The organism is Undibacter mobilis, from assembly GCF_003367195.1.
GTDB lineage: Bacteria > Pseudomonadota > Alphaproteobacteria > Rhizobiales > Xanthobacteraceae > Pseudolabrys > Pseudolabrys mobilis.
In genome coordinates, this window is sequence record NZ_QRGO01000001.1 from 2,224,629 (window position 1) to 2,679,171 (window position 454,543).

At 63.6% G+C, this 454,543-nt stretch carries 426 protein-coding genes, 2 tRNA genes, 2 other RNA genes, 1 pseudogene and 1 riboswitch (2 of these 432 only partly in view); of the genes and pseudogenes, 276 read left to right on the top strand and 155 right to left on the bottom strand.

Going from position 1 to position 454,543, the window contains the following annotated elements:
- Positions 1-637: the 3' end of a putative bifunctional diguanylate cyclase/phosphodiesterase gene (locus DXH78_RS10555; RefSeq protein ID WP_168192768.1), read on the top strand. 1,331 nt of this gene lie to the left of the window's left edge; only the last 637 of its 1,968 coding nucleotides appear in the window; the start codon falls outside the window, past its left edge; it ends in the stop codon at positions 635-637.
- A 65-nt stretch (positions 638-702) separates the two neighbouring features.
- Here the strand turns inward: DXH78_RS10555 and rnpB are convergent.
- Both rnpB and DXH78_RS19865 read right to left on the bottom strand, forming a co-directional pair.
- Positions 703-1,131: RNase P RNA component class A (rnpB, locus tag DXH78_RS10560), an RNA gene on the bottom strand.
- A 212-nt stretch (positions 1,132-1,343) separates the two neighbouring features.
- Positions 1,344-1,508 (bottom strand): hypothetical protein, encoded by a 165-nt coding sequence (locus tag DXH78_RS19865; RefSeq protein ID WP_168192769.1) that lies wholly within the window; start codon positions 1,506-1,508, stop codon positions 1,344-1,346.
- A 114-nt stretch (positions 1,509-1,622) separates the two neighbouring features.
- Between DXH78_RS19865 and DXH78_RS10565 the strand changes: the two genes are divergently transcribed.
- On the top strand, positions 1,623-2,546 hold the full coding sequence (locus tag DXH78_RS10565; protein ID WP_115516989.1) for a LysR family transcriptional regulator: 924 nt from the start codon (positions 1,623-1,625) through the stop codon (positions 2,544-2,546).
- A gap of 26 nt (positions 2,547-2,572) precedes the next feature.
- Here the strand turns inward: DXH78_RS10565 and DXH78_RS10570 are convergent, their stop codons facing one another.
- Positions 2,573-3,346, bottom strand: coding sequence for an N-acetylmuramoyl-L-alanine amidase (locus DXH78_RS10570; RefSeq protein ID WP_115516990.1), 774 nt, complete (start codon positions 3,344-3,346; stop codon positions 2,573-2,575).
- 360 nt (positions 3,347-3,706) lie between these two features.
- Between DXH78_RS10570 and rsmH the strand changes: the two genes are divergently transcribed.
- From rsmH to recN, 18 genes are all read left to right on the top strand, one after another.
- Entirely contained in the window at positions 3,707-4,732 is a 1,026-nt protein-coding gene (gene rsmH, locus DXH78_RS10575) for a 16S rRNA (cytosine(1402)-N(4))-methyltransferase RsmH (RefSeq protein ID WP_115516991.1), read from the top strand.
- A 4-nt stretch (positions 4,733-4,736) separates the two neighbouring features.
- On the top strand, positions 4,737-5,111 hold the full coding sequence (gene ftsL, locus DXH78_RS10580; RefSeq protein WP_115516992.1) for a cell division protein FtsL: 375 nt from the start codon (positions 4,737-4,739) through the stop codon (positions 5,109-5,111).
- Entirely contained in the window at positions 5,108-6,862 is a 1,755-nt protein-coding gene (locus DXH78_RS10585) for a peptidoglycan D,D-transpeptidase FtsI family protein (protein ID WP_115516993.1), read from the top strand. Before ftsL ends, DXH78_RS10585 begins: the two co-directional genes overlap by 4 nt.
- Positions 6,859-8,319 (top strand): UDP-N-acetylmuramoyl-L-alanyl-D-glutamate--2,6-diaminopimelate ligase, encoded by a 1,461-nt coding sequence (locus DXH78_RS10590; RefSeq protein WP_115516994.1) that lies wholly within the window; start codon positions 6,859-6,861, stop codon positions 8,317-8,319. Before DXH78_RS10585 ends, DXH78_RS10590 begins: the two co-directional genes overlap by 4 nt.
- Positions 8,316-9,749 carry a UDP-N-acetylmuramoylalanyl-D-glutamyl-2,6-diaminopimelate--D-alanyl-D-alanine ligase gene (locus DXH78_RS10595; RefSeq protein WP_210209537.1) on the top strand — a complete coding sequence of 478 codons (1,434 nt, stop codon included), beginning with the start codon at positions 8,316-8,318 and terminating at the stop codon, positions 9,747-9,749. The genes DXH78_RS10590 and DXH78_RS10595 overlap by 4 nt, the downstream gene beginning before the upstream one ends.
- A gap of 42 nt (positions 9,750-9,791) precedes the next feature.
- A complete protein-coding gene (mraY, locus tag DXH78_RS10600; RefSeq protein ID WP_115516996.1) occupies positions 9,792-10,877 on the top strand; it encodes a phospho-N-acetylmuramoyl-pentapeptide-transferase in 1,086 nt (361 codons plus the stop codon).
- Between the two features lie 117 nt (positions 10,878-10,994).
- Positions 10,995-12,416 (top strand): UDP-N-acetylmuramoyl-L-alanine--D-glutamate ligase, encoded by a 1,422-nt coding sequence (gene murD / locus DXH78_RS10605; protein ID WP_115516997.1) that lies wholly within the window; start codon positions 10,995-10,997, stop codon positions 12,414-12,416.
- A 112-nt stretch (positions 12,417-12,528) separates the two neighbouring features.
- Positions 12,529-13,026 (top strand): YciE/YciF ferroxidase family protein, encoded by a 498-nt coding sequence (locus DXH78_RS10610; RefSeq protein WP_115516998.1) that lies wholly within the window; start codon positions 12,529-12,531, stop codon positions 13,024-13,026.
- Between the two features lie 130 nt (positions 13,027-13,156).
- Positions 13,157-14,311: an FtsW/RodA/SpoVE family cell cycle protein gene (locus DXH78_RS10615; RefSeq protein WP_115516999.1), complete on the top strand. Its 1,155-nt coding sequence runs from the start codon at positions 13,157-13,159 to the stop codon at positions 14,309-14,311.
- Positions 14,311-15,414: an undecaprenyldiphospho-muramoylpentapeptide beta-N-acetylglucosaminyltransferase gene (murG, locus tag DXH78_RS10620; RefSeq protein ID WP_115517000.1), complete on the top strand. Its 1,104-nt coding sequence runs from the start codon at positions 14,311-14,313 to the stop codon at positions 15,412-15,414. The genes DXH78_RS10615 and murG overlap by 1 nt, the downstream gene beginning before the upstream one ends.
- A gap of 138 nt (positions 15,415-15,552) precedes the next feature.
- The gene (gene murC / locus DXH78_RS10625) at positions 15,553-16,962 is read left to right on the top strand and encodes a UDP-N-acetylmuramate--L-alanine ligase (protein WP_115517851.1); all 1,410 of its coding nucleotides are present in this window, start codon (positions 15,553-15,555) and stop codon (positions 16,960-16,962) included.
- Positions 16,963-16,966: 4 nt separating this feature from the next.
- Positions 16,967-17,890, top strand: coding sequence for a UDP-N-acetylmuramate dehydrogenase (gene murB / locus DXH78_RS10630; RefSeq protein ID WP_115517001.1), 924 nt, complete (start codon positions 16,967-16,969; stop codon positions 17,888-17,890).
- Positions 17,891-18,160: 270 nt separating this feature from the next.
- The gene (locus DXH78_RS10635) at positions 18,161-19,084 is read left to right on the top strand and encodes a cell division protein FtsQ/DivIB (RefSeq protein WP_115517002.1); all 924 of its coding nucleotides are present in this window, start codon (positions 18,161-18,163) and stop codon (positions 19,082-19,084) included.
- Positions 19,081-20,403 carry a cell division protein FtsA gene (gene ftsA / locus DXH78_RS10640; RefSeq protein ID WP_115517003.1) on the top strand — a complete coding sequence of 441 codons (1,323 nt, stop codon included), beginning with the start codon at positions 19,081-19,083 and terminating at the stop codon, positions 20,401-20,403. The genes DXH78_RS10635 and ftsA overlap by 4 nt, the downstream gene beginning before the upstream one ends.
- Positions 20,404-20,475: 72 nt before the next feature.
- Positions 20,476-22,185: a cell division protein FtsZ gene (ftsZ, locus tag DXH78_RS10645; protein WP_115517004.1), complete on the top strand. Its 1,710-nt coding sequence runs from the start codon at positions 20,476-20,478 to the stop codon at positions 22,183-22,185.
- Positions 22,186-22,617: 432 nt separating this feature from the next.
- Entirely contained in the window at positions 22,618-23,574 is a 957-nt protein-coding gene (lpxC, locus tag DXH78_RS10650) for a UDP-3-O-acyl-N-acetylglucosamine deacetylase (RefSeq protein WP_115517852.1), read from the top strand.
- A gap of 225 nt (positions 23,575-23,799) precedes the next feature.
- Positions 23,800-24,672: an outer membrane protein assembly factor BamD gene (locus DXH78_RS10655; protein WP_115517005.1), complete on the top strand. Its 873-nt coding sequence runs from the start codon at positions 23,800-23,802 to the stop codon at positions 24,670-24,672.
- 118 nt (positions 24,673-24,790) lie between these two features.
- Positions 24,791-26,461, top strand: a complete 1,671-nt coding sequence (gene recN / locus DXH78_RS10660; protein WP_115517853.1) for a DNA repair protein RecN — start codon at positions 24,791-24,793, stop codon at positions 26,459-26,461.
- 78 nt (positions 26,462-26,539) lie between these two features.
- Here recN and DXH78_RS10665 read toward each other — a convergent pair whose 3' ends face one another.
- Positions 26,540-26,824, bottom strand: coding sequence for a GIY-YIG nuclease family protein (locus DXH78_RS10665; protein ID WP_115517006.1), 285 nt, complete (start codon positions 26,822-26,824; stop codon positions 26,540-26,542).
- Positions 26,825-26,892: 68 nt separating this feature from the next.
- Here DXH78_RS10665 and ligA point away from each other — a divergent pair, with 68 nt between their 5' ends.
- Positions 26,893-29,040, top strand: coding sequence for an NAD-dependent DNA ligase LigA (gene ligA, locus DXH78_RS10670; protein ID WP_115517854.1), 2,148 nt, complete (start codon positions 26,893-26,895; stop codon positions 29,038-29,040).
- Between the two features lie 827 nt (positions 29,041-29,867).
- Here the strand turns inward: ligA and DXH78_RS10675 are convergent.
- On the bottom strand, positions 29,868-31,688 hold the full coding sequence (locus DXH78_RS10675; protein ID WP_115517007.1) for an aminopeptidase P family protein: 1,821 nt from the start codon (positions 31,686-31,688) through the stop codon (positions 29,868-29,870).
- A 135-nt stretch (positions 31,689-31,823) separates the two neighbouring features.
- On the opposite strand from DXH78_RS10675, the gene DXH78_RS19870 reads away from it, so the two are divergent.
- Complete coding sequence (locus tag DXH78_RS19870) at positions 31,824-32,153, top strand: hypothetical protein (RefSeq protein WP_168192771.1); 330 nt, start codon at positions 31,824-31,826, stop codon at positions 32,151-32,153.
- A 101-nt stretch (positions 32,154-32,254) separates the two neighbouring features.
- Here DXH78_RS19870 and DXH78_RS10685 read toward each other — a convergent pair whose 3' ends face one another.
- Positions 32,255-33,139 (bottom strand): 50S ribosomal protein L11 methyltransferase, encoded by an 885-nt coding sequence (locus tag DXH78_RS10685; protein ID WP_115517009.1) that lies wholly within the window; start codon positions 33,137-33,139, stop codon positions 32,255-32,257.
- A gap of 150 nt (positions 33,140-33,289) precedes the next feature.
- On the bottom strand, positions 33,290-34,057 hold the full coding sequence (locus DXH78_RS10690; RefSeq protein ID WP_115517010.1) for a L,D-transpeptidase: 768 nt from the start codon (positions 34,055-34,057) through the stop codon (positions 33,290-33,292).
- Between the two features lie 243 nt (positions 34,058-34,300).
- Here DXH78_RS10690 and DXH78_RS10695 point away from each other — a divergent pair, with 243 nt between their 5' ends.
- On the top strand, positions 34,301-34,492 hold the full coding sequence (locus DXH78_RS10695) for a hypothetical protein (protein WP_115517011.1): 192 nt from the start codon (positions 34,301-34,303) through the stop codon (positions 34,490-34,492).
- Positions 34,493-34,750: 258 nt separating this feature from the next.
- Here DXH78_RS10695 and DXH78_RS10700 read toward each other — a convergent pair whose 3' ends face one another.
- Positions 34,751-35,140: a CAP domain-containing protein gene (locus DXH78_RS10700; protein ID WP_168192772.1), complete on the bottom strand. Its 390-nt coding sequence runs from the start codon at positions 35,138-35,140 to the stop codon at positions 34,751-34,753.
- 197 nt (positions 35,141-35,337) lie between these two features.
- On the opposite strand from DXH78_RS10700, the gene DXH78_RS10705 reads away from it, so the two are divergent.
- From DXH78_RS10705 to DXH78_RS10720, 3 genes are all read left to right on the top strand, one after another.
- Complete coding sequence (locus DXH78_RS10705) at positions 35,338-36,615, top strand: KAP family P-loop NTPase fold protein (RefSeq protein ID WP_115517013.1); 1,278 nt, start codon at positions 35,338-35,340, stop codon at positions 36,613-36,615.
- A 1-nt stretch (position 36,616) separates the two neighbouring features.
- Positions 36,617-37,684, top strand: coding sequence for a hypothetical protein (locus DXH78_RS19635; protein ID WP_147292613.1), 1,068 nt, complete (start codon positions 36,617-36,619; stop codon positions 37,682-37,684).
- A gap of 210 nt (positions 37,685-37,894) precedes the next feature.
- Positions 37,895-38,401 carry a lipocalin-like domain-containing protein gene (locus DXH78_RS10720; RefSeq protein ID WP_115517016.1) on the top strand — a complete coding sequence of 169 codons (507 nt, stop codon included), beginning with the start codon at positions 37,895-37,897 and terminating at the stop codon, positions 38,399-38,401.
- Between the two features lie 168 nt (positions 38,402-38,569).
- Here the strand turns inward: DXH78_RS10720 and DXH78_RS10725 are convergent, their stop codons facing one another.
- On the bottom strand, positions 38,570-41,344 hold the full coding sequence (locus DXH78_RS10725; protein WP_115517017.1) for an ATP-dependent helicase: 2,775 nt from the start codon (positions 41,342-41,344) through the stop codon (positions 38,570-38,572).
- A gap of 129 nt (positions 41,345-41,473) precedes the next feature.
- Positions 41,474-41,965 carry a thioesterase family protein gene (locus DXH78_RS10730; protein ID WP_115517018.1) on the bottom strand — a complete coding sequence of 164 codons (492 nt, stop codon included), beginning with the start codon at positions 41,963-41,965 and terminating at the stop codon, positions 41,474-41,476.
- Positions 41,966-42,032: 67 nt separating this feature from the next.
- Between DXH78_RS10730 and DXH78_RS10735 the strand changes: the two genes are divergently transcribed.
- Entirely contained in the window at positions 42,033-43,490 is a 1,458-nt protein-coding gene (locus DXH78_RS10735; protein ID WP_115517019.1) for a YcjX family GTP-binding protein, read from the top strand.
- Positions 43,487-44,512, top strand: coding sequence for a TIGR01620 family protein (locus tag DXH78_RS10740; protein WP_115517020.1), 1,026 nt, complete (start codon positions 43,487-43,489; stop codon positions 44,510-44,512). The genes DXH78_RS10735 and DXH78_RS10740 overlap by 4 nt, the downstream gene beginning before the upstream one ends.
- A 9-nt stretch (positions 44,513-44,521) precedes the next feature.
- Here the strand turns inward: DXH78_RS10740 and DXH78_RS10745 are convergent, their stop codons facing one another.
- Positions 44,522-45,250 carry a Crp/Fnr family transcriptional regulator gene (locus DXH78_RS10745; RefSeq protein WP_115517021.1) on the bottom strand — a complete coding sequence of 243 codons (729 nt, stop codon included), beginning with the start codon at positions 45,248-45,250 and terminating at the stop codon, positions 44,522-44,524.
- Between the two features lie 308 nt (positions 45,251-45,558).
- Here DXH78_RS10745 and DXH78_RS10750 point away from each other — a divergent pair, with 308 nt between their 5' ends.
- On the top strand, positions 45,559-45,801 hold the full coding sequence (locus DXH78_RS10750) for a hypothetical protein (protein WP_115517022.1): 243 nt from the start codon (positions 45,559-45,561) through the stop codon (positions 45,799-45,801).
- Positions 45,802-46,330: 529 nt separating this feature from the next.
- Entirely contained in the window at positions 46,331-47,023 is a 693-nt protein-coding gene (locus DXH78_RS10755; RefSeq protein WP_168192773.1) for a DUF2778 domain-containing protein, read from the top strand.
- A gap of 343 nt (positions 47,024-47,366) precedes the next feature.
- On the opposite strand, the gene DXH78_RS10760 is transcribed toward DXH78_RS10755, so the two are convergent.
- Positions 47,367-48,323 (bottom strand): alpha/beta fold hydrolase, encoded by a 957-nt coding sequence (locus DXH78_RS10760; RefSeq protein WP_115517024.1) that lies wholly within the window; start codon positions 48,321-48,323, stop codon positions 47,367-47,369.
- Positions 48,324-48,400: 77 nt separating this feature from the next.
- Here DXH78_RS10760 and DXH78_RS10765 point away from each other — a divergent pair, with 77 nt between their 5' ends.
- From DXH78_RS10765 to DXH78_RS10825, 13 genes are all read left to right on the top strand, one after another.
- Positions 48,401-49,408 carry a Bug family tripartite tricarboxylate transporter substrate binding protein gene (locus DXH78_RS10765; protein ID WP_115517025.1) on the top strand — a complete coding sequence of 336 codons (1,008 nt, stop codon included), beginning with the start codon at positions 48,401-48,403 and terminating at the stop codon, positions 49,406-49,408.
- A gap of 73 nt (positions 49,409-49,481) precedes the next feature.
- Positions 49,482-49,937 (top strand): tripartite tricarboxylate transporter TctB family protein, encoded by a 456-nt coding sequence (locus DXH78_RS10770; RefSeq protein WP_115517026.1) that lies wholly within the window; start codon positions 49,482-49,484, stop codon positions 49,935-49,937.
- A 3-nt stretch (positions 49,938-49,940) separates the two neighbouring features.
- Positions 49,941-51,443, top strand: coding sequence for a tripartite tricarboxylate transporter permease (locus DXH78_RS10775; protein WP_115517027.1), 1,503 nt, complete (start codon positions 49,941-49,943; stop codon positions 51,441-51,443).
- Between the two features lie 100 nt (positions 51,444-51,543).
- Positions 51,544-52,845, top strand: a complete 1,302-nt coding sequence (locus DXH78_RS10780) for an ABC transporter substrate-binding protein (RefSeq protein ID WP_115517028.1) — start codon at positions 51,544-51,546, stop codon at positions 52,843-52,845.
- 21 nt (positions 52,846-52,866) lie between these two features.
- Positions 52,867-53,742, top strand: a complete 876-nt coding sequence (locus DXH78_RS10785) for a branched-chain amino acid ABC transporter permease (RefSeq protein ID WP_115517029.1) — start codon at positions 52,867-52,869, stop codon at positions 53,740-53,742.
- 10 nt (positions 53,743-53,752) lie between these two features.
- Positions 53,753-54,613 (top strand): branched-chain amino acid ABC transporter permease, encoded by an 861-nt coding sequence (locus DXH78_RS10790; protein WP_115517030.1) that lies wholly within the window; start codon positions 53,753-53,755, stop codon positions 54,611-54,613.
- Positions 54,610-55,380, top strand: coding sequence for an ABC transporter ATP-binding protein (locus DXH78_RS19875; RefSeq protein WP_168192774.1), 771 nt, complete (start codon positions 54,610-54,612; stop codon positions 55,378-55,380). Before DXH78_RS10790 ends, DXH78_RS19875 begins: the two co-directional genes overlap by 4 nt.
- Positions 55,377-56,075, top strand: coding sequence for an ATP-binding cassette domain-containing protein (locus DXH78_RS10800; RefSeq protein ID WP_115517031.1), 699 nt, complete (start codon positions 55,377-55,379; stop codon positions 56,073-56,075). Before DXH78_RS19875 ends, DXH78_RS10800 begins: the two co-directional genes overlap by 4 nt.
- A 15-nt stretch (positions 56,076-56,090) precedes the next feature.
- Positions 56,091-57,764, top strand: coding sequence for a dihydroxyacetone kinase family protein (locus tag DXH78_RS10805; RefSeq protein ID WP_115517032.1), 1,674 nt, complete (start codon positions 56,091-56,093; stop codon positions 57,762-57,764).
- Position 57,765: 1 nt separating this feature from the next.
- Positions 57,766-58,383, top strand: coding sequence for a glutathione S-transferase (locus tag DXH78_RS10810; RefSeq protein ID WP_115517033.1), 618 nt, complete (start codon positions 57,766-57,768; stop codon positions 58,381-58,383).
- A 114-nt stretch (positions 58,384-58,497) separates the two neighbouring features.
- A complete protein-coding gene (locus DXH78_RS10815; RefSeq protein ID WP_210209538.1) occupies positions 58,498-59,298 on the top strand; it encodes an alpha/beta fold hydrolase in 801 nt (266 codons plus the stop codon).
- Positions 59,295-60,167, top strand: coding sequence for an MBL fold metallo-hydrolase (locus tag DXH78_RS10820; RefSeq protein WP_115517035.1), 873 nt, complete (start codon positions 59,295-59,297; stop codon positions 60,165-60,167). Before DXH78_RS10815 ends, DXH78_RS10820 begins: the two co-directional genes overlap by 4 nt.
- Positions 60,168-60,201: 34 nt before the next feature.
- Positions 60,202-61,107, top strand: coding sequence for a beta-keto acid cleavage family enzyme (locus DXH78_RS10825; RefSeq protein ID WP_115517036.1), 906 nt, complete (start codon positions 60,202-60,204; stop codon positions 61,105-61,107).
- A 66-nt stretch (positions 61,108-61,173) separates the two neighbouring features.
- Here DXH78_RS10825 and DXH78_RS10830 read toward each other — a convergent pair whose 3' ends face one another.
- Positions 61,174-62,187, bottom strand: a complete 1,014-nt coding sequence (locus DXH78_RS10830) for a LacI family DNA-binding transcriptional regulator (protein WP_115517037.1) — start codon at positions 62,185-62,187, stop codon at positions 61,174-61,176.
- Between the two features lie 349 nt (positions 62,188-62,536).
- Entirely contained in the window at positions 62,537-62,659 is a 123-nt protein-coding gene (locus DXH78_RS20240) for a hypothetical protein (protein WP_283805618.1), read from the bottom strand.
- 374 nt (positions 62,660-63,033) lie between these two features.
- Here DXH78_RS20240 and DXH78_RS10835 point away from each other — a divergent pair, with 374 nt between their 5' ends.
- From DXH78_RS10835 to DXH78_RS10845, 3 genes are all read left to right on the top strand, one after another.
- Positions 63,034-63,237: a hypothetical protein gene (locus DXH78_RS10835; RefSeq protein ID WP_115517038.1), complete on the top strand. Its 204-nt coding sequence runs from the start codon at positions 63,034-63,036 to the stop codon at positions 63,235-63,237.
- 98 nt (positions 63,238-63,335) lie between these two features.
- The gene (locus tag DXH78_RS10840) at positions 63,336-64,748 is read left to right on the top strand and encodes an FAD-binding oxidoreductase (RefSeq protein ID WP_115517039.1); all 1,413 of its coding nucleotides are present in this window, start codon (positions 63,336-63,338) and stop codon (positions 64,746-64,748) included.
- A gap of 108 nt (positions 64,749-64,856) precedes the next feature.
- A complete protein-coding gene (locus tag DXH78_RS10845; protein WP_115517040.1) occupies positions 64,857-68,429 on the top strand; it encodes an AsmA family protein in 3,573 nt (1,190 codons plus the stop codon).
- Here DXH78_RS10845 and DXH78_RS10850 read toward each other — a convergent pair.
- The 7 genes from DXH78_RS10850 to DXH78_RS10880 all read right to left on the bottom strand — a co-directional run bounded on the left by DXH78_RS10850 (position 68,413) and on the right by DXH78_RS10880 (position 74,281).
- On the bottom strand, positions 68,413-68,697 hold the full coding sequence (locus DXH78_RS10850) for a ribbon-helix-helix domain-containing protein (protein WP_115517041.1): 285 nt from the start codon (positions 68,695-68,697) through the stop codon (positions 68,413-68,415). The two genes, DXH78_RS10845 and DXH78_RS10850, sit on opposite strands and share 17 nt — an antisense overlap.
- Complete coding sequence (locus DXH78_RS10855) at positions 68,694-68,882, bottom strand: DUF4169 family protein (protein ID WP_147292615.1); 189 nt, start codon at positions 68,880-68,882, stop codon at positions 68,694-68,696. Before DXH78_RS10855 ends, DXH78_RS10850 begins: the two co-directional genes overlap by 4 nt.
- Before the next feature lie 455 nt (positions 68,883-69,337).
- Positions 69,338-70,756 (bottom strand): class II fumarate hydratase, encoded by a 1,419-nt coding sequence (gene fumC, locus DXH78_RS10860; protein WP_115517043.1) that lies wholly within the window; start codon positions 70,754-70,756, stop codon positions 69,338-69,340.
- A 65-nt stretch (positions 70,757-70,821) separates the two neighbouring features.
- Positions 70,822-71,409, bottom strand: coding sequence for an SspB family protein (locus DXH78_RS10865; protein ID WP_115517044.1), 588 nt, complete (start codon positions 71,407-71,409; stop codon positions 70,822-70,824).
- A gap of 129 nt (positions 71,410-71,538) precedes the next feature.
- Positions 71,539-71,955: a transfer-messenger RNA gene (gene ssrA, locus DXH78_RS10870) on the bottom strand.
- A 330-nt stretch (positions 71,956-72,285) separates the two neighbouring features.
- Entirely contained in the window at positions 72,286-73,056 is a 771-nt protein-coding gene (locus DXH78_RS10875) for a gamma-glutamyl-gamma-aminobutyrate hydrolase family protein (protein ID WP_115517045.1), read from the bottom strand.
- A gap of 43 nt (positions 73,057-73,099) precedes the next feature.
- On the bottom strand, positions 73,100-74,281 hold the full coding sequence (locus DXH78_RS10880; RefSeq protein WP_168192775.1) for a MalY/PatB family protein: 1,182 nt from the start codon (positions 74,279-74,281) through the stop codon (positions 73,100-73,102).
- 204 nt (positions 74,282-74,485) lie between these two features.
- Between DXH78_RS10880 and DXH78_RS10885 the strand changes: the two genes are divergently transcribed.
- From DXH78_RS10885 to DXH78_RS10895, 3 genes are read left to right on the top strand one after another with little or no spacing between them, the layout of a single operon-like run.
- A complete protein-coding gene (locus DXH78_RS10885; protein ID WP_115517047.1) occupies positions 74,486-75,022 on the top strand; it encodes a tripartite tricarboxylate transporter TctB family protein in 537 nt (178 codons plus the stop codon).
- A gap of 12 nt (positions 75,023-75,034) precedes the next feature.
- Positions 75,035-76,549, top strand: a complete 1,515-nt coding sequence (locus tag DXH78_RS10890) for a tripartite tricarboxylate transporter permease (RefSeq protein ID WP_115517048.1) — start codon at positions 75,035-75,037, stop codon at positions 76,547-76,549.
- An 11-nt stretch (positions 76,550-76,560) separates the two neighbouring features.
- The gene (locus DXH78_RS10895) at positions 76,561-77,076 is read left to right on the top strand and encodes an NUDIX hydrolase (protein WP_115517049.1); all 516 of its coding nucleotides are present in this window, start codon (positions 76,561-76,563) and stop codon (positions 77,074-77,076) included.
- Here DXH78_RS10895 and DXH78_RS10900 read toward each other — a convergent pair.
- From DXH78_RS10900 to DXH78_RS10915, 4 genes are all read right to left on the bottom strand, one after another.
- On the bottom strand, positions 77,046-78,545 hold the full coding sequence (locus DXH78_RS10900) for an inorganic phosphate transporter (protein ID WP_115517050.1): 1,500 nt from the start codon (positions 78,543-78,545) through the stop codon (positions 77,046-77,048). The two genes, DXH78_RS10895 and DXH78_RS10900, sit on opposite strands and share 31 nt — an antisense overlap.
- 135 nt (positions 78,546-78,680) lie before the next feature.
- Complete coding sequence (locus DXH78_RS10905) at positions 78,681-79,583, bottom strand: MlaD family protein (protein ID WP_115517051.1); 903 nt, start codon at positions 79,581-79,583, stop codon at positions 78,681-78,683.
- Between the two features lie 14 nt (positions 79,584-79,597).
- Positions 79,598-80,404, bottom strand: a complete 807-nt coding sequence (locus DXH78_RS10910) for an ABC transporter ATP-binding protein (RefSeq protein ID WP_115517052.1) — start codon at positions 80,402-80,404, stop codon at positions 79,598-79,600.
- Positions 80,405-80,408: 4 nt separating this feature from the next.
- Positions 80,409-81,560 carry an ABC transporter permease gene (locus DXH78_RS10915; protein WP_115517053.1) on the bottom strand — a complete coding sequence of 384 codons (1,152 nt, stop codon included), beginning with the start codon at positions 81,558-81,560 and terminating at the stop codon, positions 80,409-80,411.
- 269 nt (positions 81,561-81,829) lie between these two features.
- On the opposite strand from DXH78_RS10915, the gene DXH78_RS10920 reads away from it, so the two are divergent.
- The 3 genes from DXH78_RS10920 to DXH78_RS10930 are packed head-to-tail and all read left to right on the top strand — an operon-like array spanning position 81,830 to position 83,639.
- Positions 81,830-82,624: a thymidylate synthase gene (locus tag DXH78_RS10920; protein ID WP_115517054.1), complete on the top strand. Its 795-nt coding sequence runs from the start codon at positions 81,830-81,832 to the stop codon at positions 82,622-82,624.
- Positions 82,621-83,109: a GNAT family N-acetyltransferase gene (locus tag DXH78_RS10925; protein WP_168192776.1), complete on the top strand. Its 489-nt coding sequence runs from the start codon at positions 82,621-82,623 to the stop codon at positions 83,107-83,109. The genes DXH78_RS10920 and DXH78_RS10925 overlap by 4 nt, the downstream gene beginning before the upstream one ends.
- Entirely contained in the window at positions 83,106-83,639 is a 534-nt protein-coding gene (locus DXH78_RS10930; RefSeq protein WP_115517055.1) for a dihydrofolate reductase, read from the top strand. Before DXH78_RS10925 ends, DXH78_RS10930 begins: the two co-directional genes overlap by 4 nt.
- A gap of 10 nt (positions 83,640-83,649) precedes the next feature.
- Here the strand turns inward: DXH78_RS10930 and DXH78_RS10935 are convergent, their stop codons facing one another.
- Positions 83,650-84,414, bottom strand: coding sequence for an SDR family NAD(P)-dependent oxidoreductase (locus DXH78_RS10935; protein ID WP_115517056.1), 765 nt, complete (start codon positions 84,412-84,414; stop codon positions 83,650-83,652).
- A 239-nt stretch (positions 84,415-84,653) separates the two neighbouring features.
- Between DXH78_RS10935 and hflK the strand changes: the two genes are divergently transcribed.
- The 4 genes from hflK (at position 84,654) to DXH78_RS10955 (ending at position 88,556) form a co-directional block, all read left to right on the top strand.
- Entirely contained in the window at positions 84,654-85,796 is a 1,143-nt protein-coding gene (gene hflK / locus DXH78_RS10940; protein WP_115517057.1) for an FtsH protease activity modulator HflK, read from the top strand.
- Positions 85,793-86,707 carry a protease modulator HflC gene (hflC, locus tag DXH78_RS10945; RefSeq protein ID WP_115517058.1) on the top strand — a complete coding sequence of 305 codons (915 nt, stop codon included), beginning with the start codon at positions 85,793-85,795 and terminating at the stop codon, positions 86,705-86,707. Before hflK ends, hflC begins: the two co-directional genes overlap by 4 nt.
- Before the next feature lie 14 nt (positions 86,708-86,721).
- Complete coding sequence (locus DXH78_RS10950) at positions 86,722-86,907, top strand: DUF2065 domain-containing protein (protein WP_115517059.1); 186 nt, start codon at positions 86,722-86,724, stop codon at positions 86,905-86,907.
- A gap of 149 nt (positions 86,908-87,056) precedes the next feature.
- Positions 87,057-88,556 carry a Do family serine endopeptidase gene (locus tag DXH78_RS10955; protein ID WP_115517060.1) on the top strand — a complete coding sequence of 500 codons (1,500 nt, stop codon included), beginning with the start codon at positions 87,057-87,059 and terminating at the stop codon, positions 88,554-88,556.
- A gap of 133 nt (positions 88,557-88,689) precedes the next feature.
- On the opposite strand, the gene serB is transcribed toward DXH78_RS10955, so the two are convergent.
- Positions 88,690-89,589, bottom strand: coding sequence for a phosphoserine phosphatase SerB (serB, locus tag DXH78_RS10960; RefSeq protein WP_245416794.1), 900 nt, complete (start codon positions 89,587-89,589; stop codon positions 88,690-88,692).
- A gap of 4 nt (positions 89,590-89,593) precedes the next feature.
- Here serB and miaA point away from each other — a divergent pair, with 4 nt between their 5' ends.
- The 20 genes from miaA (at position 89,594) to DXH78_RS11060 (ending at position 112,156) form a co-directional block, all read left to right on the top strand.
- Positions 89,594-90,514: a tRNA (adenosine(37)-N6)-dimethylallyltransferase MiaA gene (gene miaA / locus DXH78_RS10965; RefSeq protein WP_147292616.1), complete on the top strand. Its 921-nt coding sequence runs from the start codon at positions 89,594-89,596 to the stop codon at positions 90,512-90,514.
- Positions 90,515-90,690: 176 nt separating this feature from the next.
- Positions 90,691-92,745: a methyl-accepting chemotaxis protein gene (locus DXH78_RS10970; RefSeq protein WP_115517062.1), complete on the top strand. Its 2,055-nt coding sequence runs from the start codon at positions 90,691-90,693 to the stop codon at positions 92,743-92,745.
- A 185-nt stretch (positions 92,746-92,930) separates the two neighbouring features.
- The gene (locus DXH78_RS10975) at positions 92,931-94,970 is read left to right on the top strand and encodes a methyl-accepting chemotaxis protein (RefSeq protein ID WP_210209539.1); all 2,040 of its coding nucleotides are present in this window, start codon (positions 92,931-92,933) and stop codon (positions 94,968-94,970) included.
- 342 nt (positions 94,971-95,312) lie between these two features.
- Positions 95,313-97,106: an acetolactate synthase 3 large subunit gene (locus DXH78_RS10980; RefSeq protein ID WP_115517064.1), complete on the top strand. Its 1,794-nt coding sequence runs from the start codon at positions 95,313-95,315 to the stop codon at positions 97,104-97,106.
- Positions 97,107-97,233: 127 nt separating this feature from the next.
- The gene (ilvN, locus tag DXH78_RS10985; RefSeq protein WP_245416795.1) at positions 97,234-97,788 is read left to right on the top strand and encodes an acetolactate synthase small subunit; all 555 of its coding nucleotides are present in this window, start codon (positions 97,234-97,236) and stop codon (positions 97,786-97,788) included.
- Entirely contained in the window at positions 97,789-98,382 is a 594-nt protein-coding gene (locus DXH78_RS10990) for a LysE family translocator (RefSeq protein ID WP_115517066.1), read from the top strand.
- Between the two features lie 94 nt (positions 98,383-98,476).
- The gene (gene ilvC, locus DXH78_RS10995; RefSeq protein WP_115517067.1) at positions 98,477-99,496 is read left to right on the top strand and encodes a ketol-acid reductoisomerase; all 1,020 of its coding nucleotides are present in this window, start codon (positions 98,477-98,479) and stop codon (positions 99,494-99,496) included.
- A 152-nt stretch (positions 99,497-99,648) separates the two neighbouring features.
- The gene (locus DXH78_RS11000; RefSeq protein WP_115517068.1) at positions 99,649-100,476 is read left to right on the top strand and encodes an ABC transporter ATP-binding protein; all 828 of its coding nucleotides are present in this window, start codon (positions 99,649-99,651) and stop codon (positions 100,474-100,476) included.
- Positions 100,476-101,264: an ABC transporter permease gene (locus DXH78_RS11005; protein WP_115517069.1), complete on the top strand. Its 789-nt coding sequence runs from the start codon at positions 100,476-100,478 to the stop codon at positions 101,262-101,264. The genes DXH78_RS11000 and DXH78_RS11005 overlap by 1 nt, the downstream gene beginning before the upstream one ends.
- An 84-nt stretch (positions 101,265-101,348) precedes the next feature.
- The gene (locus tag DXH78_RS11010) at positions 101,349-102,371 is read left to right on the top strand and encodes an ABC transporter substrate-binding protein (protein ID WP_115517070.1); all 1,023 of its coding nucleotides are present in this window, start codon (positions 101,349-101,351) and stop codon (positions 102,369-102,371) included.
- A gap of 69 nt (positions 102,372-102,440) precedes the next feature.
- A complete protein-coding gene (gene pdxY, locus DXH78_RS11015; RefSeq protein ID WP_115517071.1) occupies positions 102,441-103,322 on the top strand; it encodes a pyridoxal kinase PdxY in 882 nt (293 codons plus the stop codon).
- A gap of 3 nt (positions 103,323-103,325) precedes the next feature.
- Positions 103,326-104,222, top strand: coding sequence for a PhzF family phenazine biosynthesis protein (locus tag DXH78_RS11020; protein WP_115517072.1), 897 nt, complete (start codon positions 103,326-103,328; stop codon positions 104,220-104,222).
- Complete coding sequence (locus DXH78_RS11025; RefSeq protein WP_115517073.1) at positions 104,219-104,929, top strand: NUDIX hydrolase; 711 nt, start codon at positions 104,219-104,221, stop codon at positions 104,927-104,929. The genes DXH78_RS11020 and DXH78_RS11025 overlap by 4 nt, the downstream gene beginning before the upstream one ends.
- Before the next feature lie 12 nt (positions 104,930-104,941).
- Positions 104,942-105,823, top strand: coding sequence for a polyphosphate kinase 2 family protein (locus tag DXH78_RS11030; RefSeq protein ID WP_115517074.1), 882 nt, complete (start codon positions 104,942-104,944; stop codon positions 105,821-105,823).
- Positions 105,824-106,180: 357 nt separating this feature from the next.
- Positions 106,181-107,758 (top strand): 2-isopropylmalate synthase, encoded by a 1,578-nt coding sequence (locus DXH78_RS11035; RefSeq protein WP_115517075.1) that lies wholly within the window; start codon positions 106,181-106,183, stop codon positions 107,756-107,758.
- 231 nt (positions 107,759-107,989) lie between these two features.
- Complete coding sequence (locus DXH78_RS11040; RefSeq protein ID WP_115517076.1) at positions 107,990-109,006, top strand: TRAP transporter substrate-binding protein; 1,017 nt, start codon at positions 107,990-107,992, stop codon at positions 109,004-109,006.
- 154 nt (positions 109,007-109,160) lie between these two features.
- The gene (locus tag DXH78_RS11045; protein ID WP_115517077.1) at positions 109,161-109,760 is read left to right on the top strand and encodes a TRAP transporter small permease; all 600 of its coding nucleotides are present in this window, start codon (positions 109,161-109,163) and stop codon (positions 109,758-109,760) included.
- Positions 109,761-109,762: 2 nt separating this feature from the next.
- Positions 109,763-111,088 carry a TRAP transporter large permease gene (locus DXH78_RS11050; RefSeq protein ID WP_115517078.1) on the top strand — a complete coding sequence of 442 codons (1,326 nt, stop codon included), beginning with the start codon at positions 109,763-109,765 and terminating at the stop codon, positions 111,086-111,088.
- Positions 111,089-111,283: 195 nt separating this feature from the next.
- A complete protein-coding gene (locus DXH78_RS11055; protein ID WP_147292617.1) occupies positions 111,284-111,844 on the top strand; it encodes a Spy/CpxP family protein refolding chaperone in 561 nt (186 codons plus the stop codon).
- A 236-nt stretch (positions 111,845-112,080) separates the two neighbouring features.
- Positions 112,081-112,156 (top strand) — tRNA-Lys (locus DXH78_RS11060).
- Between the two features lie 85 nt (positions 112,157-112,241).
- Here DXH78_RS11060 and DXH78_RS11065 read toward each other — a convergent pair.
- Positions 112,242-113,654 carry a mannose-1-phosphate guanylyltransferase/mannose-6-phosphate isomerase gene (locus tag DXH78_RS11065; protein WP_115517080.1) on the bottom strand — a complete coding sequence of 471 codons (1,413 nt, stop codon included), beginning with the start codon at positions 113,652-113,654 and terminating at the stop codon, positions 112,242-112,244.
- Between the two features lie 244 nt (positions 113,655-113,898).
- Here DXH78_RS11065 and DXH78_RS11070 point away from each other — a divergent pair, with 244 nt between their 5' ends.
- Positions 113,899-114,255, top strand: coding sequence for a hypothetical protein (locus DXH78_RS11070; protein ID WP_147292618.1), 357 nt, complete (start codon positions 113,899-113,901; stop codon positions 114,253-114,255).
- A gap of 19 nt (positions 114,256-114,274) precedes the next feature.
- On the opposite strand, the gene DXH78_RS11075 is transcribed toward DXH78_RS11070, so the two are convergent.
- A complete protein-coding gene (locus DXH78_RS11075) occupies positions 114,275-115,999 on the bottom strand; it encodes a winged helix-turn-helix domain-containing protein (protein WP_115517082.1) in 1,725 nt (574 codons plus the stop codon).
- A 369-nt stretch (positions 116,000-116,368) separates the two neighbouring features.
- Between DXH78_RS11075 and DXH78_RS11080 the strand changes: the two genes are divergently transcribed.
- The 3 genes from DXH78_RS11080 to DXH78_RS11090 all read left to right on the top strand — a co-directional run bounded on the left by DXH78_RS11080 (position 116,369) and on the right by DXH78_RS11090 (position 136,645).
- Entirely contained in the window at positions 116,369-134,188 is a 17,820-nt protein-coding gene (locus tag DXH78_RS11080; protein ID WP_168192777.1) for a leukotoxin LktA family filamentous adhesin, read from the top strand.
- A gap of 61 nt (positions 134,189-134,249) precedes the next feature.
- Positions 134,250-135,890, top strand: coding sequence for a ShlB/FhaC/HecB family hemolysin secretion/activation protein (locus DXH78_RS11085; protein WP_115517084.1), 1,641 nt, complete (start codon positions 134,250-134,252; stop codon positions 135,888-135,890).
- A 50-nt stretch (positions 135,891-135,940) separates the two neighbouring features.
- Positions 135,941-136,645 carry a hypothetical protein gene (locus DXH78_RS11090; protein ID WP_115517085.1) on the top strand — a complete coding sequence of 235 codons (705 nt, stop codon included), beginning with the start codon at positions 135,941-135,943 and terminating at the stop codon, positions 136,643-136,645.
- Positions 136,646-136,725: 80 nt separating this feature from the next.
- On the opposite strand, the gene DXH78_RS11095 is transcribed toward DXH78_RS11090, so the two are convergent.
- The 3 genes from DXH78_RS11095 to DXH78_RS11105 are packed head-to-tail and all read right to left on the bottom strand — an operon-like array spanning position 136,726 to position 139,038.
- The gene (locus tag DXH78_RS11095) at positions 136,726-137,049 is read right to left on the bottom strand and encodes a 2Fe-2S iron-sulfur cluster-binding protein (protein WP_115517086.1); all 324 of its coding nucleotides are present in this window, start codon (positions 137,047-137,049) and stop codon (positions 136,726-136,728) included.
- A 23-nt stretch (positions 137,050-137,072) separates the two neighbouring features.
- A complete protein-coding gene (locus DXH78_RS11100; protein WP_115517087.1) occupies positions 137,073-138,101 on the bottom strand; it encodes an NAD(P)/FAD-dependent oxidoreductase in 1,029 nt (342 codons plus the stop codon).
- A gap of 7 nt (positions 138,102-138,108) precedes the next feature.
- Positions 138,109-139,038 carry a helix-turn-helix transcriptional regulator gene (locus DXH78_RS11105; protein ID WP_115517088.1) on the bottom strand — a complete coding sequence of 310 codons (930 nt, stop codon included), beginning with the start codon at positions 139,036-139,038 and terminating at the stop codon, positions 138,109-138,111.
- Positions 139,039-139,183: 145 nt separating this feature from the next.
- Between DXH78_RS11105 and boxC the strand changes: the two genes are divergently transcribed.
- Both boxC and boxB read left to right on the top strand, forming a co-directional pair.
- Positions 139,184-140,857 carry a 2,3-epoxybenzoyl-CoA dihydrolase gene (gene boxC / locus DXH78_RS11110; RefSeq protein WP_115517089.1) on the top strand — a complete coding sequence of 558 codons (1,674 nt, stop codon included), beginning with the start codon at positions 139,184-139,186 and terminating at the stop codon, positions 140,855-140,857.
- A gap of 37 nt (positions 140,858-140,894) precedes the next feature.
- Positions 140,895-142,340 carry a benzoyl-CoA 2,3-epoxidase subunit BoxB gene (boxB, locus tag DXH78_RS11115; protein WP_115517090.1) on the top strand — a complete coding sequence of 482 codons (1,446 nt, stop codon included), beginning with the start codon at positions 140,895-140,897 and terminating at the stop codon, positions 142,338-142,340.
- Positions 142,341-142,471: 131 nt separating this feature from the next.
- Here boxB and DXH78_RS11120 read toward each other — a convergent pair whose 3' ends face one another.
- The 7 genes from DXH78_RS11120 to exbB all read right to left on the bottom strand — a co-directional run bounded on the left by DXH78_RS11120 (position 142,472) and on the right by exbB (position 153,371).
- Complete coding sequence (locus DXH78_RS11120) at positions 142,472-142,894, bottom strand: acyl-CoA thioesterase (protein WP_115517091.1); 423 nt, start codon at positions 142,892-142,894, stop codon at positions 142,472-142,474.
- A gap of 38 nt (positions 142,895-142,932) precedes the next feature.
- Positions 142,933-143,619, bottom strand: coding sequence for a hypothetical protein (locus DXH78_RS11125; RefSeq protein WP_115517092.1), 687 nt, complete (start codon positions 143,617-143,619; stop codon positions 142,933-142,935).
- A gap of 39 nt (positions 143,620-143,658) precedes the next feature.
- A complete protein-coding gene (locus DXH78_RS11130; protein ID WP_168192778.1) occupies positions 143,659-150,081 on the bottom strand; it encodes a tetratricopeptide repeat protein in 6,423 nt (2,140 codons plus the stop codon).
- A gap of 225 nt (positions 150,082-150,306) precedes the next feature.
- A complete protein-coding gene (locus DXH78_RS11135; RefSeq protein WP_168192779.1) occupies positions 150,307-150,906 on the bottom strand; it encodes a TIGR02594 family protein in 600 nt (199 codons plus the stop codon).
- Between the two features lie 239 nt (positions 150,907-151,145).
- Positions 151,146-151,982: an energy transducer TonB family protein gene (locus DXH78_RS11140; protein WP_168192780.1), complete on the bottom strand. Its 837-nt coding sequence runs from the start codon at positions 151,980-151,982 to the stop codon at positions 151,146-151,148.
- Positions 151,982-152,410, bottom strand: a complete 429-nt coding sequence (gene exbD, locus DXH78_RS11145) for a TonB system transport protein ExbD (protein WP_115517096.1) — start codon at positions 152,408-152,410, stop codon at positions 151,982-151,984. Before exbD ends, DXH78_RS11140 begins: the two co-directional genes overlap by 1 nt.
- Before the next feature lie 7 nt (positions 152,411-152,417).
- Positions 152,418-153,371, bottom strand: a complete 954-nt coding sequence (gene exbB / locus DXH78_RS11150) for a tonB-system energizer ExbB (protein WP_430727483.1) — start codon at positions 153,369-153,371, stop codon at positions 152,418-152,420.
- Positions 153,372-153,690: 319 nt separating this feature from the next.
- On the opposite strand from exbB, the gene DXH78_RS11155 reads away from it, so the two are divergent.
- Positions 153,691-154,215 (top strand): DUF1993 domain-containing protein, encoded by a 525-nt coding sequence (locus DXH78_RS11155; RefSeq protein WP_115517097.1) that lies wholly within the window; start codon positions 153,691-153,693, stop codon positions 154,213-154,215.
- A 70-nt stretch (positions 154,216-154,285) separates the two neighbouring features.
- On the opposite strand, the gene DXH78_RS11160 is transcribed toward DXH78_RS11155, so the two are convergent.
- The 6 genes from DXH78_RS11160 to DXH78_RS11185 all read right to left on the bottom strand — a co-directional run bounded on the left by DXH78_RS11160 (position 154,286) and on the right by DXH78_RS11185 (position 159,131).
- Positions 154,286-154,798, bottom strand: coding sequence for a hypothetical protein (locus DXH78_RS11160; RefSeq protein WP_115517098.1), 513 nt, complete (start codon positions 154,796-154,798; stop codon positions 154,286-154,288).
- A gap of 418 nt (positions 154,799-155,216) precedes the next feature.
- Positions 155,217-155,513 (bottom strand): hypothetical protein, encoded by a 297-nt coding sequence (locus DXH78_RS11165; protein WP_115517099.1) that lies wholly within the window; start codon positions 155,511-155,513, stop codon positions 155,217-155,219.
- A gap of 145 nt (positions 155,514-155,658) precedes the next feature.
- Positions 155,659-156,552 (bottom strand): NAD(P)-dependent oxidoreductase, encoded by an 894-nt coding sequence (locus DXH78_RS11170; RefSeq protein ID WP_115517100.1) that lies wholly within the window; start codon positions 156,550-156,552, stop codon positions 155,659-155,661.
- A 24-nt stretch (positions 156,553-156,576) separates the two neighbouring features.
- A complete protein-coding gene (locus tag DXH78_RS11175) occupies positions 156,577-157,419 on the bottom strand; it encodes an aldo/keto reductase (RefSeq protein WP_115517101.1) in 843 nt (280 codons plus the stop codon).
- A 48-nt stretch (positions 157,420-157,467) separates the two neighbouring features.
- Entirely contained in the window at positions 157,468-158,409 is a 942-nt protein-coding gene (locus DXH78_RS11180) for a catechol 2,3-dioxygenase (protein ID WP_115517859.1), read from the bottom strand.
- A 62-nt stretch (positions 158,410-158,471) separates the two neighbouring features.
- A complete protein-coding gene (locus DXH78_RS11185; protein WP_115517102.1) occupies positions 158,472-159,131 on the bottom strand; it encodes a DUF938 domain-containing protein in 660 nt (219 codons plus the stop codon).
- A gap of 101 nt (positions 159,132-159,232) precedes the next feature.
- On the opposite strand from DXH78_RS11185, the gene DXH78_RS11190 reads away from it, so the two are divergent.
- The 3 genes from DXH78_RS11190 to DXH78_RS11200 all read left to right on the top strand — a co-directional run bounded on the left by DXH78_RS11190 (position 159,233) and on the right by DXH78_RS11200 (position 161,241).
- Positions 159,233-159,847: a sulfite oxidase-like oxidoreductase gene (locus DXH78_RS11190; protein WP_115517103.1), complete on the top strand. Its 615-nt coding sequence runs from the start codon at positions 159,233-159,235 to the stop codon at positions 159,845-159,847.
- On the top strand, positions 159,834-160,598 hold the full coding sequence (locus tag DXH78_RS11195; protein ID WP_115517104.1) for a ferredoxin reductase: 765 nt from the start codon (positions 159,834-159,836) through the stop codon (positions 160,596-160,598). Before DXH78_RS11190 ends, DXH78_RS11195 begins: the two co-directional genes overlap by 14 nt.
- A 100-nt stretch (positions 160,599-160,698) precedes the next feature.
- A complete protein-coding gene (locus DXH78_RS11200; RefSeq protein WP_115517105.1) occupies positions 160,699-161,241 on the top strand; it encodes a hypothetical protein in 543 nt (180 codons plus the stop codon).
- A 76-nt stretch (positions 161,242-161,317) separates the two neighbouring features.
- Here DXH78_RS11200 and DXH78_RS11205 read toward each other — a convergent pair whose 3' ends face one another.
- On the bottom strand, positions 161,318-161,479 hold the full coding sequence (locus DXH78_RS11205) for a Flp family type IVb pilin (protein WP_115517106.1): 162 nt from the start codon (positions 161,477-161,479) through the stop codon (positions 161,318-161,320).
- A gap of 420 nt (positions 161,480-161,899) precedes the next feature.
- On the opposite strand from DXH78_RS11205, the gene urtA reads away from it, so the two are divergent.
- The 13 genes from urtA to ureG all read left to right on the top strand — a co-directional run bounded on the left by urtA (position 161,900) and on the right by ureG (position 173,632).
- Positions 161,900-163,225: an urea ABC transporter substrate-binding protein gene (gene urtA, locus DXH78_RS11210; protein ID WP_115517107.1), complete on the top strand. Its 1,326-nt coding sequence runs from the start codon at positions 161,900-161,902 to the stop codon at positions 163,223-163,225.
- 71 nt (positions 163,226-163,296) lie between these two features.
- Positions 163,297-164,943, top strand: coding sequence for an urea ABC transporter permease subunit UrtB (gene urtB / locus DXH78_RS11215; RefSeq protein ID WP_115517108.1), 1,647 nt, complete (start codon positions 163,297-163,299; stop codon positions 164,941-164,943).
- Entirely contained in the window at positions 164,943-166,130 is a 1,188-nt protein-coding gene (gene urtC, locus DXH78_RS11220) for an urea ABC transporter permease subunit UrtC (RefSeq protein ID WP_115517860.1), read from the top strand. Before urtB ends, urtC begins: the two co-directional genes overlap by 1 nt.
- A gap of 6 nt (positions 166,131-166,136) precedes the next feature.
- Positions 166,137-166,907, top strand: coding sequence for an urea ABC transporter ATP-binding protein UrtD (gene urtD / locus DXH78_RS11225; RefSeq protein ID WP_115517109.1), 771 nt, complete (start codon positions 166,137-166,139; stop codon positions 166,905-166,907).
- 16 nt (positions 166,908-166,923) lie between these two features.
- Positions 166,924-167,619 carry an urea ABC transporter ATP-binding subunit UrtE gene (gene urtE, locus DXH78_RS11230; protein WP_115517110.1) on the top strand — a complete coding sequence of 232 codons (696 nt, stop codon included), beginning with the start codon at positions 166,924-166,926 and terminating at the stop codon, positions 167,617-167,619.
- Positions 167,620-167,653: 34 nt separating this feature from the next.
- Positions 167,654-168,484: an urease accessory protein UreD gene (locus DXH78_RS11235; RefSeq protein ID WP_115517861.1), complete on the top strand. Its 831-nt coding sequence runs from the start codon at positions 167,654-167,656 to the stop codon at positions 168,482-168,484.
- A gap of 22 nt (positions 168,485-168,506) precedes the next feature.
- Positions 168,507-168,809, top strand: a complete 303-nt coding sequence (locus DXH78_RS11240) for an urease subunit gamma (protein WP_115517111.1) — start codon at positions 168,507-168,509, stop codon at positions 168,807-168,809.
- A 13-nt stretch (positions 168,810-168,822) separates the two neighbouring features.
- The gene (locus DXH78_RS11245; protein ID WP_115517112.1) at positions 168,823-169,404 is read left to right on the top strand and encodes a HupE/UreJ family protein; all 582 of its coding nucleotides are present in this window, start codon (positions 168,823-168,825) and stop codon (positions 169,402-169,404) included.
- Positions 169,404-169,709, top strand: coding sequence for an urease subunit beta (locus DXH78_RS11250; RefSeq protein ID WP_115517113.1), 306 nt, complete (start codon positions 169,404-169,406; stop codon positions 169,707-169,709). The genes DXH78_RS11245 and DXH78_RS11250 overlap by 1 nt, the downstream gene beginning before the upstream one ends.
- 296 nt (positions 169,710-170,005) lie before the next feature.
- The gene (gene ureC / locus DXH78_RS11255; RefSeq protein ID WP_115517114.1) at positions 170,006-171,715 is read left to right on the top strand and encodes an urease subunit alpha; all 1,710 of its coding nucleotides are present in this window, start codon (positions 170,006-170,008) and stop codon (positions 171,713-171,715) included.
- A 71-nt stretch (positions 171,716-171,786) separates the two neighbouring features.
- Positions 171,787-172,251 carry an urease accessory protein UreE gene (locus tag DXH78_RS11260; protein ID WP_115517115.1) on the top strand — a complete coding sequence of 155 codons (465 nt, stop codon included), beginning with the start codon at positions 171,787-171,789 and terminating at the stop codon, positions 172,249-172,251.
- A gap of 85 nt (positions 172,252-172,336) precedes the next feature.
- Complete coding sequence (locus tag DXH78_RS11265) at positions 172,337-172,987, top strand: urease accessory protein UreF (protein WP_430727495.1); 651 nt, start codon at positions 172,337-172,339, stop codon at positions 172,985-172,987.
- 18 nt (positions 172,988-173,005) lie between these two features.
- Entirely contained in the window at positions 173,006-173,632 is a 627-nt protein-coding gene (ureG, locus tag DXH78_RS11270; protein WP_115517863.1) for an urease accessory protein UreG, read from the top strand.
- 69 nt (positions 173,633-173,701) lie between these two features.
- Here the strand turns inward: ureG and DXH78_RS11275 are convergent, their stop codons facing one another.
- A complete protein-coding gene (locus DXH78_RS11275; RefSeq protein WP_115517116.1) occupies positions 173,702-173,989 on the bottom strand; it encodes a glycine zipper domain-containing protein in 288 nt (95 codons plus the stop codon).
- Positions 173,990-174,055: 66 nt separating this feature from the next.
- Between DXH78_RS11275 and DXH78_RS11280 the strand changes: the two genes are divergently transcribed.
- The gene (locus DXH78_RS11280) at positions 174,056-175,354 is read left to right on the top strand and encodes an amidase (RefSeq protein ID WP_115517117.1); all 1,299 of its coding nucleotides are present in this window, start codon (positions 174,056-174,058) and stop codon (positions 175,352-175,354) included.
- On the opposite strand, the gene DXH78_RS11285 is transcribed toward DXH78_RS11280, so the two are convergent.
- Positions 175,351-175,803, bottom strand: coding sequence for a MarR family winged helix-turn-helix transcriptional regulator (locus tag DXH78_RS11285; RefSeq protein WP_115517118.1), 453 nt, complete (start codon positions 175,801-175,803; stop codon positions 175,351-175,353). The genes DXH78_RS11280 and DXH78_RS11285 overlap by 4 nt on opposite strands.
- Before the next feature lie 355 nt (positions 175,804-176,158).
- Here DXH78_RS11285 and DXH78_RS11290 point away from each other — a divergent pair, with 355 nt between their 5' ends.
- The 5 genes from DXH78_RS11290 (at position 176,159) to DXH78_RS11310 (ending at position 180,867) form a co-directional block, all read left to right on the top strand.
- Positions 176,159-177,406: an ABC transporter substrate-binding protein gene (locus DXH78_RS11290; protein WP_115517119.1), complete on the top strand. Its 1,248-nt coding sequence runs from the start codon at positions 176,159-176,161 to the stop codon at positions 177,404-177,406.
- A 159-nt stretch (positions 177,407-177,565) separates the two neighbouring features.
- Positions 177,566-178,438 carry a branched-chain amino acid ABC transporter permease gene (locus tag DXH78_RS11295; protein ID WP_115517864.1) on the top strand — a complete coding sequence of 291 codons (873 nt, stop codon included), beginning with the start codon at positions 177,566-177,568 and terminating at the stop codon, positions 178,436-178,438.
- Positions 178,435-179,439, top strand: coding sequence for a branched-chain amino acid ABC transporter permease (locus tag DXH78_RS11300; RefSeq protein ID WP_115517120.1), 1,005 nt, complete (start codon positions 178,435-178,437; stop codon positions 179,437-179,439). The genes DXH78_RS11295 and DXH78_RS11300 overlap by 4 nt, the downstream gene beginning before the upstream one ends.
- Complete coding sequence (locus DXH78_RS11305; protein WP_115517121.1) at positions 179,436-180,161, top strand: ABC transporter ATP-binding protein; 726 nt, start codon at positions 179,436-179,438, stop codon at positions 180,159-180,161. The genes DXH78_RS11300 and DXH78_RS11305 overlap by 4 nt, the downstream gene beginning before the upstream one ends.
- Before the next feature lies 1 nt (position 180,162).
- Positions 180,163-180,867: an ABC transporter ATP-binding protein gene (locus DXH78_RS11310; protein WP_115517122.1), complete on the top strand. Its 705-nt coding sequence runs from the start codon at positions 180,163-180,165 to the stop codon at positions 180,865-180,867.
- A 71-nt stretch (positions 180,868-180,938) separates the two neighbouring features.
- On the opposite strand, the gene DXH78_RS11315 is transcribed toward DXH78_RS11310, so the two are convergent.
- The 4 genes from DXH78_RS11315 to galE form a co-directional block, all read right to left on the bottom strand.
- Positions 180,939-181,151, bottom strand: a complete 213-nt coding sequence (locus DXH78_RS11315) for a hypothetical protein (RefSeq protein ID WP_115517123.1) — start codon at positions 181,149-181,151, stop codon at positions 180,939-180,941.
- Between the two features lie 158 nt (positions 181,152-181,309).
- Positions 181,310-182,011 carry a fumarylacetoacetate hydrolase family protein gene (locus DXH78_RS11320; protein WP_115517124.1) on the bottom strand — a complete coding sequence of 234 codons (702 nt, stop codon included), beginning with the start codon at positions 182,009-182,011 and terminating at the stop codon, positions 181,310-181,312.
- A gap of 106 nt (positions 182,012-182,117) precedes the next feature.
- Entirely contained in the window at positions 182,118-183,947 is a 1,830-nt protein-coding gene (locus DXH78_RS11325; RefSeq protein WP_430727484.1) for an ABC transporter ATP-binding protein, read from the bottom strand.
- 98 nt (positions 183,948-184,045) lie between these two features.
- Entirely contained in the window at positions 184,046-185,056 is a 1,011-nt protein-coding gene (gene galE / locus DXH78_RS11330) for a UDP-glucose 4-epimerase GalE (protein ID WP_115517125.1), read from the bottom strand.
- 155 nt (positions 185,057-185,211) lie between these two features.
- On the opposite strand from galE, the gene waaC reads away from it, so the two are divergent.
- Positions 185,212-186,159 carry a lipopolysaccharide heptosyltransferase I gene (gene waaC, locus DXH78_RS11335; protein WP_115517126.1) on the top strand — a complete coding sequence of 316 codons (948 nt, stop codon included), beginning with the start codon at positions 185,212-185,214 and terminating at the stop codon, positions 186,157-186,159.
- A 73-nt stretch (positions 186,160-186,232) separates the two neighbouring features.
- Here the strand turns inward: waaC and DXH78_RS11340 are convergent, their stop codons facing one another.
- Positions 186,233-186,922: a glutathione S-transferase family protein gene (locus DXH78_RS11340; protein WP_115517127.1), complete on the bottom strand. Its 690-nt coding sequence runs from the start codon at positions 186,920-186,922 to the stop codon at positions 186,233-186,235.
- Positions 186,923-187,047: 125 nt separating this feature from the next.
- On the opposite strand from DXH78_RS11340, the gene DXH78_RS11345 reads away from it, so the two are divergent.
- Positions 187,048-188,043, top strand: coding sequence for a LysR family transcriptional regulator (locus DXH78_RS11345; RefSeq protein WP_115517128.1), 996 nt, complete (start codon positions 187,048-187,050; stop codon positions 188,041-188,043).
- On the opposite strand, the gene DXH78_RS11350 is transcribed toward DXH78_RS11345, so the two are convergent.
- Positions 188,003-188,983, bottom strand: coding sequence for a KpsF/GutQ family sugar-phosphate isomerase (locus DXH78_RS11350; RefSeq protein WP_210209540.1), 981 nt, complete (start codon positions 188,981-188,983; stop codon positions 188,003-188,005). The two genes, DXH78_RS11345 and DXH78_RS11350, sit on opposite strands and share 41 nt — an antisense overlap.
- A 118-nt stretch (positions 188,984-189,101) precedes the next feature.
- Positions 189,102-190,157 carry a lipopolysaccharide heptosyltransferase II gene (waaF, locus tag DXH78_RS11355; RefSeq protein ID WP_115517130.1) on the bottom strand — a complete coding sequence of 352 codons (1,056 nt, stop codon included), beginning with the start codon at positions 190,155-190,157 and terminating at the stop codon, positions 189,102-189,104.
- Between the two features lie 147 nt (positions 190,158-190,304).
- Here waaF and rfaD point away from each other — a divergent pair, with 147 nt between their 5' ends.
- Genes rfaD through DXH78_RS11385 form a run of 6 tightly spaced genes read left to right on the top strand, consistent with a single transcriptional unit; the run spans position 190,305 to position 196,193 of the window.
- Entirely contained in the window at positions 190,305-191,285 is a 981-nt protein-coding gene (gene rfaD / locus DXH78_RS11360; RefSeq protein ID WP_115517131.1) for an ADP-glyceromanno-heptose 6-epimerase, read from the top strand.
- A 3-nt stretch (positions 191,286-191,288) separates the two neighbouring features.
- The gene (rfaE1, locus tag DXH78_RS11365) at positions 191,289-192,761 is read left to right on the top strand and encodes a D-glycero-beta-D-manno-heptose-7-phosphate kinase (RefSeq protein WP_115517132.1); all 1,473 of its coding nucleotides are present in this window, start codon (positions 191,289-191,291) and stop codon (positions 192,759-192,761) included.
- 17 nt (positions 192,762-192,778) lie between these two features.
- The gene (locus DXH78_RS11370; protein ID WP_168192781.1) at positions 192,779-193,501 is read left to right on the top strand and encodes an FkbM family methyltransferase; all 723 of its coding nucleotides are present in this window, start codon (positions 192,779-192,781) and stop codon (positions 193,499-193,501) included.
- Between the two features lie 39 nt (positions 193,502-193,540).
- Complete coding sequence (locus tag DXH78_RS11375) at positions 193,541-194,290, top strand: glycosyltransferase family 2 protein (protein ID WP_115517134.1); 750 nt, start codon at positions 193,541-193,543, stop codon at positions 194,288-194,290.
- A complete protein-coding gene (locus DXH78_RS11380; RefSeq protein WP_115517135.1) occupies positions 194,287-195,132 on the top strand; it encodes a glycosyltransferase family 2 protein in 846 nt (281 codons plus the stop codon). Before DXH78_RS11375 ends, DXH78_RS11380 begins: the two co-directional genes overlap by 4 nt.
- Positions 195,129-196,193 (top strand): glycosyltransferase family 9 protein, encoded by a 1,065-nt coding sequence (locus tag DXH78_RS11385; RefSeq protein WP_115517136.1) that lies wholly within the window; start codon positions 195,129-195,131, stop codon positions 196,191-196,193. Before DXH78_RS11380 ends, DXH78_RS11385 begins: the two co-directional genes overlap by 4 nt.
- Here DXH78_RS11385 and DXH78_RS11390 read toward each other — a convergent pair.
- Together DXH78_RS11390 and DXH78_RS11395 are read right to left on the bottom strand one after the other, a co-directional pair.
- Positions 196,182-197,210, bottom strand: a complete 1,029-nt coding sequence (locus tag DXH78_RS11390) for an MraY family glycosyltransferase (protein ID WP_115517137.1) — start codon at positions 197,208-197,210, stop codon at positions 196,182-196,184. The genes DXH78_RS11385 and DXH78_RS11390 overlap by 12 nt on opposite strands.
- Complete coding sequence (locus DXH78_RS11395; protein ID WP_115517138.1) at positions 197,207-198,337, bottom strand: glycosyltransferase family 4 protein; 1,131 nt, start codon at positions 198,335-198,337, stop codon at positions 197,207-197,209. The genes DXH78_RS11390 and DXH78_RS11395 overlap by 4 nt, the downstream gene beginning before the upstream one ends.
- A gap of 422 nt (positions 198,338-198,759) precedes the next feature.
- On the opposite strand from DXH78_RS11395, the gene DXH78_RS11400 reads away from it, so the two are divergent.
- The 12 genes from DXH78_RS11400 (at position 198,760) to DXH78_RS11455 (ending at position 215,463) form a co-directional block, all read left to right on the top strand.
- Entirely contained in the window at positions 198,760-199,788 is a 1,029-nt protein-coding gene (locus DXH78_RS11400) for an NAD-dependent epimerase (protein ID WP_115517139.1), read from the top strand.
- 127 nt (positions 199,789-199,915) lie between these two features.
- Positions 199,916-200,668: a transaldolase family protein gene (locus DXH78_RS11405; protein ID WP_115517140.1), complete on the top strand. Its 753-nt coding sequence runs from the start codon at positions 199,916-199,918 to the stop codon at positions 200,666-200,668.
- A gap of 35 nt (positions 200,669-200,703) precedes the next feature.
- Entirely contained in the window at positions 200,704-201,891 is a 1,188-nt protein-coding gene (locus tag DXH78_RS11410) for a hypothetical protein (protein ID WP_147292619.1), read from the top strand.
- 105 nt (positions 201,892-201,996) lie between these two features.
- On the top strand, positions 201,997-202,986 hold the full coding sequence (locus DXH78_RS11415) for a Gfo/Idh/MocA family protein (RefSeq protein WP_115517142.1): 990 nt from the start codon (positions 201,997-201,999) through the stop codon (positions 202,984-202,986).
- 24 nt (positions 202,987-203,010) lie between these two features.
- Positions 203,011-204,162 (top strand): DegT/DnrJ/EryC1/StrS family aminotransferase, encoded by a 1,152-nt coding sequence (locus DXH78_RS11420; protein ID WP_115517143.1) that lies wholly within the window; start codon positions 203,011-203,013, stop codon positions 204,160-204,162.
- A gap of 236 nt (positions 204,163-204,398) precedes the next feature.
- The gene (gene murJ, locus DXH78_RS11425) at positions 204,399-205,931 is read left to right on the top strand and encodes a murein biosynthesis integral membrane protein MurJ (RefSeq protein ID WP_115517144.1); all 1,533 of its coding nucleotides are present in this window, start codon (positions 204,399-204,401) and stop codon (positions 205,929-205,931) included.
- A gap of 129 nt (positions 205,932-206,060) precedes the next feature.
- Positions 206,061-207,269, top strand: coding sequence for an efflux RND transporter periplasmic adaptor subunit (locus DXH78_RS11430; protein WP_245416797.1), 1,209 nt, complete (start codon positions 206,061-206,063; stop codon positions 207,267-207,269).
- Between the two features lie 6 nt (positions 207,270-207,275).
- Positions 207,276-210,440, top strand: coding sequence for an efflux RND transporter permease subunit (locus DXH78_RS11435; RefSeq protein WP_115517146.1), 3,165 nt, complete (start codon positions 207,276-207,278; stop codon positions 210,438-210,440).
- Between the two features lie 49 nt (positions 210,441-210,489).
- Positions 210,490-212,790 carry a xanthine dehydrogenase family protein molybdopterin-binding subunit gene (locus tag DXH78_RS11440; RefSeq protein WP_115517147.1) on the top strand — a complete coding sequence of 767 codons (2,301 nt, stop codon included), beginning with the start codon at positions 210,490-210,492 and terminating at the stop codon, positions 212,788-212,790.
- Positions 212,791-212,954: 164 nt separating this feature from the next.
- Positions 212,955-213,404, top strand: a complete 450-nt coding sequence (locus DXH78_RS11445) for a c-type cytochrome (protein WP_115517148.1) — start codon at positions 212,955-212,957, stop codon at positions 213,402-213,404.
- A 125-nt stretch (positions 213,405-213,529) separates the two neighbouring features.
- Entirely contained in the window at positions 213,530-214,447 is a 918-nt protein-coding gene (locus DXH78_RS11450) for a c-type cytochrome (RefSeq protein WP_115517149.1), read from the top strand.
- A gap of 68 nt (positions 214,448-214,515) precedes the next feature.
- Positions 214,516-215,463 (top strand): DMT family transporter, encoded by a 948-nt coding sequence (locus DXH78_RS11455; RefSeq protein WP_115517150.1) that lies wholly within the window; start codon positions 214,516-214,518, stop codon positions 215,461-215,463.
- A 10-nt stretch (positions 215,464-215,473) separates the two neighbouring features.
- Here the strand turns inward: DXH78_RS11455 and DXH78_RS11460 are convergent, their stop codons facing one another.
- Positions 215,474-215,716 (bottom strand): Lrp/AsnC ligand binding domain-containing protein, encoded by a 243-nt coding sequence (locus tag DXH78_RS11460; protein WP_115517151.1) that lies wholly within the window; start codon positions 215,714-215,716, stop codon positions 215,474-215,476.
- A gap of 157 nt (positions 215,717-215,873) precedes the next feature.
- A riboswitch (TPP riboswitch) is annotated at positions 215,874-215,986 on the top strand.
- Here DXH78_RS11460 and thiM point away from each other — a divergent pair.
- The 10 genes and pseudogenes from thiM (at position 215,974) to DXH78_RS11510 (ending at position 224,437) form a co-directional block, all read left to right on the top strand.
- Positions 215,974-216,780, top strand: a complete 807-nt coding sequence (gene thiM, locus DXH78_RS11465; protein WP_115517152.1) for a hydroxyethylthiazole kinase — start codon at positions 215,974-215,976, stop codon at positions 216,778-216,780. Its footprint overlaps the riboswitch before it by 13 nt.
- 22 nt (positions 216,781-216,802) lie before the next feature.
- Entirely contained in the window at positions 216,803-217,462 is a 660-nt protein-coding gene (gene thiE / locus DXH78_RS11470; protein ID WP_115517153.1) for a thiamine phosphate synthase, read from the top strand.
- On the top strand, positions 217,459-218,268 hold the full coding sequence (gene thiD, locus DXH78_RS11475; protein ID WP_115517154.1) for a bifunctional hydroxymethylpyrimidine kinase/phosphomethylpyrimidine kinase: 810 nt from the start codon (positions 217,459-217,461) through the stop codon (positions 218,266-218,268). The genes thiE and thiD overlap by 4 nt, the downstream gene beginning before the upstream one ends.
- Positions 218,265-219,344 carry a TRAP transporter substrate-binding protein gene (locus DXH78_RS11480; protein ID WP_115517155.1) on the top strand — a complete coding sequence of 360 codons (1,080 nt, stop codon included), beginning with the start codon at positions 218,265-218,267 and terminating at the stop codon, positions 219,342-219,344. The genes thiD and DXH78_RS11480 overlap by 4 nt, the downstream gene beginning before the upstream one ends.
- 440 nt (positions 219,345-219,784) lie before the next feature.
- A complete protein-coding gene (locus DXH78_RS11485) occupies positions 219,785-220,456 on the top strand; it encodes an outer membrane protein (RefSeq protein ID WP_115517156.1) in 672 nt (223 codons plus the stop codon).
- 127 nt (positions 220,457-220,583) lie between these two features.
- Positions 220,584-221,022: pseudogene (locus DXH78_RS20115) on the top strand (IS1595 family transposase); the annotation flags it as partial.
- 114 nt (positions 221,023-221,136) lie between these two features.
- Positions 221,137-221,412: a hypothetical protein gene (locus DXH78_RS11495; RefSeq protein ID WP_115517158.1), complete on the top strand. Its 276-nt coding sequence runs from the start codon at positions 221,137-221,139 to the stop codon at positions 221,410-221,412.
- Positions 221,413-221,594: 182 nt separating this feature from the next.
- Positions 221,595-222,131, top strand: a complete 537-nt coding sequence (locus DXH78_RS11500; RefSeq protein WP_115517159.1) for a hypothetical protein — start codon at positions 221,595-221,597, stop codon at positions 222,129-222,131.
- Between the two features lie 271 nt (positions 222,132-222,402).
- Positions 222,403-223,143, top strand: a complete 741-nt coding sequence (locus tag DXH78_RS11505; RefSeq protein WP_115517160.1) for a hypothetical protein — start codon at positions 222,403-222,405, stop codon at positions 223,141-223,143.
- Positions 223,103-224,437, top strand: a complete 1,335-nt coding sequence (locus tag DXH78_RS11510; RefSeq protein WP_115517161.1) for a DNA-packaging protein — start codon at positions 223,103-223,105, stop codon at positions 224,435-224,437. Before DXH78_RS11505 ends, DXH78_RS11510 begins: the two co-directional genes overlap by 41 nt.
- Before the next feature lie 34 nt (positions 224,438-224,471).
- On the opposite strand, the gene DXH78_RS11515 is transcribed toward DXH78_RS11510, so the two are convergent.
- Complete coding sequence (locus DXH78_RS11515; protein ID WP_115517162.1) at positions 224,472-225,497, bottom strand: RES domain-containing protein; 1,026 nt, start codon at positions 225,495-225,497, stop codon at positions 224,472-224,474.
- Positions 225,498-226,052: 555 nt separating this feature from the next.
- Here DXH78_RS11515 and DXH78_RS11520 point away from each other — a divergent pair.
- A complete protein-coding gene (locus DXH78_RS11520) occupies positions 226,053-226,415 on the top strand; it encodes an HIT family protein (protein WP_115517163.1) in 363 nt (120 codons plus the stop codon).
- Between the two features lie 264 nt (positions 226,416-226,679).
- Here DXH78_RS11520 and DXH78_RS11525 read toward each other — a convergent pair whose 3' ends face one another.
- Both DXH78_RS11525 and DXH78_RS11530 read right to left on the bottom strand, forming a co-directional pair.
- The gene (locus DXH78_RS11525; protein ID WP_115517164.1) at positions 226,680-227,534 is read right to left on the bottom strand and encodes a fumarylacetoacetate hydrolase family protein; all 855 of its coding nucleotides are present in this window, start codon (positions 227,532-227,534) and stop codon (positions 226,680-226,682) included.
- Positions 227,535-227,647: 113 nt separating this feature from the next.
- The gene (locus DXH78_RS11530; protein WP_115517165.1) at positions 227,648-228,556 is read right to left on the bottom strand and encodes a methylenetetrahydrofolate reductase; all 909 of its coding nucleotides are present in this window, start codon (positions 228,554-228,556) and stop codon (positions 227,648-227,650) included.
- 98 nt (positions 228,557-228,654) lie between these two features.
- On the opposite strand from DXH78_RS11530, the gene DXH78_RS11535 reads away from it, so the two are divergent.
- The 4 genes from DXH78_RS11535 to DXH78_RS11550 all read left to right on the top strand — a co-directional run bounded on the left by DXH78_RS11535 (position 228,655) and on the right by DXH78_RS11550 (position 232,999).
- Complete coding sequence (locus DXH78_RS11535) at positions 228,655-229,479, top strand: CoA transferase subunit A (protein WP_115517166.1); 825 nt, start codon at positions 228,655-228,657, stop codon at positions 229,477-229,479.
- A gap of 134 nt (positions 229,480-229,613) precedes the next feature.
- Positions 229,614-230,366, top strand: coding sequence for a CoA-transferase (locus DXH78_RS11540; RefSeq protein WP_115517167.1), 753 nt, complete (start codon positions 229,614-229,616; stop codon positions 230,364-230,366).
- Positions 230,367-230,482: 116 nt separating this feature from the next.
- The gene (locus DXH78_RS11545) at positions 230,483-231,379 is read left to right on the top strand and encodes a sterol desaturase family protein (protein ID WP_115517168.1); all 897 of its coding nucleotides are present in this window, start codon (positions 230,483-230,485) and stop codon (positions 231,377-231,379) included.
- Between the two features lie 270 nt (positions 231,380-231,649).
- Entirely contained in the window at positions 231,650-232,999 is a 1,350-nt protein-coding gene (locus DXH78_RS11550; protein ID WP_115517169.1) for an OmpP1/FadL family transporter, read from the top strand.
- Positions 233,000-233,079: 80 nt separating this feature from the next.
- Here DXH78_RS11550 and DXH78_RS11555 read toward each other — a convergent pair whose 3' ends face one another.
- Entirely contained in the window at positions 233,080-233,859 is a 780-nt protein-coding gene (locus tag DXH78_RS11555; RefSeq protein ID WP_115517170.1) for an SDR family oxidoreductase, read from the bottom strand.
- Between the two features lie 212 nt (positions 233,860-234,071).
- On the opposite strand from DXH78_RS11555, the gene DXH78_RS11560 reads away from it, so the two are divergent.
- The 4 genes from DXH78_RS11560 to DXH78_RS11575 all read left to right on the top strand — a co-directional run bounded on the left by DXH78_RS11560 (position 234,072) and on the right by DXH78_RS11575 (position 237,912).
- Entirely contained in the window at positions 234,072-234,731 is a 660-nt protein-coding gene (locus DXH78_RS11560) for a class I SAM-dependent methyltransferase (protein ID WP_115517171.1), read from the top strand.
- A 70-nt stretch (positions 234,732-234,801) separates the two neighbouring features.
- The gene (locus DXH78_RS11565; protein ID WP_115517172.1) at positions 234,802-235,614 is read left to right on the top strand and encodes a UDP-2,3-diacylglucosamine diphosphatase; all 813 of its coding nucleotides are present in this window, start codon (positions 234,802-234,804) and stop codon (positions 235,612-235,614) included.
- 156 nt (positions 235,615-235,770) lie between these two features.
- Positions 235,771-236,817 (top strand): glycosyltransferase family 4 protein, encoded by a 1,047-nt coding sequence (locus DXH78_RS11570; protein WP_115517173.1) that lies wholly within the window; start codon positions 235,771-235,773, stop codon positions 236,815-236,817.
- An 87-nt stretch (positions 236,818-236,904) separates the two neighbouring features.
- Positions 236,905-237,912 carry a threonine ammonia-lyase gene (locus tag DXH78_RS11575; RefSeq protein ID WP_115517174.1) on the top strand — a complete coding sequence of 336 codons (1,008 nt, stop codon included), beginning with the start codon at positions 236,905-236,907 and terminating at the stop codon, positions 237,910-237,912.
- Between the two features lie 148 nt (positions 237,913-238,060).
- On the opposite strand, the gene DXH78_RS19880 is transcribed toward DXH78_RS11575, so the two are convergent.
- Positions 238,061-239,194, bottom strand: a complete 1,134-nt coding sequence (locus tag DXH78_RS19880) for a hypothetical protein (RefSeq protein WP_168192782.1) — start codon at positions 239,192-239,194, stop codon at positions 238,061-238,063.
- 178 nt (positions 239,195-239,372) lie between these two features.
- Here DXH78_RS19880 and DXH78_RS11590 point away from each other — a divergent pair, with 178 nt between their 5' ends.
- On the top strand, positions 239,373-240,551 hold the full coding sequence (locus DXH78_RS11590; protein ID WP_115517176.1) for an MFS transporter: 1,179 nt from the start codon (positions 239,373-239,375) through the stop codon (positions 240,549-240,551).
- Here DXH78_RS11590 and DXH78_RS11595 read toward each other — a convergent pair.
- Both DXH78_RS11595 and DXH78_RS11600 read right to left on the bottom strand, forming a co-directional pair.
- Positions 240,474-241,070: a hypothetical protein gene (locus DXH78_RS11595; protein WP_245416798.1), complete on the bottom strand. Its 597-nt coding sequence runs from the start codon at positions 241,068-241,070 to the stop codon at positions 240,474-240,476. The two genes, DXH78_RS11590 and DXH78_RS11595, sit on opposite strands and share 78 nt — an antisense overlap.
- A gap of 164 nt (positions 241,071-241,234) precedes the next feature.
- Entirely contained in the window at positions 241,235-241,414 is a 180-nt protein-coding gene (locus tag DXH78_RS11600) for a hypothetical protein (protein WP_115517177.1), read from the bottom strand.
- Between the two features lie 408 nt (positions 241,415-241,822).
- Between DXH78_RS11600 and DXH78_RS11605 the strand changes: the two genes are divergently transcribed.
- Genes DXH78_RS11605 through DXH78_RS11615 form a run of 3 tightly spaced genes read left to right on the top strand, consistent with a single transcriptional unit; the run spans position 241,823 to position 244,750 of the window.
- Complete coding sequence (locus DXH78_RS11605) at positions 241,823-242,959, top strand: ABC transporter permease (RefSeq protein WP_115517178.1); 1,137 nt, start codon at positions 241,823-241,825, stop codon at positions 242,957-242,959.
- Positions 242,960-242,962: 3 nt separating this feature from the next.
- Positions 242,963-243,766 (top strand): ABC transporter ATP-binding protein, encoded by an 804-nt coding sequence (locus tag DXH78_RS11610; RefSeq protein ID WP_115517179.1) that lies wholly within the window; start codon positions 242,963-242,965, stop codon positions 243,764-243,766.
- Positions 243,767-243,781: 15 nt separating this feature from the next.
- Complete coding sequence (locus DXH78_RS11615) at positions 243,782-244,750, top strand: MlaD family protein (protein ID WP_115517180.1); 969 nt, start codon at positions 243,782-243,784, stop codon at positions 244,748-244,750.
- 64 nt (positions 244,751-244,814) lie between these two features.
- On the opposite strand, the gene DXH78_RS11620 is transcribed toward DXH78_RS11615, so the two are convergent.
- Positions 244,815-249,083, bottom strand: coding sequence for an apolipoprotein A-IV repeat region-like domain-containing protein (locus DXH78_RS11620; RefSeq protein ID WP_115517181.1), 4,269 nt, complete (start codon positions 249,081-249,083; stop codon positions 244,815-244,817).
- A gap of 501 nt (positions 249,084-249,584) precedes the next feature.
- On the opposite strand from DXH78_RS11620, the gene DXH78_RS19885 reads away from it, so the two are divergent.
- Together DXH78_RS19885 and DXH78_RS11630 are read left to right on the top strand one after the other, a co-directional pair.
- On the top strand, positions 249,585-249,938 hold the full coding sequence (locus DXH78_RS19885; RefSeq protein ID WP_168192783.1) for an Hpt domain-containing protein: 354 nt from the start codon (positions 249,585-249,587) through the stop codon (positions 249,936-249,938).
- Between the two features lie 98 nt (positions 249,939-250,036).
- Positions 250,037-250,357, top strand: coding sequence for a 2Fe-2S iron-sulfur cluster-binding protein (locus tag DXH78_RS11630; RefSeq protein WP_115517183.1), 321 nt, complete (start codon positions 250,037-250,039; stop codon positions 250,355-250,357).
- 3 nt (positions 250,358-250,360) lie between these two features.
- Here DXH78_RS11630 and DXH78_RS11635 read toward each other — a convergent pair whose 3' ends face one another.
- The 4 genes from DXH78_RS11635 to DXH78_RS11650 form a co-directional block, all read right to left on the bottom strand.
- Positions 250,361-251,452 (bottom strand): alpha/beta hydrolase family protein, encoded by a 1,092-nt coding sequence (locus DXH78_RS11635; protein ID WP_115517184.1) that lies wholly within the window; start codon positions 251,450-251,452, stop codon positions 250,361-250,363.
- Positions 251,453-251,496: 44 nt separating this feature from the next.
- Entirely contained in the window at positions 251,497-252,888 is a 1,392-nt protein-coding gene (locus DXH78_RS11640) for a hypothetical protein (protein WP_115517185.1), read from the bottom strand.
- Positions 252,889-253,027: 139 nt separating this feature from the next.
- Positions 253,028-254,398, bottom strand: coding sequence for a hypothetical protein (locus DXH78_RS11645; RefSeq protein WP_115517186.1), 1,371 nt, complete (start codon positions 254,396-254,398; stop codon positions 253,028-253,030).
- Between the two features lie 154 nt (positions 254,399-254,552).
- Positions 254,553-255,740, bottom strand: a complete 1,188-nt coding sequence (locus DXH78_RS11650; protein ID WP_115517187.1) for a GNAT family N-acetyltransferase — start codon at positions 255,738-255,740, stop codon at positions 254,553-254,555.
- A gap of 117 nt (positions 255,741-255,857) precedes the next feature.
- Between DXH78_RS11650 and DXH78_RS11655 the strand changes: the two genes are divergently transcribed.
- Positions 255,858-257,033 carry a vWA domain-containing protein gene (locus DXH78_RS11655; RefSeq protein ID WP_115517188.1) on the top strand — a complete coding sequence of 392 codons (1,176 nt, stop codon included), beginning with the start codon at positions 255,858-255,860 and terminating at the stop codon, positions 257,031-257,033.
- Positions 257,030-257,635 carry a hypothetical protein gene (locus DXH78_RS19640; protein ID WP_147292620.1) on the top strand — a complete coding sequence of 202 codons (606 nt, stop codon included), beginning with the start codon at positions 257,030-257,032 and terminating at the stop codon, positions 257,633-257,635. Before DXH78_RS11655 ends, DXH78_RS19640 begins: the two co-directional genes overlap by 4 nt.
- 416 nt (positions 257,636-258,051) lie before the next feature.
- Here DXH78_RS19640 and hemN read toward each other — a convergent pair whose 3' ends face one another.
- The 3 genes from hemN to DXH78_RS11670 form a co-directional block, all read right to left on the bottom strand.
- Positions 258,052-259,404 carry an oxygen-independent coproporphyrinogen III oxidase gene (gene hemN, locus DXH78_RS11660; protein WP_115517189.1) on the bottom strand — a complete coding sequence of 451 codons (1,353 nt, stop codon included), beginning with the start codon at positions 259,402-259,404 and terminating at the stop codon, positions 258,052-258,054.
- Positions 259,374-259,595, bottom strand: a complete 222-nt coding sequence (locus DXH78_RS11665; protein WP_115517866.1) for a ChaB family protein — start codon at positions 259,593-259,595, stop codon at positions 259,374-259,376. Before DXH78_RS11665 ends, hemN begins: the two co-directional genes overlap by 31 nt.
- A 175-nt stretch (positions 259,596-259,770) precedes the next feature.
- Positions 259,771-261,213: a hypothetical protein gene (locus DXH78_RS11670; RefSeq protein WP_115517190.1), complete on the bottom strand. Its 1,443-nt coding sequence runs from the start codon at positions 261,211-261,213 to the stop codon at positions 259,771-259,773.
- A gap of 330 nt (positions 261,214-261,543) precedes the next feature.
- Here DXH78_RS11670 and DXH78_RS11675 point away from each other — a divergent pair, with 330 nt between their 5' ends.
- Positions 261,544-261,966, top strand: coding sequence for a hypothetical protein (locus DXH78_RS11675; protein WP_115517191.1), 423 nt, complete (start codon positions 261,544-261,546; stop codon positions 261,964-261,966).
- Between the two features lie 84 nt (positions 261,967-262,050).
- Here DXH78_RS11675 and DXH78_RS11680 read toward each other — a convergent pair whose 3' ends face one another.
- The 5 genes from DXH78_RS11680 to DXH78_RS11700 form a co-directional block, all read right to left on the bottom strand.
- Positions 262,051-262,806 carry a class I SAM-dependent methyltransferase gene (locus tag DXH78_RS11680; RefSeq protein WP_168192784.1) on the bottom strand — a complete coding sequence of 252 codons (756 nt, stop codon included), beginning with the start codon at positions 262,804-262,806 and terminating at the stop codon, positions 262,051-262,053.
- Positions 262,807-262,918: 112 nt separating this feature from the next.
- Positions 262,919-263,215, bottom strand: a complete 297-nt coding sequence (locus DXH78_RS11685) for a hypothetical protein (RefSeq protein WP_168192651.1) — start codon at positions 263,213-263,215, stop codon at positions 262,919-262,921.
- Positions 263,216-263,273: 58 nt separating this feature from the next.
- Positions 263,274-263,798, bottom strand: coding sequence for a PRC-barrel domain-containing protein (locus DXH78_RS11690; RefSeq protein ID WP_115517194.1), 525 nt, complete (start codon positions 263,796-263,798; stop codon positions 263,274-263,276).
- Positions 263,799-263,970: 172 nt separating this feature from the next.
- Positions 263,971-265,491, bottom strand: a complete 1,521-nt coding sequence (locus DXH78_RS11695; protein WP_115517195.1) for a hypothetical protein — start codon at positions 265,489-265,491, stop codon at positions 263,971-263,973.
- Positions 265,492-265,720: 229 nt separating this feature from the next.
- Positions 265,721-266,842, bottom strand: coding sequence for a D-alanine--D-alanine ligase family protein (locus DXH78_RS11700; protein WP_115517196.1), 1,122 nt, complete (start codon positions 266,840-266,842; stop codon positions 265,721-265,723).
- A gap of 191 nt (positions 266,843-267,033) precedes the next feature.
- Between DXH78_RS11700 and DXH78_RS11705 the strand changes: the two genes are divergently transcribed.
- On the top strand, positions 267,034-267,633 hold the full coding sequence (locus tag DXH78_RS11705) for a hypothetical protein (RefSeq protein WP_115517197.1): 600 nt from the start codon (positions 267,034-267,036) through the stop codon (positions 267,631-267,633).
- A gap of 5 nt (positions 267,634-267,638) precedes the next feature.
- Here the strand turns inward: DXH78_RS11705 and DXH78_RS11710 are convergent, their stop codons facing one another.
- A complete protein-coding gene (locus tag DXH78_RS11710; RefSeq protein ID WP_115517198.1) occupies positions 267,639-268,166 on the bottom strand; it encodes a SixA phosphatase family protein in 528 nt (175 codons plus the stop codon).
- Positions 268,167-268,341: 175 nt separating this feature from the next.
- On the opposite strand from DXH78_RS11710, the gene DXH78_RS11715 reads away from it, so the two are divergent.
- The 6 genes from DXH78_RS11715 (at position 268,342) to DXH78_RS11740 (ending at position 274,150) form a co-directional block, all read left to right on the top strand.
- Positions 268,342-269,916 (top strand): NAD(P)/FAD-dependent oxidoreductase, encoded by a 1,575-nt coding sequence (locus DXH78_RS11715; RefSeq protein ID WP_115517199.1) that lies wholly within the window; start codon positions 268,342-268,344, stop codon positions 269,914-269,916.
- 90 nt (positions 269,917-270,006) lie between these two features.
- Positions 270,007-270,804, top strand: coding sequence for a MipA/OmpV family protein (locus tag DXH78_RS11720; RefSeq protein ID WP_168192785.1), 798 nt, complete (start codon positions 270,007-270,009; stop codon positions 270,802-270,804).
- Positions 270,805-270,837: 33 nt separating this feature from the next.
- On the top strand, positions 270,838-271,749 hold the full coding sequence (locus DXH78_RS11725) for a hypothetical protein (protein ID WP_115517201.1): 912 nt from the start codon (positions 270,838-270,840) through the stop codon (positions 271,747-271,749).
- Between the two features lie 192 nt (positions 271,750-271,941).
- A complete protein-coding gene (locus tag DXH78_RS11730) occupies positions 271,942-272,283 on the top strand; it encodes a protocatechuate 4,5-dioxygenase subunit alpha (protein ID WP_115517202.1) in 342 nt (113 codons plus the stop codon).
- A 5-nt stretch (positions 272,284-272,288) separates the two neighbouring features.
- On the top strand, positions 272,289-273,155 hold the full coding sequence (locus DXH78_RS11735) for a class III extradiol dioxygenase family protein (RefSeq protein WP_115517203.1): 867 nt from the start codon (positions 272,289-272,291) through the stop codon (positions 273,153-273,155).
- Between the two features lie 26 nt (positions 273,156-273,181).
- The gene (locus tag DXH78_RS11740; protein WP_210209541.1) at positions 273,182-274,150 is read left to right on the top strand and encodes a Gfo/Idh/MocA family oxidoreductase; all 969 of its coding nucleotides are present in this window, start codon (positions 273,182-273,184) and stop codon (positions 274,148-274,150) included.
- A 40-nt stretch (positions 274,151-274,190) separates the two neighbouring features.
- Here the strand turns inward: DXH78_RS11740 and DXH78_RS11745 are convergent, their stop codons facing one another.
- Complete coding sequence (locus tag DXH78_RS11745) at positions 274,191-275,036, bottom strand: AAA family ATPase (protein ID WP_115517204.1); 846 nt, start codon at positions 275,034-275,036, stop codon at positions 274,191-274,193.
- A gap of 187 nt (positions 275,037-275,223) precedes the next feature.
- Between DXH78_RS11745 and msrB the strand changes: the two genes are divergently transcribed.
- From msrB to DXH78_RS11765, 4 genes are all read left to right on the top strand, one after another.
- Positions 275,224-275,652: a peptide-methionine (R)-S-oxide reductase MsrB gene (gene msrB, locus DXH78_RS11750; protein ID WP_115517205.1), complete on the top strand. Its 429-nt coding sequence runs from the start codon at positions 275,224-275,226 to the stop codon at positions 275,650-275,652.
- A 245-nt stretch (positions 275,653-275,897) separates the two neighbouring features.
- Positions 275,898-277,889, top strand: a complete 1,992-nt coding sequence (locus DXH78_RS11755) for a flagellar hook-basal body complex protein (RefSeq protein ID WP_115517206.1) — start codon at positions 275,898-275,900, stop codon at positions 277,887-277,889.
- Between the two features lie 40 nt (positions 277,890-277,929).
- Positions 277,930-279,795 carry a flagellar hook-associated protein FlgK gene (flgK, locus tag DXH78_RS11760; protein WP_115517207.1) on the top strand — a complete coding sequence of 622 codons (1,866 nt, stop codon included), beginning with the start codon at positions 277,930-277,932 and terminating at the stop codon, positions 279,793-279,795.
- 7 nt (positions 279,796-279,802) lie between these two features.
- Positions 279,803-281,308: a flagellin N-terminal helical domain-containing protein gene (locus DXH78_RS11765; RefSeq protein ID WP_115517208.1), complete on the top strand. Its 1,506-nt coding sequence runs from the start codon at positions 279,803-279,805 to the stop codon at positions 281,306-281,308.
- A gap of 100 nt (positions 281,309-281,408) precedes the next feature.
- On the opposite strand, the gene flaF is transcribed toward DXH78_RS11765, so the two are convergent.
- From flaF to DXH78_RS11795, 6 genes are all read right to left on the bottom strand, one after another.
- A complete protein-coding gene (gene flaF, locus DXH78_RS11770; RefSeq protein WP_347337766.1) occupies positions 281,409-281,732 on the bottom strand; it encodes a flagellar biosynthesis regulator FlaF in 324 nt (107 codons plus the stop codon).
- Positions 281,701-282,147 carry a flagellar biosynthesis repressor FlbT gene (gene flbT / locus DXH78_RS11775; protein WP_115517210.1) on the bottom strand — a complete coding sequence of 149 codons (447 nt, stop codon included), beginning with the start codon at positions 282,145-282,147 and terminating at the stop codon, positions 281,701-281,703. Before flbT ends, flaF begins: the two co-directional genes overlap by 32 nt.
- Before the next feature lie 129 nt (positions 282,148-282,276).
- The gene (locus tag DXH78_RS20245; protein ID WP_115517211.1) at positions 282,277-284,442 is read right to left on the bottom strand and encodes a flagellin N-terminal helical domain-containing protein; all 2,166 of its coding nucleotides are present in this window, start codon (positions 284,440-284,442) and stop codon (positions 282,277-282,279) included.
- Between the two features lie 258 nt (positions 284,443-284,700).
- Entirely contained in the window at positions 284,701-285,192 is a 492-nt protein-coding gene (locus DXH78_RS11785) for a hypothetical protein (RefSeq protein ID WP_115517212.1), read from the bottom strand.
- A complete protein-coding gene (gene flgJ, locus DXH78_RS11790; protein ID WP_115517213.1) occupies positions 285,189-285,548 on the bottom strand; it encodes a flagellar assembly peptidoglycan hydrolase FlgJ in 360 nt (119 codons plus the stop codon). The genes DXH78_RS11785 and flgJ overlap by 4 nt, the downstream gene beginning before the upstream one ends.
- The gene (locus DXH78_RS11795; RefSeq protein ID WP_115517214.1) at positions 285,548-286,663 is read right to left on the bottom strand and encodes a flagellar basal body P-ring protein FlgI; all 1,116 of its coding nucleotides are present in this window, start codon (positions 286,661-286,663) and stop codon (positions 285,548-285,550) included. The genes flgJ and DXH78_RS11795 overlap by 1 nt, the downstream gene beginning before the upstream one ends.
- A 282-nt stretch (positions 286,664-286,945) precedes the next feature.
- Here DXH78_RS11795 and DXH78_RS11800 point away from each other — a divergent pair, with 282 nt between their 5' ends.
- Positions 286,946-287,362, top strand: a complete 417-nt coding sequence (locus tag DXH78_RS11800) for a flagellar assembly protein FliX (protein WP_115517215.1) — start codon at positions 286,946-286,948, stop codon at positions 287,360-287,362.
- A gap of 217 nt (positions 287,363-287,579) precedes the next feature.
- The gene (gene dksA, locus DXH78_RS11805; RefSeq protein WP_115517216.1) at positions 287,580-287,993 is read left to right on the top strand and encodes an RNA polymerase-binding protein DksA; all 414 of its coding nucleotides are present in this window, start codon (positions 287,580-287,582) and stop codon (positions 287,991-287,993) included.
- Between the two features lie 66 nt (positions 287,994-288,059).
- On the opposite strand, the gene DXH78_RS11810 is transcribed toward dksA, so the two are convergent.
- The 6 genes from DXH78_RS11810 to flgF form a co-directional block, all read right to left on the bottom strand.
- Positions 288,060-288,395, bottom strand: a complete 336-nt coding sequence (locus DXH78_RS11810; RefSeq protein ID WP_245416799.1) for a BA14K family protein — start codon at positions 288,393-288,395, stop codon at positions 288,060-288,062.
- Positions 288,379-288,522 carry a hypothetical protein gene (locus DXH78_RS20130; protein WP_245416800.1) on the bottom strand — a complete coding sequence of 48 codons (144 nt, stop codon included), beginning with the start codon at positions 288,520-288,522 and terminating at the stop codon, positions 288,379-288,381. Before DXH78_RS20130 ends, DXH78_RS11810 begins: the two co-directional genes overlap by 17 nt.
- A 283-nt stretch (positions 288,523-288,805) precedes the next feature.
- Entirely contained in the window at positions 288,806-289,552 is a 747-nt protein-coding gene (gene flgH, locus DXH78_RS11815) for a flagellar basal body L-ring protein FlgH (protein ID WP_115517218.1), read from the bottom strand.
- A 79-nt stretch (positions 289,553-289,631) separates the two neighbouring features.
- Positions 289,632-290,642 (bottom strand): flagellar basal body P-ring formation chaperone FlgA, encoded by a 1,011-nt coding sequence (gene flgA, locus DXH78_RS11820; RefSeq protein WP_115517219.1) that lies wholly within the window; start codon positions 290,640-290,642, stop codon positions 289,632-289,634.
- Between the two features lie 9 nt (positions 290,643-290,651).
- Positions 290,652-291,440: a flagellar basal-body rod protein FlgG gene (gene flgG / locus DXH78_RS11825; protein ID WP_115517220.1), complete on the bottom strand. Its 789-nt coding sequence runs from the start codon at positions 291,438-291,440 to the stop codon at positions 290,652-290,654.
- 12 nt (positions 291,441-291,452) lie between these two features.
- Positions 291,453-292,220, bottom strand: coding sequence for a flagellar basal-body rod protein FlgF (flgF, locus tag DXH78_RS11830; RefSeq protein WP_115517221.1), 768 nt, complete (start codon positions 292,218-292,220; stop codon positions 291,453-291,455).
- A gap of 383 nt (positions 292,221-292,603) precedes the next feature.
- Between flgF and fliL the strand changes: the two genes are divergently transcribed.
- The 5 genes from fliL (at position 292,604) to DXH78_RS11855 (ending at position 299,680) form a co-directional block, all read left to right on the top strand.
- Positions 292,604-293,107, top strand: a complete 504-nt coding sequence (gene fliL / locus DXH78_RS11835) for a flagellar basal body-associated protein FliL (RefSeq protein ID WP_115517222.1) — start codon at positions 292,604-292,606, stop codon at positions 293,105-293,107.
- Positions 293,108-293,160: 53 nt separating this feature from the next.
- Positions 293,161-294,363, top strand: coding sequence for a flagellar motor switch protein FliM (fliM, locus tag DXH78_RS11840; protein ID WP_115517223.1), 1,203 nt, complete (start codon positions 293,161-293,163; stop codon positions 294,361-294,363).
- Entirely contained in the window at positions 294,363-294,815 is a 453-nt protein-coding gene (locus DXH78_RS11845) for a DUF6468 domain-containing protein (RefSeq protein WP_115517224.1), read from the top strand. The genes fliM and DXH78_RS11845 overlap by 1 nt, the downstream gene beginning before the upstream one ends.
- Entirely contained in the window at positions 294,812-295,786 is a 975-nt protein-coding gene (locus tag DXH78_RS11850; RefSeq protein WP_115517225.1) for a MotE family protein, read from the top strand. The genes DXH78_RS11845 and DXH78_RS11850 overlap by 4 nt, the downstream gene beginning before the upstream one ends.
- A 150-nt stretch (positions 295,787-295,936) precedes the next feature.
- Positions 295,937-299,680, top strand: a complete 3,744-nt coding sequence (locus tag DXH78_RS11855) for a tetratricopeptide repeat protein (protein WP_115517226.1) — start codon at positions 295,937-295,939, stop codon at positions 299,678-299,680.
- Between the two features lie 18 nt (positions 299,681-299,698).
- Here DXH78_RS11855 and fliP read toward each other — a convergent pair whose 3' ends face one another.
- Together fliP and DXH78_RS11865 are read right to left on the bottom strand one after the other, a co-directional pair.
- Positions 299,699-300,466, bottom strand: coding sequence for a flagellar type III secretion system pore protein FliP (fliP, locus tag DXH78_RS11860; RefSeq protein WP_115517227.1), 768 nt, complete (start codon positions 300,464-300,466; stop codon positions 299,699-299,701).
- The gene (locus tag DXH78_RS11865; protein ID WP_245416802.1) at positions 300,463-301,500 is read right to left on the bottom strand and encodes a flagellar biosynthetic protein FliO; all 1,038 of its coding nucleotides are present in this window, start codon (positions 301,498-301,500) and stop codon (positions 300,463-300,465) included. The genes fliP and DXH78_RS11865 overlap by 4 nt, the downstream gene beginning before the upstream one ends.
- A gap of 302 nt (positions 301,501-301,802) precedes the next feature.
- Here DXH78_RS11865 and flgB point away from each other — a divergent pair, with 302 nt between their 5' ends.
- The 7 genes from flgB to cckA all read left to right on the top strand — a co-directional run bounded on the left by flgB (position 301,803) and on the right by cckA (position 308,123).
- Complete coding sequence (gene flgB / locus DXH78_RS11870; protein WP_115517228.1) at positions 301,803-302,216, top strand: flagellar basal body rod protein FlgB; 414 nt, start codon at positions 301,803-301,805, stop codon at positions 302,214-302,216.
- 38 nt (positions 302,217-302,254) lie between these two features.
- Positions 302,255-302,665, top strand: a complete 411-nt coding sequence (gene flgC, locus DXH78_RS11875; RefSeq protein WP_115517229.1) for a flagellar basal body rod protein FlgC — start codon at positions 302,255-302,257, stop codon at positions 302,663-302,665.
- Between the two features lie 56 nt (positions 302,666-302,721).
- Positions 302,722-303,045: a flagellar hook-basal body complex protein FliE gene (fliE, locus tag DXH78_RS11880; protein WP_115517230.1), complete on the top strand. Its 324-nt coding sequence runs from the start codon at positions 302,722-302,724 to the stop codon at positions 303,043-303,045.
- 48 nt (positions 303,046-303,093) lie between these two features.
- Complete coding sequence (gene fliQ / locus DXH78_RS11885; protein WP_115517231.1) at positions 303,094-303,357, top strand: flagellar biosynthesis protein FliQ; 264 nt, start codon at positions 303,094-303,096, stop codon at positions 303,355-303,357.
- Positions 303,358-303,529: 172 nt separating this feature from the next.
- Positions 303,530-304,300 (top strand): flagellar biosynthetic protein FliR, encoded by a 771-nt coding sequence (gene fliR, locus DXH78_RS11890; protein WP_115517232.1) that lies wholly within the window; start codon positions 303,530-303,532, stop codon positions 304,298-304,300.
- Positions 304,301-304,311: 11 nt separating this feature from the next.
- Positions 304,312-305,382, top strand: coding sequence for a flagellar biosynthesis protein FlhB (gene flhB, locus DXH78_RS11895; RefSeq protein ID WP_115517233.1), 1,071 nt, complete (start codon positions 304,312-304,314; stop codon positions 305,380-305,382).
- A 107-nt stretch (positions 305,383-305,489) separates the two neighbouring features.
- Positions 305,490-308,123 (top strand): cell cycle histidine kinase CckA, encoded by a 2,634-nt coding sequence (gene cckA / locus DXH78_RS11900; RefSeq protein WP_115517234.1) that lies wholly within the window; start codon positions 305,490-305,492, stop codon positions 308,121-308,123.
- A 6-nt stretch (positions 308,124-308,129) separates the two neighbouring features.
- On the opposite strand, the gene DXH78_RS11905 is transcribed toward cckA, so the two are convergent.
- On the bottom strand, positions 308,130-308,396 hold the full coding sequence (locus DXH78_RS11905; protein ID WP_115517235.1) for a hypothetical protein: 267 nt from the start codon (positions 308,394-308,396) through the stop codon (positions 308,130-308,132).
- Between the two features lie 259 nt (positions 308,397-308,655).
- On the opposite strand from DXH78_RS11905, the gene DXH78_RS11910 reads away from it, so the two are divergent.
- From DXH78_RS11910 to DXH78_RS11930, 5 genes are all read left to right on the top strand, one after another.
- A complete protein-coding gene (locus DXH78_RS11910) occupies positions 308,656-309,651 on the top strand; it encodes a TIM44-like domain-containing protein (protein ID WP_115517236.1) in 996 nt (331 codons plus the stop codon).
- Positions 309,652-310,084: 433 nt separating this feature from the next.
- On the top strand, positions 310,085-310,288 hold the full coding sequence (locus DXH78_RS11915) for a cold-shock protein (RefSeq protein ID WP_056910468.1): 204 nt from the start codon (positions 310,085-310,087) through the stop codon (positions 310,286-310,288).
- Positions 310,289-310,471: 183 nt separating this feature from the next.
- Positions 310,472-311,137, top strand: a complete 666-nt coding sequence (locus DXH78_RS11920; RefSeq protein WP_115517237.1) for a lectin — start codon at positions 310,472-310,474, stop codon at positions 311,135-311,137.
- A gap of 167 nt (positions 311,138-311,304) precedes the next feature.
- Positions 311,305-312,564 carry a GGDEF domain-containing protein gene (locus DXH78_RS11925; protein WP_245416803.1) on the top strand — a complete coding sequence of 420 codons (1,260 nt, stop codon included), beginning with the start codon at positions 311,305-311,307 and terminating at the stop codon, positions 312,562-312,564.
- A gap of 58 nt (positions 312,565-312,622) precedes the next feature.
- On the top strand, positions 312,623-313,339 hold the full coding sequence (locus DXH78_RS11930) for a glutathione S-transferase (protein ID WP_115517238.1): 717 nt from the start codon (positions 312,623-312,625) through the stop codon (positions 313,337-313,339).
- Positions 313,340-313,342: 3 nt separating this feature from the next.
- Here the strand turns inward: DXH78_RS11930 and DXH78_RS11935 are convergent, their stop codons facing one another.
- From DXH78_RS11935 to DXH78_RS11945, 3 genes are read right to left on the bottom strand one after another with little or no spacing between them, the layout of a single operon-like run.
- Complete coding sequence (locus DXH78_RS11935) at positions 313,343-313,822, bottom strand: cupin domain-containing protein (RefSeq protein WP_115517239.1); 480 nt, start codon at positions 313,820-313,822, stop codon at positions 313,343-313,345.
- The gene (locus tag DXH78_RS11940; protein WP_115517240.1) at positions 313,819-314,304 is read right to left on the bottom strand and encodes an SET domain-containing protein; all 486 of its coding nucleotides are present in this window, start codon (positions 314,302-314,304) and stop codon (positions 313,819-313,821) included. Before DXH78_RS11940 ends, DXH78_RS11935 begins: the two co-directional genes overlap by 4 nt.
- A gap of 5 nt (positions 314,305-314,309) precedes the next feature.
- The gene (locus tag DXH78_RS11945) at positions 314,310-314,855 is read right to left on the bottom strand and encodes an SET domain-containing protein (RefSeq protein WP_115517241.1); all 546 of its coding nucleotides are present in this window, start codon (positions 314,853-314,855) and stop codon (positions 314,310-314,312) included.
- A gap of 249 nt (positions 314,856-315,104) precedes the next feature.
- Here DXH78_RS11945 and DXH78_RS11950 point away from each other — a divergent pair, with 249 nt between their 5' ends.
- From DXH78_RS11950 to DXH78_RS11980, 7 genes are all read left to right on the top strand, one after another.
- Positions 315,105-315,470: a DUF305 domain-containing protein gene (locus DXH78_RS11950; RefSeq protein WP_115517242.1), complete on the top strand. Its 366-nt coding sequence runs from the start codon at positions 315,105-315,107 to the stop codon at positions 315,468-315,470.
- A gap of 202 nt (positions 315,471-315,672) precedes the next feature.
- On the top strand, positions 315,673-315,837 hold the full coding sequence (locus DXH78_RS11955) for a Flp family type IVb pilin (RefSeq protein WP_115517243.1): 165 nt from the start codon (positions 315,673-315,675) through the stop codon (positions 315,835-315,837).
- Positions 315,838-315,925: 88 nt separating this feature from the next.
- Positions 315,926-316,123, top strand: coding sequence for a hypothetical protein (locus DXH78_RS11960; RefSeq protein ID WP_115517244.1), 198 nt, complete (start codon positions 315,926-315,928; stop codon positions 316,121-316,123).
- 594 nt (positions 316,124-316,717) lie between these two features.
- On the top strand, positions 316,718-318,262 hold the full coding sequence (locus DXH78_RS11965; protein ID WP_115517245.1) for an AAA family ATPase: 1,545 nt from the start codon (positions 316,718-316,720) through the stop codon (positions 318,260-318,262).
- Entirely contained in the window at positions 318,262-319,104 is an 843-nt protein-coding gene (locus DXH78_RS11970) for an HNH endonuclease (RefSeq protein WP_115517246.1), read from the top strand. The genes DXH78_RS11965 and DXH78_RS11970 overlap by 1 nt, the downstream gene beginning before the upstream one ends.
- Before the next feature lie 137 nt (positions 319,105-319,241).
- Complete coding sequence (locus DXH78_RS11975) at positions 319,242-320,888, top strand: fumarate hydratase (RefSeq protein WP_115517247.1); 1,647 nt, start codon at positions 319,242-319,244, stop codon at positions 320,886-320,888.
- Between the two features lie 298 nt (positions 320,889-321,186).
- Complete coding sequence (locus DXH78_RS11980; protein ID WP_115517248.1) at positions 321,187-321,564, top strand: hypothetical protein; 378 nt, start codon at positions 321,187-321,189, stop codon at positions 321,562-321,564.
- On the opposite strand, the gene DXH78_RS11985 is transcribed toward DXH78_RS11980, so the two are convergent.
- The 3 genes from DXH78_RS11985 to DXH78_RS11990 form a co-directional block, all read right to left on the bottom strand.
- Complete coding sequence (locus DXH78_RS11985; protein WP_115517249.1) at positions 321,565-321,894, bottom strand: ribbon-helix-helix domain-containing protein; 330 nt, start codon at positions 321,892-321,894, stop codon at positions 321,565-321,567.
- A 443-nt stretch (positions 321,895-322,337) separates the two neighbouring features.
- Positions 322,338-322,481 (bottom strand): hypothetical protein, encoded by a 144-nt coding sequence (locus DXH78_RS19890; protein WP_168192786.1) that lies wholly within the window; start codon positions 322,479-322,481, stop codon positions 322,338-322,340.
- A 198-nt stretch (positions 322,482-322,679) separates the two neighbouring features.
- The gene (locus DXH78_RS11990; protein ID WP_115517250.1) at positions 322,680-323,108 is read right to left on the bottom strand and encodes a PaaI family thioesterase; all 429 of its coding nucleotides are present in this window, start codon (positions 323,106-323,108) and stop codon (positions 322,680-322,682) included.
- Between the two features lie 173 nt (positions 323,109-323,281).
- On the opposite strand from DXH78_RS11990, the gene DXH78_RS11995 reads away from it, so the two are divergent.
- The gene (locus tag DXH78_RS11995) at positions 323,282-323,503 is read left to right on the top strand and encodes a hypothetical protein (RefSeq protein ID WP_115517251.1); all 222 of its coding nucleotides are present in this window, start codon (positions 323,282-323,284) and stop codon (positions 323,501-323,503) included.
- A 49-nt stretch (positions 323,504-323,552) separates the two neighbouring features.
- Here the strand turns inward: DXH78_RS11995 and DXH78_RS19895 are convergent, their stop codons facing one another.
- Complete coding sequence (locus tag DXH78_RS19895; protein WP_168192787.1) at positions 323,553-323,699, bottom strand: hypothetical protein; 147 nt, start codon at positions 323,697-323,699, stop codon at positions 323,553-323,555.
- A 488-nt stretch (positions 323,700-324,187) separates the two neighbouring features.
- Between DXH78_RS19895 and DXH78_RS12000 the strand changes: the two genes are divergently transcribed.
- The 8 genes from DXH78_RS12000 to DXH78_RS12035 all read left to right on the top strand — a co-directional run bounded on the left by DXH78_RS12000 (position 324,188) and on the right by DXH78_RS12035 (position 332,630).
- Positions 324,188-324,817: an NYN domain-containing protein gene (locus DXH78_RS12000; protein ID WP_115517252.1), complete on the top strand. Its 630-nt coding sequence runs from the start codon at positions 324,188-324,190 to the stop codon at positions 324,815-324,817.
- 220 nt (positions 324,818-325,037) lie between these two features.
- Entirely contained in the window at positions 325,038-325,547 is a 510-nt protein-coding gene (locus DXH78_RS12005; protein ID WP_115517253.1) for a P63C domain-containing protein, read from the top strand.
- A complete protein-coding gene (locus tag DXH78_RS12010) occupies positions 325,489-326,079 on the top strand; it encodes a hypothetical protein (RefSeq protein ID WP_147292622.1) in 591 nt (196 codons plus the stop codon). Before DXH78_RS12005 ends, DXH78_RS12010 begins: the two co-directional genes overlap by 59 nt.
- Positions 326,080-326,275: 196 nt before the next feature.
- Positions 326,276-327,358 (top strand): recombinase RecA, encoded by a 1,083-nt coding sequence (gene recA, locus DXH78_RS12015; protein ID WP_115517255.1) that lies wholly within the window; start codon positions 326,276-326,278, stop codon positions 327,356-327,358.
- A 156-nt stretch (positions 327,359-327,514) separates the two neighbouring features.
- Positions 327,515-327,874 carry a hypothetical protein gene (locus DXH78_RS12020; protein ID WP_115517256.1) on the top strand — a complete coding sequence of 120 codons (360 nt, stop codon included), beginning with the start codon at positions 327,515-327,517 and terminating at the stop codon, positions 327,872-327,874.
- Positions 327,875-328,217: 343 nt separating this feature from the next.
- A complete protein-coding gene (htpX, locus tag DXH78_RS12025) occupies positions 328,218-329,183 on the top strand; it encodes a zinc metalloprotease HtpX (protein ID WP_115517257.1) in 966 nt (321 codons plus the stop codon).
- 157 nt (positions 329,184-329,340) lie between these two features.
- A complete protein-coding gene (gene alaS, locus DXH78_RS12030; protein WP_115517258.1) occupies positions 329,341-332,004 on the top strand; it encodes an alanine--tRNA ligase in 2,664 nt (887 codons plus the stop codon).
- A gap of 2 nt (positions 332,005-332,006) precedes the next feature.
- Positions 332,007-332,630 carry a LysE family translocator gene (locus tag DXH78_RS12035; protein WP_115517259.1) on the top strand — a complete coding sequence of 208 codons (624 nt, stop codon included), beginning with the start codon at positions 332,007-332,009 and terminating at the stop codon, positions 332,628-332,630.
- Here the strand turns inward: DXH78_RS12035 and DXH78_RS12040 are convergent.
- Entirely contained in the window at positions 332,627-333,181 is a 555-nt protein-coding gene (locus DXH78_RS12040) for an AAA family ATPase (protein WP_115517260.1), read from the bottom strand. The two genes, DXH78_RS12035 and DXH78_RS12040, sit on opposite strands and share 4 nt — an antisense overlap.
- 203 nt (positions 333,182-333,384) lie before the next feature.
- On the opposite strand from DXH78_RS12040, the gene DXH78_RS12045 reads away from it, so the two are divergent.
- A complete protein-coding gene (locus DXH78_RS12045) occupies positions 333,385-335,106 on the top strand; it encodes a monovalent cation:proton antiporter-2 (CPA2) family protein (RefSeq protein WP_168192788.1) in 1,722 nt (573 codons plus the stop codon).
- 37 nt (positions 335,107-335,143) lie between these two features.
- Here the strand turns inward: DXH78_RS12045 and DXH78_RS12050 are convergent, their stop codons facing one another.
- Positions 335,144-336,358, bottom strand: coding sequence for an NADP-dependent isocitrate dehydrogenase (locus tag DXH78_RS12050; protein ID WP_115517262.1), 1,215 nt, complete (start codon positions 336,356-336,358; stop codon positions 335,144-335,146).
- A 35-nt stretch (positions 336,359-336,393) separates the two neighbouring features.
- Between DXH78_RS12050 and DXH78_RS20005 the strand changes: the two genes are divergently transcribed.
- From DXH78_RS20005 to DXH78_RS12060, 3 genes are read left to right on the top strand one after another with little or no spacing between them, the layout of a single operon-like run.
- Positions 336,394-336,606 (top strand): hypothetical protein, encoded by a 213-nt coding sequence (locus DXH78_RS20005; RefSeq protein ID WP_210209542.1) that lies wholly within the window; start codon positions 336,394-336,396, stop codon positions 336,604-336,606.
- 27 nt (positions 336,607-336,633) lie between these two features.
- On the top strand, positions 336,634-337,122 hold the full coding sequence (locus tag DXH78_RS12055) for a peptidase associated/transthyretin-like domain-containing protein (RefSeq protein WP_115517263.1): 489 nt from the start codon (positions 336,634-336,636) through the stop codon (positions 337,120-337,122).
- 16 nt (positions 337,123-337,138) lie between these two features.
- Positions 337,139-337,738: a ferric reductase-like transmembrane domain-containing protein gene (locus DXH78_RS12060; RefSeq protein ID WP_115517264.1), complete on the top strand. Its 600-nt coding sequence runs from the start codon at positions 337,139-337,141 to the stop codon at positions 337,736-337,738.
- A 37-nt stretch (positions 337,739-337,775) separates the two neighbouring features.
- Here DXH78_RS12060 and DXH78_RS12065 read toward each other — a convergent pair whose 3' ends face one another.
- Positions 337,776-339,998: an NADP-dependent isocitrate dehydrogenase gene (locus DXH78_RS12065; protein ID WP_115517265.1), complete on the bottom strand. Its 2,223-nt coding sequence runs from the start codon at positions 339,996-339,998 to the stop codon at positions 337,776-337,778.
- 151 nt (positions 339,999-340,149) lie between these two features.
- Here DXH78_RS12065 and DXH78_RS12070 point away from each other — a divergent pair, with 151 nt between their 5' ends.
- From DXH78_RS12070 to DXH78_RS12080, 3 genes are all read left to right on the top strand, one after another.
- On the top strand, positions 340,150-341,370 hold the full coding sequence (locus DXH78_RS12070; protein ID WP_115517266.1) for a TrmJ/YjtD family RNA methyltransferase: 1,221 nt from the start codon (positions 340,150-340,152) through the stop codon (positions 341,368-341,370).
- Between the two features lie 57 nt (positions 341,371-341,427).
- Entirely contained in the window at positions 341,428-342,051 is a 624-nt protein-coding gene (locus DXH78_RS12075) for a TetR/AcrR family transcriptional regulator (RefSeq protein ID WP_488225868.1), read from the top strand.
- A 65-nt stretch (positions 342,052-342,116) separates the two neighbouring features.
- Positions 342,117-342,977, top strand: a complete 861-nt coding sequence (locus DXH78_RS12080) for a DMT family transporter (RefSeq protein WP_115517871.1) — start codon at positions 342,117-342,119, stop codon at positions 342,975-342,977.
- Here DXH78_RS12080 and DXH78_RS12085 read toward each other — a convergent pair.
- Both DXH78_RS12085 and DXH78_RS12090 read right to left on the bottom strand, forming a co-directional pair.
- Positions 342,974-343,771 carry an HpcH/HpaI aldolase family protein gene (locus DXH78_RS12085; RefSeq protein WP_115517267.1) on the bottom strand — a complete coding sequence of 266 codons (798 nt, stop codon included), beginning with the start codon at positions 343,769-343,771 and terminating at the stop codon, positions 342,974-342,976. The two genes, DXH78_RS12080 and DXH78_RS12085, sit on opposite strands and share 4 nt — an antisense overlap.
- Before the next feature lie 16 nt (positions 343,772-343,787).
- A complete protein-coding gene (locus DXH78_RS12090) occupies positions 343,788-344,102 on the bottom strand; it encodes a DUF1476 domain-containing protein (protein WP_115517268.1) in 315 nt (104 codons plus the stop codon).
- A gap of 258 nt (positions 344,103-344,360) precedes the next feature.
- Between DXH78_RS12090 and purC the strand changes: the two genes are divergently transcribed.
- The 8 genes from purC (at position 344,361) to DXH78_RS12130 (ending at position 352,577) form a co-directional block, all read left to right on the top strand.
- The gene (gene purC, locus DXH78_RS12095) at positions 344,361-345,158 is read left to right on the top strand and encodes a phosphoribosylaminoimidazolesuccinocarboxamide synthase (RefSeq protein ID WP_115517269.1); all 798 of its coding nucleotides are present in this window, start codon (positions 344,361-344,363) and stop codon (positions 345,156-345,158) included.
- 155 nt (positions 345,159-345,313) lie between these two features.
- Positions 345,314-345,556, top strand: a complete 243-nt coding sequence (purS, locus tag DXH78_RS12100; RefSeq protein WP_115517270.1) for a phosphoribosylformylglycinamidine synthase subunit PurS — start codon at positions 345,314-345,316, stop codon at positions 345,554-345,556.
- A gap of 16 nt (positions 345,557-345,572) precedes the next feature.
- Positions 345,573-346,274, top strand: coding sequence for a phosphoribosylformylglycinamidine synthase subunit PurQ (purQ, locus tag DXH78_RS12105; protein WP_115517271.1), 702 nt, complete (start codon positions 345,573-345,575; stop codon positions 346,272-346,274).
- A gap of 188 nt (positions 346,275-346,462) precedes the next feature.
- Positions 346,463-348,673: a phosphoribosylformylglycinamidine synthase subunit PurL gene (purL, locus tag DXH78_RS12110; protein WP_115517272.1), complete on the top strand. Its 2,211-nt coding sequence runs from the start codon at positions 346,463-346,465 to the stop codon at positions 348,671-348,673.
- Positions 348,674-348,744: 71 nt separating this feature from the next.
- On the top strand, positions 348,745-349,209 hold the full coding sequence (locus tag DXH78_RS12115) for an Rrf2 family transcriptional regulator (protein WP_115517273.1): 465 nt from the start codon (positions 348,745-348,747) through the stop codon (positions 349,207-349,209).
- Positions 349,199-350,092: an NAD(P)/FAD-dependent oxidoreductase gene (locus tag DXH78_RS12120; RefSeq protein ID WP_115517274.1), complete on the top strand. Its 894-nt coding sequence runs from the start codon at positions 349,199-349,201 to the stop codon at positions 350,090-350,092. The genes DXH78_RS12115 and DXH78_RS12120 overlap by 11 nt, the downstream gene beginning before the upstream one ends.
- The gene (locus tag DXH78_RS12125; RefSeq protein ID WP_115517275.1) at positions 350,089-350,781 is read left to right on the top strand and encodes a class I SAM-dependent methyltransferase; all 693 of its coding nucleotides are present in this window, start codon (positions 350,089-350,091) and stop codon (positions 350,779-350,781) included. The genes DXH78_RS12120 and DXH78_RS12125 overlap by 4 nt, the downstream gene beginning before the upstream one ends.
- A 341-nt stretch (positions 350,782-351,122) precedes the next feature.
- Positions 351,123-352,577, top strand: a complete 1,455-nt coding sequence (locus DXH78_RS12130; protein WP_168192789.1) for a methyl-accepting chemotaxis protein — start codon at positions 351,123-351,125, stop codon at positions 352,575-352,577.
- Positions 352,578-352,591: 14 nt separating this feature from the next.
- Here DXH78_RS12130 and DXH78_RS19900 read toward each other — a convergent pair whose 3' ends face one another.
- Positions 352,592-353,497, bottom strand: coding sequence for a cysteine rich repeat-containing protein (locus tag DXH78_RS19900; protein ID WP_115517277.1), 906 nt, complete (start codon positions 353,495-353,497; stop codon positions 352,592-352,594).
- Positions 353,498-353,695: 198 nt separating this feature from the next.
- Here DXH78_RS19900 and DXH78_RS12140 point away from each other — a divergent pair, with 198 nt between their 5' ends.
- From DXH78_RS12140 to DXH78_RS12165, 5 genes are all read left to right on the top strand, one after another.
- Positions 353,696-353,926 carry a BolA family protein gene (locus tag DXH78_RS12140; protein ID WP_115517278.1) on the top strand — a complete coding sequence of 77 codons (231 nt, stop codon included), beginning with the start codon at positions 353,696-353,698 and terminating at the stop codon, positions 353,924-353,926.
- 189 nt (positions 353,927-354,115) lie between these two features.
- Positions 354,116-354,448, top strand: coding sequence for a Grx4 family monothiol glutaredoxin (gene grxD, locus DXH78_RS12145; protein ID WP_115517279.1), 333 nt, complete (start codon positions 354,116-354,118; stop codon positions 354,446-354,448).
- Between the two features lie 681 nt (positions 354,449-355,129).
- Complete coding sequence (locus DXH78_RS12155; protein WP_115517281.1) at positions 355,130-355,450, top strand: DMT family transporter; 321 nt, start codon at positions 355,130-355,132, stop codon at positions 355,448-355,450.
- Positions 355,451-355,525: 75 nt separating this feature from the next.
- Positions 355,526-357,019 (top strand): amidase, encoded by a 1,494-nt coding sequence (locus DXH78_RS12160; protein ID WP_115517282.1) that lies wholly within the window; start codon positions 355,526-355,528, stop codon positions 357,017-357,019.
- A gap of 526 nt (positions 357,020-357,545) precedes the next feature.
- Positions 357,546-357,812: a hypothetical protein gene (locus DXH78_RS12165; RefSeq protein WP_115517283.1), complete on the top strand. Its 267-nt coding sequence runs from the start codon at positions 357,546-357,548 to the stop codon at positions 357,810-357,812.
- Between the two features lie 166 nt (positions 357,813-357,978).
- Here DXH78_RS12165 and DXH78_RS12170 read toward each other — a convergent pair whose 3' ends face one another.
- Positions 357,979-358,896 carry an MBL fold metallo-hydrolase gene (locus DXH78_RS12170; RefSeq protein ID WP_115517284.1) on the bottom strand — a complete coding sequence of 306 codons (918 nt, stop codon included), beginning with the start codon at positions 358,894-358,896 and terminating at the stop codon, positions 357,979-357,981.
- Between the two features lie 94 nt (positions 358,897-358,990).
- Positions 358,991-359,608: a 30S ribosomal protein S4 gene (rpsD, locus tag DXH78_RS12175; RefSeq protein ID WP_115517285.1), complete on the bottom strand. Its 618-nt coding sequence runs from the start codon at positions 359,606-359,608 to the stop codon at positions 358,991-358,993.
- Positions 359,609-359,961: 353 nt separating this feature from the next.
- Here rpsD and DXH78_RS12180 point away from each other — a divergent pair, with 353 nt between their 5' ends.
- Together DXH78_RS12180 and DXH78_RS12185 are read left to right on the top strand one after the other, a co-directional pair.
- Complete coding sequence (locus DXH78_RS12180) at positions 359,962-360,315, top strand: hypothetical protein (protein WP_147292627.1); 354 nt, start codon at positions 359,962-359,964, stop codon at positions 360,313-360,315.
- 52 nt (positions 360,316-360,367) lie between these two features.
- Positions 360,368-360,967 (top strand): TerC family protein, encoded by a 600-nt coding sequence (locus DXH78_RS12185; RefSeq protein ID WP_115517872.1) that lies wholly within the window; start codon positions 360,368-360,370, stop codon positions 360,965-360,967.
- Here DXH78_RS12185 and murI read toward each other — a convergent pair.
- Positions 360,960-361,766, bottom strand: coding sequence for a glutamate racemase (gene murI / locus DXH78_RS12190; protein WP_115517873.1), 807 nt, complete (start codon positions 361,764-361,766; stop codon positions 360,960-360,962). The two genes, DXH78_RS12185 and murI, sit on opposite strands and share 8 nt — an antisense overlap.
- Before the next feature lie 140 nt (positions 361,767-361,906).
- Between murI and DXH78_RS12195 the strand changes: the two genes are divergently transcribed.
- Positions 361,907-362,308, top strand: a complete 402-nt coding sequence (locus DXH78_RS12195; protein ID WP_115517287.1) for an SH3 domain-containing protein — start codon at positions 361,907-361,909, stop codon at positions 362,306-362,308.
- Between the two features lie 74 nt (positions 362,309-362,382).
- On the opposite strand, the gene purB is transcribed toward DXH78_RS12195, so the two are convergent.
- Both purB and rpe read right to left on the bottom strand, forming a co-directional pair.
- Positions 362,383-363,693: an adenylosuccinate lyase gene (gene purB / locus DXH78_RS12200; RefSeq protein ID WP_115517288.1), complete on the bottom strand. Its 1,311-nt coding sequence runs from the start codon at positions 363,691-363,693 to the stop codon at positions 362,383-362,385.
- 25 nt (positions 363,694-363,718) lie between these two features.
- The gene (gene rpe / locus DXH78_RS12205) at positions 363,719-364,396 is read right to left on the bottom strand and encodes a ribulose-phosphate 3-epimerase (protein ID WP_115517289.1); all 678 of its coding nucleotides are present in this window, start codon (positions 364,394-364,396) and stop codon (positions 363,719-363,721) included.
- A 236-nt stretch (positions 364,397-364,632) separates the two neighbouring features.
- Between rpe and DXH78_RS12210 the strand changes: the two genes are divergently transcribed.
- Positions 364,633-365,388, top strand: a complete 756-nt coding sequence (locus DXH78_RS12210) for an EF-hand domain-containing protein (protein WP_147292628.1) — start codon at positions 364,633-364,635, stop codon at positions 365,386-365,388.
- A gap of 6 nt (positions 365,389-365,394) precedes the next feature.
- Here DXH78_RS12210 and DXH78_RS12215 read toward each other — a convergent pair whose 3' ends face one another.
- Positions 365,395-366,351 (bottom strand): Na+-dependent transporter, encoded by a 957-nt coding sequence (locus tag DXH78_RS12215; RefSeq protein WP_115517291.1) that lies wholly within the window; start codon positions 366,349-366,351, stop codon positions 365,395-365,397.
- A 145-nt stretch (positions 366,352-366,496) separates the two neighbouring features.
- Between DXH78_RS12215 and DXH78_RS12220 the strand changes: the two genes are divergently transcribed.
- On the top strand, positions 366,497-367,741 hold the full coding sequence (locus DXH78_RS12220) for an NAD(P)/FAD-dependent oxidoreductase (RefSeq protein WP_115517292.1): 1,245 nt from the start codon (positions 366,497-366,499) through the stop codon (positions 367,739-367,741).
- On the opposite strand, the gene DXH78_RS12225 is transcribed toward DXH78_RS12220, so the two are convergent.
- Positions 367,738-367,965 (bottom strand): KTSC domain-containing protein, encoded by a 228-nt coding sequence (locus tag DXH78_RS12225; protein WP_115517293.1) that lies wholly within the window; start codon positions 367,963-367,965, stop codon positions 367,738-367,740. The genes DXH78_RS12220 and DXH78_RS12225 overlap by 4 nt on opposite strands.
- Before the next feature lie 37 nt (positions 367,966-368,002).
- The gene (locus DXH78_RS12230) at positions 368,003-368,989 is read right to left on the bottom strand and encodes a P1 family peptidase (protein WP_115517294.1); all 987 of its coding nucleotides are present in this window, start codon (positions 368,987-368,989) and stop codon (positions 368,003-368,005) included.
- Between the two features lie 102 nt (positions 368,990-369,091).
- On the opposite strand from DXH78_RS12230, the gene DXH78_RS12235 reads away from it, so the two are divergent.
- Positions 369,092-369,826: a cytochrome c biogenesis CcdA family protein gene (locus tag DXH78_RS12235; protein ID WP_115517295.1), complete on the top strand. Its 735-nt coding sequence runs from the start codon at positions 369,092-369,094 to the stop codon at positions 369,824-369,826.
- Positions 369,827-369,945: 119 nt separating this feature from the next.
- Here the strand turns inward: DXH78_RS12235 and DXH78_RS12240 are convergent, their stop codons facing one another.
- From DXH78_RS12240 to DXH78_RS12265, 6 genes are all read right to left on the bottom strand, one after another.
- Positions 369,946-371,088 (bottom strand): branched-chain amino acid ABC transporter substrate-binding protein, encoded by a 1,143-nt coding sequence (locus DXH78_RS12240; RefSeq protein ID WP_115517296.1) that lies wholly within the window; start codon positions 371,086-371,088, stop codon positions 369,946-369,948.
- Positions 371,089-371,169: 81 nt separating this feature from the next.
- Positions 371,170-371,541, bottom strand: a complete 372-nt coding sequence (locus DXH78_RS12245) for a DUF6867 family protein (RefSeq protein ID WP_115517297.1) — start codon at positions 371,539-371,541, stop codon at positions 371,170-371,172.
- Positions 371,541-372,260, bottom strand: a complete 720-nt coding sequence (locus DXH78_RS12250; RefSeq protein WP_115517298.1) for an ABC transporter ATP-binding protein — start codon at positions 372,258-372,260, stop codon at positions 371,541-371,543. The genes DXH78_RS12245 and DXH78_RS12250 overlap by 1 nt, the downstream gene beginning before the upstream one ends.
- Positions 372,257-373,204 carry an ABC transporter ATP-binding protein gene (locus tag DXH78_RS12255; protein ID WP_115517299.1) on the bottom strand — a complete coding sequence of 316 codons (948 nt, stop codon included), beginning with the start codon at positions 373,202-373,204 and terminating at the stop codon, positions 372,257-372,259. The genes DXH78_RS12250 and DXH78_RS12255 overlap by 4 nt, the downstream gene beginning before the upstream one ends.
- A gap of 22 nt (positions 373,205-373,226) precedes the next feature.
- Positions 373,227-374,591 (bottom strand): high-affinity branched-chain amino acid ABC transporter permease LivM, encoded by a 1,365-nt coding sequence (gene livM / locus DXH78_RS12260; protein ID WP_115517300.1) that lies wholly within the window; start codon positions 374,589-374,591, stop codon positions 373,227-373,229.
- Positions 374,592-374,594: 3 nt separating this feature from the next.
- On the bottom strand, positions 374,595-375,512 hold the full coding sequence (locus DXH78_RS12265) for an ABC transporter permease subunit (RefSeq protein WP_115517301.1): 918 nt from the start codon (positions 375,510-375,512) through the stop codon (positions 374,595-374,597).
- A 567-nt stretch (positions 375,513-376,079) separates the two neighbouring features.
- On the opposite strand from DXH78_RS12265, the gene DXH78_RS19905 reads away from it, so the two are divergent.
- Together DXH78_RS19905 and DXH78_RS12270 are read left to right on the top strand one after the other, a co-directional pair.
- Positions 376,080-376,226, top strand: coding sequence for a hypothetical protein (locus tag DXH78_RS19905; protein ID WP_168192790.1), 147 nt, complete (start codon positions 376,080-376,082; stop codon positions 376,224-376,226).
- Between the two features lie 227 nt (positions 376,227-376,453).
- Positions 376,454-376,975 (top strand): hypothetical protein, encoded by a 522-nt coding sequence (locus tag DXH78_RS12270; RefSeq protein ID WP_147292629.1) that lies wholly within the window; start codon positions 376,454-376,456, stop codon positions 376,973-376,975.
- A gap of 83 nt (positions 376,976-377,058) precedes the next feature.
- Here DXH78_RS12270 and pcaC read toward each other — a convergent pair whose 3' ends face one another.
- Positions 377,059-377,445: a 4-carboxymuconolactone decarboxylase gene (gene pcaC / locus DXH78_RS12275; protein ID WP_115517303.1), complete on the bottom strand. Its 387-nt coding sequence runs from the start codon at positions 377,443-377,445 to the stop codon at positions 377,059-377,061.
- An 11-nt stretch (positions 377,446-377,456) separates the two neighbouring features.
- Complete coding sequence (pcaD, locus tag DXH78_RS12280) at positions 377,457-378,239, bottom strand: 3-oxoadipate enol-lactonase (RefSeq protein WP_115517304.1); 783 nt, start codon at positions 378,237-378,239, stop codon at positions 377,457-377,459.
- A gap of 171 nt (positions 378,240-378,410) precedes the next feature.
- On the opposite strand from pcaD, the gene DXH78_RS12285 reads away from it, so the two are divergent.
- A complete protein-coding gene (locus DXH78_RS12285; RefSeq protein WP_115517305.1) occupies positions 378,411-378,866 on the top strand; it encodes an SRPBCC family protein in 456 nt (151 codons plus the stop codon).
- 64 nt (positions 378,867-378,930) lie between these two features.
- On the opposite strand, the gene DXH78_RS12290 is transcribed toward DXH78_RS12285, so the two are convergent.
- Positions 378,931-379,269 carry a BA14K family protein gene (locus DXH78_RS12290; RefSeq protein WP_115517306.1) on the bottom strand — a complete coding sequence of 113 codons (339 nt, stop codon included), beginning with the start codon at positions 379,267-379,269 and terminating at the stop codon, positions 378,931-378,933.
- Between the two features lie 315 nt (positions 379,270-379,584).
- Here DXH78_RS12290 and DXH78_RS12295 point away from each other — a divergent pair, with 315 nt between their 5' ends.
- The 3 genes from DXH78_RS12295 (at position 379,585) to DXH78_RS12305 (ending at position 383,328) form a co-directional block, all read left to right on the top strand.
- On the top strand, positions 379,585-380,055 hold the full coding sequence (locus DXH78_RS12295) for a (2Fe-2S)-binding protein (RefSeq protein ID WP_115517307.1): 471 nt from the start codon (positions 379,585-379,587) through the stop codon (positions 380,053-380,055).
- Between the two features lie 64 nt (positions 380,056-380,119).
- A complete protein-coding gene (locus tag DXH78_RS12300; protein ID WP_115517308.1) occupies positions 380,120-382,480 on the top strand; it encodes a xanthine dehydrogenase family protein molybdopterin-binding subunit in 2,361 nt (786 codons plus the stop codon).
- A gap of 47 nt (positions 382,481-382,527) precedes the next feature.
- The gene (locus tag DXH78_RS12305; protein WP_115517309.1) at positions 382,528-383,328 is read left to right on the top strand and encodes an FAD binding domain-containing protein; all 801 of its coding nucleotides are present in this window, start codon (positions 382,528-382,530) and stop codon (positions 383,326-383,328) included.
- A gap of 56 nt (positions 383,329-383,384) precedes the next feature.
- Here DXH78_RS12305 and DXH78_RS12310 read toward each other — a convergent pair whose 3' ends face one another.
- A complete protein-coding gene (locus DXH78_RS12310) occupies positions 383,385-383,906 on the bottom strand; it encodes a VOC family protein (RefSeq protein WP_115517310.1) in 522 nt (173 codons plus the stop codon).
- A gap of 148 nt (positions 383,907-384,054) precedes the next feature.
- On the opposite strand from DXH78_RS12310, the gene DXH78_RS12315 reads away from it, so the two are divergent.
- The 10 genes from DXH78_RS12315 (at position 384,055) to DXH78_RS12360 (ending at position 393,320) form a co-directional block, all read left to right on the top strand.
- Positions 384,055-384,975 carry an AAA family ATPase gene (locus tag DXH78_RS12315; RefSeq protein ID WP_115517311.1) on the top strand — a complete coding sequence of 307 codons (921 nt, stop codon included), beginning with the start codon at positions 384,055-384,057 and terminating at the stop codon, positions 384,973-384,975.
- A gap of 64 nt (positions 384,976-385,039) precedes the next feature.
- Positions 385,040-386,305, top strand: coding sequence for a vWA domain-containing protein (locus tag DXH78_RS12320; protein ID WP_115517312.1), 1,266 nt, complete (start codon positions 385,040-385,042; stop codon positions 386,303-386,305).
- 14 nt (positions 386,306-386,319) lie between these two features.
- Complete coding sequence (locus tag DXH78_RS12325; protein WP_115517313.1) at positions 386,320-386,643, top strand: XdhC family protein; 324 nt, start codon at positions 386,320-386,322, stop codon at positions 386,641-386,643.
- A 1-nt stretch (position 386,644) separates the two neighbouring features.
- Positions 386,645-387,343, top strand: coding sequence for an XdhC family protein (locus tag DXH78_RS12330; RefSeq protein ID WP_115517314.1), 699 nt, complete (start codon positions 386,645-386,647; stop codon positions 387,341-387,343).
- 124 nt (positions 387,344-387,467) lie between these two features.
- On the top strand, positions 387,468-389,090 hold the full coding sequence (locus tag DXH78_RS12335) for an NTP transferase domain-containing protein (RefSeq protein ID WP_115517315.1): 1,623 nt from the start codon (positions 387,468-387,470) through the stop codon (positions 389,088-389,090).
- An 81-nt stretch (positions 389,091-389,171) separates the two neighbouring features.
- Positions 389,172-389,573, top strand: a complete 402-nt coding sequence (locus DXH78_RS12340; RefSeq protein ID WP_115517316.1) for a DUF4189 domain-containing protein — start codon at positions 389,172-389,174, stop codon at positions 389,571-389,573.
- A gap of 135 nt (positions 389,574-389,708) precedes the next feature.
- Positions 389,709-390,425: a TetR/AcrR family transcriptional regulator gene (locus DXH78_RS12345; RefSeq protein ID WP_115517317.1), complete on the top strand. Its 717-nt coding sequence runs from the start codon at positions 389,709-389,711 to the stop codon at positions 390,423-390,425.
- On the top strand, positions 390,422-391,174 hold the full coding sequence (locus tag DXH78_RS12350) for an HlyD family secretion protein (protein ID WP_115517318.1): 753 nt from the start codon (positions 390,422-390,424) through the stop codon (positions 391,172-391,174). Before DXH78_RS12345 ends, DXH78_RS12350 begins: the two co-directional genes overlap by 4 nt.
- 2 nt (positions 391,175-391,176) lie before the next feature.
- Positions 391,177-392,133, top strand: a complete 957-nt coding sequence (locus DXH78_RS12355; RefSeq protein ID WP_115517319.1) for an ABC transporter ATP-binding protein — start codon at positions 391,177-391,179, stop codon at positions 392,131-392,133.
- A 98-nt stretch (positions 392,134-392,231) separates the two neighbouring features.
- Positions 392,232-393,320, top strand: a complete 1,089-nt coding sequence (locus tag DXH78_RS12360) for an ABC transporter permease (protein ID WP_245416871.1) — start codon at positions 392,232-392,234, stop codon at positions 393,318-393,320.
- On the opposite strand, the gene bcsS is transcribed toward DXH78_RS12360, so the two are convergent.
- Positions 393,317-394,033, bottom strand: coding sequence for a cellulose biosynthesis protein BcsS (bcsS, locus tag DXH78_RS12365; RefSeq protein WP_210209543.1), 717 nt, complete (start codon positions 394,031-394,033; stop codon positions 393,317-393,319). The genes DXH78_RS12360 and bcsS overlap by 4 nt on opposite strands.
- Before the next feature lie 145 nt (positions 394,034-394,178).
- On the bottom strand, positions 394,179-394,967 hold the full coding sequence (locus DXH78_RS12370) for an AraC family transcriptional regulator (protein WP_115517322.1): 789 nt from the start codon (positions 394,965-394,967) through the stop codon (positions 394,179-394,181).
- 109 nt (positions 394,968-395,076) lie between these two features.
- Here DXH78_RS12370 and DXH78_RS12375 point away from each other — a divergent pair, with 109 nt between their 5' ends.
- The 5 genes from DXH78_RS12375 to DXH78_RS12395 all read left to right on the top strand — a co-directional run bounded on the left by DXH78_RS12375 (position 395,077) and on the right by DXH78_RS12395 (position 400,387).
- Entirely contained in the window at positions 395,077-396,294 is a 1,218-nt protein-coding gene (locus tag DXH78_RS12375) for an MFS transporter (RefSeq protein WP_115517323.1), read from the top strand.
- A 320-nt stretch (positions 396,295-396,614) separates the two neighbouring features.
- On the top strand, positions 396,615-397,586 hold the full coding sequence (locus tag DXH78_RS12380; protein ID WP_210209579.1) for a sulfate ABC transporter substrate-binding protein: 972 nt from the start codon (positions 396,615-396,617) through the stop codon (positions 397,584-397,586).
- Positions 397,587-397,629: 43 nt separating this feature from the next.
- Entirely contained in the window at positions 397,630-398,481 is an 852-nt protein-coding gene (cysT, locus tag DXH78_RS12385) for a sulfate ABC transporter permease subunit CysT (RefSeq protein WP_115517325.1), read from the top strand.
- Complete coding sequence (gene cysW / locus DXH78_RS12390; protein WP_115517326.1) at positions 398,471-399,337, top strand: sulfate ABC transporter permease subunit CysW; 867 nt, start codon at positions 398,471-398,473, stop codon at positions 399,335-399,337. The genes cysT and cysW overlap by 11 nt, the downstream gene beginning before the upstream one ends.
- Positions 399,338-399,346: 9 nt before the next feature.
- Positions 399,347-400,387 carry a sulfate/molybdate ABC transporter ATP-binding protein gene (locus DXH78_RS12395; RefSeq protein WP_115517327.1) on the top strand — a complete coding sequence of 347 codons (1,041 nt, stop codon included), beginning with the start codon at positions 399,347-399,349 and terminating at the stop codon, positions 400,385-400,387.
- A 3-nt stretch (positions 400,388-400,390) separates the two neighbouring features.
- Here the strand turns inward: DXH78_RS12395 and DXH78_RS12400 are convergent, their stop codons facing one another.
- Together DXH78_RS12400 and DXH78_RS12405 are read right to left on the bottom strand one after the other, a co-directional pair.
- The gene (locus tag DXH78_RS12400) at positions 400,391-401,194 is read right to left on the bottom strand and encodes a DUF72 domain-containing protein (protein WP_115517328.1); all 804 of its coding nucleotides are present in this window, start codon (positions 401,192-401,194) and stop codon (positions 400,391-400,393) included.
- A gap of 227 nt (positions 401,195-401,421) precedes the next feature.
- A complete protein-coding gene (locus tag DXH78_RS12405; RefSeq protein WP_245416804.1) occupies positions 401,422-402,102 on the bottom strand; it encodes a Crp/Fnr family transcriptional regulator in 681 nt (226 codons plus the stop codon).
- Positions 402,103-402,429: 327 nt separating this feature from the next.
- Here DXH78_RS12405 and DXH78_RS12410 point away from each other — a divergent pair, with 327 nt between their 5' ends.
- The 3 genes from DXH78_RS12410 to DXH78_RS12415 are packed head-to-tail and all read left to right on the top strand — an operon-like array spanning position 402,430 to position 405,115.
- The gene (locus DXH78_RS12410) at positions 402,430-403,359 is read left to right on the top strand and encodes a zinc metalloprotease (protein WP_147292630.1); all 930 of its coding nucleotides are present in this window, start codon (positions 402,430-402,432) and stop codon (positions 403,357-403,359) included.
- Between the two features lie 23 nt (positions 403,360-403,382).
- Complete coding sequence (locus tag DXH78_RS19910) at positions 403,383-403,745, top strand: hypothetical protein (protein ID WP_168192791.1); 363 nt, start codon at positions 403,383-403,385, stop codon at positions 403,743-403,745.
- Positions 403,742-405,115 carry a trypsin-like peptidase domain-containing protein gene (locus tag DXH78_RS12415; RefSeq protein ID WP_115517330.1) on the top strand — a complete coding sequence of 458 codons (1,374 nt, stop codon included), beginning with the start codon at positions 403,742-403,744 and terminating at the stop codon, positions 405,113-405,115. The genes DXH78_RS19910 and DXH78_RS12415 overlap by 4 nt, the downstream gene beginning before the upstream one ends.
- A 78-nt stretch (positions 405,116-405,193) precedes the next feature.
- Here the strand turns inward: DXH78_RS12415 and groL are convergent, their stop codons facing one another.
- Together groL and DXH78_RS12425 are read right to left on the bottom strand one after the other, a co-directional pair.
- Positions 405,194-406,843, bottom strand: a complete 1,650-nt coding sequence (gene groL, locus DXH78_RS12420) for a chaperonin GroEL (RefSeq protein WP_115517331.1) — start codon at positions 406,841-406,843, stop codon at positions 405,194-405,196.
- A 145-nt stretch (positions 406,844-406,988) separates the two neighbouring features.
- Positions 406,989-407,306, bottom strand: a complete 318-nt coding sequence (locus tag DXH78_RS12425; RefSeq protein WP_115517332.1) for a co-chaperone GroES — start codon at positions 407,304-407,306, stop codon at positions 406,989-406,991.
- A gap of 341 nt (positions 407,307-407,647) precedes the next feature.
- On the opposite strand from DXH78_RS12425, the gene DXH78_RS12430 reads away from it, so the two are divergent.
- The 5 genes from DXH78_RS12430 to DXH78_RS12450 all read left to right on the top strand — a co-directional run bounded on the left by DXH78_RS12430 (position 407,648) and on the right by DXH78_RS12450 (position 414,408).
- Positions 407,648-407,926 carry an usg protein gene (locus tag DXH78_RS12430; RefSeq protein ID WP_430727486.1) on the top strand — a complete coding sequence of 93 codons (279 nt, stop codon included), beginning with the start codon at positions 407,648-407,650 and terminating at the stop codon, positions 407,924-407,926.
- Between the two features lie 997 nt (positions 407,927-408,923).
- Positions 408,924-410,099 (top strand): MFS transporter, encoded by a 1,176-nt coding sequence (locus DXH78_RS12435; protein WP_115517334.1) that lies wholly within the window; start codon positions 408,924-408,926, stop codon positions 410,097-410,099.
- A gap of 158 nt (positions 410,100-410,257) precedes the next feature.
- Positions 410,258-411,358 (top strand): DUF2336 domain-containing protein, encoded by a 1,101-nt coding sequence (locus DXH78_RS12440; protein WP_168192792.1) that lies wholly within the window; start codon positions 410,258-410,260, stop codon positions 411,356-411,358.
- Positions 411,348-413,972 carry an ATP-binding protein gene (locus DXH78_RS12445; protein ID WP_115517336.1) on the top strand — a complete coding sequence of 875 codons (2,625 nt, stop codon included), beginning with the start codon at positions 411,348-411,350 and terminating at the stop codon, positions 413,970-413,972. The genes DXH78_RS12440 and DXH78_RS12445 overlap by 11 nt, the downstream gene beginning before the upstream one ends.
- Positions 413,953-414,408, top strand: coding sequence for a response regulator (locus DXH78_RS12450; RefSeq protein WP_115517337.1), 456 nt, complete (start codon positions 413,953-413,955; stop codon positions 414,406-414,408). Before DXH78_RS12445 ends, DXH78_RS12450 begins: the two co-directional genes overlap by 20 nt.
- A gap of 133 nt (positions 414,409-414,541) precedes the next feature.
- On the opposite strand, the gene DXH78_RS12455 is transcribed toward DXH78_RS12450, so the two are convergent.
- From DXH78_RS12455 to DXH78_RS12480, 6 genes are all read right to left on the bottom strand, one after another.
- Positions 414,542-415,300: an SDR family oxidoreductase gene (locus DXH78_RS12455; RefSeq protein WP_115517338.1), complete on the bottom strand. Its 759-nt coding sequence runs from the start codon at positions 415,298-415,300 to the stop codon at positions 414,542-414,544.
- 126 nt (positions 415,301-415,426) lie between these two features.
- Positions 415,427-417,700, bottom strand: a complete 2,274-nt coding sequence (locus DXH78_RS12460) for a putative bifunctional diguanylate cyclase/phosphodiesterase (protein WP_147292631.1) — start codon at positions 417,698-417,700, stop codon at positions 415,427-415,429.
- A gap of 206 nt (positions 417,701-417,906) precedes the next feature.
- Positions 417,907-418,653: a proteasome-type protease gene (locus DXH78_RS12465; protein WP_115517340.1), complete on the bottom strand. Its 747-nt coding sequence runs from the start codon at positions 418,651-418,653 to the stop codon at positions 417,907-417,909.
- A 105-nt stretch (positions 418,654-418,758) separates the two neighbouring features.
- On the bottom strand, positions 418,759-419,610 hold the full coding sequence (locus DXH78_RS12470) for a transglutaminase family protein (protein WP_115517341.1): 852 nt from the start codon (positions 419,608-419,610) through the stop codon (positions 418,759-418,761).
- A 71-nt stretch (positions 419,611-419,681) separates the two neighbouring features.
- Positions 419,682-420,623 carry an alpha-E domain-containing protein gene (locus DXH78_RS12475; RefSeq protein WP_115517342.1) on the bottom strand — a complete coding sequence of 314 codons (942 nt, stop codon included), beginning with the start codon at positions 420,621-420,623 and terminating at the stop codon, positions 419,682-419,684.
- Positions 420,624-420,771: 148 nt separating this feature from the next.
- Positions 420,772-422,193, bottom strand: a complete 1,422-nt coding sequence (locus tag DXH78_RS12480; RefSeq protein ID WP_115517343.1) for a circularly permuted type 2 ATP-grasp protein — start codon at positions 422,191-422,193, stop codon at positions 420,772-420,774.
- 297 nt (positions 422,194-422,490) lie between these two features.
- Between DXH78_RS12480 and DXH78_RS12485 the strand changes: the two genes are divergently transcribed.
- The 7 genes from DXH78_RS12485 (at position 422,491) to DXH78_RS12515 (ending at position 426,305) form a co-directional block, all read left to right on the top strand.
- A complete protein-coding gene (locus DXH78_RS12485; protein WP_168192793.1) occupies positions 422,491-422,928 on the top strand; it encodes an avidin/streptavidin family protein in 438 nt (145 codons plus the stop codon).
- A gap of 128 nt (positions 422,929-423,056) precedes the next feature.
- On the top strand, positions 423,057-423,812 hold the full coding sequence (locus DXH78_RS12490; RefSeq protein WP_115517345.1) for a competence/damage-inducible protein A: 756 nt from the start codon (positions 423,057-423,059) through the stop codon (positions 423,810-423,812).
- A gap of 94 nt (positions 423,813-423,906) precedes the next feature.
- Positions 423,907-424,413, top strand: a complete 507-nt coding sequence (gene gpt / locus DXH78_RS12495) for a xanthine phosphoribosyltransferase (RefSeq protein ID WP_115517346.1) — start codon at positions 423,907-423,909, stop codon at positions 424,411-424,413.
- A 228-nt stretch (positions 424,414-424,641) separates the two neighbouring features.
- Positions 424,642-424,728, top strand: a tRNA-Leu gene (locus tag DXH78_RS12500).
- Between the two features lie 202 nt (positions 424,729-424,930).
- Positions 424,931-425,563: a PAS domain-containing protein gene (locus DXH78_RS12505; RefSeq protein ID WP_115517347.1), complete on the top strand. Its 633-nt coding sequence runs from the start codon at positions 424,931-424,933 to the stop codon at positions 425,561-425,563.
- Between the two features lie 84 nt (positions 425,564-425,647).
- The gene (locus tag DXH78_RS12510) at positions 425,648-426,046 is read left to right on the top strand and encodes a hypothetical protein (RefSeq protein WP_115517348.1); all 399 of its coding nucleotides are present in this window, start codon (positions 425,648-425,650) and stop codon (positions 426,044-426,046) included.
- A 91-nt stretch (positions 426,047-426,137) separates the two neighbouring features.
- Positions 426,138-426,305: a Thivi_2564 family membrane protein gene (locus DXH78_RS12515; protein WP_168192652.1), complete on the top strand. Its 168-nt coding sequence runs from the start codon at positions 426,138-426,140 to the stop codon at positions 426,303-426,305.
- Here DXH78_RS12515 and DXH78_RS12520 read toward each other — a convergent pair.
- Both DXH78_RS12520 and DXH78_RS12525 read right to left on the bottom strand, forming a co-directional pair.
- Entirely contained in the window at positions 426,302-427,297 is a 996-nt protein-coding gene (locus DXH78_RS12520) for an FG-GAP repeat domain-containing protein (RefSeq protein ID WP_115517349.1), read from the bottom strand. The genes DXH78_RS12515 and DXH78_RS12520 overlap by 4 nt on opposite strands.
- Before the next feature lie 12 nt (positions 427,298-427,309).
- The gene (locus DXH78_RS12525; protein ID WP_115517350.1) at positions 427,310-429,652 is read right to left on the bottom strand and encodes a heavy metal translocating P-type ATPase; all 2,343 of its coding nucleotides are present in this window, start codon (positions 429,650-429,652) and stop codon (positions 427,310-427,312) included.
- A 46-nt stretch (positions 429,653-429,698) separates the two neighbouring features.
- Between DXH78_RS12525 and DXH78_RS12530 the strand changes: the two genes are divergently transcribed.
- Entirely contained in the window at positions 429,699-430,010 is a 312-nt protein-coding gene (locus tag DXH78_RS12530; RefSeq protein WP_115517351.1) for a metal-sensitive transcriptional regulator, read from the top strand.
- Positions 430,011-430,069: 59 nt separating this feature from the next.
- Here the strand turns inward: DXH78_RS12530 and DXH78_RS12535 are convergent, their stop codons facing one another.
- From DXH78_RS12535 to DXH78_RS12560, 6 genes are all read right to left on the bottom strand, one after another.
- Positions 430,070-430,264 carry a YgaP family membrane protein gene (locus DXH78_RS12535; protein WP_115517352.1) on the bottom strand — a complete coding sequence of 65 codons (195 nt, stop codon included), beginning with the start codon at positions 430,262-430,264 and terminating at the stop codon, positions 430,070-430,072.
- A 29-nt stretch (positions 430,265-430,293) separates the two neighbouring features.
- Positions 430,294-430,914 (bottom strand): YeeE/YedE thiosulfate transporter family protein, encoded by a 621-nt coding sequence (locus DXH78_RS12540; protein WP_245416805.1) that lies wholly within the window; start codon positions 430,912-430,914, stop codon positions 430,294-430,296.
- 18 nt (positions 430,915-430,932) lie between these two features.
- Complete coding sequence (locus DXH78_RS12545; protein WP_115517354.1) at positions 430,933-431,448, bottom strand: YeeE/YedE thiosulfate transporter family protein; 516 nt, start codon at positions 431,446-431,448, stop codon at positions 430,933-430,935.
- Between the two features lie 128 nt (positions 431,449-431,576).
- Positions 431,577-432,599 (bottom strand): methionine synthase, encoded by a 1,023-nt coding sequence (locus DXH78_RS12550; protein ID WP_115517355.1) that lies wholly within the window; start codon positions 432,597-432,599, stop codon positions 431,577-431,579.
- 23 nt (positions 432,600-432,622) lie between these two features.
- Complete coding sequence (locus DXH78_RS12555; protein ID WP_115517356.1) at positions 432,623-433,828, bottom strand: FAD-dependent monooxygenase; 1,206 nt, start codon at positions 433,826-433,828, stop codon at positions 432,623-432,625.
- Positions 433,829-433,843: 15 nt separating this feature from the next.
- Complete coding sequence (locus DXH78_RS12560) at positions 433,844-434,089, bottom strand: zinc-finger domain-containing protein (protein WP_115517357.1); 246 nt, start codon at positions 434,087-434,089, stop codon at positions 433,844-433,846.
- 253 nt (positions 434,090-434,342) lie between these two features.
- On the opposite strand from DXH78_RS12560, the gene DXH78_RS12565 reads away from it, so the two are divergent.
- From DXH78_RS12565 to DXH78_RS20135, 4 genes are all read left to right on the top strand, one after another.
- Complete coding sequence (locus DXH78_RS12565) at positions 434,343-435,479, top strand: hypothetical protein (RefSeq protein ID WP_210209544.1); 1,137 nt, start codon at positions 434,343-434,345, stop codon at positions 435,477-435,479.
- Between the two features lie 66 nt (positions 435,480-435,545).
- Entirely contained in the window at positions 435,546-436,298 is a 753-nt protein-coding gene (locus DXH78_RS12570; protein ID WP_115517359.1) for an alpha/beta fold hydrolase, read from the top strand.
- Between the two features lie 117 nt (positions 436,299-436,415).
- A complete protein-coding gene (cysE, locus tag DXH78_RS12575) occupies positions 436,416-437,243 on the top strand; it encodes a serine O-acetyltransferase (RefSeq protein WP_115517360.1) in 828 nt (275 codons plus the stop codon).
- An 84-nt stretch (positions 437,244-437,327) separates the two neighbouring features.
- Positions 437,328-437,747: a DUF3126 family protein gene (locus DXH78_RS20135; RefSeq protein ID WP_245416806.1), complete on the top strand. Its 420-nt coding sequence runs from the start codon at positions 437,328-437,330 to the stop codon at positions 437,745-437,747.
- Between the two features lie 121 nt (positions 437,748-437,868).
- Here the strand turns inward: DXH78_RS20135 and DXH78_RS12590 are convergent, their stop codons facing one another.
- Entirely contained in the window at positions 437,869-438,609 is a 741-nt protein-coding gene (locus DXH78_RS12590; protein WP_168192794.1) for a hypothetical protein, read from the bottom strand.
- Positions 438,610-438,715: 106 nt separating this feature from the next.
- On the opposite strand from DXH78_RS12590, the gene DXH78_RS12595 reads away from it, so the two are divergent.
- Together DXH78_RS12595 and DXH78_RS12600 are read left to right on the top strand one after the other, a co-directional pair.
- The gene (locus DXH78_RS12595) at positions 438,716-439,042 is read left to right on the top strand and encodes a DUF6949 family protein (RefSeq protein WP_115517362.1); all 327 of its coding nucleotides are present in this window, start codon (positions 438,716-438,718) and stop codon (positions 439,040-439,042) included.
- Between the two features lie 90 nt (positions 439,043-439,132).
- Positions 439,133-439,663, top strand: coding sequence for a gamma carbonic anhydrase family protein (locus tag DXH78_RS12600; RefSeq protein ID WP_115517363.1), 531 nt, complete (start codon positions 439,133-439,135; stop codon positions 439,661-439,663).
- Positions 439,664-439,815: 152 nt separating this feature from the next.
- Here the strand turns inward: DXH78_RS12600 and DXH78_RS12605 are convergent, their stop codons facing one another.
- From DXH78_RS12605 to DXH78_RS12615, 4 genes are all read right to left on the bottom strand, one after another.
- Positions 439,816-440,484: a transglutaminase-like cysteine peptidase gene (locus tag DXH78_RS12605; RefSeq protein ID WP_115517364.1), complete on the bottom strand. Its 669-nt coding sequence runs from the start codon at positions 440,482-440,484 to the stop codon at positions 439,816-439,818.
- Between the two features lie 322 nt (positions 440,485-440,806).
- Positions 440,807-440,929, bottom strand: a complete 123-nt coding sequence (locus DXH78_RS20250) for a hypothetical protein (protein WP_283805621.1) — start codon at positions 440,927-440,929, stop codon at positions 440,807-440,809.
- 35 nt (positions 440,930-440,964) lie between these two features.
- Complete coding sequence (locus DXH78_RS12610; RefSeq protein WP_115517365.1) at positions 440,965-441,588, bottom strand: PilZ domain-containing protein; 624 nt, start codon at positions 441,586-441,588, stop codon at positions 440,965-440,967.
- 101 nt (positions 441,589-441,689) lie between these two features.
- The gene (locus tag DXH78_RS12615) at positions 441,690-442,364 is read right to left on the bottom strand and encodes a PAS domain-containing protein (protein ID WP_168192795.1); all 675 of its coding nucleotides are present in this window, start codon (positions 442,362-442,364) and stop codon (positions 441,690-441,692) included.
- Between the two features lie 222 nt (positions 442,365-442,586).
- On the opposite strand from DXH78_RS12615, the gene DXH78_RS12620 reads away from it, so the two are divergent.
- Both DXH78_RS12620 and DXH78_RS12625 read left to right on the top strand, forming a co-directional pair.
- The gene (locus tag DXH78_RS12620; RefSeq protein ID WP_115517366.1) at positions 442,587-443,336 is read left to right on the top strand and encodes a rhomboid family intramembrane serine protease; all 750 of its coding nucleotides are present in this window, start codon (positions 442,587-442,589) and stop codon (positions 443,334-443,336) included.
- 217 nt (positions 443,337-443,553) lie between these two features.
- Positions 443,554-443,985: a CBS domain-containing protein gene (locus tag DXH78_RS12625; protein WP_115517367.1), complete on the top strand. Its 432-nt coding sequence runs from the start codon at positions 443,554-443,556 to the stop codon at positions 443,983-443,985.
- A 21-nt stretch (positions 443,986-444,006) separates the two neighbouring features.
- On the opposite strand, the gene DXH78_RS12630 is transcribed toward DXH78_RS12625, so the two are convergent.
- From DXH78_RS12630 to DXH78_RS12640, 3 genes are all read right to left on the bottom strand, one after another.
- A complete protein-coding gene (locus tag DXH78_RS12630) occupies positions 444,007-444,954 on the bottom strand; it encodes a patatin-like phospholipase family protein (RefSeq protein ID WP_115517878.1) in 948 nt (315 codons plus the stop codon).
- A 332-nt stretch (positions 444,955-445,286) separates the two neighbouring features.
- The gene (locus DXH78_RS12635; RefSeq protein WP_115517368.1) at positions 445,287-445,892 is read right to left on the bottom strand and encodes a flavin reductase family protein; all 606 of its coding nucleotides are present in this window, start codon (positions 445,890-445,892) and stop codon (positions 445,287-445,289) included.
- Entirely contained in the window at positions 445,892-446,470 is a 579-nt protein-coding gene (locus DXH78_RS12640; protein ID WP_115517369.1) for a nitroreductase family protein, read from the bottom strand. Before DXH78_RS12640 ends, DXH78_RS12635 begins: the two co-directional genes overlap by 1 nt.
- A gap of 604 nt (positions 446,471-447,074) precedes the next feature.
- Here DXH78_RS12640 and DXH78_RS12645 point away from each other — a divergent pair.
- From DXH78_RS12645 to DXH78_RS12670, 6 genes are all read left to right on the top strand, one after another.
- Entirely contained in the window at positions 447,075-447,632 is a 558-nt protein-coding gene (locus DXH78_RS12645) for a chemotaxis protein CheW (protein WP_115517370.1), read from the top strand.
- Between the two features lie 89 nt (positions 447,633-447,721).
- On the top strand, positions 447,722-449,473 hold the full coding sequence (locus DXH78_RS12650; RefSeq protein ID WP_115517371.1) for a methyl-accepting chemotaxis protein: 1,752 nt from the start codon (positions 447,722-447,724) through the stop codon (positions 449,471-449,473).
- A 260-nt stretch (positions 449,474-449,733) separates the two neighbouring features.
- Positions 449,734-450,672: a hypothetical protein gene (locus DXH78_RS12655; RefSeq protein WP_430727496.1), complete on the top strand. Its 939-nt coding sequence runs from the start codon at positions 449,734-449,736 to the stop codon at positions 450,670-450,672.
- Between the two features lie 34 nt (positions 450,673-450,706).
- On the top strand, positions 450,707-451,495 hold the full coding sequence (gene otsB, locus DXH78_RS12660; protein WP_168192796.1) for a trehalose-phosphatase: 789 nt from the start codon (positions 450,707-450,709) through the stop codon (positions 451,493-451,495).
- Positions 451,496-451,613: 118 nt separating this feature from the next.
- On the top strand, positions 451,614-453,038 hold the full coding sequence (gene otsA / locus DXH78_RS12665) for an alpha,alpha-trehalose-phosphate synthase (UDP-forming) (protein ID WP_115517373.1): 1,425 nt from the start codon (positions 451,614-451,616) through the stop codon (positions 453,036-453,038).
- A 99-nt stretch (positions 453,039-453,137) separates the two neighbouring features.
- Positions 453,138-453,452 carry a c-type cytochrome gene (locus DXH78_RS12670; RefSeq protein WP_115517374.1) on the top strand — a complete coding sequence of 105 codons (315 nt, stop codon included), beginning with the start codon at positions 453,138-453,140 and terminating at the stop codon, positions 453,450-453,452.
- Positions 453,453-453,459: 7 nt separating this feature from the next.
- Here the strand turns inward: DXH78_RS12670 and thrS are convergent, their stop codons facing one another.
- Positions 453,460-454,543, bottom strand: the 3' portion of a protein-coding gene (gene thrS / locus DXH78_RS12675; RefSeq protein ID WP_115517375.1) for a threonine--tRNA ligase. The gene runs 884 nt beyond the window's last position; only the last 1,084 of its 1,968 coding nucleotides appear in the window; its start codon lies beyond the right edge, outside the window — the gene reads right to left on this strand; it ends in the stop codon at positions 453,460-453,462.

A 454,543-nucleotide genomic window follows, 5' to 3' on the forward strand; every position in this document is an offset into this window, starting at 1 on the left:
GATCAGGCTGATCGACAAGATCGGCGCGTGGGTGCTGCGCGAGGCGTGCCGCACGGCGAAGTCATGGCCATCTGATCTAACGGTCGCGGTCAATCTGTCTTCATCACAATTCGAATCCGGTTCGGTGGAGCCGGCGGTGGCTGAGGCGTTGAACGAAAGCGGTCTCGATCCGCATCGGCTTGAGCTCGAGATCACCGAAGGGCTGCTGCTCAATCATACCCATGCGACTCTTGAGACGCTGCGTCGCCTCAAGGACAAGGGTGTGTCGATCGTCATGGACGACTTCGGCACCGGCTATTCGAGCTTGAGCTATCTGTGGAAGTTTCCCTTCGACAAGATCAAGATCGACCGCAGCTTCATGGAGAGCTTCGCGCAGTCGGGACACAATGTCGAAACCGTGGTCAAGACGATCATTGCGCTCGGTCGCGAGATGAACATGCGCGTGACGGTGGAGGGCGTCGAGACCGCCGAACAGGTCGACTTCCTCTATGACGCGAATGCCGATCAGGTGCAGGGCTATTTCTTCGGCAAGCCGGTCTCGGCCGCCAGGGTCGAGGCCGCCATGCTTGACGATCGGCGTTCGACGTCGCCCGAGACGCCGTTGCCTGAACCGGTCACCAAGCCTTCGAGCAACTGATATTTGAAGAGAGATGGGTTCAAAACTGGTGAGGGCCCGGTGATTTCCCACCGGGCCCTCGTCATCATATCAGCCAGCCTGTAAGCCGGGTTCTGTATGGCCTGCGGATCGCTCCGCAAACGTGACGGCCATTCATCTGGTACGCCGGTTGCCCGGTGCATCATGCAACCTACCCGGATGACTGACCTGGACAGGTCTTCGGCCCGAAAGCCTCAGCGTCATCCCTATTCGGTTTTGCTCCCGGTGGGGTTTGCCGTGCCGCCGTCATTGCTGACGAGCGCGGTGGGCTCTTACCCCACCGTTTCACCCTTACCCTTAGGCCAATACGCAACGCGGCCCCGGGCGGTCTGTTTTCTGTGGCACTGTCCCTGAGACCTCTGCCTTGCGGCGCGGGTCCCGCCGGACGTTATCCGGCACCGTTTGTCCATGGAGCCCGGACTTTCCTCCCCGGCCGCCTTTCGGCATTGGCGCGGAGCGGCCGTCCGGCCGACTGACATTATGAGGAATGGAGATCGCGGAGGGTGGCGTCAAGGCGCAGACCCTCAAGCGGGTAAACAAAAAAAGCCCGGACTGGTCGAGGGGATGACCAGCCCGGGCGGGTGCCTTGGGAGGCAAGTCAAGCGCGCCGGTAGGAGGGGAAGGCGCGCTAGCTCAGCAGTCTCGATGGAGGTTCAGTCCGTCGAGAAATCGGTTCAGACGGCGGCGCTCAGTGCGCCGCCTGCGGGCGAAGCGCTGCGAAGAAGCGCTTGATGCCCACGGCCAGATCATGAGCCGCGGCCTGGATGGCTTCGGCGCGGGCGGCTTGCGCCTGGCGGACGACGCGGTCGATCTCCATACGGTTCTCGACGGCGTAGTTGGTCGGAATGGTCATCGTCATCTCCAACGCGGGGCAGGTTCTCCCCATGCGCTGAATGCATAATATTATCTTCCAACGGATTTATAATCCTCTATAATGGACATACATATGTGAACAAATGGAACAGATATGGACGCCACATCCGACCTGCGGGTATTCGTCCGCGTCATGGATCGCGGCAATTTCTCTCAAGCTGCCAAAGACTTGGGGCTGACCCCCTCGGCTGTTTCGAAGCTGGTGTCGCGGCTTGAGGACCGGCTCGGTGTTAGGCTCCTGGAGCGGAGCACACGGCGGCTGGCGCTGACGCCGGAAGGCGAGACTTTTCTCGTGCGGGCCCGCCGAATCGTCACCGATATCGAGGAAGCCGAGGCCGAAGTCGCCCGCGTTCGCGGTGCGCCGCGCGGCAAGCTGCGCATCAATTCCGGTACCGCATTCGGTCTGCACCAGCTCACTTTGGCGCTGCCGGATTTTCTGGTGCGCTATCCGGAAATCGATATCGAGCTGTCCATCACCGACCGGCTGGTCGACCTGATCGAGGAGCAGACCGACATCGCCGTGCGCTCCGGCCATATTCCGGAAGGGCCGTTCGTTCAGCGCAAGCTCGCCGATCTGCAGCGCGTCATCTGCGCCGCGCCGTCTTATCTCCAGCAGCGCGGCACGCCGCAAAGCGCCGCCGATCTCAAGGCGCATGATTGCATCGTCGTTGCCGGTCCGGGCCTGAACCGCTGGCCGTTCAAAACGCGCACCGGCATCGATGTCGTCGAGGTCCGGCCGCGCGTCACCACCGACAATGCGGAAGCCGCACTGCGCATGGCGATCGAAGGTGGCGGCATCGTGCGGCTGTCCGACGTCATCGTCGGCGATCCGTTGCAGAAGGGCGAACTGGTGCCGCTGCTCACTGCGACGCATCACGTCGAGCCGTTTCCGCTCGCGGCGATCTATCCGACCGGGCGCAATCGCTTGCCACGCGTTGCGGTGTTCATCGAATTCCTGCGCGAGCGCTTCGGCCATACGCCGTGGCGCATCCCCGAAATTCCGCCGCCGCCGGTTTAAGGCGTTATTGGGCCGGACTGTGCCGGTCAGCCCAGCGGCGTCGGCCGTGTCTGGATCAGCCGGCCGAGCGTCAGCACGGTCGATGGATCGGCAACACCGTCGACTCGCGCCGGACGGAAGTGGCGCTGAAAGGCGGCGACGACATCGACCGTCTTGTCGTCATAGTGTCCGATGGGCTCGAGGCCGTAGCCGTAAATCTGAAACGCGCGCTGCAGGCGCGTGACGTGTTCGCCGCGATCGCCGGGGTGCAAGGTGGTGCCCTGGACGTCGAGGTCCGCCGGCCGCACCCAGTGACCGACACCGGAGTCGCTCAGCAGTTCCCAAGGAAACTTCTCGCCAGGGTCCATCTTCCTCGACGGCGCGACGTCGGAATGGCCGAGCACCCGGTCCGGGCTGATGGGGCCACGCCGCGTCAGGATCGACTTGCACAGCGCGATCACCGCCGCGGTCTGCCGCAGCGGGAAATCCGTGTAGCCGAATTCATGACCGGGGTTCACGATTTCGATGCCGATCGAACACGAGTTGATGTCCGTCTCCCCCGCCCAGGACGACACGCCGGCGTGCCAGGCGCGCGCGCTTTCCGGCACGCATTGTACGACCCGGCCATCCTCGAACACGACGTAGTGCGATGAAACCTTGGACTCGGCCGCGGTGAGGCGGGCGAGCGCCGCTTCGCCACTCTGCATGCCGGTGTAGTGCAGCAGGATGAGGTCGGGCTGACGGTCTTCAGCGCGGACGTCGACATTCGGCGACGGCACGATGTCGGCCACAATGAAGGAATCAGGCTGGAAAGGGGTCATGGCCCGGTCACTGCTATGAATTGTAAAATCGGTCTTCTGCAACAATTAGCGGGTTCCCGTCGGGAAATTGACACGCGCCCTGTTTTGGCCGCGGAATCGAAAGAAATCCTTAAGTTTAAGAGCGGCTTAATGGGGCGCTCGTGCGCTGCGCCGTGGCCCTTAACGGGGCGGCGGGGCAGCGTCAATCCGTTGCCGCTCAAGTCGCCAATGCCCACCGCAGCATCCTCAAGGAGATCGGCCGCCACCCGCCGCGATGCGGGGCCGACCGGACGCGAGGCTAGGCGGAGCGCCGGCGGTTTTCGGAGCGCGCGGCCGAGGCGCGAGGGACGGCGGATCGATGTCCGGAGATCGGGTTCAGGCATGAAGAGGGCGCTCGGCGGTTCCGATGCAGACGCGCCGCACATTCCGGTGCTCGGCCGCGAGGCGGTCGGGTTTCTCGATGTGCGCGATGGCGGCGTCTATATCGACGGAACTTTCGGGGCCGGCGGCTACACCCGGCTGATCCTCGATGCGGCGCGCGGCGCCAATGTCATTGGCATCGACCGTGACCAGAGCGCGGTGGCGCGCGGCGCCGATCTCGTCCAGCACGCGGCCGGCCGGCTGACTCTGGTCGAGGATCGTTTTTCCCATCTTGACGACGTCGCCCGCGAATGTGGCGCGATGGAGGTGGACGGCATCGTTCTCGACATCGGTGTGTCGTCGATGCAACTCGACCAGGCCGAGCGCGGCTTTTCGTTTCGCTTCGACGGTCCGCTCGACATGCGCATGAGCAATGAGGGGCCGAGCGCCGCCGACGTTGTCGCCACGGCGTCCGAACGCGATCTTGCCGGCATCATCTATCAGCTTGGCGAAGAGCGGCACTCGCGCAGCGTTGCCCGCGCCATCGTCAAGACCCGCGCCGAGACGCCGATCCGCACCACGGCGCAACTCGCCTCGCTGGTTGCTTCCGTCGTGCGCGCCAAGCCGAACGACATCCATCCGGCGACGCGCACGTTTCAGGCGCTGCGCATCTTCGTCAATGACGAGCTTGGCGAACTGGCGTCGGCGCTGCTCGCGGCCGAACGCATCCTCAAGCCGGGCGGCCGTCTCGCGGTGGTTTCGTTTCATTCGCTGGAAGACCGTATCGTCAAATCCTATTTCGCCTCGCGCGGCGAGACCCGCGCCGGCTCGCGCCACCTGCCGGAAGTTGCGCGCAGCGAAGCGCGCTTCGTCTCGCTGACGAAAAAGCCGGTCGTGGCGGGCGATCAGGAAGTCGCGCAGAACCCGCGTGCCCGGTCGGCCAAGTTGCGCGCTGCCGAACGCACCGCCGCGCCCCCGCTCGCCGGCGATCTCGATGATCTGCTGCCGCGGCTGCCGTCGCTCGACGATGTGATGAGGGGCGGCTGACGTCATGCGCATCCTCAACATCCTTGTCATTGCCGCGCTCGTCATTGCCGCGTCTTATGTCTACAAGATCAAATTCGACTCGACATTGCAGGCTGAGCGCGTTGCCAAGCTGCGGCATGAGCTGCGCCGCGAGCGCGATGCCGTTGCCGGCCTGCGCGCCGAATGGGCCAAGCTGCAGGCGCCGATGCGCATCCAGGGGCTGGCCGAAAGGCATCTCAAGCTCAAGTCGGCCGTCTCGACGCAGCTTGCCAATTTCGACAATCTGCCGATGCGTCCGGCGCCGGCGCCGCCGCAGGACGATCCGATCGCGTCGATGATCGTGCCGGGCGCGCCGCAGGAAACCACGGGCAGCATCTCCAGGCCGGGAGCGCCGCGATGACCGCGATCGGCTTCACCGCGCCGGCGAAGAAAACGACCGAATCGCGTTGGCAGCGCGTGGTGCGGACGCTCCTGTACGGCGCCAATGTTGACCGCAACGTCAAGGCCAAGGCGCGCCTCGGTCTGGCGATCATCGTCTTCGTCGCCGTCTACGGCATCATCGCCGGCAAGCTCATCATGTTCGCGCTCATCAGCGAAGGCCATGGCGGCCGGCGCAGCGTGGCGCAGGACGCGGTGGCCACCGCACGGCCCGACATTGTCGACCGCCACGGCTCGATCATCGCCACCGATGTGAAGATGCCGTCGCTGTTCGCCGAGCCGCGCCGTCTCATCGACGTCGACGAGGCCACCGAATTGCTCACGGCCGTACTGCCCGATCTCGACGCCAGGGAATTGCGCGAACGTCTCGCGTCGGGCCGCGGTTTCGTCTGGCTCAAGCGTGAAATCACGGCCACCCAGCAGCGCGAGATTCATCGTCTCGGCCTGCCGGGCATCGGCTTCCTGACCGAAAACAAGCGCGTCTATCCGAACGGCCCGGTGGTGTCGCACCAGATCGGCCATGTGAACGTCGACAACCAGGGCATTGCCGGCATCGAAAAGTGGCTCGACGGGCAGGGGCTCGCCGCGTTGCACATGGCCGGGCTCGCCACCGACCGCCTGCAGAAGCCGGTCGAACTGGCGCTCGATCTCCGCGTCCAGTTCGCGCTGCGCGACGAACTCGCCAAGGCGCGTGAGAAGTTCTCCGCCAAGGCGGCGGCCGGCCTGATGCTCAACGTCAACACCGGCGAGATCGTCGCCATGGCGTCGGAGCCGGACTACGACCCGAACAACCCGCGCGAAGCCAACGACCCGACCCGCATCAACCGCCTGACCACCGGCGTCTATGAAATGGGCTCGACCTTCAAGGCGCTGACCATCGCCATGGGGCTCGACTCCGGCCGCATGGGACTCAACACGACTTTCGACGCGCGGCTGCCGCTGCGCTACGGCAAGTTCACCATCAACGACTACCACGCGCAGCGGCGGGTGCTCTCGATCCCCGAGATTTTCACTTACTCGTCGAACATCGGTACCGCACGGCTCGCGCTGTCGCTCGGCGTCGATTACCACAAGGCGTTCCTGCGCAAGATGGGCCAGCTCGACCGCCTGCGCACCGAGTTGCCCGAGAGCTCCGAGCCGATCGTGCCGAAGCGTTGGGGTGAACTGAACACCGTGACCATCGCCTTCGGTCACGGCCTCTCGGTCGCGCCGCTGCAGGCGGTGATGGGTGTCGCGGCGACGCTCAACGGCGGCCTGCTCATCCCGCCGACCTTCCTCAAGCGCAGCGAGGATGAAGCGCGCGCGATGGCCAAGCAGGTGATCAAGCCGGAGACGTCGATCAAGATGCGCTACCTGATGCGGCTCAATGCCGAGATCGGCAGCGCCAAGACCGCCAATGTCGATGGCTATTACATCGGCGGCAAGACCGGCACGGCGGAAAAGGTCGTCAACGGACGCTATTCCAAGACCAAATTGTTGACCGATTTCATGGCTGTGCTGCCGGCTGACAAACCGCAGTATTTGTTGCTGATCATGCTCGACGAGCCGCAAGCCTCTAAGGAAACCCACGGCTACGCCACCGCCGGCTGGAACGCGGCGCCGACGGCCGCCAAGGTGATCGCGCGTGTCGCGCCGCTGCTCGACATTGCGCCGCGCTTCGATCTGCCGAACGCCGAGCAGTCGATCCTCGTCAGCAACCGGGTGGCGCGGTGACTTTGGGCGAGCTGTTGCCCGAGACGGCGCTTGCGCCGGGCTTTGCGCAGATCGCGGTGGCGGGCCTGACGTCCGACAGCCGCAAGGTGAAACAAGGTTTTCTCTTCATCGCCATCGCCGGCAACAAGGCCGATGGCGGCGCCTATGCGCTCAAGGCGGTGCAGGCGGGTGCGGTCGCGGTCGCGGCCGAGCACAAGCCGGACGGCCTGCCGCCGGGCGCGGTCTTCATTCAGGTTGCCAATGCCCGCCGTACGCTGGCGCTCGCGGCATCGAAATTCTTTCCGCGCCAGCCGGGCGTCATTGCCGCCGTCACCGGCACCAGCGGCAAGACGTCGGTTGCGGCCTTCACGCGCGAAATCTGGAGCGCGCTCGGTGAGCCCGCCGCCAGCATCGGCACGGTCGGCGTCGTATCGCCGAAAGGCGAAGTCTACGGCTCGCTGACCACGCCCGATCCGGTCGACCTGCATCGTTCGCTCGATGAACTGGCCGGCGATGGCGTCACCCATCTGGCGCTGGAGGCCTCGTCGCACGGCCTCGACCAGTATCGTCTTGACGGCATCCGCATCGCCGCCGGCGCCTACACCAATTTGTCGCGCGATCATCTCGACTATCATCCGACGCTGGAAGCCTATCTCGCCGCCAAGCTGCGTCTATTCACGGACCTCATTGCCGCGAACGGCACGGCGGTGATCAATGTCGATGACGAGCACGCGCCGCAGGTTGTCGAAGCGGCGCGCCAGCGCGGGCTGAAGCTGATGACCATCGGCAGGCGCGGCGAGGGCATTCGCATTGCCGACGTCGCCATCGACGGTTTCGCCCAGCGCGTCGAGTTCGCGCATGCCGGCCATATATATAATGTGAAGCTGCCGCTGGTCGGCGCCTTCCAGGTCTACAACGCCGCCGTGGCCGCCGGCCTCGCCATTGCCACCGGTTCGGCGCCGGCGCCTGTTTTCGCCGCGCTGGAAAAACTCGCTGGCGCCAAGGGCCGCCTCGAACTGGCCGGCAGTTACAACGGCGCGCCGATCTTCATCGATTACTCGCACAAGCCCGACGCGCTGGCCAAAGCGCTGGAGGCGTTGCGGCCTTATGCGAGCGGTCATCTGGTCGTCGTGTTCGGGGCCGGCGGCGACCGCGATCCCGGCAAGCGGCCGCTGATGGGCGAGGTCGCGCAGCAAAAGGCCGATCGCGTCATCGTCACCGACGACAATCCGCGCAGCGAAGAGCCGGCCGAGATCCGCGCCGCTATTCTGGCTGCCGCGCCCGGCGCCACCGAAATCGGCGACCGCGGTCAGGCGATCCGTGCCGGCATTGCCGGTCTGCGCCCAGGCGATGTGCTGCTGGTTGCCGGCAAGGGCCATGAAACCGGCCAGATTGTTGGCGCACAGGTGCTGCCATTCTCCGACCATGAGGCGGTCGCGACAGTGTTGAAGGATTTGGGGGCAAGAGTCCGATCATGACCGCGCTCTGGACACTTGCCGACATGGCGAAGGCCATGCGCGCCGATATCGTCGGCGCGCCGGACGCCGACATCGCCGGCATTTCCATCGACACCCGCACCATCGAGAAGGGTGAGGCCTTCTTCGCCTTAACCGATGTGCGCGACGGCCATGACTTCGTCGAGGCGGCGCTGAATGCCGGCGCTAGCGTCGCCGTGGTGGCGCGGAATAAGCGCGATCGCTTCGCCGCCGACGCGCGCCTGCTCCTGGTCGATGACGTGCTCGACGGTTTGCGCGATCTGGCCCGGGCCTCGCGCGCGCGCCTCAACGCCAAGGTCATCGCCGTCACCGGTTCGGTCGGCAAGACCGGCACCAAGGAGGCGCTGCGGCTCGCACTGTCAGCCGATGGCGAAACCCATGCCTCGGTTGCCTCCTATAACAATCACTGGGGCGTGCCGCTGTCGCTGGCGCGCTGCCCGGCCGATGTGAAATACGCCGTCTTCGAAATCGGCATGAACCATGCCGGCGAGATCACGCCGCTGACGAAGCTGGTGCGCCCGCATGTGGCCATCGTCACCACCGTCGAGCCGGTGCATCTGGAATATTTCGGTTCGGTCGAGAAGATCGCCGACGCCAAGGCCGAGATCTTTCTCGGCCTTGAGCCGGATGGCGCCGCGGTCATCAACCGCGACAATTCACAATATGAGCGCCTCGCCGCTGCGGCGACGGCGGCCGGCGTTAAGAACATCGTGCGTTTCGGCGAACATGAATCCTGCGAGGCCCGGCTCATCCGCTTCGTGCTGCGCGCCGACACCTCCTGCGTTCATGCCGATATTCTCGGCCACGAGGCGCATTACAAGCTCGGCGCGCCGGGCAAGCATCTCGTCAGGAACTCGCTGGCCGTGCTCGCCGCGGTGTCGCTCGCCGGCGCCGATCTGGCGCTCGCCGCGCTCGCGCTCGGCAAATTGCGCGCGCCGGTCGGTCGCGGCGCCCGCATCGTCCTGCATCCGTCCGGTGGCAGCGCGCTATTGATCGACGAAAGCTACAACGCCAATCCGGCCTCGATGGCGGCGGCGATCGCGCTGCTCGGCCAGGCCGAGACCGGCGCGCGCGGCCGGCGCATCGCGGTCCTGGGCGACATGCTCGAACTGGGCGGCGACGCCGAAAATCTGCACCGCGCGCTGGCCGCCGAACTCGCGGCTGCCAAGGTCGATCTGGTGTTTTGTTCTGGACCGCTGATGCATTCGCTGTTTCAGGCTCTTCCCTCCGGACGCCGGGGCGGCTATGCCGGAGTCGCGGCGGAACTGGAGCCGGCCGTCATCGACGCGATTCGCCCCGGCGACGCGGTGATGGTGAAAGGCTCCTTCGGTTCCAAAATGGCCCCCATCGTCAAAGCGTTAGAAAAAGTCTACGCGGGCACTCCGGCGGCCGAGGCGGATGCCGGAGGCTGATAGGCCCACCCAGCGGCAAGACTCTGCGATAAGGCGACTGCGATGTTTTACTGGCTGACCGAACTTTCCGACAAAGTCTCGTTCTTCAACGTCTTCCGCTACATCACCTTCCGCACCGGCGGCGCGATCGTGACGGCGCTGGTCTTCGTCTTCCTGTTCGGCAGCCCGATCATCGACATGCTGCGGCTCAAGCAGGGCCGCGGCCAGCCGATCCGCGCCGACGGGCCGCAGTCACATCTGGTCACCAAGAAGGGCACGCCCACCATGGGCGGCCTGATGATCCTGTCGGGTCTGCTGGTGTCGACGCTGCTGTGGGCCAACCCGAAGAATCCCTATGTCTGGATCGTACTCGGCGTCACGCTCGCCTTCGGCCTGATCGGATTCTACGACGACTATCTGAAAGTGACGAAGCAGACCCACGCCGGCTTCTCCGGTCGCACCCGGCTCATCGCCGAGGCGGCGGTGGCGCTGGTCGCCTGCATCGCGCTCACCCATATCGGCAAGGGGCCGATGACGACGTCGCTGGCCTTTCCTTTCGTGAAAGAGCTGGTGTTCAATCTCGGCTGGATGTTCGTCATCTTCGGCGCCTTCGTTATCGTCGGCGCCGGCAACGCCGTGAACCTCACCGATGGCCTCGATGGACTCGCCATCGTGCCGGTGATGATCGCGGCGGCGAGCTTCGGCCTCATCTCTTATGTGGTCGGCAACGCGCTGTTCTCCGAATATCTGCAACTGCACTATGTTGCCGGCACCGGCGAACTCGCGGTGCTGTGCGGCGCGGTGATCGGCGCCTCGCTCGGCTTTCTGTGGTTCAACGCGCCGCCGGCCTCGATCTTCATGGGCGACACCGGCTCGCTGGCGCTTGGCGGTCTGCTCGGCACCGTCGCGGTGGCGATCAAGCACGAGATCGTGCTGGCCATTGTCGGCGGCCTGTTCGTGCTCGAAGCCGTGTCCGTGATCGTGCAGGTGGTGTCGTTCAAGCTCACCGGCAAACGCGTCTTCAAGATGGCGCCGATCCATCATCACTATGAGCAGATGGGCTGGACCGAACCGCAGATCGTGATCCGCTTCTGGATCGTCGCCGTGGTGCTGGCGCTCGCCGGGCTGTCGACGCTCAAGTTGAGATAGCTGTCATTCGGGGGCGCGCTGAAAGCGCGAACCCGGAATCCAGAAGCAAACTCGGCGGATGTCGCCGGATTCCGGGCCCGCTGGCTGCACTCGCGTCCCGGAATGACGGAGAATGGAATGATCCCGGTCACCAACTTCGCCGACAAAAAAGTCGCCGTGTTCGGCCTTGGTGGCTCAGGACTTCTGACGGCGCGGGCGCTGAAAGCGGGTGGCGCTCATGTCATCGCCTATGACGATGCGCCGCTGAAGAACGAGCAGGCGAGGGCTGCGGGCATCGAGACCGCCAACCTCGCCGATATCGACTGGACCGGCATTGCCGCGCTGGTGCTGTCGCCCGGCGTGCCGCTGACGCATCCGACGCCGCACTGGACGGTGCAGCGCGCGCAACTTGAAGGCGTCGAGGTCATCGGCGACATCGAATTGTTCTGCCGCGAGCGCGCCGCGCAAACCTCGAAACTTGGTGTCGATTGCCCGCTGGTCGCCATCACCGGTACCAACGGCAAGTCCACCACCACGGCGCTCACCGCGCATCTCATCGCACACGCCGGGCGCGATGCTCAAATGGGCGGCAATATCGGCGTGCCGGCTTTGGCACTGGAGCCGTTCGCACCGGGACGTCATTACGTGCTCGAAGTGTCGTCCTATCAGGTCGATCTCGCGCCGTCGCTCCGGCCAACCGTGGGCGTCCTCATCAATGTGTCGGCGGATCACATCGACCGTCATGGCACCATCGAAAACTATGCGGCGATCAAGACGCTGGTGGTGGCGCAGGTGGAGCCGGGCGGCACCGCTGTGGTCGGGGTCGACGATCGCTGGAGCCGAGAGGCCGCCGACCGCGTCGAACGCGCCGGCCGCAATGTCGTGCGCGTCTCGGTCGAAGGCCCGGTGCGCGACGGCTATTTCGCCGAGGGCGCGCGCATCATGCGCGCCAACGCCGGCAAACCCTTTCCGGCCGCGCAACTCACCGGCATCGGCTCGCTGCGCGGCCAGCACAATGCGCAGAACGCGGCCTGCGCCATCGCCGCCTGCGTCGCCCTCGGCATCGACCTGCCGGCGATTCAGAAGGGCCTTGTCTCGTTCCCCGGGCTCGCGCACCGCATGCAGGCGGTCGGCCGCAAGAAGACGGCCGCCGGCCACATTCTCTATGTCAACGATTCCAAGGCGACCAACGCCGACAGCACCTCGAAGGCGCTGGCGAGTTTCACCGACATCTTCTGGATCGCCGGCGGCAAGCCGAAATCCGGCGGCATCGAAAGCCTGTCGGAATTCTGGCCGCGCATCCGCAAGGCCTATCTGATCGGCGAGGCGGCCGACGCCTTCGCCAAAACGCTCGATGGCAAGGTCGATCACCAGATCGAAGGCATGCTCTCCAAGGCCATCGACGCGGCGACCCGCGACGCCGAGGCATCGGGTCTCAAGGAAGCCGTTGTCCTGTTGTCGCCGGCCTGCGCTTCGTTCGACCAGTTCCCGAATTTCGAAGTGCGCGGACAAGCTTTTGCCGACCTTGTCCGCGCTGTTCCCGGCGTCGAACCAGTCTGACATGTGTCTTTTTTAGTGGTGATTGCCCCTTTCGTCGAAGGTCGGCTGCAACCGGAACAAACAGAATGGCCATGGGTTAGCGCGTCACTTTACCCCCGACGCGGAGGCGATCATGGCCAAGACCAAAACTCTGGACGACCTGTTTCACGACACGCTGAAAGATGTCTATTTTGCCGAGAAGAAGATCCTCTCGACGCTGCCCAAGATGGAAAAGGCGGCGCAGTCGCCCGAACTGAAGAAAGCCTTCAAGAAGCACCACGGCGAGACCGAGGGGCAGATCGAGCGCCTGGAGAAGGTGTTTGCGCTGATCGACAAGAAGCCGCAGGGCAAGACCTGCGACGCCATTATGGGCATCGTCGACGAAGGCGCCGAGATCATGGACGAGTACAAGGGCTCGCCTGCGCTCGATGCCGGCCTGCTCGCGGCGGCGCAGGCCGTTGAGCACTATGAAATGTCGCGCTACGGAACCCTGAAGTCCTGGGCGGAGGAACTCGGCCTCAAGGACGCTGTGCGTTTGCTCGGTCAGACGCTCGACGAAGAGAAGAAGACGGACGCGGCGCTCACCGAACTGGCGGAAAGCGTCGTTAATCAGCAGGCTGAAGCGGCCTGACCGTTGCCGGTCCCGTGGGTCCTTCGCATTTCGCATGCGGAGGGCCCATTATCGGGCCCGGACGACTTCGTTAAGCCTTCCTAAACCACGACGCGTCAGCTTGGAGCCCTAACGGACTCTAGGCCCTCCCATGATTTCGCGCGCGCAACGCACCCCAATCGGCGAGTGGTGGTGGACGGTCGATCGCCTGACGCTGGCCGCTATCGGCGCTCTGATGCTGGCGGGCGTTGTGCTGTCTTTGGCGGCGTCACCGCCGGTGGCCGGCCGCCTCGGCCTTGAGCCGTTCTATTTCGTCAACCGCCACATCATGTTCCTGTTTCCGACGCTGGCGATCCTGATCGGCGTGTCGTTCCTGACGCCGCGCCAGATCCGCCGGCTGTCGCTGGTCGTTTTCGCCATCAGCCTTGTGATGGTTGCGGCGACCCCGTTCTTCGGTCAGGAGATCAAGGGCGCCAGGCGGTGGCTGGTCCTTGCCGGTGTGAATATCCAGCCGTCCGAGTTCCTCAAACCCGCATTCGTCATCCTGATCGCCTGGTTGTTCGGCGAATCCGCCAAGCGCCCGGAAATGCCGGCCAACACCATCGCGCTCGGTCTGTTGCTGATGGTCGTCGCGCTGCTCGTCATCCAGCCGGACTTCGGCCAGACCATGCTGATCGTGCTGGTGTGGAGCGCGCTGTTTTTCATGGCCGGCATGCGCATCGTCTGGATGTTCGGCATTGCCGGCGCCGCTGGCTTCGGCCTGCTGATCGCCTATTACACGGTGCCGCACGTCACCTCGCGTATTCAGCGCTTCATGAATCCGGCGGCCGGCGACACCTTCAACATCGACGTCGCCACCGAAAGCTTCATGCGCGGCGGCTGGTTCGGTCGCGGCCCGGGCGAGGGCACCGTGAAGCGCATGCTGCCGGAGAGCCACACCGACTTCGTGTTCTCGGTGGCGGCGGAAGAATTCGGCGTGGCGCTGTGCCTGGCGCTGGTGATGCTGTTCAGCTTCATCGTTATCCGCGCGTTGATCCGCGCCATGCGCAATGAAGATCCGTTCTGCCGCTTCGCCGCCGCCGGTCTCACCATGTTGTTCGCCACGCAGTCGGCGATCAACATGGCGGTGAACCTGCATCTCATCCCCGCCAAAGGCATGACGCTGCCCTTCATTTCCTATGGCGGTTCGTCGATGCTGTCGCTGGCCTATGGCATGGGCATGCTGTTGGCGCTCACGCGCGAACAGCCGAGCGGCGCGATGCTGTCTTCGCCCGACGCCCTGTTGCCGGCCGGGAGCCGCATCTGATGCCGGGCGCATCGCCGCTCGTGCTGCTGGCGGCCGGCGGCACCGGCGGCCATCTGTTCCCGGCGGAATCGCTGGCGGTGGTGCTGAACAAGCGCGGCGCCACCGTCGATCTGGCGACCGATGTGCGCGCGGCGCATTTCGAGTTTCCCGCCCGCGAGGTTCATCTCATTCCGAGCGCGACCGTGCGCGGACGCGACCCCATCTCGCTGGCGCGCACCGCGCTGATGCTGGGGCGGGGCACGCTGAAAGCCTGGAGCGTCATCGGCCGCATCAGGCCGGCGGTCGTTGTCGGCTTCGGCGGCTATCCGACTGTGCCGCCGCTCATCGCCGCGTCGTGGCGTAACGTGCCGACGGTGCTGCACGAGCAGAACGGTGTCATGGGCCGCGCCAACCGGCTGCTCGCCGCGCGCGTCACCGCGATCGCCACCGGCTTTCGGGTGCTCGACAAGGTCGACGACAGTGTTCGCGCCAAGCTGACCTTCACCGGCAATCCGGTGCGGCCGCTGGTGATCGAGGCGTCGAAGGTGCCTTACCATCCTCTCAACGCCGACGGCACATTGCGGTTGCTGGTGTTCGGCGGCAGTCAGGGCGCCCGCGTGATGTCGGAGATCGTGCCGGCTGCTGTCGAGAAGCTCGACGCCGCCTTGCGGGCGCGGCTGCACATTGTGCAGCAGGCACGGCCGGAGGATATCGACTCCGTCTCGGCGCACTATGACAAGCTCGGCGTGGCGCACACCTGCGCGCCGTTTTTCTCCGACTTGCCGGTGCGGATGGCGGCGGCTCATCTGGTGATATCGCGGTCGGGCGCATCGACCGTCGCGGAGCTCTCCGCCATCGGTCGGCCCGGCATCCTGGTGCCGCTGCCGCATGCGCTCGATCAGGACCAACTCGCCAATGCCGGCGTGCTGCAGGACGCGGGCGGGGCGATCCGCATCGTGCAGGCTGAGTTCACGCCGGAGCGTCTGGCGCGGGAGATTGCAGGTCTCGCGGCCGATTCATCCCGGCTGAGCGTCATGGCGCAGGCCGCCAAGGCCGCGGGAACCGTGGATGCGGCCGAGCGCCTGGCCGATCTGGTTCTCAAGATCGCCGGTGGCTCTGTTTAAAGCGTTGGGTCGCGCTTAACCGTCAACCGGGCGGACCGCAGCGCCGATCTTTCCTTTTGCACCGGCTTGCCATAAACGGGCGCATTCTGACTTGAGACTGTCCGCCCGCGCGGACGCCGCATGCAGGGATGGTTTTCCATGAAATTGCCGACCGAACTCGGACCGGTACACTTCGTCGGCATCGGCGGAATTGGCATGAGCGGCATCGCCGAGGTGCTGGTCAATCTCGGCTACACCGTGCGCGGCTCGGACGCCTCCGACAGCGCCAACGTCAAGCGGCTGCGCGAGAAGGGCGTCACCGTCGAGATCGGCCACAGAGCCGAGAACCTCGGCAATGCCGACGTCGTCGTTGTTTCTTCCGCCATCAAGCCGGACAATCCGGAACTGATTGCGGCGCGCGCCAAGCGTTTGCCGGTGGTGCGCCGCGCCGAGATGCTTGCCGAACTGATGCGGCTGAAATCCTGCGTCGCCATTGCCGGCACGCACGGCAAGACGACGACGACCTCGATGGTCGCGACCTTGCTCGATTCGGGCGGGTTCGATCCGACGGTGATCAACGGCGGCATCATCAATGCCTACGGCACCAATGCGCGCCTCGGCGAGGGCGACTGGATGGTGGTCGAGGCCGACGAATCCGACGGCACCTTCCTCAAGCTGCCGGCCGACATCGCCATCGTCACCAATGTCGATGCCGAGCACCTCGATCACTTCAAGACCTTCGCCGCCGTGCAGGAGGCCTTCATCCACTTCGTGGAGAACGTGCCGTTTTACGGTTTCGCCGTGATGTGCACCGATCATCCGATCGTGCAGCGTCTTGTCGGCCGCATCGCCGACCGGCGCATCGTCACCTATGGCGAGAACGCGCAGGCCGATGTGCGCCTCGTCGATCTCGTCAATAAGGACGGCAAGCAGTATTTCACCGTCGTGTTCCGCGATCGCAACGGCGCCGAGAGGCATCGCATCGCCGATATCGTGCTGCCGATGCCGGGCCGCCACAACGCGCTGAACGCCACATCGGCGATCGCGGTGGCGCACGAGCTCGGTATTGCCGATGACAAGATCCGCGCCGCGCTGGCCAAGTTCGGCGGCGTCAAGCGCCGCTTCACCAAGGTCGGCGAATGGAACGGCGCCACCATCATCGATGACTACGGCCATCATCCGGTCGAGATCGCGGCGGTGCTGAAGGCAGCGCGCGAGTCGACGAAGAACCAGGTCATCGCCGTGGTGCAGCCGCATCGCTATACGCGCCTGAAGACCTTGTTCGAGCCGTTCTCGACCTGCTTCAACGATGCCGATGCCGTCATCGTCGCCAATGTCTATGCCGCCGGCGAGACGCCGATCGAAGGCGCCGACCGCGATCATCTGGTGCAGGCCATGCGCGCGCGCGGCCATCGCCAGGTCATGCCGCTCGACGGCCCCGAACAGCTCGCCGGTATCGTCCGGCAGTTGGCCAAGCCGGGCGATTATGTCGTCTGCCTCGGCGCCGGCTCGATCTCGCAATGGGCCTATGCGCTGCCGGGCGAGTTGAAAGCGCTGGACGCCCAGTAAAACGATGGCTGGATTTCCCGACATCGTTCCCGATCTCAAGGCCCGCATGCCGGAGCTGCGCGGCCGCGTGACGGCGAACCAGTCGATCGGCGAGTTCACCTGGTTCCGCGTCGGCGGTCCGGCGCAGGTCTATTTCGCGCCGGAGAGCGAGGCGGATCTCGCTTACTTCCTGCGCGCCTTGCCGGGCGAAATTCCCGTCACCGTCATCGGCGTCGGCTCCAATCTCATCGTGCGCGATGGCGGCGTTGCCGGCGTCGTGATCCGACTCGGCCGCGGCTTCAACGCCATCGAGTGCCAGGACGACACGGTGCGTGCCGGCACGGCGGCGCTCGACAAGCGCGTCGCCGAAGCCGCCGCCGCCGCCGGCATTGGCGGGCTCGAGTTCTATTTCGGCATTCCCGGCACCATCGGCGGCGCGCTGCGCATGAATGCCGGCGCCAATGGCGGCGAGACCAAGGACGTGTTGGTGTCGGCGACCGGCGTCACGCGCGCGGGCGACGTCGTCACGCTCGACAATGCCGGCATGAAATTCCGCTATCGCGGCAACGGCGCCGATCCCTCGATCGTCTTTACGTCGGCGCTGTATCGCGGCCGCATCACGCCCGAAGACGCGATCCGCGCCCGCATGGCCGAGGTGCAGCAGCATCGCGAGACGGCGCAGCCGATCCGCGAGAAGACCGGCGGCTCGACCTTCAAGAATCCGGAAGGCCATAGCGCCTGGAAGCTGATCGACGCCGCCGGCCTGCGCGGCTTTGCCGTTGGCGATGCGCAGGTCTCGGAGATGCACTGCAACTTTCTCATCAATCGCGGCAAGGCCACCGCGGCCGACATCGAAACGCTGGGCGAAACCGTGCGGGCGCGCGTCAAGGCGCATTCCGGCATCGAGCTGCAGTGGGAGATCAAGCGGATCGGCGTGCCGGCGTCCTGACGCGCTGGCGTTCGCGAGGGCGGCCGGGGATGGGCGGTAATACCTGGCCATCGCAAATGCGAAATTCGGAACTTTCCGTGACTCAAAAGCCACGGCGTTCATAAGTTACCGAAGTCTCAGCCCGATCCGTCAAACTTTACTAATCGTTTACCAAATGGCCGGAAGACTACGTTGGAGCGGTGCCGTGTGCGCCGTGCCGGGTCCGGTCGCGCCTTCCATGCGTCCGGCCCGCCGCCCCTTGAGGGCCCAACGTTTGAAGAACCGGTTGCGATGGATCGTCGGGGACACCTCGCTCAATCGCTGGACAGCAGCATCGGCCGTTCACCCGGCCGCTGGCGGCGCTCGTTGCGCCGCTGGTTCAATGCGCTTGTCGACATCGACGTACCGCGCGGCGCCGGCTCGGCCGCGGTCGCGGCGCTGCTGCTCGGCAGCGTCTGCTATGGCGTGGTCAAGGGCGACCACGGCCCGACCATTGCCGAGAACGTGCAGGATCTGTGCGACGCTGCCGCCACTGCGGCCGGCTTCGGCATTGCCGAAGTGGCGCTCACCGGCGAGCGCGAACTGGCCCGCGATGAAATCCTGAAAACCGCCGGCATCACCGGCCGCACCTCGCTGCTGTTCCTCGACGCCGCGCAGGCCCGCGTGCGGCTGCTGACCAATCCGTGGATCGCCGAAGCCACCGTGCTCAAGCTCTATCCGGGTCGGCTGCGCATCGAGATCAAGGAACGCGCGCCCTTCGCGCTGTGGCAGAAGGATGCGCGCACCTCGCTCATCGCCACCGATGGCACCGTGCTCGAGCCGTCGGTGCCGGAACGTTTCGCCAAGCTGCCGCTGGTTGTCGGCAGCGGCGCCGCGCAGGCGGCGCCCGGCTTCCTCGAGATGGTCTCGCATTATCCGGGCGTCTCGAAACAAGTCGTGGCTTCGGTGCTGGTCGCGGAGCGGCGCTGGAATCTGCATCTGACCAACGGCGTGGACATCCTGCTGCCGGAAGCCGATGCCGAGCGCGCGCTGCGCACGCTGACCGATCTCGATCGCGACAAGAACCTGCTTGCCCGCGACATCGTCCTGGTCGATCTGCGGCTGGCGGATCGGGTCACCGTCCGTCTGTCGGATACCGCCGCGGCGGCGCGCGACGAAGCGGTCAAGGCCGCCGAAAAGGCGCGTAAGGCCAAGCGCAAGGGGACCGAGGCATGACCGTCCTGCGCTTCGGCCTCACGCCCAAGATGAAACCGGTGTCGCCGCGCCGCAGCGCGGTGGTGGCCGGCCTCGATCTCGGCACCAGCAAAGTGGTCTGCATGATCGCCCGCCTGGAGCCGCAGGCGCCGCAGGACGTGCTGCGCCGCCGCAGCCATGGCGTTCGTATTCTGGGTTTCTCCCACACCGCCGCCGGCGGCATGAAGGCCGGGCAGGTGGTCGATCTGATCGAAGCCGAGGAGGCCGTGCGCCAGGCCATCGACACCGCCGAAAGCATGGCCGGCGTGCAGCTTGAATCCGTCGTGGTGTCGCTCTCCGGCGGCCGCCTCGGCTCGGAACGCTTCATCGCCGACGTCGAACTCAATGGCAGCGCCGTCGCCGATGGCGACATCGCCCGCGTTCTCGCCGCCGCCAGCCGCCATTCGGTGCGCGACGGCCGCGCTATCCTGCATTCGCTGCCGATCGGTTACGCGCTGGACGCCGCCAAGGGCATCCGCGAGCCGCGCGGCATGCTCGGCCACCGTTTCGGCGTCGACATGCACATGGTGACGTCCGACGTCGCCCCGGTGCGCAATCTGATGCTGACGGTCGAGCGCAGCCATCTCGAGGTCGAGGCCATGGTCGCCTCGCCTTATGTGGCCGGCCTGGCCTGCCTGGCGGACGATGAAGCCGATCTGGGGGCTGCCTGTATCGACCTCGGTTCGGGCACGACCTCGATCGCCTTTTTCTCCGGCGGCCGCTTCGTTCATGCCGATGGCTTCGCGCTCGGCGCCCATCACGTCACGATGGACATTGCCCGCGGATTGAACACGCGAATCGCAAGCGCCGAGCGAATCAAGGCGATCTATGGCAGTGTTTTAAGCGGTGGTTCGGACGAGCGCGACATGATCACGGTGCCGACGGTGGGCGACGACGAACGGGAGCCCCCGCAGTTCGTGTCGCGGGCGTCTCTCGTGCGCATCATCAAGCCGCGGATCGAGGAGATCCTCGAACTGGCGCGCGATCGGCTGGCGACATCGCCTTTTGCCGCCGAGACGCGGGCCCGTGTCGTTCTCACCGGTGGCGGCGCGCAATTGCCGGGGCTGGCCGATCTCGCCTCGCGCATTCTGCGCCGGCCGGTTCGGATCGGCCGTCCGCTGGGTCTTGCAGGGCTTCCCGAAGCGGCCAAGGGGCCGGCCTTCGCGGTGGCCGCCGGTCTGCTGGTCTATCCGCAGGCCGCGCACCTTGAACACTTCGAACCGCGGCGAACGCGGCAGTTGATGACGGGTACAGGCGGCTACATCTCACGGGTCGGGCAATGGTTGCGCGAGAGTTTCTGACCCAACGGTAACGACAAGACGAAATTCGGTGGCACGAAATGTGGCCGCCCGTGCAATCGAGAGGCAGATGACATGACCATCAATCTGAAGATTCCGGACATCCACGAGATGAAGCCGCGCATCACCGTTTTCGGCGTCGGCGGCGCCGGCGGCAACGCGGTCAACAACATGATCGCAGCCGGTCTCCAGGGCGTCGATTTCGTCGTCGCCAACACCGACGCGCAGGCGCTGACCTTGTCGAAGGCCGAGCGCATCATCCAGATGGGCAACCAGGTGACCGAAGGGCTCGGCGCCGGCTCCCAGCCGGATGTCGGCCGCGCGGCCGCGGAAGAGACGATGGATGAGATCCGCGATCATCTCTCCGGCGCGCATATGGTGTTCGTCACCGCCGGCATGGGCGGCGGCACCGGCACCGGTGCGGCCCCGGTCGTCGCGCGGGTTGCCAAGGAGATGGGCATCCTCACCGTCGGTGTGGTCACCAAGCCGTTCCATTTCGAAGGCCAGCGCCGCATGCGCTTCGCCGAAGCCGGCATCGCCGAGCTGCACAAGGTAGTCGACACCCTTCTCATCATCCCGAACCAGAACCTGTTCCGGGTGGCGAACGAGAAGACGACCTTTGCCGACGCCTTCGCCATGGCTGACCAGGTGCTCTATTCGGGCGTCGCCTGCATCACCGACCTCATGGTCAAGGAAGGCCTGATCAACCTCGACTTCGCCGACGTCCGCGCTGTCATGCGCGAGATGGGCAAGGCGATGATGGGTACCGGCGAGGCGCAGGGCGAGAAGCGCGCGCTGACCGCCGCCGAGGCCGCCATCAACAACCCGCTGATCGACGATGCCTCGATGAAGGGCGCCAGGGGCCTCCTCATCTCCATCACCGGCGGCAAGGACCTCACGCTGTACGAAGTCGACGAAGCCGCGACCCGCATTCGCGAGGAAGTCGATGTCGACGCCAACATCATCGTCGGCGCCACTTTCGATGAATCGCTGGAAGGCACCATCCGCGTGTCGGTGGTCGCCACCGGCATCGACAAGACCGGCATCATGAACCAGCCGCTGCCGGCCGAGAACGCGCTGAAAGAACTGGCCGGCAAGATGCGCCAGGACACCAAGCGCATGGCCGACCGCGTCACCCCGGCTCCGGGCACCGCGCCGGTGCAGCGGGCCATGCCGATGGCGCCGGCCGCCGCGCTCGACGCCGCCCACGCGGCGGTGGCTGCCGCCATCCTGCCGCAGCAGCACGCCGCTTCGATCGAAGACGTGTCGATCCGCCCGATGCCGATCAAGCCGTCGCTGTTCGAGCCGGCTCCGATGGACGCCCCGGCCGCCGAAGCGCCGATGCCGGCGGCTTTCGTTCCGCCGATGCCGGAGACCGTGAAGCGGCCGCCGCGCATGCCGCGCGTCGACGAACTGCCGATGCCGGCGCAGAACCAGATGGCGGGTCGCACCGAACTGGACGACGAGCACCCGCAGAAGCAGCGCATGTCGCTGATGCAGCGTCTGGCCTCGGTCGGCCTCGGCAAGCGGGAAGATGCGGAACCAATGCCCGCGCCGCGCGCCGCACGCCCGATGCCGCAGTTCGAGCAGCAACCGGTTCGCCCGACGGCCCGTAATCCGGAAGGTCGCTACCCCGAATCGCGGCCGGCCGATCCGGTCTCCGAATATGCTCGCCGGCCCGCGCCGCAGGGTCTCGACCCGCACGGCCGCACCGCGCCTGTGCAAAATTCGGCGCCGGACGACCAGCTCGATATTCCGGCCTTCCTGCGCCGTCAGGCAAATTAACAATTCGGCTGCCCCGCCAATGAGTTGTGGCGGGGCAGCCGAACATCTTTATTGCGCTGCAGTATTTACTTAAGTATTTGAAAATATTGGAAATTATGTCCCGAAGCGGCATTTCGGCCGCATCCGCCTCCGGGGCCGGTAGGGTAAACTCCGCATAACGGCCGCCGCCCATTCGTAAATTGCGGCGAAAAAGAGTAACAGTCCGTAAGAAACCGTGTGTTGGACGGCCATCGGCATGCGCCTAAGTTTCGGGCGCGGAAGGGGCTTTTCCGGTCCTAGGGGGGATCGGCCACATCTGCACGGAAGTGACGAGCGTAGGCAGAATTGTGGCCTCGCGTAGGACTGAAGCGGAATTGCCAGAGGGTTGCAGCGCGAAAGTGTCGCGGTGCGAGGGTGTCGAAGGACACGGGCGGTTTCGCGGAACAGGGGTCGATGAAGGGCGCTAAGCAAACCACTCTTCGTGACGAAGTGACCGTCACCGGCGTCGGTGTGCATTCCGGGCGTAACGTCACGCTGGCGCTGCTGCCGGCCGATGACGACGCCGGCATTGTTTTCCGCCGCGTCGATGCCGAGGGCCGTATCGAGCGTCAGGTTCGCGCCGACGTCCGCGCCGTGACCGCCACCGAATTTGCCACCGTTCTGGGCGATGCTTCGGGCCCGCTGTGCTCGACCGCCGAACATATTCTGGCCGCGCTGCGCGGTCTCCATGTCGACAACGTCATCGTTGAAATCGACGGTCCGGAAGTCCCGATCATGGACGGCAGCGCCATGCCGTTCGTCGAGGCGCTCGATCAGGCCGGTCTCACCGACCGCGCGCTGCCGCGCCGCTTCATCGAAGTCATCAAGCCGGTTCAGGTCGTCAAGGACCACGCTTTCGGCGAACTGCGCCCTTATGAGCATGGTTTCCGTGTCGAGGCCGAGATCGAGTTCGATCATCCGCTGATCGGCAAGCAGACGCTCGACGTCGACGTGACGCCGGACACCTTCCGCAACGAGATCGCCCGCGCTCGCACCTTCGGCTTCATGAAGGACGTCTCGAAGCTCTGGAGCGCCGGCTATGCACTCGGCGCCTCGCTGGACAACACGCTGGTCGTCTCGGACGACCGCGTGCTCAACCCGGAAGGCCTGCGCTTCGCCGACGAATTCGTGCGCCACAAGGCGCTGGACGCGATCGGCGATCTGGCGCTGGCCGGCCTGCCGCTGATCGGCGCCTACAAGACCATCCGCGGCGGCCACAAGCTCAACAACGCGGTGCTGACCGCGCTGATGAACAACACCGCCGCCTGGCGGGTGGTTGAGGCCCCGGTCGAGCGCACTGTCCGCCCGCGCGGCCGTGCCGACCTTGCCGCCGGCGTGCCGGCTGCGGCCTTCGGCCCCGAGGTTTCCTGAGATTATCCGTCGGCTTCGGTCTTGGGAGGCCGCGGTGGCATCAAGCCGCCTTAATCCCGGCCGATTGTCCCCCTAATCGCTGATCCTGCGGGGTTTTTGCACGGGCAATCGCGCCGTTGGCGCGGGCCGGGCTCTCCGTTAAGGATATGGGGACGCGGGCCTCCTACAATGGCCGCCCGAGAGACTAGAATTTCCACACTGGTAGTGTCGACGGATAGAGCCGGAATGACCTTGCGTGCGACAGATACATTCCGGCCGGGCCTGGCCCGGCGCGCCGCGCGCGTGGCGGCGCTGGTCCTGCTCGCCGCGAGCCTCGGCGCCTGTTCCAGCCTCAACATCTTCGGCAGCAAGGACGACACGCCGCCGGACGAGCCCGCCGACCGCCTCTATAACGAGGGCCTGTTCCTTCTGAACAACAAGAAGGATCTCAAGAAGGCCGTCACCAAATTCGAGGAAGTCGATCGCCAGCACCCGTATTCGGAGTGGGCCCGCAAGTCGCTGATCATGACGGCCTATGCCCAGTACCAGGCCGGCAATTACGATGAGTGCGTCACGTCGGCCAAGCGTTACATCTCGCTGCATCCGGGCAGCCCGGACGCCGCGTATGCGCAATACCTGATCGCCGCGTCCTATTTCGATGAAATCCCGGACATCACCCGCGACCAGGACCGCACCGAAAAGGCGCTCGCCGCGCTTGACGAGGTGATCCGCAAATATCCGACCAGCGAATATGCCGTCAGCGCCAAGCAGAAGGTCGAGGTTGCCCGCGACCAGCTCGCCGGCAAGGAAATGCAGATCGGCCGCTATTACCTGGAGAAGAAGGACTTCACCGGCGCCATCAACCGCTTCAAGGTGGTGGTGACGCAGTATCAGACCACGCGGCAGGTCGAAGAGGCGCTGATGCGTTTGACCGAGGCCTATATGGCGCTCGGCATCTCCGGCGAGGCCCAGACCGCGGCGGCCGTGCTCGGCCACAACTTCCCGGACAGCCCCTGGTACAAGCACGCCTATGAACGCGTGAAGGGCGCCGGCCTCGAGCCCAGCGAGAACAAGGGGTCCTGGATCAGCCGGGCCTTCAAGAAGGTCGGCCTGGGCTGAACTTTCGTTCCCCTCTTGTACCCATCCGCGGCGTCCTTAAAGATACGTTCGAATCGATAAGGCGTGGATGTCCGGCATGAAGCCGGGCATGACGCCGTACCGGAACGGCTCCTCCGCCATGCTCTCCCGTCTCTCGATCCGCGACATTGTCCTGATCGACCGGCTCGACATCGATTTCGCCGGTCACCTTGCCGTGCTCACCGGCGAGACCGGCGCCGGCAAGTCGATCCTGCTCGACTCCTTCGCGCTGGCGCTCGGCGGCCGCGGCGACCAGTCGCTGGTGCGGCAGGGCGCCGAACAGGGCCAGGTCACGGCGTCGTTCGAAGTGGGCGCCAAGCACCCGGCGCGCGCCGTTCTTGCCGCCAACGATATCGCTGACGAGGACACGTTGATCCTGCGCCGCGTCCAGCTTGCCGATGGCCGTACCCGGGCTTTCGTCAATGATCAGCCGGTCAGCGTGCAGGTCCTCAAGCAGCTCGGTTCGGTGCTGGTCGAGATCCACGGCCAGCATGACGACCGCGCGCTGGTGGATGCCGCCACGCACCGCAGCCTGCTGGATGCTTTCGGCGGCCTCGACGCCGACGCCGCCAGGGTCGCGGCGCTGTGGGACGCCCGGCGCGAGGCGAGCGATGCGCTCGCCGCGCACAAGGCCGATATCGAGCGCGCCCGCCGCGAGAGCGACTGGCTGCGCCATGCCGTTTCCGAACTCGACAAGCTCAGCCCGCAGCCGGGCGAGGAAACGACGCTCGCCGAACGCCGCACGGTGATGATGCAATCGGAGAAGGTGGCGGAGGATCTGCGCGACGCTTTCGACGCCATTGCCGGCTCCAACTCGGCGGTGCCGGCATTGGCCGCCGCGGTGCGCCGGCTCGAGCGCCGCGCGCAGCAGGCGCCAATGCTGGTCGAGCCGTCGGTGAAGTCGTTCGACGTCGCGCTCAATGCGCTGGAAGAAGCCCGCGCGCATCTCGAAGCCGCCTTGCGCGCCGCCGATTTCGATCCGGCCGAACTGGAGCGCAACGAGGAACGGCTGTTTGCGCTGCGCGCCGCCGCGCGCAAATACAATGTGCCGGTGGACGATCTTGCCGCGCTCGCCGCCCGGTACCGCGACGATATCGGCCTGATCGATGCCGGCGAGGCCAGGCTCAAGGCGCTGGAGAAAGCCGCCACCGCCGCCGATGCCGCGTTTCGGGCAGCCGCCGATATTCTGTCGAAGGCGCGCGTGAAGGCCGCCACCAAGCTCGACAAGGCCGTCAACGCCGAACTGCCGCCGCTCAAATTGGAGCGCGCGAAGTTTTCCACGCAGATCGACACCGACGCGAATGCCGCGGGGCCGAACGGCATCGACCGCGTCGAGTTCTGGGTGCAGACCAATCCCGGCACCAAGCCGGGCCCGATGATGAAGATCGCCTCCGGCGGCGAACTGGCGCGCTTTCTGCTAGCGCTCAAGGTGGTGCTGGCCGATCGCGGTTCGGCGCCGACCTTGGTGTTCGATGAAATCGACACCGGCGTTGGCGGCGCGGTGGCGGACGCCATCGGCATGCGGCTGGCGCGGCTGGGCAAGAACGTGCAGGTGCTGGCCGTAACGCATGCGCCGCAGGTGGCGGCGCGCGCCGACCGGCACTACGTCATCTCCAAGGATGCGCTCGACAAGGGCAAGCGCGTGGCGACGCGCGTCACTGAAGTTGCCGCCGATCATCGCCGCGAGGAAATCGCCCGCATGCTGGCGGGCGCGGAGATTACCAACGAGGCGCGCGCCGCGGCGGAACGGTTGATCAAGGCGGCGAGTTAGTCATTCTGGGCACTTGGTCCAAACCCGGTCATTCCGGGACGGCCCGCAGGGCCGGGCCCGGAATCCATACGCCGCAGCTTACTTTGTGATCGACGGATAAAGGTCAAACCAATCCGGGTTTTCTTCTTCAATCAACCGGACCTTCCAATCCCGCCGCCATTTCTTCAGTACCTTTTCGCGAGTGATGGCGTTGACTGGATCGTCGTAGACTTCAAACCAGACAAGGCGCACGACGTTGTGCCGAGATGTGAAACCTTGTCCGACCTTAGACTTGTGTTTGTAAATGCGCCGAACTAGATCGTTCGTCACGCCGAGGTAGAGGGTCCCGTGCTTTTTGCTTGCCGTCAGGTAAACGTAAAACATCGGTCACCGGGGCTATGGATTCCGGGCCCGGCGCTCCGCGCCGTCCCGGAATGACGAGCCAGTATACCATGGCCAAATCCACCAAAGTTCGCACCGACAAGACGCCCGTCGAACTGCTCACCCGCAAGCAGGCCGATGCCGAGCATGCGCGGCTCGGGCAGGAGATCGCCGGCCACGACAAGCGCTATTACCAGCTTGACGCGCCGACGATCAGCGACGCCGAATATGACGAACTGCGCAAGCGCTACAACGCCATCGAGGCGCGCTTTCCCGAGTTGCGCACGCTCGAGTCGCTCTCGCTGAAGGTCGGTGCCGCGCCGGCGCGCGGCTTCGCCAAGGTGCGCCACGCCGTGCCGATGCTGTCGCTCGACAACGCCTTCGCCGAAGAGGACGTCGTCGATTTCGTCGGCCGCATCCGCCGCTTTCTGAAACTGTCCGAAGACGAGCCGATTGCGTTTTCCGCCGAGCCGAAGATCGATGGCCTGTCGATGTCGCTGCGCTACGAGAATGGCGAACTCGTCACCGCCGCGACGCGCGGCGATGGCCAGGAAGGCGAGGACGTCACCGCCAATATCCGCACCATCAAGGATGTGCCGCAAAAGCTCAAAGGCAAAAACCTGCCGGCGGTCGTCGAGGTGCGCGGCGAGGTCTATATGACCAAGGCCGACTTCCTCAAACTCAACGAGCGGCAGAAGGAGCTAAGCGCACCGATTTTTGCCAACCCGCGCAACTCCGCGGCCGGTTCGCTGCGCCAGAAGGATCCGGCGATCACGGCGTCGCGGCCGCTCGGCTTCTTCGCCTATGCCTGGGGCGAGATCAGCGAGATGCCGGAGGAGACGCAATCCGGCATGATCAAGTGGTTCGAGCACTGCGGCTTCACCACCAATCCGCTGACCAGGATGTGCCGTTCGGTGGATGAGCTGATCGCCTTTCATCGCAAGATCGGCGAGCAGCGCGCCAGCCTCGACTACGATATCGATGGCGTCGTCTATAAAGTCGACCGCATCGATTGGCAGGAACGGCTCGGCTTCGTGTCGCGCACGCCGCGCTGGGCCATCGCGCACAAGTTTCCCGCCGAGCAAGCGACGACGACACTCATCGGCATCGACATCCAGGTCGGTCGCACGGGCGCGCTGACGCCGGTTGGCAAGCTGGAGCCGGTCGGCGTCGGCGGCGTGATCGTGCAGAATGTGACGCTGCACAACGAGGACTACATCAAGGGTATCGACAATAACGGTGAGCCGTTGCGCGAGGGCCGTGATATCCGCATCGGCGACACCGTGATCATCCAGCGCGCCGGCGACGTCATTCCGCAGATCGTCGATGTCGTACTCGACAAGCGGCCGAAGAATGCAAAGCCCTATAAGTTTCCCACCGAATGTCCCGTGTGCGGCAGCGAAGCCGTGCGTGAGCACGACGCGGCGACCGGACGGCTCGATTCCGTGCGGCGCTGCACCGGCGGTTTCATCTGCAAGGCGCAGGCCGTCGAGCATCTCAAGCTGTTCGCCTCGCGCCGCGCATTCGACATCGACGGCCTGGGCGAGAAGCAGATCGAGCTGTTCCACGAGAAGGGCTGGCTGAAGGAGCCGGCGGACATCTTCACGCTGGAGCGCCAGCACCGGAAGGAACTGCTGGAGGAAGAGGGCTACGGCGAGACCTCGGTGCGCAATCTGTTCGCGGCCATTGATGCGCGACGCGAGATCGCGCTCGATCGCGTCATCTATGCGCTCGGCATTCGCCATGTCGGTGAGACCACGGCGCTGTCGCTGGCGCGCGGTTATGGTTCGTGGCAGGCGTTCCACGATGCGGCGCTGAAAGTGGCCAAGGGCGATGAAGAGGCTATCGCCGAGATGGATGCGCTGGACCAGATCGGCGACACCGTGATCGAGGCGGTGACCGACTACTTCAAGGAAAAGCGCAACCTTGCCGCGGTCGAGCGGCTGGTGAAGCAGGTCAAGGTGCTCGACGCCGAGAAGCCGAAGACGGACTCGAAGGTCGCCGGCAAGACCGTGGTGTTCACCGGCTCGCTGGAGAAGTTTACCCGCGATGAGGCGAAAGCCACGGCCGAGCGTTTAGGCGCTAAGGTGTCGGGCTCGGTGTCGAAGAAGACGGATTATGTCGTCGCCGGCCCCGGCGCGGGCTCCAAGCTCGCCGAGGCGCAGAAGCACGGCGTCACGGTGCTCAGCGAAGACGAGTGGCTGGCGCTGATTTCGTAATCCTTCCGGCCGGCTGTATCGCCAAGGTCGTCATTCGGGACGCTTCTCTCCGTCATTCCGGGGCGCGGGTGAAACGCGCGAACCCGGAATCCAGATGCCGCAGCACTTATTCGGCCTCATCCTGAGGAGCGCACGAAGTGCGCGTCTCGAAGGATTGAGGCCGCCCCATGGTTCGAGACGGGCCTTCGGCCCTCCTCACCATGAGGGCGGAATTTATTCAAACTAGCGCTTGACTGTATTTAAGCCTAGGTCTATATTCCCTGCATCCCGCCCCTTCTGCGAGGGGTGTCTGATCAGCGTCTCCAGATGCTGGGGCGGGGAGCGGTGGCCGGGTTCGGGGCGTCGGAGATGCGGCGCAAACTCCCCTCCCGGCGGTCCAAGCCGCAAGGTCCCGATGCGCCCGCCGCGCATCACTGGGGCGGGAATGTGCGTCGTAGGGCTCAGAAACTCCGGCCCGCCGGACAAGAACTCGATACCAGGGTTCTTGAAAGGCGGCCCGGAATGGAGAGTCCGAAGAAGCCTGAACCGCGCCGCGAGCGGTGGATAGGCCGTCCTTCGAAGAAGGGCCGCCTGAAAGGTTGGTCCACCGGGGGCTTTGCGGAGCAAACCTATAAACACCGCGTGCGGAACGCCGGAGGTCCGGCAATTCCGTGGCGACGACGTCTGTGCGCACTACCAAACCAACACGCGCACAGAGTCATGGGGTTGTTGGGCCCCGGCGTTCCGCGCGCCCTCGTTATCGAAGGGCGATGGAATGAAGATCTTGGACTGCGGCCTGCCCGGGGCCGACCAAACAATGCGGGCGATGACGCGCGTCCCGGAATGACTCAAAGAGGTCTCGTCGCCTGCTCCAGCCAGCTTTGCGTCGCCGGATCGACCAGCGGCGTCACCGCCTCGCGCACGCGGGCGTGATAATTGTTCAGCCAGTGCAGTTCCTGCGCGGTCAGCAGGCGCGGATCGATCAGCCGCCGGTCGATCGGCGCGAAGCTCAAGGTCTCAAACGCATTGAGCGGCTTCTCGGCCCCGTCGGGCGAGGGCGCGGCAATCACCAACACCAGGTTCTCGATGCGGATGCCATAGGCGCCTGTTTTGTAATAGCCCGGTTCGTTCGACAGGATCATGCCGCGCTTGAGCGGCACATGGCCGAGCTTGGAAATGCGTGCCGGCCCTTCATGCACCGACAGATAGCTGCCGACGCCGTGGCCGGTGCCGTGATCGAAATCGATGCCGGCCTGCCACAAGGCAACGCGCGCCAGGGGATCGAGCTGCGCGCCGGTCGTGCCCATCGGAAACACCGCTTCGGCAATGGCAATATGGCCCTTGAGCACGCGGGTGAAGCGGTCGCGCATGTCATCGGTCGGCACCCCGTTGATGACGGTGCGGGTAATATCGGTGGTGCCGTCTTCGTATTGCGCGCCGGAATCGATCAGAAACATCTCGTCCTTGCCGATGACGCGGTTCGTCGCCGACGTGACGCGGTAATGCACAATGGCGCCGTTCGGCCCGGCGCCCGAAATGGATGGGAACGACACGTCCTTCAGCAAGCCGGTGTCGCGGCGGAAGGATTCCAGCGCCTTGACCGCGTCGATTTCGGTGAGCTTGCCCGAGGGCATTTCATGATCCAGCCAGCACAGGAAGCGCGTCATCGCCGCGCCGTCGCGCAAATGCGCGGCGCGCGTGCCGGCGATCTCGGCGTTGTTCTTCACTGCCTTCATCAAGGTGATCGGATCCGCGGTGCGCGTCGGCTGGCCGCCATGGTCCGAAACGATGCGCGTCAGCGCATCGGCCGCGCTGCCCTGATCGAGCAGGACGGATTGCCCCTTATAGCCCGCGAGGTCGCGCGCCAGATCGTCGGTGGCATGGACATCGGCATGTTCCTCCAGCGCATGGCGGACTTCGTTGGAGAGCTTGCCGGGATCGACATAGAGCCGCGGGCGGCCGTCGCGCGGGATCGCGGCAAAGCCGAGCGCCAGCGGCGTATGCGCCACATCGGAGCCGCGAATGTTGAATGTCCAGTCGACGTTCTGCGGATCCGACACGATCAGCGCGTCGACGCGCAGCTTGGTCAGTTCATCCTTGATGCGTGCGAGTTTGTCGGAGGTGCTCTCGCCGGCGAGCGTCAGAGGCCGCAGAGTCACGGCGGCGCTGGGCGGGGCCGGTCGGTCGGCCCACAAGGCGTCGATCGGATTGTCGTCGAGCGGCACCAGAGCGGCGCCGGCCTTGGCGCAGGCGCGCGCGAAGCGTTCGGCATTGTCGGCGGTGTGCAGCCACGGGTCGTAGCCGATGCGGTCGCCGGCCTTGATGTTCTGCTCCAGCCAAACGGGGGGCGGGTTGTCGACCAAATGTTCGATGGTGAACACCGCAGTGTCGGTCTGCGACTGGACCTGCAGCGTATAGCGGCCATCGACGAACAGCGCGGCCTTGTCGGCCAGCACGATGGCCGCGCCGGCCGAGCCGGTAAAGCCGGTCAGCCAGGCCAGGCGCTCCTCGCTCGCCGGCAGGTATTCGTTCTGCTGGCGGTCGGCGCGCGGCATCAGCAGGCCGGTGAGGCCGCGGCGCTTGAGATCGGCACGGAGAGCGGCGACTCGCCCGGCGCAGAGCGCGCCCTCGCTGGCGTCGTCGAAAGTCTGAAAGCGGGCTTCGAACATGGCGGCACTTTAGTCGGACAGAGCGCGCGATGGCGATGAAACTTTCGCGCAGAGTGACCACCCTTTCAGCAAGCTTCGTGCGCCGTTGACCATCTCACGCACACAATTGTGCGATGCACATATTTTGGTGAGCAATTGCTCGAAAATACGCCGATTAACAAAGGCTTAATTGCTGATTTCACAGGTCTTCCATGCAATGTCGGGGGTTTTCGCATCTGCGAAATGGTCTATGTTGCATCGCAATACCGGGATCGAATCGGTTTGATGGAGAGACAGATGGTTGCCCTCACTTACGGAAATGCCCCGACCGCCGCGAAGACCGTGGCCACGACCGACACCCAGGCCCCGGCCAAGAGCTTCTTCCGCCGCTTTCTTGAGGCGATGATGGAAGCCCGCATGAAGCAGGCAGAGCGCGAGATCCGCCTTTACACGCGGCTGGAATACCCGGCCACGAAGGCCCAGTAAGCCCGCCGTCGTTTGGCGTTGCGTGCGTTCAATTGGAAGCCGCTCCGGTCCCCGCCCGGAGCGGTTTTCTTATGTGCAGTACTGGTGAATGGTCCTGGTGATCAGCGGCCGCGCTTGAGGGTGAGGGTGGTCCAGCCTTCCAGATGCTCGGCGCGCTCGAGGCGCAGGCCCTGCGCGCCGTAGATCGAGCGCGCGGCAGGAGCGTGGCTCGTCAGCAGCCCCGACAGCACGACGCGGCCACCCGGCGCGACCAGCCGCGCGATCGGCACCGCCAGCCGCGTCAGCGGGCCGAGCAGGATATTGGCGAAGATCAGGTCGTAGGGCGCACTCTTTTGAATGTCCGGCGCCCGGGTCCCGGGGGCATGGACCGGCGTGATCAGCGGCCCGACCCGGTTGAGCCGGGCATTGGCGCGCGTGGCCGCCACCGCGACGCGGTCGATGTCGGTCGCCACCGCCCGCGTATGAAAGATCTTGGCCGCCGCGATCGCCAGCACGCCGGTGCCGGTGCCGATATCCAGCACATGAAAGCGCCGCTTGCGCTTGGCCAAAGCCGCCAGCGCCAGTAGACAGCCGCGCGTCGTGCCGTGATGGCCGGTGCCGAAGGCCAGCGCCGCCTCGATCTCGATATTGAAATCGTTGTCCTTGAGACGTCCGCGGTCATGCGCGCCGTGGACGACGAAACGCCCGGCGCGCACCGGCGTCAGGCCGGCGAGGCTCTCCGCCACCCAGTCGCGCGCCGCCACGGTGTCGATGGTCAGTGCGGCCGCCGCCGCATCGCCGGCGACGCCCGCCACCAAGGCGCGCAGCGCAGCCGGGTCCGGCGGTTCGGCGAAATGCAGCGCCACATGCCAGGAGCCGTCATCGGCCTCGAACGAGCCGCAGGCGACGTCCTCCGCCTCCAGCATCTCGTCGAGCACATCGGCGATGCGCCGCGCCGTGGTCTTGTCGGCGCAGGTCAGGCGGGCAACGGTGGTGGAATCGCTCATGTCGCCGACAATTGCGCGGCGGCCTGAACTTGGCAACGGCCTCTCCCGGCCCCATCCTGAGGAGCGGCCGCAGGCCGCGTCGCGAAGGACGAGGCCGCCCCATCCTTCGAGACGCACGCCTTGGCGTGCGCCTCAGGATGAGGCGGGTTTCTACCGCTCGCCGTAATAATAGCGCGGCGGCGGCGCATATTCGTAGCGCGGCCGGTCGTAATAATAGATCTGCCCGGTGCGCGTATCGCGATAGCCGATCACGGCGCGGCGCTCCTGACCGTATTCCCGCCGCGGCGCATAATCCCGCGGGGCATAAGAAGGCGGCGCATAATAGCCGCGCGGAATGTCGGCCGGCGGCGTCAGCCGCGGTTCGATCGAGGCGGTGACATCGTCGCTGGAGAAACTCTGCTCGAAGTCGGCGGCGCGTGAGGGCGCGTTGCGCCGCGCGACAGCCGGTGCGGTGACGCCGGGCGCTTCGCCGGTGAGCACGACGCGCGTCTTGCCCATGGTCTCCTGCTTGACGAGATCGAACAGCAGCGCCGCGTTCTTCGGCTCGAGCCGCACGCAGCCATGCGAGGCCGGGCGGCCGATGCTCTTGTGCGTCGAGCCGTGAATGGCGTGGCCTTTCATGGTGAAGAAGATGGAGTGCGGCATCGGCGCGTCGTCCCACTCGCGGGAGAAATGGTCCTTCTCCATGCGGAACGGCTTGAAGGTGCCGGACGGCGTATCGTAGCCGGCGGCGCCCGTGGACACCGGCCAGACGAACAGCTCCTCGCCGTCCTTCTCGACCGTCATGCGCTGGCTGGTCTTGTCCACCGTGATCAGAAGATCGGCGCGGGCCGGGGCGGCGGTGAAGGCGGACAAGATGACGGACATGGCGCAGCCCGCGATGAGCGCGGCAAGCCATGATGCAGGACGGATACGCATTGACTGTAAAACTCCAGGCCCCGTGAACGAGGCGGCACGACGAGAAACCAGGATGGAAGCGCAGCGCGGCGGCATTGTGGCGCGATTGCGCGCGCTGTTGGCTCACTAACGCGTGAGCGGACATTTCGCCGCGCCGCTGCGGCACATTTGTCGTATCGGCGCGCGGGCAATGTGCCATGCCGCCGGCGGAACCGCAGCGCGGCTCATGGATTGGTCCGCTTGAACGCGAGCCGAACCCGCCCGATGTCCCTGCCGTCCGTTCCAACCCGCACCGATGCCGCCGTCGCCTGCGGCTGCGGCGGCATTGCCCGCATCACCGCCGTGGCGCCGATCCCGTCGCGGCCGGATCGCATGCGGCATGTCTACCGCTGTGCCGAATGTGGACAGGACCTCGTCTTCGAGGTGATGAAGAAGGGCGTGGAGGGAAACGGGTGAGGGGCTGCGTCTTGCGACGCGCGCTCTGTAACAGGCCGTCATTCCGGGGCGCGAGCGAAGCTCGCGAACCCGGAATCCAGAGCCCGGTACTGGCGATCGTCGGCGCGCGAACCTTGCTCCACCCTCATCCTGAGGAGCATCTTTTGTTAGCGCGCTCACGCGCTGACGAAAGATGCGTCTCGAAGGAGAGGGCGGCCCCGTCGCCATCCTTCGAGGCTCGCCGCTGGCGCGGCTCGCACCTCAGGATGAGGCCGGAGTTTAGTTGCCCAGCACCATCACCCAGTAGCGCCGTCCGTCATCGGCGCGCGCAGACGCGATGCCGTAAGCCGTGATGCCTTTGAGCAGCATGTTGCTGCGATGGCCCGCCGAGCGTGACCATTGCTGGATGGCGCAGGGCTGGTCGTCGCAGCCGTAAGACACATTCTCCGCCGCCGTGCCGTTGACCAGCGCGCCGATGCGCTGACGGAAACCGTCGTGATCGAGCCGGCCGCGCCGCGCCAGATCGCGCGCGTGCTCATAGGCCGCGCCGGCGAGCGTTGTGGAATAGGACAACGGCGGCAGTTTGTGCTGTGCGCGGAAGGCGTTGAGGTCGAGGGCTAGCGCGGGGGAGGTGAGTAACAAGAGGATCGTGATTGAGCGCAATGGCATCGCAACACGCTCCTCAACTGAGTGGTGGTGACGACACCTTAGCACCTCAATCGGGACGGACGGAAAGTGCTGACATAGGCAGTGCGAGAGATGCATCTTGTGGTGGAGATTTACATAATCACCCTTCGTTATGACCGTAAAAGGCGCTATGGTCTGAAAAAAATGACGTGTTTTATTAACTTTCGAGAATTTTCATCATGAAGTATAGCGACAAACCGATTTACAAACCGTCACAGGATATTTTGGGTCGGTCGAATTTTTCTTTAGAGCTCGCGCGCGCAATAGATCAACTCTCCATCGCAAAGGACGGGTTTGTTATCGCAATTCTCGCTAGCTGGGGTGAGGGGAAATCAAGCGTTATCGAATTAATAATTCGCTCTCTTCAAAACATCGAAATGGAACGGGCCCAGTCAGATAGCGAACGAGATCGGCTTTCTGTTCACGAGATTGAGCAGATGTCCGAAATATACGAGCGCGTCGCCCCGCAAGTGCAGGCGATGGAGGCGTCGAATCTGAATCTAAATTATTGGCAGCGAGATGCAAGAATCGCCGATTTTCGCCGATGGCTTAAATCAGATGCGGACGCATTAGCGGCTCAACAGTACTGGCAGCTTAAGTTCTCAGTCGAACAAAATCAACGAACTGTAGTCCTTCGCTTCTCGCCGTGGCTTATTTCAGTGAAAGCTGAAATGGCAGTGGCATTGCTTAGCGAGATGGCGCGGGTGCTTGGCGAGAGGCTCGGTGATGACGTCCGTAGGGCATTTGCGGCGGTGCTTCAGAGATTATCCGAACTAGCGCCAGTGGCGGGCGGCGCTCTAGAGTTGGCGACTGCTGGTGTCGGACTGGGAAAGGTCTTTTCAGCGGGGGGCAATTGGTCTGGAGCCGTGGCAAGAGAGTTGTCTACAGGGCCGTCTCTGTATGAGCTGCGAGAGAAGCTTCGGACTATTCTCGCAGCTCTTGATGGCCGACGTGTATTGGTCGTCGTTGATGACCTTGATCGGCTAACGCCTCAAGAGGCGTTGGAGATGGTTTCATTGATTAAGAGCCTTGGTGATCTTCCGAATGTTATTTATTTGCTTGCGTATGACGAGATTAAATTGGCTGCTCTCATTCACGAGGCTATCCACATTGACGGCGCCGATTTTCTCGGCAAAATCGTGCAATATCCTGTGCATTTACCGTCGCTCTCACAACAGGATCTTGCGCGCCTGTTAGATGCTGATCTCACAGCTATTTTGGGCAACTTGTCGTCTGATGACCAGTCTCGCCTAGCTGGGACTTGGCAACAATTGTTTAGGCACTACCTGCGAACGCCGCGAGACATTCGCAGATATGTCAATGTTATTGCAGTCTCGCTGTCATCTCTCGCTGAGCACCTGAATATAGTCGATCTGCTTATGATTGAGTTGCTTAGGATTTATGAGCCGGAGGTTTATCGTTGGGTTCGGCAAAACATTGATGATTTGGTAGAATAAAATGGAAGAGAGAAAGCGCGAGCGGCTTGAACGACTGCAGGTCATTATCGGGCGAGCTTCTAACCCTGTAGGTGCAAGAAACGTTATTGCGTTTCTATTTCCCAAAGCTGAGGAGGTTCTGAAAACCTATGTTTCATTTCATACGACGAGTGATCGTTCGCGTCGAAAGGAGCGGCGAATATCAGACAAGGCGTACACGCAAAGTTACTTTGGGTTAGATCCGCAGCGGGTTATGTGGTCCAAGAAAGAAGTTGATAGAATAGTTGAGGCCGATAATCCCGAGGAAATATTGTTAGATGTGACGAAGAAAATTGAGGCGATGCCGGTATATGATCGGCCTCGTCTACGTGAAGTTCTTCTTGATGCAATCTCGGTGTCATTTGATGTGGCGCGGCCACTAAAAGCGACTTGGTTGTTGGGTTTTGCCAACGTAAGTCCGTATTTTATAAAGAATAGGGATGAGAGTTCGGATTTTTTTGGGGTAGACAATTTCCAAAGGTTGAGATGGATATTGAAGGGCGGCGGGGACACCTTGGATGAGAGGGGCCGCTCTGACTGTTTTAAGTTTGCGGTGTCAAGAGCAGATGATCTTTCTCTTCTTTGCGATTTTGTTAGAACATATACGACGGATCGTCATCCGGGCGCGAGGGGGGATGAATCGCAGCAGACTAGAGAATATTTTGGAGAAGGCGGGGATGAGCTTCGAGAAGAGTTGTTGCATTGTGTTCAAGTGCTAGCCGGAACTGGGCAATTATGGCGGCAGGCGGACCCCTCGCGCCTGATTTGGTTTTGGTGGAGTTGTGGTCGTGAGAGTGAAGTGAAAGAGTTTACGGCTAGGGGAATGCAAGATATCGACAGCCTTAGGGTACTCTTAGAAATCCCATTGTCTTTGGTTAGGTCAAGTGCTGGAAACTATCGGCACGTCGGCAAGTTTTGGTCCTCGGTTGTCGATCTTGACGCTCTCAAAATTAAAGCCCTGCGCCTATCTGAAAATGGGGACGCGTCTGAAGCCGATAGGAGGCGTGTCGCCGAGTTCATCGAAGCATTAAAGCGAGGAAAAGAGGAGTAAACGTGCCGATTTTTCTCCTTCGGGTCGCGCGATACGAATCTTCCGCCGCCTTCGATCCTGATCGCGTTAATTGTCCGCCCAGTTTAGCTAGCACATGTGCCGTTCCCCGCCGCGGAACACAATTCTGAACAATAAAACCGCTTCACTTCGCGCAGGGCTTGCGTCAGTCTTCCCGCGTGCGCTCATCAAGAAGCGCCGAGGGAGTGACACATGAAAAGCCAGACATCGAAGGCCGGCACGGCAGTGGCTGCGCTCGCCGCCGTGATGCTGAGCGCAGGAGTGGCCATGGCGGATGCAGCCCCGAAGGAACTGATCGGTTCGTGGAAGCTGACCAAGTGGGTGCTGCAGGTGGTCGGCTCCACCGAGACCAAGCCGCCTTATGGCGACAACCCGAAGGGCCGGCTCATCGTCACGCCGCAGGGCGATTTCATGGTCATCATCTCCGGCGCGAACCGCAAGCCGGCGACGACCAATGAGGAGAAGGCGGCGCTGCTCGACAGCGTGCTCGCTTACGCCGGCAAGTCCACCTTCGAGGGCAACACCATCACCACCGCCGTGGACATGTCGGCCAACGAGGTGTTCTCCGGCGAGCGGGCCAAACAGGTGCGCTTCTACGAAGTGAAGGGCGACAATCTCGTCATCAGGACGCCGGAGATTTCATCCGCCGTGCTGCCGGGCAAGAAGACCGTCGGCATTCTGGAGTGGGTGAGGGAGTAGCTCGGCGCGCCCCCTCTCCCCAACGGGGAGAGGGTTGGGGAGAGGGGGCTTTCTCTGCGATACGGAAAAGCCCATGCCCCTCTCCCCACCGGGCTGCACCCGGTCGACCTCTCCCCGCAGGGGAGAGGTGAAGCGGAGTTTGTTGCGCCGCTTTGCCCCAAGCGAGCGCTAAACCCTCTCCACGAAACTATCCACCACGCGCTTTTCGCCGGCCTTGTCGAAGCGGATGGTCAGCTTGTTGCCGTCCACGGCGGTGACATTGCCGTTGCCGAATTTGAGATGAAACACGCGGTCGCCGGTCTTGAAGGCGGAGGCCGGGCCGGACGATTTGGCGATCAGTTCGCCTTCGATGGTCAGCGGCACGCGGGGCTTCACCCCCTCCCGGCGGCCTGCGGCCGCCGACCTTCCCCCTCCAGGGGGAGGTGAAGAAGAGCGCGGCGGCGCGACGTCATCGCCGTAATCCTCATCCTGATTGAACACGCCGTCCGGCACATAGCGCGGCTGGCCGTTCTCCGAGAAGCCGCCCGCGCCGCGCCGGCCTTGCGCGCGCTGCCAGCCGGGCGTCGTGTATTTCGAGCCGAAGGCGCCGGCCTCGTCGAAGCGCGACGGGCCATAGCCGCTCATGCCGAAGCCGCCGGTGCCGCCGGCCGCTTCCTTCACCTCGACATGCTGCGCCGGCAGCTCGTCGAGAAAGCGCGACGGGATGTTGCTCTGCCACATCCCGTGGACGCGGCGGTTGGTGGCGAAATAGATCCTGGCGCGCTTGCGCGCGCGCGTGAGGCCGACATGGGCGAGGCGGCGTTCTTCCTCCAGCCCGGCCTTGCCCTGTTCGTCCAGCGAGCGCTGATGCGGAAACAGGCCTTCCTCCCAGCCGGGCAGGAACACGGTGTCGAACTCGAGGCCCTTGGCCGAGTGCAAGGTCATGATGCTGACCTTCTGCTCGCTGTCGCCTTCGGCCGTGTCCATCACCAGCGAGATGTGCTCGAGGAAGCCGGCGAGGTTCTCGAACTCCTCCATCGAGCGCACCAGTTCCTTGAGGTTCTCAAGGCGGCCGGCGGCGTCGGCCGAGCGGTCCTTCTGCCACATCTCGGTGTAGCCACTCTCGTCGAGCACGATCTCGGCCAGCTCGGTGTGCGGCAGCGTGTCCTTCTGCTTGCGCCAGCGCGCGAAGCTTTCCATCAGGCCGCGCAGCGCATTGCGCGGTTTCGGCTTCATCTCGTCGGTGGACGACATGATGGCGGCGGCTTCGGTCAGCGGAATACGCTGCTTGCGGGCGTAGTCGTGCAGCATCTGCAGCGCGGCGTCGCCGAGGCCGCGCTTGGGCGTGTTGACGATGCGCTCGAAGGCGAGATCGTCGGCCGGCTGGGCGATGACGCGCAGATAAGCCAGCGCATCGCGGATTTCGGCGCGCTCGTAAAACCGCGGACCGCCGATGACGCGATAGGGCAGGCCGAGCTGGATGAAGCGTTCTTCGAACTCGCGCATCTGGAACGAGGCGCGCACCAGAATGGCGATCTCGTCGAGCGGATGGTCGGCGCCCTCGTCGCGGGCGGCGCGCTGCATCTGCTCGATCTCTTCGCCAATGGCGCGGGCTTCTTCCTCGCTGTCCCACGCGCCGGTGACCTCGACCTTCTCGCCGTCGACATCCTCGGTATGCAAGGTCTTGCCGAGACGGCCTTCGTTATGCGCGATGAGGGTAGAGGCGGCGGCGAGGATGTGGCCGGTCGAGCGGTAGTTGCGCTCGAGGCGGATCACCTTGGCGCCGGGGAAATCGTGATCGAAGCGCAGGATGTTGTCGACCTCGGCGCCGCGCCAGCCATAGATCGACTGGTCGTCGTCGCCGACGCAGCAGATGTTTTTTCTGTCCGTCATTCCCGGGGCCGCCACCGAAGGCGACGAACCGGAATCCAGCGCTTCAGGCTCGCCCCATGTGTCTTCGAGGCTGACGCCCTGGGCCTCTTCCTTCGAGACGGCGCTGCGCGCCTCCTCAGGATGAGGATCAAAAGCGTCATTCGCCGCACCCTTACCCTCATCCTGAGGAGCATCGCCATAGGGTCCGCGCTCCGCGCGGCCCGTCGAAGAATTTGGCGATGCGTCTCGAAGGACGAGGCCACCGGATGGCGCGGCGGTCGTCGGCATCTGCGCCAAGAGCCGGAGCCACAAATACTGCGCGACGTTCGTGTCCTGGTATTCATCCACCAGAATGAAGCGGAAGCGGCTCTGATACTGCTTGAGCACATCCGGGTGTTCCTTGAACAGGCGGATGCATTCGAGCAGCAGATCGCCGAAGTCGGCGGCGTTGAGCGTCTTCAAGCGCTCCTGATAGGCGGCGTAGAGCTTCTTGCCCTTGCCGTTGGCGAAGCTGGCCGCTTCGCCGCCGGGCACCTGCTCGGGCGTGAGGCCGCGGTTCTTCCAGCCGTCGACGATCTGCGCGAAGACGCGCGCCGGCCAGCGCTTCTCGTCCAGCTTCTCGGCTTCGATGAGCTGCTTGATGAGGCGGATCTGGTCGTCGACGCCGAGAATGGTGAAATCGCTTTTCAGCCCGATCATCTCGGCGTGGCGGCGCAGGATCTTGACGCCGATGGCGTGGAAGGTGCCGAGCCACGGCATGCCCTCGACGATCTCGCCGACCATGTGGCCGACGCGTTCCTTCATCTCGCGCGCCGCCTTGTTGGTGAAGGTGACGGCGAGAATCTGGCTCGGATGGGCGCGGCCAAGGTTCAGGATGTGCGCAATGCGCGTGGTGAGCACCCGGGTCTTCCCCGTCCCGGCGCCGGCCAGCACCAGCACGGGACCGTCCAGCGTTTCGACGGCTTCCCTTTGCTCGGGGTTCAAGGCGGCAAGATAGGGCGCCTCGCGTTTGGCCTGTGCGCGCGCGGCAATGCCGCCGGCGGCGGGGCGCGCCGGGGCGGGCGCGGGTTCGAAGCGTTTGGGGTCGGCCATCAGAAATTCGATTCCTTCAAGGCCAAGATGGCACTCGCAGGGCGCAATTTCGAGGCCCGGCGGCCGAATTTGTCGGCCGTTTCAGGCTGCAAATCAGCGGTTTAGTCGATCTTGTGGATTACTCGCCGGTTATTTCGCCGCCGGCATCGCGATCCGGCGGCCGACCGCGGCCGGAACCGGCAGAACGGCGTGCGCATCCTTGACGCGCTGGAGCGCCGCCATGACCGCCGGCGGGAACGAAGCGACCTTCTTGGCCGTCATGTCGACATGCACCGTCATGGTTTCGCAGGTTGCCGACACCCAGCCTTCTTCGGCATGCAGCATTTCCTGGTAGACGTGGAAGCGTTTGGTGTCGAAGCCGATGAGCTGAGCGGTGATGCGCAGCGGTGTCTCGAGATGCACCTCGCGCAGGTAGCGGACGTGGCTCTCGACCACCATGGTCGAGTGCTTTGTCTCCCTGAGGTAGTCCGGCCCGAGCCCGATCGGCAAATACAGCTCGTCGATCGCCCGGTCGAACAGCACCTGGTAGTAGGCGACGTTCAGGTGGCCATTATAGTCGATCCAGGCGGGCTCGATGGCCATCACCGAGGACAAAAAGGGTGCCGCTATTGAGTTGGGCATCGGGGCTCCTGCAACGCGAAACGATCCCTATCTATAATAGGGCACGCAATTCATCTACCGGGGCATCATGGCCAAGATACCGATCATCGGCGACATTCCGGGTTTGAGAGACTTGCCGGACTGGCTCAGCGGTACGCCGAATCTCACCGAACTGGCCAAGGGCTCGACCGTCTGGCTCGCCGTGACGGGCCTGTCCCGCGCCGGCAAGACGGTGTTCATCACCTCGCTGGTCCACAATCTGCTCAGCGCGCTGCATAACCCGAACCGCATGCCGCTGCTCAGAGCAGTAGGCGAGGGGCGGCTGATTGCCGCGCAGCTCGAAGCCGCGCGCGCTCACACGCTGCCGCGCTTTCCCTATGCCGCCAATATCGAGGCGATGGCCGGCACGCCCTCGGTATGGCCGGAGCCGACTGCGGATATTTCGGAGATCGGAGTCGATATCCGATTTGCGCCGACCGGCCTCGTCGGCCAGCTCCTCAGTCCCCTTGGCGGCAAGGCCGCGACCTTGAAGCTGCGCATCGTCGATTATCCGGGCGAGTGGCTGCTCGATCTGCCGCTGCTGTCGCAGAGCTATGCCGACTGGTCGCGCCAGACGCTGGCACTGTGGAAGCGCGGCCTGCGTGCGGAGCTGGCACGCGATTTCTTTGCGTTTGTTGGCGAGCACCCGGCGTCCGAGCCGTCCAGCGAAAGCGTGGCCAAGGAAGCGCACGATCTTTACCGCGTGCTGCTCGTCACCGCGCGCGACAAGCATGGCCTCAGCTATCTGCAGCCCGGCCGCTTCATCCGCCCGGGCGCGCTTGCGGATGCGCCTTATCTGTGGTTCGCGCCGCTTGAAGTGGCCGATGGCGTCGATCGCTTCACCGCCGGCTCGCTGGGCGGCCTGATGCAGGAGCGCTTCGAAGTCTACAAGCGCGAGGTCGTCGAGAAGTTTTACGACAATTATTTCCGTAATTATGCCCGGCAGATTGTGCTGGTGGATGTGCTGGGCGCGCTGCTCGCCGGCCGTGAGGCCTTTGAGGACACGCGACTGGCCACCGAAGCCATTCTGCAGAGCTTCCGCTACGGCCAGCACAATATCCTGACCCGCATTCTCGGTTCGTCGCGCGTCGAGAAGGTGTTGTTCGCCGCCACCAAGGCCGATCATATTCCCGACCGCCAGCGCGAGCACATGAGCGCGTTGCTGCGCAACATGGCGGCGCTGCCGGTGCTCTCCGCGCGCGGCCGCGATGCCGATATCGATGTGATGTCGCTCGCCTCCGTAGCCTCGACTGTCGAAGCCACCCAGCACATCGACGGCCGCGACATCGAGGTCGTCGTCGGCCGCAAGATCGGCTCGGCCAAACAGGCGAAATTCTTAAGCGGCGAGGTGCCGATGCGGCCGCCGCGGCCGGACGAATGGGGCGCGCCGTTTCTCGACATTCCGGTTTTCGAACCGCCGCTGATCGATCCGGCGCCGGTCGACGGCATACCGCACATCAATCTCGATCTCGCGCTCGATTATCTGATCGGAGACCGGCTGCAATGAGCGATCCGCGCCAACAGCAAGGCAGGCCCTTCGTCATCGAGGAAGACGTGCTCGACGCGCGCATGGCGGCGCGGCCGGATTCGCCGATGGTGTTTGCCACCGAAGAAACCGAACGCGTCGTGCCGCGCGAGCGCGCCGTCGTCGCGCCGGCCGCTCCGCAACCGCGCCGCGGCAGCGGCTGGCGCCGCATCGGCCTGTGGGGCATCGGCATCGCCATTGCCGGCTGGCTCGGCATCGACGCCTATCAGTGGATTGCCAATGCCTTCGCTTCCAGCGCCACGCTGGGCTGGCTGGCGAGCGGGGCTGTGGCTGCCGGCGTCGGCGGCGCGCTGATCATCATCGGCCGCGAGGTGCGAAGTTTCGTCAAGCTGACCAGCGTCGAGGCCATCCACGACAAGCTCGCCGCCAGGACATTGCGGCCGGCTGAGATGCGCCATGCAGTTCGCGAGGTGCTCGGCGTCGTGCCGAAGGACCGCGAGACGCAAAGTGCGATCGAAACCTATCAGCGCCAGTTGCAGCAGCATCACACGCCGGCGCAACAGATCGACATGCTGTCGCGCACGGTGATGGCGCCGCTCGACCGCCGCGCCGAAGCCATTGTCCGCCGCACGACGGCGCAGGCGCTCGGCATCACCGCGGTGTCGCCGACGGCCTTCACCGATGTGGTGTTCTTCGTCGCCATGGCGGTGCGCATGGTGCGCGCCGTTGCCGCGGTCTATGGCCACCGGCCGACCGCGGCCGCGACCGTTCATCTTCTGCGTCGTCTCGTGGTGGAGGCCGGTCGGCTCGGTATCGTGGACCTTGCCGGAATGGGGCTGGCCCAGCATCTCGGCGGCGCGATTGCCGAGCGGCTCGCGACCAGCACGGCCGAGTCGCTCTATGCCGGCCAGCGCATGGCGCGCATCGGTCTCATCACCATGAGCATGTGCCGGCCGGTGCCGTTCGAGCCGAGCGAAATGCCGGGCATGTTCTCGTCGCTGATCGGTAATCTGTTCAACCGCAAGGCGGCGGAGAATCCCTGACCTTGTCCCTTAAGCGCTGGCGGTAATGACCGAGCGAGGATGATCGGCGAGAAGCACGCCCACCAGGGAGTTGTGGACTTCAAGATGTCCATTGTAATCAATGAAGCCCAATTTGCGGAACTTGTTCATGAAGTAGCTCACGCGTGAGCGGGTGGTCCCGATCATTTCCGCGAGAGTCTCCTGACTGATCTTCGCGACAATGGGTTCGGCCTTGCCGTCCTTGCCGAAATTGGCCAGCAGCAACAACAGCCGCGCTAATCGCTTTTCAGTCGAATTGAACAGTTGATCGACCAAATTCTCTTCGATCCGGGCGTTGCGGGTCAGGATATGCGAGACAAACATCTGCGAGAAAGTGGGCTCATCGCGCAGGACCCGTTGCAGCTCTTTCTTCGACACCCGCATCAACTCGCATTCCGTCATTGCCGAGGCTGTCGCCAGACGCTTTTCCTGTCCGATCAAACATCCTTCTCCGACGAACTCGTCTCGCCCCAGAAGGGCGACGATGGCTTCCTTGCCTTGCTTGGATATGACGGAGACTTTGATTTTGCCCTTCTTGATGTAGAAGACGGCATCGGCATCGGCGCCTTGGGCGAAAACAATTTCTTTCTTCGAATATTTGCAGATGTCGCGGCCAAGGCCTGCGGTGTTCAGAAACGACAAGGGATTGAACGGCGCATTTTTGCCGGATTTGCGGGCGCTGCGCTTGGCAGGCAGTCGGGATTTGGGCTCGCGCGGCATGGTCGCTCCGTTCAAACGAAGGTCATTCGCGACCGGCAGCGGCGTGGCACTGTGCCCTAAGTGTCGTGATTGTATTATTACTGATATAGGACTGAGTTCATTGGAATGCCATAGAGCAGCGCGAATTGATCGCTCTGGCGCGGCCTTCGTCCCTTTGCGCGCGATTGCCCCGAAAAACCGGAAAAGTGGTCTGTTTGGATCAGCTATTGGTTGATCCAGGGCCTAACCTGTCAGCATCACCGGACAGTTCAGTTGACGGTGACTGAGAGACAACACCGCGCTCCCGCCGGTCATTCAGGGAGGTGAACATGGACTATGCTCATACCGACGACGGATGCTTCGACGACAGCGCGCTCCTTGTGATGGGGGTGGCGTTCGATGACGCCTGCCGCTCGCTGCGCCATCTGTCGCGAAACTATCAGACGCGCGAGCTGCTTGCGCTGCGCATCGTTGGAGCGGCCATTCGGGGCGAGCGCGATCCCATTCGCCTCTGTTCGCAAGCGACGTCCGGGCTTCATGTCGCCAACGGCGCGGAACTGATGTCAGCGTAGGCCTCTTTGCCCCCAGCCCCGCCTGCGCTGCGGTTGCGCCCTTTGCGTGACCAGCAGGGCCCGGCCAGTACCCCTGGCCGGGCCCTGAACAATGCCGGGCATTTTCTCCCGAGCGCCAAGAAGACGGCCGAATAATGACCAGGTGAGCCGAGTTCCACGGCTCATGACCCGGGTATTCACCCGGTCGGCGGCGCGCTAATATGACCGACGCATGTTCGACGCCCGGATTTTGTTCGCCAGAGGGAAGGCTGTCCTGGAGATTGCGGGACCGACAATCGGTTCGGTCCCGGTTCTGCTCACGCGTGGTTTGGCGCGGGCGGCTGTTCCCTTGTCCTGGGCGTGTCTCGGCTTCGCCACCGTGGGAGCGATTGCTGCGACGGCGTCTTATCTCCCCCTGCACGCCGGCCGGTCGGCGGTTACCCAGCCTTCGATGCGTTCCGCAGTTCCGGCTGCGCAGGCGCATGCCTCGGATTTTGACCGACGGTGGCACGAGGAGTGGACACAGCTCGTCGGTCGTCTGGGAGCGCCGGTGCAAGAAAGGCGGGATGACAGCTGGCTCTGGTCCGCGACGCCATCACCTTTCGCGACACGCTTCACACGCAACGATGCCAGCGGCCTGACTGTCGCAACGCCTTTGCCGCTGCCGCGGCCCGATAGCACGGCGCGGCCCGCTGTTGTCGCCGCCGCTCCGCCGGTGAACGAACCGCGCGTCGCGTCGCTGCCGCCGCAACCGGAGCCGTCCGAGCCCGGTATTCTGGACAAACTGTTCGGCGATCCGGACCGTGCCGCAAAGGCCGTGCTGGCGGCTCATCCCAACAAAGCCCTGTACGATATCGCCAAGCGCGCCGTCTATCTGCCGGATGGCACCAAGCTGGAAGCGCATTCGGGCTTCGGCGCTTGGATGGACGATCCTGAATCGGTGCATCTCAAGAATGTCGGCGTGACACCACCCAACGTCTATGCCGTCACCTTCCGGGAGAAACCGTTTCATGGCGTTCGTGCGTTGCGCATGAAGCCCGTCGGCGAAGGCAAGATGTACGGCCGGGACGGCATTCTGGCGCATTCGTACTTGCTGGGCGAGGCGGGCGCCTCGAATGGCTGCATCTCCATTCGGGAGTACGACAAGTTCCTGAAGGCCTATGAGGACGGACAGTTCAACCAGATCATCGTCCTGCGTAGCATCGACGAGCCGGTGCCGCGCCTGCTCGCCAGCGCGCAATAGCCCGACAAGGAGCAGGAGCGTTCAGGTGGCCCCCGCTGGGATGGTGGCCTAAAGTTAGTTCATCTGCTGTGCTGAATTGAGAAAAAAATACCAATCAATAATTTAGCTCAGGATAGCAGTTACGACCTGACTAACCATCCTGGCGTTTCAGGATTGTTCGCAGCCGTAAACTAATTCACCCCCCAAAAAAACCTAAACCTTTGTCCGCTTTTTGATTTTCGTTTCGTCGACATTAACTCGACCCTCGTTCGAGACGCCTGACGATGTCCGAGCGTGCAAGTTGTAGAGGCGCGAACGGCCGCACCGTTGACGATGTTCATCAGCGTGGGCGGTCGTAGACCACTTATCGCAGTCGGGATGTGCGGACAGAATCCAGGAAGCCAAGCACGGCGTCATTGAACGCCTGTGGCTGCTCCCAGTAGGCGGAGTGACCGGCACCTCTCACCAGCGCGACCCGAGCGCCAGGAATAACATCGGCAAGTCGCTTCATTACCGGAGGGGGGGCATACATGTCGGCGTCGGAGGCGAGGACCAGCACCGGCAAATCGAGCATTGCGAGCGACGCAAGATCGAGCGCGCTCGCGAAAGCCTGCTTGACCGGCGTTGCCACGGCCTCACCCGTCATGGCAAGCCAAAGCGCCAGACCTTCGGGATTTTCGGCACGATAGGCAGGGCCGATCTCACGGAATTCCCGTGGAAGGTTCTCGAAGGCATGGGGCCTGAGGGGCGCGGTCGCGGCCATGTATGATGCGTCCTGAACCGCTACCAGACTGGTCGCCAATGTCAGCGAGCTCAACCTTTCAGGGAACGTGATCGCGAAATCGGCGGCGGCGAAACCGCCTGCCGCACTGCCGATCAGGTGCACCCGCTCAAGCCCTAGATAATCGAGCAACGCCCGCAGGTCGCCGGCCGCGGTACCCGGATCGTTTTGCGGTCCGGCCTCGGACCGGTAATGGCCTCGGCGCGAGTAGCCGATGACGCGATAGCCCGCGGCGGCGAGAGCAGGCTGCTGGTAGAGCCACATCGCACCGCTGCCGACAACGGGGTGCATAAGGACCACCGCTTCGCCGCCTCCGCCCGTATCCCAATGCCAAAGACGAACCGGGCCGAGGTCGGCCATGCCTTCACGCGCCGGCGCCTGGCGCGGCACCGCAACGACAGGGACGGAGAACATGGTCGCAGAGCAATTTGAGCCTGCGTCGATCCGGTCCGGCACGTTCATTTCTCCTGCTCTTCGTCCGCCGCGCTCATGACTCGCGAGATTCTTTACCAACGCGTTTGACATTTTGAACCGGTTCATTACACATATCAAGCGCTGTGCCAAGCAGGCCCGACCCAGTCGAAGGGATACGGAGCCGCGCACAAAGGGAGGAACGGATGACTTTCGAAGCAGGAATTTCACGTCGCAGTTTGCTGCGCAGTCTTGCTGGCGGCGCCGCCGCGACAGCGCTTGCAACAGCTCCCGCGCTCGCCGAGGATTATCCGGCCAAGCCCGTCACGCTGGTCGTTCCCTATGGGCCCGGCGGCGCAACGGATACGGTCGGCCGCGCGGTCGCCGATGGTCTGGCCAAATACTGGAAGAAGTCGGTCATCGTCGAGAACAAGGCCGGTGCCGGTTCGAATATCGGCGCGGAATACGTCGTGCACCAGAAGCCCAACGGCTACACCATGCTGGTCGCTACCGATCCGGCGCTGTTCCTGAATGAGTTCGTTTACAAGGAACTGCCTTTCAGCCCGGAAAAGGATTTCGAGCCGGTCACGCACCTGATGAACGTTCATTCCATCCTGGTCGTGTCGCCGTCCCTCAAGGTGAACAACCTGAAGGATTTCATCGCCAAGATGAAGGCAGAAGGATCCAAGTATAACTACGGCTCGCCAGGCGTCGGCGACGGCAGCCACCTTGGTATGGAATGGCTGAAGAACGAAGCCGGCGGATTCGAAATGACGCATATCCCGTACACGGGCATGGGCCCGGCCGTGCAGGGAATGCTGTCGCGCGACCTCCACGCGCTGATCGTGTCGGTGGTCACCGCCAAGCAGCACATCGATTCCGGAAAGATGATTCCTATCGCCGTTTCCGGCAAGAAGCGGGCCCCCGGACTGCCGGACGTCCCAACCTTCGCGGAGCAGGGCTTCCCGCAGATCCGGCTTGGCTTCGCGGTCGGCCTGCTTGCGCCCAAAGGCACGCCGCTGGAGCTGCGCGAGCAAGTCGCCAAAGGAGCGAATGCAGCTTTCAGCGATCCGGAATTCCAGAAGAAGTATGTCGACACGCTCGGTTACGAGGTGATTGCCAGCACGCCGCAGGAGTTTGCCGCGTTCATCAAGACCGAACGCGAGAACGCCAGACGCGTGGTGAAGCTGGCTGGCGCCGAAAAGCTTCAATGACCGTTGCTAAGCGAGCGTTGGAACGACGCCGCCCGTGAGCCCGGCTCACGGGCCGACCAAAGGGGGACAACCAATGCCGCGCCTTTTCGCGATGTCGGACTTCTGGTCCGGCATTCTGTTCATCGTCACCGGTTCGGTGGCTTTGTGGATCGGCCGCAACTATCCGCGCGGCACGCTTTCGCAGATGGGGCCGGGCTTTTTCCCGCATGTCATCAGCGTTGTTCTCATCGGCATCGGATTGCTGATCGTCCTGCAGGCGATGCGCGCGGACGGGCCCGGCGAATCGACAGGGCCCTGGCCGTTGCGGGCGCTGGTTCTGGTGTCCGCCGGACTGATCCTCTTCGGACTGCTCGCGCCGGTCGCCGGAATCGTTCTGGCGGCATTTGCAGTCGTCGTGCTGCCCGGTTTTGCGACGGCCGATGTCAGGCCGATCGAGCTGTTGGTCGTCGCGGCCGCGCTCGTGGTCGTCGCCGTCGTCGTCTTCGTCTACGGCCTTGGTCTCAATCTTCCCGTTTTTCCCTGGAGCTGATCCGTGGATCTTCTGTCCAACATCGTCCTCGGACTCGGCGTCGCTATGACGCCGGAAAATCTGCTCTATGGTCTGTTCGGGTGTTTTCTCGGCACGGCGATCGGCGTGTTGCCAGGCATCGGCCCGATCGCCACCATATCGCTGCTCCTGCCGCTTACATTCGTTCTGCCGCCGCTCGGCGGCCTGATCATGCTCGCCGGCATCTACTACGGTTCGCAATACGGCGGTTCGACCACGGCGATCCTGGTCAACATGCCCGGCGAAACATCCGCGGTCGTCACCTGCATCGATGGCTACGAGATGGCGCGTCAGGGCAGAGCGGGTCCTGCGCTGGTGATCGCGGCGCTCGGATCGTTCTTCGCCGGCACTGTGGCAACGGTCATCATCGCGGTTGCCGCTGTGCCTTTGGCTGACGTTGCGCTCGAATTCGGGCCGCCCGAATATGCGGCGCTGATGTTTCTCGGGCTCATTGCGTCCGTGGTGCTGGCGAATGGCGTCTTCCTGAAGGCGCTGGGCATGATCTTCCTCGGCTTGTTGCTCGGCACGATTGGGACCGACGTCAATTCGGGCGCCGCGCGCTACACATTCGGCTTCTTCGAATTGTCAGAAGGGCTCAATTTCGTGCCGCTCGCGGTTGGCGTGTTCGGCATTACCGAAATCCTGTCCAATCTCGAACGGCGGCATGAGGACGGTGTTTCGACGCAGAAGCTCAGCCGGCTATGGCTGTCGCGCGAGGATATCAGGCGCGCGGCGCCCGCGGTGGCGCGGGGTACGCTCATGGGCTCGCTGCTCGGATTGATTCCCGGCGGCGGTATCATTCTCTCGACCTTCGCCTCCTACACGCTGGAAAAGAAAATCTCCAAGCAACCCGAGAGTTTCGGCCGCGGCGCGATCGAAGGCGTTGCCGCGCCCGAATCCGCCAACAATGCGGCCAGCCAGATTTCCTTTATTCCGATGTTGACCCTCGGCATTCCGCCGACGGCCTCGCTTGCGATGATGATGTGGGCCATGACGGTTCACGGCATTCGGCCCGGCCCGCAGGTCATGAATTCCAATCCCGAGCTCTTCTGGGGGCTGATCGCCTCCATGTGGATCGGCAACATCATGCTGGTCATTCTCAACCTGCCGATGATCGGCTTGTGGGTGAAATTGCTCCACGTGCCCTACAGGCTGCTCTTCCCGGCGATTCTCCTGTTCTGCGCCATCGGCGTTTACAGCGTGAACACGGCGTCCTTCGACATCTATCTCGCGGTGCTGCTCGGACTGTTCGGCTATATGCTGCGCAAGTCCGGCTGCGAGCCGGCGCCCTTTCTGCTCGGCTTCATCATCGGTCCGTTACTGGAAGAAAATCTCCGCCGGGCCATGCTGATTTCGCGCGGCGACCCCATCATCTTCATGACCCGGCCGGTGAGCGCCGCGCTGATCTGCATCTCAGCCGCGCTGCTTTTCATGCTTGTCCTGCCGGCCTTTCGGCGCAAGCGTCAGGAAGCGTTCCGGGAAGCCTAGGGGCTCGTCCGCGATTTCATCCGAATCGGACGTCGAGGACGATATTCTGAAACAGTTCACCGTCGAACGCCCGTAATCTTGCGATGCGATAGGCTATTTAATGACATTCGCGGATGCCTGGAGACCAAACGGCATCAAAATATTGAAACGGTTCATTGACAAGCCGTTGTTCCTTCATCAATCTCCTGCCGAAGCCCCACGAAGGGCTGCCGCAGCCGGTTCCGGTGCGGCAAACCTGGCGCGTCAGACCTCACCGGTCAGGCGGACCGACCAGTCAAAAAATCGGGAGGAGACCATGCGAAAGTCCGTCGTCACCGCTCTTAGTGTGCTGCTGGCATTCAGTTCGTCTGCCCTTGCGCAGCCCAAGCAAGTGCTCTTCGGGGCGCTTCTGCCCCTGACAGGCCCGGCCGCGCCGATCGGCATCGAAGAACAGCAAGGCGTCCAATTTGCTGTCGACCAGATCAACGCCAGGGGCGGAATCAGGGGCGTGCCCGTCAAAATTCTGTTCGACGACAGCCAGGGCAAGCCGGATCAGGCCGTCCTTGCCTTCAACCGCATGATTGATCTCGAAAAGGTCCCGGCGCTGCTGACAGCGTTCTCCTCGATCTCGCTGGCCATCGCGCCGCTTGCCACGCGGCGACAAGTGCTGGTCGTCAATCCGGCGGCGCAGACCGACAAGCTGGAGAATGCGTCCCCTTTCCTGATCAACACGCTGCCCATGGTGCGGCAGGAGGCAGGCGTCCTCGCCAAATACGCAATCAAGAACATCGGCAAGACGGCCGCCATCATTTATGAGAACGCGGCAGCCGGCATCGACGGCAGCACCGACTTCCGTAAGTACTTTGAAGAAGCCGGCGGCAAGATCATCGCCGAGGAGCCGGTGGAGTTCGGCCAGACCAATTACCGCTCAACGCTTCTGAAGATCGCCGCCGCCAAGCCGGACTTCGTCTACATCGCCATCACGCAAAGCCACGACGCGATGGCCAACCAGGTCGGCCAGATTCCGGGCTTTCCCACGGGCATCGGCAATACCTTCTCGCGGCCGTTCTTCGGCCATGCGTCCACCGAGGGGTGGTACCAGACCGCCATTCAGTCGGGCTATCCGGACAATGCGACCGTCGCCGCCTTCAAGAAGCAGTTCAACGCGGAAGACATGGGTTTCTTCGCGCGCGAATATTTCAACGCCACCAATATCGTCCTGAAGGCAGCGGAGAAGGTGCTTGCCGACGGCGGTGAGATCACCGGGCCGGCGCTGCGGGATGCCGTACTGAAGATCCGCACGTTTGATTCACCGGTGGCGAAGATCAACTTCGAGAGCAACACCGCGTCGCGGCCCGTCGAAATCCTGCGCTACAAGGGCAAGGAACGCGTCATGGTCGAAACCGCACAGTCCGCGAACTGAGCGCGGACGGAACCGCCGGCGATGCTTTACCTGCAACTGTTCATCGATGGCGTTGTCAGCGGATGCGCCATCGGGCTCGTCTCTGTGAGCTTCTCCTACTTCTACGCGACCACGGGGACGTTCCATGTCGCCCATGCGGGGATTTACACGCTGAGCGCCTATGTCAGCTGGTGGCTGGTAGCGAACGGCGTGCCCTTCATGGCCGCGTTCGCGCTGGCGATCGTCGCCGCGGCAGCCGTCGGGTACCTCACCCAACGGCTGCTCTACGAGCGGCTTGCGCGGAGCTCGGCATCGCCGCTGGTGATGATGATCGCCTCGATCGGCTTGCTCACGGTGCTGCAGAACGTCGTCGCGATTATGTTCACACCCAACATCGTTCAGTTCGATTTGCCCTGGCGGCTGTCGCATCTGAGCTTCGGAAGTATCTCGCTCAGCTATCCGCAGGCGTTGATCGCCGTGTTGAGTCTGGTGATAGTCGTCGCGTTGGTACTGTTTTCCCGGCACTCCACGCTCGGCAAACGCATCCGCGCGGTCACGTCCAATCCCGATCTCGCCGAGATCACCCGTCTGGCGCCGAAGCAGGTTTTCGCGCTTGTGCTCGCGATAAGCTCGGCCATCGTCGCCGTGCCGGCCGTGCTCACCGGCGTCGACCAGGCGCTTCAGCCCTATACCTCGCTTCTCGTTTTGCTGACTGCGGTGATTGCCATGATCGCCGGCGGGATTGGCAGTCTGCCGGGCGCGTTCGGCATGTCGATCGTCCTTGCCGTCGTGCAATCGATGTCGGTTGCCTTCATGTCGGGCCGCTGGAGCGTAGCCGCGGTGTTCGGCATCTTCATCGTGTTCATCCTGTTCAGGCCGCAAGGGCTGTTCCGCAGCCGCTTCGGCCGGGCTGTTTGAGGCCCGGGCGATGAACTACTTCCTCTCCTTCGTCATTCTGGCCGAGATTTTCTCCATCGCGGCGCTGTCGACCAATCTGCTGATCGGCGTGATCGGCATCTTTTCGGTCGCCCAGGCGGCCATTATGGGCGTTGGAGCCTACGCGACGGCCCTTCTCATGATGGCCGGCGTGCCTTTTCCGCTTGCAGCGCTGGCCGCGATCGTGATGTGCGCCGCGATCAACGTGCTGTCGTCGCTGCCATCGCTGCGGCTGGCGGGAGACTATTTCATCATCACGTCTTTCGGCACGCAGCTTGTCGCGACGGCCGTGTTCATCAACTGGCAGAACCTCACCGGAGGGGCCACGGGGCTGGTCGGCATTCCGATCGCCGAGATCGGCGGCTATGCCTTCGCGTCCTCGCAGCAGTTCGCGGCCTTGGCCACCGGTTGTCTGATCGTTATCGCCGCCAGCTTCTGGCTGCTGATGCGGTCGCCCTATGGAAAGCTTTTGCACGCGATCCGGCTGAACGAAGTGGCGGCCGTTGCCGCTGGCCGGAAAGTGTTGCGCGCCAAGGTCGGCGTCGCCGCGGTCTCCGGCGCCTATGCGGGCGTCGCCGGCGCGCTTTATGCCACCTATATCAGTTTCATCGATCCCGTTTCCTTCGACATTCACGTCTCGGTTCTGGTGCTGACCATGTTGGTTGTCGGCGGCGCTCGGACACTAGCCGGATCGATTATCGGCCCGTTCTTGTTGCAGGCCATTCCGCAGCTTCTGGCCATGATCGACATTCCCTCGACGATCGTTGGGCCGGTGCGCCAGCTCGTCTACGGCGTCATCCTGATCGCCTTCATGCTCTGGCGACCGCAAGGCATTGCGGGGAGGAAGCTGTGACGACTTACTTCTCCGTGACGAATGTCACCAAGCGCTTTGGCGGTCTCGTCGCCCTCGACGATTGCAGTTTCGACATCGAGCCGCTGCGGACGAGCTGTGTGGTGGGCCCCAACGGCGCCGGGAAGACCTCGATCTTCAACGTCATCACCGGCTTCATCCGGCCGGACACCGGGTCGGTCACATTCAAGGGCGAAGACATCACCCAGGCTTCGCGACATCATCGGGTCGACAGGGGCATCGCGCGTACGTTTCAGAACCTTCAGCTCTTCGAGGAACTGACCGCGCTCGAAAACGTCATGGTCTGCCTCAAGGACGAGAGCGCCAACGATCCGTTGACCGCGATCTTCAGGCCGTTCCACACCAATGCGGTGCTGCGCCGGAAGACGGCGGAAGCGGCCACGTTGCTCGAACAGGTGGGGCTTGGTCACAAGCTGAACGCCGCCGCCTCCAGCCTGAGCTACGGTCAGAAGAAACTTCTGTGCATTGCGCGGGTATTGGCGACCGGAGCCGAACTTGTGCTGCTCGACGAGCCGACCTCCGGCCTCGCGGCCGGAGCGCTCGACGCGATGGTCGAGTTGATCCACAAGCTGAAGGCCCAGAACCGGACCCTGCTTGTGGTCGAACACAACACCCAGATCGTTCAACGCATCGCGGACGAGGTTCTGTTCTTTCATCGCGGCCATCTGATGGCCCGCGGAACGCCGGCTGAAATCGTCGCGAATGAAGAACTTGGCCGAATCTATTTCGGAAAAGGCGCCAGCCGATGACGCTCGAAGCGCGCGATCTCGTCGCCGGTTATGGCGACAAGGCCATCCTAGACAAGGTGTCGTTCACGCTGAAGGACGGGGAGATCCTCGCTTTCTTCGGTCATAACGGCGCCGGCAAATCCACAACGCTGAAAGCCGTCATCGGGCTCATTCCGGTGCAGGAGGGCGAACTGCTGCTCGACGGCGAGCGCATCGACAAGCTGCCGATCGGCGCCCGGCTCGACCGCGGCATCAAGTTGTTGCCGGAAGGGCGCGGCATCTTTCCGGATCTCAGCGTGAAAGACAGCATCGATATCGTTGCGCAGCGCAATTGCACGCCCGGCGGCAGCAAGATCGGCCGTGATGACGTCTATGCGCTTCTGCCCAACCTCGCGAAACTCAGGAATTCTGTCGCAGGCGAGCTGAGCGGCGGACAGCAACAGATCCTCGCTTTTGCGCTGGCTCTGCTCGGGTCGCCGCGCTGCATCCTGCTGGAAGAGCCGTCGGTCGGGCTGCAGCCCGACCTCGTGGAGGAGTTGTTCGGCAAGATACGCGAGATATGCGGCCGTCTCGGCGTCTCGGCTATTCTGATAGAGCACAAGATCGCCTCGGCGATGAACATCGCCGATCACGTGATGATCATCAACAGCGGCCGGCTTGTCTTCAACGGCAGCAAGGCCGACGCAGAGACGATCAATCTCTGGGGTTATTTCTAAGCGGGCGCGGGTGATATGAAGAAGCTGATCAACGATCCTCGCGACGTGGTGCGCGAGATGCTGGAGGGGTTGGTCCAGGTTTCGCCGGGTCTCGCGCTTCTGGAAGGCGAGACCGTGGTGATGCGCGCGGAGCTGCCGCCCGATCCGGCATCGCGTCCCGTTGCCGTCCTGTCCGGCGGTGGCAGCGGCCATGAACCCGCCCACGCTGGTTATGTCGGGCCGGGAATGCTGAGCGCCGCCATTGCTGGGGATGTCTTCACCTCGCCCAGCGTCGACGCGGTGCACGCGGCGATCCGTGCGACCGCGGGACCGGCGGGCGCCGTGCTGATCGTCAAGAATTACACAGGAGATCGTTTGAACTTCGGTCTGGCGGCAGAGCTAGCCCGACAGGATGGCATTCCGGTCGAGATCGTGGTCGTGGCCGACGATGTCGCGCTTCGCGATACGGTGACGCGGGAAAGACGCCGGGGCATCGCCGGGACGATTCTGGTTCACAAGGTCGCCGGAGCCGCCGCGGGGAGAGGTCATACTTTGGCGACGGTCGCGGCGCTGGCGCGCAGGGCAGCAGATCGCGTCGGCACGATGGGTGTCGGCCTCGGGTCCTGCATCGTGCCGTCCGCCGGGGTGCCGAGTTTCCAGCTTGGCGCCGATGAGATCGAATTTGGTCTCGGTATTCACGGCGAAAAGGGTGTGCGCCGGACGTCCATGTCCAGCGCCGACGCGATCGTCAAAGCGATGCTGGAGCCGCTTCTCGACGAGATGAAGCCGGCCAAAGGCGAGCCGGTTGCGTTGCTGGTCAATGGGCTTGGCGCCACGACGCCGATGGAGCTTGCCATTGTCACGCGCGCGGCGTTCGGTGAACTTGAGTCGCGCGGCCTTGTCGTTGGCCGGGCCTGGACCGGCGCACTCATGACCGCGCTGGAAATGCCGGGATGCTCCATCTCGCTTCTGCTGCTGGATGGTGAATTGACCGGCCTGCTGGACGATCCGACACAGGCGATGGCCTGGCCGGGGTCCGGCAAGGTTGCCGCAACGCCGCGTGTGGTCGCCGCACCACCGGTGAACAAGCAGCCGGAGGGCGTGGCTGTCGATGGACCGCTCTCGCAGACCATGCGGCGTGTGGTCGACCACGTCGCAAATGCGCTGGAGAACGCCGAGCGCCATCTGACCGATCTCGACAGCCGCGCCGGCGACGGCGATCTCGGCGCCAGCATGGCGCGCGGCGCGGCGGCGCTGCGGACGTTGCCGGCGTTCAGTTTCGCGTCGCCTGCACCGCTGTTGTTTGCGATCGGCGAAACGCTTCGCCGCGTCATTGCCGGAAGCTCCGGACCTTTCTATGCGACCGCGCTGCTGCGCGCATCGAAGAGCCTTTCTGGCGCCGACACACCGGATGAGCAGCAATGGCGTGCGGCCTTTGCGCGTGGCGTTGCGGCGATCGCTGAGCTTGGCGGCGGCAGGGAAGGGGATCGCACCATGCTCGATGCGCTCATCCCGGCAAGCCAGGCATGGCTGGACGGTTCGTGGCCCGATGCCGTCCGGGCCGCTGAAGGCGGCGCGCTCCGCACGGCGGATATGTATCCTCGGCTCGGCCGCGCGAGCTATTTGGGCGACCGCGCCGTCGGTGTACCGGATGGCGGCGCGGTAGCGGTTACCATCTGGATGGCGGCGATCAGCGAGGCGCTCGGCTGACATGAAGCTGTTCTGGTCAAGCCGGTCGCCCTTTGTGCGCAAAGTGATGATCGTTGCCCACGAGCTCGGGATCGCCGAGCGTATTGAACATGTCCGCACGGTGGTACACCCGGCCAAGCCGAATGCCGAAGTGATGGCCTTTCATCCCATCAGCAAGATACCGGCCCTGATCTCCGACGACGGGCAGGCGATCTACGATTCACGCGTTATCTGCGAGTACCTCGACGATCGTTTCGGCAAGGGCGCGCTTCTGCCAGCTTCCGGCCCCGGCCGCTGGCAGGTGCTGACGCGTCATTCGATGATCGACGCGCTCACTGAAACTTGCGTGATGTGGAACGGCGAACGCCGCAAGCCGCAGGAGCTCAGGGATGAACAAATCGTCGCCGCGAGCGCGGTTCGCGTGACGTCGGGTCTTAATGCTCTCGAGGCGGACATTGCATTCTTCGAAGAAGAAGGGCTGACGCTGGCGCATGCGGCCGCCGCGAGTGCCTTGGCCTATCTGGACTTTCGCCTCGACACGTTTGCCTGGCGCGAAAGCCAGCCGCGGCTCTCCCGGTGGTTCGCGGAATTCTCGAAGCGTCCCTCCTTCGTCGAGACTGCTTTCGCTGACGTTTACTGAAGAGTGCGTAAGCGCCGCCGGAGTCGGTTGAGACAGTAGACCGGGGAGTGTTTCTGGACTATGAACCGGTTCATATAGGAACAAAGGTGTGAAATGACAGGAGGTTGGTGCGAGGTGGGTGGGGTGGCGCTCCGGTACAGATGCGACGGATCGGATGGCCCCTTCCTGATCCTCATCCACGAAATGGGCGGGATGATCGAATCCTGGGACCGTGTGGTGCCGCTGCTTCAGGACCGCTTCCGGATATTCCGCTTTGACATGCGTGGCGCGGGAATGTCGGAGAAAGTGAGAGAGGGCATCCGCGTCGATCAACTTGCCGACGATCTGGCGGCCCTGCTTGACACAGTGGGCGTCACGGAAAGGGCGGTCGTGGCCGGCTGCGCCGTTGGCGCCGCGGTGGCGTTGAGCTTTGTTACTCGCCATCCGGAACGCAGTGCCGGCCTTGTGCTGATGAACCCCGCGCTCAGCGTGACGCCGGAGAATCTGCCGGCGTTGCGAGCGCGTGCCGAGCATCTGCGTCAAGCCGGCACCCACGGCATCGTCGAGGAATCGCTGGCGAGCGGCTATCCAGAGTCTTTTCGCGCCGTCGACGCGGCGTATTTCGAGATGTTCCGCGCGCGTTGGCTGGCAAACGATCCGGAAAGTCTTCGCGCGCATTTCCTGATGCTGGCGGGCATGGACCTTCGCGGAGACGTGCCGAAGGTCGCTTGTCCGATACTTGGCATCAGCGGGCGGCTCGATCCGTTGCGGCCGACCAGTTACGTCCGCGAGCTTCTCGACCTCGCGACAAACGCGCGGCTGGTGGTCATCGAAGCCGGTCATCACATGCCGGATCAGGCGCCGGACGCGGTCGCCCAAGAGCTTGCAGCTTTCGTAACGCACGTCATGGGGTCTCGGGCGGGAGAAGCGGCATGATCGGAAACTGGCGCATCGGTGACATCAAGGTTGCGAACATCGTCGAGTATTTCGGTCCGACTCATCAGCCCGAAGTTGTGTTTCCGGAGTTCGACCGTGCGGTCTTCGGTCGACGCGAAGCCGAACTTCCGCCGATGCACTGGTATCCGGAAATGAACCGGTTCGTCATTGGCATCCAGATATGGGTCGTGTTTGCCCCGCCCAATATCGTTGTCGTCGACACCGGCGTCGGCAATGGCAAACCACGGCCGGCCGCACGCATGGACCAGCTCAACACGCTGCTGCCGGCGTGGCTCGAAGCGACTGGTGTGAAGCCCGATCAGGTCACGCATGTCGTGATGACGCACCTCCACAGCGATCACGTCGGCTGGAACACCGTCCTCGACAATGGCCGTTGGGTGCCGACCTTTCCCAATGCGCGCTATCTCATGCCCAAGCGCGACTTCGACTACTTCAAAGATTTGAGTGAGAGCGGTAAGGCAGGAGAGCCGTCTTTCTCCGACAGTGTGCAGCCCATTCTCGACGCCGGCCTCGCCGATTTCATCAATGGCCAGGCGGAGGTTGCAGACTGCCTGCAGGTGACCGACGCGATCGGCCATACGCCGGGCCAACTCAATTACTGGCTTCGCTCGCGCGGCGAGACCGGTGTTTTCTCGGCCGACATCCTCCATCACCCGGTGCAGGTCCTCAATCCCGGCTGGAACACGGCGTTCTGCGTGCTGCCCGATGAGGCCAAGGCGACCCGTCTGAAATTCCTCCACGAAGCGAGCAGGACCGAAGCGCTGGTCATGCCGTGTCATTTCCCGCCGCCGCACTGCGGCTTCATCCGGCGCCAGGGCGACGCGTTCGCCTACGAGCCGGCGGTCTGAGAACCCTTCATCCCAAGAGCAAAGAAGTAGTCACATGGCAAACAGCAAGACGATCGTTACCTGCGCCATCACCGGCGCGTCCCTGACACCTTCCATGTCGAAGGCGCTGCCGGTGAGCGGCGAAGAAATGAGAACGCAATCCGTCGACGCGGTGAAGGCCGGCGCCGCGATTGTCCATCTTCATGCGCGCGAGCCGGACGGGCGGCCGACCAACGCCATTTCCGTATGGCGCGAGTTCATCCCGCACATCCGCGAGAAGACCGACGCCATCATCAATATGTCGGCTTCCCTCGGTTCGACAGCGGAGTCGCGGCTCGAGGCGGTTCTGAACCTGCGGCCTGACATCGCAACCGTCATCGTCGGTTCGATGAACTACGGCCTGTTCCGCAAGGCGGAAAACCAGGGCGTTTCCATTTTCAACACCGAGTGGGAGCGCGAGGCGTTTGGACCGAAGAGCTACGAGATCGTCACGTCGAACAGCTTCGGCAAGATTGCCCGGATGATTGACATCCTGATCGACAATGACATCGCCATGGAGTTCGAGTGCTACGATGTCGGCCATCTCTACATTCTTGAGCGCCATCTCAGCACCAAGAACGTCAAGAAGCCGATCATCGTGCAGTTCCTGACGGGAATCCTTGGCGGCATTCCGTCCGATATCGATCATCTGCTGCACATGAAACGGACAGCCGAGCGGCTCTTTGGCGACGATCTGATCCTGTTTACGCACGGCACTGGGACCGGCAACATCCGAGCGGCGACTAATGGCGCGCTGATGGGCACCCATGTCCGAGTCGGCCAAGAAGACAATCTGTTCGAGTTCCCCGGAGTCCCATTCGCGTCCAACGCCGCTCAGGTTGAGAAGATGGGCCGGATCTTCCGCGAATTTGGGATCGAGATGGCGACCTCGGCGGAAGCCAGGAAAATCCTGCACCTGTAAGCAGGGTTGTGGATGCCGCAGCCGCGGCGGTGATGTCTCGACGTTACCTCCCGGCCATGCGTTGTGCTATTTCGATTTCACCGAGCCGCGGAAGTTGACGCGGGCATCGCAGCGAATAGTGATCGGCGCCTCGCCTTCACCGCTCATGCGCCGCGCCAGCAGATCCCATGCGATCTGCGCCAACTCCCGCGTCGGCTGCTGGATGCAGGACAAAGTCGGCCAGAGCGCTTGCGCCCAGTCCGGCTCTTCCGCACACAGCAAGCCGACATCGTCCGGGTAGCGCAGGCCAAGCGTGCGCATGGCCTCAATGGCCCATGCCGCAAGGAGGCTGCTGCTGGCCACGACGACGCAGCGCGGGTTCGCGGCAGGGAGCACGCTTGCCAGCATATCGCGGAATTCTCCCTGACTCTTGCCGCACTTCAAAATTTCCAGCTCAACCGGACGCCCGCTTTCCTCAATGGCGTCGCGCATTCCAATGATGTTCTGTCGGACGACGGAGAAATTGGGGAACTGGGTTGCGACGATCAGTCGTTCGTAGCCCCATTCGATCAGATTCAATGTCGCCCGCCGGAATGCCGCCCTGTGATCGACCAGAACCTGGTCGGCTCCAAGCTCGTCTTCGACGAAGCGGTTGATCATCACCGTCGGCATGGCAGAAGCGGCGAGCTTTGCCAAAGCCGGGTCGCCCCGCCGCGTGGGCAATATCAAAACACCACTCGCGCGCGATGCGATGAGGCGTTCGACGCGCGCTTGCTCGCGGGCGGGATCGTGCCGGGTGATGACATGGACGAGCTCGAAGTCGGCGGCGGTGGCGTGCCCCTCCAGCGCGTCGGACATGTGGACGAAGTTCGAGGACGTCATGTTTGGCACGCACAGCCCGACCACGGGATAGCGCTGGCTGCGCATGCCTTTGGCAAGCAGGCTGCCGCTGAACGACAGGGCCTTGATCGCTTGCTCGACCTTCTCCTTGCGCTTGGCGCTGACCGTCGTGCGGCCGTTGATGACATTGGAAACCGTTCCGACCGATACGCCGGCAAGCGCCGCGACATCGCCGATCGTGGCCTTACGGTCGGTTTGCATGATCGGGCGGGGGGGGCGGTCTTTTATGCGGGGCAAGGATGAAGGCCTCTGTCGATGACTTTTCTATACGCCAGCTCCGCAAGCATGAAAGGATTTTTGAAAGGGTACAATTGCTCCGCAGGGACAACACTTTACTTCAAACGCGCCAAGCGCTCAAACCGCGTGAAAAAAAATCGTTAACAATCAATATGTTGCCGGATGATGGACTCGGCCGTCGAACGTGCCGGCCAGCCAGGAACGAAACGGCGCGAACGAAGTGCCGGGCGAATCAGGCGCTTACTGAATGCTCGGTCCGCGGCTTTCGGCGGTCCGAAGGGTGCGGCGGGATCGCGATAGGACACTCTTGCTCTTACGTCGCGAGTTCATCCGCCATCCTAATCAGATAATCGGAAAATGTTTTGCGATCGCGCGCGCTGAAGTCGTCCAGCGTCGCCCAATGCAGTTCGAACAGCCGCGGTGTCAGCGTGTTCACCATGCTGACCCGAAGCGGGTGATTATTAAAATCACCCGCCGTAAATGGTAAGCGCTAACGCTACAACAGTGGTTTGGCTTATTGAAAAGTTGGCGCTTTAGACGGGTCTTGCTCGACTGGCTAAATGAATGGCTTGCGTCTCAGCGGCCGTTAACGAGCGCTGCGTATCAACGGCGGCATTGAAGGCCTGTCGACACGTGGCAGCCTCATCTCTTGTGCGGAATTAGCTGAGAATTAGTTTTAGCCAAGCCTTTCTAGTAGAAAACTTAATGAAATCAGATATTTAGTTTTATTCACAGCGTTAACCAATTCTTAACGAAACCGTTTTCTGGCCCGGTCGCCCGGCTATCCTCGTACCGTTGAGGAGCAGCCCAATGATGACCTGGATGGCGGCGGTCAAAATCGCGTTCAGCAAACTCGCCTCTCGCGACTTCAAGGTCACGGGAAGGGCGTTGCGTGTCGCCGTCAAGGGGGCCTTCCTTGTTTTGATGGCGCTGATGATCGTCACTTATGCGGTATCGGTGAGCCAGAGCGCGGCCCCGCCGCCCGAGCCGCTGCCCGACCACATCTACTCCTGAACACAGCCCGGCCTTGCGGCCCTGCTGCGCCGCAGCTTGACGCGCGCCGCGCGCCCCGACAGGTTGCCCGCACTTTGCTCGATCAGCCGGGGCCCGCCGTGACCGCCGATACCGTCGCCGACAAGACCGATCCCACACGCTTTGCCGCCGCGATCGGCGAGTTGAACGCCGCATTTGGCAACCGCGTTGTCACCTCGCGCGCGGTGCGCGAGCAGCACGGCAACACCGTGACCTGGATCGCCAACCAGGCGCCGGACGCCGTGGTCTATCCGCAGTCGACCGAAGACGTGCAGCAGATCGTGCGCATCTGCGCGAAGCACAATATGCCCATTATTCCGTTCGGCACGGGTTCGTCGCTCGAAGGGCATGTCAACGCGCCGCAGGGCGGCGTGTCGATCGACTTCCGCGACATGAACAAGCTCGTCACGGTCCATGCCGAAGACCTCGATTGTGTCGTGCAGCCCGGCATCACGCGCAAGGAATTGAACGAACAGCTTCGCGACAGCGGTCTGTTCTTCCCGATCGATCCCGGCGCCAATGCCTCGCTTGGCGGTATGGCGGCCACGCGCGCCTCGGGCACCAACGCGGTGCGCTACGGCACCATGAAGGACAATGTGCTGACCATGAAGGTCGTGCTGGCGAATGGCGAGGTGATCGAGACCGCGCGCCGCGCCAGGAAGACCTCGGCCGGTTATGACCTCACGCGCCTGATGATCGGTTCGGAAGGCACGCTCGGCATCATCACCGAACTGACCTTGAAGCTCGCCGGCATTCCCGAAGCCATCGCCGGCGGGCGCTGCCCGTTCCCGTCGGTCGAGGCGGCCTGCAATGCCACGATCATGACCATCCAGTCCGGCATTCCGGTGGCGCGCATTGAGCTGCTCGACGCCATGCAGGTGCGCGCGCTCAATTTGGGCTCCAAGATGGGGCTGCCGGAAACCACATTGCTGCTGATGGAATTCCACGGCACCGACGCCTCGGTGAAGGAGCAGTCGGAGCGCTTCGGCGAGATTGCCGCCGAGTTCGGCGGCGGGCCGTTCGTCTGGACGGCGCAGGCCGAGGAACGCACCCGGTTGTGGGAGGCGCGGCACAATGCCGCTTTCTCCAATTTCCAGCTTCGTCCCGGTGCGGCAATGGTCGCGACCGATGTGTGCGTGCCGATCTCGCGGCTGGCCGATTGTGTCACCCAGACGCAGGCCGATATCGCCGAGAGTCGCATCCTGGCGCCGATCGTCGGCCATGTCGGTGACGGCAATTTTCACCTCACCATGCTGATCGATATGAACGATCCCGACGAGGTCAAGCGCGCCGAAGCCCTGTCCGAGCGTCTGGTCAAGCGCGCCCTGTCGATGGACGGAACCTCGACCGGCGAGCACGGTGTCGGTCAGGGCAAGACCAAATATATGGCCATCGAACACGGCGCCGCCGGCGTCGCGGCGATGCGGGCGATCAAGCAGGCGCTCGATCCGCAGAACATCCTCAACCCGGGCAAGATGTTGCCGGCGGGGTGACCTGTCCCCCCGACATAGATTTGCCAACGGAAACTGCAAATAATGCCCTATATTGCTTTGCGGTGAGGCGCGCCGGCCGGGGGGTCGCGGTGCGCCGCGGGAGTTGGCGTGCAGACAACCTTGCTCAGCGTGGCGGTCGCTATCATCCTGGCGCTGGTGGCGGCGCTGGTCGGTCCGCTGCTGATCGACTGGAATGGCTATCGCCCGATTTTCGAGTCGCAGGCGAGCCGCGTGCTCGGCACCTCGGTGCGGGTCGCGGGTCCGATTGACCTCAGACTCCTGCCGTCGCCGCGCCTGACGCTCAACGATATCCAGGTTGGTGCGAGCGCCCCGGCTGCCCAGGCCGGGTCTCAACCGCAAGCCGCTTCGGTGAAAGCGCGCTCGCTCGGCGTCGAGTTTGCGTTGGGGCCGCTGCTGCGCGGCGAGTGGCACGCCACCGAGCTCACCGTGGGCGGTCCCGAGGTCCGCCTGGTCACGGATGCAAACGGACAGGTGGGCACGCCCGGCATTGCTTTCGCATTTAATCCCGGCGATCTCGCCATCGAGAAGTTGAGCATCGAGGACGGCAAGTTCAGCATCGCCAATCCCGATGGCGCCGCCGTCACGTTCGACCGCGTCTGGTTCAATGGCGATGCGCGCTCGCTGATCGGTCCGCTGAAAGGCGAGGGCGCCGTCACCATCGGCGACGAGCTTTATCCATTTCGCCTTTCGACCGGCCGCTATGGTGACGACGATACGCTGAAGCTCAAGATCAATGTCGATCCGGTCAACCGCCCGCTTAGCATCGAGACGGACGGCGTCCTGACGCTGAAGGATGCGCCGCAGTTCGACGGCACGCTCAAGCTCGCCAAGCCCGTCGGCGTCGCGCAGAAAAGCGGCGGCCGCCTGACCCAGCCGTGGCGCATCACCGCCAAGCTGAAAGCCAGCGCCCAATCGGCGCTGATGGAGCAGGTCGAATATCTCTACGGCTCCGAAGAGCAGGGCGTGAAGCTTACCGGCGTCGCCGATTTCAAGTTCGGCAAAGAGCCGCGCTTTGACGGCGTGCTGTCGGGACGACAGATCGACCTCGACCGCGTGCTGGCTTCCGAGGGCGGCGGGCGTCCGCCGCCGGCCGCAGCGATTCGCGAACTCATCGAACTCGGCGGCGGCGCCTTCGCGCCGACCTTCCCGATCGCCATCGGCATCGGCATCGATCAGGTGACACTCGGCGGCAGCGCGGTGCAGAATCTGCGCGGCGACATTGTCAGCGACGCACGCGGCTGGAATCTCGACCGCTTTGAATTCCGCGCCCCGGGCTATTCGCGCGTGCGGCTCTCCGGTCATTTGGCGGTCGACAAAGGCGGCGTCGCGTTCACCGGTCCGGCCGAGATCGATGCCAACGATCCGAAGATGCTGGCCGCCTGGCTCGAAGGTCAGGCCGACAAGGTCAAGCCGCTGGCGCCGATCGACGTCAGCCCGATCAGCATTCGCGGCGACGTCACGCTCGGCAGCGAAAAGATCGCCATCGACAATTTGAAAGCCGAATTCGACCGTAAGGTCGTGTCCGGACGCTTCGCTTATGTGTTTGCCTCAGGCCGTGGGCAGGCCAGACTCGATGCCGCGCTTAACGCCCCCGATCTCGACCTCGACGCTACCCTTGGTTTCGGCATGGCGCTGATGTCAGGCTCGTCGCTGGAGCGCCCGCGCGACATGACGATTGCCATCGATATCGGCCGCGCCAGCGTCGGCGGCTTCACCGGTCGCGATGCCAGCGCACGGCTCAAGGTTGATGGCAACGGCCTGCAAATCGACAAGCTCGCGGTTGCCGATCTCGGCGGCGCGGCGTTCTCGGCAAGCGGCCGTATCGACACGAGCGGCGCGACGCCGCTCGGCAGCATCAATGTCGATCTCAACGCACCGGAGATGGAGCCGGTGCTGGCGGTGTTGCAGCGCTTTGCGCCGGGGACGGTCGCCATGCTGAGCGACAATGTGCCGATGATCTCGCCGGCCAATCTTCAGGCGCGGCTGACGATCGACGGGACCGCGCCGAAAGCAATTGCGCGCGTCGCCGTCGGCGGACGTCTTGGCCGCTTGCGCGTGGCACTCAATGCGCAAGGCAATGCCGATGCAGACGTGCTCAAGCGCGGCGATCTCAAGATCGACGGCAAGCTCGATTCCGAAGACGGCCGTACGTTGATGACGGTGCTGGGGCTCAGTCGCTCCCTCGCCATCGAAGCCGGACCGGCGTCGCTGACGCTGGCGCTGAACGGGCCGGCGAACGGCGATCTGCGCACCGATGCACGGCTTGTCGCCAAGGGGCTGGACGCGCGGGCGACAGGGACGGCGCAGCCCTTCGCGGTGACGCCGTCGGCGTCGCTCAAGGCAACGGTTGCCCGCGCCAATATCGCGCCGCTGCGCGGACCGGCGCGTGACGACAACGCTGTACTGCCGGCAACCTTCGAAGGACGGCTCACGGTGAAGGGCGGCGATGTATCGATTACCGAGATCGACGCCAATGTCGGTGGCAGCCGTGTCCGCGGCAAACTGGCGCTGGGCTTGGGCGCGCCGCGACAGATCGCGGGCGAGATCGAAGCCGACACTGTGGATGCCGGCGGCCTCATGGCGGCGGCGATCGGAATGCCGGCAGCAGCAGCCGGACCGGGCAAGTTATGGGTGTGGTCGACCGAGCCCTTCGGTGATGGCGTGTTCGGCAATCGGACAGGCGCCGTGACTTTCAAGGCGCGTCGGCTCGACGTGACGCCGCAAATTGCGGTCAGGGAATTCCGCGCGATGCTGCGCTTTGCTGACCGCGAATTCACGGTCGACGACATGAGCGGCGATATCGGTGGCGGCGCGCTCGGTGGCTCAATGACGTGGCGCGACATCGATCTTGGCGTAAGCACCAAGGCCGTTATCTCGGTGAAAGGTGCCCAGGCGACGACCTTGTTGCCGGGGGGCGCACGTCCGCCGGTCACCGGTAAACTCGATGTTGCGGCCGAGGTGAGCGGCTCCGGCATGAGCCCGATCGCGCTGATCGGCTCGCTGCAGGGCGGCGGCACGGCAACGCTGACCGGCGCTCAATTGGCGGGGCTCGATCCGCGCGCTTTCGACACCGTCACGCGCGCCGTGGACCAGGGCGTCGTTATCGACAACAAGCGCGTCGCCGGCATTGTGGAGGGCGCGCTCGACAGCGGCCAGTTGGCCGTGTCGCGTGCCGAGTTGGCCTATACGGTGAATGCCGGCCAGCTCAGGCTCACCAAATCGATGGTCGAGAGCCGCGATGCCGATCTTGGCGTGACCGGCCAGGTCGATTTCAGCGACGGTACGGTCGACACGCGTCTTGTGCTGTCCGGTACCGATAAGGCGGCCGGGCGACGGCCGGACGTCTTTGTGGCGGTCCGTGGACCTATTGCCGAGATGAGCCGAAGCATCGACGTATCGGCTTTGACGGGCTGGTTGACGTTGCGCTCCGTCGAGCATCAGGCGCAACGGTTGAAGGCGCTCGAAGCGGCGCAGCCGAAACCGCAACTGCCAGAGAAACCGCCTGCACCGGGCTCATCGTCCGCCGTTCCGGCGCCGCCTCAAGCCGCTGCGGATGAGCAAATGGCGCCGGCTCTACCGATGCCGCTCGATATCAGATCAGCACCGCGGCCTGCCGGCATTGCCGGCCCAACAGCGCCCACCGTCAGCCCACAAAACTGACGCCCTGGGGTGTTGCGCCCTCAAGCAACGAGTCTGACGCCTTCTGCGGGCCGCCTTGCGCGCGATAGTAATCGAGCACGAAAAGCCGGATCGCCGATGACAGATTGCCGTGACGGCGGTCGGTGTCGATCGAGGCGACCAGATCCGACAAGGTCATTTGCCGGAGCACGGCAATTTCCTTGAGGCCCTGCCAGAACGCATCCTCGAGGCTGACACTGGTCTTGTGTCCGGCGATAACGATTGAACGTTTAACGACTGGAGAGCTCATTGATGTTCTCCCGGGGTGATCTTGTGCCCATCGAGGGTGCGGCTTTCCTGCTCGCGGCGAATAATTTCGAGCGAACGCACATGTTTGGGACTGCCGTGGGCGAGCCGCTGGGCTTCGGCCTGTTGTTCGTCCAGGCGGCGTTTGGCTCGCTTACGCACGGTTCGAAGATTCACAATCTCGGTCATGAGCTCCCCCCGCTGCTTGCTGCCGGCGGTTTCTACGGTGTCCCCGTTGCGCACCGGAGAATCTCCGCCACAGCATTGAACACCCTGAGCAAGGCTTCTTTTGGGTACATTGGGAAAGACTATGGCAAAATTTCAATACACGGTTAGTTGAAAATAATAGATCACAGGCAAAAAAGGCCCGAATAACTTTATTCCCCGCCGTAGAGAAAAAATTCTACGCACGAGAAGTCAAATATACCACCGGAACTGTCCGGCTAATATTTGAATATTGAAATATAGAGCTAGAGTTTTCTGCGGGTCTTCAGATATTCAATAATATAAAGAACATCAGATATCAGTAAATTAGTATCTGGATACGCAAAGATAACATGTTAGACAAATTCAACGACGCGAATATAGCCTTAAGCAATAGATGCAGGCGTGGGGGAGCGGCGGAACACTTTAGAATCGCTCCACTATTCGAGGCCCGGTCGCGTCATATTGTTCGGTTGTACAATTCTGTCGAAATCTTCGCCCGACACGAAACCGAGGCGGACGGCTTCTTCGCGCAGCGTCGTCCCGTTGGCGTGAGCTGTCTTGGCGACCTGCGTCGCCTTGTCGTAGCCGATGTGCGGTGCCAGTGCCGTCACCAGCATTAGCGAGCGGTTCATCAGCTCATCGATCCGCGCGGCGTTGGGCCGAATGCCGATGACGCAGTTGGCGGTGAATGAATTCGCCGCGTCGCCGAGCAGCCTGATCGACTCCAGCATGGCAGTGGCCATCACCGGATTATAGACATTGAGTTCAAAGTGCCCCTGGCTTCCGGCCACGGTTATCGTTGTCTGATTGCCGAAGACCTGACAGCAAACCATGGTCAGCGCCTCAGACTGGGTCGGGTTGACCTTGCCCGGCATGATCGAGGACCCCGCCTCGTTGCTCGGCAGATTGAGTTCGCCGATGCCCGACCGCGGCCCCGAGCCCAACAGCCGGATATCGTTGGCGATCTTGAACAGGGCGGTGGCGGCGGCATTGATGGCGCCGTGAGCGAAGACATAGGCGTCGTGTGCCGCCATATGCTCGAATTTGTTGTCGGCGCTGACAAAGGGCAGGCCGGTCATAGCCTTGATGCGCCCGGCGAAGCGCTCGGCGAATTCCGGATGCGTGTTGAGGCCGGTGCCGACCGCCGTGCCGCCCTGGGCGAGCGGCATGAGTTCGCGCTGCGCCATTTTCAGCCGCGCCACCGACGATTTCACCTGGGCGGCATAGCCGGAAAATTCCTGTCCCAGCGTGATGGGCGTCGCATCCATCATATGGGTCCGGCCGATTTTGACGATATCGGCAAACTCGCGGACCTTGTCTTCCAGCGCGTGCTGCAGGCCGGTGAGCGCCGGCAGCAGGTGATGCTCAATGCGCAGTGCCGCGGCAATGTGCATCGCGGTCGGAAAGCTGTCGTTGGACGACTGCCCCATGTTCACATGGTCATTGGGGTGAACCGGCGCCTTTGCGCCGAGGCTGCCGCCGAGCGCCACATTGGCGATGTTGGCGATCACCTCGTTGACATTCATATTGGTCTGCGTGCCGGAGCCGGTCTGCCAGACCACCAGCGGGAAATGCTCGTCGAGCTTGCCGTCGGCGATATCCTGAGCGGCCTTGACGATGGCATCGGCATAGCTCGGATCGAGCAGGTGGAGATCGCGATTGACCTCGGCGGCCGCGCGCTTCACCAGCCCCAGTGCATGAATGATTTCGATCGGCATTCGCTCGGTGCCGATGCGGAAATTGCGCACGGAACGCTCGGTCTGCGCGCCCCACAATTTGTCGGCTGGAATGTCGAGGGCGCCGAAGGAATCGCTCTCGCTGCGGGTGTTCTTTGCGGGGTCGGATGCGTTGGCCATGCGGAACACCTATGGCGGATCAACCCGGGGACAAGCCCGGCACAGCGCGAAAGTTCGGCGCGCGACTACTTCTTGCGGAAACGATCGAGGCGAACCACTTCGCCGCCGCCAGATGGCTTGTCGGGATTCGGATCGCCCGGCGCAGCAGCGGTTGGCGTCGCAGGTTGCACGGTGAGCGCCGCCGGCTTCGGCACCGGCGCACTGTCTTTGGACGCAGCGGCCTTCTCGGCGGCCGATTTGGTTGCGGCAGGTTTGGCGCCGGCGTCCTTCGCAGCCACGGCGTCCGCCGCCTGTTCCTCGGTCATTTCTTCGAACTGCAAACCGAACTGCACCGACGGATCGAAGAACCCGGTGACCGCGGCAAAGGGGATGTACAGCTTTTCCGGAATGCCGCCGAACGACATGCCGACCTCGAAGCCGGTGTCGGTTACGGACAGATCCCAGAACTGGTGCTGGAGGATGATGGTCATGTCCTCGGGATACTGGGCGCGCAGGCGGTCCGACAGGCGGACACCCTCGGCCTGCGTCTCGAACGAAATATAGAAGTGATGATCGCCTGGCAGGCCCTTTTTGGCGGTATCGGCAAGGACGGCGCGGACGACGCCGCGCAAGGCCTGCTGGGTGAGGAGGTCGTAACGAATGTGGTCGGCCATAAAAGTCCCGAAAGCTACGGCGAGGAAAGAGTCGCAGTCATGGTAGCGCAAATGGCGCGGGGGCGGGAGCGGCCACGGCGCCGCTGCCCGCGGCTTTCGCCGCGGTGTGAACGAGCCGGCGGAAAAGAAAGTGGAGGCTTCTGTTGCCAGGTGCCTCCGAACCCCGCCTAACGGAGCTTATCCCGTTAGGACTTGTAGGCTTGGTTTTTCAGGACCGCTTAGGCGGCCTGAGCAACCGGAGCATAGTTGTCGTTGGCAACTATGAGATTGGCCCGATATCGGCGGAACCATGCCGAGCGAAAGATAGCCTTTTACGCCCTCGTCGATCCTAGTTCGCCCCCGCCGGTGTCGCCCACAAGGTCCGTCCTTTCGGAGAGACCGGTCCCGCTTCAACGAACGGGCACCTGGTATGGCGAGCGACACGGGTGGAGGCGCCGGGTACTGCCCCCGGGTCCGAAAGGTTTATTACGACGTCCGTTTATCGCCATAGACCGGGTTGCCCCGGCACCAAACAATATAGGCCGGTTCGGCCGCCGCGTTAAGGGCGCAATCCAGCCTAAGGGCGCAAAAATGCTCAAAAATACCCGGCGGGGCGGAGTTCCGCCCGCGCCAGGGCTGTCCGGCAACCGGCTCCCACGCGGCTGCCCCTGCAGCGTGGAGCCGAACACTCCGCTGCCAAGGGACATTAGCGTAGGTGGAGAGGTGTCCCACCCAAGGTTTGTACCTCCGGTGCGGCGACTGATTTGTGGCCTTATCTCTTCACGGGAATGAAGGCAGGGGAAGTCGACCTGATGGCCATGCCGTCATAGACAGCGAAGTTGCACAGAGCACGGAAGCGCTGTCCGGTTACTTTTTCGAAGTCAGGCCGTGGCGGCGTCAGTCGCGCGCGGCGTGGGCCGTCACCGCGGCGCCGAAGGCCTGGAATAGCGCGCGATTGACCGGGTTGGTCTGCGGGTCGTACTCGGCATGCCACTGCACGCCAAGCGCAAAGCCTTCCGCGCCATCGATATGGATCGCCTCGATGGTGCCGTCGTCGGCCAGCCCCTCGACCACGATGCGCGCGCCGGGCTCGAGGATGCCTTGGCCGTGCAGCGAGTTCACACGGATGGTGTCGGCGCCGAAAATTCCGGCGAAGACGCCGCCCGCGGTCAGATGAACGGCGTGGCGGTCGCCGTAGATCACCGTATGATCGGGGTGGATTTCACCGTTGGGCAGGCGCGGCATGCGGTGATTGATGCGGCCTGGCAGTTCGCGGATTTCCGGGTGCAAGGTCGAGCCGAAAGCGACTGCCATCTCCTGAAAGCCGCGGCAGATGCCGAGCAACGGCACGCCACGCGCCACGCAGGTCGTCACCAGATCGAGCGCCAGCGCATCGCGCGGCTCGTCGTAGGGCTCGTAGCTCAAATGCGGCTCGACGCCGAAACGGGTTGGATGAACATTGGCGCGGGCGCCGGTGAGCACGACGCCATCGACGACATCGAGCAGGTCATCGACATCGGTGATGTCCGGCGCTCCGGCGAACATCAGCGGCAAGGCGCCAACCACGTCACGCACGGCACGCAGATTGCGTTCGCCGACGCGTTGCGCCGGAAAACGGTTTTCCGCGAGGAACATGTTGCCGATGACGCCGACGACGGGCCGCTTCATGGGAGCTTCGTTGGGGATTCTCAAGCCGGAGTGTTTATAGCACCTATTTGCGCAGGTCGGCGAAAGCTTCGTCGAGGCGGTCGAGAGCCTGCAGCAGGATGGGGCGCGGCGTCGCGAAATTGAAGCGCAGCCAGTTTTCGCCGCCGGGGCCGAACTGCGGACCGGGCGATGCGAAAATGCGCGCGCGTTTGGCCACGCGGTCGGCGACGTCGTCGGCGGCAAGCCCGGTGCCGGAAAAGTCGATCCAGGACAGGTAGGTCGCATCGAGCTTCATGGCGCGTGCGCCGGGTGCGGCCTTCTCGATACGGGCGTGAAGCAGGTCGCGGTTAGCCTCAAGATAAGGCAATAGCGCGTCGAGCCAGGCCTCTCCGGTGCGCCAGGCCGCCTCGGTTGCGATCATGCCGAAGCTGGCGAGCGAGGTGAGATTGGCGGCGGCGACACGCGCCTCGATCTTGCGGCGCAGAACCGGGTTCGACGTCACCAGGGCGCCCATATGGGCGCCGGCGAGGTTGAAGGTCTTGGTCGCGGCAAAGCACGACACGATCCGATCGGCGATCTCCGGCGCGGCGTTGAGCGTCGGCGTGTGTGTGGCGTGGCTGAAGATGAGGTCGCAATGAATCTCGTCGGAAGCGAGGATCAGATCGTGCTCGGCGCAGAAGAGGGCAAGAGCCTTGAGCTCCTCAGGTGACCACACGGTGCCGCCGGGATTATGCGGGCTGCACAGGAACACGATTCTGCTACGCGGCGTGATCAGCCGGCGCAAAGCCTCAAGATCCATGACATAGCGGCCTTGCTGATTGATCAGCCGGGCATCGATAATACGACGGTCATTGGCGAGAATGATCTTGCGGAAGGCGTGATAGGCCGGCGGAAACAGCACGATCTCGTCGCCCGGCTCGCTGACCGCCTGAATCAGCATGCCGAGGCCGGCAACGATGCCGGGCACCGGGGTGACCCAGGCCGGATCGACGGTGAGCTTGTGGCGACGCTTGAGCCAGACCACGAGCGCCTCGGCCCAGCTGCCCGTGTCGGCATAATAGCCATGCACGCCGCGGTTGATCTCCGCCGTCAGCGCCTCGGCGACGCCGGGCGGCGCCGCAAAGTCCATGTCGGCCACCCACATCGCGATGGCGTCCGCCTCGGTGATGCCGGACAGCTTGGCCATGTTGTCCCACTTTGAGGAATGCGTGCCGCGGCGTTCGATGATGCGGTCGAAGTCAAACATGAGAACGGGGGCTCCCTGGGATACGACGAGGCGGTTTCCTTGATGATCTTCGCTGCGGGCCGGGTCAAGACGCCGGGCTTTCATGCTCGCGGGCCGAGGGGCAGTCCGGCGCGATGTCTTGTGCGCATATCAATGCATTGCTTTTGGCGCGCGGCTCGTTTGTGCTAGACGCAGACGGTACAGGACTGGTGGGAGACGACAAGAATGGCGGAGGACGCAAAATCCTCACCCGCGAGCGGGGGCAATTTTTCGCTGAGAATTCGCGGCCCCCGTGATTTCTACGGCGGCCTTGTGCTGGTTGCGCTTGCCGTTTTTGCCCTATGGGCGGGCAGCGATCTGGCCGGCATGCGCGGCTTTTCCTTCGGTCCTGGCACCACGCCGCGGCTGTTTGCCATGCTCCTGATCGCGGTCGGCGCCGCAATTTCGATTTCCGGGCTGTTCGTCGACGGTCCGCCGATCGAGAGCTATGCGCTGCGCGGTCCGGCATTCGTGGTGTGCGCTATTCTCGTGTTTGCCATCACCATCCGCGGCTTCCGGTTTTCGTTCTTCGGCTTTCCGGTGAAGTTGCCGGAACTCGGGCTGATCGCCTCGACCTTCATGGCCTACATGATCTCGGTCATGGGCGGGCGAGAGATACGCTGGACTGAAAGCCTGATCGCCGGCGCGATCATGACGGCGTTCTGCGTCGTGTTGTTCCGCTATTTGCTGCAATTGCCATTTCCGCTCTGGCCGACTTTCTAAGACGAGATTGCAATGTCCGATCTTCTCTCCAATCTATGGCTCGGCTTTTCGATTGCGGGCCACCCGATCAATCTCGGCTTCTGTCTGCTCGGGGCGCTGGTCGGCACCCTGGTCGGCGTGCTGCCGGGTATCGGCACCGTGGCGACGATTGCCATGCTGTTGCCGATCACCTTCGGGCTCGACCCGGTCGGCGCGCTCATCATGCTCGCTGGCATCTATTATGGCGCGCAGTATGGCGGCTCGACCACGTCGATCCTTGTCAACATCCCCGGCGAGGCGACATCGGTCGTCACCTGCCTCGACGGCCATGAGATGGCCAAGCAAGGCCGCGCCGGCGCCGCGCTGTCGATTGCGGCGATCGGCTCGTTCATCGCCGGTTCCGTCGCCACCGTGCTGGTCGCAGCCCTCGGTCAGCCGCTGACCCGGGTTGCGCTCGAATTCGGTCCGGCCGAGTATTTCGCGCTGATGCTGCTTGGCCTCATCTTCGCGGTGGTGCTGGCGAAGGGTTCGGTCGTCAAGTCGATCGCCATGGTGCTGACGGGTCTGTTGCTGTCGACCATCGGTTCCGATCTCGACACCGGCGCCGGCCGCATGACGCTCGGCCTGCCGGAACTGCTGGACGGCATCGGCTTCACCAATGTGGCCATGGGCCTGTTCGGCTTTGCCGAAATCATCCGCAATCTCGAGGCGTCGGGCTCCAACCGCGATATCATCGCAGGCAAGATCAAGGGTCTGATGCCGACGCGCCAGGACCTCAAGGATTCGGCCTGGCCGATTGCGCGCGGCACCGTGCTCGGTTCGCTGCTCGGCATTCTGCCCGGCGGCGGCGCGGTGGTGTCGTCGTTTGCCGCCTATACGCTGGAAAAGCGCCTGGCCAAGGACCCCAAGCGTTTCGGCCGTGGCGCTATCGAAGGCGTCGCCGGGCCCGAGTCCGCCAACAATGCCGCGGCGCAGACCTCGTTCATTCCGCTTTTGACGCTCGGCATTCCGCCGAATGCAGTGATGGCGCTGATGGTCGGCGCCATGACCATACACGGCATCGTCCCCGGCCCGCAGGTGATGACCAAGCAGCCCGAACTGTTCTGGGGCATGATCGCCTCGATGTGGTTCGGCAACCTGATGCTGGTCGTCATCAACCTGCCGATGGTCGGCATCTGGGTTCGTCTGCTGCGCGTGCCGTACCGGATCCTGTTTCCATCGATCATTGTGTTCTGCTGCATCGGCATCTACTCGATTGACAACTCATCGAGCGACGTCATCATCGCCGGGCTGTTCGGCCTGTTCGGCTATTGGCTGGTGAAGCACGACTTTGAGCCGGCGCCTCTGGTGCTTGCTTTCGTGCTCGGCCCGCTGATGGAAGACAATTTGCGCCGCGCCATGCTGATCGCGCGCGGTGACACCTCGGTCTTCTTTACGCGGCCGATCTCGGGCACCCTCATCCTCATTTCAGTGGTGCTGCTGGTGCTGGCGCTGCTGCCGATGATCCGCAAGCGCCGCGATGAGGTCTTCGTCGAGTCCGAGAACTAGCGGAGGTCGCCTTGGCGCTCGCGGTCGTCAGAAAGGCTACGGACAGCCTGCTGCTTCGCACGAGCGGCCGCATTGTGAGCCGCCAGTTCGGCGCCATTCCCTATACGGTCGTCAAAGGGCAGGTGGTGTTTCTGCTGGTGACCTCGCGCGGCACCGGGCGCTGGATCTTCCCCAAGGGCGACCCAATGGACGGCCTGCCGCCGTCGCAGGTCGCGGCGCAGGAAGCGCTGGAGGAAGCCGGCATCGAGGGCGACGTCGATCCGGCGCCGATCGGCGCGTATCGGGCATTCAAGACGGTCGCGTTCCGCCGCAAGGTCGTCGAAGTCGAAATGTATCCGTTGCGGGTGACGCAGCAGATGGATGAGTGGCCGGAGAAGGGCCGCCGGCACCGTCATTGGGCCATCTTGCCGGAGGCCAGGCGTCTGTTATCGGACGCGCGGGTCGCCGATCTCGCGGTCAGGCTGAATCAGCGTCTGCGTGCGGGCGGGCTGCCGGCCTATCCACCGATCGCCCACATCACGCGATAGAGCAGGGCGGACAGGATTGCCGCCGCCGGCACGGTGATGACCCAGGCCGCGCCGATGCCGAGCACATGCTGGCGGCGCACCAGCCGGCGCCTCTCACGCTTCTGGTAATTCAGCAGCGCCATCTCCGGTGTCTCGTTGAGACGCGATGGCTCGAGGAACAAGGTGCGCGGCCGCACGGCGGGATTGGGCACACCGCTGTTGGTGATGAACTCGCGCAGATAGCCGACACCGAACACCGCGCCGACCGCAATATGGGTCGATGACACCGGCAGGCCGAGCGCCGACGCCACCAGCACCGTCACGGCCGCTGACAGGGCCACGCAATAAGCGCGGATCGTGTCCATGCGAGTAATCTTCTCGCCGACGGTGCGGATCAGGCCCGGCCCGAACAGCCCCAGGCCGAGCGCGATGCCAGTGGCGCCAATCGCCAGCACCCAGAACGGCAAATCGACTTTCTCGGCATCGGCGAAGCCGGTCTGCGCCGAAGCGACGATGGCGGCGAGCGGCCCGACCGCGTTGGCGACATCGTTGGCGCCATGCGCGAAGGACAACAGGCCAGCGGCGAAGATCAACGGCACCGTGAACAAGCCGGCAACGTGCTTGCGGCGGTTTTCCATGCCGCGTGAACGGCGCAGAACCCAGGGTCGGGCGGCGAAGTACGCGCCGAAGAAGCTCAGGATGCCAATCGCGATGACAAAAGCCAGCGGCGCATTCCAGACGCGTTTGAGGCCCTTGCTTACGAGATAAACGGCGAAGATTCCGGTCATGAAGGCGACGAGGACGGGCACCCAGCGCCGCGCCGCGGCCACGCGATCGTCGCGATAGATCACCTGCCATTTGATGAAGCCGAGCAGCAGGGCGGCGATGAGGCCGCCGAAGACCGGCGAAATGACCCAGCTCAGCACAATGCCGCCGATCACGCTCCATTCAACGGCGGCAACGCCGGCGGCGGCGACACCGGCACCAACAACACCGCCGACGATGGCGTGCGTGGTCGAAACCGGCGCACCCAGATAGGTCGCGAGGTGAATCCACAGCGCCGCGGCGAGCAGAGCCGCCGTCATCACGAAGATGAAGGAGACGACCGACAGCGCCTTTTCCGGATGCAGGAGGTTTTTCGACACCGTATCGACGACATCGCCGCCGGCCAGGACCGCGCCGGCGACCTCGGCCACGGCGGCGATCATCAGGGCATGCGTCATGGTCAGGGCGCGGCTGCCGACCGCCGGGCCCATATTGTTGGCGACGTCGTTGGCGCCGATGTTGAGCGCCATGTAGGCAGCGATGACTGCCGCGAAGAAAACGAAGTATTTGAGCGGGCCGCCGACCGACAGGCTGGCGATTACAACCGCGCCGATCATGAAAACGATGAGCAGGCCCGGAGTCGCCAGCGAGCGCGACCGCGCATAAGTCGCGGTTTCGATCTGAACAACTTTCTTGAGGTCCTTGTCGAGGGCGCTTTTGGCCAAGGCGGGCTCCGGCAGGAAGGCGGAGCAGACTGCCGCCCCTGGAAAGCCCGTTAGCACCCCTATCGCAAAACTGTCACAAAAAAAGTGACGCGCCCCCGGGCTGTTGAAAAGCCGGCGTGCAGGGCGATCGCGGGGTTAGCGCCGGGGGCCGCTGGTGTTGTTGTCGCCGCCGCCGCCGAACAGGATGCGCTGAGGATTCTTGGCGAGGTCGCTGACGGCCCGGTCGATATTGCCGATCGAGCGGCGCAGGTCGGTGCCGACAAGGTTGATCTGCTTGTTGGTGCTGTCGGTCACCTTGAGCACGCCTTCCGTGATCTCGGCGGTGCGCTTGTCGAGGTTCTCGGCGAGCATCGTGGTGTGCTTGTCGAGGTTGGTCGTCAGCTTGTCGAGATTGCCGGCGAGCTTGCTGGTGTCGGCTTTCAGGCTGACGGCGAGTTCGTTGATCGACCCCATCGCCGATGCGCCGTTATTGACCAGTTCATCGATCTTGTTGCTGTTGCGGGCCAGCGCCTCGGTGAAAGTTTCGATATTCTTGATGGCGTTGCGCAACGATTCCTGGTTCTCGACGATGATGTTGTCGGCCTTGGCCAGCGTTTCGCGCACCGCGGTGCCCATGTCGCCGGCGGTGGAGGCCGCGCGCAATGTCGGCAGGCCACCGTTCTTCGGTGGTGCCAGCGCCGGTGAGGACGCGGTCGCGCCCTTCAGCGACACCGACGCGATGCCGGTCAGGCCGGCATATTCCAGCGTGACGATGGTGTCAGAGCGCAACGGCGTCGACGGCGTGATCGAAATGACGGCGGCGACTTCGGAGGGCTTGTCGGTGAGCTGCATTTCCGTGACCTCGCCGACACGGATGCCGTTGAACATCACCGGGCCGCCGACGCGCAGGCCCGACACGGAGCCTTCGAACACGATCAGATAGGATTTGGTTTCCTTCGAGGCGCCGGCGTTGTGAACCCAGTAGATGAAGCCGAACGCGGCGGCGATCACCGCGAAGGTGAACAGCCCGATCAGCGCGAATTTTGCCCGGTCTTCCATTGCTCAACTCCACATCAGGCGCGACGTTCTGTAACGCGCCGGCCTTTAATCGCCACTTGAAAATCGGTATGCGCGCGCTCGCCGTGGAAATATTCTTTCAGCCACGGGTGCTGCGACGCCAGCATCACATCCATCGAGCCGGCTTCCACGATCTTGCCATCGCCGAGCACTGCGATGCGGTCGCAGGTGCGGTGCAGGCTGTCGAGGTCGTGTGTCACCATGAATACGGAAATGCCGAGCGTTTCCTGCAGCGTCAGCAGCAGGTGATCGAACTCGGCGGCGCTGATCGGATCGAGGCCGGAGGTCGGCTCGTCGAGAAACAGGATTTCCGGATCGAGCGCCAGCGCGCGGGCGAGCGCCACGCGCTTGATCATGCCGCCCGACAACTCGGAGGGATACTTGCGATAGACGTCCGGCTTGAGGCCGACCATTTCCAGCTTGGCGATGGCGATCTCGGTGGTCAGCTTCGGCGACAGCCGCAAATACTCGCGGATCGGGAACTCGACATTCTTGCCGGAGTTCAGCGATGAAAACAGGGCGCCCTGCTGGAACAGCACGCCCCAGCGCCGGTCCACCGCCTGCCGCTCCTTCAGCGATGCCTTGCCGAGATCGGTGCCGAGCACCTCGATCGAGCCTTCGCGGAACGGCAGCAGGCCGATGATGGTGCGTGTGAGCACCGACTTGCCGGCGCCGGATGCGCCGACGAAGCCGAGGATTTCGCCGCGCTTCAAATCGAGATTGACGCCGTTGAGAACGCGGCGGGCGGCAAAGTCGACCACCAGATCGCGCACTTTGATGACGGGTTCGCCACGCGCGGTCATGTTTCTAAATCCCGACCGAGGCGAAGAAGACGGCGAACAGACCGTCGATCACGATGACAAGGAAGATCGATTTGACTACCGAGTCCGTCGTCTTGGCGCCGAGCGACTCCGCCGAGCCCTTGACCTGCAGACCTTCCATGCAGGCGACGAGGCCGATGATCAGCGCCATGAATGGCGCCTTGATCATGCCGACGGCGAAGGTCTTGACGGAGATCGACTCGTGCAGGCGCGACATGAAGATCTTGGGGTCGATGCCGCCATAGAGCCATGACACCACGCCGCCGCCATAGAGCGCGGCCATCGCGCCGATGAAGGCCAGGATTGGCACGGCGATGATGAGCGCCAGAATGCGCGGCAGCACCAGCACCTCGATGGGGTCGAAGCCCATCGTGCGCAGAGCGTCGATTTCCTCGCGCATTTTCATCGAGCCCAGTTCGGCCGTGTAGGCCGAGCCGGAACGGCCGGCGATCATGATGCAGACGATGAGGACGCCGAGTTCGCGCAGCACCAGAACGCCGACCATGTCCACGACATAGATATCGGCGCCGAAGGTGCGGAAGTGGAAGATGCCTTGCTGGGCAATGATCGCGCCGATCAGGAAGGTGATCAGAATGATGATCGGCACGGCATTCCAGCACACGCGCTCGAGATGGTTGATCAGCGACGTGAAGCGGAACCGCCAGGGATTGGCGCAGACGCTGAAGAACGCCATCAGCAGCTGGCCGGCGATCTGGAAGATGGTGAAGAGATCGGAGGCGACCGCGGTCATGGTGCGACCGACGCTTTCCAGCGTGGCGACGAGTCCGGTCTGCTTGTGCTTCAGCGGGGTCAGCTTTTGCTGGCCGGCGCGGACCTTTTCGAACAGGTTGTTGTAAATCGGCGGCAGGCCGACAACGCGGGTGTCGGCGCCGCGGCTCGACCAGATGCGCAGGGTGCGTTCGATCAGCCAGGCGCCATAGGTGTCGAGTTGGGTGATCCGCGTGGCGTCCAGGACGACGCGCGTGAACGGGGCCTGATCGATCTGGCCGGGGGTATGCGTCGCGGCGTCCACGAGCGGTTCGAGCGCGCGGGCATGCTCCGCCGTCCAATGACCGGCGGCGGTCAGATCGAGGCCGTCGCCGCGCGAGGGGGCGTGCTCTAAGGTGCCCGACGTCAAGAAGTCACTCCCGATAACCGGCCATTTCGCGTCCGAAACGGCCCAAATGCGTTGCAGGCGGCCAGTCGCCCGGCCGCCTCCCGGGAAATTAACCGATTATTAAGGTTAGAAAACGCCGATTAACTTTTAGGGTTAATGGCTTGGCCGGATGCGGACGCGCCGGGTTCCGCGTCCGTCGGCGCGGTTGAAAAAGGCGGTTGCGGCGTTGCCGGCCGGGGTAATCTTGCCCATGTTGGCCTTCAGAGTCGTCCAAACGCCCCGAGCCCCCGATGCGCCAGTATCTTGATCTGATGGACCATATTCTCCGCCACGGCGCGGAGAAGCAAGATCGCACCGGCACCGGGACGCGCTCGGTGTTCGGCTATCAGATGCGCTTCGACCTCAGCCGCGGCTTCCCGCTGCTGACGACCAAGAAGCTGCACCTGAAGTCAATTGTCCACGAGCTGCTATGGTTCCTCGCCGGCGACACCAACATCAAATATCTCAACGACAACGGCGTGCGCATCTGGGACGAATGGGCCGACGAGCGCGGCGACCTCGGCCCGGTCTATGGCCACCAGTGGCGGTCTTGGCCGGCCAAGGACGGCGGCACCATCGACCAGATCGCGAACGTGATCGCGGCGATCAAGCGCACGCCGGATTCGCGCCGCCTCATCGTCACCGCGTGGAATCCGGCCGATGTCGACAAGATGGCGCTGCCGCCGTGCCATCTGCTGTTCCAGTTCTACGTCGCCAATGGCCGGCTGTCGTGTCAGCTGTACCAGCGCTCGGCCGACGTATTCCTCGGAGTGCCGTTCAACATCGGGTCCTATGCCCTGCTGACCATGATGGTGGCGCAGGTGACCGGCTACAAGCCGGGCGACTTCGTATGGACCGGCGGTGACACGCATCTCTATCTCAACCACGTCGAGCAGGCCGAGCTGCAATTGTCCCGTGCGCCACGCGCGCTGCCGACGATGCGCATCAATCCGGATGTGAAGGACATCTTCTCGTTCCGGTTTGAAGATTTCGCCATCGAGAACTACGACCCGCATCCGCATATCAAGGCAGAGGTTGCGGTGTGAGCATCGCGATCCGTGCAGCGACGCCGGCCGATACGCCGCTGATCTTCAACCTCATTTGCGAACTCGCCGATTACGAGAAGCTCAGCGATGCCGTCGATGCGACGCCGACGATGATCGCTGACGCCTTGTTCGGCGACAAGCCGCGGCTGTTCTGCGCCATCGCCGAATGGAACGGCGAGGCGGCCGGGCTCGCGGTCTGGTTTCTCAACTTCTCCACCTTCCGCGGCCGCAACGGCATCTATCTTGAGGATCTGTTCGTGCGGCCGGCCCATCGCGGCAAGGGATTGGGCAAGGCGCTGATGGCGTATCTGGCGCGGCGCTGCGTCGACGACGGCTATGCGCGTTTCGAGTGGTCGGTGCTCGACTGGAACGCACCGTCGATCGCGTTCTATGAGTCGATCGGCGCGCAGGTGCTGCCTGACTGGAAGATCTGCCGCATGAGCGGCGACGCGCTGGCGTCGTTCGGCAAGGGAGGGCGCCAATGATCACACGGCCGCGCAACACCGCGCCCTACAAGATCGTGCTTGTCGCCGCGATCGGCGACAACGGCGTCATCGGCAGCGATGGCCGGTTGCCATGGCGACTGAAATCCGATCTGCAGCATTTCAAGAGAGTCACGCTCGGCAAGCCGATCGTGATGGGCCGCAAGACCTACGAGTCGATCGGCAAGCCGCTGCCCGGCCGCACCAACATCGTCATGACGCGGGACCTCAGCCTCGCCGTGCCCGGCGGCATTCTCGCCACCAGCCTCGATGCGGCGCTCGGCATCGCCGTCGAGGACGCGGCCAAACGCGGGGTGGGCGACCTGATGATCATCGGCGGCGGCGATGTCTTCGAGCGCACCATGCCCATGGCGGATCGGCTCGAGATCACGCATGTCCATGCCAGCCCGCCGGGCGACGTCCATTTCCCGGCAGTCGATGCGCGCGACTGGCAGGAAACCGAGCGGCATCACTACGATGCCGGGCCGGACGACGACGCCAGCTTCGACACCGTCACTTACGTGCGGCGTTAGCGGCCGGTTGTCAGGCCATCACCGAATAACCGCCGTCGACCGGAATCGCCGTGCCGGTGAGGAAGTCCGACGCCGGCGACGCCAGGAACACCGCGATGCCGGCGAAATCGCCCGGCGCCCCCCAGCGCGCCGCCGGCGTGCGCGCCAGCACGCGCTCGTGTAGGCCGGGGACCTGCTCGCGCGCCTTCTTGGTCAGTTCGGTGTCGATCCAGCCGGGCAGGATGGAATTGACCTGGATGTTGTCCTTGGCCCAGGCGACCGCGAAGGAACGGGCCATCTGCACGATGGCGCCTTTGCTGGACGCGTAAGGCGCCGCATAGGACGAAGCAAAGATGGTCATCATCGAGCCGATATTGATGATCTTGCCGCCGCCGACTTTTTTCATGTGCGGATAAACCGCCTGCGAGCACAGGAAGGCGCTGGTGACATTGGTGTCCATCACCAGGTGCCATTCCGCCGCGGTCAGTTCTTCCGGCGGCTTGCGCACGGCGGTGCCTGCATTGTTGACGAGGATGTCGAGCCGGCCGAACTTGTCGGCGACCGCCTTCACGGCGCCGCGGCACGACTCTTCCTTCAGCACGTCGATCTCGATGAAATCCGCCCTCGGGTCGATCGCCCGCAATTCGGCCAGCGCCGCGTCCGCCTTGGCCTTGTTGCGTCCGGCAATGACGACCGTGGCACCGGCGCTGGCCAGGCCCTTCGCCATGCCGAGGCCGATGCCGCCATTGCCGCCCGTGACCAGCGCAACGCGGCCACTCAAATCGAATGCGCTCATTGAAGCCGTCCCCCGTTCGATGCTTTTTGGAGTCTATTGTGCCGAGCGGCGTATTTACCACACGCGGCGGCAGGCAGGCGCATGGCGCTGGCAAATCCGCCGAGCATCCGTGCATGTGCCCGTCATTTCGATGAAAATGCGGCATGACAGCGCGTTGTATCGAGCCCTTGCGTCCCCTATAACCCCTCCCAACTAAAGGCAGGGCCCGCTTGTTGGTCGGGCGCCAGGAGATTCGATTTATGCCGTGGAGCAATCAAGGCGGTGGTGGTGGCGGGTCTGGCGGACCGTGGGGGTCCGGCGGCGGCAAAAGCCCGTGGGGATCGAGCCCGCCTCCGTCGGGCGGCCGGCCGCCCGATCTTGAGGAAATTCTGCGCCGCGGCCAGGACCGGCTGCGCGGCGTGCTGCCTGGCAATATGGGCGGCAAGGGCATCGCGCTGGCGGCGCTCGCCGCCGTGGTGCTGTGGGGCTTCTCCGGTTTCTTCCGCGTCGAGCCCGATGAGCTCGGCGTCGTGCTGCGCTTCGGCAAGGAAGTGCGCGAGGTCCAGCCGGGCCTGAACTATCATTTGCCTTATCCGATCGAGACCGCCCTGACGCCGAAGGCGCTGCGCGTCAACAAGATCGATATCGGCATGCGTACGACCGACGATGTGCGCCGCGGCTCGACCGTGCGCGACGTGCCGGAAGAGAGTCTGATGCTCACCGGCGACGAGAATATCGTCGACGTCGATTTCTCGGTGCTGTGGAAGGTGAAGCCGACCGGCGTTGGCGACTACCTGTTCAATATTCAGAATCCCGAAGGTACGGTGAAGGCGGTCGCCGAAAGCGCCATGCGAGAAGTGGTTGGCCGTTCCGACATTCAGCCGATCCTGACCGGCGCGCGTCAGACCATCGAGAACGCCGTTCACGAACTGATGCAGAAGACGCTGGACGGTTACGGCGCCGGCATTCTCATCCAGCAGGTTCAGTTGCAGAAGGTCGATCCGCCGCAGCAGGTCATTGACGCCTTCCGCGACGTGCAAGCCGCGCGCGCCGACCTCGAGCGCGCCGTCAACGAATCGCAGAGCTACGCCAACCGCGTCGTGCCGGAAGCGCGCGGCCGGGTGGCGCAGATCACGCAGGCCGCCGAAGCCTACAAGTCGCAGACTGTGGCGGAAGCGACCGGCCAGTCGTCGCGCTTCAATCAGATTTACGAGCAATACAAAAAGGCGCCGGACGTCACGCGCGAGCGCATGTATCTCGAAACCATGGAACGCGTGCTCGGCGGCGCCGACAAGGTGATCCTGGATTCAGGCGCCGGCAACTCGGGCGTCGTGCCCTATCTGCCGCTGAACGAACTGTCGCGCCCGCAGCCGCGCACGCCGACGACCGGAGCACGCCCATGAGATTGAACTTCATCGGCGGCGTTGCCGTCGTCATCCTCGCGGCCGTGCTGATCCTCGGCTACTCGTCGCTCTTCAGCGTCTACCAGACACAGCAGGCCCTCGTGGTCCGCCTCGGTCAGCCGGTGCGCGTTGTCAGCGAGCCGGGCCTCAACTTCAAGGCGCCGTTCATCGACAACGTCATCACCATCGACAAGCGGATTCTCGATCTTGAGGCGCCGGCGCAGGAAGTCATCGCCTCCGACCAGAAGCGTTTGGTGGTCGATGCCTTCGCGCGCTATCGCATCAAGAACGCGCTGCAATTCTACCAGACGCTCGGTTCGATTCAGGGTGCCAACTCGCAGCTGACGATTCTTCTCAACTCGGCGCTGCGCCGCGTGCTGGGCGAGGCGACCTTCACGCATGTCGTGCGGGACCAGCGCTCGGATCTGATGGAGCGCATCCTTCAGCTCGTCGACAAGGAAGCCGGCGGTTACGGCATTCAGGTCGTGGACGTCCGAATCCGCCGCGCCGACCTGCCCGAGCAGAACAGCCAGGCTGTCTATCAGCGGATGCAGACCGAGCGTGCCCGTGAAGCGGCTGAATTCCGCGCCCAGGGCGCCCAGCGCGCCCAGGAAATCCGCTCGCGCGCTGATCGCGACGTCACGGTTCTGGTGGCGGAAGCCCAGTCGAAGTCGGAGCAGATCCGCGGTGAAGGCGATGCCACCCGTAACCAGATCTTCGCCGACGCCTTCAACAAGGACCCTGAGTTCTTCTCCTTTTACCGCTCGATGCAGGCTTATGAGACCAGCATGAAACCCGGCGACACGCGGTTGTTGCTCAAGCCGGACAACAGCTTTTTCCGCTTCTTCAACCAGCCGACCGGTGTCCAGCCGGGCCAAGCGGTTGTGGCGCCGACAGCGCCGGCCCGGTAGTGGCGCCCCGCGGAATGTCGGACTTTCTGGCTGCGCTGGGTCTGGTCTTCGTCATTGAAGGGCTGATCTTCGCGGCCTTTCCGGCGCACGGCAAAAAGGCCCTTGAAAGTGTGCTCAACACGCCGCCGGCGACTTTGCGGCTGATCGGGCTCGGCTCGGCCATTGTCGGACTGGTGATCGTCTGGGCGGTACGAGGTTAAGCCCCTCCTGGGCTGCGACAAAAGCGGCGGGACACGCCAGTACCGCGGCTTTCTCGCGCGCTCTTGATGGCGTTATCGTGCGGCCGCCCTTGAATCGCCGCTAATTCAGGGTCACTTTGTCATGACCCTTTCCAGGAGAATCGACGCCAATGGGCGCCCCTTCAATTCGTTACACAACGGCTTTTGCACTCGTGCTTGCCGCCGCGCTGGCCGGCCCCCTGACGACCGCGCCCGCTTTGGCGCGGGGGCCGGAAGGCATCGCCGACGTCGCCGAGCAGGTGATCGACGCTGTGGTCAACATTTCGACCAAGCAAAAGGTCGATCTGAATTCCGGCGCCATGCCGCAATTGCCGCCGGGCTCGCCCTTTGAAGAGTTCTTCGAAGAGTTCTTCAAGAACCGCCGCGGTCCGGGTGGTCCGGGCGGACAGGGCCCGAACGGCAATAACGCGCCGCAGTCGCGCCGGGTCAATTCGCTCGGCTCCGGCTTCATCATCGACGCCGAAGGCTATGTCGTGACCAACAATCACGTCATCGCCGATGCCGACGAGGTGAGCGTCATTCTCAATGACGGCTCGACGCTGAAGGCCGAACTGATCGGCACCGACAAGAAAACCGATCTTGCGCTTCTGAAGGTGACGCCGACGAAGCCGCTCAAGGCCGTGAAGTTCGGCGACAGCGACAAGCTGCGTCTCGGCGAATGGGTGATCGCGATCGGCAACCCGTTCTCGCTCGGCGGCACTGTGACCGCCGGCATCGTCTCGGCACGTAACCGCGATATCCAGTCGGGCCCCTACGACAACTATATCCAGACCGACGCTGCCATCAACCGCGGCAACTCGGGTGGCCCGCTGTTCAATCTCGACGGCGACGTCATCGGCGTCAACACGGCCATCATCTCGCCGTCCGGCGGCTCGATCGGCATCGGCTTTGCCGTGCCGTCGAAGACCGCGGTCGCGGTTCTCGATCAGCTGCGCAATTACAAGGAAGTGCGCCGCGGCTGGCTCGGCGTCCGCATCCAGCAGGTGACCGACGAAATCGCCGAAAGCCTGAACATCAAGCCGGCGCGCGGCGCGCTGATCGCCGGCGTTGACGACAAGGGGCCGGCCAAGCCCGCGGGCATCGAACCCGGCGATGTCGTCGTCAAGTTCGACGGCAAGGACGTCAAGGAAATGCGCGACCTGCCGCGCATCGTCGCCGACACTGCGGTCGGCAAGGATGTCGAGGTCATCATCATCCGCAAGGGCAAGGAAGAGACCAAGACGGTCAAGCTCGGCCGCCTCGAAGACGAGAAACCGACACCGGCGTCGCTGACGCCGAAGAAGGACCAGCCGGACGAGGACAAGTCCTCCGTGCGGAAGGCGCTCGGCCTCGATCTCGCGAACCTCAACGACGCCAACCGCAAGAAGTACAAAATCGAGGACAAGGTGAAGGGCGTCGTCATCACCGGCGTCGATCCGAATTCGGCGGCTGCCGAGAAACGGCTGCAACCGGGCATGGTGATCTCCGAGGTGCAGCAACAACCGGTGACCAGCGCTGCCGATTTGCAGAAGCGGATCGATCAGCTCAAGAAGGACGGCAAGAAGACGGTCGTTCTGCTGGTGGTGTCGCCGTCGGGCGATCCGAGCTTTGTGGCGATCGGCCTGCAATAGTTGTTCTGTCCCGAACGCGGTGCGGCGTGAAAACGCTGCGCCGCAGAGCCGGGACCGCTACAAGTTTCTGAGTTTGAAAAGATCCCGGATCTGCCATGCATCACTTCGTGCTGCATGGCGCCCGGGCGTTTTTTTAGCTTTCGGCGAACTCGTCGCGCCGGTAACCCTGAATATAAAGCAACGCCGTGAGATCGCCGTGCTCGATGCGCGCAGGCGCGACGGCTGCGACCTTCGGCTTGGCGTAATAGGCGACGCCGAGGCCGGATTCGGCGATCATGGCGAGATCGTTGGCGCCGTCGCCGATCGCCATCGTTTCATGGGCAGCGAGCCTGAAGCGGTCGCGCAGTTCGATCAGCGCCGAGCGCTTGCTGTCGCGGCCGAAGATCGGCTCGCGCACCAGACCGGATAGCTTGCCGCCGTCGACCTCAAGTGTGTTGGCACGCGCTTCGTCGAAGCCGATCATGGTGGCGATGCGGTCGGTGAACAGCGTGAAGCCACCGGACACGAGACAGGTATAGATGCCGTGCGCCCGCATGGTCGCGACCGCGGTGCGTGCGCCCGGCGTCAGCGTGATGTGTTTGGCGATCACCTCGTCGACGACGGCGGCCGGCAGGCCCTTGAGCAGCGCGACCCGCTCACGCAAGGCGGGCTCGAATTCGATCTCGCCGCGCATCGCGCGCTCGGTAATGGCGGCGACGTGCTCCTTCAGGCCGACGAAGGCGGCGAGCTCGTCGATGCACTCCTGGCCGATCATGGTGGAGTCCATGTCGGCGAGAAACAGCTTCTTGCGCCGGGTGGCCGATGGCTGAACCACCGCGTCGGCTCCTGGCAGGGCGGCACGCAAGGTCTCGCTCAGCGCGCGTTGGTCGGCGTCGGCGCTTGCGCTAAAGGGAATGTCGGCGGCGCGCCCCGGGTCGAGCCAGAGTGGCGCTTCCGCGGTGGGCAGGGCGGCGCGGGCGTGCGCGAGCGCGCCGTCGTCGAGCGGTTCGCGGCCGGCGATGATGGTGGCGGTGAAGGATGTGGACGAGGTCATTCGGATGCCAGAGCTGAAACAGGCGGTGCTTATCGCCGGTCCGACCGCCAGCGGCAAGTCGGCTCTGGCGCTGGCTTTGGCCGAGCGCCTCGGCGGCACCATCGTCAATGCCGATTCCATGCAAGTCTATGCCGGCCTGCGCGTCATCACGGCCCGCCCGACAGAGGAGGAGGAAGCGCGCGCGCCACACCTTCTGTATGGGCATATCGACCCCGCCGAGACCTATTCGACCGGTCAGTGGCTGCGCGAAGTGGCCCAGGCACTCGACGATATCGCAGCGGCCGGGCGGGTACCAATCATAGTCGGCGGCACCGGGCTCTATTTCAAGGTTCTGACCGAAGGGATTGCCGCAGTGCCGGCGATCTCGGCCGAGATTCGCGGCAACGTCCGCGAACGTCTGAAGCGCGATGGCGTTTCTACTCTTTATGCCGAACTGATCGCGCGCGATCCGGTGACGGCGGCGCGGCTGATGCCGCTCGACCGCTCGCGCATTGCCCGCGCGCTCGAAGTGGTGCTGGCGACCGGCCGCTCGATCAGCGATTGGCACGGCGAGAACACCGCGCCGTTGTTGCCAGCCGAGCGCGCGGCGAGGATTTTCGTAACTGTCGAACGCGCCGAACTGGTGTCCCGCATCGAAGCCCGTTTCGCCGCGATGATGGATGCCGGCGCTCTTGATGAAGTAAAGGCGCTCGGCGCGCGCGATCTCGATCCATTGCTGCCGGCGATGAAGGCCCACGGTGTGCCGTGGCTGATCCGTCTTCTAAAGGGCGATATCTCGCGCGAGGAAGCGGTGGCCGGGTCGATCATGGACACGCGTCGCTACGCCAAGCGTCAGCACACCTGGTTTCGCGGTCAGATGAAAGACTGGCCGATGATTCCGGCCGGCGAGGCCTTTGACGCGATCATGCGCGGCTTGGCGGCCTGACGGGCCTCGCAGTGCGGTAATTCAGTAAAGAACATAATCCAGTTTATTGAATATTCCCGTCCTGGGTCTGTGCAATTCGGCCTCGGTTTAGGGCTCTTTAAGGCACAACCGACAAACTGAAATAAATTCCGCGTATCGCGGATGTTAATTTTATCTGTCGTCTGGAGCCTTGAGTCATGGCGCTTTTCTCGTTCAAGAGCATTTCGACCCGCATTGCCGTTACCTTCGCTCTGGTCGTGCCGATCGCAATCTGGGCCCTGTCGTCGGAGACCTGGCGGTCCTACGAGCTCTATAGTAAGGCGCAGAAGGCGGATCGTCAGAACGCGGCTGCCAATGCGCTCATCCTCGGCGTTTACGACATCCTGATCGAACGCGCTTATGTGAGCAGCGCGTTGCAGGCCGCCGATCCGGCGGGTACCGAACTGCTCAAGGACATTGCGGGCCAGCGCAGCGGCTCCAAGGCCAAGATCGATGCGGCCTTGAAAGCGCTGATGACGGAAGACTTCCCGCGCAAGCAGGAACTGGTCAAGGAATTCAACGAAGCCCGCGCCAAGGCCGACCAATATCGGCAAAAGGCCGACGAGGCGATCAAGCAGCCCAAGACCCAGCGCGACGGCGACGTCGTCAAAAACGCCGTTCCCGCTCTTTCCGGTTTTGCCAGCACCGCGCAAAAACTCTGGAATCGCGTGTTGAGCAGCACCAGCGCCATGGATCCCGAACTGGCGCGGCTGGCAGCGATCCGTATCTATGCCTGGAACATGCGCGATATCGGCGGCAGCGAGCGTTCGACGCTGGCGCAGTCGATTTCGGCGGGCGCCGCCATTCCGGCCGCCAATCTCGAGAGAATCCAGGTGATCCGCAATCAGGTCGCATTGCTGTGGCGTTTGCTGCAGGCGTCTCTCATTGACGGCGAGCACGCCACGATCGCGGCTGGCGTGAAGGCCGCGACCGACGGTTATTTCGGCAAATTCCAGCCGATGGCCGACGAAATCCGAAAAATTTCGGCCGCGGGCGGAAAGTACCCGGTCAACAACGACCAGTGGGTCGACACTACGACGCCGCTGCTCGCCACCATCCTCGATGTCATGAATGGCGCTGGCAAAGCCAGCGAGATCTATACGGCGGATCTGCAGACCAGCAGTTTGTGGATGCTGTCTCTGAATGCGACTCTGCTGGTGGCCTGCATCGCCATCTTCTTCGGCGCGATCGCCTTCAGTGTCATCACCGTGGCTCGGCCGCTGCGCATGCTGACCAAGCCGCTCGGCCAGATCGCCGATGGCGACTTTGCCGTGGACGTGCCGTATCGCGAGCGGCCGGACGAGATCGGCCAGATCGCGGTGGCGGTCAATGGCATGGCCGACAAGGTCCGCGGCGCGCTGCTGCAGATTAAATCGGCGGCAACCGAGGTAACCAACGCCTCGATCGAAATATCGACCGCCACCACGGATCTGTCACAGCGCACCGAAGAGCAGGCCGCCAGCCTGGAAGAGACCACCGCGGCGATGGAGGAGATTTCCTCGATCATCAAGCAGAATGCGGAGAATGCCCGCGAGGCGAGCCGTTCGGCCGACGATACCCGCGCCATCTCCGATCAGAGCGGTGAGGTCGTTGCCAAGGCCGTCGAAGCCATGGCGCGCATCGAGGAATCATCGAAGAGCATCTCCGAGATCATCGTCGTCATCGACGAGATCGCGCGGCAGACCAATCTGCTGGCGCTCAATGCCGCGGTCGAAGCTGCGCGTGCGGGTGAAGCCGGCCGCGGCTTTGCCGTGGTCGCTTCCGAAGTGCGCAGCCTGGCGCAGCGCTCGTCGCAGGCCGCCAAGGACATCACCGCGTTGATCACCAAGTCCGGCGGACAGGTTCGGGAGGGGGTCGATCTGGTCAACCAGGCGGGCGCCGCGCTCGGCCGTATCACCGACTCGATCCAGAAGGTCACCAGCCTCATCAACGATATCGCCAGCGCCAGCGCCGAGCAGTCGACGGGCGTCGACGAGGTCAACAAGGCGATGAACATGATGGACGACACGACCCAGCAGAACTCGGCGCTGGTCGAAGAGAATGCGGCGACCGCCAAGATGCTGGAGCAGCAGGCCCGCATGATGGACGGACAGATCGCCTTCTTCCGGTTCGGTGACGAGATGAGTCCTGCCGCTGAAACGCGCCATCCGGCGGCGCGCGGTGCGGCGCCGGTCCGTCACAAGCGGGCCGCCGATATTGACGAGGCGGCGTAGGCCGCTTCAAGGGCCCGCAACAGCCAGCAGCGTGCCGGGCCGTTCGCCCGGCACGCAATCTTAATCTATTTGAACAAAACGCCGCAGGTAAAAACCGTCCGACAGCGGCGGAGGTAATCATAAACTTTTCAGTTCTTCCCGCGAAAGTGGAACCACGTCCAGGCGTCTTTCATTCGGGAATGAACATGCTCAATCGTTTGTCGGTCAACGCGCTGTTGAAATCGGTCGTCGGTCTCTTGGCCGGCGTCATCATGATCACCGTCGCCGTGGGCGCCTGGCAGTCCTGGCGCGAGTATCAATCGGCCAACCTTCTGTCGAAAGTTGCGGCGGTTTCGACCCACCTGTTCAAAGCGCTGCCAGAAATCCGGGTGGAGCGGGCGCAAGCCTTCCGCTATCTGGGGCTCGATAAGGCGCCGACCGACCGCTCAATGCTGACCGAGGCTCGAGCGGCCGAAATGCCTGCATTGAAAGCCGGGCTTGCCGCGCTGCGCGAGGTCGATGCGCCCGGCATCGCCCGGCAGGCAGACGCTCTGGCCACGATGATCCAGAAATGGGAAGCCCTGCATGCCGAGACTTCGGCGGCGTTCGACAGGCCGAAGGCCGAGCGGCCGCCCGGTCTGGCCGACACTTATTACAAGACCGGCGGCGAGCTGCTCGACCTGCTGGATGATATCTCCCGCGGGCTGACCACGCTGATCAAGCTGCGCGACCCCTATATCGATCAGTTGTTCAACATCAAGCAACTTGCCTGGGCAGCGCGCAATCAGGCCGGCGACAGCAACACGATCGTGTCGAATGCGGTGGGCGGTCTGAAGCCGGCGCCCGACGCCTTGATGAAGTACGAGGCCTACCTGGCCGCCGGCTATGCATCGTGGTCGGGAATTAAAGGGATTGTCGAAGGCATGACGTTGCCGGCCGATTTCAATCAGGCGATGGATGCGGCGACGAAGGGCTTCTTCGCACCGGATTATGCCAAACTTCGCCGGGATCAGTTCGATGCGGCGCTGGCCGGTCAGCCTTTGAAAGTCCCGGCCAACGACTGGGTCAAGTTCTCGGTTACGAGGCTCAACCTGATCCTTGGCACCGCAAATGCGGCGCTGGGGGCCGTCGCCGAGCGGGCCGACAAGCTCAAGCAAGATGCCATCTGGAAGCTTGCAATCCAGTTCGCCATTCTTGCCATGGCCGGTGCTCTGACGGCGGGCGTTGTGGTCCTGCTGTCGCGGCGCGTGACGCAACCGCTGCGTCTGATCCAGGACGGCATGATGAAGGCCGCTGAAGGCGACTTCAACGTTATGCTGCCGCGCATGGAAGCCAGGGACGAGGTCGCGCAGATCGTCAATGCCGCCGGCACGATGATCGAGCAGGTCCGCAGCACCATCTTCCAGATCAAGAACTCGTCGCACGAAGTGACCAGCGCCTCGGCGGAGATTTCACAAAGCACTGCGGACCTGTCGCAGCGCACCGAAGAGCAGGCCGCAAGCCTGGAGGAAACCTCCGCGTCTATGGAGGAGATCGCCAACACGGTTCGGCGCAACGCGGAGAGTGCCCAGGAAGCGACCAAATCCGCCCGGGCGACCCGTCAGGTGGCCGACCGCGGCGGCGAAGTGGCCGGCCGCGCCGTCAAGGCGATGGCGCGTATCGAGGAGTCCTCGCGCAAGATCGCCGATATCATCAGCGTGATCGACGAAATCGCCCGGCAGACCAACCTTCTGGCGCTCAACGCGGCGGTCGAGGCGGCGCGCGCCGGTGAAGCCGGTCGCGGCTTCGCCGTGGTGGCGTCCGAAGTCCGCAGCCTGGCCCAGCGCTCATCGCAGGCGGCCAAGGATATCGCCGAACTGATTACGAACAGCACGGGGCAGGTGAAAGAGGGCGTTGGGCTCGTCAACGAAGCGGGGAGCGCGCTCAACGAAATCGTCGAGTCGATCCGCCAGGTGGCCGACGCGGTGGCCGAGATCGCCAATGCAAGTAGCGAGCAGGCAACCGGCATCGAAGAGATCAAGCGCACGCTCGATCAGATGGATGAACTGACCCAGCGTAACTCCGCCCTCGTCGAGGAGAACGCGGCGACGGCGCAGACTCTGGAAAACCAGGCCCGCACCATGAACGAGCAAGTCTCATTCTTCCAGGTTGGGGGCATGGACGCGCCGGCTCCGGCCGCTGCTGCCCGTCTGGCGCCGGCCAGCAAGGTCGTGGCCCGAACTTCTGCCAAGGCCCGGGCCGCCTGACCCATCGAGCCAATTAATGAAGCGGGGCCGGCCTTGTGCCGGCCCTTCGTTTTCCAGGGGGCTTAGCCCTGCGGCAACGCTCTTGCCGGCCTGCAGGACCGGTATTACCCTGCGTTTTGGCGCTTGACCGGGCAAAATGACGCCCCTATAAGGCGCGCAACGAAAGTTCGGACGACATAGACAATGCGCAATATTATTATTCTCGTAGTCGAGGTTCGGACACTGGCCGGGTAGCCCACTGCTACCCTCGGTGAGTGTCCGGACGTGGCCCCTTCGCGGGCCTTTTTTATTGGCTGCAGCAGACGACGAGAACGACAGGACGAGCGGAAAAGGAAGCCGACCATGACCAAGCACACGGCGACGAAGGACACCACGGAGCCCCGGCAGATGACTGGCGCGGAGATGGTGATTCAGGCGATGGCTGATCAGGGCGTGAAGCACCTGTTCGGTTATCCGGGTGGCGCGGTGCTTCCGATTTACGATGCGCTGTTTGCGCAGAAGGACGTTCGCCACATCCTCGTCCGCCACGAGCAAGGCGCGGTTCACGCCGCCGAGGGCTATGCGCGCTCGACGGGCAAAGTCGGTTGCGTGCTGGTCACGTCCGGCCCCGGTGCCACCAATGCCGTCACCGGCCTTACCGATGCGCTGTGCGACTCGATCCCGCTGGTCTGCATCACCGGGCAGGTGCCGACGCATCTGATCGGCAACGACGCTTTCCAGGAGTGCGACACGGTCGGCATCACGCGGCCCTGCACCAAGCACAATTACCTCGTGAAGCGCATCGAGGATCTGCCGCGCGTTCTGCACGAGGCCTTCCATATCGCCGCCAGCGGCCGTCCGGGCCCCGTTGTGGTCGATATCCCGAAGGACATTCAGTTCGCCACCGGCATGTATTCGCAGCCGAAGGAGTTTCCGCACACCGGCTATCATCCAAAGGTGAAGGCCGATCCGGCTCCGATCCGGGCAGCGATCGAACTGATGGCCAAAGCCAAGAAGCCGATCTTCTACACCGGCGGCGGTGTTATTAATTCCGGCAAGCATGCCAGCAAGCTGCTGCGCGAACTGGTGCAGGCGACCGGCTTCCCGATCACCTCGACCCTGATGGGGCTCGGCGCCTATCCGGCGGCCGATCCGCAATGGCTTGGCATGCTCGGCATGCACGGCACGCTGGAAGCCAACATGGCGATGCATGATTGCGACGTCATGATCTGCGTCGGCGCCCGTTTCGACGACCGCATCACCGGTCGCATCGATGCCTTCTCGCCCGGTTCCAAGAAGATTCACATCGATATCGATCCGTCGTCGATCAACAAGAATGTCCACGTCGACATCCCGATCGTCGGCGATTGCGCCCACGCGCTCGAGGACATGCTGCATCTGTGGAAGTCCGAGAAGAAGCAGGCCGACAAGAAGGCCGTGGGCGACTGGTGGAAACAGATCGACAAGTGGCGTGCCCGCAAGTCGCTGTCGTACCGGCCGTCGAACGAGGTGATCAAGCCGCAATACGCCATTCAGCGGCTGTTCGAGCTGACCAAGGACCGCGACACCTACATCACGACCGAAGTTGGACAGCATCAGATGTGGGCGGCGCAGTTCTATCACTTCAACGAGCCGAACCGCTGGATGACGTCGGGCGGCCTCGGCACCATGGGTTACGGCCTGCCGGCTTCGGTCGGCGTGCAATTGGCGCATCCCAAATCGCTGGTCATCGACATCGCCGGCGAGGCGAGCGTGCAGATGACGATGCAGGAATTGTCGACGGCGGTGCAGTATCGCCTGCCGATCAAGATCTTCATCCTCAACAACAGCTACATGGGCATGGTGCGGCAGTGGCAGGAACTGCTGCACGGCAGCCGCTATTCGGAGAGCTACTCCGAGGCGCTGCCTGATTTCGTCAAACTCGCCGAGGCGATGCATGCCGTCGGCATCCGCTGCGAGAAACCAGGTGATCTCGATCACGCCATCAAGGAGATGATCGATATCGACCGTCCGGTCTTGTTCGACTGCGTGGTCGACAAGGCGGAGAACTGCTTCCCGATGATCCCGTCGGGCAAGGCGCACAACGAAATGATCCTTGGTGACTCAGGCGTGTCTCTCGACGACGCTATCACCGAGGAAGGCAAGATGCTGGTGTAGTGGTCATTCCGGGGCGCTGAGAAGCAGCGAACCCGGATTCCAGAAACGCATACGGAGATTGCCTCTGGATTCCGGGTTCTGGCCTTCGGCCGGCCCCGGAATGACGAGGGAAAAAAGGATCAAACCTGTGAACGCTAACGTCCCGTCGAGCACGTCGCATTATCCGACCGCTACCAATGTGCAGAAGCCGGAAACTCACACTTTGTCGGTGCTGGTCGATAACGAGCCGGGCGTGCTCGCCCGTGTGATCGGCCTGTTCTCCGGCCGCGGCTACAATATCGAGTCGCTCACGGTGTCGGAGACCGAGCACCAGAAGCACCAGTCGCTTATTACCGTCGTCACCACCGGCACGCCGATGGTGATCGAGCAGATCAAGAACCAGCTCGACCGTCTGGTCCCGGTTCACCGTGTCGTCGACATGACGCTGACGGGCAAAGCGATCGAGCGCGAACTCGCCATGGTCAAGGTGTGCGGCAAGGGCGAGAACCGGGTTGAGGCGTTGCGCCTCGCCGATGCCTTCCGCGCCCGCGTCATCGACGCCACCACCGAAAGCTTCGTTTTCGAAATCACCGGCAAGAGCGACAAGATCGAGCAGTTCGTGGCGCTGATGCGGCCGCTGGGTCTGGTCGAAGTGTCGCGCACGGGAATCGCGGCGATCGCGCGCGGACCGGACCCGATGTAAATGCCATACGACATCTTTGCGGCGCTGGTGGTGTTCGTGTTCGCAACCGCGTTCACGCCGGGGCCGAACAACATTATGGTGACGGTCTCCGGCGTCAATTTCGGCTTCGTGCGCACCATTCCGCACATGGTTGGGATCACCGCCGGATTCGTCGTCCTGCTGCTGGCGGCATCGGCGGGCCTCGGCCTGATTTTCAGCACGATGCCCCAGCTGCAGACGGCGCTGAAGATCGCCGGTGCGCTCTACATGCTGTGGCTGGCCTGGAAGGTCGCCAATGCGCGTCCCCAAAGCGGCGATGTCGATCTCGCTCGCCCGATGACCTTCTGGCAGGCGGTCGCCTTCCAGTGGGTCAATCCGAAGGCGCTGGTGATGAGCCTGACCATGGTTGCGCTGTTCGTGCGGCCGGAAAACCGGGTTCTCGACGCCGCCATTCTCATTGCGGTCAATGTCGTGTTCACGGCGGCCACGGTGATCACCTGGACGGGCTTTGGCGTGGCACTGCGGGGCCTCCTCAGCAATCCGCGCCACGCCAGAATCTTCAATATCGTCATGGCGCTACTGCTCGTGGCGAGCATCGTACCGATGGTTCTTTAGGGCTCTATGGGGCTTGTAGGGCGGTGCCGGGCGTCCTAGAAGCAGGGCCGAATTTCCCCCGGGCAAGGCAACTAATCCAAGTAGAGGAACACCAATGCGGGTTTATTATGATCGCGACGCCGACCTCAACCTGATCAAGGGCAAGAAGGTCGCCGTCATCGGCTATGGCAGCCAAGGCCACGCCCACGCGCTCAATCTGCGCGACAGCGGCGTCAAGGATGTCGTGATCGCGCTGCGCAAGGGCTCGCAGGGCATCAAGAAGGCCGAAGGTTCGGGCTTCAAGACCATGGAAGTCGCCGAGGCCGCCAAGTGGGCCGATGTGATGATGATGCTGACCCCGGACGAACTGCAGGGCGACATCTATCGCGATCACCTGCACGCCAACATGAAGGAAGGCGCGGCGCTGCTGTTCGCGCACGGCCTCAACGTCCACTTCAACCTGATCGACCCGCGTCCCGATCTCGACGTGCTGATGATCGCGCCCAAGGGCCCGGGCCACACTGTGCGCTCCGAATATGCCCGCGGCGCCGGCGTGCCGTGCCTCATCGCGATCCACAAGGACGCGTCGGGCAACGCCCACGACCTCGGCCTGTCCTATGCCTCCGCCATCGGCGGCGGCCGCGCCGGCATCATCGAAACGACCTTCAAGGAAGAGTGCGAGACCGACCTGTTCGGCGAACAGGCCGTGCTGTGCGGCGGCCTGGTCGAGCTGATCAAGGCGGGCTACGAGACTTTGTGCGAAGCCGGCTACGCGCCGGAGATGGCCTATTTTGAGTGCCTGCACGAAGTGAAGCTGATCGTCGACCTCATCTACGAGGGCGGCATCGCCAACATGAACTACTCGATCTCGAACACCGCCGAATACGGCGAATACGTCACGGGCCCGCGCATCATCACGCCGGAGACCAAGGCCGAGATGAAGCGCGTTCTGGGCGATATCCAGTCCGGCCGCTTCACCCGCGACTGGATGCTTGAGAACAAGGTCAACCAGACTTCGTTCAAGGCGACCCGCGCCAAGCTTGCCGAGCACTCCATCGAGCAGGTCGGCGCCAAGCTGCGCGAGATGATGCCTTGGATCAAGGAACGCGCCATGGTGGACAAGAGCAAGAACTGATACTCAACTTGCTGCGACTGCGAAGGGCCCGCTCCGTGCGGGCCCTTTTGCTTTTGAGAGCAGGGCATTTCGTCGCCGGACTTGCTGTTTGCATTAGCCGCGCGAGCCGCTAGTTTGCGCGCCGAGCAATGCATATGAGAGGCGGGGCCGGAATGGCGACGACGAGCGGAACGGCAGCAGGCGAGGCGGCGGTCGCGCTGACAGACGTCGATGTCGCGTTCCGTCTCGCCGACGGCGGCACCTTCCGCGCGGTCCACAATGCCACACTCAAGCTCGCCGACGGTGAATTCGTCTCGATCGTCGGTCCAACCGGCTGCGGCAAGTCCACGCTCCTCAACATTGCTGCCGGCCTTCTGACCCCGGCCGCGGGCTCAGCCGACATTTTCGGCCGATCGCTCAACGGCCTTAACCGGCAGGCCGGGTACCTGTTTCAGGCCGACGCGCTATTCCCGTGGAAGACGGCTCTGGAAAACGTCGCCATCGGCCTGGAGGTCGCCGGCGTGTCGCAGGCCGAGGCGCGCGCCCGCGCCAAGGAATGGCTCGGCAAGGTCGGTCTCGGCGCCTTCGGCGACCGCTATCCGCATATGCTGTCCGGTGGGCAGAGGAAGCGCGTGGGCCTGGCCCAGGTGCTCATCCGCGATCCGAAAATCCTGCTGATGGACGAGCCGTTCGGCCCGCTGGACGCGCAGACCCGGCAGATCATGGGCAACCTGCTGCTTGATCTGTGGAGCGCCGACCGCAAGGCCGTGCTGTTCGTCACCCACGATCTGGAAGAGGCGATCGCGCTGTCCGACCGCGTCGTCATCATGTCGGCGGGGCCGTCGTCACGCGTCATCGGCGACTGGCGCGTGAACCTGCCGCGGCCGCGCGATATCGCCGAGGTCAAGCTCGAACCGGCGTTTCACGACCTGCACCGCGACATCTGGCAGATGCTCAAGGACGAAGTCATCAAGGGCTATACCCAGGCGGAGGGCAAGTGATGTCGCGCGTAACGCTGCTTGCCCTGCAAGTTCTCGTCGCCGTCGTGTTCGTCGCCCTCTGGTACGCGCTGACGACCTGGCCGGTGTTCGGCATCGTCCTGCTGCCGCCGTTCTTCTTTTCCAATCCCGTCGATGTTGTGCAGCAGATCGTCAAGTGGTTCGCCACCGGCGTGATCTGGAAACATCTGTGGGTGACGCTGCTCGAATCGTCGCTCGCTTTCGTCATCGGCTCGATCGGCGGCGTGCTGGTCGGCTTCTGGTTCGCGCGACAGCCGCGCACCGCGGCGGTGTTCGATCCTTACGTCAAGATGGCGAATGCGCTGCCGCGCGTCGTGCTGGCGCCGATCTTCACCTTGTGGCTTGGCCTCGGCATCTGGTCGAAGGTCGCGCTCGGCGTGACGCTGGTGTTCTTCATTGTGTTTTTCAACGTCTATCAGGGCATCAAGGAAGTCTCGCCCACCGTGCTCGCCAATGCGCGCATGCTCGGCATGAACGAACGGCAACTGATGCGCCATGTTTACTGGCCGTCGGCGCTGTCGTGGATGTTCTCGTCGCTGCACACCTCGGTCGGCTTTGCCGTGGTCGGCGCCGTCGTAGGCGAATATCTCGGCGCCGCGGCCGGTCTCGGCTACCTGATCCAGCAGGCCGAGGGCGTGTTCGATGTCGCCGGGGTGTTTGCCGGCATGTTCGTGCTCGCCGCCTTCGTTATCGTGATCGACACCCTCGTGACCGTGGTCGAAAAACGCCTCCTGGTCTGGCGGCCCAACGTGGGCGATGCGAAACCGTAAAGGCGGCGCGGCCTTTTCGGCCTAGGCAATCGAGGATTGCTGGCCTAAATTCTGCGCCAACCAATCACAAAACGGAGGAAATGAATGTCCAAGCTGTTCCGTCGCGCCGCCACCGCGGCCGCCGTGCTTGTCGTCTCGGCTGGTCTGATGGTCGGTTCCGCGCTCGCCCAGACCAAAATCACCCTCGCCGTCGGCGGCGCCTCCTGCCTGTGCTATCTGCCGACCATGCTGGCCAAGCAGCTCGGTGAATTCGAGAAGGCCGGCCTCAATGTCGAGGTGGTCGATTTCAAGGGCGGCTCGCAGTCGCTGCAGGCGGTCATGGGCGGCTCGGCCGACGTGGTTTCCGGTTATTTCGACCACACCGTCAATCTCGCCGCCAAGGGCCAGAACCTGCAATCCTTCGTCGTCTATGACCGCTATCCGGGCTTCGCGCTGGTGGTGTCGCCCAAGCACACGGCAACCATCAAGTCGATCAAGGATCTCGCCGGCAAGAAGGTCGGCGTCTCGGCGCCCGGCTCGTCCACCGACTTCTTCCTCAAATACATGCTGAGCAAGAACGGCGTCGATCCGAACTCGATCGGCGTCATCGGCGTCGGCCTCGGCGCGACCGCGATTGCGTCGATGGAACAGGGTGAGATCGAGGCTGCGATCATGCTCGACCCGGCGATCACGGTGCTGGCTGGCCGGCACAAGGATCTCAAGATCCTGAGCGATACGCGCACCGCGCACGATACGCTGCAAGTGTTTGGCGGCGAGTATCCGGGCGGCGCGCTCTATACCAAGGCTGATTGGATCAAGTCGCACGAAAAGGAAGTGCAGGCGATGACTAATGCCATCATCGCCACCTTGAAGTGGATCCATTCTCACTCGCCGGAAGAAATTGCCGAGAAGATGCCGGCCGAGTTGGTCGGAAAGGACAAGCCGGGTTACATCGCTGCACTGAAGAACACGCTGCCGATGTATTCGGAGACCGGCATGATGGACCCCAAGGGCGCCGCCGCGGTGCTCGCGGTGTTCTCGCAGTCCTCGCCCGATGTCGCCAAGGCGAATGTCGACCTGTCGAAGACCTACACCAACAAGTACGTCGAAGCGGCCCACAAGAAGTAGGGCGCGTTACGACCCACTGATATGCGAAACGGCGGGGAACTTCCCCGCCGTTTCTGTTATTGTGGGGACATGAATCTCGTCTCGATCCAGTCCCATGTCGTCTATGGCCATGTCGGTAATTCGGCGGCGGTGTTTCCGCTGCAGCGCATGGGCGTCGAAGTCTGGCCGATCCACACGGTGCAGTTCTCCAACCACACCGGTTACGGGGAATGGAAAGGCGAGGTGTTCGGACCGAAGCTGATCCGTGACCTCATGGCGGGTCTGGAAGCGCGCGGCGTGCTCGCCGAATGCGACGGCCTGTTGTCAGGTTATATGGGTAGCGCCGAAATCGCCGCGGCAATTGTCGAGGCAGCCGGCACCGTCAAGCGCGCCAATCCGTCGGCGCGCTATTGCTGCGATCCGGTGATCGGCGACGTCGGCAAGGGCGTGTTCGTGCGCGAAGGCATTCCGGACTTCATCAAGAAGACCGCGCTGCCGGCCGCCGATATCGTTACGCCGAACCAGTTCGAGCTCGATTTTCTCACCGGCCGGCCGTCGGCAACGCGCGCGCAGGCGGTCGATGCGGTCAAGGCGCTGCATGACATGGGGCCGCGGGCCGTGCTGGTGACCTCGCTGCATACCGACGAGACGCCACAGGACGCGATCGACATGCTCGCCTCCGACGACACCGGCTGCTATCTGCTGCGAACGCCGAAGCTGCAACTTGTTGCCAACGGCGCCGGCGATTTGATCGCCGCCCTGTTTTTCGCGCACTATCTGCGCCAGGGCGGCGCGAAAGAAGCTTTGGCGCGCGCCGGCAGTTCGGTGTTCGGTATCATGCAGAAAAGTCTGGAAGCCGGCGCCCGCGAGATCCAGGTGGTGAAGGCGCAGCAAGAGGTTGTCGAGCCCAGCCGTAGTTTCGAGGTCGAGCAATTGGTCGCGCCGCCGCTCGACGCAGAAAAGCAGATCTGACCCATGCGACGCCGTTTTATCACCCTCGATGTCTTCACCCGCCGGCGCTTTGCCGGCAATCCGCTCGGCATGGTGTTCGACGCCGATGGCCTCGACACGCAGGCCATGCAGACGATCGCCAGGGAATTCAATTATTCCGAAACGGTGTTCGTGGCGCCGCCGCAGGACGCCGCGCACAAGGCGTCGATGCGCATTTTCACGCCGGGTTCGGAGTTGCCTTTCGCCGGCCACCCGACCGTCGGCGCGGCGGTCGGGCTGGCGCGTGCTGCCGGCGGTGGAGCGCAGAGTTTTGTGATCGAGGAGAAGATCGGGGCAGTCGCATGCGATGTACGCATGCACGATGCCGAGAGTGGTTTTGCGGAGTTTAAACTGCCGCAGTTGCCGGAGAGAGTGGGTGAGCTGCCGGATGCTGCTTTGTTGGCCGATGGGTTAGGCCTGGACGCCGCCGACATCGATGTGCGCGCCTTTCCGCCCTCGCGCTGGTCGGCCGGCGTGCCGTTTGCCATCGTGGCCATCCGCTCGCTGGCGGCAGTCGGGCGAGCGAAGCCGAATGGCGAGGCTTTCACCAAGGCCTTCGGGCAGGGCGGCCCGGCCAAAGCCTATATCGTCTGCGAGGAGGCCGCCGAGGCGGGCCATCATCTGCATGTCCGCATGTTCGCGCCCGGTATCGGTGTTGCTGAGGATCCGGCGACCGGCAGCGCGCTGGCGTCGTTCGCCGGGCTTTACGTTGCCCACAAGCGTCCGGCCGATGGCGTCATCAGACTGGCGATCGAGCAGGGTTACGAAATGGGCCGGCCGAGTGTTCTGCATCTGACGCTCGGCGTCGCTAGCGGAGCCTTGCGCGAAGCTTCGATCGGCGGCGATGCCGTCGTCATCACCGAAGGCGTTATCGAGGCATGACATCGCCGGGCAGCGAGCAGGTGCTTCACGTCGACCGGCTCGAACTGACCTTCGAACCGCGGCCCTGGGCTTTTGCCGACGCGCACCGCCGCGATATCGACGCGCTGTTTGCGGACATGCAGAAGAAAAAGCCGGCACTGTTCAATGGCCGCGTACTGTTGATGCACCGCTGCGCGATTGAGGACGGTGTTTTTGGCGGCGGCTTCATGGAGGCTGACTATGCCAGCTTCACATTCTGGATCGCATCGGGCCGACCGGCGGCCGGCATCCACGACTGCTTCGGCGCCGCGGCGGTGATGTCGGCCGATGGCGCCTTCCTGCTCGGCGAGATGGGCGCGCACACTTTCAACGCCGGCCAGATCTATTTTCCGTGCGGTACGCCGGACCTGAGCGATCTCGTCGGCAGCCGGGTCGATTTTGACTTGAGCGTGAGGCGTGAACTCAAGGAGGAGACTGGTCTCGAAGCCGCCGAACTGACGGAGGAACCCGGCTGGACGCTGGCCATCGATGGCAGCCTGATTTGTGCCATCAAGGTGATGCGCTCGCCGCTCGATGCCGAAGCTCTGCGCGTGCGGATGCTCAAGCATCTGGCCCATGAGCGGCAGCCTGAGCTTGCCGATATCCGTATCGTCCGCGGCTCGGACGATTTCAGCCTGCAGATGCGCTCCTTTGCGCGTATCTTTCTGAGCCACCGTTTTGCCGCCTGAAGGAGGCGTCTCATGAAGCTCGACCAGATAGCCAAGCGTTTTCGCATCGATCAGCCCGACAAGTTCAAGCTCGACGATTTCGATCCGGGCGATTGTTGCGGCCTGACCATCGATAAGGACGATGCCAAGACTTTGCTCGAAGAGGGTGTCGAGCGCCTCGCCGAACTGCAGGAGCGGCTCTACGCCGATAACCGCTGGTCGGTGCTGGTGGTGTTGCAAGCGATGGATGCCGCCGGCAAAGACAGCCTGATCAAGCACGTCATGAGCGGCGTCAATCCGCAAGGTGTGCAAGTCGTGTCCTTCAAGCAGCCGAGCGCGGAAGAACTCGACCACAATTTTCTCTGGCGTGTCGCAAGGGCGCTGCCGGAGCGCGGCCGCATCGGCATTTTTAACCGCTCGCACTACGAAGAGGTGCTGGTGGTGCGCATCCACCCTGAATATCTGAAGGCACAGCGCTTGCCGGACACGAAGAACGGTAAGGACATTTGGCACCAGCGTTTCGACGACATCCGCGCGTTCGAAAAGCATCTGGCCCGCAATGGCACGCTGGTCCTGAAATTTTTTCTCAACGTTTCGCGCGACGAGCAGCGCAAGCGTTTTCTCGACCGTATCGACGAGCCGGGCAAGCGCTGGAAATTCTCCATGGGCGATGTCGCCGAGCGCAAACTGTGGCCGCAATACATGGCGGCCTATGAAGAGGCGATCCGCGAAACCTCGACGCCGGAGGCGCCGTGGTATGTCATCCCGGCCGACAAGAAGTGGTTCACGCGGCTGGCGGTCGCCGGCGCGCTGGTCGATGCGCTGGAGCGGCTCAAGCTCGAATATCCCAAGGTGGAAGGCGCCGCGCTCGACGAATTGGAAAAGGCCAAGGCGGCGCTGAAGGCGGAGAAGTAAGGGCCGGGGAACGGTCAGTCATGCTGACCTATTGAAGACTTGCCCGCCGCCGCCGCTATCGGCTAGAAGGGCCCGATCCGGCCCCGTTTAACATGGGCTTTACCGGAATCGGCGACCGTACCGGTCGCAACGAGGGTTTTGATGCCAATGCCGACGCGGCAGCAGTTCTGCGCGATCGACGATCTGGCGACCTTGCAGGGTCAGCCGGCGGCCTCCCTCATTCTGGGCACGCTCCTTCTCCTTACCCGCCCCTGAGGGCCGGCTGGGCTTGGTTGCCTGGGCACTCGGGGGATCGCGGCGGATGAAGCACCCTGAAAGCGCCCCGAGCGGCGCACGTTTCTGAGAAGGACAATTCCCATGGCTACCCAGACCCCGTCCGATAAGGACCGCGTCGTCATCTTCGATACCACCTTGCGCGACGGCGAGCAGTGCCCCGGCGCCACCATGACCCACGAGGAAAAGCTCGAAGTCGCCGAGTTGCTCGATACGATGGGCGTCGACATCATCGAGGCCGGCTTCCCGATCGCCTCGGAAGGCGACTTCGCCGCGGTCAACGAAATCGCCCGCCGCGCCAAGAATTCGGTGATCTGCGGCCTGTCGCGCGCCGCCCCGAAGGACATCGACCGCTGCGCCGAGGCCATCCGGCCTGCCAAGCGCAACCGCATCCACACCTTCCTGTCCACCTCGCCGGTGCACATGAAGTACAAGCTCCAGAAGGAGCCGCACGAGGTCTTCGAAATGGTGGTCGCGCAGGTGACGCGCGCCCGCAGCCATACCGACGACGTCGAGTGGTCGAGCGAGGACGGCACCCGTACCGAGTTCGATTTCCTCTGCCGCTGCGTCGAGGCCGCGATCAAGGCCGGCGCGACCACGATCAACATCCCGGACACCGTCGGCTACACCACGCCGGAGGAATATCGCGAGCTGTTCCGCCGCGTGATCGAGAACGTGCCGAATTCCGACAAGGCGGTGTTCTCGGTGCATTGCCATAACGACCTGGGCATGGCGGTCGCCAATTCGCTCGCCGGCGTCATGGGCGGCGCGCGTCAGATCGAGTGCACCGTCAACGGCATCGGCGAGCGCGCCGGCAACGCCGCGCTGGAAGAAATCGTGATGGCGATCAAGACGCGCAACGACGTGTTTCCGTTCGCGACCGGCATCGACGCCACCATGCTGACGCGCGCTTCCAAGCTCGTCGCCGCGGCAACGTCGTTCCCGGTGCAGTACAACAAGGCCATCGTCGGCCGTAACGCCTTCGCGCATGAGAGCGGTATCCACCAGGACGGCATGCTCAAGAACGCGCAGACCTACGAGATCATGACGCCGGAATCGGTCGGCGTGAAACAGACCTCGCTGGTCATGGGCAAGCATTCCGGCCGTCACGCCTTCCAGCACAAGCTGGAGGAATTGGGCTATCAGCTCTCCGACAACCAGTTGCAGGACGCCTTCGTGCGCTTCAAGGCCTTGGCCGATCGCAAGAAGCAGATCTACGACGAGGACATCGAAGCACTGGTCGATGAGGAAATCGCCACCGCGCATGATCGCGTCAAGATCGTGTCGCTCACCGTCATCGCCGGCACTATGGGCCCGCAGACGGCGACGCTCACGGTCGATATCGATGGCCAGCACACCACGCATCAGGCGACCGGCAACGGCCCGGTGGATGCGATCTTCAACGCCATCCACGCCATCGTGCCGCACGAGGCCAAGCTCGAGCTCTATCAGGTTCACGCGGTAACCGAGGGCACCGATGCGCAGGCGGAGGTGTCGGTACGTCTGGCGGCGGAAGGGCGTTCCTTTACCGCCAAGGGCGCCGATCCGGATACGCTGGTCGCGTCGGCCAAGGCCTATCTCGGCGCGCTCAACAAGATGATGAGCAAGCGCGGCAAGGTGCCGGGCGTGGAGAAACGCATTCACGCCAACGAGGTTGGCTAACCTCGTATTTCATCCGACTTTCGGATGAGACAGGTCGGCTGCCGCCCGTGTTTTAGGCAAGTTCATCTTTGATACCGCGCCCACGACGGGCGCGGTATTTTTTTTGTGCTGCGTTGCGGCGGTTTCGCGTGGTTGGGCAGGGGCTTGGCTCTTGCCGGAGCCGGCGTTTGGTGTCACTTTGCCGCACAAGCAAGAGATAAGGCCGAACAGGCCGCCCATGGAGGAGATGCGATGCTCGAAATTTCGAAACGTCAATGGCTTGTCGGCGCCGCCGCTGCCGCCGCGCTGATCGCCGCTCCGGCCGCTGCGCTGGCGCAGCAGCCGATCGTCATCAAGTTCAGCCACGTCGTCGCGCCGGATACGCCGAAGGGCAAGGGCGCCGAGAAATTCAAGGAACTTGCCGAGAAGTACACGGCCGGCAAGGTCAAGGTCGAAGTCTATCCGAACTCGACTCTTTACAAGGACAAGGAAGAACTCGAAGCGCTGCAGCTCGGCGCGGTGCAGATGCTGGCGCCGTCGAACTCCAAGTTCGGCCCGATCGGCATCAAGGAATTCGAGGTGTTCGATCTGCCGTTCCTGCTGCCGAACCTCGACGCGCTGCGCAAGGTGACCGAAGGTCCGATCGGCAAGCGCATGCTCAAGCTGATGGACTCCAAGGGCATGGTGGGCTTGGCCTACTGGGATAACGGCTTCAAGCAGATGAGCGCCAACAAGCCGCTCAAGTCGCCGGCCGACTACAAGGGCCTGAAGTTCCGCATCCAGTCGTCGAAGGTGCTGGAGGCGCAATTCCGTACGCTGGGCGCCGTTCCGCAGGTCATGGCGTTCTCGGAAGTCTATCAGGCGCTGCAGACCGGTGTCGTTGATGGCCAGGAGAACACCTGGTCGAACATGTACACCCAGAAGATGCACGAAGTGCAGAAGTTCATCACCGAAACCAACCACGGCTATATCGGCTACGTGGTGGTCGTGAACAAGAAGTTCTGGGATGGCCTGCCGGCCGACATCCGCACGCAACTCGACAAGGCGATGGCGGAATCGACCCAGTACGCCAACAACCAGTCGGCCAAGGAAAACGAGGACGCCAAAGCGGACATCGTGAAGTCGGGCAAGACGACCATCCTCACGCCGACCGCTGCGGAAGTCGCCGAGATGCGCAAGACGATGGCGCCGCTCTATGACGACATGGGCAAGCGTGTCGGCAAGGAATTGATCGACGAAGTCGTGAAGGCTGTCGGCGGCCAGAGCTAAGGCAATTTGAGGAGCCGCGGATGAAACCGCGGCTCCTTTTTCTGCCGGGAGGGCAGGCGGGCGGCGTGGGGCGCTACTCGCTTTTCAACAACACGATGACATTTCACAATCGTCGCTAAGACGAGATGAGCCCCCGTGATTAAACGAGGCGCCGATGTTTCTTCGCATCCTGGACCGGCTTGAGGAGATCCTGATCGCGACCTTGATCGGGGTGGCGACCATCATCATTTTTGTCGCCGTCTTGCATCGCTATGCGGTAGGCGTTCCGTGGCTCTATCCGCTGGTCTTCGACATCAATCTCACTTGGGCGCAGGAACTCTGCATCTATCTGTTCGTGTGGATGGCGAAGTTCGGCGCCGCTTACGGCGTGCGCACCGGCATTCATGTCGGCGTCGATGTCATCGTCAACATGCTGGCGCCGCCGTCGCGCAAGAAGATCATCATGTTCGGGCTGCTCGCCGGCGCGTTTTTCACGGCGATCGTCGGCACCATGGGCGCCAAGTTCGTCATCGAGCTTTATCCGACCGGGCAGGTTTCGCCCGACATGGAATTCCCGCGCTGGATCATCTTCCTCGCGGTACCGCTCGGCTCCTATCTGATGTGTTTCCGTTTCCTCCAGGTCGCATGGCATTACTGGTGGACCGGTGATTTGCCGCACCATGACCCGGGCCACGTCGAAGGCGTGGTGGAAAGCCCGCACGCGGCCCAAGACCTGCGCGCCGAAGAGCTCGCCAGCACCCCGCCGAGGACCTGACGATGAACGCCGCCATTATCTTCGGACTGCTGATCGCGCTGATGCTGACCGGCATGCCGATCTCGATCGCGCTCGGCCTGACCGTGCTGTCGTTCCTGTTCTTCCTGACCACGGTGCCGATCGAGTCGGTCGCTCTCAAGCTGTTCACCGGCATCGAGAGCTTCGAGATCATGGCGATCCCGTTCTTCATTCTCGCGGGCAATTTCCTCACCCATGGCGGCGTGGCACGGCGCATGATCAACTTCGCCGCGTCGATGGTCGGCCACTGGTATGGCGGCCTCGGCCTCGCGGCGGTCATGGCCTGCGCGCTGTTCGCGGCGATTTCCGGTTCGTCGCCGGCCACGGTCGTGGCCATCGGCTCGATCCTCATTCCGGCGATGGTGCAGGCCGGTTATCCCAAGCGGTTCGGCGCCGGCGTCATCGCCACCTCCGGCGCGCTCGGCATCCTTATTCCGCCGTCGATCGTGATGGTGCTCTATGCGGTGTCGACCGGCGGCAGCGTTGCGATGGATCCCGAAGGCAAGCGCGTGCTGTCGGCCTCCGTCGGCCAGTTGTTCATGGCCGGTGTCATCCCCGGGCTGATGCTGGCCTTCCTGCTCGGCCTGACCACCTTCTATCGCGCCTGGAAGAACGACTATCCGCGCATGCCGCGCGCTGACTGGGTGGCGCGCTTCAAGGCGTTCCGCGAGTCTGTCTGGGGCCTGCTGCTGATCGTGCTCGTGCTCGGCGGCATCTATGCCGGCTTCTTCACGCCGACGGAAGCGGCGGCGGTGAGTGCGGTCTACGCCTTCGTCATCGCGGTGTTCGTCTATCGCGACATGAAGCTGTCCGACGTGCCCAAGGTGCTGCTGTCATCCGCCAATATGAGCGCGATGATCCTCTACATCATCACCAATGCGGTGCTGTTCTCGTTCCTCATGACCAGCGAGCAGATCCCGCAGACCATGACGGCCTGGCTCAAGAGCAGCGGCATTGGCTGGGTCGAGTTCCTGATGATCGTCAACATCATCCTGCTGGTCGCCGGCAATGTGATGGAGCCGTCGTCGATCGTGCTGATCACCGCGCCGATCCTGTTTCCGATTGCGGCGAGCCTCGGCATTCATCCGGTGCATCTCGGTATCCTGATGACGGTGAACATGGAGGTCGGCCTGTGCCATCCGCCGGTCGGTCTCAATTTGTACGTGGCTTCCGGTATCGCACGCATGGGCATTACCGAGTTAACCATTGCGACCTGGCCTTGGCTGATGACGATGCTCGGCTTCCTCATCCTCGTGACTTATGTCCCCGAGTTGTCGCTGTGGCTGCCGCGCATGCTCGGGATGCTATAGGCAAGACAGATTCCCGCATCCGGTGGTGCCGATGTAGGGACGTCGATGAATATGGGTTCATCGACATTGCGGTCTTGTAATCATTGCGATCATTTAATGTCTGTCCGAACCTTAACTTGATAAGGCGGCGCAGGGTTTATCTACTGGCCTCCGTTGAATGGCTATCACTCGAAGCTGTTCACCAAGGAGGTGGCTATGTTGAAATATATTCTCGCCGGCACGACGGCTCTCGCGATCGCCGGTGGTTCGCTGGCTTACGCGCAGAAGGGACCCGATGGTCCCAAAGGCGCCGAGCGCTGGCGCCCGACCGCGCAGGACATGGTTGCGTTCGGCGATGCCCGCATCGCCGCACTGAAGGCCGGTCTCAAACTCACGCCGGACCAGGAAAAGAACTGGCCGGCCGTGGAAACCGCGTTGCGCGATCTGGCCAAGCAGCGCTCCGAGCGCTTTGCGGCGCGCGCCTCGGCTGACAAGCCGAGCGACAAGTCCGTCGACCGGTTCGATCGCCTGAGCCAGCGCGCTGACGCCATGACCCAGCAGGGCGCGGCGCTCAAGAAACTCGTGGATGCGGCTGGTCCTCTCTACAAGAGCCTCGATGAGCCTCAGAAGCAGCGTTTCTGGGTGCTGGCGAAGCTCGGCGGCGAGCGCGGCGGCTGGCATCGCGGCGGCCATCGCGGCCACGACCGGATGCACCACGGCCCGCGCGGCCAGATGGGTGGTCCCGGCGCAGGCCCGGACGCTCCGCGGCCGCAGTAATGACGGGCAGGGTGCCTTCCGGCACCCGGTCCTGACGCGAAGTGGATGGGCTGCGGCCGCCTCTCCCGGGAGACCGCTCCATCCCAGAAACCGCCGGGTTCTCCCGGCGGTTTTTGCGTTGTGGATCGAGGGTTTAGCGGGCTGTCAGGAGCGGGTATCAGCGCTTGCCACGGCGGGATCGCTTTGCTAGAGGACGGCCTCGCTGAACGGGGCCTTCGCGGCCCTCTTGGCACTCCGGGCGCTTAGCTCAGTTGGTAGAGCAGCTGACTCTTAATCAGCGGGTCGTAGGTTCGATCCCTACAGCGCCCACCATTATCTCCGGACAAGCCACGCCACTTTGGTCTCGCCGCCCCGAACGGGCCGCGCGCCTGCGATGCGTGCGGGCGCGCCGGACGCCTCAGACGCGGCTGTAGACGTCCTCCAGCCGTTCGATGTCGTCCTCGCCGAGATAGCTGCCGGTTTGCACTTCGATAAGTTCGAGCGGGATCTTGCCCTTGTTGGCCAGACGGTGGATCGCGCCGAGCGGGACGTAGATCGATTCATTCTCGTGAACGGGCTTGATGTCCTTCTCGATCGTGACTTCCGCGGTGCCGCGCACGACGATCCAGTGCTCCGAGCGATGCCGGTGGCGCTGCAGCGACAGCATGCCGCCGGGCAATACGACGATGCGCTTCACCTGGAAGCGCTCGCCCATGTCGATCGACTCGTAATAACCCCACGGCCTGTGGACACGGCGATGCACGATCGCTTCCGGCCGCTTGTCGGCTTTGAGCTTGGCGACGAGATCCTTGACCTCCTGCGAGCGCGCGCGCGGCACGACCAGCGTGGCGTCGGCGACGCTGACGACGACCAGATCCTCGACGCCGATCAGGGTGGTCAGGCGGTTCTCCGAATGCACGACGCAGTTCTTCGCGTCCATCAGCGTGACCGGGCCCTGCAGGACATTGCCGTTGCTGTCGGTCGGCGCGATGTCGAACAACGCATCCCAACTGCCGATATCCGACCAGCGGAAACGGCCGGTTACCACTGCGGTGCGGTCGGTGCGTTCCATGACGGCGTAATCGATCGACTTCTGCGGCGACCTGGCGAAGGCTTCGGCGTCGAGGCGCACGAAGCCCAGATCGGTATTGGAGCGGGCAACGCTTTCTTCGACCGCGCTCGCCATATCGGGCTCGAGCCGCTGCAGTTCGCCGAGCAGCACGTCGGCACGGAACAGGAAGTTGCCGGAATTCCACAGATAGCCGTCCTGCACATAGCGCGCGGCCGTGGCGAGATCGGGCTTCTCGACGAAGCGTTCGACCTCGGCGGTTTCGGTGCCGTCGATCGCCTTGCCGGGCAGGATATAGCCGAAGCTGGTCTTCGGTTCGGTTGGCTTGATGCCGAAGGTGACGATGCGGCCCAGGTCGGCCGCGGCACGTCCGGCGACGCAGGTTTTCCGGAATTCCTCCGGGTCGAGCACGATGTGATCGGCCGCCAGCGCGAGAACGACGGCTTGCGGATCGCGCTTGAGGGTGATGGCGGCGCCCGCGGCAATGGCCGCGCCGGAGTCACGGCGCATCGGCTCGATGACCACGGTGACGTCGATGCCGAGCTCCTCGGCCTGGCGGCGGGCGAAGAAATGGAAGTCGGGTCCGGTGACGACGATCGGCGTGCCGAACTCCGGGCCGCGGACGCGGAGCAGGGTCTCCTGATAGGTCGAGTGCTTGCCCATCAGCGGCAGGAACTGCTTCGGCAAGGCGTCGCGCGACACCGGCCAGAGCCGCGTGCCAGTGCCGCCGGCGAGGAGAACGGGAACGATGGGAGAAGCCATTCCGAGTACCTTGTCTTGAATTAGGGCGTGGGCCTGCCCGCAGACCGGCTGGCCCAGCCGTCGCAGTTTAGCAAAGTCCGTGCAAGACGCGCGTTCGGCATCCTTTGCGTGTTTTCAATAAGAAAACCATTATACCGGGAGGACGGCAACCGGGTTATCCGGCGCTATCTGGTGAAACTCCCGCCGCTCGCCTTGACCGCTTTACGACGCCGGTGCTCAATCGTGACAGGGGCGGGACACCTTCATGACGATCGCCGCATATTTACGGCTGGCGACTTTGGTTGGCGCTGTGGCCGGACTTGCCGGTTGCAGTTCGAACCCGGCGATGATCGTCAGCGACGATGCCACCTTGTGCCGCTATGCCGCTGACGTTGGCGGCGCCGAGTCCATGGCCGCCTGCCGCAATCGTCTCGACAAGCAACAGCGCATCCAGACCACCGCGAATGCCAGCCGCATCGAGGGCTACGCATTACTCAACACGCCGGCGGCGCCGACGGCGATTGCCGATCAGTGCCGGCAGCCCAATCCGCCTCACGAATGCGGAACGGGCGACGTCACCGGCACGATCAAACGTGATCCTGCCAATTCACCTGCCAAGTAAGCTGTGCAGCCCTTGGCATTTATTGAGCGGCGCTGGTCCGCGCTTCGCCCCTCGGCATGCCGGCCGCGATCAATAATTCATTGATCTCTTTGCCCCGCGCCAGAAATGTCGCGCTGGCATTCTTCTTCGGCAGCGACACGTTCGCCGCCGTGGTGCCGGGGCGGATCTTCATGCCCGCGGCGATGGCCGCTCTGGCCTCGTCGAAACGGCCGAGCCGCTGATAGGCGGCGGCCAGGAGGAAGTGGGTGCGGCCGGTTCCCGGCGTGATCGCGATCGAACGCTCAAGCCAGGGCAGGGCTTCTTCGCTGCGATCCATGAAGACATAGGTCAAACCAACGCCGAGCAGCCAGGTCCAGCGCGATACTTGCGGCGTGTCATAGCGGTCGGCGAGCATGAAGGCCGATAGCGCATCGTCGTAGCGGCCGAGCTGAATATGAGTGAGGCCGAGCTGAAACAACACCAGCCCGTCCCACGGGTCCTGGTTAAGCGCGCGAGAACAGGCCACCAGGCTGTCGACGAAGTGGTTGGTCGCGGTGAGAAAGCGGCAATAACCCTGCAGCAGCGGCAGGTAATCGGGCTCGGATTTCAACGCCCCTTCGAGCAGTTCGCGCGCGCGCGTCTCGGCCTGTTCGGCTTCGGCGCCGCTGAACCACGCGGTCTGGATGCCGCGCAGTAATTGCGCCGCCAGCTCCGCCTTGAGATCGACATTGGCCGGAGTGGCGGCCAGTGCCTTGTCCAGCATCGCCAGCGCCGTCTTGAATTTTTCCGGCGAGGTCCGGTTGATGAAAGCCTGCGCCTGATCGATCACCACGGCAGCATCGTTGGTGCTGCCGCTGGTGTGCTGGAGCGCGTTCAGCTTTGCCGCCGCCGCATAGCCGACGCCGGCGGCGATGCGCGATTGCTGAAGGGCGACGTTCGGAGTGTCACTCTCGACGGGAAAGGCCGTCGCCCAGCGGACCTCGTCTGTCGCGGCATCGACAATGCGGGCCTGGACGTTCCAGGCGCCATTCGATTTCTGGATTTCGCCGCGCAGCACGTAATCGGGGCGCATTACCGACAGCGCGACCGCAGTCGCGCCCGGCTCGGGCTTGGGCGCCAGGACGCGGAGGCTCGGGATCTTCGACAGCCCGTCGACCAGCTGATCGGTGATATTGGCCGCCATCAGCGCCACCTGCGGATCGCTGCTGGCATCGGCGAACGGCATCACGGCAACCACTGGCGGCGTAGAGGCGAAGCGCTGGCCGATGAACGGCGCCGCAACCGCCAGCCCGATCGCAAACACCGCCAGCGCGGCGGCGACTACGAGGGTCCGGTGCGCCTGGCGCGGCCGCCCGGCGTCCAGCGGCAGGTCGTCGGGGACCGCCGGGGGCGATTCCACGGTCACGGCGGCGGCTGGGCTTGCCCGATCGTCGTCCGGCACCACCGGCCGGGATGGCGACTCCACCGCGGCATCGAGCAGATAGCCACGGCCGGAGACGACTTTCAGGATCTGCCGGCGCTCATCGCCGATCGCGGCCCGGATTTCGCGGATGCACTGGAAGAGATTGTCCTCGCTGACGAAGACATTCGGCCAGACCGCCTCCATGAGTTCTTGCTTGCCGACCACACGGCCGGCATTCGCCAGCAAAAACTGCAGCATTGTAAATGGCTTGGGCCGGATTTTGACGGTCTGGCCATCGGGCCGGCGCAATTCGGCCCGCTGCGGGTCGACTTCAAATCCGGCAAAGCGAAGCACGGTGCTCATCGCATTCCCTGGCCGACGGATCCGAATTTTGGCTGCCCTATCAGGAAAATTTCAGAATGTCATCTGTGCGCGCCCCAAGACTCTCAGCCTAAGGGCATGAAAATATTAGGGAACTATTAACCAAAGGCGCGCGCAGCCGCGTCGACGGGGAAGAGGGTCAGGTTTCGGACAGGGCGTTACGCCGTCGACAGCAGGTAGCATCCTGCGGCGACGGCGGTATTGCCGTCAAATCCAATGTTGAATTCTGCATTCAACAGGGGAGCCGTCCGGCACCATCCAGCCATCCCGCGACCCGCGCTGCCGCCGCCTTCGCCAGGGCCAACCGCCCGGACGGAGCAAGTGGACGCTATGGGGCAACCGACGGCGCCAATGCCGATCAGGACGCAGGACGCGGCAGCGCGCCCCGACTGGCGGGCGCGCGTCGACCGTCTGGCGACGCAGGTCATCTGCACCGGCCTCGCCCTGATGATGGCGATCTGGCCGGTCCGCGCCCAGCAGGCCAACGTCATCGTTACCGACGGCCGCACCCAGACCCAGGTTCAAACCAGCGGCAACGTCACCAACATCACGACCTCGACCGTCTCCGGCGCTAACGGGTTCAACTCGTTCTCGCAGTTCGGCGTCGGCCTCGGCAACACCGTCAACCTGCATCTGCCGACCGGTACGCAGAACCTGATCAACATCGTGCGCGACGCGCCGGCCTATGTGAACGGCACGCTGAACGCCTACAAGAACGGTCAGATCGGCGGCAACGTCTACTTCGCCGATCCCTATGGCTTTGTCGTGGGCCGCACCGGCGTGGTCAATGTCGGCAGCCTGAACGTTTCGACGCCGACGCGTGAATTCGTTGATGGCATGATCAGCCCGAGCGGGCAGATCAACGAAGGCGCGGTGTCCAACCTGCTCGCCGGTACGATCCCGATCTCGCCCGACGGCAACATCCGCATCAAGGGCCGCGTCAACGCCGTCGATGCCGTGCGCCTCACCGGTCAGAACGTGTTCGTCGGCTCGGGCCGCGACGCGGTCAACCGCGAGCAGGCGACGCGCTTTGCCTCGACCGTCAATTCGCGCGGCCTGCGCAGCGCCAACAACATCGTGGTCCGCAACGGCTCGATCCAGATTGTCGCCGCCAATGACGCGCGGGTGAATGGCGGTGTTAAAGCGCGCAATGGCGGCGCGATCGGTATCGATGCTGGCCGCAATGCTGAGTTCGGCTCGCGCGCCCGTGTTAGTGCCGACAGCAAGAACGGCAACGGTGGCACGATCGCCGTCAAGGCGGGGCATGACATCGTCGTCTCCGGTTATGGCGTTCTCTCGGCCAAGAGTACGGCCGGCAATGCCGGTTCGGTTCGCCTGCTTGCGCAGAACAAGCTCGTGGTCGAAGCGGGTGCCCGGTTCGATGCCAGCGCCGCGCAAGGTAATGCCGGCCTCGTTGAACTGAGTTCGTTCGGCACCTTCGACCTGCAGAACGGCTTCAAGGTCGACGTGTCGGCGCCAAACGGACAGGCCGGCGCACTGCTGATGGACCCGCCGAACGTTGTCGTCGGTGCCTCCGGCGATGCCGGCGTCACGATGGACAATGAGGACATTGCCGCCGCGATTTCTTCGCTAAGCGTTGGCGCGACCTACATCATTCCGGCGCAGAACTTCACCGTCACCGCGAACGGCGTCATCAAGACAAACGGCCACAATTTCCAGGTCCTCGCAGCCGATGGCGGCGCGATCGTCATCGACGGCCTGATCGACACCCGCAGCTATTCCGGCGCCAGCGCCACCAATTTCCTCGCCGATCTCGGCCGGTTCTCGACCGGCAATTCCGGGTCTGTGCTGCTCTCGGGCACCAACATCACCCTCGGCGCGACCGGCAAGATTTTTGCCGACGTCAACAACACGACAGGTCAGGGCGCGACCAACTACACCGGCGGCGCGGTTACCTTGGCGGCCAGCGTGCGCGACCACCAGGGAACGGCGGAATCGAACGCGAACTCGCAAATCCTGATCGCCGGCAAGATCGGCGGCAGCTCGATCACTGCGACGGCGAACGCCGATGCCAGCACCTCCTATACGAATTCCGTCCTCGCCATGGCGCAGTTCGGCGCCGGCGTCACGTTCGGCCTGCTGACAGGGTTCAACGGCGCCTACGTGAAATCCCAGGCAACCGCCAAAGTCATTGTTGAAGGCACCGCGACTCTCAAGGCGACAGGGGCGGTCACCCTGGCGTCGTTGGGGTCGGTGGTCGCGGAAAACCCGGCCATTACCTTCTCGCTGACGGCCTTGCAGAACGCCGTCGCCGCCGGCGTCGTCGTCGGGGTCGTCAATGCCGATGTCGAAACGCACGTAAAGTCAGGCGCCACCATATCCAGCGGCGACCTGCGGGTGCTCGCCGGCACCAGCGCCGAGCTGAGCGTCGCGGCGCTGGTGTTCACCGAAACGTCGGCGGCCGATGTTGTCGTGGCCTATTCGACTGGTACGATGAACACCAAGGCGCTGATCGACTCCGGCGCCAATATTCAGAAGGTCGGCAACGTTTCGGTTGTTGCCCAGAGCCAGAACAGCTTCTCGACAACGGCCACAGCGCTGTCCGGCGGCACCGGTTCGGCAGCGGTGGCGGTGGCGATCAGCGATGTCACCAGCAACACGGTCGCCAATATGGGGGCCGGCATCGCGCAGAATGCCGGTGCGGGCTCCGTAACCGTTTACGCCGGCAGCGACACGACGAAGAACTCGGTGTCGGCGGCGAGTACGGTGGGCACGCCTTATCTGCTGCGCAACATCATCACCAAGGTTGCCGGCGCGCAGGGCTTCACACAGTTGTTCGGGGCGGGCGGCTTGCTGGAGGGCACGCGACTCTTCAGCGTCACGCAATCGCAAGGCACCACAGCCGCGTTCCGCGCCGGTCTGACGCTGGCGCTGAACATGCCGACGCTCACCTCGTCGGCATCGATCGCCAATGTCGCCCCCGACAATGACGGCGACATGGTCGCATCGGGCGCGGCGCCGAACATATACGCCTCGGGCAATGTCGGCGTTGTCAGCATGCTGAGCAACGCTGCGCTTCGTACAAATGCCGCGACGTCGATCGAATCCAATCCGGCCGGCACGCCCGCGCATCCGTCGACGCAGAAGGGCGTGTCGATGGCGGTCGCCCTGACGCAGGCTGACCAGTCGTCGAACGCCTATATCGGCTCAAGCGCGACGATCACCGGTGCGCATATCGGTGTCAGCGCCGAAACCGACACGCCGATCACCAATACCTGGCTGAACTTTGCCTCGTACAACTCGGTGACCCAGACGCTGTCCGACCTGATCTCGCACGCCAATGGCAATCTCGGCATCGTCAATAATATCCTGACGTCCTATGCCAACGCGACCGCCGAAGCCACGTCCTTCGGTTTCTCGGGTTCTCTGAACTATTTCGATCTGACGACCAGCACCACGGCCTGGATCGGCAGCGGCGCGACCATCACCCGCACCGGCAGCGGATGCGGCGCGGCGACGATCTGCTGGTCGTCCCTCCCGACGGTGTCGACGCCGACGCCACCCGGGGCGCTGACCCTGCCGGCAGCTTTCAATCTGGCCGACCTTGGCGCGCGCACGCAGATCAACTGGGGCAACGACGTCGTCGTGAAAGCGACGACGTCGACCGAGTCGATCCACATGGGCGGCAATTTCAGCTGGTTTACGTTCTTCGGCACCAATGGTGGACCCGATACGCCGGATGTGGCGACGGCGATCGGCGGCTCCGCCAACGTCGCCCAGTTCCATACCAGCACGGTGGCCGGCATCGGCGCCGGGGCGGTGGTCAACACCAACAGTGGCTCGCTTTCGGTTACCGCCGATACCAGCGATCTCGTTTATGCGGTCGCCCCGACCTCGGGCAAAGGCGGCGGCCTCGGATTGAACGGCATCGCGACGGTGCTGCTGATCGACAACAACACCTCGGCCTCGATCAGCAATTCGGCGCGTGTAACGTCGTCGTCCGTCAACGTCGCCGCACAGCAGGAAATCTCGACATTCAATGTCGGCGGTGCCGTCGGCATCACCTCAGGCTCGGGCATCGGCCTGGTGGTGGCGCTGGCATCGATCTCGACCAACACCTCCGCTTATATCGGCGACAACTCGCAGGCTCTCACGGGTACCGCCGGCGGTGACAATGACGCTCATGTCGCCCCCTCGGTTGCTGGTTACATTGACGCCTTCGAGACCAATGTCACCGCCTTGTCGGTCGGCCGCCTCACAACGGTGGCCGTGGCCGCGACGGCGAACAACAACACGCCCACGCCTGGCGCGCCTCCGGCGGAAGAGGCGGTCAATCCGGGCGCGACCGGATTCCTGTCGTCGGCGGTCAATTACTTCGGCGGCATCGCGGGCGCGGTGGCGGCCAAGATCGCCGGCATTTACGACAAGCTCGACCAGCAGGTTTCGGGCCCCGTCAACGGCGGTACCTCTGCGGCCGGCGCCGGCAGCGCGGCGATCGATCTGACCTCGGTTGCGACGGCCGCCAGCATCGCCGACGCGACCGTCAAGTACACGCCCGGCGGCAACAACCGCGTTTCGGTGCAGGCGCTCAACAACACCATCATCGACACCGCCAGCGGCGGCGCCGCCATGGCGAAGGGCGCGCCCGGCACGGAGTCGACGGTCGGCATCGCCGGCGCCGTTGCCGTTACACTGAGCAACGACCTGACGACCGCCACCATCTCGCGTTCCACCGTGACGGCTTATTCCACGACCGTGCAGGCGCTGGCCGGCGGCGAGAACACGACCATCGGCCTTGGCATCGCGGTCACCGGCGGCTCAGGCGGCCAGACGCAGGTCGCGGTGTCTGTGTCGGCCGCGGATCTCAACAACGGCGTCCAGGCCAGCGTCGACAGTTCGACGATCGGGCAGGCCAACGGCGGCTTCAAAGGCGACCTGACGATCATCGCCTCGCAGAACACCAATATCGGCATCGGCGGCGGCTCGCTCTATGGCGGCCTCGGCACGGATGAAAGCAACGGTCTCGGCGTGTCGCTGACCTATGCCGGCATTGGCGATCCGACGAGCGGCGCGGCAGTGTCGGCGATCCTCTCTAACTCAAAGGTCTCGAACACCGACGACCTGATCATTCTGGCGATGAGCAACAGCCGTATCATCGCCGGCGCTGCGACGGCCGGTGGCGGTCCCAATGCGAACGGCTTTGCCGGCTCAGTCGTCGTCACCGAGATCAGCCCGACGATCCTGGCTGAGATCACGTCGGTGCCGGCCGTCGCCGGAACGGCGGCGGTGACAGGCGGCATCACGGTCGCGGGCGATGTCCGGGTCAATGCCTTCAGCGGTTCTGACGCTACGCTCAATACTCTGATCCGCAACGCCGCGATCACGGCTAATGGCGGGCTCTCCTATTCCGGCGACTCGGACATCAACTTCGACGCCAGCGATCTCAGCCCGAGCAGCGCGACCGGCGCCGCCATCATCGCCGTTGCCGGCAATGTGCAGGGCGGCAAGTCGAATGTCGGCATCTCGATCGTGGTCAATCGCATCGCCTCCAGCTACGAGGCCTATATCGATCGCACGACGGTGACCTCGACCGGCGGTGTCGTCGATGTCTCGGCGCGCGACAACTCGGAAATCATCGGCATTGCCATCGGCGTCGGCGTGGCGACGGGGTCGGTCGCCGGTAACGGTTCGGTCGCCTACAACGCCATCAACAATTTCGTCGTCGCGCAGATCGGTCACGGCGTGGTGACGAGCGGCGATCCGCTCAACACCGCGACCGCGACCGTGTCGGCAGCGGCGGTTTCCGTGACAGCCACGGCCGGCGGAAAGGTCCGTAGCGCGGCCGGCGCCATATCGGTCAATCTCAGCGGCGGGAATGCCGTCGGCCTGTCGGCCGGCGTCAGCCAGATTGGTACTTATGTCTCGGCGGCCATCGCTGGCGCTAGTGTGACGGCGACCGGTGCGCTGTCGAACAGCAGTCCACTGATCGGCGGTAACCTGCGCGCCGGCAATGTGCTGGTGTCGGGCGCATCCACCGCCGACATCATTACCGTGTCCATCGGCGCGGCGATCACCACCGGCAACGACAGTGGCGGCCCGCCAACGCCGCCGCCGTCGTCAGGCCTGTCCACGCTGCTGACGCGCCTTGCGCCGATGTCGACACGGACGCTGCCGGGAATGGCGGGTCCGCCGCCCGCGCCGCCGCCGGCGCAGAGCCCGCCGTCCGACGGCATGAGCGGCGCGGGTTCGCTCGCCATCAGCACCCAGTCCGGCAAGGTTTACGCCAGCATCGTTCTCGGCGGCGCGAATGTCGGATCGAATGTCACCGCGTTGGGCAACGTTCTGGTGCTGGCGGACAATGACAACGCGATTGCGGCCTATGCCGGCGCGGTGAGCGCCGCGTTGAGTGCGGGCAAGGGCCTCGGCGCTTCGGTCGTGGTCAATACCATCAATGGCGAGACCGGCGCGCTGATCAACGGCTCCGCCGTCGATGGCCGCGGTCTCTTCAGCACCGCCATGATCGACAATGGCGTTCTCGCCAATACGATCGATCCGTCGGACGTCGTGACTCCGGCGAGCACGCTGAACCTCAATAACGGCACCCAGACCCTCAAGGGCATCGCCGTCGTCGCCACCTCGGCGCAGAAAGCGCAAACGGTGAGCGCGCTGCTGTCGGCGTCGTCGAACGGTCTGGCCATCGCCGCCAATGCCGTCACCAATGTCATGGGCGGGCGGACGTCGGCGGAAGTGCTGGCGTCGGACCTGAACACCCATCTGCAGAGCGGCGATGTGTCCGCTGTGCAGGTCACCGCGTCGAGCGCTTCGTTCGCCAACAACCTCGTTCTCGGCATATCGGATTCGGGCGGCAGCGCGGCCGGCACCGCGGCGCTCAATATCAACACGATGAACCGCACCACCGTGGCGCGGGTGTTCGGCACCGATATCGGGTCGAGCACGGTTGCGGCAGGGGCGGTCGGCATCAAGGCCAATGCCTTCCAGTCGGCGTCGAGCAACGTGCTCGGCGCGGCCGGGTCCGGCGGCAGCGCGGCGATCAGCGGCTCGTCGCTGGCCAACATATTCCAGTCGACGACGCAGGCGATCTTCGAGCAGGGCACCGTCCGTGCCGGCGCGATGTCGGTGACCGCCGCCGGTTTGAATGGTTTCTTCGGTGCCGTGGGTGCCGGAAGTGTCGGCTCCTCCGTCGGCCTCGGCGCGACCGTGCTGGTCGCGATGAGCGACAACACCGTGCAGGCGGTGGTCGGCGACGACGATCCGACGACCACGGCGACCTCGCTGCATCTCTCCGGTGCGCTGACCGTTGCTGCTTCCAACACCACGCGGAACTCGGGTTACGTCATGGTTGCCGCGCTTGGCGGCTCGGGCGGCATCGCGGCGCAGTTCTCGGGCATGTTCATCGACAACAACGTCTTTGCCGCGCTGCGTAACGCGTCGGTGACGATGAGCGGTACGGGCGGCGACGGCGCCGTCTCGGTGCTGGCGACCGAAACCGACAGCATTGCCCCGATCGTCGGCGGACTTGCCGGCGGCGGGAGCGTCGGCTTCGGCGCTGCCGTCAATCTCGTCTCCTTCAAGAGCAACACGCGCGCGCTGATGGCCGGCGCCACGGTGACGACGGCGGGGGCGGTCAGCGTCAATGCGCTGAGCGTGCGCGAAATCAATCCGATCACCGTCGCGGGCAGCCTGGCCGGCACCGGCGCCTTCGCCGGCACCGTCGGCATCGTGTTGGTCGATTCCGGCGCTTCGACCGACCAGATGAGTGTGCTCAACGCCGGCTCATCCAGCGGCAACAGCTCCAGCGGCACGCTCGGCAATGCGCGCGCCGCCACCGGCGTCGATGTCATCGCGGGCATCGGTGGCAATGCCGAAGGCGTCGCCGCGCAGGTCCTCAACAGCAGCGTTACGGCCGGCGCCATCGGCATCAATGCCACGTCCGAAATGGCGACCCGCAACATCACAGGGTCGCTGGCGCTCGGCGGCACCGGCGGCATTGGCGCGGGTGTCGCCTACACGACCGTGACGCAGAAGATCACCGCGGAAGCAATCGGCGGCCAGCTGACATCAAATGCCATTTCGATCGGTGCCGTTGCCGGCGATCACGGCGGCGACAAGGCGGTGCAGACGTTCGCCGCGGCCGGCGCGGGCGGGCTCTATGTTGGCCTTGGCGCGGCGGTTGGCGAGTCGCACATCGATAACACCGTACGCGCGACGCTCGGTGCGACGACCACGGGCGCAACCGGCGGTCTGACCTCTGGTACTGTCGCCGTCACCGCGTCCGATAGTTCGAGCATTACGTCCTATGGCTATGGCGGCGCGGGCGGCCTCGCTGCAGTCGGCCTGTCGCTGGCCAATGCCGAGAAGTCGAGCGACGTCACGGCGGAAATTGCCGCCTCGACGCAGGTGACCAACGTCGCCAATGTCGCCGTGATGACGACCGGCGGCGGCAGCGTCAGCGCGGAGACGATTGCCGGCGCGGCCGGTGTGCTGGCCGGGGCGGGCGCATCAGCCACCGCGACGGATTCCCAGAAGATCATTGCCCAGATCGGCAACAATGCGCGCGTCCAGGCGGCCGGTACCGGCATTCTGGTCTATGCCAGCGGCACGCCCGATGTGTCGGCAGTCTCGAAAGGCGTTGCCGTCGGCGGTGTCGGCATCGGCGTGTCGTCGACGATCGCGACGGCGGGTCTCGAGGTTACAGCCTCGATCGGCAACAGCACGAATTTCTCCGGCAGCAACGCGCTCACTGTCAGTGCCGTGGGCGCAATTGGCGACAGCGGCCACTCGGCCTATTCGCAGGCCGTCGCCGCCGGCGGCGGCACGCTCTACGGGCTGCAGGGCACCAACGCGCAAGCCAACAACACCACGAAAGTGCACGCCTATGGCGGCACCGGTGTGCGGCTGCCGTCGGCCAATGTGTCGATCGCGGCGCAAAACGACACCGATCAATATGCCGAGGCGAGCGGCGTCGCATTCGGCTATGTCGCGGCAGGTGCGACGTTCAGCGAGGCGACCTCGACCAGCGAAACCAAGGCATGGCTCGACACGGGCGTGATCGCCACCGACGTCAACAACAACGGCTCGCTCTCGATCGTCGCGACCGGCACAGACACCACCGTCGCCAAGTCGACCGCCGGCTCGGGCGGTCTATCGGCCGGCGCGGCCGCGGTTTCGAAGACGACGACGACTTCGACGGTTAGCGCCGAACTCCTGGGCGGCGCGACGCTGACCACGCTTTACGTCACCGGCCTCGGCGTGCGCGCCACGCACCGGACGAACTATGCCGCGACTGGCGATGCCGTGCAGGCCTCCGCCATCGGCGCCAGCGGCGGCTCGGCCGACAACACGGTCACCTCGACGGTCACCGCCAAGGTCGGCGGCAATCTCATTGTCAATTCCTACGGCCGCGACCGCATTACTGGTCTCGCCCGCGACATCAACGTCATCGCGCTCGATGAAGTCCGGCAGACTTCGGGCGGCGCCCGCGCCGGGTCCGGCGGCGGCCTCGCCGTCGGCGCATCCTTGAGTAAGACGACCGTCACCCAGACCATCAACACGCTGGTCGGCGCCGGCACCATTCTCAGCCTCAACGACAATCCGCTGACCACGCTGGGTAAGATCAATATTGAAGGCTTCGCCGATCTGCAGACGACCGACACGGTGACACTGACGGCGGCCGGCCTGTTCGCCGGCGGCGGTGCCGAGACCAGGATGACGGCGACCGCGACCATCACCGTCGACATCGACGCGGCGCGGCTGTTCAGCGCCGGCAATATCGCCATCGGCTCGGCGGCGAAGATGATCGCCAACAACAACGCCAATGCCAGCCTTTATGGCCTGGTCGGCGGCGTTGGCGCCAGCAGTCACGCCGACCTCACTGCCACACAGAACGTCTCCATCGGTGGCACGCGCGTCGAGGCGTGGGGCCTCATCAACATGTATGCCGGCAAGGCAGGCGACGGCAGCCGCTTCAGCCAGATCCAGGCGAATGCGACGACGGTCGTCTACAACAACACGCTGATCGCGATCACGGCCGAGCATGGCGGCTACGGCCGCGCCTATGGTTACGCGACCCTGACCATCGATCCGGGCTCGCTGGTGCTCGGCGCCAATAACGTCTTCATCGGGGCCACGCAGGGCGGCGTCGAGGCCAACGGCCGTGGCACGCTCTACAGCCCGTTCCTCGAGCTGTTCTCGACCGAAGACCACGACAACAACAGCGACTCGAACGGCTCGCACAGCGATAATCCGGCGCAGAACGTTGGCCGCGGCGACGTGATCGTCAACGGCAAGGTGATGGCCGGCGTCCACAATCAGGCGAACATCACGATTGGCCTGAACGGCGCCGTCAATCTCGACACCAGCAGCACGCCGTGTGCATTACTTTCGGCGGGTCAGTCCTGCGCCGTGACGCTGCAGCAGGTTTCGGATCCGACCCAGTTCTCGTCGATCGTCAGCTACAACAACCAGAAGATCTACTGGTCGCTGACCGGTGGGTTCAGCCCTTATCAGGACGTACTGCAGAAAATCGCCACGCTCAGTGGGCTGACGACGGCACAGGTCGATGCCGCCCTCACGGCCAAGCAGACGATTGCGGCGATCAACGACGATACGGAGCAGAACAAGCAGCGGCAGATCGACACGCTGACCCAGCAGGCGCCGTTCGCCTCGCGCGGCTCGAATCAAGTCTATTCGTTCAGTGACATTCTCGTCTCGGCCGGCAGCGTGTCGGTTCTGGCCGAGAAGCTCACCGGTACGGGCCAGATTGCGTCGCAAGGCACCGCCGCTATCGATATCGACAACCAGGGTCTCAAATTCCTCAGCCTGAACAAGCTGACGATTTCCGGCGTGACCGGCGGCCGTAACGTCTTCACGGGGCGCGCCAACGACCAGAACTCGACGACCCTGACCTACAGGAACGATGCCAGCGGCACCGCGCCGCTCATCAAGGTCGACGCCAGCTATTACCGCAAGGACGCGAACACCGGCCAGTCCATTGACGATCAGGGCCATCTGCTGGTGACGACGCCTGATATCTATTTCGGCGGTGTCGTCACGAATACCAACGGCCTGCTCAGCATCGAGAACAAGCTCGGCAGCGTCGTGGCCACGCAGAGCTTCGTCGCGCTGGCCATCGAAATGAAGGTTCCGGAAGGCGCCTTCACTTTCGACGGCAGCGCCGGCACTGTCTACAACATGAACGGCGATGTGGCGTCGCAGTGGAACGGCAAGCAGTACCGGCCGACCGACACGTTGAGCGCGGTTGAACTCGCGGCGACCTGGCTAGGCACCTATGGCAGCATTTATGTCGGCGGCGTCGACTGGGCGCATCCGTACAATTACTACTCCAGCAATACGAACGGTGTTCAGGGAGCGCCCGTCACCAACTACGGCACCAGCGCCAGCACCGTTTTCACCGCCCGTATGCTGAGCTTGGGTTACGCCGGGGGCGAGTTGTGGTCGGCGATCTTCCTGCCGATGAACGGTATCCCGAGCGCGGCCGCTCTGGCGACCGGCGAGGGCACGACCGTCGACAAGATCGTCCTCGCCCCGTGGGAGCGTCACAACTACGAGGATCAGGCTTATGGCGACGGTGGGCGCGGCGGTCCGTTCCACTGTTCGGGTTGCGGCAATTACTTCCAGGTCGTCAAGATCGCCGGCGCCGCCGTTCAGCCGGTCACGGCGGAGTCCGCCAATGTCGCGCGGGGCGAACTAACTATCGGCAAGGCGATCATCATCACTGCCGGCGTCATCAACATCAACGGCAAGGTCACGGTCGGGCAGACCAGCAACTACTCGGCCAATATCGGTCAGAGCGCGCAGGACGCCATCAACGCGCTGAAGAGCGATGCGGATGCGCTGGCCACCGCCAAAAGGGCCGCCGCCGCCGGCAATTATTACGATATCTCGGGCTACGTAACGTCGACGGGCTCCGATGTGCGCATCGGCGCGAGGTACGACGCGCTCAACGACCAGATCCTGCTCAACGGCGTGGTGCAGGGAACTGGTGGCTACGTCTATCTCAACGGCAAGATCATCAGCACCTCGACGTCCGGCCTGGCTCAGGGCGAAATCGTCGTCAACGGCGGCGCGGGCACGGTGAACGTCGTGAACTCGACCGGCGTTACGCTCGTCACCAACACGATCAACACCGGCGTGACGGCGGCGAGCGTTGTGCAGCTTGTCGATCGGCTCAAGAACGAGACAACCTGGTACGTCTACAACGCCGGCGCGGCGGCGGGGCAGCAGGTCACGACCTACTGGGCAGCAGGAACGAGCACGAGCAGCTATCAAAGCCAGGGCGTGCAGAACCAGGGGCAGAGCGGTCCGACGGGGCTCGTCTACCGGACCAAAGAAAACATGTACTACCAGTGGGTCGATACCGCGACCCTGACGCGCCCGCAGACGTCGCAGTCGAATGACTACGGTTGGACCTTCGTCGGCGCCAATGCCAATTCGGAAGTCTATCCCTGGGTGCGTGGCGCGCCGACTCTGGTCGAGAACGCGCAGCAGATCGTGAACGGGCAGGCGGCCGGCAACCAGTGGACCAACTTCCAGCAGGTGGTCAGCGCCACCGGCGACGCGTACAACAATTCGTTCTCGACCGGCGACAAGTGTTGCGGCACCGATTTCAGCGGCACCTGGCATCAGCTCATCTATTACCGCCTGACGCTGAACCTCACGAACACGGTCAAGGCGTCGTTCCCGATCTCGGTCTCTTTCAACGGCGGCGGCGTCAGCAGTGTCAACGTTGCTTCGAACAGCAGCATCGTTCTCAACGGCCCGATCAACAACCTGCAGGGCACGACGACCATTACGGCAACCGGCGCCAACTCATCCATCACCGTGGCGCCGGGCGCGCTCAATCCGTTGGTGTCCGGCACGCAGGTCACGCTGAACGGGCAGGGCGGCATCGGCTCGGCCGACCGCCCGGTTCCCGTGCAGGTCTATGGCGGCGCTCTCACCGCGGTCTCGACCGACCGCGATATCGCCGTCGCGTCGCAGGGCTCGTTGAAAATTGCCCAGGTGCGTGTCGACAGCGCCCGCACCAATGCGACGACCGGCAAGCCGGAGCCGCAGGGTGATGTCTACATTACCGCATCCGGCGACATCAATTCGGCCTCGCCCTACAACGTCAACAGCCCGGTCATCATCGGCAAGTCGATCACCATCGACAGCACCAGTGGCGCCATCGGCGCGATCACGACGGTCGATGCTCAGGGCCACGGTACCCTCGGCAGCATCAACCCGCTCGTGATTCAGACTTGGGCGACGACACTGCCCGGCGGCACCACCGATGGCGGTGTGCTCAACAGCGCCTCGAACAGCGGTGCCTACCTGATCCAGTCGAGCGGGGATCTTCGTATCGGCGCGGTCAGCGCGACGGACGGCCCGGTGTTCGTTGCGGCGATGAACGGCAGCATTCTCAGCGGCCATAACAATGTCGGTTTGACCGCCCAGCAGCAGCAGTATCTGGAGAGCGTGTGGGCGAGCCTCGATCTGGTCAACGGATCGGGCGCGGCGCAGGTCGCCAGCTTCGAGTCGCTGGTCAATGCGGCCTATCGCGACTACTGGCAGCTCCGGAATCTCGCTTTCAACGTTCCGGGTCATCCGGATCAGTACAACATCACCGATCTCGGCGTGAAGTCGATTGGTGCGCAGATGCTCGCGTCGGGTGCGCTCGCGGCCGGCACCGATCTGAACTCCGCAGAGGCGCGCACCGCCATCCAGACCGAAGTCAGCAAGCGCTATATGCGAGCGCAGTATCTGCTCGGCATGGTCAACGCCAATCAGCTCGGCACCGGCGTGACGCTCGAAACCTTGTTCAATATCGACGCCGCTTCTGCCGCCCGACTGCGCCAGGCGCCTGGCGTCTCGAGCACCGCGCTTGATGCCTATGACGCGACCTACCGTTACGCGCTGTCGACCACGTCGGACGTCTACGCGGCGATCACAGATCGCTCGCAATGGTCGCTCGACCAGTTGCGCTACACCGTCAGTTCGGGTGCGACGTCGGCCAATCCGCCGTCCATCGCCAGCCTGCCGCTCAACGTCAAAGGCCGGCAGGTGATGCTGTTCGCGCCGAACGGTTCGATCGGCAGCCTCGCGGCGCCGGAGCAGTTCTCCTTCACCAGCGTCGATGCCTCCAACCTGACTGCTGCGCAGAAGGGCCTGCTGGCTTCGGCCGGTCCGGGCCAACTTACCGTCACGCCGGTCGTTGACGCGCACACCGGCATCACGACTTATTTTGTGAGCGTGCAGCAGCAGAAGCTGATCATCGTCGATCCGCTCGGCCCGGTCGCCGCCAAGGCGAAGAACGACATCTATCTCGGCAGCGCCTCCGACATGGTGCTCGGCGGCGTGCCGCTCGCATCGTTCGGACCGCTGGTGGCGGCACAAACGCAAGGCGTCCAGACCACCGCCGCGGGCGGCGGCGGCGTGCGGCTGGTGGCGGTCGGCAGCATCACCGGCGTGTCCGGTGCAGTGGCAGTGTCAGGCAATATCGCCAGCCTGACGCTGATCGCGGAGACGGGCTCGATCGGCCGCGCCACGGTGGCGGGCCAGGATCCCGCCGACAATCCGGACGCACTGCTGCTGGCGCTGACCGGGACAAATGGCGGTCGGATCGACCAGGCGTCGGCCAAGCAGGGCATCTTCATCCGGCAGAAGACGGGTGATCTCGTGCTCGGGCAGATTAACGCCGATCAGGGCTCGGCGCCGATCGAGCTCGCCGCCAGCGGCAGCATCTATGGCCTGCCGTCCTTCACGGATTTCACGATCGCCCGCATCTTCGGCTCAACGCTGGATGTCAGGGCAGGCAGTCATATTGGCTACAACGGCACGACGTTGCAGCCGCTGCTGGTGCGCATCGGCGGCGCCATCACCGGGTCGTCTGTCGGCGACATGGCCATCTACAGCCCGGCGAGCAATATGACGCTCGGAGCCTCGGGTAGCTACGGAACATTGACCGCCGGCGGGCGGGCGACCTTCAACACCATTGCCGGCTCGATCACCGTCAACGCCGACGTGACCGCGGGCAACGCCTTGCAATTCCTCGCCAATGCCGGCGTGACCTTCGCGGCCGGCACTGCCCAGGATCACATCGTGGCCAAGAGCACGGCCGGCGCGATCCTGATCACGGCGGCCTCGCTGAACATGGGTGCCTTTGCGGTACTCGACGCCGCCGGTGTGCTGACGGTCGTCACCACCGGCGACGCCACGCTCGGCCAGCTCATCTCGCGCGCCTCCTACGCCGCCGCCGGCAACGCCGCCTCGATCGTTGTCCAGGCCGGCGGTATCACCACCGCCGCGATCCTGAGCAATGGCGACGGGCTGACCGACCTCCTGACCACCGGTACCGGCGCGCGGGTCTCGCTCAACGCCAGCAACATCGGCACGGCTTCGCAGCGCGTGACGGTGAGCTCGCAGGGCCTTGCCGCGACCGCGACCACCGGCAGCATCTACCTGAATGCCGCGCCTGACATGCGCGCGACGTTGTTGTCCGCGGTCAAGGGCAGCGTCGATGTGACCGGCGCCGGCAGCTACGCGCTCGACAGCGTTCTGGCCAGCACCGATGCCGGTGCGACGGGCCACTTCATCGCGCAAACCACCGGCCCCGGCACGCTCACGGTCGGCACCGCGACCGGCCGCGGCACGTTGCGCCTGCTGGCTGCGGACAATGTCAGCTTCGGCAGCCTCACCAGCCTTGCTCTCGCGGGCGATCCTGGCGACGTGATTGTTACGACCGGCGAGGGCGCGATCCAGGGCGGTTCGATCACGGCCGCTGGCGGCGTCACCCTGACGGCCGGTGCGAACCTGCCGGTCAATTCGCCGCTCGCAGCCAATGCGAAGATTACCAGCACCGGGACCATCGCGTCGTCGACGCTGATTTCCCTCCACGCGCGTGGAGACATCGATTGGGAGACCTTGAACGCTGCGACCACCATCGACCTGACGTCCACGGACGGCGGCGCGCGGGTCGGCACGGCGACCACGGTCGGCTCCATCACGATGCAGGGCAAGCAGGACGTCGCCTTCGAGCAGCTGACCAACACCGCCGCGCCCGGCCAGGGCGACGTGACCCTGACGTCCACCAGCGGCTCGATCGTCGGTGGATCGATCACCTCCAACGGATCCGTCTCCCTGATCGCCGAAGGCTCGATCACCGCGACCGGCGCGGCCGGAGACGGCGGTGAACTAAACTGGTCCGTGCTCCGCGCCGGCGGCAGCATGTTCGTGCGCTCGCTCGGCGCTGCCGTCACCGTCGACGTCGTCGAAAGCGGCGGCAGCATGACGCTGTGGGCCAAGCACGACGTCACCTTCAGGCAGGTGAAGACGACCGGCGCCAACAGCGATATCACCCTGCGGTCCGATGAGGGGGCGATCATCGCGCTCGGGACCGGCCTGGTGAATGTGGATGCCAGCGGCTCGGTGACGATGAGTGCCGCAACGACCATCACCGGCGCCGACGTCAGGGCGGGTGGCTCGGTCGCGATGACCGCCGCCAACGGCCAGATCCGCTGGAATGCCGTCACGGCTGGGACGACTGTGGACGTACGCTCGTCCGCAAATGTCATCGATATCGCGACGATCACGAGCGGCGGGGCGCAGACCCTGTGGGCCAAGAATGACGTCACCTTCACGCAACTGATCGCCACGGCGGGTGGCGCCGACATCACATCGGACACGGGTAAGATCGCGGGCGGGGCGGTCACGCTCGGCGGTGCAACGCGGATGGCCGCCAAGACGACGATCTCGGGCACCACCGCCACATCGAGCGCCGGCGCGATGGAAATGATTGCCGAGGAGATGATCACCTGGAATTCCGTGGAAGCGACGGGCGGCAGGCTGACGATCACTTCGACCCGCGAGACGATTGATATCCCGAGCCTGACCAGCGGCGGCAAGATGACGATCGACGTCGCCCAGGACATGGCGATTACCCAGATCGCGACCACCGGCATTCAGGGTGATGCCGGCGACGTCGAGGTGACGTCCCGTACCGGGCGGATCACGGGCGGTACCATCGCGGCCAATGGCGGCGTGACGCTGAATGCGCCGGTATCAATCACCGGCGTGTCAATCACGGGCGCAACTGGCGCCGTGGCGATGAACACCGCTGGTCTGATCGACTGGACCACCGTCACGGCCGGTACCACGGTCGGTGTTCGCTCGACGGCCGACAACATCAATTTCGGCAGCGTCACCTCGGGCGGCACGCAAACGATCCGCGCCTATCAGAACGTGGTGTTTAACGCTCTGACCACAACGGGGATTCCTGGCGACCTTGGCGACATCATTGTCACCGCCGAACACGGCTCGATCAGCGCCGGCACCGTGACGGCAAATGGCGATGCGTCATTCGCCGGGGGACAGTCGATCAATGTGTCGACCATGCAGGCGGGATCGGCCACGCTGAGCGGACCGCAAAATCTCACCGTTGGTATGCTCAGGGTCTACCGCGCGATGTCGCTCGGTGCGGACGTCATTGACGTTACTGCGGTGCAGTTGCCATCGCTGCCGCCCGTACCGCTGCACGTCAAGGCAACGGGTTATCAAGGCGGTGTCGCCACGCGCGCCAATCTCAACATCGATCCGCCGCAGGTCGTCATCGATCAGTACCGCATCGTGGATTCCATCTTGATCGTCGACTCTCCGGCGCTCACGATCGCCAGCGGCTATGTTCCCGGCCAGATGTTGCTCATGACGCCAGCGGGCCAGATTCTGCTCAACAACCGCGGTCCGGGTCCGGTCGGCGGCAACAATTTGCAGCTCTACCAGCCGGGTGGCGCGTTCACCATGCAGCAGAACGGTAACGCCAACTTCAGCAACACCCAGGTCGTCTATTACGACTCGACGATCTCATCGACGATCATCAACTATGGCGGCGGCAACTTCACCGGCTCGAGCTTCGTCCGCAACGCCATCCAGGATATGCGCAACGGCGACGATGGCGCCGCCGAGGACCTGCAACGCACGCTGCTGATCGCGTTCTATCTGCAGAGCTTCGGCGAAGGCTGGCGCGGGCTGGGCCCGATTCAGGTGCTGGGCGACGGACCGGCCGTGAACGTCGAGGGCCTGCTGGGCCCGGGGGAAAACCGCAAGTCGCGTAAGGGTTACCGCACAAATCTCCGCAGTTCGGCCGTGGAAAACCGCGCTGCCGTTAGCTTTGCGGCCGCGGATTATGGTAGGTAACCCCTTGCATTACCGCCCATTTTTGACGTGCCGGGCGGTTGGCGGTCGGAACGGGAAATTCATGCGTATCGCGGCGACGGGCCTGGCTTTGGCACTGGTGGCGCTTGCTGCCGTGCCGGCGCGCGCCCAGGTGTCGCCGCAGGTCAACCCCGGCCTGATCGAACAGAATATCGAGCGTCAGCGTCAACGTATCGAGCAGCAGGAACAGGCACCGCGGCAGCAGGGGCCTGCCGTCGTCGGCCCCGGGCGGGCGCCCGCTGTGCAGATTCCCGGTGGCGGTCAGACCTTCCTACTGCGCAAGGTGATCTTCGATTCGTCTAAATTCATCACGGCTGAAGAACTCGATGCCGTCGCGGCGAAGTATATCGGCCGCCGCGTCGATATCGCCACGCTTCAGGCCCTGGTCGCCGACGTCAACGCCATCTACGTCGCCCGCGGCATCGTCACCGCCATTGCCATCCTGCCGCCGCAGACGGCCGACAAAGGCATCATCAAGATCAAGCTGACCGAGGGCCGGCTGCAGAAGTCGTCGGTCATCGGTAATCAGCAGACTCGCGAAAGCTATATCCGTAGCAGCGTCGATCCGCCGTCCGGCGACGTGCTCGACGTGCCGAAGCTCAATCAGGATGTCGTGCGCTTCAACCGCACCAACGAAGTCCAACTGCGCGCGCTGCTGCAGCCCGGCACCGACTTCGGCCTGACCGACCTGCAACTCGCTGTCACCGAACCGCCGGTCAATACGCTGCAGGTCTTTGCCGATAACCAGGGCGTCAAGACCACCGGACGCAATGAAGCCGGTATTTATTACAAGCGTCATGGTTTGCTCGGCTTTGACGATCGCTTCACGTTCTACGGTGTGAAGTCGAAGGGCAACATCAACGGCAATGTCGCCTTCAACGTGCCATTCAATCCGTGGGGCGGCCGGATCGGCCTGAGCTACACGCAGGGCCGCATCAAGATCGTACAGGGTCAGTTCGAGAGCCTTGATGTCACCGGCACCTCGAACCAGACTTCGCTGAACATTTCGCAGCCTTTCTGGAACAACGACGTCTGGATGCTGCAGGCGACCGGCGCCTACGGCTACGGCAATTCGGAGAGCGATTTCGCGGCTGTGCCGGTGTCGAAGAGCCGCTATTCGAAGGCGACGGGCGGTTTGTCGCTGTCGGCGCAGGCCGCCAGTTACAGCCTTACGATTTCGCCGGCGGTCAATGGTATCAACTGGCACGATAAAATTCTCGGTGGCGAGCGTAGCTTCACCACGTTGACCGGTTCGTTCTACGGCAGCCTGCAACTGCCGGCGCAGATGAGCGCCGTACTCGTTGGTAGTGGGCAATATACCGGGGACAAGCTGTTGCCGGGCGATCAGCTGTTCTCCGTCGGCGGGCCGACCACGGTGCGCGGCTATCCGACCAATGCCTCCTCGGGCGACAGTGGTTACTACTTCAATGCCGAGCTGCACCGGAACATGTCGGACCTGGTCAAGGGCCTCGACATCTTTGCGTTCATCGACAGCGGCGCGGTGTTCTCGACGTTCCCGGCGATCACCCAACTCGATTCCGCCGGCGCCGGTCTGTCATGGACGCCGCATGCGGCGATCACCTTCGAAGCCAGCGTCGGCGTGCCGTGGCGCACGGTCGTCGTCGGCCAGCCTCGCAGCGATTTTTACGGCCGCGTCACGCTGCGGCCCTTGCAACTTTTGTAAACCGGCCCTGCGTACCGCGCGACGCGGGTAGGGGCCTCATGGAGAGCACAATGAAAGCAACCGCATCTATCAACCGTATCAAGCTCGCGGGCGTTGTCGTCGCCGCCGCGCTGCTGGCGAGCCAGGGCTCGGCTCTGAGCCAGGGCACCAAGAAGGATCAGCCGCCGGCGCCACCGGCGGGCGCCTCAGGCGTGATGTCGACCTCATCCGCCAATGTGGAAGGTTTCCGCTCGGCGAAGTTCGGCACGAGCGAGGCCGACGTGAAGGCCGCGATCACCAAAGACTTTGGCGTCAAGGCCGATGCCATTCGCGAACAGCCCAATGCCGGCGAGCGTACCAAGGCGCTGGTCGTCAAGGTGCCGGACCTGTTGCCGGGCGGCGGCGCCGCCGAAGTGTCTTACGTGTTCGGCTACCAGAGCAAGAAGCTGATTCAGGTGTCGGTGTCGTGGTCGAAGGCGACTGACGACAAGATGACGCCGGAGCAGCTGTTCTCGAATTCGAGCGTGCTGCGCTCGCACTTCATGAGCGAAGGCTTCCGGCCCGATACTGTCGCGACCAACATGCCGATCAATAACGGCCTCCTGATGTTCCGTGGCAGCGATGCCAAGGACCGCACCGCAATCCTGCTGTTGCAGGGCACGTTCAGCCAGGGCGAGAACAACCAGCGGATTCTGACGCCGGGCAGCTTGATGCTGTTCTACATTGCCGACGCCAAGACGCCGGACATCTACCGCCTGCCGCCGGGCTCGTTCTGATCTCGCCGACGACGGAATGAAAAACGGCCCGGTAGCATGTACCGGGCCGTTTTTATTGGATCGCCGTTTGCGTGAAGGGGCTAGCGTCCCTGATAGGACGGCGTGCGCACGATCAGGCCGTCGAGGGCCTCGGTCACTGTGATCTGGCACGATAACCGCGAATTGGCGCGGACGTCGAAGGCGGCGTCCAGCTCGGCATCCTCGGACGGCGAGGGCGGACCGACGCGCTCAACCCAGGCTTCATCGACATAGACGTGGCAGGTGGCGCAGGTGCAGCCGCCGCCGCATTCGGCGACGATGCTGCTGATGTCGTTACGCAGCGCCGTCTCCATGACCGAAGCGCCGAGTTCGGCCTCGACCTCGTGAATACTGCCGTCGTGTTCGATAAAGGTGATCTTGGGCATGATGTCTGTTCGTTGATGCGCGCTCAGGCGACGCCGAGTTTCTTCTGCAGGCTGGTGGACGATGTCGTGTACTGGAACACGAGACGCTTTTCCGGGTGGACGTAGTGGTGCGCCCGGTGCGCCATCAGTGCGCCCTCGTGGAAGCCGGATAGAATCAGCTTCAGCTTGCCGGGATAGGTATTGATGTCACCGATGGCGAAGATGCCGTGTCGGTTGGTCTCGAAGGTCGAGACGTCGACCTTGACGAGCTCGTCGTCCATGTCGAGCTTCCAATCCGAGATCGGGCCGAGCTTCATGGTCAGGCCGAAGAAGGGCAGCATGGCGTCGCAGGCGACGCGGTCGAGCTTGCCGTCCTTGTCCTTGACCGAAATGGCTTCGAGCTGGCCGTCGCCGCCTTCGAGCGAAGCAATCTGGCCGATCCGGAGGTCCATGCTGCCGGACGCAACCAGGCTGCGCATCTTGTTGACGCTGTCGGGCGCGCCGCGGAAGTCGTCGCGGCGGTGGACGAGCGTCACGCGCTTGGCGATGGGGTGCAGATTGAGCGTCCAGTCGAGGGCGCTATCGCCGCCGCCGACGATGACGATGTTCTTGTCGCGGAAGGCATCCATCTTGCGCACCGCATAGAACACCGACTTTTCCTCGTAAGGCTCGATGCCCTCGATCGGCGGCCGCTTCGGCTGGAAGGAGCCGCCGCCGGCGGCGATGACGACCACCTTGGTCTCGAAGGTTTTGCCGGCGGTGGTGGTGACGCGGTACAGCGGGTCGCCGATATTCTCGATGCCCGTCACCATCTCGCCGAGATGGAAGGTGGGATTGAACGGCTTGATCTGCGCCATCAGCGACTGGGTCAGGCCCTGGCCGGTGATCTCGGGGATACCGGGAATGTCGTAGATCGGCTTCTCCGGATAGAGCTCGGCACACTGGCCGCCGACCTTGTCGAGAATGTCCACAAGGTGCGCCTTGATGTCCAGAAGGCCCAGTTCGAACACGGCGAACAGGCCGCAGGGGCCGGCGCCGACGATGAGGACGTCGGTCTTGATGGTTTCGCTCATCAGATTCTCATCCGGCGATGGCCGGCTCCTTGCTTCGCACGGGCGGCGCGATGACGCGCAACAGCTCGCCGAGATTTTGCTCGGGCGTCTTGCCCGTGGTGGTGACGGTCGCTTCCGCTCTGGCATAGAGCGGTTCGCGGCTCTTGAGAATAGAAATCAGGTCGTCCATGGCGCGCGCCGAATTGGCCATCGGCCGCATGTCGCCCTGCGCCATTACGCGTTTCATGTGCTCGGCCGGCTCAGCACGGACCCAGACCGTGAAACACGATGACAGCAGCATTTCCAGCGTGCCCGGCTCCGTGACGATTGAACCCGACGTGGCAACGACAAATGCCTCGTGTCGGTTGAGGATATCGTCGAGCGCCTCGCGCTCGGCGCGCCGGAATGCTTCCTGGCCGAACATGTCGAAGATCTCGCCGAGCGAAGCGCCGGCGCGGCGTTCGATCTCGCGGTTGAGTTCGACGAAGGGCACGCCAAGTTGCTCGGCGAGCAGCATGCCGAGGGTCGATTTGCCGCCGCCGCGCAGGCCGATGAGCGCAATGCGCCGCCGGCGCGCCGGATCGTCGGCGCCGGCCGCACGGAAGCGGTCGCTGAGCAGCCGCCGGGCCTCGCCGAGTTCGGCGGGCGACAGCCGCTCGAGGAATTGCGAGAGCAGGACGAAATCGAGCGGCGGATCGCTGCCGTCATGGACGAGTTGCGTCACCGGCAGGCCGATGGCGCGGGCGATCCGACGCAAGAGGACGATGGAACAGTTGCCAAGGCCGGACTCGAGCTGTGCGATATAGCGTTCCGATACCTTGGCCTGACGCGCCAGAACCTTGCGCGACATGCCGCGCTGATTGCGCAGCATGCGCACTCGTTCGCCGAGCCGACGCAGGTAAGCATCGGATTCGCGTGGGAGTTTCCTCGTCTCGGCTTGTGGGGAGGCCGGTTTCATGGCCTCTGCTTACCATGCAATATAATGCCGATGCAATGGAGTTTGCGAATTATTGTGAACTAAAGTATTGCCGCTAGGGGGCCGCACTGCTAACAATATGCATAATAATGCATATGGCACCGCCGCCCAGGGAAGACACGCCGGGATGACCGACACCACCGATCGTTGCATTGTCGATTACCGCACCGACCCGTCGCGCTATCGCCACTGGCGTATCGAGATCGATGGCAATATCGCCAATCTGGTCATGGACGTCGATCCGGCCGGCGGCCTGCGGCCCGACTATGAACTCAAGCTCAATTCCTACGACCTCGGCGTCGATATCGAATTGAACGATGCCGTGCAGCGGCTGCGCTTCGAGCATCCCGAAGTGCAGGCAGTCGTCATCAAGTCCGGCAAAGAGAATGTATTCTGCGCCGGCGCCAATATCCGGATGCTCGGCAAGTCGTCGCATCAGTGGAAGGTGAACTTCTGCAAGTTCACCAACGAGACGCGGCTCGCCATCGAAGACGCCAGCGCCAACTCCGGCCAGACATACATGGCCGCTGTCAGTGGCGCCTGCGCTGGCGGTGGCTATGAATTGGCGCTCGCCGCCGAGCACATTATGCTGATCGACGATCGACGTTCCGCGGTGTCGCTGCCGGAGACGCCGCTGCTCGCGGTGCTACCCGGCACCGGCGGGCTCACCCGCGTCACCGACAAGCGCAAGGTTCGCCGTGACCGCGCCGACTTCTTCTGCGCCACAGAAGAGGGCCTGCGCGGCGCCAAGGCCGTCGAATGGAAGCTGGTCGACGAAGCGGTGCCGCCGTCGAAGTGGCAGGATGCAGTCAAGGCGCGCGCCGCCGCGATCGCCGCGCAGTCCGATCGTCCCGCCAATGGCAAAGGCATCGCACTGACGCCGCTCTCGCGTACCATTGCCGACAGCCGCGTCAGCTATTCGCATGTCGAAGTGGAGATCGAGCGCGACAAATCCATCGCCACCATCATCGTCAAGGCGCCGGCCGAAGCCGCGCCAGCGTCGGTCGAGGCCGTGCATCAGAAAGGCGCGGCGTTCTGGCCGCTGGCCATGGCGCGCGAACTCGAAGACGCCATCCTGCACCTGCGCACCAACGAGCCGACCATCAATCTCGTCGTGCTCAAGACCGAGGGCGACGCCAGGGCAGTGCTGAACCATGACGAGGTGCTGCTCAACGGCCATAACGATTGGTTGCTGCGCGAGATCCGTCACTACGTGAAGCGCGTGTTCAAGCGGCTCGACGTGACACCGAAAACGCTGATGGCCTTGGTCGAGCCGGGCTCGTGCTTTGCCGGCACGCTCGCCGAACTGGTCTTCGTTGCTGACCGCTCGGCCATGCTGATCGGCACACGCGAAGGCGACAACCGCGCACCGGCGGCGATCACGCTCGGCAAAGCCAATTTCGGGCCCTATCCGATGGGCAACGACCTGACGCGGCTGCAGACGCGTTTTCTTGACGATGACGTGTCGATCAAGGCTGCGGAAGCGAAGATCGGAGAGCCGCTCGAGGCCGAGGAAGCGCTCGATCTCGGGCTTGTCACGTTCGGTTATGAGGATTTCGACTGGGACGACGAACTACGCGTGATGATGGAAGAGCGCGCCTCGTTCTCGCCAGATGCGCTGACCGGGCTCGAAGCCAACCTGCGCTTTGCCGGCCCTGAGACCATGGAAACGAAAATCTTCGGCCGGCTGACGGCCTGGCAGAACTGGATCTTCCAGCGGCCCAACGCCATCGGCGAGCAGGGCGCGCTGAAGCTCTACGGCAGTGGTGTCAAGCCGACTTTCAATAAAGAGCGCGTGTGAGGATGCGCGCCCGGGAAAAGTGGATAGGAAACAGCCCATGAACATCGTCAATGTCGACTACGACGGCCTGATCCCGAACAATGTCGGCCTCAACTCTGATGCGCGCGTCAAGCGTGCGCTGGAAAAGTGGCACCCCGGCTATATCAACTGGTGGAACGACATGGGGCCCGACGGCTTCCAGGAAGCGCTGGTTTACCTGCGTACCGCGGTGTCGGTCGATCCGAAGGGCTGGGCCAAGTTCGATTATGTGCGCATGCCCGAGTATCGGTGGGGCATTCTGTTGGCGCCGCAGGTCGAAGACCGCAAGATTCCGTTCGGCGCGCATAAGGGCGAAAAGGCCTGGCAGGAAGTGCCGGGCGAATATCGCGCGCTGCTGCGCCGCCTGATCGTTATCCAAGGTGACACGGAGCCAGCCTCGGTCGAGCAACAGCGCCATCTCGGCAAGACTGCGCCGTCGCTCTACGACCTGCGCAACCTGTTTCAGGTCAACGTCGAAGAGGGCCGTCACCTGTGGGCGATGGTCTATTTGCTGCACAAGTATTTCGGCAGCGAAGGCCGCGACGAGGCTGACGCGCTGCTGGAGCGTCGCTCGGGCGATGCCGATACGCCGCGCATGCTGGGCGCCTTCAATGAGAAGACGCCGGACTGGCTGTCGTTCTTCATGTTCACCTACTTCACCGACCGCGATGGCAAGATGCAGCTCGAGGCGCAGGCTCAATCCGGCTTCGATCCCTTGTCGCGCACCTGTCGCTTCATGCTGACCGAAGAGGCGCACCACATGTTCGTCGGCGAGACCGGCGTCACCCGCGTGATCGAGCGCACCTGCGAAGCGATGAAGAATGCCGGCATCGACGATCCGAACGACGTCGCGGCCGTGCGCAAGCTCGGCGTCATTGACCTGCCGACCGTCCAGAAGAAGCTGAACCTGCACTGTTCCTTGTCGCTCGACCTGTTCGGTAACGAGATTTCGACTAACGCCGCCAATGCGTTCCATTCGGGCATCAAGGGCCGCTTCCGCGAGGAGCGCCTGACCGGCGACGACCACAAACTGGAGAACGACTTCTATCCGGTGCTCCGGCTCAAGGACGGGCTGCTGATGAACGAGAACGCGCCGGCGCTGTCGGCGCTCAACATGCGGCTGCGCGACGATTACTTGAAGGACTGTGAACTCGGCGTGTCGCGCTGGAACAAGGTCATCGAGCAGTATGGCATCCGATATCAGATGAAACTGCCGCACCAGGCGTTCCACCGCCAAATCGGCGAGTTCTCCAAGATCAAGGCCGATCCGGCGGGCAACATTCTCGACGAGGTGGCCTGGACCAAGGCCAAGGACAATTATCTGCCGAACGACAATGACCGCGTCTATATCGAGAGCCTGATGCAGCCCGTGATGGAGCCCGGTAAGTTCGCTTCTTGGATCGCGCCGCCCAAGGTCGGCATCGACAACAAGGCGGGCGATTTCGAATATGTGAAGCTGGCGTAGGAGTCTGACGCGCAGAAATCAACGATGTCATGGCCGGGCTTGACCCGGCCATCCCGCTTATAAAGGCACGGTGCCTGTCCAAGCGGGATCACCGGGACAGGCCCGGTGATGACAGTCTTGAGGTTCGTCCCTTACCCAAACGCCTTGATCACCTCATCCGGTATCGCCGACGTTTTGATGCGCTCGGGATCGTCCGGGTGCTTGATCGCCCAGACGCGGGTTTCGGTGCCCTCATTGCGCAGGTCGCCGCCGAGCAGGATCTTGTGCTCGACCACGAAGCTGGAGCGGCGGAATTCGGCGACCCGCGACACGATCTCGATGTCGTCGCCATATTTGACCGGCTTCATGAAATTGGCGCCGGCATCGACCAGTGCGATGCCGATAATGCCGAAACGCTCATTGATGTCGTGAACCTTCACCCCGGTGGCCGCTTCGAACAGCAGCCAGGTATTGGCGTCGAAATAGGTGAAGAATTTCGGGTTGAAGACAATGCCGGCCGGGTCGCAGTCGCCCCACGGTACGACGAAGGAGCGGCGGTAGGTGAAGGACGTCACACGAAATCTCCGGCTTGAGGAGCGGCGATTGTAGAGGCTTAGCCGCGCCGTTTCGAGGCCTTGGCGCCGCCTTTCTTGGGGCGTGGGTCAGGCCATTCGATCCGGTTGTGGGCGTCACGCTCGAACGCGGTCGAGCGGCGCTGCCGCTTCAGTGCGGCTTTCGGCGCAATCGGCAAATGCGGGGCCTCGTCCAGCGCCAGCATCAACCAGTCGAGGTCCTCGAGCGGTGTCAGCCAGCGCTCCGGCGCGTAGCGCGTCAAGGCGTAAGGCCGCGAATACTCAAGCAGCGATTTCTTGCCGCCCGGCAGGCAGTACTCATGGACATAGGACATGACCAGCTCGCGCGGGCTGCGATAGACCGGGTCGCGCCAGCGCAGCACCGGGTGGTTGGTCTTGCTGATCGCGCCCCACAGGCCGCGTTCCTTGAAGACGGTGATGATGTGATCGTAGTCGCTCGGCAGCGCCCGCAGGTCGATGAGCCATGACGGCCTGCCATGGAAGGCCAGCGCGGCCACGGCGAAGACCGCGCCTTCCGAGCAATGCGCCACTTTCGCTTGCAGCATCCGCCGTGGCGACATCGCAGTGTCGCCGTCGAGGCCGAAATTGGCCGGCATCTTGTCAAGGAATGTCTGGATCTTGTGTGGCGTATCGAGCCGCGCAAACAGCCGCCGCTCGGCGGGCGTCAGCAGGCTCTTGATCCGATTGCGGGTGGCGGGCGTGACCATCGCCGGCCAATCTAGGCGATTCGGCGCGGCGCCGTTGCGTCAGCGCCGGGCCTCGCGCCGCTCACGCAGCGGCGGGGGCCGCACGACACGGCGCGGCGCGCTGCTCGGCCTGACCTGCGGCATCGGCACATCCTGCTCCTGCGCCTGGGCATGGGCGGCAATGGCCGGTGCTTCGGCCCGCGGCGACGGGCTCGGTACCGGCACATCGACCTTGGCTTCGGGCTTTACGGGCGCAGCCGGCGCCAGCAGCGCCGGGCTCGGCGGCGGGAAGGTGTCCGGCGAATAGGCGTAGCTGTTGTAGCGGTTGTTGCGGATCGGCTGGCTGGCATCGCGGATGATGCGGTCGCCCTCACGGCGGTTCTCGTAAGCGACGCCGCGGCCGGAGAACGAGACCGCATAAGACGGCCGCTCCTCGATGGTCGCGTCTGCAGCCGAGACGGTGCGGTCGAAATCGCGCCGGTCGGGACTGAGGCCGCGATCGAGGAAAGCCGAGGCGAAGTTCGGGTTGAATTTGATCGCCTGGTTCATGTCGCGGCTGGAGCGGTCGAAGTCGCGCGTGTCGTAATAGGCGAAACCGCGGTTGTAGAGCGCCAGCGCGTAATTGGGGTCGATCGCAAGCGCCGCGTTGTAGTCGGCGATGGCGCGGTCCATGTCGCGTTTGTTGCGGTAAGAAAAGCCGCGGTTGTTCAGCGCGCGCGCGTTCTTCGGCTCGAGCTTGATGGCCTGGGCGAAGTTGGCGATCGCCTCGTCGAAATTGCCCTTGCTGTCATACGCGAGGCCGCGGCCATTGTAGGTGTCGGCCAAGCCGGCATTGAGCTTGATGGCCGCATCATAGTCGGCAATGGCCCGGTCGTAGTCACGCTTGTCAGTATAGGCACCGGCGCGGTTGTAGAATGCCAGCGCATAATTGGCGTCGCGCTTGATCGCCTCGCCGAAGTCGGCAATGGCGCGGTCGTTATCGCCTTTGTGGCGCAGCGCGAATCCTCGGTTGTTGTAGGCGAGCGTGTTACCGGCATCGAGCTTCAGGGCGACGTCAAAATCGGCAATGGCGGCGTCGAACTCGCCGCGCAGGCCGCGCGTGGTGCCGCGGTCGGTGAAGGCGGCCGAAGATTTTCCGTCGAGCTTCACCGCCTGGTCGAAGTCGGCGAAGGCGCGCTCGATGTCGCCTTTCATGCGGAAGGCGCGGCCGCGGCTCTGATAGGCCAGCGCATTCTTCGGCTCGATGCGGATTGCTTGGCTGAAATCATTGACGGCGCGGTCGAGGTCGCCCTTGTCGCGGAGGGTGACGGCACGGCGGTAATAGACGTCGGCGACGTTGGCGTCATAGCGCAGCGACTCGGTAAAGTCGGCGATGGCGCGATCGAGATCGCGGCGCGCATAATGGACGGTACCACGCTGGGCATAAGCGAGCGCGAATTTGCCATCGAGCTTGATGGCTTCGCCGAAGTCGGCAGTGGCTCGCTCAAGATCGTTCTTGAGCCGGTAGGCGATGCCGCGGTTATAGAACGCGAGCGCGTTGGTGCGGTCGTGTTTGATGGCTTCGCTGAGGTCGACAATGGCGCGATCGGCATCGCCCATGGCGCCGTAGGACAGGCCACGATCGTAATAAGCGAGTGCATAGTCGGACTTGAGCTTGAGAGCCGCGTCGAAATCGGCGATGGCACGCTGGAAGTCGCGCTTGAATTCGTACGCATTGCCACGGTTGTAGTAGGCGACCGCGTAGGCCGGGTTCAGCCTGATCGCCTGCTCGAAGCTGGCGATGGCCTGGTCGATCTGGTTCCGGTCGCGCTGCGCCAGGCCGCGATTGTAGAAGGCGAAGCTGTTGGTCGGATCCAGCTTCACGGCCTGCTCGAAGTCGGCGAGCGCGCGGTCGTTGTCGCCACGCGCGCCGTAAGCGACGCCGCGATCGTTGTAACCTTGGGCGTAGCCCGGGGTGACCTTGATGGCCTGGGTCAGGTCGGCGATGGCGCGGTCGAAGTCGCGGCTGTTGGCGAAGGCGTTGCCGCGGTTGTTCAGCGCCGCGGTGTCGGCCGGCGACAGCTTCAGCGCGCTGGAATAATCGGCGGCGGCGCCGGCATAGTCGCTCTTGTCGTATTTGGCGTTGCCGCGGTTGTAGAAGGCGGCGGCGTAATTGCCGTTCAGCTTCACCGACTGATCGTAGTCGGCGACCGCCTTGTCGAGTTCACCCTTGGCGGCGCGGACGATGGCGCGGTTATTGTACAGTGGCGCATATTGCGGATCGAGCGCGATGGCCTGATCGAAATCGGCAATGGCGCGATCGGTCTCGCCCTTGATGCCGTAGACAATGCCGCGGTCGTTGAAGGCGGTTGCCTGGCCGGGGCTCAGCCGGATCGCCTGTGTCAGGTCGACGAGGGCCTTGTCGTAGTCGCCCTTGCTGGCCAGTGCATAGCCGCGCGCCGAATAGGCGGCGGCGAGCCTGCCGTCGATCGCGAGCGCCTGATTGTAGTTCTGGATGGCGCGGTCGAAGTCGTTCTTCTCCTGGAACGCCGTGCCGAGATTGTAGAAGGCCTGCGCGTTCTTCGGGTCGAGCTTCACGGTCTGCTCGAAATCGGCGATGGCCCGATCGAAGGACTCACGGTCGTAATGGGCGACGCCGCGGTCGAAATAGGCGAGCGCGTCCTTCGGATTGAGCTTGAGGGCGGCGTCGTAACTGGCGATGGCCTTGTCGATGTCGCGTTTTTGGTACCAGGCATTGCCGCGATTGTAGTAGGCCGCGGAGAAATTCGGGTTGATCTTGAGCGCGCGGTCGAAGTCGGCAATCGCGCGGTCCTGTTCCTTGCGGGCGGCGAACGCGATACCGCGGTCGTTATAGGCCAGTGCGAAGATCGGGCTGGCCTTCAGCCGGGTCTCGGTGTCCTCGACATCGCGGTCATAGCCGCGCTGGCCGCGGATGTCGTTGCCGCGCGGGCTGGAGGCGATGGAATAACCTGGGCTTAGCCGCGTCGCCGCCTCGAAATCGGCAATCGCGTGTTCGTAGTCGCGCTTTTCGTAATAGACCACGCCGCGGTCGTGCAGGGCATAGGCGTCCTTGGCATCGATCTTGAGGGCGCGGTCGAAGTCGGCGAAGGCGCGGTCGGCATCACCCTTGTCGGCATAGGCATTGGCGCGATTGTAGAAAGCCGTAGCATAGCTGTCATTGAGCTTGATGGCCTCGCCGAAGTCGGCGATGGCGCGATCGGTGTCGCCTTTGCCGCGCCAGGCGACGCCGCGATTGTTGAAGGCGACGGCGTTCTTCGGGTCGAGCTTGAGCGCCGCGTCGAAGTCGGCAATGGCGCGATCGGTGTCGCCTTTGGCGCCGTAGGCGATGCCGCGGTCGTAATAGGCACGCACCGAGTTCGGATTGAGCTTGATTGCCTGTGTCAGGTCGCCGATAGCGCGGTCATAGTCGCGCTTGTCGTAATAGGCGATGGCGCGGTTGGAGAAGGCCATGGCGAAGTTCGGGTCGATCTTCGCGGCCTGGCTGAAGTCGGCGATGGCGCGGTCGCGCTCGCCGCGCGCGCGCCAGGCGATGCCACGGCCGTTATAGGCCGCCGCCAGCGAACCATCGAGTTTGATGGCCTGACTGAGATCGGCGATGGCGCGGTCGTAGTCCGGCTTGCCGGTGAAAGCGAGGCCGCGCGCCAGATAGGCCTGTGCATTGCCGGGATTGAGGCGGATCACCTGGTCGAGATCGCGGATGGCGCGCTCGTGATAGCCCGCCGCCTGCAGTGTTTCGCCACGGTTGAGCAGCGCGGCCGCGAAGCCGGAATTGATGGTGACGGCCTGGTCGAAATCCTTGAGCGCCTTTTCGGTCTGGCCCTTGGCCTTGTAGGCGAGGCCGCGGCTGTTATAGGCGAAATCGGAATGCGGGTCGGCGGCGATGGCGCGGTCGAAATCGGCAATGGCGCGGTCGATGTCGCCGCGGCTCTGATAGATGGCGCCGCGATTGGCGAGCGCCAGCGCGAAGGCCGGATCGAGCTTGATCGCCTGGTCGAGGTCGGCGAGCGCCTTGTTGAGATCGCCCTTGCGCTGCCAGAGCTGGGCGCGGCTGGTGAACACCCCTGCATAGTTCGGATTGAACTTGATCGCCTGCTCGTAGTCTTGCAGCGCGCGATCGACATTGCCGCGCAAGGCATAGGTATTGCCGCGCTCAGTGAAGGCGGCGCCGTATTTCGGATCGAGCTTGATTGCCAGATCGTAGTTGCCGATGGCGCGCTCGTAGTCACCTTTGCCCTGATAGGCATTGCCGCGATCGACATAAGCGGCGGTGAATTTCGGGTCCAGCCGCAGCGCCTGATCGAAATCGGCGATGGCGCGGTCGAAGTCCCGCCGCTCACGATAGGCGAGGCCCCGGGCGTGAGCGATGAGCGGGTCGCGCGGTTCGAGCTTGACGGCCTGAGACAGATCCGCAACGGCGCGTTCGTAGTCGCGCCGCTCGTAATGGGCCTTGCCGCGGTTGTAGTAGGCGGTGCCGAAGTTGGGATTGAGCTTGATCGCCTGCTCGTAGTCCTGGAAGGCGCGCTCATCCTCGTTCATCTGCTGATAGGCGAAAGCACGGCCGTTATAGGCCGCGGCGTTCTTCGGATCGAGCTTGATGGCTTGCGAGAAGTCGGCGGCGGCGGCCTTGAAGTCGCGCTTGTCCTGCAGCGCCAAACCGCGGTTGAAATAGGTGCCGGGATAGTTCGGGTTGACCTTGATCGCCTCGTTGAAGTCGGCAATGGCGCGATCATACTGGCGCTTCTTCTGGAAAGCGTCGCCGCGGTTGGCCAGGGCTGGCGCGTAAGTCGGATCGATGCGCAGCGCCGTGTCGAAGTCGGCGATGGCCCTGTCGCCGTCGCCCTTGGCACCATAGGCTAGGCCGCGCTGGTTCAGCGCGGCCGTATAGTCGGGCTTGATGTTGGTCGCCTGATTGAAGTCGGCAATGGCTCGGTCGTAATCACGCTTGTCGAACAGCGCGAAGCCGCGCTCATACCACGCCTGAGAATTCTTGGGATCGAGCTTCAGGGATTGATCGAAATCGGCCAGGCTGCGTTCGGTATCGCCGCGCGAACGGTAGGCGAGCCCGCGGTTGAAGTAGGCGAGGGCATTCTTGCCGTCGAGCTGGAGTGACTGGGTGAAATCGGCGATGGCGCGTTCGTCGCTGCCTTTGGCCTTCAGCGCCAGGCCGCGATTGTAAAACGCGCGCGCGTTCTTCGGGTCGATGCGGATCGAGCGGTCGAAATCGGCAACGGCGGCATCGTACTCGCCGCGCGCGATATAGACGACGCCGCGGTTGTAGTACGACAGGGAATCCTTCGGATCGAGCTTGATCGCCTGCGACAGGTCGCTCAGCGCACGGTCGTAATCGGCCTTGGCGAAATAGGAGACGCCGCGGTCGTAATAGGCCAGTGCATATTCGGCGTCGAGGCGGATCGCCTGATCGTAGTTGCGGATGGCGCGGTCGTAATCGGACTTGTCGTAATAGGCGTTGCCGCGATTGTAGAATGCCAGAACGTAATTCGGGTTCAGCAGCACCGCCTGATCGTAGTCCTTGATGGCGCGGTCGGTTTCACCGCGATTGCGGTAGGCAAGGCCACGGTTGTTGTAGGCAAAAGCGTCGCGCGGATCGAGCAGGATGGCCTGGTCGAAGTCCTGAATGGCGCGCTCAACCTGGCCTTTGGCGGCATAGGCGATGCCGCGGTCGTTCAGCGCTAGAATGAAGTCGGATTTCAGTTTGATCGCCTGATCGAAATCCTGAATGGCACGCTCGTAGTCGCGGATGTCGCGATAGGCGAGGCCGCGGCTGTGGAGCGCGACGGCGTCAGTGTTGTTGAGCTTGATTGCACGGTCGTAGTCGACGATGGCGCGATCAGGCTCGCCTTTGGCGCGATAAGCCATGCCGCGGTTGTAATAGGCGATATTGTCGTTGGCGTTCAGTTTAATCGCGGAATCGAGCGCGACAATCGAGGCGTCGTATTTGCGGCGGTCGTAATAGAGGTGGCTCAGTGTCTTGAGCGCGTCGCTATTGCGGGCGTCGTATTTGAGGGTCTGCTCAAGGTCCTGAATGGCGCGCTCGCTGTCGCCGCGGTCGCGCAAGGCCAATGCGCGTTGGTAGAGGGCTTCGGGATTCCTGGAATCGAGCCGGATCGCTTCGTCGAGGTCGCGAATGGCGCCTTCGGCGTCGCCCCGGGTGCGCTTGTCCTTGGCGCCGGCGAGAAGTTCTTCGGCCTTGCGCCGCTGGACGGCGCTGCGGTTCTTGACGAGCTTGGATTTGCTGGCTTGCGCGGCGGCGCGCTGCTTGGCGTTGCTCGATCCGTCAATGACGGCGTCGCAGGCCGCGATGCGCTGCTCGTTGGTGCCATCACCTTTGCCTTCGCACAGCTTGATCTGGTCGCGCGTAACCGCGTGCGCCGGCATCGCGACGAACGACGCGAAGGCAGCGACTGCAACCTTGATAAAGACGATGCGTGCTCCCCGAAGCATGTCGTCCTGTCCCATTCCTCCATCGAGAGCGTCGCCGGATGATTTTCCGGTTCGTCGCCGATTGGGGCGATCATGCAGGGAGATGGGGGCAGATGCGCGCACAAGCCTCGATTAACATTAATCCGTGCGCAGTGCGGGCGGTTAATACTAACGCGGCGAGCGGCGATGGAGAAACGAAAGCGCCGCGCTGGAAGCGCGGCGCAAGAAAGAGCTCAATGATTGGTTCTATTGTGCTTGCTGCTGTTTGATCGCCTGGGCGCGCGCCGCGCTGGCAATCTCCCGCAGCACGTAATCCGGCGGCATGACATAGCCGAGAACTTTTTCTTTCGGGTAGGACGACTGCCGCACCATGTTGCCGCTGTTGCCGGAAATCAGGATCGGATTGCCCTGGCCGTCGGTGCCTCGCACAATGCCGACATGGCCATTCTGCGGGCCGCCGCGCTTGAGGATGGCGATGGCACCGACGCGCGGGCCGTCGAGCTTCTTGCCGAATTCCAGGAACGAACGCGCAGCGCGCGATTGCGTACCCTTGTTGCCACCGGCTTTCTTGATGACGAAGTTCATGAAGTCGGCGCACCACAATTGCGCCGGCAGACCGAGTTGCTTGGCGTTGGCGCCGCGATAGCGCAACGCTTCCAGCAACAGGCTGGCGCCACCGGGTACCTGGGCCGCCTGGTCTGCGGCTTCGGCGCGGCTGCGCGAGATAGTCTCAAGCGGCTCGGTGTTGGCAAAGCGGTCGTTGCGTTTCGCTGTCGCGGCGAAAGATGTCGATGCAATGCAGACGGTCAGACTGCAAACGAGACTTGCTGCGATCGATCGTTTCATGGCGGCTCTCATCCGGACTATCGGCTACCGGGTTTCCTTCTTGTCGATTAACGAATTGCACCGTCGATGCGCCATTCATCATCGCGTATAAACAATTCCAATACCCTACGCTCACTGCAAGATTTCCCGGCGTCTTGTTTCGTACGCTTTGTGGATGTGGTTAATTTGCGCGGCGCGTTGCGTCGTTTTGCGACACATCGGGCGCATTCGATAAAATTTTAAATGAAGTTCCGCTGAGGTCAGCGGATGTAATAGGCGATGGGCACGACCACCGGGATGTAGCTGCCATGCACTTCGTCCGGCGGCGGTGGCAAAGGCGAAGCGCGTTCGATCATTGCCAGCGTCTCACGGTCGAGCACATTGGAGCCGGACGAGGCGACAACGCGGGCATTGTGGACGCCGCCGCTGCGGTCGACGCTGAAGGCGAGCCGCACCACGCCGCGATCGCCGCGCGATTGGGCGTCGGAGGGATAGCGCTTGTAGCGCTCAAGGCGAGAGATAACGCGCGAGGTCCAGTTCGGCAGGGCGTTGGAGTCCCGGGCAGCGCCAGCGCTGGGGGCCGCGGCGCGCGGTGCCACTTGGTCGGCGGCGCTGGGTGCCGAAGCCAGGCTTGCCTGCCGCGGGCGCGGTTTCTTGCGCACCTCTTTCTTTTTCTCGTCCTTTTTGTCCTCGGTCTTCTGGACCGGGCGGGGCGGCGGCAGCAGGGATATCTCGGCCTTCGGCTCCGGCGTAACATCGGACGGCTTATCCGGCTCATCCTCAGCCTTGGCAACCTCAACCGGCTTCTCCGGCTCCGGCTGAGGCGGCTTCTCGACGACCTCTTCTTCCGGCTTGTCCGGTGTCTTCTGCTCGCCGCTCTGGAATTGGCGCGCGACGGTGTCGGGCGGCAGGTCGGTTTCCGTGGTCTGGGGCGCCACGGCAATCGGCGCCAGGTCGATCATGACCACAGGTGCGTTCGCGGCCTGATCGGACACCGGCTGCCAGTGAGAGAGGAGAACGGCAGCACCCGCGAAGTGAATGCCGAGCGCCGCGACAAAGCAGACGCTCCAGCGCAAGGTTGCGGGCACGCGGCGCATCATGGCGCCACCGGTGCAGCTTCGAGCCCAACCAGCGCGACATGCAGGTAGCCGGCGCTGCGCAGCTCGTTCATCAAAGTCATCAGTTCGCCATAGGGGACGGTCTTATCGGCGCGCAGAAAGACGCGCTGCTGCTTGTCGCCGGAGGTCGCCCGATCAAGCGCGGTGGCCAGCGCCGCCCGCGGCATGTCGTCATTGCCGAGGGCGAGCGACAGGTCCTGCTTGAGCGTCAGGAACAACGGTTTGTCGGGGCGCTGCGTCTTCTCCGCATTGGCGGCGGGCAGATCGACCGAGACATCGACGGTGGCCAGCGGCGCCGCGATCATGAAGATGATCAGCAGCACGAGGATGACATCGATGAACGGCGTGACGTTGATCTCGCTGATCTCGCTCAGCCCTTCGTCGCCGTGGTCGAGACGCACAGCCATGTCTGCCTCACTCGGCGGCCGCGACGCCGCGGCGGCGGCGATCGAAGGCGCCGCGTTCGATTTCGCGGCTGACGAGGCGCATGATCGAAGCCGCGGCATCGGCGTTGAGTGCGCGATACCCGGCGATCCAGCGCGAGAAGAAGTTGTACATCACCACCGCAGGGATGGCGGCGACGAGGCCGAGCGCGGTCGCAAGCAGCGCTTCTGCAATGCCCGGCGCCACGACGGCGAGATTGGTGGTCTGCGCCTTCGAGATACCGATAAACGAATTCATGATTCCCCACACCGTGCCGAACAGGCCGACGAAGGGCGCGGTGGCGCCGATCGTGGCCAGGATGCTGGTGCCGCGCATCATCGCGCGCCCGGCAGCGGCTTCGACGCGTTCGAAGCGCGAGGCAATACGTTCCTTGACGCCGTCGGGCGACAGCGGATGCGGCGCGACTGCGTCTGACGACAGTTTCAGTTCGGCGTCGGCCTCGCGCACAAGCCGCGCGACGCCGCTGTCGTTGGCCGGAAAGGCGGCGGTGGCGTCGTCCCAGCTACGCGCGCCGCCGAGTGCCTTGATGCCGCGTCGCAGCTTGCCGCTCGCTAGCATCAGTTCCAGCAATTTGGCGAGCCACACCGTCCAGGTCAGGACCGAGGCGAAGGCCAGCCCGATCATCACCGCCTTCACGACAATATCGGCGGCCATGAACATGCCCCATGGCGACAAGTCGCGTGGCAGGGTCACGATCGGAGCGGCGGCCAATGACGGCGCCGGTGTCGCCGCGACGTTGGGAACGGGGCTGGCTGGCGTCGTAGCCGGTTCTGCCGGGCTCGCGGCCGGCGGCGCGGTGGGCGTCTGGGCCGGGGAGATGGTGGGAAGGATCACGGTCGCGGCCAGCAGAAATGCCGCTACGCCACAATGCCGCATGAATGCCGGCTTCGCTCGCTTCGGGTATTCGATCACGATCATTTCCATACAGTCGGGCGGCTGGCCTGTCTGGCCGGCGTCCTGTCCACAGTCACCATATCCCGCCGGTCGCCGCGACCCTATAGGAGCATTTGGGCGGTGCAACCGGAAAACGCCCGCGCAGCACAGATTTTAGTTATTCAAATCAATCGTTTAGAAGCTTTCAAAGCTGCAGAAGCTGCACTGCCGGCAATGCGCTGGTGCCCGTAAGGCGAGCATCGTTTGTCGGCTGTTCTGTTATCGTGGCAAGGGTTACGAGGAGACTCGTGCCAAGGGGCGCCCCAAGCCGCGCTCATGAACAAGTCAGAAACGCCCAGGAAACCACCCTATGTCTTATTCGATGTCGCAAAACCTGATTCCGATCTGCGTAACCGGGCTCAACGCCCTGTCCGGAGTGCTGGACAAGGCTGTCGCCCAAGCCGCGGCGAAAAAAGTGGATCCATCGGTGCTGCTCGGCTGGCGGCTGGCGCCCGACATGTTCGCGCTCACCCGGCAGGTCCAGGCGGTCTGCGACCAAGCCAAGAACGGTGCGTCGCGTCTTGCCAGCATCGACCCGCCGAAGTTCGAAGACACTGAAACCACAGTCGAGCAACTCAAGGAGCGTATCGCCCGCACGGTGGCGCACATCAAGTCGCTGGACGCCGCGGCGATCGACGCCTCATCGGCGCGCGAGATCATGTTTCCGCTGGGACCGAAGAAGGGGAAGATGAAGGGTGTCGACTATCTCAATCACTTCGTACTGCCGAACTTCTTCTTTCATCTCACCGCGTGCTACGCGATCGCTCGCAATTTCGGCACGGACCTCGCCAAACGCGATTTCCTCGGCGCCATCCCGCTGACCATGGTTGAATAAGACGCTGGAATCAAAACCGCCCCGGAGGATGTCCGGGGCGGTCCTGTCCGTTTGTCCGAGCGACGGCAGTTTATTCGCGGTAGGAGACCCGCGAACCGCCTTCGTAGCCGCCCGAGTAGCGAGCGCCGCCTTCGGGACCGCAGTTGCAGTTCACGCCGCGGACCTGACGCACCTCGTTCACGACACGGGTGCCGCCTTGAACGTAACGGTTGACCGTTTCGTTGCGGTGCTCCGTGCGATACTTGTTGGTGGTGTTCACCTTGTGCAGCGTGATGTTGCGGACCACCGTGTTTTGACGATGGACAACGACTTCACGATTGACCACCGGCCGGACGTGAACGACCAGTCGGTTTTCCTGACGCAGGTGAGTCCGCTTCACTTCGCGGGTGTGATCGACGTAGCGAACGCGGGTGTTGACCTGCGGCGCTCCACGAACAACGCGCTTGGTGTTGTACTCGGAATCCGGTTTGCGACAGTTGCAAACCGGATCGTAGTAGGTACCGGCGGAAGCGGGTGTCGGGACGATCGTCGCCAATCCGATCACCAGCAGAGCGCCGCCGATGAGTGAGTTGAGGTGTTTCATTCTGGTACGCCCCGTTAACCATATAAGTGATGCCGCCGCTTAATGTTTTCGGCCTGTTAACCATGTTTGTAAAGTGGAATTTTAACGGGCGTGACGAGAACGAATTCGTTTTTCAATAAATGGTGGGGAACCTGCGGCAAAGTCGACGTCAGTGCTATTGCTTGTGGATGATGTCGACGCCCGTTTGCTGGCGCTTGAGTGGAGCTGCGCGCGGTGCCGCAATGAAGTCTAATGCGCCGGCGATTGTTCGGGCTGACGTTGCAGCAAGCGTTGTCTCATTCTGGCACTAAGACGCGTTTGAATGCGTCGCGGTCGGCAGCCCGCCTTGGTCGAATAACAGATCGAACCTTTGTAGTGCGGCGCCACAAATGAAAAGGGCCGCCACGATAGTGGCGGCCCCAGCGCGCACAAACCGGCGTTATTTCTTCTTCTTGGCCTTCTTCATTTTCTTGGCCTTGGCGGGTTTGCACTCGCCCGGCTTCGACACCTTGGCACCATCCTTCACGGCGTAGCAGGCGTTGGCATAAGTGAACTTCATGCCGCCCTTGACGGCACAGACCGGCTTGTACGGACCGAAGCAGAAGATGGGCGTGGGCGCAGGAGCGGCTGCGGCCTTCTTCTTGCCCTTGGCTTCGCTGGGCATCGCCGACCCGACGACGAGAACGATGGCCGCGGCGGCGACAGCGGCGGCATATCCAAACTTGCTGATCTTCATTTTTTGATTCCTCCCCCACGAAAATGTGGCGGTAAATCGTATTACATCGCCGGTCGAACGGTTCGGTATCGCCGCGCGTCATAGGGACGCGCTGCCCCCGTTGCCACATTCATCGGCCGTTCAGGAAAGGAATGCCTTCGCTGGATCAACCTTGGGCGCGGCTGATTGCGGCCAGGATGGCGGCGCGGTCCTTGTCGAGCGTCGCGCGCACCGCGTCGGTCTTGCCAAGCCGTCCCATTGCGCGTTGGTGCGCCACCGTGCCTTCGGCCATCAGCGGCTCAAGGCCCAGCTCGCGCAATGTTGCGGCGGATTCTTCCATCTCCGCGGCGCGGCGTTCGCCGTGGCTGGCCATGCGCTCGAGATTGTAGGTTGCGGTCTCTTGCCAGTCGATGCCTGGGTAATTGTTCTTCAGCGATACCGTCACTTCTTCCAGCAGGTCGGCGCGTTCGGCAGCCAGGAAGCATTCATAGGTGAGGGCTTCGATGCCCTTGATCATGACGCTGCGGATCATCTTGATCGCGGCCGCCTTGCCGGTCACGTCGCTGACGATCTTGAGCTGCATCGTCAATTCGGAGAGCAAAGGCGCGATTGCTTCGGCATGCGGGCCGGCGATCAATAGGGGAGTCCGGTGGCGCTTGGGATGGATCGGCGCGATCACCGCGACATCGACATAGCGCGCCTTGCCAACCAGCAACTCCGCGGTCGCGATTTTGCGGCCAGGTGAGACCGAGTTGATGTCGAGGTAATAGGGATTGCCCGACAGATGCGGAACGATCGATTGTGCGGCTTCAAGGCTCGAGGCCGCCGTTACCGTTGCGATGATCACGTCGCTGTCGGCGACGGCATCGGCCGCCGAAGTGGCAAGGCGTATGCCGGCTTTGGTGCCTGCGGCTTTAAGCTTGTCGCCTTCGGGCTTGAGAAACAGGATGTCCCAGGCCGCGATATCCGTAACGCCTTCGTCGCGCAGACCGGAAGCGATGGCCTGTCCGGCCTCGCCGAAACCGATGAAGGCAATGCGTGGGGTGTTGCGACGTGTCATGAGGCCTGCTCCTTCACGTCGATCCTACAACATATCGAGCGGCGTGGCGCGTTTCGGCGGCGGGAAGCGGGCGTCGAGCGCTGTCAGGTCCTCGGCTGTGAGTTTGAGATCGAGCGCGGCGATGTTGTCGTCGAGGTGTTTGAGGTTGGTCGCCTTGGGGATGACGATAATGTCCGGCTGGCGCAGCAACCAGGCCAGAGCGACCTGCGCCGGACTGGCATCATGGCGCTGCGCGACCTGCTTGAGCGTTGTATCGCCTAGCATGCGCGCCTGCTCCAACGGCGAATAGGCCATGACCGGAATGCCGCTCTCGCGGCAGAACGGCACGAGATCGAATTCGATGCCGCGGCGTGTCAGATTGTAGAGCACCTGATTGGCGGCGCACTCACCGTTGCGGTCGAGCGTCGCGAGCTCGCGCATGTCGTCAATGTCGAAATTGCTGGCGCCCCAGTCGAGGATCTTGCCGGCGGCTTTCAAATCCCGGAACGCAGCGATAGTTTCGCTGAGCGGCTCGCCGCCGCGCCAGTGCAGCAGATAAAGGTCGATGCGATCGGTCTTGAGCCGCTTCAGGCTGCGCTCGCAGGCGGCGATAGTGCCGCGCTTTGAGGCATTGTTCGGCAACACCTTGCTGACGATGAACAATTCATCGCGGCGGGCGCCAACCGCTTCGGCGACGATGGTCTCGGCTTCGCCATCACCATACATCTCCGCGGTGTCGATCAGCGTCACCCCGCGCTCGACCGCTGCACGCACGGCTTTGACTTCATCGGCGCGGACGCGGGCGCTTTCACCCATGCGCCAGGTGCCGACACCGAAGACCGGCATGGCACGGCCGGAGGGCAAGGGCAGGGTGGGGATGGTTTTCATGCCGGCGTTATACGCAATTTGCGGCTTGCAGATAACGCCCTGCCGGCATCACTTGTGCGCGACCTCCGGCGTTCCATGGGTATGGAACGACTCGATGGTCTTGAGGCCCCAGGCTTGGCCCTTCTTGCGCTCGTCCTCGGTCCAGGTGATTGGCTTCCAGTCCGGCGCCAGAATAAGCCTTGCGCCCGCATTCGCCACTTCGACGCGGTTGCCGCCCGGCTCATAGACATACAGGAAGAAGGTCTGCTGCACTGCGTGCTTGTGTGGGCCGGTCTCGATGAACACGCCGTTCTCGAGGAACACGTCTGCGGCCAGCAGGATCTCCTCGCGCGAGTTCATCGCATAAGTGATGTGATGGAAGCGGCCCGGCACGCCGGTTGCGTCGCGCGTGTAAGCGAAGTCGTAGGACTTGTTGGTAGCGGTCAGCCAGATGCCGGCTTCGCGGCCGTCATTGAGCACGATGCGTTCGGTAAGGCGGAAGCCGAGATACTTCTCGAAGAACTCGCGGCATTCCGAGAGATTGACCGCAAGGCCGTTCCAGTGATCGAGACGGCGCGGGTTGATGCCGCGACCGGGGAAGCGCTGCGGCTGGTTTTTCAGGGACGGCTTGAGCTCGGGCGGCGCCTCATACCATTCGGTTTCGTAATAGAGTTCGATGACATGGCCGTCGGGGTCCTTGCAGACGAAGGTCTTGCCATGGCCGAGATCGCCGTCGGTCCAGCCGATCTCGAACGGCGTGCCTTTCAGCGCCGCCGCGCGGCGCTCCAGCGCCTGCGGCGAGCGGGTACGATAAGCGACGTGCTTCATGCCGTTGGTCTTGGCGGCGGTGAGCTTGAGCGAATAGCGTTCGTAATCGTCATAGGCGCGAAGATAGACGCTGTCGCCTTTTTCGCCGGCAATGGTCAGGCCGAAAATCTCGGTGAAGAAACGCACGCTCTTGTCGAAGACCGGCGTCATCAGTTCGAGATGACCGAGATGGGCGATGTCCATGATCGGTTCAGGCGGATACTGGTTGTCGGCCACGGAGCGTCTCCCTTTATTGTCGCGGTCTTTTAGCGGCGTTCGAACGCCAGCACCAGATTATTGGCCGGCATCTCGATCGTTTTGACCAGGGTCAAATCATTCGTCGCCGCAAGCGCTGTGACAGCTTCGAGATCGCGTACGCCCCAGGCGGGATTGCGCCCGCGCAGAGAGGCATCGAAGGCTTCATTGCTCGGCGCGGTGTGGGCGCCGTCCCGCCTGTAGGGGCCGTACATGATGAGATGTCCGCCCGCTTCGAGGTGGTGGCCGGCGCCGCGCACGAGGTTCTGGGCGACGGTCCAGGGCGCAATATGAATGACGTTGAAGCAGAGGATGGTGGCGAGGGCACCGTCGTCCCATGGCCAATCCCGTTGCATCAGGTCGATGCTGCGCGGCGGCCGCAGATTCGGCAGGTTCACGGCGCGGTGCCAGGCTTCAATGGACGCGCGGTGCGAGTCCAGAATGTCGCTCGGCCAGAAGGTCAGATGGGGCAGGCGCGCTGCATAGGTGACGATGTGTTGACCGGTGCCGCTGCCGATTTCCAGCACCGCGCCGGACTTGGCCGCAAGCATGTCGCCAATGGCATCCCAGATCGGCTCGGCATTGCGATGGAAGGCCGGCGCATCGAGGCGACCGTCCTCGCCCGCGGGCGGCAACCCGCCTTTGCCGAATTCAAAGATCGGTTCGCTCATGGCGCCTCGCTGTCACGTGATGTACGCATACCTTCGTTCATCTTGTCCTGGGTGTCATCGCGGGCGAAAGTTGGACGTGGTTCAGTAATGGAGACAAGGCCATGACCGGGGCTCCCATATCGCGCGGCTTCCGTGGGCGCGGCGGCGGTACGAATAGCCGAGTTCCGCCGGGTCAGCATTTGGTTGAAGACTTTCCGGTGCTGTCCGCCGGCCCGACGCCGCCGGTTGATCTCGCGAACTGGCGGTTGTCGCTCGACGATGGCGATTCGCCGCTTGCCGAGTGGACCTGGCAGCAATTCCTCGCTTTGCCCCAAACCGATCTCACCGTCGACATTCATTGTGTCACCACCTGGTCCAAGCTCGACACCCATTGGAAAGGTGTGTCGATCGATACGCTGCTGGAAGCCGCCGGCCTGACCGAGCCGCCGCAGCCTTATGTGCTGGCGCATTGCGATGGCGGTTATACGACCAACATCCCGGCCGAGGATCTGCTCGATGGCAAGGCCATGATTGCTTTCGAATTCGAAGGTGAAGAGCTCGATCCCGAGCATGGCGGCCCGGCGCGGCTGTTGGTGCCACACCTTTACTTCTGGAAGAGCGCCAAGTGGGTACAGAAACTACAATTCGTTGATCCAGAGATTCCGGGCTTCTGGGAAGAGAACGGCTATCACATTTACGGCGATCCCTGGCGTGAGCAGCGTTATGACGGCGACTGAAACGGCCTCCGCGACCGCGCCGAAGAAGCAATGGCTCACCGCCACCGTGCGCGAGGTCATCGACGAGACGCCACGCGTTCGCAGCCTGGTGCTCGACGTGCCTGGCTGGCCCGGCCACCGCGCCGGCCAGCATGTTGACGTGCGGCTGACCGCTCCCGACGGTTATCAGGCCCAGCGCAGCTATTCGATCGCTTCGGCACCGGTCGAGAACGCCATCACGCTCACGATCGAGATGCTGCCCGATGGCGAAGTGTCTTCCTATCTCGCCGGCGAAGCTCGTGTTGGTGACATGTTTGAATTGCGCGGGCCTATCGGCGGCTACTTCGTCTGGACGCCCGATCTCGATGGGCCTTTGTTTCTCGTGGCTGGTGGTTCGGGCGTGGTGCCGTTGATGGCGATCCTGCGCGAGCGTGCGATCAGGAAGGCACCGCAACCGGCGACGCTGCTGTTTTCCTCGCGCAGCTACGAGGACATTATCTATCGCGCCGAACTGGACACGCTCGCGGGTGAGGGCAGCGGTCTCCGTATCTTCCATACTTTGACGCGCGGGGCGCCGGCCGGATGGACCGGGCAAACCCGTCGCATCGATGCAGGGATGCTCAGCGAAATCGGTTTTGCGCCGGGTCGGATGCCGCGCATTTTTGTCTGCGGACCGACGCCGTTGGTCGAAAGCGTGGCACGCACGCTCCGCGACCTTGGCCATAGCCCGAAACTGATCAAGACCGAGCGCTTCGGCCCGACCGGCCGCTAATTCGTCAAGAGCCCAAGTCCTGCCGGCCAACGTCATTTCGTCGATATGGCGAGGCACCCGGTATCAGTGTAGTATTGAAAAGTTCGAAATGGGGGGCTCCATGGTACTCGGACTGTCGATACCGACCTTCACGGTCATCCACGTCATCATTTCCTTGGTTGCCATCGCCAGCGGTCTGGTCGTGGTTTTCGGCATGATCGGTTCGCACCGATTGCCGAAATTGACTGCACTGTTCTGGGTGATGACCGTTCTCACGACCGTCACTGGTTTCATGTTCTTCCTGTCGCCGACCCAGGCCAAGGTTCTGACGCCGGCCGCGGCCACCGGCCTTGTCGCCACCGTTTTCTTTGTGCTCGGGCTGATCGCGCTTTACGGCAAGCATCTCTACGGCCGCTGGCGCTGGATCTACGCCATCTGCGTGACGATTTCGCTCTACCTCAACGTCTTCGTGCTGTTCACGCAGAGCTTCCAGAAGCTCAAGATCATCAATCCCGCGGGCCACCTCACTTCGACCGTGGGACCTCCGTTCGGCGGGTCGGTTGATTTCCATTTCGCCGTCGCGCAGGGCGCCGCGCTGCTGATCTTCGTGATGCTCGGCGTCATCGCGGCGTGGAAATTCCGCCGCGGGCCGGGCCTGGTCTGAGCCTACAACGCGGTCAACGCAAAGAAGCCGCCCGGCAGGGGGCGGCTTCTTCGTCTTTTGGAGAGGTAACGGCGGTTTACTTCAACTGTGTCGAAACACTGTTGAAGCTGGTGTTGAGCTGCGTGCCGATCGTGTTGACCATCACGATGATCGCGACCGAAATGCCGGCGGCGATCAGACCGTATTCGATGGCAGTGGCGCCGGATTGATCGGCAAGGAAAGACTTGAGGAGTTTCATTCGTACGCTCCGTTACTGACTGGGCGTAATTCTTCTACCGATTGCGTTAGTTCCCGAACAGGCACGCGTAATGGTTACAACAGGTTAGCCATAAGTGTTCGCTGGTGCGCGCTTCGATGTTTGATGCGTATTCGCGGCAAAATAATTGGCGAGTTGCGGTGACATTGTCCGCACTTTTCCGCCATTTGCATACAAATAGGATTTCACTGCCCAGTCTTGGCGTTTTTAGCGACATTGCTGCCTATTGTTTAATCAAGCGTCATTGACCGAAAACTAGGCAGCTCCGGCGCCTGGTCATTTATCGCCTGTCGGCCAATGCCTTACGCCGTTTGTGACGGCTTGGCATAGAGCTTGCGATCTTAATGCAGCGCGAAGAGTCGTCGCGATGACGCGCGCGTCAAACGCAGGGGATCTCAAAGAATGAATAACTCAGTGCATCCGGCCGCCACGCGGCCGACTGCCCGCAAGTGGCTCGCCGCCGCTGCGGGCCTTGCCATCGCGGCATCGGGAGCAATCTCGTCCGCTAGCGCTCAGGACACGATCAAGGTCGGCGTTCTTCACTCGCTCTCGGGCACCATGGCCATTTCCGAGACGACTCTGAAAGACACCGTCCTGTTCATGATCGATGAGCAGAACAAGAAGGGCGGCATCAACGGCAAGAAGCTTGAAGCCGTCGTCGTCGATCCGGCCTCGAACTGGCCGCTGTTTGCCGAAAAGGCGCGCGAGCTGATCGCGAAGGACAAGGTGGCGGTCGTATTCGGCTGCTGGACCTCGGTGTCGCGCAAGTCGGTGCTGCCGGTGTTCAAGGAGCTAAACTCGATCCTCTTCTACCCGGTGCAGTACGAAGGTGAAGAGTCCGAGCGCAACGTGTTCTACACCGGCGCCGCTCCGAACCAGCAGGCCATCCCGGCCGTCGACTATCTGATGTCGAAGGACGGCGGCGACGTGAAGCGCTGGGTGCTCGCGGGCACCGACTACGTTTATCCGCGTACCACCAACAAGATCCTCGAGGCCTATCTCAAGTCGAAGGGCGTCGCCGAAAGCGACATCATGGTCAACTACACGCCGTTCGGTCACGCCGACTGGCAGACCATCGTGTCGGACATCAAGAAGTTTGGTTCGGCGGGCAAGAAGACGGCGGTGGTCTCGACCATCAACGGCGACGCCAACGTGCCGTTCTACAAGGAACTGGGCAACCAGGGCATCAAGGCGACCGATATCCCGGTCGTAGCGTTCTCGGTCGGCGAAGAAGAGCTCGCCGGTCTCGACACCAAGCCGCTGGTCGGCCATCTCGCCGCCTGGAACTACTTCCAGTCGGTGAAGGACCCGGCCAATGCCAAGTTCATCAAGGATTGGCAGACCTACACCAAGAATCCGAAGCGCGTGACCAACGACCCGATGGAAGCCACCGTGATCGGCTTCAACATGTGGGTGAAGGCAGTCCAAAAGGTCGGCACGACCGACGCGGACAAGGTCATTGACGCCCTCCCGGGCATCGAAGCGCCGAACCTGACCGGTGGCATGTCGAAGATGCTGCCGAACCACCACATCACCAAGCCGGTGCTCGTCGGCGAAATCCGCGGCGACGGTCAGCTCGACGTGGTGTGGCAGACCAAGGGTCTTGTCCCGGGCGACGCCTGGACCGACTACCTGCCGGGCTCGAAGGATCTCGAGGCCGACTGGGTCACCCTCAAGTGCGGCAACTACAACACCGTCACCAAGAAGTGCGGCGGCTCGGGCTCGTGAGCCCGAACATCTGACGACGTGAAATCAACAGGGGAGGCGGCCTCACCGCCGCCTCCCGCTTCTTGCCTGACATGCCGGGGGTCGTGATCAACATGCGCGGGTTGTTTGATCGCATTGCAGTTCTGATTCTGTTTGCCGTTCTGATTGTCGTGGGCGCAAGCGGCGCTGCCACCAGTGCCTTGGCCGGGCCTTATGAAGAGGCTCTGCCGGGTTTTGTCGCCGACAGTTTCAGCGATACCGCAACCGCCATCGATCAGGCCGCCGCGTCCGGCAGCGCGCTCGCTGCGCCGCTGTTGCAGGCACTCAAGGACCAGCGCCTCCAGTTCAGCGCCGCCGAGAAGAAGGTCCTGATCAAGGCGCCGGACGGCAAGTTCATCGACGCTGCGACCGGCCAGCCTTTCGCCGGCACGGTCCCCGCCGATTTGAGCAATGTCCGTCTCAACAATCGTCTGCGCAATGTTCTCGATGCGGCGCTCGGCAGCCTGACCTTGATGGCGGCGGATCCGAACAAGCGTTACGACGCCGCGCAATCGGTGTTCAAGTCGCGCGATGCCGCCACGTTGCCGGCGTTGGAGAAGGCACTGGCCGCCGAGCAGAATGCGCGCGTGAAAGCGGCAATGATGCAGGCCAAGGCTGCCATCGCCATTATATCCGCCGACGCGCCGGCCGCCGACAAGATCGCGGCCATTGCCGTCGTTCGCGATCGCGGCGATCAGGACGCGATGGCGTTGTTGCAGACGATTCCCGCCAACGCGCCGCCCGACGTGCTCGCCGCCGTCACCGAAGCCAAGGCGAACATCGAGCGTAACCTTGCGCTCTGGGCCACCGTTCAAAATCTCTGGTACGGCCTGTCGCTCGGTTCGGTGCTGCTGCTCGCTGCCATTGGCCTCGCCATCACCTTTGGCGTCATGGGCGTTATCAACATGGCGCATGGCGAAATGGTCATGCTTGGGGCCTACACCACCTTCGTGGTGCAGGAAGTGATCCGCACGCGCTATCCCGGCCTGTTCGATTATTCACTGACCATCGCGCTGCCGCTCGCCTTCATCGTTTCCGGCACCGTCGGTATCGCCATCGAGCGCTCGGTGATCCGCTTTCTCTACGGCCGGCCGCTGGAGACGCTGCTCGCCACATGGGGTATCTCGCTGGTCCTGCAGCAGGCGGTACGCGCGGCCTTCGGCCCGACCAACAAGGAAGTCGGCAATCCGTCGTGGATGTCCGGTGCCTTCGATTTCGGCGGCATCCTCATTACCTATAACCGTCTCTGGATCATCGTCTTCACTGGAATCGTCTTTGTCGCGTTGCTCGGCATGCTGCGGTTCACGCGCCTTGGCCTCGAAATGCGCGCGGTGACGCAGAACCGCTCGATGGCCGCCGCCGTTGGCATTCGTACCGCAAGGATTGACGCGCTGACCTTTGGTCTTGGCTCGGGCATTGCCGGCATTGCCGGTGTTGCGCTGTCGCAGATCGACAACGTCTCGCCGAACCTGGGGCAGGGCTACATCATCGACAGCTTCATGGTCGTGGTGTTCGGCGGCGTCGGCAATTTGTGGGGTACGTTGGTCGGCGCGCTGACGCTCGGCATCGCCAACAAGTTCCTCGAGCCCTTCGCCGGCGCGGTGCTGGCCAAGATCGCGATCCTGGTCTTCATCATCCTGTTCATCCAGAAGCGCCCGCGCGGCATGTTTGCGCTCAAGGGCAGAGCTATTGAAGCATGATGCAAGCCCACCCGCTCATCCGCATGCTCGACCGCGGCTCGACGATTTTCCTCGTCCTGCTCGGCGCCTTCGCCATTGCGATTCCGGTGCTCAACCTGCTGGTGCCGGCAACGTCGAGCTTGCACGTCTCGACCTACCTTGTGGCGCTGCTCGGCAAGTACATCTGCTACGGTCTGCTGGCGCTCTCTATTGATCTCATCTGGGGCTATGTCGGCATTCTGTCGCTTGGCCACGGTGCCTTCTTTGCGCTCGGCGGTTACGCCATGGGCATGTATCTGATGCGCCAGATTGGCACGCGCGGCGTTTACGCCGATCCGATCCTGCCGGACTTCATGGTGTTCCTGAACTGGAAGGAGCTGCCGTTTTTCTGGTACGGCTTTCAGAACTTCGGCTACGCCATGTTCATGGTGCTGTTCGTGCCGGGGCTTCTCGCCTTTGTGTTCGGCTGGTTCGCCTTCCGCTCTCGCGTTACCGGCGTTTATCTGTCGATCATCACGCAGGCGCTGACCTATGCGCTGTTGCTCGGCTTCTTCCGCAACAATTTCGGCTTCGGTGGCAATAACGGCCTGACCGATTTCAAGGACATCCTCGGCTTCAACGTGCAGGCCGACGGCACGCGCAACGCGCTGCTGGTGATTTCGTGCCTGATGCTGGCGATCTGCTTCCTGATCTGCCGCGCCATCGTCACCTCGAAATTCGGCAAGGTGCTTGTGGCGATCCGCGATGCCGAGGCGCGCACGCGCTTCATGGGATATCGCGTCGAATCCTACAAGCTGTTCGTCTTCACCGTGTCGGCCTGCATGGCGGGTGTGGCTGGCGCGCTTTACGTCCCGCAGGTCGGCATCATCAATCCGAGCGAATTTGCGCCGGGCAATTCGATCGAAGCCGTGATCTGGGTTGCGGTTGGCGGTCGCGGCACGCTGATCGGCGCCGTGCTGGGCGCCTTCGTCGTCAATTACACAAAGACCTTCTTCACCACCGGTCTCTTGGCACCGTATTGGCTATTCGTGCTCGGCGGCCTGTTCATCGGCACGACGCTCTTCCTGCCGCGTGGCATTGTGGGTACCTGGACCCACTGGCGCGCTGGCGTGAAGGAGAAGAGCGAGGCGCGCCGTTCGGCCGAGGCCGAAGACGGCGCTATTCCCACGACGGGTTCGCCATCGACGCAGCCGGGCGCGGCGGAGTAGGGCACCATGACCGACGCCACATACAATTCAGAAACCACCTCGGCGCTGCTCTATCTGAACGGCATCAGCGTATCGTTCGACGGTTTCCGCGCGCTCAATGAGCTGTCCTTCGTCATCGAGCCTGGCGAGATGCGTGCGATTATCGGCCCGAACGGCGCCGGCAAAACCACGATGATGGACGTTATCACTGGCAAGACCCGGCCTGACACCGGCGATGTGTTCTTCGAGCAAGGAAAGTATGACCTTTCCACGCTCGACGAGACCGAAATCGCCACGCTCGGCATCGGCCGCAAGTTCCAGAAACCGACCGTGTTCGAGATGCACACGGTAGAGGACAATCTGCAGCTCGCGCTCAAGAACGATCGCGGCGTCAAGGCGACTTTGTTCTGGAAGTCATCGCCCGAGCAGGAGGCGCGCATCGACGAGGTGCTGGAGACGGTGCGCCTTAAAGCTCTGCGCCACCGCGTCGCCGGCTCGTTATCGCACGGTCAGAAGCAGTGGCTGGAGATAGCGATGTTGCTGGCGCAGGATCCCAAACTCCTGCTCGTTGACGAGCCGGTCGCTGGCATGACCGACGTCGAAACCATGCAGACCGCCGAATTGCTCCGCGAGATCAACCGGACCAAGTCGGTCGTCGTGGTCGAGCACGATATGGCGTTCGTGCGCGAACTCGGGGTCAAGGTGACGTGCCTGCACGAAGGTTCGGTGCTGGCCGAAGGCTCGATCGACCAGGTCTCGGCGAATGACCGGGTCGTGGAAGTGTATCTGGGCCGTTAGCGGAGAGGCGATTGCGATGCTCGAAGTCTCCAAGATCGATCTCTATTACGGCGCTGCGCAGGCGCTGCGCGGCGTCTCGCTGACAGCCGAGCCCGGCAAGGTGACCTGCGTGCTCGGACGCAACGGCGTCGGCAAATCGAGCCTGCTGCGCGCGCTGGTCGGGCAGCGGCCGGTGAAAAATGGTGCGATCCTGTTCGAGGGCAAGGACATCACGAAGCTCTCAACGGTGGAACGCGCGCGCGGGGGCATCGCCTATGTGCCACAGGGCCGCGAAATCTTCCCGCTGCTCACCGTGCAGGAAAACCTCGAGACGGGTTTTGCGCCGCTCGCCCGTGCGGACCGCAAGGTGCCGGACGATGTGTTCACCCTGTTCCCGGTGCTCAAGAGCATGCTTGGGCGCCGCGGTGGCGACCTGTCCGGCGGCCAGCAGCAGCAACTGGCCATCGGTCGGGCGCTGACCATGCGGCCGCGCCTGTTGCTGCTCGACGAGCCGACCGAGGGCATCCAGCCCTCGATCATCAAGGATATCGGCCGCGCCATCTCCTATCTGCGTTCGCTCGGCAATATGGCGATCATCCTGGTCGAGCAATATCTCGATTTCGCCCAGGAGCTCGGCGACCATCTTGTCGTCATGGACCGCGGTGCGATCGTGTACCAGAGCGACAAGGTGAACCTCGACGAGGGCGCGCTGCATCGCGCGATGGCGATTTGATGTATTGTCGTCCCCGCGACGCCGGAGAGTGGACTTGCCTACGGGGGTATCTCAGTCAGAGCGAACCTTCCTCGCCAACCGCGCCACCGGCCATATTGGCCTGTCGGTCGCGGCGGCGGGCGGTGTGACCCGGCGCGCGCGCGTCGACGAGCATGGCTCGCTGCGCGTGCGCTTTCCCAATTCGAGCGGCGATGCCCTTGAAGGCGTTATCGTCAACACCGGCGGTGGCATGACGGGCGGCGACCGCTTCACCGTCGACATGGCGGTGGGAGAGGGCGCCCATCTCGTCGCCGGCACTGCGGCGGCGGAGAAGATTTACCGCTCCTCCGGACCGGCGGCGGAAATGAACGTCACGCTGAAGGTGGCGGCCAGTGGGCGGCTGGCCTGGCTGCCGCAGGAAACCATCCTGTTCGACCGGGTGAAGCTTGCGCGCCGCATTGAGGTCGATGTTGCGGATGGCGGCTCGCTGATCATGGCGGAGGCCGTTGTGTTCGGCCGCGCCGCCATGGGCGAAGCGCTGAACGAAGGTTCGTTCAGCGACCGCTGGCGCGTGCGCCTCGGCGGCAAACTCGTTTATGCCGACACGGCGCGGCTTGATGGCGGCATCGCCGCGCAGCTTGGCCGGCGCGCGGTGGCGAATGGCGGCATTGCCATGGCGACGGTGTTGATTGTGCCCGGTGCCGAGGCCGCGCTTGAACAAGTGCGTGCGGTCGGCGACACTTTCGCCGCCGAGGTCGGCATCTCGGCATGGAATGGCATCGCCGTGGCGCGGCTCGTCGCGCCAGACGGCGCGGCGCTGCGGCGCGATCTGATCGCCGTGCTGGCCGCGCTCGGCACCTCCGTGCCGCGGCTTTGGTTACAATAGGTCCTTCCACTTTGAGGCAACGATGAATCTGACGCCCCGGGAAAAAGACAAGATGTTCATCGCGCTTGCCGCGATGGTGGCGCGCAAGCGGCTGGAGCGCGGCGTCAAGCTCAACCATCCGGAAGCGATCGCGCTGATTTCCGATTTCATCATGGAAGGCGCGCGCGACGGCCGCACCGTGGCCGAGCTGATGCGCGACGGCGCCCATGTCGTCACCCGGGCGCAATGCATGGACGGCATTGCCGAGATGATTCACGACATCCAGGTCGAAGCGACCTTCCCGGACGGCACCAAGCTGGTCACCGTCCATGATCCCATTCGTTGAAAGGACCCACACGATGAAGCGTCTTCTTTCCACCGCCGCTGTTCTTGTCGCCGGTATCGTGCCGGCGCTGGCCCATGTCGGCCACGGCGTAACCTCATCCTTCGCCGCTGGCGTCGCGCATCCGTTGTCCGGTCTCGACCATATCACCGTCATGGTGGCGGTCGGCCTGTGGGCCGCGCTGAAGGGCGGCAAGGCCTTGTGGGCCTGGCCGGTGGCGTTCGTTGGCGTGATGCTGGTCGGCGGCGCGCTCGGCATGGCTCATGTCGCGCTGCCCTTTGTCGAGCCGGCGATCCTGGCTTCCGTTGTCGCGCTGGGGCTTCTGGTGGCGCTGGCGGTCGATCTGCCGGTGGCGGTCGGCGCGGTGATCATCGGTGCCTTTGCGCTGTTCCACGGTCATGCGCATGGCGCCGAAGTCGGCGAGAACATGGGTGGCCTCGAATACATGGCGGGCTTCGCCATTGCCACTGCGGCGCTGCATGCGGCGGGCATTGCTTTCGCGCTGATCGCCGCGCGCAACAGCCTGCGGCCGCTGGTGCGCGTCGCCGGCGCGGTGTGCGTGGCGATCGGGGCGGGCCTTTACGCGGGAGTCCTCTGATGATCCCCGGCGAGATGTTCATCAAGGACGGCGAGATCGAGCTCAATGCCAAGCGCAAGACGGTGACGCTCACCGTTGCCAATTCCGGCGACCGGCCGATCCAGGTCGGCTCGCACTACCACTTCTTCGAAACCAACCCAGCCTTGAAGTTCGATCGCAAGAAGGCGCGTGGGATGCGGCTCGATATCGCTGCCGGCACGGCGGTGCGCTTCGAGCCGGGCCAGACGCGCGAAGTCACGCTCGTCGCGCTTGCCGGCAAGAAGACAATTTACGGTTTCCGGGGCGATGTGATGGGGAAGTTGTGAGCTTTCCAAAAGCCATAACGGGCGGACCGTCGTCCGCCCGTCTCAAGCTCTCGGATCCGCTTCCGGGCTACACGCGTGAGCGCGCCAACCGGTACCCAGTTACTGAGAGCCAGTGCCGGCAAGCTCGGACCACAAACACCGCCGTTAGGCTGCGCTCACGTTCCACGCCCGCTCCGGCCATGGCGACCATCCTTGTTCGGCGAAGCCAAAGAGGGATGACCTAGGCAAAGCGTATGCGCTGGCGGGCGCATGGCAAGGGCCTCAATTCGGCGGTTGATAACTCTGGGGATTAAACAATGGCTGTAAAAATCAATCGTCGCGCTTATGCCGACATGTTCGGCCCCACCGTCGGCGACAAGGTGCGGCTTGCCGACACCGATCTCATCATCGAGGTCGAGAAGGACTACACCGTCTATGGCGACGAGGTGAAGTTCGGCGGCGGCAAGGTGATCCGCGACGGCATGGGCCAGTCGCAGCTGACCAACAAGCAGGGCGCGGTCGACACCGTCATTACCAACGCGCTGATCCTCGATCACTGGGGCATCGTCAAGGCCGACATTGCCATCAAGGATGGCCGCATTCATTCGATCGGCAAGGCCGGCAATCCCGACATCCAGCCTGGCGTTACGATCCCGATCGGCCCCGGCACCGATGTGATCGCCGGTGAGGGGAAGATCATCACCGCGGGCGGCTTCGACTCGCACATCCATTTCATCTGCCCGCAGCAGATCGACGACGCGCTCTATTCCGGCGTGACGACCTTGCTTGGCGGCGGCACCGGTCCATCGCACGGCACCTATGCCACCACCTGCACGCCCGGCCCCTGGCACATCGGGCGGATGCTGCAGTCCTTCGATGCCTTCCCGGTCAATCTCGGCATTGCCGCCAAAGGCAACGCCTCGCGTCCTGCGGCGCTGGAAGAGATGATCAAGGCCGGCGCCTGCGCCATGAAGCTGCACGAAGACTGGGGCACGACGCCTGCCGCGATCGACAACTGCCTGAGCGTCGCCGAGAAATACGACGTGCAGGTGATGCTGCACTCCGACACACTCAATGAATCCGGCTTCGTCGAGGACACCATCAAGGCCTTCAAGGGCCGCACCATTCACGCCTTCCACACCGAGGGCGCCGGCGGCGGCCATGCGCCGGACATCATCAAGGTCGCGGGCCTCAAGAACGTGTTGCCGTCCTCGACCAATCCGACGCGGCCGTTCACCCGCAACACCATCGACGAGCATCTCGATATGCTGATGGTGTGCCACCATCTCGACCCGTCGATCGCGGAAGATCTTGCCTTCGCCGAAAGCCGCATTCGCAAGGAAACCATCGCGGCGGAGGATATCCTCCACGACATCGGCGCGCTGTCGATGATGTCGTCGGACAGCCAGGCCATGGGCCGCATCGGCGAGGTGATCATCCGCACCTGGCAGACGGCGGACAAGATGAAGAAGCAGCGCGGTTCGTTGCCCGGTGAGAAGGGCGACAATGACAATCTGCGCGCCCGCCGATACATCGCCAAATACACGATCAACCCGGCGATTGCGCAGGGCATGTCGAAGCACATCGGCTCGGTGGAGAAGGGCAAGCTCGCCGATCTTGTGGTCTGGTCGCCAGCCTTCTTCGGCGTCAAGCCGGACATCGTTATCAAGGGCGGCACCATCGTCGCCGCCGCGATGGGCGATCCAAACGCCTCGATCCCGACGCCGCAGCCGGTACACTACCGGCCGATGTTCGGCGCTTATGGCAAGTCGCTGACCGCATCGTCCGTGGTGTTCGTGTCGAAGGCCGCGGCGCGCTCGAACCTGCGCAAGCAACTCGGCTGCGAAAAGCAGTTCGTCGGCATCGACAACACGCGCAAGATCAACAAGAAGAGCATGGTGCTCAACGACGCCACGCCGAACATCGAGGTCGATCCGGAAACCTACGAGGTGAGGGCGGATGGCGAACTGCTGACCTGCCCGCCGGCCGAGAGCCTGCCGATGGCGCAGAGGTATTTTCTGTTTTGAGTCGCTCCGCTCCGCAGTCAACATTGTCATGGCCGGGGCAAGCCCGGTGATGACAGGCTAGTGTTCGTCTCATGCACCGTGTCCTGTCCATCGTCACCGAGTACGACCGCGCTTCCGCGCGCGACCGTGTCGTGCTCGATGCGGACGATCGCCATCGCCGTCGCATCGTGCTCACCGGCGAGAAAGGCACGCAGGTGCTGCTCGACTTTCCCGCGCCCGTCAGCTTGCGCGATGGCGATGGCCTCGTTCTCGAGGACGGTTCCATCATCGAGATTGCTGGTGCGCCCGAGCCGCTCATCGAAATTGCTGCGCCCAATGCCTTCGAGGCCGTGCGGCTCGCCTGGCATCTCGGGAACCGTCACACCGACGTGCAGATCGTCGGGGGCAAGGTGCGCATCCGCCGCGATCATGTGCTGGAGGACATGTTGCGCGGTCTCGGCGCGCAATTGACGCCGCTTGAGGCGGCATTCGACCCGGAACCGGCAAGCCCGCATGGGCATGGCCACGGGCATCATCATGGGCATGACCATGGATGATGTGGTGCGGAAGCGCTCTCTGTCGAAAAGCGCGAGACAAAATATCCGTTCAGAGCCCACGTCATCGGGCCATCTCCTCCGCGTCATGGCCTGGCTGTCGCCCGCATTTCCGGTCGGCGCTTTCTCCTATTCCAGCGGCATCGAGTGGGCCGTCGAAACCGGCGACATCAAGGACGCCGCTACGCTCAAGGATTGGCTCTCGGTGATGCTCGCCGACGGCGGCGGCTTTTGCGACGCCATTTTGTTCGCACAAGCTCATCGCGCGGTCCTGGGCAACGACGACCAGGCTCTGCACGATGTCGCCGAGCTTGCCGCCGCTTTCGCGCCGTCGAAGGAACGTCACCTTGAAACCACGGCACAGGGTAATGCCTTCATCGAGGCCGCGCGGGCCTGGCCCTGCGAGGCGCACGATAAACTCAAGTCCGTCTGGAGCGGCCCGGTTGCCTATCCGGTCGCGGTTGCCGTCACCGCCGCAGGTCACGGCATTGCTGTCGAGCAGGGGCTGCCGGCTTACCTCCATGCGCTGACGGCCAACTGGGTGTCGGCCGGCGTACGCCTCATTCCGCTCGGCCAGACGCAAGGATTGCATGTGCTGGCGGCGCTGGAGGGCGCGATCATCGCCACCGCGGAACGTTCCGTTCAAGCCTCGCTCGACGATCTCGGCTCGTCGGCCTTCCGCGCTGATTTGTCGTCGGCGCTGCACGAGACGCAGTACACCCGGCTATTCCGTTCGTAAGCCACAAGAGAAATGACCATGACAAATACCAAGAGCCCCCACGGTCCTTTGCGCGTCGGCGTCGGCGGTCCGGTCGGCTCCGGTAAAACGGCGCTGATGGACGCGTTGTGCAAGTCGCTGCGCGACAAGTACCAGATCGCCGCGATCACCAACGACATCTATACGAAATGGGACGCCGAATATCTGGTGCGCTCCGGCGCGCTTGCGGCGGACCGCATCGCCGGCGTCGAGACCGGTGGCTGCCCGCACACCGCGATCCGCGAAGACGCCTCGATCAATCTCGCCGCTGTCGCCGACATGCGGGCGAAATTTCCCGATCTCGACCTGATTCTGATTGAATCCGGCGGCGACAATCTCGCCGCGACTTTCTCGCCAGAGCTGGCCGACATCACCATTTATGTCATCGACGTCGCCGCAGGCGACAAGATTCCGTCCAAGGGCGGGCCCGGCATCACCCGATCCGATCTTCTTGTGATCAACAAGATCGATCTGGCGCCTTATGTCGGCGCTTCGCTCGACGTCATGGAGCGCGACGCCAGGAAGATGCGCGGCCAGCGGCCCTTCGTCATGACCAATATGCGCGAGGGCAAGGACGTCGCTGCGGTGGTTAAATTCATCGAGGAAAAAGGCGGGCTCGCCGCATAAAGAGGGCTTGAGAAAAAAAAGCGAGGCGCCAGTCGCGCCTCGCTTCGTGATGCATCGTCCTGACGTCTGCTAGCGATAGCGGCAGTGGCGGCGGCCCCAGTCATCGTGCCAGCACACGCGGCGGTCACGGTGGCGATAGCGACGTTCGTCGGCATTGGCGCCGACCGCGGCACCGGTCGTGCCGCCAATGATCGCGCCGACTGCGGCACCTTCGGCCCTGCCGGTTACCGCGCCGCCGATCACGGCACCCGCGCCGGCGCCAACAATCGCGCCGCCGACGGCGTTCTGGGCGCCCGCGCCAACCGGCATGGTTGCAAGGGCAGCCAAAGTCGCGGCGCAGAGAATTGCCTTGCGCATCGTTAGCCTCCACACTTGGTTGTCCTGAAGTCCGTTTAAATAACGTTGCCTCTGAAAGTTGGTTCCATGACACGACCCTCGGCGCACGAGCGCCTCTCCGCTGCTCTCGAACGCATCGACAATCCGCAAGGGGAGGGCGCGAAGGCCGTCCTCACGGTCTATCGCGAAGCCTCTCAGGCCGCGGCGGAGGCGAGCGATGCGCGCGCCCGTACCGGCACGCTGCTGGGACCACTCGATGGCGCCATCGTCACCGTGAAGGATCTGTTCGATGTCGCCGGCGACGTGACCCGTGCCGGTTCGAAAGTGCTGGCCGACGAGGGACATGTTGCCGAGCGTGATGCGGTCGTCGTGCAGCGGCTGCGCGCCGCAGGCGCCGTCATCGTCGGCAAGACCAACATGTCGGAATTCGCCTTCACCGGCGTCGGCGCCAATCCGCATTACGGCACGCCGGGTAATCCGGCCGACCGCGCCCGCGTGCCGGGCGGCTCGTCCGCCGGCGCCGGCGTCGCGGTGGGCGACGGCATGTGCGAGATCGGGGTCGGCAGCGACACCGGCGGTTCGGTGCGCATCCCCGCGTCGCTGTGCGGCATCGTCGGCTTCAAGCCGTCGCGGCAGCGCGTGTCGACTGTCGGCGCCTTTCCCTTGTCCTACTCGCTCGACTCGATCGGCCCGCTGGCGAAGTCGGTGGCGCAATGCGCCGAGGCCGATGCCGTGCTTGCCGGGGACGATCCGTGGACGCTCGATGCCGCGCCGCTTGCCGGTTTGCGCTTCGGCGTCGCGCAAGGATTGCCGCTGGAAAATCTCGACGACACCGTCGGGCGCCGATTTCCCGAGGCGCTGGACCGGTTGGAGAAGGCCGGCGTACATCTTACTTACGAGAAGTTGCCGCAGTTCGACGACATGATCGCGCTGCAGTCGCGCACCAGCATTCTGGTCGCCGAGGCCTTTTCGGTCCACAGCGAGCGCATGAAGGCGCGCAGCGCCGATGTCGATCCGATTGTCGCCGGCCGCCTGTCCAAGGGCGCCGATATTGCCGCGCATGACTACGTCAACGCCGTGCGCACGCGCCATGGGCTGATCGCGGCGATGGATGAGCGTCTGCGCGATATCGATGTGCTGGTTCTGCCCGCGACGGCGATCGTCGCGCCGCGTTTCGATGACATTGCCGAGCCGAAGGCCTTCATGCAGCGCAATGCCATGCTGCTGCGCAACACCACGATCGGCAATTTCTTCGATTTGTGCGGCGTGTCGCTGCCGCTGCCGCGCGACGGTCACTTGCCGGTCGGCCTGATGCTGCTTGCCCGCAACGGTCATGACCGCCAGTTGCTGCGCATCGCGGCCGCGGTCGAGAGGCTGTTCTCTTAAGGCCGCAACGCGTCCATCAGCGCGCGGTAGCGCGCTTCGCCGAGTTTGGCGAGCAGGCCGGATTCATGACGGTCGGCCAGGTTTCGGGCCTGCTTGAATGTCGCTTGCCCCCCCGCCGTCAACCGTAAGGCATGGCGGCGACCGTCGCCATTGGAGGGCAGGCGCTCGAGCAGGCCGCGACGTTCGAGGCGGTTGAGCAGTCGCACCAGGCGCGCGCGCTCGATGCCGAGGGTGTTGCCGAGTTCGATCTGCGACAGACCTTCATTGGCGTGGATCACGGCGAGCACCGAGAATTGCGCCGGACTGATTTCGATCGCCGCCAGGGTGCGGATGAAGTCCTGGAACACCCAGATTTGCAGGCGCCGCACGAAATAGCCGAGGTGGCCCTTGAGCGGTCCGATATCGCTCACCATCGGCGGGCTGCGGCGAGGGGTCGCGGACTTGGTCATGGGTTTGGCTCTCGCCCGGCTTCCTGCTTTTGCCGTGGCTGATTGAGCCATGGCCGCTTTGGCCTTGGCCACTTTCGCGGTGGCGGGCAGGGGCGATGCGGCGACTTTCTTTACCCGGGCAGGCTTTGCCGGCATGCCTTGCTCCCTCATGGCCCGCGTCGTTCTGATGGTGCGCTGGGCCGACAATGTTGTTGACGGGAATTGTTGTCCCAGTCAACAATATGTCGCAATTCGGCAAGCGGCCTTGTGCCGGCCCCAGGGCCGGCCCGGGACGCTTTCATGTACTTGTGGAAGCGGGGCAAAACCCGCCATCATCGAACGATCGAGCCGCTGTCGCGGCCAGGGGAGGAATACCATGACCAAGAACTCGAAATCGGGTGCGGCCAACGTGTCGCGCCGCACCGTGGCGGCCGGTCTTGGCGCGCTCGGCATTACGGCGGGCGTTGCGCCGTTCAACATCGTGCGTGCTCAGGGCGCAGCCCTGAAGGTGGGTGTGCTGCTGCCGCGCTCGGGTTATCAGGCCGGCATCGGCCAGGATTGTCAGCGCGGCGTTGACGTCACGGCGGGCCTGCTCAAGGAGCTCGGCCTGCCGCAGCTCCAGTTCATGAATGCCGACACAGAGACCAACGTTGATGTCGCCCGTTCGCGCGCTGAAAAGCTGATCAGCGAAGGCGCGCAGGTTTTGATGGGCGCCTTCGATAGCGGTCAGAGCACCGCGATCGCCCAGGTCGCCGAACAGAAGGGCATTCCCTACATCATCAACATTGCGGCCGCCCCGCCGATCACCGAGCAGGGCTACAAGTTCGTGTTCCGCAACTTCCCGACCGCGCCGATGATCCTGCGCGATGCCTTCATCAATCAGAAGGAAATCTTCGCGGCGACCGGCGCGGCGCCGAAGACGGCCGTGTTCCTGCACGTCAACGATACCTTCGGTACCGCGATGTCGAAGGCGATTCCCGGTCTGATGCCGAAATTCGATATGCCGTACCAGATCCTCGAGACGATCTCGTACGACCCGGCGGCACGCGACCTGTCGGTCGAAATCTCCAAGGCCAAGGCAACCAAGGCCGAAGCCATCATTGTGGTCAGCCGCCTCAACGACGCCATCCTGCTGACCCGCGAAATGGTCAAGCAGCGCTGGTCGCCGATGGCCGTGCTCAGCATGGGCCCCGGCTGGTACGAGGATCAGTACCTCAAGACGCTGGGCAAGCTCTCGGACGGCCCGCTCAGCTTCGTGCCGTGGTACGATCCGAACAAGCCGCTCAGCAAGAAGCTGGAGGCTGCGCTCGCCAAGGCGCATCCTGGCGTCAACCTCAACACCAACCACGTCTATTCCTTCGAGGCGCTGCTGGTGGCGGCCGACGCCTACAAGCGGGCCGGCTCCGCCGATCCGAACGCGCTCGCCGAAGCGATCCGCAAGACCAACATCACCAACAACGTCAGCCCGGGCCCCGGCATCCAGTTCGACGCCAAGGGCCAGAACGACAAGCTGCTCAACAGCGCGATTCAGAATCGCGGCGGCAAGCTCGTCACTGTGGCGCCGAAGGTCGCGGCCAATGCCAAGCCCGAAGTGCCGATGAAGCCTTACGACAAGCGCGGTTAAGGCAGGCGGGCCGACCGTTACAAAGACCGTGATGGCCGGGCTGGTCCCGGCCATCCACGTCTTGCTCGTCGACCATTGACAACAAAGCCGTGGATGCCCGGCATAAAGCCGGCATGACGGAGTAGGCAACGCGCGTCTCGGATTTCAGGAAACGGATTGGTGCCCCTAGACATCTATCTCAACGTTGCCGTCGCCGGCATTCTGACCGGACTCGTATACGGGCTCATGGCGCTCGGCCTGTCGGTCATCTTCGGCGTTGTGCGGGTCGTCAATTTCGCCCACGGCGAAATGATGACCGTTGCCATGTACATGGCGGTGACCTTGTTTTCGGCTTTAGGTCTCGACCCGCTGGTCATGCTGGTGCCGATCGCGACGGTACTGTTCGCTTTCGGTTACTTGCTGCAGAAGAGCCTGATCAATCCCTTCATCACGCGGCCCGAGCATAGCCAGTTCCTGCTGCTGGTGGCTGTCGCGATCATCATGGTGAACGTCCTGCTCATCCTGTTCGGCCCGGATGCGCAGAACGTGCAGGTGTCCTACGCCTATGACAGCTATCAGATCGGTCCGCTGATCGTGGATGCGACCAAAACCTATGCTGCGTTCGCCGCGTTGGTGGTGGCGACAGCGCTGTTCTGCTTTTTTCGCTACACCACGCTCGGCACTGCGATCCGCGCCTGCGCCGACAATTACACCGGCGCACTGGTGGTCGGTCTCGACGTCAAGCACCTTTATGCACTTACCTTCGGTCTCGGCGCAGCCTGCGTCGGCGCGGCCGGCGTAATGTTGGTGCTGATCGTCGACGTTACGCCGGCGCTCGGACCGGCTTATACGCTGCTCGCTTTCGTCATCGTCATCACCGGCGGCCTCGGCTCGATGCCGGGCGCGCTGCTTGGTGGTGTGATGATCGGCCTGACCGAAGCCATGGCCGGCCTGTTGTTCGCGCCATCGGCGAAAAGCATGTTTGCTTTCGGCATTCTGGTTCTTGTGCTGCTCTTTCGTCCGCAAGGTATCTTGGGCAGGAGGGCCACATGATCGCACGCCTCTTCGACGGCGTGCCGGCGCGCGCGCTCATCCTGCTTGGATTGTTGCTGGTTTTCGCGATCTTCGCGCCGCTGTTCGCCAGCGATTATCTGCTGACCATTCTCATCCTGATTTTCTACTTCGCCTATACCGGCCAGGCCTGGAACATCATGATGGGCTTTGCCGGCCAGCTGTCGCTCGGCCATACCCTGTATGTCGGCCTTGGCGCCTATGCGGCGGCGTCGCTGTTCGTGCATTACGGCATTGCCCCCTGGATCGGGCTTGTCGTTGGAGTTCCGATTGCCGGCGCGGTTGGCGCCTTCATTGGCTTCCTCGCCTTCCGCTTCAAGGTCGGCGGCGTTTATTTCGCCATCCTGACCATCGCTTTTGCTGAATTCGCTCGTGTGGGTTTCGACCATCTGCCTTTCACGGCAGGTTCGTCCGGCCTGTTCCTGCCGGTGAAGCAGTATTCCGGCAACAATCTGTGGACGCTCCGTGGTGAGCCGGTGATGTTCTATTACATCCTGCTGGTGGCCACGATTGCGGCCTTCATCGGTTGCCGCATGCTGCTGCAAAGCCGCATCGGTTATTTCTGGCTGGCGATCCGCGAAGACGAGGAAGCCGCGCGCGCCGCCGGCATCGACACCTTCCGCTACAAGATGATCGCGGTCGTGATCTCGGCCGGCATGACGTCTTTTGCCGGCGTGGTCTACGCCTTCTACTATAACAACCTGTTTCCCGAGCAGGTCTTCCACATCTCGCGTTCGATTGAGATTATCCTTGGCCCCATCGTCGGCGGCGTCGGCACCTTGTTCGGCCCGATCTTGGGCGCCTTCCTTCTCACCGGCCTTGCCGAGGCTTTGACCGAGGGCCTGCATGCGATCGGCGTCGATGTGCCCGGTGCAAAGCAGGTGTTCTACGGTATTTGTCTTCTGTTCGTGATCATGGCGTTGCCTGACGGCGTCTGGCCCTGGGTCAAGCGCCGGCTCGGTCTGACGGAGCGCCAGTCATGAGCCCGCTCCTGAAAGTGGAAGGCGTCAGCAAACGATTCCGTGGTCTGCTTGCCGTCGACAAGGTCAGCTTCGAGGTGCCGCAGGGTGGCATCTACGCCGTGATCGGCCCTAACGGGGCCGGCAAGACGACCTTGTTCAACATGATCGCCGGCGTGTTCGCGCCGGACGGAGGCGACATTACCTTTGCCGGCGAACGGATCGATGGCCTGCTGCCCAATCAGGTGGCCCAGCGCGGCATTGGCCGCACCTTTCAGATCGTGCGGCCGTTCCCTGCGCTCACGGTCGAGGAGAATGTCGTCGTCGGTGCGCTGATGAAGCGGAAGGACGTATCGGCAGCGCGCGCTCACGCGCATGATGTGATGCGCCGGCTCGACCTCTACGACAAGCGTGCGCAGCGTGCCTCGTCAATGACCTTGCCGGACCGCAAGCGGCTTGAAGTGGCCCGTGCGCTTGCGACCGATCCGAAGCTGCTGCTGCTGGACGAGGTGATGGCGGGTCTGCGCCCCACCGAAACCGACCGCATTGTTGCCATTCTCAAAGAACTCAATCGCGACAGCGGCCTGACCATCCTCTTGATTGAGCACGTCATGCGCGCGGTGATGGCGCTGGCGCAGCACATTGTCGTGCTGCATCACGGCGCCAACATTGCCGAAGGCGCGCCGGTCGATGTGGTGCGCGATAAGGCCGTGATCGACTCCTATCTCGGCGCGGAGGCGGTCTGACATGCTCCTCGTCGAAAATCTCGATGTCCACTACGGTGATGCCCAGGCACTCGACGGCGTCACGCTGGAAATTCCCGAGCGCGCGATCGTTGCTATCGTCGGCGCCAACGGTGCCGGCAAAACGTCGCTGATCCGTGCTATCGCCGGCATCAACCGGCCGACGCGCGGACGCATTCTCTATCGCGGCGACAACATCGCCGGGCTGCCGAGCTACAAGGTCTGCAATCTCGGTATCGGGCAGGTTGCCGAAGGCCGCCAGGTATTCCCGTCGCTCACCATTGCCGAGAATTTGGCGATGGGGGCGATGATCCCGCGCGCCAGGGCAAACCGCGATCGTAACCTCGACCGGGTCTATGCGATGTTTCCGCGCCTCGCCGAACGTCGCGCCCAGGCTGCCGGCACCTTGTCAGGCGGTGAGCAGCAGATGGTCGCCATTGGCCGCTGCCTGATGGGCGAGCCGGAACTGATCATGTTCGATGAACCGTCGCTTGGTCTCGCGCCGGCGATCGTGCAGCAGGTGCTGGCGACGGTACGGGATCTCAACCGCGAGGGCATCACCTGTGTGCTGGTTGAGCAGAACGTGGCGGTATCGTTGAAGCTGGCGAGCCACGCTTACGTGCTTGAGAATGGCCGCGTTACATTGTCGGGCTCGGGCGAGGAGATGCTCGGCGACGACCGCGTCCGGCAGGCCTATCTGGGCATTTAGCGCTTCGACTTGATTGAAGCGGCGTTCTTGTTCTGTCACGCCCCATCACCCGCGTTCGCGGGTGAAGGTTGTTAGCGCGGCAGTCCGACCGGCCGGCGGCTCTGCCGCATCAGCAGATTGAGCGCGGCGACCCGCAGGCTGAGTGGGCAATCCGGAAAGCTGGCGCGGAGAAGCTTGAGCGCTTCGGAATCGGTGGCCGGAGAAAATTGCATCACCGTTTCGGCCATCCAGACCGCGTCGGCGGCGGGATTGGCGGAGCGGGACGTGAGCAGAGCTTGACCCATCGTGTAGTCCTGTGCGCTGTCAAACCACAGTCTGGAACCGGCATTCCCAGTGTGCGGCTCGGACGTTAGGGATTGGTTAACAACGCAAACAGCCGGCGGTTCCGCCGGCTGTTCAGTCCTAGCTGATTCGGGCTCTCTGCGAATCCCCGATATTCGGCCTATTTCAAGGGCTGGCCGATCGTCACGGTACAGGTACCCACACCTTCGACGCTGCATTCGAGCTTGTCGCCGGCCACGGTGGCGGCGACGCCGGCCGGCGTGCCGGTCATGATGATGTCGCCGGGCGCCAGTTCGACCATCTTCGACAGATCGGCGATGATTTCCGGGACATTCCAGATCATCTGATTGAGGTTGCCGTCCTGACGGATCTGGCCGTTGCAGGACAGGGCAATGCGCGCGTCCTTCGGGTGCCCGATTTCGGCGGCCGGCTTGATGGCGCCGCAAGGGGCCGAGTGGTCGAAGGCCTTGCCGATCTCCCACGGCCGCTTCAAATCGCGTGAGGCGATCTGCAGGTCGCGACGGGTGAGGTCGATGCCGACGGCATAGCCGTAGACGCAGTCATTGGCTTGTCCGACCGGAATGTTGCGGCCGCCCGACTTGAGCGCGACGACGAGTTCGACCTCGTGATGCATGTCCTTGGTCAGCGACGGGTAGGGCACGGTACTGCCGTCGGCCACAATGGCGTCGGCGGGCTTGGCAAAATAGAACGGCGGCAGGCGCTCGTCCTGGCCCATCTCACGAATGTGCTCGATGTAGTTGCGGCCGACGCACCAGATGCGGCGCACCGGATACACCTTGGACGAGCCGGCAACCGCGATGACGGGCTGCGGCGGCGCTGGAATAACGTAGTCCGCGCTCATGAGAACCTGCCTGTAACGTTGTTTGTAGCGAAAACCGGGCGGAGCGCCCAGCTTTCCGGTTAACGCATTCGAGGCAGACGAACAAGACGCAGAGCCAGCAAACCTGTCAGCCGGTTGCGGCAGCGGCCGGCGCCGGCTGTTCCTGATCCTTCAGCTGCAGCCGGTAGAACGTGGCATAGCGGCCGCCTTGGGCCAGCAAGTCGTCGTGTCGGCCGGATTCGCTCGCATGGCCTCCTTCGATCACGAAGATGCGGTCGGCATGGGAGATGGTGTGCAGGCGGTGGGCAATGGCGAGCGTGGTGCGTCCCGCGGACAGGCGATCCATCGCTTCGCGCACGGCGAGCTCGCTTTCGGAATCGAGCGCGGCGGTTGCTTCATCGAGCAGGATGATCGGCGCGTTCTTGATGAAGGCGCGGGCGATCGCGATGCGCTGGCGCTGGCCGCCTGATAGTTGCAAGCCGTGTTCGCCGACGGGCGTTTCGTAACCCGCCGGAAACGCCATGATGAAGTCGTGCGCATAGGCGCCCTTGGCGGCGGCGATGATCTCGTCTTCGGTCGCACCCGGTTTGCCGAAGGCGATGTTTTCGCGCACCGTACCGCGGAACAGGAAGGTCTCCTGCCCGACATAGGCAATCTGCTCGCGGAGCGAACGGCGCGACACCTGTGTGACTTCCTGGCCGTCGACTTCGACGCGGCCGTCATGAGCGTCGTAGAAGCGCATCAGCAAGTTGAACACGGTGGACTTGCCGCCGCCGGAAGGCCCGACCAGCGCCGTGAGCTTGCCCGGCTCGGCGACGAACGACATGCCGCGCAGCACCGGCTGCTCGCCGCGATAGGCGAAATCGACATTCTTGAACTCGATGCGGCGTTCGGTGACCTTGAGCGCCGGCTTGTCGTCGTCGGCCGCCTCGCTCGGCGGGCTATCGAGCACCTCGAACAGAACGCGCACGCCGACCAGCGCGCTGTTCAGTTCGATGTTGAGACGCGCGAGGCGCTTGGCCGGCTCGTAGGCGAGCAGGAACGCGGTGATGAAGGAGAAGAACTGGCCCGGCGTGGCGCCGGTCTCCAGCACGCGATAGCCGCCGTAGCAGATGGCGATGGCGATGGCGCAGCCGCCCAGCGTTTCCATCAGCGGCGAGGCGCGGGCGCCGACGCGCGCCATCTTGTTGGCCTCGTGCTCGACCTGCGCGACATTGTCGTCGAAGCGCTTGCGCATGACCGGCTCGAGCGTGAAGGCCTTGACGATGCGGATGCCCTGCAGCGTCTCCTGCAAGGTCTCGATGATGCGCGCGCCGCCCTGGAACTGCGAGCGGCCGATCTTGTAGACGCGGCGCACCATCTTGCGCAGTACGAGGAAGGCCGGCGGAGCCACGAAGAACGAGAAGAAGGACAGCACCGGGTCCTGCACCACCATCACGGTGACAAGGCCGATCAGCGACAACAGATCGCGGCCGAGCGACATCACCAGGAGGTTGATGACCTGGGTCGCGGCATTGGCGCCGGCGGTGAGGCGGGCGATGAATTCGGTCGAGTGCCGGTCGGAGAAGAAGCCGAGGCCCTCGCGCAGCAGCTTGGCAAACACCGCGCGCTGATTGTCGGCGATGATGCGGTTGCCGATTTGCGACAGCAGCACGGTGTGGCCGTAGGTGGCGATGCCCTTCAGGGCAAACAGCGCAACCGTGATGGCGCCCAGTACCATGATGCCGGGCAGGTTGCGGTTGACATAAGTCTCGTTGATGACGTTGCCGATCAGATAGGCGCTGAACGCGGTGCAGCCGGCGGCAACGGCCATGAAGACGAAGGCAAAGGCGTATTTGCGCCAGTGCCCGACGCCCTGCTCGACGAACAGGCGCCGGATCAGGACCATGGGTCTGTAGCGCGCGTCGTCGGCGGCGGAGGACATATCGGACTTTTGGCCGGAATTCTGGTCGGTCATGGCCTCTCTGTCGGGCATCGCCCGACAGGCGTCAAGATGCCCAAGCTGTGCAAAAAGTTGGGCGCTTCTCGTCATTTAACGGTCAAAACGGACCGAATTTATCCGCGGCCGGCCGGAGGCCGCGCTGCATTGGCCTGCAGGCGCTTTTCCCACGCCAGCGCATGGGAGACGATGGTGTCGAGGTCGCGGAACTGCGGATTCCACGCCGGCAGCGCCTGGCGTATGCGATCGACATTGGCGACCAGCGCCGGCGGATCGCCCGCGCGGCGGCCTTCGATGTCCACGGGAAAATCATGACCGGCGATGCGGCGCACGGCGTCGATGACTTCGAAGACCGAGGCGCCGCGACCGTAGCCGCAATTGAAGGTGGCGCTCGCGCCACCACGACGCAGATGGCCGAGCGCGGCCGAATGCGCGCGCGCCAGATCCGTCACATGAATATAATCGCGAATGCAGGTGCCGTCCGGCGTGTCATAATCGGTGCCGTAGACCGCCATCCGCGGCCGCTTGCCGACCGCAGTCTCGCAGGCAACCTTGATGAGATGCGTCGCCGCCGGTGTCGCCTGGCCAGTCCGGCCGCGCGGATCGGCGCCGGCGACATTGAAGTAGCGCAGCACGACAAAGCGCAGGTCGTGCGCGCGGCCGGCATCGTGCAGCATGATTTCCGACATCAGCTTCGAGGTGCCGTAAGGCGAGATCGGCTGCGTCGGCGCCCGCTCGTCGATCGGGTTCTGCTCGGCATTGCCGTAGACCGCGGCGGTCGATGAGAAGATCATCTGCTTGACACCGCCTTCGATGGCGGCGTCGATCAGCGTGCAGGTGTTCATCGTGTTGTTGCGGTAGTAGCCGAGCGGGTCGCGGACCGAATCCGGCACCACGATCGAGGCGGCGAAATGGATGATGGCGGTGACGCCATGCTGTTCGATGGTCTTGAGCACCAGCGCGCGGTCGCCGGTCGAGCCGTTGACGAACGGCACCGTCGCCGGAAACAGGTAGCGGAATCCGGTCGACAGATTGTCGAGTACGACCACCGGCTCGCCGGCGTCGACCAGTTCGTGAACCATGTGGCTGCCGATATAGCCGGCGCCGCCGGTGACCAGGATCGTCATAAGATGCCCCCGAAATCGAGTTAACGCTTCTACAGGGCAATCGTGAAAAGAGCGGGAAAGTTGTGCTGTTTCAGCCGGGTTCCACCCGATATTGTTAATGGGCGGTAACCAGTATAACAGGCGCATTAACACAACGGACCGGCGCCGCATCGCGCATGAAGGACATCCTGTTCATCAAGACCTCGTCGCTGGGCGATGTGATCCATCACATGCCGGCGGTGACCGATGCGCGCCGGGCGCGGCCGGATCTGCATCTGTCGTGGGTGATCGAGGAAGCTTTCGCGCCGCTGGCGCGGCTGCACCCCGGTATCGACGAGGTCATTCCGGTGGCGTCGCGGCGCTGGCGCAAGACCCTGCTGTCGGCCTCGACGTGGTCCGAGATGCGGCAACGCTGTGCCGTGCTCCGCACGAGGGAATATGACCGCGTCATCGATACGCAAGGTTTGTTGCGCACCGGTCTGATCGCGCGGCTCGCGCTCGGAGAGCGCCACGGCTACGACCGTGCCAGCATTCGCGAGCCGCTGGCCAGCCTGTTTTATGATGTGCGCCACACCGTGAGCCGCGAGCTGCACGCGGTCGAGCGCAACCGCCGTCTCACCGCACTGGCGCTCGGATACGAGATGCAGGGCGCACCTGACTTTGGCCTGTCGCGCGCAAACGTCGCGGCGCCGGCCGAACCTTATGTCGTCTTTCTTCACGCCACCGCGCAGGCGCGCAAGGAATGGCCAGTGGCGAACTGGATCGCGCTCGGTCGGTCGTTGAATGAGCGCGGGCTTGAGATCGTGTTGCCATGGGGCACCGAGACCGAACGGCTTCGCAGCGAAGATATCGCGCAAGCCTTGCCGAATGCCCGCGTTCCGGATCGCGCGCCGCTCGATCAGGTCGCGCGGCTGATAGCCAATGCGCGTGGCGTCGTTGGCGTCGATACCGGGTTATTGCATTTGGCTGCGGCGTTCGCCGCGCCGCTGGTCGCGATCTTCGCCGGCAGCCAGCCGAAGCTCACCGGCCCGGTGGGGGCGGGACCGATGACGGTGCTCGGCACTGACGGCGCGCCGCCGGGTGTGGATGAGGTGAGAGCGGCTGTCTCAACGCTGCTGATATAAACTCCGCTCGTCCCGCGAAGGCGATCCGGCGGTGAGAAGCGCCATCCAGGCAAGGCTCTGGCTCATGCCGGTCTCACGCCGCCAGCTTGATAAGATGCGCATTGTGTTGGACGAGGAAAGCCTGCAATCGCTTGCCGTAGTCGTCCGTGACGGCGCCGCGCACGCTCGGCCGCTCTGCAAGCGCGGCGCGCCAGGCGCGCACCTTTGGCTTTGCCGCGAACACGCCGATGTCAGCGATCCGGTCGAAGACGTCGAAGTAACGGAACGCAGGTGCAAACACCGCGTCGACCATGCTGAAGCCATTGCCGCTGAAGTAGGGTCCTTCACCCAAATCTCGCTCGATCCAAGCGAGCTTTGACGCGACCGCGTCAGCCGCGGACTTGTGCGCGGTGGCGTCCGTTGCCGTCTCCAGCCGCCAGATGTCTGAGAGAACGGCCGATCCGAATTCCATCCAGGCGCGATGCTTTGCCCGCTCCAGCGCGTCTTCGGGGTGCAGCTTGGGGCCGGCGGCGCTGTCTTCGATGAACTCGCAGATGACCGCGCTTTCGAACAGCACGGCTTCCGGGCCATCCGTGCGCGGCACGATCAGGACCGGCACCTTGCCAAGCGGTGAGATGGCGCGAAACCAGGCGGGCTTGTCGGCGAGATCGATGTAGCGCCGCTCGAAAGCGACGCCTTTTTCGGCCAGCGCGATCGCCGCGCGCTGGACATAGGGGCAGAGATGGTGACTGACGAGCGTAAGCTTCGGTGCGTCGGACGGCATGGCGACCTCTCGGGTGTTGCGACTGTCGATACCCCGAAGATGCGGCCTGCAACGGCGCAAATAAATTTGTTATTTTGCCAGTCTATCTTGCATATTCGCAAGCGAAGCCACATTATGCCGGCACGATGGAGGACTGGAACGATCTACGGTTTGTGCTGGCGGTCGCGCGTGCGGGTGCGCTGACCGCCGCGGCGAAAGCGCTGAGCATCGACCATTCGACCGCCTTCCGTCGCCTGAATGCGCTGGAGGAGCGGCTCGGCTTGCGCCTGTTCGAGCGCCTTCCGGGCGGCATTTACGAGCCGACCACTGGCGGGGAGCGTATGGCCGCCGCTGCCGAGCGCATGGAGGAGGAGGCGTTGGCGATCGGCCGCGACCTCGCCGGTCGCGATCATCGCCTGTCAGGACGCCTGCGCGTGACATGTTCGGAGACGCTCGCCTACCGGCTGTTGACGGGACACATCGCGGCGTTTCGCCAAGCCCAACCGGGCATCACCGTCGAGCTGATGATCGACAACCGGGTTCTCAGCCTGTCGCGCCGCGAAGCTGACATCGCATTGCGGCCGGTCCGGCCGAGAGAACCGGAACTCTGGGGCCGCAAGCTCGCCGACGTCGCTTGGGCGATCTATGGGAAGCGAAATAGCGCGCGTGGTCCGAACGATCTGGCGCGCGAGCCCAAGGATCTTTCCAGCTATCCGCTTATCGGGTGGAACGAGACGGCGGGTGAAATTGCCGCAGCGTCGTGGCTTTCACGCGCCGCGCCGGATGCTGCGTTCGTGTTCCGCACGAACAGCCTCGTCAATCAGCTCATAGCCGCAAAGGCCGGCATGGGTCTTGCGTTGTTGCCTTGCTATCTCGCCGATCCCGAGTCCCAACTTATCCGCTTTCTGTCAGAACCGATAAGGGAAATGGCCGGCGAACTCTGGATCGTCACGCACGCGGATATCAAGGGTACGGCGCGCGTGCGTGCCTTCTTCGATCTCGTTGGCAATGGTCTAGCCGCGGAACGGGACTTGTTTGAAGGCAAGAGAGCTCTGCAATCCGCCGCGAGGCTACGCGTCGAAGCGCGAGGAGAGAAGAAAGTTACGCCGCGCCCGCGCGCAGCAGATCGTGTACGTGAATAATACCGATCGGCTTGCCGGCGTCGACCACGAACAACGCCGTGACTTTCGTCGTGTTCAGAATGTCCAGCGTCTCGCTGATCAGTTGATCGGGACGCACCGCCTTCGGCGACTTCGTCATGACCGCTTCGACCGTAGCTTCGAGCAAGTCGTTGCGCATGTGGCGGCGCAGGTCGCCGTCGGTGATGATGCCGGCGAGCTTGCCCTGCGCGTCGACGATGCCGACGCACCCGAAGCCCTTCGCCGTCATGTGCACCAGCGCGTCCGACATCTTGGTGCCGAGCGGCTTGAGCGGCACGGCGTCGCCCGCATGCATGAACTCGCGCACGGTCTTGAGCAGTGCGCCGAGTTTGCCGCCGGGATGCAGCATGCCGAAATCGAGCGCGGTGAAGCCGCGGCTTTCCAGAAGCGCGATCGCCAGCGCATCGCCAAGCGCGAGCTGCATCAGCGACGACGTGGTCGGCGCGAGATTGTGCGGGCAGGCTTCGCGCGCCTGCGGCAGGATCAGCGCGACGTCGGCGGCTTTGGCCAAAGTCGATTCGGCGCTCGACGTCATGGCGATGAGACCGATGCCGTAGCGGCGCGAATAATCGATGAGGTTTTTCAGTTCGGCGGTTTCGCCGGACCACGACAGCGCGACGATGACATCGCCCTTGGCGATCATGCCCATGTCGCCATGGCTGGCTTCGGCCGGATGCACGAAGGAAGCGGGGGTGCCGGTGGAGGCGAAGGTCGAGGCGATCTTGGCGCCGATATGCCCGGACTTGCCCATGCCGGTGACGATGACGCGGCCTTGCGCGCCGCGGATCAGTTCGACGGCGGCGGCGAAGGGCGTGCCGAGGCCATCGCGCAGGCTGGCGGCCAGCGCATCGATGCCGGAGCCTTCGGCTTCCAGCGTGCGCAATGCGTTGTCGATGGCGGCCTGGGCCTGTTCGCTTCGCATCGGGGTGGCTTCTGCGTTTGCGGATTGGCGTTTGGCCATGGCCGGCGGCGTCCTTCCGAACTCGGATACTTCTACTAGCACCAAACCCGTCCCGCGTCAGGGCAGGTGAGCTAATGCCTTAACGCGGCTTGGTTTTTTCCGCCAGAGCAGCACGGACGGCGGCCAGCACGCTATCCACAGCTACGCCTGCCGTGGAGCGGTGAGAGACCGCCTCATTGCCGATTTCGCGGGCGCGCAGGCGGGCGTCCTCGTCGCCGGGTGGCTCCAGAATGGCGGAAACCGGGTTGAGCGGCTTCCAGTGCCAGGGACTGGTCGGGCCGAAAATCGCGACTGTCGGGGTGCCGAGGGCGGCCGAGACATGCATCAGCCCGGAATCATTGGTGACCGAGACGTCGGCGGCGGCCAGCGCCAAGATGGCGTTGCGCAGGTCGGTGCCGGTCAGGTCCCGGGCGCCCGGGCCGGCGAGCTCGGCGATCAGCCGGGCAGTTTCGCTTTCGGCCGGGCCCCCGAGAACCCAGACCGAAGCGCCGTCGGCCGTCAGCGCCTTGGCCAGTTGAGCATAGGCAGCCGGAGGCCAGGCCTTGCCGGCACCAACCGCACCCGGCGAAAGGGTCACAACAGGGCGGCGCTCGTCGGTCAGGCCTCGCAACTCCTGCCAGCGTGCGAGCTCGTCGGCGGCGACTTTCAACTCGGGCAGGGGCCATTCGGCCGGCAGTTTGGCGCCTTTGGGCAGGGCCAACGCGCCCATCTGGTCGATCATGCGCGGAAGCTTGCGCTCACCCCAGCGGATGTCGTTAAGGAGGCCGAAGCGGGCTTCGCCGGCAAAGCCGGTGCGGATCGGAATACCGGCCAGTGCCGGGGCCAGCGCCGCCTTCCATTTGCGGGACATAATAAGGGCCTGGCCGTAGCCGGTTTCGCGCAGGCGGGTGGCGAGGTCCTGCTGGACCGCCCAGCCCAGCCGTTTGCGCGGCTGGTCGGAGATGATCGGCCGGCGGACCCCCGGCATATAGTCGGCCAGCGGGCTACACAGCGTCGAGGAGACCATGTCCACCGGCCGCTCCGGGGCTTCGGCCTTGAGCAGGCGGACCACGGAATGGACCCGCACGAAGTCGCCGATCCACACGAAGGGGACGATCAGGACCGGGCGGTCGGGCTGGGTGGGGTCGATGGTCATGCGCTGTGGCGTTAGCCTTGGGTCCAAGTGCCTGTCCAGCGGCAATTTTTACCGTTTCCAGAGGCATTTGCGCGAGAGATTTGCGCCCCGTCCCGGACTGGGGCAAAGGTTTTCGGAAGGCGCCGGGCGCGCCGGGTAAGGGCTGCTATGATTCTGGTTACCGGGGGAGCCGGGTTCATTGGATCGAACATCGTCGCCAGCCTCAACGAGGCGGGGCGGACCGATGTTGTCGTCAACGATGTGCTCGGTACCGACGGCAAGTGGCGGAACCTCGCCAAGCGGCAGATTGCCGATTTCGTGCCGCCCGAGGACCTTCCCAAGTGGCTCGACGGCCGCAAGCTTGAAGCCGTCATCCATATGGGCGCGATTTCTTCCACCACCGCCGGCGACGGCGACGCTGTGATCAACAACAACTTCCGCCTGTCGCTCCGCCTGCTCGACTGGTGCACGGAAACCGGCACACCGTTTGTCTATGCCTCGTCCGCGGCTACTTATGGCGATCGCGATACCCATTTCGTTGATGACTGGTCGCTCGAAGGCTTGCGCACGCTGCGGCCGATGAATCTCTATGGCTGGTCGAAGCACCTGTTCGACCTTGCTTTGGTCGATCGTTACGTGAAGAAACAGAAGCTGCCGCCGACCTGGGTCGGCCTGAAGTTCTTCAACGTCTATGGCCCGAACGAGTATCACAAAGGCGCGATGGCCAGCGTGCTGTCGAAAGTATTCGACGGCGCCAAGGCAGGGCAGCCGGTGAAGCTGTTCAAGTCGCATCGCGAAGGTATCGGCGATGGCGATCAGCGTCGCGACTTCGTCTATGTCGATGACGTCGTCTCGGTGGTGCGCTGGGCGCTCAGCGGTTCGGCCAACAATGGCATCTACAATGTCGGCACCGGTCAGGCCGAGAGCTTCAAGGACATGATTGTTGCCATGTTCAAGGCCATGGGCGTCAAGCCGAACATCGACTATGTCGACATGCCGTTGTCGATCCGCGACCAGTATCAGTATTTCACGCAGGCCGACGCCAGCAATCTGCGCCGTGCCGGCTACAATGCCGGTTTCACGCCGATGGAAAAAGCGGTGACGCATTATGTCACCGGCTATCTCGATCAGGCAGACAGATACAAGTAATCCATGTTCGACTTCGACAAACATCTGTCCGGCCTTTCGCAGCAGACCGTGCTCTGCATCGGCGACCTGATGCTCGACGAGTTCGTCTATGGCGACGTTTCGCGCATCTCGCCGGAAGCGCCGACGCCGGTAATCGCAGTCAAGCGCACTGAAGTAATGGTCGGCGGCGCCGGCAACGTGGCGCGCAACCTGGTCGCGCTCGGCACGCGCTGCATTTTTATCGGCGTGGTCGGCGACGACGAGGCCGGCAAGGCGCTGACTGGCGCGCTGTCGTTGCATCCCCTGATCGAATTCTCTCTGGCGACCGACGCGCAACGTATGACGACGCGCAAGGTCCGTTTTGTATCCGAGCATCATTCGGCGCATCTGTTGCGCGCGGACTGGGAAGTGGCGGCGGCGATCGATCCGGCAGCCGAGGACGCGCTGATTGGCTATGCCATCGACGCGATGCCGCGCGCCGGCGCTGTTGTGCTGTCCGATTATGCCAAGGGCGCGCTGACGCCGCGCGTTGTGCGTGCCGTGATCGACGCCGCGAAAAAGGCTGGCAAGCCGGTGATCGTCGATCCCAAGGGGCGCGACTATTCGATCTATCGTGGTGCGACGCTGATCACGCCGAATCGGCAGGAGCTGGCCGCCGCGACCAACACCGCCGCGCGCAGCGACGACGAAGTTGTAATCGCAGCGCTTGGCCTCAAGAATTCGCTGGGCGCGCAGGCCGTCTTGGTGACGCGCAGCGAAGATGGCATGACCTTGGTGGGCGAGGGCGCGCCAGTGCATGTGCCGTCCTATGCAGTGAAGGTGCGCGATGTCTCCGGCGCCGGCGACACCGTCGTTGCCGTGCTCTCCGCCATGCTGGCGATGAATGCCGATTTCGAAAGCGCGATGCGCGCCGCCAATGCTGCGGCCGCTGTCGTCGTCGGCAAGCGTGGCACTGCAACGCTCACGGTCGATGAGCTGCGCCATCGTATCCTGCCGGAAGCGTCGCTCGCTTCGGAAGAGAAGATTGTGTTCGACTGGTCGCAGCTCGACGAGCACCTCGACGCGTGGCGTAAAATGGGGTTACGCATCGGCTTCACCAACGGCGTCTTCGATCTGCTGCATCCAGGGCACGTCAAGCTGCTCGCGCAGGCGCGCGCTCAATGCGACCGCCTCGTCGTTGGCCTCAACAGCGACGCGTCAGTGACGCGGCTGAAGGGTCCGAGCCGCCCGGTGCAGAACGCGCAATCGCGCGCTGAAGTATTGGCCGCGCTCGAAGCCGTCGATCTCGTCGTTGTGTTCGAGCAGGATACGCCGCGCGAACTGATTGCTGTCGTGAAGCCGACCGTTTTGGTCAAAGGCAGCGACTACACCCGCGAACAGGTCGTCGGCCACGATATCGTCGAGGCGCTTGGTGGCGTCGTCGTTCTGGTCGATCTGGTTCCGGGACAATCGACGACCTCGATGGTCGAGCGTTCGCGCGCGCCGAAGGACCGCTAAAGCAACAAGGTTGTCCCGTGGTCGCCACTTCTCATGAACGCGAAACTCAGCTTGTTGCCGCCTTCTTTGGCGGCGTAGAGGGCTATTTTGTCGAGGTCGGGGCCAACGAGCCGCGTCTGCGCTCGCAGACCTGGCATCTCGAGCAGGCCGGCTGGCGCGGCATTCTCGTCGAACCGCAGCCCAACCTGGTCGAGGAGCTTCGCGCCATGCGAACGGCGAAGGTCTTTGCGGTGGCATGCTCGGGCCCGGAAAACCTCGGCCGTACCTTGCCATTTCACGTCGCGGGTCCGTTGTCATCGCTTGACCGCGCTGGCATGGCGCCGGGCGCGCGGCCTGAGAAAGTAATCGAGGTGCCGGTACGCACGCTCGACAGCATCCTTGAGGAAGCGCAGGCGCCGGTAGCGTTCGATTTCTTGTCGATCGACGTAGAGGGCCACGAAATCGAGGTGCTGCGCGGTTTTGACCTCCGGCGCTGGCAGCCACGCCTGGTAATGATCGAAGACCACGTTGCCGACTTGTCGAAGCACGATTTCATGCGTGCGGCTGGCTACCGCATCATTCGTCGCTATGAGAACAACGGCTGGTACGTGCCGCAGGAATCCGAAGCCCGAATGGCTCTGGGTGACGCCTGGGAGATCGTCCGCAAGTATTATCTGGCTCTGCCGATCCGCAAGCTGCGAAATTTTTCCCGATACCGACGTGGCACTATCGGCGTCGCTGCTGCAGGCGAAACGGGCTAGAATGGTTGTGTTTGTGGTCAACTGCGAATTGGACACCTGATGCCGCGCCTGTCGGTGATCGTGATCGCGAAGAACGAGGCCGCCAATATCGGCGCCTGCCTCGACAGCGTTGCGCTTGCCGACGAGCGCATCGTCGTGGTTGATGGTGGTGGTACCGACGGGACGGCCGCCATTGCCGCCGCCAAAGGCGTGCGCGTTGTCGAGCATGCCTTCGCGGGCTTCGGCGCGCAGAAGAATTTCGCTCTGTCGCTGGCGAATGGCGACTGGGTATTCTCCATCGACGCTGACGAGCGCGTCACGCCCGCGCTGGCTGCTGAGATTGCGAAGGCAATGAACGAGCCAAAGGCCGACGGCTATGAAATGCCGCGGCTGTCGAGTTTCTGCGGCCGGCAGATGCGGCACTCGGGCTGGTATCCGGACTATGTGCTGCGGCTGTTCCGGCGCGGCAGAGCTCGCTTTTCCGATGATCGCGTCCATGAGCGCGTCATCTGCGATGGCCCGGTGGCGCGGCTCGCCAACGACCTTCTGCATACGCCGGTCCTAAGGCTTGAAGATGCGCTGTCGCGCATGGATCGCTATTCGACGGCGGGCGCGGCGATGACGGTGGCGCGCGGCAAGCGGGTGAGCTTTTCGAGCGGCATCACCCACGGCCTGTGGAGCTTCTTCCGCACCTACATTCTGCGCGGTGGTTTCCTCGACGGTCGCGAGGGTTTTCTGCTTGCGGTCGCCAATGCCGAGGGCACCTATTATCGCTACATGAAAGCGTGGCTGGCGGGGCGCAACCGGTGAACGGTCTGATCTCGGTCATCGTCACGACCTATAAACGCGAGGATGCGCTCGCCGCAGTGCTGCGCTCGCTGGCGCGGCAGACCGACAAAAACTTCGAGGTTATCGTCGCCGATGACGGGTCGGGTCCAGCGACCGCCGAGCTTGTTGTAGTGTGGAAGGCGAAGGTTGGTCATCGTGTCGATCATGTCTGGCACGAGGACAAGGGTTTCCGTGCCGGCGAAATCCGTAACCGCGCGGTGCTCGCCTCGCGCGGCGACTATGTCATCTTCCTCGATGGCGATTGCATCGTGCGGCCGGATTTTGTTGCGCAGCATCGCGAACTCGCGGAAGTGGGCGCCTTCGTCACCGGCAATCGCATTCTGCTGTCGCCGTCGCTGACGGAGCGTGTGCTGCGCGACGGAATCGAGTTGGAGACCTGGAGTTTCACGCAATTTTTTGCCGAGCGGTTCCGTGGCGGCGTCAACCGACTGTCGGCGCTTCTTCATCTGCCGCTCGGGCCGCTGCGCCGGCTGCGTGCGAGGGAGTGGAAAGGCGCGCGCTCCTGCAATCTGGCTATCTGGCGGCGCGATTTCGACACCGTTGACGGCTTCGACGCCGATTATGCCGGCTGGGGCAAAGAAGATTCCGATCTTATTGTACGCCTGTTGCATGCCGGCGTCGCGCGCAAGGACGGTAATTTCGCGACCGGCGTTATCCATTTGTGGCACAAGGAAGCCGATCGCTCGGCGCTCGGTGAGAACGAGCGCAAGTTGGCGGAATTGCTGAGCGGCCGCGATGTGCGCGCCAAACGTGGCGTGTCGGCGTTGCGCGCGAAGGCGGCGTCCGAGACGGCTGTGCGATGACACGCATCGAATTACCGGAGCGGCCGCGCATTCTGGTGGTCGCGTTGCGCCGCCTCGGCGATGTGTTGCTCACGACGCCGTTGATCGCGAGCCTGCGCAAGGCGTGGCCTGACGCGACCATTGAAGCATTGGTGTTCGCCGACACCGCCGGTATTCTTGCCGGCAATCCCGATCTCGATGGCGTCGTCACAATGCCGGCCAGGCGTACCTTCGCGCAGAGTCTTTCGCTCGCGATGAAGCTGGGGCGTCGCTACGACCTCGCAGTGTCAACGCAGTCGGGTGATCGCCCGACGTTCTTTGCAATCCTTGCTGCCCGTCATGTCGTGGCGCCGGTCGAGGCAAGGGCGAGCGGTGCGTTCAAGTCGCGCTTCCTCGCGCGCGCGGTGCCGGTTGCCGCCGGCGTGCATCGGGTTGAGGACATGCTAAGGCTAGCCGACACACTCGGCATCGAGCGTGTGCCGCGACTCGTGCCGCCCGCTGCGTTGCCATTCGAGCCTAGGCCCTCCAGCGCCTATGCCGTCATCCATGCCGCGCCAATGTTTCGCTACAAGCAGTGGACGGCCCAAGGCTGGCGCGCCGTTGCGGCTTCGCTCAAGGCGCGCGGCCTCACTGTCATCGCCACGGGCGGACCGGCAGCGGATGAACGGGCTTATCTCGATGACATTTGGCAAGGCACCGACGTGTTGCGCTTCGACGGCAAACTCAGTTGGGGCCAGCTCAGCGGTCTTCTCGCCGACGCCAAGGTCTTTATCGGTCCGGACACGTCGGTAACGCATCTGGCCGCCGCTTGCGGCTGTCCGACGGTAGCGCTGTTCGGCCCGACCGACCCGCGGCTGTGGGGGCCGTGGCCGGTCGGCGGTCTCAGCGACATGTGGGCCGATATTGGCGCTGTGCAGCAGCGCGGCAATGTGTGGCTGGTGCAACGTGCCTTTCCGTGCACGCCGTGCCAGTTGGAGGGTTGCGAGCGAAAACTGGAAAGCTATAGCGCCTGTCTCGATGCGCTTGCCCCGCAGCAGGTCATGACCGCGATCGACGAGGCGCTCGGCCCTTTAGGACGCTGACGCTCGGCCTCTGTTGAAAATAAAAAGCAGCCACGTCACCAGGGCAACGCCGCAAGCGAGTGCGACGATCTGCGCGTCAAGACCGGCCCAGATCATGGTGGCAAGCGCCAGCAGGCCCAGCACGACATTGACGGCAAAGATGCGCGTTACGGTTTCCATCACGCTGAACCCGTTTTGCGTGGCCCGCTGATAGAAGTGCGTGCGATGCGCGATCCAGATCGTCTCGCCGCGCGACAGGCGTCGCAACAGTGTAAGGGTGGCATCGGCGAGATAATAGAGCGGCAACAGGATTGCCGCGGCGAGGTGGCCGCGGCCTGCCAGTTCGACCAGCATCCAGGCCATTAACAGTCCGATGGCGAGGCTGCCGACGTCGCCGAGAAACATCTTCGCCACTGGACGGTTGAGCGGCGCGAAGCCGATCATGGCGCCGCACAGCGCCAGCGCGACGACAGCTTCGGTCGGCGAGGTGGCTCCGAACACGCCGAACAGGGCGATGAACGCCGTTACCGGCACCGTCTCGGCGGCCGTGATCCAGTCGATACCGTCCATGAAATTGGTCAGGTTGACGAACCAGACCGCGCCAAGGCCGAGCAGCAGGCGTTCCGGCCAGAACGGCAGCATCGGCACGACCCGCGCGTCGGCGGGGATGGCGATCAGGATCGCGGCCACCGCTGCGGCCTGCAACAAGAGCCGCGGCAACACCGGGACAGGACGGATGTCGTCGACCGCACCGACAATAGCGATCCCGATCGTCGCAGTGAGCACGATCCAGAGCGTGCCGTTGGCAATGCCATCGAGCGCCAGAGCGGCGAGGGCGCTGATAGCAACCGTTGCGGCGATGACGCCAATGCCCGCGCCCTGGGGCGTTGGAATTTTATGCGACGACCGCGCATTCGGTAGCGCCAGCGCATAGCGCAGCAGCAGCGGGCGCAGCAGCAACAGCAGTCCGTAGCTCATCGCTGCTGAGGCGATCAGAATCAGCACGGCGGTGGAGAGGCTCAGCGCGGCGACACTCATCGGACGGTCTCTGCGAGCAGTTTTCTATAGAGCGCGACAATCTCTCGGCCGATGCGCGCGCTGGAGAATTCTTCCACGGTGATGCGGCGGCTCTCGGCGGCGAAGCGATGGCGCAAGTCGTCGTCTTTCATCAGTGTTTCGACGGCGTCGGCGAGTGCTGCGGCAGCGTCCACCGGCACCAGCAGCGCGTTGATGTTTTGCCGTGCTATCTCGCGGCAACCGGGCACGTCGGTTGCGATCAGTGCGCGGCCGCAGGCGGCGGCCTCCAACAGGCTCTTCGGTAGGCCTTCGCGACGCGACGGCAGTGCGCCGACATGCGCCTGCTCCCACACCGATACGATGTCGCTGACATGTCCCATGACGACGAGGTTAGGTCGGTGGCGCCAGCCTTCAATGACACTATCGGGGATCGAGGCCGGATTGGACGGGTCGGGTGTGCCGGCAAGCAGCAGGCGCACTGCGACGCCGCGTTCGGCCAGTATCTCGTGTGCGCGAACCAGCGGCCGCACGCCCTTGTCGTCGAGCAGGCGACCGACGAAGGCGACAGTAAACAGGCCGGCGGGTTCGGGCAGCGGTTTCAGTTCGTCGACATCGATGCCCGAGCCGGGAATGAGTGCGATCCTGTCCGCCGTCACACCAAGATCGAGCGCAGCCTGCCGATCGTCGGGGTTCTGCACCAGCACGGCGGTGGCCGGGCGGTTAAGCAGCCAGCGCATCAGCGGAGCGGCGACGGTGCGGATGGCGCGCGCCTTGGCGGTCATCGAAGTGAAGGCAAAGCCCAACCCGGCGAAGGCGTTCAGTTTCGCCATCGGCAGGCCGAGGGCGGCAATGGATCCAAGCACCGAGGGTACCAGCGCAACATGGTGCACGAGGTCTGGCTTGATCCGGCGGTACAGCGCTCGAACCTCGCGAACGGTCGCGAGCAGGGTGAAAGGATTGAGGCTGCCGCGTCGCCATCCCACCGGGTGCAGTTCGAAGCCCTCGGCGCGGATGCGGTCGCCATCACGGCCGACGCGGGTGGCGACATGGACGGCCAAGCCGGCGGCCTTCGCCGCCCGCGCCATCGGCAGGCGATGCGAGACGAAGTACCAGTCTTCGGAAACGAGGTAGAGGATCGTTTGCGCCATCAAGGGGCCGGTTTTTCCGCTGCTGCCAGGTCGCGCGCAACCCATAGAGCACCCGGGGCCGGATTGAAATCGGCCCGGGGTCGCAGCGGCCGCCCTGTCCACTTATAAGACGTTGGCATCACAAAATTATTTCGGGCCGCCGGCTCTTGCAGGTGTCCGGGCGCGGTGCTGTACGGTGGATGGACGAGCCCGGCGGCACCCGCCACTTTGCGACCATGTTGCGAAAAGGCCGAAACTGAGCTTGGAGTGCTGCCACGCGCCGCTGGCGCATGGCCTCGCAGCCACGGTCGAGTGGTATCTTGCCAGCGAATCGTGGTGGCTGCTGCTGCGGAACGGCGCCTAGGGGTGACGAAACGCGGCGGCGATACGGCTAATGGGACGACGGGCTGTTCTTGTCCGCATGGCGTTGAAGGGATCGATCTGTGGCTGCACCTGAGAAGCAACCTATCCTGGTCACCGGCGCAGCCGGCTTTATCGGCTTTCATGTCGCGACCGCGCTGCTGAAGGAAGGTCGCGTTGTCATCGGAGTCGACAATCTGACGCCCTACTACGACGTGAAGCTGAAGGAGGCGCGGCTTGCGGAGCTCCAGAAGCACAACGGGTTTTCGTTTGTCAGGCTCGATCTCGCCGATCGCCAGGCGACCGCGGACCTGTTTGCGCAGTACAAATTCCCGCACGTCGTGCATCTCGCCGCTCAGGCTGGCGTGCGTTACTCGCTGATCGATCCTCAGGCTTATGTCGATTCGAACCTGATCGGTTTCGTCAATGTTCTGGAGGGCTGCCGGCACAATGGCTGCCAGCATCTACTCTACGCTTCATCATCGTCGGTCTACGGCAGCAACACGCACATGCCGTTCTCGGTCCACGACAATGTCGACCATCCGCTCAGCCTCTATGGCGCCTCGAAGAAGGCCAACGAGCTGATGGCGCATTCTTATTCTCATCTGTTCAAGCTGCCGACGACAGGCCTGCGCTTCTTTACAGTTTATGGCCCGTGGGGCCGGCCGGACATGGCGATGTGGATTTTCGCTTCCGCTATTCTCTCGGGCAAGCCGATCAAACTATTCAACCACGGCAAGATGCGGCGCGACTTCACCTATGTCGACGACGTCGTCGAGTCGATCGTGCGGCTGGCGGCGCGGCCGGCGGTAGGCGATCCGGACTGGTCAGGCGACAAACCAGATCCCGGTTCGAGCAGCGCGCCCTGGCGGGTTTACAATATCGGGAACAACAATCCGGTGGACCTGCTCGATGTCGTCGAACTGCTCGAGAAGTCGATTGGCAAGAAGGCAGTTCGCGAACTGGAACCGATGCAGCCGGGCGACGTGCCGGCGACCTATGCCGATGTCGACGCGTTGATGCAAGAAGTCGGCTTCAAGCCGTCGACGCCGATCGGAGACGGTATTGCGCGCTTCATTGCCTGGTACCGGGCCTATAACGGCCTAAAGTAGCCCCGGCGCCAAACGGAATGTGGCGGGAACGCCGGTCGGGGCGGCCGGATTTTCCTACAGCTGCCGGTTTGGACAGGGCGGCATTTTCACTTAGTATGGCGTTGTGCCAAGGACAGAAGAAATTGCCATGACCGTCAAGAGCCTCGCCGATCTCAAAATCAAGCTGTTCACCGACGGTGCCGACAAGGCGCAGATCGTCGAAATGGCGAAGCAGCCCTGGATCGCGGGCTTCACTACCAATCCGTCGCTGCTTAAGAAAGCCGGCGTGAGCGATTACGAGGCCTATGGCCGCGACGTCGTTGCCGCGGTGCCGGACCGTCACATCTCCTTCGAGGTGTTTTCCGACGACATTCCGGAAATGGTGGCCCAAGGACGCGCGATCGCGACTTGGGGCAAGAACGTCTACGTCAAGCTGCCGGTGACGACGACGCGGGGCGAGACGCTGTACGATGCCGTCCGCACGTTGTCTCGCGATGGCGTCAACATCAACTTTACGGCGATTTTCACGCAGGAGCAGGTGGCGCGCGCGGTCGAGGCGCTCGATGGCGGCGCGCCGTCATGCGTGTCGGTCTTTGCCGGCCGCCTCGCCGATTTTGGCTACGACTACCGGCCGCTGATGCAGGACGCGATCACCCGCGCGCGTGCCACAAAAACCATCGAGATCATCTGGGCCTCAACGCGCGAGGCGTACAATGTCGTCGAAGCCGATGACATGGGCTGCCACATCATCACGGCGCCGGCCGATGTGCTTAAGAAACTGCCGGCGCTGGGCAGCAAGACGCCGGCTGAATTGTCACTCGGCGCCGTGCAGGCGTTTCGCGAGGATGCGCTGTCGGCGGGTCTGAAGATGACGGTGCCGGCCAGCCACGCTGCTGAATAGAGGACGCCCGAGCTTCAAGGTTCGGGCTCGGCGCCATGGCCGCCTTTCCAAGCAAAAGGTCTGATCGCCTTATATTCGTGGCGATTGCCGGCCTTGCGGTTCTCGTACGTATCGTCGCATCGAGACTGATTCCTGATCAAAGCCATCTGCTGATCGATGTCATCGACTACCGAGAGTCCGCGACCGCGCTGTTCAAGTTCGGCTACATGGTCAATTGGTACCAGATGCCGCTTTATCCGCTGCTCATCGGTCTTGCGGGTCCTGGAGCCGGGCAACTCGCGGCGGATATCCTTCTTTCGGTAGTACTGACGTGGTCGGTAGGTTCGCTGACCTTCGAGATATTTGCTGATCGCAGCGCCGCGTTTCTGGCAGCGATAGCTGCGGCGTGCTATCCGCCACTAATCTTCATATCGGTCGTCGGTCTTTCCGAGCCGCTGTTCATTGCGCTAGTCTTCCTCGCCTTCCTTAACTGGTACCGCGGTTCGTTCACCTTCGCGGCTGTTTTTTCCGTGCTTGCGATACTAACGCGACCGGTCTTCGATCTGTTCGCGCCGTGCCTCGTGCTGCTCTTCGCGATCGTCGTTCACCGGCAATCGCTGCGGCAAGCGTCGTTCAGGCTTCTCACCTACGTCTTGATCTATTGCGCAATTATGACACCGTGGTGGATATCGAACTATCACGCGTATGGCCAGTTCGTGCGCCTCACAGCGGGCGGGGGCACCGCGCTCTATGCAGGCAACAATCCGCTCAATCGAACGGGTGGTGGCAATCTGTATGAAGACTACGACCTGAAGGGATTCGTGCACTTGCAAGATCGGGTCGAGCGCGACAGGGCGTTGACACGCGCAGCAGTCGAATTCATCGTCGATAATCCGGGGCGCTTTCTCGAATTGGCCTGGCTCAAATTCGTACGCATCTGGCGGCCGTGGCCGGTGAATGCGGGATACAGCAGTTTCGGTGTGCTTGTTGCTACGGCGGGGTCATTTCTGCCGGTGCTCATTTTGGGCGTCGTCGGCATTTTCCTGAAGCGGCGCATGGTCAGGCGACTAAGTCCGATCTATCTTTTCGCGCTTGGCTATACCGCTGTGCATATGGTGGTCGTCGGCACCATTCGGTACAGGCTGCCGCTTGAACCTTTCCTGATCATCTTCGCTGCCGTGGCCGTCAGCGAAATCTGGGGAATCCTTGTGCGCCCCCAGCGCAGAGAACCTGTAACGCACTGAATCAAAACGTGTTCGCCGCATTTCACAGGTGCGGTCGCCAGCCATGGACCACCGTGCTAGGGGGACGCGGGGTTTAAAGGCAAGGCTGAGGATCGGCGTTCGGCGATGACACAGGCATCAACAATCAACTTGCGGCCGCTGCGCGTCGGTGTCGTCGGCGTGGGCGTCATGGGCAGCAATCACGCGCGCGTTCTCGCCGGCCTGCCGGGTGCGGAGCTTGCCGGCGTTGCCGATCCGGACGCCAAGCAGGCCGAATTCGTTGCGCGCGCCCTGAACTGCGCCGCGGTGCCCGACATCGAGGGCCTGCTCGGGCTCGGTGTCGATGCCATCACTATCGCGGCGCCGACGCATCTGCACCGTGAGGTGGCGCTGGCGGCGATTGCGCGCGGCGTACATGTGCTGGTCGAAAAGCCCATCGCCTCGACCGTGGAGGAGGGCCGCGAGATCATCGATGCGGCGCGCCATGCCGGCGTGACGCTGATGGTCGGCCATGTCGAGCGTTTCAATCCGGCCGTCGAAGCTATCAAGGATGCGATCCGCGGCGAGGACATTCTCTCTATCGCCATCACGCGCGTCGGGCCGTTCCCGCCGCGCATGTCGAATGTCGGCGTCGTTATCGATCTTGCAGTTCACGATATCGATCTGATCCGCTGGTTCACCGATTCCGACATCATCGAAGTGCAGCCGCAGCTTTCCAGCGCGGTGGCCGAGCGCGAGGACATCGCGCTCCTGCAGTTCCGCACCGCTTCCGGCGTGCTGGCGCACATCAACACCAATTGGCTCACCCCTTTCAAAGCGCGCAACGTCACGGTGGCGACCCGCCGCAAATATGTGATGGGCGATCTGCTCACCCGTCAGGTCACCGAATGTTTCGGATTCCAGCCTGACGGCAGCTATTCGATGCGTCATTTGTCGGTCGGCCATGCCGAGCCGCTGCGTTCGGAACTGCTCGCCTTCCTGCAGGCGATCAATACCGGGACGCCGCCGGCTGTTACCGGCGAGCAGGGCGTGGCCAGCCTAGAGATTGCTATCCAGTGCCTGACCACGAGCAGCCACCAGCCGGCTGTAGCGCGCCGCGCCAGTGTCGTGGTTTAGTTCGACAAACAAACGGTCTTCTTCATGAATCTTCGCGCCGAACCGCCGACCATTCCCTTCATTGACCTTGCCGCGCAGCGGCGGCGGCTGGGCAGTGCGATCGACGAGGCGGTGCTGAAGGTGGTGAACAGCTGCCAGTTCATCCTCGGACCGGAGGTGCGCGAATTCGAAGCGCAACTCGCGACCTTTGCTGGCACGAAGCACGCAGTGTCCTGCGCCAGCGGCACCGATGCGCTGGTCTTGCCGCTGCGGGCCATGGGCATCGGCCCGGGCGATGCGGTCATCTGTCCGTCTTTTACATTCTGCGCGACCGCCGAGGTCGTGGCATTGGTCGGCGCGACGCCGGTGTATGTCGATGTCGACCCGGTCACCTTCAACATGAATCCGGATCATATTGCCGGAGCGGTTGAAACCGCGCGCGAGCTTGGCCTCAAGCCGAAAGCCGTCATCCCGGTCGATCTGTTTGGCCAGGCGGCGGAGCACGGGCCGATCGCCGCGGCGGCCAAGGCGTATGATCTGTTTGTCATTGACGACGCCGCCCAGGGGTTTGGCGCCACCTATAACAATCGCCGGATCGGCGCCTTCGGTCACGTCACTGCGACCAGCTTCTTTCCGGCCAAGCCGCTCGGTTGTTATGGCGATGGCGGCGCGGCGCTGACCGACGACGATAACCTCGCCGATCTGATGCGGAGCGTGCGCGTCCACGGCGCGGGCAGCGACCGCTACGACAATGTCCGCATCGGACTGACCTCGCGTCTCGATACGATCCAGGCTGCGGTGCTGATCGAGAAGCTCAAGATCTTCCCCGACGAGATCGACGCTCGCGAACGGATCGCGCGCCGATACAATGAGGCCCTGCGCGACGTCGTTACTGTGCCGGTGGTGCCGGCCGGTATGTCGTCGGTGTGGGCGCAGTATACAATTCGTCTCAAGCCCGGCAGGCGCGACGCCTTCGCGGCCGCGCTCAAGGCCGAGGGCATCCCGACCGCGATCTATTATCCGATCCCGCTGCACCGCCAGCAGGCCTACAAGCAATATCCGGTTGGCAAGGGCGGGGTCGCGGTGAGTGAGGTGCTGGCGCAGGAAGTGATCAGTCTGCCGATGCACGCCTATCTCGACGAGCCGACGCAGGACCGCATCATCGATGCGGTGCGTCGTGCCGTGAAGGCCGGCTGACGGCCGCACCCGGGCGGGTGAAGTACCGATCCCCCTGAGGAGGGGCGTCGGGGTTCCCGACCAAGACCTCTTGGCGAGCGGGATTGGGGGGCTGACCGCCGGGTCTTGATTCGGCCGCACCCCCGGCCGAGCCTGGCTTTGGCATTGCCCGCCGGGGGCTTATGGTGGGGGCCGGATTCGGCCTCTTTCCCGGTCGGCCAGTATTACACGCGCTCCGTACGGATCCCTATCAGCCGATGATCAAATCGTTTCTCACGGTCGGCGGCTACACGCTCCTGTCGCGCGTCACCGGCTTCATCCGCGATATCATCATGGCCGCGGTGCTCGGCGCCGGGCCCGTGGCCGACGCCTTCTTCGTTGCCTTTCGGCTGCCCAATCATTTTCGCGCTATCTTCGCCGAAGGCGCATTCAATGCCGCTTTCGTGCCGGCCTATGCCAAAGTGCGCGAGCAGGGTGGGGCGGAGCGCGCGGCGCGCTTTGCCGACCAGATATTCACCATCCTCTTGGCCTCGCAGATCGTACTGCTGGCGCTGGCGCTGCTCTTCACGCCGCAGGCCATCGAACTTCTGGCCCCGGGCTTCCGCGACGAGCCGATGCGTTACGCGCTGGCGGTCGATCTCACGCGCATCACTTTTCCCTATCTTCTTCTGATCACGCTGGTGACGCTCTATGGCGGCATCCTCAACGCATTGCAGCGCTTTGCCGCCGCCGCCGCTGCGCCGATTCTGCTTAATTTCTCGCTGATCGTCGCGCTGCTGCTGGCGATTTACTTTCCGACGCCGGGCCACGCCGCGGCCTGGGGTGTGGCCATTTCCGGCGTGCTGCAGGCGCTGCTGGTCGGCGGCGACGCCTTCCGCCAAGGACTGTTGGCACGGCTGACACGGCCGCGTTGGGGCGTCGACGTCAAACAGTTCTTCCGCGCGCTGGCCCCCGCCACGGTCGGCTCGGCCGGTGTGCAGCTTGCGCTGTTTGCCGACACCATCATCGCCAGCTTCCTTCCGGCGGGCGCCATTTCTGCTCTCTATTACGCCGACCGCCTTAATCAACTGCCGATCGGCGTTATCGGCATTGCCATCGGCACCGTGGTACTGCCGGAAATGTCGCGGCGTCTCGCCGCCGGCGACGATGCGGGCGCCGCGCATGCGCAGAACCGGGCCTTTGAATTTACGCTGCTGCTGGCGATGCCGTGCCTTGCCGCCTTCATCGCCATTCCGGATCTGATCATGCGCGCGCTGTTCGTGCGCGGTGCCTTTACAACGGCGGACGCGGCTGCGGCCGGCGCGACGCTGGCGGCCTATTCGGTCGGTCTGCTGCCGTTCCTCCTGATCCGCAGCGCGGTCGCGACTTTCTTCGCGCGTGGCGACACCGCGACGCCGGTGAAGGCCTCGCTCACCGCCGCGGCGGTTAATATCGGCTTCAAGGTTTTGCTGATGGGCCCGCTGGCGCAGGTCGGCCTCGCCCTGGCCACCGCGATCGGGGCCTGGATCAACCTGCTGCTTGTGGTGTGGTTGGCGCACCGTGCCGATCACGCCCGCGTCGACGGGCGGCTCAGACAGTCGGCGCTGAAGTTCGCCGTCGTCGGTGCAGTGATGACGGCGATGCTGTGGCTTTGTGCCGCGCCGCTTGAGCAGTTTTTCCATGGCTGGCGGGGAAGCGCGCTGCTGACGCTGGCCGTGCTCGGCCTGCTCTGCGCCATGCTTTATGCCGCGACAATTCTGGCGCTGTTCGGGCGGGCCTGGTTCGCGGGCTTCCGCGGCGCCCGCAAGTAGTCATTGCCGGCGATATAGCAAGGCACTAGCCGAGGATTTCGCCGTTGCCGTGTCGGATCGGCCACGGTGGACATCGCATTGCGGTGCCGCTATTCAAAAAGACCTTCCGATTGCCGGCTATGGTCCGATATGCACACATTCGACCGCGCTATTTCTTGTTCCACGATGGGTTCTGGCGGCCGCGCCGTCGTCGCCGTGGTCCTCGCCGCGCTGGTGGCGGGTTGTGGCGACAGCTCAAAGCAGCAGGCTGGTGGCCCGCCGCCACCGCAAGTCACCGTTGGCACGCCGGTCAAGCGCCAGGTCGTCGATTACGACGAATATGTCGGCCGCTTCATCGCGGTGAACAGTGTCGAAGTCCGCGCCCGCGTGTCCGGTTATCTCGAGGCGGTGCATTTCAAGGACGGTCAGCTCGTCAAGGAAGGCGACCTTCTCTTCACCATCGATCGTCGCCCATTCGACAACGCTGCCGCACAAGCGCGCGCCACGCTCACCGCCGCGCAATCGAACGTCGCCTTTACTGAAGCTGACTACACACGCGGCCAGCAGTTGGTGAAGGAAAAGACCATCACCGACCAGACCTTCGAGCAGCGGGCCCAGGCTTTCCGCAATGCGCGCGCGGCAGTTGCCGGCGCCGAGGCCGCCGTGCGCACCTCCGAGCTTGATCTTAGCTTCACCGAACTGCGCGCGCCCATCGCCGGCCGCATCGGCGATCGTCGCGTGACGCCGGGCAATCTCGTGACCGGGGGCACAGGCGGTAACACGACGTTGCTCGCTACCATCGTCTCCACCGATCCGATCTATTTCGAATTCACCTTCGATGAAGCCTCATATCTCCGTTATGAGCGCAATGCCGGCAAGGGCGCGGCCGATGTCGCCAGCCGCGGCGCCAGCGTCAGCGTTGGTTTGAAACTCATCGACGAGAAGGACTTTATCCATAACGGTCGCGTCGACTTCGTCGACAACGTTATCGATCGTACCAGCGGTACCATCCGCGGCCGCGCCGTGTTCGACAACAAGGATAGCGTATTTACCCCCGGCATGTTCGGTCGGGTGCGCGTGCCGGCCTCGGCGCCTTACGAGGGCCTGCTGGTGCCCGACGCCGCCATCGGCACCGAACAGGTTCGCAAATACGTTCTGGTCGTCGGCCCCGACAACAAGGCGGTTCAGAGATATGTGACGCTCGGCCAGCTCGTCGACCGCACCTTGCGCGTGGTCAAGGAGGGCGTCGAGCCAGACGACAAAATTATCGTCAATGGCATCGCTCGCGTGCGTCCGGGTCAGCCTGTCACGCCGCAAGCTCAGGGCGCCCCGGCCGCACAGCCGGCGCCGCAGAAGTAGCGCGCCATGCGATTTTCACATTTCTTCATCGATCGGCCGATCTTCGCCTCGGTGATTGCGATTGTGATCATCATTCTTGGCGCGGTGGCCTATCAGCGGCTGCCGGTTGCGCAATATCCCGAGATCGCCCCGCCATCGATCAACATCAACGGGCAGTTTCCCGGCGCCAGCGCGGAAATCGTCGCCGAAACCGTGGTCGCGCCGATCGAGCAGCAGATCAACGGCGTTGAGGGGATGCTCTACATCTCCTCAAACTCGGCCGCCGACGGCCGCTTCTCGATCTCGGTCACCTTCGATATCGGCACTAATCTCGATATCGCCCAAGTGCAGGTGCAGAATCGTGTCTCGATCGCGGCGCCGCGTTTGCCGGCGCAGGTTCAGCAGATCGGCGTTACGGTGCAGAAGAGTTCGCCCGACATTCTGATGGTGGTGAACCTTTTCTCCAAGGACAAGTCGCGCGACGCGCTTTACATCTCGAACTACGCCAACCTCCAGATCAAGGACGCCTTGACGCGCGTGGACGGCGTCGGTTCGATCAGCGTGTTCGGCAGTCGCGACTATGCGATGCAGGTCTGGCTCGACCCCGATCGCATGCAGTCGCTCAATCTGACGGCGGGCGACATCACGGCGGCGCTGCGGGAGCAGAACATCCAGGTCGCGTCGGGTGTGCTCAATCAGCCGCCGGTGCCGCAGCAACTCGCCTTCCAGATCGCGGTCCGCACCCTCGGTCGCCTGTCGACGCCGGAGGAATTCGGCAACATCGTCGTGAAGCAGACGGGCAATGCCGTGGTGCGCGTCAAGGACGTAGCGCGTGTCGAACTGATCGCGCAGGACTACTCATCCAATTCCTATCTCGGGCGCGACGAGTCGGTTGCACTGGCCGTTTTCCAGCGGCCAGGTTCGAACGCGCTCACCACGGGCGATGGCATCGTCAAGGCGATGCAGGAGATGTCCAGGAGTTTCCCGGCCGGGGTCAATTACGGCATTTTCTACAATCCGACGCAGTTCATCCAGGAGTCGGTCAGCGCCGTTATTACGACGATCTTCGAAGCGGTGGTGCTCGTCGTGCTCGTCGTCGTGCTGTTCCTGCAGACCTGGCGAGCGGCCGTCATTCCACTGTTGGCGATTCCGATCTCGCTGATCGGAACGTTCTTCATGATGAGCCTGTTCGGCTTCTCATTGAACAATCTGTCGTTGTTCGGTTTGGTGCTCGCTATCGGTATTGTCGTCGATGATGCCATCGTCGTGGTCGAGAATGTCGAGCGCAACATAGCGAACGGCCAATCGCCGCGCGACGCCGCCTACAAGACTATGGATGAGGTGGGTACGGCGCTGATTTCGATCGCGCTGGTGTTGTGCGCGGTATTCGTACCGACAGTGTTCATCACCGGCATTTCGGGGCAGTTCTATCGCCAGTTCGCGCTGACGATCACCAGCGCGACCATTATTTCGTTGATCTGTTCGCTGACGCTGTCGCCGGCTATGTGTGCGCTGCTGTTGCGGCCCCACAAGGAGGCGCACCAGGAGCGCTGGTTTGAGAAGCCGCTGCACGGGTTCTTCAGGCTGTTCAACCGCGGCTTCGACGCATTGGCGAGCGGCTACAGCGCTGTGGCCAAGCGCATCGTTCGGTTCGCGGTGCTGATGCTGGTCGCTTATGCTGTTATCCTGGGCTTCGGTCTCAATGAGTTCCGCAAGACCCCGCAGGGCTTCATCCCGCAAATTGATCGCGGCATTCTGATCGTGGCAGCGCAGTTGCCGCCGGGTGCGTCGCTGCAGCGGACCGACGCGGTGATGCGACGCGCCACCGATATCATTCTCGGTACGCCGGGCGTCGCCAATGCGGTTGTTATCGTTGGCTTCTCCGGCGCGACCTTCACCAACGCGCCAAACGCCGGCGCTATGTTCGTTGTTCTCGATTCCTTTGATGAACGGGCCAAGGATCCGGCCAAGTCGACCGCGGCAATTCAGGGCGCGCTGTTCCAGAAGCTCGGCGCGATCCAGGAAGCGCAGATGATTGTCGTTCAGCCGCCGCCGGTGTCCGGCATCGGCAACGCGGCCGGCTTCCGCATGATGGTCGAGGATCGCAATGGCGCCGGACCGGCTGCGCTGCAGGGTGCGGTCTATGCGATGATGGGCCGTGCGGCGCAGACGCCGGGCCTGCTGCAGGTCTATTCGCTGTTCGAGACCCAGACGCCGCAGCTTTATCTCGATATCGACCGCGTCAAGGCGCAGCTTCTCGGCATCAATATATCGGACGTGTTCCAGGCGCTGCAGGTCTATATCGGCTCGTCTTACGTCAACGACTTCAATCTCTTCGGCCGAACTTTCCGCGTGCAGGCCCAGGCCAGTGCGGATAGTCGCCTCGAAGCCAAGGACGTGCTGGCGCTCCGCGTGCGCAACAATCAGGGGCAGACCGTGCCGCTGGGGTCGTTCACGACGGTCAGCGACATCTCCGGCCCGTACCGTCTGCCGCGCTACAATCTTTATCCGGCGGCCGAGCTCGATGGCGCGCCGGCGCCCGGCTACAGCCAGGGCCAGGCGATCGAGATCATGCAGAAGCTGGCCGCGGAAACCTTGCCCGCGGGCTTCAGCTACGAATGGACGACGCTGGCGTACCAGCAGATCCGCGCCGGCAACACGGCGATGTTCGCCTTCCTGCTCGGTGTGACCTTCGTCTTCCTCGTGCTCGCGGCACAGTATGAGAGCCTGACACTGCCTCTTGCCGTCATTCTAATCGTGCCGATGTGTCTAGTGGCCGCGATCGTCGGCGTCGTGTTGCGCGGACAGGACAACAATATTCTCACCCAGGTCGGCTTCGTCGTGTTGATTGCGCTGGCGGCCAAGAACGCCATTCTGATTGTGGAATTCGCCAAGCAGCTCGAGGATCAGGGCCGCAACCGGTTCGACGCAGCGGTCGAGGCGGCCCGCCTGCGTCTGCGTCCGATTGTGATGACATCGCTTGCTTTCGTCTTCGGCGTCGCGCCGCTGGTCTGGGCCATCGGTGCTGGCGCGGAACTGCGCCAGGCTCTTGGCACGGCGGTATTTTCGGGCATGATTGGCGTCACGGTGTTCGGTCTGATCTTCACGCCGGCCTTCTATGTGATCTCGCGCTGGATCGCGGAGAAGACCACGCGCCGCAAGGATACCGCGGGAGCGCAGCCGGCTGGCTAGGTGGTTGGTGTTTGGGCAGCGCCCGCACATGACGAAAGGGAATAGCGAGATGGCGATGATGAAGTTCGGTTTTGGCCAGCCGCTTACCCGCAAGGAAGACGACGCATTGCTGCGCGGTGCCGGTCACTACGTCGCCGACGTCGCGCCCGCCGGAGCCTTGCACGCGGTTGTGGTGCGCTCGCCCCACGCGCATGCCAATTTCAAGATTGGTGACCTTGCTGCCGTGAAGGCGATGAAAGGCGTTCGCCTCATCCTGACCGGCGACGACGTTACTCATCTTGGTCCGCTGCCGACGCCGGGTGTGCTGGACGGCGTCAATATCGACGTGCCGTTCTATCCGATCCTGACGCGAGACGTGGTGCGCCATGTCGGCGATGCGGTGGCCTTCGTGGTTGCTGATACGCTCGATCAGGCCAAGGACGCGGCCGAGACGATTGCGATTGACTGGAAACCGCTGCCTCACATCATCGGTTCGCTCGAGGCCCTCAAGAAAGGTGCGCCGCAGGTCTGGCCTGACCGGCCGAACCTGTGCTTCGAGACGTCGGCAGGCGATGAGAGCGGGACCCGGGCCGCCTTCGCCAAGGCGGCGCGCACGGTCAAGACGACCATCGTGAACCAGCGTCTTGTCACCAACTACATGGATACGCGCGGTGTCGTCGCCGAATTCGACGGCGATCGCTACACGCTGACGCTTGGCAGCCAGGGCAGCCACATCATTCGTGATATCATCTGCGGCGACGTGCTCAAGAAGCCGCTCGACAAGATGCGTGTCATCACGCCGGATGTCGGTGGCGGCTTCGGTACCAAGATGTTTCCGTATCGCGAATACGCGCTTGCCGCGGTGGCGGCGGAAAAGCTGCGCAAGCCGGTCAAATGGATCTGCGACCGCTCCGAGCATTTTTTCGGCGACAGTCATGGCCGCGACAACATCTCGACGGCCACGATTGCACTCGACGAGAATAACAAGTTCCTGGCGCTTGAGATCGACATCGTCGCCGACATGGGCGCCTACCTGTCGTGCTACGCACCTTATATTCCCTGGCTCGGCGTCGGCATGGCGACCGGCGTCTACGACATTCCAACGGCCTTCATTCGCTTGCGCGCGGCCTATACGAACACCGTACCGGTCGATGCCTATCGGGGAGCGGGACGTCCCGAAGCGTCTTATCTGATCGAGCGCGCCGTGGACAACACCGCGCGAGAAATTGGCGTTGCACCCGACACGCTGCGACGGAAGAACATGATCCGTCAGTCCCAGTTGCCGTACACGACGCCGACCGGCAAGGTGTACGACTCCGGCGACTTCGCCGGAGCGCTCAAGCATGCGCAGGATCTGGTCGACTGGAAGGGTTTCGGCAAGCGCGCGACCCAGGCCAAGCGCGCCGGAAAATTGCGCGGTATCGGTGTCGCCACTTATATCGAGGCCTGCGGCTCCAATGGTCCGGAGACTGCGAAGGTCACGCTCGATGGCGACGGTGGCGTCACGGTGCTGATCGGCTCGCAATCGACCGGGCAGGGCCACCAGACCTCCTACGCTCAGCTTGTAGCGGAGCGGCTAGATCTGCCGCCGGAGCGCGTGCGGGTTGTCCAGGGCGACACCGACCGGATTGCGACCGGCGCCGGCACCGGCGGCTCAAGCTCGATCCCTGTGGGTGGGGTCTCGGTTGATCGCGCATCGCGCACTTTGGCCGATCAGCTCAAGGATCTGGCCGCCGATGCGCTGGAAGCTTCGGCCAGCGACATGGAAATTGCCGACGGGACGGTGCGCGTGGCGGGCACCGATCGCGCCATCAGTTTTGCCGATCTGGCCCGTCATCCGAAAGCCACGCCGGATAAACTGACCGCGACCAAGGATTTCAGCACCGACAAAGCGACCTATCCGAACGGCGCCCATATCGCGGAAGTGGAGATCGATCCCGATACAGGCAGGACGGAAATCGTCACCTACGTTGTGGTCGACGACTTCGGCGCCACGCTCAATCCGTTGTTGCTGGAAGGCCAGGTTCATGGCGGGCTGGTGCAGGGCATCGGCCAAGCGCTGATGGAAGACACGGTGTACGATCCCGATACCGGACAGCTCATCAGTGCGAGCTTCATGGATTACGCCATGCCGCGCGCCTCCGATGCGCCGTCCTTCGTGTTCGAAACCCGCAATATGCCGTGCAAGACGAATCCGCTCGGCGTGAAGGGTGCGGGCGAGGCCGGGGCCATCGGTTCATGTCCGGCGGTCATGAATGCGGTCATCGACGCGCTGGACCGCGCCTACGCCATCCGTCACGTCGACATGCCGGCGACGCCTTTGAAGGTGTGGACGCTGATCGACCAGGCCAGGAAGGCCCGTGCGGCGTAGCGCCGCCGGGTCCTCACGCCTTCGTGATGGCTGGATATGTCGAATGCGCTCAGTTCCGCCGGAATATGTTTCGCAAATCCGGGTTAGCTAAAGCGCGTGCCGGCAAACCTTCGGCGCGATCGTTACATGCGCAACTATGCGCGCCCATCCACGAGGGGGACTAAATGAAGTTATCATTGTTCTGTGCGGCTGCGGCCGTGGCCTTGGTATCGGTCGCTACCACAGCGGTCGTTGCCCAGCAGGATCCGATTGCCGCGCGCAAGGCTTTGATGAAGGAATCCGGACAGGCCACCGCTGTGGTCGTCAAGATGACCAAAGGCGAAACGCCATTCGACCTGGCGGCCGCGCAAAAGTCGCTGAAGACCTATCAGGACATCGCCGCCAAGATGCCGGCACTGTTCCCCGAGAGCTCGAAGTCCGGTGGTGAGACCACCGCAGCCCCGGCGATCTGGGAGAAGATGGACGACTTCAAGGCGCGTTTCGTCAAGTTCGGCGAGGATGCCAAGGCGGCGGAAGCCTCTGTCAAGGATCTCGATTCGCTCAAGGCGGCTGTGGCCAACGTCACCCGCAACTGTGGCGGCTGCCACGAAGCTTACCGCGTCAAGAAGAGCTGATGGTCTTTTGCTGATCGGCCACGTGGCCTTTGATTGAAAGGGCGGTGTGCCTTGCGCGCACCGCCCTTTCTCTTGAACCGCGGTCGCGGTTAGACTGGTCGCAACGACCGATGGGACATTCTGACATGGCGCGTAAACTGATTGGACTCTTCCTTGTACTCGGCATCGCCGCAATGGCGGCTTTCTGGTTTGTAATCGCGCCGAAGACAGAGCCGGCGGACGCTTTTGCGACGCCGTACAAGGCCGATCTCGCCAATGGCAAGACGATGTTCGACGTCGGCGGCTGCGTGTCCTGCCACACCGACAGCAAGGAGGATCGGACTCGCCTCGGCGGCGGCGTGGCGCTGGGCTCGCCCTTCGGCACATTCTACACGCCGAACATTTCACCCGATCCGGATGACGGCATCGGGCGATGGAGTGAAGCTCAATTCGTCAGTGCCATGCGTTACGGCACGTCGCCGCAAGGCACGCATCTTTATCCGTCGTTTCCATACGCCTCCTATCAGCGCATGAATGTGGACGACGTGCGCGACCTATTCGCCTACATCAAGACGCTGCCTGCGGTGAAGGGCAGGGCACGCGGTCACGACCTGCCATTCCCGTTTAACATCCGTTTGCTGCTTGGCGGTTGGAAGCTTCTTTACCTCGATGACAAGCCGTTCACTCCGGACCCTTCCAGGGACGCGCAATGGAACCGCGGTGCCTACCTTGTCAACGGACCTGGCCACTGTGCCGAATGCCATTCCCCGCGCGACATGATGGGTGGCATCGTTGCAGCAAAGCGTTTCGCCGGCGGTCCCAATCCTGAAGGCGAGGGTTTTGTGCCCAACATTACGCAGCAAGGTCTTGGCTCGTGGTCGGACAAGGACATCGCAGAGTTCCTGAAATCGGGTATGACTCCCGAGTTCGATTCCGCAGGCGGCAGCATGGCTGCGGTCATCCGCAATACGGCGCAGCTCAGCGACGCCGACCGGCTGGCGATGGCGGTCTATATCAAGTCGCTGCCGGCGGTCGCCGGCCCGCCACGGCCGGCGAAAAAGTAAAAGCGGGGCAGCCCGCGCGCTAAAGAGGGGCGACAAGACCGGCGCGGAGAGTTATGGAGGGGTTCTCCATGCATCACCCGTCGCCCGATCTCCTCAAAGCCATCGGCTTCAAGATTTTCTCCGCACTGCTGTTTGCTGCGATGTCCGCGCTCATCCGGCAACTCGGCGAAACCGTGCCGGTGGGGCAGATGGTGTTCTTCCGCTCGGCCTGCGCAATACCTCCGGTGCTGCTGATTTACGCTTTCCGCGGCGAGATCATGACCGCTGTGCGCACCAACCGCATCTTCGGTCATCTTGGTCGCGGGACCGTCAGTGTTTGTGGCATGTTCTCGAATTTTGCCGCGCTGGCGCGGCTGCCGCTGGCGGATGCCACCGCTATTCAGTTCGGCTCGCCCCTGATCACGGTGGCGCTCGCCGCTCTTATCCTCAAGGAGCGTGTACGCGTCTTCCGCTGGACCGCAGTCGTTGTCGGCTTTGTCGGCGTGATTGTGATGCTCATTCCGAATTTTGATCCGGGCCGTTATACTGCGGTCGGTGTAGGTGCCGCTGCGGCGGTCGGCTCGATATTCGCGGTCATTGCCGCCTTCTGTAACGCCGGTGCCGTGATCCAGACGCGGCGGCTGACGCAAAGCGAATCGACGTCGTCGATCGTTTTTTACTTCTCGCTGTCCTGCGCCTTGGTCGGCGCGGCGACGCTTCCCTTTGCCTGGTACACGCCGACCCGCGAGGAGCTGATGGCGCTCGTCGCCACCGGCATTCTCGGCGGCATCGCGCACATTTTTCTGACCGAGAGCTACCGTCACGCCACCGCGTCGGTGATCGCGCCGTTCGACTACACGTCGCTGATCTGGGCGCTGCTGCTGGGCTACTGGTTCTTCGGCGAACTGCCGAGCACGCTGGTCTATGTCGGCGCGTCCATCGTGGCTGGCGCCGGGCTGGCGGTGCTGTGGCGCGAGCGGCGCCTCGGTATTGACCGGGCCCCCGAAGCCGAAGGCCCGCGGCGGCCGGAAATTTGACGTTACAAAGCTACGCGGTAAATGCCTTAAAGGTGATGATTGTGTAGGTGTCCTTGATCCCCGGGATGCAATGCACCTTTTCGTTCACGAAGTGGCCGATATCGATCTTGTCGTCCACGTAGAACTTCACCAGCAGATCGTAATCGCCGGCGGTCGAATAGATCTCCGAGGCAATCTCGGCCTCCGCCAGTTCGTTGGCGACCTGATAGGCCTTGCCGAGCTCGCATTTGATTTGGACGAAGAACGGGGTCATTGCGGTGGGGTCTCCGGGGTGCCGGGGCGTTTCCTGCAACACAGCAAAATCGCGCCAGCCTGGCAAGGTACCGGTTTGGACACCGGTTTTCCCGGTCTTCCGGCCGCCTGATCGAAGCGCTCTTGCCTTGCTGCGCCAGTGCGTCTAGGTATCGTTCAGCGATCTCGTGGGGTGTCCGGCAACGTGCCGGACTGAGAGGCCGGAAGTCTGGCCAACCCAACGAACCTGATCCGGGTCATGCCGGCGGAGGGAGAGAGATGCAGGAACCGATAGCCCCACTGCGCCAGTTCACATCGCCTGCGGAGTTTGTCTCCGCGGTCGCGGCCGTGCTCGAGCGCGTGCGCACCAAGGCGCCGCGCGTCCACTGCATCACCAATTCTGTGGCGGAAAACTTCACCGCCAACGTCCTCCTCGCGTTGGGCGCCGTTCCCTCCATGACCTTGTCGCCGGTGGAGATTGGCGCTTTTGTCGCCCGCGCCGATGCCTTGCTGGTCAATCTCGGCACGTTTGGCCGCGAGCGCCGCGAGGCGACCTCGATCGCGGTCGATACCGCGAACCAGGGCGGGTTACCGTGGATTCTCGATCCCGTTTTTGTCGATCGCGCGCCGCCGCGGGCAACTTACGCACAGGATCTGCTGTTCCTCCGCCCCACGGCAATGCGGCTGAACGCGGCCGAATTTGCGACGCTTGCCGGCGCCGGCGACCAACTCGCCGATCTGCGCGCCTATGCACGCGAGCGCGATATCGCGATCGGCCTGTCGGGCGCGCGAGACCTGATTGCCGACGGCCGGCGTGCGGTCACGCTCGCCAATGGCGATGCGATGATGGCGCGGATCACAGCGATGGGGTGCGCCGCTTCGGCAATGGTCGGGGCCTGTCTGGCCGTCGAGAAAGATGCATTTGTCGCGACTGCGGCGGCGCTGACGATTGTCGGTGTGGCCGGTGAAATGGCGGCGGAAACCGCGCGGGGCCCGGGCAGCTTCGCGGTGGCGATCCTCGACGCACTTTATTCCATCGATAGTGACACGCTCGCGGCACGGGCCCGCGTCACTGTGACCGAGTAACGATCTGCAAAGGTAGCGACCGATGACGCTCGATCTTAGCCTCTATGCCCTTGTCGATCCGGCGGTTGCCGGCGGGCGTTCGCTGCCCGGCCTCGCGGCCCTGATTGCCGATAGCGCGACTTTGGTGCAGCTCCGCGACAAGCATGGTTCGACCCGTGTCATGATCGAGGAGGCGCGCGATGTCATGGCGGTGTTGCGGCCGCGCGGCGTGCCGCTCCTGATCAATGACCGTATTGATGTTGCGCTCGCTTCCGGGGCGCATGGCGTGCACATCGGCTGGGACGACATGGATGCCGTTGATGCGCGCCGTCTTCTCGGCAAGGATGCGATTATTGGCTTGAGTATTAAAACGGCTGAGCAGGCGGCGGCCGCGCCGCTCGATCTGCTGAATTACGTCGCCATCGGCGGCGTTTACGCGACAACGTCGAAGGACAATGCCTCGACCCCGATCGGCACCGATGGCTTGCGCGATCTCGGCGCCGTCATACGCGCCCGCAAGCCGGGCTATCCAATTTGTGCCATTGCCGGGATCACCGCCGATAATGCCGGCGAGGTGATTGCCGCCGGTGCCGATGGCGTCGCGGTGATCTCGGCGCTGTCGCTCGCGCTTGATCCGGCCGATGCGGCGCGGCGCTTGCGTGCCGCGGTTGACGGTGCGCTTGCCGGGCGGAGTGGGGCATGACACCGGTCGCGCTGACCATCGCCGGTTCGGATTCCGGTGGTGGCGCCGGCATCCAGGCCGACCTCAAAGCCTTCGCGGCCAATGAGGTGTTCGGCACGTCGGTCATCACCGCACTGACGGCGCAGAACACGCAAGGCGTCTCGGCGATTCACGACGTGCCGTTGGTGTTCATAGCGGCGCAGATGGAGGCGGTGTTCGCCGACTTCGATGTGGCGGCGGTCAAGATCGGCATGCTGTCGCGCGCCGAGACCATCCGCATCGTCGCCGCCGAGCTGCGGCGCCGCAACGCGCGGCACATCGTGCTCGATCCGGTGATGGTCGCGACCTCCGGGGACCGGCTGCTGAGCGAGGACGCCGTCGCCGCGCTGCGCGGCGACCTGATGCCGCTCGCCGAGATCGTCACGCCCAATCTGCACGAGGCCGCGGCGCTGACCGGCCGGCCGCTCGCGCGCAACGAGGCGGAGATGGAAGCGCAGGCGCGCGACATCTTCGCCTTCGGCCCGCGCTGGGTGCTGGTCAAGGGCGGTCACGGGGACAGCGCCGAAGCCGTCGATCTGCTGCTCGGCGGCGACGGCGCGGTGACGCGGCTGGGGGCGAGGCGCATCGACACCCGGAATACCCACGGCACCGGGTGCACCTTGTCCTCCGCCATCGCCGCGAACCTCGCCAAGGGCATGGACCTGATCGCCGCCGTGCGCGCCGCCAAGGATTACGTCACCGGCGCCATCGCCGCCGCCGACGCGCTCAAGGTCGGCCACGGCCACGGCCCGCTCAATCACTTCTACAAGTTCTGGAGACAGCCATGACGACCCGCCGCCAGTTCACGCTCGCCGCCGCCACCGGCCTTGCCGCCACCGCCACGCTCGCCGCGCCGACCATCGCCCGCGCGCAGACGGTGAAGTGGCGCATGGTGACGTCATGGCCGAAGCGCTTGCCGGGCCCGGGCATGTCGGCCGAGCGCGTCGCCGAGCGCATCCGCACGCTGTCGAACGGGCGCCTCGACATCAGCGTCTCCGCCGCCGGCGAAATCGTCCCCGCCTTCGGCGTGCTCGAGGCGGTCGGCAACGGCGTCGCCGAGATCGGCCACACCGCTTCGTTCTACTGGCAGGGCAAGATGGCGGCCGCGCCCTTCTTCACCACGGTGCCGTTCGGCCTGACGCCGGCCGAGCACGTCGCCTGGATCGACGCCGGCGGCGGCCAGGCCTTGTGGGACGAGTTGTACAAGCCCTTCGGCGTCAAGCCGTTCATGGGCGGCAACACCGGCGTCTGCATGGGCGGCTGGTTCCGCCGCGAGATCAAGAGCCTTGCCGAACTGCGCGGGCTCAAGCTGCGCTCGCTCGGCTTAGGGGGCGAGGTCTATCGCCGGCTCGGGGCGACGCCGCAGACGACGTCGCCCGCCGAAATTCTCACCAGCATCCAGTCCGGCGTCATCGACGGCGCCGAATTCGTCGGCCCCGGCACCGACATCGCGCTCGGGCTCTATCGCGCCGCGCCGTTCTATTACTATCCCGGCTTCAACAAGCCGAACGGCACCGGCGAGGCCATCGTGTCGCTGAAGGCGTGGGAGACGCTGGCGCCCGATCTCAAGGCCGTGGTCGCGCATGCCTGCGCCACCGAAGCCAGTTACGCGCTGGCGGAAATGGAGCGGCTCAATGCGCAGGCGCTCGGCGTGCTGATCAAGGAGCACAACGTCAAGCTGGCGCCGTTCCCGGCGGATGTCATCGCCGCGGCACGCCGCCAGGCCGACGATGTCGTCGCCGAACTCGGCGCGCGCGATGCGATCGCCGGCAAGATCCACGACTCCTACAAGGCGTTCCGCGACAGCGTCGCCGACTGGTCGCGCGTGTCGATCGAAGCGGTGCTGCGCGCGCGCGTGGGGTAGATGAGTCTTTGTCAGTCCGGGGCACGCCGGCAGGCGTGAACCCGGAATCCAGCCGCATCGTTTTTCGTTGCTTGTCGGGTTCCGGATCGCCGCTGTGCGGCGTCCGGAATGACGAGGGCGCCGGCGAATTCATCATTCATTAACGATGGAACTTTTGCGGCGTTGTTTATTCCGAATCGCCGCCGCATCGCCATGAACGGCCTTTTGCCGCGCGCTGCGCCGAACCGGCTTTAGAAAAAGCGCGATAAATACGGGCTTTTTGCGTTTAACCCGGCCTTAACCACAGATGGTCCATCTCTATTAACCATACGCACTGCTTCAAATGCGTATGCGTGTTTCGCCGGCCCGGTGGCTGGCTCCCGTGGTGGCTCCTGCCAGCGCGGTCGTAAGGGGTTCGAGCGCCAGACCGATTTGCGGCTCTGGTCAAAAAGGAGATCAACATGAAGCGTCTATCGATGGCCATGACTGTCGGCCTGTTTGTTGCGGCGGCGGCAGCGCCGTCGTTTGCCGCTGACCTGCCGCGCCCGTCCTACAAGGCGCCGGTCTACGCCCCGGCCTACTACAACTGGACCGGCTTCTACGCCGGTATCAACGCCGGCTACGGCTTCGGTAAGTCCGACTGGTCGGGCGCCGGTGGCACCGGTTCGACCAAGCCGAAGGGCGCGCTGGCCGGCATCACGCTCGGCTACAACCTGCAGACCGGTTCGTGGGTCTGGGGTCTGGAAGCCGACTTCGACTACAGCTGGATGAAGGGTTCGGATTCGGCCGGCACCGGCGTTTGCACCGGCGCGGGCTGCGAAACCAAGATGACCTGGTTCGGCACCGGCCGCGGCCGTCTCGGCTACGCCGGCTGGGATCGCTGGCTGCCTTACGTGACCGGCGGTCTGGCCTACGGCAACATCAAGGCGACGCCGAACGTCGGCGGCGACTGGTCGAAGACCAAGCTGGGCTGGACTGTCGGCGGCGGCGTCGAATACGCGCTGCTCGCCAACTGGACCACCAAGGTCGAATATCTCTACGCCGACCTCGGCACCGTCTCGGGCGGCACGCCGGGCAACGACGTGACCCTCAAGACGCACCTCGTTCGCGCCGGCCTGAACTACCGCTTCTAAGTTTTCTGCAGCTTCGAGCGCAGAAAGCGCTCAAGCGAAAAGCCCGGGGGAAACCCCGGGCTTTTTTTTGTTTGGGGGGAGGTCGGTGCGAGCCGTTCTCTGTATAAGAAAATAGGGTGGCCGCTCTGGCCCGTCCGGTAAGCGCGCCATCGTCTCGCTTGTCGAGCGCGGCGGCGAGGTCCGTTCCTTCCATGTTGTCGTAGCCGATCAGACCACGGTGCAGGCGATCATCTCGCAGAACATCGCCAAGGAAACGATGCACCGATGAAAGCCGCCGCTATCACGGCTCCATGCTCCACGGCCTGTCAGGCCACGAAACGGTCAAGCACTCCGCCAAGGAATATGTGCGCGGCATCGTTCACACGAACACCATTGAAGGCGTCTTTTCGATCTTCAAGCGCGGTATGCGCGGCAACTATCAGCACTGTGCTGAAAAGAACCTGCACCGTTATCTCGCCGAATTTGATTTCCGGTATTTCACCCGCGCCATGACGGATGGGGAACGTGCGGCGCTCGCCGTTAAGTGCGGTGAAGGTAAGCGCCTCACGTATCGTCAACCTCACTAAGCCTGTTTTAAAACACGTAGCACAGCGGTTTATTCGCTGGCGAAATAAACAAAAGACTCCGACGCTTCTCAAGGTTAGGATTGACCAGAAATGGACAACTAGCTGAGGGAAACAATGGCCATTAAAGACGTCAAGATCGAAACGAGGCTTACGACACTCGAATACATGCTGCAGCGCCTGTATCTGATAACATACGCTGCAAATGGAATGACAAGCGACCAGATAAAAGTTGGCCATGAAAATATGCGGCAAAAGCGCAGAACAGAACAGTGGCCGTCATCAGACCCGGCATTATCAGCATTTGTAGCCGGCGAGATTGAGGAAGCGTTTGACAACTTCTTGCTCGGTCTAGAGTCGATGCTGGAAAATCAGGGGCTATTGAAAAAATAGAATTATCATTCATGTGCTGCTCTTGGTCGCCGCCTTCTTGGCGCGCATCTTTTTTCGTTTTCCTAAAGAACGAGACTCGCCCTCCCGAGTCAGGATATCCTAGGGGGCGGGGAGCCGGCGAGCGCCCCACCTAATATTTTCTCCAGCCGCCGATCTGCATCTTTCGACGATGGCTTTTTCAAATGAAAAACTCCCAAGGACTCGCATTAAGAAACGAATACACAAGATTAGTCGGCCTATTTCAGGGTGCATGGGCATCCCTTGAACTAACAACAGACTACGCCATCGGCCAGTTTCTAAACGTAACTCACGAGCAATGCCACCTCATCACGGCAGGCATGATGTTCGGCAGGAAAAGTCGACTTCTGGCCGATCTCATCAAGCGAAGCGATCACCCTCAAAAGTCGAAGATTTTAGAGCCGTTTAACAAAATTAGAGGGATGAGCAAGAGAGACGTATTTGCTCACGGCTACATAAGAGGCGACGCCGAAAGCGTAACATTTTTAGAGCGGGCAGCGGGTGGGGAGTTTAAGGCCACAGAACACACATTCACTTTCATGGAATTCCAAATCCATGTTGCCACCATCGCAAAGCTGGCCACTGAATTCTATGAGGCCTTAGGCTGCACTAGGGAACAAGTTAGCGACTTCGCAAACGCAGCGTTGAGCCTCAACCGCAAATCGAAAAAATCGCCAGAAACGCCCAAATCCAGGGCGTGATGATTGATTGCCTACCAATCGTTATAGGCATCCTCTAAAGCTGCAGAGACTTCATCGGGCGCGCCAATCCGATCCGCCGAAGCGGTTACGGATGCGACTTTTTCTGTATGTCGGCTCATGTGGTGCCAACTACGTAACTAAGAAAATAGTCCTTGACAGCGTGACGCTCCCCGGCTAGATATCCGGCACGCTGGCGGTCTGTGCCCGGTGAGCTTTGCTCCCGCGCCGGCCGCCTTTGTTTTTCAAACACAGCAGCCAACCGGAGTTCGCCATGGCCAAACGCCGCCGTGCGGGCCGCCCTGTGTCTGCCGCCCGCGCAAAGACGCGTGCCTCAGCGCCCAGAAGTCCGCTCAAGCCCGCCGCCAAGCATATCATCACCGTGAAGCGCTTCGGGCGCCGCGCGCCGTCGCCGATGAATTTCACCGACAATCTGCTTGCCGATGCGCGGCGCCGTTACGAAACGACGCTCGAGCCGCTCACCTGGATCGCGCAGGATCTCGATGTCTGCCGCACGACGCTCAGATCGTTCGCGGCAAGAAACGGCTGGGTTCGCTTCAACGCGCCGCCGCTCGATATCAGTCCGGCGGCGCGGCTGGCGCAGCAGACCGACGCTTTCGTGAGGGCAACGCGGTCGCTCGCGCCGCCGCCGGCCGATCCTGCGCCGGATGGGCCGGAGGCGGCCGAATGGTTGCGCCGCGAGCTTCAGGCGCAAATCCGCGTCATCAAAGAACTGCGCGAGAAAGAGCGCGCCGAGTCGCTGACCGTGGAGGACGGGCTCAAGCTGGGGCGCATGCTGGTGCAGCTCACCGACACGTTCCTCAAACTCAATCATCACACCAGCGGCGTTTCGCGTCATGCCGGCGACATTGCCGACGACCTCGCCGACGACCTCCCGGAGGACATCGATGAATTCCGTATCGATCTTGCGCGCCGCATTGACGCCTTTGTCGCAAGCCGGCGCAACGCTGGCGATGGTGCGGGCGCTGCCGCCGCGCCTGCTGGCGGCGCTTGACCGCGACTTCATCACGCTCGCGCACGCGCATCAGGAGCCGCCGCTTCACGCCAACAATGGCGGACCGTGGACCACCTGGCTGATGCTGGGCGGGCGCGGCGCCGGCAAGACGCGGCTCGGGGCCGAATGGGTGAGGGCGCAGGTGGCCGGCACGCCGCCTTATGCGCGACACCGCGCCGCCGCGATCGCGCTGGTCGGCGAGACCGAGCACGACGTGCGCGAGGTGATGATCGAGGGGCCGTCCGGGCTGTTGCGGGCCTGCCCGCGCGGCGAGCGGCCGTCATGGACCGCGACGCGCCGCCGGCTGGAATGGCCGAGCGGCGCGGTGGCCTATGCCTTCTCCGCGGAAGACCCGGAGCAACTGCGCGGGCCGCAATTCGACGCCGCCTGGTGCGACGAACTCGCCAAGTGGAAGCACGCCGACGCGACCTTCGACAATCTGCAGTTCGGCCTGCGGCTGGGGCCGCAGCCGCGCCAACTCGTCACCACGACGCCGAAGCCGATCGCGCTGCTCAAGCGCCTCGTCACCGACGCGCGCACCGCGGTGACGCGCGCTTCGACGCACGCCAACGCCGCGCATTTGTCGCCGGCCTTCATCGAGGCGGTGATCGGCCGCTATGCCGGCACGCGGCTGGGGCGGCAGGAGATCGACGGCGAGATCATCGAGGACCGCGCCGACGCGCTGTGGTCGCGCGCGGCGATCGAGGCGGCGCGGGTGGAGACGGCGCCGCCGCTGGTTCGCATTGTCGTCGGCGTCGATCCGCCGAGCTCGGCGCGGGCCGGCGCGGACGCCTGCGGCATCGTCGCGGCGGGCATCACCGAAGGCGGCATCGTCTATGTGCTGGAGGATGCGACCGTGCAGGGCCTGCCGCCGGACGGCTGGGCGTTGCGCGCGGTGGCCTTGTATCGGCGGCTCCAGGCCGACGCCATCGTCGCCGAGGTCAACATGGGCGGCGACATGGTGCGCGCGGTGCTGCAGCAGATCGACCGCGCCGTGCCGGTGAAGCAGGTGCATGCGACGCGCGGCAAGTATCTGCGCGCCGAACCCGTCGCGGCGATGTATGCGCAAGGCAAGGTGAAGCATGTCGGCGCGGCCTTCGCCGCGCTGGAAGACCAGATGTGCGACTTCGCAACCGGCGGCCTGCCGGGCGGCGCCTCGCCCGACCGCCTCGACGCGCTGGTGTGGGCGGTGACGGAGCTGACCAAGCACGGCGAGTGGGTGGGGCCGCGGATCAGGAGTCTGGGGAGCGACCGGCCACCCTTCGTGCCGTACTGGGCGCAGTGGGTGAGGTAGGGGGTGGGGGGGCGAAGAGGCTAGAGGTGGGTGATTATCCAGGCTCGATTGTTTTGCCGGTGTCTATGTCAGTCAAAACCCAGTGTGCATGTTTTCCATCCTTTGAAATCTGGTAATCCCCATCCGCGTCAAGTCCAGGCTCGTAAACGGCCTGAGCCTTTTGTTTCGGTTTTAAGGTCCAATTCTTAATGCGCCCCATCCATTTCAAATTCCCTGCCTCGTTAAAATCATGAGCGGCGTCCAGATAGCCGATGTCGAAGGCAGCTTCTCGTCTTTCCTTGATGCGAATGCGCACAGCTTTTCGAAATTCAAGATGATTATCTACGAACCAAGGCTGAATGCCAATGTTGTCGCCATTAGCAAACATGCGGACCGAAGGATACAGAACGCCTGCAAACTTCGCATTCTGATCCGGAATCTCTCCCAAATGTAACTCGCCTATTGCGGCCGTCAGCTTATATCGATTGCGTTCATCGGCATCGACTTGTCGCGTGAAGTATTTGCTGAATGCTTCCTTTAGTTCTCGGGCATCATCTTTCGACATCAGCCGTTCTGCGACCTCCTTCGGGAGTGTCGCCATGGCAAGCGTTTGTTCGCTGCTGCCCATCTCCTGCTTTTGGTTCCAATCGGGCACCGGTCGTTTCGCGCCAAGTTGTTCAAAGGCGAACTCGGTGTAACCGATATTATTGACAAACATGCGCTCCTTCGTCTTCCAGAAGGAAAGCACCAGTTCGTCGCCGGCCTTAAGTCCGGGGATTTCGAAGAATACGGCCTCTTTATGCATTGCGCCATAGAAGACTGGTTCCCCCGTGCGGTTAAGACGCCCGAGCATTGTCTTCGAAGCTGGCGGATAAATCAGATCGGAACGAGTGATGCCTGCGTCCATTCGGAATTCTAGACCGAGTTTACGTGCCCGATAGACAAATGCTCCAGGGTCAAAGATAGGAGATTGAATTTGAAATCCTAACATAAGCGGCTCTAGTCGCCGCTTGATCTCATCAATTTCGAGACGTTCGATGTTCTGTTCGATCTCGTCGAATATGGTTATGTCAACTGACATGACAGGTTCTCAGCGCGTAGGGCGGATTAGCGAAGCGTAATCCGCCGCTGGTGTAAGATCCAATCTGGCGGGTTACGCCTTCGGCTAACCCGCCCTACGAGCAGGATGTCCTAGTAATTTGGTCTATGTTCTCTCGGTGACGACTTGGGCCGTAATTCCGCAAGACACAAAATATGTGTTTCGCGAATATTGCGCCTCTCCGCTTCGGTAACAGCTTTGGGTATCCTGGCCTTAGGTGGCAGCAATATCGGTGGGGAAGTATGCGCCTTCCGTAGCTCATACTTGGTTGGCTTAAATTCGATTACGCGAGGGCGCGCCAGAAACGCGGCATCAGCATGCCTTTCTTGGATACTCTCGTAGTAGGAGGCCCATCCCATTTTCATCACCATAAAAATCGGCAATGAAACTCCAACCTCCAAGCAAGGCGAAAACGAGGCGAGGAGGGCGCCACAAATAAAAACCCCGGGCTCATCACCCGGGGTTTTGTTATTGTCGCGTAGGTGGGCCAGGGCGCGCTGTCGCCGAGCCCACCCGACGAGCCAGAGGATCGATGCCATGCCGGTTACGGATTGTGAGTTGTGTCGCCCCGAAAGCGTTTTGATCGAGGGCTCTCTCGCCTATGTTCGTTACGACAGCAACAGCCTGAGCCGTGGACATGTCCTGGTCGTGCCACGCCGGCACGTCGCCAGCTATTTTGACATGACCGTCGAAGAGAAGGCCGAAATACAATCGCTTCTTGATCGCGCGCAAAGCAAGGTTGCGTCGGATCATTCACCCGACGGCTACAACATCGGCGTCAATATCGGGCGAGCGGCCGGACAAAACCGGATGCACGTGCACGTGCACTTGATCCCGCGTTATAGTGGTGACGTCGTCGATCCGAGCGGCGGAATACGATGCGTTCTCTCAAAGAAATGAGGCGCGCAACGTGACGGCGTCAGAAGACGGCGCGGCGGCACCAACAAAAAACCCCGGGCTCATCACCCGGGGTTTTGTGTTCCTTTCTTCACCCTCCCCTGGAGGGGGAGGGTCGCTGGGCCGAAGCGCGCAGCGCTGAGGCCAGCGGGGTGGGGTGAGCTTCGCGCAGGAAATAAGTTCACCCCACCCCGGCTCGCTGATCGCTCGCCGACCCTCCCCCTCCAGGGGAGGGTGAAGAGAGTGCAGCGCTCCTCAGGACGAGGCTTACTTCTTGAACGCGACGATCTTCTGCTTCTGCTCGCCGAGGCCGTCGATGCCGAGGGTGACGACGTCGCCGGCCTTGAGGAACTGCGGGGTCGGCTTCATGCCAAGGCCGACGCCCGGCGGCGTGCCGGTGATGATGATGTCGCCCGGCTCAAGGACGAACATCTGCGAGCAGTACCAGACGATGAACTCGCAATCGAACACCATGGTCTTGGTGTTGCCGCGCTGGCGCGGCTCGCCGTTGACGTCGAGCCACATGTTGAGGTTCTGCGGGTTCTTCATCTCGTCCTTGGTGACGAACCACGGGCCGATCGGCCCGAAGGTCTCGCAGCTCTTGCCCTTGCCCCACTGGCCGCCCGAGCGCTCGATCTGGAAATTGCGCTCGGAGACGTCGTTGGCGAGGAAGTAGCCGGCGATGGCGTCCTTCGCCTTGGCCTTGTCGAGATAGCGCGCGCGCTTGCCGATGACGATGCCGAGTTCGATTTCCCAATCGAGCTTCAGCGATTCCTTCGGCACGATGGTGTCGTCGTTCGGGCCGCAGATCGACGAGGTGTGCTTCCAGAAGATCACCGGCTCCTTCGGCACGGCGAGGCCCGCTTCGGCGGCGTGGTCGGAGTAGTTGAGGCCAATGGCGACGAAGTTGCGCACATTGCCCATGCAGGGGCCGAGGCGCGGCTTGCCGGAGACCGGCTTCATGCGCTTGAGATTGAGCTTCTTGATTTTGGCGAGACCGCCCGAGGCCAGCATGGCGCCGTCGATATCCTTCACGACGCGCGACAGGTCGCGGATCTTGCCGTCCTCCGCGATGATGCCGGGCTTTTCGCGGCCGGGCGCGCCGTAGCGGACGAGCTTCATGATCGGTCTCCCTTAAAGGTCAGTTTGTTGTTGGTGCCGTCTGGCGAGAGGGCGCGACTATGCGATGACCCAAGGCGACGGGCAAGGGCGAGGGTGCGCGGGGATGGGGCGGCTCAGGCCGACAGGCGCTTGATGCTCGCCCGCGCCGCGCGGATCACCGGCGGCACGGCCTCGTCATTGTTGGGCGCCATGATGTGGACGCCGGCAACGCCGGGGTTGGCGGCGAGCGCGGCGATCAGGTCGACCGCGATGGCGCGGCCTTCCGCGGCCGGATCGGCGGCGGCCTCGAGGCGGGCCACAGTCGCGTCCGGGATGATGGTGCCGAACAGCTTCTCCCGCATCCAGCGCGCCGATTTCGCAGAGCGCAGCGGCGCGATACCGACGATGAGCTTGAGGTGGCCGAGGCCGTGGCCGGCGAGCCGCGCCGTGTAGCGGGCGACCACATCGGGGTCCATGCAGAACTGAGTCTGCGCGAACTGCGCGCCGGCGGCGGCCTTGGCGGCCAGCCCCTTCGGCTCCCAGCCCGGCGGCGGGTCGATCGGCGCATCGGCGGCGCCGAGGAAAAAGGCGGCGGTGCCGGCGACCTTGCGGCCGCCCGGCAGTTCGTGGTCGTCGCGCAGCTTGCGCGCCGTCTCGATGAGGCCGCGGGCGTCGAGATCGAACACGCCCTTGGCGTCGGGCTGGTCGCCGGCGCTGGGATCGTCGCCGCGCAGGATCAGCAGGTTCTGGATGCCGAGCGCGGCGGCGCCCATCAGGTCGCTCTGCAACGCGATGCGGTTGCGGTCGCGGCAGGTGAGCTGGAGGATCGGCTCGATGCCGTCCTGGATCAGGATCGCGGCGGCGGCCAGCGCGCCCATATGCGGACGGGCGCCGGCGCCGTCGGTGACATTGACCGCGTCGGCGAGGCCCTTGAGCGGCGCCGCCTTGGCGGAAAGATCGGCGCGGTCGAACGACACCGGCGGCGTGATTTCCGCGGTGATGACAAAGCGCCCGGCGGCCAGCTTTTGCTGCAATGTGTCCATGCCGCTGGCGTCGCAAAAAACGGTGGACCTGGCAAGCGTGGGGATGGATTGTCAGCGAGCGGCGCCGGTGGGCGCGTGCCCGCATACCGGATGAACACATGACGCTGCAAACGCTGGACGAAGCCATCGCCACCATCACCGATGGCTGCATGCTGATCGTACCGCGCGAAGTCTGCGGCGTGCCGATGGCGGCGACCCGCGCGCTGATCCGGCGCGGCGTGAAGAGCCTGCATCTCGTGGCGCTGCCGACCTCGTCGCTGCAGGCCGACCTGCTGATCGGCGCCGGCTGCGTCGCGACCTTGGAGACGAGCGCGGTGAGCCTTGGCGAACTCGGTCCCGCGCCGCGTTTCACCGCCGCCGTGCTGTCCGGCGCGATCCGGATGAAGGATGCCACGTGCCCGGCGCTGCATGCCGCGCTGCAGGCGGCGGAGAAGGGTGTGCCCTTCATGCCGCTGCGCGGGCTCATCGGCTCGGACGTTCTTAAATATCGCGACGACTGGAAGGTGATCGATTCACCCTTCGGCGAGTCCGATCCGATCGTGCTGCTGCCGGCGATCAACCCGGACGTCGCGCTGTTTCATGCGCCGCTCGCCGACGAACACGGCAATGTGTGGATCGGCCGCCAGCGCGAACTCGTCACCATGGCGCATGCCGCCAAGCGCACCATCGTGACCGTCGAGACAATCGAGAAGCGCAATCTGCTCGACGATCCGATTTACGCCGCCGGCACCTTGCCCGGCTTCTATGTCGACGCCATTGCAGTGGCCGAGAACGGCGCCTGGCCGTTGCCATTGCCGGATCGCTACCGCGCCGATGTCGAGCATCTGGCCATGTACGCCAAGATGGCGACGAGCGAGGCGGGGTTCGGGGAGTATCTGGCGCGCCATGTGTACGCTGAACAACCTTTATCGGCCTCATCCTGAGGAGCGTTGCGTAGCAACGCGTCTCGAAGGACGAGGCCACCCCATCCTTCGAGACGCGCTCCTAACGGAGCGCTCCTCAGGATGAGGGCGGGTTGGATGCAGATACGAATGATAGAGTTGATGCCGGAGTTGTAATGACCTTCCTCCCCGAAGAACTGCTCGCCGACCAGATCGCCACCATCATCGGCGATGTGCGCCATGTCGCTGTCGGCAACGCTTCGCCGATTCCCGCGGCCGCGGCGCTGCTGGCGCGCGAGCGCGGCAAGTTGCAGGGAACGGGCCGGCCCTATGTTTCGCTGCTCGGCAGTTCGCAGCACACCTTCTGGACCGATGGCGGCCGCGAGTTGTTCGACTGCGCCGGGCAGGGGCGCATCGACGTGTTCTTCCTGTCGGGCGGCCAGATCGACGGCGAAGGCAATATCAACCTCGTCGAGATCGGCGACCACGCCCATCCCAAGGTGCGCTTCCCCGGCTCCTACGGTTCGGCGCATCTCTATTATGTCGTGCCGAAGGTGATCCTGTTTCGCACCGAGCATTCGCGCCGCACGCTGGTGCCCAGGGTCGATTTCATCAGCGCCGCGGGCCGAAGCGCGCCGAATGTCCATCGCACCGGCGGCCCGGTGGCGCTCATCACCAACCGTTGCCTGTTCTCGTTCGCCGATGGCCGCTTCACGCTCAAGAGCGTGCATCCCGGCCATACCGTTGAGGAGGTGATCGAGCATACCGGCTTCGACTTCGACCGGCCCGCACAGGTGCCCGAGACGCCGGCGCCGACCGGCGAGACGCTGGCGCTGCTGCGCGACAAGGTGGCGCCGCAGCTCGAGGCGGTCTATCCGCAGTTCGTCGCCAAGGTCTTCGGCCGCCGCGAGAGCGCGCTGTCGGCCTGAACGCCGGCCATGCGACACGCCGTTGTCATTGCCGCGACGTCTGCAGCGGCCTATTAGCCTTTGGACCGATGCCGCCGTCTCTGGCGCACAACGCTTCCCGGAATTAGTGTTCGCCCATGTCCGACTCGACTCTGCCCGCCGCCGCCTCCAGCCGCTTGCGCAATACGATTTCATGGCTCGCCTGGCCGGGGCTGCTGGCGATCTCCATCGCCATCATGGCCTATGGTTTCACCGTGGCGATGCCGGCGCTGTTCTTCAACATCGCCTATCTGCTGCTGGCGCTGTGCCTTTACGGTCTCGAACAGGTCATGCCGCACGAGCGCGTGTGGAACGAGAACGACGGCCAGACCTTCGCCAACATCGCGCACACGCTCACCAGCAAGGGTGTGGTGCAGGCGGCGGTCGTGTTCTCCACCGTCATCGGCATATCGAGCTATGTGACGCCGGCGGCGGAGCCCGGCTATGGCATCTGGCCGCGGTCATGGCCGATGTGGAGCCAGGTGCTGCTCGCCATCGCCGTTGCCGAGTTCGGCCTGTACTGGGGGCATCGGCTGGCTCATGAGTGGCCGTGGCTGTGGCGCTTCCATGCGGTGCATCACAGCGTGACCCGGCTCTGGATCGTGAACACCGGGCGCTTTCATTTCGTCGACAGCTTCAAGAGCATCGCGCTCGGCATGGTGATCCTGCTCGCGCTCGGCGCCCCGATGGAAGTGCTGATCTGGCTGTCGGCCATCACCGCCTTCATCGGCATCCTGACCCATTGCAATATCGACATGAAGTTCGGCCCGCTGTCGTGGTGGTTCAACACGCCGGAACTGCACCGCTGGCACCACAGCAAGGACTTGCGCGAGGGCAACAAGAACTATTCCGAGAACATCATGCTGTGGGACCATGTCTTCGGCACGTTCTATAACGCGCGCGACTATCGCCCGCCGGTCGATATCGGCATTCAGGAAGAGATGCCGCCGGGCTTCCTGCAGCAACTGGCCTGGCCCTTCCGGCGCCGCTCATAACCGCCGCATCATTTTTTTGCGTCGCACAAGAGGCGGCGTTTTCTCCCGGTCCATAAGCCCGCCTTGTTGGGCATTTCCGGTTTTGCAGGCGGGTTCCCGGATGCCTTCGTATTCTGTGACGCGAATGCAACAGCGGGGGAATTTGTCGCAAAAGACGGCCGCGGGCGTGGGTTCCCGTCCATCCGCTCGTTGCCAGTCTGCCGGACTCCCGTCACGATGATGCCTACGAAAGCGCCATCGGAATAAAGGCGCGGCACCGGGGGACGGCAAATGATCAATAAGGGTGGGATGAAATCGCTGCTGCTGGGCTGCGCCAGCATCGGCGTGCTTCTGGCGGCGACCGCGTCGGCGAATGCCGGCGCCTTCGCCTTGCGCGAGCAGAGCGCTTACGGCCAGGGCGCTTCATTCGCCGGCATCGCGGCCGGCGGCGCGCTGTCGTCGATGTTCTGGAACGCTGCGACCATGACGCAGTGGAGCGGCAAGACGATGGAGCTTGGCGTTTCAGGCATCATGCCGAATGCTTCGCACAGTTATACCGCATCGTCGCTGGCGCCGTTCCCCACGCCGGGTGACTCCGGTCTCGACGCTCTGGTGCCGAATTCCTACGGGTCGATGCAGCTGAACAAGAACGTCTGGATCGGCATGGCGGTCAATGCGCCGGTCGGGCTTGGCGTGCATTTTCCGCAGGTCAATGCCGCGTCGAGCGGCAGCGGCAACAGCGCCCAAGTCAAGACCTACAACGTCAATCCGTCGATCGCCTACAAGTTCAACGACATGATCAGCGTCGCGGTCGGCTTTCAGGCGCAGTATATCCAGGCCTCGTATGACGCCTTCCTGGGCACGCAGCCGCGCATCGGCACGCTCAATGGCGCCGACTGGGGCTTCGGCTGGACCGCGGGCATCACGATCACGCCGATGCCGCGGACGACAATTGGTATCGGCTATCGCTCGGCGATCGATCACACTCTCAGCGGTACCTGGGACGTGCCGGCCGCCGTTGCGCCGGGCACGCAGCCGGGCTCCGTCAATCTCGGTCTCAAGCTGCCCGGTACACTGACGGTCGGTTTGCGCCATGGTCTCACCGATCGCTTGACCTTGCTCGCCGGTTTCGAATGGGCCAACTGGAGCCGCATCGGCACCTCGCGCCTGTTGCAGCCGAACGGTAGTGCGGTGACTTTGGTTGTTGGTGGTACGCCGACTCCCGTGACCTTCCCGTTCGAATACAAGGATGGTTACTTCTATTCGCTCGGCGGCGAGTACATGATCAATCCGGCTTGGACCGTGCGCGCCGGTATCGGTTTCGAGAAGAGCCCGATCACGGACGCCGTGCGCACGACGCGTATCCCGGACAATGACCGCATGTGGTACTCGGTCGGCGCCAGCTACAAGCCGGCGAGCATCAAGGGGCTCACCTTCGATATCGGTTACTCGTTCATCGACGTGAAGGATGCCTCGGTGTGTATGGGACCGGCCGCGGCCGGTGGCTGCCCGAGCAATCCGTGGTCTGGCACCACGGCCTATAACGGTACGGTCAAATCCTACATCAACATCGTCTCGGTCGCGCTGCGCTATCAGTGGGATGCCGAGCCGGCGCGGGTGAAGCAAGCCTACCTGAAATAATTCGCAGGCTTCGAGCCTGCCCAAATGAAAAGGCCGGCGGTGACGCCGGCCTTTTATGCTTAAGCGCGCGCCCGAAGACCTTAAAACGCGGTCGGAATGGTGCCGCCGTCGATCAGCAGGTTCTGCCCGGTGATGTAGCCGGCCTGCGCCGAGCACAGGAAGGCGCAAGCCGCGCCGAATTCCTCAGGCGTGCCGAAGCGCTTCGCCGGGATGGTGGCCTTGCGCGCGGCGGCGGCTTCATCGACCGACTTGCCGGTGCGCGTCGCCGTGCCCGCCAGGATGCCCTTGAGGCGGTCGGTGTCGAAGGCGCCGGGCTGGATCGAATTGATGGTCACGTTCTTGTCGGCGACGGTGCGGGCGACGCCGGCAAAGAACGCGGTCAGGCCGGCGCGCGCGCCCGACGACAGATCGAGGCCGGCCAGCGGCGCCTTCACCGAACTCGACGTGATGTTGACGATGCGGCCGAAGCGGCGCTCCGCCATCTTGTCGATGACCTTCTGCGTCAGTTCGATGGCGACCACCATGTTGGCGACGACGCCGTCGAGGATCATCTCGCGCGTGAGTTCGCGGAAGTCGCGCGGCGGCGGGCCGCCATTGTTGTTGACCAGAATGTCGGGGTCGGGGCAGGCGGCGAACAGCGCCTTCTGACCTTCGGCCGTTGCCACGTCGGCGACCACCGCGTGCGTTTTCACGCCGGTCGCCTTGGCGATTTCGGCGGCGGTGGCTTCCACGGTCTTGGCGTCGCGGCCATTGATGACGACTTCGACGCCGGCCTCGGCCAGCGCCATGGCGCAGGCCTTGCCGAGCCCCCGGCTCGACGCGCAGACGATGGCCTTGCGGCCGGCAATACCAAGATCCATGGGGTTTTCCTCGACGGTCAAAGCAGGGGGCTACACTGATAGGATAACGTCAGAAGGGGTCAAGGCCGAGCCCACGCGGGGATTTTTCCCTTCCCCTTGTGGGGATAGGAGAAGCGTTAGCGCGTTTTGCCGCACCCTGTCGCCTCACTGTCGCACAGCCTTGCTACGCCGCCGAAATCGACCGGGGCTACACGATTCGAGGGGGCTTTGAGATGCTGCGCGATCCCGCCAAGGACGTCATGGAAAAGGCCTATGCCAAATGGGCGCCGGTCTACGACGTGTTATGCGGCCCGGTTTTCCTCAACGGCCGGCGCGCCGCGGCCAAGGCCGCGCATGAAGTCGGCGGCCGCATTCTCGAAATCGGCGTCGGCACCGGACTGTCCTTCGACGATTACGACGACACGACCGAAATCACCGGCATCGACATTTCCGAACCCATGATCGCCCGCGCGCGCGAGCGCGTGGCCAAGGGCCGCTATCCCTTCGTCAAGGAACTGCGCGTCATGGATGCGAGCGCGCTCGATTATCCCGACGCCTCCTTCGACTGCGTGGTCGGGCAGTTCGTCATCACGCTGGTCGATAATCCGGAGCAGGTGCTGTCGGAGTGCGCGCGCGTGCTGCGCCCCGGCGGGCAGATCATCCTCGTCAATCATCTCTATTCCGAGAAGGGCCTTGCCGCCGCGGTCGAGCGGCTGCTGGCGCAGAAGGCGCGCAAGCTCGGGCTGCGTCCCGAATTCCCGTTCCAGCGGCTGGCCGACTGGGCGCGCAGCCACGGCGGCGCCGAGCTGATCGAGCGGCGCAAGGTGAAGCCCTTCGGCGTCTACACGCTGGTGCGCTTCCGCCGGGCTGAAGCGCAGAGCGTTGCGGCGTGACGGAATAAACAGCGTTGTCATCTCATTGTCACATGACTTTGCTAGTGGGCCGAGACATGAAGCAGAACCTATGGAAGGACGCGCCGTGACGGAACCCGCCACGCGGCGCTTTCGCGCGCTTTTTATCTCCGACATCCACCTCGGCACCCGCGGGTGCCAGGCCGACAAACTCCTCGACTTCCTCCGCCACCACGAAGCCGACACCGTCTATCTGGTCGGCGATATCGTCGATGGCTGGGCGCTGCGCTCGTCCTGGTACTGGCCGCAAGCGCACAATGACGTGGTGCAGAAGCTGCTGCGCCAGGCGCGCAAGGGCGCCCGCGTCATCTACATCCCCGGTAATCACGACGAATTCCTGCGCAACTATTACGGCACGCATTTCGGCGGCATCGAGGTGGTCGAGAACACCATCCATGAGGCCGCCGACGGCAAGCGCTATCTGGTCGTCCATGGCGATATGTTCGACCTCGTCGTTACGCAGGCGCGCTGGCTCGCGCTGCTCGGCGACAGAGCCTACGACTTCGCCATCAAGGCGAACCGCATCTTCAACGCCATGCGGCGCGTCTTCGGCGCGCCGTACTGGTCATTGTCGAAGTGGGCCAAGATGAAGGTGAAGAACGCCGTCAACTACATCGGCGCCTTCGAGAAGGCGCTGGCGACCGAGGCCCAGCAGCACAAGGTCGACGGCGTGATCTGCGGCCACATCCACACCGCGGCGCTGCACGATGATTTCGGTCTGCGCTACATCAATTGCGGCGACTGGGTCGAAAGCTGCACCGCGGTGGCGGAGGGTCACGACGGCCACTTCGAGATCATCACCTGGATCAATGACGGCCGGCAGAACGCCCTTGTGCCGGTGCCGGCTCAGGCGCAGGCCGCTTGAGAACAGACCTCATCCTGAGGAGCCGCGCGACAGCGCGGCGTCTCGAAGGATGAGGGGCCCTCATGGTTCGAGACGCGCTGCATCGCAGCCAAGTGTACGCAGGCTGCGCCTGCTATGGCAGCGCTCCTCACCACGAGGACGGGAGGAAGGCACTTCATGAAAATTCTGGTCGTCACCGACGCCTGGCATCCGCAGGTCAACGGCGTCGTGCGCACGCTCGGCCAGGTCGCGCGCGAAGCGGCCGGCTTCGGCGTCACCGTCGAATTTCTCAGCCCCTCCGAATTCCGCACCGTGCCGATGCCGAGCTATCCGGAAATCCGGCTGGCGCTGGCCAGCGCCGGCGCAATGGAGCGGCGGCTCGATGCGATCGCGCCCAACGCCATTCATATCGCGACCGAAGGCCCGCTCGGCCATGCCATGCGCCGCGTCTGCATTCGCCGCGGCCTGCCGTTCACCACGAGCTTCCACACCCGTTTCCCGGATTACGTCGCCGAACGCGTGACGCTGGCGCCCAAATGGTCGGGCGATCTGACCTGGGCATGGCTGCGCCGCTTTCATTCGCAGAGCGCCGCGCTGCTGGCAGCGACGCCGACGCTGGTTCACGAACTGGAAGGCCGCGGCTTTCCGAATGTGAAGCTGTGGCAGCGCGGCGTCGACGGACGGCTGTTTCATCCCGACCGTCAGCGCGTGCTTGATCTGCCGCGGCCGATCTTTCTCACGGTCGGCCGCGTCGCGGTTGAGAAGAACCTCGAAGAATTCCTCAAGCTCGATCTGCCAGGCACCAAGCTGGTCGTCGGCGACGGGCCGGATCGCGCGCGTCTGGCCAAGACCTATCCTGACGCTGTGTTCCTCGGCGCCAAGCACGGCGAGGAACTGGCGGATATCTATGCCTCGTCCGACGTCTTCGTGTTTCCGAGCCTGACCGACACCTTCGGCCTGGTGCTGCTCGAAGCACTGGCGAGCGGCGTGCCGGTTGCGGCCTTTCCGGCGGCGGCACCGCGCGACGTAATCGGGCAGGCGCCGGTCGGCTGCCTCAATGACGATCTCAAGCGCGCCTGTCTCGGCGTGCTGGATCTCGACAAGGCGGCCTGCCGCAGCTTCGCCGAGGGCCTGACCTGGGAAGCGACCGCCCGCAGCTTCGTCAAATACGTTACGGAAGCGACGCAGCGTCCGCGTCGCCGCCGCGATCGCATGGCGGCCTGACTCGACAAATTCCCGGCGAGTTCCCCGGGATCTTCACAGTCCAAAGCGCGGCTTGCCCGGCCCCCGGCGCGGGCGTAGCCTTTCGCCATGGGCCTCATCGATCAGAAACTGCTTCCGACCGCCGCCGATGTCGATGGCGCGGCGGCGCGCCTCAAGGGCGTCGCGGTGCGCACGCCGCTGATCAACGCACCGGTGCTCGACGAACGTCTCGGCGCGCGCGTCTTCCTCAAGGCGGAAATCCTGCAGCGCACCGGTTCGTTCAAATTCCGCGGCGCCTATAACCGCGTGTCGCAGATTCCGGCCGACAAGCGCAGTGCCGGCGTTGTCGCGTACTCTTCTGGCAATCATGCGCAGGGTGTCGCCGCGGCGGCGAAACTGCTCGGTATGCGCGCCACCATCGTGATGCCGAACGATGCGCCGAAGGCGAAGATCGCGCGCACGCGCGGCTACGGCGCCGAGGTGGTGCTCTACGATCGCGCCGGCGGCGAAGACCGCGTGTCGATTGCCGACCGCCTGGTCAAGGAGCACGGCGCGACAATGGTGCCGCCGTTTGACGACCCGATGATCATTGCCGGGCAGGGCACCATCGGCATCGAAATCGCCGAGGATCTCGACCGGCTCGGGCTCAAGCCGGACATCGTCGTGGTCGGCGTGTCCGGCGGCGGGCTGGCCGCCGGCATCTCGCTCGGCATCAAGTCGCGGGCGCCTGCGGCGCGGCTGTTCACGGCGGAGCCGGAAGACTTCGACGACACCTTGCGCTCGTTCCTGCGCGGCGAGCGGGTCGCCAATGACAAGGCGACCGGCACGATCTGCGATGCGCTGATGAGCAACACGCCGGGCGAATGGACCTTCCCGATCAACAAGGAGCTGATCGGGCAGGGCATCTCCGCCAGCGATGAGGAGGTCGGCGCCGCCGTGCGCTATGCCTTCATGGAATTGAAGCTGGTGGTCGAGCCGGGCGGCGCCATCGGCCTTGCGGCGCTGCTTGCAGGCAAGCTCGACAATGTCGTCGATATTCGCGGCAAGACGGTCGTCGCCATCCTCTCCGGCGGCAATGTCGACGTCGAGATGTTCGCCAAGCTGATCGCGGGGTAGAATCGGACATAGACCGCCCTCATCCTGAGGAGCGCTCCGTAGGAGCGCGTCTCGAAGGACGAGGGCGGCCCCATCCTTCGAGACGCATTGCATTCGCAATGCTCCTCAGGATGAGGCCGATAGACGACACGGATTGTGGTCTAGCGTTTCAGGTAAACAGCGCGATGCGCTCTTCTTCGCTCAGCGCCATGAGCGGCGCCAGCGGATCGGGCGTTTCGGCATGGCCCTTGACGGCGGCGGCCGGCGCGGCGGCCTGTTCCATTTGCAGCATCAAGGTTTCGATGGTGCTGATGGCCGCTTCGGGCGACGGCTCCACGGCAATGTCTGTCACGCCAATGTCGGCCACCGTCCCGTCGGTCATTCCGATGTCGGCGACTTCAATCTCGATCACGGCGACATCCGCCGTCATGGCCTGCGGGGCCGCGAAGTCCGGTGCCGCTTCGATGGCGGTGGTCGCGACGGCTTCGCTGGCCGGCGTCACCAGCATGGCCCGTTCGGCCGGTGTCACCGGCGGCGGGTCGAGCCACAGCTCATAGGTTTCGACTTCGGGCTTGGCGTCGATTGGGACCTGACCCGCTTGCGCCGGCGCTTCCGGCGCCTCCACCTCGGGCATCGCCGGCATCATGGCCGGCTGGGCGACGAAGGGTGGCGCCAGCGTGGTCCAGCTTTCCTCCGGCGTGTAGCGCACCGGCAGCGGCCGTCCGGCCTGATGCGCCCGGTAGTCGAACTCGACGATCGGAATAATGGTCGCGGTCTTGCGCTTGGCCTGTGGCGACGTGACGGGCTGAGTGAAGCTCGTCTCCGCCGGCGGTTCGGCGCGCGCGGTGGCCTGCTGAACCAGGGCCATCACCGGCGCGCCGGCGGCGGCCGGATGCGGCATCGGCAATTCGGGCTGCTCGAGCGCGGGCACTTCGGCCAGCGTCTCGCCCTCGCGCGCCGGCATCGTCACCAGCGCCTCGATGCGGGCTTGCGCGAAATCGATCAGCGCGGCCAGCGTCGCCGCCTTGATCGCGGTCGGGCTGTTTTCGGTTTGCGGCCGCGCGCTGCGCAAGGTGTCGAGCAGCGCCCGCAGATCCTGGCGGATACGGTCGGCGTCGGGCGAGGCGGCCGACGGGCCGCGTGCCGTGGCTTCAAGCCGGCCGAGCGCCGCCAGCACGACCTCGGTGTCGGCGTGCCGGTTGCGGCGGGCGAATTCGTCGAGGAAGGCCCGGCCGCGCGCGGTCGAGCCAAGGGCTTCGCAGAACGACTGGTAGTCGTCCTCGGCAACCTGGTCGGCCGGCATGTCGTGCCGCCTGCTGACGCTTTCCCCAATCATCGACGACGCCCGTTTTGTCTCGCGGCCATAGGCAATTTCAGTTCCCGCGTTTATCAATCAAGGAACCTGATTCGGCCAGCCTTCGGTATTGCCGGACCACCGTTGATTCGACTGAAATCAGGCCTGCCGGAACCGAGCCCGCCCGATGCGGCCGCCTTTTTTGTCGAGCGATACGAGGTTTGCCGCACGAATCGCCGCGTTTTACGCTGCCTTGTTCGTGCTGAGCGGCATCGTGCTGCCGTTCTTCCCGGTCTGGCTCCAAGCCAAGGGGGTCGATGCGGCGCTGATCGGGATCACGCTGGCGGCGCCGCAGATCATGCGCGTCCTCGCCATCCCGCTCGTCACGCGCCACGCCGACCGCAAGGACGCGCTGCGCGGTACGCTGGTGATGCTGAGCCTCATGGGCCTTGCCGGCTATGTCGCCGTGTCGATGGCCGAAGGCGGGCTCATCATCTTCATCGCCTATGCGCTGACGGCTCTGGCGACCACGCCGATCATGCCGGTGCTGGAAACCTACGCCTTGCGCAGCCTTGGCACGCGCGGCCGCGCTTATGGCGCGGTGCGGCTGTGGGGATCGGTGGCGTTCATCGTCGGTGTTTTCGCCACCGGTTTTGTTGCCGACATTGTCGCGCCGCGCGATCTGATCTGGCTGATCGTTGCCGCCAGCGCCGTCGCGCTCGTCACGGCCGTCAATCTGAGGCCGCTGCCGCCGCATGAGCCGGGTGTCATCGCGGCGGCGCAGCCCAAGCGCCTGCTGCGCGACCGCGCCTTCCTCATCGTCGCCGCGTCGGCGGCGCTGACGCAGTCGAGCCACGCCGTGTACTACGGCTTCTCGTCGCTCGAATGGCGCCACGCCGGACTCGACGGCACCGCGATTGCGGCGCTGTGGTCGGTGGGTGTGATTGCGGAAATTATTCTGTTCGTCGTCGCCGCGCGGCTGCCGGCCTTTCTGACGCCGAGCATGATGCTGGTTCTGGGCGGCGCCGGCGGCGCCCTGCGCTGGGCCGCGATGGCGTTCGATCCGCCGGTCTATGTGCTGCCGGCGCTGCAAATGCTGCACGCCTTCAGCTTCGGCATGACCTATCTGGGTGCGCTGTTCTTCACCAGCCGCCATGCGCCGCCGGGGCAGGCGGCGACCGCGCAAGGTTATCTCGCTATCATCATTGGGCTTGCGATGGCCGCGGCCATGGGTGTTTCCGGCTGGCTTTACGGCCTGTTCGGCGCGAAAGCCTACGCGGCGATGGCGTTAGCGGCGGTCGTTGGCTGTGCTTATGGCGCTGTAGCGGATCGCGCGGCGCGTCGTGTTGCTGGCAACACGCTTTGAGACCTGACGCTCGAAACGCTTGTCGGCGCGGCGCTCGGATTTCCGCTTGGTCTCGACTTCCGCGCGCCGGGTTTCGTCGCGCTTCGAGCCGCAATTCGGGACCAGCGAGTGTACGGCGTTGCCCTGCAGATAGATCATCTTGCGGGACAGGCCGCCATTGCGGTTGATCCAGCGCCGCACGTCGCTGGGATAAATATTCCACAAGGCCTGGGTGCCGAGCTGGCTTGTCACCGGCGCGCCGTCGGCGTCCGGCATCCACGCCGCATGAAAGCCGAAGCGGGCGCGATCGGTGGCGCAAATGCGCGATCGCGGAATGAGGCCGAGCACCAGCGTGCAGGCCGACAGGCAGTTGCCATCGATCATGACCTTCTCGCCGGACGAGCGCAGCATGGCGAAGGCTTGGAGGTAATGGCCGATCTGACCGCCGCGGTCTTCGGCGATGCGCATCGTGGCCGATGCGGGCGTCGTCGTGATCGACGCTACCGCGGCCGCGCAGAGCAACGTGCCCCTGAACCACATCCCCCGAACCCCATGCTGAGGCGCAACACGTCCCCGCGCGCCATAATGCCTGACTGTAGACCTAATTGGGGGGCGACGGAAAGGTTTGGTTAACCACTTTTTGGATGAAAATCGCGAAATAATTCAGGCTGTTGTGCCAAAATGGAAGTTCCCGCTTTGAAACATCAGCGCTGCGGCGCGGACCTCTGTTCGTCGGCCTCCCCGCGGCCGGTGGCGGCTTCGGCGCATTCACTGGCCATCCGCAAGAACTTGGCGGCGAGATTTTCATCGAGACTGGCGGCCGCCAGCCGGCGGCACAGCCCGGCATGGACAAGCAGACGCTCGGCGATACGCGACTGAGGCATGAGGTCCTCCCAAACCGCAAAGTTGTGCTTGGATACCCTTGTACCTGAACGGGAATGGCCGGCATTGATCCGGATCAACGGGGGGTTGATGGGGGAAGTCCCCAGGGCCGCCCCATTAGTTGCGGGCGGCGCTGTCACATGGCCGATGCTGCGGTGTCATGCGCCCAGGGAACACATTCGCCCCGACCGGCTTGGTGGCCGTCGTGTCGACTTTCGCTACGACCTCGGTCCTGGCGAGGCTGTGGGGAGGACGGAGGTGGGGATATCCGGAGAGCAGGGCCGGTGTCATACCCTCGCTGCAACCTAAATCCTTGAGAATCGGGGCTGGCCAAGGCCCATTGCGACTCTATCGCAGCCTTTCTATCTCAGCCTTTAGATCTCAGCCTTGGCGGGCGTAGGAGCGACAGTTTGAAGGGCGACCCATTCCTGCAGGAATCCCTGCAAGGCGACCGGCTGGCGCTCACTGGCAGCGGCATCTGGACGGCTGCCCATGCCCGGGCGCTGGACGCGCAGATTTCAGACCTCGCCCGCCGCCACCGCGCGGTCAAAGCGGTCTCCATCGACATGGCGCAGGTCGAGCATCTCGACACGTTCGGCGCCTGGCTGCTCGAGAAGCTGGTCCGCGGCGCCGAGGCCAACGGCGCCAAGACCGAGGTCGCCGGCCTCAAGGACGACTACCGCGCGATGATCGACGAGATGCATCAGGTCGATCTCGATCCGTTGCGCAAGCGGGGCGCCGCCAATTCGTTCGTCTATGCCCTGTCATCGGTGGGCGAAAACATCACCTCCGTCGGCCGGTCGCTGATCGCCATCCTCAACATGTTCGGCGCGCTGATCACCGCCATCCTGCGCGTGCTGCCGCGGCCGCGCAGCTTCCGCATGACGTCTCTGGTCCACCAGCTCGATATGGTGGCCTGGCGCGCGGTGCCGATCATCCTGCTCATCACCTTCCTGATCGGCTGCATCATCGCCCAGCAGGGCTTGTTTCATTTTCGCAAGTTCGGCGCCGACGTCTATGTCGTCGACATGGTCGGCATTCTGGTGCTGCGCGAACTCGGCGTGCTGATCGTCTGCATCATGGTGGCCGGCCGCTCCGGCTCGGCCTACACCGCCGAGCTCGGCTCGATGAAGATGCGCGAGGAGATCGACGCGCTCAAGACCATGGGCTTCGATCCGACCGAGGTCTTGATCCTGCCGCGCATCCTCGCGCTTGTCATCGGCGTGCCGATCCTGACCTTCATCGGCTCGATGGCGGCGCTCTATGGCGGCGGGCTGGTGTGCTGGCTCTATGGCGGCATCGCGCCCGACATCTTCCTGTCGCGGCTCAAGGAAGCGATCGCGCTCAACACGTTTCAGGTCGGCATGATCAAGGCGCCGTTCATGGCGCTGGTGATCGGCGTCGTCTCGTGCGTCGAGGGGCTGGCCGTGAAGGGCTCCGCGGAATCGCTCGGCCGCCAGACCACCGCCTCGGTGGTCGAAGCGATCTTCCTCGTCATCGTGATGGACGGCCTGTTCGCCATCTTCTTTGCCTCGATCGGGATGTGAGCGATGGCCACCAACGGCAAACGCGAAACGGTGATCGAGGCGCGCGGCGTCGAAGTGGGCTTCGGCGACCGCCTGGTGCTCAAGGGCGCCGACCTCGACGTCTATCGCGGCGAAATTCTCGGCTTCGTCGGCGGCTCGGGCGCCGGCAAGTCCGTGCTGATGCGCACCATCATCGGTCTCATCAGAAAAAGCGCCGGCACCATCAAGGTGCTCGGCAGCGATCTCGACCAGCTCAGCGATGACGAGCGCCGCGCCATCGAGAGGCGCTGGGGCGTGCTGTTTCAGCAGGGCGCGCTGTTCTCCTCGCTGACGGTGATGGAGAATCTGCAATTCACGGTGCGCGAGAACCTGCATTTGCCGCAGCGCCTGATGGACGAACTGGCGGTCGCCAAGCTCGAAATGGTGGGGCTGGATGCCAGCGTCTGCAGCAAATACCCTTCGGAGCTTTCGGGCGGCATGACCAAGCGCGTGGCTTTGGCGCGGGCGCTCGCGCTCGATCCGGAGATCGTGTTTCTCGATGAACCGACCTCGGGCCTCGATCCCATCGGCGCCGGCGATTTCGACACCTTGATCGCGACGCTGCAGCGGGTTTTGGGGCTCACCGTTTACATGGTAACCCACGATCTCGACAGCCTGAGCACCGTCTGCGACCGCATCGCCGTGCTGTATGACGGCAAGGTGATCGCGGCGGGCACCATGGACACGATGCTCAAGTCCGAGCATCCGTGGATGAAAGAATACTTCCGCGGCAAGCGTGCCCGCGCGGCGATCGGCGCGCGCGAGGCTGCGCTGTCGGGCAACGGCTGAACTGGAGCTGGTCGAATGGAAACGCGAGCCAATTACGTGCTGATCGGGGTGTTTACCCTGGCCGTGGTCGCCGGCGTGTTCGGCTTCATCTACTGGTTCCAGAACATCGGCGGCACCGGCGAGCGGCTTCGCTATCGCATCGTGTTCGACGGCTCCGTGTCCGGTCTGCGCACCGGCGCCAGTGTGCTGTTCAACGGCATCCGCGTCGGCGAGGTGACCGGGCTGCAGCTCGATCCTTCGAAGCCGAAGCAGGTGGTCGCGACGTTGTCGGTCGACAAATCTGTCACCGTGCGCGCGGACACGCAGATCGGTCTCGAATTCCAGGGTTTGACCGGGATCGCATCGGTCTCCCTGATCGGCGGCAATCCGTCGGCCAAGGTCGTGGCCGGCGTCGGCGCCGGCGAGACGCCGCCCTTGATGGTGGCGCCGCCGGGCGCGACCCAGGATGTGACCCAGGCCGCGCGCGACATCATGCGCAAGGTCGATGATTTTATCACCCAGAACCAGGAATCCTTCAAAGCGGCGCTGACGAATATCGAGAAATTTACGGCGGCCTTGTCCAACAACTCGGACAAGATCGACAAGACGCTGAGCAACATCGAGCGGTTCACCGCCGCGCTCGGCAGCAATTCGGACAGCATCGACAAGACGCTGAGCAATATCGAACGCTTCACCGGTGCGCTGGGCCGCAATTCCGACCGCATCGATCGTATCGCGCAGGGGCTCGAGGGCCTGACCGGCGGGCCTGACGGCAAAGGCGGTGACATCAACGCGGCGGCCCGCTCGATCAAGACTCTGGCGGATAATCTCGACAAGCGCACCGAGGCCTTGACGCTCGACATTGCGCGGCTCGCCAAAACCGGCACGCGCACGCTGTCGACGATCGACAAGGCGGCCAAGAATTTCGACGAGAACCCCAGCCGCCTGATCTGGGGCGGCTCGTCGTCGGATCAGAAGCAGCCGCGCACGCCGGCGGTGCGCTGAACAGCCAAACAAAAACGGGCGCCGCGAGGGCGCCCGTTTTTTATTGGCGTAGCCTCAAGGCCGCTCAGTCGAAGCGGCCGGCCGCGTGCGCCAGCATGGTGTAGACCTTGCCGGTTTCCGAGGTGAGGTAGGTGCGCGCCACCACCTGGCCGCGGTCGTCGCGCGAGACTTCCTCGAGCAGCCGTTCGAATTCGCCGATATAGCGATCGACCGTCTGCTTGAATTCGCGGTCGGCGCGATATTTGCGGCGGATCTCGTCGAAGGCCTGCTGGCCCTGCAGCGTGTAGAGACGGCGCGTGAACACGTTGCGCTCACCGCGCTTGTAGCGGTCCCACAGGTCGGCCGCGGCTTCGTGGTCGATCATGCGCGCGATATCGACCGAGAGACTGTCGAGCGACTCGATCGAGTGCCGCGCGGGGCGGTCGTCGCTGCGCACGGTGTCGCGGGCGGGTTCGCGGACCGCGTCGCGGCCATAGTCGCGGGCCGGCTCACGGATTTGCGGCTCGCTGTCCTCGCGTGAGGCGCGCGACAACAGATCGCTGAGCCAGCCACTCTTGCCGCCGCCCGATGGCGCCGGTGCCGGGGCAGCCGCTGCCGGCGGCTCGGGGCGGCGCGGCGGTTGGGCGAAGCTGGCGATGTCGCGCGGCGGGGCCGGGCGGGGCGCCGGTTCGCCGCGCGAAACCTGTTCGCGGCCGCCGATGACGGCCAGCGCCGGCTCTTCACGGAAGCGGCGCTGCGCCGGCTCGACGGCGTCGATATTGCGGCCGTGGCGGGCAACGATGCGGTTCAGCTCGGCCAGCGCCTCGATCTGATCGACGATGGCGCGGCGCATTTGCGCAGCGTTCTCGGCGGTCTCCTGCGGCAGTTCGAACACGCCGCGGCGCAGCTCGGTGCGCGTGGCTTCCAGCTCGCGCTGCATTTCCGCCGCCATCTGCTTCATGTCCTGAACCGTCTCGGCATAGCGCTGAGCGGCGTCGCGGAAGTAGGCCTCGGTGTCTTCCGACGACTGCTCGTAAAGGCGGCGCACGCCCTTGGCGGCGTCGGCAAAGCGTTCCTGCAGGCCGCGGAACATCGATTCCGACTCTGACGAGGTCTGGGTGTAGACCTTGTTCATGGTCTCGAGCGTGCGGCGCCGTTCGTCTTCCGCGGTCTCGCGCACGATTTCGTATTGCTCGGTGATGGCGCGGGTGCCGTCGGCGCTCGATTCCGACACCAGACGGGCGACTTCGCGGGCGCGGGCGGAGGCCGCCTCGAGCGATTCATCGAGCAGGCCGGAGAAGCGCTTGAGGCGCTGCTCGATATCCTCGGTGCGGATGTCGAGGGTGGCGACCAGCGAGTCGAGCTGCGCGCGCCGTTCGTTGACGTGATCTTCGGTCTTGCGGTTGCTGTCGTCGATGATCGCGGCGGCCTTGGCAAGGTCGCGGCCGTGAGCGTCGAACTGGGTGGCCAGCTGGCCGAGATCGCGCAGCGCGTCGGCGGTGAGGCCGCGGAAGCCGGTGATCGTCGTCTCGATACGGTCGGTTGCTTCGGTGGTCGAGCCGTTGACGCGCTCCATGGCGTCGACGAATTCCGACACGCGGCGCATCAGGGTGTTTTCCAGCGCGCTCATGTTCTCGTGCGAACCGGACAGCACTTCCTGCAACATGATGTTGGCTTCGCGCAGGCGCTCGAACAAAGCGGTGGTGTCGGAACGCAGCATGCCGTGCGTTTCCATCATCTCCGTAACCGTTGAGGTCGCGGTTTCGCGCGAGCGTTCGATCGCCTTGGCGGCGGTCTCCTGCAGGTCGGTGAGCGTGCGGGTCACGGTATTGGCCGCGCTTTCGCCGGCGGCGTTGATCATGCGGGTGATCTCGGCGCCGTTCTCGGTGACGGCGCGGCTGAAGGCCAGGCCCTTGTCGCTGATCTCGTTGAGCGCCAGGTCGGCCGCCTTGGTGATGTCGGCGGCGAACTGCTGGCTCTTCTCGGTGAGGGCGCTGAGCACGCCGGAGCTGCTGTCGGAGAGCACATCGGCCATTTCGCTGGTGCGCTTGCCAACCGTATCGGCGATCTCGTCGGTGCGCGCCACGATGGTGCGGGCGACCTCGTCGGACAGGCTGGTGAGCGTCTTTTCCGCGCTCGCGGCACTGTCGCGGATGGCGTCGGCGGTCGAGGTTGACAGCGCGCTGAGCGCGGCTTCGGCTTCCGACGTGTTGGTCTTGATGGTGTTCGACAGCGCCTCGACGCGGGAGTGCAGCGTCTCGGCGGCGGCGGTGGCGCGGCTCTCCAACTCGTCGGTGACGGTCGCGGTGCGGCCGACGAGGAGTTCCTCGAAGCGGTTGATGCGGCTGTCGAGCGTTTCGGCGACTTCCAGCGCCCGCGAGCCGAGCGTCTTGTCCATCTCGCCGATCTTGGCGCCGATGGTGTCGGCGACCTCGGTGCCGCGGGTGTTGATGGTGCCGGTGATGTCGGTGATGCGCTTGTCGAGCGCGGCGACGATCTCGTTGCCGCCTTCGTTGAGCGTGTTGGCCAGATCGGTGACGCGAACGCCGAGCAGGTCCTCGAACTGGACGAGGCGCTTGTCGAGCGTGCCGGCGAGGGCGTCGGCGCGGCCGGTGACGCGGTCGTCGAACGAGTCGAGATAGGCGCGCATGGCCGCGGCGACGTCGTCGGTGCGCTGACCGAGGCGTTCGATCAGTTCGCTGCCGTACGTCTTGATGGTGTGGTCGAAGTCGGCGACGTTGCGGGTGATCAGGCTGCCGAGCGCGCTGGAATCGCGCGCGATCGTTTCCGACAGCGCGGTGCCGTTCTTGTCGAACACCGCTTCGAAGGCCTTGAGGCGCTCGATGAGCATCGCCTCGGTCTGCTCGTTGCGGTTATCGAGGCTGGCCGACAGCATATCGGCGTTGCGGCGGAAGGTGTCGGCGATCGACTGGCTGCGGGCGGCCAGCGTTTCGTTGGTGACCGAGCCGGTCTGTTCGATGCGGTTGACGACCTCGTTGCCGCGGATGCTGATGGCCTGCACCAGTTCCTCGGAGCGGGCGGCGAGCTGGTCGGCGATCTCGGCCGAATTGCGGCCCAGCGCATCGGCATACTGCTCGGAACGGGCGGCCAGCGCCTCGGTGATCTGCTGCGAGCGGGTCGCCATGGTGTCGACGGTGCCCTGCGTCTTCTGCGCGAAACCCTGCGCCACCTGGTCGAGGCGCGCGGTCATCATCTGCTGCAGGCGCGCCGCCATGTCGGCATATTCGTCGTGGATGTGTTCGGACTTGAAGCTGAGGCTCTGTGACAGGCGATCGCTCGCCGAGGCGATCGACGAGGTGGCGCGGTCGCTGGTCGCTTCCAGACGCTCGAGCAGCGTGGAGCCGCGCTCGCCGAGCGCGTCGATCATCGAGTCGCCGGCATGGCCGAGCGCCAGCGTGATGTGTTCGCCCTTTTCGGTGAGCGTGCGCGTCACGCGCTGCGCGACGTCGTTGACCTTCTCGGCGACCAGATCGCCGACCGACGTGATGTCGTGCGACAGATCGAGATGCACGGCGCCGATCGCCTTGCGCACCTGATCGGCCTGGCTGACGAGGGTGTCGCGCTGGTTGGTCAGTTCGGACAGAAGATCGCGGATGCGCACTTCGTTGTCGTTATAGGCGCGCTCCAGCGCCGACACTTCGTTGTGCACCAGCGCCTCGAGCTCGGCGGCGCGCGCCAGCGCGCGCTCGACGCCGTCGCCCATGGCGGTGACTTCGCGGCGGATGGCCTGGCCGACCGAGACGATCTGGTCGCGCGCGGCGGTTTCCGGCTGGGCCAGCCGCATCGCCACTTCGGCCATGGACTCGGCGACAATGCGCAGATCCTGCGAGCGGCTGAACAGATGGGCGAGCACGTAGAAGAAGATCACCGGCACGATCACCGCGCTGGCGATGCCGGCGACGGTGGCCACGCCGAGGTTCGGCGCGTCGAGCATCGGCAGGAGTTCGGCGCGCGACAGGTAGACGAGCGCGGCGGCGCCGGCAGTCCAGGCGAAGGCGGCGATGGTGGCCATGGTGTAGGGCGCGCGGGCGCGGCGGCCGCGCAGCGTCTGCAGAATGGAGCCCATCGAGGCGGCGTCGTCATTGGCCGGCAGGCGGGGGACCGAGTCATTGCCGGCCCATTGCGGCGCGGCTTCCGGTTCGCGGAACAGGTCCGGCGTCACCGGCGGGGCATCGAATTCGAAGGTGTCGTTCTTGTCGGGCGCGGCCGGCGCGACCGCCGTATCGGCGGCCGGCTCCTTGCGCGGTGCGGTGATATGAACGTTGAGCGCGTCCTCGAGCGCGGCCATTGCCTGGTCCGTTGCCGTCTTGGACTGCTGCGGGTTGTTCGCCATATCGGATCGCCTCGTGTTACGCCGCACTTCAGAAAACAGTTTGCGGCTCATTCAGACGAATTTGCCGCAATGTATCGGGACCCGCGCCGCGCTTGCGCCGGGGTCCATGAGATGCCGGGACGGGAGCTTGTCCGCTTCCACCTGATCGCCAGAAATTCATCCTATCGTGTTGGCAAAGCGAAAGAAACCGGACCGCTAAGGATGTTTTAATCATCGTTAATGGGCCTTAACCATGGCCCTCGCGCTGTCCCGTAACGTGCCAAGATGCGGGACGGACAGGAGTTTTCGCGATGCAGCCGGCCGCCCCCGGCGGAGGAGGTGACGGCGCTATTGCGGCGACCCCATGGCAAAGCCGGGCCGGGGTCTTTCCACGGTTACGCCGGCCTTAACCACGGTCCTGAAGTTCCGCCGCGCCTGTGCCCGGACCGATGCCGGAATTTACCGGACCTTGGCAGGCCCCCCGGCACACTGGGCGCCGAGACGGATGGCGGAGGGACAGCCATGGAAAGCGCGGCGCAAGTTGACGACACGGTGGTGCTGGATCGCCAGCATCTGGCGCGGATGACGCTGGGCAATCGCAGCCTCGAGCACGAAGTGCTCGAACTGTTCGACCGCCAGGCGGAACTTCTGCTCGGCCGGATGCGCAAGAGCGACAGCGACGGCGTTTATGCGATGGCCCATGCGCTCAAGGGCTCGGCCGCCGGTATCGGCGCTGCTGAAGTCGCCCGCGCCGCGGAGCTGACCGAGCGCGCCACCAAGGGTTCGGCTGAAGAGTGTTCGGCGGCGATCGACAGGCTGGCCGGCGCGGTGGACAAGGCCCGCGCCGTCATTACCGAGCTGCTCCGGCAGCGCTGAGGCGTTTCCGGCTACGGCTGGCCTTCACACCGGAATGACGATATAGGGGGCGCGCCCGTTCTCAGGGCGCTTTCCCCACCACGTTCCGACCTCGTCCCATGGCCAAGATTACGTTTATTGATTTTTCCGGCACCGCGCGCACCGTCGATGCCGAAAGCGGCTCGACCGTGATGGAAGCGGCGATCCGCAACAACATTCCCGGTATCGAGGCCGAGTGCGGCGGCGCCTGCGCCTGCGCCACCTGCCACGTCTATGTCGAGGAAGACTGGCGGGCGAAGACCGGCGAGCCGTCGCCGATGGAAGAGGACATGCTCGACTTCGGTTACGACGTGCGGCCGAACTCGCGGCTGTCGTGCCAGATCAAGGTGAGCGACGATCTCGACGGGCTCGTCGTGCGCACGCCGGAGAAGCAGGCTTAGTCTTTACGGCGCCGGCGCATTGTCGACGAAGACGATGTCGCATTTTCTCTTTTCGTCCTCGCAGAGTTTCAGCGCGCCGCGCCGCGCATCGTCCATGCTGCGGCGGCCGGACTGCCAGCCGAAATAGCCGTCGCTCGATACCGCGAAGGCTTTGGACCCCAGCGCCAACCGATAGCGATCAAAGGACTCGCGGCCGCGTGCGTTGAGTTGCGACGGCGGCGCCAAGGCCGGCAGCGGCGGCAGCGGCGCGGGTGCAGCGCGCTGGGTCAGATTGTTGTCGGCGAGGAAATTGTCGACGTAAGCGGTCCATCGCGGAATGCCTGATATCGAAAACAGGCTGTGGCCGTCCTTGCCGAAGGCCGGTGCGCGGATGAACTGAACGCGGCCGCCGTCCGCTTTGAACGCGTCATGGAATTTCTCGGCCAGTTTCGGCTCGAAGAAATGATCGTTCGCGGTGTAGACCCACAGCATGGGCAGACGCGACGTCTTGCCGAAAACGCCAAACGCATCGACCAGACGATTTTCGGTGCAGACATCGAAATCGGCGCGCGAGCCGCGGCCGCCGGCGAAGTTGATTGCCGCAATGAGACCTGGCGGCGGATCGGCGGCGAGCGCCACCGTGCCAAGGCCGCCGGCCGACTGACCGACCGCGATAACGCGCGCCGCATCGACATCGGATCGTTTGCCGAGCGCGACAATCGCGGCCTTGATATCCTGTGCGGCAGTGCGACCGGACCTGACGTAATCGGGATTGTCGCAAGGTCCCGAGCCTTCGGCGAGGCTGCCGCCCGACGCACCGTAACCGCGGCGCATGACGACGGCGACCGCAAAACCGCGCCGCGTGAACTCAAGGGCAAGAAGATAGACGCTTCCCGGAGTCATGTTCGGCCGATCCTCCGCCTTGCGCGGCGCGCCGTGGCTGATGATCACCAGCGGATAACGTCCCGGCTCGGCGGGCCGGACGAACAGCGTTTCGAGGCCCTTCGGTCCGGCCTCGGCCATCGGCAGGCGCAGATCTTCACGGATGTAATCCTGCGCGGCGGCTGGCGCCGCCAGTAAAGCCAGCCATACCGAAACCAAGGCGAGCGCGCGCATCGAAATCCCCCGAGATAACCCGGGGGACTATTAACACAGCGGCGTCAGCTTTTCTGTGAAACGTGTGTGAAGCGCCGCGCCAGCATGACGGCCACCACGAACGGCGCCAGCAGAACCAGCCGGCTCTGATAGCGGTCGACCGGATGCGAGAACACGCCGCAAATGACAGCATTGGCGGCGAGCGCGGCGAACAGAACGAGGCACAGCGCATAGGCCCGATCGGAGACGCCGAGCCGGCGGCGGAAGATCATCGCCAGCGCCATCGCGGCGAGCGCAATATAAGCGACCGGCAGATGCAGCTGGTTCAGCGGCTCGACATCGAAAGGCTCGGCCTGCTGGCGTGCGGCCAGCAGCGTCGGATAGAGTTTCGGGAGAAATTCTTCGAAAGCCCAGCGGGTCGGTCCATTGTCGTCGATGCCGACTTCGGTCTGAAACGAGAAGAACTGCGCCGCCGCCGCTTCAATGGCGGTGGCGAGATGCATCGCCGGGTATTCGGCGAGCGTTTCGCGGATGATGCGCTTGGCTTCCGGTTCGTAGGCGTCCCAGCCGCCCATCTTGTAGAGGGGCGATCCACCCCACCACAGCCATGAATCGGCGTCCTCCACGATCTCGTCCTTATAGGTGCAGAGCCGGATGGACGGATCGGGGCAGTGGTCATTGAGATAGCGGTTCACGATGCCGTCTTCGACAAAGCGGCCGAACAGAAAGCTGGTGCCGCCGGGCGTGAATGCGAAATTGCCGGTGATCAGCAGGTTCGACACCGGGCACAACAGAATGCCGGCGCCAACCGCCGCAGCGGCAAAGGTGAGACGCGCGCGCGGCAGAGCCAGCAGGCGAAGGTGAGTCAGCGCCATCGCGGCAATCGCGGCAATCACGGCGATGAACAGGCCGGCGGCCGCCATGTGACTGGCCATGGCAAAGGCAACCACCGCGCCGAGCAGCCAGCGTTCCCAGCGGGCCAGGGCCGTATCGGCATAGGCGAGCAGATAGAGCGCGAGCGCCGCCGCGGCGAACAGGATGTCCGGCATCAGTTGTCCGGCAAACCACGGCAGGCTTGTGCCGATGCACAGGAGCACGACGATGCCGAGCGCCAGATAAGGCCGGCCGCCAAGTCCGTTGACGCGCAAGGTGACGACCACGAGCCAGGCCATCAGCGCGGCCTGGGCCACCACGCAGGGCCAGAAGGCCAAAGGTATGCCGGCATTGAGAAACAGGCCGTAGAGCGCGGAGCGGCCATTGGCCAATTGCTGCACCATCGGCGCGGTGAAGTAGCCGCCGGTGTCCGGGAAGATGATGGGAAAGCCGTTCCAGAGCGCCGGCGCCAGCATGGCGGCGATCATGCCGGCCGCGGCCACGATCCAGGCGATGGCCGATGTTGCGGCGAAAGGATGTCGCGCAATCAGCGGCTCATGCCGTGCGATCTGAATATCCGCCATGGACGACCCTACGCCGGCGACCTGTCCAACAATACAAAAATGATAAGCCGGCCCGCCTTGCGGCCCTTGATGCAAAGCAAGTTACGGGCCGCGAGATGAACGCGAGCCGAACGATTTGGTTCGGAGGGCTTTGATTAGATCAGGTGGCCAAGATGTCGCGGGCGACGGTCGGGGCCGCCGATCCCTCGCGCTGCTGGTAAAGCCGGAGCAGGGCCAATCCCGCGACGAATACCGCCAGCCAGACGATGCGGGCGCCATAGCGGTCGTGCGGATTGGCCAGCCCGCCGCAGACGAAGGCGTTGGCCAGGAGCGCCAGAATACAAACAAAGGCCAGATCGCCAAAGGCGCGCGGCAGGCGGCCGGTCCAGCCCATGATGAGGATGACCGGCAGGAAGGCCATCGACACCAGCGCGACCGGATAGTGCAGGGCGTTGATCGCCGTGAATGAAATCTCGCCCTTTTGCTGGCGCGCCGCCCACATTGCCGGTTGCAATTGCGGCGCCCAGTCCTTGACGATGAAATAAGTGTGCCAGATCCAGTTCACCACGCCTTCGCCGGTGCGCACGGCGACCAGTTGTTCGGCGGTGGCGATGATGGTGGTGCGCAATACATCGAGCGGGAAATCGGCAACCGAGCCGACGGCGACTCTCTCCATCTCCGCGCTCATGCCGGCGAAGCGGCCGAGCTTGTCGAAGTCCTTGTTGGCCCAGAACCAGTCGTCGGCATTGTCCGGCAGCCGGTCCTTGATGGCGCACAGCTTGATCGTGGCGTCGGGGCAATGCTTGTCGAGATATTTGGGAACGATGCCGGCCTGCAGCATGCGGCCGAAATACATGGAGAAGCCGCCGGGCGTCCAGGCGAAGCGCTTCACCAGCATGAAATTGGTGCCGATCACGATGACGATGCCGAGCACGACGGCGAGCACGCCTTGCGCGACGCGCATGCGGGGCAGCCGCGTGCGATCGAACACCGTCAGCACGATCGAGGCCGCCGACAGCAGCAGCATCACCGCCAGCGTGGCGCTATGAGTGGCGCAGGCGCAGGCGATCAGCACGACGAAGGTCCAGCACTCGAAGCGCGTCAGTTGATCCGAGCGCGCCAGCAGCATGTAGAAGGCGAGGATGGCCAGACCGGCATAAATGTCGGTGAGAAGGATCGCGGTGATCCACGGCAGCGTCGAGACGACGGACAGAACCGCAATGATGCCGAACACCAGCATCGGCCGGCCGCCGTAGCCATGCGTGCGCAGGACGACCGCGACGATCCAGATCGTCAGCAGGGACTGGAAGACGATCACCGGCCAGAAGGCGAAGGGCACGTTGGCGGTCAGCAAGAGGCCGTAGAGCAGCGGCCGGTTGATCAGCAGCGTGCCCTCGTACCAGCGCGCCAGGTAGCCGCCGGTGTCGTATTCGAGCAGCGGAAAGCCGTTCCAGAGCGCGGGCGCGATCAGAAGCAGGGTCGACAACAAGGTCGCCACCGCCCAGAGGGCGTGGCTGCGGGTCATGGGCATCGCGAAACGGTTCCGGCCGTCAGGAACACCGGCCGAATCCCGGCTGTCCCCTCGTGAGGAGGGCACTCATCCAAGACAGTTATGGCGCGGTCAAGGCCCGATCGCGGCGCAATCCCGGCGTGTATGCCGGCGCAGCGCTGAGACACAAATCCAGTCAGCGGCCGGCAACCGACAGCGCGAGCCTGCGCAGCGGGGCCGGCAGGCGAACCAACACGGCCTTGGCAACCGGGGTCAGCCGGAGCGCCGCCGTCAGCGCATGGCCGGCCGGGCGCACGGCGTGGCTGTAGTCGGAAACGGGCGCGGCGTCGCGGCAATAGCTGCGCTTGACGTCGTCGGCCGGCGCGAGAAGGTCGTAACGGGCAAAGCCATTGTCACGGCACCAGGCGATGGTGTCGGCGACCTGGACCCGGCCCGGACTGTGGCGGGCGAACTCGTCAGCAACGGCGCCGATGAAGGCATACCAGCGGTCGCCGGCCGTGAAAGCCACCTCGTAAGCTGCCGGGCGGTCTGAAACATGCAGCACGGCGAGGTTGAGCTGCATATCGCCGTCATGATCGGCGAGGCGGTCGATCGCGCTTTCCCAGTGCTCGCAGCCGACCACACTGCTCGGCAGACGGCGCGCCTCAAGCCAGCGCCGCTTCAGCGTCAGCGCCTCGCGCAGATGATCGCGCGCGGCGGCGCCTTGCGTCACCGTCAGCCGCAGTGGCCCGAGCGCGGAGAGCTTGCGGCGGGCGCGTCGCACCTGACGAGGTTCTTCATGGGCCTGAGGGCCGGCGATATCGAGAAACGGCGCTTCGTCACCGTTGAAAGCGATCGCGTGCTGGCGCAGCACGGGTGCGATGCGGGCATCGCCGCGCACCTTGCGCAGATGCAGCGCGTCGATGGCGCTCGGGTCGGCGGCGGCGTGGAACGCGGCCTCGATGTGACGCTTTGCGGTGCCGGGCTCGCACAACGCGTCGCCGTACTGGATCAGCGGGTCACCGAGAAAGCGCGCGACCTTCACGCCGAAGCGGGTGCCGATGACGGTCGGCAAAATGACGACCGGGCGGCCGCCATGGCGCACGACGGCGACACGGGGGATTTCACCGGCCTTGAGATGTATCTCGGCCGCGGCGCGGGCCATCGCCAGCGACTGGAACGGCGTTGCCGAACCGCCGGCATTTTCCAGCGCCTGCCAGTCGTCGGCCACCTGGTCGATCGCCTCGGCGCCCTGAAATACGGTGGCGCCGGCCGCATTGGCCGTGGCCGTCCAGCTGCGCAGGCGGCCGGCCAGCGCCGGACCGATGCTGGAGGCGGCGTCGGCAACGAGGGCCACATCTTCGAGGAACAGAACGCTCAGCATGGGCTCTTTGTGGTTCTTGACCGATCGGGCTTGGGGCCTGACAGTCCCACAAAGTGGTTTAGCGTCGGTACCGCCGGCCGCGACTTATCGCCGCGAGGCGGCTTCAAGAGTTAACGGATGTTCGTCAATTTCTTTCACGATCTCAAGGCGGCCGGCATTCCCGTTACGCTGCGCGAGTATCTGACGCTGATGGAGGCGATGGACGCCGACCTCGCCTCGCGCCGCGTCGAGGATTTCTATTATCTCGCCCGCGCCGCGCTGGTGAAGGACGAGCGCAACCTCGACAAATTCGACCGCGTGTTCGGCCAGACTTTCAAGGGCCTCGAATTCATGGGCGAGGCGGGGATCGAGGCGAACATTCCCGAGGAATGGCTGAAGAAGCTCGCCGACAAATTCCTCACCGAGGAAGAGAAGGCGCAGATCAAAGCGCTCGGCGGCCTCGACAAGCTGATGGAGACGCTGAAGCAGCGCCTCGCCGAGCAGAAGGGCCGGCACCAGGGCGGCTCGAAATGGATCGGCACCGGCGGCACGTCGCCGTTCGGCAATGGCGGTTACAATCCCGAAGGCATCCGCATCGGCGGCGAGTCAACGCATCGCCGCGCCGTGAAGGTCTGGGACAAGCGCGAGTTCAAGGACCTCGACGACAATGTCGAACTCGGCACCCGCAACATCAAGGTGGCGCTGCGCAGGCTGCGCAAGTTCGCGCGTACCGGCGTGGCCGAGGAGCTCGATCTCGACGGCACCATCCAGGGCACCGCGCACAAGGGCTATCTCGACATCCACATGCGGCCCGAGCGGCACAATGCGGTGAAGGTGCTGCTGTTCTTCGACATCGGCGGCTCGATGGACTGGCACATCAAGGCGACCGAAGAACTGTTCTCGGCGGCGCGCACCGAGTTCAAGCACATGGAGCATTTCTACTTCCACAATTGTCTCTATGAGAAAGTGTGGAAGGAGAATCGCCGCCGCTTCCAGGACACGACGCCGACCTTCGACGTGCTGCACACCTATCCGCACGACTACAAGGCCATCTTCGTCGGTGACGCATCGATGTCGCCTTACGAGATCGCGGCGGTGGGCGGCTCGGTCGAACACAACAACGACGAGGCGGGCGCGGTGTGGATCGACCGCGTGCTGCGCAATTATCCCTCCGCGGTGTGGCTCAACCCGGTACCCGAGCGCGAATGGGACTTCACGCATTCGATCGGCATGATCCGTCAGCTCATGGGCGGGCGGATGTATCCGCTGACTTTGGACGGGCTCGACCGCGCGATGCGGGAGCTGGTGAGGTGATTTCCAATCAATCATTGTGTCGTCTTGTTGAACAGTACAAGCGACAATACCGTCCTTATCTCAGACGGGAGTTGGAGTATTTTGCCGGCAGCAAGAGTCTTTCAGAAGCGATCAAAAGAGCCGCATTGTCGACTTGCGCATGTGGAAGGGTTCTTTCGCATCAGCGTCGGAATGGCCGGAAGGTCTTGGGACTTGCCGAGAGTCGATTGCAAAGCGTTAAGGATCGAATCCGAAACGCCTCTGATTTCAAGGCGCTTCACTCGATCATTAAATTGGAAACGCGCACCGTAGAAAAGTTTGGTCCGCTGGCGGTCTATGACGTTGCTCTCCGGATCGGAGTCTATCGTGGCTTCTATCCGGAAAAAGTATTTTTACATACCGGCGCCCGGCGCGGAGCAAAATGCGAAGAAGTTACAGGTCACGAAGTTTCTCGGATCTCTTTCCGCACGCCTTTGCGATCTTTAGCGCCGCATGAGATCGAGAATTTTCTTTGTATCTTTGAGGACGTATTGTGTGGCGGTGTGAAGACAGCAGGGCGGCCGCGCAACAAGGATTGCAAAATTTGTGGGGCCAGAGAAATGGGAGAGTTGTGGCCTAGATGAGCGCCGTGAAATCTGGGGGCGGCGGTCCGCATTGCGCTGCGCTCCATGTGGGCTACAGGCGTGGTGCCAGGCAGCGGGCGGTACCTGAATCCATTGTGCTGGATCAATGCATTAACCCGAAGGTGCTGTAATTTGCATCTTTATGGGATGCCAATTCACCAACGCGATTCGACACGATCAGGCCGATGCGGGGCCACCGCCATTGGCCAGCCAGCCGGCGGCGACCAATCGTGCGGCCTGGCCGACGGGGCCGTTACCGGCGTGGGGTGTTGTCAGCCACGGCAGTCGGTATTCCGTCGCGCCTCCGCCGCATCCTGAAGCGGGGCCTGAGGCGACGGCGAACGCGGCGTAGCCGGGGCGCCGCGCGAAAGAACGCGTCACGGGCGGCCGCTGGGCCGCCTTTGTTTATTGGGCAATCACACCGCGATGGAATGGCGCTTCTGGGCGGCGGCCAGATAGGTGTCGAACACCGCGGCAACGATGCGGATGAACGGCCGTCCGGCCTCGGTCACCGCGATGCGCGCGCCGTTCATCGTGACAAGGCCCTGCGACGCCAGATCGGCGAGCGCGGTCATCTCGTTTTCAAAGCCGGCCGCGCCGCCGAAACGGTCGAGGTCGAGGGCCAGATCGCACATCAGCCTTTCGATAATGCTGGCGCGCAAGATGTCGTCGTCGCTCAGCGCCAGGCCCTTCACGGTGGCGAACGTGCCGCGCTTGATGCTGCGGGCATAGCCGGCGGTGTCGGGCGCGTTCTGCACAAAGCCCTGCGGCAGCTTGCCGATCGACGAGGCGCCCACGCCGATCAACGCATCGGCATCGTCGGTGGTGTAGCCTTGGAAATTGCGGCGCAACCGGCCTTCGCTCGCGGCGATGAACAGTTCGTCCTCGGGCAAGGCGAAGTGGTCGAGGCCGACCGCCTCGTAACCGAAGCTGGCGAACACCTCGGCGGCAACGCGCGCCTGTTCGAGACGCTCGGCCGCGCCCGGCAAGGTCGCAGCATCGATCAGCCGTTGGTGCGTCTTGAACCACGGCACATGGGCGTAACCGAACAGCGCGAGGCGCTGCGGCTCCAGCGAGCAGGCGAGCTCGGCGCTGCGCGCCACGTCGGCGGCGCTTTGCTTCGGCAGGCCGTACATCAAATCGAGATTGAGGTTTGCAATGCCGGCCTCGCGCAGAAGCTCGGCCGCATGCGCCACCTGCTCGAAGGGCTGCACACGGCCGATGGCGTGCTGCACATGCTCCGAGGCGTCTTGCATGCCGAGGCTGGCGCGGTTGACGCCGATCGTCTTCAAGGTGGCGACGACGGCATGATCGATGCGGCGCGGGTCGAGTTCGATGGCGTGCTCATGCAGTGCCGAGAGGTCGAATTGCGACGCGATCTGCGCGGCGATGGTTTCGAGCCACTGCGGGCCGAGGATCGACGGCGTGCCGCCGCCCCAATGCAGATGCGTCAGCCGCGCGCCGTTCAGCGCGCCGAGCAGTTTGAGTTCGGCGATCAGGTCTTCGGCGTAGGCGTCAACCGGCTCGGGGCGGCGCACCGCGCGGGTGTTGCAGCCGCAGTAGAAACACAGCTCGGTGCAGAACGGCACATGGATATAAAGCGACAGGCGCGCGCCGCGCGGCAGCGCGTCCAGCCAGGTGCGGTAGTCGGCGGGGCCGACAGCGGCGGAAAAGTGCGGTGCCGAAGGGTAGGAGGTGTAACGGGGCACGTTGCGCTCGGCGAGCGCCAGCGCGCCGTTCAGGAGACGAATTTCTGCCGCGGAACCCATAGCTCTCCGTCCTTCGCATAGCTTCGCTTGACGGCGGCCCAGGCAATCATGTGCGCGCGACGTTCACGATCGGCTTCACCAGCATGCGCACCGTAAGCGTGGTTGAACGCTTCCCGGTAGATGTCCTGCCCATGAGCCGGCAAGTGCGTCCGGACAGAAGGCGGCAATTCATGGTTGGTGCGGTAAGGCATGTCGAAAACGTCGTCGGCGGTTTCTGGGTACCCGCTGCGTTGCATTACGCTAGGCAGAGGCGCTGTTCATCTCATTGCGATAAATCAAGCGACGCAGGTAAGTTTCAGTTCCGACAATAAAAAAAGCGCCGGGCTCGAGCCCGGCGCTTGCCGCAATCCGAAAATCGCGGGCTCGTTACGCTGCGTTGGCGGCCTTGAGGTCTGCTTGATCCTCGGCGGCCTGCTGCTGGCGCTGCAGACTCATCACCTCGCGCATGACGCGGGCGAAGTCCTTGCGAGCGGTTTCCAGCGCGCCTTCGACCACGGCGCGGTCGAGCTTCTCGCGCTGGAGCGCGGCCTTGAGCTCTTCGATCGCCTGTTCGGCCGTGAGACGGTCGTTGCTGCGTTCCTTGCCGGCCGAGGCGAGCTGCGTCTGGAGCGCGGCGATGGTTTCCTCGGCGCGGGCGAGCGCGGCCTCCTTGGAATTGAAAGCGCGGGTCAGGGCGCCGCTGCGCTCCATCAAGGTGGCGCGCATCTGCTCGGTTTCCTTGAATTCGGATTCGCGGCGCAGCCGCTCGGCCTCGAGTTCGGCCACGCGCGACTGCAACGTGTCGCGCTCGCTCGCCGTGTCGCTGAAGCGGCGGTCGAGTTCGCGCATTTCCTCAGCGCGCCGCTGCAGGTGGTCGCGCGCCTCGATCAGGAGGCTGTCGGTCGACGCGGCGCGGGCCTGCAGCGCTTCGTAGCGCATGCGCTGGCTGGTGCTTTCGTGGCCGTGCCGCTCATGGGCCTCGTCGAGCGCCGCTGACAGGCGGCCGCGCTCATTGCTCAGTTCGGCGAAGTTGCCTTCGACCTGGCGCAGCCGCGCTTGCGCGGCGTTCAGGGACTGCTCGGTTTCCGAAATCTTGCGGGTCAGCCGGGCAGCCTCGACGCTCATCTTGTCGAGCGTGGCGTTCTGGGCGCGCTTTTCATCGTCGGCCATCATCAGGCGCTGGCGCGCCGCATTGAGGTCCGCCTCGAGCGAAATGATGCGCTTGCCCAGCGTGGTGGCGCGTTCGTCGAGCCGGCGGTTCTCGTCGCGCAGCACGGCATTCTCGCCGGCTTCGTGCGCCAACCGGCCTTCGAGATCGGCGATCTGGGCCCTGCGGGCGGCAATGTCGATGGCGATTTCGGCCTTGGTGGCCTCGACCGAGCGCAGCACGTTCTGCGTTGACGCCAGTTCCTGGCGCAGGTTGCCGATTTCCTGCTCGGCGGCCTGCAAGCGCTTCTCCAGTTCGGCGGATTCATTGCGCAGCTTGCCGTAGGCGGTGCGGGTGTTGTTGAGCACCGTCTGCAGGCTGTGCTTTTCGGATTTCTCCGCTTCCAGCGCGCGCAGCGTCTTGCTGACCGGATCGGCCAGTTTACCCACCGCCGCCTTGATGGCGTCGAGTTCGCCGATCTTGGCGTTGGCGTCGAGCAGCAGGTTGCGCAGCGCCTCGTTGTCGCCGCCGACCTGGGCGCCAAGCGCCGAGAACAGTTCTTCGTCGAGTTCGATCGGATTGCCGGCGATCGTCGCAGGTATCTCGGTTCCCGTCGGTGACGGTTGCGCCAAGGCATCGATGGTGCCCGACTTGCGGCCGAACAGCCCCCCGAACTTGCTCATTGTATTCCCCTGATGCGCCGATCCGCCCGGCCAAAGCGACGCACGAATCAATTCGTTTACTATTCCTAACAGAGTGTGAATTGCGAAGGGTAAACGAGGGGTTAACGCACGCCTTCAGATCATGAATATATTAATAAAATCAATACCTTGATTCTGTCTCTAAATTTCGGTGGCGCGGCGCGGCGGGGGGCGTTAAGGCGCTTGGGCTCTGCCTTCTGGCCTGTGAATAAACCCGCCGGCCCGGCCGCCTGTCGCTCGACTTATCGGGCGAAGCGGCTGAAAAGGGCAGACCTTTCGCGATTTTAAAATTCTTCCGGGGAGACAATCGACATGAAACGTTTCGTTGCGTTGGCCGCTGCCTTGATCGCGGCCACGACCTTGACCCTGCAGTCCGCCGAAGCCGGCAAGCGCCGCACGCACATCGACAACCGCCTCAAGGTCGTTGCGCTCGGCACCGGCGCCGCCGCCACCGTGGGCTACTTTGCCATCAACGAGTGGAAGTGGAAGTGGCAGGACGGCATCTTCCCGGGCCAGTGGGGCGCCATTGCCGGCACCACGATGGGCTGCGCCGCGGTTTCGCCGATGATCGGCACCGTCGTCGTCGGCCGTCCGTTGACGCAGCGCGAAGGCCACGTCCTGATCGGCTCGTGCATCGTTCCGATCATCGGCGGCTATCTGGTCAACGCTGCCTATGACGCCAACCCGCAGTGGGAGCCGCAGCCGGCGGTTGCCAAGAAGAAGCGCAAGAAGTAAGCGCGCTCTTTCTCGCTCAATCAAAACGCCGGCGTCGCGGCCATCGCGACGCCGGCGTTATCTTTTCTGGAAGCGTTTTTCCGTTCAGCTCTTTTTCGCGATGAAAAGACCCTCGCACAGGCGGAACGTGAAGGCGTCGCCGTCGCCGGTGGGCTCAAGCGTTGCTTTCACCGCCGGCGTCGTCTCGGTCAGCATGGCGCGCAGCAAACGCTGCATCGTCGCATCGTAACGCTGCGACCACGATTTGAATTCCATGGTCTTGTAGATCTGCTCCTCATGGAGGAGGTCGAAACCGGCCTGCTTGATGGCGACACGCCATTCGGCCATGGCCCAGGCGCGCAGATGGCTCGGGTCGCGGAAGCGTTCGAAGGCATTGATGTAATCGCCGACCGCCCCTTCCGGCACGACATTGTCCACGATCGCAAGCGTGCCGCCGGCTTTCAGCACGCGGTGCGCTTCGGCGAGGAAGTCGGGAATGGAGTCGAAGTGATGCGGCGCGATGCGGCAAGTGACGAGGTCGAAGCTGGCATCGTCGAAGGGCAGGGCTTCGGCCTTGGCGTAGGTCGTGCGCAGATTGCCGAGGCCGCGTTTGGCGGCCTCGAGCTTGACCATGTCCAGCATTTCCTGGGTGATGTCGGTAGCCCAGACGCGCGCGACATGCGGCGCGAAGGTGTAGGCGACGTGACCGCCGCCGGTGGCGATATCGAGGACGCGCCAATCCTTTTGCGGCGAGGTGAGGGTGACAAGGCGCTCCAGGCTCTTGCCGAGCGCGTGCGGCTTGGACGTCAGGTAATGGGCTGCGGTCTTGCCGAACTGTTCCTGAACCAGGGTCTTGCTCATGGCGGCCGTCCGTAGGCTGTGAGGAAACTCGTTCCTGCATAGCCCTTTCCGCGGAGCGGCGAAATGTCGCTTTTGATGCGACAGCTTTTCCTGAAGCGCAATAAACGCGCCGTCAGTCCTTCTCACCGCCGCGCATGTCGTCATAGCCATGCTTGTCGGAATAGAAGGCCAAAGCCATCAGGCCGCCGCCGATCAACAGCGAAAAGAACACGCCGCCGATAATGGCGAAGTATCCGTAAAGCGGGATTTCGCTGGCGAATTCCCACCACGACCGCGCGGCGAACCACAGCGAGGCGGCGCCGACAGCCAGAAGGGGAGCGATGACATACCATTTGCCCATGCGGGCGATATAAGCCCTTGAGGCAGCTTTGTCACATCGCCAGTCCTCGTAAAAAAGACGCCCAGCCATGAAACAGGGCTGGGCGTCTATCAGGTCATCGATAAACGCGATGGCTCGCGTTTACTGCTTACTGCTTCGGCGTGGCCGGCTTGGTGGCGGGCATCGCGCCCGAACCAGAGCCCGTGGCGCCCGAACCGGTGGTCGCGCGGGAGGCCGGTTCGTAATAAGCAAAGGTCGGCGCGTTCTTGAGCTGATCCTTGGTGTAGCTCACGGTGATCTTGTCGATCGACGCCGAGTCCGGCTTGCGCGTCACGGAAACGCTTTCGAACGGGAGGGCGACGTCCTTCTGGCCAACGCCGAGGAAGCCACCGACGCCGACGACTACGGCGTTGATCTTGCCGTCGCTGCCGATAATGACGTCGTTGATTTCGCCGATCGAGGCGTTATCCGGACCGTAGACCGAAGCGCCGATCAATTTCGAACCGCGCCAGTCGGTGGACGGCTGCGATGCGACGAAGCCGCCGGAGGTGGCGTTCATCGTCGACGATGCAGTCGGAGCGGGCGACGTGGTGGCAGTCGGAGCGGACTGAGCGAAAGCGGGGGCTGCGAGGACAGTGGCCAGCGCAGCGGCGGTCAGGGTGCGTTTCATCATTCGTTTTCTCCTTTTGAGCACGAATTGGTCAGGCAAACGGGGAAGTGCGGCGCGCGCATTGCCTCACGTGCGCCACATACGAAAAGAACGCAGGACTCGCGTCCTGCGTTCCGAACTTTTTCAAAGATAAGGCTGCGTCAGTTCGCGCAGCCGTCAATGCGCTGAATTATATTCAAGCCTTCTCGGAACTTTCCGCCGACTCGGCTTTCTTGACGCTCCTGACCGGGGCTTCGGCTTCCGGCGCTTCGACGGCGTCGGCGACCGGCACGTCCTCGACCAGCGGCATGCCGCGGCGCAGGGTGGAGCGCAACGCGGCGACTTCGCTCTGCAGGCGCGAATTGTCCTTGCGCGCCGCTTCGAGCGCGCCTTCGACCACCGCGCGTTCCATGCGCTCGCGCTGCAGCGCCGAGTTCAGATCCTCGACGCGCTTTTCGATATTGGTGCGCGACACCTGCACGTCGGCTTCGAGATGGCCGTTGCGCTCGGTGAGCGCGGCGATCTTCTCGTCGGCGCGGGCCAGCGCCGTCTCGCGGGCCTTCAACGCCTTGGTCAGCGCATTGTTGCGCTCGGTCAGCGCGACGCGGGCCTGTTCCAGGTCCTTGGTCTGGCGCTCGCGCTGCTCATGCGAGGCTTCGATCTGGGCGAGGCGCTTTTCCGCGTTGTTGCGCGAGATGGTGGCTTCGACCGATTTGCGGTCGAACGCGCGCACTTCCTCGGTGCGGGCGATCAGGTTGTGGCGCGCTTCGGCGAGCAGGCGCTCGGCGGTCGCGGCCCGCGAGGTCAGCGCATCGAGGCGCATGTTGAGGCTGTTGCGCTCGGCCTGATGCTGCTCCTTGGCCTCGTCGAGCGCGGCGGAGAGGCGGCCGCGTTCGGCGTAGGCTTCGGCGAAGCTGGCTTCGACCTTGCCGAGCTGGGCGCGGGTCGCGGTCAGCGTGTTTTCGCTTTCGGTCAGGCGGCGGGTGAGGCGGGCGGTCTCGTTGAGCGCCGCGTCGATATTGGCCTGCAGCGCGCGCTTCTCGTCTTCGAGCAGAGCGAGGCGCTCGCGTGCGGCCGCCAGTTCGCCTTCCAGTTCGACGATGCGCTTGTCGGCGGCGTCGAGCTGCTCCTGCGCGGTGCGGCGGGCATCGCCCAGCGTCCGGCGCTGCGTGGTTTCCTGCGCCAGCTGGCGCTCGAGTTCGGCGATCTGCGCCGCCCGCGCCGACAGGCCATCGGTCAGCTCGATGCGGACGCTTTCGAGGCCGCGGTTCGATTCACGCGCCAGTTCGAGATCCTCGCGCAGCTTCTCGGCTTCGGCTTCGAGCGCGGTGGCCTTGCGTTCGATCTGGTAGAATTCGCCGCGCAGCGTCTCGTAAGAGGTGCGCGATTCCGCCAGCATGTTGGACAGGCCGAGCGTGTGCGACTTTTCCTGCTCGAGGGCGCGCAGCGTCGAATTGAACGGGTGGACGATCTTGTCGAAGGCGGCCTTGAGCTCGTCGAGCTCGCCGATCTTGCGGCCGGTATCGTTGAGCAGGTGGCGCAGCGCCTCGTTCTCTTCGCCAATGCGCGAGCCGACGTCGGAGTAGTTCTCCGGCGTGATCTGACGGGCGACCGGATGGGCCGGCACGCTGCCGGCGGGGCGGGCGGTGTCGCCGACCTTGCGGTCGGGCTCTTGCTCGCGGGGCTTGCCGCCAAACAGATCCGATAACTTCGCCATAAGATACGCCTCCACACACGCCCGGCTTTTGCCGGTGCGCTCACGCCTGTGGTTCTTAAGATATTATAAACGAATGGGGATTGGAACATTGGCAAGCCCCAATCGTCCGCTTCGGCGCGGCAGACCGCGATCATGGTTAACGGCTTAAATGGGCCGTTTGGTCAGGCGATCGACGTGAATCCGTCATAAAAGCCGGCGCGAAGCGTACGGGCCGGGATAACCCGGAACCTCAAGGCGCATAGTCCCGCAACAAAGAATGGCGTTGCCGGTGCCGGTCGAGCGCCAGATTGATCAGCCGGGTCAGCAGCTCGGGATAGGGAACTCCCGAGGCTTCCATCATCTTCGGGTACATGCTGATCGAGGTGAAGCCGGGCAGGGTGTTGATCTCGTTGAAGTAGAATTCACCGCTCTTGCGGTCGAGGAAAAAGTCGACCCGGGCGAGCCCGCTGCATTCGAGCACCGCGAAGGCCTGCGCCGCCAGCACGCGAACCCGCGCCATGGCGACATCGTCGATCCGCGCCGGCAGATCGACCGCAGCGCCATCCTTGTCGAGATATTTTGCTTCATACGAATAGAATTCGTGGCGCGGGTCCGGATTGATCTCGCTGGCCACGCTGACGAACAGCGGCTCGTCCTCGAGCACGGCAACCTCGACTTCACGCGCATCGATGCCTTGTTCGATCAGAATCTTCAGATCGTAGCGAAAGGCATCATCAAGCGCGGCCTTGAGCTGGTCCCAGCTCTTGACCTTATGAACGCCGACGCTCGAACCCATGTTGCAGGGCTTCACGAAGACAGGCAGCGACAGTTTCGCGCGCGCCGCTTCGATGCAATCCGCCGGATCGCTTTCGTAGTCGCGGCGCTTCAGTGTCACATAGGGCGCGATCGGCAGGCCCGCCTGAAGCGCCAGCCGCTTGGCGACGTCCTTGTCCATGCTGACCGCGGAGGCCAGCACGCCGGAACCGACATAGGCGACGTCAGTGAGATCGAACAGGCCCTGGATGGCGCCGTCCTCGCAGAGCGGGCCATGCATGACGGGAAAGAACACGTCGATGTCGCGAACGCCCGGTATGGCGCCATCGACGGGCAAGAGGGCGCCGCGGCCGTCGGGCTGGGCTGCGAGACGCACCTCCGGTGCATTGCGCCTGATCGGCAGCGCGCTGCCTGCCGTCTGCTCGATCGTGTTCAGATCGTTCAGTTGCCACAGTCCGGTCTTGTCGATACTGACCGGCACGACGTCGAAACGCCCGCGGTCGAGATGCCGGATCACGGATGCGGCCGATTGCAGCGACACTTCGTGTTCGCCGGATTTGCCGCCGTACAGGACTGCTACGCGAATCTTCTGAGCCATGGCCTTTGACTATCACCACGCGGCGTCTGCGCGCCAGCGCCGGGTTTGGCGACTTCGGTATTCGTTTGACAGGCCGTAAGTTATTCTAGACCAACGAGGATTGAAACATTGGCGGGCCGGCTGGCCGCGGCCCTGCATGGCATAATGCGGCCGAGGTTAACGGCGGGGGCGGAACAGTCGGGGAGCCGGACATGAACTCGTCACAGAACGCGGATGCGACGACCGGGCCGCAAGCCGAAACCTACAGCTACCGCGCATCGCTGCTCGGCGCGCCGTTCACCTTTCGGCTGACCGACGCCGGCCTGGCCTTCGAGGCGGGACGCCGCGCGGGTCTCATTCCCTATCAGGCGATCGCGCGGGTTCGGCTGTCGTTCAAACCGTCGAGCATGCAGTCGCGGCGCTATCAAGCCGAAATCTGGGCGGCCGATGCGCCGAAGCTGACGATCTATTCCAGCTCGTGGAAGAGCATGATGATCCAGGAACGGCAGGATCAGGCCTATTCGGCTTTCCTCGCTGCGCTGCATCGCCGGCTCGCCGTCGCCGGCTCGGCGGCGCAGTTCGAACGCGGCAGCGTGCCGTTCCTTTATTGGCTGGGATTCGCCGCCTTCACGGCGGTCACACTCGGCCTGGCCTTGCTGATCGTGCGCGCCTTGCAGGTCAATGCGAAAGGCGGCGCCATCTTCATCGCCGCCTTCCTTGCCTTGTTTCTGTGGCAGGGCGGCAATTTCCTTCGCCGCAACAAGCCGGGCACCTATCGTCCCGATGCGCCGCCGGCCGATCTGCTGCCTTAGAGCGTTCAGTTGGTTGCGGCTTCGATCGACTTCGGCGTGATGAACCGTTCGAGCCGGCCGGACTGCGGATGCAGCTTGCGCCAGTTGTCGAAAGCGAAGTCGATGACGATGAGGCCGGCGGTCGGCAAGTTCTCGCGCAACCGCTCGCGCGCCTCGATGTCGCCTGAGGCGATCAGCGTCAGCGCCGCCTCATGCAGCGACGGGTTATGTCCGACCACCATCATCGTCCGGACGGACTCCGGTGTTTCGCCGACGATCCCAAAGATGTCATGGATCGTGGCTTCATAGACGCGCTCGTCGGTGGTCGCGCCGGGCGCCGGCCGCAGCGTCTCGGTCAGGTGCTTCCAGGTTTCCTGAACGCGGCGGGCCGGCGACAGCACGACGCGGTCCGGGCCGAGCGCGTGGCTCGTCATGTAGGCCCCGATCTGGCCGGCGTCGCGCCGCCCGCGATCGACAAGGGCGCGGTTGCGGTCGTCCTTGCCGATTTCGCCCGGTTCGGTCTTGGCGTGGCGGAGGATGAGGAGACGCCGCATGGTCACTTCCGGCTGGGGGAACGTTCTGGCTAAAGGGCAGGGCGATAGGCTAAGGGGTGTCGAATCTGTGCCAGATTAGCACCGCTGGCTAGCACCCCAGGCTGGCAACCTTGCCAGTTCGGACCGGCAATGAGCCGAAACGGTGACAGAGCGCTGCGACACGAGACCTCAGCGGATGACCGACACCGATCCCAGCACTGAGCCGTTGCCGGCGACCTGGTACGAAGCCACGCGCGTGGCGCGGCCCCAGCACCCGCGGCTGGGCTTCGATCTCGATGTCGATGTCTGCGTGATCGGCGCCGGGCTTGCCGGCCTGACGGTGGCCCGCGAGATCGCCATGCGCGGCTGGTCGGTCGCGGTGCTGGAAGGCGGCCGCATCGCCGAGGCGGCCTCGGGCCGCAACACCGGCTTCGTGCTGCCGGGCTTTGCCGAAAGCGTTGACGGTTTGGTCGAGCGCATCGGCCTCGATCACACCAAGCGGCTCTGGGCGCTGTCGGAACAGGGCGTCGATTACGTCCGCCGTACCATCGACGACAATAATCTGCCCGGCGTCGATCCGGTGCCGGGCTGGCTGCGGGTGCATCAGACCGACGAACCGGACCGCGTGCGCGCCGATGTCGAGCGGTTGCGCTGGATTGGCGCCGATGTCGAAATGTGGCCCACGGAGAAGGTGCGCGCCGAATTGTCGAGCGCGCGTTATTTCAGCGCCGTCCATTGGCGCAACGCCTTCCATATCCATCCGCTCAATTATGCGCTGGGCCTCGCCCGGCTCGCGGCCGATGCCGGCTGCCGGATCTTCGAGGAAACGCCGGCGCTGTCGATCGATCCGGCGGGTGTTCGCAAGCGCATCGTGACGCCGAACGGGCGGCTGCGCGCGGCTCATGTCGTTTTCGCCGGCAATGTGCAGCTCGGCAATCTGATGCCGTCGCTGGCGCAGACTTTGCTGCCGGTGAACACCTTCGTGATGGTCACCGAGCCGCTCGGCAACAGGCTCAAGGAATTCGTACGCTATCGCGGCGCGATCAGCGACACGGCCCGCGCGGATAATCACTACCGCATCGTCGATGGCGATCGCCTGATGGTGTCGGGCCGGGTGCGGGTGTGGCAGGCCGATGCCGGCCGCTTTGCCAGCGCGCTGGCCGCCGACGTCACCCGCAAGTTTCCCGGTCTCGGTCGTGTCGAGGCGGCGCAGGTCTGGTCGGGCACGTTGGGACGCACCATTCACCGTATGCCGCAGATTGGCGCGATGGCGGAAGGCGTCTGGGTCGCCAGCGGCTTTGCCGGGCATGGGCTCAATACCACGGCAATGGCCGGCGAATTGATTGCGCGCGGCATCGTCGACGGCGACGACACCTGGCGTTTGTTCGCGCCTTACGAACTGGTCTGGGCCGGAGGCCGCACCGGCGCCGCGGTGGCGCAGGGTCTGTACTGGTGGCGTAGCGGCGCGGCCGCACTTGCCGGCAGCTTGTCGCGCTATCGCGAGCGCCGCCGCCTCGCCAAGGCCGAGCGCGACGCCGCGGTGGCCGCGGCCGGGCCCGTCATTCCGCCCGAGCGTTTGCCTGCCGACCAAATCGCGGCGGCGCCGGTTGCTGCGGCAGCGCCTGCCGCCGACATGCCATCGGGCGCGCCGTCCGGAGGCCAGCCGGAACGGCGAAAGAATCGCGGCAAGCGCCGTGGTGTAAAGAAGGACGGGTCTGAAGGTTCCGCGCCGCCTGATGCCGCACCGTCACCTGAAAGCACCACCCATTAAGAATTGTGCCGTCATGCTGGAAACCCACCGGCGGATTCGCCGGTTGATCGGTGTCACGGACCATTCGGCAATATGCGCGCTGCGATCAAGATGACGGCACGATCCATCGCGGCCTGCGGCGCGCTGCTGGCCGCCGTGCCCGCCCTTGCCGACCAGCGGACGCGCTCGACCGACTGGACCTTGACGCTCGGTGTCGAAGGCCGCGTGCTCCCACAGTTCGAAGGCAGCCGAAACGATGTGCTCCGGCCGGTGCCGGTTTTCAGTTTCCGCCGCGCCGGCACGCCGCAACGATTCCGCAGCCCGCGCGATGGCGGCGGCGCCGCGTTGATCGATAACGGGCCGTTCAAGTTCGGGCCGGCCATCAAGGTGAAGTTGCCGCGCAAGGAAAGCGAAGACGTCGCGCTGCGCGGCCTCGGCAATGTCGATTGGACGCTGGAAGCGGGCGGCTTTGCCGAATTCTGGCCGTCGGACTGGCTGCGCACGCGGCTGGAATTGCGCCAGGGCTTCGGCGGCCATAAGGGCCTGGCCGGCGATCTCTCGGCCGATCTCGTCGTGCCGCTGACGGAGCGTCTGACGCTGTCCGGCGGCCCGCGCCTGAGCGCCACCAACGCCGCGGCGGTTTCGCCCTACTATTCAATTACCTCAGGACAATCGGCGGCCTCCGGCCTGCCGGTTTATTCGGCAGGCGGCGGGCTCAAGTCGTGGGGCGCCGGTGCGCAAGTCAGTTATCAGATCGATCCCGGCTGGCGTAGCTACTGGTTTATCGAGTATGAGCAGCTCGCTGGCGACGCGGCCAAATCTCCTCTGGTCACGCAGCGCGGCTCGATCAACCAGATACAGGTGGGGATTGGGATCACGCGATCCTTCGACATCCCGGGCCTGTGGTAGACTGCGAACCCACGAACGCCGAGTTTTCCGTCCATGAGAATCCTGACCGCCTGTGCGGCGGCCCTGCTTGTTGCGGGCTGCGTCGACACCAATTCCAATCTGGCCTCCAACACCCTTGGCGGCTCGGGCTCATCCTCACCGCGGCCGAAGACGATTGTCGTCTCGGACTTCGTGGTGTCGCAGGATGTGCTGCTGATCGACCGCGGCTACACCGCGCGGCTCGAACGCAAGATCGGCGCCTTTCCGACGCATGAGCGCAAGCCGCGCACCATGGACCGGGTCAATGACGAGATCGTCGCCTCCATCGTCGCCACCTTGCGCGAAGCCGGTCTCGATGCGCAGCCCGGCGCGGAAGAGGGGCTGAGAGCGTCGTCCGATGCGGTCATCATCAACGGCCGCCTGCGGCCATCCAGTGCCGATGCCAAAAAGAATGAAGCCGGCATCGGTGGCGGCAAGAGCAATGTCACCGCCGACATGACGATGTCGACCTTCTCCAGCCTCGGCAAACGCGAACTGCTCAGCTTCTCGGCGCAAGCCGATGCCAAGTTGCCGTCGGGCAAGGCGGCGTCCACCAGCAATTCCGAAATTTCCACCGTGCTGGCGAGTCTCGAGGGCGCGCAGGAGAAATTGTCGTCCGATGTCGAAGCGGCTGCGCGCAAGATCGGCCGCGCCGCGGGCGAGAAGATCGTGGCCTATGCCAAGGTGCAGGGTTGGTTGAACAAGGCTGATGGCGAGAACGCCGTCGCCCATGCCGATACGGCCAAGCCTGCCAGCGCCAAGCCGAAGCCGGCGGCGAAACCGGAGGCCAAGCCCGCCGAAGCGACACCATCGGATTCGAAATCCGAGATCCAGTCGCCTGACGACGTGGCGAGCGAGCCCGCCGATGGCGAGACCGATATGGTCAAGCTGCCGGCGCCCAAGCCGAAGAAGAAGCCGGCGGCGTGAGCCGCCGCCGCGACCGTTGCTTCATCCGCGCGGTCGATGAGTTTTACGGATCAGCTGACGGTATCTCATGCGCACCATTGCGAGTGTGCGCTGCCGCATGACCGGCCGCTGCGTTTATTGATTTTAATCAAGGTTGGAGACGGACTGCGTCGCCACGCTGTTGCTCGCATATCGAGACAATGGCGGGCAACCATGCAGCATCACGATATCCCGGGCACGACGGTTTTCGACGGCGAACAGGCGCAGAAGGGCTATGCGCTGAATGCCATGTGTTACTCGTTCAACGCTGCCGCCAATCGCGACGAGTTCAAGCGCGACGAAGACGCCTATTGCACTAAGTACGGCCTGAACGAGGAACAGCGCACGGCGATCCGTGAGCGCAACGTACTCAAGCTGCTCGCTGCCGGCGGTAATGTTTATTACCTCGCGAAATTTGCTGGCATTCTCAATCTCAACGTCCAGGACATCGGCGCGCAGCAGACCGGCATGAGCGTCGATGCGTTCAAGGAAAAGCTGGCGGCAGCGGGAAGGTAACGGCCATGGCTCAAATCGTCGGCGCGATCGCGACTTCGCATATTCCCGCTATCGGCAAGGCGATTGCCGAAAAGCGGCAGAACGACCCTTACTGGAAACCGTTCTTCGACGGTTACGCCGCAGCCCATGCCTGGCTGAAGCAGGCCCGGCCCGACGTCGTCGTCATGATCTATAACGATCACGGCCTCAATTTCTTCCTCGACAAGATGCCGACCTTCGCCGTCGGCGCCGCCGCGCAGTATCGCAGCGAAGACGAGGGCTGGGGCCTGCCGGTGCTTAATTCGTTTCCCGGCGATGCGGCGCTGTCCTGGCATGTGATTGAACATCTGGTGGCCGATGAGTTCGACGTCGTCTCCTGTCAGGATATGGCGGTCGATCACGGCTTTACGGTACCGATGAATCTCATGTTTCCGGATGCCGGCGGCCAGTGGCCGGTGAAGACGCTTCCGGTCTCGATCAACACGGTGCAGCATCCGCTGCCGTCTCCGGCGCGCTGCTGGAAACTCGGCCGCGCGATCGGCCGCGCCATCGAAAGCTACCCGAAGGATCTGCGCGTGGTGGTGTTCGGCACCGGTGGTCTGTCGCATCAGCTCGACGGCACGCGCGCGGGCTTCATCAATAAAAAGTTCGATCTCTATTGTCTCGACACCATCGTGCGCGATCCCGAGGCGCTGACCAAATTGTCGGTGATCGATCTGGTGCGCGAGGCGGGGGCGCAGGGCGTCGAATTCCTCAACTGGATCGCGATGCGCGGCGCGTTGCTTGGCAATGTCAGCCAAGTTCACCGCAACTATCATATTCCGATCTCCAACACCGCCGGCGCCACCTTGGTGCTCGAGAACCGGACCGCCGCGCAAAGCCAGGCGGCCTGACGCCGCGACCTGCAAGAGGACGTTTAATGATGAAGATCTGCGTCGCCGGCGAAGGCGCCTTCGGCAACAAGCATCTCGAGGCTCTCGCCAAGATCGACGGCGTTGAAGTCGCGTCGCTGGTCGGCGGCGTGGCGGATGCGACCGAGGCCGTGGCGAAGAAGTTCAACATCCCGCACTGGACGCTGGACCTCGCCGAGGGCGTGGCGCAGCCCGGTGTCGAGGCCGTCATTCTGACCACGCCGACGCCCTTGCATGCGCGTCAGGCCGAGCAGGCGATGCGCGCCGGCAAGCATGTGCTGGTCGAAATCCCGATGGCTGACAATGTCGCCGATGCGGAGCGACTGGTGCAGGTCCAGAAGGAGAAGGGCGTCGTGGCGATGGCTGGCCATGTCCGCCGCTTCAATCCGAGCCATCAATGGGTTCACCGGAAAATGGTGGCGGGCGAACTGAAGTTGCAGCAGTTCGCCGCAACGACTTATTTCTTCCGCCGCACCAACCTCAATGCGCTTGGCCAGCCGCGCAGCTGGACCGATCATCTGCTGTGGCATCACGCCTGCCACGCCGTCGATCTGTTCCTGTGGCAGACCGGCGAGGTGCCGGTCGAAGCGCAGGCGATCCAGGGTCCGATCCATCCCGAACTCGGCATCGCCATGGATATGGGCATACAGCTCAAGGCGCCGTCGGGGGCGATCTTCACGCTGTCACTGTCATTCAATAACAACGGGCCGCTCGGTTCGTTCTATCGCTACATTTGCGATAACGGCACCTATATCGGCCGCTACGATGAACTGGTCGATGGCTACGACAAGCCGGTCGATCTTTCCGGCATCGGCGTCTCGCTCAACGGCGTAGAGCTGGAAGATCGCGAGTTCATCGCCGCGATCCGGGAGCGCCGGGAGCCGGAATCCTCGCTGGCCAAATGCCTGCCGACGATGCGCGTGCTCGATCGGCTGGAGCGGCAGCTGCTCGGCAACCACGCCGCCGCAGCGGAGTGATTTTCTTATCCCTCCTCCTACAGGGGCGGAATAAGAAAGCTTAGCGCCCGTCTCTCCGCGTCATGAATGCCAGGCGCTCGAACAAATGCACGTCCTGCTCGTTCTTGAGCAGTGCGCCGTGCAACGGCGGGATCAGCTTCTTCGGATCACGCTCGCGCAAGGTCTCCGGGCCGATATCCTCGACCATCAAGAGCTTGAGCCAGTCGAGCAGCTCCGACGTCGACGGCTTCTTCTTGATGCCGGGCACGTCGCGGATCTCGTAGAACAGGCGCAGCGCTTCGCTGACCAGGCGCTGCTTGATGCCCGGATAGTGAACCTCGACGATCGCCGCCATCGTCTCCGGATCGGGGAAACGGATGTAGTGGAAGAAACAGCGGCGCAGGAAGGCGTCCGGCAATTCCTTTTCGTTGTTCGAGGTGATGATCACGATCGGGCGGCGGTGCGCTTTCACCGTCTCGCCGGTCTCGTAAACGTAGAACTCCATGCGGTCGAGTTCGAGCAGCAGGTCGTTCGGAAATTCGATATCGGCCTTGTCGATTTCGTCGATCAGCAGGACCGGCCGCTCGCCGGCGACGAAGGCGTCCCACAGTTTGCCGCGCTTGATGTAGTTGCGGATATCCTTGACGCGCTCGTCGCCGAGCTGGCTGTCGCGCAGGCGGGAGACGGCATCGTATTCATAGAGGCCCTGCTGCGCCTTGGTGGTCGATTTGACGTGCCACTCCAGCATCGGCGCGCTGAGAGCCTTGGCGACCTCGAGGGCCAGGACCGATTTGCCGGTGCCGGGCTCGCCCTTCACCAGCAGCGGGCGCTCCAGCGCGATTGCGGCATTCACCGCTACTTTCAGATCGTCGGTCGCCACATAGGCGGAAGTGCCTTCAAAACGCATGGATTTCCTCGTCATTGCCGTCGCGACACTAGGGTTGCCGCCCGCGGCGGGCAAGCCGCTTGGCTGGGGCAGGGCCTTGCCGTCTGACGCAGCCGTGATGGCGGCTTGATGGCAGACGCGGTAAAAATGACTATCTAGGCGATGGAAAGTTCACCTGAAGGCACGTTCGACGAGGACAGGTTCGACAATGACAACAACAAGCGAGACCACCATCGACTTCAAATCTCTCACCGACGCCGACTGGAAGAAGCGGCTTTCGCCCGAGCAGTACCGCGTGCTGCGCCATCACGGCACTGAGCGGCCGGGGTCCTGTGCCCTGAATTACGAGAAGCGTGCCGGCACCTTTTCCTGCGCCGGCTGCGGGCAGCCGCTGTTCGAGTCCCACGAGAAGTTCGAGAGCGGCACCGGCTGGCCGAGCTTCACCGATCCGCTGCCCGGCTCCGTCGAGACCAGCGAGGACACCGCCTACGGTATGCGCCGGGTCGAGGTGCATTGCAGCCGCTGCGAAGGCCATCTCGGTCATGTCTTCCCGGACGGGCCGCCGCCGACCGGCCTGCGCTACTGCATGAATGGCGTCGCCATGGACTTCAAACCGGCGACAGAAAAGGCCGGCTGAGCCGCCGCCGGTTCTCCCACACGCCGCAATCGCCGCCCCGGTCCACTGGCCGGGGCGGACCTGTTTTGACCGGCAATTATTGCCCGTTGCGGCAAAACAGGCCCGTCCTGCCGCGGACGCCCTCTAATTAATGCATTGATATATATAGAGTAATTGGCTGGCATGGCGATTGCCAAGTCCTTCCCGAGATCGTGTGCGCTTGAGGCCCGGAGCGGGCGGCGCCACGACCGTGGAGAAGGACAGTCATGGGTATCTTCGGCGCACTCACCACCGCTGTGACGGGCATGCAGGCTCAGGCCTACGCCCTCCAGAACATCTCGGGCAACATCGCCAACTCGCAGACCACGGCGTTCAAGCGAACCGACACCAGTTTCACCGACCTGCTTCAGGACAACATCCCGTCGAAGCAGATTGCCGGCAACACGGCCGCCCAGTCGCGCCAGACCAACACGGTGCAGGGCGACGTGCAGAACGCCTCGGTGCCGACCTTCATGGCCATCAACGGCGGCGGCTTCTTCGTGGTCGCAAAGCCGGACAGCTTCGCCGACGGACGTCCCAACTTCTCCGGCGTCGATCTCTACACCCGTCGCGGCGACTTCACACTCGACCAGAACGGTTACCTTGTGAACGGCGCCGGCTACTATCTGATGGGTATTCCGGTCGACGCGACGACCGGCAACCTCGCCGGCAGCGTGCCGCAGATGCTCCAGTTCCAGAACGGCTTCCTGCCCGCGACGCCAACGTCCGAAATCAACTATCGCGCCAACCTGCCGTCCTATCCGAAGACCGTGAACGCCGATAAGTCCGTTCCGGGCTCGGAGCTTCTCAATCCGGCGAACTATTCCGCCAACCCGGTCAACGGCGCGCCGACGGTGGCGAAACTGACCGGCTATGGCGCGACGATTCTGCCGGATGCCGCAGCCGCGCTGACTGGCTCTGCGGACCTGTCGGCGTTGTCATCGGCCGGCGGCACGATCGAAATCAACGGCACGCCGATTGCGATCGCAGCCGCTGACAACGCCGCTGCCATTGTGACCAAGATCAACGCGGCGACCGGCACCACCAATGTCGGCGCCACGCTGGTCGGCAACAAGCTGGTTCTGACCGGTACCAATGCCAGCACGAACATTACCATCGGCGGCGGTTCGACCTTGTCCTTGCTGACCGAGATCGGCATGTCGGTCGGTACCACCAACGCGACGAACCTGCTGACGCAAGGTATTGCGGCGGCTGGCCAGACACTGACCTTCAAGGTCGGCGCCAACCCGACGCTCACGGTCACCTTCGGCGCCGGCAATGTCGTGACACTTGCCGATCTGAACGTGCAGTTGGCCACGCTCGTCGGCGGTACGGCCTCGGCCGACCCGGCGAACGGCAATATCACCGTCTCGGCCGCGAGCAACACCGATACGATCACGGTTGGCGGCACGGCGACGCCGCGCAACTTCGGTATCCGCACGATGTCGGCGTTGCCCTCCAACAGCACCGTGGTCGGTCAGGACCAGTCGACGTTCCTGAATGAAAGCATCGCCGGCGGCGCCGTCACCGCCTATGACGTAGCCGGTTCGGCGGTGAACGTGCAGGTTCGCTGGGCCAAGGTGGATTCGAGCGCGCTCGGCGCCGGCCACACCGACAAATGGAACATGTTCTATCAGACCAATTCCAAAGCCACCGGCACGGCCGCGGCCTGGCAGAACACCGGCGTCGATTACGTGTTTTCCGCGAACGGCACGCTGACGCCGTCCATCAATGCCATCACGCTCAGCAATGTCACCATTGACGGCGTCAGCCTCGGCACGCTGCGTGTCGTTCACGCGACCGGCGGCGTCACCCAGTATTCCGACGCCAACGGCTCCGTGAAGGTCAACCAGATGGAGCAGAACGGCTTCGGCGCCGGCGAACTGAAAACCATCGCCGTGTCGGACAAGGGCCGCGTCACCGGCACCTATTCGAACGGCCGCACCATCGACCTTGCGGAAGTGACGCTGGCGAATTTCTCCGGCGCGAACGGCCTGAAGAAGCTCGATGGCGGCGCCTTCGCTGCCACAGCCGAATCCGGCACGCCGACTTACGGCGCGGCAGGCAAGATCGTGGGTTCGTCGCTAGAGGGCTCCAACACCGACATCGCCGACGAGTTCACCAAGCTGATCGTCACGCAGCAAGCCTACTCGGCGAACACCAAGGTGATCACGACGACGAACACAATGGTTCAGGACCTTCTGAACGTCATTCGCTAGCAGGTCCAAGACGACGGCGGAATAGGAACGGCAGCCGGCCATGAGTCTGTCACAGGCGCTGATCTCCTCGATTGCGGGATTGAACACCACGCAGTCCAATCTCGCGCTGGTGTCGGCGAACGTCGCCAATGCCGGCACGCCGGGCTATGTCCGCAAGACGGCGAACCAGGTCGCCACCGCCGCAAATGGCACGGCGGTCGGCGTTCGCACGGTGTCGGTGCAGCGCGAACTCGACTCCTATGTCCAGCGGCAACTGCGGACGGAGAATTCGGGTGCGAGCTACGCTTCGATCCGCGCCCAGTTCTACAACCAATTGCAAAGCGTCTACGGCCAGCCCGGCTCTGCAACCGCGCTGGATACGGTCTACAACAACTTCACGTCGTCGCTGCAGACTTTGGCATCGAGCCCCGACGACGCCTCGGCTCAGGCCGGCGTGGTCGGGACGGCGCGGCTCCTGGCCGAGCAGCTCAATTCGATGACCAGCCAGATCCAGTCGCTGCGCAATGCTGCCGAACTGGGTCTGTCGGACTCGGTCAGCCAGGCCAACGACGCGATGCAACACATCGCGAGTATCAACTCCCAGCTTTCTGGCGTTGGCACGATCGATTCGTCCGCCGCGCTGCTGCTCGACCAGCGAGATGCCTATATCGACAAGCTGTCGAAGCTGATGGACATCAATGTCGTCCCGGGCGACCGCAACCAGGTGACCGTCTTCACCAATTCCGGCGTGCAGCTTGTCAGCCGCACCGCATCGACCCTCGGTTTTGATGCCACGGGTTCGGTATCGGCCAACACGACGTGGAACGCCGATCCGGACAAGCGCGGCGTCGGTACGCTGACGCTAACGTCAGCCAATGGCAGTACGGTCGATCTGATCCAGACCAACGCTATCCGCTCCGGCGAAATTGCCGGCTATTTGCAGATGCGCGATCAGGATCTGGTGCAAGCGCAGACTCAGCTCGACGCCTTCGCCGCCGTTATGTCCAGCGCGCTGTCTAATACGACCACGCAGGGCACGGCGGTCACGTCCGGCGCGCAGAGCGGCTTCGACGTCGATATCAGCGGGCTGTCCGCCGGCAACACCATAACGATCAACTATACCGACGGCCTGACGCATACGCCGCGCACGCTGACGTTGATGCGGGTCGACGATCCGAAGGCGCTGCCGTTGCCGAACGACGCTACGGCCAATCCGAACGATCGGGTGGTTGGCATCGATTTCTCCGGCGGCATGAGCACGGTCTTCGGACAGATCGCTTCCGCGATCAGTTCGACCGGCATGGTCGCCTCGAACCCGTCCGGTTCGACGCTTCGCATTCTCAACGACGGCCCCGGCAATATCGTCACCGTCAATGGCGTGTCCACGACCAAGACGGCGACAAGCCTCACCGGCGGCGGCAGCCAGATGCCGTTCTTCACCGATGGCTCGTCGGTCTATTCCGGCGCGATCGACGGCCGCGGTTCGCAACTGACCGGCCTGGCCGGGCGCATTTCGGTCAATGTGGGTTTGATCGCCAGCCCTTCCGCCTTGGTGAAATACACCTCCGGCGTGGCCTCCGGCGATTCGACGCGGCCGGATTTCCTGTACAAGCAGCTCAGCAGCAGCACCCAGCTTTTCCCGTCGGGCACCGGGATCGGCACGACGGCGGCGCCGTTCTCGGGCTCGATGTCGACCTATTTGCGTCAGGTGATCAGCGTTCAGGGTCAGAATGCCGATGCCGCTGCCAATCTCAAGCAAGGCCAGGACGTCGTGCAGAATGCGCTGCGGCAGCGCTTCGACGATGCCTCGAGCGTCAATATCGATCAGGAAATGGCCAATCTCCTGACATTGCAGAACGCGTACTCCGCCAACGCCCGCGTGTTGTCCGCAGTCAAGGACATGCTCGATACGTTGATGAAGTTGTGAGGCTGAAATGACAGTATCATCGATCAACGCGCGCTCGACGCAAATGCTGCAGTCGCTGGTGAGCCTGCGCTCCCAACTCGACGACCTCAACCGGCAAATCAGCACCGGCAAGAAATCCGACACTTATGCCGGCCTGGGCGTGCAGCGTGGGGTTTCGATTACCTTGCGCTCCCAGCTTGCCGCGATCGAAAGTTATGATGCCAGCGGCCAGACCGCGTCGACGCGCATCAATCTTGCCCAGACGGCCCTGACCAGCATGGCCAAGGTCGTCAGTGATACCAAAGCGGCGATGTTCCAGGCTACGAATGTCAGCGGTGTCGGCGGCGCCAGCCAGGTGCAGAGTTCGGCCAAGTTTTCGCTCGACGAATTGACGGGACTTCTGAACACCCAGGTTGGCGGCCGTTACATCTTTGCCGGCAAGCAGACGGACAAGCCTGCGGTTGAGAGTTCCAGCAACATTCTCAACGGCGACGGCGCGCGCGCCGGACTGGTGCAGATCATCAATGAACGCAAACAGGCCGATCTTGGTTCGGATGGCCTGGGGCGTCTCGATGTCACCAACCCGACCTTGTCGTCGCTCAACATCGCCGAAGAAGCCGTTTCGCCGTTCGGCTTCAAACTGGCGTCGGTCACGTCCAACCTCACAAACGTCGTGGTCAACGGTCCGACTGGCTCGCCGGCGACGCTCGACGTCAATCTCGGCAGCGGCAATCCCAACGATGGCGAAAGTCTGACGGTAAGGCTGACCCTGCCGGACGGCACCAGCACCAGCGTGACGCTGAAGGCGACAACGGCTTCGCCTGCCGGCCCAGGTCAGTTCACCATCGGGACGTTGCCGAGCGACACCACGGCCAACCTGACAACGGCGTTGACCGCGGCACTCAAGAAAGCTGGTGGCACGGAATTGACGGCCGCTTCGGCTGTGCAGGCTTCCAACGAGTTCTTCAATGCCGATGCCAATCACCCGCCGGTGCGCGTCGATGGTCCGCCATTCGACAGCGCGACGGCCACAAAGCTCGGCTCGTCAGCCGATACCGTGATCTGGTACACCGGCGATGCCGGCAGCGACCCGGCGCGCCAAACCGCTACCGCGCTTGTCGATCCGACGCTGTCGGTTGGCTACGGTGTGCGGGCCAATGAGCAGGGTTTGCGCTCGGTGGTGCAGAATGTCGCAACGCTGGCTGCGGTGTCGATCTCGTCGACCGATCCCAATGGCGTCGATCTCAGCCAGGCGCTCAATACGCGGTTGACCGCCGGGCTCAACGGCAAGCCTGGCGACCAGAAGCTGTCGGATGTCACCACCGATCTGGCGAACGCGCAAATCTCGATCAACTCTGCCAAATCGCGGCACACGCAGCAGAACACGACGCTTCAGGAATTCCTCACCCAGATTGAAGGCGTGTCGGACACCGAAGTGGGCGCCCAGATCCTTGCGCTGCAAACGCGCCTTCAGGCCAGTATGCAGGTGACCGCGATGACCTATCAAACCAGTCTGGTGAACTATTTGAAGTAAGCGGCTGAAGCCCGCTTCATGACCGTGAAGCGCCGGCTGGCGACATGAAAAAAGCCGCGGCCCTGGCCGCGGCTTTTTGTTGTCTGGCGCTGGGAGCGGCTCAGGCGCGGCCGAGCAGACCGGCGGCGAGTTCGCGGTTGATGGTGATGAGCGAGCCAAGCTTCTCCGGCTTCGGATCGTCCATGACCTCAACGGTCTGCTTCATGACGAAGATGCCGATGTTGGCAACGTTCTGGCGCAGCTGAGCCGGGAGCGGATTTTCCGGGCGGGTGACCGATGCCATTAGCACGGTCCAGAGCTTGCGGTTGTTCAGCAGGGCCGGAGCGAGATCGAACTTCTTGGATTCCCATTCGTCGCGCACGGATGCGAGCTGCTGTGCGGCAAACAGAAGCTTATCGGCCTCTGTCTCGCGGGGCGTCGCCACCTGTTTGGCGACTTTTCCGTACACTTGCGCCGCGTGCGTCATTCATCAGCTCCTGCTCGTACTGAATCAGCTGTTTTGCCTGCTTCAATGCTTTGTAGAGGTCGCCCGTTAAGATATGATTATTGATGATCTCTATGTGCTTCCAAGTACTTGGCGCCGCCTGGGTAATGTCGCGCACGAGCGTGAAATACGTGGCGTGGTGGTCGCTCGGCGTGCGCGAGGTGTACATGAACAGGACGGCCAGATAGATCTGTTTGGCGACGGTATCCGCCTGCTCCAACGTCATAATGTCCTTCTCCCGCAGGATCGGCGCCTTGCCGTCGATCAGGAAGGTCGTGCGCCGGTCCGAATTGGTGATGACGCATTCGCCAATCAGAATGCGCTCGCCGGGCTTTAATTCGACTTTGAGGGGCATGACGGCTCCGAATCTGCATGTGAGATCGCGCTATTATAGCGTCTGACTGGTATCGCTTTATACTAAGGCCAAAAGAAAACGGCGGGGCCGAGGCCCCGCCGTTCCGCCAAGACGTGGATCTTGTCGCTCTTACTGGAAGAGCTGGAGCACCGCCTGGTCGGCCTGCGAGGCCATCGACAGCGCCGTGGTGGACAGCGAGCGACGGGTCTGCAGGGCCAGCAGGTTGGCGCCTTCCTCGTTGGTGTCGGCGAGAACGAGCTTGTCCGCGCCGGTCTGCAGGGTGTTGATCATCGACTTGGTGAAGGTCTGACGATTCTGCACCGCCGACAGGTTCGAACCGAACGACGAACCCTGCGAACGCAGCGTCGACAGCGCGCCAGTCAGCGTGCTGAGCACCGAGTTGATCGAGGTGTTCGAGTCGAAGTCCGAGTTGGTGGCCGAGTTGATCCCGAGCGCGACGCTGGAGATCGACAAGGTGTTGCCGTTCGCGTCCTTGGCCTGGATGTTGATGGCCGAGGAGCCGGTTTCGTTCAGCGTCAGCTTCAGGTTGTCGCCCGACAGCAGGTTGATGCCGTTGTAGGACGCGTCGCCCGCGTACTTGTCGAGCTGGTCGCGCAGCGTGTTGAACTGCTGAACGAGGCCCTTACGGACGCTGTTGCCGCCGATGGTCTGGGTGTTGGCACCACCGGTACCACCGTTAACCTGGCTCGACGTGGCGCCGACGACCGTGAGGTCGGACAGCGACAGGTTGGTGATGCGCAGGTTACCGTTGTCGTTGGTGGCCTTCACCTTGCCGGTCAGCGAGCTGTTGCCGTTGATCGAAGCGACGAGCTGGTCGACGGTCTTGACCGCCGCAACGCCGGCGGCGGTGCCGGTGTTGGTCAGAGTGCCGCCGAACAGCGAGGCAGCGTCCGTGCCGCCGAGGGTCAGCTGCGTGCCCTGCGCCGTGATTTCACGGATGCCGAGCTTGCCGCTGTCGTCGAAAGCCTGGAACTTGCTGTTCACGCCCGAGAGCTGCGCGTTGACGCTGGTGACCGCGGCAGCGAGGCCCGTACCGGCGGCGATCGTGACGGCTGCACCGTTGACGGTGAACTCGTACGGATCGGCCGGGGTGCCGTAGCTGGTCGTGGTCGTCGAGCCAAGGCCGAGGCCGGTGACGTTGTTCGCCACGGCGCCGTTGCTGGTCTGCGTCGTGGTGCCCAAGCCCATACCAGCGGCAGTCGCGCCGCCGGCGTTGACCGGAGCGGCCTGGTTGCTGATGATCACGCTGTTCGAACCATCGGCCTTACCAGTGATGGTGATGCCGGTGGTGCCGCTGACCGTGAACGCGCCCGCGCCGTAGTGCGTGTCGAGTTGGCTCTGGATCGCAGCGCGAGCGTTCGCGGCGCTGCTGCCCTGGGCCTGGGTCAACGTGATGGCATGCGTCGTCGTGCCATCGTTGAAGTCGAACGAGTAGGTATCCGCACCGGTCAGACCGGTGAACGCACCACCCGCGAAGGTCGCCTGCGTCGCAGCAGCGCCGGTACCGGCCTGGTTGCTGATGACGACGTCGTTGGTGCCGTCGGCCTTGCCGGTGATGCTGAAGCCGGTACCAGCGGTGTTGTTGCCGACGGTAAAGGCGCCAGAGCCGAAGCGGGCGTCGAGCTGAGCCTGGATGGAGGTCTTGGCGTGGGCCAGCGTGTCACCCGACTGGGTGCCGGTGGTGGCCGAAGTCAGGGTGATGTCCTGGCCGTTGACCTTGAACGTATAGGTCGAGGCGCCGGACAGGCCGTAGAACGCACCGCTTTCGACCGACGACGGATCGGCGACGCTCGGGGCGAGGTAGTTGGCCGAGGTCGACAGGGTCGACTGCGTGCCGGCAGTAGCAATGCTGTTGACCGCGACGTTGACGGCGGTGGTGCCGACAGCGCCGCCGGAGATGGTCAGGTTTTTGACCGAACCGGTGCCGATCGTGGTCGAGTCGATCGAGTACGAGGCGGACTGCCAGTTCGAGTCCTGGAGGGCCTGGTTCAGGGTCGACTGCATCGACTGCACGGTCGACGTGATCGAGGTCAGACCGTTGTTCGCCGCCTGGATGGTCTGAATGCCGTTCGACATCGAGTCGAGCAGCGAGTTCAGATCGCCGGCGCGGCTCTGCAGCGACTGCGACGTGAAGAAGCTGATCGGGTTGTCGAGAGCGGAGTTGACCTTGTTACCGGTCGCAAGGCGGTTCTGGGTGGTCTGCATCATGTCTGCCGTGCTCTGCAGAGACAGCAGGTTAGCCCGCACGCCGGCGGACAGGGTGACGTTATTCATGTGTATTCAACCTTTCTGGTTTGCCATTCTGGCGGTCGAGCACAAGCCGGCCTTCGGCGGCATGCGCGTCGATACCGAACCTCGCACGAAGTGCGTAACGGATCGTAAAAGCGGGTGGTTAACCGGCTAATACTGCCGGAAAATCAAAGCTAAAATTGATGCCGTGTTTCTTCACGACCCACTAACTTATCTTAAAAATACGTACCTTCCGGCCCGGGAAAACCGTGCCAATTCCGGCGTGCGGTCCGGTGTTTTAAATTACAGCGAGCGACTGACCGACAGAGGCTGCGCCGCGCTCGGTGGCGGCTGGTTGGCTCGGCCATTGGCCCCGTAAGTCGAGGGCGCTTGCTTGCGGGCAAGTTCGCCCGATACGCCGCGAATGATGCCTTCCGATACCGCGTGAGCGGTCGCGAGCACCGTCAAATTCGTCTGCAGGAGGCTGCGGAACGACTCATGGCGCGCCTCCAGGCGCTCGAGCGCACCCGGTAACGAAGCGGCAACCATTGTGGCAGAGGCGCGCAGTCGTTCGCTCTCGGCGGCGAAAGCGCGCGCGAGTTCGACTTTCTCCTCGTCGAGTTCGACCGCCGCCCGCAATTGGCCGGATCGGACGCGTGCGGTTTCTTCCGTGACCAGCGCTGCGAGGCGGTCCATCAACGTGTTGAGCCGGGCGACCGCGCGTTCGGCTTCCTCGGCGTTCTTGATCGGCGCCGGTTGCGGTGCAGGAGTTGCAGCTCGAAACGGAAGCGTCACTGGCGGATCTCCTGTTGAGCGAGCAGGGTGCTGTAAACCTGCTTGGCGATGCCGATGCCGCCGGCCTTGGCGAAATTCTTGGCGTATTCGTCGGTGAGGAATGTGCGCCAAACGCCGGTCGCGCCCGCGCCGCCGAACGGGCCTTCGCCCTGAACGCCGGTGAACATCTGCTGGAACATGTTGTTGAGGAACACAGCCTCGAAGTCTTCCGACGTCTTCTTGGCGCGCGCCTTCATCTGCTCGGGCGTGAAGTGATAGCCCGACTTGCCCTTGACCGCGCCGGTCTGGCTCTTGAGTAGGTCAGTGGCCGATTGGCCGGGGACGGGGAGCGAGATGCCGCCGATGCCTGCGCTCATCACATCACCTCGATGTCGGCCTGGATGGCGCCGGACGACTTGATCGCCTGCAAGATGGCAATCATGTCGCGCGGGCCGATGCCCAGCGAGTTGAGGCCGTCGACCAGTTGCTGCAACGAAATGCCATCCCGCACCACGGCGAGTTGCTTGCCGGTTTCCTGAACGCCGATCCGCGTGCGCGGCACGACCACCGTCTGCGCGCCGCGGGGTGCGAACGGACCCGGCTGGCTGACCTGCGGCGTCTCGGTGATGGTGACGGTGAGGTTGCCCTGCGCCACCGCCACCATGGAGACGCGGACATCGCGGCCCATGACGATGATGCCGGAGCGCTCGTCGATGACGATCTTGGCAGCGGTATCGGGATCGATCTGCAACTGCTCGATCTCGGTGAGCAGCGAGATGACGTTGCCCTTGTACTGGTTCGGCACGGTGATGCCGACGGTGCCGGGATCGAGCGATTCCGCGGTCGGCACGCCGATGTAGTCGTTGATCGCCGCGGCGATGCGCTTGGCGGTCGTGAAATCTGGATTGCGCAGCGCCATGCGGAGCTGGTTCTGACGGTTGAGATTGAAGTCGATCTCGCGCTCGATCAGCGCGCCGTTGGCGATGCGGCCGACCGTCGGCACGCCGCGCACGATCTTGGCGGCTTCGCCTTCGGCCTGGAAACCGCCGATCGCGAGCGAACCCTGCGCCACGGCATAGACATTGCCGTCGGCGCCGAGCAGCGGCGTGACCAGCAGCATGCCGCCCTGCAGACTTTTGGCATCGCCGAGCGAAGATACGGTGACGTCAATGCGCGTGCCCTGCGTGGCGAAGGCGGGCAGGTTGGCAGTGACCATGACCGCAGCAACATTGCCGGTGCGCAGAGTCTGGCCGCGGATATTGACGCCAAGGCGTTCCAGCATCGCCTGCAGCGATTGCCGGGTGAAAGGGATATTGTTGAGGGTGTCGCCCGAGCCGTTAAGGCCGACCACCAGGCCGTAGCCGATCAACTGGTTCTGACGCACGCCTTCGATATTGGCGAGGTCCTTGATGCGCGACGTCGCCCCGGCGTTTGCCAGGGTGAACAGGCTCAAGAGTGCCGCCACGAGGACGGTTCGGAACGTCGGCGTCATCACTGCTCCCCAATGTGACGTTTGACTTGTCAGGAACGTTGCGAATGCCGTGCCAACCGAGGGGCATCTCTTAAGGCTCTGATACGACGTTGTTTTTAATTTCGGCGGGGGGTGCCGAGGGCCGCGCTTAACCCGGCAGTAACCGTACCGGTCGGCAAAAACTGCCGGGGCGTTTACGACCCATTAACCATGCGCGGCGCAGGTTCCATGAAGTAATGGGGCGTTGTGCGTCGTAGCGCGGGCGGGGAGCGCTCGCGTCACCATGGGGATCACCAGAGCGCCATGCGCATCACCGGAACGAACGCGGCCTCGCTATCGGCCTCACCCAGCGCGGCGCGCCGCGCTGGAGCGGGCGGCACCTTCAGCCTTTCCCAGTTTGAACAGCCTTCGACGCCGGCACCGACCACGGCGCTGCGGTCGGTCGCTGGCCTGGATAGTCTTCTCGCCTTGCAGGGTGTTGAGGACCCCACGGAGAAGAAGAAGCGGGCGGTCGCCCGGGGCCGGAAGGCGCTCGACGTTCTCGACGAACTGAAGCTCGGCATGATCGGCGGTGGCTCGCTCGATACCGCCACCATCGCCCGGCTCAAAGTGGCGGCCGAGGGTCTCACCGATGGCTCCGGCGACTCAGGTCTCGACGGCGTTCTCGCGGAGATCGACCTCCGCGTCGCGGTGGAACTCGCCAAAGTTGCCCGCCGCTAGCCGCGATCGCTAACCGGCGCCAGCCGCTCTTTCCCCCAAGTCATTGGACTTTCACAATTTTCTGGCAGTCCACCGGGGCTGCGAGGATATTGTCGCGTTCCGTTGGTCAGTATATAAGCCAGCGCACTCGGGAGGGGACTTCTCGCGGCACAAGAAAAGCGGCGCAAGAAACGGCCGGATACTAGCGGTCAAGAAGAACACGATGGGAGTCGGTGGGATGTTGGCGAAAGTTAAGCCTTATCGGCCGTCCGATAAGGAGCCGTTCATGAATGAGCGCCAGCGCGAATACTTTCGCGCCAAGCTGCTGCAGTGGCGCGAGGATATCCTGAAGGAGGCCAAGGAGACACTTCAGCACCTCCAGGAAGAGAACCAGAATCACCCGGATCTGGCCGATCGGGCCTCGTCCGAAACGGACCGTTCCATCGAGCTGCGGGCTCGCGATCGGCAGCGCAAGCTGATCTCCAAGATCGATGAAGCGCTGGGCCGCATTGAGGACGGCACCTACGGTTACTGCGAAGAAACCGGTGAGCCGATCTCGCTACGCCGCCTCGAGGCGCGGCCAATTGCGACACTCTCGGTCGAAGCCCAGGAACGCCACGAACGCCGCGAAAAGGTCTATCGCGACGATTGAGCGATGTGCGGCTTTGGCCAAATCTGAAATTGCCCGGCTATCGCGCCGGGCAATTTGCTTTTGAGCCTAGCGGCACGGATGCCGGCGGCCGTCATATCCCATGTAAGTGCCGGATACGGGGTCAAACGAGCGGTAGCGCGAGAAGCAATAAGAGAGCCAATCGCCGCGCGGCCCGTAGGCGGGCCGCATCACCGGACCGTAGTAGCCCGGTGGATAGAATACCTGCGGGCCGTAGAACAAAGGCGGCGGGCCGCCGTAGTAATATTGATAATCGTAGCCACGCGGGCCGTAGTAACGCGGTTGCGAGGCGATGATGCCACCGAGGATCAGGCCGGTGGCAATGCCGGCGGCGATTCCAGCGCCGCCGCGGCCACGGTGACGAACATCAATGACATCGCTCACGGCCGCAGCCTTGAGCGCCGCGACGCTTGACGGGATTGTCGCAGTGGCCGGTGCCGATGAGCAGGGCGGCAAGACTGAGCATGGCCGTACAGCGGACGAAAAAAGCAGTCGCCATCGTAATCGCCATGGACGTTCCTCCTTATGGCTCATACCTGCGTCTTCTAGCTGCACGGTAATAGTCAGCTATGCGCAACGTTGCGCATTGACGCTGATCAAAGAGCGTGGGGACCGCACCGGCCCCGAATGACGGAGAACACCCTTCAGAAAAATAACACGGCCCTCGGCAGGGGAGCTACCGAGGGCCGTGTCTTGATCGTTGTCACTTACGCTCGCGAGACGCAAAGACAACGCGGGAGCACTTGAAACCGTTTACGTCACAGACTGACGCGACTGCCGCAGGGGAAATGCGGCTAGAACGGCAAGATCACATCCATCACTTGCTGGCCGTAGCGCGGCTGCTGCACGTCGCTGATTTGGCCGCGGCCGCCATAGGCGATGCGGGCCTGGGCGATCTTGGTGGAGTCGATGGTGTTGTCGCTTTCGATATCCTCGGGACGAACCACGCCGCCGACGATGAGTTCGCGGATCTCGAAATTGACCCGGATCTCCTGCTTGCCTTCGATGACCAGGTTGCCGTTCGGCAGGACCTGGATGACGACGCCGGCGACATTGGTGGACAACGCTTCGGAGCGATCGACCGAGCCTTTGCCTTCGCTCGATGTCGTGGAGTCAGCCGTAAAGATACGGGTCGGCAGCATCGAATTGGTGATCGGCAGTTTGCTCTTGCCGAAGAAGTTATCGACGCCGGAGTCTTCCTTGTTGGCGCGGCTGCGCTTGGTATCGTTGGCGATGTTGGCCTTGTCGGTGATGTTGACCTTCACCGTAAGAATGTCGCCGACCTGATGGGCGCGCTGATCCTTGAAGAAGGCGCGCGAGCCGTTCCGCCATAGTGAGTTCGGATTGTAGGTCGCGGGCTGCGCCGCCGGCATCGGCATTTGCACCGGCTTGTAGCCGGCGCGCGTCGTCGGATTGTCGACCTCGGACAGCTTGGGCTGCTCGCCGATATTCTTCAACCTGTCGAATGCGGCACAGCCGCTCAACAGCGAGGTTGCAAGCGCCGCGAGAAGGGCGTGGCGGGTCAAGGTCAATATCCTCATCTCAACAGACTTTCACTCGTGTTCATCGATCCGACTGCACAAGCGATGGCGGCGCCGCCGCTCATCGCGATCTATTCGTTCAGGGGCCGGTTCCCGCGGCTGCCGGGAGGTTGGCGGCAAACCGCGGGACCGTCGTCGACACCACCACATGGCCAGGGCCGACCACAACGCCCTGCACAGAACGCTTGGACTGTTCGTTGAGCACGGTGACGGTGTCACCTTCGGCGCCGGCCTCGGTGGCCTTGCCGCGCAAGGTCAGCGTCAGGCCGGGCGCTTCAAAGACGAGGGTCACCATCTGGCCACGCTGCACGATTTCGGGCCGGGTCAGATCGGCACTGCGCAGCGGCTGGCCGGGACGGATGACGCTGCGTGCAGCCATGCCGATGGCGCGCTCGATGCCGACGATGGCGTCGCGGCCAACTTCGGCACGCGGTCGGCGTTCAACCTGGAGATCCGCGGCTCTCAGCACGGCGCCGCGATCGACCGAGTGTGACACCATGACCACCTCCGCGGTGGCATAGGCGCGGCCGGACAGACGCAGGAGACCGCGCTGCGTTGCGCCGGTCGGGATTTCAAGCGTTGCATCGAAACGGCTGCTGCGCGCGTCATAGGAGAGGCGGGCGATGGCGATGTCGCCGCGCGATGACGGATCGACCTGGATGGCGCGCGGATCGCGGTCGAAGGTGACGGTGATGTCGGCGGCCGGACCGGCATTGAATCGGCTCGACACGGCTTCGGCAAGGCTGCGCTCGATTTCCGAAATCGGAATCTCGCGGGCGGCGCGCGTTACGGTGATCTCGGTGGCGCCGCCGGTGTCGAAGCCGACCAAAGCGTGCGGCCGCACCGCTTCGACCACCGCGGCGACCGGCACGGTGCCGGTGGTGCCGAGATCGGGCGCGCGGAAGATGGCAACATCGGCAACGATGCCGGCGTTGTCGATCAAATCGCCGATGCGCACGATGTTGGCGTTGACCGTGACATGCGTTTTGAGCTGCGGCCGCGCCGGCTCGGCCGACTGCGCCGAGGCTGCTGCGATACCGATGCCGAGCGTTGCGGTGACTGCGACGATGCGGAGGGCGGTGGCGATCATGGCTTGACCTCAGCGCATCAGGTTGGAGGTGGCCGACAGCATCTGGTCGGCGGCGGAGATAACCTTGGCGTTCATTTCGTAGGCGCGCTGTGCGGCGATCAGGTCGGAGATTTCGCTCACCGCTTCGACGTTGGCCTGTTCGAGATTGCCCTGCTGCAGATCGCCGAAACCGTTGAGCTGCGGCGTGCCATTCTGCGGCGCGCCGGAGGCCGGCGTTTCCAGATACAGGTTGTCGCCGATGCCCTTGAGGCCGGCCTTGTTGATGAACATCGACAGTTCGATTTGGCCGACCTGGTTCTGGGTGGTCTGACCCGGCTGGGTCACCAGGACCTGGCCTTGGGCGTTGATCGTCACACCGGTGGCGTTCTGCGGGATGGTAATGCCGGGCTGGATCAGGTTGCCGTTGGCGGTCACGATGCGGCCCTGCGCATCAAGTTCGAACGAGCCGTCGCGGGTGTAGGCGGTCGAACCGTCGGGCATCGTCACCTTGAAGAAGCCTTCGCCGCGGATGGCGACGTCGTAGTCCTTGCCGGTCTGCGCCAGCGATCCCTGTGTCATGATGCGCGGCGTGCCGACAGTCTTGACGCCCGAGCCGAGCTCGATGCCGGCGGGCAGGACGTTGCCCTGCGAGGAGGTCTGGGCGCCGACGCGGCTCACATGCTCGTAAAGCAGATCCTGGAATTCAGCGCGCTGCCGCTTGTAGGCGGTGGTGCGCATGTTGGCGATGTTGTTGGAGATGACCTGGACGTTGAGTTCCTGGGCCATCATGCCGGTGGCGGCGGTGTGGAGGGCGCGCATGGTCTAATCTCCTCAGGCCGGCACTTCGGCGAGCTTGTCGATCGCGGTGCGTCGCATGTCGCTTTGTTGCTGCATCATGTTCGCGACCTGGGTGTAGGTGCGCGTGATTTCGATCATGCGGGTCATCTCGACCACGGAACGCACGTTCGATTTTTCGACCGAGCCCTGCACGAACTTCGATTGCGTATCAGGAATTGGCGTGGCGCCGTCCTTCAGCGCGAAGGTGCCGACGCCGGCCTTTTGCAGCATCGCGGGGTTGTCGAAGCCAACCATGCGCAATTTGCCGCGTTGCGATTCCTGGCCAGGATTGCCGGCGACCGCGACGCTGACGGTGCCGTCGCCGCTGATCTTGATGTTGACGTCATTCGGCTGGAACTGGATCGGACCGTTCTCGCCGAGGACGGGATAGCCTTCCGAAGTCACGAGCTGGCCGGTGTTGTCGACCAGGAAGCCGCCATTGCGGGTGTAGCGTTCGCCGCCCGGCGTCTGTACGGCGAAGAAGCCCTTGCCGTTGATAGCCACGTCGGTGGCGTTGCCGGTGCGCTCCATCGAGCCCGAGCTGAAGTCGGTCCAGGTGGCGCGGTCGCGCACGAACGAGACCTGCCGATCGCGGTTTGACATATTGTCGGACCGGGCGGTCTTGCCGATGAATTCCTCGAACACCGCGCCGTCGGCTTTGAAGCCTGAGGTGTTCACGTTGGCGATGTTGTTCGCCACCACATCGAGTTCGCGCCGGAGCACGACCTGACGCGATAGTCCGACCAGCAGCGTATTCTGCATCGGTCATCTCCCCTTGATCCCGACGAAGCCTGCCCTCCCGAGGCCGGTCCCGCCGTGTGGTGAAAGGACGGCTCTCCCAAGCTGCCCTTTCGCGGAAGAAGGATTGCAGCCTCCGTGCCAAGTCGGAATGTCATTATATTTCAATTACTTAATTATTTTTAAGCCATAATTCGTAAGGCAAAAAACACCATAGTGGCCGATTTGGCCCGGCAATTCTTGCCGCTTTGGGAACCCAAGAAAGGTTCTGTTAACCATACCGCCACTAACGTGGCGCACCGACACCGATGGTGGCGGCGATGGGGCGGCTTGCCGGCGACGACACGGCGCGCAGGCCGGCGCCAAGCGCATTGCCCGACAATTTGTGAGGGGACAGGGGTCTTTAGATGGCCAAGGCGAAAAAAGACGCGGAACCCGAGGCCGAAGGTGAAGAGGCCCCCAAGAAGAGCAAGCTACCCTCGAAGAAGGTGATGATCATCGCAGCCGCGGCGCTGCTGGTCGTCGGCGGTGGCGGCTTCGGCGCCATGAAGATGATGGGCGGCAAGGACAAGCACGAGGAGCCCAAGAAGGAAGTGGTCAAGCCCGCAACCTTCGTCGATCTGCCGGACGTGCTGGTCAACCTCGCCAATTCCGGCGGCGAGCGCACTCAGTATCTCAAGGTGAAGGTTGTCCTGGAACTGCCAGACGCCGAGCTGGTGCCGAAGATCCAGCCGCTGATGCCGCGCGTGATGGACGCCTTCCAGACCTATCTGCGCGAATTGCGTCCCACCGATCTCGACGGCTCGGCCGGCCTCTACCGGCTCAAGGAAGAACTGACGCGCCGCGTCAATGTCGCGGTCGCGCCCAACAAGGTGACCGCAGTTCTGTTCAAGGAAATCGTGGTCCAGTAGCGCGGCGCGCCACCGGACCACCGTAAGACAAGAAGCAGACGGCAAAGACGAGCATGGCGGGCAACGACAAGATCGACCAGGACGCGCTGGCGGCGGAGTGGGGCGTCGCGCTCGAGGCCGAGCAGGGCGGCGGCGCGGCCGCGCCGGCGGTGCCTGCCAGCAGTGCCGATCAGGCCGCCGCGCAATGGGCGGCCATGGTCGACGACACCGCCACCTTCCAGTCGAGCAATAAAGGCGGTGCCGAGCGCATCCTCAATCAGGAGGAAATCGACAATCTGCTTGGCTTCAGCCTGGCGGATGTGACGCTCAACGACAATTCCGGCATCCGCTCCATCATCGACTCGGCGATGGTGTCCTACGAGCGTTTGCCGATGCTCGAAATCGTCTTCGACCGCCTGGTGCGGTTGATGACGACCAGCCTGCGCAATTTCACCTCGGACAACGTCGAAGTTTCGCTCGACCGCATCACCTCGGTCCGTTTCGGCGATTATCTGAACTCGATCCCGCTGCCGGCCATTCTCGCCGTGTTCAAGGCGGAGGAATGGGACAATTTTGGTCTCGCCACCGTCAATTCCAGCCTCATCTATTCGATCATCGACGTGCTGCTCGGCGGCCGTCGCGGTCAGAGCTCGGTGCGCGTCGAGGGCCGGCCCTATACGACGATCGAAACGAGCCTGGTCAAGCGCATGATCGAGGTCGTGCTCGCCGACGCCGAACTCGCCTTCAAGCCGTTGTCGCCGGTGAAGTTCAATATCGACCGTCTCGAGACCAATCCGCGCTTCGCCGCGATCTCGCGTCCGGCCAACGCCGCCATTCTCGTGCGCCTGCGCATCGACATGGAAGACCGCGGCGGCAATATCGAACTGCTGCTGCCTTACGCCACCATCGAACCGATCCGCGCCACGCTTCTCCAGATGTTCATGGGCGAGAAGTTCGGCCGCGACCAGATCTGGGAAGGCCATCTGGCCACCGAAATCGGTCAGGCTGAAATCGGCGTCGATGCCGTGCTCTACGAGGAGCACCTGCCGCTGCGCAAGATGATGCAGCTCAATGTCGGCGATACGCTGATGCTTGAGCTCAAGCCCGATGCACTGGTCAAGCTGCGCTGCGGCGACGTCACGCTGACCGAAGGCCGCATGGGCCGCGTCGGCGACCGCATCGCCGTGCGCGTTACCAAGAACCTGCGCAAGCCGCGCACCACCTTCGCGATGTTCGAGAAGGCGGACGAATCCAAGATCCGGATGGAGACACAGTGATGTTTCAATACGGCTTCCTGATCGAGAGCCTGGTGTCCGTCCTGCTGCTGATGACCATCCTCTATTGCGTCCGGCTCAATAATCAGATCCGCCTGCTCAAGGCCGACGAACAGTCGCTGCGCGCCACCATCGCCGAACTCATCACCGCGACCGAAATTGCCGAACGTGCCATCGGTGGCCTCAAGGCGACCATGCGCGAGAGCGAGCAGACGCTCGGCGAGCGCGTCAAGCGCGCCGACACGCTCTCGGCCGACCTCGGCCGTCAACTCGAATCCGGCGAACTGCTGCTGTCGCGGCTGGTTCGTATCACCGAAGCCGGCCGTCCCGACGCGATGCCGCAGCAGCCGGCTCCGCCGCGCGCCCAGGCGCTGGCCGCCGCGGCCCAGGCGCTGGCCGAGCGCCAGCAGGCGCGGCTCAAGTCGGCCGGCGAAGCCAGCGGATTGGCGGCATGATCAAGCTGGCGCGCGAATTCCGTCTGATCCCGATCGTTCTTTTGGCGACGATCTGCCTGCTCGGGCTCAAGGTGACGGGTCTCGTGTTCGACGGCGGCTATACTTTGGGTGAGAGGCTTGCTGAACGCGGCAAGCCCGCCGGCATGACCGTCACGTCCAGCAAGGACCTGCCGGATTATCCGCGCATCGTCGTGGCGGGCGAACCGTCGCCGCCGGAGACGCCGGCCGCGAACGCTGCAAGCCCCTGGGCCAAGGAGATGTTCAATTTCGGTGGCGGGAGCGCCCGCGCGCCCGAGGTCGTGGGCTCGGTCGCCAACCGGACCGCAGTGCTGCCCAAGATCGGCGCAGCTGCGGGCGATAATGAAATCGTCACTGGCTCCGCCGGCGGCGGCACGCCGCAACATTCGGCAGCGCAGCCGCCAGCCGAACCGCTGAAAGCCACAGACAAGCCGCCGGCCCCGACCAAGCTCGAAGTCGGCGGTGACGCGCAGCCGCTGTCGCCCGGCAAGATCAATTCGCCGGCCGAACGCGCCATTCTCGGCCGCCTGCAGGACCGGCGCGAGACGCTCGACAACCGCAACAAGGAACTCGACATGCGCGAGAGCCTGATCAAGGCGGCGGAGAAGCGGCTCGAGGCCAAGGTCGGCGAGATGAAAGACATCGAGACGCGCATCAAGACCGCGACCGATGCCCGCGAAAAGGAAGAGAAGGAACGCCTCAAAGGTCTCGTCGCGATGTACGAGAATATGAAGCCGAAGGATGCGGCCCGTATCTTCGACCGGCTCGACCTCAGGGTGCTGGTCGATCTCTCGACCGCGATGAAGCCCATCACTATGTCGGCGGTGCTGGCACAGATGTCGCCGGAGGCGGCCGAGCGCCTGACGGTCGAACTGGCCTCGCGCGCCAATGCGCCGAAAGCGCAAAGCGCTGGCGACCTGCCCAAAATCGAAGGCCAGCCGGGCAAGATGTGACACCGATGCCGGTGTCCCGATGCTCGTTAGGCGTCTGTTTTACCGCAACAGTTAATCCGCCGTTAAACGCGGTTCCTTAGGCTGGCGGCCGGGCATACCCACCGCATGGAAGACGCGATGCACGTTCGTCCTGCCAGCAGGCCAACCGCGATGGCGCGAGCGCTCAATGCAGCGCGCGCGGCACTGGCCTTGCTCGTGGTAACGGGCGCGGGTGTGTCGATTGCGCGTGCCGCCGAGCCGGTGAAAGGCGAGGTCAAGGCGTCGAGCGAAGCCGGCTATGGCCGTCTGGTGTTCAAGTTCGACGATCCGGTCGATACCAGGGTCCGGGTCGCCGGCGCCATCCTTGTTATCGAGTTCAAAGAGCCGGTGGCGGTTACGGTCGATCGCATCAGCGGCCGGGTGCCTGAGTTTGTCAGCGCCGCGCGGGTCGATCCCGACGGCAAGGCGGTGCGCATCGCGCTCGCCGGCAAATTCCGCATCAACCCCATTCCGGCGGCGGAGCGGCTTTACATCGACCTGTTGCCCGAACCCTGGGTCGGCATGCTGCCGGGCCTGCCGCAGGATGTGGTCGACGAACTGGCCGCGCGCGCCCGTTCGGCCGAGCTCGCCTCGCGCAAGAAACGGGCGGCCGATCAGGCTGCAGCGCTGCCGGCGGTGCGGGTGAAAGCCGTCAGGCTTCCGACCTTCATGCGCTATGTGTTCGACCTGCCGGCCGGGATCGATGCCACACCCGAACTGTCCGATGGCAAGTTCAAGCTGCATTTCAGCAAGCCGGCGAAATGGGATCTCGCCGACGTCGCGGCGACGCTGCCCGCCACCGTGAAATCGGTGAAGCCGGAAGCCGAGTTCGACTCCATCGGCGTCATCTTTACGCTCAACGGCGCGCCGGATACGCGCTCGTTTCGCGAAGACAAGAGCTTCGTTGTCGATATCGGGCTCGGTGCCGACGCGGCGCCGCAGGCCGCGGCCACGCCGTTGATGCCGGCGATCGCGGCGGCAGGCGTGCAGATCGCCCCGCCGGAAACCGTGCCGGCCAAGGAAGCCAGCCGTGACGAGGCGCCTCCGTTCAAGGACATTCCGGCGCTGAAGGACGCGCCGCCGTTGAAAGATGCACCACCTTTGAAGGACGCGACGGCGCGCCCGGAAGCGCCGGCGCAGCCAGCGGTGCCATCGCTGGCGCCGGTCATGGCGCCGAAGGCGGAAGCCAAATCCGAGCCAGCCGCCGCGACCAAGGTCGAGCCGGCAAAGCCTGAGACGAAGACGGCCGACGTCAAGGCGTCCGAGGCGAAGCCGCCTGTGCAGGCCGCCGAAGCGCCGCGCGCGGCGGAGCCGGCAAAAGCTCAAGCCAAGGCAGCGGCGAAGCCGCCCGTCCAACCATCGACTCCGCAGCCGAAGGCCGAAACCGCGTCCGCGGAAACCGCCATGCCGGCGATCGCCACGGCGTCCAGCGATCAGATGCGCGTCAGTCTGCCTTTTGCCGCGCCGACGCCGGCGGCCATGTTCCGGCGCGGCGATTCACTCTGGCTGGTGTTCGACAGCGGCAAACCGATCGATGTCTCACACTTGGCGCGCGACTTCGGCCATATCGTGAGACAAGCCGATTTCGAAAGCGGCGGCAGCGGCGAGGGCATTGTACGCCTGCGCCTGACGCGGCCGATGCTGGCGAGCCTGGAAGCCGACGATAATGGCTGGGTTCTCAAGGTCGGCGACAGCGTTGCAACGCCGCCGCAGGCCTTGTCGACGGCGCGGCTCATCAATGGCACCAAGCGCGGCATTGTCGTGGCGCTCGATCACGCCGGCACACTGCATCATCTCACCGATCCCGATCTCGGGACGCGGCTGATGACGATCACAGCGCTGGCGCCGGCGCGGGGCCTGATGCGGCCGCAGACTTTCGTCGAACTGCGCGTGTTGCAGTCCATGCACGGCATCGCACTCGAGCCGCTTGCCGACGACATCACCGCTGACGTCACGGCCGATCAGGTTACGCTTTCGCGGCCAGGTGGTCTCACCTTGTCGGCTGAAAGCCTGGTGCAGCAGCAACAGATGTCACCAGGGCTGCGCGAAGGTTCGATCGATCCCGAGACGTGGGAGGCCGACCGCAAGGCGCCGTTCGAGGCGCGACAGTCGATGCTGATCGCCGACGCGGCGGCGGCCGGCGAGGGCACCAAGCGGGCCGCACGTTATAACCTCGCGCGTTTTTACCTCGCTAACGGGATGGGTGCGGAAGCCAAGGCCGTCCTGAGCGTCGCGCTGGGTGACAAGGCCAATGGTGGCGATGAGGTGACCGGATCGATTCTGCGCGCGCTCGCCAACGTCATGCTGCACCGGCCGGAAGACGCCTTGAAGGATCTCGCCGATCCGGAGATCGGCAATCAAAAAGAAGCGCCGATCTGGCGTGCCATGGCGCAGGCGCGACTCGCTCGCTGGCCGGAGGCGCACGCCGCGTTCAAACCGCTCGACAAGCAGATCGCGGGCCTGCCGCTCAACCTGCAGCGCAGTGTGCTGCTCGACCGCATCCGCACCGGCATCGAGGTCAAGGATTTCGACGCCGCCGCGCGCATGGTCAACGACCTCGATACCATCGGCGTGCCGGGCGATACCACGGCTTCGGTCGCGGTGCTGAAGGGGCGCCTCGCCGAGAATCTCGGCCGCAAGGAAGATGCGCTCAAGGAATACCGAGAGGCGGTGATGTCGCCCAACCGCCGGGCCGGCGCGCAGGCGCGGTTGCGCGAAATCGAATTGATGTCGAAGAGCGGCGCGATGCCGCGCAACGAAATGGTACACGAGCTCGAGACGTTGACCACGGTGTGGCGTGGCGACGAGACCGAGACGCAGGGGCTGCAACTGCTCGCGCATCTCTACACCGAAGACGGCCGCTATCGCGATGCCTTCCACGTCATGCGCGCTGCGCTGCTCGCCCATCCCAATGCCGAAGAGACACGCAAGATCCAGGACGAAGCGGCCAAGACCTTCGACGCCTTGTTCCTCGGCGGCAAGGGTGACGCGCTGCCGCCGATCGAGGCATTGGCGTTGTTCTACGATTATCGCGAATTGACACCGATCGGCCGGCGCGGCGACGAGATGATCAGGCGTTTGGCCGAGCGCCTGGTCGCGGTCGACCTGCTCGATCAGTCGGCAGAGTTGTTGCAGCATCAGGTCGATCACCGTCTGCAGGGCGCGGCCCGCGCGCAAGTGGCGACACGGCTGGCGATGATCTATCTCATGAACCACAAGGCCGACCACGCGCTCGCTACGTTGCAGCGGACGCGCTCATCGGAACTGTCCAATGAATTGCGTGACCAGCGCCTGTTGCTGGAAGCGCGGGCGCTGTCCGATATCGGGCGCAACGATGTCGCGCTCGAGGTTGTCGCCAATCTCAAGGGGCGCGAGGCGATCCGCCTGCGCGCCGATATCGAATGGGCCGCCAAGCATTGGCGCACCGCGGCGGAACAGATCGAATTGATGCTCGGCGAACGCTGGAAGGATTTCCGGCCGCTGAGCGACTCCGAGCGCATGGACGTGCTCCGCGCCGCGATCGGCTATACGTTGAGCGACGAGGGCATCGGGTTGGCGCGGCTGCGCGAGAAATACGCGGCCAAGATGGCCGGCACACCGGACGCCCATGCGTTTGAGGTGGTGAGCGCGCCGATCGGCGCCGACTCGACGGAATTCCAGTCGGTGGCCCGGCGTATTGCCAATACCGATACGCTCGACGCCTTCCTGCGCGATCTCAACGAGCGTTACGGCGCCGAGTTCTCGAAGTTGCCGCAGGCCCGCAACGGCGCAGCTCCGAATGCCGCGGCGAAGGCTGACGACAAGCGCGCCGATCCGGCGCCCACCGGTTCGATCCGCCCGCGCGCGGCGACGTTCAAGGATCAGCCGAAGCGCTGAAGGCGCGCCGACGCGCGCCTATGTCCCGTAGCTCTGGATCAGCGATCCGGCGACCAGCGACCAGCCGTCGACCAGCACGAAGAAGATCAGCTTGAACGGCAGCGACACCACGACCGGTGGCAGCATCATCATGCCCATCGACATCAGCACCGAGGCGACGACGAGGTCGATGATCAGGAACGGAATGAACAGCAGAAAGCCGATCTCGAAGGCGCGCTTGAGTTCCGAGATCATGAAGGCCGGGATCAGGACGCGCAGCGACAACTGCTCGGGCGAGGCCGGCGGCGGCTCGCGCGTCATGTCGATGAACAGCTTCAGGTCCTTGTCGCGGACGTTCTTCTGCATGAAGGCGCGCAGCGGCACGGCGCCGCGCTCGAATGCCTGCTCGGCGGTGATCTCGTTGGCGACCAGCGGGCGGATGGCGGTGTCGTAAGCCGTCTGCAGCGTCGGCGCCATCACGAAGGCGGTGAGGAACAGTGCGAGCCCGACCAGCACCGAATTGGGCGGCGCGGTCGCGGTGCCAAGCGCGGTACGCAGCAGCGACAGCACGACGACGATGCGCGTGAACGACGTCATCATGACGAGAATCGACGGTGCCAGCGACAGCACCGTCAGCAGCGCGATCATCTGGATGACGCGCTCGGTCAGCCCCGCGTTGCCGGGCCCGCCGAAATTGATGCTGACATCCTGCGCCGCGGCCGGAGCCGCAAGGATGAGGAGCGCTCCTGATACTCCAGCCGCCACCGTCAGAAATTGACGAACTCGGCGGCCGGAACGATCCCTCAAGTCTTACCCGGAGGACGGCCGAGCAGACTGGCCATCTCCTGTTCAAGACTGTCGTAGACAGTCTTGCCCGCGGGCGTCGTCGAGCGGGGCGGTTGCGAGGTCGGGCGATCGAGACGCGGCTCCTGCCGCGACGGGCGCGGCATTTCAAAGGGGGGCTCCGGCCAACCGTCGTCGGCAGACTTGGCGGGCGCGGGCGCTTCGATGCGCGGGTCGACGCGCAGCTTGTAATCGCGGCGCGGCACTTCGACCGGCAAGGGCGAGACAGACTTGGAAGCGACCGGTACGGCGAGCGGATCGGTGACCGGCGCGCGGCTTTCGGCCGGCGCGCGGCGCAGCGCCGCCTCGAGTTGCTGCGCCATCTCGGCGAGATTGTGGTCGGTCTGCGGTGCTTCGCCCGGTTCGTGCTCCATTGCCACCGGCGGAGCGACGGGCGGCGCAACTGGCTGCGGCGTCATTTGCGGTGCGGCCGCGCGCGTCGGCATGACATCCGGCGGCGCAATGCGGCTCGACAATTCGGCGGCGAGGCCGCTCAGGCTGTTCTCAGACGAGGCCGGACGCGGCCGGGCGCCCGGTTCGGGCGCATGCCACGGCTCCTCGGTCACCGGTTGGCGATAGGGACGCGGCGGCGGCAGCGGTGCCGATTCGGTGATTGGTTGCAGCGGGACATTGTCGGGCGCGGGCGCATGGCGCAACGCCGGTTCGGCGGCGCGGGTGACCGTTTCCGGCGCACGCGGCGCGGCCGGCGCGGCGCGCACGATGTTTTGCTCGACGACGACGTCGGTCGGGCCGCCAATCATCATCAGATGCTCGACATTATCGCGGCGGATGAGAACCAGACGGCGGCGGGCATCGACGGTGGCGGCATCGATCACGGCCAGGCGTGGCTGACGGCCGCGCGCATTGGCACCGCCCAGGCGGTCGGCTGCGAAGCGGCGCACCAGCCAGGCGGTCAGGCCTATGAGCGCCAAGACCGCCGCGAAGGCGACGAAGAACTTTGCCGCGGTGGGCATCTCCGCGCCGAAAAGGTCGAACATCGAAGCGCTCCGTGACAGTGAAACCCAACGCGATCAGAATCAGCCAAATAGTTAACGGCAGTAGGCACGATTTGCCGGACCGGCCGCCATTAAAATCTTAACAAAACGGCGGCGGTTTGGCACCGGGCGCGGAAAAGCTAACTGCTGCACATGGTTAACGGCGGCCCGCCCGGAGGCCCTGAAACCGTCCCCGTTTACCACCTGTTAACCATAGGCCCGGCAAAGTCTGCCTAGTTGGCTTCGTGTCGCGAAGCAAGCCGGTGATGTCTTAACCGGCCGTTTCCAGCGCGAAAGAGGGCCCAATGGCGATCACCGATGTTCCCATTCTGTCGATGTTGCGCACCAAGATGTCCTGGGCGCAGGAGCGCCAGAAGGTGCTCGCCCAGAACGTCGCCAATTCCGATACCCCGAATTACCGCGGCCGGGACCTCGCGGCGCCGAAATTCGACGACGCCGTGGCGGGGACCTCACGCCCGGTCGATCAGGTGACGCTCGCGGCGACGACGCCGGGCCACATCGGTGGCGGCATGTCGCTCAACGGCGCGTCGAAATACGCGACCACAAAGGGCGGCTACGAAGTTCGCCCCGGCGGCAACTCGGTCAATCTCGAAGACGAGATGATGAAGGTGGCGTCGAACCAGATGGAATACCAGGCGGCGACCGCGCTCTACACGCGCAGCCTCACCCTCCTGAAAGTGGCGCTCGGCAAGCGCTGACGAATCCTGAGGGGCACGGCGGAACGGAGACCTGAACAATGGACTTCATGAAGACGATGACGATCGCCGCGTCCGGGCTCAAAGCCCAGGCCGGACGCATGCGCATCATTTCTGAAAACATCGCCAACGCCGATTCGGTGCCGGATGCGCCGGGTGCCGATCCTTACCGGCGCAAGATTCCGACCTTCAACACCGAGCTCGACCGCTCGCTCGATGCCCGCGTCGTCACCCTCGGCCGCGTCGCCACCGACAAGAGCGACTTCCGTCTCAAATACGAGCCCGGCCATCCGTCGGCCAACGCCGACGGCAACGTCAAATACCCGAATGTGAACTCGCTCGTCGAAATGACCGACATGCGGGAAGCGCAGCGTTCCTACGAAGCCAACATCAATGTGATCAGTGCGACGCGCCGGATGATCCAGCGCACCATCGACATCCTCAAAGCGTGAGCCCGCACCGCCCGCGCAGGCGGGCGCGACACCGCATCTCAAAAGGATAGATAATCATGGCCAGCCCGCTTTCAGCCGCCGGTGCCTACGCCAACGTGGCGCGCATCGCCGCCGACCCGACCGCGGCATTTGCCGGGGCCGGCGTTGCCCAGCCCAAGAGCGAGACGAGCTTTGCCTCGGTACTCAAGGATGCCATCGGCGCGGTCCACGAAACCGGCCACAAGTCCGATGTGCAGACTCAGCAGCTCGTGAAAGGCCAGTCCAACATGGTCGATGTCGTCACCGCGGTGGCCGAGACCGAGGTGGCGATCGATGCCGTGGTCGCCGTCCGCGACAAGGTGATCGCAGCCTACGAAGAAATCATGCGGATGCCGATTTGATCTTTTTTCCCGCTTCGCCCGGGAGGGCGCGGCAACAGAGAGTTTGAAATGACCGGTCCGGAAGTCCTCGATGTGGCGCGCGACGCCATTTATACGCTGATCGTTGTCTCGGCGCCGGTGATGCTGGTCGGTCTGATCGTCGGCGTTGCCATCTCGCTGTTGCAGGCGCTGACGCAGATTCAGGAAATGACCTTGGCCTTCGTGCCGAAAATCCTGGCGATCTTCGTCTCGTTATTGATCGCGCTGCCATTCATGGCCGAAAAGCTGCATGCGGAAATGCTGCGTATCGCCTCGCGAATCGTGACGGGGTAGTCTCCGTCATGTCCGGCCATTGCGGTTAAAAATACCGCGTTCTTTCGGAACGCCGAGGTGCCGGGCATCCGCGCATTTGGCCGCGAATCGTGCGAGAAGACGTCGGTGGCCGGGACTGGCCCGGTCATGACGAGTTTCGGAAGTCTCGCCGAGCGGTCGGAAACTCCTGCCGATGCAGATCAACATCTCCTTTCTTCCGGTGCTGGCGGCAGCGTTCATGCTGACCTTCGCGCGCGTCGGCACGATGGTTATGCTGATGCCGGGCATCGGCGAGAGCAACATGCCCTCCAGGGTGCGGCTGACGATCGCGCTGGCGCTGACGGCGATCATCATGCCGTTGCACCAGAACGCCTATAATGTGACTCTGACCAGCTTCGGCCCGGTGCTGCAGCTCTTGTTTCAGGAGATCATCATTGGCGTCGTACTCGGCCTGACGGTGCGGCTCGCCATCTCGGCGCTGCAGACGGCTGGCGTGGTGGTGGCCCAGCAACTTGGTCTCGGCTTTGCGACCTCTGTCGATCCGACGCAGAATCAGCAGGGCGTAATGATCGGCAATTTCCTGGCCGTGCTTGGCGTGGCCCTGATTTTCGCCACCGACCTGCATCATCTGGTTATCGCCGCGCTTAACGATTCCTATGCGATCTTCGCACCGGGTGAGATGCCGCTCACCGGCGACGTCGCGCAGCACTTTACCCGCGTGGTTGCGACATCCTTCCGCATCGCCATCCAGATATCGGCGCCGTTTCTGGTGTTCGGCCTGGTGTTCAATCTGGGTCTGGGCATTCTCGCCCGCCTGATGCCGCAGATGCAGGTGTTTTTCATCGGCTTGCCGCTGTCGATCCTGCTCGGGTTCCTGCTTCTGCTGCTGGTGCTCGCCGCCATGATGGGGACGTTCACCGGTTACGTCGAGAACGTGCTTCTCGAACTTGCGCCACGCCGGTGAAGGGGTAGCGCATGGCCGACGAAGCCGATCTCGAGGATAAAACAGAAGATCCTTCCCAAAAACGCTTAGATGATGCGTTTGAGAAGGGTAACGTCGTCAAGAGCCAGGAGGTCAATACCTGGTTCATCATCGCCGGCGCCACTTTGGTGCTGATGACGTTTTCCGGAAACATGGTGCAGGGCCTTACCACCATGATGCGCGGCCTGATCGCGAATGCAGCGATCATTTCCATGGACGGGCCGGCGCTGCCGAGGCTGTTTGGAAAGATCGGCGGCGAACTCCTGGCTGTGCTGGCAATTCCGTTTCTGGTCCTGATGCTGGCGGCGCTGGCCGGCAACATCGTGCAGCATCGCTTCGTCTGGTCGACCGAATCGCTGACGCCGAAATTTTCCAAGATTTCGCCGCTCGCCGGCATGAAGCGGTTGTTTTCCAAACAGTCGCTGGCCAATTTTCTCAAAGGCCTGATCAAGATCGTCATTCTCGGCGCGGTCATGGTGGCGCTGTTGTGGCCCGATCGCGACCGCATGGAAGGCCTCGTCACCATGGACCCGGCGGCCCTGCTGCCGTTCACGTCGGCGATCTCGCTCAAGATCATGGGCGCTGTGGTGGCGCTGCTCGCCGTGGTGGCCGCGGCCGACTACCTGTTCCAGTACCGCAGCTGGTACGGCAAACTGAAGATGTCGCTGCAGGAGTTGAAGGACGAATACAAGCAGACCCAGGGCGACCCGTTCATCAAGGGCAAGCTCAAGCAGATCCGGCAAATGCGCTCGAAGCAGCGCATGTCGACCGCGGTGCCGAAGGCTTCGGTGATCATCACCAACCCGACTCACTATGCCGTCGCGCTGCAATACGAGCGCGGCATGGAGGCGCCGCTGTGTGTTGCCAAGGGTGTCGACGCCATGGCGCTGCAGATCCGCAAAATCGCCACCGAGCACAACGTGCCGATTGTCGAGAACGTGCCGCTCGCCCGCGCCCTGCACGCCACCGTCGAGGTCGATCAGGCCATCCCGCCGGAGCACTACAAGGCGGTGGCTGAGGTCATCGGCTATGTCATGAAACTGCGGCGGGCCATCCGTTCGTGACGGGCTCACGAATTGGCCGAAAACGCCGCTTAAGACCCATTAAAGGCAGGGATTTCCGGCTCGCGGCCCTTGCGCGGAGCGGCCCCCTTAAGGCACTTGAATAAGTCATGAACTCCGAGCGACCGAATGAGCCTCGCTCCGCCCCGCGTGACGGGCAGGGCAAGCGGCAAGCCTTCGACAAGAGCCAGAGCGCGCCGCGCTCGGGCTCCGTCGGCATGGTTCTGCTGGTCGCTCTGCTTCTGGTCGGCGCGGCCGGCGGCCTCATCTATATCGGTCCGGCCCACGCCGAGACCTATATCCTCGCGCTGCTATCGGTTCTCGGCACCATTGGCGTGTTCGCACTGTTTGCGCTGGCCTCCGGCATCATGCGGCTGTCCAGTCGCGAGCAGAGCAATCCGCTTCTGAAATCCGTGGTGGATCAAGGCTTCGACGGCATCGTCGTGACGGATCAGGCGGGAAGAGTTTTCTACGCCAATGCCACCTATCTCGATCTGATCGGCGCCGCGGATGAAAATGACGTCCGGCCGGTCGAGCGGGGTTTCATTGGCGACCCGGAAGTGTCCGAGGCGATCTATCGCCTGCTCAAGGCCGCTCGCGAGGGACGGCGCCTTCAGGAAGAGGTCCGTATCGCCGGTGGTTCCGGTGAAGCGGCGCGCTGGCTGCGGATGCGCGTTCGCCCGCTCGGCGAGTCGCGGCGCGACGCCAAACTTGCGGTCTGGTCGATCGCCGACGTTACGCGCGAGCGCGAGCGTCAGGAAAATGTCTTCCAGGAGCTGCAGCACGCCATCGATTATCTCGACCACGCGCCGGCCGGCTTCTTCTCGGTCGATGCCAAGGGCGACATCATCTATCTCAATGCTACGCTGGCGGCCTGGCTCGATCAGGACCTGGCGCAAATCGGCGTTGGTGCCGGTGCCGGCTCGCTCAAACTTTCCGATATCGTCGCCGGCGAGGGCGCGGCGCTGCTCACAACGCTTAACGCCGCGCCGGGCGACGTGAACACCGAGGTGCTCGACCTCGACCTGCGCACGCGTACCGGCAAGCCGCTGCCGGTGCGGCTGTTCCACAAGGTCGCCTACGGCGCCGACGGTGCGCCGGGTGCTTCGCGCACGCTGGTGCTCAACCGGGGCAAAGGCAGCGGCGAGGACGCGCAGCGCGACGCCGAAGTGCGCTTCATGCGGTTCTTCCAGAACACGCCAATGGCGATCGCCACGGTGGACCGCACGGGCCGCATCGCGCGCAACAATGCGCGCTTCGCCGCCGCTTTCGATGGCATGATTGGCGACAATCGCTCGATCATGTCGGTGGTCAACGAGCGCGACCGCAGCGCTCTCGAGGCTGCGATCAAGCGCGCCGCCAGCGGCCAGGGCGACATCCCGCCGGTCGATGCGCAACTGGCCGGCGGCAACGAGCGCTGGGCGAACTTTTTCGTGCTCGCGGTCGAGGACAAGGATTCCGAGGGCGAGGCGGCCATCGTCTACGCGCTGGAGACCACGGCGCAGCGCACGCTGGAGAACAAGGTCTACCAGCAACAGAAGATGGAATCGGTCGGGCAACTGGCCGGCGGCATCGCCCACGACTTCAACAACGTGCTGTCCGCCATCATGATGGCGACCGACTTCCTGCTCAACGCCCACAAGCCGACCGATCCGTCGTTCCAGGACATCATCCAGATCAAGCAGAACGCCAACCGTGCTGCCGCGCTGGTGCGTCAGCTATTGGCGTTCTCGCGCAAGCAGACCTTGCGGCCGCAGGTGCTCGATCTCGGCGAGGTGCTCGGCGATCTTGGTATGCTCCTGAAGCGGCTGATCGGCGAGAAGGTGACGTTCGGCGGCGTCAAGCACGGCCGCGATTTGTGGCCGGTGAAGGCCGATCTGTCGCAGTTCGAGCAGGTGATCGTGAACCTGGCCGTCAATGCCCGCGATGCCATGCCGGAGGGCGGCACGCTCAGCATGCGCACGGCCAATGTCGCGGCGGCCGAATGTGCGCAATTTGGTCACAAGGGCATGCCGGCGGCGGACTATGTGCTGGTCGAGGTCAGCGACACCGGCACCGGCATTCCGCAGGATATCATCGACAAGATTTTCGAGCCGTTCTTCTCGACCAAGGAAGTCGGCAAGGGGACGGGCCTTGGATTGTCGACGGTCTACGGCATCGTCAAGCAGACCGGCGGCTTTGTGTATGTGGATTCCGTGCCGGGACGCACCACGTTCCGCATCTTCCTGCCGCGCCATATCCCGGCCGTCGAGGACAAGCCTGCGGTGGGGGCGCCGCCGATTGCGCCGGCACTCGATGCGGCCAAATCGCTCGAAGCCACCAAATCGGCCGCCGAGACGATGGCCAAGCAGGCGCAGGCCAACGCCGATCTGACTGGGCAGGGCATCATTCTGCTGGTGGAAGACGAGGAAGGCCTGCGCGCGCTCAATGCCCGCGGCCTGTCCTCGCGCGGCTACACCGTGCTTGAGGCCGGTAACGGCGTCGAGGCGATGGAGGTCATGGAGCGGGAAGGCCATGTCGATCTGGTCGTGTCCGACGTGGTGATGCCGGAAATGGATGGCCCGACTTTGTTGCGCGAACTGCGTGCGCGCGATCCGAAGGTGAAGTTCATCTTCGTGTCCGGCTACGCCGAAGAGGCTTTCGCCAAGAACCTGCCGCAGGACCAGCAATATCACTTCCTGGCCAAGCCGTTCACGCTCAAGCAACTCGTGGCCGAGGTGAAGCAGACGCTCGCTGGCGAGTAACCAGATTTAGTAGCAGGCCTGCGCCAGTGTCACCTTGGCAAAGACGAAGCTGGAAACCGTACACCGGCCTGGCCGCTCCGCGACGCCGGTGCTTTGCGGTGCGGTGAAATAACTGCGCTCCAACGCGGCCGCGGCCGGCTCGGTGTACAACGACACCACATCGGTTGGAGTTTCGGCGGGCTTAGCCTCTCGTGTACCGTCGAACGGGGTCAATTTGGCCTGGGCTGCGCCGCCGAGCGCCAGTAACACGGCGGCGGTGATTGCGAGTTTCATCGCGCGAACTCCGGAAAGTGCTTTGTTGACGCCTTATTTGAACGGACAACGAACGGCGTATCGTCGCTGTTCCATCGAGGGCTGCCGAAGCGGCTGAACAAGTCGTGAGCGGCGAAGATTTGTCGAAAAATCAAGGGACTAAACTGCTCCACAGGCCGCCTGCGGCTTTGCGGCGCAGTGGCTGCGGACCCCCTTACAAACCCCTCCGGCGCTACCTATTCTCCGCCTCGCCTGATTTGGCCGGGAGGAAATTGAGACAATGAAGCGTAACCGCTGGCTGATTGCGCTTGCCGCAATTGCAACTGTCATGACTTTGGCTGCTGCCGACTATGCCGACGCCCGCGCCGGGCGCGGCGGCTCGTTTGGCAGCCGTGGCTCCAATACGTTTTCGGCGCCGCCATCGACCAATACGGCGCCGCGCGCGGCACAGCCGATCCAGCGTTCGCAAACCGCGCAGCCCGGTGCCGCGACCACGGGCGCTGCCGGTCAGGCGGCGCGTCCCGGAATGTTCGGTGGCGGATTGCTCGGTGGCTTAGCCGCCGGCTTCCTTGGCGCCGGCCTGTTCGGCATGCTGTTCGGCGGCGGCTTCCTTGCTGGCATGGGCAGCTTTGCCTCGATCCTCGGCCTGATCTTCCAGATCGTGCTGGTGGTCATCGTGGCGCGCCTAGCCTGGTCCTGGTGGCAGCGCCGTAACAACCCGACGCCGGCCTATGGCGCGGCAAACGGCCGGCCGGCTGGCAATGAGCAGAACACCGCGGCCTTCACAGGTCTGGGTGCAGGGGCCGGCGCTGGCGCGGCGAGCGGTCTGGGTGGCTTGTTCGGCGGCGGTCAAGCCGCGCCGCAGCCGGCAACGCAGCCGATCACCATTGGCGAAGAGGACTACAGCGAGTTCGAACGCCTTCTGACGGAAATCCAGGCTGCCTACTCGGCCGAAGACCTCAACGCGCTGCGTGCCAATGCGATGCCGGAAATGGTGTCGTACTTTGCCGAAGAGTTCGCCCAGAATGCCAAGGAAGGCGTCATCAACCGGATCACCGACGTGAAGCTGTTGCAGGGCGATCTGGCTGAGGCCTGGCGCGAGAACAACGACGAATACGCCACCGTCGCCATGCGTTTTGCGCTGAACGACAGCGTGGTCCAGCGCTCGACCGGTCAGGTCATTGAGACCGCGCCGACTGGCGAGGCGACCGAGCTGTGGACGTTCCGCCGTTCGCGCGGCGCGCCGTGGATGCTGTCGGCGATCCAGCAGGGCTGACGCCTACAGGCGAAAAAATAACGCGCGTCCCGAAAGGGGCGCGCGTTCTCGTTTTATCAAAGGACGCGGCCCGCGAAGGGCCGTGCTCAGTGTTAACGATCGGTAATTGCGGCACCGACAACAGGATCCGGTCGGCTAGAACGGGCTGAAGTGCCCGGCCGATCCGAGCCCAGCCTTGCTGCATTGCAAGAACATTAATCCGTCCTGTTTTCAGGACCTTGGCAGGCTTGCGCCGCCAATGGCCGCAGCGCTCGGGCGTTGACCTTGCCGCGAATAACGTCTATTTGGCCCGCCGCAACTTGGTTTTCGGCCTCATCTTCGTTCGCTCCCGGCTTTGGGCTGCGCTGCAAGTGATCCCCCAAAACTTGGATAGTTGCCGCCGGCCCAAAAGAGGGGAACTGGCGTTCAACGTGGAGCGCGAAAGGAACTACCGATGGCTACCGGAACTGTGAAGTTCTTCAACACTCAAAAAGGCTACGGCTTCATTCAGCCGGACGATGGTTCGAAGGACGTGTTCGTGCACATCACCGCCGTCGAGAAGGCTGGCATGCGTTCGCTGGTCGAAGGCCAGAAGATCTCGTTCGAGATCGTCACCGAGCGCGGCAAGCAGGCCGCTGGTAACCTGCAGCCGGCCTGATCGCCGGTTTTGGAATCCAATACGAAGCCCGGCGCTTGCGCCGGGCTTTTTTGTTGCCCCGTAGCTTCCGCCAGAGTCTCCATCCAACGAAGTTGTGAGGAATAGCGTCGCCCCCGCGGTGTTAGCCTTCGGCCAGGCGCGAGAGCACCAGACTCCGCACCACAACCGCCGGGAGGATACTTCATGTCTGCACGTCGTACCGCCGCCTTTGCATCGGCAGCGCTGACTGTCCTGTTTGCCGCTGTTGTGCCGAGCATGGCGCAGCAATCGTCGATGAGCTTCTTCGTGACCAGCGCCGGTCTTGGCAATGGCGCCAATCTCGGCGGCCTGGAAGGCGCCGACCGTCATTGCCAGACCCTGGCCACAGCCGCCGGTGCCGGCACCAAGACCTGGCGCGCTTACCTCTCGACGCAAGGGCAAGGCGCGGTCAACGCCCGCGACCGCATCGGCAAGGGGCCCTGGGTCAACGCCAAGGGGGCGACCATCGCCAAAGACGTTGCCGAACTGCACGGCACCAACAACCTCACCAAGCAGACCGCGCTGTCGGAGAAGGGGGAGGTCATCAACGGCCGCGGCGATCAGCCGAACCGGCATGACGTCCTCACCGGCACACAGGCCGATGGCACCGCATTTCCGCCGGACAAGGACATGACCTGCAAGAACTGGACGAGCGGAACCGAAGGCTCGGCGATGGTCGGTCATTCCGATCGGACCGGCCTTGATGAGAGTGCCCCGGCCAAATCGTGGAATGCTTCGCATCCTTCACGGGGATCCGGCGGCGGCTGCACGCAGGCCGATCTTCGCTCCACCGGTGGCGACGGGCTTCTGTACTGCTTCGCCGTGAACTGAACGGGCGCAACGAGTACCGGACCTAAAACGGAAACGGGCGGCTGCATCCTGGTCGCCCGTTTTTCCAACAGGTTCGGTAGCCACAAAGTTTTTTGCCGGTTTCCCGGAGAGCACGCTAAACTATCACATAAGCGCCGGGTCGGCGGCGCCGTTGCAACGCGGGTTCGATGGCTGAACTGACCAACGTCGTGTTGTTGGCTGCCGATGCGCTGATTTATTTCGTGGCGCTGGCCGGTTTGCTGCGGCTGCGCGATCGTATCGGACTGGGCCCCTTCTTCTGCGCGCTCGGCGTCCTGCACTTTCTCGAGACCTATCTGGCCAGCATCTTCTACATCACGCTGCCGCTCGGCATCGTGACCTCGCCAGGCTCGACGGTGCTGTTCACCGGCAAGCTCATGCTGCTATTGCTGCTCTACATCCGCGAGGATGCTGCGGTGGTGCGCCAGCCGATCTACGGCCTGTTGTTCGGCAACGTGCTGGTGTTCGTACTGGGCTTCGTGTTGCGCCATCACACGCTCGCTCCGCTGACCGCCGGGCGCGCTGCCGATTTCGCCTTCCTCGACGAGATGGGCGGGCTGATGGTGTGGGGCACCGCCATCCTGTTCATCGACTGCATCATCATCATTCTGCTCTACGAGCGCACGCGCGCCTGGTTCGGCGACCGGGTGTTTCCGCGGCTCCTGGTATCGAGCACGATGGTCCTGACGTTCGATCAGGTCGCGTTCTTTTCGGGGCTCAGTCTCCTGACCGGGGCGGGGGTGCCGGTGCTGATTGGCGGCTGGATCGCCAAAATGGGCGCCGTTGCGCTCTACAGCGTGTTCGGCACCGTCTATCTTCTGTATTTCGAGCGTCCGCAGGCTCGTGAGAGCGCGCCGCGGCTGCGCGACGTGTTCGACACGCTGACTTATCGCGAACGTTACGAGAGCCTTCTGGCGCGTACCGGCTGCGACCCGCTGACCGGCACGCTCGACCGCCATGCGCTGGAAACCTATGGCCGCCGCGCGGTCGACGGTGCGGCCGGGACGCAGCGGCCGCTGTCCCTGTTGCTGATCGACCTCGACCACCTCAATTCCGTCAATGAACGCTTCGGCCGCAGCGCCGGCGACCGGCTGCTGAAGCTGACGGCCCGCGAGATCATGAGTGCGGCGCGGGTCTTCGATTTCACCTATCGCTTCGGCGGCGAGGAGTTCGTCGTGATTGCCGACGGTCTGGCGGGCGACGACGGCCTGGCGCTCGCGGAGCGCATTAGGCACGCTGTCGCCATGGCAACGGGGGCGGATCCGGCCGGCCAGATGACGGTATCGGTGGGCGTGGCAAGCACCTTCGGCGACGGCGACAGCTACGATGCGCTGTTCATGACGGCCGCCGGGCGGCTGGCGCAGGCCAAAGCGCTCGGGCGCAACCAGGTGGTCGGCCCGCAGCGCTGAAGCGGGGACCTTGACGGGGCCGCGTGCGTTAGGCTGAGGCTGCGCGAAGGAGAGAGCCATGCGCTATCAGCTCTATTACTGGCCGGGCCTGCAGGGCCGCGGCGAATTCGTGCGCCTCGCGCTGGAAGACGCCGGCGCCGGCTATGACGACGTCGCGCGCGAGCCGGGTGGCATGGCGAAAATGATGGCGGCGATGAAAGGCGAGGGCGTCGGCGAAGGACGGCCGCCTTTTGCGCCGCCATTCCTGAAAGCCGGCAAGCTGGTGATCGCGCAGGTGGCGAACATCCTGTTCTACCTTGGCCCGCGGCATGGCCTCGCGCCGAAGGATGACAATGCCCGGCTTTGGCTTAACGCGCTGCAACTGACGGTGACCGACTTCATCCAGGAAGTGCATGGCACGCACCACCCGATCGCCACCGGCCTCTATTACGATGACCAGAAGGCGGCGGCGAAGCAGTACACCGCGCATTTCCTCAAGGACCGGGTGCCGAAATTCCTTGGCTATTTCGATCGCGTCATTGGTGAAAGCGGCGGGCTCTACGTGCTGGGCCGCCGCATCAGCTACACCGACCTGTCGCTGTTCCAGATCGTCGAGGGCCTGCGTTACGCCTTTCCGAACGCGGCCAAATCCTTCGAGAAGAAGGTGCCGCGCGTCGTCGAGGTGCATGGCCGCGTAGCCGAGCGCGACAACATCAAGGCCTATTGCGCCTCGGAGCGCCGCGTCCCTTTCAACGAGGACGGGATCTTCCGGCACTATCCCGAGCTCGACAGCTAAGGCTCAGCCCTGCGGCAGCAGCGGCTTGCCGTTCGCGGTGACGGGCTTGGCGGCGATCAGCGCGAAAGCGATGACGCAGGTCTCGGTGCCGTTGTTGACCCAGTCATGGATGGTGCCGCGCTGGACCAGCACGTCGCCGGCGCGAAGCGTCACGGTGACGCCGTCATCGAGGATCATGTCGATCTCGCCCTGCATGACGACGCCGTAGTCGATCGAGCTGGTGCGGTGATTGCGCGGCGCGACGCCGGGCGCGAAGCTGACGATGCGGAACACGCTGCCGTTTTCGATCGCGGTGCCGATCTTCTTGTTCGCCGGGTCCTCGTTGCCGTCATTGTCGACCGGAAAGCCTTCGGTGGACCAGACGACGCTGAACTCCGCACCGGCGCGGTGGGAGAAGGTGTTCTGCACCTGCTCGTCGATCAGGACCCGGGCGCGGCCCTGGTCGTCATGTCCGGTCACGACGCGGCGAAGCTTGATGGTCATCGGTCAACTCTCCTTGTACCCGCGCGCTTGCGGCGCGCTTTCGCAGACTTACTCTTGGCCGCCTTGCAGGCATCGCACAGGCAGCCGGCGGGGCCGAAATACAGCTCCATGTGCTCCTCGCCATAGTCGAGGGTGATTTCCTCGCCTTGCGCGATCTTGCGCACGGTGCGGAACATCATGCGGCCGCGGTTCGATTCCGCTTCCGTGTTCGGATCGCACGAGTGATTGACATAACGCGCCAGATTGCTGCGCGGCGAGCCGTCAATGGTGAAGCGGTTGTCGATCTCGAACAGGTATTTGTTGGCGCGGCGCTTGTCGATCTCGCGCGCCTCCCGGGTGGGGATGCGGGTGCCGGTATATTCGATCAGCAGCTTGCCGGCCGGAATGTCGGCGGCGGCGAACAGCCCGAGGCCGGTGCGGGCGCGGCCGACGCGGTACAGCTTCGGCTTGTCCTTGCGCGCGCGGGCTTTGGCCTTCGCCATCGGCCCTAGCGCTTCGTCTTGCGCGACTTGACGGTTTTCTTGGACTTCCTGACCGCGGCCTTCTTTACGCCCTTGCCCTTGCCCTTGGCGGTGGCAGCGGCGAGGCGCTTCTTCTTGCGCAGGCTGCGTTCGCGGGCTTCGGCGCGCTCCTTGGCGCGCCGCTTGCGGCAGCGCGAGCACTGGCAGTTTTCCAGGCCGATGACGTTCTTGAGGTAGTCGCGGCCGTAATCATAGGTGATCTCGTCGCCGGCCTCGATGTTCTTGATGGTGCGCACGAACACCCGCTTGCCGCGGATGAACGTGTCGGCATTCGGGTTGCAGGAATGGTTGAAGTAGCGGGCGATGTTGCCGCGCTTGGCCCCGTCGATGGTCCACTTGGAGTTGACCTCGTACAGGTAGCGGTTGCCGCTCTTCTCGGCCTTCACCGCGGCCTCGACGCCGAGCATCTTGCCTTTGTATTCGGCGATGGTCTGGCGCTTCTTGATGGGGCGGGTGGCGAAGATGCCCAGACCCGTGCGGGCGCGGCCAAGGCGGAACGGACGGGGAGCCATAATGATTGCTGACGATTCCAGAGGATTAAACGGCGAAAACCGAGATTGCAGATGGCAAGGGCCGCGTCAATGCTTGGCCGGTGCTTTCGGCTTTGTGCTGTGGAGGGGCAGGCCGTAATGACGGCCTTGCGCATTGGCGGCAGCCGGTGGGCCGGCGCGTATCCGGAATGTCGCCGCAATCAGGCCCATCCATAGGGCAGGCTTGTTTGTCCAACCCCGGAGACTGCCGATGAAGACGCTGCCGCTGGCCTGTGCCCTCACGATTGCCGCCACGCTGGCCGGTACCACGCCGGCTTTGGTTGGCCCGCCTGGGCGCAAAGCAGCCATAGCGGTCATGGCGCGCCGGCCGCCGCGAGCCCTGCCGGCGAAGCCTATATGAAGTCGATGAAGGTCATGGACGACGCCATGAAGACGGCGGCGATGACGGGCGATCCGGACAAGGACTTCATCATCATGATGAAGCCGCACCACCAGGCCGCCGTGGAGATGGCCGAAGCCTATCTCAAATACGGCAAGGACCCGATGATCACCAAGATGGCCAAGGACATCATCGCCAGCCAGAACGACGAGATCGCGGCGATGGACAAATGGATGAAGGAGAAGGGCGGCAAGTAGCCCGAACAGGCCGCGCGCCGGCGCCGATCGACCCGGCAAATATTGCCCAACGGAATCCTGTAAATTAACGATCATTTTTAGGAACTCGGCAAGCGGCCGGCCCTAGACAGGGAGCACCGGCGCGAAAGTATTTCACGCCTCCCCACACATCCCAGAAGGGTACGAACTCCAACTTCACCGTTGGACATCGGAGCTCGTACACATGCGTCAACTCATCCTGCGTTTTGCCGCCGACCAGAGCGGCGCCACCGCCATCGAATACGGTCTCATCGCCGCGGGCATTTCGGTCGCGATCATTACCGTCGTGAACGGGCTCGGCACCAAGCTGAATGCCAAGTTCGCGCTGATCTCGACGCAACTGCGCTGATCGGCTTTTCCCGTCAGACCTCCCATTACGAAACAGGATCGAGGCGGTCATGTTTGGCCGGAATTCGTCGCGGAGAGTCGTGTCCTGCATGCGGTGCGGTTCTCCCAATGTCATCAAGGACTGTCATGCGGTGGCCGAGGAGTTCTCGGTGCAGTGCCATCGCTGCGAACGGCGCGCGATGTACAGCGCGCGCGACATGAAAGTGATCGAAGGTCCCGCCGCGCCCGAGGCGCAGGCGCCGTCCCGGCGCGGCTTCGGGACCTTCGGCGTGTCGCGCAGCGCGTAGCGGCTTTGGGCGGCGCGCGGGCACGCGTCATCGCCCGCATTCTTTGTCGAGGCGCCGGGTTCGCCTGTCTTGCCCTTTGAATTCCTGAACCCTCGCAGGAGAGGGTGTGGCGCGCCCTTTGACGCTGCCTTGCCTTCCAGTGTGCGCATCCGTTTGACCGGATGCGCCGCGCCAAACGGCGCGCCACGAACGGCGTCTTACGGCGCCGGGCCGCGCTTTCGGCGGCTGATCCGCGTCACAAGCGGGTAGCACACGCCGTCAGCAAGCTCCTTGCAGGAGGTCCTTGTGCCTCCGGGCGGAGCCCCGGCGCCGCCCGAGCCCGGAGGGTACGTCCTCCCCCGGCCGCGGGCGCCGCGCCACCATGCCGGGATCGCTCCCGTCACGGCCCTCCCTTTTGGGGAGGCGGCTCCATCATCGAAACGTCTCGCGACGACGCCCTCTCGACGAGCCTGACGAGGGGAATATAAGCATAGGACAGAAAACAGGTCAAGGGGCGTGGGCGAAGAAATATTTGTATATCGGCAAAGTTGCGAATATCCCGATTTCGCTGCAGTCTGGATTTGGTATTCCAATCGGTTTTTTCGGTCGCCGCATATGCTGTTCAACGTAATAAATAACCGCAGTCTTTTGGGATCTGAAACTCCCGGCCCCTACCTTCTCCGTGGCGATTGGGATGATCATGGGTTCAAGACGAGTTTTTATCTCGTTTTCGTTCGAGAGAACGGCGAGCCGTTAGATATTGGCCCAGTCAAAATTCTTCGTCGTGGACTAGAAAAGGGATACGTCGAGGTCCCACAAAGCTTCGATGCTTTAGATTCTGATTATTGTTCTCTAGGCCAAGATCAAAATTATTACGAATCTCTCGCTGGCTTCATCGACGCGGTGCATGAGCCAATTCTTATAGGCCTCCGTGATTGCGTCAATGATCGGCGAATATTTGAGGAATTCCGGTTTGAACCTGGAATGGGCGTCTCTCTTCTGCGGAAGATAACCGTTCGCAACGTTACGGAAACATTTCGCGGAATATTGAGAGGGCAAGCAAGTCTCACGTCTTTCAGGTTCTCATATACTTATCCGCCCAATCAGTCGGGCGAGGCTCCTGTTTCGTTGAAGTTCGCAGTGCAGCCAAACTCCATGCCTCCAACCAACATTCATGCGGTTATAGGGAGAAATGGAGTTGGAAAGACGACACTTTTAGCCAATTTGGCCAAGGCGTTGTGTCAGCCTAAGGATGATTTTATGCAGCCTTTCGGGACGGTTGAATTTGATGATCCTGAAATGACTGTTGATGCTTTTTGGGATGGCGACAGATTTACAAATCTTGTCACGGTGGCGTTTAGTGCCTTCGATCCGTTTAGGCCTGTACCGAGATATGGAGCCGAGGAAATTGATATAACACACTCCTATATAGGATTGCGCGCGCAAGAGGTTTTCTCAGATTCTCTCGACGGTGCGCATGATCTAAAGTCGTATGCTAGTCTTTCAAATGAATTTTCTGAATCTCTCAAGAAATGCGCGTCCGCTCCGCGGCTACGAAGATGGCGCGACGCAATTGAAATTATCGAAAGCGACCCATTGTTTTGTGATGCGGATTTATCGCGTCTGATTGACTACGCAAGGCGTGGCGACGATTCGAGTGTGCGTAATGTTTTTGATGATCTTAGTTCAGGTCATAAGATTGTTCTTCTTACTGTTACCAAGCTCGTAGAGCTGGTTGACGATAGAACTCTCGTCCTTTTCGATGAGCCTGAGTCCCATCTTCATCCTCCGTTGCTTGCGTCCTTTTTGCGGGCAATCTCTAGCCTTCTGATTCTCAGAAACGGCGCCGCGATCATTGCTACTCATTCCCCGGTTGTCTTGCAGGAGGTTCCGGCAACGTGCGTTTGGATTCTGCGGCGCTCTGGAGATGTTGTTGTCAGCGAGCGGCCGTCGCTTGAGACGTTTGGTGAGAACGTTAGCGTTCTGACACGAGAAGTGTTCGGCCTTGAGGTTACTCAAAGCGGATTTCACAAAATGATTTCTGATGCGCTAGCTGGCAACGGCGGTAGTTACGAGCAGGCGATTGACGATTTTAATGGGCAGCTTGGCGCTGAAGCCCGTGCCGTAGCGTTGGCGATCAGTCGCTCGATGAAATCATAATGCGAAAAATTGCCGCTCCAAATATTGATGTTCGTGAATTTTACCTGGAATGCGCTCGTGACACATCCGATGTTGAGCAGCGCGCCAGACTAGTAGCAACCGTTGACGCGATTGTGTCGGCTGCTGATTCTTATGAGCAGGCAGGTGGCACTCGCCGTTGGTTCGAGTTGCCTAATTCTATTCAAGATGTGCCGGCTTCTGACGCGGAATTGCGCGGCTTATATGACAGAGTTATGGTGAGGCAGGGGAGAGTTGGTCGCCATGTTTATAATCTGATATTTTCTTCATCCGGAGTATGTCCAATGTGCGGTCAGGGAAAAGTCAGTACTTTGGATCATTACCTTCCGAAGTCTCGATACGCCCAGTATTCCATTTTTGCGAAAAATTTGGTGCCTTGCTGTCGTGATTGCAATACCGAGAAGCGTGTTTTGGTTGCGGCCAGCGCTGGCGATCAGGCATTCCATCCTTATTTTGATGATGTTGAAGGTGATCAGTGGTTATTCGCGAATTTAGGCGTGGGTGGGGCCGTCTCTCTTTCTTATTTTGTTGAGCCGCCCGCGACGTGGTCTGTTACATTGGCCGAGCGTGCCAGATCGCATTTCATGCACTTTAGGCTTGACGTTCTTTTCTCCACTTTTGCGGCCACTGAGCTTTCTTCGCTCAAATATCGACTTCAGAAAATGTTCCTGATCGGCGGGGCCGACAGTGTTCGGGCCGATCTGCAGTTGGAGGCAGAGAGTGCGCGACACGCAAATGTGAATTCTTGGAAGACTGCGATGTATGATGCTTTGCGGAGCAATGCTGCGTTTTGTGCCGGTGGGTTTGACGCGATCGGGGCTTAGCGCAACAGGCGACAATTTTTTATGTTTCTTGTGTACGAAAATCGAGAATGTGGTCCTATTGTTTCCCCGGGCAACCCTAATGACGCCCCACTTCAGACCGTCTAAAAGGTGCCCGACCTAGCATTCGGAGCCACCTGATGAACGCGCCCCTTAACCCACCCCCGCTGCCCCCGTACTCCCATTCCCCGTTGTTTCCGCTGGGGCCGGACACCACCAAGTACCGCAAGATCACGTCCGAGGGCGTGCGGGTCGAGAAGGTGATGGGCAAGGACGTGCTGGTGGTGGAGCCCGCCGCCATCAAGGCGTTGTCGGAAGCCGCGTTCGAGGACATCAACCACCTGTTGCGCCCCGCGCATCTCAAGCAGCTGCGCGCCGTGCTGGACGATCCGGAGGCGACCGCGAACGACAAGTTCGTCGCCTATGATCTCTTGAAGAACGCCAACATCGCCGCCGGCGGCGTGCTGCCGATGTGTCAGGACACCGGCACCGCCATCATCATGGGCAAGAAGGGCCGGCTGGTGTTCACCGACGGCTCCGACGAGGCCGCGCTCGCCGAGGGCGCGCGCGACGCCTACCTGAAAAAGAACCTGCGCTATTCGCAGCTCGCGCCGATCTCCATGTTCGAGGAGAAGAACACCAAGTCTAACATGCCGGCGCAGGTCGAGATCTATGCCGAGGGCGAGGACGCCTACAAGTTCCTGTTCGTCGCCAAGGGCGGCGGCTCGGCCAACAAGACGTTTCTGTTTCAGGCAACGCCGTCGATCCTGACGCATGACCGCATGGTCGCGTTCCTGAAGGAGAAGATCCTGACGCTCGGGACCGCGGCGTGCCCGCCTTATCATCTGGCCATCGTCATCGGCGGCACCTCGGCCGAGCTGACCTTGAAGACGGTAAAGCTCGCCTCGACCAAATATCTCGACAACCTGCCGACGCAGGGCTCGGAGGACGGCCATGCCTTCCGCGATCTCGAGATGGAGAAAGAGATTCACAAGCTGACGCAGTCGCTCGGCGTCGGCGCGCAGTTCGGCGGCAAGTATTTCTGCCACGACGTGCGCGTCATTCGTCTGCCAAGGCATGGCGCGTCATTGCCGATCGGTCTCGGCGTGTCGTGCTCGGCCGATCGTCAGGCGCTCGGCAAGATCACCAAGGATGGCGTCTTCCTCGAGGAGCTGGAGCATCACCCGGCGCAGTATCTGCCCGAGGTCGATCAGGAGAAGCTCGGCGGCGAGGTGGTGAAGGTCGATCTGTCGAAGCCGATGCCTGAGATATTGGCGATGCTGTCCAGGTATCCGGTGAAGACGCGGCTCTCGCTCACCGGCACCATGATCGTGGCGCGCGATCTGGCGCATGCCAAGCTGCGCGAGCGGCTGGAAGCCGGGCAGGGGCTGCCGGACTACTTCAAGAACCATCCTGTGTATTACGCCGGTCCGGCCAAGACGCCGGACGGCTATGCCTCCGGCGCCTTCGGTCCGACCACGGCGGGGCGCATGGATTCCTATGTCGATGCCTTCCAGGCAGCCGGCGGCTCGATGATATCGGTTGCCAAGGGCAACCGTTCCTCGCAGGTGCGCGACGCCTGCAAGAAGCACGGCGGCTTCTATCTGGCGTCGATCGGCGGCGCAGCGGCCAACCTGGCCGAGCACTGCATCAAGAAGGTCGAGGTGCAGGAATTCCCCGAGCTCGGCATGGAAGCGATCTGGAAAATCGAGGTGGTCGATTTCCCGGCCTTCATCGTCATCGACGACAAGGGCAATGATTTCTTCAAAGAACTCAACCTCGGCTGACGCCTGTCTTCGACTTTTCGCGTAGCGCGCGGCGCCGGGTCCTGACGATCCGGCGCCGTTTGCATGTCAGCGAGTCGCGGGGGCCGTCGTCCGATAACGGGACAGGCGCGATGCTTGCGCACGGCGCCGCATCGCATGGGCCGTCGTTGTTTAACCACACAGCACCCCGGCCAAGGCTACATCAGCCTTGTCGATTTACCTCCGGCATGCGACGCTCCATTCGGTGGCATATTACCGTATAGCCACGAAGCATAAGAAACGCGCCTGACAAACTGCCAGACGAAAGGAGACCTCGCGCATGGCCGATGCAATTGATTTCGATGCGCCGGACATCGTGCAGCGGGTCGAAATGCTGAGCCAGCACGACCTGGACCGGCTGCCATTCGGCGTCATCCTGCTGGACCGCCATTTTGTCGTGCGTTTCTATTCGGCCACCGAAGCGCGCGAGAGCGGCTATGGCATGGAGCCGCTCGGCCGCGACTTCTTCGATGTGTCACGCTGCGACGACAAGGACGAGCTGCGCGCCCGCTGGGTCGGCGCCATGGAGGCGGGTCCGGTCGATTTCGACATGGCGCGGACCGGCGATCTTGCCAATCCTAAACGCGAACTGCGCATGCGCGTCGTCTCGGCGCGCAACGGCGGATTGTGGCTGTTCGTCGAGCGCGAGAAGATCTGATCAGGTCGACGCCGACATGTAGTGCCGTTCGGTCTGGGCGGCCGCGGCGCGGTGGTGCTCAAGCACATAAACACGAATCGCCGACGACAGGTTGGCATAGCCGCGCTGCGCGTCGATGGTTTGCAGCAGCGCCGGCAGCGGTGTGCGCGTGCGCTCGGCGATGTCGCGCAGGCCATCCCAGAACTGGTCTTCCAGCGATACGCTGGTCTTGTGGCCGTGCAGTTCGATCGAGCGTTTGACGATCGCCGATTTGCGGCCGAGCGGGCCTTCGGTTCTGGTGCGCTTGTCGCCGGACGACGTGTCCGGCCTGGTCATGGTGTCGTCCATCATCGCTCTTCGCCCTCCGCCTTCAATGCGATGTCGGTGGCGGCTCGCACCGTCGGCGCGGCTCCAGCGACATCCGACTATTAGGCGCAGTGGCGTTGTGGATTTTGAGCGATGTCAAAACGCTGACATATTTTACCGCTGCGCCTCAGGAATCCGTGCGCGGCGGCGTTCGCTTCGGCCGTACCGGCGACGCATTAATGGTTGTGTCGCAGTTCAGACACTCGAAGCGGTCGAAATGGTCGAGGTGCTCGCGCGTCTTCACCGCCTGCATGGCGACGCCGCACACCGGACAGTGACGTAAAGGGGGGCTTGCAGGAGGGCGATGGGTCATGCGGCTCGGGAGGCAAATTGCTGCCTCCATCATCGCGACGGTACGCCGTTATGGATTTGATAAATGTCAAAAGGATCGCGATTGCGATCCTGTGTTGCGGGGGCGGTATGCCCTGCTACTTGCCGATGCCGACCACGGGGCTCTCCGGCACATAGGCGCTGGCGCCGCCGGCAAACTGATAGAGCGTGAGCGACACGAGCGCGATCAGGACGATCGCGAACGCCAGACGGACACACTGGTCCACGACGCTGGCTTGCATGAGAAGTCCCCTATTCCACACGAGCCGTTCCGGACGCGATGTTAGTCCCCGAGCGTCCGGGTAGGCCATTGCCGGTTCCCGTTAAGCTCAACGGGTAGCGTTAAACCGGGCCGCTTTAAGGACGGCGATGCGGCAATAGAGGGGCAGGATGAAGGACCTGTTAACGCGGGCGCCGCATGGCATACCGCGCGCGGGCACTCAGTCGACGATGCCGTCGCGGCCAACGATCGCCATCAGCGTCGCGGTCAGATGCGCAATCAGTTTTTCGTTGCCGTCCTTCACGGCAAAGACGTCGGCCTGCGCCAAAGTGAGCGTGCGGCCGGCCTTGACCACCCGCCCGCGCGCGACGATGCGCTCACCCGCGGCCGGCGCGAGCAGGTTGATCTTGAACTCGGCGGTGAGCACGCCGCTGTCCGGCGGCATCACGCTGAGCGCGGCATAGCCCGCGGCGCTGTCCGCGATCGCCGCCACCGCGCCGGCATGGACGAAGCCATGCTGCTGCGACACCGCCGGCGTGGGGATCAATACGATGTCGACAAGACCCGGCTCGACCTTGTCGAGCCTGGCGCCGAGCGTGGTCATCAGGCCCTGCTTGGCAAAGCTTTGCTGGATGCGGGTGAGGGGCATGAGCGGGATCCGGGATGGGAGCGGCCATCGTTCCTATCAGAAAAATCCGGCAGGCGGTGTCGCGCCGCCTGTCTCAAATCGAGCCGCGGACTCCGTCGCGGTAAGGTTTCCAGCATCCGATCGGTACACAGCCTTCAGCTCTGGTGTAGTGAAGGCGCCCGGTGGGGTGAGACATGAAAGTTCTTCTTGAAAATCTGCAGGACGTGGAACGGCGGCTGACCGAAGCCCTGGCCGACCTGCGTGCGCAGCAGGCGCTGACCGGGGCGGTGACCGGCGCGGAGGATGCCTTCCGCAGCCTGCTGTCGAACAGCCTGCGGGCCTTCACGATGCTGGAAGGCCGCTACAATGCGACCAAGGCCGCGCTGGACGAGCGGCGCCGTGCGCTGGGCCTGTAGCGGCGCGTCCCGCGCGGGCTGAAGGCAGGCTGAACCGCCAGCGACTGTCTCACTCGCGTTTGGCCGGGGGCAGCTGATCTTTCGCTTCTTCTTCGGCAATCAGCTTTTCAAGCTGTCGACGTTGCGCCTCGTCGGTCGCCCTGGCGAGCATGCGGCGGAATCGCTCCAGATTCTGTCTGCGTATGAACCGTTCCATGGCGGCTCTCCATGGTCGCACAGAGGACTCAATCCGGTATCAGAGTATATTGGGCTTCCGGTCGTGCTCCTAGACAGGCGTGTGGGGTCCGATGGGGTCCCTTATGCTCGCCAAGAGGAGCCCGCCGGTGTGCTGGCTGGCCGAAGTAGGCCAGTCGGGAAAGCAAAATAGGTCAGTGCTCATTTTGGGTGCGGAGGCATGCGAAGCCCTGACCGAGAGGTTGAGGCTTCTGCGTTAGGCTTCTCTCTTGCTCATGGGCCCCAAAGTGATTCGCCGGGCTCTTCTGCGTGACAGATTTGCAAAAATACAGTGATATTAGGTACTTAAGATGGTGTCTGGCGTGCAACACTACCTAAAGTTAATGTGGCTCGGAACACGCCTCGTATTGACGGGTTGTTAAAGGCGACCCTATATAAGGGCCGAACTAGCCCCCCGTCGGACTTGGCCAGCAATGGCCCCCGACGGGGTTATTATTTGGGGCTAGTGCCATGGCCATTGTAGAGCCTGACGTAAAGCGCGCGATGGCCTTTTTTGACGGCCAGAATCTCTATCGCCACGCCAAAGACGCCTTCGGTCATCACCACCCAAATTACGATCCAATAAAGCTACATGCAGCCGTGTGTGCAGCTCAAGGATGGGTGCCTAATCTGGTTCGTTTTTACACGGGTGTGCCTAACGCAATGCGAGATCCCATGTGGGCTCCGTATTGGTCTAACCGCGTTCTGTCGCTCAAACGTCAAGGCGTGTCGGTGACGACACGCCCAATTCGATACCACACCGAAATTGTCACCGACGAAGATGGAAAACCGCGTGAGATTGTTACGCCACAAGAAAAGGGAGTAGATGTCCGACTTGCGCTGGATGTCGTCTCTAGAGCGCGGCGCAAAGAATACAATGTCGCTGTTATCTATAGCCAAGACCAAGATTTGTGTGAGGTGGTTCAAGAGATAAAGGAGATTGCTAAGGAGCAATCTCGTTGGATCAAGGTCGCTTGCGCTTATCCTCATGGGCCAAACGCCACGTCTAGACGTGGGGTTGATGGAACGGACTGGATTCAGATGGATCAAGTATTTTATGATGCTTGCCTTGATCCAAGAGACTACCGACCAAAGAAATAACTACTCCTTTCCTCAGTCAATTGCCGTGAATCGCTTGCGCCGATCCGGCGCGGTCACAACCGGATCAATCGACTGTGTCGTTAGCGCCGCATCGAGCAAATCCCCGATCTTCGAAACCCGATCGCTAATGCCGAGGCCATGGCCGGCGTAGCTCGCAGCGTCTCACGGACGCGGCAAAGATTGTAGTGCGCGACATAGAGCGACACCGCCGCGCAATGAATTGCAGCGGTATGTCCAAACCTTCCTGCCTGATTTTTATGAGGAAATCTTTCGGCTGCGCGGTATGAAGTATCCTAGGGACACTGTTCAGCGCCCTAGGTATTTCGAAAGCCTGACGAACGATATTATTTATGACCGCCTTGCGCCCGGTGTTCTGGAAGAATTTAATAAGGTCAATCCGAAGGATGAAGTAACGGGCCGTCGCCGGCATAAAAACCTCCAGTGGCTCACGAACAATGCGGGCTATCCAAAATTGCCCGAGCATCTAGGAGCGGTAATTGCGACTATGCGAATGAGCGCCGATTGGCACGATTTCAAAGCCAAGCTAGACAAATATTACCCGGCCCAGGGTAAGCAAACGCAGCTTTCTTTTGAGTACGCAAAAGAACAGGCTGACGAATCTGGCAAGGTCTGTAACGAAAGAGGCCGCCACCTAGGGCGGCCACTGGCACATGCATCCCAACCCGAAATGGCAAGAGATATTAAGTCTCTTCGACGCGCTTATCGCTGAGTATGCAGCCTACAAATCTCGGAACCTTTCAGGTCTGAGCGCCGAACAGGTCCAGTTTTCATCTGAGGTCGAAAAGCGGCTTTGGCAGATGCGATGGAGCATTCTCCAAATTTCTGAAATGCAATTGGCTGCGAATGCGGCACATATGCAAACTGTATTCATGGCATTTTCCGACACGAAGGCGGCCGATACGCTTTTAGAAGAAGCAATGCACATAACTGGTATTTTGGAACTATTGACCGAGGCATTTTACTTTGTCGGGTGGCGGACGGTACTGGCTTTAAGGCTCCTGCCTGGTCTGAAGAACTTTGAAAGTGTTGGTATGCGTGACGTTCGAAATCGAATTATCGAACATCCCGACAAACCAAGCGGCATAGTCAATCAGCAATTTTCTGTCGGTCGAGTAGATGAAGGTGAGGGGCCGAGACTGAAGGGGGCGCCTCCCGGCGAGACACGTTTTCTCGACAACGGACTGCTGGCCAACGCAAAGGAGTTTGCGGACCGACTTCTGCCGCGACTAAAAGCAAACTAGGCCACCTCTGTTCTTAAAACCGGCCACTAGGGGGTCGAAACAGGCCAGCACCCAATCAACGAAAAGAACATATTGCGAACAGAGAACAAATAGTGTACATATTGATTCAACGTCGATCACGGCCCGCCGGGTAGGGGGATGCCCCTGCACCTTACGTTGTCGGGGGTCGAATCTGAGGCCATATAGGAGCGCCATCATGAGTCAGCCTGCCCTGCGTGTCGTCGAAGGATCGTCCATGGACAAGTCCAAAGCCCTCTCTGCTGCGCTTAGCCAGATCGAGCGACAGTTCGGCAAGGGCTCGGTGATGAAGCTCGGCAAGTCCGACAAGTCGATGGACATCGAGGTGGTCTCGACCGGGTCGCTCGGGCTGGACATCGCGCTCGGCGTCGGCGGCCTGCCGCGCGGCCGCATTGTCGAGATTTACGGGCCGGAATCGTCCGGCAAGACCACTTTGTCACTGCACACCATTGCCGAAGCCCAGAAGAAGGGCGGCATCTGCGCCTTCGTCGACGTCGAGCACGCGCTCGACCCGATCTATGCGCGCAAGCTCGGCGTCAATGTCGATGAGCTTCTGATCTCGCAGCCGGATGCCGGCGAGCAGGCGCTCGAGATCGCCGACACTTTGGTGCGCTCCGGCGCGGTCGATGTGCTGGTGGTCGACTCGGTCGCCGCCCTGGTGCCGCGCTCCGAACTCGAAGGCGAAATGGGCGACGTGCAGCCGGGTTCGCAGGCGCGCCTGATGAGCCAGGCGCTGCGCAAGCTGACCGCCTCGATTTCCAAATCGAAGACCATGGTGATCTTCATCAACCAGATCCGCATGAAGATCGGCGTGATGTACGGCTCGCCGGAGACGACCTCGGGCGGCAATGCGCTCAAGTTCTACGCCTCGGTGCGCCTCGACATCCGCCGCATCGGCGCCATCAAGGACCGCGACGAGGTCATCGGCAACCAGACCCGCGTCAAGGTGGTCAAGAACAAGCTGGCGCCGCCGTTCAAGCAGGTCGAATTCGACATCATGTACGGCGAGGGCGTGTCCAAGACCGGCGAACTCATCGACCTCGGCGTCAAGGCCAATGTCGTCGAGAAGTCCGGCGCCTGGTATTCCTACGACAGCCAGCGCATCGGTCAGGGCCGCGAGAACGCCAAGGTGTTCCTCAAGCAGAATCCGGATGTCGCGGCCAAGATCGAAGCTGCCGTGCGCGCCAATTCCGGCGTCATTGCCGAAGTCATCGATGCGGGCGATTCCGGCGACAAGGACGACGACGCGCTGGAGGCTTGAAAAGCTCCGGGCACGCCGGATGATCGTGGCGTAACGCCACGCTCCGGCGCCGGTCTCGGCGGTGAAAGCCTCTCTGTAGCGGGAGAGGCGGCAGCCGTCGCGGAACCGGCACAGGCGAAGACCTCGTCTTCGCTTGAAGCGCCCAAGCCGACCCATATGTCGACCCAGATGCCGACCGATACGTCTGCGGTGACCGAGACGATTGACGCGGCGACCGGCGAAATCATCGTGCTGTCGCGCCACAAGGCGGCGGCCGAAACCAAAGCAGCGGTGGCGGAAGAGAAAGTGACGCCGCTGGCCAAGCCCGAGAAGCGCAAGAATTTCAAGGAACGCGCCAAGGACAAGTTGAAGACCAGGCCTGCCGAGGACGGGACCACGCCGATGACGGCAACGGCGAAGTCCAAGGCAGGTGCCAAATCCGCCGCGAAGGCCGCGCCCGCCAAAGGCGAAGCCAAGGATGCGGCAAAGGATGCGACCAAGGCCGGCAAGAAGGCCGCCGGCCGCAAGGCCAGTTAGGACGACTGACGGGCTTGAGGGTCCGTGAGACTTAGGTAGCGCGTAACGCTTGTCGCCCCCGTCGGCACCCGGCTGCATAAAGCGGCCGCCACCGAGGACGGGGGCGTCGGCGTGTTTGGGGAACGGCGATCCCCTGAACACGGCCCGCGCCCAGCCGCTGACGGTTGTGCCGATGACCGGCGCTGCCGGAGCCGGTGCCTCGGTGCGGACGCCGCCTGCGGCATCCTGTCAGGGCGCTGCGACCGTGCGCGGCCTTGCAGCAAAGCCCCGTCATCACGACATTTTTCCCCGACAGGGCGCAGGCGCGCGGAAGCGCGGCCGGTGCGCCCTTTACGAGGGAACGATGAACTATTTCCGCACTGCGCTTCTGCTGGCGGGTCTTACCGCGCTGTTCATGGGCGTGGGCTATCTGATCGGCGGCTCCGGCGGCGCCATGATCGCGCTGCTGGTCGCCGGCGGCATGAACCTGTTCGCCTACTGGAACTCCGACAAGATGGTCTTGTCGATGCACGGTGCGCAGGAGGTGGATCCGCAGGCCGCGCCCGATCTCTATCGCATGGTGGCGGAGCTGGCGCAGCGCGCGCAGTTGCCGATGCCGCGCGTCTACATCATGGACAATCCGCAGCCGAATGCCTTTGCCACCGGCCGCAACCCGGAGAACGCCGCTGTTGCGGTGACGACCGGCCTGCTGCGTTCGCTCAGCCACGACGAGGTCGCCGGCGTGGTCGCGCATGAACTGGCGCACATCGCCAACCGCGACACGCTGATCATGACCATCACCGCGACCATTGCCGGCGCCATCTCCATGCTCGGCAACTTCGCGATGTTCTCAGGGCTCGGCGGCAACCGCGACAACAACAACGGCCTGGGCCTCATCGGTACCATGGCGATGGTCATCCTGGCGCCGCTCGCCGCCATGCTGGTGCAGATGGCGATCAGCCGCACGCGCGAATACGCCGCCGACAATCTCGGCGCGCAGATTGCGGGCGACCCGCTGGCGCTCGCTTCGGCGCTGGGCAAGATCGCCGACATCGCCCACATGGTGCCGAACGAGCGCGCGGAACAGGCGCCGGCGACCGCGCACATGTTCATCATCAATCCGTTGTCGGGCCAGCGCATGGACAACCTGTTCTCGACCCACCCGGCGACCGAGAACCGCATTGCGGCGCTGCACCAGCTCGCCGCGGCCTATGGTCAGCGGCCGGCATCACCAGCCGCCGCCGGGGCCCGCAGCGGCGCCTGGGGCGGCTCGGCCGCGCCGGGCGGTCCGTGGGGTGGCGGTGGCTCCCGCCGCCGGCCGTGGGGCTGAGCCTGCTTTCGCCCTCCCTCGACTCTCCGGGCCCCCGCCGCTAAATAGAACCCTGAAAAATCAAAGCCGGACGGGCCTTTACGCCCCCGGCCGGGCTGCATGGCCGGGGGGCCTTTCGCATGCCCGTTCACCAACCCAGGGTTAGCGGCGTTCGGACATGAGTGGCGTCAACGACATCAGAAAGACCTTCCTCGACTACTTTGCCAAGCACGAGCACCGCGTGGTGTCGTCCTCGGCGCTGGTGCCGCGCAACGACCCGACCTTGATGTTCACCAATGCCGGCATGGTGCAGTTCAAGAACGTCTTCACCGGCGTCGAGAAGCGGGATTACGTGCGCGCGACCACCGCGCAGAAATGCGTGCGCGCCGGCGGCAAGCACAACGATCTCGACAATGTCGGCTACACCGCCCGCCATCACACCTTCTTCGAGATGCTCGGCAACTTCTCGTTCGGCGATTACTTCAAGGACAACGCCATTGAGCTCGCCTGGAACCTGATTACCAAGGATTTCGGCCTGCCCAAGGACAAGCTGCTGGTCACGGTCTATGCCGACGACGACGAGGCGCATGGCCTGTGGAAGAAGATCGCCGGCTTTTCCGACGATCGCATCATCCGCATCGGCACGTCGGACAATTTTTGGCAGATGGGCGACACCGGTCCGTGCGGGCCTTGCTCGGAAATCTTCATCGACCAGGGCGACAAGCTGCAGGGCGGCCCGCCGGGCTCGCCGGACGAAGACGGCGACCGCTTCCTCGAGTTCTGGAATCTCGTCTTCATGCAGTTCGAGCAGATCGAGCCGGGCAAGCGCGTGCCGCTGCCGCGCCCCTCGATCGACACCGGCATGGGGCTGGAGCGCATCGCCGCCATCATGCAGGGCGTGCATTCGAACTACGACACCGACCTGTTCCGCGCGCTGATCGATGCCGTGGCGCATGGCCTGTCGCGCGGGCCGACCGACGACACCCGCGCCTCGTACCGCGTCATCGCCGACCACCTGCGCGCCTCGTCCTTCCTCGTTGCCGACGGTGTTCTGCCGTCGAACGAAGGCCGCGGCTATGTGCTCCGCCGCATCATGCGCCGCGCCATGCGCCACGCCGAACTGTTAGGGGCCAAAGAGCCGCTGATGTGGAAGCTGGTGCCGGCGCTGACCCGCGAAATGGGCCAGGCCTATCCGGAACTGACGCGCGCCGAGGCGCTGATCACCGAGACGCTGAAGCTGGAAGAAACGCGCTTCCGCAATACGCTGGCCAAGGGCCTGACCATTCTCGACGACGCCTCCAAGACGCTGAAGAAAGGCGACATGTTCGACGGCGAGACCGCGTTCACTTTGTACGACACCTACGGCTTCCCGCTCGATCTGACGCAGGACGCGCTCAAGTCGCGCGGCATCTCGGTCGATATCGCCTCGTTCACCGACGCTATGGAGCGCCAGCGCGCCAAGGCGCGCGAGTCGCGCTTCTCGTCGGGCGAGACGGCGACAGAGGCGATCTGGTTCGCGCTGCGCGAAAAGCTCGGCGCCACCGAATTCCTCGGCTACGAAACCGAAAGCGCCGAAGGCGTGGTGTCGGCGCTGATCAAGGACGGCCAGGAAGCCACTGAGCTGAAAGCCGGCGATGTCGGCCAGATCGTGCTCAACCAGACGCCGTTCTACGGCGAGTCCGGCGGTCAGGTCGGCGACACCGGCGAGATGCGCTCAACCGGCGTCAAGGTTGCCGTCACCGATACGCAGAAGAAGCAGGGCGACCTGCTCACCCACGCGGTGAAGGTGATCGAGGGCACGGTCAAGGTCGGCGATCCGTTGCTGCTGGAAGTCGACCACGCACGCCGCGCCGCGATCCGCCAGAACCATTCGGCGACGCATCTGCTGCACGAGGCGCTGCGCCTGGTGCTGGGCGACCACGTCGCGCAGAAGGGCTCGATGGTCGCGCCCGACCGTCTGCGCTTCGACTTCTCGCATCCCAAGCCGGTGACGGCGGAGGAATTGGCGCGCGTCGAGAATATCGCCAACGACATCGTGCTGCAGAACACGCCCGTGACAACGCGGCTGATGGCGCTCGACGACGCCCGCTCGTCGGGGGCCCGCGCGCTGTTCGGCGAAAAATATGGCGACGAAGTGCGCGTCGTGGCGATGGGCGAGGGATCGGGCAATACGCTCGGCTGGTCGATCGAACTGTGCGGCGGCACCCATGTGAAGCGCACCGGCGACATCGGCTTCATCACCGGGCTGGCCGATTCAGGTGTTGCCGCCGGCGTGCGCCGTCTCGAAGCGATGACCGGCAATGTCGCGCGCCATTACGTCAACAAGGAACTGAACACCGCGCGCGCCGCGGCCGCCGAACTCAAGGCGCCGTTCGAGGAACTGCCGTCGCGTATCGCCGCGCTCCTCGACGAGCGCAAGAAGCTGGAACGCGAACTGACCGACGCACGCAAGAAGCTCGCCATGGGCGGTGGATCGTGGGGCGGCGGTGGCGGTTCGCTCAGCGACATCCGCACCGTCGGCGACATCAAGCTGATGGCCCGCGCCGTGACCGGCATCGACATCAAGGACCTCAAGAGCCTCGCCGACGAAGGCAAGAAGCAGATCGGGTCCGGCGTTGTCGCGCTGATCGCGACCAGTGAGGACGGCAAGGCATCCATCGTCATCGGCGTCACCGCCGATCTCACCGCGCGCATTTCCGCGGTCGATCTGGTGCGCAAGGCGTCCGAAGTGCTCGGCGGCAAGGGCGGCGGCGGCAAGCCGGACATGGCGCAGGCCGGCGGCCCGGACGGCGCCAAGGCGGACGAGGCGCTGAAGGCGGTCGAGGCGGCGCTGGCGGGCTGACCATGGTCGGCCACATCCATCTGTCGCTCATCATGGTCGCGGCCCTCATTGCGGTCGCGAGTCCGGGGCCGGCGGTGCTGGCCATTGCCGGCACCTCGATGCGGGCAGGGCGCCGGACGGGACTTGTCTTCGCATCGGGTGTCACCACCGGGTCTCTCATCTGGTCGGTCGGGGCGGCGGCGGGCCTGAGTGCGGTCATGCTGGCCAATGCCTGGCTCATCGAACTGATCCGCTACTTCGGCGCCGCCTATTTGCTGTGGCTCGCTGCCAAATCGGCACGGTCGGCGCTGACGCCGGGCAAGACGGAACTGCTGGCGCTCGGCGCCACATCGCTCAACCGGGCCTATGGCCGCGGGCTGGTGCTGCATCTGACCAACCCGAAGGCGATTCTGTTCTTCGGCTCGCTTTATTCCTTTGGCGTGCCGGCCGACGCCACGCTGGCCGATCTCGCGCTCATCGTCGCCGCCGTCGGCCTGCAAAGCGCCGTGGTGCTGCACGGCTATGCTATCCTGTTCTCGAACCCGACGGTGGTCGCCGGCTATCTCAAGCTGCGCCGCTGGTTCGATGGCCTCTTCGCCGTGGCCTTCGGCTATGCCGGGTTCCGGATACTGACGGCGAAGCTCTAGCGCAGGCCGGCCGCCGCCGTCACGAAGCGCACGCGCTCGTCGACCGGCGCACGCGGCACCTCGACCAGCCGGTAGCCGAGCTCCGTGTAGACGGCGACCATCGTGACATAGGTCCGCTCGGCGACATCCCACGTCTGCCGCCTTTCGCTGTCGGTCGTATAGATCGCCCGCCAGGGTGGGCAGACGAATACGCTTTCCTGATAACGATGAATTTCGGCGGCGCGCCACATCGCTGTCGGCACTGCTAGGCCTACGAGCTGGAGATAGCCGATCGCGTCGGGGATGCCGCGGTCGCAGAACACCGGACCGGCCGCGCCGGCAAGGCGCGCAAAGGCCGCGGCGTCGTGGTCCAGCATCGCCTGCGCGAAGGCATGCGGGTCGATCCAGGGCAAAGCGCGGCCGCCTTGCAACTGCTGCTCCTGAATGATGCGCCGGCCGGCCTCGGGCGCGACCGCAAAGCCGCGCGCTTCGAGCGCGCTGATCAGGGTCGATTTGCCGGCGCCGGGTCCGCCGGTGACGACGTAGAAAAGAGGGGGCGTGGCGGACGTCATGTTGCTATTCCTCGTCTGGCGTTCAACCGAACAGAGCCGGAATCGGCGCCCCGGCCTCCTGCCTTTGTAAACCTGTGCCGATGGTGGCGGCCACCTCGTGTATCTTTGGCCTGCCGATTCGACGGCGCTCCAACACCGCAGCCGCGCCGGCCGTGCATGATGAAACTGCGGCACAAGCGAACCGCATCAGAGGGCGATCGAATTTGCTGCATGCCGAAGGCTTCAAGGGGCTGATCATCTTCCTGGTCGCGGCGGGCGTGGTCGTGCCGTTGTTTCATCGCGCGCGCATCAGCACCGTGCTCGGCTTCCTGCTGGTGGGGGTGATCCTCGGCCCCTTCGGCTTCGGCCGGCTGGCGGCGGAGGTGCCATGGGTCAGCTACGTCACATTCGATAATCCGCGGACCGCGGAGCCGCTTGCCGAGCTCGGCATCATCTTCCTGTTGTTCATCCTCGGCCTCGAACTGTCGGTGCAGCGGCTGTGGCAACTGCGCCGTTACGTGCTCGGCGTCGGCCTGTTCCAGGTGGCCGTGTCGTCCTTGGCAATCGGTTTCGCCCTGAACCTTGCGGGAGCGCCGCCGCCGACCGGCATCGTGCTCGGCATGTGCATCGCGCTGTCGTCGACGGCGATCGTCATGCAGCTTCTCGTCGAGCAGCATCGATCGGCCTCGCCGGTCGGCCGCATCGCCTTGTCCGTTCTGCTGTTCCAGGATCTCATGGTGGTGCCGATCCTGTTCATCGTCGGCATGCTCGGCAGCGGCGAGGGGGCGGATCGGTGGTGGGCGCTGTTGCTGGCTTTCGCACAAGCCGTCGCCGCTATTGCCGTAATCATGGTGCTCGGCCGCTATTTGGCGCGTCCGCTTCTGCGGTCGGCCGCGCATACCGGCAGCCGCGACCTCATCATGGCGATTACGCTGTTGATCGTGGTCGGCATTGCGGCGGCGACAGGCGCCGCCGGTCTGTCGGTGGCGCTCGGCGCATTCCTGGCCGGGCTGCTGCTGAGCGAGAGCGAATATCGCCATCACATCGAAGTCGATCTCGAACCGTTCAAGGGCCTGCTGCTCGGTCTGTTCTTCGTCACGGTCGGCACGACCATCGACCCCGCCGTCGTCATGGGCCATGCCGGGCCGATCATCCTGGCGCTCGCTGGCCTGATCGTCGTCAAGGCCGTTGTGCTCTATGCGGGCGCCCGTCTGTTCGGGGTGCCGCGTTCTCAGGCGGTGGAAGTCGGCCTTCTGCTGTCGCAAGCCGGCGAGTTCGCCTTTGTCGTCATCGCCTTGGCACGACAAAGCAATCTGTTGCCGCCGGAACTGGCGACCGCCGCGGTGGCGGTCGTCGGCCTGAGCATGATGCTGACGCCGGTTCTCGCGCATGGGGCGCGGATCGCCGGCCGTCGGCTCGCGCCGTTCGATCATGAGCGGCACGCTCCGGATCAGGAAGCGCCGGAATTGCGGGACCATGTGGTGATCGGCGGTTTCGGCCGCGTCGGGCGCATGATTGCGGATTTGCTCGACAAAGAGCAGGTGTCCTATGTCGCGCTCGATATGGATGAGATGATCGTGGAAGAGCAGCGTCAGCGCGGGCGCATGGTGTTCTTCGGGGACGCCAGCCGCACGCAAATGCTGGAACGTGCCGGCGCGCGGCGGGCGCGCGCCTTTGTCGTCACGCTCGACGCGCCGCGCGCGGCAGAACGTATGGTGCAAGCCATTACGCAGTTGCAACCCAAGGCCCGTATCTTCGCGCGCGCCAAGGATGGCGAACACGCCAGCAAGCTGACGCGCATGGGCGTCGTCGGCGTCATTCCGGAGGCGGTGGAAGCGAGCCTTCAGCTCGGCGCGCGCGTGCTGGAAGGGCTCGATATTCCCGATGACGCGGTCGCGATGCGGCTCGCCGAGGCGCGTCAGGAAGCGGCAGCAGAGCTGAAGTAGCGCAAGGGAAGGCGCGGCGGCAAGGAAGGACGATGGCTTACGCCGCCATCGCCTTCTTCAGGTTGTCGTCGATCTTGTCGAGGAACCCGGTGGTCGACAGCCACTTCTGATCGGGACCGACGAGCAAGGCCAGGTCCTTGGTCATGAAGCCGGCTTCGACGGTGTCGACGCAGACCTTCTCCAGCGTCAGAGAAAACGTCATCAGCGCGTCGTTGCCGTCGAGCTTGGCGCGATGGGCGAGGCCGCGGGTCCAGGCGAAGATCGAGGCGATCGAGTTCGTGGACGTCGCTTGGCCCTGCTGATGCTGGCGGTAGTGCCGCGTCACGGTGCCATGCGCGGCCTCGGCTTCGACCACCTTGCCGTCCGGCGTCAGCAGCACGGAGGTCATCAGGCCGAGCGAGCCGAAGCCCTGCGCCACCGTGTCGGACTGCACATCGCCGTCATAGTTCTTGCAGGCCCAGACATAGCCGCCCGACCACTTCAGCGCCGAGGCGACCATGTCGTCGATCAGGCGGTGCTCGTACCAGATCTTCTTGTCGGCGAACTTGGCCTTGAATTCGGCGTCGAACACCTCCTGGAAGATGTCCTTGAAGCGGCCGTCATACTGCTTGAGGATGGTGTTCTTGGTCGACAGATAGAGCGGATAGCCGCGGTCGAGCGCATAATTCATCGAGGCGCGGGCGAAATCGCGGATCGAGTCGTCGAGGTTGTACATCGCCATGGCGACACCGGCATCCGGCGCCTTGAATACTTCCTTCTCGATCACCTTGCCGTCATTGCCGACGAACTTCATCGACAGCGTGCCCGCCGACGGAAACTTGAAGTCGGTGGCGCGGTACTGATCGCCATAGGCATGGCGGCCGATGATGATCGGCTGCGTCCAGCCGGGCACCAGGCGCGGCACGTTCTTGCAGATGATCGGTTCGCGGAAGATGGTGCCGCCCAGGATGTTGCGGATGGTGCCGTTCGGGCTCTTCCACATTTCCTTGAGGTTGAACTCCTTCACGCGCGCTTCGTCCGGCGTGATGGTGGCGCACTTGACCGCGACGCCGACTTCCTTGGTCTTGTTGGCGGCGTCGATGGTGATCTGGTCGGCGGTTTCGTCGCGCTTCTCGATGCTCAGATCGTAGTAGAGCAGGTCGATGTCCAGATAAGGATGGATCAGCTTGTCCTTGATGAGCTGCCAGATGATGCGGGTCATTTCGTCGCCATCCATCTCGACGACGGGATTTTTCACTTTGATCTTGGCCATATGAGTGAATTACCTTTCGAGGACCGGCATCGGCAATGCTGCTTCGACGGCTCTATAACATCGACTTTTCCGCCATCAAAGCCGCACCGTTTCATGGACTTAAGTTGCACCCAGGCGAAACTGTAGCGCTGCCGGCACATCGCGGCCTTGCGCGCCGGCCCGGCAAACCCGTTCACGAAACTGTCACTGCGAGCCGTGGCGCGCTTTCTTCCGTGAACTGGAAAATGGCCGCAATCGCGGTACATTGATGGGGCGAACCGGAAGGAGGAATTGCCATGATCGACGTCGCACTCAACCGCCGCAGCCTCCTCGCCGCAGCCGGCCCCGTTCTGGCGGTCGGGGCTTTCGGGCTGGTGATGCCGGCCCGCGCACAGGGCCTTGCACCGACCCAGTCGATGTCGGGCGGCGCCAACAATTACCAGAAGGGCGCGCCGGTCGTGAACCGGATCGGCAAGGGCGGCTTCTGGATGACGGGCACTGTCCGCCGCGCCGGCGACGGGGCGCCGCTGGCCGGGCAACGCATTCAGATCTGGGCGCATACCGTCGAGGGGCGCGAGGAAGATCAGCGCAGCCACGGTGCGACGCTGACCGACAAGAATGGCGCGTTCCGGCTCGAAATGCCGCAGATCATTCCCATCTTCGGCCAACCGCACGGCCACCTTGCTTATGACAGCGGCGAATTCAAAACGGTGTTTCTGCGTCCCGTGATGCGCAGCGCGAAGGACACCGGCCTCGAGGCGCATTTCATTCTTCAGCCGGCCTGACATTGGGAATGAGGCAATGAGATGGGCCCGGGTGAGCCTGATCTGGGCCGCTCTGATTGCCGCCATTGGTGTGCCGGCCGCTTTGGCCGCGGCAAGCCCGCAGCTTGAATGGCGCGACGCTATCTATATCGCGGCCGGCTTCGCTGGGATCGTCGCACTGGGGCTGTTGCTCGTTCAGCCGCTGCTGATCGCCGGATACTTGCCGGGACTATCGGCTTACCGAGCGCGGCGCGTGCATCATTGGATCGGCGGCGCGCTGGTCGCGGCATTGATCGTTCACGTCGCGGGGCTTTGGATCACCAGCCCGCCGGACATGATCGACGCGCTGCTGTTTCGCTCGCCGACGCCGTTCTCTCCCTTCGGTGTGATCGCGTTCTGGGCCGTCGCCGCGGTGGCGGTGCTGGCCTTGTTCCGCCGCCGGCTGGGTTTGCGAACCTGGCGCGTCGTTCACATGTCGCTCGCGGCGGTCATCGTCGCCGGCAGCGTGGTCCATGCCGTGCTGATCGAAGGCACGATGGAGACGATTTCGAAAGCGGCTTTGTGCGCGCTGGTCGTCGCGGCGGCCTTCAAGGTCATGACCGACCTGTGGATGCGAAGAAAGCGGACGCTTTCGTAGGGTGGGCTAAGCGAAGCGAGCCCACCCTACGGTTTCCTTACAGCGTGGCGAGCGCCGCGTTCAACGTGGCGCTCGGCCGCATCGCCGCCGACGTCTTGGTCGTGTCGGGCAGGTAGTAGCCGTCCGTATCCACCGGCTTGCCTTGGGCGGCGAGCAGCTCCGCGTTGATCTTGTCTTCTTCGGCCGCCAGCTTCTCCGCCAGCGGCTTGAAGCGCGCGGCAAGGCCGGAGCTATTGTCGCGCCGCGCCAGCGCCTTGGCCCAATAGAGCGCGAGGTAGAAATGGCTGCCGCGATTGTCCAGTTCGCCCACTTTGCGCGCCGGCGAGCGGTTGTGCTCAAGGATCTGGCTGTTGGCCTCGTCGAGCGTCTCGGCCAGGACTTTTACGTCCTCATTGCCGCTGACCTGCGCGAGGTGTTCGAGCGAGGCGCCGAGCGCCAGGAATTCACCCAGCGAATCCCAGCGCAGATAGCCTTCGCCTTTGAACTGCTCGACATGCTTGGGCGCCGAGCCGCCGGCGCCGGTCTCGAACAGCCCGCCGCCATTCAGCAGCGGAACGATCGACAGCATCTTGGCCGACGTGCCGAGCTCCATGATCGGGAACAGGTCGGTGAGATAGTCGCGCAGCACGTTGCCGGTGACGGAGATCGTGTCCTGGCCCTTGCGAATGCGCTCGAGCGAGAACTTCGTCGCCTCGACCGGCGGCATGATGCGGATGTCGAGCCCCTTGGTGTCCTCGTTCTTCAGGTACTTCTCGACCTTGGCGATCAGCTGCGCGTCGTGCGCGCGTTTGGCATCGAGCCAGAACACCGCCGGGGTGTTGGTCAGACGCGCGCGGCGCACCGCGAGCTTGACCCAATCCTGGATCGGCGCGTCCTTGACCTGGCACATGCGGAAGATATCGCCGGCCTCGACTTTCTGAGTCAGCAGGACTTTGCCGTCCTCGGCGACCACGTTGACCGTGCCGTCGGCAGGAATGCGGAAGGTCTTGTCGTGCGAGCCGTATTCTTCGGCCGCCTGCGCCATCAGGCCGACGTTCGGCACGCTGCCCATTGTCTTCGGATCGAATGCGCCGTTGGCCTTGCAGTCGTCGATGACGGCCTGGAACAGCGTCGCGTAGCAACGGTCCGGGATCGCGGCGATGCAGTCGTGCAGCTTGCCGTCGGCGCCCCACATCTTGCCCGACTCCCGGATCATCGCCGGCATCGACGCGTCCACGATCACGTCGGAGGGTACGTGCAGGTTGGTGATGCCCTTGTCGGAATTGACCATGGCGAGGCCCGGCCGCTTGGCGTATTCGGCCTCGATGTCAGCCTTGATCGCGGCCTTCTCGGCTTCGGGCAAGGTTTCAATTCTGGTCATCATGTCGCTGACGCCCAGGTCGGGATTGACGCCGAGCTTGGTCAGGGTTGCGCTATGCTTCTTGAAGACGTCGGCGAAGAACACCGATATGCAGTGTCCGAACAGGATGGGATCGGAGATCTTCATCATGGTCGTCTTGACGTGCAGCGAGAACAGGATGCTGTCCTTCTTCGCTGACTCGATCGCGTCGGCATAGAACGCGTCGAGCGCCTTGACGTTCATCACCGAGCAATCGATCACTTCGCCGGCCTGAAGCGGCGTCTTCGCCTTTAGCACCGTTGCCGTGCCGTCTTTGCCGACGAATTCGATCTTGGCATTGGTCGCCGCCGCAACGGTGGTCGCGACTTCCGAACCATAGAAGTCGCCGCCTGACATGTGCGCCACGCGGGTTTTCGAATCCTTGCTCCACGCGCCCATCTTGTGCGGATGACTGCGCGCATAGGCCTTGACGGCGCCAGCGGCGCGGCGGTCGGAGTTGCCCTCGCGCAGCACCGGATTGACAGCGCTGCCCAGCACCTTGCCGTAGCGGGCGCGGATTTCCTTGTCGGCGGGCGTCGCATCGCTGTCGGGATAGTTGGGGACGTCGTAGCCTTTGCTCTGAAGCTCCTTGATCGCGGCTTTGAGCTGCGGGATCGAGGCGGAAATATTGGGGAGCTTGATGATGTTGGCTTCCGGCTTCATCGCCAGCTTGCCGAGTTCGGCGAGCTCGTCGTTGATTTTCTGCTCGGGCTTCAGCTTCTCAGGGAAGTTGGCGAGGATACGGCCGGCCAGCGAAATGTCCTTGAGCTTCACGGACACGCCGGCGGCGCCGACGAAGGCCTTCACGATTGGCAGCAGGGAGTAAGTGGCAAGCGCCGGGGCCTCATCGACCTTGGTCCACATGATTTCGAGATTTGACATACCTGCACCTCTGGTCGCCGGCCGATGGGATTTGAGCGCGCCCTATAGCATCCGCGCTCCGCCCGAGGAAAGCCTCGCCCGGCCAGGGTTTTCCCCCGAGCTTTCGCGCCTCACGGGAGGGGGCTATAGAGCCGGAAACGGAGCCTTATCAATGCCCGGAGCCGGGACCGACAAGACCAAGCGCTGGATCGAACGCCCGGGCCCTGTGGTGGTGCTGGTCGAGCCTCAGATGGGCGAGAACATCGGCGCGGCGGCGCGCGCCATGGCCAATTTCGGCCTCGGCCGCCTGCGGCTGGTGAAGCCGAAGCAGGGCTGGCCGAACGAGAAAGCGGTCGTCATGGCCGCCGGCGCCACCCGCGTGCTCGACGGCGCGCAGCTTTTCGAGACGCTGGAGGAGGCGGTGGCCGACTGCTCCTTCGTGCTGGCGACCACCGCACGCCACCACGACCAATTGAAGCCGATCATCGACGCCCAGCAGGCGGCAGCCGAGGTCGCGCCGCGCGTTGCCGCCGGCGATACCGTCGCGCTGGTATTCGGCCGGGAGCGCAACGGGCTGGAGAACCACGAGGTCGGGCTCGCCGATCGTATCGTGACGCTGCCGGTCAATCCGGCCTTTGCCTCCCTCAACCTGGCGCAGGCGGTGATCGTCGTCGCCTATGAGTGGTTCAAGCTCGCAGGCAGCGATGCGGTGCGCGAGGACGAGCCGCGGCGGTCGCCGCCGGTCGGCAAGCAGCAGCTCGGCGCGTTCTTCCGCGATCTCGAGCGCGAGCTGGAGAAGGTCGAGTTCTTCCGCCCCGCCGAGAAGCGCGAGACCATGGTCATCAACCTGCGCAACATCTTCACGCGCATGGAGCTGACGCAACAGGATACCCGCACGCTGCATGGTGTGATCATGGCGCTCGCCAATGGCCGGAAGGGCCCGGCGCGCGGCGGCACGCTCGATCCGCAAGCGGCGGAGGAATTGCGCGGCCTGATCGCCGATCACAGCGCCGGCCAGATCGCGCAGGAGAGGGCGCCGATCAAGGGGCTGGCGCGGCTGCTGCGGCGTAATCCGACCGAGGCCGAGCGCATATTCTGGAGCGCGCTCACCGGCGACCGGCGCTTTGCCGGGCTGGCTTTCAAGCGGCAGGTGCCGCTCGGTCCGCATATCGGTGACCTGGTTTCGATCCCGCTGCGCTGTGTGATCGAGATCGTTCAAACGAACGAACCGGACATCACGCGGGAACAGCGGCCGGCGCGGCACCAGTGGCTGGCCGAGCGCAACTACCGCGTCATCACCATCGCGGCGGCGGAGGTGGAGAACGACGTCGGCAAGGTGCTGGACGATCTGGCACCGCGCCTCGTGGCGGCGGACGAAGTTCCCCGCGACTGAGGCCGGATTGCCCGCGGCCGGCCAGCCGTCTGGCAATTAGAGACTGATCGGTCTATTATGGTCATCATGAGCCGGCAGACAGCATCGTCCCGGGCGCTGGGGCGCCCGCGAACTTTCGACCCCGAAGCCGCCGTCGAACGCGCGATGAGCGTGTTCTGGACGCGCGGCTATCACGCCACCGCGCTGCCCGACCTTTTGCGTGCGACAAGGCTCTCACGCGGAAGTCTCTATGCCGCCTTCGGCGATAAGCACTCGCTCTTCCTCCGCGCGCTCGACCGCTACATCGCGGATGCGCTGGCGCGAATGGATGATGAGCTGGCCGCCGGCAAAGACCCGGTCGACGGTTTGCGGGCTTATCTTGCGGGCTATGTCGAGCGCACGAGCGGCGCGAAAGGCCGTCGCGGGTGCCTGCTGGTCGCCACCGCCATGGAGCTCGCGGGCAGGGACGCCGACGTTGACCGTCGCGTCGCGGGCTTTTTCAAAGGGATGGAAAGCCGGGTGACGAATGCCCTCTCTCGTGCGCAAGCAGCCGGCAAACTGGCCGCCGGCGTCGAGCCCGCGAGCGCCGCGCGAATTCTGCTCTGTTTCGTGGAAGGCTTGCGCGTGTTTGGCAAAACGGCGCCTTCACACGCTTTTTCAAAAGCAACCGCCGACGCTTTGCTCGATCGCCTGATGAAGTAGCGGGCAGATGCGAAAGCATCGAGCCGCGTCGATATATAGACCAATCGGTCGTGAAGGGGATGCTCATGTCTGCGTTTCAACTGTTTTGCGCTGTGACTGTGCAGTTGCTCTGGGGATTTCAGTTCGTGGTCATTAAAGTCGGCGTGACGGAATTTCCGCCGCTGTTCTTTCTGGCACTGCGCTTCCTGGGCGTCGCGCTTCTGCTGGTGCCGCTTGTGAAGCGGCCGGCGCCCGCGCAGGTCGGCCCGGTCATGGCAATTTCGGTGTTTCTCGGCGGCCTGAACTTCGGGCTCTTTTATGTCGGTCTGCAGCTTGGCTCGGGAAGCATGTCGGCGGTCGCCTACCAGCTCGCGACGCCCTTCACCATTTTACTGGCGTGGCCGCTGCTCGCGGAGCGGCCCTCGCTGGCGTCGGCGGGTGGCGTCGTTTTGGCTTTCGCCGGAGTGATCGTGCTGGCGGCGGCGCCGAATTTAGCCGTCAGCGTGCTGCCGCTCATGTTGGTGGTGGGCGCCGCCTTCGCTTTCGCGGTGTCCAATGTCCTGACGAAGCGCTATGGCCCGTTCGAACCGCTAATGCTCATGGGGTGGACCTCGCTTTTGACCGTGCCGCAGGTCCTGGCCATGTCGTTCGTCCTCGAGCGCGGCCAGATGGCAAGCCTGAGTCTGGCGGATCATCGCGGCTGGTTCGCGCTCGCCTACACGGTTTTCATCGGCGGCATTGTCGGGTTTGGCCTCTGGTTCTGGCTGATTGCCCGCAGTTCGATGAATCGCGTGGCGCCGTTTGGCCTGCTGCTTCCCGTATTCGCCGTGATGTCGAGCGCGTTTTTCCTCGGCGAACCGGTCACGATCCGGTTGGCGGCAGGCGGGTTGCTGGCGATCGCCGGCGTCGCCATCACGCAGTTCAAGCCGGCCCCTCGCAGCGCCTAAAACGCGTCTTTCGCGCCGGAGGCCTTCACCGGCAACTGCTTGAGCGCGGCAGAAGCGCCCTCGCGCACCAGGCTGAAATCGCTGCCCACGGTCATGAAGCGGAAGCCGCGCTTGGCCATGTCGAGGGCGCGCTGCGCGTCGCGGCAATAGATGCCGGGAATCTTGCCGGCCTTGATGGCGGCGGCGCAGATATTGTCGATCGCGGCATTCACTTCGGGCGCTTCGATGTCCTGCGCCTTGCCGGCCGACAGCGAGGTCGACAGGTCATAGGGACCGATGAACAGCGCGTCGATGCCCGGCGTGCCGGCAATGGCTTCGACATTGCGCAGCGCCTCCGGCGTCTCGATCATGGCGAATGTCAGCGTGCCGGTATTGGCCGCGGCGAGGTAGTCGGTCGCCGCCATCTGGCCCTGCAGCATCATCGCGCGCGGCGGCCCGAAGGAGCGCTCGCCCAGCGGTGGATATTTCGCCGCGGCGGCGAACTGCCGCGCGTCATCGGGGTTGTTGATCATCGGCGCGACGATGCCTTCCGCGCCGAAATCGAGCGCGCGGCTCACCATGCCGAAGTCGGCCAGCGGCACGCGCACGAACGGCGCGGCGCCGGCATGGTGCACGGCGCCGATTCCCTCACGCAGCGTGTCGGTATTCCAGAGGCCGTGCTGCGCATCGAGCACCACGGCGGCAAAGCCCTCGCGCGCGATCGTCTCGGCGACGATCGGCGAGCCCATCATGCACCAGCCGGAGTAGACGGTTTCTCCGGCGCGCAGCCGCTGGGCGAGGGAAAAGGCCGGCATCGCCGCGCCCCGCGCCTCAACCGGCCTGGATCTGGGCGACGGCGGTGGCGAGCAGCTCGTTCATCTTCGCACGCACCTGCTGCTCGGTGACGCCTTTGGCTTCCAGGTCCTTGACGACTTTCTTCAAAACGTCGTTGTCGCCGGCTTCCTCGAAATCCGCCAGCACGACTTCCTTGGCGTAGGCGTTGGCGTCGTCGCCCGATTTGCCGAGCAACTCCGCAGCCCACAGGCCGAGCAGCTTGTTGCGCCGGGCCATCGCCTTGAATTGCAATTCCTCGTCATGCGCGAACTTCTTCTCAAAACCTTCTTCGCGCTTGTCGAAAGTGGTCATGCCGCCCTCATGATTGACAGGATATTACCGCGTTTGCATATCGCCCGACCGGGGTCAAGGCAACCTACCAGCCTCCTATTACGGCAAAATTGCGAGGTGGAAAACGCCCTGTCCCGTCGATTGTGCTGCCCGGGGCGTTGGGCTAGGTTGACCCGGTGGCCGAGACGTTTTAGCGCATGCCCACATGAGTTTGCGCTGGATCGAAAAGAACCACAGCCGAGGGTCTTTAAGCGCTTCAACAAGGAACCACGGCACCCCATGGACATTCACAAACCACGGTACATCCCGATGAGCCGACGCCGCCGCATCTACGAAGGCAAGGCGAAGGTCCTCTATGAGGGCCCGGAGCCAGGGACGCTGATTCAGCATTTCAAGGATGACGCGACCGCTTTCAACGCCAAGAAACACGAGGTGATCGAAGGCAAGGGCGTGCTCAACAACCGCATTTCCGAGTACGTCTTCCAGCACCTCAACGATATCGGCGTGCCGACGCATTTCATCCGCCGGCTCAACATGCGCGAGCAGTTGATTCGCGAGGTCGAGATCATTCCGCTCGAGGTGGTGGTGCGCAACGTCGCTGCCGGCTCGCTGTCGACCCGCCTCGGCATCGACGAAGGCACGCAGCTGCCGCGCTCGATCATCGAGTTCTATTACAAGAACGACAAGCTCAACGACCCGATGGTGTCGGAAGAGCACATCACCGCGTTCGGCTGGGCCAGCCCTCAGGAGATCGACGACATCATGGCGCTGGCCATTCGCGTCAACGATTTCCTGTCCGGGCTGTTCCTCGGCGTCGGCATCCGTCTCGTCGATTTCAAGATGGAGACCGGCCGGCTTTGGGAAAACGACGTGATGCGCATCGTCGTTGCCGATGAAATCTCGCCGGATTCGTGCCGGCTGTGGGATATCAAGACCAACGACAAGATGGACAAGGACCGTTTCCGCCGCGACATGGGCGGGCTGGTCGAGGCCTATACCGAGGTCGCCAAGCGCCTCGGCATCGTCGCCGAGGGCGAGCGCCCGCAGGGCACCGGCCCGGTGCTGGTGAAAGGCTGACGTCCTATCCCGGATCAGCGGTGCAGCGCGCCAGCGATGCACCGCTGATCCGGGATCGTTGCGTCACGTGTTCTTGACGGTCCCGGCTCTGCAGCGCATCACTTTCGTGCTGCGCTGCGTCCGGGACAAGTGATTCTCTAGGCAGTCCGACACCCATGAAAGCTCGCGTCACCGTCACCCTGAAATCCGGCGTTCTCGATCCGCAAGGCAAGGCCATCGAGGGCGCGCTGCGCTCGCTCGGTGTCGACGGCGTCGCCTCGGTACGCCAGGGCAAGGTGTTCGACATCGAGCTGGACGGCAGCGACCGCGCCAAGGCCGAGGCGCTGCTCAAGCAGGCGGCCGACAAGCTCTTGGCGAACACGGTGATCGAGAACTACCACGTCGAGGTTCTCGGGTAGGAACGGGAGAGCCTCGATGAAATCCGCCGTCCTCGTCTTCCCGGGTATCAATCGCGAGCGCGACATGGCGCGCACGCTCAGGCTCGTCTCGGGCCAGCAGCCCGCAATGGTCTGGCACACCGAGCACGAGCTGCCGGCGGGCACCGACCTTGTGGTCGTGCCGGGTGGCTTCTCCTATGGCGATTACCTGCGCTGCGGCGCCATTGCCGCGCGCTCCCCGATCATGGACGCGGTGCGCCAATTCGCCGCCAAAGGCGGGCTGGTGCTGGGCGTCTGCAACGGTTTCCAGATCCTGTGCGAATCCGGCCTGCTGCCGGGTGTACTGATGCGCAACGAGAACCTGCGCTTCATCTGCCGCGACGTGTTTCTGAAAGTCGAGCGCTCCGACACGCCGTTCACGCGCGGATACAATGCCGGGCAGGTGGTCCGCGTGCCGGTCGCCCATGGCGAGGGCAATTACATCGCCGACGGTGAGACCATCGCGCGGCTGGAAGGCGAGGGACGGGTGATTTTCCGCTACTCGGGGCCGGACGGCATGATCGACCCGAACTGGAATCACAACGGCGCCATCAACGCCATTGCCGGCATCGTCAACGACGGCGGCAATGTACTCGGCATGATGCCGCACCCGGAAAACCACGTCGAAGCCGAAATCGGCTCGACCGATGGCCGCGGCCTGTTCGCCGGGCTCGCCGAAGTGCTCAAAAGGGCGGCCTGAGGCCGCGCCTGCGGTCGTCCGCCACCCGATTTTTCGACCATTTCCCGCCCACCACACGACTTTTCGACCTCCGGGACGCCGTGGTGCGCAACGCGCCCCGAATTTCCTCTGGAAGCCTCGCATTAGGGTGTCTAAGTCCCGGGGTGTCCGTGCTAGGCAAAAATCCGGCCGCCGTTCCCAGGAATCCCATGCTCGCCAACGACGTTAAAATCACGCCTGAACTCGTTGCCGAACACGGCCTCAAGCCGGACGAGTACCAGCGCATCCTGGATCTGATCGGCCGCGAGCCGACCTTGACCGAACTCGGCATCTTCTCGGCGATGTGGAACGAGCACTGCTCGTACAAGTCCTCGAAGGTTCACCTGCGCGGGCTGCCGACCAAGGCGCCGTGGGTAATCCAGGGCCCGGGCGAGAACGCCGGCGTCATCGACATTGGCGACGGGCTCGCCTGCGTCTTCAAGATGGAGAGCCACAACCATCCGAGCTACATCGAGCCCTATCAGGGCGCGGCGACCGGCGTCGGCGGCATTCTGCGCGACGTGTTCACGATGGGCGCGCGGCCGATCGCCTGCCTTAATGCCTTGAGCTTTGGTGCGCCGGAACATCCCAAGACGCGTCATCTCGTGTCCGGCGTCGTCGCCGGCATCGGCGGCTATGGCAACTCGTTCGGTGTACCGACGGTCGCGGGCTCTGTCCGCTTCCACAAGCGCTATGACGGCAACATCCTCGTCAACGCCATGGCCGTCGGCCTCGCCGAGAAGGACAAGATTTTCTACGCCGCGGCGTCGGGCGTGGGCATGCCGATCGTTTATCTCGGCTCCAAGACCGGCCGCGATGGCATTCACGGCGCGTCGATGGCGTCGGCCGAGTTCGATGACAACAGCGAAGAGAAGCGCCCGACCGTCCAGGTTGGCGATCCCTTCTCGGAGAAGCTGCTGCTCGAAGCCTGCCTCGAAATCATGGCCAAGGACTGCGTCATCGCCATCCAGGACATGGGCGCGGCGGGTCTGACATCGTCCGCGACCGAAATGGGCGCCAAGGGCAATCTCGGCGTCACGCTCGACCTCGACAAGGTGCCGTGCCGTGAAGAGGGCATGACGGCCTATGAGATGATGCTGTCGGAGAGCCAGGAGCGCATGCTCATGGTGCTCAAGCCCGACAAGGAAAAGGAAGCGGAAGCCATCTTCCGCAAATGGGGTCTCGACTTCGCCGTGGTCGGTGAAACCACGCCGACGATGCGGTTCATTGTGAAGCACCACGGCCAGGTGATGGCCGATCTGCCGATCAAGGAACTCGGCGACAGCGCGCCGGAATACAAGCGGCCCTTCGTCAGCCTGGAGAAGCCCGCCGCCATCGACGCCGGCGCCATCGAACCGCCCGGCAGCATTGCCGATGCACTGGAACGGCTCGTCGCCACGCCCGATCTCTGTTCGAAGCGCTGGGTGTGGGAGCAATACGACCACATCATCGGCGGCAACACCGTGCAGCGGCCGGGCGGCGATGCCGCTGTGGTGCGCGTGCTCGACGGGCCCAAGGGTCTCGCACTGACCACCGATGTGACTCCGCGTTACTGCGAGGCCAATCCGTTCGAAGGCGGCAAGCAGGCCGTCGCCGAATGCTGGCGCAATCTGACCGCCGTTGGCGCGACGCCGCTTGCCATCACCGACAATCTCAATTTCGGCAACCCGGAGCGGCCCGAGATCATGGGCCAGTTCGTTGGCTGCGTGCGCGGCATTGCCGAAGCCTGCAAGGCGCTCGATTTCCCGGTCGTGTCCGGCAATGTGTCGCTCTACAACGAGACCAACGGCAAGGCGATCCTGCCGACGCCGTCGATCGGCGGTGTCGGCGTCATCGCCGATTTCAAGAAGAGCGCGTCGCTGGCCTTCAAGAAAGAAGGCGAGGCGATCCTCGTCGTTGGCGAAACCACCGGCTGGCTCGGCCAGTCGATCTGGCTGCGCGAAATTTGCGCCCGCGAAGAGGGGGCGCCGCCGCCGGTCGATCTGATCGAGGAACGCGAGAACGGCGAATTCGTGCGCTCGCTTATTATCGATGGCGCGGCCACCGCCGCGCACGATCTGTCCGATGGCGGGTTGCTGGTTGCGCTGGCCGAGATGGCGATGGCGTCCGGCATCGGCGCCAAGCTCGACGCCGCACCCGACGACGTTCCGGCTCATGCTTACTGGTTCGGCGAAGATCAGGCGCGTTACATCGTGACGGTGCCGGCGCAGGCCGTCGAACTTGTCATGGTGCGGGCGCGCAAAGCCAGTGTGCTCGTGTCACGCATCGGCACGACCGGCGGTGACAAGATTGCGGTCGAGGGCCAGCGCGCACTGGCGGTCGCCGACCTCAACGAGCGCTCCGAAGGCTGGCTGCCCGGCTACATGGCCGGCCGCGACTAGAACACCTTGAAATATCGAGCGTTTCGCGGCGGACCTTGACGTTCGGCCGATCATGTACCATTTGAAGTTACATGAAACGCGACAGTCGATTATCAGGCGTTCTGCATATCCTTTTGCATATGGCGCGGCAGTCGGAACCGCTGACGTCCGAGGCGCTGGCGCGCGCCATGGCCACCAATCCGGCCGTGGTCCGACGCACCATGGCAGGCCTGCGCGATGCGAGGCTGGTTCATTCCGAGAAAGGTCATGGCGGCGGCTGGACCATCGCCCGCGATCCGGCGCGCATCACCTTGCACGACATCTATCTGGCGCTCGGAAAGCCGGACGTTCTGGCGATGTCCAACCGCAACGATGCGCCGGGCTGTCTGGTCGAACAGGCGGTCAACGAGGCGCTGGGCAGCGCCTTTGCCGAAGCCGAAGCCTTGTTGCTGCGCCGTTTCAGCGAAGTGACGCTGGCGCAGCTGAGCGCGAGTTTCGACAGGCGTTTCGCCGAGCGTGGTGCTGATTTTGCGTTGGAGACAATCCATGCCGAGTGACACGATCATCGTCGGTGGCGGCTTTGCCGGTCTGGCAGCGGCGACCTATCTTGGACGCGCCCGACGCAGCGTTGACGTCCTCGATACCGGCAAGCCCCGTAACCGCTTCGCGACCGCCTCGCATGGCTTCCTTGGCCAGGATGGCCAGAGCCCCACGACGATTCTCACAACCGCGCGCGAGCAACTGTCCGCTTATCCGACCGTTCGTGTCAGGAACGCCGAGGCGAGCGAGGTCCAGACCCATGACGACGGCTTTGCTGTGCGGCTGGCGAGCGGTGACACGATCGAAGCCCGCACCTTGATTCTCGCCTTCGGGCTTCGCGATGCGCTGCCCGTCATTCCCGGCCTCGCGGAACGCTGGGGCAAGACGGTGCTTCATTGCCCTTATTGCCACGGTTTCGAATTCAGCGATCGCCCGCTCGGCGTTCTGTACCGCACCGAGATGTCGGTCCATCAGGCGCGGCTGATCGCCGAATGGGGGCCGACGACATTGTTTCTGAACGGGGCCACGCTGCGCCCTGAGGATACCGAAGTTCTGTTGCGTCGTGGCATTGCCATTGAGCCAGAACCCGTCGAGCGCCTCGAAGGCGAGGGCAGTGCATTGTCGGCCGTCAGGCTGAAGGACGGCCGCTTTCACCCGATTGCTGCGCTTTATGTCGCGCCGGAATCCCATCTCTGCAGTCCGCTTGCCGAACAGTTGGGAGTTCAACTGATCGACGGGCCGCTGGGGACCATCATCCAAACCGACGCCAACAAGATGACGTCAGTGACCGGCGTCTATGCGGCCGGCGATATCGCAAGAGTGCCCCATAGCGTCAGTTGGGCGGTGGCTGATGGCGTGACGGCTGGCACGGCCGTTCATCGCGCGCTCGTGTTCGGATGAACATTGTGGATTTGACGACGCCTTTCACGGATCCCGCCGTCGTCGCCGGTTATGCCGAGGGCACGCCGCGACGGGTGCCGGGCTTCGCCGATCTGCATCTGATGACGTTGGTGCTGCTGTCGGAGCGTGCGCCGGACGCCGCGCGCATTCTCGTTCTCGGCGCTGGTGGTGGACTTGAACTGAAGACATTCGCCGCGGCCCGGCCGAACTGGATGTTTGTGGGCGTCGATCCGTCAGGCCCCATGCTCGACCTGGCAAGGCGCACGGTTGGAACTCTGATGCACCAGGTCGAACTGGTGCCCGGCTATGCGGACGACGCACCGCCAGGTCCATTCGATGGTGCGACCTGTCTGCTGACGCTCCACTTTCTGCGCCGGCCGGAGCGTGTGCAGGTTCTGCGGGCGTTGCATCGGCGGTTGAAGCCGGGCGCTCCGCTGGTCGTGGCGCATCACAGCGCGCCGGAGGGTGACACGCCCGAGCGCTGGCTGACACGATCGGTGGCCTTTGCCGCCGGCGCTAAGGTCGACGCCACGACGGCATCCGCCGCGACGATGGCTCAACATCTGCCGCTTCTGTCCGCCGGCGAGGAAGAGGCCGTTCTGACGGAAGCAGGGTTCGCCGAGGTATCCTTGTTTTATGCCGGCTTTTCGTTCCGCGGCTGGGTCGCTGTGGCAGGACCCGCCGAATAACTGTCCATTCGGGCGTGAACGCAGCGAAGGCGGGTTGCCGGGTTCAATGGCCGGTCAGGGCTGATGGCCCATAAGTCAAATTAATAACTTCGGGCGCCCGCCGGGTATGGCGACCGCTGAACGGCATAATATTTATTTAGTTTATCATCCCACTCAACGATTTCGCAGGGCGAGACAGGTAATTTGTTTTTTATGCTGGTGCCGCCTTTTTGCGTGCGCCGAACGATATTTTTTCCGCCGGACCCCGGTTGGTCCTGTCCGAAACGCTGTTTTGACGCTCCGGAACAAACATGACCGCAACTGCCATGGCGCCCCGCCGCACCTTTCGTTTGCTCAGCCGTATGAATTTGACATCCCGCCTGACGCTGATGGCCATTCTGACCATGGCGATTGCGGTCGGTATTTCGCTGTGGACCTCGATGTCCATCACCAGCGGTGAGATGTATCGGCGCGCGCAGACCGCGCTCGACATCAACATCAAGCTGCTCGACAGCGCGCTGACGGCCTATGGCCCGGCGCGCCGCGATGGCGACAAGCTCTATTTCGGCAATACGCTGATCAACAACAATTTCGAGGCGGTCGATCGCGTCAAGTCGATTGCCGGTGGCACCGCTACGGTGTTCATGGGCGACCTGCGCGTTGCCACCAATGTCGCCAAGCCCGACGGCTCGCGCGCGGTCGGCACCAAGCTGGCGCAAGGTCCGGCCTATGACACGGTGTTCAACAAGCGCCAGACCTATCGCGGCGAAGCCAATATTCTTGGCGAAAACTATCTCACGGTTTATCAGCCGATCGTCAGCGGCAACGAGGTGCTCGGCATTGCCTATGTCGGCGTCAAGAAGGCCGAGTTCTTTACGGTGCTGGAACAACTGATGTGGACGAGCCTCATTGGCGGTCTTGTCGTGATCGTTCTTGCCGGCGCCGCGATGTTCTTCCTGGTGCGGCGTATCTTTGCGCCGGTTGGCATCATCTGCCGCGATCTCGTGGCCATGGCGATGGAAGCATCGGGTCGCACGATCGACGCCAAACATCTCAGCCAGATCGAGGAAATGCACGAGGCGGTGACCCTGCTCGGCGAGGCGACGCGCGCCAAGCAGGCGGCGGAAGCCGAGGCCGCCGCCTTGCGCGAGCGGGTCGATGCCCAGCGCCGCCGGCGCGGCGAGCAAGCCGCCGTCGCTGCCGAAGATCGCTCGCGCGCCGTTCAGGAGCGGGTTCGCGCCATGGATGAAATTTCATCCACGGTGAAGAAGAATGCCGGCGAGGCCGCCGAGGCCGACCGCGTCGCCACCTCAACCTGCGATGTCGCCGACCGCAGCGGCCAGATTGTCGCGCAGGCGATCGAGGCCATGTCGCGCATCGAGGAATCCTCGAACAAGATTTCCGATATCATCTCGGTGATCGACGAGATCGCGCGCCAGACCAATCTCCTGGCGCTCAACGCCGCGGTGGAAGCGGCGCGCGCTGGCGAGGCGGGCCGCGGTTTCGCCGTGGTCGCCACCGAGGTGCGCAGCCTGGCGCAGCGCTCGTCGCAGGCCGCCAAGGACATCAAGCAGCTCATCGTGTCGTCGTCGGACCGCGTCAAGCAGGGCGTCGGGCTGGTCAACAGCGCCGGCTCGTCGCTGTCCGAGATCGTCGAGCAGATCCGCAAGGTGGCGGGCATCGTGTCCGGCATCGCGGTGGCCAACAACGAGCAGGCGGCCGGCCTCGAGCAGATCAACCGCACGCTGGTGCAGCTCGACGAGGCATCGGGTGGTGCCGCCGCGTGGGACGCGGATGAGGAAGCGATGGCCGCCTGAGCGGCCATCCGGCGTCAGCGGATCGGCGCGGTGCCCTTGAGCGCCGCCTTGCAGAGCGGCGCCAATTTGTCCTCGTTGGCCTGCAGGCAGGCGATCTTCTGACCGTCGCCGACGCCGGTGTCGCGGCAGCGCCGCACCAGATCGCGCAGGCAGGCGCGGCCGATCACCGCGGTCATCACCACCGGCGCGTTCGGCCGCTGTGTAACCGGTGCCGTGGGTGCCGTGGGTCCGCTGTCCGCGACATCCGCCACCGCCGTCTTGCAGTTCGGCGATAGTTTGGTGGCATTGCGTTGCAGGCAGGCTATGGCGTCAGCGCCGCCAAGCGGGACGCCTTTGCAGTTGCGGGAGAAGTCACCCCGACAGGTGTTCTTGATGGCGTTCATCTGCGCCGCGGTCGGCGGGGGCGGAGCATCGGCAACGGGAGCTGGCGGCATGGCGGCCTGCTGTGGCGGCGCAACGGGCTTTGCCGGGGCCGGTGGGGTGGCAGCCCGGGCGGCGGGAATTGCCGCAGGCTTTGCAGCCGGCATGGCCGCTGCCGGCGGCTTGGCGGTCACGATGGCGGGTGCCGCTGTAGGTGCCGGCGGCGGTGCTGCGGGCGCGGCGATGGCCGGTTGAGGTGGGGACGGCGGTGCTGCCGCGGCTGCAGGAGCGGGCTTCGGCAGAGTGGCGCTCACGGCGGACTGGCAAGAAGACGACAGCGAAGCGACGTTCTTCTGCAGGCACTGCAGCGCTTCGGCGCCGCCCGGTTTGACCCCCGAGCACTTCGACATGAAGTCGGAGCGGCAGGACGACCTGATGGCGGCCTGCTGGTCGGGCGTGACCTGGGCCACTGCCCCTTGGCTGAGTGCCAGCGCTGTAAGCGCTGCCAGAACCGCCGAACCCCACACGCGCCGTTTCTTGCCTTTTTCGGTGATCGTCATCGCTCAGCCCCCGCGACAATTTGTGCGAGTATATCAGCGGCCGGCAGCGACGCGAGTTCGACATTTTTTGCGTGCAAACAGCCGGACAAGGGCTGCCCGAGGCGCGCGTGTCGCGTAGTCTGACGGCAATTCATTTTGTTGCGTTTCCGGACGGCGAACGGGCTTTCCTTCGCCGGGAAACGCTCGTGGAGCACGACAATGGCAATGGATGCGGGTGAAATCGAGCGGCTGATCAGGGAAGGGATTCCGGACGCGCAGGTGACAATCCGGGACCTGGCCGGCGACGGCAACCACTATTCAGCCACCGTGCTGGCCCCGTCCTTTGCCGGCAAGACCCGGGTCCAGCAGCATCAACTGGTCTACAATGCGCTCAAGGGCAATATGGGCGGGGTGTTGCACGCACTGGCCCTGCAGACCGGTACGCCCTAAGCGGTAGCGTGTCGCCGGCCGGTCCAAATCTTCCAAAAAGCCCGAATTAACAATCATTTCGTTCCGTTTTCGCCCACCCCCTTGGGGTGGCGGTACGAACTGGGCTACATATATCGACCTCACCGGAACGGCGGTTGGCGATTGACCACAACTGCGCCGGACAACTGGATACACAAGGATTCCGCTGCCATGGGCATCGAGCAGTTCATCGACAACGAAGTGAAGTCCAACGACGTGGTGCTTTTCATGAAGGGCACCCCGCAGTTCCCGCAGTGCGGGTTCTCCGGTCAGGTGGTGCAGATCCTCGACCACCTCGGTGTTGCCTATAAAGGCCTCAATGTTCTGGAGTCGCTGGACCTGCGCGATGGCATCAAGGCCTATTCGAACTGGCCGACCATTCCGCAGCTCTACATCAAGGGCGAGTTCATCGGCGGCTGCGATATCGTGCGTGAGATGTTCCAGGCCGGCGAGTTGCAGCAGGCGTTCAAGGACGCCGGCGTTCCGGTGGCGGCGCAGGCTTAAGCTTCTTGCGTCGGTTTGAGCCGGCGAGCGAAGGCGACAGACCCGGCGCGGTGCGGCCAAACCAGCCGCGCCGCGTCGTTTTGCTTTCAGTGACGCTCAGGCCGTCGCCTCGCGTTCGGCAGAGGGCCGGAACGTTGGCTTCCTCATCGATGAATTAACAACTGCGGCCTCCAAAGCGCTCAACGCCTGCATGATGGTCTGCGTCGGCTGCGCCCGTTCGGCTCGGCTAGTCATCGATGCCTGATCGACGGCTCGCGCTGTCTCAGCTTTCGGCGACGTCTCGGTAAGCGCCATCCTTGCGCTGGACCCGGTCGCGGTCGGGATAGGGCGATGCAGTTAGTTTTTTGTTGCCGGTATTTATAGTACGGGCCGCATACGTACTTCTCCTGAATTTCTAGCCATCGCCGAATGATGCGAGCTTCGTGTTCGCTCGCATGCGGACAACATCGGTGGATGGCTATGAGCATCTCAAGCCGTTGGACGTATTTTTGTAGCGTTTTCACTCCAGCCGCAAATTTATCATCGGTCGCGAAACGGTGCCGTCGCGGGTTGCTGCAGGCGCGCGCCGCGGTTGCGGCCGTTTCTATGTGAGCACCTCAATGCCTCGAAGAGCGACCGTCTTGCTTGTGGCTTTGAGAAGACGCCTGGTTCTCCGAACAATGCAGTGATGTGGAGGCGAGATTGGCCTGGTTATATCTGACTTTCGCGGGGCTCCTGGAGATTGGTTGGCCGGTCGGCCTGAAAATCGCGCAAACGGAAGGTTCGCGCGTGCTCGGCGTCCTGCTTGCACTCGTCTTCATGTTGGGAAGCGGCTTGCTGCTCTGGCTGGCGCAGCGCGAGATTCCAATGGGCACGTCCTATGCGGTTTGGACGGGGATTGGAGCAGCCGGGGCCTTTCTGTACGGCATCGTGTTTTACGGCGATACCGCGACCGTCGGCCGCTTTCTCGGCGTCGGCCTCATTCTTGCTGGCGTTGTTACTCTGAAGCTCGTCCATGAATAACGAACGAGTCAGCACCGGTCTTACCCACATCCTGCCCACTACCCGCTTCCTACCCAAGGCGACGAGGTTACAGCGATGAACAGGCGACAATTCATCCAAGGCGCCGGCACGACGCTCATTGCGTCGGCGGCAGGTTCCGCGACGGCACAGGCCGCACCCGATGAAGCGCTCTGCTACGCCTCGGTCGATGAACTGAAGGCCATGTTTCGGGCGCGAAAGGTTTCGCCAGTCGATGTGTTGAAAGCGCAGATCAGGCGCATCGAGGCCTTAAACCCGAAGGTCAATTGCATTACGTACACTCACTTCGACCAGGCGCTGAAGGAAGCCAAGCAGTCGGAGGAGCGTTATCGGCGTGGCACCGCGAGGCCGCTCGAAGGGATTACGGTCGCCATAAAAGACGAATTCGACCGGCCGGGCTGGCGGACGACCCAGGGCTCGCTCATCTTCAAGGACGCGCCGCCCGCAACGGAAAATGCGGCGATCATCGATTCGCTCGAAGCGGCCGGAGCGATCATGCCGTTTCAGACGACCGTGCCGGAGTTCTACCTGTTCCTCGGCGCGTCGACCCGTGCTTGGGGCACGACCCGCAATCCATGGAATCTCGAATATTCTCCGGGTGGGTCGTCTGCGGGATCGGGTGCGGCGCTGGCCGCTGGCTTCGCGACGCTCGCCACCGGATCCGACATGGGCGGCTCTATCCGAATTCCTGCCTCGCAATGTGGTCTCTACGGCTTCAGGCCGCCGTTCGGACGCGTCGCCAGCGGCGAAGTTCCCATGTCGACCGCGGGCCCGCTCGCACGCCACTTTGACGATCTCGTCCATCTTCAGAATGCGATCGTCGGCCCTTCCGAGAAGGTCATGGCCGCCATCCGGCCTCGTCTCAACTATCCTTCGCGCTACCGGCCTCTTCGGGGGTGGCGCATTGCTGTCGATTGGGGTGCCGGCATTGCGGATACCATTCCGTCGGTCAAGGCGGCCATGCTGCAAGGCATCAAGACACTGCGTGCCGCCGGCTGTGTCGTAGACGAAGTCGACTGCGGCTTCTCGAAGGCGGACAAGCTCGTCTTCGTGCGTGGACTGATGTCGACGTCCATGGGCACTTTGATCGACACTGCCAATGCCCACCGAGATCAGCTCTCGCCCTACATGACGGACATCCTCGACCAGGCCGGTCCGGTCGGGCCGCGTCAGGCGGAAGAAGCCGAAGCGTTAACGGAACGGCTGCACCGGCAGGTCCAGCAGCGGGTGTTCGGGAAAGGCTACCGTATCCTGCTCATGCCGACCGTGGCGACTCCGCTTGTCGGCGCCGACATGTTCAAGAGCAAGGAGAACAAGATTGATGTGTGGACGGGCACCGGCCTGGGATTGGTTCTGACGTGGCACTGGAACCTGTTGAACCGCTATCCCGTCGTCGATGTGCCGCTTGGTGTCGTCGAGGAGCGGATGCCTGCGGGCATGCAGGCGATTGGCCAGAGCTTCACTGATCTGGACGCCTTCCAGTTCGCGTCCAACTGGTCTCGCCTACAGCCGTCGTTGTTCGCCGGCGGACGATTCCCGACCTTTGCCTGAGGCTGTACCGGCGATTGGTGCCATGAATATGCCCAAGGATTCTTGGTCGCTGTCCGACTATGTCAGCACATGTATCAAGGCCACGCAGTGGGGGCAGTCTTCGGTGCGGTGATTTTCGTTGTGCAAGCAGCCGCACAAGAAAAGCAACAGCTCTCCGTTCACGATCTGGCGAAGCTGGTGCAATATCTCCTCGCCGAATCGATCAGCGTTCCCTTTGCGAACGACACCAACTTCCCGCAGGGACCGTACCGCCGAACGGGCAAAGCCGGCTTTCGCCAACCGACCCGCCGGCCTTCGGTACGGGTGACATCGTCCCCATGTTTGCGCTGTCGCCTCGCATCCCGGCAATCTGATCTGGGGCGTCGGCCCGACTTTTTCGCTGCCGACCGCGACCGACAAGAATCTTGCCAGCAGACAATGGGCCGCGGGGCCAGCGGCCGTCGCACTGCTCATGCCCGACCCTTGGGTGTTTGGTCTATTGATCAGCCAGTGGTGGTCCATCGGTCACCCGAGCGGCGATGCGCCTATGAATCGTATCAACGCGCAACTTTTCCTCGTTTACAATTTTCCAGATGGCTGGTTTGTTTCGTCGAGTCCTATCATTACGGCAGACTGGTCGGCAGCATCGCATGATCGCTGGACCGTTCCATTCGGCGGCGAGATCGGTCGTGTTTTTGAAATTAACGGCCAGGCCATGTCCGCGTCGGCCGGCCTTTATTATAATGCGGTGCGTCCCGACAACAGCGCCGAATGGAAAGCGCGCCTCAATCTCACTTTCATATTTCTACACTGAGATCGCGGATGCGTTTGCGATGTTCGAATTTGAGTGCCATCACCGTGCCTTTGAGAGGAGGTAGACGATGTATTTCGAGGTGGCGCGCCGCAAAGCATCGGCAAGGGCTTCGTTAGGGGTACCGGCGTAGAAAAGTCACGGTACCTGGCTAGAACGCGCGCGGCCGTCACACCGCGGCGACGTAGCGATAAGCCCCGGCCTTTCGCTCGACCACGCCCGTGCCCGGATAGGGCAGGTGGAAGCCGATGAGTTTCGCCTTGTCGGCGGCGAGGCGGTCGAGCAGCTTTAACCGCGTCGTGACTGCTTGATCGGGAACGTGATCGGCGGTCGTGCGCCATTCCGGATGGGCAAATGAAATCGCCGGATGCGTCAGGGCATCGCCGGTGACGATCAGATCCTCGCTGCCCTTGAGCGCGAGCGACAGGTGGCCTTGGGTGTGGCCCGGCGTCGAAACAATTTGCAGACCGGGCACGACCTCGTCTCCGTCCTTGATCATGGCGACACGGTCTTTGATCGCGGCGTAATTGCGCCGCGCCCCTGTGACGAAGCCAGCGCGTTCGGCCGGCAGCCCCCGCGTGGCGTTGTCGCCGTGCCAGAAGTCCCATTCCGTCGCGCCGACATAAAATGCGGCATTCGGCAGCATCGGCTCGTCGAACTCGTCGACAGTGCCCCACAGATGATCGGGATGGCCGTGCGTAAAGATCACCTTGGTGACTGTGGCTTTGTCGATGCCGGCAGCCTTGAGATTGTCCCAGACCTTGCCGGCGGTCGGCATGAAGCGGTCGCCCGAGCCCATATCGATAAGAATGAGATCGTTGCCATGCTTGAGAAGCGTGATGTTGGTCGGCGAGTCGTAGCTGGCGCCGGCCTGGCCTGCGGCCTTGAGCAGCGCATCGCGCTGCTCCGGCGCCGCCTCGGGGGCGAGAAAACTGGTCGGCAGGACTAGATGGCCGTCGCTGACGACCATGACCTCGAAGTCGCCATGCTTGAACGCGTGAGGCGGTGCGGCGAATGCCGGGAGTGCATGTACCGCGGCTGAGGCGGCGGTCCCGGCGAGCAGCGCGCGGCGTGTCAGAAGCGTCATGGCAAGGGTCCCGACATATATTCAGGACCCTGAATAACAAATCCCCCGCCTTTTGGGCAGGGGATCTGGAAGTCCTATCGCTGAAGCGAAGCGCTTAGCGCGAATAGTATTCGACGACGAGATGCGGCTGCATCTGCACCGGGTAGGGCACGTCCGACGGCGTCGGCACGCGCGCGATCTGCGCGGTCATCTTGCCGGTATCGACGGCGATGTAGTCCGGCACGTCGCGCTCGGCCAAGGCCTGCGCTTCGAGCACCAGATTCATCTGCTTCGACTTCTCGCGGATCTCGACGACATCGCCGACCTTGAGGCGATAGCTGGCGATGTTCACGCGGCGGCCGTTCACCTTGATGTGGCCGTGGCTGATGAACTGGCGGGCCGCGAACACGGTCGGCACGAACTTGGCGCGGTAGACGACCGCGTCGAGACGGCGCTCGAGGAGGCCGATCATGTTGGCGCCCGAGTCACCCTTCATGCGGATGGCTTCGTCGTAGATGGAGCGGAACTGACGCTCCGAGATGTTGCCGTAATAGCCGCGCAGCTTCTGCTTGGCCTTGAGCTGAACGCCGAAGTCGGACAGCTTGCCCTTGCGGCGCTGACCGTGCTGGCCTGGGCCATATTCGCGGCGGTTCACCGGGGACTTCGGGCGGCCCCAGATGTTCTCGCCCATGCGGCGATCAATTTTGTACTTGGATTCCAAACGCTTGGTCATCGCGTCCTCATAGAACAGGATTAAAGGGTTGAGGAAACGCGCCCTCCTTTGCCCCGGGTCACCCCGAAGCCGACAGGCAAGTCCTTGAAGCGTAAGGGCTTGTCGCGGGTCGCGAAACGCCAAACGGGCCGCAATCGGCCCGTAAGGTGGGTGCCTTCTACGGGGCGGTGGGGCAGATGTCAAACGGCGGCTGCGGCGGTCCGCCGCAGCAATCCTGCGGGGAACTCTGCGGACATACGACCGTTTTGACTTGCGAAATACCGGGCCGCGCTCCATTTTCTGCCCGTTCAGGCCGGGCCCCTCTGGCAGTCCTCGTGACTGCGATGTCGGACTGAAAAATCGATGTGGGTCCGATGCGCCAGGATAAGCCTTCAAGACCGACTGTTTCACGCACGCCATCTGCGGCCGAGCCCTATCTCGTGCCGATGCTGGCGATCGTTTTCCTGACTGTGTTCGCCGCCGCGATTCTACTAATGCCCCCGGAACTTGTGCTTCCCACGCTCAGCGTGATCGCGCTTGGGGGAGCGGCAGCCACCGCGGCGACAGCCTGGCTGTCACCACGGCTGGCATCGCTCAGGCCCGTCAGTGGCTGGGACATTGCCGGGGCGTTGACGCTGATCGGTTGTGCGGCGGCCATCCTTGGCGAGATCGAGCCCCTCGTCGAATTTCTCAAACCCATACCGGAACGGAGCCCATCGCGTGGTTGATTTCTCCCAATTGCTGACGCCTGAATCTTTAAGTGCCTTCGGTCAGGTCATTATGATCGACTTGGTGCTTGCGGGCGACAATGCCGTCATTATCGGTCTGGCCGCCGCCGGCTTGCCGCCCGACCAGCGCCGCAAGGCCATCATTGTCGGCATCATCGCTGCTACCGTGCTGCGCATTGCCTTCGCCGGCGTCGCTATTCAACTCTTGCAGATTGTCGGCCTTTTGCTTGCCGGTGGCGTGCTGCTGCTCTGGGTGTGCTGGAAGATGTGGCGCGAACTGCGCTCGGGCGGACACGAAGGCGAGGGGCTGGTGGACGCCGAAGGCAACATGGTCACGAACGGGGTCGCTGCCGCGGCGCCGCGCAAGACCTTCGCCCAGGCCGCCTGGCAGATCCTGATCGCCGACGTGTCGATGTCGCTCGACAACGTGCTGGCGGTCGCCGGCGCCGCGCGCGACCATCCCACCGCGCTGGTGTTTGGTCTCGTCCTGTCGATCCTGCTGATGGGCGTTGCTGCGAACTTCATCGCCGGCCTGCTCGTCAAGCACCGCTGGATCGCCTATGTCGGCCTCGCGATCATTCTCTATGTGGCGATCGACATGATCTGGCGCGGGGCGATTGACGTCCAGGCTGCGGTGGCCATGATCAACTGAAGCCGAAGCCCCTGAGCGCCGCGGCAAGCGGTGGCGGGGGTACACGGCCCGATGTGAACACGATCTGCGGCGGCGCGCCTTGCGCCGCCGTTTTCCATTCATGCAGCAGATCGGCAACGCGGCGCGCGATCGCCGGCGCCGGGTCGATCCATTCGACCGGCCATGGCACCAGCGCGCGGAAGCGCGCCGTCAGCAGCGGATAATGCGTGCAGGCCAGCACCACAGTATCGGTACGGCGCTCGCCGTTGTCGACGAAGCAGGGCGCGATCTCGGCGGCGATGTCGGCGTCGGCCACCGGCATGCCTGACAGTTCCAGCTCTGCGATGCTCGCTAGTTTGGGCGAGCCGACCAGGATGACGTCGCAGTCGCCGGCGAACTCGCGGATCAGCGCGTGGGTGTATTCGCGCGACACGGTGGCCTGGGTGCCGAGCACCGCGATGCGCTTGCTCTTCGATTGCGCGCAGGCCGGCTTGATTGCCGGCACGGTGCCAACGAAGGGCACGGCGAACCGTGCGCGCAATTCGGCCAGTGCCAAAGTCGACGCCGTGTTGCAGGCGATCACGACAAGATCGGGATTGTGGCGCGCAATGGCGTCTCCGATCACACCGACGATGCGCACGATCAGTTCGTCTTCCGGCTGATTGCCGTAGGGGAAACCGGCATCGTCGGCGACATAGACGTAGCGCGCATCGGGCCTTGCGGCGGCGATTTCGCGGAACACGGTGAGGCCGCCGACACCGGAATCGAAAATCAGGACGACCGGAGCTTTGTGTTCTGAACGGTTGTTAAGGTTCGGCATGACCTTGATGCGGATGAAACAGCGGCAATCGAGCGGGCCTTGAGTGTGGCAGCGCAGGGAACGGCTGCGCCGGCCGTTCATTAACTGAGGAGACTAGAGGGCGACGGTTTAGGATTCGATACTAACCAACAGGATGTGCCATGAAACTCAGGACCCTTACGACCCTCAAGGCATTGGCCGTCGCTGCCGGCGCGCTTGTGCTGTCGAGCGGAATTGCCGCCGCGGCAACCGCGACCAACGATCTCAACCTGCGGTCCGGTCCCGGCACCGGCTATCGCGTCATTGGCACCATGCCGGCCGGCGCCTATGTCGACGTGATCGGCTGCGGCGGCAGCTGGTGCCGCGTAAATTGGCAGGGCGTGGTCGGCTATGCCAGCGCCAGCTATCTCGCCGGGGGTGGCGCCTATGCGTCCGCGCCGCGGGTCTATGTCGCGCCGCCGCCGCCGGTCGTGTTCGGTTTCGGCTGGGGCGGGCCGCGCTGGCACGGCCCGCATCGATGGCACGGTCATCGTGGCTGGCATCGCGGCCATCACTGGCGCTAGATCCTATCCGGCGTAGATAGAATCAGAGCCCGGGCGCGGCCCCTTGACGTGGCGCGCGTCCGGCTCATCCTGCGTCAGGCTTCGCCGAACACCCGTTTGAAGATCGTATCCACGTGAGCGAGGTGATAATCGAGGTTGAAATTAGCCTCGAGTTCCTTGTCGCTCAGCGCCTTCTTCACGTCGGGGTCGGCTTTCAGCAGACCGAGGAAGTCGTTGTTCTCGCCGCCCCACACTTTCATCGCGTTGCGCTGCACGAGCCGATAGGCGTCCTCGCGCGCAACGCCGGCCTTGGTCAGTGCGATCAGGATGCGCTGCGAGTGGATGAGGCCGCCGAGCTTGTTGAGGTTCTTCTCCATATTGGCCGGATAGACCAGCAGCTTGTCGATCAGGCCGGTGAGGCGGGCCAGCGCGAAGTCGAGCGTGACGGTGGCGTCGGGGCCGATCATGCGTTCGACCGAGGAGTGCGAGATGTCGCGCTCGTGCCACAGCGCCACATTCTCCATCGCCGGCAGCGCATAGGCGCGTACCATGCGGGCGAGACCGGTGATGTTCTCCGACAGCACCGGGTTGCGCTTGTGCGGCATCGCCGAGGAGCCCTTCTGCTTCTCGGAGAAGAACTCTTCGGCTTCCAGCACTTCGGTGCGCTGCAGATGACGGACTTCGACGGCAAGGCGTTCCATCGACGACGCGATGACGCCGAGCGTCGCAAAGAACATGGCGTGGCGGTCGCGCGGGATGACCTGCGTCGACACCGGCTCAACCGCGAGGCCCATGGCCTTGGCGACATAGGCCTCGACGCGGGGATCGACCTGCGCAAACGTGCCGACGGCGCCGGAAATGGCGCAGGTTGCGACTTCCTTGCGCGCGGCGACGAGGCGTTCACGGCCGCGTGCGAATTCGGCATAGGCCTGCGCCATCTTGAGGCCGAAGGTGGTCGGCTCGGCATGGATGCCGTGCGAGCGGCCGACGGTCGGTGTCAGCTTGTGCTCATAAGCGCGGCGCTTGAGCGCAGCGAGCAGGGCGTCGATGTCGGCAAGCAGAAGGTCGGCGGCGCGCACGAGCTGCACATTGAGGCAGGTGTCGAGCACGTCCGACGATGTCATGCCGGAATGCATGTAGCGCGCTTCCGGCCCGACGATCTCTGACACATGGGTAAGGAAGGCGATGACGTCGTGCTTCACCTCCGCCTCGATGGCGTCGATGCGGGCGACGTCGAATTTGGCATCCTTGCCCTTGGCCCAGATCGTTTGCGCTGCTTCTTTCGGAATGACGCCGAGTTCTGCCATGGCGGAGGCAGCATGCGCCTCGATCTCGAACCAGATGCGGAATTTGGTTTCCGGCGACCAGATCGCGGTCATCTCGGGGCGGGAGTAACGGGGGATCATGCTGTCTTCTTTCTAAGGGCTTGGCTTACGCCGCCTCTCCACGCGCGATCGCACCGGCATTGCGGATCGCGGCGATGTTCTCTTTGTATTGACCGCCCTTGAAGACGGCCGAACCGGCCACCAGCACATTGGCACCGGCGCGCACAACGTCGGCGGCGTTGGCCGCGGTGACGCCGCCGTCGACCTCGAGGTCGATCGGCCGGCCACCGATCATGGCGCGGATGGCGCGGATCTTGTCGAGCGCCGAGGGAATGAAGGCCTGGCCGCCGAAGCCGGGATTGACTGACATAACGAGGACGAGATCAACCATGTCGATAACGCTTTCGATCGACGAGGCGGGCGTGCCGGGGTTCATCACCACGCCTGCCTTCTTGCCGAGCGCGCGGATCGCCTGCAGCGATCGATGCAGATGCGGACCGGCCTCGACATGCACGGTGATGATGTCAGCGCCGGCCTTGGCGAAGGCCTCGAGATAGGGGTCGGCAGGCGAGATCATCAGGTGGACGTCGAAGACCTTCTTCGAGGCGGCGCGCACCGATTTCATGACGTCGGGCCCGAACGAGATGTTCGGCACGAAATGGCCGTCCATGATGTCGACATGGACCCAGTCGGCACCGGCCGCGTCGATGGCGCGCACCTCGTCGCCGAGCTTGGCAAAATCCGCGGCCAGGATCGACGGGGCGATGAGGAGCGGGCGGGTCATGGGGCGTCTTTCTCCGGGTCGGGTTCGGGTAACACGGCGGTTGGGGCCGGGCAATTCGGCACCGGGCAGGCGGCAAAGTTTGCCGGTTTTCGCCGCCGTCCTGGCCGACGGCCTGTGGACAAGTCGTTGTTCTGGCGCGGCTATTCAACGGCCTGCGGCGTGGTCGGAAATTTGCAAGTGACAAAGCCCAAGGGTGGTTTCGCCGGCGGGTCCGGCGCATTCAAGGAGTAGCGTTGATGTCCCTCTCTGTGGGCTCGGCTGCGTCCAGCCCGCTCGCCAATTGGCAGCAAATGCTGCAAACGGGCAGGGCGGGCGGTGGCAAGAGCCAGTCCTTCGACCCACTCGCCGCTCTGATGCAGCCCGGCACCGGAAATGCATCGCCGGCCGGCATTTCGGCTTCCTCAAGCCTGCCCTTCGGCCAAGGCATGATGGCGCAGTTGATCGCCTTGCAGCAGCAGGCCAGCACCGCCGGTACCACCAACACCCATGACACCGGCAGCGCCAAGCTGTTCGCCAAACTTGACGCCGACGGCAATGGCTCGGTCAGCAAGTCCGAACTCGAGGCGGCGGCGTCCAAACATGGCGTCTCAACGTCGATCTCGGACGCCGTATTCGCCAAGATCGATACCGACGGCGATGACAACATTAGCCACAGCGAACTGGCCAAGGCCGATCGCCCCGGCGCCGGACATCATCAGAAAGAGATCGGTGCGGGGGATTCCGGCGGCGGCGATAGCGCTGACGGCGACGGCAACGGTGCCAAGACGAGCACGACGACCAATGCCGACGGCTCGGTGACGACGACGATTACTTACGCCGATGGCAGCCGAGCCTCGACCACCAGCCCGCCGGCCGCAACGGCAAATGATGGCAGCGCCGATCCGACGTCGACACCGACCGGGAATGGCGGCTCAGATCTGTTCAGGCAGTTAGCCCAACTGCAAAGGCAAATGATGAGCGCCGCAACCACGACATTGTCGGCCGTAGCATAGTATGCATTAAGGCTGCCGTTTTGGCAGCCTTTTCGCCAGCGGTTTGAGCAACGCCGGAAAAATGTAGATCGGAAACTGCACCAAGGCGAAGTAGAACCATGCAAGGTCGGGCAGCGCCGAGCCGAGCGCGCCGATCACCGCGCCGAGATTGCGGAAGCCGGCCAGAAATCCGATGACAATGGCGCGGTCGAGGCCGGCGCGGATGAAAAGGATGGCGCTGAGGCCGATCACGGCACAGGCAATCGCCACGATTACCCCCAGCAGCTTCAGCGCCAGCAGCGGATCGGCCATGACGTGACGCGTCACCGGCTCCATGGCCGCAATGGCGAAAACGAACACGGCAATGACGTTGAGGCCATCGAGGACCTGTGTCTGCTCCTCGATCCGCCGCTGGCCCACGGTGCGGCGGATAATGAAGGCGATAAACCCCGAAGCAAAGAACAGCACGAACAGCTTGCCGCCAAGCTCGAGCGGCGTGAACAATGATGTGCCGAGAAACAGGTAGCTGAAAGCCACCGTCGTGAGCGGCGACAGGGCGCAACAGGCGATCAACGCTACCAGCGAAAACCCGACATCGAGACTCATCAGTGCCGCGAAGGCCACCGTCGACGTGATGGGTGCGATGGCGGATTGCAGGATCATGATCGGAAACAGATCCGGTGCGATGTCGCGCAGACCAATCAGCGTATAAAACGAGCCGAGAAAGAGCGGCACAGCGACCATGACCCAGAGCGCGGCAAGGACAATGAGGCGCGGCGAGCGCAGCACGGGGCGGAGCGCCTCCGGGTCGGTGCGCAAATAGGAAAACAGAAGAAGGACGAAGACGGTTTCGCCCAGATACGGCTTTACATAAGCGGCAAGCTGCGGGACGGCGACGCCCAGAAAAATGGACAAGGCAAGCGCGGTGGTCCCCTGCCGGCCGAGCCAGGCGAGCGCGGCCAGTGGCCAGCGTGAATATGTCATCCGAAGCGCACTCCCGGCGAGCCCGAATGTGATACCGCGCCCGGGCGTCCCAATCCATATTGGAAGAGGAGATCGCCTCTGCAAAAGACGGGGTTGAACCCCGGCGGATAAAGCGCCAAAAGGTGCAAAGGGCAGGCGGAATTTCATGGCACGTACTGACGTTATCGTTCTCGGCGGCGGGATTGTCGGCACCTCGATCGCGCTGCAGCTCGTCAAGCGCGGTATGAGTGTGGCGCTCATCGAGCGAGGCAGGCCGGGCGAAGAGACCTCCTATGGCAATGCCGGGGTGATCGAAGGCTCGACCATCATGCCGCCGGCCTTTCCGAGCGATTTCGGTGCGCTGTTGCGGGTGGCTCTCAAGCAGGCGAGCGACGCCAATTATCACATGAGTTTTCTGCCTTGGGTGGCGCCATGGCTGCTCAAGTTTCGCGCTTATTCTCAGCCGCAGGCCATTGAAAAGACGGCGCGGATCAACCGGCCCTTTTTTGCGCAGGCCATCCCGGAGCATGAGGAGCTGATGCTCCAGTCCGGCGCAACGCAGTTGCTCCGGTGCAATGGCTGGATCAAGCTCTACCGCAACGATGCGGCTATCACCGGGATGAAGCGGGAATTCGAGTTGGCCCGCGAATTTAATGTCCCGGTCGAGGTTCTCGATCCGGATGGCGTGCGCAAGCTCGAGCCGTCGATCAATCCGACCTTCAAGCACGCAGTCTATTGGCCGGCGGCGGTCAGCCTCAGCGATCCGCTGGCCTTGACCCAGGCTTATGCGGCGCGGTTTGCCGCGCTGGGCGGCTTCACCTTTAAAGGCGACGCCCTCCGCCTGCATCGCTCGGGCAGCAACTGGCGGGTCGAGACCGACGAGGGCCCGATCGATGCGCCCGAAGTGATTGTCGCACTGGGGCCGTGGGCACCGGACCTCCTGAAGAACTTCGGCATCCGGCTGCCGATGGGCTTCAAGCGCGGTTATCACCGTCACTTCAAGACGGAAGAAAGCGCGCCGCTGTCGCGACCGGTTGTCGACGTTCACTACGGTTACCTGATTACGCCGATGCGGCAGGGCATTCGCCTCACGACCGGCGCCGAATTTGCGCCGCGCGATGCCGCGGCGACGCCGGCGCAGATCGATCGTCTGATGCCGAAGCTGAAAGAACTCTACCGGATCGGTTCGCCGGCGGAGGACCGCACGTGGCTCGGGGCACGACCGTGCTTCCCGGACTCACGGCCGGTCATCGGTCGCGCACCGGGGCAAAAGGGCATGTGGTTGGCCGTCGGCCATGCGCATTGGGGGCTGACGCTCGGTCCTGTTACCGGGCGCCTGCTCGGCGAGATGATGAGCGGCGAAACACCGTTTGTCGATCCGAAGGGCTTTGCCGCGGAACGGTTTCTCTAGGTTCCACTGCGTCTGAACGATGTGGCCGACGTGATCTCGCGGCACGTGTAGTTGTCGCGGATGTGTTCGTTGAAATACGTTCCCTTCGACGGGGCGGTGCTGAAAGAATCCGCGACCGAGGGCGGCACCAGATAGTACTCATAGACACGGCCGCTGACGAAGGTCACGACCAGCCGGCTGAGTTTTTCATCGTAGGCGATCTTCGCGACGACACTGGATGGCATGACATCCAGTGTCGTCGCCGCTGAATTGGTTTCAGTTTCAGCCGAATTGATCGCGCCAGGCTGGTACTGCGCCTGGGAAGGGCAGTGCTTTGGCCTCATACACGCCCCGGGCTGCCGCGCGAGCCATCGCATTGGCGGCCACCATGCCGAGCTCGGCGAGGCCGTAATACGGATCGTCCAGTTCCTTATCGCCGGTCGCAGCGGAGAACACGACATCGCCATCGAGCGGCGAATGCACCGGATAGATCGCGCGCGCCAATCCGTCTTGCGCCATAACGGCGAGACGGTTGCACTGCGCCTTGCTGAGCTTGGCGTCGGTCGCGATCATCGCAATCGTGGTGTTTTCCTGCGGGCCGCCTTTGGCGCGGATGGCAAGATCGCTCGGCGAAAACTGCGACGGCATGCCGCGCCCGCCAAATTCGCCGTTCTTCTCGAAAGGTGCGGCCCAGAAATGCGGCCCGTCGCCGACCACTGCAGTGCCGACGGCATTGATGACGACAATGGCGCCGACAGTGATGCCGCCGGGCGTCTTCGCCGAAGCCGAGCCGACCCCGCCCTTGAAATTGACGGTGGTGGCCCCGAGCCCGGCGCCGACGCTGCCGAGGGCAAAATCGACAGATGCGGTGCGCGTGGCCTCGTAGCCGAACTCGCGATAGGGCGGGTACCGATCCCAGTTCTTGTCGCCACCATTGAGCAGGTCGAACATGATTGCGCCGGGCACGATCGGCACGATGGCGCTGCCGATGCGGAAACCGCGGCCCTTTTCGCGCAAGAAGGCCTGAGTACCGGACGGTGCATCAAGGCCGAAAGCCGAACCGCCGGACAGGACGATGGCGTCCGCGTGTTCGAGCGTCTGGGCCGGGTCGAGCAGGGCGGTTTCGCGTGTGCCCGGGCCGCCACCGCGGACGTCGACTGCCGCCGTGACCGGGCGATCGAACAGGATGACGGTACTGCCGGAGGCGAGCTTTTCGTCGTGAGCATGGCCAACGCGCAGGCCGGCGACATCGGTGATGAGATTGCGCATGACCGGGCACCTCCTTGATTCCAATCACCCGCATATCACAACTCCGCAAGCATGGTCACGACACCCTTGCCATCGCCATGGTGTCGGGCGCATATCGCCTCCATGCATGCTGACGTTTCATACTTCGCCGCGTTGATCGCCGGTATCGTCTCGTTCCTGTCGCCCTGCGTTCTGCCGCTGGTGCCGCCTTATCTCGTCTATCTGGCCGGCACGTCGCTCGAGCGCTTCGAGGCGCGCGAGTCGGAACCGCGCGTTAAGCGTGAAACGGTGATGGCGGCGGTGCTGTTCGTGCTCGGATTCTCCACTGTATTCGTGGCGCTGGGTGCAAGCGCCAGCGTCATCGGCGGGCTGATCCGAGCCTATGCGCAGCCTTTATCGATCGTCGCCGGCATTCTCATCATCGTCATGGGCCTGCATTTCCTCGGACTGACGCCGATCACTTGGTTGTACCGGCAGAAGCGGGCGCAGATTGCGCAACCGGTGGGGCTGTGGGGCGCCTATGTGATGGGGCTCGCCTTCGCTTTCGGCTGGACCCCGTGCATCGGCCCGATCCTGGCCGCCATTCTCGCCGTTGCCGCTTCCGAGCAGACCGTGGCGAAGGGCGCGAGCCTGCTGGCGGTCTATTCGCTGGGCCTGGGGATTCCGTTCGTTGCCGCGGCGCTGGCGATCGAACCGTTCGCGGCGTTTCTCGCGCGCTTCAAAAAGTACATGCACCGCGTCGAGCAGGCGATGGGCGCGTTGCTGGTGCTGACCGGCATCGCCTTTCTCACGGGCAGCATCAACCTCTTCAGCATCTGGCTGCTGGAGACATTTCCGGTGCTGGGCAAGATCGGGTGATTTTCTCCGTTATTCCGGCTTCGGCGGCCGGCCGTCAGGAATGATCGTGTAGCCCAAAAGAAAAAGCCCGCCGGTGAGGGCGGGCTTTTCCGTTTTCAGAACGTTGTCGATAACCCGACTTACTTCGCCTTCGAGCAGTCGTTGCCGGGGCACTCGACGTAGGTGATCTTGCCGGCCGCGTTCTTCTTCCAGATGTACATCACGTAGTCGAGGTTGGTGCGGTCGCCCTTCTTGTCGTACGAGATGTCGCCGAGCACGGTCTTGAACACCATGCCCGAGTGCATCTTCTCAGCGACTTTCTTCGGCTCGAGCGACTTCGCCGATTCCGCGGCCTGCTTGATGATCTGCACCGCGGCGTAGGAGTACAGCGTGTAGGCTTCCGGCTCGAACTTCGCGGCGCGGAACTTGGCCACGATGTCCTTGGCGGCCGGGTTGTTACGCGCATCCGGACCGAAGGTCATCAGCGTGCCTTCGACGCCCGGACCACCGATCGAGGCGAACTCGTCGGAGGTGATGCCGTCGCCGCCCATCAGCGGAGCCTTGACGCCCTGGTCGCGCATCTGGCGCACGATCAGGCCGCCTTCGGTGTGCAGGCCGCCCCAGTAGACGAGCTCGGCGCCCGACGATTTGATCTTCGACACCAGCGCCGAGAAGTCCTTCTCGCCGGTGTTGATGCCTTCATACAGCGCGGCCTTCATGCCGCCCTTTTCCATGGCCTTGACGGTTTCGTCGGCGAGACCCTTGCCGTAGGTGGTCTTGTCATGAACGACGGCGATCTTCTTGCCCTTGTAGTGCTTGAGGATGTAGGCGCCGGCAACGGCACCCTGCTGGTCGTCGCGGCCGCAAGTACGGAAGATGTTCCAGAGCTTGCGTTCGGTTAGCGTCGGGTTGGTGGCCGATGGCGTGACGGCGAGGATGCCGTTCTCCTGATAAACATCGGACGCCGGAATGGTGACGCCGGAGTTGAAGTGGCCGATCACGAACTTGACGCCATCGCCGGCGAACTTGTTGGCCACCGACACGCCCTGCTTCGGGTCGGATACGTCGTCGCCAAATTGAACTGAGAGCTTCTGACCGAGGATGCCGCCGGCGGCGTTGATGTCGTCGATCGCCTGCTGCGATCCGTTCTTGAGCTGGGCGCCGAACGCGGCGTTCGGGCCGGTGATCGGACCGGCGACGGCGAATTTAACTTGCGCGGAAGCGGCGCTGGACATCGCAACGGCGACGCCGAGCGCAAGACCGAGAGTCGTAAGTTTTTTCATTCGGTTTCCCCTTCAACTTTACTGGTGAACAAGTACGGCAGGTGGGTTGGACCAGCGAATGTCACCTGGCCAAATCCTACGTCAACGCCCGCGGCGGCGCCAGCGCAAAGGCCCGCCGGGTTCGTTGATCCAGCTATAATGAGTGATCATCTGCGACACGCGGGCCGCCCGAAAGCCCAAGAATCCGAAAGCCATAACGACGGTGGTATCGATCAGGTAATAGTGGAGCGAGATCAGGGTGCCACCGAACAGGGAATAGTGAATAAAGCGCACCGCGCAGCCCAGGATCAGACAATAGACAAAGACCTGCCACGCCGGCCGCCAGGTTCCGGCCACGGCGCGCCCGGCCAGCCAGGCGGCGCCGCCGCCGAGGATGATGGTGACCAGAACGAAGATCCAGAGCGAGCCTTCTTCGTAGATCAGTCCCATGACCGAGGCGGTTGCTGGCTCCATCACGCGCCTCCTTCGAGATAGGCTTGTTTGATCTCCGGTCGCTGCAGCAGTTCCTTGCCGGTGCCGGACAAGGTAATCAGTCCGTTGACCATGACGTAGCCGCGATGCGCCAGCTTGAGCGCGTGATAGGCGTTCTGCTCGACCAGGAATACGGTGAGGCCGTCAAGTTTGTTGAGCGTCTTGATCGCCTCGAAGATCTGTTTGACGATCAGCGGCGCCAGCCCGAGCGATGGCTCGTCGAGCAATAATAGTCGTGGCCGCGCCATCAGTGCCCGCGCAATCGCCAGCATCTGCTGTTCGCCGCCGGACAGGGTGCCGCCGCGCTGATCGATGCGCTGCTTGAGCCGCGGGAACAATGTGAGCATGCGTTCGAGGTCGCCGGCGAAGTTGGCCTCGTCAGAGACCATGGCGCCCATCTGCAAATTCTCGAGCACGGTCATGCGCGAGAAGATGCGGCGACCTTCGGGCGACTGTGCAAGTTTGAGACGAGCAATCTCGTGGGTCGGCAGATTGGTGATGTCCTGGCCGGCGAAGGTGATGGTGCCTTCCCGCGCGCGCGGATTGCCGCAGATTGTCATCATGAGTGTCGACTTGCCGGCCCCATTGGCGCCGATCAGAGTGACGATCTCGCCGTCATTGACATCAAGATCGACGCCCTTCAATGCGATGACGCGGCCGTAAAATGTCTTGACGCCACGAACCGTAAGCAGGGCGGTCATAGGCCCACCTCCGCCTCGACCTCTTCCACCTCGTCGTCCTGGACGCCGAGATAGGCGGCGATCACTTTGGGGTCGTTGCGCACGTCTTCAGGTGCGCCGTCGGAAATCTTGACGCCGTAATCGAGCACGACGACGTGATCGGAGATTTCCATGACGACCGACATGTCGTGCTCGATGAGCAGAATCGACATGCCGAAGTCGTTGCGGATCGACAACAGTAGTTCGTTGAGTTCGGCGCTTTCGCGCGGATTGAGGCCGGCGGCAGGCTCATCGAGACACAGCAGGACGGGATCGGTACACATAGCGCGCGCGATTTCGAGGCGGCGCTGGTCGCCGTAGGGCAGATCGCCGGCCGGATCGTCGGCGCGGTGGAGGAGGCCGACCCGATCTAGCCACTGCTGCGCCTTATCGAGAGCAGCTCGCTCGGCGCGCCGGTAGGACGGCACACCGAAAATGCCGAGCAATGTATATCCGGAGGCGAGCATCAGCCTGTTGTGCTGAGCGACCAGCAAGTTTTCGAGCAATGTCATGCCCGGGAACAGGCGGATGTTCTGGAACGTGCGGGCGACACGCGCCTGCTGCGTCACCAGATAGTCCGGCATGCGCTCGAGCAGATAGAGCGCGCCCTCGGCCGTGGTGATGCTGCGATGGCCGCCATCGGTCAGCACGTCGATCTCGTCCCAGACCGCCGGCAGGCCATGCGCCAGACCGATGCGGCCCTCGCTCGGTTTGTAGAAGCCGGTGATGCAGTTGAAGACGGTGGTCTTGCCGGCGCCGTTCGGACCGATCAGTGCGGTGATATCGCCCTGTTTGGCTTCGAACGACAACTTATCGACTGCGACAAGGCCGCCGAAACGCATGGTCAGATGTTCGACGCGAAGCAGCGTGTCGCCCTTGGCGCCAATCTTCGGCGCGCCGACGACACCGTCCGACAAAGCGGCCATGGCGTGTGACGTCGACATGCGGCTACCCGTGACCTTCGCCGACCAGGTCGGACGAAATGCTCTTGCGCTCCTTCAGGAACACGGTCGGTTGCCGTGTGGAGACGAAGCCGCGCGGGCGGAACACCATGATCAGCACCATGGCAAAGCCGAATATCAGCATGCGGTACTGTGTCGGGTCGAAGGACTCGCCGAAGATCTGCTTGAGGAAATTCAGTTCGCGCATGATCTCGGTGCCGCCGATCATGACGACGGCGGCAACCGCGACGCCGATCTGGCTGCCCATGCCGCCGAGCACAACAATGGCCACGATGGTCGCCGACTCGATGAAGGTGAAGCTCTCAGGTGAGATAAAGCCCTGACGCGCGGCGAAGAATGAGCCGGCGAAACCACCAAACATGGCGCCGATGGAGAAGGCAGTGAGTTTGGTGTTGGTAGTGTTAACGCCGAGCGAGCGGCAGGCAACCTCATCTTCGCGCAAGGCTTCCCAGGCGCGGCCAACGGGCAGACGGCGCAGCCGTACCGTGACGAAGGCGGTCAGGAAGGCCAGCGCAAGGATAACATAATAGAGAAAGATCGTTCGATAGATCGGGGAGAACTCGAGGCCGAACACTGCCGCGAAACCGTCGTCGCCGGCAGTGAACGGAATGCCGAAGAAGGTCGGCCTCGGAATGCCGCTGATACCGGCATAGCCATTGGTCAGATCGACCCAGTTGATCAGCACGACGCGAATGATTTCGCCGAACGCGAGCGTGACGATGGCAAGATAGTCGCCACGCAACCGCAGCACCGGAAAACCGAGCAATACGCCCCAGAACGATGCCATGATGCCGGCGAGCGGCATCAGCAGCCAGAACGAAAAGCCGAATTCCTTGGCGAGCAGTGCGTAGGAGTATGCGCCGACGGCGTAGAAGGCGACATACCCGAGATCGAGAAGGCCGGCGAGGCCGACGACGATGTTCAGACCCCACCCGAGCATGACGTAGATCAGGATCTGGATGCCGAAGTTATCGACCCACTTGAGCGCTCCGCTGGAGCCGGCGGTGCCCATGACCAGCACCGGATAGACGATGACGAAACCGATGGCGAAGGGGACGAACCATTTGCCGATTGTCCCCAGCCAAGCCGGCGTAGCGGCAGCGCGCTGCTTGCGCTGTGCGATCTGCGGTGCCGCAAAAAGCGAGTAAGCAAGCCGCCCGACAAAGATCAAACCGACTATGCTGAAGAGAAGTGACCAGCGCGTATCCAGCGTTAGTTCGTTGCGGATATTGACGACGGTCTCGAACCCGATCAGCGGCAGGAACAGACCGAACGATATCAGCGCGGTGAGCGCCGCGTCGCGGAAGGCGGCAAACGCATTGGTGCCATTGACCGGAGATGCCTGCTGCATCGGTCAGACCTTTTCGACGTCGGGGCGGCCGAACAGGCCCTGCGGCAGGAAGATCAGGGTTATCGCCAGCACCGAAAAAGCGGCAACGTCCTTGTAGTCGATGGAGAAATAGGCCGACCACATCGTCTCGATGAGACCGATCAGCAGCCCGCCAATCACTGCGCCCGGCAGTGAGCCGATGCCGCCCAGCACCGCAGCGGTGAAGGCCTTTACGCCGGGCACAAAGCCGTCGGCGAAGTTCACCACGCCATAATAGGTGAGGTACAGCGTGCCGGCGACGGCAGCGAGCGCAGCAGCGATTACGAAGGTGATTGAGATCGTCTGATCGACGTTGACGCCGACCAGTGCAGCCATCTTCTGGTCCTGCTCGCAAGCGCGCTGGGCGCGGCCCAGACGGGTCTTGGCGACGAGATACCAGAAGGCGACGAGCAGGATCGCCGTGACGCCCCAGATGATTGCCTGCTTGAGCGAGATGGTAACGTTGTAGCCGTTCTGCGAGAACAGCACCATTTCGCCATGCACCATCGGCGGGATTGCCTTGTTGCGCGGACCCTGCGTGACCTGCACGAAGTTAGACAGGAAGATCGACATGCCAATTGCCGAAATCAGTGGCGCCAGCCGGAAGGAGCCGCGTAGCGGCCGATAGGCGAGGCGCTCGATTGCCCAATTCACCAGCGAGGTGAACAGCATCGCGACCAGCAACACGATTAGCAGCGCGACCACGACGGATGGAACACCAATCCAGGTGGTGATGAACAAGAAGGCGATCAGCGCCACAAAAGACGACACCATAAAGACGTCGCCGTGGGCGAAATTCACCATGCCAATAATGCCAAATACCATCGTATAACCGATGGCGATCAGACCGTAGATCGATCCGAGCGTAATGCCGTTTATGAGCTGCTGGATAAATACTTCCATGCTCTTGCCCACCTCTCCCGACAGGACGGCGGGCCGCCGTCCATCTGGCCCCTCGATCAAATGCTTAACAGGGCGCGGCCCACGCGGCAACGCCGCGTTCCGCGACTGCTAACAGTCCGTTGGTCGCAAGCCCCGTGCCAAGAGCGGGGGTGGACGAACAGAGTAACCGGGGAGTGGTCTGACTTACGGGGGAGCGGTCTGAAGCTCGCTCCCGGCAATACGCAAGAGAGCCGGCGGCCGGCCAATTATTGGCCGGCTCGCCGGTTTAGCGAAGGCATAAACGGGATTTAATGCAGGCCGCCGAATACCCAGATCAGAGCCAGTATCGGCAGCGGTATGCCGAGCATCCAGAGCAGCAGATAACGTCCCATCGTAACATCTCCTCAGTCCTTGAAGTCGATGCCGATAAAAGTCGCATTGGGCGGGGCTGGTTCCAGCATGACGAGGAGTCACCATTGCCGGAACGAACGCCACACAGGCGAGTTGATGAGGCAGGCAGGGGCTTATTCGATGGTTCCATTCCGCATCCGGAACGGAGCGCCACCGAAGCACCAAAAGGAAAATCCGATGGCTCAGAACAACAATCCGAACGAGAATCCGAACCAGCAGAAGCCCGGTCAGCAGTCGCAGGGTCAACCTGGTCAGGCGCGCCCCGGTCAGCAGGGCGGCCAACAGGGTGGTCAGCAGCAGGGCGACAAGCCGCAGGACCGCTAGTTCTGCGATCAGCATCCTGATGGATGCCGACCGAGATCGAGACGAGGCCCCGTTTGTCATGACGGGGCCTCTTTTTGTGCCGCTGTGCAAGTTCGCCAGTTGCGTTCGGTCGAACGTTAAGCTTGACGAGCACACTTAACGCGCCTGCCGGTAAGGTAAAATTTTGGTTTGTTTTGAATCTTGCATTTGAAGTGCCTAGGGTCGCTCAACTTTTAAGGGAGCGGCTCATGCGGAAAATATCCGGCGCCAGTGTTGCGATGATCATGGCCATCGCGCTCTATTTCACCTTGTTCTGGGGTTACGAAGCGCTGCGTGTTCTCACATCGCCGACCTACGGCCTCGAGGATGTGTGGCGCTCGCAATACGTTTTCGGACTCGGTAGCTATTTCAAGCTGCAGCCCATGGGCCTGATGAAGCTCGCGGCCTTTTTCGGCGCGCTGAAACTCGCGGTCGCTTTGACCTGCGCCATTCATATCGTCGATCGCCTGCGTCACGTCGCCGGCGGCAAGGCCAACACCGACGTGCTCGAGGCTGGTTTGATCATGGTGGTCGCGATCAGCGTTGCTGCCGCCGGCCCGGCGGCGTGGACACAGAACAGCGATCTGCTGCGTGAGCAGGTGCTGCATTTGCTCCTCGCGGCGGTGGCCGTGGCGCTGTGTCTGGTCGAGCGTAATTATTCGCGTCGCGCGGTCAGCCCGGTGCTGGCTTCCACGCTGCCGCGGGCCGAGGTTCTCTCGCCGTTGCGGTGAGCTTCGATCCGAAAAAATCTACCGCCGTCTGAGCAACTCGGTAGCTTCCACTTCGAGCCCGCCTCGCGATCACGCAAGGCGGGCTATTTTTTCTCAAGGCCGGCGATGACGGTCGCTGCTTCCTTGAAGGCGTGATTGGCTGCCGGCACGCCACAATAGATCGCCTGCTGCAAGATGATTTCCTTGATATCGTCCGGCGTGAAGCCGCCTTCGGTCAACGCCGCGCGCACATGCATGACGAATTCGTCCCAGTGGCCGAGCGCGAGCATGGTACCGATGACCAGAATACGCCGGGTGCGATCGTCGTAATGCGGTCGGGTCCATACTTCGCCCCAGGCGGCGCGGGTAATGAAATCCTGGAATTCCTCGTTGAGCGCCGTCTTGTTGGCATTGGCGCGATCGACCCAGGCGGCACCGAGCACCTTTCGGCGCTTCGCCATGCCGAGGTCGTAACGTTCTTTTTCGTCCATTGTCAGCACTTTCAGGACTTGAGGAAGTCGAGCACGGCCTTGGTATATGGCGCGGGCTGCTCCATGTTGGCGATGTGCGCAGCTTCGAAGCTGATGAGCTTCGCGCTCTTGATTTGCTGGGCGATGGCTTCGCCCTGGGATGGCGGCGTCGCCGGATCCTGTGCGCCAACGATTACCAGGGTGAGGGCGGCGATCGACGGATTGGAGGCGCGTAAATCCATGTCGCGGATGGCCTGGCAGCAGGCGACATAGCCCTCCTTGCTGGTGGTCAGGAAGATCTCTCTCATGCGCGCAACCGCTTGCGGCGCCCTGGCGCGGAAGTCGGCGGTGAACCAGCGCTCCATATTGGGATCGACCAGCTTGTCGAGGTCGTTGCTATCGAGGAAGCGGATGCGGTCTTCCCATATTTTCTTGTCTGCATAGTACGAGTTGGTGTTCGACAGGATGAGTTTGCTGATGCGCGAGGGTGCGTTGGCGCCCAACCACTGGCCGACCATGCCGCCCATCGAGAGCCCGCACCAGTGTGTCTTCTCGACCCCAAGGGCATCAAGTACGCTCAAGACGTCGCGGCCAAGCCGCTCCATGGAATAGGGACCTTTTGACGCGCCAGATTGGCCATGGCCGCGGCGGTCGTAGCGGATGACGCGAAAGTACTTCGACCATTCGCCGACCTGGTCGTCCCACATGTGAAGGTTGGTGCCCAGCGAGTTCGACAGCATCAGCGCTGGTGAGCCCTCGCTGCCAGTGAGCTCGACATGGATCGGGCAGCCATCGTCGGCGGTGATCGTCGGCATGCAGGTTTCCTCCGTGTATCGTTTTGCACGCGTCGGTCGAGTGAACCAGCGTGCCGCACAGGCTTAAAGCGGTCCTCCCATGCTGCAAAGCCCTTTTCAGAGGGCGCGCGAAGGCTTAAGTCGTTCCCGCGGGGCCGACGGTGTGCGGCCATCAAGAAGGAGACGGCAGCCATGGCGATGACAATGACGGGCGAGGTGCAGCTTCCGGCCACCCGCGAGGTGGTCTATGCGAAGCTCAACGATCCCGAAGTGCTCAAAGCCTGCATTCCCGGCTGCGAGACCCTGACGCTCACGTCGCCGACCGATTTCGAGGCCGTTGCGGTAACGAAGATCGGTCCGGTGAAAGCGCGCTTCAAGGGCAAGGTGCATCTCACCGATCTCGACCCGCCAAATGGCTACAAGATTTCGGGTGAGGGCGACGGCGGCGTTGCCGGCTTCGCCAAGGGCGGCGCGACTGTGACGCTGACCGAAAAGGACGGCGGCACGCTTCTCACCTACAATGTGGAGGCGCAGATCGGCGGCAAGCTCGCCCAGCTCGGACAGCGCCTAGTCAACGGTGCGGCAAAGAAAACCGCCGATGATTTCTTCAAGAATTTCGCGGCGAATGTCGGTGGCGCTTCAGCCTGATTGCGTCGGATCTGAAAACGAAAAAGCCGCCCTAAAGGGCGGCTTTTTTGCGCAATAGTGGCCGTTATGGGCAGGGGTGACGGTAACCGTCATAGCCGAGATAGGTGCCAGAGCGCGGATCGTATGATTTGAACCGGCTCATGCAGTAAGAAACTTCGTCTCCGCCGTAGCTGTAGCCGGGGCTGTAGGCATAGCCCCGATCGTAATAGTAGGGCCGCTGCTGGGCGGCCAGCGCGCCGCCGATGATGGCGCCGGCGGCCAAACCACCCAAGACCGCCCCGCCGCCGCCCCAGCCGCCACGATGGTGGTGGCGACGCCATTGTGCTTCGGCTGGCGTCACGGCGGCGATGGTCGTTGCGACCAATGCGAGTGCCGCGACCGCGGCGGTCATTTTCGTACGCATGATGCAAACCTTCGGTTTTTTGTGAAACAGGGTCGTGACGTTAAGCCTCGTGAGGCTCGCGGCGTTCCATGATTTCGCGGCAAGCTTGAAACGTCGAGTTTCGGCGCCACTTTACAATTGTGCATCGCAACTATGCTTACTTCGCGTCGATTTTGGCATGGAATCGCTTGACCGCCCGGTCGGTCGGGGTTCAAGTTAGTCTTGTTCAAATGCGGAAACCGGTCTCAATCCGGACCGCCGTCGATACTGCGAGCCGGTCTCAGGCGTGACGCCGGTTTTGTGAGGGGCGCTGGGCCCTTAATTCGGGAGGAAGTCATGGCGAAAGTGTCCATGACGGTGAACGGCAAGGCCGTCACCGGTGATGTCGAACCGCGTACCCTGCTGGTACAATTTCTGCGCGAAAATCTTCGGCTGACTGGCACCCATGTCGGTTGCGATACCTCGCAGTGCGGCGCCTGCGTCGTTCACATAGACGGCGTTGCCGCCAAATCCTGCACCACGCTAGCAGTCCAGTGCGAAGGTCAGTCGGTCACCACGATCGAGGGGCTGGCGGCCGACGGCAAGCTGCACCCCATGCAGGAAGCCTTCCGCGAACATCACGGCCTGCAGTGCGGCTATTGCACCCCTGGCATGATCATGGCCGCGCTCGATATCGTGCGCCGCAATGGCAATGAACTCGACGAGCACACCATTCGTGATCAGCTGGACGGCAACATTTGCCGCTGCACGGGCTACCACAATATCGTCAAGGCGATCGAAGCTGGCGCGAGGGCGATGGCGAAGTAGATACTTGCCCGCGTGACGCTGGCTGCCGAACAACGTCGATAAAGACAGTGGGAGGATGCCGCCAATGACCGCAACCGGGATCGGCGCGCCGGTGCGCCGCAAGGAAGATTTCCGTTTTATCACTGGCCAGGGCCAGTACACTGACGACGTGACCCGTCCCGGCGAGACCCGGGCGGTGTTCGTGCGCTCGCCGCATGCTCACGCCAAAATCAAGAAGATCGACGTCTCCGCGGCTAAGAAAATGCCCGGCGTGATCGATGTGCTCACCGGGGCGCAGCTGGCCGACGACAAAGTCGGCAATCTCATCTGTGGCTGGATGATCCATTCCAAGGACGGCTCGCCGATGAAGATGGCGGCCCATCCGGCGCTCGCCGCGAGCAAGGTCAATTGCGTTGGCGACGCGGTTGCGGTGGTGATCGCCGAGACCACGGGGCATGCCAAGGACGCGGCCGAGAAGGTCGTGGTCGACTACGAGGTCTTGCCGGCGGTGGTTGATCCAGCCAAGGCGCAAGCCAAGGGCGCGCCGCAGATCCACGCCGACATTTCCAACAACACGATCTACCAGTGGCACCTCGGCGAGCAGAAGGCGGTGGAGGCCGCGTTCAAGGCCGCCAAGCACATCACTAAATTGGACATCGTCAACAATCGTCTGGCGCCGAACGCGATGGAGCCGCGCGCCGCGCTCGCCGACTACGATGCCGGCAACGATCATCTGACGCTCTGGAACACGTCGCAGAACCCGCACGTCGCGCGGCTGGTGATCTCGGCCTTCGTTGGCATCACGCCCGAGCACAAGCTGCGTGTCATTGCGCCCGATGTCGGTGGCGGTTTCGGCTCCAAGATCTTTATCTATCCGGAAGAGGTCGTCTGTCTCTGGGCAGCGCGCAAGGTGCGCCGTCCCGTGAAATGGACCTCGGACCGCACCGAGGCCTTTCTCACCGACGCGCATGGCCGCGACCACATTACCCATGCAGAGTTGGCACTCGATGGCGACGGCAAGATTCTCGCGCTACGCGCCAAGACCATCGCCAATCTCGGCGCCTATATGTCGACCTTTTCGTCGTCGATCCCGACCTATCTTTACGCCACGCTGCTGTCGGGCCAGTACGATATTCCGCAGATCTATTGCGAGGTCGATGCGGTCTACACCAACACAGTGCCGGTCGATGCCTATCGCGGTGCCGGGCGGCCCGAAGCGACTTTCGTCGTCGAGCGGCTGGTGGAGGTCGCGGCGCGACAGCTCGGCCTCGACCCGGCGGAATTCCGCAAGCGCAATTTCATCAAGAGCTTCCCGCACCAGACGCCGGTGATCATGACCTATGACGCCGGCGACTATAACGCTTCGCTGAAGAAGGCGATGGAGCTCGCCGACGTCAAAGGCTTCGCCAAGCGCAAGCGCGACAGTGCGCGTCAGGGCAAGCTGCGCGGGCTCGGCTATTCAACGTATATCGAAGCCTGTGGCATCGCGCCGTCGCAAGCAGTCGGCTCGCTCGGCGCCGGCGTCGGCTTGTGGGAGAGCGCGGAAGTTCGCGTCAATCCGACCGGCAATGTCGAAGTGCTGACCGGCAGCCACGCGCACGGCCAAGGACACGAAACGACCTTCGCGCAACTCGTATCCGAGCGCCTCGGCATTCCGTTCGACAGCGTATCGATCGTGCACGGCGACACCGACAAGGTGCAATTCGGTATGGGCACCTATGGCTCTCGCTCGGGCGCGGTCGGCATGTCGGCGATCGTCAAGGCGCTCGACAAGATCGAAGCCAAGGCGAAGAAGGTTGCCGGCTTCATGATGGAAGCCGCCGAAAGCGACATCGACTTCAAGGACGGCAAGTTCACGGTGAAGGGCACCGACAAGTCGGTGGCTTTCGGCGATGTAGCGCTCAATGCCTATATCGCCCATAAGTTCACCGGCGCCGAACTTGAGCCGGGGTTGAAGGAAACCTCGTTCTACGACCCGACCAACTTCACCTTCCCGGCCGGCTGCCATATCTGCGAGGTCGAGATCGACCAGGAGACCGGCAAGACCGATATCGTCAACTGGACCGCGGTCGATGACTTCGGCACCGTCATCAATCCGATGATCGTTGAGGGCCAGGTTCATGGCGGCATCGCACAGGGTGTCGGCCAGGCGTTGCTCGAAGGCGTCGTCTACGATTCCAGCGGCCAGCTGGTCACGGCGTCGTTCATGGATTATTCCATGCCGCACGCGCACGACCTGCCATCATTCAAGGTCGGCTTGACCGAGACCAAGTCGCCATCGAACCCGCTCGGCATGAAAGGCTGCGGCGAGGCCGGTGCCATTGCGGCGCCAGCAGCGGTGATCAACGCCATCACCGACGCGCTGGGCACGGAAGATATCGCCATGCCAGCCACGCCCAATGCGGTGTGGACGGTCATGCAACGCACGACGCCGAAGGCGGCATAAGAACAAGAGACGCCGAAGGCGGCGTAAGAATTCGAACGGAGAGACCGATGTATAATTTCACCTTCCATCGTCCGACCACGGTACGCCAGGCGGCCGGTCTTCTGGCGCGCAACCCTGAGGGTAAGCTGCTCGCCGGCGGTCACTCGCTGTTGCCGGTGATGAAGCAGCGCCTTGCTCAACCCTCGGCGCTGGTCGATCTGTCGCAAGTCGAAGGCATGACCGGCGTCGAAGTGAAAGGCCGCTCAGTCGTCATTGGCGCGATGACCCGCCATGCAGACGTAGCGAAATCCGATGTGCTCAAAGAAGTGCTGCCGGGCCTTGCCTCGGTGCCGGGGTCGATCGGCGATCCGCAGGTGCGCAACCGCGGCACGATCGGCGGTTCGATTGCCAATAACGATCCGAACGCCGATTATCCGGCGGCGTGCCTTGGTCTCGGCGCCACCATCATCACCAACAAGCGTCGTATCGCGGCCGACGATTTCTTCACCGGCATGTTCTCGACCGCGCTGGAAGAGGGCGAGATCATCGTCAAGGTGGCGTTCCCGATCGCCAAGAAGGCGGCGTACGAGAAATTCAAGCACCCGGCCTCGGGCTTTGCGCTGGTCGGCGTGTTCGTCTCGAAGCGCGGCCCGGATATCCGTGTTGCCGTGACCGGCGCCGGCTCGAACGGCGTGTTCCGCGTCAAGTCGTTCGAGGAGGCGCTGGCCAAGCGTTTCTCGCCGAAGTCGATCGAGGGCATGACCATTCCGGCCAGCGGCATGAATTCCGACATTCACGCCACGCCGGAATATCGCGCACATCTCGTCGGCGTTCTGGCCCGTCGGGCGCTGGCGAAGGCGACGGCGTAGAGAACCTTGTCAGTCCGGGTGCGCGCCGTTGGCGCGCCCCGGCGTGACGAAGTGGCCTACCGCTCCTGCTCTTTCAGAAGATCATGCAGGTCGAGCGGCCGCGTGAACATGTGCAACGAGCCGTCCGGCTTTTTCGGCCACTGAGCTTCCGGCCGGTCCCAGTATAGCTCGACGCCGTTTTCGTCTGGATCGCGCAGATAAAGCGCTTCAGACACGCCGTGGTCTGACGCGCCATCGAGGGGGATCTTGGCGGCAATCAGGCGGCTGAGTGCATCGGCGAGCGCCTTGCGGGTCGGGTACAGGATCGCGGTGTGGAAGAGGCCCGTGGTGCCGGGAGGCGGCGGCGAGCCGCCCTTGCTCTCCCAGGTGTTGAGCCCGAGATGGTGGTGGTAGCCGCCGGCCGAGATGAAGGCCGCGCCGGGATAGGTCGTGGTCAGGGTGAAGCCGAGTACGCCGCAATAGAAATCGAGGGCGCGCTGCAGGTCAGCCACCTTGAGGTGGACGTGGCCGATCCGGGCCCCAGCGTCGATGGTCGGGAAGCGCGGCGGGGCGGTGGTAGCGTCGGTGGCGCTGGTCATGATCTGATGTCCATTCTGCCCGGGAATTATGGCTGCCATCCGGAATTGGCCGCTTCGGCCGGCAATTTTGGCTGGTTTGCCGGCCTCTGCGCCATTAGATGTAAGCCGGCCCGCCTATGGGATAAAGTGTCACCGAGGGTACTGACGCATGGCCGTTACACCACTTCCCGACAGCATCGACGCCACACTGGCTATGCTGGCCAAGGCCAATTATGTGGCTGATCGGTCGCTGGCGACGGTGCTCTATCTGGCGCTGAAGATGGGCCGCCCGCTGTTCCTTGAAGGCGAGGCCGGTGTCGGCAAGACCGAGATCGCCAAGGTGCTGTCGACGGCGCTGGGCCGGCGGCTGATCCGCTTGCAATGCTACGAGGGCCTCGACGTCTCCGCCGCGGTTTATGAATGGAATTACGGCGCGCAGATGATCGCCATCCGCATGGCGGAGGCCCAAGGTGAGGGCGACCGCGACCGGCTCGAGCACGATGTTTTCTCGGAGCGTTATCTGGTGAAGCGGCCGCTGTTGCAGGCACTGGAGCCGGACCCGGCCGGCGCGCCGGTGCTGCTGATCGACGAACTTGATCGCACCGATGAAGCCTTCGAAGCTTTTCTGCTTGAAGTGCTGGCCGACTTCCAGGTGACCATCCCCGAACTCGGCACCGTGAAGGCGGCGGAGCCGCCGATCGTCATCGTCACCTCGAACCGCACGCGCGAGGTGCATGACGCGCTCAAGCGCCGCTGTCTCTATCACTGGGTTGGCTATCCGGACGCGGCGCGCGAACTGAATATCCTGCGCGCCAAGGTGCCGGGCATTGCGAAGAAGCTGTCGCAACAGGTGGTCGCCTTCGTGCAGGCGCTGCGCAAGGAGGATTTGTTCAAGTCGCCCGGCGTGGCCGAAACGCTGGACTGGGCCGGGGCGCTAACCGAGCTCGATGTCGTGGCGCTCGACCCGGCTACAGTCTCCGACACGCTCGGCGTGCTGCTCAAGTATCAGGACGACATCGCGAAGCTCGACGGCACCAAAGTGAAAGCGCTGCTCGACGAGGTGAAGTCGGAGTTGAGGGCAGCGGAGTAGTTTCTTTTCTCTCCCCCGCTTGCGGGGGAGGGGTAGGGAGGGGCTCGTGCCCTCGCATAATCGTATGAGTTCACCGCATTCCCCCTCCCGTCCCGGCTTCGCCGGGCCGACCTCCTCCGCAAGCGGGGGAGGTGAAGAAGGAAGCGGCCGCCTCGCCGAGAACATTGTCTATTTCGCGCGGGCGCTGCGCACGGCGGGGCTCCCGGTAGGACCTGGCGCGGTGCTTGATGCACTGCAGGCGGTTGATGTCGCGCGGATCGGTACCAAGGACGATTTCTACTGGACACTGCACGCAGTGTTCGTAAAGCGGCACGAGCACTCGATCCTGTTCGATCAGGCCTTCCGCATTTTCTTCCGCCGCCGTGGCTATATCGACAAGCTGATCGCGCAGATGTTGCCGCAGACGTTGCCGACCGCGCCGCAGGCGCCGGAGGCGGGCGCGCAGCGCATTCAGGAAGCCCTTTTTTCCGGCAACAAGGCCAAGACCGAAGAGCAGGAAGTCGAGATCGACGCTCGGCTCACGGTGTCCGACCGCGAGGTGCTGCAGAAGAAGGACTTCGCGCAGATGACGAATGCCGAGATCGCCAAGGCAAAAGAGGCGATTGCGCGGCTGGCGCTGCCGCTCGACGAGGTCAAGACCCGGCGCATGACGCCAAGCCGCCATGGCCGCCTCATCGACATGCGCCGTACCTTGCGCTCCAGCATGAAGGCTGGCGGCGCGCTGATCGACCTGAAATATCTCGGGCCGCGCGTGAAGGAGCCGCCGATCGTGGCGCTGCTCGATATTTCAGGCTCGATGAGCCAGTATACTCGGCTGTTCCTGCACTTCCTGCATTCGATCACCGATGCGCGAAAGCGTGTCACGACTTTCCTGTTCGGTACCCGGCTCACCAATGTGACGCGCGCTATTCGCCAGCGCGACCCGGACGAGGCGCTGGCCGCCTGCGGCGCGTATGTCGTCGACTGGTCGGGCGGCACGCGCATTGCGACGTCGCTCCACGACTTCAACAAGCACTGGGCGCGGCGCGTGCTTGGGCAGGGCGCGGTGGTGCTGCTGATCACCGACGGGCTTGAACGCGACGCCGACGATACGCTCGCCTTCGAGATGGATCGGCTGCACCGCTCGTGCCGGCGGCTAATCTGGCTCAATCCGCTCTTGCGCTTCGACGGCTTCGAGCCGCGCGCCAAAGGCGTGAAAACCATTCTGTCGCATGTTGACGAATTGCGCCCGATACACAATCTCGATTCCATGACGGCTTTGGTCCGCGCGTTGTCAGGCGCGCCGGACAAGGGCTACGATACCAAGGCGATGCTGCGGAAGGTGGCATAGCAAGGAGAATGCACATGCTCGGCCGTGATGAAGACATTCTGAAAGCTGCCGAAGACTGGTCGAAGGAAGGTCGCGGCGTCGCGCTCGCCACCGTGGTCGAGACCTGGGGTTCGGCGCCGCGCCCGGTAGGCTCCAATCTGGTCATCGACAATGAGGGCAATTTTCTCGGCTCCGTTTCGGGCGGCTGTGTCGAAGGGGCGGTGGTGACTGAAGCCATTGACGTCATCGATAGCGGCAAGCCGAAGGTGCTGGAATTTGGCGTTGCCGATGAGACGGCGTGGAAGGTGGGCCTGTCCTGCGGCGGCACCATCCGGGTTTACGTCGAGAAGGTCAGCTGACGTGAAACTCGACCTGCTGCATACGCTCAACGCCGAACGCGCCGCGCGGCGCGCTGTTGTGATCGTCACCGACACCGAGGCCGGCTCGCAGCGGCTGGTGAAGGCCGCAGACATCGCTGCCGATCCGCTTGCTGAGGTTCTCGACAAGCGTGTGCGCATGGCCAAGAGTGGCATGGAAGAAACGGCGCAGGGTCGCGTCTTCCTGACCGTGCACGTGCCGTCGCCGCAGCTGGTTATCACCGGCGCGGTGCATATTTCGCAGACGCTCGCGCCACTCGGGCAGATGCTCAACTATGCGGTCACTATTATCGATCCGCGCACCGCCTTCGCGACACCCGAGCGGTTTCCCGGCATTAACGTGATCGCCGAATGGCCGGACGTGGCGCTGCCGCCGCTCCATGTCGATCGTTACACCGCCTTTGTTGCGTTGACGCACGATCCCAAGGTCGACGACCCGGCGCTGCTGCATGCGCTGTCGCGCGACTGTTTCTATATCGGCGCACTCGGTTCGCGGAAGACGCATGGCCGGCGGCTCGAGCGGCTGAAGGCCCAGGGGGTGCCGGATACGGCACTGGCGCGCATTCACGCGCCCATCGGCCTCGATATCGGCGCAGTGTCGCCGGCGGAGATCGCCGTCGCGATCATGGCAGAGATTACGCTCCGTCTGCGCATGAAGCAGGACAAGGCGGAAGCGGCATGAGCCCAGCATTGTCATTCCAGGACGCCATGCAATGGCGGGCCCGGAATCCATACTCCGCGGCCGGGGTTATGGCTTCCGGGTTCGCGACCTTGCTGTCGCGCCCCGGAATGACTGGAGTTATTCCATGAAATTCGGTCCGGTTTCCCCGAAGGATGCGCGCGGCGCTACAGCGGTGCATTCCATCCGCCAAGGCGATCTCGTGCTCAAGAAGGGCACCGTGATCGGCGATACCGAAATTGCGGCTCTGGATGCGGCCGGCGTGAAGGAGATCGTCGTTGCCCGTCTCGACAAGGACGACGTAGCGGAAGACGAAGCCGCAGCCAGTATTGCCGCAGCGGTCGCCGGCGCGGGTACACGCACGGACGGGGCTTTCACCGGCCGCTGCAATCTGTTTGCCGAATCGGCCGGCATTCTCGTCGTCGAGCGCGATGCCGTGGATCGCATGAACCGCATCGATGAGGCAATGACGCTGGCTACACTTTCCGCCTACAAGCCCGTGGTCGAAGGCGAAATGATCGCCACCGTGAAGATTATTCCGTTTGCCGTTCCGGCAGAAGCCCGTGACAAAGCCGTTGCGGCGGCGAAGAAGGCCGAGCCGGTCGTCCGCGTCGTACCTTATGTTATTCGCAAAGTCGGCGTGGTTTCGACCTTGCTGCCGGGGCTGGCGCCTAAGGTGATTGAGAAAACGCTTCGCATCACTCAGGAACGTCTTGGGCCGGCCGGTGCCACCATTGTCGCCGAGCGGCGTGTGCCGCATGACGAGGCGGCGCTCGCCACCGCCATTGCCGAGGTGCGTCAGGCCGGCGCCGAACTCGTCATCGTGTTCGGCGCTTCCGCCATTGCCGACCGGCGCGACGTCATCCCGATGGCAATCGAAAGAGCCGGGGGCGCAATCGAACATTTCGGCATGCCTGTCGACCCCGGAAATCTGATGTTGATCGGTCGTATTGGCGGGGCACCAGTGATCGGCGCGCCAGGCTGCGCGCGTTCGCCGAAGGAGAATGGGTTCGATTGGGTGCTGATGCGTCTGCTCGCCGGGATTCCCGTCTCGCGCGCCGATATCACCGGCATGGGCGTCGGTGGCTTGTTGATGGAGATCGTCACCCGTCCGCGACCGCGTGACGAAAAGGCAGTTGCCGCGGGCCGCAATGTCGCCGCCGTGGTGCTGGCCGCTGGACGCTCCACCCGCATGGGCGCACTCAATAAGATGCTCGCCGAGATTGGGGGCAAGTCGCTGGTCCGCATCGCGGCCGAGCAGGCGCTGGCCTCGCGCGCCAAGCCGGTCATTGTGGTCACTGGCCATCAGAATAAACAGGTAGAAGCAGCGCTGGTCGGTCTGCCCGTGCGTTTCGTATACAACCCCGATTACGCCGAAGGTCTCGGCACGTCGCTGCGTGCCGGCATCGCTGCGGTGCCGACGGAGGCTGACGGCGCGATCATCTGTCTTGGTGATATGCCGCAGGTCGACAGTGGTCTGATCGACAAGCTGCTGACCGCTTTCGATCCCGAGAAGGGCGCGCTGGTTGTCGTGCCGTCGATCGACGGCAAGCGCGGCAATCCGGTGGTGTGGTCGCGGCGATTCTTTAAAGAATTGATGGCGGTCAGCGGGGATGTCGGCGCCCGCTATCTCATCGGTCAATATGCCGAAGCCGTAGTCGAAGTGCCGCTGTCGGGCGAGGCGGCACTCACCGACGTCGATACCCCCGAGTCGCTGAAGGCGGTCAAGGCTGAAATTGAACGGGCCTGAGATTCGAATCATTGATCGGAGCCTGCGACTCGCCGCTTATCCTCTGCGGTAGTTCCTGCGGAACCTTCGGGGGCCGGTCCGATGACTGAAACCTATACGCCCGCCGCGCGGGTTGTCGTTGTCGCCAGCTTGCTGTTCGCGATAGCGACGATGACGTTTGTCACGGTCAGTATCGCACGCGCCGCCGGCGCGCTGGCGGTCGGTTCCTGTGGTGCTTTCGGCGAAGCCTATGATTATGCTTCCGTCGCGGCGGCGCACGAAAGCGCTTTGGCGAAATGCCAGGGCGATGCCTGCCGGGTGGTGACGACGTCGAAACGCACTTGCACGGCCTTCGCCGTCGATTTTGCCAATCCGTGTGGCGCCTTCGGTTGGGGCCAGGGCGGCAAGCTCGGCGTGACGCAGAATGCGGCGCTGGAAGCCTGCTACCGTGAGGGTGGCAAGGAGTGCGTCATCCGCACGTTCTTCTGCGACGCCCGCGGCTGACAGCTGCCGGGCTCAAAACCACTAAATTTGAATGTAACGGCTGCGGTGGGGCGCAGCGGCAAGCTCCTTGCCAGCACAAGTCGTCCGTTCTATAAATTGACTGACCAGTCAGTCATATTTCTGTTGGTTTGACGTATGGCGAAGAAGGTTGCCGTTGGGAAAAAGGGCCGGGCTGCCGGCGCCGCGAAAAGCGGCAGGGCGGTGGGCCGGTCCGCGCGCGCTCGCCAGGCCAACTCGCCGGTGCCGAAACCGGCGGGTCGCGAAGCGCGCAGCGCCGAGCGCCGCGGGATCATTCTCGAGGCCGCGCTCGATGAGTTCGCCGAGCGCGGTTTCGAGTCGGCGCGCCTCGAAGACGTTGCCAAGCGCGCGGGCATCGCCAAGGGCACCATCTATCTCTATTTCCGCGACAAGGAGACGTTGTTTCAGGAACTGCTGCGCGAGATGCTGACGCCGATTGTCGGTGGCTTTGAAACGTTGGGGCAGGCCGATGTGCCGGCCAAGCAGCTTGCCGAGCATATGCGGGACGTTTTCGTCCACGAGGTGTTCGAGACGCGGCGCAAGGACGTGATCCGACTGATGATCGCCGAAGGCCGGCGTTTCCCCAAGCTCGCTGAATTTTATTATCGCGAAGTGCTCTCCCGGATCTTCGAGGCGCTGCGCGTCATTCTCAAGCGCGCTGCGGCGCGCGGCGAGGTGCCGGAGGCGTTGGCCGAGTTTCCACACCTGATCGCTGCACCGGGCCTCGTCGCTATCGTGTGGACCGGTCTGTTCGGCAACGTTGCGCCGCTCGACGTGCGCAAGATGATGCAAACTCACATCGACATTTTGTTTACTCCGAGGAGTAAGTCATGACCCGTTTTGCTGCGCTGATCGTTGCGGCGCTCGCACTGGCCGCCTGCGACAAGGGACCCGACCGGCAATTGCAGGGCTGGGTCGAGGCCGAGACGATCTTCGTCTCGACGGACGAGCAGGGCCGCGTTGAAGACCTGAAAGTGCGGCAGGGCGATAAGGTGATCAAGGGTGATCTCTTGTTCACCCTCGACAACGATCTGCAGCGCGCCGACGTGCAAGTCCGCGAGGCGACTTTGGCATCAGCCAAACAGTCTTATGCCCGTGCCGAGGAACTGTTGAAGACCGCGGCCGGTACGCAGAAGACGATGGACGATGCCAAGGCAGCGTTGCAGCAGGCGCAGGCTAATCTCGACGCGTCGCAGACGCGGCTAACGCGCCGTCGCCAGTTGAGCCCCGTCACCGGCTCGGTGGAGGAGGTGTATTATCGGCCGGGCGAAACGGTGCAGCCGGGTAAACCCGTGGTCGCACTGTTGCCGCCGGCGAATCTCAAGGTTCGCTTTTTCTCGCCGGAGCGCGAGCTTGTCGCTATCCAGATCGGCGACGTTGTGGGCGTGTCCTGCGACAGTTGCCCGACCGGGCTCACCGCGAAGGTGACCTTCATCGCCCGCAGCGCCGAATATACACCGCCGGTGATCTACAGCCTCGAGGAGCGCGCCAAGCTGGTCTACCTGATTGAGGCGCGGCCGGACGATCCATCGAAGTTTCGCGTGGGGCAGCCAGTCACGGTGACGCGCGGGGGCAAGCCGTGAACATGCCCCTCGGTCATGAATCGGCCGGCCGCGACGTCGTCATCGACGTCGCGCACCTGACCAAGCGTTTCGACGGTCGCGCGGTGGTGCGCGATTTCTCGATGCAGGTCCGGCGCGGCTCCATCTACGGCTTCCTCGGGCCGAACGGCTCCGGCAAGACCACCACGATCCGCATGCTCTGCGGGCTGCTGACGCCGGACGAGGGCACCGGCACCTGCCTCGGCTACGATATCCGCACCGAGACCGACAAGATCAAGCGCCAGGTCGGTTACATGACCCAGCGTTTCAGCCTGTATCAGGACCTGTCGGTGCGCGAGAACCTCGAATTCATCGGCCGCATCTACGGGCTGCGGCATCCGCGCGCAGCGGCGCGGGCCGCGATCGAGCGCCTCGGCCTCAAGGGCCGCGAGGGGCAACTCGCCGGCGAATTGTCGGGAGGCTGGAAGCAGCGCCTGGCGCTCGGGGCCTGCACGCTGCCCGGCCCGCAGCTTCTGCTGCTCGATGAGCCGACCGCCGGCGTCGATCCCAAGGCGCGGCGCGAATTCTGGAACGAAATTCACGCGCTCGCGGCCGAGGGGCTCACCGTGCTGGTTTCGACGCACTACATGGACGAGGCCGAGCGCTGCCACGAGATCGCGTATATCGCCTATGGCGAGTTGCTGGTGCGGGGCAGCGTCGCTGAAGTGATCGCGGCGTCCAATCTCACCACTTATGTCGTGAGCGCGCGCAACGGCGACGGCATCCCGGCGCTCGGGCAGGAGCTCGAACACAAGGCGGGCGTCGACATGGTGGCGCCGTTCGGCACCAGCCTGCATGTCTCGGGCCGCGACGCGGCTGCGCTGGAGGCGGCGATCGCGCCTTATCGCCAGCGCGGCGATCTGGACTGGCAGCGCTCGGAAGCCTCGCTGGAAGACGTGTTCATCGACCTGATGGGCCGCGCGAAGGACAACTTCCAATGAACCAGATCCTTCCCAGTAACGCGCCGCAGCGCGTGAAAGGCGACGGATTCTTGCGCAAGGCTTTCTTGCGTAAGGCTTTCTTGCGTAAGACCTGGGCCATGCTGATCAAGGAGTTCATCCAGCTCAAGCGCGACCGCGTTTCGCTGGCGATGATCGCCATCATCCCGCTGGTTCAGCTTTTGCTGTTTGGCTACGCCATCAACACCACGCCGCGCGATCTGCCGACCGCCGTGCTGCTGCAGGAATCGAGCGACGTCGGCCGCTCGATTTTGGCCGCGCTCAACAACACGCGCTATTTCAAGGTCACCGAGTTGCCGCGCACCGAAGCCGAGTTCGACCGGCTGCTGGCCTCCGGCAAGGTTCTGTTCGGCATCGAAATCCCGGCCAATTTCGAACGCTCGCTTCGCCGCGGCGAGAAGCCGGCGATGCTGGTGGCGGCCGATGCGACCGACCCGGTCGCCGCCGGCTCGGCGCTGTCGGCGCTCAACCGGCTGACGCAGACCGCGCTGATGCACGACTACGCCATTCCGGCGGCGGGCACGCCGGCTTTCGAGATTCGCAGCCATGCGCGCTACAACCCGGCCGCCAAGACCGAGTTGAACATCGTGCCGGGTCTGGTCGGCGCCATTTTGACGATGACGATGCTGATCTTTACTGCGCTGTCGGTGACCCGCGAGATCGAGCGCGGCACCCTGGAAAACCTTCTGGCGATGCCGATCACGCCGATCGAGATCATGCTCGGCAAGATCATTCCCTATGTCATCGCCGGCTTCGTCCAGGCCGCGATCATCATCAGCATTGGCGTCTTCCTGTTTGGCGTGCCGCTGCTCGGCAGCCTCGGGATGCTGGCGCTGCTGACGACCTTGTTCGTCGCGACCAATCTGTCGATCGGTTACACCTTCTCTACCGTGGCGCAGAACCAGCTGCAGGCGATGCAGATGTCGGTAATGTTCCTGTTGCCGAACATTCTGCTGTCGGGCTTCATGTTCCCCTATGCCGGGATGCCGCGCTGGGCGCAGTATGTCGGCGAAATTCTGCCACTCACGCATTACATCCGCATCACCCGCGCCATCATGCTGAAAGGCGCAACCATCGCCGACCTGCGCTACGAGGCGGCGGCGCTCGCGGTGCTGATGCTGATCGCGATGACCATTGCGGTGACGCGCTTCCGACGCACGCTGGACTAGAGCTTTTGCGCCAGCCCGAGCCGGACATAAGGGCTGGATTGTCCGTCGGAGTCCCGGGCGTAGCCGATTGCCGCGGACCATTCGATGTCGCCGGTCTTCATGCTGGTGATGTGCAGGCCGATACGGCTTTGGCGATAGCCATCGCTATCGAAGAATTGCACTTCGGGACCGACATAGAAGAAGTCCTCGTTGAACAGGTCGCCGCTGATGCGCCAGCCGAAGGCGAGCCGCGCTGTGTGACTGGTCGCCAGCGTGCCGAGCGATACATCGCCGGCAATCAAGGTGTCGGGCGTTGGCTCGGACCACAGTTCGGCGGCAAAGCGCATACCAAAATTCCGGCCGCGCAACTTGTTGTCGGGGTCGTCAGGCCACAGCCAGTGCGTCTGCCATTCCGGGCCGAAGAAGAACTTCATCTCGGCGGTGCCGCGCTTGATACGGAAGCCGGGCAGCACCTGTGTCTGCAATTCAGCGCCGCGGACTTCCTGGCGGTACAGGCTGCCGGACCAGTAGCGGAAGACCCCACTGTTCACGAGGAGCTTGAGCAGGAATCCGTCGCGATCGAAGCCGCCGGGTGCATACACAAATCCGGAATAGGCGAAGACGCCGTTCCGCCAGAGGTCGCGGCCCGAGAACTGCAAGGTGGTTGGATCTTCGTCCTCACCGGCACGCGCATCCGGTGCGACAGGGCAAGCGACAAAAGCCGCAGCAAACAAGATCGCTACGCCTACGCGGCTTCCGTACCCCATTGCGGCCCCGCCCCGGTACGCAATACTACCGAAGGACAACTAGCACGTGCTCGCGGGATCGTGTCTATGGACCTTAATTATTCTCGCTTAAGTAGTAAACGGTTGTAAAGGTCTAATGCTCGGATAAGTGGTAGACGAGCTGCCGCGGCGGGTTACCGAGTGTCCGCCGGATCATGGCAGAAAACGCCGAGGCGCTAGCATAACCGACCGCGGCCGCTGTTTCGGCAACCGATTGGCCCCCTGACAGCCTCGCCAGGCCGTCCACCGCGCGGAGGCGGGCCCGCCATTCGGCAAAACCAAGGCCGGTTTCGTGACGGAAAAGACGGGCGAGGGTTCGCCGGCTGGCGCCGGCCTCATCCGCCCACCGGTCGAGATCGCGGTCGATGCTGGGATCGTCGAGCAGGGCGCGCGCTACACGCAAGGCACGGTCGTCGCGCGGCATCGGCACGTCATAGCGTCGTTCCTCAAGACGTCCCAGTTCGGTGAGGATAAGCCGGGCGATGGCGCCGCCGCGTTCATGCTCGCCATAGTCCGCTGGCTCTTCCAGAAGCGCCAGAATGAGCTCGCGCAGGAGGCCGGATATTGCTGCGAACACCGGCCGCCCGGGCAGCGCGGCGCACAGGGCCTCGTCGATGTAGACGGTCCGCATCTCCACCTTGCTGCGCATCGTGACCTTGTGGGGCAGTTGCGGAGGCAGCCAAATCGCCCGTGCGGGAGGCAGAATCCAGGCGGCTTGACCGGTCTCGACCCGCATGATCCCGCTGGTCGCGTGCAGCAACTGACCGCGCCGATGAATGTGCAGGGGAATGTGGTCGGTGGCGGCACAGGTCCGGGCCAGCACGGCGACCGGGCGTGGTGCGTTGTCCCTTGTTGGACGGTATATTGGTATGGCGTCGGCCATGACCACTCCTTTTGGCCCGAACGCGACGAAGGTCGGCCGAACATCGCCAAATGGCAAGCCCTATATTGCAAGCCGTTCTCAGATTCGACGCCTCTGAAGGTGCTTCTTCATGACCGCCACCACAGCCGCCGACGCGGCCGCCCGCCAGCGCTCCATCACCTTCCTCAATATTGCGCACGGCTTCGACCATTACGTGCTGTTGATCTATCCGACGGTCGTGATCGGGCTCGAGGCGGTCTATGGACGGCCCTACAGCGAACTGATCGCGCTCTCGAGTGCGGCGTTCGTGGCCTTCGGCCTGTTTTCGCTTCCGGCCGGCTGGCTTGCCGACCGCTGGAGCCGCCGCAACATGATGGTGGCGTTCTATCTCGGCTGCGGCCTGTCGATGATCGCCGTGGCGCTGGCCCCGAACCTGATCGTTCTGTCCGCCGCGATGTTCGCGATCGGCATCTTCGCCGCCATCTATCATCCAGTCGGCATGGCGATGCTGATCGAAGCCTCCGGCGCGAAAGGGCGCACGCTGGCCTTCAACGGCGTCTGCGGCAATCTCGGCGTCTCTTTGGCGGCCGGTATTTCCGGCGCGCTTGCCTGGTGGATCAGCTGGCGCGCGGCGTTCTATGTGCCGGCAGCGTTCATGATCGTCACCGGTATCGTCTATCTCAAGATGACGCCGGACGATCGCCACCATGCCAGCAAGCGGCAAAGCAAGCCTGCGGTGCCATTGACGGCAAAGCTGATGGCGATGCTGTTCGGGCTGTTTCTCGTTATCGCGCTGTCGGCCGGCCTCGTGTTCAACGTGCTCACCATTGCGCTGCCCAAGATCGTGGACGAGGGCATGGTGAAGGATGTGCCGCTGGTGCTGGTCGGCAGCGTTGCCACGGCGGTGTTGCTGTGCGGCGCGCTGGCTCAGCTTGCGATCGGCCGTCTGGTCGAACGCTTCTCCCCGCATTACCTGTTCGCGGTCGTGACCGGACTCGGCTTCATCGGCAATTTCTGGGCCTCCTATGCCGAAGGATTTTCTCTGATGATCGCGCTCGCCATTGCGATCGCCGCGATCTACGCGCAGGTGACGGTCAACGACATCATTCTCGCGCGTTACACCGCCGACGCCTGGCGCGGCCGCGTCTATGCGGTGCGTTATTTTACCTTGTTCATTTCTTCCGGCATCGCCATTGGCATGATCGCGCTGCTGCACAAAACCGGCGGCTTCGGTCTCGTGCTGGGCGCCAATGCCGCGGTGGCGCTGGTGATGTTTCTCACCACGTTGGCGCTCACGGCGATGGTGGTGAATATCGAGAGCCGCCACGCTCTGCAGCCCGCGGAATGAAACGGGCCGATTTATTCCAAGGGCATTGATCGCGCGGATATGCGGGATTTTTTTGCGGGTTGCGAAAGGCCTGTTGCTGCGGACCCGTCACTGTGGAAATGAACAGTAGATTTCCGCATGTTCGGTAGCTTTGCCGAGCACATCATTGCTCTTGAGCGCGAAATTTCGACAAGTTCGTTTTTTCTTTTTGCGCGGTCTTGCCGTTTGTGGCCCGGGCGGTGATGGTGCGATGGCACAACGCTCAAACGGGAGCATATCGGATGCGTTTCCTTGCTTTGCCCAGCAATCTCGTCCAGGCGGCGATCACAGGCGCCGCGCTGATGGCCGTCGCCGTGACCGCATTGCCGGCGACCGCGCAGACGCGCCTGCTGAACGTATCCTACGATCCGACGCGCGAGCTGTACCGCGATTACAACGCTGCCTTCATCTCGCACTGGAAGGCCAAGACCGGCCAGACCGTCGTGGTGCAGCAGTCCCATGGCGGCTCCGGCGCGCAAGCCCGCGCCGTCATCGACGGGCTGGAAGCCGATATTGTTACCTTGGCGCTGGAAGCCGATATCGACGCCATTGCCGAGAAATCCGGCAAGCTGCCGGCGAACTGGAAGAGCAGGTTGCCGAACAATTCATCGCCCTACACATCGACCATCGTGTTTCTGGTGCGCAAGGGCAATCCGAAGGCCATCAAGGATTGGGACGATCTGGTGAAGCCCGGCGTTGCGGTCATTACGCCGAACCCGAAAACATCCGGCGGCGCGCGTTGGAATGTCCTTGCCGCACTCGCCTGGGCCAGGACCAAGCATGGCGGCGACGAAGCCAAGGCGACCGATTTCCTCCGGCAACTGTTTGCGAATGTGCCGGTGCTCGATACCGGCGCGCGCGGCTCGACAACGACCTTCGTGCAGCGCGGGATCGGCGACGTGCTGCTCGCCTGGGAAAACGAGGCCTTCCTTGCGCTCAACGAACTCGGTCCCGATAAATTCGAGATCGTGGTGCCGACCATCTCGATCACGGCAGAACCGCCGGTTGCACTCGTCGACGACAACGCCAGAAAGCGCAAGACGACCGAGGTCGCGCAGGCTTATCTCGAATATCTCTACAGCGCCGACGGGCAGAGAATTGCCGCCAAGCACTACTATCGCCCCTCGAAGCCGGAGCTGGCCAACCCCGACGATTTGAAACGATTTGGGACGCTGAAACTGGCCACGATCGCGGATTTCGGCGGATGGCAAGCGGCCCAGCCGAAGTATTTCGGCGATGGCGGGTTGTTCGACCAAATCTACCGGGCGAAATAAATCTGTAAGCGCCATGACCTTGCCGAAGTAGTATCCGGACCTGATGACCGTCGCCGATTCATCGAGCTGGAAGCGACCCAGCGTCATCCCGGGTTTCGGGATGACGTTCGGCTTTGCCATGGCCTATCTCAGCCTGATCGTGCTGATCCCGCTCGGCGCCCTCGTGGTGCGCAGCGCCTCGCTCGGCTGGGACGAATACTGGCGGCTGGCGCTCGATCCGCGCACGCTGGCCGCGCTGCGCACCAGCTTCGGCGCGTCGCTGATCGCGGCGGTGATCAACGCTGTGTTTGGTCTGATCCTGGCATGGGTGCTGGTGCGCTACCGTTTTCCCGGCAAGCGCCTGATCGATTCCATGATCGACCTGCCATTCGCGTTGCCGACGGCGGTGGCCGGCATTTCGCTGAGCGCGCTCTATGCGCCGAACGGCTGGTTTGGAGCGCTGCTTGAGCCGCTCGGAATCACCATCGCCTATCGGCCGGCCGGTATCGTGGTCGCGCTGGTTTTCGTCGGTCTGCCATTCGTGGTGCGCACCGTGCAGCCGGTGCTGGCCGATCTCGACCGCGAACTGGAGGAGGCGGCGGCGACGCTCGGGGCACAGCGCGCGCAGACCATTTGGCGCGTCATCTTGCCGCCTCTCGTGCCGGCGATCCTGACCGGCTTTGCTCTTGCTCTGGCGCGGGCGATCGGCGAGTACGGCTCGGTCATTTTCATCGCCGGCAATATTCCGTTCGTCTCCGAGATCGCGCCGCTGCTGATCGTCATCCGCCTCGAGGAGTTCAATTATGCGGCCGCCACCGCGGTCGCCTCGATGATGCTGGCGATATCGTTCACGATGCTGCTGGCCATCAATCTCATTCAGGCCTGGAGCCGCCGGAGGTTCGGGCATGCCGTCTGAGCGTCACGCGGCCGCGACTTCGGCAACGAGCGAGTCCGCGGGGCTGCGCGTGACGTTGATCGCCGTGGCGATCCTGTTCTTCGTGCTGTTTCTGCTGCTGCCGCTGCTGCTCGTGTTTGCCGAAGCGTTCCGCGGCGGCCTCGGCGGCTTCGTCAATGCAATTGCCGATCCCGACACGCAATCGGCCATTTATCTGACATTGCTGATCGCCGCGATTTCGGTGCCGGCCAACCTGATCTTCGGCATCGCCGCGGCCTGGGCGATCGCCAAGCACGACTTCAAGGGCAAGAGCTTTGTCATTACCCTCATCGACCTGCCGTTCTCGGTGTCGCCGGTGGTTGCCGGGCTTGTCTATGTGTTGCTGTTCGGCGCGCAGGGCTATTTGGGACCGTTCCTGAAAGCGCAAGGCATCGAGATCATCTTTGCGGTGCCGGGCATCGTGCTGGCGACCATTTTCGTCACGTTTCCCTTCGTTGCGCGCGAGCTCATTCCGCTGATGCAGGAGCAGGGCACCGGCGACGAGGAGGCGGCGCTGTCGCTCGGCGCCAGCGGTTTCAAGACATTCTGGTACGTTACGCTGCCGAATGTGAAATGGGCCTTGCTGTATGGCGTGCTGCTTTGCAATGCCCGCGCCATGGGCGAGTTCGGCGCCGTAGCCGTGGTGTCGGGCAAGATCCGCGGCCTCACCAACACGATGCCGCTGCATGTTGAAATTCTCTACAACGAATACGCGTTCACCGCGGCATTCGCGGTGGCCTCGCTGCTTGCGCTGCTGGCGCTGTTCACGCTGGCCGTGAAAGCTCTGCTCGAATGGCGGTATGGCGATCAGATTGCTGCAAGCAATGGCCGTCATTAGGGTATCGGTATGGATATTAGGATTGTCAATGTTCGCAAGGAATTCGACCGCTACCCGGCACTGCACGGTGTATCGCTCGATATCCATTCGGGTGAGCTGATTGCGCTGCTCGGGCCGTCCGGCTCGGGCAAGACCACGTTGCTGCGTCTGATCGCCGGGCTGGAGCGGCCGACCGAGGGCGCGATCTACTTCGGCGACGAGGATGCCTCGCATCTCGATGTGCAGGAACGCAATGTCGGCTTCGTCTTCCAGAGCTATGCGCTGTTCAAGCACATGACCGTGGCCGACAATATCGGCTTCGGGCTCACGGTGCGGCCGCGCGCCACGCGGCCGCCGTCCGCCGAAATCCGCAAACGCGCCAGCGACCTGCTCGACCTCGTGCAACTATCAGGGCTTGAGAAGCGATTTCCCTCGCAGTTGTCCGGCGGGCAACGCCAGCGCGTGGCGCTGGCACGCGCGCTTGCCATCGAGCCGCGCGTGCTGTTGCTCGACGAGCCATTCGGTGCGCTCGATGCCAAGGTGCGGCGTGAGTTGCGCCACTGGCTGCGCGAGTTGCACGAGCGGACCGGGCACACCACGGTGTTCGTGACGCACGATCAGGAGGAAGCGCTGGAGCTTGCCGACCGCGTCGTGGTGATGAGCCAGGGACGTATCGAGCAGGTTGGCACGCCGGACGAAATCTACGATCGGCCGGTGTCGCCTTTCGTGTTCTCGTTCATCGGCGAGGCCTGCGAATTGCCGGTCACGATCGCCGGCCGCCGGATCAGCTTCGACGGTGCGCCCATCGATATCGAAAACACGGCTGTCGCTGACGGACCGGCGCGGCTGATGATACGCCCCAACGGCGTCGAAGTGGTGACGGCACGGCCGGATGCCATCGCCGGCGAGGTCGTCGCCGTGCGCCGCAGCGGTGGCTGGCGGCGCGTCGAGCTTGAGGTTGGCACCGGCAAGCATCGCATTGAGGTCGAACTGCCGGTTGATGCCGTCGCGGAGCTGGCGGGACGCCTGCATTTTCTGCCGCGCCACTGGCAGGTGTTCCCGGCGGGCTAGCGTCTATTTCAGGCGTTCGATCAGTGCCATCGCGGCGGCGGGTGCTTTCACCTTGGCTTCGTGAATAAAGTAGATGAAGGCATCGCGCGGCTTCTTCGGTGCCGGTTTCTTGTCGACGCGCGGGAGATCGGCCGGCTCGCCGCCTTTCACCCAGACCTTGGCGCACTCGGCCCATTGATCGAGCGCCTTGGGCGGATAACCGGCTTTCAGTTTTTCATCGCCCTTTTGCAGCCGTGCATAGACGAAGTCGGCGGTGATGTCGGCGATCTCGGTATAGGTCTCGTGTTCGGCGTAGCAGATGGCGACGCCCTTCTTGCACGCGAGCGCAATGAACTCCGGCGTCTTGAAGGTGTCGTTGCGCACCTCGACGACGTGGCGCAGGGCCGCGCCGTCGAATCTGTCCGGCAGCAGATCGAGGAAGGCGCCGAAATCGGCGGCGTCGAATTTCTTATGCGGCGCGAACTGCCAAAGCAGGGGCCCCAGTTTGGGCCCGAGTTCCGTAATGCCGGATTGCAGGAAGCGCTCGATCGACGGACCGGCTTCGGCCAGCACGCGGCGATTGACCGCATAGCGCGGGCCCTTCAGCGAGAACACGAAGCCATCCGGAACCTCGGATGCCCATTTGGCAAAGGTCGCCGGCTTCATTGTCGAATAGAAGGTGCCGTTGACCTCGATGGAGGTCAGATGCTGGCCGGCGTATTCAAGTTCGCGGGCATGCGGCAGCCCTTTGGGGTAAAATACGCCGCGCCATGGCTCGTAAGTCCAGCCGCCGATGCCGACGTAAGCCTTTGGTGGGTAAGGTTTCATTAAGGTTTTCGTCACGTTATCTACACAATCGGGGTCTATAGAATAGGGCAAGCGGCGCCGGATTGCTCAGGCGATCTGCGCCCAGACGGCCACGACGAGATCGGCGACGGCGGATGTACCCGCGTTCGATCTTTTCCGTGGTCGTTTTCGTTTTCGGCTGTCATGCCGACGAGATTAAAACGTATCCCGTCGCCGTCCACCCGATTTCTCATTCTTGCCGCCCCGCGTCACGCCGAGGGAGTCGAACCGAGGCGGGCATTGGCCGCGCGCAACGCCGCGTTCTCAGCCTCCAACGTGCCGATGGTGTGGAACAGCCGTGCCGTCGACAGTTGCAGAAAATAGAAACCGAAAGTCGGGTTCTGAAAATAAAGCTGCATGACATGGTCGTAGGAGATGGCGAGCGTCTCGCCGCTCTCGATGCATTCGATGGTGGCGGTGCGAGTCTTGCCGGGTTCGAGCAGGCCCAACTCGCCGATGATGCCTCCGGCGCCGATATCAATGCCGCGTTCGACGACGCGGAAGCGACCCGACATGATGAAATGCAGTTCGCTGGCCGGATCGCCCTTGTGGAACAGCGTGGTGCCGGCGTCGAAGTGACGCTTGGCGGTGAAGGGCTTGAGCCAGTCCAGCGATAGGTCGCTATCGGTTGCCTCGTTCACCTGCCGGATCAGGCGCTTCATCTGATAGAAGCGCAGCGCGTTGATCGGCAGCAGAATGAGGTTGAGGACCAGCGTCGGATAGACGGCGGCCAGACCCGACCAGGTAATGAACAGGCAGTTGGTCACCATCGCCACCATGCGCAGCGGGATCATCGTCTTCATCAGATAGCCGATGATGTTGAGGATGACGGCTGCGGCAGCGACGATGGTGACGAAATCGATGTCCTGCAGCGAGGTTGGAAAGTGCATGCGATGACGGGTCCGGCTTCATGCGGCGGCGAGTAACAGAGCGATCACAGGCGGGACAACCTCGCGAAGCTCCAGCCTAGTGACTGTAACCGTGATCGCAACGCATATGGCCAGGTTTTCTGTTCAAACCGCAGGCATCTTCCGTTCCCATGGGCGCCGCCCGGCCCTGGTTCTCGGCAGGCATGCATCTTGCCGAGGTGTCGCGGTCCGCCGTTCCTGGCCGTCGGGGAAGGTGTCTATAACTCTCCAAAAACGATAGATATTGTTGACGACAAGCCAAGGTAGTGCATCAATCCACAGATCGACTCGGAGGAACGGGGGGAAGGCATGCGCTTGTCACCGTTCGCGATCATCGCTTCGATGCTCTGCTTGCCGGCCGTACCATCTGCCTGGTCGCACGATGCGGGCGGGATACAAGCTCAATATGCGCGGTTGAGCGCACCGCTTGCCAAGGAGCTCCGCGCCAAGGACGCCAAACGTAGTGCGGCCCGGGTCCGAGCCTATTTTGAAGCGCGCCGCCTGGAGGTTGACAAGCGGAAGGCCCTGATCGAGCAGTTCGGATTGGCCGGGGGCGGTCCTTCGAGTTTCGAACAAATTTATATCCGCAGCACACTTTGGCCGGCCGGCCATCGTTTCCGCGTTTGTTTTTTCGACGGCAGTACCTCCGCACGGCGGCACGTCCTCGATGTGTTCGAGGAGATCGTCCGACAGACCAATTTACGGATCGACCGCACCGATCGGCAATGTCCGGATCGCAAGGCGGACATCCAAGTCAAGTTCGACGAGCGCGAGTGCTACTCGTATTACGGCAAGGATGCGCTGCTGGTCATCAAGGAGAACGTGAATATTCCGACCATGGCATTGTGCGGTCTTTCAGGCCCGTCTTGGGATGAGCAGGCCAACGGAACCATCCGTCACGAATTCCTGCACGCGTTAGGCGCAGCGCATGAGCATCAGCATCCCGACAGCAAGTGCAAGGACGAATTCAGGCTTGACGCGTTCAGGAAGCCACCTGCATTCGATCCGGACCCGGTGAAGAACGAGCACGCCATCAAGGTCAACATCCTGGAAATCACGAAGTCGTATCCAAGAGATCAGCTCGACGTCATCAAGTACGATCCAAAGTCGATCATGCACTATCGCCTGCAGGCCCGTTACTTCAAATCGCCGAATGCGAGCTGCCTGCTGACGGCGAATAATAACGTCCTGTCCGAAGCGGATTGGGCCTTCCTGAGAAAGATGTATCCGATCGAGTAACAGTCATACCTATGAGGGGGATCATGAAGCAGGGGCTGAAACTGACATTGGTTCTGGCGGTCGTATCGGCATGGTCGCCCCTTGTTTCGGCGGCGGATCTGTCGGACCGGGTGTTGCAGCGAGGCGTCATAGAGCAGCCGGTCGATCCAGACCCGGATTGCATCCGTAGGGGAACCTGCCGACCAGATGCGTCACGGCCTGCGTTGATCAAACCTGAACCGCGTCCTGTTGAGGGCGACCCTTGGTGCATCCTGAAAGGGACTTGTTTTTTAAATCGGTTGTTTCGTCCGCAAAGGGAGGCTGACCCGGGGCCCGGCACAGATTGTCTCAACGATCCGCGTTGCCCGGGCACACTCAGAAAGCGCGCGCCGAAGGTCGAAAAGTGAGCATCGCAGGGGTCCGTGTCGCCTTTCTTGGCGCTGTTGCGCTCACGCTGTTCTGCGACGCGTCTCTCGGCGCGGACCGACACCCGAGACTGCTGGCGAAGCCGCAGCGATCCGTGCCCATCCTTGTGCCGATCGGTTGTCTGATGTCGGAAAGATGCGGCGAGAGCGGTTTTGAAGGCACATCGAAAGGCAGTGTCGTGACGGCCAAGGATATCGCCCGGGACGGCGTCGCCATTTCGGACAGAACGTCCAGCGACCCCCGTGTGTATGGCGTTAACGACGCGGCGGCGCGGGCTGCTGCTGCAAGGTATCTGGCGCAGGTCCGCAATGAGCTGCGCAAACTCACGCCGGCGCAGCTCCTGTCGCGCCGCGACCGTCCACCGGGGCAGGGCATCATCGGGCCGGCGCCGCCGCGGTTGCGGAGCAAAACCGCCCGGTATCTCGCCGGCAACGACTTCTTCAATTGCAAATCGATCTTCGTCGCGATGCGCCGCGCTCAGAATATTTCCTCTGTCAAGCAGCGTAGCGAACTGATGTGGGCGCTGTATCAGCATTACATCGACAGTTGCCATGGCGATAAACTTGAATCGCTTGGCGGCGCGCGCGCCCGCATCGTCGCCTTTCTGCGGAGAGACACGCTGCAGGGGCATTACTCGCTTTATTGCCTCGGCTTCAATTTCGTCGGTAACTATGTGTTGACGGCGCGCCACTGTCTTGTCGAGCCCGGCGAGGTGGGGCTCATGCTCAATCGATACAAGCCTTCCGACCCGGATGCGTTCATCGACATCGACGGCCCGCTGGGCGGGACGCGAGCGCTGGTGCTTGGCGAACCGGACAAGCTTTACCCGGTGCGGCTTGCAGCCGGGTTCGAGCAGGAAAAGAAGCTCTTCCCGTTCGCGCCCGAGAAGGACACTTTCATTCTGGAAATCGACGCTCCGGAACGACCGGGGCTGCCGGCGTTTCCCGTTGCTGACGCCGCGCAATGGGACGAGATAGCGATACCGGCGATCTTCCCGGACGACGCCGTCCTCTCGGACGCCGTCATGAGTGGCTATGGCGCGCGTGTGAACGATGTCATTAATGGCGCATCGGCGGTGGATACGTCGCCGGTCTGCAGCCTCGTTTACTCGCGGATATCGAAACGGCCTTTCGTCTTTCACGGATGCCAGACCCGCTACGGCTATAGCGGCGGGCCAATCTTGCGGCGCGGGCCGCGCGGCGCCATGACGCTTGTTGGCGTTCACACCGGCGCCGTCGACGCGAAGAAACCGATCGACAACTGGCCTTATGCGGTTCTCTTCCCGAACTACGGGCTGCGTCTGCCGCCGCAAGTCATGACGTCCGCCAAAGGCGAGGCACGGCGCCAATAAACAAAGGCCCGGGATTTCTCCCGGGCCTTCTTTTCTATTTATTCGGGGACGCGGGGACCCGCTTCCCGGCGAATGGACTTAGAAGTCCATGCCGCCCATGCCGCCGCCGCCCATGCCGCCCGGCATGCCGCCGCCCTGGCCCTTCTTCTGCGGCAGTTCGGCCACCATAGCCTCGGTGGTGATCAGCAGGCCCGCGACCGAAGCCGCGTTCTGGATCGCCGCACGCACAACCTTCGTCGGGTCGATGATGCCCTTGGTCATCATGTTCCCGTACTCGCCGTTCTGCGCGTCGAAGCCATAGACGTACTGATCCTTCTCGAGGACCTTGCCGACGATGACGGAACCGTCTTCGCCCGCGTTCGAAGCGATCTGACGCGCCGGAGCCTGGATCGCCTTGCGGACGATCTCGACGCCGGTCTTCTGGTCGTCGTTCTGCGTCTTGATCTTCTTCAGGGCCTCGGTGGCCCGGAGCAGGGCGACGCCGCCGCCCGGCAGGATGCCTTCCTCGACCGCGGCGCGGGTGGCGTGCATCGCGTCATCGACGCGATCCTTGCGCTCCTTCACCTCGATTTCGGTCGCGCCGCCGACGCGGATCACCGCGACGCCGCCGGCGAGCTTGGCCAGACGCTCCTGCAGCTTTTCCTTGTCGTAGTCCGAGGTGGTTTCCTCGATCTGCGCCTTGATCTGCTGCACGCGCGCCTCGATGTCGGCCTTCTTGCCCGAACCGTTGACGATCGTGGTGTTCTCCTTGTCGATCGACACCTTCTTGGCGCGGCCGAGCATGGAGATGGTGACGTTCTCGAGCTTGATGCCGAGGTCTTCCGAGATCGCCTGGCCGCCGGTCAGGATCGCGATGTCCTGCAGCATGGCCTTGCGGCGATCGCCGAAGCCCGGCGCCTTGACGGCCGCGACCTTGAGGCCGCCGCGCAGCTTGTTGACGACGAGGGTGGCGAGCGCTTCGCCTTCGATGTCCTCGGCGACGATGAGCAGCGGCTTGCCGGTCTGCACCACCGCTTCGAGCAGCGGCAGCAGTTCCTGCAGACCCGACAGCTTCTTCTCGTAGATGAGGATGTAGGGGTCGTCCATTTCAACGCGCATCTTGTCGGCGTTGGTGACGAAGTAGGGCGAGATGTAGCCGCGGTCGAACTGCATGCCCTCGACGATGTCGAGTTCGGTTTCGAGCGACTTGGCTTCCTCGACGGTGATGACGCCCTCGTTGCCGACCTTCTGCATGGCCTTGGCGAGGTAGTCGCCGATTTCCTTGTCGCCATTGGCCGAGATGGTGCCGACCTGGGCGATTTCCTCGTTCGAGGTCACCTTCTTCGAGTTGGCCTTGAGGTGCTCGACGATGGCCTCGACCGCGAGGTCGATGCCGCGCTTGAGGTCCATCGGGTTCATGCCGGCGGCAACCGCCTTCGAACCTTCACGCACGATCGCCTGGGCCAGCACGGTGGCGGTGGTGGTGCCGTCGCCGGCGAAGTCGGACGACTTCGAAGCGACTTCGCGCACCATCTGCGCGCCCATGTTCTCGAACTTGTCCTCGAGCTCGATTTCCTTGGCGACCGTCACACCGTCCTTGGTGATGCGCGGGGCGCCGAACGACTTGTCGAGCACGACGTTGCGGCCCTTCGGGCCGAGCGTGACCTTCACCGCGTTGGCGAGAATGTCGACACCGCGCAGCATGCGATCGCGCGCGTCGACGGAGAATTTGACGTCTTTAGCAGCCATGTGAGTTTGCTCCGATTTGTACCCTCACCCTGAGGAGGCGCGGAACGCGCCGTCTCGAAGGATGAGGCCAATGAATTTTATGGTTCGGGCCTCATGGTTCGAGACGCATCGCTGCGCGATGCTCCTCACCATGAGGATCGATGTGTTAAGCGGCTTTCTTCTTGCCGGCCGCAGCGCCTTCGATGACGCCCATGATGTCGGATTCCTTCATGATGAGGAGATCCTGACCGTCGATCTTGACCTCGGTGCCCGACCACTTGCCGAACAGCACGACGTCGCCGACCTTGACGTCGATCGGGGTGAGCTTGCCGCTTTCGTCGCGGCCGCCGGGACCGACGGCGATGATTTCGCCCTGGCTCGGCTTTTCCTGCGCACTGTCGGGGATGATGATGCCGCCGGCAGTCTTCTGCTCAGCGTCGATGCGCTTGACGACGACACGGTCGTGAAGCGGGCGGAACTTCATGGCAAACCTCCTAAGATTTCTGACTTTTCTGACGTTCCCGGCGCCGGCAAATCTCCCCTCCGGCACCTGACGCCGAGATGGGACGAGATTTTTTGCCCGCAAGGGGACTTCGCCGATTTTTTAGCACTCATCTTGGCGGAGTGCCAACAATCTCTGCAACTGGCTGAAATTAAATAGTTAACGGCCGCGGTCGGATTTCAGCCCGGGCCGGGACGGGGCTGTTAGCAGGTCCGGCGATCTGCTGCTAACGCTTTGATTTTAAACAGTTTGTTCATCCATTGGGCTTGCAATGAGAGACGCCGGGACTGGAAACTAATCGTCCGTTTGCAATGGAGGACGGAATGGGTTCGACGGTTTCAAGTGACTTTGTCAGGCAGGTCGAAGGCTACGGGCTCACCACGGCGCACATCCTGTACCGCCGCCCCGATCATCACTGGCTCCTGCAATCCTATGTCTGGCAGGCCTACGACCTGTTTCCGAAGTTTCCCGAGCTGCAGCGGTTTCTCGATTTCTGGCAGGCCAAGCTGGAAGGCCCGTTGCACTCCGTCCAGGTCGCGCATTGCAAGCTGATCAAGCCGGCCGAGATGCGCACGGTGAACGGCGAGTTCGTGCTGCATTGAGGCCGTCAATCCGGATCTCCCTGTAGGGTGGGCTGAGCAACGCGAAGCCCCCCTGCTGTGTCTTCAAATCTGTATGAGCGGTGGGCTCGGCGCTGCGCGCCTTGGCGCACCCTACGAGGCTTCCGCTGCGCTGCAGACGCGCGGCATCGCCCGCATTGTTTGGTCGGCCCCGGGCAGGCCGTCGTCCCAGTCTGCATTCCCATCAGCGCCCCTTGAACGAGGGCGCGCGGAACGCCGGGGCCCGAACAGCCCCGCAGCCTCGCGTGATGTGTGAGTTAGATTCACGCGAGCATCGTGGCTTGCTCCGCTCGACCCCCGGTGGACGGACCATTGCTATCCACCGCTACGGGACTTTCCTGCGCGGGCGGGGTGGCTTCCCAAGCCGCTCGCTCCCGGCGCGCCTTGCCGCGCGCCACTGGGGCGGAACTGCGCGTGCCAAGGGAGCAGAAGCCTTCGGCGGCGGGGCGATCGACACCAGGTCGCGCCCAAACCAGAGGCGAGGGACCGCCGGGCGGGGAATGTGCGCCGCATCTCCGACGCCCCCGTCCGGCCACCGCTCCCCGCCCCAGCATCTGGAGACGCTGATCAGACACCCCTCGTAACGAGGGCGGGATGCAGGGGAATATAGACCTAGGCTTAAATGCAGTCAAGCGGCTTTTTGATTAAATTCCGCCCTCATGGTGAGGAGGGCCGAAGGCCCGTCTCGAACCATGGGCGGCCTCGTGGTTCGAGACGCGTTGCTTCGCAACGCTCCTCACATGAGGCCGGTTCGGTGCTGCGGCATCTGGATTCCGGGTTCGCCCCTTCGTGGCCCCGGAATGACGGGGGGCGGGTACGCGGGTTGATAGGAGGGGCTCCGCCCCGCATCGCCTTTCATCAGCAAACGTCATCGGTGCCATTCGTAAAAGTGCGCCGGCGATGTGCTAGGCAAGCTTGTCACGAGGTCGACAGGTCGCCATGTGATGTCTTCCGACCGCACTCGAACCCGCCCGGCACCATGTCCCTCCATCATCAACTCTCGCGCTACGGGCTGCTGCTTGGCAATTTCGCCACCGGCCTGTCGGTGCTGGCGCCCGCCGGCATGCTGGCGATCCTCGCCGACGGCCTCAATGTGGGCATCCGCGACGCCGGATTGCTGGTGACGTTCGGCGCCATCATTCTGTGTTTCGGCTCGCCGGTGATGGCGTGGCTGACGACGCGCGTGGACCGGCGCACGCTGCTGGTTGCGACACTCGCCGTCATGGCGGTGGGGCAGGGGGCGATGGCGCTGGCGCCGAGTTACGACGTCGTGCTGGTGCTGCGGCTGGCGATGCTGGCGGTCGCGGCGGTGTTTACGCCGCAGGCTGCGAGCACCGTCGGCCTGATGGTGTCCGACCGCGCCCGGCCGGCCGCCATCACATTCATCTTTCTCGGCTGGTCGCTGGCGGTGGCTGCCGGCCTGCCGCTGGTCACGCTGATCGCGGCCTATGCCGGATGGCGCGGTGGCTTTGCGTTCTCGGCCTTCGCCTCTTTTGTGCCGTGCGTTCTGCTGGCGATCGGCCTGCCGCGCAAGCTGGTCGGGCCGCCGCTGTCGCTCGGCAGCTTTACGGCGCTGCTGCGCAACGCCCAGATCATGATGCTGCTGGCCATCACGATCCTGTTCATCAGCGGCCAGTTTCTGGTTTTCGTCTATCTCGGGCCGGTGCTCAATCAACTGACCGGCGCCAGCCACGAAACCATTGGCCTGATGTTCGCGCTGTATGGCGTGATGGGCTTTCTCGGCAATGTTGTCGCCACCCGAATCGTCGGCGGGCTCGGCGGCTGGAAGACGTCGCTGATCTTCCTGAGCTGCAATCTCATCGGTCTGTTGCTGTGGAGCGCCGGCGCCGGTGCCGGTGGATTGGCTCTGATGGCCGCGGGCATGTTCTTTCTCGGCTTCGGCTTTGCCCCCAGCAACTCGATCCAGCAGGCGCGGCTGGTGCAGACGGCGCCCGATCTGGCGAGCGCCTCGGTCGCGCTTAATACCAGCAGTGTTTATATCGGCCAGGCCATCGGCTCCGGCCTCGGCGGCGTCATGTACAGCGCCGGCCTGCTGCCTGAACTCGGCCTGGTGGGTATCGTGTTCGTCGGCACGGCGCTGGCGATCTGGGCCTTTACGCGCGAGCGCAAGGCGCACGTTTCCGCCGTATCGTGATCTCCCGAGGCGATCAGGATACCATTCGCCTTATCGAATTACCGGGATGGCGCCCCGTGCGGTAAGCAACATCTAAATCAAATGCCGAATACATCGCACATCGTTTCACTGTGCTTTAAAGGCTTTGCGGTCATATGGCGGTTCGGGGAAACGCCATTATGCCTTGCGAAGCCTTGCCGAAAAATGAGTCGCTGAGCGCGCTTGCCGACGATCTTGCCGCGCTGGCCGGTGAGAAGTCATCGACAAAGCGTGTCGAGCTGTTGCGCCGGATTGCCGAGGCTTATGCCGCGCACGCCGAGCCGGGCATGACGGCAGAGCAATATCTGTTTAACGAAGTCGTCTCCAAGCTCATCGACAAGATCGCCGGGCCGGACCGCGCCGCCGCGTCGTCGACACTCGCCGCCATGCCCAGCCTGCCGGACGGGCTGGTGCGCAGGCTCGCGACCGACGCCGATGTTGACGTCGCGCGGCCCATCCTCAGCGATTATGCCGCAATGCCCGAGCGGGTCCTCATCGACGTCGCAAAGACCGGTTCGCAAGATCATCTGCGGGTTATCGCCGGGCGGACCCAGGTGACGCCCCCGGTCTCCGACGTTGTGGTCGAGCGCGGCGATATCACCGTTGTCGGCATTCTCGCCGGTAATGCCGGCGCCCAGTTCTCGGATCGCGGTATGCGCCGGCTGATCGACAAGGCCAAGGGCGACGGCGACCTGCAGGCGCGGCTCGTCGAACGCAAGGATCTGTCGCTCGCGGCCATCGGGCGGTTGTTGCCGATCATCACCGATGATCTGGCCAAGCGCCTGCGTGACAAGATTGAGGGCGCCGAAGTGACTCTGGTGCAGCATTTGGCCGACTGGATTACAGACCGGCAGAAGAGTGTGGAGCGCACCGAGGCCTTGATCGTGGGCATCCGCAAGGGCGATCTCAAGGTCAGCGATATTGTCGGCGAACTCGTCTCGCATCGTCGGCTGTATGACGCCGCGACGGTGCTCGCCTCCGCGCTGGGGCTCGATGCGGACTACACGTTCAACGTTCTGAGTGGTCCCAGTCCGCAGTCGGCGCTGTTGCTGATGCGCGCGGCGGGCCTGAGCTGGCCGGTCGCCGACGCTTTCCTCAAACTGCGCGCGGCGAAGGCCGGCCTGTACGACTACCAGACGCCGCCCACGCGCGATGAATATCTGGCGCTCGACGCTGCTGCGGCGCAGCGGGTTCTGCGCTTCATGAAAGTGCAGCAGACGGCAGGCGGTCATGCTGCTTGACACCGTCGTGCGCGCATCCGCCGACCAGGACCATTCATCGCTCGAAACCCGATCGTCCCCCGCGCGCTTCGGCCTCGGCAGGGTCGGCGCATGGGCGGGTCCTATCCTGGGGCTATCAGCCATCGTTCTGATCTGGTTCTCGTCGTACTATTTCATCGCCTATGAAGAGCGAGAGGCACGTCAGTCCGCTTTCAGAAATGCAACGAACCTCGCGAGTGCCTTCGAGGAGCAGCTGATTCGGACGATCCGCTCGATCGACCAGACGTTGCTCTATGTTCGCGAAAAGTACGTCGGGAGCTCCGGCGATTTCGACATATCGCTCTGGACGCAGAACAATCCCGTTATAACAGGACTCTACTTTCAGGTTTCGGTTGTCGACAAGGATGGCCGGCTGCTGACCAGCAACATCTCGGGACCTTCGCCGGGCATCGATCTGCACGACCGCGAGCATTTCCGCATACACGCCAGCCGCAACGTGGATGAGCTTTTCATCAGCAAACCGGTGTTCGGCCGCGTCAGCAAGAAGATGTCGATCCAGTTCACGCGGCGCATCAGTCTGGCGGATGGCAGCTTTGGCGGCGTCGTCGTCATGTCCATGAGCACCGATTACCTCGCCGACTTTTATCGGTCGATCGATCTGGGCGAGGGCGGTGTGGTGGCTCTGGTTGGCACCGACGGCATTGTGCGCGCCCGTACGCAACAGGCAGACGATACCGTTGGGCAATCTCTCCTGCAAAGCGGACTGTTCGCTGCGTTCATGCGCGCCGAATACGGCATCTACGAGGGAGCCAGCAAGTTCGACGGGGTCGACCGGCTGATCGCCTATCGCAAGATCCGCGATTATCCTCTGGTCGTGCTCGTCGGGCTGAGCCATGCCACGGTGTTTGCCGAGGTCCGGGAAATCACCGCCGATCTTGGCATTGCGGCGCTACTCATTTCGTTGGGGCTGGCCGCGATGACGGTGCTGTTGTGGCGCTATCAGCAGGCGCTGATGCGGGCCCGCGACGCCGCGGAGGCGGGTACGCGCGCCCGCATGGAATTCCTGGCGATGATGAGCCACGAAATCCGAACGCCGATGAACGGTGTTGTCGGCATGTCGGAAGTTCTCATGGACGCCGGCCTGACAAGTCAGCAGCAGGGTTTCGTGAGAACCTTGCGGGATTCGGCGACGCACCTCCTGCACCTAATCAACGATGTGCTCGACTTCTCGAAGCTGGAGGCCGGCCGGGTCGAGGTCGAACGGTTGGGGTTCGACCTTCACGATCTTGTCACCTGCAGCGTCGGTATTCTGGGCCCGGCCGCCGCCGAGAAGAACTTGCGGCTTGAGATCGACATCGCGCCCAACGTGCCGCGCCGAATTGTCGGTGACCCGGCGCGGCTGCGGCAGGTGTTGTTCAATCTCATTGGCAACGGCGTGAAATTTACCGAGAAAGGTGGCGTGACGGTCTCGGTCGGCGTTGCTCCCGCACCGGCGCAGCCGGACCTTGTGCGGCTCGCGTTTGCCGTGCGCGACACCGGCATCGGCATTTCCAAGGCCGGCATTCCGCGTCTGTTCAAAGAGTTCACGCAACTCGACCCCTCGATCGCACGGCGTTTCGGGGGCACGGGACTTGGTCTGGCGATATGCCGGCGACTGGTCGCGCTGATGGGTGGCACGCTCGGCGTCGATAGCGAGGAGGGCAAGGGATCGACCTTCCATTTCGCCATCGATTGCCGGATCGACACAGTCGTTCCAGGCGCGTCAATCGACGGCGAGCTGCCACGTCCCCATGCCGGCGACCGGCGCGATACGCGTATCCTTCTGGTCGAGGACAATGAAGCCAATCGGCAGGTATTCATCGCGCTCATCGGACGGCTGGGCTACTCCGCCGATGTGGCCGCCACAGGCGCCGAGGCGCTGGCGATCTGCTCGCAGCGGCTATACGACATCATCTTCATGGATGTGATGATGCCCGGCATGGACGGGCTGGCGGCAACGCGAGCGATCCGCAAGCTGCCGCCGCCATTCTGCTCGGCGCGCATCGTCGCCCTGACGGCAAACGTCCTTGCGACCGACCGCAAGGCCTGTCTGGCCGCCGGCATGGACGACTTCATGGCGAAGCCGGTGACGCGCGCCGACCTTGCGGCCAGGCTCGACTGGGTCGCTGGCGACCGCCGACTCCGGGACACGGAATTCGAGGCACCCGAACCTGTCGCCGTCGATGAGCCGGTGGTGTTCGACAAGGGGATCTTCAACGACCTGCGCGATGCCATCGGCGTCGATGGAATAACTGCGGTGCTGCAGGTCTTTTTGGCGGAGACGCCCGGCCGGCTTTCGGCGCTGCGCCGCGGCGCCCGGCAGGGCGTCGGCGACGCCGTCAGGATTGAGGCTCACACGATCAAGAGCACGGCGGCGTCGATCGGCTTCATGCGGCTGTCGAACGTCGCCGCGGCGTTGGAGCGTGACGCCGCCAGCCTGTCCCGCTCCGCGCTCCGGATGAAGGTCGAAGGCATCGCCGCAGCTTTCGAGACCGCTGCCGTCCTTGCGCGAGCCCGACTTGGCGGAATTTTGCAGCAAGCCAACGCTGAACCCAATCAGACGACAGGAATGGACCATGCCCGACAAGCCGTCTGACGACACACTGACGAACAATGCGCCGTCCCCGGCCGAGTTTAATCTGCTGGTCATTGACGATGACAGCGTTCAGCGCACGATCATCTCGCGGATCGGCGGGCAAGCCGGCTTTAATGTCGAATCCGCCGCCACGTTCGATGCCGCGAACGGTCTCCTGACATCGCTGAGGTTCGATGGCGTCACCCTCGATCTCGGGCTGGGCGACCGCAGCGGCGCGCTGCTGTTGCCGGTGATCGCGCGCGTTGGCTATCGCCTGCCTGTGCTGGTGATCAGCGGTGCAACCCAGCAGCTTCTCGACGCCACGTCGGTGATGTCGCGCGCGCTTGAGATCGACGCCGAGATACTGGCCAAGCCGCTCAACCTGCCGCGGCTGCGTGAATGCCTGGCGCGCTTCAAGCTGCAGGCGGCGACGGCGCGCGCCCGCCAGTGGGCGTAACGCCTGGCCGAGACATGACGCCGCCGATCGCAGCCGTCACGCAGGTGCTCGGCGTGGCGGAGATGATTGTGTGTGAGCACCGCCGCCCGCCGGCAGACCTTAACCCCAGCCGTGCAGGGGAGCAGGACGGCGCTCAACCCCGCCCGACGAACGGCATGGTGTTGGCCATCACCGTCATGAACAGCACATTGGCATCGAGCGGCAAGCTCGCCATGTAGACCACCGCGTTGCCGACATTGTCGGCGTTCATGCGCGGCTCGACCATCGTTGTGCCATTGGCCTGCGGCACGCCTTCGCCCTCCACCATGCGCGCGGTCATCGGCGTGATGGCGTTGCCGATATCCACCTGGCCGCAGCAGATGTTGTACTTGCGGGTGTCGAGCGAGGTCGATTTGGTCAGGCCCGTCACCGCATGCTTGGTGGCGGTGTAGGCGACCGAGTAGGGCCGCGGCGCATGCGCCGAGATCGAGCCGTTGTTGATGATGCGGCCGCCGCGCGGGTTCTGATCCTTCATGATCTTGATGGCTTCCTGGGTACACAGGAACATGCCGGTCAAGTTCGTGTTGACGACGTTCTGCCAGGTCTCGAACGGCAGGTCCTCGAGCGGCACCGGCGGGGCGCCGATGCCGGCATTGTTGAACAGCACGTCGAGGCGGCCGAAGCTGGCCTTGGTCTTGGCGAACAGATCGAGGATCGACTGGCGCTGCGACACATCGGTGGGCACGGCGAGAGCCTGCTGGCCGATGGTGTTGATCTCGGTCGCCACCGCGTCGAGCGGCTCCTTGCGCCGGCCGGCGAGCACCAGATTGTAGCCGGCCTTGGCCAGCGCGATGGCCACGGCACGGCCGACACCGGTTCCGGCGCCGGTCACCAGCGCAATCTTCGCCGTCATAGGCAATCCTCCCTGGAGGGTGTGTTTTCTTGTGAGGTCTGCCTAGCACAATCGATATCGATGCCACAGGGGGCGAGGTGCGCGGGGGGCGTCCGTCGCGGCGGTGGGCAATGGACAGCGGCCGCGTCAGCCCGCGAGCGAGGTGGGCTGATCGCCCGAGACCTTGAAGGCTTCCGGCGCTTCGAGGCGCGCGGCGATCTTGTCCGGCGCCATGGCGCGGCCGAAGCGATAGCCCTGCATCGAGTGGACGCCGGCGGCGCGGAGGAAAAGGTGCTGGTCGGCGGTTTCGACGCCTTCCGCGGTCACCTTCATGCCGAGGCCGCGGCCCAGCGACACCACCGCGTGAACGATGGCGGCGGCATCGGCGGCCTTCTCGATCGACAGCACGAAACTGCGGTCGATCTTGAGTTTGTCGAAGGGGAAGCGGCGCAGATAAAGCAGCGAGGAATAGCCGGTGCCGAAATCGTCGAGCGCCAGCCGCACCCCGAGCGCCTTGAGCCGCAACATACTGGTTTCGGCGGTGTCGAAATTACCGATCAGCACGCTCTCGGTAATCTCGAGCTCGAGGCGGGCCGGATCGAAACCGGTTTCGGCGAGGGTGCGCTCGACCAGATCGGCGAAATCGGCGCGGCGGAACTGCAGCGGCGAGACGTTGACGGCGACGGTGAGGCTCGGCCAGGCAAGCCCGTCCAGCATCGCCTTGCGCAGCACCCAGGCGCCGAGTTCGACGATAAGGCCGGAATTCTCGGCGAGCGGGATGAATTCGGCCGGCGAGATTTCGCCGCGGGTGGGATGGGTCCAGCGGCAAAGCGCTTCGACGCCCAGCATGACATCGCCGCTCTTGTCGACGATCGGCTGATAGAGCAGGCGCAGCTGGCCGTGCTTGATCGCCTCGCGCAGGTCGCCCTCGAGCAGCTTGCGCTTCGACAGGTCGGCGTCCATGGCATTGTCGTAGATGCAGGCGCGGTTGCGGCCTTCGTTCTTGGCGCGGTACAGCGCCATGTCGGCATAGCGCATGATGTCGGGGCCGCCGGCGCAATTGCGGTCGATGATGGCGATGCCGATGGAGGCGCCGATCACGATATTCTGCCCGCCGACACTGTAAGGCGCGCAGATGGCGCTGATGATGCGCTGGCCGAGCGCCATCAGCAGGGCGCTGTCGCCGCCGATCGAGGAGATCACCGCGAATTCATCGCCGCCGAGCCGCGCCACCATGTCGCCGCCGCGCAAGGTGTGCGACAGGCGCAGCGTCACATTGCGGATCAGTTCGTCGCCGACCGGATGGCCGAGCGTGTCGTTGACGTCTTTGAAGTGATCGAGATCGATATAGAACAGCGCCGCCGGCATGCCGGTGGCGGCGACTTCCTCGATCACGGCTTCGAGGCGCTCGCTGAAAAAGATACGGTTCGGCAGACCGCACAGCGGATCGTGCAAGGCCAGATGGCGCAGCCGGTTCTCACCTGCGGCGATGGCGACCGCGGTGCGGCGCATGTAGCGCAGCACGAAGGCGCCGAGCAGGGCGAAGCCGGCCAGCGCCACCGCGATGAACGGCACGACGTTACGGACGATCTCGGCGCCGGGCTGCTTCGGCGTCCAAGCAAGTTCAACGATGAGCGAGCCGTCGGGCGCGCCGATCTGATACAAATAATCGCCGGCCGGCACCGTACCCCGCGCGACGATGCGGAGATGACTGAGGCCGAGCTGCGCGCCGATACTGTTGAGAACTTCGGCGTTGAGGAATTTCACCGACATCAGGATCGGCGCTTCGGTGTCGTAAGCGGCGGCGAGCCGATCATCGCCGATAGCGACCGCGGCGACCGCAGCCGGCCGGCCCATGACCAGCCGGAGTTCGGCGACATGCGCACGAGCGCCGGCGTCGGTGGCCGGCTGGTCGGAAAGGGACAGCGCGTTCGATTTGCGCTCGTTGCGGCCGCGCATGGTATCGAGAATCTCGATGATCGCGGGCGGACGCAGATCGATCGGCGGACCGTCGACGCTAAAGCGGCCGAGTCGTGAATAGATCGGCTGATCGGTCTTGTCGAAGATCAGGACCAGATCGTGGTGGAAGTAGTTGCCGAGCCAGGAACCGGCGCGCTCTTCGACCCAGGCCGGATTGAACGTCTGCCGGACGTGATCGAAGGCGGCCTGCGAGGAGGCGACGCTGTCGGTTTCGCGCAGGACGCCGCGGCCGAAGTTCTGCAGCGCCGTCGACAGGAGATGACGCTCTTGTGCCAGCGCGACTTCGTCCGCGCGCTGCGCTGAAGACAGCACGGCGACGACGATGCAGACGATGGCCACCGCGACGATGACGCCGACCGGCACCACGACGCTCAACCGCGCGCGATCCCAATTGGTGTATTGCGGGTCGTCGGTGGTTCTCGGGTGAGCCGGCGACAGCAAGGAGCTTCCCCTAAAGCGTCCTATCGATTGGACAATTGGGCCGGACGGTAAGGGTTAAAACTTGCCAATCGCTTTCATTCGGACGTTTTGGGGACAGCGGGGCGCCGAACCAGGGCAATTCGGCCAGCGCCGTTAACCAGAGGTAAAAAAGTGCCGCCGCTGCCAGCCGCAGTTGCAGTGCGAAATGGGGCGCGGCCTCGAAAGGCCTACCGCCCGTTACCGTAGGGCGGGCGCGGGATGGCGATATGGGCGGCGCGCAGCGCGCTCGACCACTGCTCGCGCAGATCCTGGAAATAGGGTTCGCCCGGCTCGATGCGGTAATTGACCTCGGCGGTAAGTTCGTCGCGCCGCGCCACCATCAGGTCGATCGGCAGGCCGACGCCGAGATTGGAGCGCATGGTCGAGTCCATCGAGATGAGCCCGATCTTGAGCGCATCATAGACGTCGGTGTCGAACGAGATGGCGCGGTCGAGCACCGGCTTGCCATATTTGTGCTCGCCGATCTGCAGATAGGGCGTGTCGGTCGTGCATTCGATGAAATTGCCGGCCGAGTAGATCATGAACAGGCGCAGCTTGCCGCCTTTGACCTGACCGCCGAACAGGAAAGCGACATCGTGATCGATGGCCGCTTCGGCCAGCGCCTTGCCATCGATGCCCTGCACGAGGCGGACGGCTTTGCCGATACGCTGCGCCGCCTGGAACATGGTCGGCGCGTTCATCAGCGTTTCCAGCTCGCCGGTCTCCGGATTTTCAATGCCTTCGGTCAGCATCGAGCGCACAGTCTGCGACAGCGACAGATTGCCGGAGGAGGCGATCGCCATGATGCGTTCGCCCGGCTCGCTGTAGACATGCAGTTTCCGGAACGTCGAGACGTTGTCGAGGCCGGCATTGGTGCGCGTGTCGGCGATCATGACGAGGCCGTCGCGCACGAGAATTCCGCAGCAATAGGTCATGGGTCTCGATCTTTTGTCAGGAGAGGGGATGCCGCCGGCGAGCGGGATCGTGAGGCTGTCCGTCGGTGCGTTTCATGTCGTCAATCCCGCCGCCACGCAAGGCCGTTATTGCTGCGATTGCGACTGCCAGCTGCTTTGCGGTTGCCAGGGCGCCGGGGACACCCGGACGGTGACCGTCATGGTCTCCTTGCCGCCGCCGATGCGCGAGCCGCGCACAGGCGCGGCGCCGAGATAATCGAGGCCGACGGCGACGCGAACATGCGCTTCGGTTGGCGACAGGCCATGGGTTGGGTCGAAGCCGACCCAGCCGAGCTTGTCGATATAGGCTTCAGCCCAGGCATGACCGGCGTCTTGCGGCGCGGCCTCGTCGGTACGGCAATAGTGACCGCCAATGTAGCGCGCCGGGATGCCGAGATGGCGGGCGGCGGCGATGAAGATGTGCGTGCCGTCCTGGCAGACGCCGCGCTTGAGCTTGAAGGCTTCCGCGGCCGTGGTGCCGGCATGGGTCGGCTCGGTGTCGAAGCTGAAGGTGTCATTGAGGCCGGCCATCAGCGCATGCAGCAGCGTCAAGGTGTCGCCGCCGGCCTCGGCGCGCGTCTCTTCGGCAAAGGCGATGATGGCGGCGTCGGCCTCGGTGAGCTGCGTGTCGCGCAGATAAAGCGCCGGCGGAAAGCGCTCCACCGTGCCACGGATGACGCCGCTGGTGTCCTGGGTATCGATTTCGCCCTCGACCATGACGGTGAGTTCGTCGAATGGACCGTCGGCGGTGAAGACGTGGCTGATATTGCCGAAGGCGCCTTCGCGCTGGTGCAACTGGCAATCGCGCGACAGGTCGATGCGCCAGTTCACGACATACTGACCGTCGTGATTGCGCGGCGTGAGGCGGAGCACCTGCGTGACGCTCTTGGGGGGCGCGTCATAGTGGTAGCTGGTGGTGTGGGCGATCCGGATCCGCATGAGGCCTGGCTTGGCGCGCTGGTGTTGGAAGACTTACCCTAGCACGGCGGCCCGGGCTGCAAGACCTTGCCTCATTGCAGGAACTGCTCGGTGATAGCGACGCCCAAGCGGTTGTTTTCAGTAATGAATTCGCCGATGAATTCGTGCAACCCGCGCTGGAAGATACCGTCCATCTTGCTGTTTTGAAGGCGGGTCCGGATGCCGCGGGCCTGACGTTGCGCCGGGCCCTGCCGGCCGTAGGTCGCGCCGACGGCATCGAGATTGCGCACGATCGCCTCATAGCAGGACGCCAGCGAGCGCGGCATTTCCTCCTTGAGGATGAGGAGGTCCGCGACCAGCCACGGCTTGAGACTCTCGCGATAGACCCAGTGATAGGCCGTGAGCGCCGACACCGAGCGCAGGATCGCCGCCCACTGGAAGTAATCGAGCGGGCCGCCGACGCGTTCGTTGTCCGGCAGCAGCAAATGGTACTTCACGTCGAGAATGCGCGCGGTGTTGTCGGCGCGCTCCATGTAGACGCCGAGCCGCGAGAACCAGTAGGCGTCGTTGCGCAGCATTGTGCGGTAGGCCGAGCCGTCGTAGCGCAGCGAGGATTCCTGAACCCAGCGCAGGAAACGTGATGTCTCTTCGCGCGACGACGGGCTGTTGCCGAAGCGCTTGAGCTCGAGCCAGGTGCCATTGATGGCATCCCACATTTCGCCGGTCAGCGCGGTGCGCACCGCGCGCGCATTGCCGCGCGCCATTTCGAAGCAGTTGCGGATCGATGACGGGTTGGCGGTGGAGAAAGCGAGGTAGTCGGTGACGTTCTCTTCGGTCGCGGTTTCGTAGGTCTTGAAGAAAGAGCCGGCGCATCCGGCCGTGAGGACGGCGGATTCCCACTCATTGCCGGTGCCGACATAAGCCAGCGGCAAAGCGGAGAGGCGCTGCGTGGCGTCGAGAATGCGCGCGAGGTACTCGGCGCGTTCCACATAGCGCGAGAGCCAGAACAGGTTATCGGCGGTGCGTGAGAGCATTTACAAAGTCCCGTGGCCGGCCTCGTGGTTCGAGACGCACGCCTCCGGCGTGCTCCTCACCATGAGGCCGGAAATTGTCTTCTCATCCTGAGGAGCGCCTGAAAGGTGCGTCTCGAAGGATGAAGACCCGTGTCGCTGCGTCATTCTCTCAGCCATCCAGCACCCATGTATCTTTCGTGCCGCCGCCCTGGCTCGAATTGACCACCAGCGAACCTTCTTTCAATGCGACGCGGGTGAGGCCGCCCGGCACGATACGCACGCCCTTGCGGCCGGTGAGCACGAAAGGCCGCAGATCGACGTGACGCGGCGCCACGCCCGCCTCGACACAGGTCGGTGACGTCGAGAGCGCGAGCGTCGGCTGGGCGATGAAATTGGCCGGCGCGTTTTTGAGCTTGGCGCGGAATTGCTCGATGGCCACCTTGCTGGCCGAAGGTCCGATCAACATGCCGTAACCGCCGGAGCCGTGGACTTCCTTCACCACCAGTTCGGACAGATGATCAAGCACGTAAGCAAGATGTTCCGGCTCGCGGCAGCGCCAGGTCGGCACGTTTTTCAGGAGCGGCTCTTCGCCGAGATAGAACTTCACGATATCCGGCATGAAGGAATAGATCGCCTTGTCGTCGGCGATGCCGGTGCCGACCGCGTTGGCCAGCGTCACATTGCCGGCGGCATAGGCCGACATCAGCCCGGGCACGCCGAGAATGCTGTCGGGGCGGAAGACCAGCGGATCGATGAAGTCGTCATCGACGCGGCGATAGATGACATCGACGCGCTGCGGGCCTTGCGTCGTGCGCATGTAGACGACCTCGTCCTTGACGAAGAGATCGCGGCCCTCGACCAGCTCAACGCCGAGCTTGTCGGCGAGGAACGAGTGCTCGTAATAGGCGGAGTTGTAGACGCCGGGCGTCAGCAGAACGACGTTCGGCTCCTTCGATGTCGACAGCGGCGCCACCGACTTGAGCGAGGCGAGTAGTTCGTCCGGATAGTTCTCGACCGGCGCGATGCGGTGGCGCGAGAACAGTTCGGGAAACAGCCGCATCATGATCTCGCGGTTCTCCAGCATGTAGGAGACGCCGGAGGGCGTGCGGGCATTGTCCTCGAGCACGTAGAAAGTGTCGGCATCGACGCGGATGATGTCGATGCCGGCAATGTGGACGTAGATGTCGTGCGGCACGCTCTGGCCGTTCATCTCCGGGCGGAAGGCCGGGTTGCGGAAGATCATGTCTTCCGGCACGACCCCGGCGCGCAGGATCTCGCGGCCGCCGTAAACATCCTTGATGAACAGGTTGAGCGCGTTGACGCGCTGGGTGAGGCCCTTTTCCAGTTGCCGCCATTCGCTGCCCGACATGATGCGGGGGATGACGTCGAAGGGAATGAGCCGTTCGGTGGCGTCGGCTTCGCCATAGACCGCAAAGGTGATGCCGATGCGGCGGAAGATCAGTTCGGCTTCGCGGCGGCGATAGTCGAGGACGTCCGGCGGGACTTCCTTGAGCCAGCGGTCGAGCTCGCCATAGGCCGGGCGAACCGCGGTGCCGTCGTGGCCCCTCATTTCATCGAAGGCCAAACCCATTCTTCCCCCAGCTTCTACTCATCGGCCTCATCGTGCCCCTTTTAAGAGCAAACTTCGCGCCAACCGCCAAAACCACGCCAGCAACTGTGCGGCAGGCTCCAGGCTGCCTAACGCTTGAGCATTATGATCAGTGCACGGGCGCCGATCGATTTTTTTAAGGTCGCACGCGGCGATGGCGGGCGCCATTGGGTTGTCCGAGCACCAGGAAATTTTCGGACGCCGTTACCATTATACGACCTATGAATGTGGAATGAGCCGAGGCTCGCCCTTTATGGCGTGGTGACGTGGGAGGGATCGATGGCCCTGAAGAGTATCGGACGAATGGCGATCGGGGTGGTTCTCGGGGCCGCGACCCTGAGCACGGCCCATGCGCAGGCCGAAACCAAGTTCGCGGCCGGGCTGTCCTGGGTGAACGAAGACGGCTCGGTGCTGACCGTCACGAGCCTGGCGCCCAGCGGGCAACTGAGCGGCACCGTTACGACGCAATCCGGCTGCGGCGCCAAGAAGGCCCAACCCATGACCGGCTGGTACTATGCCGGCGGGACGGGCGGCGCGCTCACTTTCACGGTCAACTGGGAGGGCTGCAATTCGGCGACGGCGTGGACGGCGCAATACAGCAACGCCACCGGCGCCTTCCGGGCGCTCTGGCACCTGGCGATGGCCTCCGGCCCGGTGTGGAACGGGATCGTTGCCGGCGCGAACACCTTCATCCTGCAGCCGGTGAAGCGCCCCTGAGGGCGCAAGGCGTCCTCCACAGCGGCGGTGAACAAGCCGGGCGGCCGCTTCCGGCGGTCGGCGGTTCGTGCTTTAACCGCAGACATTGCGCCATCGGCTGATCGGTGTGCGCCCCGCAGGGAGCCTCCATGACCGCCGAGATCGTCACCGCGGCCGTGCTGGTGATCGGCGACGAGATTCTCTCTGGCCGCACCAAAGACAAGAATATCGGCTACATCGCCGACTATATGACCGCGCTGGGCATCGACCTCAAGGAAGTGCGGGTCGTGTCCGACGACGAGTCCGCCATTGTCTCGGCGCTCAATGCGCTGCGCGGCGCTTACGATTACGTCTTCACCACCGGCGGCATCGGCCCAACCCACGACGACATTACCGCCGACTGCATCGCCAAGGCCTTCGGCGTCGAACTCGAGTTCCACCCCGAGGCGATTGCGATCATGAAAGAGCGCATCGCCAAGATCGGCGGCGAACTCAATGAAGCGCGCATGCGCATGACGCGCATCCCCAAGGGCGGGACGCTGGTGCACAACAAGGTGTCCGGCGCGCCGGGCTTCTGGATCGGCAACGTCATCACCATGGCCGGCATTCCGGCGGTGATGCAGGCGATGCTCGACGAGGTGGCGCCGAAACTGAAGACCGGCGTCAAGATGCTGTCGGAAAGCATTCGCGCGGACGCGCGCGAAGGCGATGTCGGCACCGAACTCGGCCTGATCGCCAAGGCCCATCCCGACGCGATTATCGGCAGCTACCCGTTCATGGACGAGAAAGGCGGGCCGAACACGAATATCGTGGTGCGCTCGCGCGATCCGCAGCGTCTCGGGGAAGTGAAGGCCGCGGTCGAAGCGATGCTGACGAGAGTGCGCGCGCAGCTCGCCGCCGGTTGAGCGGCGGAACGGTTCTAATACGAAGCGAAACATCGACTCGCAGAAGACGGTCGAGGCAAACGATCCCAGAGCGAAACGATCCAAAGAGAACACGATGAGCGACGCCCCGCGACCCGACAAAGTCTTTCCCGTCTCCTGGGACCAGTTTCACCGCGACACCCGCGCCCTGACCTGGCGGTTGCACGAGGCCGGGCCGTTCGAGGCCATCGTCTGCATCACGCGCGGCGGCCTGGTGCCGGCGGCGATCGTGGCGCGCGAGCTCAATGTGCGCATCATCGAGACGGTGTGCATCGCCAGCTATCACGACTACAAGAACCAGGGCGACATCAAGGTGATGAAGGGCGTCGGCCCGGAAATCACTTCGATGCGCGGGCAGGGCAAGGGCGTACTGATCGTCGACGACCTCGTCGACACCGGCAAGACCGCGCGTGTGGTGCGCGAGATATTGCCGGCGGCGCATTTCGCCACCGTCTATGCCAAACCGATGGGCCGGCCGCTGGTCGACACCTTCATCACCGAAGTGTCGCAGGACACCTGGATTTACTTTCCGTGGGACACCGGACTGTCCTATGTGCCGCCGATCCGCGCCGGCGGCGATTGACGTTTTTGAGGCGAAAGGCGGGGCGGCTGGGCAAATCGCCAGGTGCCGTGCCATAGTTGCGCCAACAGAGGCTTCCGATGATTTTGGCTGATCGATTTGGCACTTGGCAGCAGCGCGTGACGCGGCGCGTCCCGCTGCCAAAAATCATGGGCTCGTTATTAGAGAACTAGCGTCTCGCCGCCGTTCGCGCCGGATGTCCTCCGCCGTGACGGCGGATGACGAAATGATGCGGACGTGCTGGAACCGGTAGACAGACCGGACTTAAAATCCGTTGGGCGTAAGCCCGTGAGGGTTCGACTCCCTCCGTCCGCACCATTTTGTTTATTCGCAGGTCAAGCGCATGGCGCGCGCCGGGGGCGCGGCAGCGGCCGGGGGCGGCTTTCAGTGGATTAACAGGCCGGTATTGTCAAACAGTAGCGAATGACATACCGACATAGTATACTGACGGCTGCAAGGCGTACCGCCATCTCGCACCGGTCGAGTGCAGCAAGCCTGCCAATGGCAATCGTGGGCCCAGATGCGACGCTATATTTGCCAGCAGAACGTCTTTCATTTTGAGAATCTTCTCAAGGCGGCGGCAGACCCGATTCTTTGCGGTACGCTGCAAAAGCTGCTCCTTGCCGCACGACGCGATCTTGCGCTCACCCTTTCCGAAGCCGACGGCGCGGATATCGATGCCTATCGTCGTCGTCGCCGGCAACAGCCGCAGGCGGTGGATGCCCAACAATTCTTTCAGCCAAATTTCGACAGCTCGCCGCATCCTTACATGATTATCGACCCAGGTCCGGGACTGAAGATCGTCGATATCAACCCCGCTTATGCGGCCGCGACCCTGATCAGCCGTGAAGCGGTCGTCGGCAAGCCCCTGTTCGAGGTGTTTCCCGACAATCCCAACGATGCGCTGGCCGATGGTGTGGCCAATCTGTTCGAGTCCCTCGCGACCGTCGTCAAGACGGGCGAGGCGCATGCTATGGCGGTGCAGCGCTACGACATCAGGGATGCCAGCGGTACGTTTCAGACGCGCTACTGGCAACCGGTCAATACGCCGGTCCGAAGCCCGGACGGTGAAATCGTCTGGCTTCTGCACCATGTCGAGGATGTGACGCAGGAGATGGTGGCGAGACTCGATCGCTCCAGCGAGGAGGCGTAGACAATGGCGATGTATTGGCGCGCCCGTCGAGCCCGACTAAGTCTCGTTTAAGCCTTTTTGTTGTACTGACACTGCCGCATGACAATGTCCGAACCACAGCTTCCGGTGCGCCTCGCAGTCGCGGGCGGAATGCTGCTTCTGCTGGCCGCCTGCGGCAGCGTCAACGATCCGCGCGAGGACAAGCTCGGCAATTTCCTGGTCGCGCCGGGCAAGTACCAGCTTTACGATTGCGTCCAATTGGCCCAGACGGCGAAGGGTTATATCGACCGCGAGAAGGAGCTGCGCCAAGCCAAGGCCAAGGCGGAGGCGTCACCGGGTGGTCAGCTCGTCTCGTCGCTGGCCTATAGCGGCGAATACGGCCAGGTGCGCGGCAATATCGACGAGTTGCGCCGCGAGGTGACGGAAAAGAAGTGCGATCCGCCGCCGCCCGGCCTGATGCCGGACGTCTACACACCTGGTGTCGGCCAGGGGGCACGGCGCTGAGCGGGTTCCTGCGGGCGGAACTTTTCGCCGCACCGGAACTTGTTGCCCGTGAGCGCCGCACTGACGCGGCGCCGAACACGGGGCTCCTGCCATGGCTATCAGCCTGCTGATCAGCATCCTGATCACCTTCCTGGTGATCGTGCTGGTGCTTTATCTCATCAATATGCTGCCGATCGACGGGCGCGCCAAGCAGATCGCGCGCATCGTGGTCATCATCATCGGCGTGCTGTCGCTGCTGAAATATCTGGCCGTTTTCTAGTCATTGCGAACAACAACCAGCGTGCCGTCGGCGAGCGCGACAGCGAACGCCGGCGGCGCGTGCTCGCGCGCGATGACGCCGATATTGCCGGCGACGGTCGACGGGAGCGGGATGCTGGCGATCTCGCGCGCCGCCGGTTTGAACGACACGATGCGCAGGCGGCCGAGGTCGAGCGCGGGCAGGGCAAGGTCCGGCGTGCCGTCGCCATCGATATCGGCCACCGCGCTCAAGTTCAGTGCGGACGAGCCGGCGACATGATTGCTAAAACCACCGAGGTTCGCGGCTTGTCGCAGGCGGCCGTTGTCATAAGTCCATAATTCCAGCGAACCGACGACGTGCGGCTGGCGCACCAGCGCGATGTCGATTTTGCCGTCGCCGGTGAAGTCGGCGATGCCGGCCGGATTGAGCCACCGGTTCGGCGCGCCGAGCGGCGGCGTCTCGGCGACGATACCGTAACGGCCGTTACGCTGCGCGATCACAGCCAGCGCCGCGCCGCGCTTGAGATAGGATTTCACCACGACGATTTCATCGCGGCCGTCGCCGTCGAGATCGGCGAGCCGCGGCGCCAGATCCTCGAACACTGCGTCATCGCCAAGCGTGACGGTGTGGCGCACGCCGGCAGCGGTTTCGATCACAATGCTGCCGGCCTCGATGTCGTCGCCGAGCACGGTGTGCTTGTACCGCGTCGTGGGCGCGGCCAACCAGGCGCGGGCAATGTCGCGGGTGCCGGTGGCGACACTGCCACCCGGCAGGGCGTCGGCCGGGAGTTGCGGGCGGCGCATCTCGTCGAGGAAGACAAGGCGCGGTTTGCCGCCGCGCATGTCGATGTCGTACCACAGTCCGCCAGCGAGGACGCGCGGCTTGCCGTCAACGGTGTCGATCGCGGTGACGCGCGCCGGCGTGTTGATGACCTCGGCGTGCCATTCGGCTGCGCGCGCGACCGCGGCATGAGCGATCAAGAAAACGACAAGCAGCCCCCGCAGCATCCGCATTCAGCAACGATCCTACAGTTTCACCGCGCGCAGCCGCAGCGCATTGCCGACGACGCTGACCGAAGAAAGCGCCATTGCTGTGGCGGCGACCACGGGCGAGAGCAGCAGGCCGAAGACGGGATAAAGGATGCCGGCGGCGATCGGTACGCCGGCACTGTTGTAGATGAAGGCGAAGAACAGGTTCTGGCGGATGTTGCGCATTACGGCCTGCGACAGCGCGCGCGCCTTGACGATGCCCATGAGGTCGCCTCTGAGCAAGGTGATGCCGGCGCTTTCGATGGCGACATCCGAGCCGGTGGCCATGGCGATACCGACCGCGGCCGCGGCGAGCGCCGGGGCGTCGTTGACGCCGTCGCCGGCCATGGCGACGACGCGGCCTTCGCGTGTCAGCCTCTCGACCACCGCGCTCTTCTGATCCGGAAGAACTTCGGCTTCGATTTCCGTGATGCCGAGCCTCTTTGCGACCGCCTCAGCGGTGGTGCGGTTGTCGCCGGTGAGCATGACGACGCGGATATTGTCAGCCGCCAGCCGCTTCAGTGCTTCCGGCGTTGTGGTTTTGACCGGATCGGCAATGGCAATGACGCCGGCCGGCTTGCCGTTGACGGCGAGGAAGATCGCCGTGGCGCCGTCGCGGCGCTGTGCTTCGGCGTCGTCGTGCAGCGGCGCGGTGTCGATGCTGAGTTCTTTCAGGAAGGCAGGCGAGCCGAGCGCGATGCGTTTGCCGCTCACCATGCCGATGACGCCCTTGCCGGCGGGCGAGTCGAAGCCGCGCACCGGGGCGAGGGTGAGGTGGCGCTCCGCGGCCGCCTTGGTGATGGCCGCGGCAAGCGGATGCTCGCTGCCGCGCTCGACGGACGCCGCAATGGTGAGCACCTGTGTCTCATCGAATCCCTCGGCAGCGATCACAGCGACGACCTTGGGCTTGCCTTCGGTCAGTGTGCCGGTCTTGTCGACGACGAGGGTGTCGATCTTCTCCAGCCGCTCCAGCGCCTCGGCATTCTTGATGAGGACGCCGCTTTGCGCGCCGCGACCGACGCCGACCATGATCGACATCGGCGTGGCGAGGCCGAGCGCGCAGGGGCAGGCGATGATGAGCACGCTTACGGCGGCGACAAGGCCATAGGAGAGGCGCGGCTCGGGGCCGAACATCGCCCATGATGCGAAGGCAATGAGTGCCATGGCGACGACGGCCGGCACGAACCAGCCGGCGACCTGATCGGCGAGACGCTGGATCGGCGCGCGCGAGCGTTGGGCTGTTGCGACCATTTGCACGATCTGTGCGAGCAGCGTGTCGCGGCCGACCTTGTCGGCGCGCATGACGAAGGAGCCGGAAGCATTGATGGTGCCGCCGATGACGCGTGCGTCCTTGTCCTTGGTGACGGGCATCGACTCGCCAGTCACCATCGATTCATCGACCGACGAGCGGCCCTCGAGCACGGTGCCGTCGACCGGCACCTTGTCGCCGGGACGCACGCGCAATTTATCGCCAGCGGCGATGGCGTCGAGCGCGACTTCCTCGTCGCCGCCGTCGTCCTTGACGCGACGGGCCGTCTTCGGCGCGAGGTTAAGCAGAGCCTTGATGGCGCCGGAGGTCGCCTCACGTGCGCGCAACTCCAGCATCTGGCCGACGAGCACCAGCACGGTGATCACCGCAGCGGCTTCGAAATAGACGGCAACGGCGCCGCCGTGACCGCGGAACGCCTGGGGAAAGATGCCAGGCGCGAAGGTGGCGACGACGCTGTAGAGATAGGCGACGCCGGTGCCCATCGCGATCAGCGTGAACATGTTGAGGTTGCGCGTCACCAGCGATTGCCAGCCGCGCTCGAAGAACGGAAAGCCAGCCCACAGTACGACCGGTGTGGCGAAGGCGAACTGGATGTAGTTCGACAGCCTTGGATCGACCCAGTTGTGTTCGCCGAACAGATGCGCGCCCATGTCGAGTACGAAGACCGGCAGCGTCAGCGCCAGACCGATCCAGAAGCGGCGCGTGAAGTCGAGGAGTTCGGGGTTGGGGCCGGTGTCGGCGGTGGCGATTTCGGGTTCGAGCGCCATGCCGCAGATCGGGCAGGAGCCGGGGCCTTCCTGCCGGATCTCGGGATGCATCGGACAGGTGTAGATGGCGCCTTCGACGATGGGCTCGGCTTCGCGCGGCCCAAGATACTTCTCAGGATTGGCGATGAACTTGGTCCGGCAGCCGGGATTGCAGAAGTAATAAGTGCGGCCATTGTGCTCGGCGCGATGCTTGGCCGTGTGCGGGTCGACGGTCATGCCGCAGACCGGATCGATGGCGGAATTCGCGGCCGGCCCCTGATGATGATCGTGGCCGCAGTGATCGTGATGGGTGTGGTCGCTCATATGCGCGTGCCTTGCAAGATATACCCTAGGGGGGTATATAGAGCCTATGGCAAAGCACAGCAAGTCCGCTCATGCGACCCATCACGGTTCTAGCCACAAGGCCGACACCCTGAAGCGGCTCGGCCGGCTCGAAGGCCAGGTGCGCGGCATCGCGCGCATGGTCGACGAGGACCGCTACTGCATCGACATTGTCACGCAGATCGCCGCCGCGCGCGCCGCCTTGCGTAAGGTGGAAGAGGAAATCCTGCGCGAGCATGTCGCGCATTGCGTCGAGCACGCCATCGCCTCCGGCGACAAGGCCGACCAGCGCCGCAAGGTCGCGGAGTTGATGGACGTCATGGGCCGGGCGGGACGGTAGAGACGCGTCATTCCGGGGCGCGGCCGAAGGCCGCGAACCCGGACTGACAATCAGTTACATTACTTCGTCGAGCAGCCGACGATGCTGTAGGCGGGGCAATAGCCGAACACCGCGGTGAGAATCGGCACCACGCCAATCCAGCCGACCCAGGCCCAGCTTGTGCCCGGGGCGATATAGCCGAGCGCGAAAGCGATGAGGGCGATGCCCACAACGACCCGCGCGAGGCGGTCGATCATTCCGACATTGGCAGCCATAACGGTCTCTCCTTGTTAATTCGTACGCTCTATTCCGCAGGAACGACGTGGAGGTCCGGACGCGCACGCTGCTCCGTAGCGAGGTCGCCGTCAACATCGTTGCCCATGTCGTCGCGCCACGGGCGCCAGGCTTCGAGCGCGATGAGAACCACGACCAGAACGGCAGCAAGACCAAGCGCGCCGGCCCAGTAGGGGATGCCGAAGAGCTGGCTGAAGATCAGCTTGCCGCTCGACTGGCCGAGAAAGGTCTTGGTCAGCGTCGGCTCGGCGTATGAATAGGCGACGGCGCCGAACAGCCCGCCGACCAACGTGAACAAAGCGTCGCGATAGCCGGCGCCGACCTGTGCCAACGTCGTGCCCGGGCAGGCGCCGGCGAGTGCGATGCCGGCGCCAAGGATGAGACCGCCGATGATGTCGGCGTAGTACATCGCCGCCTTCGGCGCGAGCTTGACGTAACCAAAGCCGTTGAGCACGGCGAGCACCACCGCACCGGTCGCGACGGCGGTGAGGAATACCTTGAGCATGATGAAGTTACGCATCTGCATCTGGCCGACAATGATGCCGGGCTCGAACACGCGCGATTTCTCTAGCGCGAAGCCGAACACGATTCCCATCACGATGCCGATGACGATCGCGGAAGTGAGAGTCATGATTGATCTCCTTGAAAATCAGATACGGCGGAGCAGCAGCATCGCCGTGGCGATGCCGCCCGCGAACATGGCGGCGACGGCGACGGTCGAGCCGACGGCAAGTTGCGCCATGCCCGAGAGGCCATGGCCGCTGGTGCAACCGTCGGCGATGCGGGCACCGACCAGCATCAGGAAGCCGCCGGCAAAGGCGACGGCGTAGCGTTTGGCGGGTGACGAGTTGCCGAGCGCGCGGCGCCAGATCGGCGAGATCGGCGCGCGCTTCGCGCCCGACATCTTCATCGACAGGAAGGCGCCAATGGCGACACCAATGACGAGGGCGACCTGCCACCAGTTCTTGCCGGTCGCAGCGATGTGTTTGGCGATGTAGTCGATCTTCACCGCGGATGGGTCGAGCCACGAAGCGATGAGGCCGCCAATGCTGACATAGGACGACGACGCGCCGAGCGCGGTTTCGATCAGCAGGAAGGCGGGGATTTGCAGAAGTCCGATAACGACGCCGGCAAGGTAAGGCGACCAGGCTTTCTGGCTGAGCATGGCGAATCCTCCATCGGCAACGCGCGGGCGCGGCGCGCAATCACATATGGAGAAACGAATATATCTCCGCCATCGAACCCGTATTGACCTGGATCAACCCTCGCGCGGACGTGAAGGCTGTGGAGAAGTCAGCCGAACCGCTGCCGCGCCAGTTTGGCCCCGTCGCCCAGCGCCTTGAGCTTGGCCTCGGCGATCGGGCGGTGCATCGGCGCCATGCCGCAATTGGTGCAGCAGACGATGCGGTCCTTCGGCACGTATTTCATCACGTCGGCGATGACGGAGGCGACCTTGTCCGGCGTCTCGACAATGTCGGTCGCGACATCGATGACGCCGACCAGCAGGTCCTTGCCTTCGAGCAGCGACAGAAGGTGGAGCGGTACACGCGAGTTGATGGCTTCGAGCGAAATCTGATTGACTTTGCTCTTCGCCAGCGCCGGGAAGATCTTCTCGTATTGCCGCCATTCCTCGCCGAGCGAGTTCTTCCAGTCGATATTGGCCTTGATGCCGTAGCCGTAACAGATGTGGACGGCGGTCGTGCATTTGAGGCCGTCAATCGCGCGATGAAGTCCCTCAATACCCCAGGTCGGCACCTCATCCATGAAGACGTTGAAGGCCGGCTCGTCGAACTGGATGACGTCGACGCCGTCTTTCTCCAGCGCGCGGGCCTCGGCGTTGAGAAGATCGGCGAAGGCGAAGGCCATTTTCACCTTGTCGCCGTAATGGGCGTCGGCGACGGTATCGGCAATCGTCATCGGGCCGGGCAGGGTGACTTTGAGTTTGCGCGCCGTGTGGGTGCGGGCGTGCCGGGTCTCGGCCTCGTGGACGCGGCCCTTGAGCGTCAGCGCGCCGCGCACCACCGGCACCATCGCCTTGTAGCGATCGGCACGGATGCCCATCTCGACCTTGTTCTGGGTATCGATGCCATCGACATAATCGAGGAAGCCGTGGACGAAATGCTGGCGTGACATCTCGCCGTCGCAGACGATGTCGATGCCGGCATCTTCCTGCAGCTTGATCATCAGCAGCGTGGCGTCGAGCTTGCCCTGGGCTAGGTCAGCGCCGTCGAGCCGCCACTTCGGCCACAGTTTATCCGGCTCGGCGAGCCATGATGGCTTCGGCAAGCTGCCGGCAATGGTGGTCGGAAACAGCATCGACGCCTCCCTCTGCAGCGCTATTAAACGGCGCCTTGATCCTGCCGCCAGTTATAGACCCAATCGTAGCGCTTCAGTAGGCGTTCGCCGCCGATCAGACGCATCACAAGATTGCGCGCGACCGCTTCGGGTCCGGTGCGGCCATAGATCGAGCCTTGCTGGCGTGCGGTGCGCTGGACCCGCGCGGTGCGGGCGCGGCGCAACCTTTCATAGGCCCGCAGGCCGGCCGCCGGATTTTCGCTGTGTTTTTTCAGCGTGTCGGCGAGCACGGCCGCGTCTTCGATCGCCATGCCGGCGCCTTGCGCGAGGAACGGCAGCATCGGATGCGCGGCATCGCCGACCAGCGTCACCGCACCGGCGCCGCCGGCAAAGGGGGTGGCATTGTCGAACAGCGCCCATTTGAGCCAGCGCTGCGGAATGCCGATCAGTTCACGCACCGATTCCGCCCAGGTGAAGCGGGCAAAGCGCCGCAGAATCTCGGTGCGGTCGCCGGGCGCGTTCCAGCCTCGCTCATTCCAATCGTCGTTGACGATGCCGACCAGATTGACGAGGGCGCCGGCTTTGACCGGATAGGCGACGAGATGGGCATCCATGCCGAGAAAGAGATGAACCACCGGCGCGCGGAGATAGTCGGGGACGCTGTCGGCGGGCACCAGCGTCCGCCAGGCCGTGCGATGTGCGAAGACGGGCTTGCGGTGGCTCTTGAGCTTGTCGCCAACCGCCGACCAGATGCCATCGGCGCCGATCAGCGCCGCGCCGCGCTCGTCAACCAGTTGCTTGCCGCGAAACGCCTGCACGGTGATGCCGTTGGCATGGCTGGCGAAGTCGTCGAAGCGATGATCGAGTTTGATGTCGATGTCGATCATGCCGCGCGCGCCATCGAGCAGGGCGGCCTGCAGGTCGCCGCGATGAATGACCCAGAACGGCGCGCCGTAGCGGCGTTCGGCGAGGTCACCGAGGGGAATGCACGCGATTTCGCGGCCCGAGCCGCCGGACATCACGCGGATCATTTGCGGTTTGACGACATGGGGCTCGAGCCGGTCGCGCAGGCCGAGTTCGAAGAGGATGCGGGTGGCGTTCGGCGAGAGCTGAATGCCGGCGCCGGTCTCTTCCAGCTTCGCCGCCTGTTCGAGCACGGTGGCGCGGAAGCCGGCGCGCGACAAAGTCATCGCGGTGGTCAGACCGGCAATGCCGGCGCCTGCGACGATGACGTGACGCGAAGGCGCCAAGATGCGAATCCGGAGTTAGGCCGCGACGAGCCGATAGGCGCAGGCGGCCGGTATCGCGGCGTGCGGATCGAGCGAGGCGTTGAAACGATAGAGCGTCGAGCAGTAGGGGCAGATGATTTCGCTGTCCGCGCCCATATCGAGGAAGACATGCGGATGGTCATAAGGCGGCGTGGCGCCGACGCACATGAACTCCTTGGCGCCGACTTCGATCACCGGGACGCCCGGATCGTTCTGGAAGTGGGGGACAACGTGCTCCGCCATAACGCCTCGCCTTCTTGCCTTCTGCCGTCGCCTTAAAGGAACCGATTTGCGCCCGCACCATAGCGAGGCGCCCACCATATATCTAGCGGTGATGCTTCGTTAGGCTTGGTGCGGGATTCGGTGGAACTGTGTTGATTCGGCTGGGTTTTCCGTCGGCATCAGGGCGTAAGACGCCGGACCATGGCGGGTAATCCCCAGGCGGCATCGTTACCGTTACTTCATTCGGTCGGATGGCATGCGCGACTCGGCAGGTTTGGCCCCTCAAGATGTGCAGAAGCGGCTGCTGCGCCAGCACAGGCTGGCGCCAGTTCTGCTTGTCGCCGTGCTGCTGGCGGCGGCCGGCGTCTATGTGGTGCCGCGCGGCTTCGAGGCCGGTCACCTGTTCTCGATCGAGGATGATCCGGAGGCGATCGCCGAGCGGGCGTTGGCCGCCAGCTTCAACAGCGATCTGGCGAACCGCGAAATCGAATCGGCCCTGGCGGCCAAAGACAGCGATCTCGCCAAGAGCTTTGTCGATCTCGCCGCCGATCGGCAGGTGACACTGGCGCCGGGTCTGGCCGACAAGGTCAATGTCGCGGTTGCCGAGGACGCAAGCGCGGGCCATGCGGCGCAGAGCTTCGCCTACGGTCTGGTCACCGGCGAGCCGAGCGACATGCCGGGGCTTGCCGGCACCGCCCTGGGCGATCTGTTCGTCTTCGGCGACATCCGCGATGCGGTGCGCGAAGGCGCGCGGCTGGCGAGCGGGCAGGAGGCCGACGAACTCATTCTCGGGCTGGCCTGCGTCGGCCTGGCGATCACCGCCGGCACTTATGCGACCGGTGGCCTCGCCGCACCGGCGCGGGTCGGGCTCACCGTGGCGAAAGTTGCGCGTAAGACGGGGCGCCTCAGCGCCGGGCTTGCCGCGCGCGTGTCGCGCATGCTGCGCGGCGTCGTCGACGGGCCGGCGTTGCGCCGGGCCGCCGCCAGCTTTTCGATCACAGAGCCACAGCTTGCCGTGCGCGCGGCGCGTGATGCGGTGAAGTTGGAACGCGCCGACGGGCTGGTCGATATGGCGCGCAATGTCGGGCGCGTTCAGGCCAAAGCAGGCACGCAAGCCGCACTCGACGGCCTAAAGATCGCGGAAAGTCCGGCCGAGGTGGCGCGTGTTGCCAAGCTCGCCGAGAAGACAGGCAGCCGCACGCGCGCGATCCTGAAGACCGCAGGCCGCGGCGCCATCGCGCTGTCGCTCGCTGCTTTCAATCTCACGACATGGATCGTCAGCGCGCTGTTCACGCTTACGATGTTTATCGCTTCGCTCAAGAGTGCGACCGAGCGCGGGGCGCGGCGCTACTTCCGCTATCGCAAGCGCCGGCGGATGGAGCGTGAGGCCGACGCGGCCTTTCCGGTGTGAGATTTGCGCAGCGTGAGCAGCCGGTTTAAGGAGCGCCGGCGGAAAACGATCCAGGATTGTCAGCACATGCCCAGCTTCAAGAACGGTGACGTCGACATCGCCTATCTCGACGAAGGAGCGGGCGATCCGATCGTGCTGGTGCACGGTTTTGCCTCGACCAAGGAAATCAACTGGGTCAATCCGGGCTGGGTCACGACGCTGACACGCGCCGGCTTTCGCGTCATCGCGCTTGACGATCGCGGCCATGGCGCGTCGCAGAAGCTGTACGATCCGGCCGACTACGACACGGCCAAGATGGCCGACGACGTGCGCGCGCTGATGGATCACCTGGGCATCGCGCGTGCTGACGTCATGGGCTACTCGATGGGCGCACGCATCACCGCATTTCTCGCGCTCAAGCATCCCGAGCGCGTGCGCTCGGCCATCATGGGCGGTCTTGGCATGCACCTGATCGACGGCGTCGGGCTGCCGACCACCATTGCCGATGCGCTGGAAGCGCCGTCGCTCGACGATGTCTCCGATAAGCAAGGCCGCGTCTTCCGTGCGTTTGCGGAGCAGACCAAATCGGATCGTAAGGCGCTGGCCGCCTGTATCCGCGGTTCGCGTCAGGTCATGACGCGCGAGGAGTTCTCGTCGCTGAAGCCGCCAATCTTGATTGCCATCGGCACCAAGGACGATGTGGCGGGTTCTGCGCATGATCTGGCGGCGCTGATCCCGGGTGCGAAGGCGCTCGATATCCCGGACCGCGACCACATGCTGGCGGTCGGCGACAAGGTCTACAAAGCCGGTGTTCTTGAGTTCCTTAACCTGCGTCCTTGATACTTGGCGCACATCTGCGCTTCGCAAAAAAGCCGGCTTGTTCTTCGGGTGTTCTCTGGCGCCGGGTGTGCTAAGGAATATCTGAGAGATTGAGAGGCATTCGGAGAATAATATTCTATGGCGCTGCATCAGACCCGGCCCAAAGGCCTGAATTCCGTCGATCCCGTCTGGACCCGCATTCGCACCGAAGCCGAAGACATCGTGCGGCGCGAGCCGGAACTCGCCAGCTTCATCTACGAGAACATCCTGCACCACGACACGCTGGAGACGGCGGTGGCACATCGCGTCAGCCAGCGGCTCGAGCATGCGGACGTGTCGAGTGATCTCATTCGCCAGGCGTTCAGCGATGCCATCGAGGATCGTCCGGCGCTCGGCGAAGAGTTCAGGGCCGATATCGTCGCCACCATCGACCGCGACCCGGCCGCCAACCGGCTCATCGAGCCGCTGCTTTATTTCAAGGGCTTCCATGCCATCCAGACGCATCGTCTGGCGCACTGGCTGCTCGGCAAGGGCCGCAAGGATTTCGCGCTGTATCTGCAGAGCCGGTCGTCGGCCGCGTTCCAGTGCGACATCAATCCGGCGGCGAAGATCGGCCGCGGCATCTTCCTCGATCATGCGACCGGGCTCGTCGTGGGCGAGACCGCAGTGATCGACGACAATGTTTCGATCCTGCACGACGTCACGCTCGGCGGCACCGGCAAGGAAAACGAAGATCGCCATCCCAAGATCCGTCAGGGCGTGATGATCGGCGCGGGCGCCAAGATTCTCGGCAATATCGAGATCGGCCGCTGCGCGCGCATCGCCGCCGGTTCGGTGGTGATCAAGCCGGTTCCGAATAACGTTACGGTGGCTGGCGTGCCGGCCCGGGTGGTCGGTGAAGCCGGCTGCTCCGAGCCGTCGCGGACCATGGATCAGATGCTGTCCGGTATCATGCTGGATGGCTGAACGGGCGTCATCCTGACGGGTTGCGCTCCGGCGTCCAATCGGGCAACTAGCTGCGACAATACGATTTGTTCAAGGAGCGGCCCGGTGGACGTCCAGGAAGTATCAAAGCTCGACGCCTATCTGAAGAAGATCTTCGGCAACCAGACCATTCGCGTGGTGCCGAAGTCCGACGACATGGCCGAAGTCTTCGCCGGCGAGGACGATCTCGGCGAACTGACATCCGATGAAGACGAGGGCGAGAAGTCGTATAACTTCCGCATGGTCATCCAGGTCTCGAACGACCCGTCGATGCAGCCGGTGCCGACGCTGAATGCCTATCTGCGCAGCAAGTTCAACAACGACAAAATTCGCGTCGTGACGCGGCCGAAGAAGATGGATTCGCTCGAGGTCTATATCGGCGAAGAATTCCTCGGCGTTCTGTTCCTCGAAGCCGAACGCGGCCGCAAGTCCTACATCTTCGAACTGCCAATCCTCGATTTCGATCTCGAGGACACCGGCGAGTAATATCTCGCCGTCATTCCGGGACGCGAACGACGTTCGCGAACCCTGAAATCCAGCCAAATCCGACAGCGTTGCTTGTTTCCGGATTCCGGGTTCGCGCTTTCAGTGCGCCCCGGAATGACGGCTAAATGTTAGGCCGCCAGCGCGCCATCACCTTGTCGATGCCAGCGGCGACATTTCGCCAGTCGGACAGCCATTCGCGCGGAAAGCGGAAGGTGATGTCGGCGGCGCCGGCGCGTTTTTCCAGCAGGCAAGTGCCGGCATTGGCGACACCCTGGCGCGAGCAGCGCGCGAGGAAACGTTCCATCTGCGCCTGATCGTAGACAAGGTCTTCGCCTTCGTAAGGCGTGTCGGCGCGGAAGGGATGAACGACCAGGCCTTCCGGGCCGGCCGCCTGCGATTTCGACAGATAGCGCGGATAGATATTGCGCACCCGCTCGGCGAGGGGCAGTGCGCCATCATCGAGCTGGATGAGGGCGAACAACCGCTCATTGGGATCGACCGGCTTGCCGTCGATGACCTTGATCGACGGGTCGGGCGGGATCAGCGATGGCCACAGATAGGCGACATCGATGCGGCTCTGCGAGCCGGCGTGGCGCTGGCTCGGAATGCGCACCGCGGCGGGCTCGATATTGAAGACCGTGCCGCCAATGGTGATCGGAATAGACGGCGCATCGGTTGCGACCGGCGCATCGGGCCACCGCGGCCACAGCACATAGGCCACGTAAACCGCGGCGACGACGCAGACAGCGGCAAACACCGCCACCGGCGCCACGAGCGGTCCGGCATGCGGTCGGCGCTTGTGCGGCCGACGCCGGGATGCGGGGTGATGCGCGATGCTGGCCATGGTCCTCTGAAGTGCCATGGCTTGGTTAACGTTTCGTAAAGGGGTTAACCATCCGTTAAGGAATGGCTGGCGGGTCCGGCGCGGTGCGAGGTACTTCAAAGCCTCGTATCGCGTTGAGGCGTCGATGACCCCGGAATCCATGCAGATGCTTCTGGCCCTCGCCTTCGGCTTTGCCGTGGCGGGGCTGTCGTGTTCGGCCTTTCAGCTCGCGACCAGCCGGCTGCCGAGCTTCACCATGCTGGCCAAGGGCCCGAGCGCGCAGGCGCTCGCCGCCGTGCCCCTGCTGATCGTCGCCGCGCCGTTCCTGATCATGCGCAACACGCTGATGGGCGCGCGTCATGAGGCGCGTCAGTTCCAGTTCGTTTTCCTGGCCACGATCATTGCCGGCTTCTGGAGCCTGATGTCGGGGCAGGTGCTGGTGATGAGTCTGCGCGCCTGCGGCGTGGTCTGACGCTGCGTTTACGACGGCGAAACGACGCGCCGGCCACTTCCATTTCGGCGATCTTCCGGGCTAACTCGCGCCCCTGACAGGGAGTGCGACATGCCGATTTATGAACTCGACGGACAGGCCCCGGAATTTCCGGCCGAGGGCGACTACTGGGTGGCCGAGACCGCCGTGCTGATCGGCCGCGTGCGGCTCAGGCGCAATTCAAGCGTCTGGTTCGGCGCGGTGCTGCGCGGCGACAATGAATGGATCGAGCTCGGTGAGGGCTCCCAGATCCAGGACAATTGCACGCTGCACACCGACATGGGTTATCCGATGACGATCGGCAAGGATTGCGTCATCGGTCATCAGGTGATGCTGCATGGCTGCACCATCGGCGACAATTCGCTGATCGGTATGAACGCCGTCGTGCTCAACGGCGCGAAGATCGGCGCCAACTCGCTGGTCGGCGCCGGCGCGCTGGTGACTGAGGGCAAGAGCTTCCCCGATAATTCGATGATCGTCGGCGCCCCGGCGCGCGCCATCCGCACGCTCGATGACAAGATGCTGGCGATGATCCGCGGCGGCGCCGACCACTACGTCCAGCGCTCGAAGCAGTATGCCAAGGGCCTGAAACGGATCGGGTGAGAGCTGCGCTGTTTATAAAAAGTTGCGGCCAGGCTTGGGGGAGCCTGGCCGCGCGCGTTCCCGGTCTGGGGACGGGAGGGGTGGGGACGTGACCGGGACCGCGTATCCTCACCGAGATTGTTTGTTACGACAGACTTTCCCCAAGGGTTCCTCTATCGAGCCGAGACAGTGGCCGGTGCGTTGCGCGGCTCGCCGAGCGACACCCATGCATTCTGATCGGCCTGCGACTGACGCTTGACGAATTTGTAGCCAGTCTGGGTCCAGGGCAGGATCTGCGCTTCCTGGTTATCGAGAATGAACTCGCCGCGATCGGTCTTGACCGTGAGCACCGCATGGCCGTCGCCGCGCTTGTCGCGCACGACAGTGATCAGCAATGCCTCACGCGGCCAGCCGGCCTGGGTGAGCATGCGGCGTTTCACGAGAACATAGTCTTCGCAGTCGCCGTAGCCGTCCTCGCCATAATTCCAGCGTTCGACCACGCCCCAGTGTTCGATGTCGGTCACCGGCTTGATCGACTGGTTTGCCCAGTTGTTGACCTTCACAAGGTCGTCCCAGGCCTTCGAGGTCAGTACAATGTCGCGCGGCGCGGACGCCTTGGTGTCGCACTCGCCTTTGTATTCCTGGCAGAAGTCGATCCAGCCGATCGGCGCGCGGGTCGCTTCGCCGACGGTGGCGAAGACCGGACGGTTCGCAGCAGCGCTGTTGCCGAGCGAGGCAACGCGGTCGCCGGCAAAACCGGCTGAGAATGAAATCGTCAGCGCGGCGGCCGCGATCGCTACAGTATTGGCGATGCGAATACAGCCTTTGCCTGATGTAATCATGGTGTTGTCCCTTCCCATTTGTCCCGGGACAACATTCGCAAAGATGTTTTTCGCCGCTCTGAAATAGAATTCTAAGTATTAAATGGAGTTGTCGTCAAATGAGATGCGAATACTTTGAAAACTGAAGTCTAATTCGAATAAAAATCGAATGAATACGATTTGTCTAAAACTTGAGGCATTAGGATCGTTTGGCCAGCAAAACCAGGTGAAATTGCTGCCGCGAAGCGGCGTGGTTTACCGTGCCGGAGGCCGGCCGGCCGCAGCAGCCCCGCGTTTGAACGCGGAAAATCCGCTGTCGGCGCCGGCTAAAATCCGCACAATTTTAGCGGCTGCGAACATTGATCGCTGACCATGCCGCGATGATGCCGTCGGCGTGCCGCCAGAACGAACGCTTCAGGCCGCGGATGCGGTGCGCCAAAAAGCCGAACGCCGCGGCGGCGGCCACGGCGTTTGTCGATGGACGGTTCGGAAAACCCGGTTTTAGTCGCCGGTGACGTTGTCTTCGATGAAGTCCGGGTGCTGCAGCCGGCTGAACTCGACCGCGAAGCCGTCCTCGATATGGCGGACGACGCGGCACGGCGTCTTGCCGAGGGTGACAGCGGAGCCGACCGGCGGCAGGAGTTCGCGCGGTACGGACACAGCGGCGCCCGACGCCGACAGGTCGATGACCCGGCAGGTGATGTTCTGGCCGTTCGGCAGAATGAGGCGAGCGCGGGAATTCTTTGGCGTGAAACGGCCATGGCGGCGATCTTCCGGCAGATTGAGAATCTGCCGGTTGGCCAGCCAGGTGAGCTGGGCGGCGAGCTTGTCGCGCTTGCGGGCGGTCGCCGAGATGGTCATGGCGAAACCGTTGTCCAGCAGGCGGGCGATCTGACCTTCAAGCCGGCCGAGGTGATCGACATAGGCGATGACGCGCTCGCCGACATTGCCCATGACCGGCGCCACCAGCGCCATGCCGCCGGGCGACATGTTCACGACCTGACAGGGATATTCATTGCGGTCGGCCAGCATATAGCGGCCGAGCAGGTTGACCTTGACGCGCTGGTGCCGCCGTCGCTCGTCGGCCAGCGGCAGAATTCTCGGTTGGGTCAACGGCAACGCCATGGGCGAATGGACTCTAGGAGGGCGTGTCTCACGCTGCCCATGACCCTATGGCTGTATCGTTAATGCGCGGTTAGCTGGTAACCCGCTCCGACGAATGCCGGTCAGTCGGAACTCGATTTCGGCGGGATTTCGCGGCCGCCACTGTAAACAACGAAACCACGGCGCATCCGGCCGCCGTCGCGCAAGGCCAGCGGATAGTCGGCGGCAGTCGGTTCTGTCAGCAGGGCGCCCGCAATCGGGGCCTGTGCCGGCGCCAGCGCCGGTCCGTTGGCAAAGGCTTCGACCTCCGGGCCGACATGACGCAATGTGGTCAGGTGCAGTTCGGTCACCGGTTTCGAGCCCAGCCAGAACGGCACAGACAAGGGCGCCAGGACGCCGAGCGCGCGAATACGGGCATGGCCTTTGTTGGCGAGAGGCAGGAGCAGCATTTCCAGATCGACCTCGGCGCCATCGGCGGCAAGACCGGTGAGCCCCAGGACGGCGCCGACATGCTCCTCTGTCAGGGTGACGGCGAGCGCCTCGATTGTCCTTTGGTCGTCCTCGCGCCACAGCGTGGTGAGGGCCTCGCCTTTGATCTCGCGATTGAACAGGGCGCAGACGCGGGTGCCGGCGAGGCGAAACCGCCAGCGATCGACGAAGTCGGCGGCGAGCATCACCGTGTCGCCAAGCGCCCGGCGGATATCGGCGGGATCGATGTCGCCGCGCTCCGGCGCCGGCCGGGCGCCGCGCTTTTCGTTCCAGTAAGCGTAAACCGCTTGCGATGATATGTGCTTCATGACGCGCCACCCTGTGCCGTGGCGAGACGTCCGGCCTTCTCCGTTGTGCCCGTTCGGGACAGATCGGGGGCCAAACGCCACGCTCGCTATGTTCTGAGCAGGGCGCGTGCCGCGCCGGGCGGTTTGGCTAAAGTGCGGTGCGTTAGCGTTAAAATCGCCGCAAGCGTGCTTGCAGCGCCTTCGCGAAAGCCTTAACTCCAGCGCTGGTAACGGAAATAGCTCGTGCAACAACGCGAACCGCTGTTCAATCTCCCCACCGTCATCGTCAGCTTGTTGGGTGTGCTCGCGCTCATCCATGGCGTGCGCGAATGGTTTATCACGCAGCAACAGGACATCTGGGTGCTGCTCGACTTCGCGTTCATTCCGGCGCGCTATGATGCGACGCCGGTTTCAGGCGGTGTCTTTCCCGGCGGCTCAGGCGCCGAGGTGTGGAGCTTCGTCACTTACGCCCTGCTGCATGGCAGTTGGATGCACCTCGCCGTCAATGCGGTGTGGTTGATGGCTTTCGGCTCGCCGCTGGCGCGCCGCTTCGGTACGGTGCGCTTCCTGGTCTTCTTCGCGGTGACCGCGGCGGCGGGCGCAGCGATGCATCTCGTCACCAATGCGGGTTCGATCGCGCCGATGGTCGGTGCTTCGGCGTCGATCTCCGGCGCGATGGCGGCGACCATGCGCTTTGCCTTTCAGCGCGGCGGTCCGCTCGGGATGTGGCGCAATACCGACGACGATGCCTATCGCGTGCCGGCGCTGTCGCTGAGCGGCGCGTTCAGCGATCCGCGGGTGTTGCTGTTTGTCGGCGTCTGGTTCGGTATCAACATCCTCTTCGGCCTGTGGTCGTCGCCACTGACCGGCAGCGATGAGGTTGTAGCCTGGCAGGCGCATATCGGCGGTTTCCTCGCCGGACTTCTGCTGTTTTCGTGGTTCGACCCGGTCGTATCCGAGGTGGAGCCGCGCGACGACGTCACATTGCATTGATTCAAGGCTGATCGCTGCTGCGGTTCCCGCTATTCGCACAGACTATGTCGCAATGCAGCGTAACTTGCGACGCCACGCCGCTTGACGGAACAGCTGTCGCGGCCTGATCGTTACATCGGACCCGAGACTCGGACGACGAGAGCGCGGTCAAGCGGGTTGGCCTGACCAGGCTCTTGAAGCTTCGCGTTTGGAGCTTTCGGGAATTCAGGAGGCTGCCATGAACGTGAAGACGATTCTGGCCGCTAAGGGCGGCGACATTATCAGCATCGAACCGACGGCCGATCTTGCGGCCGCCGCAAAACTCCTCAGCAAGCATCGTATCGGCGCGGTCGTGATTTGCGGCGCCGGCGGGCGTCTGTCCGGCATTCTGTCGGAACGCGACATCGTGCGCGCCGTCGCCGAGCATGGCGCGTCGGCGCTCGCCATTCCGGTCGGGCAGGTGATGACACGCAATGTGATCACCTGCGGCGAGAACGACTCTATTTCCGACCTGATGGAGCGAATGACGGCGGGCAAGTTCCGCCACATGCCGGTGCTGAAGTCTGATCGCCTGATCGGCGTCATCTCGATCGGCGACGTCGTCAAATCGCGCGTGCAGGAAATCGAGAGCGACGCCGCAGCGATGCGCGATTACATCCAGACGGCGTGATCGCTGACCAGCAGCGGCGGCTTACTTGCCGCCGCTCACGCCGGCTTCATAAGGCTGCGACAGGCTCTCGATCGCCTCGGTGACGGTTTCGAGCGCCTTTTCCGCAGCATCGACGCCGACCGCAATGGCGTCCTTGTTGCGGTGAAAATCGAACCAGCCGATGGAGCCGAGACGCGGGCTGATGAGCACGTCCGGCGGATCGCCGGCCAGCCGCGCGCGCGTGATGCGGTCCTGCATTACGTTGAAGGCCTCCACCATCACCGTCGGGATGCCGGGGCGGCCGTGATCGCCGAACAGCTTGCGCCGCAATGAGGCTTCACGTCCGAACAGCGCCCGCAGGCCGTGCTGCACTTCAGGCACCGGCGGCGGGTCGTCCTTCTCGTCAGAGCCGTGGTCCGCGATGATGGTGCCGCGACCGAACAGGTCGGCATTGAGGTTGACGGCGATGACGACGCGGGCGCCGAGCGCGCGCGCCGCCGATACCGGCACCGGATTGACCAGCGCGCCATCGACGAGCCAGCGGCCGCCGATCTTTACCGGCGGGAAAATGCCGGGCAGGGCATAGGAAGCGCGCAGCGCGTTGGACAGCCGGCCGCGCGTCAACCAGATCTCGTGCCCGGTGCTGAATTCGGTGGCGATCGCGGCAAAGCGCATCGGCAGGTCTTCAATGCGCGTATCCTGAAGCCCTTCGGTGAGCTTGCTGGCCAGCCGGTTGCCGCCGATCAGTCCCGAGCCCGACAGGCTGATGTCGAGATAGCTCATCACGCTGCGCGTGGTCAGGCTGCGCGCCCAGGTTTCCAGATTGTCGAGTTGGCCGGCCGCATGGCAGCCGCCGACCACGGCCCCGATGGAGGTGCCGACAATGACGTCAGGAACGATGCCGTGCGCGGCCAGAGTGCGGATGACACCAATATGGGCGAAGCCGCGGGCGGCCCCGCCACCGAGCGCAAGACCGATCGTCGGCCTGATCTTGTCGGGTTTCGCCGCCGTCTCGGTCGCGTCGGCCGCGCGGTCGTCGCCGCTATGGGCCCGTGCGAAGAATCCCTCAAACACCAAGCCTGAACTCCTTAGATCCGGGCCTCATGATCGGGCCGGCTCGGGTCGCGAGACAAGTCATTGCCCCGCATTTGGTGAATGCCCGGCCGTAAAACAATGGCGGGGCCGATATGGCAGCCAGAGTCGAATGACAGAACGGTGACATCGCAAGCCTGCGCCGGGGCCGTTACCTTAGGGTTAAGGAGCCGGCCCGGAACAATGCTGCGACGCCTCATTGGTTCAAGGGCTTAAGGCAAAAAATCGGGTCAGCGTGTGGGGCGGGTTATCGAAAACAGGCTGTCGACGACGGCATAATCGCTGTAGCCACAGCGGGCGATGGGACGCATGGCTGCCGTGTCGAGAATGCCGTCCTTGAGAAAGCGATCGTCGATGTAAACGCCCACGACCTGGCCGAAAACGACGTGGCAATCGACGGCCGCCCCTGCGATGTCCTGCATGGCAACGATTTTGGTCATCTTGCATTCCAGCGCGCAGGGGCTTGCGGCGACGCGCGGCGGCTTGACGATGCGCGACGGCGCCGGGGCAAGACCGGCGCGGATCATCTCGTTCTCGCCGCGCGCCAGCGGTGCCGAAGTTTCGTTCATCTGGTCGCGCAGATCGTAAGTCGCCAGGTTGCAAACGAACTCGCCGGTCTCTTCGATGAAGGCGACCGAATCCTTGTGGCCTTCGCTGGCGAACATCACCAGATTGGGCCGGCTGTTGACGCCGTTGAAAAACGAGTAGGGCGCGAGGTTGATCTCGCCTTTGGCATTCATCGACGTGATCCAGCCGATCGGCCGTGGCGCGACGATCGCCTTGAATGGATCGTGGGGCAGGATGTTGCGGTCGCGCTTGTCCGGTTCGTAGAACATCAGCCGGGCGTCCCGCCATAATAGGTCACGATGGTGTCGAGCCTCGGCCGCTCGCGATCTTCCGGTGGCTTCACCGCCTTGCCGATATAGACGAAGCCGGCGACGCGCTCGTGATCGGCAAGGCCGAGGGCGCTCATCGCGGCGCGGTCGAAGGCGAACCATTCGGTGAGCCAGCTGCCGACATAACCCATGGCATGCGCTGCGGTGAGCAGATTCATGCAAGCGGCGCCGGCGGACATCTGCTGCTCCCATTCCGGGATTTTCGCATGCGGTGCAGCGCGGCTGATCACCGCGACAACGAGCGGCGCGCGGGCGAGGCGCTGGCGCTCGAATTCGATCTGGTCGGGCGTCGCATCAGGGCGGGTGCCGCGAAACACGGCGGCAATTTTGTCGCCGCCGGCGAGGCGTGCATCGCCGGCAAAGACGATGAAACGCCAGGGCGCGAGCTTGCCGTGGTCCGGTACACGCGAAGCGACGGTGAGCAGCGTTTCAATTTCTGAAGAGGAAGGGCCGGGGCCGGTCATTTCGATCGGCTTCACGGAACGGCGGGTTTTGAGAAGTTCTAAGGCGTCGGGCATGGGGGCTTTCGAGAAACAGCGCAGGGTGAAGACGGTTGTGCGGTGGCTAAGGGGCAATACCCAGATAGTCGGCGCCGCGCTTTACCGCAACCAGATACCGGCAAGAAGTTGAAGACGTCTCCCGCCGCGTCGCGACAGGCGCCGGTCCGCCACCGGCCTTCATGGCCTTCGATCTGCAACCGGTTGCGTCTGCATCATGGTTCGTGTCTGCGACTGCGACAATATGCCGTTCACTACGAATTCAAGCTCTGAGAACCGATCCGATTTGTTCAAGTGATTCGTTTTGCTGCCGCCGTGCGCCCGAGAAGAATCGTAGTTTAATAATGTGGAATTCGTGCCGTTCTTCTTTTTTGAACGAGTGGTAGTCACATGCCGGAATAAACAGTTTTGGTGGTTGCGCCTGACCAATATGAAACCTGAAGTCACCATCCTAAACGCAAATTCATTCGGCAATGGAGGCGCTATAAACAATTTTAATAGAACTGCCTGTTATCTCTAATGCGAGGTCGTGATCGCGATCTCACATCACGCGTCTTGCTAGTCCGTCTGGTTTTAAACAACCGCCATGCACGGACTGCGAGCGCCAGGCAGAGACAGAAAGTCCATGAGCCAGCTTTCATCTACTTCAGACGCTGCAACAGCGGTATCTGCTTCAGAGGCCGCGGTAGCGGTATCTAGTGACTGGGCCAACAGCGTTGCTGCGAGCGATGCAACCGGCGCGGCGCAAATCCAGTTCATCAGCTTCGCCATCGGCAACGACCAGTACGGCGTCGACATCATGGCGGTGCGCGAGATCAAGGGCTGGTCCGATATCACGCATCTGCCGAAGCAGCCCGAATATGTGCGCGGCGTTCTCAATCTTCGCGGCGCTATTGTCCCGATCGTCGACCTGCGTTGCCGTTTCGGTCAGGGCCTGACCGAAACCACGCCGCTGCACATCGTCATCATCGTGCAGATTGGCGGGCGTCAGGTCGGCCTGATTGGCGACCGTGTGCTCGATATCGTCTCCGTCGAGACATCGCAAATTCAGAAAGTGCCGCGCACGGGCAATGGTCTGCAGAACGATTTCCTTGCCGGGCTTGTAACGCACGATGGCGTCATGATCGCGCTGATCAATCTACCGGATCTGGTCTGCGTACAGGCCGACGAAGGTCAACACTAAACAAGAACGCCGACGAACAAGGATCAAACGGTTCGGACGCCGGCATCTCGCAACCACGATAGATTTTGCCCAGAACGGGAGACACTTAAATGCTTCGCCTTTCTAACATTAGTATCGCCATCAAACTCGGCCTCATGTCCGGCATAGGCATTCTTTTGGTCGTCGGTCTCGTCGTCGGCGAGATGATCGGCAGCGCGTCGGTTCATCGCTCCAACCAATTGGCCGACGCGCAGGCTGCAATCGTGTTGGGGGTGACCGGTACCGAAGTGAACCTGCGCACCATGCAGGTCGCGGTTCGGGATTCTCATCTTGCCCGCGACAAGGAGCAGCTCCAGGCGGCGTTCAAATCCGTTCAAGCGCAGCAGAAGATGTTCCACGACAGCGCGACGGCGCTTTTGCCGAAATTCGCCAAGCCGGAAAACCGGGCGCGATTCGAGAAAATCGCTGCCCTCGTCGACGATTACGCCAAGGAAGCCAAGCTCATCGGCGACATCAAGGCTGGTATGTTCGACGCCCAGGCCAAGCAGGACGCCGCGCTGGTCGAGGAACTGGATAAAAAATTGGTTGCCGAGGCGAAAATCGCGCTGGCGACGGCGCAGCAAATCGATCACCTGATCGAAGAAGCATCCAAAGTGGCGATCAAGGCCAAAGCCGACCGCGAGAGCGAGGCCCAGGCCGCCGAAGAACTTGCTACTTACGTCGCCCTGGGGCTCGGAGCTCTGGCGGTGGTGCTGATGATCGGTTCGGCGCTGGTGGGTGCCGTCACTATCGCCCGTCCGCTGCGGGCCTTGGTCGATCCGCTGACAGCCGTTTCCTCCGGTAACTTCACCGTGCAAGTCCCAGGCGTGGGCCGCAAGGACGAAGTCGGCCTGATTGCGGAAGCGGTGCAGACGATGGCGCAGAAGATGAGCCACACCATCGGCGAGATCAAAGCCTCGGGCCGCGAAGTGACCAACGCCTCGGCCGAAATCGCGACCTCGACCACCGATCTGTCGCAGCGCACCGAAGAGCAGGCCGCGAGCCTCGAAGAAACCTCGGCCGCCATGGAAGAGCTTGCCGCCACCGTGCGCCGCAACGCCGAGAACGCCCAACTGGCGAACCAGGATGCGGCGGCGACGCGCGAAGTTGCCGATCGTGGCGGGCAGGTGGTCGCCAAGGCAGTCGATGCGATGGCCAAGATCGAGGACTCGTCACGCAAGATCTCCGACATCATCGGTGTCATCGACGAGATCGCCCGCCAGACCAACCTGCTGGCCTTGAACGCGGCCGTGGAAGCGGCGCGTGCCGGTGAGGCCGGTCGTGGCTTCGCGGTCGTGGCGTCCGAAGTGCGCAGCCTGGCGCAGCGCTCGTCGCAGGCCGCCAAGGACATCAAGGACCTGATCACCAACTCGAACGGTCAGGTGAAGGATGGCGTCGACCTGGTCAACCGGGCCGGTCAGTCGCTCACCGAGATCGTCGAGTCGATCAAGAAGGTCGCGGTGGTCGTCTCCGAGATCGCCAATGCGTCGGCCGAACAGGCCACCGGCATTGACCAGATCAACAAGGCGCTCACGCAGATGGACGAGGTGACGCAGCAGAACTCGGCGCTGGTCGAAGAGAATGCGGCCACAGCCAAGACGCTGGAGCATCAGGCCAAGGCGATGGATGAGCAGGTCTCGGTCTTCCAGATCGACGATGGCTCCCATGGTCAAGCTCCGGCGGCGCGTGCTGAACCGGCGCGGCCGGTCAGCAAACCCGTGGCCAAGGTTGCGCCCAAGCCGGTCGCTCGGGCCGCAGGGCCGGCCCGGGAGATGCAGGCGTCTCTGGCAACCGCGGTCGGACAGGACTGGAAAGAGTTCTAGCGCACAGAGCGCGTGGCACCCCGGAGCTCGCTCCAGATCCGGGACATTCGGGACGAGCAGCCATCCCCTCTGGCTGCTCGTTCTGCTTTGCGGATTGGCTTGAAATCGCCGCGATTTCGGCCGAAAAGCACACCGATATGACCGCTGCGCACCCAACGGCCAATCGCCGCGTGAAAGCCTGGCTTTCCCCGCATAATTGCGGGGTTTTGGTCGTGTTCGCGGCCCTTTGGGTGGCCCTGATTGGTCCCGCCGCTGCGCAGATGACCCTGGCGCAGGCCAATAGCTCCAGTTCGCTGTTTTCGGCGACGCCGTCGTTCGGCGCCTTTACCCCGCCGCCAGCGCGCGGCGGCGACGGTTTCGGCGGTGCCGGTGGCGTTCTGGGGCCTCCATCGCAGGCACCCGTTGCGATCCCGCCGGCCGCGGCCCCGATGGTGCCGGCCGGGCAGGTGGCGCTCTTGCTGTCGGCGCGATTCGGCACGCAGGCGAGCCCTATTACCGGCGGACTGACTTGGCGCATCTATGCCGCCAAGGCCGAGCAGGGCGGCAAGTACCGGCTTCTCCGTGAAGACAAGTCGCCGGCGCCGACGGTCGTGCTGCCGGCGGGCAACTACATCGTTCATGTCGGCTTTGGTTTGGCGAATGCGGTCAAGCCTGTGACCTTGCGCGGTGCCACCGTGCGGGAAGAATTCGATCTGCCCGCCGGTGCGCTGCGCATCGAAGGCCGCGTCGGCGATGCGCGCATTCCCGCGGCTCAGATATCGTTCGATGTGTTCAGCGGCAGCCAGTTCGAGCCTGGCGACCGACGGCCGATCGCCGAACATGTGGCCAGCGGCGCCGTGGTCGTGGTGCCGGAGGGCACCTATTACATCGTGTCAAACTACGGCGATGCCAATTCGGTGGTGCGCTCCGACATTCGCGTGCAGGCCGGAAAACTGACCGACGTCATCGTCAATCATCGGGCGGCCATCATCACGCTCAAGCTGGTGAACGAAAAAGGCGGCGAAGCGTTAGCCAATACGGCGTGGTCGGTGCTGACGCCCGGCGGCGACGTCATCAAGGAATCGATCGGTGCGTTTCCGCGCGTGGTGCTGGCGGAAGGCGAATACCGCGCCATCGCGCGCAATGACGGCAATGTCTTCGAGCGCGAATTCACGGTCGTTCCCGGCGTGGACGGCGACATTGAGGTGCAGGCGCGATAGACAAACGCGCCTCTGAGCGGAGACGTTACGAGTGGTGAGTGCAGCAGCGAGCGCTACACATCAGGCCGAACAGGCCAATGCAGCAGCACTCCGGGCCTTCACCGCGCTCGATCCGCGTGAGGTTGCGCTTCTTCTCGATGTCGATGGCACTTTGATCGACATCGGTCCGACACCCTTTGCCGTCGATGTTTCCGACACGCTGAAGCGCTCTCTCGAGCGGTTGTTCGAACTGACCGGCGGCGCTTTGGCGTTGGTCAGCGGCCGTCCCATCCATGATCTCGACAGGTTGTTTGCGCCGCTCGTGCTGCCCGCGGTCGGCGGCCATGGCGCGGAGATGCGCCTTGCCGAGGGCACGGCCGCGTCGCATGTCGCCGACCTGCCGGCCGCGTTGCGCGCGCGGCTGATCGGCGCGGTCGATCCGGATTCCGGCGTTGCGTACGAGGACAAGGGTTACTCGGTGGCGCTGCATTATCGGCGCGCGCCGGATCACGAGGCGCGGCTGCGCGCGCATGTCAGCGAAAGCCTGGCCGCATTCCCGGCCGAAGACACCGAAGTTCTTCCGGGCAAGATGATGATCGAGGTCAAGCGGCCCGGCATCGACAAAGGGGCCGGCATTCGCCGCTTGATGGGCCATGAGCCGTTTGCCAGGCGCATTCCGGTCTTTATTGGCGACGATGTGACCGATGAGGCGGCTTTTGCCGCCATCCCGGCGCTCGGCGGGAGAAGTTTTTCCGTCAATCGCGCTTTCGAGGGGCTAAGCGGCATCTTTTCGGCGCCCGAGCAGGTGCGGCGCGCGCTCAGCGAATGGGCCGCAAAACACTGAACTTTCGGCGGCCGAAAGCGTTATTTGCCAGCAATTTGGCGTCATCTCTGGTATAAAATTCGCATAAATTTTTGGAAGGCGAGGCAGGGGCGTCGTTCAGTCGGGGAGAGTGAGAGCATTGTCACGACTTGTGGTTGTTTCCAACCGCGTGGGTATCCCCGACGGCAGCGCCCGCGCGGGCGGGCTTGAGGTGTCGATTCGGCCGGCGCTGAAAAAGCGCGGCGGCATCTGGTTCGGCTGGAGCGGCAAAGTGGCCGAGGAGAGAACCGGCGCGGCCAAGACCGTCGAGCATGACAAGGTCTCCTACATCACCATCGATCTCCTCAAGGGCGACTACGAGGAGTTCTACAACGGCTTCGCCAATCGCGTGCTGTGGCCGATCCTGCATTATCGGCTCGACCTTGCGGAATTCACCCGCCGCGATCTCGGCGGCTATTTCCGCGTCAACCAGTACTTCGTCGAGAACCTCGAACGGGTGCTGCGTCCGGACGATGTGATCTGGGTGCACGATTATCATCTGATGCCGCTGGCTCAGATCCTGCGGGAGCGCGGTCACAAGAATCGCATCGGATTTTTTCTCCACATTCCCTGTCCGCCGCCGGAAATCCTGACCGGCCTGCCGAACCACGAGCGTCTCATCCCGGCGCTGTGCCATTACGATCTCGTCGGATTTCAGACCGAGAACGACGCCAACAACTTCTCGCGCTATCTGGCCAACGAAGTCGGGCTCAGGCGCGCGGGTGACGATGGCTTTTACTACGAAGACCGCGTCGTCCACATCGGCATCTTTCCGGTTGGCGTCGAGACCGAAGCTTTTACGCGGCTGGCGCGGCGTGCGATCAGTACGCAGTTCGTCAGCGACGTGATGGCCAGCATGTCGGATCGGGCGCTGATCATCGGCGTCGATCGTCTCGACTACAGCAAGGGCATTCCCGAGCGTCTGAATGCCTATGAGCGTTTCCTCGCCAATTTTCCCGACTGGCGCGGGCTGGTGACCTATCTGCAGATTACGCCGCGTAGCCGCACCGATATTCGCGAATATGCAGATATCGGCCGTCTGGTCGGTGAAACGGTTGGCCGTATCAACGGCACGTTCGGCGAGGCCTCGTGGACCCCGCTGCGCTACATCAACAAGGCGCACAGCCGCAGCTCGCTGGCGGGACTTTACCGTTACGCCCGCGTCGGCCTGGTGACGCCTTTGCGGGACGGTATGAATCTCGTTGCCAAGGAGTTCATCGCCGCGCAGGATCCCGACGATCCGGGCGTGCTGGTGTTGTCGCGCTTCGCCGGCGCGGCGCGCGAATGCAGCGCGGCCCTGCTGGTCAACCCCTACGACTCGGAAGGCGTCGCGATCGCCATCAATCGCGCATTGGGTATGCCGCTCGAGGAGCGGCGCATGCGTCATCAGGCCAATTATGCTGCTCTGACGCGGAACGACCTGACGCAGTGGGCAGAGCGTTTCCTCGGGCGGCTTGAAGAGCATGTGCCGGCCGAAACCGAGACGCGACCGGCTGCCCGGCGCAGCGGGGGCGCGGTGGCCTAGGCTTTGCCGCGAGTTCTGATACGAGACTTGATACAGGTCATGGCCGAGGTCGCGGCAAGCGGCCAATTTGTGAACTCAAATTGAAAAGGCCTTCCCGCGATGATCAGACCTTTTGTGGCCTTCGTTCCAGTGATCGCCATCCTTGCCCTGAGCCAGTCTGCGGCTGCCGCCGATGCCGGCAAAGGCGAGGTTCTGGCCAAGCGCTGGTGCGCAGCATGCCACGTCGTCTCGACCGACCAACAGAGCGCCAATGGCCAGGCACCACCGTTCTCGGCCATCGGCAAGACGCCGGATCTCGATCCGTCGCGATTGGCGCTGTTTTTGCTGCTGCCCCATCCGAAAATGCCGGACATGGCGCTCAGCCGCGGTGAAGCGGCCGATCTCGCTGCCTATATCCAGAAGCAGGGGCAATAGCGGCGTCCTAAGCCGCCGCCTTTGCCCGCTTCAAGTCCGGCGGCAGCGCTTCCTCGGTCAAGGTCTTCAGCGCGTCATCGAGGCTCATCACCTCGCTCTTGTCCGAACCAAGACGGCGGATCGACACCTGCCGCGTCTCGGCTTCCTTCTTGCCGACAACGAGCAGAACAGGGACCTTGGCGAGCGAATGTTCGCGGACCTTGTAGTTGATCTTCTCGTTGCGCAGATCGGCATCGACACGCAACCCGGCCTTGCGCGCGGCAGCCATCACATCGGCTGCATAGGCGTCGGCATCCTGAGTGATGGTGCAGACCACAGCCTGCTTCGGCGCCAGCCAGAGCGGCAGATGCCCGGCGTAATGCTCCAGCACAACGCCAAGGAAACGCTCCAGCGAACCGCAGATCGCGCGATGCACCATGACCGGCGTCTGCTTCGAGCCATCCGGCGCGATGTAGAAGGCCTCGAAGCGCTCCGGCAGATTGAAATCGACCTGCGTGGTGCCGCACTGCCAGTCGCGGCCGATGGCGTCGCGCAGCACGTATTCGAACTTCGGACCGTAGAACGCGCCTTCGCCCGGATTGACCGCGGTCTTGATGCGGTTGTTCTCCTTGGCGATGCGTGCCAGCACGTTCTGCATCACGCCCTCAGCATGATCCCAGGCCGCGTCCGAACCGACGCGCTTTTCCGGGCGGGTCGAGAGCTTGACGACGAGATCACCCTCGAAACCGAAGTCGGCATAAGTCGACATGATCAGGTCGTTGATCTTGAGGCATTCCTCCGCGAGCTGTTCCTCGGTGCAGAAGACATGCGCATCGTCCTGGGTGAAGGCGCGCACCCGCAAGAGGCCGTGCATCGCGCCTGACGCCTCGTAGCGATGCACAATGCCGAATTCGGCAAGACGGATCGGCAGTTCGCGATAACTTTTGAGGCCGTGCTTGTAGATCTGCACATGGCCGGGACAGTTCATCGGCTTGATGGCGAACCAGCGCTTGTCCTCGGCTTCATCGCCGGCCGACTGTGCGGCGAACATGCTTTCGCGATACCACTGCCAGTGCCCGGAGGTCTCCCACAGCGACTTGTCGAGCATCTGC

Bases quoted from the DNA above. Each gene is read 5' to 3' on its own strand.
- pdxY (WP_115517071.1), top strand. From the start codon at position 102,441: ATGAATCTCGTCTCGATCCAGTCCCATGTCGTCTATGGCCATGTCGGT.
- DXH78_RS11095 (WP_115517086.1), bottom strand. From the start codon at position 137,049: ATGCCCAAGATCACCTTTATCGAACACGACGGCAGTATTCACGAGGTC.
- DXH78_RS11130 (WP_168192778.1), bottom strand. From the start codon at position 150,081: ATGCTTCGGGGAGCACGCATCGTCTTTATCAAGGTTGCAGTCGCTGCC.
- murG (WP_115517000.1), top strand. From the start codon at position 14,311: ATGCCGGGCGCATCGCCGCTCGTGCTGCTGGCGGCCGGCGGCACCGGC.
- DXH78_RS12090 (WP_115517268.1), bottom strand. From the start codon at position 344,102: ATGACCACTTTCGACAAGCGCGAAGAAGGTTTTGAGAAGAAGTTCGCG.
- ftsA (WP_115517003.1), top strand. From the start codon at position 19,081: ATGACCGTCCTGCGCTTCGGCCTCACGCCCAAGATGAAACCGGTGTCG.
- dksA (WP_115517216.1), top strand. From the start codon at position 287,580: ATGTTGGCGAAAGTTAAGCCTTATCGGCCGTCCGATAAGGAGCCGTTC.
- DXH78_RS11735 (WP_115517203.1), top strand. From the start codon at position 272,289: ATGGCTCAAATCGTCGGCGCGATCGCGACTTCGCATATTCCCGCTATC.
- DXH78_RS10735 (WP_115517019.1), top strand. From the start codon at position 42,033: ATGGCCAAGATACCGATCATCGGCGACATTCCGGGTTTGAGAGACTTG.
- flgH (WP_115517218.1), bottom strand. From the start codon at position 289,552: ATGAGGATATTGACCTTGACCCGCCACGCCCTTCTCGCGGCGCTTGCA.
- DXH78_RS10610 (WP_115516998.1), top strand. From the start codon at position 12,529: ATGGCCAAGACCAAAACTCTGGACGACCTGTTTCACGACACGCTGAAA.
- urtA (WP_115517107.1), top strand. From the start codon at position 161,900: ATGAATAACTCAGTGCATCCGGCCGCCACGCGGCCGACTGCCCGCAAG.
- DXH78_RS11170 (WP_115517100.1), bottom strand. From the start codon at position 156,552: ATGACACGTCGCAACACCCCACGCATTGCCTTCATCGGTTTCGGCGAG.
- DXH78_RS12335 (WP_115517315.1), top strand. From the start codon at position 387,468: ATGAAATTCGGTCCGGTTTCCCCGAAGGATGCGCGCGGCGCTACAGCG.
- DXH78_RS12255 (WP_115517299.1), bottom strand. From the start codon at position 373,204: ATGGCCGCTTTGTCGGACGGTGTCGTCGGCGCGCCGAAGATTGGCGCC.
- DXH78_RS11910 (WP_115517236.1), top strand. From the start codon at position 308,656: ATGAAGCGTAACCGCTGGCTGATTGCGCTTGCCGCAATTGCAACTGTC.
- DXH78_RS11070 (WP_147292618.1), top strand. From the start codon at position 113,899: ATGACGATCGCCGCATATTTACGGCTGGCGACTTTGGTTGGCGCTGTG.
- DXH78_RS10955 (WP_115517060.1), top strand. From the start codon at position 87,057: ATGGGCGCCCCTTCAATTCGTTACACAACGGCTTTTGCACTCGTGCTT.
- DXH78_RS12075 (WP_488225868.1), top strand. From the start codon at position 341,428: ATGGTCATCATGAGCCGGCAGACAGCATCGTCCCGGGCGCTGGGGCGC.
- DXH78_RS11620 (WP_115517181.1), bottom strand. From the start codon at position 249,083: ATGGCGAACAACCCGCAGCAGTCCAAGACGGCAACGGACCAGGCAATG.
- DXH78_RS11530 (WP_115517165.1), bottom strand. From the start codon at position 228,556: ATGGACACATTGCAGCAAAAGCTGGCCGCCGGGCGCTTTGTCATCACC.
- DXH78_RS12535 (WP_115517352.1), bottom strand. From the start codon at position 430,264: ATGGCTGCCAATGTCGGAATGATCGACCGCCTCGCGCGGGTCGTTGTG.
- DXH78_RS12600 (WP_115517363.1), top strand. From the start codon at position 439,133: ATGCCGATTTATGAACTCGACGGACAGGCCCCGGAATTTCCGGCCGAG.
- DXH78_RS12380 (WP_210209579.1), top strand. From the start codon at position 396,615: ATGGCCGTCGCCGTGACCGCATTGCCGGCGACCGCGCAGACGCGCCTG.
- DXH78_RS11985 (WP_115517249.1), bottom strand. From the start codon at position 321,894: ATGATGGACGACACCATGACCAGGCCGGACACGTCGTCCGGCGACAAG.
- DXH78_RS12425 (WP_115517332.1), bottom strand. From the start codon at position 407,306: ATGAAGTTCCGCCCGCTTCACGACCGTGTCGTCGTCAAGCGCATCGAC.
- DXH78_RS11415 (WP_115517142.1), top strand. From the start codon at position 201,997: ATGACACAGGCATCAACAATCAACTTGCGGCCGCTGCGCGTCGGTGTC.
- DXH78_RS19865 (WP_168192769.1), bottom strand. From the start codon at position 1,508: ATGACCATTCCGACCAACTACGCCGTCGAGAACCGTATGGAGATCGAC.
- DXH78_RS11715 (WP_115517199.1), top strand. From the start codon at position 268,342: ATGACCGACACCGATCCCAGCACTGAGCCGTTGCCGGCGACCTGGTAC.
- DXH78_RS12180 (WP_147292627.1), top strand. From the start codon at position 359,962: ATGCGCCAGGATAAGCCTTCAAGACCGACTGTTTCACGCACGCCATCT.
- DXH78_RS10890 (WP_115517048.1), top strand. From the start codon at position 75,035: ATGTCCGATCTTCTCTCCAATCTATGGCTCGGCTTTTCGATTGCGGGC.
- livM (WP_115517300.1), bottom strand. From the start codon at position 374,591: ATGCAGCAGGCATCTCCGGTCAATGGCACCAATGCGTTTGCCGCCTTC.
- thiM (WP_115517152.1), top strand. From the start codon at position 215,974: ATGCAGGAACCGATAGCCCCACTGCGCCAGTTCACATCGCCTGCGGAG.
- DXH78_RS10690 (WP_115517010.1), bottom strand. From the start codon at position 34,057: ATGCGTATCCGTCCTGCATCATGGCTTGCCGCGCTCATCGCGGGCTGC.
- DXH78_RS11315 (WP_115517123.1), bottom strand. From the start codon at position 181,151: ATGGGTCAAGCTCTGCTCACGTCCCGCTCCGCCAATCCCGCCGCCGAC.
- DXH78_RS11730 (WP_115517202.1), top strand. From the start codon at position 271,942: ATGCAGCATCACGATATCCCGGGCACGACGGTTTTCGACGGCGAACAG.
- DXH78_RS10820 (WP_115517035.1), top strand. From the start codon at position 59,295: ATGATCGGAAACTGGCGCATCGGTGACATCAAGGTTGCGAACATCGTC.
- DXH78_RS11665 (WP_115517866.1), bottom strand. From the start codon at position 259,595: ATGCCTTACCGCACCAACCATGAATTGCCGCCTTCTGTCCGGACGCAC.
- DXH78_RS12270 (WP_147292629.1), top strand. From the start codon at position 376,454: ATGCGGAAAATATCCGGCGCCAGTGTTGCGATGATCATGGCCATCGCG.
- DXH78_RS11565 (WP_115517172.1), top strand. From the start codon at position 234,802: ATGGAAGGACGCGCCGTGACGGAACCCGCCACGCGGCGCTTTCGCGCG.
- DXH78_RS10760 (WP_115517024.1), bottom strand. From the start codon at position 48,323: ATGAACCGGTTCAAAATGTCAAACGCGTTGGTAAAGAATCTCGCGAGT.
- DXH78_RS11175 (WP_115517101.1), bottom strand. From the start codon at position 157,419: ATGAAAACCATCCCCACCCTGCCCTTGCCCTCCGGCCGTGCCATGCCG.
- DXH78_RS11440 (WP_115517147.1), top strand. From the start codon at position 210,490: ATGGCGATGATGAAGTTCGGTTTTGGCCAGCCGCTTACCCGCAAGGAA.
- DXH78_RS11455 (WP_115517150.1), top strand. From the start codon at position 214,516: ATGCATCACCCGTCGCCCGATCTCCTCAAAGCCATCGGCTTCAAGATT.
- DXH78_RS11445 (WP_115517148.1), top strand. From the start codon at position 212,955: ATGAAGTTATCATTGTTCTGTGCGGCTGCGGCCGTGGCCTTGGTATCG.
- DXH78_RS11280 (WP_115517117.1), top strand. From the start codon at position 174,056: ATGACACGACCCTCGGCGCACGAGCGCCTCTCCGCTGCTCTCGAACGC.
- DXH78_RS11595 (WP_245416798.1), bottom strand. From the start codon at position 241,070: ATGTGGTTCAGGGGCACGTTGCTCTGCGCGGCCGCGGTAGCGTCGATC.
- DXH78_RS12285 (WP_115517305.1), top strand. From the start codon at position 378,411: ATGGCGATGACAATGACGGGCGAGGTGCAGCTTCCGGCCACCCGCGAG.
- DXH78_RS12055 (WP_115517263.1), top strand. From the start codon at position 336,634: ATGATCGACGTCGCACTCAACCGCCGCAGCCTCCTCGCCGCAGCCGGC.
- DXH78_RS11065 (WP_115517080.1), bottom strand. From the start codon at position 113,654: ATGGCTTCTCCCATCGTTCCCGTTCTCCTCGCCGGCGGCACTGGCACG.
- DXH78_RS12050 (WP_115517262.1), bottom strand. From the start codon at position 336,358: ATGGCCAAGATCAAAGTGAAAAATCCCGTCGTCGAGATGGATGGCGAC.
- DXH78_RS10785 (WP_115517029.1), top strand. From the start codon at position 52,867: ATGCTTTACCTGCAACTGTTCATCGATGGCGTTGTCAGCGGATGCGCC.
- DXH78_RS12490 (WP_115517345.1), top strand. From the start codon at position 423,057: ATGACCGCCGAGATCGTCACCGCGGCCGTGCTGGTGATCGGCGACGAG.
- DXH78_RS12480 (WP_115517343.1), bottom strand. From the start codon at position 422,193: ATGGGTTTGGCCTTCGATGAAATGAGGGGCCACGACGGCACCGCGGTT.
- DXH78_RS10880 (WP_168192775.1), bottom strand. From the start codon at position 74,281: ATGTTTGACTTCGACCGCATCATCGAACGCCGCGGCACGCATTCCTCA.
- purQ (WP_115517271.1), top strand. From the start codon at position 345,573: ATGAAATCCGCCGTCCTCGTCTTCCCGGGTATCAATCGCGAGCGCGAC.
- DXH78_RS10705 (WP_115517013.1), top strand. From the start codon at position 35,338: ATGAAGTATAGCGACAAACCGATTTACAAACCGTCACAGGATATTTTG.
- DXH78_RS12215 (WP_115517291.1), bottom strand. From the start codon at position 366,351: ATGACATATTCACGCTGGCCACTGGCCGCGCTCGCCTGGCTCGGCCGG.
- DXH78_RS12560 (WP_115517357.1), bottom strand. From the start codon at position 434,089: ATGGCGGAGCACGTTGTCCCCCACTTCCAGAACGATCCGGGCGTCCCG.
- DXH78_RS11540 (WP_115517167.1), top strand. From the start codon at position 229,614: ATGACCTTCCTCCCCGAAGAACTGCTCGCCGACCAGATCGCCACCATC.
- DXH78_RS11080 (WP_168192777.1), top strand. From the start codon at position 116,369: ATGCCGATCAGGACGCAGGACGCGGCAGCGCGCCCCGACTGGCGGGCG.
- DXH78_RS11275 (WP_115517116.1), bottom strand. From the start codon at position 173,989: ATGCGCAAGGCAATTCTCTGCGCCGCGACTTTGGCTGCCCTTGCAACC.
- waaC (WP_115517126.1), top strand. From the start codon at position 185,212: ATGAAGGACATCCTGTTCATCAAGACCTCGTCGCTGGGCGATGTGATC.
- DXH78_RS12160 (WP_115517282.1), top strand. From the start codon at position 355,526: ATGAACAGGCGACAATTCATCCAAGGCGCCGGCACGACGCTCATTGCG.
- DXH78_RS10790 (WP_115517030.1), top strand. From the start codon at position 53,753: ATGAACTACTTCCTCTCCTTCGTCATTCTGGCCGAGATTTTCTCCATC.
- rfaD (WP_115517131.1), top strand. From the start codon at position 190,305: ATGATTCTGGTTACCGGGGGAGCCGGGTTCATTGGATCGAACATCGTC.
- DXH78_RS12510 (WP_115517348.1), top strand. From the start codon at position 425,648: ATGTCCGAACCACAGCTTCCGGTGCGCCTCGCAGTCGCGGGCGGAATG.
- DXH78_RS12185 (WP_115517872.1), top strand. From the start codon at position 360,368: ATGATCGACTTGGTGCTTGCGGGCGACAATGCCGTCATTATCGGTCTG.
- DXH78_RS12170 (WP_115517284.1), bottom strand. From the start codon at position 358,896: ATGACGCTTCTGACACGCCGCGCGCTGCTCGCCGGGACCGCCGCCTCA.
- DXH78_RS11435 (WP_115517146.1), top strand. From the start codon at position 207,276: ATGCGATTTTCACATTTCTTCATCGATCGGCCGATCTTCGCCTCGGTG.
- DXH78_RS12635 (WP_115517368.1), bottom strand. From the start codon at position 445,892: ATGTTCTACGAACCGGACAAGCGCGACCGCAACATCCTGCCCCACGAT.
- hemN (WP_115517189.1), bottom strand. From the start codon at position 259,404: ATGGGTTCCGCGGCAGAAATTCGTCTCCTGAACGGCGCGCTGGCGCTC.
- DXH78_RS11700 (WP_115517196.1), bottom strand. From the start codon at position 266,842: ATGGCTCAGAAGATTCGCGTAGCAGTCCTGTACGGCGGCAAATCCGGC.
- DXH78_RS10635 (WP_115517002.1), top strand. From the start codon at position 18,161: ATGGATCGTCGGGGACACCTCGCTCAATCGCTGGACAGCAGCATCGGC.
- DXH78_RS11765 (WP_115517208.1), top strand. From the start codon at position 279,803: ATGACAGTATCATCGATCAACGCGCGCTCGACGCAAATGCTGCAGTCG.
- DXH78_RS11050 (WP_115517078.1), top strand. From the start codon at position 109,763: ATGAACGCCGCCATTATCTTCGGACTGCTGATCGCGCTGATGCTGACC.
- DXH78_RS12235 (WP_115517295.1), top strand. From the start codon at position 369,092: ATGCATGCTGACGTTTCATACTTCGCCGCGTTGATCGCCGGTATCGTC.
- DXH78_RS12250 (WP_115517298.1), bottom strand. From the start codon at position 372,260: ATGACCGCCCTGCTTACGGTTCGTGGCGTCAAGACATTTTACGGCCGC.
- DXH78_RS11800 (WP_115517215.1), top strand. From the start codon at position 286,946: ATGCGCATCACCGGAACGAACGCGGCCTCGCTATCGGCCTCACCCAGC.
- cckA (WP_115517234.1), top strand. From the start codon at position 305,490: ATGAACTCCGAGCGACCGAATGAGCCTCGCTCCGCCCCGCGTGACGGG.
- DXH78_RS12435 (WP_115517334.1), top strand. From the start codon at position 408,924: ATGTCCCTCCATCATCAACTCTCGCGCTACGGGCTGCTGCTTGGCAAT.
- DXH78_RS10905 (WP_115517051.1), bottom strand. From the start codon at position 79,583: ATGGAAGACCGGGCAAAATTCGCGCTGATCGGGCTGTTCACCTTCGCG.
- DXH78_RS10875 (WP_115517045.1), bottom strand. From the start codon at position 73,056: ATGAAGCGGCCCGTCGTCGGCGTCATCGGCAACATGTTCCTCGCGGAA.
- DXH78_RS11710 (WP_115517198.1), bottom strand. From the start codon at position 268,166: ATGCGGCGTCTCCTCATCCTCCGCCACGCCAAGACCGAACCGGGCGAA.
- DXH78_RS12210 (WP_147292628.1), top strand. From the start codon at position 364,633: ATGTCCCTCTCTGTGGGCTCGGCTGCGTCCAGCCCGCTCGCCAATTGG.
- DXH78_RS11570 (WP_115517173.1), top strand. From the start codon at position 235,771: ATGAAAATTCTGGTCGTCACCGACGCCTGGCATCCGCAGGTCAACGGC.
- DXH78_RS11345 (WP_115517128.1), top strand. From the start codon at position 187,048: ATGGAGGACTGGAACGATCTACGGTTTGTGCTGGCGGTCGCGCGTGCG.
- DXH78_RS11720 (WP_168192785.1), top strand. From the start codon at position 270,007: ATGACGGCACGATCCATCGCGGCCTGCGGCGCGCTGCTGGCCGCCGTG.
- DXH78_RS11930 (WP_115517238.1), top strand. From the start codon at position 312,623: ATGCGCTATCAGCTCTATTACTGGCCGGGCCTGCAGGGCCGCGGCGAA.
- DXH78_RS12525 (WP_115517350.1), bottom strand. From the start codon at position 429,652: ATGAGCGACCACACCCATCACGATCACTGCGGCCACGATCATCATCAG.
- DXH78_RS12545 (WP_115517354.1), bottom strand. From the start codon at position 431,448: ATGCTCAGCCAGAAAGCCTGGTCGCCTTACCTTGCCGGCGTCGTTATC.
- DXH78_RS11640 (WP_115517185.1), bottom strand. From the start codon at position 252,888: ATGGCGGATATTCAGATCGCACGGCATGAGCCGCTGATTGCGCGACAT.
- DXH78_RS19910 (WP_168192791.1), top strand. From the start codon at position 403,383: ATGAAGCAGGGGCTGAAACTGACATTGGTTCTGGCGGTCGTATCGGCA.
- purS (WP_115517270.1), top strand. From the start codon at position 345,314: ATGAAAGCTCGCGTCACCGTCACCCTGAAATCCGGCGTTCTCGATCCG.
- DXH78_RS20130 (WP_245416800.1), bottom strand. From the start codon at position 288,522: ATGGCGATTACGATGGCGACTGCTTTTTTCGTCCGCTGTACGGCCATG.
- DXH78_RS11675 (WP_115517191.1), top strand. From the start codon at position 261,544: ATGAAACGTTTCGTTGCGTTGGCCGCTGCCTTGATCGCGGCCACGACC.
- DXH78_RS11450 (WP_115517149.1), top strand. From the start codon at position 213,530: ATGGCGCGTAAACTGATTGGACTCTTCCTTGTACTCGGCATCGCCGCA.
- DXH78_RS10975 (WP_210209539.1), top strand. From the start codon at position 92,931: ATGCTCAATCGTTTGTCGGTCAACGCGCTGTTGAAATCGGTCGTCGGT.
- DXH78_RS11240 (WP_115517111.1), top strand. From the start codon at position 168,507: ATGAATCTGACGCCCCGGGAAAAAGACAAGATGTTCATCGCGCTTGCC.
- DXH78_RS12320 (WP_115517312.1), top strand. From the start codon at position 385,040: ATGAGTTCACCGCATTCCCCCTCCCGTCCCGGCTTCGCCGGGCCGACC.
- DXH78_RS12370 (WP_115517322.1), bottom strand. From the start codon at position 394,967: ATGGCCGACGCCATACCAATATACCGTCCAACAAGGGACAACGCACCA.
- DXH78_RS11685 (WP_168192651.1), bottom strand. From the start codon at position 263,215: ATGGCTGGGCGTCTTTTTTACGAGGACTGGCGATGTGACAAAGCTGCC.
- DXH78_RS11990 (WP_115517250.1), bottom strand. From the start codon at position 323,108: ATGCCCCTCACCCGCATCCAGCAAAGCTTTGCCAAGCAGGGCCTGATG.
- DXH78_RS11040 (WP_115517076.1), top strand. From the start codon at position 107,990: ATGCTCGAAATTTCGAAACGTCAATGGCTTGTCGGCGCCGCCGCTGCC.
- flgJ (WP_115517213.1), bottom strand. From the start codon at position 285,548: ATGAGCGCAGGCATCGGCGGCATCTCGCTCCCCGTCCCCGGCCAATCG.
- DXH78_RS11165 (WP_115517099.1), bottom strand. From the start codon at position 155,513: ATGAAGATCAGCAAGTTTGGATATGCCGCCGCTGTCGCCGCCGCGGCC.
- DXH78_RS12010 (WP_147292622.1), top strand. From the start codon at position 325,489: ATGCATCCCAACCCGAAATGGCAAGAGATATTAAGTCTCTTCGACGCG.
- DXH78_RS11945 (WP_115517241.1), bottom strand. From the start codon at position 314,855: ATGGCTCCCCGTCCGTTCCGCCTTGGCCGCGCCCGCACGGGTCTGGGC.
- DXH78_RS12570 (WP_115517359.1), top strand. From the start codon at position 435,546: ATGCCCAGCTTCAAGAACGGTGACGTCGACATCGCCTATCTCGACGAA.
- DXH78_RS11680 (WP_168192784.1), bottom strand. From the start codon at position 262,806: ATGAGCAAGACCCTGGTTCAGGAACAGTTCGGCAAGACCGCAGCCCAT.
- DXH78_RS12475 (WP_115517342.1), bottom strand. From the start codon at position 420,623: ATGCTCTCACGCACCGCCGATAACCTGTTCTGGCTCTCGCGCTATGTG.
- DXH78_RS11615 (WP_115517180.1), top strand. From the start codon at position 243,782: ATGGAAACGCGAGCCAATTACGTGCTGATCGGGGTGTTTACCCTGGCC.
- DXH78_RS19900 (WP_115517277.1), bottom strand. From the start codon at position 353,497: ATGACGATCACCGAAAAAGGCAAGAAACGGCGCGTGTGGGGTTCGGCG.
- DXH78_RS12125 (WP_115517275.1), top strand. From the start codon at position 350,089: ATGAACATTGTGGATTTGACGACGCCTTTCACGGATCCCGCCGTCGTC.
- DXH78_RS11485 (WP_115517156.1), top strand. From the start codon at position 219,785: ATGAAGCGTCTATCGATGGCCATGACTGTCGGCCTGTTTGTTGCGGCG.
- hflK (WP_115517057.1), top strand. From the start codon at position 84,654: ATGCCGTGGAGCAATCAAGGCGGTGGTGGTGGCGGGTCTGGCGGACCG.
- DXH78_RS12060 (WP_115517264.1), top strand. From the start codon at position 337,139: ATGAGATGGGCCCGGGTGAGCCTGATCTGGGCCGCTCTGATTGCCGCC.
- rpe (WP_115517289.1), bottom strand. From the start codon at position 364,396: ATGACCCGCCCGCTCCTCATCGCCCCGTCGATCCTGGCCGCGGATTTT.
- lpxC (WP_115517852.1), top strand. From the start codon at position 22,618: ATGAAGGGCGCTAAGCAAACCACTCTTCGTGACGAAGTGACCGTCACC.
- DXH78_RS10950 (WP_115517059.1), top strand. From the start codon at position 86,722: ATGTCGGACTTTCTGGCTGCGCTGGGTCTGGTCTTCGTCATTGAAGGG.
- fliR (WP_115517232.1), top strand. From the start codon at position 303,530: ATGCAGATCAACATCTCCTTTCTTCCGGTGCTGGCGGCAGCGTTCATG.
- flgG (WP_115517220.1), bottom strand. From the start codon at position 291,440: ATGCGCGCCCTCCACACCGCCGCCACCGGCATGATGGCCCAGGAACTC.
- pcaC (WP_115517303.1), bottom strand. From the start codon at position 377,445: ATGGACGAAAAAGAACGTTACGACCTCGGCATGGCGAAGCGCCGAAAG.
- DXH78_RS12505 (WP_115517347.1), top strand. From the start codon at position 424,931: ATGCGACGCTATATTTGCCAGCAGAACGTCTTTCATTTTGAGAATCTT.
- DXH78_RS12290 (WP_115517306.1), bottom strand. From the start codon at position 379,269: ATGCGTACGAAAATGACCGCCGCGGTCGCGGCACTCGCATTGGTCGCA.
- DXH78_RS11505 (WP_115517160.1), top strand. From the start codon at position 222,403: ATGGCCAAACGCCGCCGTGCGGGCCGCCCTGTGTCTGCCGCCCGCGCA.
- DXH78_RS12070 (WP_115517266.1), top strand. From the start codon at position 340,150: ATGCCCGGAGCCGGGACCGACAAGACCAAGCGCTGGATCGAACGCCCG.
- DXH78_RS12445 (WP_115517336.1), top strand. From the start codon at position 411,348: ATGCTGCTTGACACCGTCGTGCGCGCATCCGCCGACCAGGACCATTCA.
- DXH78_RS10725 (WP_115517017.1), bottom strand. From the start codon at position 41,344: ATGGCCGACCCCAAACGCTTCGAACCCGCGCCCGCCCCGGCGCGCCCC.
- urtD (WP_115517109.1), top strand. From the start codon at position 166,137: ATGACCGACGCCACATACAATTCAGAAACCACCTCGGCGCTGCTCTAT.
- DXH78_RS11090 (WP_115517085.1), top strand. From the start codon at position 135,941: ATGAAAGCAACCGCATCTATCAACCGTATCAAGCTCGCGGGCGTTGTC.
- DXH78_RS11705 (WP_115517197.1), top strand. From the start codon at position 267,034: ATGAACTCGTCACAGAACGCGGATGCGACGACCGGGCCGCAAGCCGAA.
- DXH78_RS11250 (WP_115517113.1), top strand. From the start codon at position 169,404: ATGATCCCCGGCGAGATGTTCATCAAGGACGGCGAGATCGAGCTCAAT.
- ureG (WP_115517863.1), top strand. From the start codon at position 173,006: ATGACAAATACCAAGAGCCCCCACGGTCCTTTGCGCGTCGGCGTCGGC.
- DXH78_RS10615 (WP_115516999.1), top strand. From the start codon at position 13,157: ATGATTTCGCGCGCGCAACGCACCCCAATCGGCGAGTGGTGGTGGACG.
- DXH78_RS11935 (WP_115517239.1), bottom strand. From the start codon at position 313,822: ATGACCATCAAGCTTCGCCGCGTCGTGACCGGACATGACGACCAGGGC.
- DXH78_RS11560 (WP_115517171.1), top strand. From the start codon at position 234,072: ATGCTGCGCGATCCCGCCAAGGACGTCATGGAAAAGGCCTATGCCAAA.
- DXH78_RS11960 (WP_115517244.1), top strand. From the start codon at position 315,926: ATGCGGTGCGGTTCTCCCAATGTCATCAAGGACTGTCATGCGGTGGCC.
- murI (WP_115517873.1), bottom strand. From the start codon at position 361,766: ATGCCGAACCTTAACAACCGTTCAGAACACAAAGCTCCGGTCGTCCTG.
- DXH78_RS12115 (WP_115517273.1), top strand. From the start codon at position 348,745: ATGAAACGCGACAGTCGATTATCAGGCGTTCTGCATATCCTTTTGCAT.
- DXH78_RS12595 (WP_115517362.1), top strand. From the start codon at position 438,716: ATGACCCCGGAATCCATGCAGATGCTTCTGGCCCTCGCCTTCGGCTTT.
- DXH78_RS10850 (WP_115517041.1), bottom strand. From the start codon at position 68,697: ATGAGCTCTCCAGTCGTTAAACGTTCAATCGTTATCGCCGGACACAAG.
- DXH78_RS10685 (WP_115517009.1), bottom strand. From the start codon at position 33,139: ATGAGCGATTCCACCACCGTTGCCCGCCTGACCTGCGCCGACAAGACC.
- DXH78_RS12355 (WP_115517319.1), top strand. From the start codon at position 391,177: ATGCCCCTCGGTCATGAATCGGCCGGCCGCGACGTCGTCATCGACGTC.
- DXH78_RS11690 (WP_115517194.1), bottom strand. From the start codon at position 263,798: ATGATGAAACGCACCCTGACCGCCGCTGCGCTGGCCACTGTCCTCGCA.
- DXH78_RS12225 (WP_115517293.1), bottom strand. From the start codon at position 367,965: ATGCCATCCAGTGTCGTCGCGAAGATCGCCTACGATGAAAAACTCAGC.
- DXH78_RS12035 (WP_115517259.1), top strand. From the start codon at position 332,007: ATGGTCGGCCACATCCATCTGTCGCTCATCATGGTCGCGGCCCTCATT.
- rsmH (WP_115516991.1), top strand. From the start codon at position 3,707: ATGAAGAGGGCGCTCGGCGGTTCCGATGCAGACGCGCCGCACATTCCG.
- htpX (WP_115517257.1), top strand. From the start codon at position 328,218: ATGAACTATTTCCGCACTGCGCTTCTGCTGGCGGGTCTTACCGCGCTG.
- DXH78_RS11000 (WP_115517068.1), top strand. From the start codon at position 99,649: ATGGCGACGACGAGCGGAACGGCAGCAGGCGAGGCGGCGGTCGCGCTG.
- rfaE1 (WP_115517132.1), top strand. From the start codon at position 191,289: ATGTTCGACTTCGACAAACATCTGTCCGGCCTTTCGCAGCAGACCGTG.
- DXH78_RS11085 (WP_115517084.1), top strand. From the start codon at position 134,250: ATGCGTATCGCGGCGACGGGCCTGGCTTTGGCACTGGTGGCGCTTGCT.
- fliL (WP_115517222.1), top strand. From the start codon at position 292,604: ATGGCCAAGGCGAAAAAAGACGCGGAACCCGAGGCCGAAGGTGAAGAG.
- murJ (WP_115517144.1), top strand. From the start codon at position 204,399: ATGATCAAATCGTTTCTCACGGTCGGCGGCTACACGCTCCTGTCGCGC.
- DXH78_RS12395 (WP_115517327.1), top strand. From the start codon at position 399,347: ATGGATATTAGGATTGTCAATGTTCGCAAGGAATTCGACCGCTACCCG.
- urtC (WP_115517860.1), top strand. From the start codon at position 164,943: ATGCAAGCCCACCCGCTCATCCGCATGCTCGACCGCGGCTCGACGATT.
- DXH78_RS11185 (WP_115517102.1), bottom strand. From the start codon at position 159,131: ATGAGCGAACCGATCTTTGAATTCGGCAAAGGCGGGTTGCCGCCCGCG.
- ftsZ (WP_115517004.1), top strand. From the start codon at position 20,476: ATGACCATCAATCTGAAGATTCCGGACATCCACGAGATGAAGCCGCGC.
- DXH78_RS10655 (WP_115517005.1), top strand. From the start codon at position 23,800: ATGACCTTGCGTGCGACAGATACATTCCGGCCGGGCCTGGCCCGGCGC.
- DXH78_RS12065 (WP_115517265.1), bottom strand. From the start codon at position 339,998: ATGTCAAATCTCGAAATCATGTGGACCAAGGTCGATGAGGCCCCGGCG.
- ligA (WP_115517854.1), top strand. From the start codon at position 26,893: ATGGCCAAATCCACCAAAGTTCGCACCGACAAGACGCCCGTCGAACTG.
- DXH78_RS11795 (WP_115517214.1), bottom strand. From the start codon at position 286,663: ATGACGCCGACGTTCCGAACCGTCCTCGTGGCGGCACTCTTGAGCCTG.
- DXH78_RS10800 (WP_115517031.1), top strand. From the start codon at position 55,377: ATGACGCTCGAAGCGCGCGATCTCGTCGCCGGTTATGGCGACAAGGCC.
- DXH78_RS12360 (WP_245416871.1), top strand. From the start codon at position 392,232: ATGCTGATCAAGGAGTTCATCCAGCTCAAGCGCGACCGCGTTTCGCTG.
- flgB (WP_115517228.1), top strand. From the start codon at position 301,803: ATGGCGATCACCGATGTTCCCATTCTGTCGATGTTGCGCACCAAGATG.
- DXH78_RS20245 (WP_115517211.1), bottom strand. From the start codon at position 284,442: ATGAATAACGTCACCCTGTCCGCCGGCGTGCGGGCTAACCTGCTGTCT.
- DXH78_RS10770 (WP_115517026.1), top strand. From the start codon at position 49,482: ATGCCGCGCCTTTTCGCGATGTCGGACTTCTGGTCCGGCATTCTGTTC.
- DXH78_RS10920 (WP_115517054.1), top strand. From the start codon at position 81,830: ATGCGCCAGTATCTTGATCTGATGGACCATATTCTCCGCCACGGCGCG.
- flgK (WP_115517207.1), top strand. From the start codon at position 277,930: ATGAGTCTGTCACAGGCGCTGATCTCCTCGATTGCGGGATTGAACACC.
- DXH78_RS11155 (WP_115517097.1), top strand. From the start codon at position 153,691: ATGTCTTATTCGATGTCGCAAAACCTGATTCCGATCTGCGTAACCGGG.
- alaS (WP_115517258.1), top strand. From the start codon at position 329,341: ATGAGTGGCGTCAACGACATCAGAAAGACCTTCCTCGACTACTTTGCC.
- recA (WP_115517255.1), top strand. From the start codon at position 326,276: ATGAGTCAGCCTGCCCTGCGTGTCGTCGAAGGATCGTCCATGGACAAG.
- DXH78_RS11320 (WP_115517124.1), bottom strand. From the start codon at position 182,011: ATGAGCGCGGACTACGTTATTCCAGCGCCGCCGCAGCCCGTCATCGCG.
- DXH78_RS12080 (WP_115517871.1), top strand. From the start codon at position 342,117: ATGTCTGCGTTTCAACTGTTTTGCGCTGTGACTGTGCAGTTGCTCTGG.
- cysW (WP_115517326.1), top strand. From the start codon at position 398,471: ATGCCGTCTGAGCGTCACGCGGCCGCGACTTCGGCAACGAGCGAGTCC.
- DXH78_RS11920 (WP_115517237.1), top strand. From the start codon at position 310,472: ATGTCTGCACGTCGTACCGCCGCCTTTGCATCGGCAGCGCTGACTGTC.
- DXH78_RS11135 (WP_168192779.1), bottom strand. From the start codon at position 150,906: ATGAAACGATCGATCGCAGCAAGTCTCGTTTGCAGTCTGACCGTCTGC.
- DXH78_RS11205 (WP_115517106.1), bottom strand. From the start codon at position 161,479: ATGAAACTCCTCAAGTCTTTCCTTGCCGATCAATCCGGCGCCACTGCC.
- DXH78_RS11140 (WP_168192780.1), bottom strand. From the start codon at position 151,982: ATGCGCCGCGTGCCCGCAACCTTGCGCTGGAGCGTCTGCTTTGTCGCG.
- miaA (WP_147292616.1), top strand. From the start codon at position 89,594: ATGCCAGAGCTGAAACAGGCGGTGCTTATCGCCGGTCCGACCGCCAGC.
- DXH78_RS12670 (WP_115517374.1), top strand. From the start codon at position 453,138: ATGATCAGACCTTTTGTGGCCTTCGTTCCAGTGATCGCCATCCTTGCC.
- thiE (WP_115517153.1), top strand. From the start codon at position 216,803: ATGACGCTCGATCTTAGCCTCTATGCCCTTGTCGATCCGGCGGTTGCC.
- DXH78_RS11755 (WP_115517206.1), top strand. From the start codon at position 275,898: ATGGGTATCTTCGGCGCACTCACCACCGCTGTGACGGGCATGCAGGCT.
- DXH78_RS11405 (WP_115517140.1), top strand. From the start codon at position 199,916: ATGACCGTCAAGAGCCTCGCCGATCTCAAAATCAAGCTGTTCACCGAC.
- DXH78_RS12540 (WP_245416805.1), bottom strand. From the start codon at position 430,914: ATGACTCTCACTTCCGCGATCGTCATCGGCATCGTGATGGGAATCGTG.
- DXH78_RS11105 (WP_115517088.1), bottom strand. From the start codon at position 139,038: ATGAAACCGGCCTCCCCACAAGCCGAGACGAGGAAACTCCCACGCGAA.
- DXH78_RS11020 (WP_115517072.1), top strand. From the start codon at position 103,326: ATGCGACGCCGTTTTATCACCCTCGATGTCTTCACCCGCCGGCGCTTT.
- DXH78_RS12195 (WP_115517287.1), top strand. From the start codon at position 361,907: ATGAAACTCAGGACCCTTACGACCCTCAAGGCATTGGCCGTCGCTGCC.
- DXH78_RS12310 (WP_115517310.1), bottom strand. From the start codon at position 383,906: ATGACCAGCGCCACCGACGCTACCACCGCCCCGCCGCGCTTCCCGACC.
- boxC (WP_115517089.1), top strand. From the start codon at position 139,184: ATGACCGACACCACCGATCGTTGCATTGTCGATTACCGCACCGACCCG.
- DXH78_RS12040 (WP_115517260.1), bottom strand. From the start codon at position 333,181: ATGACGTCCGCCACGCCCCCTCTTTTCTACGTCGTCACCGGCGGACCC.
- DXH78_RS19880 (WP_168192782.1), bottom strand. From the start codon at position 239,194: ATGCCGGCCGACCAGGTTGCCGAGGACGACTACCAGTCGTTCTGCGAA.
- groL (WP_115517331.1), bottom strand. From the start codon at position 406,843: ATGGCTGCTAAAGACGTCAAATTCTCCGTCGACGCGCGCGATCGCATG.
- rpsD (WP_115517285.1), bottom strand. From the start codon at position 359,608: ATGACCAAGCGTTTGGAATCCAAGTACAAAATTGATCGCCGCATGGGC.
- DXH78_RS11300 (WP_115517120.1), top strand. From the start codon at position 178,435: ATGATCGCACGCCTCTTCGACGGCGTGCCGGCGCGCGCGCTCATCCTG.
- ftsL (WP_115516992.1), top strand. From the start codon at position 4,737: ATGCGCATCCTCAACATCCTTGTCATTGCCGCGCTCGTCATTGCCGCG.
- flhB (WP_115517233.1), top strand. From the start codon at position 304,312: ATGGCCGACGAAGCCGATCTCGAGGATAAAACAGAAGATCCTTCCCAA.
- DXH78_RS11420 (WP_115517143.1), top strand. From the start codon at position 203,011: ATGAATCTTCGCGCCGAACCGCCGACCATTCCCTTCATTGACCTTGCC.
- DXH78_RS11850 (WP_115517225.1), top strand. From the start codon at position 294,812: ATGATCAAGCTGGCGCGCGAATTCCGTCTGATCCCGATCGTTCTTTTG.
- DXH78_RS11855 (WP_115517226.1), top strand. From the start codon at position 295,937: ATGGCGCGAGCGCTCAATGCAGCGCGCGCGGCACTGGCCTTGCTCGTG.
- DXH78_RS11965 (WP_115517245.1), top strand. From the start codon at position 316,718: ATGCTGTTCAACGTAATAAATAACCGCAGTCTTTTGGGATCTGAAACT.
- DXH78_RS11725 (WP_115517201.1), top strand. From the start codon at position 270,838: ATGAGAATCCTGACCGCCTGTGCGGCGGCCCTGCTTGTTGCGGGCTGC.
- DXH78_RS11940 (WP_115517240.1), bottom strand. From the start codon at position 314,304: ATGGCGAAGGCCAAAGCCCGCGCGCGCAAGGACAAGCCGAAGCTGTAC.
- DXH78_RS11555 (WP_115517170.1), bottom strand. From the start codon at position 233,859: ATGGATCTTGGTATTGCCGGCCGCAAGGCCATCGTCTGCGCGTCGAGC.
- DXH78_RS12655 (WP_430727496.1), top strand. From the start codon at position 449,734: ATGACCCTGGCGCAGGCCAATAGCTCCAGTTCGCTGTTTTCGGCGACG.
- DXH78_RS11430 (WP_245416797.1), top strand. From the start codon at position 206,061: ATGCACACATTCGACCGCGCTATTTCTTGTTCCACGATGGGTTCTGGC.
- DXH78_RS19635 (WP_147292613.1), top strand. From the start codon at position 36,617: ATGGAAGAGAGAAAGCGCGAGCGGCTTGAACGACTGCAGGTCATTATC.
- DXH78_RS11305 (WP_115517121.1), top strand. From the start codon at position 179,436: ATGAGCCCGCTCCTGAAAGTGGAAGGCGTCAGCAAACGATTCCGTGGT.
- DXH78_RS10720 (WP_115517016.1), top strand. From the start codon at position 37,895: ATGAAAAGCCAGACATCGAAGGCCGGCACGGCAGTGGCTGCGCTCGCC.
- DXH78_RS11260 (WP_115517115.1), top strand. From the start codon at position 171,787: ATGCACCGTGTCCTGTCCATCGTCACCGAGTACGACCGCGCTTCCGCG.
- urtE (WP_115517110.1), top strand. From the start codon at position 166,924: ATGCTCGAAGTCTCCAAGATCGATCTCTATTACGGCGCTGCGCAGGCG.
- DXH78_RS11100 (WP_115517087.1), bottom strand. From the start codon at position 138,101: ATGAGCGAAACCATCAAGACCGACGTCCTCATCGTCGGCGCCGGCCCC.
- DXH78_RS12465 (WP_115517340.1), bottom strand. From the start codon at position 418,653: ATGACCTATTGCTGCGGAATTCTCGTGCGCGACGGCCTCGTCATGATC.
- DXH78_RS11520 (WP_115517163.1), top strand. From the start codon at position 226,053: ATGCCGGTTACGGATTGTGAGTTGTGTCGCCCCGAAAGCGTTTTGATC.
- DXH78_RS11670 (WP_115517190.1), bottom strand. From the start codon at position 261,213: ATGAGCAAGTTCGGGGGGCTGTTCGGCCGCAAGTCGGGCACCATCGAT.
- DXH78_RS11495 (WP_115517158.1), top strand. From the start codon at position 221,137: ATGGCCATTAAAGACGTCAAGATCGAAACGAGGCTTACGACACTCGAA.
- DXH78_RS11905 (WP_115517235.1), bottom strand. From the start codon at position 308,396: ATGAAACTCGCAATCACCGCCGCCGTGTTACTGGCGCTCGGCGGCGCA.
- DXH78_RS11510 (WP_115517161.1), top strand. From the start codon at position 223,103: ATGGTGCGGGCGCTGCCGCCGCGCCTGCTGGCGGCGCTTGACCGCGAC.
- DXH78_RS11340 (WP_115517127.1), bottom strand. From the start codon at position 186,922: ATGCCGTCCGACGCACCGAAGCTTACGCTCGTCAGTCACCATCTCTGC.
- DXH78_RS10740 (WP_115517020.1), top strand. From the start codon at position 43,487: ATGAGCGATCCGCGCCAACAGCAAGGCAGGCCCTTCGTCATCGAGGAA.
- DXH78_RS12240 (WP_115517296.1), bottom strand. From the start codon at position 371,088: ATGAAAAAACTTACGACTCTCGGTCTTGCGCTCGGCGTCGCCGTTGCG.
- cysE (WP_115517360.1), top strand. From the start codon at position 436,416: ATGGCGCTGCATCAGACCCGGCCCAAAGGCCTGAATTCCGTCGATCCC.
- ilvC (WP_115517067.1), top strand. From the start codon at position 98,477: ATGCGGGTTTATTATGATCGCGACGCCGACCTCAACCTGATCAAGGGC.
- DXH78_RS12305 (WP_115517309.1), top strand. From the start codon at position 382,528: ATGTATAATTTCACCTTCCATCGTCCGACCACGGTACGCCAGGCGGCC.
- DXH78_RS11480 (WP_115517155.1), top strand. From the start codon at position 218,265: ATGACGACCCGCCGCCAGTTCACGCTCGCCGCCGCCACCGGCCTTGCC.
- DXH78_RS11590 (WP_115517176.1), top strand. From the start codon at position 239,373: ATGCGGCCGCCTTTTTTGTCGAGCGATACGAGGTTTGCCGCACGAATC.
- DXH78_RS12265 (WP_115517301.1), bottom strand. From the start codon at position 375,512: ATGGAAGTATTTATCCAGCAGCTCATAAACGGCATTACGCTCGGATCG.
- DXH78_RS11575 (WP_115517174.1), top strand. From the start codon at position 236,905: ATGGGCCTCATCGATCAGAAACTGCTTCCGACCGCCGCCGATGTCGAT.
- DXH78_RS11550 (WP_115517169.1), top strand. From the start codon at position 231,650: ATGATCAATAAGGGTGGGATGAAATCGCTGCTGCTGGGCTGCGCCAGC.
- DXH78_RS11200 (WP_115517105.1), top strand. From the start codon at position 160,699: ATGGTACTCGGACTGTCGATACCGACCTTCACGGTCATCCACGTCATC.
- DXH78_RS11075 (WP_115517082.1), bottom strand. From the start codon at position 115,999: ATGAGCACCGTGCTTCGCTTTGCCGGATTTGAAGTCGACCCGCAGCGG.
- DXH78_RS12610 (WP_115517365.1), bottom strand. From the start codon at position 441,588: ATGGCGTTGCCGTTGACCCAACCGAGAATTCTGCCGCTGGCCGACGAG.
- DXH78_RS11010 (WP_115517070.1), top strand. From the start codon at position 101,349: ATGTCCAAGCTGTTCCGTCGCGCCGCCACCGCGGCCGCCGTGCTTGTC.
- DXH78_RS12350 (WP_115517318.1), top strand. From the start codon at position 390,422: ATGACCCGTTTTGCTGCGCTGATCGTTGCGGCGCTCGCACTGGCCGCC.
- DXH78_RS12455 (WP_115517338.1), bottom strand. From the start codon at position 415,300: ATGACGGCGAAGATTGCGCTGGTGACCGGCGCCGGAACCGGTGTCGGC.
- gpt (WP_115517346.1), top strand. From the start codon at position 423,907: ATGAGCGACGCCCCGCGACCCGACAAAGTCTTTCCCGTCTCCTGGGAC.
- fumC (WP_115517043.1), bottom strand. From the start codon at position 70,756: ATGGCCAACGCATCCGACCCCGCAAAGAACACCCGCAGCGAGAGCGAT.
- ureC (WP_115517114.1), top strand. From the start codon at position 170,006: ATGGCTGTAAAAATCAATCGTCGCGCTTATGCCGACATGTTCGGCCCC.
- DXH78_RS11035 (WP_115517075.1), top strand. From the start codon at position 106,181: ATGGCTACCCAGACCCCGTCCGATAAGGACCGCGTCGTCATCTTCGAT.
- DXH78_RS11915 (WP_056910468.1), top strand. From the start codon at position 310,085: ATGGCTACCGGAACTGTGAAGTTCTTCAACACTCAAAAAGGCTACGGC.
- DXH78_RS10935 (WP_115517056.1), bottom strand. From the start codon at position 84,414: ATGAGCGCATTCGATTTGAGTGGCCGCGTTGCGCTGGTCACGGGCGGC.
- exbB (WP_430727483.1), bottom strand. From the start codon at position 153,371: ATGGAAATGATCGTGATCGAATACCCGAAGCGAGCGAAGCCGGCATTC.
- DXH78_RS11610 (WP_115517179.1), top strand. From the start codon at position 242,963: ATGGCCACCAACGGCAAACGCGAAACGGTGATCGAGGCGCGCGGCGTC.
- DXH78_RS11195 (WP_115517104.1), top strand. From the start codon at position 159,834: ATGACGGCGACTGAAACGGCCTCCGCGACCGCGCCGAAGAAGCAATGG.
- DXH78_RS11460 (WP_115517151.1), bottom strand. From the start codon at position 215,716: ATGACCCCGTTCTTCGTCCAAATCAAATGCGAGCTCGGCAAGGCCTAT.
- DXH78_RS11970 (WP_115517246.1), top strand. From the start codon at position 318,262: ATGCGAAAAATTGCCGCTCCAAATATTGATGTTCGTGAATTTTACCTG.
- mraY (WP_115516996.1), top strand. From the start codon at position 9,792: ATGTTTTACTGGCTGACCGAACTTTCCGACAAAGTCTCGTTCTTCAAC.
- DXH78_RS12345 (WP_115517317.1), top strand. From the start codon at position 389,709: ATGGCGAAGAAGGTTGCCGTTGGGAAAAAGGGCCGGGCTGCCGGCGCC.
- galE (WP_115517125.1), bottom strand. From the start codon at position 185,056: ATGACGATCCTGGTCACCGGCGGCGCCGGCTATATCGGCAGCCACATG.
- boxB (WP_115517090.1), top strand. From the start codon at position 140,895: ATGAACATCGTCAATGTCGACTACGACGGCCTGATCCCGAACAATGTC.
- DXH78_RS10745 (WP_115517021.1), bottom strand. From the start codon at position 45,250: ATGCCGCGCGAGCCCAAATCCCGACTGCCTGCCAAGCGCAGCGCCCGC.
- DXH78_RS12515 (WP_168192652.1), top strand. From the start codon at position 426,138: ATGGCTATCAGCCTGCTGATCAGCATCCTGATCACCTTCCTGGTGATC.
- DXH78_RS11695 (WP_115517195.1), bottom strand. From the start codon at position 265,491: ATGGCGAAGTTATCGGATCTGTTTGGCGGCAAGCCCCGCGAGCAAGAG.
- DXH78_RS11745 (WP_115517204.1), bottom strand. From the start codon at position 275,036: ATGCGTTTTGAAGGCACTTCCGCCTATGTGGCGACCGACGATCTGAAA.
- murB (WP_115517001.1), top strand. From the start codon at position 16,967: ATGGCTGGATTTCCCGACATCGTTCCCGATCTCAAGGCCCGCATGCCG.
- DXH78_RS12405 (WP_245416804.1), bottom strand. From the start codon at position 402,102: ATGCACTTTCCAACCTCGCTGCAGGACATCGATTTCGTCACCATCGTC.
- DXH78_RS10990 (WP_115517066.1), top strand. From the start codon at position 97,789: ATGCCATACGACATCTTTGCGGCGCTGGTGGTGTTCGTGTTCGCAACC.
- DXH78_RS12430 (WP_430727486.1), top strand. From the start codon at position 407,648: ATGGGTTCGACGGTTTCAAGTGACTTTGTCAGGCAGGTCGAAGGCTAC.
- DXH78_RS11160 (WP_115517098.1), bottom strand. From the start codon at position 154,798: ATGAAACACCTCAACTCACTCATCGGCGGCGCTCTGCTGGTGATCGGA.
- DXH78_RS12315 (WP_115517311.1), top strand. From the start codon at position 384,055: ATGGCCGTTACACCACTTCCCGACAGCATCGACGCCACACTGGCTATG.
- waaF (WP_115517130.1), bottom strand. From the start codon at position 190,157: ATGACCATCGACCCCACCCAGCCCGACCGCCCGGTCCTGATCGTCCCC.
- DXH78_RS11350 (WP_210209540.1), bottom strand. From the start codon at position 188,983: ATGCGAAGCGAACAGGCCCAGGCCGCCATCGACAACGCATTGCGCACG.
- DXH78_RS12470 (WP_115517341.1), bottom strand. From the start codon at position 419,610: ATGCGGATCCGGATCGCCCACACCACCAGCTACCACTATGACGCGCCC.
- DXH78_RS11650 (WP_115517187.1), bottom strand. From the start codon at position 255,740: ATGCTGAGCGTTCTGTTCCTCGAAGATGTGGCCCTCGTTGCCGACGCC.
- DXH78_RS11375 (WP_115517134.1), top strand. From the start codon at position 193,541: ATGCCGCGCCTGTCGGTGATCGTGATCGCGAAGAACGAGGCCGCCAAT.
- DXH78_RS10835 (WP_115517038.1), top strand. From the start codon at position 63,034: ATGATGACCTGGATGGCGGCGGTCAAAATCGCGTTCAGCAAACTCGCC.
- DXH78_RS11535 (WP_115517166.1), top strand. From the start codon at position 228,655: ATGACGCTGCAAACGCTGGACGAAGCCATCGCCACCATCACCGATGGC.
- DXH78_RS12085 (WP_115517267.1), bottom strand. From the start codon at position 343,771: ATGCCGGCCTTTTCCCTCGCCCAGCGGCTGCGCGCCGGAGAAACCGTC.
- DXH78_RS10750 (WP_115517022.1), top strand. From the start codon at position 45,559: ATGGACTATGCTCATACCGACGACGGATGCTTCGACGACAGCGCGCTC.
- DXH78_RS11975 (WP_115517247.1), top strand. From the start codon at position 319,242: ATGAACGCGCCCCTTAACCCACCCCCGCTGCCCCCGTACTCCCATTCC.
- DXH78_RS11845 (WP_115517224.1), top strand. From the start codon at position 294,363: ATGTTTCAATACGGCTTCCTGATCGAGAGCCTGGTGTCCGTCCTGCTG.
- DXH78_RS19895 (WP_168192787.1), bottom strand. From the start codon at position 323,699: ATGGAACGGTTCATACGCAGACAGAATCTGGAGCGATTCCGCCGCATG.
- DXH78_RS12325 (WP_115517313.1), top strand. From the start codon at position 386,320: ATGCTCGGCCGTGATGAAGACATTCTGAAAGCTGCCGAAGACTGGTCG.
- DXH78_RS20005 (WP_210209542.1), top strand. From the start codon at position 336,394: ATGCTGCTTCGACGGCTCTATAACATCGACTTTTCCGCCATCAAAGCC.
- DXH78_RS11395 (WP_115517138.1), bottom strand. From the start codon at position 198,337: ATGGCGCAAACGATCCTCTACCTCGTTTCCGAAGACTGGTACTTCGTC.
- msrB (WP_115517205.1), top strand. From the start codon at position 275,224: ATGACAACAACAAGCGAGACCACCATCGACTTCAAATCTCTCACCGAC.
- DXH78_RS11645 (WP_115517186.1), bottom strand. From the start codon at position 254,398: ATGCCCATGACCCGCAGCCACGCCCTCTGGGCGGTGGCGACCTTGTTG.
- DXH78_RS12410 (WP_147292630.1), top strand. From the start codon at position 402,430: ATGCGCTTGTCACCGTTCGCGATCATCGCTTCGATGCTCTGCTTGCCG.
- flbT (WP_115517210.1), bottom strand. From the start codon at position 282,147: ATGCCCCTCAAAGTCGAATTAAAGCCCGGCGAGCGCATTCTGATTGGC.
- DXH78_RS10665 (WP_115517006.1), bottom strand. From the start codon at position 26,824: ATGTTTTACGTTTACCTGACGGCAAGCAAAAAGCACGGGACCCTCTAC.
- DXH78_RS12120 (WP_115517274.1), top strand. From the start codon at position 349,199: ATGCCGAGTGACACGATCATCGTCGGTGGCGGCTTTGCCGGTCTGGCA.
- DXH78_RS10730 (WP_115517018.1), bottom strand. From the start codon at position 41,965: ATGCCCAACTCAATAGCGGCACCCTTTTTGTCCTCGGTGATGGCCATC.
- purB (WP_115517288.1), bottom strand. From the start codon at position 363,693: ATGATCCCCCGTTACTCCCGCCCCGAGATGACCGCGATCTGGTCGCCG.
- DXH78_RS19905 (WP_168192790.1), top strand. From the start codon at position 376,080: ATGGCTCAGAACAACAATCCGAACGAGAATCCGAACCAGCAGAAGCCC.
- DXH78_RS12295 (WP_115517307.1), top strand. From the start codon at position 379,585: ATGGCGAAAGTGTCCATGACGGTGAACGGCAAGGCCGTCACCGGTGAT.
- DXH78_RS12220 (WP_115517292.1), top strand. From the start codon at position 366,497: ATGGCACGTACTGACGTTATCGTTCTCGGCGGCGGGATTGTCGGCACC.
- DXH78_RS12130 (WP_168192789.1), top strand. From the start codon at position 351,123: ATGAATTTGACATCCCGCCTGACGCTGATGGCCATTCTGACCATGGCG.
- DXH78_RS11265 (WP_430727495.1), top strand. From the start codon at position 172,337: ATGGCCTGGCTGTCGCCCGCATTTCCGGTCGGCGCTTTCTCCTATTCC.
- DXH78_RS12440 (WP_168192792.1), top strand. From the start codon at position 410,258: ATGCCTTGCGAAGCCTTGCCGAAAAATGAGTCGCTGAGCGCGCTTGCC.
- serB (WP_245416794.1), bottom strand. From the start codon at position 89,589: ATGACCTCGTCCACATCCTTCACCGCCACCATCATCGCCGGCCGCGAA.
- DXH78_RS11865 (WP_245416802.1), bottom strand. From the start codon at position 301,500: ATGTTCGACCTTTTCGGCGCGGAGATGCCCACCGCGGCAAAGTTCTTC.
- DXH78_RS10930 (WP_115517055.1), top strand. From the start codon at position 83,106: ATGATCACACGGCCGCGCAACACCGCGCCCTACAAGATCGTGCTTGTC.
- DXH78_RS11245 (WP_115517112.1), top strand. From the start codon at position 168,823: ATGAAGCGTCTTCTTTCCACCGCCGCTGTTCTTGTCGCCGGTATCGTG.
- DXH78_RS10970 (WP_115517062.1), top strand. From the start codon at position 90,691: ATGGCGCTTTTCTCGTTCAAGAGCATTTCGACCCGCATTGCCGTTACC.
- DXH78_RS12485 (WP_168192793.1), top strand. From the start codon at position 422,491: ATGGCCCTGAAGAGTATCGGACGAATGGCGATCGGGGTGGTTCTCGGG.
- DXH78_RS11005 (WP_115517069.1), top strand. From the start codon at position 100,476: ATGTCGCGCGTAACGCTGCTTGCCCTGCAAGTTCTCGTCGCCGTCGTG.
- DXH78_RS10780 (WP_115517028.1), top strand. From the start codon at position 51,544: ATGACATTCGCGGATGCCTGGAGACCAAACGGCATCAAAATATTGAAA.
- DXH78_RS10910 (WP_115517052.1), bottom strand. From the start codon at position 80,404: ATGACCGCGCGTGGCGAACCCGTCATCAAAGTGCGCGATCTGGTGGTC.
- DXH78_RS10595 (WP_210209537.1), top strand. From the start codon at position 8,316: ATGACCGCGCTCTGGACACTTGCCGACATGGCGAAGGCCATGCGCGCC.
- DXH78_RS12640 (WP_115517369.1), bottom strand. From the start codon at position 446,470: ATGCCCGACGCCTTAGAACTTCTCAAAACCCGCCGTTCCGTGAAGCCG.
- DXH78_RS11955 (WP_115517243.1), top strand. From the start codon at position 315,673: ATGCGTCAACTCATCCTGCGTTTTGCCGCCGACCAGAGCGGCGCCACC.
- DXH78_RS19890 (WP_168192786.1), bottom strand. From the start codon at position 322,481: ATGCAAGCCAGCGTCGTGGACCAGTGTGTCCGTCTGGCGTTCGCGATC.
- DXH78_RS10565 (WP_115516989.1), top strand. From the start codon at position 1,623: ATGGACGCCACATCCGACCTGCGGGTATTCGTCCGCGTCATGGATCGC.
- urtB (WP_115517108.1), top strand. From the start codon at position 163,297: ATGCCGGGGGTCGTGATCAACATGCGCGGGTTGTTTGATCGCATTGCA.
- exbD (WP_115517096.1), bottom strand. From the start codon at position 152,410: ATGGCTGTGCGTCTCGACCACGGCGACGAAGGGCTGAGCGAGATCAGC.
- DXH78_RS12400 (WP_115517328.1), bottom strand. From the start codon at position 401,194: ATGAAACCTTACCCACCAAAGGCTTACGTCGGCATCGGCGGCTGGACT.
- DXH78_RS11545 (WP_115517168.1), top strand. From the start codon at position 230,483: ATGTCCGACTCGACTCTGCCCGCCGCCGCCTCCAGCCGCTTGCGCAAT.
- DXH78_RS10675 (WP_115517007.1), bottom strand. From the start codon at position 31,688: ATGTTCGAAGCCCGCTTTCAGACTTTCGACGACGCCAGCGAGGGCGCG.
- DXH78_RS11310 (WP_115517122.1), top strand. From the start codon at position 180,163: ATGCTCCTCGTCGAAAATCTCGATGTCCACTACGGTGATGCCCAGGCA.
- DXH78_RS12605 (WP_115517364.1), bottom strand. From the start codon at position 440,484: ATGATTACATCAGGCAAAGGCTGTATTCGCATCGCCAATACTGTAGCG.
- DXH78_RS12340 (WP_115517316.1), top strand. From the start codon at position 389,172: ATGACTGAAACCTATACGCCCGCCGCGCGGGTTGTCGTTGTCGCCAGC.
- DXH78_RS11925 (WP_245416803.1), top strand. From the start codon at position 311,305: ATGGCTGAACTGACCAACGTCGTGTTGTTGGCTGCCGATGCGCTGATT.
- DXH78_RS12590 (WP_168192794.1), bottom strand. From the start codon at position 438,609: ATGGCACTTCAGAGGACCATGGCCAGCATCGCGCATCACCCCGCATCC.
- DXH78_RS10570 (WP_115516990.1), bottom strand. From the start codon at position 3,346: ATGACCCCTTTCCAGCCTGATTCCTTCATTGTGGCCGACATCGTGCCG.
- DXH78_RS10825 (WP_115517036.1), top strand. From the start codon at position 60,202: ATGGCAAACAGCAAGACGATCGTTACCTGCGCCATCACCGGCGCGTCC.
- DXH78_RS11125 (WP_115517092.1), bottom strand. From the start codon at position 143,619: ATGGTCACGCCCGCCACCCGCAATCGGATCAAGAGCCTGCTGACGCCC.
- DXH78_RS12550 (WP_115517355.1), bottom strand. From the start codon at position 432,599: ATGCTGTTTCCGACCACCATTGCCGGCAGCTTGCCGAAGCCATCATGG.
- DXH78_RS11635 (WP_115517184.1), bottom strand. From the start codon at position 251,452: ATGCGCGCGCTCGCCTTGGTTTCGGTATGGCTGGCTTTACTGGCGGCG.
- DXH78_RS11045 (WP_115517077.1), top strand. From the start codon at position 109,161: ATGTTTCTTCGCATCCTGGACCGGCTTGAGGAGATCCTGATCGCGACC.
- DXH78_RS11995 (WP_115517251.1), top strand. From the start codon at position 323,282: ATGAAAGTTCTTCTTGAAAATCTGCAGGACGTGGAACGGCGGCTGACC.
- DXH78_RS10855 (WP_147292615.1), bottom strand. From the start codon at position 68,882: ATGACCGAGATTGTGAATCTTCGAACCGTGCGTAAGCGAGCCAAACGC.
- DXH78_RS10885 (WP_115517047.1), top strand. From the start codon at position 74,486: ATGGCGGAGGACGCAAAATCCTCACCCGCGAGCGGGGGCAATTTTTCG.
- DXH78_RS12375 (WP_115517323.1), top strand. From the start codon at position 395,077: ATGACCGCCACCACAGCCGCCGACGCGGCCGCCCGCCAGCGCTCCATC.
- fliQ (WP_115517231.1), top strand. From the start codon at position 303,094: ATGACCGGTCCGGAAGTCCTCGATGTGGCGCGCGACGCCATTTATACG.
- DXH78_RS12530 (WP_115517351.1), top strand. From the start codon at position 429,699: ATGGCAAAGCACAGCAAGTCCGCTCATGCGACCCATCACGGTTCTAGC.
- DXH78_RS12625 (WP_115517367.1), top strand. From the start codon at position 443,554: ATGAACGTGAAGACGATTCTGGCCGCTAAGGGCGGCGACATTATCAGC.
- murC (WP_115517851.1), top strand. From the start codon at position 15,553: ATGAAATTGCCGACCGAACTCGGACCGGTACACTTCGTCGGCATCGGC.
- murD (WP_115516997.1), top strand. From the start codon at position 10,995: ATGATCCCGGTCACCAACTTCGCCGACAAAAAAGTCGCCGTGTTCGGC.
- DXH78_RS11290 (WP_115517119.1), top strand. From the start codon at position 176,159: ATGACCAAGAACTCGAAATCGGGTGCGGCCAACGTGTCGCGCCGCACC.
- DXH78_RS11630 (WP_115517183.1), top strand. From the start codon at position 250,037: ATGGCCAAGATTACGTTTATTGATTTTTCCGGCACCGCGCGCACCGTC.
- purL (WP_115517272.1), top strand. From the start codon at position 346,463: ATGCTCGCCAACGACGTTAAAATCACGCCTGAACTCGTTGCCGAACAC.
- DXH78_RS12645 (WP_115517370.1), top strand. From the start codon at position 447,075: ATGAGCCAGCTTTCATCTACTTCAGACGCTGCAACAGCGGTATCTGCT.
- DXH78_RS11515 (WP_115517162.1), bottom strand. From the start codon at position 225,497: ATGTCAGTTGACATAACCATATTCGACGAGATCGAACAGAACATCGAA.
- DXH78_RS12300 (WP_115517308.1), top strand. From the start codon at position 380,120: ATGACCGCAACCGGGATCGGCGCGCCGGTGCGCCGCAAGGAAGATTTC.
- hflC (WP_115517058.1), top strand. From the start codon at position 85,793: ATGAGATTGAACTTCATCGGCGGCGTTGCCGTCGTCATCCTCGCGGCC.
- DXH78_RS10805 (WP_115517032.1), top strand. From the start codon at position 56,091: ATGAAGAAGCTGATCAACGATCCTCGCGACGTGGTGCGCGAGATGCTG.
- DXH78_RS11385 (WP_115517136.1), top strand. From the start codon at position 195,129: ATGACACGCATCGAATTACCGGAGCGGCCGCGCATTCTGGTGGTCGCG.
- DXH78_RS11055 (WP_147292617.1), top strand. From the start codon at position 111,284: ATGTTGAAATATATTCTCGCCGGCACGACGGCTCTCGCGATCGCCGGT.
- DXH78_RS11390 (WP_115517137.1), bottom strand. From the start codon at position 197,210: ATGAGTGTCGCCGCGCTGAGCCTCTCCACCGCCGTGCTGATTCTGATC.
- DXH78_RS11180 (WP_115517859.1), bottom strand. From the start codon at position 158,409: ATGGACATCGCCCATCTCGGTCATCTCGAACTGATGACGCCGGTCTTC.
- DXH78_RS10585 (WP_115516993.1), top strand. From the start codon at position 5,108: ATGACCGCGATCGGCTTCACCGCGCCGGCGAAGAAAACGACCGAATCG.
- DXH78_RS10980 (WP_115517064.1), top strand. From the start codon at position 95,313: ATGACCAAGCACACGGCGACGAAGGACACCACGGAGCCCCGGCAGATG.
- DXH78_RS10700 (WP_168192772.1), bottom strand. From the start codon at position 35,140: ATGCCATTGCGCTCAATCACGATCCTCTTGTTACTCACCTCCCCCGCG.
- purC (WP_115517269.1), top strand. From the start codon at position 344,361: ATGGACATTCACAAACCACGGTACATCCCGATGAGCCGACGCCGCCGC.
- flgA (WP_115517219.1), bottom strand. From the start codon at position 290,642: ATGATCGCCACCGCCCTCCGCATCGTCGCAGTCACCGCAACGCTCGGC.
- DXH78_RS12520 (WP_115517349.1), bottom strand. From the start codon at position 427,297: ATGCGGATGCTGCGGGGGCTGCTTGTCGTTTTCTTGATCGCTCATGCC.
- grxD (WP_115517279.1), top strand. From the start codon at position 354,116: ATGGGCATCGAGCAGTTCATCGACAACGAAGTGAAGTCCAACGACGTG.
- DXH78_RS11285 (WP_115517118.1), bottom strand. From the start codon at position 175,803: ATGACCAAGTCCGCGACCCCTCGCCGCAGCCCGCCGATGGTGAGCGAT.
- cysT (WP_115517325.1), top strand. From the start codon at position 397,630: ATGACCGTCGCCGATTCATCGAGCTGGAAGCGACCCAGCGTCATCCCG.
- DXH78_RS11410 (WP_147292619.1), top strand. From the start codon at position 200,704: ATGGCCGCCTTTCCAAGCAAAAGGTCTGATCGCCTTATATTCGTGGCG.
- DXH78_RS11525 (WP_115517164.1), bottom strand. From the start codon at position 227,534: ATGAAGCTCGTCCGCTACGGCGCGCCCGGCCGCGAAAAGCCCGGCATC.
- pcaD (WP_115517304.1), bottom strand. From the start codon at position 378,239: ATGCCGACGATCACCGCCGACGATGGCTGCCCGATCCATGTCGAGCTC.
- DXH78_RS11025 (WP_115517073.1), top strand. From the start codon at position 104,219: ATGACATCGCCGGGCAGCGAGCAGGTGCTTCACGTCGACCGGCTCGAA.
- DXH78_RS19885 (WP_168192783.1), top strand. From the start codon at position 249,585: ATGGAAAGCGCGGCGCAAGTTGACGACACGGTGGTGCTGGATCGCCAG.
- DXH78_RS11740 (WP_210209541.1), top strand. From the start codon at position 273,182: ATGATGAAGATCTGCGTCGCCGGCGAAGGCGCCTTCGGCAACAAGCAT.
- DXH78_RS10695 (WP_115517011.1), top strand. From the start codon at position 34,301: ATGTCCCTGCCGTCCGTTCCAACCCGCACCGATGCCGCCGTCGCCTGC.
- DXH78_RS12450 (WP_115517337.1), top strand. From the start codon at position 413,953: ATGCCCGACAAGCCGTCTGACGACACACTGACGAACAATGCGCCGTCC.
- DXH78_RS10830 (WP_115517037.1), bottom strand. From the start codon at position 62,187: ATGCAAACCGACCGTAAGGCCACGATCGGCGATGTCGCGGCGCTTGCC.
- DXH78_RS11190 (WP_115517103.1), top strand. From the start codon at position 159,233: ATGACCGGGGCTCCCATATCGCGCGGCTTCCGTGGGCGCGGCGGCGGT.
- DXH78_RS12245 (WP_115517297.1), bottom strand. From the start codon at position 371,541: ATGGAGCCAGCAACCGCCTCGGTCATGGGACTGATCTACGAAGAAGGC.
- DXH78_RS12650 (WP_115517371.1), top strand. From the start codon at position 447,722: ATGCTTCGCCTTTCTAACATTAGTATCGCCATCAAACTCGGCCTCATG.
- fliM (WP_115517223.1), top strand. From the start codon at position 293,161: ATGGCGGGCAACGACAAGATCGACCAGGACGCGCTGGCGGCGGAGTGG.
- DXH78_RS11600 (WP_115517177.1), bottom strand. From the start codon at position 241,414: ATGCCTCAGTCGCGTATCGCCGAGCGTCTGCTTGTCCATGCCGGGCTG.
- flgC (WP_115517229.1), top strand. From the start codon at position 302,255: ATGGACTTCATGAAGACGATGACGATCGCCGCGTCCGGGCTCAAAGCC.
- thiD (WP_115517154.1), top strand. From the start codon at position 217,459: ATGACACCGGTCGCGCTGACCATCGCCGGTTCGGATTCCGGTGGTGGC.
- DXH78_RS12165 (WP_115517283.1), top strand. From the start codon at position 357,546: ATGAATCGTATCAACGCGCAACTTTTCCTCGTTTACAATTTTCCAGAT.
- DXH78_RS10765 (WP_115517025.1), top strand. From the start codon at position 48,401: ATGACTTTCGAAGCAGGAATTTCACGTCGCAGTTTGCTGCGCAGTCTT.
- fliE (WP_115517230.1), top strand. From the start codon at position 302,722: ATGGCCAGCCCGCTTTCAGCCGCCGGTGCCTACGCCAACGTGGCGCGC.
- DXH78_RS10865 (WP_115517044.1), bottom strand. From the start codon at position 71,409: ATGGCCGACCACATTCGTTACGACCTCCTCACCCAGCAGGCCTTGCGC.
- DXH78_RS12140 (WP_115517278.1), top strand. From the start codon at position 353,696: ATGGCAATGGATGCGGGTGAAATCGAGCGGCTGATCAGGGAAGGGATT.
- recN (WP_115517853.1), top strand. From the start codon at position 24,791: ATGCTCTCCCGTCTCTCGATCCGCGACATTGTCCTGATCGACCGGCTC.
- DXH78_RS11980 (WP_115517248.1), top strand. From the start codon at position 321,187: ATGGCCGATGCAATTGATTTCGATGCGCCGGACATCGTGCAGCGGGTC.
- flgF (WP_115517221.1), bottom strand. From the start codon at position 292,220: ATGCAGAATACGCTGCTGGTCGGACTATCGCGTCAGGTCGTGCTCCGG.
- DXH78_RS11325 (WP_430727484.1), bottom strand. From the start codon at position 183,947: ATGACCGACCAGAATTCCGGCCAAAAGTCCGATATGTCCTCCGCCGCC.
- DXH78_RS11655 (WP_115517188.1), top strand. From the start codon at position 255,858: ATGTTCGTCAATTTCTTTCACGATCTCAAGGCGGCCGGCATTCCCGTT.
- DXH78_RS10810 (WP_115517033.1), top strand. From the start codon at position 57,766: ATGAAGCTGTTCTGGTCAAGCCGGTCGCCCTTTGTGCGCAAAGTGATG.
- DXH78_RS12000 (WP_115517252.1), top strand. From the start codon at position 324,188: ATGGCCATTGTAGAGCCTGACGTAAAGCGCGCGATGGCCTTTTTTGAC.
- DXH78_RS11500 (WP_115517159.1), top strand. From the start codon at position 221,595: ATGAAAAACTCCCAAGGACTCGCATTAAGAAACGAATACACAAGATTA.
- DXH78_RS12230 (WP_115517294.1), bottom strand. From the start codon at position 368,989: ATGCGCAATCTCATCACCGATGTCGCCGGCCTGCGCGTTGGCCATGCT.
- DXH78_RS12615 (WP_168192795.1), bottom strand. From the start codon at position 442,364: ATGAAGCACATATCATCGCAAGCGGTTTACGCTTACTGGAACGAAAAG.
- DXH78_RS12020 (WP_115517256.1), top strand. From the start codon at position 327,515: ATGTCGACCCAGATGCCGACCGATACGTCTGCGGTGACCGAGACGATT.
- DXH78_RS11030 (WP_115517074.1), top strand. From the start codon at position 104,942: ATGAAGCTCGACCAGATAGCCAAGCGTTTTCGCATCGATCAGCCCGAC.